General features: G+C 44.6%; 437 protein-coding genes, 1 tRNA gene, 1 pseudogene, 5 riboswitches and 2 other annotated features (2 of these 446 only partly in view). Of the genes and pseudogenes, 77 read left to right on the forward strand and 362 right to left on the reverse strand.

Going from position 1 to position 461,373, the window contains the following annotated elements; translation table 11 throughout:
- The 3 genes from NYE58_RS24445 to NYE58_RS24455 form a co-directional block, all read right to left on the reverse strand.
- Nucleotides 1–72, reverse strand: partial view of a flavodoxin gene (locus NYE58_RS24445; RefSeq protein WP_076134641.1) — the 5' end (the start) only. It extends 381 nt beyond the left edge of the window; only the first 72 of its 453 coding nucleotides appear in the window; its start codon is at nucleotides 70–72; the stop codon falls past the left edge of the window.
- Nucleotides 73–243: 171 nt separating this feature from the next.
- Nucleotides 244–609, reverse strand: a complete 366-nt coding sequence (locus tag NYE58_RS24450; RefSeq protein WP_341003240.1) for a VOC family protein — start codon at nucleotides 607–609, stop codon at nucleotides 244–246.
- An 85-nt stretch (nucleotides 610–694) separates the two neighbouring features.
- Complete coding sequence (locus tag NYE58_RS24455; protein WP_076219228.1) at nucleotides 695–1,525, reverse strand: helix-turn-helix domain-containing protein; 831 nt, start codon at nucleotides 1,523–1,525, stop codon at nucleotides 695–697.
- Nucleotides 1,526–1,756: 231 nt separating this feature from the next.
- On the opposite strand from NYE58_RS24455, the gene NYE58_RS24460 reads away from it, so the two are divergent.
- Together NYE58_RS24460 and NYE58_RS24465 are read left to right on the forward strand one after the other, a co-directional pair.
- Nucleotides 1,757–2,620 (forward strand): class I SAM-dependent methyltransferase, encoded by an 864-nt coding sequence (locus tag NYE58_RS24460; RefSeq protein ID WP_076219227.1) that lies wholly within the window; start codon nucleotides 1,757–1,759, stop codon nucleotides 2,618–2,620.
- A gap of 3 nt (nucleotides 2,621–2,623) precedes the next feature.
- Nucleotides 2,624–3,370: an RluA family pseudouridine synthase gene (locus NYE58_RS24465; protein ID WP_076219226.1), complete on the forward strand. Its 747-nt coding sequence runs from the start codon at nucleotides 2,624–2,626 to the stop codon at nucleotides 3,368–3,370.
- An 816-nt stretch (nucleotides 3,371–4,186) separates the two neighbouring features.
- Here NYE58_RS24465 and NYE58_RS24470 read toward each other — a convergent pair.
- The 8 genes from NYE58_RS24470 to NYE58_RS24505 all read right to left on the reverse strand — a co-directional run bounded on the left by NYE58_RS24470 (nucleotide 4,187) and on the right by NYE58_RS24505 (nucleotide 13,029).
- Nucleotides 4,187–4,369, reverse strand: a complete 183-nt coding sequence (locus tag NYE58_RS24470) for a hypothetical protein (RefSeq protein WP_256721873.1) — start codon at nucleotides 4,367–4,369, stop codon at nucleotides 4,187–4,189.
- 63 nt (nucleotides 4,370–4,432) lie between these two features.
- Nucleotides 4,433–4,732 (reverse strand): hypothetical protein, encoded by a 300-nt coding sequence (locus NYE58_RS24475; RefSeq protein WP_256721872.1) that lies wholly within the window; start codon nucleotides 4,730–4,732, stop codon nucleotides 4,433–4,435.
- Complete coding sequence (locus NYE58_RS24480; protein WP_076127601.1) at nucleotides 4,729–5,160, reverse strand: MarR family winged helix-turn-helix transcriptional regulator; 432 nt, start codon at nucleotides 5,158–5,160, stop codon at nucleotides 4,729–4,731. The genes NYE58_RS24475 and NYE58_RS24480 overlap by 4 nt, the downstream gene beginning before the upstream one ends.
- A gap of 192 nt (nucleotides 5,161–5,352) precedes the next feature.
- Nucleotides 5,353–7,794 (reverse strand): DNA gyrase subunit A, encoded by a 2,442-nt coding sequence (gyrA, locus tag NYE58_RS24485; RefSeq protein ID WP_076127599.1) that lies wholly within the window; start codon nucleotides 7,792–7,794, stop codon nucleotides 5,353–5,355.
- A gap of 178 nt (nucleotides 7,795–7,972) precedes the next feature.
- Complete coding sequence (parE, locus tag NYE58_RS24490) at nucleotides 7,973–9,955, reverse strand: DNA topoisomerase IV subunit B (RefSeq protein WP_076127597.1); 1,983 nt, start codon at nucleotides 9,953–9,955, stop codon at nucleotides 7,973–7,975.
- A gap of 169 nt (nucleotides 9,956–10,124) precedes the next feature.
- Entirely contained in the window at nucleotides 10,125–11,114 is a 990-nt protein-coding gene (locus NYE58_RS24495) for an ABC transporter permease (protein ID WP_036685819.1), read from the reverse strand.
- Nucleotides 11,107–12,087 (reverse strand): ABC transporter ATP-binding protein, encoded by a 981-nt coding sequence (locus NYE58_RS24500; protein WP_036685707.1) that lies wholly within the window; start codon nucleotides 12,085–12,087, stop codon nucleotides 11,107–11,109. The genes NYE58_RS24495 and NYE58_RS24500 overlap by 8 nt, the downstream gene beginning before the upstream one ends.
- 102 nt (nucleotides 12,088–12,189) lie before the next feature.
- Nucleotides 12,190–13,029 (reverse strand): GDSL-type esterase/lipase family protein, encoded by an 840-nt coding sequence (locus NYE58_RS24505; RefSeq protein WP_341003245.1) that lies wholly within the window; start codon nucleotides 13,027–13,029, stop codon nucleotides 12,190–12,192.
- Nucleotides 13,030–13,268: 239 nt separating this feature from the next.
- Here NYE58_RS24505 and NYE58_RS24510 point away from each other — a divergent pair.
- Nucleotides 13,269–13,341, forward strand: a tRNA-Lys gene (locus NYE58_RS24510).
- A gap of 132 nt (nucleotides 13,342–13,473) precedes the next feature.
- Here NYE58_RS24510 and NYE58_RS24515 read toward each other — a convergent pair.
- From NYE58_RS24515 to NYE58_RS24525, 3 genes are all read right to left on the reverse strand, one after another.
- Nucleotides 13,474–14,190, reverse strand: coding sequence for a CAP domain-containing protein (locus tag NYE58_RS24515; protein WP_036685704.1), 717 nt, complete (start codon nucleotides 14,188–14,190; stop codon nucleotides 13,474–13,476).
- A 312-nt stretch (nucleotides 14,191–14,502) separates the two neighbouring features.
- Nucleotides 14,503–16,467 (reverse strand): WG repeat-containing protein, encoded by a 1,965-nt coding sequence (locus tag NYE58_RS24520; RefSeq protein ID WP_076276726.1) that lies wholly within the window; start codon nucleotides 16,465–16,467, stop codon nucleotides 14,503–14,505.
- A 423-nt stretch (nucleotides 16,468–16,890) separates the two neighbouring features.
- Nucleotides 16,891–17,121 (reverse strand): hypothetical protein, encoded by a 231-nt coding sequence (locus NYE58_RS24525; protein WP_341003248.1) that lies wholly within the window; start codon nucleotides 17,119–17,121, stop codon nucleotides 16,891–16,893.
- A 424-nt stretch (nucleotides 17,122–17,545) separates the two neighbouring features.
- On the opposite strand from NYE58_RS24525, the gene NYE58_RS24530 reads away from it, so the two are divergent.
- Both NYE58_RS24530 and NYE58_RS24535 read left to right on the forward strand, forming a co-directional pair.
- Nucleotides 17,546–17,722 (forward strand): hypothetical protein, encoded by a 177-nt coding sequence (locus NYE58_RS24530; protein ID WP_179087008.1) that lies wholly within the window; start codon nucleotides 17,546–17,548, stop codon nucleotides 17,720–17,722.
- A 232-nt stretch (nucleotides 17,723–17,954) separates the two neighbouring features.
- Nucleotides 17,955–18,200, forward strand: a complete 246-nt coding sequence (locus tag NYE58_RS24535) for a hypothetical protein (protein ID WP_339244194.1) — start codon at nucleotides 17,955–17,957, stop codon at nucleotides 18,198–18,200.
- 335 nt (nucleotides 18,201–18,535) lie between these two features.
- Here the strand turns inward: NYE58_RS24535 and mglC are convergent, their stop codons facing one another.
- The 17 genes from mglC to leuC form a co-directional block, all read right to left on the reverse strand.
- The gene (mglC, locus tag NYE58_RS24540; RefSeq protein ID WP_076127586.1) at nucleotides 18,536–19,543 is read right to left on the reverse strand and encodes a galactose/methyl galactoside ABC transporter permease MglC; all 1,008 of its coding nucleotides are present in this window, start codon (nucleotides 19,541–19,543) and stop codon (nucleotides 18,536–18,538) included.
- Between the two features lie 93 nt (nucleotides 19,544–19,636).
- Nucleotides 19,637–21,148, reverse strand: a complete 1,512-nt coding sequence (locus tag NYE58_RS24545) for a sugar ABC transporter ATP-binding protein (protein WP_076276724.1) — start codon at nucleotides 21,146–21,148, stop codon at nucleotides 19,637–19,639.
- A 146-nt stretch (nucleotides 21,149–21,294) separates the two neighbouring features.
- The gene (locus NYE58_RS24550; protein ID WP_143761904.1) at nucleotides 21,295–22,365 is read right to left on the reverse strand and encodes a galactose ABC transporter substrate-binding protein; all 1,071 of its coding nucleotides are present in this window, start codon (nucleotides 22,363–22,365) and stop codon (nucleotides 21,295–21,297) included.
- A gap of 198 nt (nucleotides 22,366–22,563) precedes the next feature.
- Nucleotides 22,564–23,586: a substrate-binding domain-containing protein gene (locus NYE58_RS24555; protein WP_036685687.1), complete on the reverse strand. Its 1,023-nt coding sequence runs from the start codon at nucleotides 23,584–23,586 to the stop codon at nucleotides 22,564–22,566.
- On the reverse strand, nucleotides 23,583–25,412 hold the full coding sequence (locus tag NYE58_RS24560; RefSeq protein ID WP_341003257.1) for a sensor histidine kinase: 1,830 nt from the start codon (nucleotides 25,410–25,412) through the stop codon (nucleotides 23,583–23,585). Before NYE58_RS24560 ends, NYE58_RS24555 begins: the two co-directional genes overlap by 4 nt.
- Before the next feature lie 2 nt (nucleotides 25,413–25,414).
- Complete coding sequence (locus NYE58_RS24565) at nucleotides 25,415–27,067, reverse strand: response regulator (RefSeq protein WP_076302736.1); 1,653 nt, start codon at nucleotides 27,065–27,067, stop codon at nucleotides 25,415–25,417.
- Nucleotides 27,068–27,261: 194 nt separating this feature from the next.
- Nucleotides 27,262–27,726, reverse strand: a complete 465-nt coding sequence (locus tag NYE58_RS24570) for a GNAT family N-acetyltransferase (protein ID WP_232061416.1) — start codon at nucleotides 27,724–27,726, stop codon at nucleotides 27,262–27,264.
- Entirely contained in the window at nucleotides 27,716–28,906 is a 1,191-nt protein-coding gene (gene purT / locus NYE58_RS24575; protein ID WP_076192169.1) for a formate-dependent phosphoribosylglycinamide formyltransferase, read from the reverse strand. Before purT ends, NYE58_RS24570 begins: the two co-directional genes overlap by 11 nt.
- Before the next feature lie 149 nt (nucleotides 28,907–29,055).
- A complete protein-coding gene (locus NYE58_RS24580) occupies nucleotides 29,056–32,742 on the reverse strand; it encodes a dynamin family protein (protein WP_341003259.1) in 3,687 nt (1,228 codons plus the stop codon).
- A 344-nt stretch (nucleotides 32,743–33,086) separates the two neighbouring features.
- Nucleotides 33,087–33,353 carry a hypothetical protein gene (locus NYE58_RS24585; protein WP_036676334.1) on the reverse strand — a complete coding sequence of 89 codons (267 nt, stop codon included), beginning with the start codon at nucleotides 33,351–33,353 and terminating at the stop codon, nucleotides 33,087–33,089.
- A 32-nt stretch (nucleotides 33,354–33,385) separates the two neighbouring features.
- On the reverse strand, nucleotides 33,386–34,066 hold the full coding sequence (nth, locus tag NYE58_RS24590) for an endonuclease III (RefSeq protein ID WP_036676333.1): 681 nt from the start codon (nucleotides 34,064–34,066) through the stop codon (nucleotides 33,386–33,388).
- Nucleotides 34,067–34,379: 313 nt separating this feature from the next.
- Entirely contained in the window at nucleotides 34,380–37,112 is a 2,733-nt protein-coding gene (locus tag NYE58_RS24595; protein WP_341003261.1) for an S-layer homology domain-containing protein, read from the reverse strand.
- A gap of 86 nt (nucleotides 37,113–37,198) precedes the next feature.
- Nucleotides 37,199–37,858 carry a GerMN domain-containing protein gene (locus NYE58_RS24600; RefSeq protein ID WP_076276720.1) on the reverse strand — a complete coding sequence of 220 codons (660 nt, stop codon included), beginning with the start codon at nucleotides 37,856–37,858 and terminating at the stop codon, nucleotides 37,199–37,201.
- Between the two features lie 116 nt (nucleotides 37,859–37,974).
- The gene (locus tag NYE58_RS24605) at nucleotides 37,975–39,417 is read right to left on the reverse strand and encodes an N-acetylmuramoyl-L-alanine amidase family protein (RefSeq protein ID WP_076276719.1); all 1,443 of its coding nucleotides are present in this window, start codon (nucleotides 39,415–39,417) and stop codon (nucleotides 37,975–37,977) included.
- A 150-nt stretch (nucleotides 39,418–39,567) separates the two neighbouring features.
- Complete coding sequence (locus NYE58_RS24610; protein WP_339244201.1) at nucleotides 39,568–41,160, reverse strand: N-acetylmuramoyl-L-alanine amidase family protein; 1,593 nt, start codon at nucleotides 41,158–41,160, stop codon at nucleotides 39,568–39,570.
- A 186-nt stretch (nucleotides 41,161–41,346) separates the two neighbouring features.
- Complete coding sequence (leuD, locus tag NYE58_RS24615; RefSeq protein WP_076127570.1) at nucleotides 41,347–41,949, reverse strand: 3-isopropylmalate dehydratase small subunit; 603 nt, start codon at nucleotides 41,947–41,949, stop codon at nucleotides 41,347–41,349.
- Nucleotides 41,950–41,978: 29 nt separating this feature from the next.
- Nucleotides 41,979–43,403: a 3-isopropylmalate dehydratase large subunit gene (gene leuC / locus NYE58_RS24620; RefSeq protein WP_339244204.1), complete on the reverse strand. Its 1,425-nt coding sequence runs from the start codon at nucleotides 43,401–43,403 to the stop codon at nucleotides 41,979–41,981.
- 759 nt (nucleotides 43,404–44,162) lie between these two features.
- Here leuC and NYE58_RS24625 point away from each other — a divergent pair.
- Entirely contained in the window at nucleotides 44,163–45,074 is a 912-nt protein-coding gene (locus NYE58_RS24625) for a LysR family transcriptional regulator (RefSeq protein ID WP_076101451.1), read from the forward strand.
- Nucleotides 45,075–45,159: 85 nt separating this feature from the next.
- On the opposite strand, the gene NYE58_RS24630 is transcribed toward NYE58_RS24625, so the two are convergent.
- The gene (locus NYE58_RS24630) at nucleotides 45,160–45,357 is read right to left on the reverse strand and encodes a hypothetical protein (RefSeq protein ID WP_076192175.1); all 198 of its coding nucleotides are present in this window, start codon (nucleotides 45,355–45,357) and stop codon (nucleotides 45,160–45,162) included.
- Between the two features lie 432 nt (nucleotides 45,358–45,789).
- Here NYE58_RS24630 and proB point away from each other — a divergent pair, with 432 nt between their 5' ends.
- The 3 genes from proB to proC are packed head-to-tail and all read left to right on the forward strand — an operon-like array spanning nucleotide 45,790 to nucleotide 49,095.
- Nucleotides 45,790–46,893, forward strand: a complete 1,104-nt coding sequence (proB, locus tag NYE58_RS24635; protein WP_076101454.1) for a glutamate 5-kinase — start codon at nucleotides 45,790–45,792, stop codon at nucleotides 46,891–46,893.
- Between the two features lie 36 nt (nucleotides 46,894–46,929).
- Entirely contained in the window at nucleotides 46,930–48,177 is a 1,248-nt protein-coding gene (locus NYE58_RS24640; protein ID WP_076276716.1) for a glutamate-5-semialdehyde dehydrogenase, read from the forward strand.
- A gap of 48 nt (nucleotides 48,178–48,225) precedes the next feature.
- Nucleotides 48,226–49,095 carry a pyrroline-5-carboxylate reductase gene (proC, locus tag NYE58_RS24645; RefSeq protein ID WP_076134661.1) on the forward strand — a complete coding sequence of 290 codons (870 nt, stop codon included), beginning with the start codon at nucleotides 48,226–48,228 and terminating at the stop codon, nucleotides 49,093–49,095.
- 51 nt (nucleotides 49,096–49,146) lie between these two features.
- Here the strand turns inward: proC and NYE58_RS24650 are convergent, their stop codons facing one another.
- The 26 genes from NYE58_RS24650 to NYE58_RS24775 form a co-directional block, all read right to left on the reverse strand.
- Entirely contained in the window at nucleotides 49,147–49,872 is a 726-nt protein-coding gene (locus tag NYE58_RS24650) for a hypothetical protein (protein ID WP_339244206.1), read from the reverse strand.
- Nucleotides 49,869–50,975: a hypothetical protein gene (locus NYE58_RS24655; RefSeq protein WP_076127557.1), complete on the reverse strand. Its 1,107-nt coding sequence runs from the start codon at nucleotides 50,973–50,975 to the stop codon at nucleotides 49,869–49,871. The genes NYE58_RS24650 and NYE58_RS24655 overlap by 4 nt, the downstream gene beginning before the upstream one ends.
- Before the next feature lie 15 nt (nucleotides 50,976–50,990).
- The gene (locus NYE58_RS24660) at nucleotides 50,991–51,488 is read right to left on the reverse strand and encodes a hypothetical protein (RefSeq protein ID WP_143761903.1); all 498 of its coding nucleotides are present in this window, start codon (nucleotides 51,486–51,488) and stop codon (nucleotides 50,991–50,993) included.
- Nucleotides 51,479–52,087, reverse strand: a complete 609-nt coding sequence (locus tag NYE58_RS24665) for an RNA polymerase sigma factor (protein ID WP_176462568.1) — start codon at nucleotides 52,085–52,087, stop codon at nucleotides 51,479–51,481. The genes NYE58_RS24660 and NYE58_RS24665 overlap by 10 nt, the downstream gene beginning before the upstream one ends.
- Nucleotides 52,088–52,158: 71 nt before the next feature.
- Nucleotides 52,159–52,911: a DnaD domain-containing protein gene (locus NYE58_RS24670; protein WP_076192183.1), complete on the reverse strand. Its 753-nt coding sequence runs from the start codon at nucleotides 52,909–52,911 to the stop codon at nucleotides 52,159–52,161.
- Nucleotides 52,912–52,942: 31 nt separating this feature from the next.
- Nucleotides 52,943–54,241 (reverse strand): asparagine--tRNA ligase, encoded by a 1,299-nt coding sequence (asnS, locus tag NYE58_RS24675; RefSeq protein WP_036676308.1) that lies wholly within the window; start codon nucleotides 54,239–54,241, stop codon nucleotides 52,943–52,945.
- A gap of 21 nt (nucleotides 54,242–54,262) precedes the next feature.
- Nucleotides 54,263–55,471 (reverse strand): acetate/propionate family kinase, encoded by a 1,209-nt coding sequence (locus tag NYE58_RS24680; protein ID WP_036676305.1) that lies wholly within the window; start codon nucleotides 55,469–55,471, stop codon nucleotides 54,263–54,265.
- Nucleotides 55,468–56,340, reverse strand: a complete 873-nt coding sequence (locus NYE58_RS24685) for a 3-hydroxyacyl-CoA dehydrogenase family protein (RefSeq protein ID WP_036676304.1) — start codon at nucleotides 56,338–56,340, stop codon at nucleotides 55,468–55,470. Before NYE58_RS24685 ends, NYE58_RS24680 begins: the two co-directional genes overlap by 4 nt.
- 133 nt (nucleotides 56,341–56,473) lie before the next feature.
- On the reverse strand, nucleotides 56,474–57,976 hold the full coding sequence (locus tag NYE58_RS24690; RefSeq protein WP_341003269.1) for an AAA family ATPase: 1,503 nt from the start codon (nucleotides 57,974–57,976) through the stop codon (nucleotides 56,474–56,476).
- On the reverse strand, nucleotides 57,969–58,511 hold the full coding sequence (locus tag NYE58_RS24695) for a hypothetical protein (RefSeq protein WP_076127549.1): 543 nt from the start codon (nucleotides 58,509–58,511) through the stop codon (nucleotides 57,969–57,971). The genes NYE58_RS24690 and NYE58_RS24695 overlap by 8 nt, the downstream gene beginning before the upstream one ends.
- A 410-nt stretch (nucleotides 58,512–58,921) precedes the next feature.
- A complete protein-coding gene (locus tag NYE58_RS24700) occupies nucleotides 58,922–59,440 on the reverse strand; it encodes a cell wall elongation regulator TseB-like domain-containing protein (protein ID WP_036676299.1) in 519 nt (172 codons plus the stop codon).
- Between the two features lie 172 nt (nucleotides 59,441–59,612).
- Nucleotides 59,613–60,914, reverse strand: coding sequence for an amidohydrolase (locus NYE58_RS24705; RefSeq protein WP_076183988.1), 1,302 nt, complete (start codon nucleotides 60,912–60,914; stop codon nucleotides 59,613–59,615).
- Nucleotides 60,901–61,554 (reverse strand): redox-sensing transcriptional repressor Rex, encoded by a 654-nt coding sequence (locus NYE58_RS24710; protein WP_036676294.1) that lies wholly within the window; start codon nucleotides 61,552–61,554, stop codon nucleotides 60,901–60,903. The genes NYE58_RS24705 and NYE58_RS24710 overlap by 14 nt, the downstream gene beginning before the upstream one ends.
- A 130-nt stretch (nucleotides 61,555–61,684) precedes the next feature.
- Nucleotides 61,685–64,546 carry an ATP-dependent DNA helicase DinG gene (gene dinG, locus NYE58_RS24715; RefSeq protein WP_339244208.1) on the reverse strand — a complete coding sequence of 954 codons (2,862 nt, stop codon included), beginning with the start codon at nucleotides 64,544–64,546 and terminating at the stop codon, nucleotides 61,685–61,687.
- A gap of 126 nt (nucleotides 64,547–64,672) precedes the next feature.
- A complete protein-coding gene (locus NYE58_RS24720; protein ID WP_076127543.1) occupies nucleotides 64,673–65,314 on the reverse strand; it encodes a tetratricopeptide repeat protein in 642 nt (213 codons plus the stop codon).
- Nucleotides 65,315–65,425: 111 nt separating this feature from the next.
- A complete protein-coding gene (panD, locus tag NYE58_RS24725; protein ID WP_036676288.1) occupies nucleotides 65,426–65,809 on the reverse strand; it encodes an aspartate 1-decarboxylase in 384 nt (127 codons plus the stop codon).
- A complete protein-coding gene (gene panC / locus NYE58_RS24730) occupies nucleotides 65,802–66,692 on the reverse strand; it encodes a pantoate--beta-alanine ligase (protein WP_076192191.1) in 891 nt (296 codons plus the stop codon). The genes panD and panC overlap by 8 nt, the downstream gene beginning before the upstream one ends.
- Nucleotides 66,693–67,559, reverse strand: coding sequence for a 3-methyl-2-oxobutanoate hydroxymethyltransferase (gene panB / locus NYE58_RS24735; protein ID WP_076127540.1), 867 nt, complete (start codon nucleotides 67,557–67,559; stop codon nucleotides 66,693–66,695).
- A gap of 336 nt (nucleotides 67,560–67,895) precedes the next feature.
- Nucleotides 67,896–68,696 (reverse strand): biotin--[acetyl-CoA-carboxylase] ligase, encoded by an 801-nt coding sequence (locus NYE58_RS24740; RefSeq protein WP_076127538.1) that lies wholly within the window; start codon nucleotides 68,694–68,696, stop codon nucleotides 67,896–67,898.
- The gene (locus NYE58_RS24745; protein ID WP_341003271.1) at nucleotides 68,686–70,035 is read right to left on the reverse strand and encodes a CCA tRNA nucleotidyltransferase; all 1,350 of its coding nucleotides are present in this window, start codon (nucleotides 70,033–70,035) and stop codon (nucleotides 68,686–68,688) included. Before NYE58_RS24745 ends, NYE58_RS24740 begins: the two co-directional genes overlap by 11 nt.
- 10 nt (nucleotides 70,036–70,045) lie before the next feature.
- Nucleotides 70,046–71,206, reverse strand: coding sequence for an N-acetyl-alpha-D-glucosaminyl L-malate synthase BshA (gene bshA / locus NYE58_RS24750; RefSeq protein WP_036676278.1), 1,161 nt, complete (start codon nucleotides 71,204–71,206; stop codon nucleotides 70,046–70,048).
- Between the two features lie 231 nt (nucleotides 71,207–71,437).
- On the reverse strand, nucleotides 71,438–72,130 hold the full coding sequence (bshB1, locus tag NYE58_RS24755) for a bacillithiol biosynthesis deacetylase BshB1 (protein WP_076127533.1): 693 nt from the start codon (nucleotides 72,128–72,130) through the stop codon (nucleotides 71,438–71,440).
- Nucleotides 72,127–72,549 carry a methylglyoxal synthase gene (gene mgsA, locus NYE58_RS24760; RefSeq protein WP_036676275.1) on the reverse strand — a complete coding sequence of 141 codons (423 nt, stop codon included), beginning with the start codon at nucleotides 72,547–72,549 and terminating at the stop codon, nucleotides 72,127–72,129. The genes bshB1 and mgsA overlap by 4 nt, the downstream gene beginning before the upstream one ends.
- A 15-nt stretch (nucleotides 72,550–72,564) precedes the next feature.
- Nucleotides 72,565–73,368: a 4-hydroxy-tetrahydrodipicolinate reductase gene (gene dapB, locus NYE58_RS24765; RefSeq protein ID WP_036676273.1), complete on the reverse strand. Its 804-nt coding sequence runs from the start codon at nucleotides 73,366–73,368 to the stop codon at nucleotides 72,565–72,567.
- A gap of 34 nt (nucleotides 73,369–73,402) precedes the next feature.
- Complete coding sequence (locus tag NYE58_RS24770) at nucleotides 73,403–73,924, reverse strand: tetratricopeptide repeat protein (RefSeq protein WP_036676272.1); 522 nt, start codon at nucleotides 73,922–73,924, stop codon at nucleotides 73,403–73,405.
- Between the two features lie 59 nt (nucleotides 73,925–73,983).
- Nucleotides 73,984–74,313 (reverse strand): nucleotide pyrophosphohydrolase, encoded by a 330-nt coding sequence (locus tag NYE58_RS24775; protein WP_036676271.1) that lies wholly within the window; start codon nucleotides 74,311–74,313, stop codon nucleotides 73,984–73,986.
- A 167-nt stretch (nucleotides 74,314–74,480) separates the two neighbouring features.
- On the opposite strand from NYE58_RS24775, the gene NYE58_RS24780 reads away from it, so the two are divergent.
- On the forward strand, nucleotides 74,481–75,350 hold the full coding sequence (locus tag NYE58_RS24780; RefSeq protein WP_076127532.1) for a YitT family protein: 870 nt from the start codon (nucleotides 74,481–74,483) through the stop codon (nucleotides 75,348–75,350).
- A gap of 60 nt (nucleotides 75,351–75,410) precedes the next feature.
- On the opposite strand, the gene NYE58_RS24785 is transcribed toward NYE58_RS24780, so the two are convergent.
- The 12 genes from NYE58_RS24785 to NYE58_RS24840 all read right to left on the reverse strand — a co-directional run bounded on the left by NYE58_RS24785 (nucleotide 75,411) and on the right by NYE58_RS24840 (nucleotide 84,452).
- Entirely contained in the window at nucleotides 75,411–76,313 is a 903-nt protein-coding gene (locus NYE58_RS24785) for a sporulation protein YpjB (protein WP_076141307.1), read from the reverse strand.
- Nucleotides 76,314–76,468: 155 nt separating this feature from the next.
- The gene (locus NYE58_RS24790) at nucleotides 76,469–77,116 is read right to left on the reverse strand and encodes a DUF1405 domain-containing protein (protein ID WP_341003273.1); all 648 of its coding nucleotides are present in this window, start codon (nucleotides 77,114–77,116) and stop codon (nucleotides 76,469–76,471) included.
- A 91-nt stretch (nucleotides 77,117–77,207) separates the two neighbouring features.
- A complete protein-coding gene (locus tag NYE58_RS24795) occupies nucleotides 77,208–78,080 on the reverse strand; it encodes a menaquinol-cytochrome c reductase cytochrome b/c subunit (RefSeq protein WP_341003275.1) in 873 nt (290 codons plus the stop codon).
- Between the two features lie 26 nt (nucleotides 78,081–78,106).
- A complete protein-coding gene (gene qcrB, locus NYE58_RS24800) occupies nucleotides 78,107–78,778 on the reverse strand; it encodes a menaquinol-cytochrome c reductase cytochrome b subunit (protein ID WP_036676266.1) in 672 nt (223 codons plus the stop codon).
- Nucleotides 78,779–78,783: 5 nt separating this feature from the next.
- Complete coding sequence (locus NYE58_RS24805) at nucleotides 78,784–79,338, reverse strand: QcrA and Rieske domain-containing protein (protein WP_076127525.1); 555 nt, start codon at nucleotides 79,336–79,338, stop codon at nucleotides 78,784–78,786.
- Between the two features lie 239 nt (nucleotides 79,339–79,577).
- On the reverse strand, nucleotides 79,578–79,997 hold the full coding sequence (locus NYE58_RS24810) for a DUF2487 family protein (protein ID WP_076218400.1): 420 nt from the start codon (nucleotides 79,995–79,997) through the stop codon (nucleotides 79,578–79,580).
- A gap of 184 nt (nucleotides 79,998–80,181) precedes the next feature.
- Nucleotides 80,182–80,361 carry an IDEAL domain-containing protein gene (locus NYE58_RS24815; protein ID WP_036676261.1) on the reverse strand — a complete coding sequence of 60 codons (180 nt, stop codon included), beginning with the start codon at nucleotides 80,359–80,361 and terminating at the stop codon, nucleotides 80,182–80,184.
- Nucleotides 80,362–80,595: 234 nt separating this feature from the next.
- A complete protein-coding gene (locus NYE58_RS24820) occupies nucleotides 80,596–81,681 on the reverse strand; it encodes a hypothetical protein (protein ID WP_341003276.1) in 1,086 nt (361 codons plus the stop codon).
- A gap of 89 nt (nucleotides 81,682–81,770) precedes the next feature.
- Nucleotides 81,771–82,358 carry a histidine phosphatase family protein gene (locus NYE58_RS24825; protein WP_036676257.1) on the reverse strand — a complete coding sequence of 196 codons (588 nt, stop codon included), beginning with the start codon at nucleotides 82,356–82,358 and terminating at the stop codon, nucleotides 81,771–81,773.
- Nucleotides 82,359–82,535: 177 nt separating this feature from the next.
- Nucleotides 82,536–82,982 carry a hypothetical protein gene (locus NYE58_RS24830; RefSeq protein ID WP_051490909.1) on the reverse strand — a complete coding sequence of 149 codons (447 nt, stop codon included), beginning with the start codon at nucleotides 82,980–82,982 and terminating at the stop codon, nucleotides 82,536–82,538.
- Between the two features lie 152 nt (nucleotides 82,983–83,134).
- Nucleotides 83,135–83,722 carry an RNA polymerase sigma factor gene (locus NYE58_RS24835; RefSeq protein WP_036676255.1) on the reverse strand — a complete coding sequence of 196 codons (588 nt, stop codon included), beginning with the start codon at nucleotides 83,720–83,722 and terminating at the stop codon, nucleotides 83,135–83,137.
- Between the two features lie 553 nt (nucleotides 83,723–84,275).
- Nucleotides 84,276–84,452 (reverse strand): hypothetical protein, encoded by a 177-nt coding sequence (locus NYE58_RS24840; RefSeq protein WP_341003278.1) that lies wholly within the window; start codon nucleotides 84,450–84,452, stop codon nucleotides 84,276–84,278.
- Nucleotides 84,453–84,645: 193 nt separating this feature from the next.
- On the opposite strand from NYE58_RS24840, the gene NYE58_RS24845 reads away from it, so the two are divergent.
- On the forward strand, nucleotides 84,646–85,212 hold the full coding sequence (locus tag NYE58_RS24845; RefSeq protein WP_038572428.1) for a helix-turn-helix domain-containing protein: 567 nt from the start codon (nucleotides 84,646–84,648) through the stop codon (nucleotides 85,210–85,212).
- A 216-nt stretch (nucleotides 85,213–85,428) separates the two neighbouring features.
- Nucleotides 85,429–86,733, forward strand: a complete 1,305-nt coding sequence (locus tag NYE58_RS24850) for a CynX/NimT family MFS transporter (protein ID WP_081387480.1) — start codon at nucleotides 85,429–85,431, stop codon at nucleotides 86,731–86,733.
- Between the two features lie 464 nt (nucleotides 86,734–87,197).
- Here the strand turns inward: NYE58_RS24850 and NYE58_RS24855 are convergent, their stop codons facing one another.
- The 39 genes from NYE58_RS24855 to NYE58_RS25045 all read right to left on the reverse strand — a co-directional run bounded on the left by NYE58_RS24855 (nucleotide 87,198) and on the right by NYE58_RS25045 (nucleotide 121,766).
- Nucleotides 87,198–88,292, reverse strand: a complete 1,095-nt coding sequence (locus NYE58_RS24855; protein WP_036676253.1) for a prephenate dehydrogenase — start codon at nucleotides 88,290–88,292, stop codon at nucleotides 87,198–87,200.
- 46 nt (nucleotides 88,293–88,338) lie between these two features.
- A complete protein-coding gene (gene hisC, locus NYE58_RS24860; protein ID WP_341003279.1) occupies nucleotides 88,339–89,436 on the reverse strand; it encodes a histidinol-phosphate transaminase in 1,098 nt (365 codons plus the stop codon).
- Nucleotides 89,437–89,496: 60 nt separating this feature from the next.
- Complete coding sequence (gene trpA, locus NYE58_RS24865; RefSeq protein WP_076127517.1) at nucleotides 89,497–90,321, reverse strand: tryptophan synthase subunit alpha; 825 nt, start codon at nucleotides 90,319–90,321, stop codon at nucleotides 89,497–89,499.
- Nucleotides 90,318–91,517, reverse strand: coding sequence for a tryptophan synthase subunit beta (trpB, locus tag NYE58_RS24870; protein WP_076127515.1), 1,200 nt, complete (start codon nucleotides 91,515–91,517; stop codon nucleotides 90,318–90,320). Before trpB ends, trpA begins: the two co-directional genes overlap by 4 nt.
- Nucleotides 91,514–92,191 carry a phosphoribosylanthranilate isomerase gene (locus tag NYE58_RS24875; RefSeq protein WP_341003280.1) on the reverse strand — a complete coding sequence of 226 codons (678 nt, stop codon included), beginning with the start codon at nucleotides 92,189–92,191 and terminating at the stop codon, nucleotides 91,514–91,516. Before NYE58_RS24875 ends, trpB begins: the two co-directional genes overlap by 4 nt.
- The gene (trpC, locus tag NYE58_RS24880; protein WP_076276711.1) at nucleotides 92,184–93,014 is read right to left on the reverse strand and encodes an indole-3-glycerol phosphate synthase TrpC; all 831 of its coding nucleotides are present in this window, start codon (nucleotides 93,012–93,014) and stop codon (nucleotides 92,184–92,186) included. The genes NYE58_RS24875 and trpC overlap by 8 nt, the downstream gene beginning before the upstream one ends.
- Nucleotides 93,004–94,044 (reverse strand): anthranilate phosphoribosyltransferase, encoded by a 1,041-nt coding sequence (gene trpD / locus NYE58_RS24885; RefSeq protein ID WP_175618936.1) that lies wholly within the window; start codon nucleotides 94,042–94,044, stop codon nucleotides 93,004–93,006. The genes trpC and trpD overlap by 11 nt, the downstream gene beginning before the upstream one ends.
- Before the next feature lie 41 nt (nucleotides 94,045–94,085).
- On the reverse strand, nucleotides 94,086–95,651 hold the full coding sequence (gene trpE, locus NYE58_RS24890) for an anthranilate synthase component I (RefSeq protein WP_076218706.1): 1,566 nt from the start codon (nucleotides 95,649–95,651) through the stop codon (nucleotides 94,086–94,088).
- 432 nt (nucleotides 95,652–96,083) lie between these two features.
- Entirely contained in the window at nucleotides 96,084–96,458 is a 375-nt protein-coding gene (aroH, locus tag NYE58_RS24895; RefSeq protein ID WP_076127508.1) for a chorismate mutase, read from the reverse strand.
- Nucleotides 96,452–97,555 (reverse strand): 3-dehydroquinate synthase, encoded by a 1,104-nt coding sequence (gene aroB, locus NYE58_RS24900; RefSeq protein ID WP_076218705.1) that lies wholly within the window; start codon nucleotides 97,553–97,555, stop codon nucleotides 96,452–96,454. Before aroB ends, aroH begins: the two co-directional genes overlap by 7 nt.
- A 2-nt stretch (nucleotides 97,556–97,557) precedes the next feature.
- Nucleotides 97,558–98,727, reverse strand: coding sequence for a chorismate synthase (aroC, locus tag NYE58_RS24905; RefSeq protein WP_076134686.1), 1,170 nt, complete (start codon nucleotides 98,725–98,727; stop codon nucleotides 97,558–97,560).
- A gap of 192 nt (nucleotides 98,728–98,919) precedes the next feature.
- On the reverse strand, nucleotides 98,920–99,081 hold the full coding sequence (locus NYE58_RS24910; RefSeq protein WP_169744788.1) for a hypothetical protein: 162 nt from the start codon (nucleotides 99,079–99,081) through the stop codon (nucleotides 98,920–98,922).
- A gap of 105 nt (nucleotides 99,082–99,186) precedes the next feature.
- Entirely contained in the window at nucleotides 99,187–99,990 is an 804-nt protein-coding gene (locus NYE58_RS24915) for a CheR family methyltransferase (RefSeq protein ID WP_036676236.1), read from the reverse strand.
- Between the two features lie 27 nt (nucleotides 99,991–100,017).
- Nucleotides 100,018–100,461 carry a nucleoside-diphosphate kinase gene (gene ndk, locus NYE58_RS24920; protein WP_076127503.1) on the reverse strand — a complete coding sequence of 148 codons (444 nt, stop codon included), beginning with the start codon at nucleotides 100,459–100,461 and terminating at the stop codon, nucleotides 100,018–100,020.
- A 99-nt stretch (nucleotides 100,462–100,560) separates the two neighbouring features.
- Nucleotides 100,561–101,529 carry a polyprenyl synthetase family protein gene (locus NYE58_RS24925; protein ID WP_076127501.1) on the reverse strand — a complete coding sequence of 323 codons (969 nt, stop codon included), beginning with the start codon at nucleotides 101,527–101,529 and terminating at the stop codon, nucleotides 100,561–100,563.
- The gene (locus tag NYE58_RS24930; protein ID WP_076218704.1) at nucleotides 101,526–102,386 is read right to left on the reverse strand and encodes a menaquinone biosynthetic enzyme MqnA/MqnD family protein; all 861 of its coding nucleotides are present in this window, start codon (nucleotides 102,384–102,386) and stop codon (nucleotides 101,526–101,528) included. The genes NYE58_RS24925 and NYE58_RS24930 overlap by 4 nt, the downstream gene beginning before the upstream one ends.
- 4 nt (nucleotides 102,387–102,390) lie before the next feature.
- Complete coding sequence (locus NYE58_RS24935; RefSeq protein ID WP_036676229.1) at nucleotides 102,391–102,993, reverse strand: UbiX family flavin prenyltransferase; 603 nt, start codon at nucleotides 102,991–102,993, stop codon at nucleotides 102,391–102,393.
- Nucleotides 102,993–103,865, reverse strand: coding sequence for a UbiA-like polyprenyltransferase (locus NYE58_RS24940; RefSeq protein WP_076127498.1), 873 nt, complete (start codon nucleotides 103,863–103,865; stop codon nucleotides 102,993–102,995). The genes NYE58_RS24935 and NYE58_RS24940 overlap by 1 nt, the downstream gene beginning before the upstream one ends.
- Nucleotides 103,858–104,604 (reverse strand): demethylmenaquinone methyltransferase, encoded by a 747-nt coding sequence (locus tag NYE58_RS24945; protein WP_076276733.1) that lies wholly within the window; start codon nucleotides 104,602–104,604, stop codon nucleotides 103,858–103,860. Before NYE58_RS24945 ends, NYE58_RS24940 begins: the two co-directional genes overlap by 8 nt.
- 9 nt (nucleotides 104,605–104,613) lie before the next feature.
- Complete coding sequence (locus NYE58_RS24950; RefSeq protein ID WP_076184236.1) at nucleotides 104,614–105,483, reverse strand: heptaprenyl diphosphate synthase component 1; 870 nt, start codon at nucleotides 105,481–105,483, stop codon at nucleotides 104,614–104,616.
- A gap of 115 nt (nucleotides 105,484–105,598) precedes the next feature.
- Nucleotides 105,599–106,141: a hypothetical protein gene (locus NYE58_RS24955; RefSeq protein ID WP_341003284.1), complete on the reverse strand. Its 543-nt coding sequence runs from the start codon at nucleotides 106,139–106,141 to the stop codon at nucleotides 105,599–105,601.
- Between the two features lie 94 nt (nucleotides 106,142–106,235).
- Complete coding sequence (gene mtrB / locus NYE58_RS24960; RefSeq protein WP_051490908.1) at nucleotides 106,236–106,484, reverse strand: trp RNA-binding attenuation protein MtrB; 249 nt, start codon at nucleotides 106,482–106,484, stop codon at nucleotides 106,236–106,238.
- Between the two features lie 116 nt (nucleotides 106,485–106,600).
- The gene (locus NYE58_RS24965) at nucleotides 106,601–106,873 is read right to left on the reverse strand and encodes an HU family DNA-binding protein (RefSeq protein ID WP_036676223.1); all 273 of its coding nucleotides are present in this window, start codon (nucleotides 106,871–106,873) and stop codon (nucleotides 106,601–106,603) included.
- A gap of 377 nt (nucleotides 106,874–107,250) precedes the next feature.
- Entirely contained in the window at nucleotides 107,251–108,729 is a 1,479-nt protein-coding gene (gene spoIVA / locus NYE58_RS24970; RefSeq protein WP_036676222.1) for a stage IV sporulation protein A, read from the reverse strand.
- Nucleotides 108,730–109,166: 437 nt separating this feature from the next.
- On the reverse strand, nucleotides 109,167–109,913 hold the full coding sequence (locus tag NYE58_RS24975; RefSeq protein ID WP_341003285.1) for a hypothetical protein: 747 nt from the start codon (nucleotides 109,911–109,913) through the stop codon (nucleotides 109,167–109,169).
- Nucleotides 109,914–109,943: 30 nt separating this feature from the next.
- The gene (locus tag NYE58_RS24980) at nucleotides 109,944–110,312 is read right to left on the reverse strand and encodes a 2Fe-2S iron-sulfur cluster-binding protein (protein ID WP_076218703.1); all 369 of its coding nucleotides are present in this window, start codon (nucleotides 110,310–110,312) and stop codon (nucleotides 109,944–109,946) included.
- Between the two features lie 34 nt (nucleotides 110,313–110,346).
- Nucleotides 110,347–110,526, reverse strand: a complete 180-nt coding sequence (locus tag NYE58_RS24985) for a DUF2768 family protein (RefSeq protein WP_036676218.1) — start codon at nucleotides 110,524–110,526, stop codon at nucleotides 110,347–110,349.
- A 197-nt stretch (nucleotides 110,527–110,723) separates the two neighbouring features.
- Nucleotides 110,724–110,999 carry a stage VI sporulation protein F gene (locus NYE58_RS24990; protein ID WP_038572437.1) on the reverse strand — a complete coding sequence of 92 codons (276 nt, stop codon included), beginning with the start codon at nucleotides 110,997–110,999 and terminating at the stop codon, nucleotides 110,724–110,726.
- 66 nt (nucleotides 111,000–111,065) lie between these two features.
- The gene (locus NYE58_RS24995) at nucleotides 111,066–112,106 is read right to left on the reverse strand and encodes an NAD(P)H-dependent glycerol-3-phosphate dehydrogenase (RefSeq protein WP_076218702.1); all 1,041 of its coding nucleotides are present in this window, start codon (nucleotides 112,104–112,106) and stop codon (nucleotides 111,066–111,068) included.
- Nucleotides 112,099–112,716: a glycerol-3-phosphate 1-O-acyltransferase PlsY gene (plsY, locus tag NYE58_RS25000; protein ID WP_036676213.1), complete on the reverse strand. Its 618-nt coding sequence runs from the start codon at nucleotides 112,714–112,716 to the stop codon at nucleotides 112,099–112,101. The genes NYE58_RS24995 and plsY overlap by 8 nt, the downstream gene beginning before the upstream one ends.
- 12 nt (nucleotides 112,717–112,728) lie before the next feature.
- Entirely contained in the window at nucleotides 112,729–114,054 is a 1,326-nt protein-coding gene (gene der, locus NYE58_RS25005; RefSeq protein ID WP_036676212.1) for a ribosome biogenesis GTPase Der, read from the reverse strand.
- 176 nt (nucleotides 114,055–114,230) lie between these two features.
- Nucleotides 114,231–115,553, reverse strand: a complete 1,323-nt coding sequence (rpsA, locus tag NYE58_RS25010) for a 30S ribosomal protein S1 (protein ID WP_170914203.1) — start codon at nucleotides 115,551–115,553, stop codon at nucleotides 114,231–114,233.
- 174 nt (nucleotides 115,554–115,727) lie between these two features.
- Entirely contained in the window at nucleotides 115,728–116,315 is a 588-nt protein-coding gene (locus NYE58_RS25015) for a lysophospholipid acyltransferase family protein (RefSeq protein ID WP_036676211.1), read from the reverse strand.
- Nucleotides 116,312–117,022 carry a (d)CMP kinase gene (cmk, locus tag NYE58_RS25020; RefSeq protein WP_254848699.1) on the reverse strand — a complete coding sequence of 237 codons (711 nt, stop codon included), beginning with the start codon at nucleotides 117,020–117,022 and terminating at the stop codon, nucleotides 116,312–116,314. The genes NYE58_RS25015 and cmk overlap by 4 nt, the downstream gene beginning before the upstream one ends.
- A 207-nt stretch (nucleotides 117,023–117,229) precedes the next feature.
- Nucleotides 117,230–117,883, reverse strand: coding sequence for a flagellar brake protein (locus NYE58_RS25025; RefSeq protein WP_036676209.1), 654 nt, complete (start codon nucleotides 117,881–117,883; stop codon nucleotides 117,230–117,232).
- A gap of 133 nt (nucleotides 117,884–118,016) precedes the next feature.
- Nucleotides 118,017–119,375 carry a germination protein YpeB gene (ypeB, locus tag NYE58_RS25030; RefSeq protein WP_339244221.1) on the reverse strand — a complete coding sequence of 453 codons (1,359 nt, stop codon included), beginning with the start codon at nucleotides 119,373–119,375 and terminating at the stop codon, nucleotides 118,017–118,019.
- 322 nt (nucleotides 119,376–119,697) lie between these two features.
- Complete coding sequence (prsW, locus tag NYE58_RS25035) at nucleotides 119,698–120,393, reverse strand: glutamic-type intramembrane protease PrsW (RefSeq protein WP_341003287.1); 696 nt, start codon at nucleotides 120,391–120,393, stop codon at nucleotides 119,698–119,700.
- 152 nt (nucleotides 120,394–120,545) lie between these two features.
- On the reverse strand, nucleotides 120,546–121,160 hold the full coding sequence (locus tag NYE58_RS25040; RefSeq protein ID WP_036676203.1) for a genetic competence negative regulator: 615 nt from the start codon (nucleotides 121,158–121,160) through the stop codon (nucleotides 120,546–120,548).
- A gap of 234 nt (nucleotides 121,161–121,394) precedes the next feature.
- Complete coding sequence (locus NYE58_RS25045; protein ID WP_076141316.1) at nucleotides 121,395–121,766, reverse strand: hypothetical protein; 372 nt, start codon at nucleotides 121,764–121,766, stop codon at nucleotides 121,395–121,397.
- Nucleotides 121,767–121,851: 85 nt separating this feature from the next.
- On the opposite strand from NYE58_RS25045, the gene NYE58_RS25050 reads away from it, so the two are divergent.
- Nucleotides 121,852–122,757 carry a polysaccharide deacetylase family protein gene (locus NYE58_RS25050; RefSeq protein ID WP_445255312.1) on the forward strand — a complete coding sequence of 302 codons (906 nt, stop codon included), beginning with the start codon at nucleotides 121,852–121,854 and terminating at the stop codon, nucleotides 122,755–122,757.
- Between the two features lie 149 nt (nucleotides 122,758–122,906).
- Here NYE58_RS25050 and NYE58_RS25055 read toward each other — a convergent pair whose 3' ends face one another.
- The 3 genes from NYE58_RS25055 to NYE58_RS25065 are packed head-to-tail and all read right to left on the reverse strand — an operon-like array spanning nucleotide 122,907 to nucleotide 124,737.
- Entirely contained in the window at nucleotides 122,907–123,746 is an 840-nt protein-coding gene (locus NYE58_RS25055) for a metallophosphoesterase (RefSeq protein ID WP_341003289.1), read from the reverse strand.
- Nucleotides 123,743–124,147: a hypothetical protein gene (locus NYE58_RS25060; RefSeq protein ID WP_341003290.1), complete on the reverse strand. Its 405-nt coding sequence runs from the start codon at nucleotides 124,145–124,147 to the stop codon at nucleotides 123,743–123,745. The genes NYE58_RS25055 and NYE58_RS25060 overlap by 4 nt, the downstream gene beginning before the upstream one ends.
- Complete coding sequence (locus NYE58_RS25065; protein ID WP_036676197.1) at nucleotides 124,144–124,737, reverse strand: CPBP family intramembrane glutamic endopeptidase; 594 nt, start codon at nucleotides 124,735–124,737, stop codon at nucleotides 124,144–124,146. The genes NYE58_RS25060 and NYE58_RS25065 overlap by 4 nt, the downstream gene beginning before the upstream one ends.
- A 115-nt stretch (nucleotides 124,738–124,852) precedes the next feature.
- Here NYE58_RS25065 and NYE58_RS25070 point away from each other — a divergent pair, with 115 nt between their 5' ends.
- Together NYE58_RS25070 and serA are read left to right on the forward strand one after the other, a co-directional pair.
- Complete coding sequence (locus tag NYE58_RS25070; protein WP_076127483.1) at nucleotides 124,853–125,758, forward strand: hypothetical protein; 906 nt, start codon at nucleotides 124,853–124,855, stop codon at nucleotides 125,756–125,758.
- Nucleotides 125,759–125,868: 110 nt separating this feature from the next.
- Nucleotides 125,869–126,099, forward strand: a binding site (T-box leader).
- A gap of 243 nt (nucleotides 126,100–126,342) precedes the next feature.
- Complete coding sequence (gene serA, locus NYE58_RS25075) at nucleotides 126,343–127,935, forward strand: phosphoglycerate dehydrogenase (RefSeq protein WP_036676193.1); 1,593 nt, start codon at nucleotides 126,343–126,345, stop codon at nucleotides 127,933–127,935.
- Between the two features lie 373 nt (nucleotides 127,936–128,308).
- On the opposite strand, the gene NYE58_RS25080 is transcribed toward serA, so the two are convergent.
- Nucleotides 128,309–129,142 (reverse strand): SDR family NAD(P)-dependent oxidoreductase, encoded by an 834-nt coding sequence (locus NYE58_RS25080; protein ID WP_076276707.1) that lies wholly within the window; start codon nucleotides 129,140–129,142, stop codon nucleotides 128,309–128,311.
- A gap of 159 nt (nucleotides 129,143–129,301) precedes the next feature.
- Between NYE58_RS25080 and NYE58_RS25085 the strand changes: the two genes are divergently transcribed.
- From NYE58_RS25085 to NYE58_RS25110, 6 genes are all read left to right on the forward strand, one after another.
- Entirely contained in the window at nucleotides 129,302–130,258 is a 957-nt protein-coding gene (locus tag NYE58_RS25085; protein WP_076127480.1) for a helix-turn-helix transcriptional regulator, read from the forward strand.
- Nucleotides 130,259–130,379: 121 nt separating this feature from the next.
- The gene (locus tag NYE58_RS25090; RefSeq protein ID WP_036676188.1) at nucleotides 130,380–131,630 is read left to right on the forward strand and encodes a methyl-accepting chemotaxis protein; all 1,251 of its coding nucleotides are present in this window, start codon (nucleotides 130,380–130,382) and stop codon (nucleotides 131,628–131,630) included.
- 174 nt (nucleotides 131,631–131,804) lie between these two features.
- Nucleotides 131,805–131,901: riboswitch (cyclic di-GMP riboswitch) on the forward strand.
- 155 nt (nucleotides 131,902–132,056) lie between these two features.
- Nucleotides 132,057–133,697 (forward strand): thiamine pyrophosphate-binding protein, encoded by a 1,641-nt coding sequence (locus NYE58_RS25095; RefSeq protein WP_143761901.1) that lies wholly within the window; start codon nucleotides 132,057–132,059, stop codon nucleotides 133,695–133,697.
- A 10-nt stretch (nucleotides 133,698–133,707) separates the two neighbouring features.
- A complete protein-coding gene (locus NYE58_RS25100) occupies nucleotides 133,708–134,076 on the forward strand; it encodes a carboxymuconolactone decarboxylase family protein (RefSeq protein ID WP_036676184.1) in 369 nt (122 codons plus the stop codon).
- 112 nt (nucleotides 134,077–134,188) lie between these two features.
- Nucleotides 134,189–134,632, forward strand: coding sequence for a hypothetical protein (locus tag NYE58_RS25105; RefSeq protein WP_248548483.1), 444 nt, complete (start codon nucleotides 134,189–134,191; stop codon nucleotides 134,630–134,632).
- A 54-nt stretch (nucleotides 134,633–134,686) separates the two neighbouring features.
- The gene (locus tag NYE58_RS25110; protein WP_076127476.1) at nucleotides 134,687–135,679 is read left to right on the forward strand and encodes a ketoacyl-ACP synthase III; all 993 of its coding nucleotides are present in this window, start codon (nucleotides 134,687–134,689) and stop codon (nucleotides 135,677–135,679) included.
- Between the two features lie 76 nt (nucleotides 135,680–135,755).
- On the opposite strand, the gene NYE58_RS25115 is transcribed toward NYE58_RS25110, so the two are convergent.
- The 21 genes from NYE58_RS25115 to mscL all read right to left on the reverse strand — a co-directional run bounded on the left by NYE58_RS25115 (nucleotide 135,756) and on the right by mscL (nucleotide 154,884).
- Nucleotides 135,756–135,965, reverse strand: coding sequence for a DNA-binding protein (locus NYE58_RS25115; RefSeq protein ID WP_341003291.1), 210 nt, complete (start codon nucleotides 135,963–135,965; stop codon nucleotides 135,756–135,758).
- A 20-nt stretch (nucleotides 135,966–135,985) separates the two neighbouring features.
- Nucleotides 135,986–137,479: a glycerol kinase GlpK gene (glpK, locus tag NYE58_RS25120; protein WP_076218816.1), complete on the reverse strand. Its 1,494-nt coding sequence runs from the start codon at nucleotides 137,477–137,479 to the stop codon at nucleotides 135,986–135,988.
- 118 nt (nucleotides 137,480–137,597) lie between these two features.
- Complete coding sequence (locus NYE58_RS25125; protein ID WP_076127471.1) at nucleotides 137,598–139,034, reverse strand: ATP-binding protein; 1,437 nt, start codon at nucleotides 139,032–139,034, stop codon at nucleotides 137,598–137,600.
- A complete protein-coding gene (locus NYE58_RS25130; protein WP_036676174.1) occupies nucleotides 139,035–139,751 on the reverse strand; it encodes a response regulator transcription factor in 717 nt (238 codons plus the stop codon).
- A 76-nt stretch (nucleotides 139,752–139,827) separates the two neighbouring features.
- Nucleotides 139,828–141,090 (reverse strand): cytochrome c biogenesis protein CcsA, encoded by a 1,263-nt coding sequence (gene ccsA / locus NYE58_RS25135; RefSeq protein WP_036676173.1) that lies wholly within the window; start codon nucleotides 141,088–141,090, stop codon nucleotides 139,828–139,830.
- Nucleotides 141,087–142,772, reverse strand: a complete 1,686-nt coding sequence (gene resB, locus NYE58_RS25140; RefSeq protein WP_341003292.1) for a cytochrome c biogenesis protein ResB — start codon at nucleotides 142,770–142,772, stop codon at nucleotides 141,087–141,089. The genes ccsA and resB overlap by 4 nt, the downstream gene beginning before the upstream one ends.
- Nucleotides 142,772–143,293: a redoxin domain-containing protein gene (locus NYE58_RS25145; RefSeq protein WP_038572444.1), complete on the reverse strand. Its 522-nt coding sequence runs from the start codon at nucleotides 143,291–143,293 to the stop codon at nucleotides 142,772–142,774. The genes resB and NYE58_RS25145 overlap by 1 nt, the downstream gene beginning before the upstream one ends.
- A 120-nt stretch (nucleotides 143,294–143,413) precedes the next feature.
- Nucleotides 143,414–144,172 carry a pseudouridine synthase gene (locus NYE58_RS25150; protein WP_036676166.1) on the reverse strand — a complete coding sequence of 253 codons (759 nt, stop codon included), beginning with the start codon at nucleotides 144,170–144,172 and terminating at the stop codon, nucleotides 143,414–143,416.
- Between the two features lie 20 nt (nucleotides 144,173–144,192).
- Nucleotides 144,193–144,537 carry an N-acetylmuramoyl-L-alanine amidase gene (locus tag NYE58_RS25155; protein ID WP_339244231.1) on the reverse strand — a complete coding sequence of 115 codons (345 nt, stop codon included), beginning with the start codon at nucleotides 144,535–144,537 and terminating at the stop codon, nucleotides 144,193–144,195.
- A 60-nt stretch (nucleotides 144,538–144,597) separates the two neighbouring features.
- Nucleotides 144,598–145,131 carry a spore maturation protein gene (locus tag NYE58_RS25160; protein ID WP_036676158.1) on the reverse strand — a complete coding sequence of 178 codons (534 nt, stop codon included), beginning with the start codon at nucleotides 145,129–145,131 and terminating at the stop codon, nucleotides 144,598–144,600.
- 7 nt (nucleotides 145,132–145,138) lie between these two features.
- Nucleotides 145,139–145,804 carry a nucleoside recognition domain-containing protein gene (locus tag NYE58_RS25165; protein WP_076127464.1) on the reverse strand — a complete coding sequence of 222 codons (666 nt, stop codon included), beginning with the start codon at nucleotides 145,802–145,804 and terminating at the stop codon, nucleotides 145,139–145,141.
- A 36-nt stretch (nucleotides 145,805–145,840) separates the two neighbouring features.
- On the reverse strand, nucleotides 145,841–147,046 hold the full coding sequence (locus tag NYE58_RS25170) for a D-alanyl-D-alanine carboxypeptidase family protein (RefSeq protein WP_445671769.1): 1,206 nt from the start codon (nucleotides 147,044–147,046) through the stop codon (nucleotides 145,841–145,843).
- 242 nt (nucleotides 147,047–147,288) lie between these two features.
- Nucleotides 147,289–147,777: a GerW family sporulation protein gene (gene ytfJ, locus NYE58_RS25175; RefSeq protein WP_076127461.1), complete on the reverse strand. Its 489-nt coding sequence runs from the start codon at nucleotides 147,775–147,777 to the stop codon at nucleotides 147,289–147,291.
- 89 nt (nucleotides 147,778–147,866) lie between these two features.
- A complete protein-coding gene (locus NYE58_RS25180) occupies nucleotides 147,867–148,574 on the reverse strand; it encodes a DUF2953 domain-containing protein (protein WP_076127459.1) in 708 nt (235 codons plus the stop codon).
- 181 nt (nucleotides 148,575–148,755) lie between these two features.
- The gene (gene scpB, locus NYE58_RS25185) at nucleotides 148,756–149,358 is read right to left on the reverse strand and encodes an SMC-Scp complex subunit ScpB (RefSeq protein ID WP_036676149.1); all 603 of its coding nucleotides are present in this window, start codon (nucleotides 149,356–149,358) and stop codon (nucleotides 148,756–148,758) included.
- On the reverse strand, nucleotides 149,327–150,118 hold the full coding sequence (locus tag NYE58_RS25190; protein ID WP_036676147.1) for a segregation and condensation protein A: 792 nt from the start codon (nucleotides 150,116–150,118) through the stop codon (nucleotides 149,327–149,329). The genes scpB and NYE58_RS25190 overlap by 32 nt, the downstream gene beginning before the upstream one ends.
- Nucleotides 150,119–150,254: 136 nt before the next feature.
- Nucleotides 150,255–150,722, reverse strand: coding sequence for a 6,7-dimethyl-8-ribityllumazine synthase (gene ribH, locus NYE58_RS25195; protein WP_341004295.1), 468 nt, complete (start codon nucleotides 150,720–150,722; stop codon nucleotides 150,255–150,257).
- A 36-nt stretch (nucleotides 150,723–150,758) separates the two neighbouring features.
- Nucleotides 150,759–152,012: a bifunctional 3,4-dihydroxy-2-butanone-4-phosphate synthase/GTP cyclohydrolase II gene (locus NYE58_RS25200; RefSeq protein WP_341003294.1), complete on the reverse strand. Its 1,254-nt coding sequence runs from the start codon at nucleotides 152,010–152,012 to the stop codon at nucleotides 150,759–150,761.
- 62 nt (nucleotides 152,013–152,074) lie between these two features.
- On the reverse strand, nucleotides 152,075–152,743 hold the full coding sequence (ribE, locus tag NYE58_RS25205; RefSeq protein ID WP_076127451.1) for a riboflavin synthase: 669 nt from the start codon (nucleotides 152,741–152,743) through the stop codon (nucleotides 152,075–152,077).
- Nucleotides 152,744–152,798: 55 nt separating this feature from the next.
- Nucleotides 152,799–153,899 (reverse strand): bifunctional diaminohydroxyphosphoribosylaminopyrimidine deaminase/5-amino-6-(5-phosphoribosylamino)uracil reductase RibD, encoded by a 1,101-nt coding sequence (ribD, locus tag NYE58_RS25210; RefSeq protein WP_341003295.1) that lies wholly within the window; start codon nucleotides 153,897–153,899, stop codon nucleotides 152,799–152,801.
- Nucleotides 153,900–154,117: 218 nt separating this feature from the next.
- A riboswitch (FMN riboswitch) is annotated at nucleotides 154,118–154,291 on the reverse strand.
- 188 nt (nucleotides 154,292–154,479) lie between these two features.
- Nucleotides 154,480–154,884 (reverse strand): large-conductance mechanosensitive channel protein MscL, encoded by a 405-nt coding sequence (gene mscL / locus NYE58_RS25215; protein WP_076219852.1) that lies wholly within the window; start codon nucleotides 154,882–154,884, stop codon nucleotides 154,480–154,482.
- Nucleotides 154,885–155,289: 405 nt separating this feature from the next.
- Here mscL and NYE58_RS25220 point away from each other — a divergent pair, with 405 nt between their 5' ends.
- From NYE58_RS25220 to NYE58_RS25235, 4 genes are all read left to right on the forward strand, one after another.
- Nucleotides 155,290–156,000: a response regulator transcription factor gene (locus NYE58_RS25220; RefSeq protein ID WP_341003296.1), complete on the forward strand. Its 711-nt coding sequence runs from the start codon at nucleotides 155,290–155,292 to the stop codon at nucleotides 155,998–156,000.
- Nucleotides 155,997–157,100 carry a sensor histidine kinase gene (locus NYE58_RS25225; protein WP_076219854.1) on the forward strand — a complete coding sequence of 368 codons (1,104 nt, stop codon included), beginning with the start codon at nucleotides 155,997–155,999 and terminating at the stop codon, nucleotides 157,098–157,100. Before NYE58_RS25220 ends, NYE58_RS25225 begins: the two co-directional genes overlap by 4 nt.
- A 151-nt stretch (nucleotides 157,101–157,251) precedes the next feature.
- Nucleotides 157,252–158,607, forward strand: a complete 1,356-nt coding sequence (locus NYE58_RS25230; RefSeq protein WP_341003297.1) for an MBOAT family O-acyltransferase — start codon at nucleotides 157,252–157,254, stop codon at nucleotides 158,605–158,607.
- A 20-nt stretch (nucleotides 158,608–158,627) separates the two neighbouring features.
- Nucleotides 158,628–160,130: a stalk domain-containing protein gene (locus NYE58_RS25235; RefSeq protein WP_341003298.1), complete on the forward strand. Its 1,503-nt coding sequence runs from the start codon at nucleotides 158,628–158,630 to the stop codon at nucleotides 160,128–160,130.
- Nucleotides 160,131–160,216: 86 nt separating this feature from the next.
- On the opposite strand, the gene NYE58_RS25240 is transcribed toward NYE58_RS25235, so the two are convergent.
- Nucleotides 160,217–163,684: a collagen binding domain-containing protein gene (locus NYE58_RS25240; protein WP_341003299.1), complete on the reverse strand. Its 3,468-nt coding sequence runs from the start codon at nucleotides 163,682–163,684 to the stop codon at nucleotides 160,217–160,219.
- Nucleotides 163,685–163,927: 243 nt separating this feature from the next.
- On the opposite strand from NYE58_RS25240, the gene NYE58_RS25245 reads away from it, so the two are divergent.
- Entirely contained in the window at nucleotides 163,928–164,683 is a 756-nt protein-coding gene (locus NYE58_RS25245) for a YwaF family protein (RefSeq protein WP_076127434.1), read from the forward strand.
- Nucleotides 164,684–164,737: 54 nt separating this feature from the next.
- On the opposite strand, the gene NYE58_RS25250 is transcribed toward NYE58_RS25245, so the two are convergent.
- The 13 genes from NYE58_RS25250 to NYE58_RS25310 form a co-directional block, all read right to left on the reverse strand.
- On the reverse strand, nucleotides 164,738–165,169 hold the full coding sequence (locus NYE58_RS25250) for a peptidylprolyl isomerase (protein WP_036676135.1): 432 nt from the start codon (nucleotides 165,167–165,169) through the stop codon (nucleotides 164,738–164,740).
- A 145-nt stretch (nucleotides 165,170–165,314) separates the two neighbouring features.
- Nucleotides 165,315–166,649 carry a diaminopimelate decarboxylase gene (gene lysA / locus NYE58_RS25255; RefSeq protein WP_341003301.1) on the reverse strand — a complete coding sequence of 445 codons (1,335 nt, stop codon included), beginning with the start codon at nucleotides 166,647–166,649 and terminating at the stop codon, nucleotides 165,315–165,317.
- A 126-nt stretch (nucleotides 166,650–166,775) separates the two neighbouring features.
- A complete protein-coding gene (locus tag NYE58_RS25260; protein WP_076127621.1) occupies nucleotides 166,776–168,476 on the reverse strand; it encodes a spore germination protein in 1,701 nt (566 codons plus the stop codon).
- 645 nt (nucleotides 168,477–169,121) lie between these two features.
- Nucleotides 169,122–169,547 carry a stage V sporulation protein AB gene (locus NYE58_RS25265; RefSeq protein ID WP_036676132.1) on the reverse strand — a complete coding sequence of 142 codons (426 nt, stop codon included), beginning with the start codon at nucleotides 169,545–169,547 and terminating at the stop codon, nucleotides 169,122–169,124.
- 2 nt (nucleotides 169,548–169,549) lie between these two features.
- Nucleotides 169,550–170,206 (reverse strand): stage V sporulation protein AA, encoded by a 657-nt coding sequence (locus tag NYE58_RS25270; RefSeq protein ID WP_076127430.1) that lies wholly within the window; start codon nucleotides 170,204–170,206, stop codon nucleotides 169,550–169,552.
- A gap of 225 nt (nucleotides 170,207–170,431) precedes the next feature.
- Entirely contained in the window at nucleotides 170,432–171,475 is a 1,044-nt protein-coding gene (locus tag NYE58_RS25275; protein WP_341003302.1) for a glycoside hydrolase family 53 protein, read from the reverse strand.
- 5 nt (nucleotides 171,476–171,480) lie between these two features.
- Complete coding sequence (locus NYE58_RS25280; RefSeq protein ID WP_036676128.1) at nucleotides 171,481–172,359, reverse strand: carbohydrate ABC transporter permease; 879 nt, start codon at nucleotides 172,357–172,359, stop codon at nucleotides 171,481–171,483.
- 27 nt (nucleotides 172,360–172,386) lie between these two features.
- The gene (locus tag NYE58_RS25285; RefSeq protein WP_036676126.1) at nucleotides 172,387–173,277 is read right to left on the reverse strand and encodes an ABC transporter permease; all 891 of its coding nucleotides are present in this window, start codon (nucleotides 173,275–173,277) and stop codon (nucleotides 172,387–172,389) included.
- 234 nt (nucleotides 173,278–173,511) lie between these two features.
- Nucleotides 173,512–175,230: an extracellular solute-binding protein gene (locus NYE58_RS25290; protein ID WP_076127426.1), complete on the reverse strand. Its 1,719-nt coding sequence runs from the start codon at nucleotides 175,228–175,230 to the stop codon at nucleotides 173,512–173,514.
- Nucleotides 175,231–175,337: 107 nt separating this feature from the next.
- Nucleotides 175,338–176,978 carry a response regulator gene (locus tag NYE58_RS25295; protein ID WP_076192254.1) on the reverse strand — a complete coding sequence of 547 codons (1,641 nt, stop codon included), beginning with the start codon at nucleotides 176,976–176,978 and terminating at the stop codon, nucleotides 175,338–175,340.
- An 18-nt stretch (nucleotides 176,979–176,996) separates the two neighbouring features.
- Nucleotides 176,997–178,703 carry a sensor histidine kinase gene (locus tag NYE58_RS25300; protein WP_341004296.1) on the reverse strand — a complete coding sequence of 569 codons (1,707 nt, stop codon included), beginning with the start codon at nucleotides 178,701–178,703 and terminating at the stop codon, nucleotides 176,997–176,999.
- A gap of 181 nt (nucleotides 178,704–178,884) precedes the next feature.
- A complete protein-coding gene (locus NYE58_RS25305; RefSeq protein WP_341003304.1) occupies nucleotides 178,885–182,367 on the reverse strand; it encodes a glycosyl hydrolase 53 family protein in 3,483 nt (1,160 codons plus the stop codon).
- Between the two features lie 244 nt (nucleotides 182,368–182,611).
- Entirely contained in the window at nucleotides 182,612–183,568 is a 957-nt protein-coding gene (locus tag NYE58_RS25310; RefSeq protein ID WP_076219781.1) for a DMT family transporter, read from the reverse strand.
- A gap of 126 nt (nucleotides 183,569–183,694) precedes the next feature.
- A riboswitch (FMN riboswitch) is annotated at nucleotides 183,695–183,843 on the reverse strand.
- A gap of 209 nt (nucleotides 183,844–184,052) precedes the next feature.
- On the opposite strand from NYE58_RS25310, the gene NYE58_RS25315 reads away from it, so the two are divergent.
- Entirely contained in the window at nucleotides 184,053–185,225 is a 1,173-nt protein-coding gene (locus NYE58_RS25315; RefSeq protein WP_341003305.1) for a substrate-binding domain-containing protein, read from the forward strand.
- Between the two features lie 207 nt (nucleotides 185,226–185,432).
- Nucleotides 185,433–186,935, forward strand: a complete 1,503-nt coding sequence (locus NYE58_RS25320; RefSeq protein ID WP_341004297.1) for an N-acetylmuramoyl-L-alanine amidase family protein — start codon at nucleotides 185,433–185,435, stop codon at nucleotides 186,933–186,935.
- Nucleotides 186,936–186,982: 47 nt separating this feature from the next.
- On the opposite strand, the pseudogene NYE58_RS25325 reads toward NYE58_RS25320, so the two are convergent.
- The 4 genes and pseudogenes from NYE58_RS25325 to NYE58_RS25340 all read right to left on the reverse strand — a co-directional run bounded on the left by NYE58_RS25325 (nucleotide 186,983) and on the right by NYE58_RS25340 (nucleotide 190,659).
- Nucleotides 186,983–187,386 (reverse strand): annotated as a pseudogene (locus tag NYE58_RS25325) (VOC family protein).
- A gap of 23 nt (nucleotides 187,387–187,409) precedes the next feature.
- Nucleotides 187,410–188,882 (reverse strand): carboxylesterase/lipase family protein, encoded by a 1,473-nt coding sequence (locus NYE58_RS25330; RefSeq protein WP_076276698.1) that lies wholly within the window; start codon nucleotides 188,880–188,882, stop codon nucleotides 187,410–187,412.
- 19 nt (nucleotides 188,883–188,901) lie between these two features.
- Entirely contained in the window at nucleotides 188,902–190,056 is a 1,155-nt protein-coding gene (locus tag NYE58_RS25335; protein ID WP_076127413.1) for an AI-2E family transporter, read from the reverse strand.
- Nucleotides 190,057–190,299: 243 nt separating this feature from the next.
- Nucleotides 190,300–190,659: a (2Fe-2S) ferredoxin domain-containing protein gene (locus NYE58_RS25340; protein WP_341003306.1), complete on the reverse strand. Its 360-nt coding sequence runs from the start codon at nucleotides 190,657–190,659 to the stop codon at nucleotides 190,300–190,302.
- Nucleotides 190,660–190,806: 147 nt separating this feature from the next.
- Here NYE58_RS25340 and NYE58_RS25345 point away from each other — a divergent pair, with 147 nt between their 5' ends.
- From NYE58_RS25345 to NYE58_RS25355, 3 genes are all read left to right on the forward strand, one after another.
- Nucleotides 190,807–192,393 (forward strand): AraC family transcriptional regulator, encoded by a 1,587-nt coding sequence (locus tag NYE58_RS25345; RefSeq protein ID WP_341003307.1) that lies wholly within the window; start codon nucleotides 190,807–190,809, stop codon nucleotides 192,391–192,393.
- A gap of 160 nt (nucleotides 192,394–192,553) precedes the next feature.
- Nucleotides 192,554–193,513 carry an ABC transporter substrate-binding protein gene (locus NYE58_RS25350; RefSeq protein WP_445671789.1) on the forward strand — a complete coding sequence of 320 codons (960 nt, stop codon included), beginning with the start codon at nucleotides 192,554–192,556 and terminating at the stop codon, nucleotides 193,511–193,513.
- Between the two features lie 142 nt (nucleotides 193,514–193,655).
- The gene (locus NYE58_RS25355) at nucleotides 193,656–193,886 is read left to right on the forward strand and encodes a hypothetical protein (RefSeq protein ID WP_076220622.1); all 231 of its coding nucleotides are present in this window, start codon (nucleotides 193,656–193,658) and stop codon (nucleotides 193,884–193,886) included.
- Nucleotides 193,887–193,892: 6 nt separating this feature from the next.
- On the opposite strand, the gene NYE58_RS25360 is transcribed toward NYE58_RS25355, so the two are convergent.
- The 9 genes from NYE58_RS25360 to NYE58_RS25400 form a co-directional block, all read right to left on the reverse strand.
- Complete coding sequence (locus NYE58_RS25360; RefSeq protein ID WP_341003310.1) at nucleotides 193,893–194,990, reverse strand: GerAB/ArcD/ProY family transporter; 1,098 nt, start codon at nucleotides 194,988–194,990, stop codon at nucleotides 193,893–193,895.
- A gap of 36 nt (nucleotides 194,991–195,026) precedes the next feature.
- Complete coding sequence (locus NYE58_RS25365) at nucleotides 195,027–196,184, reverse strand: Ger(x)C family spore germination protein (RefSeq protein WP_256716083.1); 1,158 nt, start codon at nucleotides 196,182–196,184, stop codon at nucleotides 195,027–195,029.
- A 44-nt stretch (nucleotides 196,185–196,228) separates the two neighbouring features.
- The gene (locus NYE58_RS25370; protein WP_341003313.1) at nucleotides 196,229–197,740 is read right to left on the reverse strand and encodes a spore germination protein; all 1,512 of its coding nucleotides are present in this window, start codon (nucleotides 197,738–197,740) and stop codon (nucleotides 196,229–196,231) included.
- Nucleotides 197,741–197,899: 159 nt separating this feature from the next.
- Complete coding sequence (locus NYE58_RS25375; protein WP_341003314.1) at nucleotides 197,900–198,925, reverse strand: iron-hydroxamate ABC transporter substrate-binding protein; 1,026 nt, start codon at nucleotides 198,923–198,925, stop codon at nucleotides 197,900–197,902.
- A 132-nt stretch (nucleotides 198,926–199,057) separates the two neighbouring features.
- Nucleotides 199,058–200,683: an AraC family transcriptional regulator gene (locus NYE58_RS25380; protein WP_076276695.1), complete on the reverse strand. Its 1,626-nt coding sequence runs from the start codon at nucleotides 200,681–200,683 to the stop codon at nucleotides 199,058–199,060.
- 144 nt (nucleotides 200,684–200,827) lie between these two features.
- Complete coding sequence (locus NYE58_RS25385) at nucleotides 200,828–201,868, reverse strand: NAD(P)/FAD-dependent oxidoreductase (protein WP_076129508.1); 1,041 nt, start codon at nucleotides 201,866–201,868, stop codon at nucleotides 200,828–200,830.
- A 42-nt stretch (nucleotides 201,869–201,910) separates the two neighbouring features.
- Nucleotides 201,911–203,626, reverse strand: a complete 1,716-nt coding sequence (locus NYE58_RS25390; RefSeq protein WP_076104415.1) for an ABC transporter ATP-binding protein — start codon at nucleotides 203,624–203,626, stop codon at nucleotides 201,911–201,913.
- A gap of 42 nt (nucleotides 203,627–203,668) precedes the next feature.
- Entirely contained in the window at nucleotides 203,669–204,643 is a 975-nt protein-coding gene (locus NYE58_RS25395; protein WP_370510750.1) for a FecCD family ABC transporter permease, read from the reverse strand.
- A gap of 62 nt (nucleotides 204,644–204,705) precedes the next feature.
- Nucleotides 204,706–205,764: a FecCD family ABC transporter permease gene (locus NYE58_RS25400; RefSeq protein ID WP_076129506.1), complete on the reverse strand. Its 1,059-nt coding sequence runs from the start codon at nucleotides 205,762–205,764 to the stop codon at nucleotides 204,706–204,708.
- Between the two features lie 213 nt (nucleotides 205,765–205,977).
- Between NYE58_RS25400 and NYE58_RS25405 the strand changes: the two genes are divergently transcribed.
- Nucleotides 205,978–206,985: an ABC transporter substrate-binding protein gene (locus NYE58_RS25405; RefSeq protein WP_076276692.1), complete on the forward strand. Its 1,008-nt coding sequence runs from the start codon at nucleotides 205,978–205,980 to the stop codon at nucleotides 206,983–206,985.
- A gap of 88 nt (nucleotides 206,986–207,073) precedes the next feature.
- Here the strand turns inward: NYE58_RS25405 and NYE58_RS25410 are convergent, their stop codons facing one another.
- The 13 genes from NYE58_RS25410 to NYE58_RS25470 all read right to left on the reverse strand — a co-directional run bounded on the left by NYE58_RS25410 (nucleotide 207,074) and on the right by NYE58_RS25470 (nucleotide 222,559).
- Nucleotides 207,074–207,295, reverse strand: coding sequence for a hypothetical protein (locus NYE58_RS25410; protein ID WP_076276691.1), 222 nt, complete (start codon nucleotides 207,293–207,295; stop codon nucleotides 207,074–207,076).
- Between the two features lie 46 nt (nucleotides 207,296–207,341).
- A complete protein-coding gene (locus NYE58_RS25415; protein WP_341003315.1) occupies nucleotides 207,342–209,318 on the reverse strand; it encodes an ABC transporter permease in 1,977 nt (658 codons plus the stop codon).
- Nucleotides 209,308–210,075 carry an ABC transporter ATP-binding protein gene (locus NYE58_RS25420; protein ID WP_339244265.1) on the reverse strand — a complete coding sequence of 256 codons (768 nt, stop codon included), beginning with the start codon at nucleotides 210,073–210,075 and terminating at the stop codon, nucleotides 209,308–209,310. The genes NYE58_RS25415 and NYE58_RS25420 overlap by 11 nt, the downstream gene beginning before the upstream one ends.
- A 134-nt stretch (nucleotides 210,076–210,209) precedes the next feature.
- A complete protein-coding gene (locus NYE58_RS25425) occupies nucleotides 210,210–211,625 on the reverse strand; it encodes an MFS transporter (protein WP_341003316.1) in 1,416 nt (471 codons plus the stop codon).
- A 199-nt stretch (nucleotides 211,626–211,824) separates the two neighbouring features.
- Complete coding sequence (locus tag NYE58_RS25430; RefSeq protein ID WP_339244269.1) at nucleotides 211,825–212,829, reverse strand: helix-turn-helix transcriptional regulator; 1,005 nt, start codon at nucleotides 212,827–212,829, stop codon at nucleotides 211,825–211,827.
- Nucleotides 212,830–212,995: 166 nt separating this feature from the next.
- On the reverse strand, nucleotides 212,996–214,099 hold the full coding sequence (gene cheB / locus NYE58_RS25435) for a chemotaxis-specific protein-glutamate methyltransferase CheB (RefSeq protein ID WP_341003317.1): 1,104 nt from the start codon (nucleotides 214,097–214,099) through the stop codon (nucleotides 212,996–212,998).
- Between the two features lie 41 nt (nucleotides 214,100–214,140).
- The gene (locus tag NYE58_RS25440) at nucleotides 214,141–215,739 is read right to left on the reverse strand and encodes a methyl-accepting chemotaxis protein (protein ID WP_341003318.1); all 1,599 of its coding nucleotides are present in this window, start codon (nucleotides 215,737–215,739) and stop codon (nucleotides 214,141–214,143) included.
- Nucleotides 215,740–215,947: 208 nt separating this feature from the next.
- Complete coding sequence (locus tag NYE58_RS25445) at nucleotides 215,948–216,610, reverse strand: response regulator transcription factor (protein WP_076219667.1); 663 nt, start codon at nucleotides 216,608–216,610, stop codon at nucleotides 215,948–215,950.
- A gap of 37 nt (nucleotides 216,611–216,647) precedes the next feature.
- Nucleotides 216,648–219,578 carry a sensor histidine kinase gene (locus NYE58_RS25450; protein ID WP_341003319.1) on the reverse strand — a complete coding sequence of 977 codons (2,931 nt, stop codon included), beginning with the start codon at nucleotides 219,576–219,578 and terminating at the stop codon, nucleotides 216,648–216,650.
- Between the two features lie 96 nt (nucleotides 219,579–219,674).
- On the reverse strand, nucleotides 219,675–220,430 hold the full coding sequence (gene sigF, locus NYE58_RS25455; RefSeq protein WP_036676059.1) for an RNA polymerase sporulation sigma factor SigF: 756 nt from the start codon (nucleotides 220,428–220,430) through the stop codon (nucleotides 219,675–219,677).
- Between the two features lie 11 nt (nucleotides 220,431–220,441).
- A complete protein-coding gene (spoIIAB, locus tag NYE58_RS25460; RefSeq protein WP_036676058.1) occupies nucleotides 220,442–220,897 on the reverse strand; it encodes an anti-sigma F factor in 456 nt (151 codons plus the stop codon).
- The gene (spoIIAA, locus tag NYE58_RS25465) at nucleotides 220,894–221,247 is read right to left on the reverse strand and encodes an anti-sigma F factor antagonist (protein WP_036676057.1); all 354 of its coding nucleotides are present in this window, start codon (nucleotides 221,245–221,247) and stop codon (nucleotides 220,894–220,896) included. The genes spoIIAB and spoIIAA overlap by 4 nt, the downstream gene beginning before the upstream one ends.
- A 175-nt stretch (nucleotides 221,248–221,422) precedes the next feature.
- Nucleotides 221,423–222,559, reverse strand: coding sequence for a D-alanyl-D-alanine carboxypeptidase family protein (locus NYE58_RS25470; RefSeq protein ID WP_256718985.1), 1,137 nt, complete (start codon nucleotides 222,557–222,559; stop codon nucleotides 221,423–221,425).
- Between the two features lie 374 nt (nucleotides 222,560–222,933).
- Here NYE58_RS25470 and NYE58_RS25475 point away from each other — a divergent pair, with 374 nt between their 5' ends.
- Nucleotides 222,934–223,947, forward strand: a complete 1,014-nt coding sequence (locus NYE58_RS25475) for a serine hydrolase domain-containing protein (RefSeq protein WP_341004299.1) — start codon at nucleotides 222,934–222,936, stop codon at nucleotides 223,945–223,947.
- Nucleotides 223,948–224,057: 110 nt separating this feature from the next.
- Here NYE58_RS25475 and NYE58_RS25480 read toward each other — a convergent pair whose 3' ends face one another.
- From NYE58_RS25480 to NYE58_RS25520, 9 genes are all read right to left on the reverse strand, one after another.
- Nucleotides 224,058–225,389, reverse strand: coding sequence for a pyrimidine-nucleoside phosphorylase (locus NYE58_RS25480; protein ID WP_036676056.1), 1,332 nt, complete (start codon nucleotides 225,387–225,389; stop codon nucleotides 224,058–224,060).
- 161 nt (nucleotides 225,390–225,550) lie between these two features.
- Complete coding sequence (locus tag NYE58_RS25485) at nucleotides 225,551–226,369, reverse strand: purine-nucleoside phosphorylase (RefSeq protein ID WP_036676055.1); 819 nt, start codon at nucleotides 226,367–226,369, stop codon at nucleotides 225,551–225,553.
- 49 nt (nucleotides 226,370–226,418) lie between these two features.
- A complete protein-coding gene (gene deoB / locus NYE58_RS25490; protein ID WP_076129494.1) occupies nucleotides 226,419–227,597 on the reverse strand; it encodes a phosphopentomutase in 1,179 nt (392 codons plus the stop codon).
- A 242-nt stretch (nucleotides 227,598–227,839) separates the two neighbouring features.
- Nucleotides 227,840–228,733 carry a site-specific tyrosine recombinase XerD gene (xerD, locus tag NYE58_RS25495; RefSeq protein WP_341003320.1) on the reverse strand — a complete coding sequence of 298 codons (894 nt, stop codon included), beginning with the start codon at nucleotides 228,731–228,733 and terminating at the stop codon, nucleotides 227,840–227,842.
- A gap of 159 nt (nucleotides 228,734–228,892) precedes the next feature.
- Entirely contained in the window at nucleotides 228,893–229,126 is a 234-nt protein-coding gene (locus NYE58_RS25500) for a DUF4227 family protein (protein WP_036676052.1), read from the reverse strand.
- Between the two features lie 163 nt (nucleotides 229,127–229,289).
- A complete protein-coding gene (gene fur / locus NYE58_RS25505; RefSeq protein ID WP_036676051.1) occupies nucleotides 229,290–229,754 on the reverse strand; it encodes a ferric iron uptake transcriptional regulator in 465 nt (154 codons plus the stop codon).
- Nucleotides 229,755–229,844: 90 nt separating this feature from the next.
- The gene (spoIIM, locus tag NYE58_RS25510; RefSeq protein ID WP_036676050.1) at nucleotides 229,845–230,495 is read right to left on the reverse strand and encodes a stage II sporulation protein M; all 651 of its coding nucleotides are present in this window, start codon (nucleotides 230,493–230,495) and stop codon (nucleotides 229,845–229,847) included.
- Between the two features lie 82 nt (nucleotides 230,496–230,577).
- Nucleotides 230,578–231,777, reverse strand: coding sequence for an endonuclease Q family protein (locus NYE58_RS25515; protein ID WP_312150532.1), 1,200 nt, complete (start codon nucleotides 231,775–231,777; stop codon nucleotides 230,578–230,580).
- Entirely contained in the window at nucleotides 231,768–232,340 is a 573-nt protein-coding gene (locus NYE58_RS25520; RefSeq protein WP_076276680.1) for an NUDIX hydrolase, read from the reverse strand. Before NYE58_RS25520 ends, NYE58_RS25515 begins: the two co-directional genes overlap by 10 nt.
- Before the next feature lie 77 nt (nucleotides 232,341–232,417).
- On the opposite strand from NYE58_RS25520, the gene NYE58_RS25525 reads away from it, so the two are divergent.
- Nucleotides 232,418–232,591, forward strand: coding sequence for a hypothetical protein (locus NYE58_RS25525; protein WP_162636775.1), 174 nt, complete (start codon nucleotides 232,418–232,420; stop codon nucleotides 232,589–232,591).
- A 1,476-nt stretch (nucleotides 232,592–234,067) separates the two neighbouring features.
- On the opposite strand, the gene NYE58_RS25530 is transcribed toward NYE58_RS25525, so the two are convergent.
- On the reverse strand, nucleotides 234,068–235,195 hold the full coding sequence (locus NYE58_RS25530; protein WP_076129490.1) for a tripeptidase T: 1,128 nt from the start codon (nucleotides 235,193–235,195) through the stop codon (nucleotides 234,068–234,070).
- Nucleotides 235,196–235,289: 94 nt separating this feature from the next.
- Here NYE58_RS25530 and prli42 point away from each other — a divergent pair, with 94 nt between their 5' ends.
- A complete protein-coding gene (gene prli42, locus NYE58_RS25535) occupies nucleotides 235,290–235,391 on the forward strand; it encodes a stressosome-associated protein Prli42 (protein ID WP_094872112.1) in 102 nt (33 codons plus the stop codon).
- A 70-nt stretch (nucleotides 235,392–235,461) separates the two neighbouring features.
- Here the strand turns inward: prli42 and lipB are convergent, their stop codons facing one another.
- The 5 genes from lipB to lpdA all read right to left on the reverse strand — a co-directional run bounded on the left by lipB (nucleotide 235,462) and on the right by lpdA (nucleotide 241,337).
- A complete protein-coding gene (lipB, locus tag NYE58_RS25540; RefSeq protein ID WP_076193185.1) occupies nucleotides 235,462–236,181 on the reverse strand; it encodes a lipoyl(octanoyl) transferase LipB in 720 nt (239 codons plus the stop codon).
- A gap of 55 nt (nucleotides 236,182–236,236) precedes the next feature.
- Complete coding sequence (locus tag NYE58_RS25545; protein ID WP_076184130.1) at nucleotides 236,237–237,607, reverse strand: dihydrolipoamide acetyltransferase family protein; 1,371 nt, start codon at nucleotides 237,605–237,607, stop codon at nucleotides 236,237–236,239.
- A gap of 145 nt (nucleotides 237,608–237,752) precedes the next feature.
- Nucleotides 237,753–238,739 carry an alpha-ketoacid dehydrogenase subunit beta gene (locus NYE58_RS25550; protein ID WP_036676034.1) on the reverse strand — a complete coding sequence of 329 codons (987 nt, stop codon included), beginning with the start codon at nucleotides 238,737–238,739 and terminating at the stop codon, nucleotides 237,753–237,755.
- Between the two features lie 3 nt (nucleotides 238,740–238,742).
- Nucleotides 238,743–239,774: a thiamine pyrophosphate-dependent dehydrogenase E1 component subunit alpha gene (locus tag NYE58_RS25555; protein ID WP_076184133.1), complete on the reverse strand. Its 1,032-nt coding sequence runs from the start codon at nucleotides 239,772–239,774 to the stop codon at nucleotides 238,743–238,745.
- 141 nt (nucleotides 239,775–239,915) lie between these two features.
- On the reverse strand, nucleotides 239,916–241,337 hold the full coding sequence (lpdA, locus tag NYE58_RS25560; RefSeq protein ID WP_076219293.1) for a dihydrolipoyl dehydrogenase: 1,422 nt from the start codon (nucleotides 241,335–241,337) through the stop codon (nucleotides 239,916–239,918).
- 167 nt (nucleotides 241,338–241,504) lie between these two features.
- Here lpdA and NYE58_RS25565 point away from each other — a divergent pair, with 167 nt between their 5' ends.
- Nucleotides 241,505–241,810: a DUF2627 domain-containing protein gene (locus NYE58_RS25565; RefSeq protein ID WP_076129486.1), complete on the forward strand. Its 306-nt coding sequence runs from the start codon at nucleotides 241,505–241,507 to the stop codon at nucleotides 241,808–241,810.
- A gap of 242 nt (nucleotides 241,811–242,052) precedes the next feature.
- On the opposite strand, the gene NYE58_RS25570 is transcribed toward NYE58_RS25565, so the two are convergent.
- The 3 genes from NYE58_RS25570 to NYE58_RS25580 are packed head-to-tail and all read right to left on the reverse strand — an operon-like array spanning nucleotide 242,053 to nucleotide 245,874.
- A complete protein-coding gene (locus NYE58_RS25570; protein WP_341003323.1) occupies nucleotides 242,053–243,912 on the reverse strand; it encodes an ABC transporter ATP-binding protein in 1,860 nt (619 codons plus the stop codon).
- Nucleotides 243,893–245,626: an ABC transporter ATP-binding protein gene (locus NYE58_RS25575; protein ID WP_341003325.1), complete on the reverse strand. Its 1,734-nt coding sequence runs from the start codon at nucleotides 245,624–245,626 to the stop codon at nucleotides 243,893–243,895. Before NYE58_RS25575 ends, NYE58_RS25570 begins: the two co-directional genes overlap by 20 nt.
- A 17-nt stretch (nucleotides 245,627–245,643) precedes the next feature.
- Nucleotides 245,644–245,874, reverse strand: coding sequence for a hypothetical protein (locus tag NYE58_RS25580; RefSeq protein WP_036676022.1), 231 nt, complete (start codon nucleotides 245,872–245,874; stop codon nucleotides 245,644–245,646).
- Nucleotides 245,875–246,009: 135 nt separating this feature from the next.
- Here NYE58_RS25580 and NYE58_RS25585 point away from each other — a divergent pair, with 135 nt between their 5' ends.
- Nucleotides 246,010–246,579, forward strand: a complete 570-nt coding sequence (locus NYE58_RS25585; RefSeq protein ID WP_036676019.1) for a thymidine kinase — start codon at nucleotides 246,010–246,012, stop codon at nucleotides 246,577–246,579.
- 64 nt (nucleotides 246,580–246,643) lie between these two features.
- Here NYE58_RS25585 and NYE58_RS25590 read toward each other — a convergent pair whose 3' ends face one another.
- A complete protein-coding gene (locus NYE58_RS25590; protein WP_076277663.1) occupies nucleotides 246,644–247,162 on the reverse strand; it encodes a DinB family protein in 519 nt (172 codons plus the stop codon).
- Nucleotides 247,163–247,299: 137 nt separating this feature from the next.
- Between NYE58_RS25590 and NYE58_RS25595 the strand changes: the two genes are divergently transcribed.
- From NYE58_RS25595 to sda, 5 genes are all read left to right on the forward strand, one after another.
- Complete coding sequence (locus NYE58_RS25595) at nucleotides 247,300–247,965, forward strand: hypothetical protein (RefSeq protein WP_179087045.1); 666 nt, start codon at nucleotides 247,300–247,302, stop codon at nucleotides 247,963–247,965.
- Nucleotides 247,946–248,473 (forward strand): accessory gene regulator ArgB-like protein, encoded by a 528-nt coding sequence (locus NYE58_RS37565; RefSeq protein ID WP_179087046.1) that lies wholly within the window; start codon nucleotides 247,946–247,948, stop codon nucleotides 248,471–248,473. The genes NYE58_RS25595 and NYE58_RS37565 overlap by 20 nt, the downstream gene beginning before the upstream one ends.
- Nucleotides 248,470–248,589, forward strand: a complete 120-nt coding sequence (locus tag NYE58_RS25600) for a cyclic lactone autoinducer peptide (protein WP_139329854.1) — start codon at nucleotides 248,470–248,472, stop codon at nucleotides 248,587–248,589. Before NYE58_RS37565 ends, NYE58_RS25600 begins: the two co-directional genes overlap by 4 nt.
- 21 nt (nucleotides 248,590–248,610) lie before the next feature.
- Entirely contained in the window at nucleotides 248,611–248,946 is a 336-nt protein-coding gene (locus NYE58_RS25605) for a LytTR family DNA-binding domain-containing protein (protein WP_036676016.1), read from the forward strand.
- 220 nt (nucleotides 248,947–249,166) lie between these two features.
- Complete coding sequence (gene sda / locus NYE58_RS37570) at nucleotides 249,167–249,340, forward strand: sporulation histidine kinase inhibitor Sda (protein ID WP_081383395.1); 174 nt, start codon at nucleotides 249,167–249,169, stop codon at nucleotides 249,338–249,340.
- Nucleotides 249,341–249,521: 181 nt separating this feature from the next.
- Here sda and NYE58_RS25610 read toward each other — a convergent pair whose 3' ends face one another.
- The 4 genes from NYE58_RS25610 to NYE58_RS25625 form a co-directional block, all read right to left on the reverse strand.
- Complete coding sequence (locus NYE58_RS25610; RefSeq protein WP_036676014.1) at nucleotides 249,522–249,830, reverse strand: hypothetical protein; 309 nt, start codon at nucleotides 249,828–249,830, stop codon at nucleotides 249,522–249,524.
- Nucleotides 249,831–249,952: 122 nt separating this feature from the next.
- Entirely contained in the window at nucleotides 249,953–250,612 is a 660-nt protein-coding gene (locus NYE58_RS25615; RefSeq protein ID WP_036676012.1) for a helix-turn-helix domain-containing protein, read from the reverse strand.
- Between the two features lie 1,089 nt (nucleotides 250,613–251,701).
- Nucleotides 251,702–258,187, reverse strand: a complete 6,486-nt coding sequence (locus NYE58_RS25620; protein WP_341003326.1) for an S-layer homology domain-containing protein — start codon at nucleotides 258,185–258,187, stop codon at nucleotides 251,702–251,704.
- 117 nt (nucleotides 258,188–258,304) lie between these two features.
- Complete coding sequence (locus NYE58_RS25625) at nucleotides 258,305–259,222, reverse strand: LysR family transcriptional regulator (protein ID WP_076220765.1); 918 nt, start codon at nucleotides 259,220–259,222, stop codon at nucleotides 258,305–258,307.
- Nucleotides 259,223–259,386: 164 nt separating this feature from the next.
- Here NYE58_RS25625 and NYE58_RS25630 point away from each other — a divergent pair, with 164 nt between their 5' ends.
- Complete coding sequence (locus NYE58_RS25630) at nucleotides 259,387–260,136, forward strand: SDR family NAD(P)-dependent oxidoreductase (protein WP_076129478.1); 750 nt, start codon at nucleotides 259,387–259,389, stop codon at nucleotides 260,134–260,136.
- A gap of 77 nt (nucleotides 260,137–260,213) precedes the next feature.
- Here NYE58_RS25630 and NYE58_RS25635 read toward each other — a convergent pair whose 3' ends face one another.
- The 8 genes from NYE58_RS25635 to NYE58_RS25670 all read right to left on the reverse strand — a co-directional run bounded on the left by NYE58_RS25635 (nucleotide 260,214) and on the right by NYE58_RS25670 (nucleotide 267,661).
- A complete protein-coding gene (locus NYE58_RS25635) occupies nucleotides 260,214–260,504 on the reverse strand; it encodes a MazG nucleotide pyrophosphohydrolase domain-containing protein (RefSeq protein WP_076220766.1) in 291 nt (96 codons plus the stop codon).
- 258 nt (nucleotides 260,505–260,762) lie between these two features.
- Nucleotides 260,763–262,121, reverse strand: coding sequence for an LLM class flavin-dependent oxidoreductase (locus NYE58_RS25640; protein WP_076277666.1), 1,359 nt, complete (start codon nucleotides 262,119–262,121; stop codon nucleotides 260,763–260,765).
- A gap of 31 nt (nucleotides 262,122–262,152) precedes the next feature.
- Nucleotides 262,153–262,965, reverse strand: coding sequence for an ABC transporter permease (locus tag NYE58_RS25645; protein ID WP_341003328.1), 813 nt, complete (start codon nucleotides 262,963–262,965; stop codon nucleotides 262,153–262,155).
- The gene (locus tag NYE58_RS25650) at nucleotides 262,962–263,813 is read right to left on the reverse strand and encodes an ABC transporter permease (protein WP_076129473.1); all 852 of its coding nucleotides are present in this window, start codon (nucleotides 263,811–263,813) and stop codon (nucleotides 262,962–262,964) included. Before NYE58_RS25650 ends, NYE58_RS25645 begins: the two co-directional genes overlap by 4 nt.
- Nucleotides 263,814–263,850: 37 nt before the next feature.
- Nucleotides 263,851–264,861 (reverse strand): aliphatic sulfonate ABC transporter substrate-binding protein, encoded by a 1,011-nt coding sequence (locus NYE58_RS25655; RefSeq protein ID WP_076220340.1) that lies wholly within the window; start codon nucleotides 264,859–264,861, stop codon nucleotides 263,851–263,853.
- A gap of 43 nt (nucleotides 264,862–264,904) precedes the next feature.
- A complete protein-coding gene (locus NYE58_RS25660; RefSeq protein ID WP_341003331.1) occupies nucleotides 264,905–265,681 on the reverse strand; it encodes an ABC transporter ATP-binding protein in 777 nt (258 codons plus the stop codon).
- A gap of 407 nt (nucleotides 265,682–266,088) precedes the next feature.
- On the reverse strand, nucleotides 266,089–266,865 hold the full coding sequence (locus NYE58_RS25665; protein ID WP_341003334.1) for an RNA ligase family protein: 777 nt from the start codon (nucleotides 266,863–266,865) through the stop codon (nucleotides 266,089–266,091).
- Between the two features lie 322 nt (nucleotides 266,866–267,187).
- On the reverse strand, nucleotides 267,188–267,661 hold the full coding sequence (locus NYE58_RS25670) for a hypothetical protein (protein ID WP_076277668.1): 474 nt from the start codon (nucleotides 267,659–267,661) through the stop codon (nucleotides 267,188–267,190).
- A 382-nt stretch (nucleotides 267,662–268,043) separates the two neighbouring features.
- Between NYE58_RS25670 and NYE58_RS25675 the strand changes: the two genes are divergently transcribed.
- Nucleotides 268,044–269,786: an ABC-F family ATP-binding cassette domain-containing protein gene (locus NYE58_RS25675; RefSeq protein ID WP_341003336.1), complete on the forward strand. Its 1,743-nt coding sequence runs from the start codon at nucleotides 268,044–268,046 to the stop codon at nucleotides 269,784–269,786.
- 230 nt (nucleotides 269,787–270,016) lie between these two features.
- Here NYE58_RS25675 and NYE58_RS25680 read toward each other — a convergent pair whose 3' ends face one another.
- On the reverse strand, nucleotides 270,017–270,736 hold the full coding sequence (locus NYE58_RS25680; protein WP_341003337.1) for a hypothetical protein: 720 nt from the start codon (nucleotides 270,734–270,736) through the stop codon (nucleotides 270,017–270,019).
- Between the two features lie 477 nt (nucleotides 270,737–271,213).
- Between NYE58_RS25680 and NYE58_RS25685 the strand changes: the two genes are divergently transcribed.
- Both NYE58_RS25685 and NYE58_RS25690 read left to right on the forward strand, forming a co-directional pair.
- Nucleotides 271,214–272,245 (forward strand): tyrosine-type recombinase/integrase, encoded by a 1,032-nt coding sequence (locus NYE58_RS25685; RefSeq protein WP_339191967.1) that lies wholly within the window; start codon nucleotides 271,214–271,216, stop codon nucleotides 272,243–272,245.
- Nucleotides 272,246–272,421: 176 nt separating this feature from the next.
- Nucleotides 272,422–272,709 carry a hypothetical protein gene (locus NYE58_RS25690; RefSeq protein WP_341003338.1) on the forward strand — a complete coding sequence of 96 codons (288 nt, stop codon included), beginning with the start codon at nucleotides 272,422–272,424 and terminating at the stop codon, nucleotides 272,707–272,709.
- A 63-nt stretch (nucleotides 272,710–272,772) separates the two neighbouring features.
- Here NYE58_RS25690 and NYE58_RS25695 read toward each other — a convergent pair whose 3' ends face one another.
- From NYE58_RS25695 to NYE58_RS25705, 3 genes are read right to left on the reverse strand one after another with little or no spacing between them, the layout of a single operon-like run.
- Entirely contained in the window at nucleotides 272,773–272,982 is a 210-nt protein-coding gene (locus NYE58_RS25695; RefSeq protein WP_339191970.1) for a hypothetical protein, read from the reverse strand.
- A gap of 4 nt (nucleotides 272,983–272,986) precedes the next feature.
- On the reverse strand, nucleotides 272,987–273,712 hold the full coding sequence (locus tag NYE58_RS25700) for an N-acetylmuramoyl-L-alanine amidase (RefSeq protein WP_341003339.1): 726 nt from the start codon (nucleotides 273,710–273,712) through the stop codon (nucleotides 272,987–272,989).
- A 2-nt stretch (nucleotides 273,713–273,714) separates the two neighbouring features.
- Nucleotides 273,715–274,029, reverse strand: a complete 315-nt coding sequence (locus NYE58_RS25705) for a hypothetical protein (protein WP_076214620.1) — start codon at nucleotides 274,027–274,029, stop codon at nucleotides 273,715–273,717.
- A 268-nt stretch (nucleotides 274,030–274,297) separates the two neighbouring features.
- Between NYE58_RS25705 and NYE58_RS25710 the strand changes: the two genes are divergently transcribed.
- The gene (locus NYE58_RS25710; RefSeq protein ID WP_341003341.1) at nucleotides 274,298–274,456 is read left to right on the forward strand and encodes a YjzC family protein; all 159 of its coding nucleotides are present in this window, start codon (nucleotides 274,298–274,300) and stop codon (nucleotides 274,454–274,456) included.
- A gap of 24 nt (nucleotides 274,457–274,480) precedes the next feature.
- Here NYE58_RS25710 and NYE58_RS25715 read toward each other — a convergent pair whose 3' ends face one another.
- The 23 genes from NYE58_RS25715 to terL all read right to left on the reverse strand — a co-directional run bounded on the left by NYE58_RS25715 (nucleotide 274,481) and on the right by terL (nucleotide 295,184).
- The gene (locus NYE58_RS25715) at nucleotides 274,481–274,660 is read right to left on the reverse strand and encodes a hypothetical protein (RefSeq protein WP_341003342.1); all 180 of its coding nucleotides are present in this window, start codon (nucleotides 274,658–274,660) and stop codon (nucleotides 274,481–274,483) included.
- A gap of 85 nt (nucleotides 274,661–274,745) precedes the next feature.
- The gene (locus tag NYE58_RS25720; RefSeq protein ID WP_341003343.1) at nucleotides 274,746–275,270 is read right to left on the reverse strand and encodes a hypothetical protein; all 525 of its coding nucleotides are present in this window, start codon (nucleotides 275,268–275,270) and stop codon (nucleotides 274,746–274,748) included.
- A 68-nt stretch (nucleotides 275,271–275,338) separates the two neighbouring features.
- Nucleotides 275,339–277,513 carry a phage tail protein gene (locus NYE58_RS25725; RefSeq protein ID WP_341003345.1) on the reverse strand — a complete coding sequence of 725 codons (2,175 nt, stop codon included), beginning with the start codon at nucleotides 277,511–277,513 and terminating at the stop codon, nucleotides 275,339–275,341.
- Nucleotides 277,514–277,541: 28 nt separating this feature from the next.
- Nucleotides 277,542–278,060 carry a phage distal tail protein gene (locus tag NYE58_RS25730; protein WP_341003347.1) on the reverse strand — a complete coding sequence of 173 codons (519 nt, stop codon included), beginning with the start codon at nucleotides 278,058–278,060 and terminating at the stop codon, nucleotides 277,542–277,544.
- 12 nt (nucleotides 278,061–278,072) lie between these two features.
- Nucleotides 278,073–278,216, reverse strand: coding sequence for an XkdX family protein (locus NYE58_RS25735; RefSeq protein WP_076316112.1), 144 nt, complete (start codon nucleotides 278,214–278,216; stop codon nucleotides 278,073–278,075).
- The gene (locus tag NYE58_RS25740; protein ID WP_341003349.1) at nucleotides 278,209–278,814 is read right to left on the reverse strand and encodes a hypothetical protein; all 606 of its coding nucleotides are present in this window, start codon (nucleotides 278,812–278,814) and stop codon (nucleotides 278,209–278,211) included. Before NYE58_RS25740 ends, NYE58_RS25735 begins: the two co-directional genes overlap by 8 nt.
- A 12-nt stretch (nucleotides 278,815–278,826) precedes the next feature.
- Nucleotides 278,827–281,550 carry a hypothetical protein gene (locus NYE58_RS25745; protein ID WP_341003350.1) on the reverse strand — a complete coding sequence of 908 codons (2,724 nt, stop codon included), beginning with the start codon at nucleotides 281,548–281,550 and terminating at the stop codon, nucleotides 278,827–278,829.
- Between the two features lie 20 nt (nucleotides 281,551–281,570).
- Nucleotides 281,571–281,969, reverse strand: a complete 399-nt coding sequence (locus NYE58_RS25750; RefSeq protein ID WP_445671790.1) for a phage tail fiber protein — start codon at nucleotides 281,967–281,969, stop codon at nucleotides 281,571–281,573.
- 75 nt (nucleotides 281,970–282,044) lie between these two features.
- On the reverse strand, nucleotides 282,045–282,587 hold the full coding sequence (locus NYE58_RS25755) for a phage tail domain-containing protein (RefSeq protein WP_341004300.1): 543 nt from the start codon (nucleotides 282,585–282,587) through the stop codon (nucleotides 282,045–282,047).
- The gene (locus tag NYE58_RS25760; protein WP_341003354.1) at nucleotides 282,587–286,369 is read right to left on the reverse strand and encodes a hypothetical protein; all 3,783 of its coding nucleotides are present in this window, start codon (nucleotides 286,367–286,369) and stop codon (nucleotides 282,587–282,589) included. Before NYE58_RS25760 ends, NYE58_RS25755 begins: the two co-directional genes overlap by 1 nt.
- A complete protein-coding gene (locus NYE58_RS25765; protein ID WP_341003356.1) occupies nucleotides 286,366–286,767 on the reverse strand; it encodes a hypothetical protein in 402 nt (133 codons plus the stop codon). The genes NYE58_RS25760 and NYE58_RS25765 overlap by 4 nt, the downstream gene beginning before the upstream one ends.
- A 6-nt stretch (nucleotides 286,768–286,773) precedes the next feature.
- Entirely contained in the window at nucleotides 286,774–286,998 is a 225-nt protein-coding gene (locus NYE58_RS25770; RefSeq protein WP_339811113.1) for a hypothetical protein, read from the reverse strand.
- Between the two features lie 77 nt (nucleotides 286,999–287,075).
- Nucleotides 287,076–287,510: a hypothetical protein gene (locus tag NYE58_RS25775; protein ID WP_076179832.1), complete on the reverse strand. Its 435-nt coding sequence runs from the start codon at nucleotides 287,508–287,510 to the stop codon at nucleotides 287,076–287,078.
- A gap of 59 nt (nucleotides 287,511–287,569) precedes the next feature.
- Nucleotides 287,570–288,100, reverse strand: a complete 531-nt coding sequence (locus NYE58_RS25780) for a hypothetical protein (protein WP_076141597.1) — start codon at nucleotides 288,098–288,100, stop codon at nucleotides 287,570–287,572.
- Nucleotides 288,101–288,169: 69 nt separating this feature from the next.
- On the reverse strand, nucleotides 288,170–288,550 hold the full coding sequence (locus tag NYE58_RS25785; RefSeq protein WP_051491050.1) for a minor capsid protein: 381 nt from the start codon (nucleotides 288,548–288,550) through the stop codon (nucleotides 288,170–288,172).
- Nucleotides 288,550–288,870, reverse strand: a complete 321-nt coding sequence (locus tag NYE58_RS25790) for a hypothetical protein (protein ID WP_341003358.1) — start codon at nucleotides 288,868–288,870, stop codon at nucleotides 288,550–288,552. The genes NYE58_RS25785 and NYE58_RS25790 overlap by 1 nt, the downstream gene beginning before the upstream one ends.
- On the reverse strand, nucleotides 288,870–289,253 hold the full coding sequence (locus NYE58_RS25795; RefSeq protein WP_341003359.1) for a hypothetical protein: 384 nt from the start codon (nucleotides 289,251–289,253) through the stop codon (nucleotides 288,870–288,872). Before NYE58_RS25795 ends, NYE58_RS25790 begins: the two co-directional genes overlap by 1 nt.
- Before the next feature lie 14 nt (nucleotides 289,254–289,267).
- Nucleotides 289,268–289,492, reverse strand: coding sequence for a hypothetical protein (locus NYE58_RS25800; RefSeq protein WP_341003360.1), 225 nt, complete (start codon nucleotides 289,490–289,492; stop codon nucleotides 289,268–289,270).
- A gap of 20 nt (nucleotides 289,493–289,512) precedes the next feature.
- Entirely contained in the window at nucleotides 289,513–290,439 is a 927-nt protein-coding gene (locus tag NYE58_RS25805) for a major capsid protein (RefSeq protein ID WP_341003362.1), read from the reverse strand.
- 63 nt (nucleotides 290,440–290,502) lie between these two features.
- The gene (locus tag NYE58_RS25810; protein WP_341003363.1) at nucleotides 290,503–291,117 is read right to left on the reverse strand and encodes a phage scaffolding protein; all 615 of its coding nucleotides are present in this window, start codon (nucleotides 291,115–291,117) and stop codon (nucleotides 290,503–290,505) included.
- Between the two features lie 81 nt (nucleotides 291,118–291,198).
- A complete protein-coding gene (locus tag NYE58_RS25815) occupies nucleotides 291,199–292,032 on the reverse strand; it encodes a phage minor capsid protein (RefSeq protein ID WP_341003364.1) in 834 nt (277 codons plus the stop codon).
- Nucleotides 292,032–293,489, reverse strand: coding sequence for a phage portal protein (locus NYE58_RS25820; protein WP_341003365.1), 1,458 nt, complete (start codon nucleotides 293,487–293,489; stop codon nucleotides 292,032–292,034). Before NYE58_RS25820 ends, NYE58_RS25815 begins: the two co-directional genes overlap by 1 nt.
- 12 nt (nucleotides 293,490–293,501) lie before the next feature.
- A complete protein-coding gene (gene terL, locus NYE58_RS25825) occupies nucleotides 293,502–295,184 on the reverse strand; it encodes a phage terminase large subunit (RefSeq protein WP_341003367.1) in 1,683 nt (560 codons plus the stop codon).
- Between the two features lie 478 nt (nucleotides 295,185–295,662).
- On the opposite strand from terL, the gene NYE58_RS25830 reads away from it, so the two are divergent.
- Nucleotides 295,663–296,223, forward strand: a complete 561-nt coding sequence (locus tag NYE58_RS25830) for a site-specific integrase (protein WP_341003368.1) — start codon at nucleotides 295,663–295,665, stop codon at nucleotides 296,221–296,223.
- A 174-nt stretch (nucleotides 296,224–296,397) separates the two neighbouring features.
- Here NYE58_RS25830 and NYE58_RS25835 read toward each other — a convergent pair whose 3' ends face one another.
- The 8 genes from NYE58_RS25835 to NYE58_RS25870 all read right to left on the reverse strand — a co-directional run bounded on the left by NYE58_RS25835 (nucleotide 296,398) and on the right by NYE58_RS25870 (nucleotide 301,613).
- Complete coding sequence (locus tag NYE58_RS25835) at nucleotides 296,398–296,799, reverse strand: hypothetical protein (RefSeq protein WP_341003370.1); 402 nt, start codon at nucleotides 296,797–296,799, stop codon at nucleotides 296,398–296,400.
- A gap of 186 nt (nucleotides 296,800–296,985) precedes the next feature.
- Nucleotides 296,986–297,156: a hypothetical protein gene (locus NYE58_RS25840; RefSeq protein WP_341003372.1), complete on the reverse strand. Its 171-nt coding sequence runs from the start codon at nucleotides 297,154–297,156 to the stop codon at nucleotides 296,986–296,988.
- Between the two features lie 21 nt (nucleotides 297,157–297,177).
- Nucleotides 297,178–297,333: a hypothetical protein gene (locus NYE58_RS25845; RefSeq protein WP_341003373.1), complete on the reverse strand. Its 156-nt coding sequence runs from the start codon at nucleotides 297,331–297,333 to the stop codon at nucleotides 297,178–297,180.
- Between the two features lie 397 nt (nucleotides 297,334–297,730).
- Nucleotides 297,731–298,189, reverse strand: a complete 459-nt coding sequence (locus NYE58_RS25850; RefSeq protein ID WP_341003374.1) for a hypothetical protein — start codon at nucleotides 298,187–298,189, stop codon at nucleotides 297,731–297,733.
- 200 nt (nucleotides 298,190–298,389) lie between these two features.
- Nucleotides 298,390–299,052 (reverse strand): DUF2726 domain-containing protein, encoded by a 663-nt coding sequence (locus tag NYE58_RS25855; protein ID WP_341003375.1) that lies wholly within the window; start codon nucleotides 299,050–299,052, stop codon nucleotides 298,390–298,392.
- Nucleotides 299,053–299,392: 340 nt separating this feature from the next.
- Nucleotides 299,393–300,370, reverse strand: a complete 978-nt coding sequence (locus NYE58_RS25860; protein ID WP_341003377.1) for a hypothetical protein — start codon at nucleotides 300,368–300,370, stop codon at nucleotides 299,393–299,395.
- Between the two features lie 70 nt (nucleotides 300,371–300,440).
- Nucleotides 300,441–301,214 carry a BRO family protein gene (locus NYE58_RS25865; RefSeq protein WP_341003379.1) on the reverse strand — a complete coding sequence of 258 codons (774 nt, stop codon included), beginning with the start codon at nucleotides 301,212–301,214 and terminating at the stop codon, nucleotides 300,441–300,443.
- Between the two features lie 36 nt (nucleotides 301,215–301,250).
- Nucleotides 301,251–301,613 (reverse strand): hypothetical protein, encoded by a 363-nt coding sequence (locus tag NYE58_RS25870; protein ID WP_341003380.1) that lies wholly within the window; start codon nucleotides 301,611–301,613, stop codon nucleotides 301,251–301,253.
- Between the two features lie 141 nt (nucleotides 301,614–301,754).
- Here NYE58_RS25870 and NYE58_RS25875 point away from each other — a divergent pair, with 141 nt between their 5' ends.
- Nucleotides 301,755–302,105 carry a helix-turn-helix domain-containing protein gene (locus tag NYE58_RS25875; RefSeq protein ID WP_341003381.1) on the forward strand — a complete coding sequence of 117 codons (351 nt, stop codon included), beginning with the start codon at nucleotides 301,755–301,757 and terminating at the stop codon, nucleotides 302,103–302,105.
- 809 nt (nucleotides 302,106–302,914) lie between these two features.
- Here NYE58_RS25875 and NYE58_RS25880 read toward each other — a convergent pair.
- The 5 genes from NYE58_RS25880 to NYE58_RS25900 all read right to left on the reverse strand — a co-directional run bounded on the left by NYE58_RS25880 (nucleotide 302,915) and on the right by NYE58_RS25900 (nucleotide 304,337).
- The gene (locus NYE58_RS25880) at nucleotides 302,915–303,154 is read right to left on the reverse strand and encodes a hypothetical protein (protein WP_341003382.1); all 240 of its coding nucleotides are present in this window, start codon (nucleotides 303,152–303,154) and stop codon (nucleotides 302,915–302,917) included.
- Entirely contained in the window at nucleotides 303,132–303,404 is a 273-nt protein-coding gene (locus tag NYE58_RS25885) for a hypothetical protein (RefSeq protein ID WP_341003383.1), read from the reverse strand. The genes NYE58_RS25880 and NYE58_RS25885 overlap by 23 nt, the downstream gene beginning before the upstream one ends.
- Before the next feature lie 121 nt (nucleotides 303,405–303,525).
- Nucleotides 303,526–303,864, reverse strand: coding sequence for a hypothetical protein (locus NYE58_RS25890; protein ID WP_341003384.1), 339 nt, complete (start codon nucleotides 303,862–303,864; stop codon nucleotides 303,526–303,528).
- Nucleotides 303,861–304,160: a hypothetical protein gene (locus NYE58_RS25895; protein ID WP_341003385.1), complete on the reverse strand. Its 300-nt coding sequence runs from the start codon at nucleotides 304,158–304,160 to the stop codon at nucleotides 303,861–303,863. Before NYE58_RS25895 ends, NYE58_RS25890 begins: the two co-directional genes overlap by 4 nt.
- Nucleotides 304,161–304,178: 18 nt before the next feature.
- Nucleotides 304,179–304,337 (reverse strand): hypothetical protein, encoded by a 159-nt coding sequence (locus tag NYE58_RS25900; RefSeq protein ID WP_341003388.1) that lies wholly within the window; start codon nucleotides 304,335–304,337, stop codon nucleotides 304,179–304,181.
- Between the two features lie 162 nt (nucleotides 304,338–304,499).
- Between NYE58_RS25900 and NYE58_RS25905 the strand changes: the two genes are divergently transcribed.
- The 3 genes from NYE58_RS25905 to NYE58_RS25915 all read left to right on the forward strand — a co-directional run bounded on the left by NYE58_RS25905 (nucleotide 304,500) and on the right by NYE58_RS25915 (nucleotide 306,722).
- The gene (locus tag NYE58_RS25905) at nucleotides 304,500–304,718 is read left to right on the forward strand and encodes a helix-turn-helix domain-containing protein (RefSeq protein ID WP_341003390.1); all 219 of its coding nucleotides are present in this window, start codon (nucleotides 304,500–304,502) and stop codon (nucleotides 304,716–304,718) included.
- A 210-nt stretch (nucleotides 304,719–304,928) separates the two neighbouring features.
- Nucleotides 304,929–305,144: riboswitch (cobalamin riboswitch) on the forward strand.
- Between the two features lie 526 nt (nucleotides 305,145–305,670).
- A complete protein-coding gene (locus NYE58_RS25910; protein ID WP_341003391.1) occupies nucleotides 305,671–306,072 on the forward strand; it encodes a hypothetical protein in 402 nt (133 codons plus the stop codon).
- A 56-nt stretch (nucleotides 306,073–306,128) separates the two neighbouring features.
- Entirely contained in the window at nucleotides 306,129–306,722 is a 594-nt protein-coding gene (locus tag NYE58_RS25915; protein WP_341003393.1) for a hypothetical protein, read from the forward strand.
- Between the two features lie 121 nt (nucleotides 306,723–306,843).
- Here NYE58_RS25915 and NYE58_RS25920 read toward each other — a convergent pair whose 3' ends face one another.
- The 27 genes from NYE58_RS25920 to NYE58_RS26050 form a co-directional block, all read right to left on the reverse strand.
- Entirely contained in the window at nucleotides 306,844–307,791 is a 948-nt protein-coding gene (locus NYE58_RS25920) for a tyrosine-type recombinase/integrase (protein ID WP_339192039.1), read from the reverse strand.
- Nucleotides 307,792–308,079: 288 nt separating this feature from the next.
- Nucleotides 308,080–308,895, reverse strand: a complete 816-nt coding sequence (spo0A, locus tag NYE58_RS25925; RefSeq protein WP_036682806.1) for a sporulation transcription factor Spo0A — start codon at nucleotides 308,893–308,895, stop codon at nucleotides 308,080–308,082.
- 197 nt (nucleotides 308,896–309,092) lie between these two features.
- On the reverse strand, nucleotides 309,093–310,205 hold the full coding sequence (gene spoIVB, locus NYE58_RS25930; protein ID WP_445671791.1) for a SpoIVB peptidase: 1,113 nt from the start codon (nucleotides 310,203–310,205) through the stop codon (nucleotides 309,093–309,095).
- Nucleotides 310,206–310,343: 138 nt separating this feature from the next.
- Complete coding sequence (gene recN / locus NYE58_RS25935) at nucleotides 310,344–312,071, reverse strand: DNA repair protein RecN (RefSeq protein WP_076129654.1); 1,728 nt, start codon at nucleotides 312,069–312,071, stop codon at nucleotides 310,344–310,346.
- Between the two features lie 46 nt (nucleotides 312,072–312,117).
- Nucleotides 312,118–312,567: a transcriptional regulator AhrC/ArgR gene (gene ahrC, locus NYE58_RS25940; RefSeq protein WP_036682813.1), complete on the reverse strand. Its 450-nt coding sequence runs from the start codon at nucleotides 312,565–312,567 to the stop codon at nucleotides 312,118–312,120.
- Nucleotides 312,568–312,598: 31 nt separating this feature from the next.
- Entirely contained in the window at nucleotides 312,599–313,072 is a 474-nt protein-coding gene (locus NYE58_RS25945; protein WP_232061423.1) for a hypothetical protein, read from the reverse strand.
- 331 nt (nucleotides 313,073–313,403) lie between these two features.
- A complete protein-coding gene (locus NYE58_RS25950) occupies nucleotides 313,404–314,306 on the reverse strand; it encodes a TlyA family RNA methyltransferase (protein WP_076277672.1) in 903 nt (300 codons plus the stop codon).
- 45 nt (nucleotides 314,307–314,351) lie between these two features.
- Entirely contained in the window at nucleotides 314,352–316,256 is a 1,905-nt protein-coding gene (gene dxs, locus NYE58_RS25955) for a 1-deoxy-D-xylulose-5-phosphate synthase (RefSeq protein ID WP_036682816.1), read from the reverse strand.
- A 99-nt stretch (nucleotides 316,257–316,355) separates the two neighbouring features.
- Nucleotides 316,356–317,303 carry a polyprenyl synthetase family protein gene (locus NYE58_RS25960; RefSeq protein ID WP_051491261.1) on the reverse strand — a complete coding sequence of 316 codons (948 nt, stop codon included), beginning with the start codon at nucleotides 317,301–317,303 and terminating at the stop codon, nucleotides 316,356–316,358.
- Nucleotides 317,290–317,547, reverse strand: a complete 258-nt coding sequence (gene xseB, locus NYE58_RS25965; protein ID WP_036682818.1) for an exodeoxyribonuclease VII small subunit — start codon at nucleotides 317,545–317,547, stop codon at nucleotides 317,290–317,292. Before xseB ends, NYE58_RS25960 begins: the two co-directional genes overlap by 14 nt.
- A complete protein-coding gene (gene xseA / locus NYE58_RS25970) occupies nucleotides 317,525–318,904 on the reverse strand; it encodes an exodeoxyribonuclease VII large subunit (protein WP_036682820.1) in 1,380 nt (459 codons plus the stop codon). The genes xseB and xseA overlap by 23 nt, the downstream gene beginning before the upstream one ends.
- 11 nt (nucleotides 318,905–318,915) lie before the next feature.
- Complete coding sequence (gene folD / locus NYE58_RS25975) at nucleotides 318,916–319,773, reverse strand: bifunctional methylenetetrahydrofolate dehydrogenase/methenyltetrahydrofolate cyclohydrolase FolD (RefSeq protein ID WP_036682821.1); 858 nt, start codon at nucleotides 319,771–319,773, stop codon at nucleotides 318,916–318,918.
- Between the two features lie 42 nt (nucleotides 319,774–319,815).
- Nucleotides 319,816–320,268, reverse strand: a complete 453-nt coding sequence (gene nusB / locus NYE58_RS25980) for a transcription antitermination factor NusB (RefSeq protein WP_036682824.1) — start codon at nucleotides 320,266–320,268, stop codon at nucleotides 319,816–319,818.
- Between the two features lie 257 nt (nucleotides 320,269–320,525).
- Nucleotides 320,526–320,759: a DUF2273 domain-containing protein gene (locus tag NYE58_RS25985; RefSeq protein WP_036682825.1), complete on the reverse strand. Its 234-nt coding sequence runs from the start codon at nucleotides 320,757–320,759 to the stop codon at nucleotides 320,526–320,528.
- Between the two features lie 15 nt (nucleotides 320,760–320,774).
- Nucleotides 320,775–321,314, reverse strand: a complete 540-nt coding sequence (gene amaP / locus NYE58_RS25990; protein WP_036682827.1) for an alkaline shock response membrane anchor protein AmaP — start codon at nucleotides 321,312–321,314, stop codon at nucleotides 320,775–320,777.
- 74 nt (nucleotides 321,315–321,388) lie between these two features.
- Nucleotides 321,389–321,805: an Asp23/Gls24 family envelope stress response protein gene (locus NYE58_RS25995; protein ID WP_076129649.1), complete on the reverse strand. Its 417-nt coding sequence runs from the start codon at nucleotides 321,803–321,805 to the stop codon at nucleotides 321,389–321,391.
- A 115-nt stretch (nucleotides 321,806–321,920) separates the two neighbouring features.
- Entirely contained in the window at nucleotides 321,921–323,264 is a 1,344-nt protein-coding gene (gene accC, locus NYE58_RS26000; RefSeq protein WP_076129648.1) for an acetyl-CoA carboxylase biotin carboxylase subunit, read from the reverse strand.
- Nucleotides 323,265–323,318: 54 nt separating this feature from the next.
- Nucleotides 323,319–323,828 (reverse strand): acetyl-CoA carboxylase biotin carboxyl carrier protein, encoded by a 510-nt coding sequence (accB, locus tag NYE58_RS26005; protein ID WP_076098642.1) that lies wholly within the window; start codon nucleotides 323,826–323,828, stop codon nucleotides 323,319–323,321.
- Nucleotides 323,829–323,975: 147 nt separating this feature from the next.
- Complete coding sequence (locus NYE58_RS26010; RefSeq protein WP_076277675.1) at nucleotides 323,976–324,893, reverse strand: SpoIIIAH-like family protein; 918 nt, start codon at nucleotides 324,891–324,893, stop codon at nucleotides 323,976–323,978.
- 67 nt (nucleotides 324,894–324,960) lie between these two features.
- On the reverse strand, nucleotides 324,961–325,605 hold the full coding sequence (gene spoIIIAG, locus NYE58_RS26015) for a stage III sporulation protein AG (RefSeq protein ID WP_175617305.1): 645 nt from the start codon (nucleotides 325,603–325,605) through the stop codon (nucleotides 324,961–324,963).
- A 43-nt stretch (nucleotides 325,606–325,648) separates the two neighbouring features.
- Nucleotides 325,649–326,425 (reverse strand): stage III sporulation protein AF, encoded by a 777-nt coding sequence (spoIIIAF, locus tag NYE58_RS26020; protein WP_076277676.1) that lies wholly within the window; start codon nucleotides 326,423–326,425, stop codon nucleotides 325,649–325,651.
- A gap of 27 nt (nucleotides 326,426–326,452) precedes the next feature.
- Nucleotides 326,453–327,685, reverse strand: a complete 1,233-nt coding sequence (gene spoIIIAE / locus NYE58_RS26025; protein WP_076218779.1) for a stage III sporulation protein AE — start codon at nucleotides 327,683–327,685, stop codon at nucleotides 326,453–326,455.
- Nucleotides 327,686–327,729: 44 nt separating this feature from the next.
- Nucleotides 327,730–328,119 carry a stage III sporulation protein AD gene (spoIIIAD, locus tag NYE58_RS26030; RefSeq protein ID WP_036682847.1) on the reverse strand — a complete coding sequence of 130 codons (390 nt, stop codon included), beginning with the start codon at nucleotides 328,117–328,119 and terminating at the stop codon, nucleotides 327,730–327,732.
- A 7-nt stretch (nucleotides 328,120–328,126) separates the two neighbouring features.
- Complete coding sequence (spoIIIAC, locus tag NYE58_RS26035; RefSeq protein WP_036682849.1) at nucleotides 328,127–328,330, reverse strand: stage III sporulation protein AC; 204 nt, start codon at nucleotides 328,328–328,330, stop codon at nucleotides 328,127–328,129.
- Between the two features lie 13 nt (nucleotides 328,331–328,343).
- Nucleotides 328,344–328,862, reverse strand: coding sequence for a stage III sporulation protein SpoIIIAB (gene spoIIIAB / locus NYE58_RS26040; protein WP_076104383.1), 519 nt, complete (start codon nucleotides 328,860–328,862; stop codon nucleotides 328,344–328,346).
- On the reverse strand, nucleotides 328,855–329,856 hold the full coding sequence (gene spoIIIAA, locus NYE58_RS26045; protein ID WP_076220015.1) for a stage III sporulation protein AA: 1,002 nt from the start codon (nucleotides 329,854–329,856) through the stop codon (nucleotides 328,855–328,857). The genes spoIIIAB and spoIIIAA overlap by 8 nt, the downstream gene beginning before the upstream one ends.
- Nucleotides 329,857–329,938: 82 nt before the next feature.
- A complete protein-coding gene (locus tag NYE58_RS26050; protein ID WP_371915730.1) occupies nucleotides 329,939–330,202 on the reverse strand; it encodes a YqhV family protein in 264 nt (87 codons plus the stop codon).
- 302 nt (nucleotides 330,203–330,504) lie between these two features.
- On the opposite strand from NYE58_RS26050, the gene NYE58_RS26055 reads away from it, so the two are divergent.
- The gene (locus NYE58_RS26055) at nucleotides 330,505–331,371 is read left to right on the forward strand and encodes a YitT family protein (RefSeq protein WP_081382367.1); all 867 of its coding nucleotides are present in this window, start codon (nucleotides 330,505–330,507) and stop codon (nucleotides 331,369–331,371) included.
- A 134-nt stretch (nucleotides 331,372–331,505) separates the two neighbouring features.
- Here the strand turns inward: NYE58_RS26055 and NYE58_RS26060 are convergent, their stop codons facing one another.
- From NYE58_RS26060 to NYE58_RS26080, 5 genes are all read right to left on the reverse strand, one after another.
- The gene (locus tag NYE58_RS26060; RefSeq protein ID WP_036682855.1) at nucleotides 331,506–332,759 is read right to left on the reverse strand and encodes an aspartate kinase; all 1,254 of its coding nucleotides are present in this window, start codon (nucleotides 332,757–332,759) and stop codon (nucleotides 331,506–331,508) included.
- A 193-nt stretch (nucleotides 332,760–332,952) separates the two neighbouring features.
- A complete protein-coding gene (locus tag NYE58_RS26065) occupies nucleotides 332,953–333,501 on the reverse strand; it encodes a dihydrofolate reductase family protein (protein ID WP_076193103.1) in 549 nt (182 codons plus the stop codon).
- Nucleotides 333,502–333,648: 147 nt separating this feature from the next.
- Nucleotides 333,649–334,206: an elongation factor P gene (efp, locus tag NYE58_RS26070; protein ID WP_038572538.1), complete on the reverse strand. Its 558-nt coding sequence runs from the start codon at nucleotides 334,204–334,206 to the stop codon at nucleotides 333,649–333,651.
- Nucleotides 334,207–334,252: 46 nt separating this feature from the next.
- Nucleotides 334,253–335,323: a M24 family metallopeptidase gene (locus NYE58_RS26075; protein WP_036682862.1), complete on the reverse strand. Its 1,071-nt coding sequence runs from the start codon at nucleotides 335,321–335,323 to the stop codon at nucleotides 334,253–334,255.
- 74 nt (nucleotides 335,324–335,397) lie between these two features.
- Nucleotides 335,398–335,889, reverse strand: coding sequence for a YqhR family membrane protein (locus NYE58_RS26080; protein WP_036682865.1), 492 nt, complete (start codon nucleotides 335,887–335,889; stop codon nucleotides 335,398–335,400).
- 207 nt (nucleotides 335,890–336,096) lie between these two features.
- Here NYE58_RS26080 and NYE58_RS26085 point away from each other — a divergent pair, with 207 nt between their 5' ends.
- Both NYE58_RS26085 and NYE58_RS26090 read left to right on the forward strand, forming a co-directional pair.
- Complete coding sequence (locus tag NYE58_RS26085; RefSeq protein WP_094901946.1) at nucleotides 336,097–337,044, forward strand: DUF1385 domain-containing protein; 948 nt, start codon at nucleotides 336,097–336,099, stop codon at nucleotides 337,042–337,044.
- Between the two features lie 7 nt (nucleotides 337,045–337,051).
- Complete coding sequence (locus tag NYE58_RS26090; RefSeq protein ID WP_076129641.1) at nucleotides 337,052–337,390, forward strand: hypothetical protein; 339 nt, start codon at nucleotides 337,052–337,054, stop codon at nucleotides 337,388–337,390.
- 87 nt (nucleotides 337,391–337,477) lie between these two features.
- Here the strand turns inward: NYE58_RS26090 and NYE58_RS26095 are convergent, their stop codons facing one another.
- The 3 genes from NYE58_RS26095 to mntR all read right to left on the reverse strand — a co-directional run bounded on the left by NYE58_RS26095 (nucleotide 337,478) and on the right by mntR (nucleotide 340,873).
- Nucleotides 337,478–338,407: a patatin-like phospholipase family protein gene (locus NYE58_RS26095; RefSeq protein ID WP_076277677.1), complete on the reverse strand. Its 930-nt coding sequence runs from the start codon at nucleotides 338,405–338,407 to the stop codon at nucleotides 337,478–337,480.
- A gap of 88 nt (nucleotides 338,408–338,495) precedes the next feature.
- Nucleotides 338,496–340,184 (reverse strand): family 10 glycosylhydrolase, encoded by a 1,689-nt coding sequence (locus NYE58_RS26100; protein ID WP_076277678.1) that lies wholly within the window; start codon nucleotides 340,182–340,184, stop codon nucleotides 338,496–338,498.
- 263 nt (nucleotides 340,185–340,447) lie between these two features.
- Complete coding sequence (gene mntR / locus NYE58_RS26105; RefSeq protein ID WP_036682880.1) at nucleotides 340,448–340,873, reverse strand: transcriptional regulator MntR; 426 nt, start codon at nucleotides 340,871–340,873, stop codon at nucleotides 340,448–340,450.
- A gap of 193 nt (nucleotides 340,874–341,066) precedes the next feature.
- Between mntR and splB the strand changes: the two genes are divergently transcribed.
- Nucleotides 341,067–342,143 (forward strand): spore photoproduct lyase, encoded by a 1,077-nt coding sequence (gene splB / locus NYE58_RS26110; RefSeq protein WP_036682882.1) that lies wholly within the window; start codon nucleotides 341,067–341,069, stop codon nucleotides 342,141–342,143.
- On the opposite strand, the gene NYE58_RS26115 is transcribed toward splB, so the two are convergent.
- The 8 genes from NYE58_RS26115 to NYE58_RS26150 form a co-directional block, all read right to left on the reverse strand.
- Nucleotides 342,140–342,853: a cytochrome c biogenesis CcdA family protein gene (locus tag NYE58_RS26115; RefSeq protein WP_076220439.1), complete on the reverse strand. Its 714-nt coding sequence runs from the start codon at nucleotides 342,851–342,853 to the stop codon at nucleotides 342,140–342,142. The genes splB and NYE58_RS26115 overlap by 4 nt on opposite strands.
- 136 nt (nucleotides 342,854–342,989) lie before the next feature.
- On the reverse strand, nucleotides 342,990–343,793 hold the full coding sequence (locus tag NYE58_RS26120; RefSeq protein WP_036682884.1) for a metal ABC transporter permease: 804 nt from the start codon (nucleotides 343,791–343,793) through the stop codon (nucleotides 342,990–342,992).
- A gap of 360 nt (nucleotides 343,794–344,153) precedes the next feature.
- Entirely contained in the window at nucleotides 344,154–344,903 is a 750-nt protein-coding gene (locus NYE58_RS26125) for a metal ABC transporter ATP-binding protein (RefSeq protein ID WP_036682888.1), read from the reverse strand.
- Between the two features lie 34 nt (nucleotides 344,904–344,937).
- The gene (locus tag NYE58_RS26130; RefSeq protein ID WP_280775955.1) at nucleotides 344,938–345,927 is read right to left on the reverse strand and encodes a metal ABC transporter solute-binding protein, Zn/Mn family; all 990 of its coding nucleotides are present in this window, start codon (nucleotides 345,925–345,927) and stop codon (nucleotides 344,938–344,940) included.
- 212 nt (nucleotides 345,928–346,139) lie between these two features.
- A complete protein-coding gene (metG, locus tag NYE58_RS26135) occupies nucleotides 346,140–348,152 on the reverse strand; it encodes a methionine--tRNA ligase (protein ID WP_341003399.1) in 2,013 nt (670 codons plus the stop codon).
- A gap of 47 nt (nucleotides 348,153–348,199) precedes the next feature.
- Nucleotides 348,200–348,460: a binding site (T-box leader), on the reverse strand.
- A 40-nt stretch (nucleotides 348,461–348,500) separates the two neighbouring features.
- Nucleotides 348,501–348,764 carry a membrane protein insertion efficiency factor YidD gene (gene yidD / locus NYE58_RS26140; RefSeq protein ID WP_036682893.1) on the reverse strand — a complete coding sequence of 88 codons (264 nt, stop codon included), beginning with the start codon at nucleotides 348,762–348,764 and terminating at the stop codon, nucleotides 348,501–348,503.
- A 2-nt stretch (nucleotides 348,765–348,766) separates the two neighbouring features.
- Nucleotides 348,767–349,228 carry a Fur family transcriptional regulator gene (locus tag NYE58_RS26145; RefSeq protein ID WP_036682896.1) on the reverse strand — a complete coding sequence of 154 codons (462 nt, stop codon included), beginning with the start codon at nucleotides 349,226–349,228 and terminating at the stop codon, nucleotides 348,767–348,769.
- A 219-nt stretch (nucleotides 349,229–349,447) separates the two neighbouring features.
- Nucleotides 349,448–351,679, reverse strand: a complete 2,232-nt coding sequence (locus NYE58_RS26150; RefSeq protein ID WP_341003400.1) for a stalk domain-containing protein — start codon at nucleotides 351,677–351,679, stop codon at nucleotides 349,448–349,450.
- Between the two features lie 346 nt (nucleotides 351,680–352,025).
- Here NYE58_RS26150 and NYE58_RS26155 point away from each other — a divergent pair, with 346 nt between their 5' ends.
- From NYE58_RS26155 to NYE58_RS26165, 3 genes are read left to right on the forward strand one after another with little or no spacing between them, the layout of a single operon-like run.
- Nucleotides 352,026–353,795, forward strand: coding sequence for a sensor histidine kinase (locus NYE58_RS26155; RefSeq protein WP_076277682.1), 1,770 nt, complete (start codon nucleotides 352,026–352,028; stop codon nucleotides 353,793–353,795).
- Between the two features lie 12 nt (nucleotides 353,796–353,807).
- Nucleotides 353,808–355,052, forward strand: a complete 1,245-nt coding sequence (locus NYE58_RS26160; protein WP_076277683.1) for a response regulator — start codon at nucleotides 353,808–353,810, stop codon at nucleotides 355,050–355,052.
- An 18-nt stretch (nucleotides 355,053–355,070) separates the two neighbouring features.
- Nucleotides 355,071–356,354 carry an ABC transporter substrate-binding protein gene (locus NYE58_RS26165; RefSeq protein ID WP_341003401.1) on the forward strand — a complete coding sequence of 428 codons (1,284 nt, stop codon included), beginning with the start codon at nucleotides 355,071–355,073 and terminating at the stop codon, nucleotides 356,352–356,354.
- A 73-nt stretch (nucleotides 356,355–356,427) separates the two neighbouring features.
- Here NYE58_RS26165 and NYE58_RS26170 read toward each other — a convergent pair whose 3' ends face one another.
- The 20 genes from NYE58_RS26170 to NYE58_RS26265 form a co-directional block, all read right to left on the reverse strand.
- Nucleotides 356,428–358,026 (reverse strand): ABC transporter substrate-binding protein, encoded by a 1,599-nt coding sequence (locus NYE58_RS26170; RefSeq protein WP_341003403.1) that lies wholly within the window; start codon nucleotides 358,024–358,026, stop codon nucleotides 356,428–356,430.
- A 94-nt stretch (nucleotides 358,027–358,120) separates the two neighbouring features.
- Nucleotides 358,121–359,083, reverse strand: a complete 963-nt coding sequence (locus tag NYE58_RS26175) for a carbohydrate ABC transporter permease (protein ID WP_235219483.1) — start codon at nucleotides 359,081–359,083, stop codon at nucleotides 358,121–358,123.
- Between the two features lie 15 nt (nucleotides 359,084–359,098).
- Nucleotides 359,099–360,076 carry an ABC transporter permease gene (locus NYE58_RS26180; RefSeq protein WP_235219484.1) on the reverse strand — a complete coding sequence of 326 codons (978 nt, stop codon included), beginning with the start codon at nucleotides 360,074–360,076 and terminating at the stop codon, nucleotides 359,099–359,101.
- Nucleotides 360,077–360,329: 253 nt separating this feature from the next.
- Nucleotides 360,330–360,587: a hypothetical protein gene (locus NYE58_RS26185; RefSeq protein ID WP_341003404.1), complete on the reverse strand. Its 258-nt coding sequence runs from the start codon at nucleotides 360,585–360,587 to the stop codon at nucleotides 360,330–360,332.
- A gap of 407 nt (nucleotides 360,588–360,994) precedes the next feature.
- Nucleotides 360,995–361,786, reverse strand: coding sequence for a response regulator transcription factor (locus NYE58_RS26190; protein ID WP_076278167.1), 792 nt, complete (start codon nucleotides 361,784–361,786; stop codon nucleotides 360,995–360,997).
- Nucleotides 361,764–363,617, reverse strand: coding sequence for a cache domain-containing sensor histidine kinase (locus NYE58_RS26195; protein WP_076278166.1), 1,854 nt, complete (start codon nucleotides 363,615–363,617; stop codon nucleotides 361,764–361,766). Before NYE58_RS26195 ends, NYE58_RS26190 begins: the two co-directional genes overlap by 23 nt.
- A gap of 28 nt (nucleotides 363,618–363,645) precedes the next feature.
- Entirely contained in the window at nucleotides 363,646–364,476 is an 831-nt protein-coding gene (locus tag NYE58_RS26200; RefSeq protein WP_036682912.1) for a carbohydrate ABC transporter permease, read from the reverse strand.
- Nucleotides 364,476–365,360: a carbohydrate ABC transporter permease gene (locus NYE58_RS26205; protein WP_036682917.1), complete on the reverse strand. Its 885-nt coding sequence runs from the start codon at nucleotides 365,358–365,360 to the stop codon at nucleotides 364,476–364,478. Before NYE58_RS26205 ends, NYE58_RS26200 begins: the two co-directional genes overlap by 1 nt.
- Nucleotides 365,361–365,488: 128 nt before the next feature.
- On the reverse strand, nucleotides 365,489–366,895 hold the full coding sequence (locus tag NYE58_RS26210; protein ID WP_076129628.1) for an extracellular solute-binding protein: 1,407 nt from the start codon (nucleotides 366,893–366,895) through the stop codon (nucleotides 365,489–365,491).
- A gap of 439 nt (nucleotides 366,896–367,334) precedes the next feature.
- On the reverse strand, nucleotides 367,335–368,072 hold the full coding sequence (gene pflA / locus NYE58_RS26215; protein WP_036682920.1) for a pyruvate formate-lyase-activating protein: 738 nt from the start codon (nucleotides 368,070–368,072) through the stop codon (nucleotides 367,335–367,337).
- A gap of 217 nt (nucleotides 368,073–368,289) precedes the next feature.
- On the reverse strand, nucleotides 368,290–370,551 hold the full coding sequence (gene pflB / locus NYE58_RS26220; protein ID WP_076218917.1) for a formate C-acetyltransferase: 2,262 nt from the start codon (nucleotides 370,549–370,551) through the stop codon (nucleotides 368,290–368,292).
- Nucleotides 370,552–370,805: 254 nt separating this feature from the next.
- Nucleotides 370,806–373,427: a bifunctional acetaldehyde-CoA/alcohol dehydrogenase gene (adhE, locus tag NYE58_RS26225; protein ID WP_036682925.1), complete on the reverse strand. Its 2,622-nt coding sequence runs from the start codon at nucleotides 373,425–373,427 to the stop codon at nucleotides 370,806–370,808.
- Nucleotides 373,428–373,835: 408 nt separating this feature from the next.
- Nucleotides 373,836–375,302: an ABC transporter substrate-binding protein gene (locus NYE58_RS26230; protein WP_076129626.1), complete on the reverse strand. Its 1,467-nt coding sequence runs from the start codon at nucleotides 375,300–375,302 to the stop codon at nucleotides 373,836–373,838.
- A 132-nt stretch (nucleotides 375,303–375,434) separates the two neighbouring features.
- Nucleotides 375,435–376,307 carry a carbohydrate ABC transporter permease gene (locus NYE58_RS26235; protein WP_036682930.1) on the reverse strand — a complete coding sequence of 291 codons (873 nt, stop codon included), beginning with the start codon at nucleotides 376,305–376,307 and terminating at the stop codon, nucleotides 375,435–375,437.
- Nucleotide 376,308: 1 nt separating this feature from the next.
- Nucleotides 376,309–377,136 (reverse strand): carbohydrate ABC transporter permease, encoded by an 828-nt coding sequence (locus NYE58_RS26240; protein WP_445671792.1) that lies wholly within the window; start codon nucleotides 377,134–377,136, stop codon nucleotides 376,309–376,311.
- A gap of 210 nt (nucleotides 377,137–377,346) precedes the next feature.
- Nucleotides 377,347–378,675: a response regulator gene (locus NYE58_RS26245; RefSeq protein WP_076134518.1), complete on the reverse strand. Its 1,329-nt coding sequence runs from the start codon at nucleotides 378,673–378,675 to the stop codon at nucleotides 377,347–377,349.
- 19 nt (nucleotides 378,676–378,694) lie between these two features.
- Nucleotides 378,695–380,488, reverse strand: a complete 1,794-nt coding sequence (locus NYE58_RS26250) for a cache domain-containing sensor histidine kinase (protein WP_076193077.1) — start codon at nucleotides 380,486–380,488, stop codon at nucleotides 378,695–378,697.
- A gap of 2,385 nt (nucleotides 380,489–382,873) precedes the next feature.
- Nucleotides 382,874–383,512, reverse strand: coding sequence for a beta-phosphoglucomutase (gene pgmB / locus NYE58_RS26255; RefSeq protein ID WP_076130680.1), 639 nt, complete (start codon nucleotides 383,510–383,512; stop codon nucleotides 382,874–382,876).
- A 32-nt stretch (nucleotides 383,513–383,544) separates the two neighbouring features.
- On the reverse strand, nucleotides 383,545–385,827 hold the full coding sequence (locus tag NYE58_RS26260; RefSeq protein ID WP_341003407.1) for a glycosyl hydrolase family 65 protein: 2,283 nt from the start codon (nucleotides 385,825–385,827) through the stop codon (nucleotides 383,545–383,547).
- Complete coding sequence (locus tag NYE58_RS26265; RefSeq protein ID WP_341003408.1) at nucleotides 385,824–388,130, reverse strand: glycoside hydrolase family 65 protein; 2,307 nt, start codon at nucleotides 388,128–388,130, stop codon at nucleotides 385,824–385,826. Before NYE58_RS26265 ends, NYE58_RS26260 begins: the two co-directional genes overlap by 4 nt.
- Before the next feature lie 422 nt (nucleotides 388,131–388,552).
- Here NYE58_RS26265 and NYE58_RS26270 point away from each other — a divergent pair, with 422 nt between their 5' ends.
- On the forward strand, nucleotides 388,553–389,278 hold the full coding sequence (locus NYE58_RS26270; protein ID WP_036682945.1) for a Crp/Fnr family transcriptional regulator: 726 nt from the start codon (nucleotides 388,553–388,555) through the stop codon (nucleotides 389,276–389,278).
- 178 nt (nucleotides 389,279–389,456) lie between these two features.
- Here the strand turns inward: NYE58_RS26270 and NYE58_RS26275 are convergent, their stop codons facing one another.
- The 11 genes from NYE58_RS26275 to NYE58_RS26325 all read right to left on the reverse strand — a co-directional run bounded on the left by NYE58_RS26275 (nucleotide 389,457) and on the right by NYE58_RS26325 (nucleotide 398,891).
- Nucleotides 389,457–390,248 carry a formate/nitrite transporter family protein gene (locus tag NYE58_RS26275; RefSeq protein ID WP_076130683.1) on the reverse strand — a complete coding sequence of 264 codons (792 nt, stop codon included), beginning with the start codon at nucleotides 390,246–390,248 and terminating at the stop codon, nucleotides 389,457–389,459.
- 52 nt (nucleotides 390,249–390,300) lie between these two features.
- Nucleotides 390,301–390,621: a nitrite reductase small subunit NirD gene (gene nirD, locus NYE58_RS26280; protein WP_076130684.1), complete on the reverse strand. Its 321-nt coding sequence runs from the start codon at nucleotides 390,619–390,621 to the stop codon at nucleotides 390,301–390,303.
- Nucleotides 390,622–390,653: 32 nt separating this feature from the next.
- Complete coding sequence (gene nirB / locus NYE58_RS26285; protein ID WP_076278121.1) at nucleotides 390,654–393,077, reverse strand: nitrite reductase large subunit NirB; 2,424 nt, start codon at nucleotides 393,075–393,077, stop codon at nucleotides 390,654–390,656.
- Between the two features lie 231 nt (nucleotides 393,078–393,308).
- Nucleotides 393,309–394,019: a hypothetical protein gene (locus NYE58_RS26290; RefSeq protein WP_076278122.1), complete on the reverse strand. Its 711-nt coding sequence runs from the start codon at nucleotides 394,017–394,019 to the stop codon at nucleotides 393,309–393,311.
- Between the two features lie 150 nt (nucleotides 394,020–394,169).
- Nucleotides 394,170–394,865, reverse strand: a complete 696-nt coding sequence (ric, locus tag NYE58_RS26295) for an iron-sulfur cluster repair di-iron protein (protein WP_076278127.1) — start codon at nucleotides 394,863–394,865, stop codon at nucleotides 394,170–394,172.
- A 383-nt stretch (nucleotides 394,866–395,248) separates the two neighbouring features.
- Nucleotides 395,249–395,641, reverse strand: coding sequence for a hypothetical protein (locus NYE58_RS26300; protein ID WP_081387696.1), 393 nt, complete (start codon nucleotides 395,639–395,641; stop codon nucleotides 395,249–395,251).
- A gap of 27 nt (nucleotides 395,642–395,668) precedes the next feature.
- Nucleotides 395,669–395,962: a hypothetical protein gene (locus tag NYE58_RS26305; protein ID WP_076218895.1), complete on the reverse strand. Its 294-nt coding sequence runs from the start codon at nucleotides 395,960–395,962 to the stop codon at nucleotides 395,669–395,671.
- A gap of 270 nt (nucleotides 395,963–396,232) precedes the next feature.
- The gene (locus tag NYE58_RS26310) at nucleotides 396,233–396,958 is read right to left on the reverse strand and encodes a hypothetical protein (RefSeq protein ID WP_076204958.1); all 726 of its coding nucleotides are present in this window, start codon (nucleotides 396,956–396,958) and stop codon (nucleotides 396,233–396,235) included.
- A 211-nt stretch (nucleotides 396,959–397,169) separates the two neighbouring features.
- Nucleotides 397,170–397,487: a winged helix-turn-helix transcriptional regulator gene (locus NYE58_RS26315; RefSeq protein WP_036682958.1), complete on the reverse strand. Its 318-nt coding sequence runs from the start codon at nucleotides 397,485–397,487 to the stop codon at nucleotides 397,170–397,172.
- Between the two features lie 124 nt (nucleotides 397,488–397,611).
- A complete protein-coding gene (locus tag NYE58_RS26320; RefSeq protein WP_076278123.1) occupies nucleotides 397,612–397,935 on the reverse strand; it encodes a hypothetical protein in 324 nt (107 codons plus the stop codon).
- A gap of 23 nt (nucleotides 397,936–397,958) precedes the next feature.
- The gene (locus NYE58_RS26325) at nucleotides 397,959–398,891 is read right to left on the reverse strand and encodes a Gfo/Idh/MocA family protein (protein ID WP_370510707.1); all 933 of its coding nucleotides are present in this window, start codon (nucleotides 398,889–398,891) and stop codon (nucleotides 397,959–397,961) included.
- Between the two features lie 166 nt (nucleotides 398,892–399,057).
- On the opposite strand from NYE58_RS26325, the gene NYE58_RS26330 reads away from it, so the two are divergent.
- Nucleotides 399,058–399,678, forward strand: a complete 621-nt coding sequence (locus NYE58_RS26330) for a TVP38/TMEM64 family protein (protein ID WP_076193058.1) — start codon at nucleotides 399,058–399,060, stop codon at nucleotides 399,676–399,678.
- Between the two features lie 98 nt (nucleotides 399,679–399,776).
- Nucleotides 399,777–400,763, forward strand: a complete 987-nt coding sequence (gene msrA, locus NYE58_RS26335) for a peptide-methionine (S)-S-oxide reductase MsrA (RefSeq protein ID WP_038572566.1) — start codon at nucleotides 399,777–399,779, stop codon at nucleotides 400,761–400,763.
- Nucleotides 400,764–400,855: 92 nt separating this feature from the next.
- Here msrA and NYE58_RS26340 read toward each other — a convergent pair whose 3' ends face one another.
- On the reverse strand, nucleotides 400,856–401,971 hold the full coding sequence (locus NYE58_RS26340) for a DUF4349 domain-containing protein (RefSeq protein WP_341003410.1): 1,116 nt from the start codon (nucleotides 401,969–401,971) through the stop codon (nucleotides 400,856–400,858).
- A gap of 428 nt (nucleotides 401,972–402,399) precedes the next feature.
- Here NYE58_RS26340 and NYE58_RS26345 point away from each other — a divergent pair, with 428 nt between their 5' ends.
- Complete coding sequence (locus NYE58_RS26345; RefSeq protein ID WP_076098619.1) at nucleotides 402,400–402,552, forward strand: DUF1540 domain-containing protein; 153 nt, start codon at nucleotides 402,400–402,402, stop codon at nucleotides 402,550–402,552.
- A 146-nt stretch (nucleotides 402,553–402,698) separates the two neighbouring features.
- Here the strand turns inward: NYE58_RS26345 and metE are convergent, their stop codons facing one another.
- The 8 genes from metE to NYE58_RS26385 form a co-directional block, all read right to left on the reverse strand.
- Complete coding sequence (metE, locus tag NYE58_RS26350) at nucleotides 402,699–405,002, reverse strand: 5-methyltetrahydropteroyltriglutamate--homocysteine S-methyltransferase (RefSeq protein WP_076218898.1); 2,304 nt, start codon at nucleotides 405,000–405,002, stop codon at nucleotides 402,699–402,701.
- A gap of 155 nt (nucleotides 405,003–405,157) precedes the next feature.
- Nucleotides 405,158–405,363: riboswitch (cobalamin riboswitch) on the reverse strand.
- 99 nt (nucleotides 405,364–405,462) lie between these two features.
- Nucleotides 405,463–406,323: an undecaprenyl-diphosphate phosphatase gene (locus NYE58_RS26355; protein ID WP_076130699.1), complete on the reverse strand. Its 861-nt coding sequence runs from the start codon at nucleotides 406,321–406,323 to the stop codon at nucleotides 405,463–405,465.
- 50 nt (nucleotides 406,324–406,373) lie between these two features.
- Entirely contained in the window at nucleotides 406,374–406,997 is a 624-nt protein-coding gene (locus NYE58_RS26360; protein WP_076218903.1) for a DedA family protein, read from the reverse strand.
- A 17-nt stretch (nucleotides 406,998–407,014) separates the two neighbouring features.
- Nucleotides 407,015–408,964, reverse strand: a complete 1,950-nt coding sequence (locus NYE58_RS26365; protein WP_341003412.1) for an FtsX-like permease family protein — start codon at nucleotides 408,962–408,964, stop codon at nucleotides 407,015–407,017.
- On the reverse strand, nucleotides 408,939–409,709 hold the full coding sequence (locus tag NYE58_RS26370) for an ABC transporter ATP-binding protein (RefSeq protein WP_076130701.1): 771 nt from the start codon (nucleotides 409,707–409,709) through the stop codon (nucleotides 408,939–408,941). The genes NYE58_RS26365 and NYE58_RS26370 overlap by 26 nt, the downstream gene beginning before the upstream one ends.
- An 85-nt stretch (nucleotides 409,710–409,794) precedes the next feature.
- Nucleotides 409,795–410,802, reverse strand: coding sequence for a sensor histidine kinase (locus NYE58_RS26375; RefSeq protein WP_341003414.1), 1,008 nt, complete (start codon nucleotides 410,800–410,802; stop codon nucleotides 409,795–409,797).
- On the reverse strand, nucleotides 410,799–411,500 hold the full coding sequence (locus NYE58_RS26380; RefSeq protein ID WP_076218901.1) for a response regulator transcription factor: 702 nt from the start codon (nucleotides 411,498–411,500) through the stop codon (nucleotides 410,799–410,801). Before NYE58_RS26380 ends, NYE58_RS26375 begins: the two co-directional genes overlap by 4 nt.
- Nucleotides 411,501–411,662: 162 nt before the next feature.
- Nucleotides 411,663–412,115: a C40 family peptidase gene (locus NYE58_RS26385; protein WP_218640451.1), complete on the reverse strand. Its 453-nt coding sequence runs from the start codon at nucleotides 412,113–412,115 to the stop codon at nucleotides 411,663–411,665.
- A 447-nt stretch (nucleotides 412,116–412,562) separates the two neighbouring features.
- Between NYE58_RS26385 and NYE58_RS26390 the strand changes: the two genes are divergently transcribed.
- Nucleotides 412,563–413,189, forward strand: a complete 627-nt coding sequence (locus tag NYE58_RS26390; RefSeq protein ID WP_341003416.1) for a hypothetical protein — start codon at nucleotides 412,563–412,565, stop codon at nucleotides 413,187–413,189.
- Nucleotides 413,190–413,791: 602 nt separating this feature from the next.
- Here the strand turns inward: NYE58_RS26390 and NYE58_RS26395 are convergent.
- Complete coding sequence (locus tag NYE58_RS26395) at nucleotides 413,792–414,586, reverse strand: TIGR00266 family protein (protein WP_038572584.1); 795 nt, start codon at nucleotides 414,584–414,586, stop codon at nucleotides 413,792–413,794.
- A 300-nt stretch (nucleotides 414,587–414,886) separates the two neighbouring features.
- Between NYE58_RS26395 and trhO the strand changes: the two genes are divergently transcribed.
- A complete protein-coding gene (trhO, locus tag NYE58_RS26400; RefSeq protein WP_076217940.1) occupies nucleotides 414,887–415,783 on the forward strand; it encodes an oxygen-dependent tRNA uridine(34) hydroxylase TrhO in 897 nt (298 codons plus the stop codon).
- 255 nt (nucleotides 415,784–416,038) lie between these two features.
- Here the strand turns inward: trhO and NYE58_RS26405 are convergent, their stop codons facing one another.
- The 5 genes from NYE58_RS26405 to NYE58_RS26425 form a co-directional block, all read right to left on the reverse strand.
- Nucleotides 416,039–416,710: a YitT family protein gene (locus NYE58_RS26405; RefSeq protein ID WP_076130250.1), complete on the reverse strand. Its 672-nt coding sequence runs from the start codon at nucleotides 416,708–416,710 to the stop codon at nucleotides 416,039–416,041.
- Nucleotides 416,711–417,025: 315 nt separating this feature from the next.
- Nucleotides 417,026–417,526, reverse strand: coding sequence for a Crp/Fnr family transcriptional regulator (locus NYE58_RS26410; protein ID WP_076217941.1), 501 nt, complete (start codon nucleotides 417,524–417,526; stop codon nucleotides 417,026–417,028).
- Nucleotides 417,527–417,701: 175 nt separating this feature from the next.
- Nucleotides 417,702–419,630 (reverse strand): PTS fructose transporter subunit IIABC, encoded by a 1,929-nt coding sequence (locus NYE58_RS26415; RefSeq protein ID WP_076277387.1) that lies wholly within the window; start codon nucleotides 419,628–419,630, stop codon nucleotides 417,702–417,704.
- A 38-nt stretch (nucleotides 419,631–419,668) separates the two neighbouring features.
- Nucleotides 419,669–420,580 (reverse strand): 1-phosphofructokinase, encoded by a 912-nt coding sequence (pfkB, locus tag NYE58_RS26420; RefSeq protein WP_076184203.1) that lies wholly within the window; start codon nucleotides 420,578–420,580, stop codon nucleotides 419,669–419,671.
- 117 nt (nucleotides 420,581–420,697) lie between these two features.
- Entirely contained in the window at nucleotides 420,698–421,462 is a 765-nt protein-coding gene (locus NYE58_RS26425) for a DeoR/GlpR family DNA-binding transcription regulator (RefSeq protein WP_339244350.1), read from the reverse strand.
- Nucleotides 421,463–421,713: 251 nt separating this feature from the next.
- On the opposite strand from NYE58_RS26425, the gene NYE58_RS26430 reads away from it, so the two are divergent.
- The 3 genes from NYE58_RS26430 (at nucleotide 421,714) to NYE58_RS26440 (ending at nucleotide 424,981) form a co-directional block, all read left to right on the forward strand.
- Entirely contained in the window at nucleotides 421,714–421,986 is a 273-nt protein-coding gene (locus NYE58_RS26430) for a hypothetical protein (RefSeq protein WP_076130246.1), read from the forward strand.
- Nucleotides 421,987–422,176: 190 nt separating this feature from the next.
- Nucleotides 422,177–423,286, forward strand: a complete 1,110-nt coding sequence (locus tag NYE58_RS26435) for an AI-2E family transporter (RefSeq protein ID WP_341003420.1) — start codon at nucleotides 422,177–422,179, stop codon at nucleotides 423,284–423,286.
- Nucleotides 423,287–423,422: 136 nt separating this feature from the next.
- A protein-coding gene (locus tag NYE58_RS26440; RefSeq protein WP_340917237.1) for an IS3 family transposase occupies nucleotides 423,423–424,981 on the forward strand; the annotation gives its coding sequence in 2 pieces (ribosomal slippage) (nucleotides 423,423–424,056 and nucleotides 424,056–424,981; 1,560 coding nt in all).
- Nucleotides 424,982–425,071: 90 nt separating this feature from the next.
- On the opposite strand, the gene NYE58_RS26445 is transcribed toward NYE58_RS26440, so the two are convergent.
- The 3 genes from NYE58_RS26445 to rnhA are packed head-to-tail and all read right to left on the reverse strand — an operon-like array spanning nucleotide 425,072 to nucleotide 426,876.
- The gene (locus NYE58_RS26445) at nucleotides 425,072–425,476 is read right to left on the reverse strand and encodes a hypothetical protein (RefSeq protein WP_036683006.1); all 405 of its coding nucleotides are present in this window, start codon (nucleotides 425,474–425,476) and stop codon (nucleotides 425,072–425,074) included.
- Between the two features lie 30 nt (nucleotides 425,477–425,506).
- Complete coding sequence (ung, locus tag NYE58_RS26450) at nucleotides 425,507–426,175, reverse strand: uracil-DNA glycosylase (RefSeq protein WP_341003422.1); 669 nt, start codon at nucleotides 426,173–426,175, stop codon at nucleotides 425,507–425,509.
- A 44-nt stretch (nucleotides 426,176–426,219) separates the two neighbouring features.
- Nucleotides 426,220–426,876, reverse strand: a complete 657-nt coding sequence (gene rnhA, locus NYE58_RS26455; RefSeq protein ID WP_076184205.1) for a ribonuclease H — start codon at nucleotides 426,874–426,876, stop codon at nucleotides 426,220–426,222.
- Nucleotides 426,877–427,084: 208 nt separating this feature from the next.
- Here rnhA and NYE58_RS26460 point away from each other — a divergent pair, with 208 nt between their 5' ends.
- A complete protein-coding gene (locus tag NYE58_RS26460; protein ID WP_076130242.1) occupies nucleotides 427,085–427,678 on the forward strand; it encodes a hypothetical protein in 594 nt (197 codons plus the stop codon).
- A 67-nt stretch (nucleotides 427,679–427,745) separates the two neighbouring features.
- On the opposite strand, the gene NYE58_RS26465 is transcribed toward NYE58_RS26460, so the two are convergent.
- The 4 genes from NYE58_RS26465 to NYE58_RS26480 form a co-directional block, all read right to left on the reverse strand.
- A complete protein-coding gene (locus NYE58_RS26465; RefSeq protein ID WP_341003423.1) occupies nucleotides 427,746–428,318 on the reverse strand; it encodes a type 1 glutamine amidotransferase family protein in 573 nt (190 codons plus the stop codon).
- On the reverse strand, nucleotides 428,315–429,433 hold the full coding sequence (locus NYE58_RS26470; RefSeq protein ID WP_341003424.1) for a DNA alkylation repair protein: 1,119 nt from the start codon (nucleotides 429,431–429,433) through the stop codon (nucleotides 428,315–428,317). Before NYE58_RS26470 ends, NYE58_RS26465 begins: the two co-directional genes overlap by 4 nt.
- A 97-nt stretch (nucleotides 429,434–429,530) precedes the next feature.
- Entirely contained in the window at nucleotides 429,531–430,064 is a 534-nt protein-coding gene (locus NYE58_RS26475; RefSeq protein ID WP_076281365.1) for a hypothetical protein, read from the reverse strand.
- Nucleotides 430,065–430,182: 118 nt separating this feature from the next.
- Complete coding sequence (locus tag NYE58_RS26480; protein ID WP_341003425.1) at nucleotides 430,183–430,497, reverse strand: hypothetical protein; 315 nt, start codon at nucleotides 430,495–430,497, stop codon at nucleotides 430,183–430,185.
- A 205-nt stretch (nucleotides 430,498–430,702) separates the two neighbouring features.
- On the opposite strand from NYE58_RS26480, the gene NYE58_RS26485 reads away from it, so the two are divergent.
- A complete protein-coding gene (locus NYE58_RS26485; protein WP_036683023.1) occupies nucleotides 430,703–430,912 on the forward strand; it encodes a hypothetical protein in 210 nt (69 codons plus the stop codon).
- A gap of 77 nt (nucleotides 430,913–430,989) precedes the next feature.
- On the opposite strand, the gene NYE58_RS26490 is transcribed toward NYE58_RS26485, so the two are convergent.
- Genes NYE58_RS26490 through NYE58_RS26500 form a run of 3 tightly spaced genes read right to left on the reverse strand, consistent with a single transcriptional unit; the run spans nucleotide 430,990 to nucleotide 433,917 of the window.
- A complete protein-coding gene (locus NYE58_RS26490) occupies nucleotides 430,990–432,003 on the reverse strand; it encodes a Gfo/Idh/MocA family protein (RefSeq protein WP_341003427.1) in 1,014 nt (337 codons plus the stop codon).
- A gap of 31 nt (nucleotides 432,004–432,034) precedes the next feature.
- Entirely contained in the window at nucleotides 432,035–433,048 is a 1,014-nt protein-coding gene (locus tag NYE58_RS26495) for a Gfo/Idh/MocA family protein (RefSeq protein ID WP_341003428.1), read from the reverse strand.
- Between the two features lie 20 nt (nucleotides 433,049–433,068).
- The gene (locus tag NYE58_RS26500) at nucleotides 433,069–433,917 is read right to left on the reverse strand and encodes a sugar phosphate isomerase/epimerase family protein (protein WP_076217950.1); all 849 of its coding nucleotides are present in this window, start codon (nucleotides 433,915–433,917) and stop codon (nucleotides 433,069–433,071) included.
- A 182-nt stretch (nucleotides 433,918–434,099) separates the two neighbouring features.
- Between NYE58_RS26500 and NYE58_RS26505 the strand changes: the two genes are divergently transcribed.
- Nucleotides 434,100–435,005: an AraC family transcriptional regulator gene (locus NYE58_RS26505; RefSeq protein WP_076281361.1), complete on the forward strand. Its 906-nt coding sequence runs from the start codon at nucleotides 434,100–434,102 to the stop codon at nucleotides 435,003–435,005.
- A gap of 492 nt (nucleotides 435,006–435,497) precedes the next feature.
- Here the strand turns inward: NYE58_RS26505 and gnpA are convergent, their stop codons facing one another.
- The 4 genes from gnpA to NYE58_RS26525 form a co-directional block, all read right to left on the reverse strand.
- Nucleotides 435,498–437,651 carry a 1,3-beta-galactosyl-N-acetylhexosamine phosphorylase gene (gnpA, locus tag NYE58_RS26510; protein WP_341003429.1) on the reverse strand — a complete coding sequence of 718 codons (2,154 nt, stop codon included), beginning with the start codon at nucleotides 437,649–437,651 and terminating at the stop codon, nucleotides 435,498–435,500.
- Nucleotides 437,652–437,677: 26 nt separating this feature from the next.
- Nucleotides 437,678–438,532: a carbohydrate ABC transporter permease gene (locus tag NYE58_RS26515; protein ID WP_312150139.1), complete on the reverse strand. Its 855-nt coding sequence runs from the start codon at nucleotides 438,530–438,532 to the stop codon at nucleotides 437,678–437,680.
- 9 nt (nucleotides 438,533–438,541) lie between these two features.
- A complete protein-coding gene (locus NYE58_RS26520; protein ID WP_341003430.1) occupies nucleotides 438,542–439,483 on the reverse strand; it encodes a carbohydrate ABC transporter permease in 942 nt (313 codons plus the stop codon).
- A 90-nt stretch (nucleotides 439,484–439,573) separates the two neighbouring features.
- Nucleotides 439,574–441,049, reverse strand: coding sequence for a carbohydrate ABC transporter substrate-binding protein (locus NYE58_RS26525; RefSeq protein WP_076302696.1), 1,476 nt, complete (start codon nucleotides 441,047–441,049; stop codon nucleotides 439,574–439,576).
- 347 nt (nucleotides 441,050–441,396) lie between these two features.
- Between NYE58_RS26525 and NYE58_RS26530 the strand changes: the two genes are divergently transcribed.
- Nucleotides 441,397–443,136, forward strand: a complete 1,740-nt coding sequence (locus NYE58_RS26530) for a cache domain-containing sensor histidine kinase (RefSeq protein WP_076130231.1) — start codon at nucleotides 441,397–441,399, stop codon at nucleotides 443,134–443,136.
- A gap of 4 nt (nucleotides 443,137–443,140) precedes the next feature.
- Entirely contained in the window at nucleotides 443,141–444,757 is a 1,617-nt protein-coding gene (locus NYE58_RS26535) for a response regulator transcription factor (RefSeq protein ID WP_341003431.1), read from the forward strand.
- Nucleotides 444,758–444,796: 39 nt separating this feature from the next.
- Here the strand turns inward: NYE58_RS26535 and NYE58_RS26540 are convergent, their stop codons facing one another.
- The 5 genes from NYE58_RS26540 to NYE58_RS26560 form a co-directional block, all read right to left on the reverse strand.
- Nucleotides 444,797–445,819: a hypothetical protein gene (locus tag NYE58_RS26540; RefSeq protein ID WP_076134563.1), complete on the reverse strand. Its 1,023-nt coding sequence runs from the start codon at nucleotides 445,817–445,819 to the stop codon at nucleotides 444,797–444,799.
- Between the two features lie 76 nt (nucleotides 445,820–445,895).
- Nucleotides 445,896–446,786 carry a hypothetical protein gene (locus NYE58_RS26545; protein WP_076134564.1) on the reverse strand — a complete coding sequence of 297 codons (891 nt, stop codon included), beginning with the start codon at nucleotides 446,784–446,786 and terminating at the stop codon, nucleotides 445,896–445,898.
- 467 nt (nucleotides 446,787–447,253) lie between these two features.
- Nucleotides 447,254–447,796: a DinB family protein gene (locus NYE58_RS26550; protein WP_341004301.1), complete on the reverse strand. Its 543-nt coding sequence runs from the start codon at nucleotides 447,794–447,796 to the stop codon at nucleotides 447,254–447,256.
- Between the two features lie 67 nt (nucleotides 447,797–447,863).
- Nucleotides 447,864–448,811: a helix-turn-helix transcriptional regulator gene (locus tag NYE58_RS26555; RefSeq protein ID WP_341003432.1), complete on the reverse strand. Its 948-nt coding sequence runs from the start codon at nucleotides 448,809–448,811 to the stop codon at nucleotides 447,864–447,866.
- Nucleotides 448,808–450,004, reverse strand: a complete 1,197-nt coding sequence (locus NYE58_RS26560) for a macrolide family glycosyltransferase (protein ID WP_341003433.1) — start codon at nucleotides 450,002–450,004, stop codon at nucleotides 448,808–448,810. Before NYE58_RS26560 ends, NYE58_RS26555 begins: the two co-directional genes overlap by 4 nt.
- 147 nt (nucleotides 450,005–450,151) lie before the next feature.
- Here NYE58_RS26560 and NYE58_RS26565 point away from each other — a divergent pair, with 147 nt between their 5' ends.
- The 3 genes from NYE58_RS26565 to NYE58_RS26575 all read left to right on the forward strand — a co-directional run bounded on the left by NYE58_RS26565 (nucleotide 450,152) and on the right by NYE58_RS26575 (nucleotide 453,353).
- Nucleotides 450,152–451,342, forward strand: coding sequence for a coenzyme F420-0:L-glutamate ligase (locus tag NYE58_RS26565; RefSeq protein WP_076130227.1), 1,191 nt, complete (start codon nucleotides 450,152–450,154; stop codon nucleotides 451,340–451,342).
- 91 nt (nucleotides 451,343–451,433) lie between these two features.
- Complete coding sequence (locus NYE58_RS26570) at nucleotides 451,434–452,333, forward strand: LysR family transcriptional regulator (RefSeq protein WP_076217958.1); 900 nt, start codon at nucleotides 451,434–451,436, stop codon at nucleotides 452,331–452,333.
- Nucleotides 452,334–452,411: 78 nt separating this feature from the next.
- Nucleotides 452,412–453,353 carry an NAD(P)H-binding protein gene (locus NYE58_RS26575; protein WP_076279201.1) on the forward strand — a complete coding sequence of 314 codons (942 nt, stop codon included), beginning with the start codon at nucleotides 452,412–452,414 and terminating at the stop codon, nucleotides 453,351–453,353.
- A 445-nt stretch (nucleotides 453,354–453,798) separates the two neighbouring features.
- On the opposite strand, the gene NYE58_RS26580 is transcribed toward NYE58_RS26575, so the two are convergent.
- The 5 genes from NYE58_RS26580 to NYE58_RS26600 all read right to left on the reverse strand — a co-directional run bounded on the left by NYE58_RS26580 (nucleotide 453,799) and on the right by NYE58_RS26600 (nucleotide 457,386).
- The gene (locus NYE58_RS26580) at nucleotides 453,799–454,938 is read right to left on the reverse strand and encodes a 5-methyltetrahydropteroyltriglutamate--homocysteine S-methyltransferase (protein ID WP_341003434.1); all 1,140 of its coding nucleotides are present in this window, start codon (nucleotides 454,936–454,938) and stop codon (nucleotides 453,799–453,801) included.
- 172 nt (nucleotides 454,939–455,110) lie between these two features.
- The gene (locus NYE58_RS26585) at nucleotides 455,111–455,875 is read right to left on the reverse strand and encodes a GNAT family N-acetyltransferase (RefSeq protein WP_179087441.1); all 765 of its coding nucleotides are present in this window, start codon (nucleotides 455,873–455,875) and stop codon (nucleotides 455,111–455,113) included.
- Between the two features lie 244 nt (nucleotides 455,876–456,119).
- Complete coding sequence (locus tag NYE58_RS26590) at nucleotides 456,120–456,311, reverse strand: hypothetical protein (protein WP_076104342.1); 192 nt, start codon at nucleotides 456,309–456,311, stop codon at nucleotides 456,120–456,122.
- Nucleotides 456,312–456,388: 77 nt separating this feature from the next.
- Nucleotides 456,389–456,739: an MmcQ/YjbR family DNA-binding protein gene (locus NYE58_RS26595; protein WP_076217962.1), complete on the reverse strand. Its 351-nt coding sequence runs from the start codon at nucleotides 456,737–456,739 to the stop codon at nucleotides 456,389–456,391.
- Between the two features lie 23 nt (nucleotides 456,740–456,762).
- The gene (locus NYE58_RS26600) at nucleotides 456,763–457,386 is read right to left on the reverse strand and encodes a hypothetical protein (RefSeq protein WP_341003435.1); all 624 of its coding nucleotides are present in this window, start codon (nucleotides 457,384–457,386) and stop codon (nucleotides 456,763–456,765) included.
- 97 nt (nucleotides 457,387–457,483) lie between these two features.
- Here NYE58_RS26600 and NYE58_RS26605 point away from each other — a divergent pair, with 97 nt between their 5' ends.
- A complete protein-coding gene (locus NYE58_RS26605) occupies nucleotides 457,484–457,681 on the forward strand; it encodes a hypothetical protein (protein WP_076130220.1) in 198 nt (65 codons plus the stop codon).
- 138 nt (nucleotides 457,682–457,819) lie between these two features.
- On the opposite strand, the gene NYE58_RS26610 is transcribed toward NYE58_RS26605, so the two are convergent.
- From NYE58_RS26610 to NYE58_RS26625, 4 genes are all read right to left on the reverse strand, one after another.
- Complete coding sequence (locus NYE58_RS26610; protein ID WP_076217964.1) at nucleotides 457,820–458,395, reverse strand: dihydrofolate reductase family protein; 576 nt, start codon at nucleotides 458,393–458,395, stop codon at nucleotides 457,820–457,822.
- Nucleotides 458,396–458,594: 199 nt separating this feature from the next.
- Nucleotides 458,595–460,067 carry an amidase family protein gene (locus tag NYE58_RS26615; RefSeq protein ID WP_076184221.1) on the reverse strand — a complete coding sequence of 491 codons (1,473 nt, stop codon included), beginning with the start codon at nucleotides 460,065–460,067 and terminating at the stop codon, nucleotides 458,595–458,597.
- A gap of 28 nt (nucleotides 460,068–460,095) precedes the next feature.
- Nucleotides 460,096–460,554: a GNAT family N-acetyltransferase gene (locus NYE58_RS26620; protein WP_341003436.1), complete on the reverse strand. Its 459-nt coding sequence runs from the start codon at nucleotides 460,552–460,554 to the stop codon at nucleotides 460,096–460,098.
- 154 nt (nucleotides 460,555–460,708) lie between these two features.
- Nucleotides 460,709–461,373, reverse strand: the 3' portion of a protein-coding gene (locus tag NYE58_RS26625) for a hypothetical protein (protein WP_076217966.1). Its footprint extends 445 nt past the window's final position; only the last 665 of its 1,110 coding nucleotides appear in the window; its start codon lies off the right edge, out of view — the gene reads right to left on this strand; the stop codon is at nucleotides 460,709–460,711.

Genomic DNA, 461,373 nt, shown 5'->3' on the forward strand with positions numbered 1-461,373 from the left:
TTCTACAATCAATTCAGCCATTTCCTCAGTGTTGCCAGTTAAACTAGCATATGCCACAAGCACTTTAGCCATAAACTCCTGTTCCTCCCCTACTAACACCTTAAATTTAAATCATATACGCTTCACCTCATTCTATTTGATAATGATTATCATTGTCAATAAATAAAGTTAAAAAAACGCAAACTCCCCGTTATTACACACGGTTGAGGTTTGCGCTCCGTCTCATTTTTCTTAAAAAGAAGCTTAATAAGCACCTTCCAGCAAGGTTATGTGATTCCCATCAGGATCACGAAAATTCATTTCTTTACCGCCATATTCCATCGTAACAGGTGGCTGACAATCCAGTCCCTTAGCTTTCAACTGCTCGTATGTCTCATCCAGATTATCACAGCCGAATACTAAATTAACAAAACCTGTCGTAAGATTTCCCCATTTTGCAGCATCCCAAATAATAATTCCCGGCTGCTTCTTATCAAAACCAATCTTTGCCCCGTCGAAATTACCGTAACCTTCGAAAGGCATAGGAATTCCTAGTACCTCCGTATAAAATTTAGCTGACACCTCAGTATCTTTAGTGTAAATGTTAGTCCCTTCAAAAGACGAAATCATAACTTGTCCCCTCTCATTCTCATAATATGTCTCATTTCTTACTTGGGTTTAGTCTAACAAGGTTGACACGCTTTGTATTGCAAAATTACGACATTCTTCGGCCTGCATAGACCAAGGCTTCAAGTGGGGTTCTTCCTGCATATTTTTTGAAATTATTGATAAAATGGGACTGGTGACTGTAACCATACGCGAAAATAAGATCCTGCATATTCTTTGTCTGCCCAGGTAAATGACACATCTCCCGCCATACATTCTGAAACCGCACGAGATCTGCTGTTTTTTTGGGCGATACACCTATATATTCTTGAAAAAGCCGTTCAAGTTGTCGTCTGCTTAAATTAGAACTGGTCTCCAAATCCTCTGCGGTCACAATCCCTTTTTGTTTAACCATAGTATAGACTGCGTTCATCATCCGATCGTTAGTCCGCCCTCTACGCTCAAGACGACGAAGCAGATAGGCTTCAGCGGCTGCAATCCTTTCGTCCATCGAGTTTACTTTCTCCAATAGATGACCAAGCTCTTTTTTAAAAGTGCCAAAATATTGTTCTACATCGACATGTGCATTCAAGACATTCCGCAGATGATCATCTGCAAAAAAATGAACCGCCCAGAACTGAAATCGGATACCAAAGGTTGAACTCCCCCCTGGCTTTCTGTCTGAAGAGACTTCAAATGGAGTGTCATTGATGCCGGAGAAAAAAGTGTTTGTATTGCCTGATTCTCTATCCAAATCCCAAATAATATCCATACAGGTGTCCGGAATTATTGTCTCCGTCTCAGGTTGTTGTATAGACTCCACATCTACAGAACCCCAAAAACAGCGAATAAACGGCTGCAAGGCATGGCTGGGCAGAAACTCACTAGTGTGGTTGGGTTTTGCAGTTATAGGGAAATACAGCGGTGAGAGATTGAACATAGCTTTAGTTCTCCGATCGTAAATAGGGTAAGAACTCTACTATCTGATCATACACAATCAAGTCTTGCAGCACCAGTTGAATAGCCGCATAAGCATGGGAATATTATACACTTCATTAGCATTGGACAAAATTATTGGTGAAGCTGGTTGAGGTGTAATTTGTTTGTAGCAATCAGGTGAAATGTTGTACAATAAAGGCTAAATGAATTTTTTTGAAGGATGGATTAAATCATGTATATAGCGAGCGATTGGAAAGACTATGAAGTAATTGATACAGGCGGTGGAGAGAAGCTCGAACGCTGGGGCGATATTATCTTGCGTCGTCCTGATCCACAGATTATTTGGCCTCTAAATAATGAGACCGCTAAATGGCGTGATGTGCACGGACATTATCACCGTTCCTCCGCTGGTGGCGGACAATGGGAAATGAAAAAAACCATTCCGGACGATTGGAAGATTAGCTATGGTAAATTAAAATTCCACTTACGTCCTACAAACTTCAAGCATACAGGACTATTCCCGGAACAAGCAGCCAACTGGAGCTGGATGATGGACAAGATTGCAGCGGCTAACCGTCCAATTTCAGTGCTGAATCTTTTTGCTTACACAGGTGGAGCTACTGTGGCAGCGGCGAGTGCCGGTGCGTCTGTCGTTCACGTGGATGCAGCCAAAGGTATGGTGCAGTGGGCGAAAGAAAACGTTCAGCTGTCTGGTCTTGGAGAACGTCCAGTCCGCTTTATCACGGATGATGTATTCAAGTTCGTACAACGTGAACAACGCCGCGGCAGCAAATATGACGCGATTATTATGGACCCTCCTTCTTACGGAAGAGGACCTGGTGGAGAAATGTGGAAGCTTGAATCAAGCTTGTACCCTTTCCTTGAGAGCTGTATGGAGATTATGAGCGACAACCCATTGTTCACGCTCATTAATTCCTACACCACTGGAATTTCTCCAACTGTACTGCGCAACATGTTGTCCATGACCATGGGCAAACGTTATGGCGGAAAACTTACCTCCGGCGAAATTGGTCTTCCGATCACCTCCTCCGGCATGAACCTGCCATGTGGTATCCTGGGTCGCTGGGAGGCGTAAGCCATGACACAGCATAGTTCCGGCAACAATGAGGCTGTAAGCGGCGGATCACAACGCTTTGAAGTGTTATACGAAGACAACCATCTTCTGGGGATTGTAAAACCCGTGAATATTCCTGTTCAGGAGGATGCAACAGGCGATCCTGACCTGCTGAACCTGCTGAAAGAAGATGTGAAGGAACGTTTCAACAAACCCGGCAACGTCTATATAGGTCTGGTCCACCGTTTGGATCGACCGGTTGGGGGAGCAATGATTTTTGCCAAGACTTCCAAAGCGGCTTCAAGACTATCCGAGAGTGTCCGTACTCACGGCTTTCATAAGGTGTATTTAACAGTCGTGCATGGTAAACCGCCAGCCACTCGTGGCCGTCTTACAGATACGCTGCTTAAAGACGCAAAGAGTAACACCGTCACTGTGGTTCGAAAAGGAACTCCCGGCGGCAAGGAAGCAATTCTGGATTACACAGTGCTTGACAGTGCAGAAGGATACAGCCTGCTTAAGATTGATTTACTTACAGGGCGTTCCCACCAAATTCGGGTGCAGCTGAGTTCGATCGGCTGTCCATTATACGGTGATCAGAAGTACGGGGCTTCAGTGAACAGACCGGGGCAACAAATTGCGTTATGGTCAGCACTTGTAGGATTCCCTCACCCTGTTACTAAAGAAGAAGTGGAACTCATCTCTCTGCCCCCACAAACCCATCCTTGGGATCTGTGGCCGCGTGAAACACTACAAGAAGGGCTGTCCTGAAGCAGCGCTTTTTAGGCAATGAAACAAACCCTGTTATTTAAAACAAGGCAGTGATTCTCCGGTTAGTGGAGAATCACTGCCTTGTTTTTGGTTCTGCGTCTGCTACTTGATCAGAGACTATGGGAAGAGGGTCCACGTTGGAGTGTTCTTCTTAGCTCCGCACGAATGCTTAGTCCGATTATTCCAGCCGGGCATGGAATATCCCTTTGAGATTAAACATCCCTTCGAGATTAAACATCATTTTGAGAGATTAAACATCCTTTCCACCTTCCAGCCTGAACTTAGCTAACGGTCCACCGCTCTGTTTAGCGATGGATCAGCAGTGGTACAGTAGTGGTACAGTAGTGGATCCTAGTTGGAATCTGAAATGAAAGTAAGATAACTGCACTCTATACACTTATTCCGAATAAAAAAACAGTAGGTCGGATTTTAAGTGTACTCTTTACAACTAAAAATCAGGGAAACTGTAAAAAGAGAAGTAAATCAAGAAAATAGTTGTATAAAATACAGTTATATCTCAATGCTCGAGTAATTTACAAATAATAGCTGTACAAAATACAACTAAATACATTTAGATACCTCTACATGTTTCTCTTACTTCTAGATGCCACTAAATACCTATATATACTTTCAAACGCTTCTAAATGTTTCTATATACTTCTATATATATCTATATACTTCTATATATATCTATATATTTCTATGTATTTCTACATTCATCTAATTCTTCTAAACGCCTCTATCTTCTTCAACATTTTCCGCATTGCTTCCATCGGCTCTTTATACATATATTCTAAATGGGGTGTAGATCCAAATCTAATACCCTATCATATTTATTAAAGGCTTATCATCCCAAATTTGAACCTCAATATATCGTTCAGGTCCCTTGTCACCATTGGCATTCCATTCCTGTGGCATACCGAATTTATCGATTACATCTATAATCTCGTCCCATGTATAAACTTGATTGCGATAAGGTTTGCCATCTTTATATCTCATAGTAGGAAACAAATCCCCGTAAGTGAAACTGATCGAAGCAGGATCAAACTGCTCAATAGTAATTTACAGGCTTTTACCTCTAGGATACCAGTCTAATAACCACGGACATTCTCCCAGCGTCATATAATGCGGACAGGCTCTAGAAGGCTTACCACCTTTTATTATAAATAATTCCCTGGCCTTTGCTTCAAGACCCCGGCGAATATCTAGATAATCTGCTGAACGCTTACTCGCAAAACCTTTATTACGCTGACGTAGATCATTCAGAACCTGTTCCGCTTCTTGGGATGGCAGATCAGACAGATTTTGAAATGGACCTGTAGATTCATCATAGTAGTGATACAGCCAAGCTATTTGCTTCAAGGTGTAGAACCCTCCGGTGTAGTTGTCACAACCATTTTGCCCATTAAGTAGAGCAGTAACTGTTGGTTATGAGAGGAGATCGGATCAAGCGCTTCCGCAAAAAAATCACTGCGGATCTTTAGACCCCGTGCAGTTTCTTCCATTCCAGTCTCCGTTATACTCACCCATACAATCCGCCGGTCCGAAGCATCTCTTTCCCGCACAATAAGCTCATGCTTCTCCATCCGATCAAGTAACATCGTAACCGCTGCAGGACTGGTCGCCAAATGTGGAGCCAGATCAGAAGGCTTCATGGCGTCGCGTTCCTGAAGCAGTTCAAGTACAGTAAGTTGGGCATCCGTCAGCGTTGGAGCAAGATTACTGTCCATATGTAATTTATAATCTTTTAAAATCTTATGCCAAATTTTACTGAATTCAGAAGCATGCACACTTATTCCTTCCTTTCCTCGCGGTTCTATCCGGTATATCTACATTTTCGCGAAACAACTTCCATTTCCTGCAAACGAAGAAAAAATAAATCTGCCAGACCTTCAGCATAAAAAAATAAAAAACGACGCTTAGTCAACCCTCCAAAAGAGCGGACTAAACGCCGTTATAAAATCACTTGTTAATCGCTAGTTTTAATGAACTGATGGGAAAAGATTTATGATCTCATCCTTTTTCTCCACAGCTACAATCTGTTTGCCTGTAGAACGACGCTCGCCCAGCGGCGCTGATTCAGAGGAGAACGTATGGTGGGCATTCTCACGGGTAACGGCATTCAGTTCTAATGGCTCCTTGCAATAGAAAGCCCCTGCTAACCTGCTGCCATTTGGACGTATTCGTTTGCCTTCCTTGAATTCGAAGGTTGGCATTCCTTTGCCACCACGGCTTTGTGATGGATAATCCACAAGTAATGAACGTTTCGCATAACCAATATCAGAAATGGCAAGGATTTCGCCTTCATCTTCGCTGACCCAGAAGCAGGAAATCACCTCGTCGCCCTCGCGCAGCTGAATTCCTCTTACGCCGGATGCAACGCGACCCATAGGGTTAACCTCATTCTCATGGAATCGGATACTCATTCCCTCACGGGTGACCAGCACAATGTCCTTGTCATTCGTACTAGAAGCCACTGTAATGATCTCATCACCCTCGGCTACCTTACAGGCCGCTACAGCTCCAGAACGGCTTGTAGAGTATTCCTTGAGCTCTGTACGCTTCACCTGACCCCGACGGGTGACAAACACAAGGCTCTGCTGCGGATCATCTAGATTATTCACCGGAATCACACTAACGATTCCATCTCCTTTAGACAATCCAATAACATTCACAATCGCTGTACCAGGCTCTTTCCATTTAAACTCCGGGATCTGGTGCACAGGAAGCAAGAAGTATTGCCCTTTGCGGGTAAATACCAGCAGACTGTCACGGGTATTTACATCCAGCAGCCTGACGATATGATCGCCTTCTTTGACGCCTGAGGTATGACGCTCCCCACCAGAACGGGTGAAGGAAAGCATACTAGTCCGCTTAATATATCCATCTGCTGAAAGAGCAACGAGCACATCCTCCGCATTGACCAGCGCTTCAAGGCTAACCTTGAGCTCCTCGACTTCGCCTTGGATCAGAGAACGGCGATCAATGCCGTATTTGTCGCGAATCTCCAGCAGTTCCTTACGAATTACAGCAACTAGCTTTTTGTCGCTATCCAAAATACCGCGCAGATGTGTAATCTTTGCCATCATTTCATCTAACTCTTTCTGGAGTGAAGTGATCTCCAGATTGGTCAGACGATACAATTGCAAAGTAAGAATCGAATCGGCTTGGCGTTCACTGAAGCCGAACATCCATACGAGATTGTTCTGAGCATCCTGACGATTTTTCGAAGCTTTGATCGCAGCGATAACCTCATCCAGGATGTTTAGTGCTTTAACTAAGCCCTCTAAGACATGAGCACGGTCTTCAGCGCGTTCCAGATCGAACTGGGTGCGATGAGTCACAACTTCACGCTGATGGGCGATATAAGCTTCCAGGATGGCTTTTAGACCAAGCTGCTGAGGTGCTTTGTTAACAATAGCAACCATATTGAAGTTATAGGTGATTTGAAGATCGGTTTTTTTGAGCAGATACGCCAACACGCCTTGAGCATCAGCCTCTTTTTTGAGTTCGACTACAATCCGCAGTCCCTCACGGCCGCTCTCATCACGAACCTCGGCAATGCCATCGATCTTTTTCTCCAGCCGAATATTCTCCATGGAAGTAACCAGCCGTGATTTTACAATCTGGAATGGTACTTCCGTGATCACGATTTGCTGCTTGCCGCCCCGCATATTCTCAATCTCTGTTTTGGAGCGCAGGTAAATACGGCCTTTACCTGTGCGGTAAGCATCCATGATGCCGTCTCCGCCCATGATCGTGCCGCCTGTAGGGAAATCCGGACCTTTCATGAAGGTCATAATTTCTTCCAGCTCAATATTTGGTTTCTGCATCACTGCGATACAAGCGTCAATTACTTCACGCAGATTATGTGGCGGAATTTCAGTGGCAAAACCAGCAGAAATCCCACTCGTGCCATTTACGAGCAGATTCGGATACCGGGAAGGAACCACAACAGGCTCTTTGGCGGTATTGTCAAAGTTATCTTTAAACAAGACCGTCCGCTTCTCGATATCACGCATCATCTCCATTGCAATGGGAGACAGCCGTGCCTCTGTATAACGCATTGCCGCTGCTGGGTCATCGTCCATGGAGCCCCAGTTGCCGTGACCGTCAACTAGCACATGCCCCATTTTCCAAGGCTGTGCCATACGTACCATACCATCGTAAATAGAGGAGTCACCATGTGGATGGTAATTACCCATTACATCTCCGACAGTTTTGGCTGACTTGCGGTATGGCTTGTCAGGGGTGTTGCCGGAGTCGTACATCGCATAAAGAATCCGGCGCTGCACGGGTTTAAGTCCATCACGGACATCAGGGATTGCCCGGTCCTGAATAATATATTTGGAATACCGACCAAAGCGGTCACCGACGACCTCTTCCAGAAATGCCGGCAAAAATTGTTCTGATAAACTACTCACTTTGCTCACCTTCTGTTCCTCAAACTGCCCGTTTTAAAATAGTGTGGTGAGTCTCAGGTACTTCAGAGATTTTTGGAATTCCGGGCACTATCGCTCCTACAGTTCCAAAATCCCCCTAGGTCCCATAAATCACCAAGCTCTTAGAAAATCGGGATTATCGTCACTTGCAGCACTGACATTACTCTACAATTTCGGTGAAATCGACATTTTCAACAATCCAGCGTTTACGTGGATCGACTTTGTCACCCATAAGTGTTGAAACACGGCGCTCCGCCTTAGCGGCATCCTCAATCTGTACCTGAAGCAGCGTACGCGACTCTGGATTCATCGTTGTTTCCCACAGCTGATCGGGGTTCATCTCGCCCAATCCTTTATAACGCTGAAGCTCGAAGTTTTTGCCGAATTCCTTTAAGTAATTTTGCAGCTCTTCATCACTCCAGGCATACCTTACGGTCTCCAGCTTACCCGTTTTGCGGGTCAACTTATAAAGTGGAGGCTGAGCGATAAAGACCTTACCTGCATCTAATAAAGGCTTCATATAACGATAGAAAAATGTCAGCAGCAGCACCTGAATATGCGCTCCATCGGTATCGGCATCGGTCATAATGATAATTTTAGAATAATTGCTGTCTTCGACGGTGAAATCCGGACCAATTCCAGCACCTATTGTAGAAATAATTGCTTTATACTCGTCGTTCTTCAGGATGTCCAGCAGCTTAGCTTTCTCCGGATTCATCGGTTTACCTTTTAGCGGCAATATCGCTTGAATCTTAGAGTCACGGCCTTGCTTAGCCGAACCACCGGCGGAATCACCTTCCACGATGAACAGCTCCGTACGTGTAACGTCCTTTGATTGTGCAGGAGACAGCTTACCGCCAAGATTCGAGCTTTCGCTGCGTTTCTTGCCTGTGCGGATCTCATCGCGGGCTTTACGTGCCGCTTCCCGGGCTTTCGACGCTTGAATCGATTTCTTCAGCAGGCTCTGCGCAACTTGTGGATTCTCTTCCAAGAAACGCGCCATATTTTCAGAAACGATATAATCTACTGCACTACGGGCGGAAGCACTGCCAAGCTGATCCTTCGTCTGTCCAACAAATTCAACCTCGGACATTTTTACACTGATGACAGCCATCATGCCTTCCCGCAGATCATTACCTTCCAGGTTTTTATCTTTTTCTTTAAGCAATTGCGTGCGGCGGGCATATTCATTTAATACACGAGTGTACGCAGTTTTAAAGCCGGTCTCATGTGTGCCTCCGCTGCGAGTTGGAATGGAGTTTACGAAGGAAGCCAAGGTTTCTGTGTAGCCTCCGTTGTATTGCAGAGCTACTTCTACCTCGATATCATCCTTTTCTGCACTGAAATGAATAACATCATGGAGAACATCCTTACCTTCGTTGAGGAACTGCACAAATTGACTGGCTCCACCTTCATAAAAGAACTCATCCTGACGGTTGCTCCGCTCATCTTGCAGTGTAATACGCAGACCGGAATTCAGAAAAGCAATCTCCTGAACCCGCTCTGCCAGCGTGTCATAATTCAGAGCAATTCCATTTGGGAAGACACGAATATCTGGCTTGAAAGTAATTTTCGAACCCGTTTTATTGGTGTTACCCAGAACTTCAAGACCAGTTACAGGTTCGCCAACATGCTCCTTGCCCTTCTTGTCCACCCAGTACTCAAACCGCTGCCGATGGATTTTGCCCTCACGATAAATCTCTACTTCGAGCCATTCAGACAAAGCGTTTGTGACAGAAGCCCCTACGCCATGCAAACCGCCTGATTTTTTATAACCCGATCCACCGAACTTACCGCCCGCATGCAAAATTGTAAATACAACTTGCGGGGTAGGTACCCCTGTCTTATGCATTCCAGTTGGGATCCCCCGTCCATTATCGCTAACGGTTACCGAGCCATCCTTGCGAAGCAGTATGTCAATCTTTGTACAATACTTGGCTAAATGCTCATCTACGGCATTATCTACGATTTCCCATACTAAATGATGTAGTCCTGAAGAACTCGTACTGCCGATATACATGCCAGGTCGTTTGCGTACTGCAACCAGACCCTCGAGCACTTGAATGTCGTCAGCATCGTATCCAGTACGGCCATTCTCGCCGTTATTAGAAACTTCAGCAAACATATCGATCTGTTCGAGCATTCATGCTCCTCCTTCTTTTCTCTATACTAAGAAGAAACGGCTTGGCCGTCCTTTATGTTAAGAACGGTATCCGTTACTGCCAAAAACCTAAGGATAGAATATAACGTGAAATTATACTCTCCTATATTTCTAAGAAATGCAAACAAACGTTTTGGTCACTTTGTTCATTCTAATTCAAAATATCCCTTTTCGTAAAGACGGCGAATGAAATGATCACCGAAGCGGCCCCCCATACTGCCAGCACAGCCATGGAAAATGACAAGGACATCCCTTCAATGGGGGCGGGAGTACCAGACAAATAGCTGGTCAGTCCAAGATTTACCATAAATAAATATTTCGCTGTTGTCCAGGCAGAGGCCATATTGGTCAGTATACTACCTGCAATCAGCGCTGCCATCATAACTACTATACTCGCCGCAGTACTGCGAACTAGCACCGAGATCATGAACGCGAGCAGTGCAACCACTACGCTGACGAACCAAATCAAACCACCTTGCATAAGCATATATTTCCACTGGGGCACTGCATGTACAGTAGACATATCTAGCGAATCACCACTGATTTTAAAGCCTGTAAAAACAGGAATGTTAAACCCTTTAAAACCAAAGGCAAGACCAGAGATAAAGTAACTGATTGCAAATGTGGAAAGTACGATAAGCGAAACAAACATTAGCAGTGCTGTCATTTTGCTAAAAAGCACCTTCCAACGCTTGACCGGCCTAGTCAACAGCATTTTGATAGTTCCGGTTGTCCTTTCGGCCGAGACCAAATCTGAGGCGACCGCCATAATGAGCAACGGAATAAATAATGTAACCGAATTATCCATAAATTCACGGGTAAAGGTAACCCCGCTAGGTTCATTCGGATTAACGTCATGGTGAAGATAATACTGAAGCTGTTGTACAAATATTCGCCGATAAGTCTTCCATTCCTCTGGAATCCGGTCACTGCCCAGTGAATTTTGATTATCGATAATCTGCTGCTGGATCTCAAGCCGCCAATCGGAATTAAATTTCTCCCGACTCCGTTCGGCTGAACGCATCTGTGCATAGGTGAACATAGGCACCAGTACAATCAGAATCAGCAGTATAACATAAAACCGTTTCTTTTTTATAATCTTCAAGCACTCATTACGGATTAGCGGAAGCAAGTTACTCAACATTCTCACCCTCCGTTAGTTTCAAGAATAGCTGTTCCAGTGTCGGATTAATTTTATGCACAGCTCTCACCTCAATTTCAGCAGTAACCATTACGGCCACAATCTCGGGGATCAGATCCTGATCCATGATCGTTATTAAAGAATTGGGGCCCATCCCGGCAATAATTGAGTCATCTAATGTGACGTCTTCCAGTTTCTGAATTTGAATATCTGAACGATCAGCCAGCATTTCCCGGGCCTCAGCAAAAGGCTCCAGCTCCCAAAGTACATACGGCGAATTACGAGCGATCAGCTCATCTACCGCACCTACTGCCAATACACGCCCTTTACTAATAATCGCTACACGGTCGCAAAGAAGCTGAATTTCACTAAGCAGATGGCTCGATACGAACACCGCCAGCCCTTCATCCGCCAGCTTGCGAATGAATTCTCGCAGCTCTTTAATGCCTTTAGGGTCAAGTCCATTCGTCGGCTCGTCCAAAATAAGCAGCCGTGGACGTCCCAACAGCGCCTGCGCAATGCCTAATCGTTGTCTCATCCCAAGCGAGTATGTACTTACCTTATCATGTATCCGCTGATCTAATCGAACAATATCTACCACTTCGCTAATACGTTCATTGTCTACGCCAGGCTGCATCCGGGCAAAATGCTGCAAATTCTCCCACCCGGTCAAATAGGTATATACCTCAGGATTCTCAACGATAGAGCCTACATATTGCAATGCTTTTTCCGGATTTCGGTTCACATTGTACCCACATACTGTAATCTTGCCCTCAGTAGGTCGAATCAAATCCACAAGCATGCGGATCGTGGTCGTCTTCCCAGCCCCATTAGGCCCGAGAAAGCCGAAAATCTCCCCTTTTCTCACATCGAAAGTGACATCATCTATAATCCATTTTCGTCCTATTTTTTTACGTACCCCGTCCACAGACAAGACGACTGTGCCGGAGTCTTCACTATTCGCTTTTGTCATATTTAATTTAGCTCCTTGTGACTGTCATTTTCTCGGTTTGTACTTGCTCAAAGGGCATTTACCTACATGATCTTACTGCAAAATTTAACACTCACCTATATACTACTGCACAGCCTGTATGAACCGTTCTCCGATTCGCTGATAGCCATCACCATTAGGATGAAAATGATCGGTGGATAGATACTTGTCCAAATGTCTGTTAAACAAGTCAAACGTAGGAACCAAGGTCATGTTGCTATGCTCATTAATAATATCCATTGCCGTATTATTCCACTTCGTTACCGCTTGATTGCCTGGTGCCAGTAATTCTGGAATATCGCCAAAGGGATTATACAGCCCCATATAGTAAACTTGCGCATTCGGATTGATCTGTGAGATTTTATCGAGAATCTTCTCCAGTCTAGCTGCTGCTTCTGGCAGAGCGGCTAATAAAGACTCTGGAGTCAGTTCCTGCCCAGAGGTTGATGAAGTTGTGTTGCCCTGTTGCGCCCCATCATTCTCAAGAATATCCGAATCCTTAAACAGATCATTTCCTCCGACGGATAGCAGAACAACATTCGACATGCGCAAGGCATACTCCACACCATCTTCGTTCAGTTTGCTTAACAGCCCCGCAGTAGTCAACCCGTTAATCCCCATATTGCCTAAAAAGTCTACGGTGACACCTTTTGCGGATAAACCAGTAACCGTACGCTTAACAAACCCTTCTCCGGTGTTATCACCGGTCCCCTTGGTTAGCGAATCCCCGAGCGCAACAATTTTTAGGAGCTTGACAGTCTCCGTCACCGGTGCGGCTGTTTGCTGAGGCAAGCTGCTCTCGGTAACCTCTCCGACCGGATAGATAATATCTTTAACCGCATAAACTAAACCAACCATCAAAACTATAGTTGTTACTATGGAAATCAAGCTGACGCTGCGCCATGTCCATTTCGAATCCTTCAAAGCTATCCCTCCGTATGCCGTTCTATTATGTATTGTTCCACAATTTACAAAGATCTTAACTATGTTACATAAACATAATTCTTCCATACAAGTTTTGCAAATGTCTAGCAAAGAAAAAAATCCCGCTGCTACAGTGTTTTTGCCGAGGAACGAGTGTGGACTTTTTTGAAAATAAAAAAATACTGGCTTTTTAATTAATGCCATTATATAATATTCACCGTTGACTCTTTAGACATTACGGGTTATTAGCTTAGCTGGTAGAGCAGCCGACTCTTAATCGGCAGGTCGCAGGTTCGACCCCTGCATAACCCATAGAGCTAGACAGAAGAAGTAAGGACAAGTTCCTTACTTCTTTTTTTGTTGCATTTTTAATCTTCACCACACAAAAAAACCGCTCCCCGACTTACATCGGAGAACGATTTCTTCCTGAAGCATCTACTCGTATTATTTACCAATAAACTCTTGAACCCAGTAATTATTATCATAACCGACACCGATATAATTGAAGTTAGCATTCAAAATATTAGCGCGGTGACCTGGACTATTCATCCATGCCTTCATTACTTCTTCTGGTGTTTTTTGTCCCATTGCGATGTTCTCACCTGCGGCTTTATAAGTGATGCCAAAGGATTTCATCATATCAAAAGGTGAACCATACGTAGGTGAAGTATGTGAGAAATAGTTATTCGAACGCATATCTGTAGCTTTTGTAGCGGCAACTTTGTGCAGGCTGTCCAATCCAGCTACAGGTGACAAACCAGCTGCTGCACGTTCTTTGTTTACCAGCGTTACGATTTGCTGAACATAGGTTCCTTTATTGCTCACAGCACCTGTTGTAGTTGTATTATCAGTTGGCTTAGTTACAGTAGTTGTGTCTGCTGGCTTTGTAACCGGTTTTGTAGTTGTAGTTGTGGTCGTGTTGTCTTTGTTTGGTACTGTTCCAGTTTGCGGCTTAGTTACCACGATTGTGCTATTCGAAAAAGGGAATCCCTCAAGATTAGCTTGTTTAAAATATTGTAATATTTGCTCATAACTTGTGCCTTTTATTGTTACTGTCGATTCATTCGATGCCGCATTTGCTTCCAATGGAAGAGAAATACTAAGTGCCATAACAGCTGCCACGCTACCACCGATGATTGCTTTTAATGTCTTGTTCTTCAATCTGCCATCTCCTTTTTTCTTGCGTGTAATATATGCTTCTGCCTAGAGTGACCATCTACAAATGTTACAAAGTTGTAATTTGTTCCTCAGTCATTGTAGCATAAATCTCTCAAATGTGCGCTTCTAATTTTTTACATATAATAGTCTTGACTGTAAGATTTCCGATTCCTAGATACATTCGCTTTCTTCCGCTGTTTTCCTGCCTAAAAATACCATTTTACCTGTTATTCGCGAGAAAAAGCGAGAAAAAGCAAAAAAAGTCGCCCTCCCCGAAAGGACGGCAACTTCAGCAAACCTATGGATACCTGACGATTAATGGAACGATTGCCAGAACTCGCCCTCCGTAGAGATCAATCCCATGATTTCCGCATAAGGAATCCGGAAGGTTGGAAAACCTGCAGAATACGGAGCGATCTCATAAGGTGCGAAATATAGATACAACGCTTCATTATCTACAAAGAAGGGCTGATCCGAGGTAATTCCTTTATACGTATCCGGAAAAACATATGAATATTGTGGATCGTTCTCGATCTGTTTGCCCACAATTTTACTGAGCTTCTCCACATATCTGCTGCCTGGCTTGAACAAGTCCCCCAGCTTATAGAACCTGCCGCTGCGCAAATTAATATGCGGATAGATTTTGGTAGGCATTCCATGTGCTGCTCCAAAAGGAAAACGATAACCGGTCAGCTCCAGCACCAGCAGGTTTTTACGGAAGAAAGAGACTGAAAAATCACCATTATAACTAAAGTCCTGGGAAATCCCTCCACTCCCAACGTCTTCAGCAAGGGATAGCTTGCGCAGCTTATCGTTAACCTCTCGCGAAACTTCCGCACTTGCAATCCCCTCAACGACCGGATAATACACCAGATAATCCCTGTTCGGTTTGTATTTCTTCTCCACTACGGAATAGGGAGGTCTCAGCGGAATGACTCCATTTTGGCGCCAAACCTGCTTTCCCTGCCGATCATAATAAGATGTGCGTTGATCTACATCTGCTCTTATCAAACGTCCGCTAAGGGTGAGTGTTCCTGCCCCTGGAATAACTGGGGGCTGGGCTGCCTTTTTTCCACTTCTATCGATAAAATAAGTATCTTTAGCATCAAATACAGACGCCAAGCCTTCCTGATAATTGTTCACGCCAAGCAGGGTGTGATTGCTCAGGACCGCTCCCGTTTCCGCATCTGCAATTACGTAACGTGATCCGCGATAAGGCTGGCTGGGGAATACAGGCGTTCCTATGGCTACTCTGCCTTCACCTAGCTGCAATACTTCATAATATTTTGCCGGGATGATCATTTTTCCTTGTTTATCAATCAGCCCGTAGGCGTTGCCATAATTCTCAGCGGTATTCACCACCGCACGTCCTTCTGAAAAAGGTAACGCAGAGGTGAATTGCGGTTGAATGGCTACAGAACCATCCGTATTTAAATAGCCATATTTACCGTTTTCAGTCGCTTGAAAGGCTAGTAAACCTTCTCCCGGACTTCCAACGAAAGGATGGTTATACGTATGCAGAATGTTCCCATCCGGATCGATGAGCGCATACTCTCCTTCTTTGATTTTAACCAAAGCCATGCCGTTCATAAAATCATTGGCATCTACATAAATCGCGGGCAGCACCTCTTTGCCTTGCGCGTCCACATATCCATATAGCGATTGGCCGCCGGTCGTATTTTGTTTTGAAAATAGTGCTCGCCCCTCATGTAATGAGTTCAAATAATCATACCGGGCGGACGTCACTTCTTTGCCTTTTTCATCAATAAAAGTGTACCCCTTAGCATCCGACACGACCGCGCGCTCTTCCGAAAAAGGCGCAATAAATGAATAGATCGGCTTCACTCGTTCTCTTCCAGTGCTGTCAATGAGCCCGCTGCTATTTTTTCGCTGAACTACGGCAAGACCATTCTTCTGAAAATCCTCAGCATATTCGTACCGGGGTTCAATCTGAACACGGCCCTCGTCATTAATATATCCCCAAAGTGTGCCCTCTTTGAGATTAAACGGCGCCGGATGCAGACCCGTGGTCCGCAGATTGTCCCCCACCCACTCCGGCAATAAGTATGGCGCCTCAAAAGGCTTATTAGAGTAATCTACACGATATAATCCCGCTTCTGCCGGAATCGTGACGAACAACTCCTCTTCCGTGCGTATGAAATCCTCATCCTGCTGAGTAATATATTCGTTCCAGCCAATGCCATCCCATTTCCATACATCCGCCTGTATCAGACCATTGTCATTCCCTTTCCCCAGCTCATTCAACCTAATCCTTAACATCCAGTCGCTCCCCTTTAACAAAGGCATTTGCCTATAGAATATGGGAGAACGTTGGTTTATGTGCTTTTTGATCTTTGGGGTTAGGGGGAGGCGTATTCTAGGGCATTAATGTCTCTCTTTCCTCCTCCGTCGCTCGTTTCGGCGTATTCTAGGGCATTTTTGCCTCTCATAATTTCACGTTAGCTCGTTTCAGCCAATTCTACGGGATTTATACCGTTCTTTCGCCCCACGTAGCTCGTTTCAGCCAATTCTACGGGATTTATACCGTTCTTTCTCCTCACGTAGCTCGTTTCAGCCAATTCTACGGGATTTATACCTTTTTCTCCTCACGTAGCTCGTTTCAGCCAATTCTACGGGATTTATACCGTTCTTTCACCTCACGTAGCTCGTTTCAGCCAATTCTACGGGATTTATACCGTTCTTTCACCTCACGTAGCTCGTTTCAGCCAATTCTACGGGATTTATACCGTTCTTTCGCCCCACGTAGCTCGTTTCAGCCAATTCTACGGGATTTATACCGTTCTTTCTCCTCAAGTAGCTCGTTTCAGCCAATTCTACGGGATTTATACCGTTCTTTCGCCCCACGTAGCTCGTTTCAGCCAATTCTACGGGATTTATACCGTTCTTTCTCCTCACGTAGCTCGTTTCAGCCAATTCTACGGGATTTATACCGTTCTTTCACCTCACGTAGCTCGTTTCAGCCAATTCTACGGGATTTATACCGTTCTTTCACCTCACGTAGCTCGTTTCAGCCAATTCTACGGGATTTATACCGTTCTTTCACCTCACGTAGCTCGTTTCAGCCAATTCTACGGGATTTATACCGTTCTTTCGCCCCACGTAGCTCGTTTCAGCCAATTCTACGGGATTTATACCGTTCTTTCTCCTCAAGTAGCTCGTTTCAGCCAATTCTACGGGATTTATACCGTTCTTTCACCTCACGTAGCTCGTTTCAGCCAATTCTACGGGATTTATACCGTTCTTTCGCCTCATGGTGCTTCTGTTCTGTTACTAAAATTAGTTTGTTGATATTGTTGGTGAGCTATGATGAATATGATGTATTTTCGTGGTGCTCCTGATGGCGATGGTAGTGTTATTGCTGCTGATATTGATTTGTGGCGGTGATTGCCGTGTTCATGCTGTTAATGTTGAGAGGATTGTGATAACCGTGTTTGTGTTGATGATAATAATTGGTGATGGTAATGATGCTGTAGTAGTACCGTGGCGGTTATGGTGCAACTATCGGGTGGAGTAAGTCCTATTGGTGGAATATTAGATTTGATGGAGCAGGGGTGGCAATGTTGATTGAAGTTGGTGGTGGTAAGTAATGTTGATGTTAGTGTTGCTGGCGCTGTTTAGTCGTGGTGGCATTTTGGCGGGTAGTTTTAGTGGTATGTTTGTTTCATGTTGGTAGTAGCCATTGAAGATCTGTGTGTTAGTGGTGGTGACACTATTTGGTCGTGGTGGCATTTTAGTGGGTAGTTTTGGTGTTGTGTTTAGTTGTTAGTACTGTAGTTAGTCGTGTTTTGGTTGACAGTGTTGTGGTTGACAGTGTTGTGGTTGGCAGTACCGTAGTTAGTGGTGCATTAGTTAGCAGCGCTGTAGTTAGCAGTGCTGACAGTGGCATTATTGGTGTAGTTGATATTATTGGCGTAGTTGATATTATTGCTGTACTTGATGCTGGTCCCAATGGTACTAGTGGGAGCGAAATTGGTTTATCCCTAACTAATTAAACTAGTTTTTGTGGGTAGTTTTTCATACATAGTTTTTGTGGTTAGTTTTTGTGGGTAGTTTTCGTGCTCGTGCGTAGTTTTCCTATGCGAGGAGCAAGGGGGCGACGTTCAGTACTTGTGAATTGGTACTTATGAATTGCTTCTTATAAATCGGTACTTTTAATTTGCATCATATGAATTGGCACTTATGAATTTGTACTTTAAATAGGTTCATATGAATTGTATCTTATGAACTGATTCTTACGAGTTGCTTATATCCGCAAGCGAAATGAACAAACCAAAAAGCGTTTGCCATAAATAGCAAACGCTATAATCACCACACATCCCCCACACAGCTACTTCTTCGAAGAATACTTCCGCATATCAAACGCGACCGCGGCGATGATGATCAGACCTTTGATAATCAACTGATAGTAAGGGCTGATGCCGATAAAGGTCAGGCCGTAGTTGATTAAGGTAAAGATAATAACACCGACCAGAACACCTGGCACTGTTCCGATACCACCGGTTGTGGACACCCCGCCCACGACGCAAGCAGCAATCGCATCAAGCTCATACATGTTACCATAGTTATTGGTTGCGCCACCTGTTCTGGCAGCCTCCAGCACACCCGCCAAACCATAAAGGGCTCCAGCAATCGCATAGATGTAGATCAAGTTCTTGGAAACATCGATGCCAGATACTTTAGCTGCCTGCATGTTACCGCCGATAGCGTACATGTTCTTGCCCAGCTTGGTTTTATTGAACACCACCCATACGATGGCGGCGACACCCAAGGCTATCAGCACGATATACGGGATTGAATATTGCCCCTTGCCGATAAACCCGGAACCGATTGTAGTGAAATCTGGACGCAGACCGCCAATTGGCTGTGATTGGTTGGGGTCCATGTCAAAGTACAAGGAATTCAAGCCGTAGACGATAACCATCGTACCCAGTGTTGCGATAAACGGCGGGACGTTCAGCTTGGAGACGACAATACCATTGACGAGTCCGCAGAGAAGGCCAGCGATAATAGCTATAAGGATCGGAAGCCACACTTGCACCTGCGGCAGATCAGGAAAAAAGCGCCGGGAATAATCCGGAATTTGCAACATCGATGCAGAGATTACCGCTGTAAAACCAACCACACGTCCAGCAGACAAGTCCGTCCCAGCTGTGATAAGGATGAAGGCAACACCAAGCGCGATGATAATCCGTGTTGACGACTGAATTAGAATGTCCCGTAAAGTATTTACAGAGATAAAGGCCGGCTCATATAAGGCAATACCCATAATTAGAATTACCAAGACAATATAAATAGCATTTTGAGTAATAAAAGATTGGGCTCTTTTAGCGTTCATTAGTAGTGTTCCTCCTTAAAGTTACGCGAAGAGTACTTCTCTTCGTAAACCAAATCTAGTTTCGCCCAGCAAAACTATCATTGAAATCCTATCCTAATGCTGTGCAGCGAGCCGCATAACTTCGGTTTCCGTAGCTTGCTCGCCTTCTAGTATTCCGGTAAGCCTACCCTCCGACATGACCATTACACGGTCAGACATTCCGAGCAGCTCCGGCATTTCTGAGGAGATCATAATGATGCTTTTCCCTTGCTGCGCCAAGTCGGCAATAATCGAATAAATCTCGAATTTAGCCCCTACGTCGATACCGCGAGTCGGCTCGTCCAGAAGCAGGATTTCGGGCTCGGTTAAAAGCCATCTGGCGAGCAGCACTTTTTGCTGATTCCCACCAGAAAGATTCATGATCAGCGTTTTGGTTGTTGGAGTTTTGGTCCGTAATTTTTCAATCATTTTATCGACTTCTTCTTTTTTCTTTTTTCCATCTAGTAGAAGTAGTAGTTTCTGGTATCGATGCAGATTAGCGATTGCGCCATTTTCATGAACAGACAAGACTGGAAAAATACCGGTGACACGCCGTTCCTCCGTAAGCAAAGCCATTCCGTGTTTCTTAGCATCCTTGGGAGATTGGATATGAATGCGCTTACCATCGATAGAAATCGTCCCCGATTTGATAGCCCTCAGGCCAAATAATGCTTCAATAACCTCTGTTCTCTGAGCGCCTACCAGACCACCAATCCCTAAAACCTCACCTCGTCTTAATTCAAAAGAAACATCTTTAAACGATCTTTCTTCAGGGGAGGTTAATCCTTCCACCTTCATATATACTTCGCCAGGCACGTTAAAACGTTCTGGGAATCGATTGGTCAAGTCACGGCCGACCATTTTGGAAATGATAAGATCTGTAGTCAATTCCGCCGCTGGCCAGGTTCCGATTTTTTTACCGTCCCGCATAATGGTAACCTCGTCAGAAATTTCGAGAATCTCTTCCATTTTGTGAGATATATAAATAATAGCCACGCCTCTACTCCTAAGGTCCCGTATGATTCGAAATAAATGCTCCACCTCCACACTGGTCAGGGAGGAAGTAGGTTCATCCATTACAATAACGCGGGAGTGAAAAGAGACAGCCTTCGCAATTTCAATGGATTGGATTTTGGATACAGAGAGCTTTCCCACTAATGTCTCGGGATTCAGATCGATATCCAGATCTTTAAACAAATTCTCCGTGTCAGTGTACATTTTCTTATGGTCAATAAACTGAAAAGGTCCAATCCCTTTGGTTGGGAAACGTCCTAACCAGATATTCTCCATCACACTTCGGAACGGCACGGGATGCAGCTCCTGGTGAATCATGGAGATCCCATTTTTTAAAGCGTCATTTGAGCTTCCGATAGAGGTCTTCTCACCCTCCAAAAAAATCTCACCGGCATCCGGTGAATAAATACCAAAGAGACATTTCATTAAAGTGGACTTACCCGCACCATTCTCGCCCATAAGGGCATGCACCGAACCTGGTCTGACCTTTAAACTAACTGCATCCAGCGCTTTGACGCCGGGGAATTCTTTAGTAATGTCATTCATTTCTAGCAAAAACTCAGCTTTTTTCATGTTGTTACGCCCCCTACGCTTTTTTCTTTTTTCATGAGAGGCACAGCGGTTTCATCCTGTTCCCTGCCTGAAAGAAATCCGAGGAGCGAATATCCGCTCCCCGTTGCTGCCATATGATCATGAATTCCATCTAGATTAGAGCGTTATTATTTGGCGTCATCGATATTGTCTTTGGTGATCTTTTTATAGGAAATCCACACGTATTGGTTGTCTGTGATATCAAAGCCTACGTTATCTTTTGTAGGTGTTTCTCCTTTAGCAAGCAGAGCAGCAACTGTGATCGCAGCTTTACCTTGGTTGTTCGCATCATTCAGCACGGTACCAAGCATCGTTCCATCTTGTAGCGCTTGAATCGCAGGAGCAGTAGCATCTACACCTACTACCGGCATGAATTTATCACCCGTGAAGTAACCTGAAGCTTTCAGAGCTTCGATGGCACCGAGAGCCATATCGTCATTGTTCGCAAGCACAGCTTCAATTTTGTCGCCATGGGAGCCAAGGAACGCTGCCATTTTTTCTTGCCCTTTTACGCGGTCCCACATCGCAGTATCTTCAGCCAGCTTTTCTACCTTGATGCCGGCATCTTCAATTGCTTGGATGGAGTAAGTAGTACGAAGCTCAGCGTCTTGGTGCCCCGGTTCGCCTTTTAGCATTACGTATTGGAGGACACCATCGCCGTTTTTATCCGCTTCAGGATGTGCCTTCCAGTAATCCACGATCAGTTGACCGGACATAGTTCCGGATTCTTCTGCCTTAGCGCCTACATAATAAACCTTATCCCATTTCTTCATATCTTCTGGCAGCGGCTCGCGGTTCAGGAAGACCACCGGAATATTTGCCGCTTTTGCTTTTTCGATAATAACGCCAGCCGCAGTACGGTCAACCGGATTGATCAGCATGCCTTTATATTTTTTGGTGATGAACAAGTCAACTTTGTCATTTTGTGTGGGTTGGGAATTTTGGCTATCTACGATATCTACAGTAGCAATGCCTTTGGCAGCAGTGTCGATTGCGTTACGAACACCTGTCATGAAGGTATCGTCAAATTTGTAAATGGCAACCCCTACTTTTGGCGTTTCAGTGGAAGAGCCCGCATTTTCAGTTTTTGGTGCGTTGGTAGCTTTACCATTGTCTGCATTATTGTTGCTATTGCCACAGCCTGCCAGGGCGGCACCCAGTATTGCGCTTGCTAAAAGAACGGAAGTGATTTTTTTCATTATTCATTGACCTCCTGTTTATACTTCTTTTTTTTGGTTTAACCCTGAATTCTCTCGGGCACATCCATATTATGCCTTAGGTGAAAACGGTTTCGAATATAAAATCCTACTCACTTTTATAAAAATTCTACTGAACCCAAAAAACGAATACCTCCCATTTTAAGGATGGCATTCGTCTTTTCAAAAATAAACCGTCCACTATCTGACGAAGGGAAATAACAATTTCTGATTCTCAGGCCACAGCATATTGTCCAAATCAATGAGTTTAGTACCCGTATCGACACGTTCAGGAACATCCATTCCTTCGATTACCTCAACGGCATGTTTTACGGCTAAATACCCGTTACTAAAAGGATTTTGGATTACGGTCGCTTGAACCGTACCCTCCTGCAGCAACTCCATCATTGACGGGGAGCTGTCGAAAGCAACCATTTTAATATTATGCAGCCCTCGGCTCTGGATAGCTTTTGCCGCCCCTTGTGAAGCTGTCTCATTCAAGCTGGCGATCCCGCGAAGATTTGGATGTTTCAGCAGCATTAACCGTGTCAGTTCTTCAGCATCACTAATACTCGAAGTGGTATAAGAAATCTCTACTACCTGTATGTTCGGATATCGGGCAGCGTAATTTAAAAATCCCTTTTCCCGCTCCTCCGCGTCCCTAGCACCATATTCAATGCCGTTTGAAGACTCCTGCTCCGCCCCCAAAGATGAATTTGTGAAGTTAATGATGCCGACCTCCCCGTATCCATTTAGCAGCTGAATGAGTCTTTCTGCAGACTTTTGTCCCGCTTCATAGCCGTTTGAACCCACATAGGCTCTTACTCTGGCCGAACCGACTTCTGCATCCACAGACAATACGGGAATCTTGGAATATGCCGCCCGATCAACCACTTGTGCAAGTCCCATATAGCTACTGGCAGCTAAAATAATAACATCCGCTTTTTCTTTAATGGAGTCCTCAACCATTCTGACCTGTTCCGCAATATCACTCTCAGCATTCGGAGCTTTGAACGTTAGTTTCACATTAAATTCCTGTGCCGCGGCTTCTGCACCCAATCTAACTGTATTCCAATAGTCGCCTTTGTTCATTTTTACAATAAGATGAATATTGCGGGTTTTGTTCGTGTTGATATAATTAGGTGCCGAATTGAAACAAGACGTGATGGTTGTCCATAACACCACACATACCAGCAGGGTTAGCCAAAAACGAACGATTCTCATACCGATGTCTCATCCTCCTCATGTCCAGGATTGCCCTCGCCTGCTGCGAGTGCCGGGAAGATAAGAGTAACCGTAGTGCCTTCTTCAATTTCACTTTCAAAAGAAAGACCATAATCACGCCCATAATACAGCTCAATACGCTCGTTTACATTTCTAACGCCTACCCCGGAGCCATGCATACTCTTACTGCCGCCAGTCAAAAGAACCTTCATAGTCTCCTCGGACATACCCAGTCCATTATCACGAATGCGAATGACGACAAGATCATCCTTCAGCTCCGCTTGGATCGAAATAAAACCTTCATCAGGCATCATTTCAATCCCGTGATACAGGGCATTCTCCACAATAGGTTGTAAAATTAGCTTAATCGTCTGACACTGCAGCACTTCATCCTGAGCCTCAATCTCGTAGCGGAACTTATTTTTGAACCGAAAGCTCTGAATCACAAGGTAATGACGAACATGATCAAGCTCTTCCTGCACGGTAATCATATTATTCCCTTTACTAAGGCTGATCCGGAAAAACTTCGATAAGGACTGAATCATCGTGACTACCTCCTCAGTCTTGCCGCGTTCAGCGAGCCGGATCACAGAATTCAAGGTATTGTACAGAAAGTGCGGATTGATCTGGGATTGCAGTACTTCAAGCTCACCTTTACGTTTGGTTTCCTGTTCATAAATAATCTGATCCATCAGTTGACGGATACGTTGCAGCATAAGGTTAAACCGTTTGGACAGCTGTTCCACCTCATACGCCCCACTGACATCTATTCGGGTGTTGAGATCCCCTTCGCCCACCTGCTGAAGCGTCCGTTCCAGCTTGCGGATAGGGCGGGCAATACGTGCAGACAAAAAGACGGATACAATAATTACGCATAAAATGACTACCGCTAAAAACCAGGATAAAAAAGTGTTTAGATCACGTTTGGTGGTTACAATCTCATCGTAATAAGCCACGCCCACGATCTTCCAGCCTGTCTGTTCCAGTGTTCTTACGGTGATAAACCGTTTTTCACCCGTAGACTCATCCAAATAGCTACGAAAAGCATATTCCAGTACTGGCTCCACATTCTCATATTTTAAGCCAGCGTAAATCAGCTGCTGCTGGGGATGGTACACAATATTTCCTAGCTGATCGAGGATGTAAGCGTATCCTCTTTTGCCAAGCTTAACCTGCTTGCTCAGCTCATCAATGGTTCGAAAGTTAAAATCCATCAGCAGGATGCCGGTTTTTAAGACTCCGTTCTCCTTATATTGAATTAATTTGCTGATAGACACGACCCAGATATATTGACCTTTGAACAAATTCTGAATATGAGGTGCGGAATAGGAGAGCTCTGATGTTCTTTGCGCCGTCGTAAACCAGCTCTGAGTCTCCAGCTGTGTGTTGCTGCGCAGCTTCTGACCGGGTGTACCCACGACATATTTCCCCTGTGGTGTAAAAACAGCCGCCGAGACCAGATCCTCTCTGCTCCCCATTAGCATAGCCATTCTTTCCGTCAATAAAGCGGAATCCACGGAAGGGCTATTCGTAATCTGCTCCTCCGCTGTCTCAAAAATATTGCGCATTCCCTTAACATAAAGACCCAGATTGTAATTCACTTGCTCAATGATCTGCTGCATATTCATATTGGCATTCTCTTCTGCGGTCTTGGCAAACTTGTTGTACAGCATAAGGCTGACAACGACAGCTACCAGCACGGCAACAGATGTAAAAGTGAGTGTAATCGTAACTTGAATGCTTCGGAGCTTGGAGGACAACCGACGTTTTCCGCCTTTGGGATGCTGCGGTCTTAGATGAAAGGAATAAGGTTTATCCTTCAGCATCTTTACCCTCCTCTGGAGCTGTTTTTATACTCTTTAGGAGATTGACCATATTTTTTGCGGAAACAAAAGCTGAAATAGTTAGGATCGGCAAAACCTATTTTTTCTGCAATTTCAAAGGCCTTCAGCTCCGTGGATCGTAAAAGTTCCTTGGCTGCTTCTAACCTAATTTGCAAAAGATAACTAACGAACGTCATTTTCATTTCCTTCTTAAAAATACTGCTAAAATAGCCGGTACTTATATGTAAATGCTGACAAACCTTGCCGATGGAAATATCAGATTCAACATAGTGGCTGCGTATATATTCTTTAGCTTCATCAATAAGCAGCTTATAGGAGGATTGACGTTCTAATGCAATCGTATCCATTAAACCGCTACAGACTGCAATAATCCATTGCTTGGCTTCGGCCATACTATTAAATTTATTGATGGCAGTTAGCGACGAAATGCCAGAACCAATATACTTTGCAGCTTCACTGCCGGATTCTTTAGCCACTCGCAGGATAGATGTAAAAATCTCCAGCAAAAAAATCTGATAATCCTGTGTAGACACCTGCTCTGCGTCAAGACCGGCAAATAACTCCTCAACAACCTCTTTGAGTTCTTGCACCGTACCTAGTTTAATCGTCCGGATTAAGGATTGCTGGGTTAGTTCATCATAGGTTAGCAGTGTGCTGGAACGTGACTCAACGTCCTCAATCCAGATCACCCGGTTATTGCCGAGAATAAGCCGATAATCTAATGCCTGCAAGGCATCCCCAAAAGAATTAAATAACAAAGCAGGCGATGAACAGACCGTTCCGGAGCCTGCCGTTACCGTCAGCTTCAGAAAACGCTGTACGTTCTGGCGGATTTCTTCAAGAAGCTCAAAAGTCTTTCCAGTGATATCAGTTTCTTCCCCTTCTTCATGGATTGTGAGCAATACGACCTCATCACGATGAATAAACACCCTTCCAAAACCATGCTTCGAGCATATTTCTTCAGCAATATTCAGCACAGCGAATAGCTGTAAATTCTTTTCACCAGTGTCTCGTAAAGAAATTTGCCCGCCTGTTGCACCCCCAGCAGATTCCCGCTCAGGACGAATATAATCCACACTAATTACCGAAGCCTGAAACCACCGTCCCGTTAATTTTATGCCATATTCAGTGCTTTTCTCAGCAATTTCATCCGTACGCAATCTACGCGAAATAAGGGACGATAAAAATTGCTCCCTTAACACAGGCAGACTTTTCCGGTAATGCTCACTGAGTACAAATACATTTTCTTTTTCTGCAATTTCAGCCTCGATAGTGGCTCTAACCTTAAGCAATACTTCAATTAATTCCTGTGAAGAGAACGGTTTCAAAATATACTCATCAATTTGCAATTTTATCGCCTTCTGAGCATATTCAAATTCATCATACCCAGTCAAAATGATAATCTTAGTGTTAGGATGATGACTACGAATCCATTCAGCCAGCTGAAGTCCATTCATAAAAGGCATTTGGATATCGGTAACTACCACATCCGGCAGCAAACGGTCTATGGCATCCGCAGCTTCCCGTCCATTCTCCGCCTGCTCGACAATCTCAAATCCGTAACGCTCCCAGTCAATCTGCCCGATAACGCCTTCCCTAACGTCTTCTTCATCTTCAGCAAGAACTAGCTTATACATGTCTCATCCCTCTTTGGAAACGTTTTAGATGTCATAAATTTTATTGTATATGATTCAAACCAATCCATCTATGGTTAAGTTATTTAAATAGTTTTAGGTATTAATATATTAAATACATATAAAAAAAGAGTTCCAGAGCAAAAAAAAACCATCCCGCCGTAGCTGGGATGGGGATGATCGGTAACCTATAAGTATTATAGCAACGCTTTGTTAAAGCGATAGCCTGCTGTCTTTTCGAAACCGATATGACGATAAAAAGCATGTGCCGGTGCGCGTTCTACGCGGTTGCCACTTCTAAGGAAAAGCTGGCAGCAACCTTGCTCACGTGCCCATTCTTCTGCTGCGGCCACAAGTCTTTTACCGAGTCCGTTTCCTCTGAGTTCTTCTGATACGATAAGTGCAGTAATCTCAGTGATACAATCTGTCTGTTTGTAATACGAGCTTACCTGTCTAAGGCCGATCATACCCACAACTTCATTGTTCAGCTCTGCTACAAGTGTGCATTGGAGATTGCTGTTCTCCATGCTTTCCAGTCTCTCTTTCATCACGCTTAGCGTTGTTGGATAGCCGAATTCCCGCAGAAGCGCTGTAACTCTCTCCAGATCATTCAAGCCGCATTTGCGAATTTCCAGTACAGGTGCCATGGTACTACTGTTCATCCTCATATACCTCCACTTTTAGCATAGACGCCGCCTGCTTGGCTATCGTCCGCGCGATTTCCACATCTTCCGCCGCACTTAACGCTACTGCCATCCGCCGACCAGGACGAACTTCCGGTTTACCAAATACGCGAACCTGAGTCCTAGGCAGTTCCAAAGCTTCACCAATTCCGGTCACAGCAAAGGCTCGTCCTTCTCCATCAGCCTTCAGCGTAGCTGAGGCACCAGGTGTCAGCAATTGTACTGACTGGACAGGAAAACCAAGAATAGCTCTGACATGCACTGCAAATTGAGATAAATCCTGCGTCGCCATCGTAACCATCCCCGTATCATGGGGTCTAGGTGACACTTCACTGAACAATACGCCTCGATCTGTCAAAAAAAGTTCCACTCCAAAAATACCGAAACCTCCGAGCTGATCCGTTACTGCTTTTGCAATAGATTGCGCTTCTTCAAGCAGCTCTGGCTTCATAAAGTGAGGCTGCCAGGATTCCACGTAATCTCCATCCTTCTGAATATGTCCAATAGGTGGACAAAATACCGTACCAGACACAGATCGCACCGTCAAAAGAGTAATCTCGCTCTCAAAAGTAACAAAAGCCTCCACGATAACCCGTGTCCCTTTAGCTCTCGCTCCATCCAAAGCAGTGTTCCAGCAGTTTTCTGCATCTTCAGGTCTTTTGCATACGCTCTGACCCTTGCCAGAAGAACTCATAATCGGCTTAATGACACAAGGAGTGCCTAACTCGGCTATAGCTTGTTGCAGCTCTTCCAGACTATCCGCAAAACGGTAATCAGCAGTTGGCAGTCCAAGGTCTTCAGCCGCAAGACGACGAATCCCTTCTCTGTCCATGGTCAGCCGAGCCGCCCGCGCCGTCGGAACAACGAAAAAGCCTTCTTCTTCAAGCTCTTGAAGAGCATGAGTGGCAATTGCCTCAATCTCCGGAACAATGACATCCGGTTTCTCAGAGCGAATCAGCGCTTTCAGCGCCTCTGCATCCAGCATATCAATTACATGTGAACGATGAGCTACACCCATCGCCGGTGCATCGGTATAACGGTCTACAGCTACGGTCTCTACGCCAAGGCGTTGAGCTTCAATTATGACTTCCTTACCCAGTTCCCCGCTGCCCAGCAGCAACAGCTTGCGGCTTTGAGCTGAAAAAGGAGCTCCCCACATTGTCGATTCCAACCTCTTTCGGCAAATTGACTGTCTCGTTTTTATGAATTTCAGAAAACGTAACAGTTTCATTGTATATTTTCAGGCTTCTTTATTTTCATCCATCATACGCCAGATTGCAAGTGTTCTTCGACATTTTCCTACAAACTTCACAGAACTTTGTCGACTTTATCAACGAAAGTTTGTTCTAGACGTGATAATTGGTGGCTTATTTGGCCCCAATGATCTGCAGTCTCACCCCCTTTAAGGAGATCTAACATCGCTTTCTCTTGCTCCGCAAGCCCTTCTTGCAGGCTTTCGGCAGCAGATTTTAATTCTCTGCTGATATTCTCGACGTAATGAGCAATTAATTTTTCCTTCTGCACTGCCGCTGCAAGATTAACCGCTTCTTTCAAAAGCGGCTCTGCCGCACCTTTGACTAATTCCCGCCCAGTTCCCTCAAAGAAATAACGCGGGGATTTGAAATGGCCCCATAAAGCGGACCACTGCACAGGCTGAAGCTGGCATTCCAGATCCTTAGGAGATGGCCAAGCCTGCTCCTCATTCTCCATAAGATGAAATTCCTCCGTGGAAAAGAGTAGCTCTGTAGCTGCCGCTTCAGCAGCTTCATGTACAAGCCTGCGTCCCGTGCTCTCTAGCCGCAGCGTTGTTGCCCATAGCTCTTGCTCAAGCTCGCGCTGAGTAGTACGCATTAGTTCGGCACCACAGGCAGAGAAAATGGCTTTTAAATTCCCTGCATCCTCACGCAGTAAGGAGGGATGAAAAGAGTCCTGAAAATTTCTGTTGAAGGAGAAGCTAATCCGCTGGCACACATGATAGATCAGTTCTTCACTTTCATGAATAAGATCTCTGCTAGGACGTTCCTCAGTCTCCAAAAGAGATAACCGCTTCATGGCGAACTGCCGCCGTTCCTGCAGTTCTTTTAACCCGGCTTCACGCTCGCTCGCCGCCTTGGAAGCCAGATTCTGCCATTCCTCAGCCCGGCGCCGAACCGATGCGATGCTCTCAGCAGCTGCGTTAAGTGAAAGCTGAGGAAGCTCATCACCAGCAAAGCTGGATAATGCTTGCTCAAATTCATTGAAGCGGGAGGTTTCATAAAGATCGTGATTATGTTGAGTTTTAGCTTCTAGAGCAAGCAAGCTGGACAAAGCATAGATTCTCGGAGACCGCAAACCTCCGGCACGCAGATTTTGAACGACATGTGCTTTAACCTCATCTAGTTCTTCTTCGCTTGAAGCGAGATCAGAAGCATTGATAATAAAGAACATTTTATCGAGAGCAAAGCTGTCTTTAATGCGGCCCAGCTGGGCCAAGAGGCCGCGATCCGCCTTCGAAAAGGCGTGGTTATAATAGGTCACAAAACAGATCGCATCCGCATTTTTCATGTAACTAAAGGTTACGCCAGTGTGGCGTGCATGCAGTGAATCTGCTCCTGGTGTATCTACGAGCACAATCCCGCTCTCCGTCAAAGGACAGGCATAATACAGGTCAATCCCTTGCACGAAGCAAGCCCGGGTCTCTTCCGCAACTAGGTTTCGATATTCATCCAAATCAACCGTCCGCACCGTTCCTAATAGCGGCTCAGCTTCAGCCCAACCGGATGCTGCGGCTCTTAGAAATCCTGCATGCGGCAGCGCAGAGGGGTGAATTCCCCGTGTTGGCAGGCTCGCAAGTACTGCTGTCCACGTATCCTGTTGCGGCTCTCCAAGCTGCAGCACGCTGAAGGAATGGCAGATGTCATCCCAGAAATCCGCCATGCTCTTCATCGTTACAACCGCGCTGGCATGGCGGAAGTCTCCTTCCGGCGCCAATATGCGGTTAACTGCGGCCGTGGCAGGGTGTGGCGACACGGGCAGCACTTCTTCGCCGAGCAAAGCGTTGGCGAAGGAAGATTTGCCTGCGCTGAACGCACCGAACAGTGCAAGGGTAAAGCGGCCGCCGGCGAGATCCTCCGCCCGTGCGGCCAGACTGCGCGCCGCCGATGCCATCGCTGGCTCGCGGCGCAGCAGCTCTGCCGCAGCCGCCAGCGCGTCAGCGGCTGCCGAGAGCCGGCGGCGTCCGCCCGCCGGCGAAGCCGTTCCCGCCGCCCAGCTTGCGGCGGCGGCACTTCCAGCCGCGGCGCGTTCGCGCGGCTGGGTCGCCCGCGGTGCGGCGCTCTGCGCAGCCGCAAGCGGGGTGACCCTCACCTCCGGCAGGATGCCGGGGGTGAGGGTCCGGCGCGGCGGCAGCAGCGCCGCTAGCTCGTGCGCGCGGGCGTCAGCCGCGCGGTCCAGGGCGGCTAGCGCGCGGGCAGCGCGCGCCTGCCGGGTAAGGGCCTGTTCGCGGCGCTGGAGTTCCGCGCGCTGCTCCTCGATAAGCGATGGCAGCTTCGCCAGCAGCTCATCGCCAACTAACAGCGCAGCGCGGCGGAATTGGCTCTTCAGATCTGCCGCAAGTGTGCGGCAGAAATTGAGCAGCGCCTCGCCGCTATTCCCCGTTCCCGGCTTAACTGCAGCCGCCAGCCATTCTTGGCTCACCGCCGGGAACCCTTGCTTCAGAGTCGTCTCTGCCTCCTCTGCCCACAGTCCGAGATTCTCCGCCCATTGACGTACCAGCTGAATCAGATGCCATTCCAGCTGAGCGGAAACCTCTCGGACCAGTAATCCTTGCCAGGCATCCAGTCGTTTGCCTTGTTCCTTCTCCCGCCGTCCGGCTGTAGAGAACAAACCTAAGCGGAAGCCTGGGCTGACACTCTCCACATAGCTCCCTGCCGCCTCTCTAACATCCGCAGGCATTAAGTTAGCATTATTGAGTAAGGCATCAAGATCACTTCGCAGGCTAGCTCGTGATTGCTGAGGCAGCTCCTCAAGCAGTGCCTTCTCTTCTTCCAGCGATTTCAGCTCTTCCATCACAACTGTAACCTCTGCACCCTCTAGCTCAGCTAAAAAAGTTTCCCGTTCCTCCTGCTGGTCTTCACGGAACGCGGTTAGCGAAGAATCTGCTGTATGATGAATGGAACGTGACAAGCTATATTGAAGCAATTGTTCCCTGTGCTCCAACAGCTCTGTTATAAGGTTCAGCAGATTATCCCAATGATTCAGCGGGTGCTCTTTCATTTTGAGTGAGGTAAACAGAATCCCCGCACAATGAATCCCCCACTGCTCGAAAGCATTTTCAAGCTGGCGTTTATATTCTTCAATGGAAATTTCTTGTTCTCTATGCTTGTCTATCTGATTAACAATAAGATAGAGCGGTTTGCCCCAGTCACTAAGATTTTTGGCAAAAGCCAAATTATTCTCTGACTGTACATGGTTATAATCCATAACATAAAAGACGACATCAGCTAAATGCAGCGCGGAACGAGTGGCAGCCTGGTGGCCATCATCCGTCGAATCTACGCCAGGCGTATCCAATAGAACACCATGCTTCCCTAGAAGAGGAATCTCATTCCAGACTTCAATCGCGGAATATTCTCCGCCATTTCGACAATATTCCTGTAATCTTTCTGGTGTTGTCTCTACAGGGGTAGATTCATTTTCACTTCCCTCCACCCTTGGATAGATAAGCACTCGTGGAGCCCCGCTACGAATAGAAACAATATTGGCACTAGTCGGCACAGGTCCGGAAGGCAACACTGAGCTGCCACATAAAAGATTAATCATGCTGGATTTCCCTGCCGAGAAATGCCCACAAAAAGCAAGGGTCAGTTCATTCCCACCCTCTTTATTTTGTAAATCTTCATATATTCGTTCAGCACTCTCATCGCCCCAGTGGCGCATTAAATCTTTCAGCCGGGAAAGCTGCGATGCTGTTTCACTTAATGTTTCTCTCTGAATTCTAACCTGTTCCGCTCCCACAGACATTCCACCTCCACAGTTACCTTCTAATCATGCACTGATCTTAATCCATTCATGAATACTGATTTAAGCTCTTTTTTATGCAAAACTTATATAGGTGCAATTTCTGAACTTTAGCGCGGAACATTTTTTATAAATAATAATTACAGTTTATCACCAGTTTGACACAAATTAAATACACACTACTTACAAAATAACCTATCATCTCCTACGAAATGATACCAAAAAAGAAGCGAGGTTGTCGTCCTGTAAAGCCAACCGTCGTTTCTCGTAGAAATATAAGGATATTCAATAAAAAAAGGAGCCAGCCCCAAGGGCCGACTCCATTTCAGGTCACTTCTCAATTATGCAGTTTCCAAAACAGGCAACAGAATTTCAAAAACTTTTCCGTGCTGCAGAATAGTCAATCCACGAGATTTGTCTCTCATTACGACAACCTCTGGTTTTACAGACATACGCTCCAGATAGTGCTCAGGCACATCACCGGAATGACTGATCGTAATGCCCTCTACTTCTTGCTCTTCATTTTCTTCCAGCGGGCTTTCCACTACGCGGTCAAAAATATCCGAGAATACCTCAAAATTATCTGTGTATACAGAAATGCATTTCATCTCTATCCCATCCTCTTCTTCAACTCTAACTTTTAACTTTTTGGCGTATGATCTTTAGCTTTCCTGACGACAGCCGTTTTCATACGTTTTTTGCCCTCTCGACATACATCAAGGAGCGGACAAACCTGACATTTTGGATTCTGAGCCTTACAGTGATATCGTCCGAAAAAGATTAGCCGGTGATGCGTGAGGGTCCATTCATCACGTGGCACAGCCTTCATCAGCTTTTTCTCCACTTCCAGCACAGAATCTTTCCAGCCTGCCAATGCAAGTCGTTTAGCAACCCGCTCCACATGAGTGTCCACAGCAATGGCAGGAACTCCAAATGCGTTGGATACTACTACGTTAGCAGTTTTACGACCTACTCCTGGCAACGTTACAAGCAAGTCATGTGCCTCAGGCACTTCTCCGCCATACTGTTCTATGAGTATAGAGCACAGGCTTTGGATATGCTTAGCTTTGTTACGATATAAGCCGATGCGCCGGATATCCCCCTCCAATTCCTCCAGCGGCACAGAAATATAATCGATGGGGGCTTTGTACTTTTGGAACAGGTCCTCGGTCACTTTGTTCACCGTTGCATCCGTGCATTGGGCTGACAGCAGCACCGCTATTGTTAATTCAAAAGCATTACTGTGATTCAGCTCGCAATGCGCATCCGGAAACAAATCTCCAATCGTATCCAAAATGTGGCGGACGTCTGCAGCTTTCATAGTGTCCCCTCCACGGAGCAAAAACGCTCAGAAAATTCTATCGAGCGTCTCACCTCAAATGTTAGAAATATAAGCAAAGTATGTATTATAACGTATGGATTCATACATTTCAACACATACGATACTGGCATTATATTTCAAGTATTAACGCCTTGAGTGTCCTAATAAGAACAGTAAGCGTTTAAGCGAGAAATATAAGACATACAGTATAGGAGCAATACTTATACTTTCTTATATTTCAAAAAAAACGTCTTGACGCAGGTAAAGCCCCCTGTGTCAAGACGGTGATTCACTCAGAAATCCACCATTGCAACTATTGTTTCACAATTTCAACCAAAATATCATTATTGAAATACATTATAATATTATCATTTTCTTTCAAAGATTGCACGGATAAAGTCGAATCTCCCTGATGAATATATACATTAGTAGGAACAAAAAATTGATATTTATCATTTAGATTAGCTCTCTTAGTCGACAATAAGTTAGTTGCACTTTCATAGCGTGAGAAGGTTCTACTAAGCTGAGACATTACACGAACGATAATTACTCCATCCGTATCCTTACGAATCTCCACTCGGTCACCTGTAGTCAAGCTGCTAAGAGCCGTCGTTGTCGAGCCATCACGAATGATTTTTACCCCTCCGCTCACCGCTAAGGTCTGTGCTGCTCCAGAATAATCTTTCACAACCAAGGTATTCCCAGCGGCATCTACAGAACTTATCTGGCCTGTTGTAAGCTTCACTGCTTGAATAGCCAGTGGTGTGCTTCCATCGAAGGTCACGTTAAGATAATCACCCGCTTTTAAAGCTGTTAGTTTAATGCTTTCACCAGCTTCATTGGTCATCGGGATAGCATAAGTATTGATCTCGCTGGTTCCACCATTCCATTTGATGCTCAATCGGTTAGTTCCAGAATTTACAGTTGCCGCTTCAACCTGAAGAACGGTCTTTACTTTCAAAACTACGATTAAATCCTGATTAGCTGTTAAAGAAGCTGTCACATAACTTCCAACTGGAATATCTGTTACGGTTGCGTTCGTTTTACCAAAAATATCAATGAGCTGTGGAGTTGGAAGCGTCACACTCTGTCCGTCATTAAGCTTCAGAACTATAGTTCTAGCAGCTACATTGACAGCCGTAACCATTCCTTCATACTTTGTAACAACTTCTAGAGACAATGCTCGTTGTCCGATTGCTTTAATGTTCACTTTACGGTTCTCGGTGAGTCTTGCACCAATACTAGTTAAGTTAGGAAGTACACCATCGTAGGATAACTTAGTTTTTTCATCCAACTGTACTATATGAGCCTTATTGCTAGTATCCATAACCGTCAACAATTGTGTTTTAGAATTATAATCTATAACAGCTGCTCCGCTATACTGATCAATTTGACGGCTTAACACTTCAATTTTGGTCACTTGATCGCTGCTGTTTAAGGTAAGCTGAATCTTGTCACCGCCTACTGTATCAGCAATTAGATCATCAGGTACAGGCCCACTCATGTTCGGAATAACAATTGTCGGTTTAGTACCAAGCAGTTTAACCTCACGATTTCCGTCCGCTTTTTTGTAAACAACTGTGGAGCTAGTCAGCTCGGTAAGTACCCCCTCAACTGTCCGTTCAACACCTTCTGTTACTTCTACAGTGCGGATCACATTATCTTGAATCGTATATTTGACAGCATTCCCTGTCTTCAGATCAGCAGGTTGTAACACTGATGTTTGAGAGCTGAATAAAGAAGTCCCATCTTCCCATTTAAAAGTCTCTACTATACCCGCGGTATTTTTGAAAGTAATTCTTTTGCCCGTAAGATCTACACTTTGAATGGTGCCTGTTGTTGTTTTGTTAACAACCCCTGAAGTCACTTGAACCCTCACTACTTTGTGCGAACCACTGTACGTTTCACGTTGCAATGAAACTACGCTATCTGCTACCAGCGAAGCAGGTTCAATTCTAGCTCCATTTACATCCACAAAGGAAGTAGTCTCGTCGTAGTAATATTCAGTAAACCCTGTTGGTGACTTTAACCAAAGCTTATTACCTGGAGCTACCATGGCAAAGTTTCCTGAAAGATTCTCTACTTGTTGTGTAGGGTCAGTCACTTCAACATAAGCCACGTTATAAGTCGCTCCAATTACGGTAACTTTAGTGTAGGGTTGGACATCACTTAGATTGATTCTGCTTTCAGAAGCACTTGTGAAATAAGCGGTGCTTGCTCCCAAGGTATATGTAGAAGTCTTTCCGTTGTTATAGACGGATAGTTTCCCATCTGCTAATTGACTGATCGTTCCCGATAACGTGTTGTCGTATTCAACCGTATTGTGAGCTGCGGCACGACTGAAAAAAGTCGCCAATTGCGCACGAGTTACAGCTCCTTGCGGATCAAAACGATTGCCATCAAGTCCGTTGGCTAGGCCTAAATCAACGGCAATGTTGATGTAACCACGTTTGTTTGCAGACACTTTGGCATCATCTGCAAAGCCAGTCGGCTCACTAGCGGCCCCTGCTGCATCTGCGTTTTTTCCAAGGGAGCGGATTAACAGCTCCGCAATCCATTCTCGGGATGCTTTACGTTCTCCCCAAGAAGTCTTCAGATTATCTGGAGCCATTTCGGTCGCTTTATCAAGTAATCCTTGTTGAAAAGCCAACACAACATAATCCTTAAAATAATTCGTAACCTTAAAATCGGTAGGCAATGCAACCGTTGAAGAAGCATCCACTTTATCCTGCTGCTTCATAAACCGCAGGGCCATAAGCACCGCTTCCTGCTGAGTTACAGAATCTCCCGGACGGAACAATCCATTATTTCCAACCACGATCCCTTGTGAAGCGAGTTTGTAAATATGTTTTTCAGCCCAGAAGCCTGTCTTCACATCGCTAAAAATCCCTACAGATTGTGTAGTGGTTGATGTCGGTGTAGTGGCAGCTGTGTCAGCAAACACTGCACTTGCACCACCAAAAACCATAACACCAGCCATAACAGCCGACACTGCTTTATTAGAATAAGCCTTCAATGGACGTTTTGACCTTTTTTGCGCGGACAATAGATTATTCCCCTCTCTATGACTCAAATAAATAGTATGTTTAAAATTCGTCAGCTAGATGCCTAATTCCTTTGTTAAATAACCAATTAGAAATTATCTCTAGTCATAGGATGCAGCAGGTCTACATGGCCCATTAGACTTTCTACCTTTTCACCATCAACTAAAACTTCGATACTTTTTACTTCCGCAAATTGAAAATAAGTTTTGGCAAGTGAAGTAATGGCAAAGGATTCTCCGCCCGCACCAAGTTGAGCTTCATCTGGTTTATGGATATCCATTACGATTTGACCCTCTACAAACTTCAATGATTTCAGTTCAATTTTGCCCCATAAAGGTACAAGATCTGTATTCTCACTACTTTGCAGTGCTTTGAACGTCTCTGTATATTTCTCCACATCATCAGAGTAGTTAATCGTTGTCTTAGCAGGCACTAAGTCCATAATTTGCGAATCTGTGTAATAAACTTCAATACTCTGGCTTTGCTTTTGTGTCTCATTTTCTACCGGCTTCGAAGACGGTTGAGTTTCTGCATTAGTATTATCTGCTGTCGGTTGCGGAGTGCTAGCCACTTCGGTTTCCTGATCATCAGACGGAGCTGGGGTACTTTCTCCCGCACCACTTACAACGTTTGTAGTATCTTGCTCCACTCCATTAGCAGGAGCTGCAGTAGGCTTATCTCCACAGCCAGCAATCACTAGCAGAAGCAGCGCAGCAACCCCAACCATCGTCCATTTTTGTTTAAACATTAATAAACGCCTCCTCTAGATGAATACGGGCAGACAGGTACCGCAAAACCACTTCTTGCCTTTTTATAGATAAAAGCAGAAAGCTGACTTTGCGGCGCTCGTCTGCCACTGGTCTGTTATTTTATACCCAAATATTCCTTGATTCCACTCACTATTGAAGCAGCAACTTTGTTTTGTAATGCTTCCGTAAAGAGCAATGTCTCATCCTTCTTATTGCTAAGGTATCCTACTTCAAGTAGAACAGCAGGCATTTTCGTTTCACGAATGACATGGAAATTCCCGTATCGTACACCGCGATCACTAAGCCCTGTAGCCTCAACAAGATACTTATGCATTACTTTTGCTAAGGCCTTACTGGCTTCCCGCTGATAATACGTTTCTGTCCCGCTTGCCGCAGAAGATGCGGAACTGTTGGCATGTACAGAAATGAATAGATCTGCTTTTAGATTATTAGCCATAGCCGCTCTATCCTTGAGCTCCAAGAATGTATCGTCACTGCGTGTCAGTACGACGTCGATATTACTTTCTTTTTTCAGCAATGCTGCTGTCTTAAGTACTATAGCTAAATTAAAATTCTTTTCGTATTTTCCTGTTACTCCTACTGCACCAGAATCTTTAGCTCCGTGCCCTGCATCCAGTACTACTAGCTTCTTGCCATCATTACCTGGCTGTGTTGAAGTATCATCCGTACTTTCTGCATTCAGGTCAATGATAACCAACTTAGAATCCGTCCCAGATACGCTGATGTTATAATTCTTAGGATAATTCAAATCAATTACAAAACGTACAGTATAAGGATTGGAGCTATAAAGCGAATACCGGACGCCTGATACATCAGGATAATCCTTCACTTCCAGTTTACCATTCAGATCAGGATCAAGAACTTGTCCCGTCCCAAAAAGATCTGAGAAAGTGGCATTAGGAAAATCAATCACTAACCGATCCGGCCCTGTCATTACACTTACTTTTGGCGCGGAATTACCTTCCATCGCAATGCTCAAACGATTCTCACTAAAGCTCAAACCATTTATCATGGTTAAATTCTTAGTAGGATCTACCGGTGGAACAACAACCTCAGATCCACCATTTCCAGAGTTTCCATTTGAACTTCCGTTTTCATTTGAGGATCCTGGGGTAATGAGGTATACGATCTTCTTCGCATTATCCCAAGTGACGGTGAGACCGAACTGTTCACTTATGAACCGTATAGGCACAAGTGTCGTATCACTCCGCAGGACAGGCGCAGTGCTAAGCTGTACTGTTTTGTCATCAACCGAAGCCGTCTTTTGATTAACAATAAGTTTGATGACCTTACCTTGCTGTTCAATCGTCACCGTTTTGCTTTTTTGATCCCAGCCCACGGTATAACCAAGACTCTCGGAGATCAATCTCAACGGTACCATGATAGTATCATTCACATTTTCAACCGGTACTTTTTGCCCTGCAGTAATCTCTTTGCCGTCTAGATAAATCTTGCTATTCGCGGCAGCAGCATGTCCATGCTCAGGCAAAACCAACACAAAGAGCAACAAAAACAACATCAAACTGAATTTCTTCATTCTTCACCTCTAAGAATCTAGTATTCGCCTGTGAATGGCGATCGTGGTGCCCCTGTCTCCGTCAACCTCAGACCTCTATTAGACGCTGGTAATCTATAAAGGTTGCGAATATATTCCATAAAAATTGAGAAATCTCACCAACCTCAAGTGTTAAAGCCCCAGATATTCCTTAATTCCGGCAACAATTTCTCTCGCTAATTTCTCTTGAAGCTGCTCACTATACATCGCCGATTCATTCCCTGAATTTGTAAGATATCCTACCTCTAGCAAGACTGCTGGCATTGTGGTTTCCCGTGTAACATGAAGGCTTTTCGTACGAATCCCGTTGTCTTTAAAACCAGTAGCGGCTAATAAATGCTTATGCATAATCTGAGCAAGCGGCAGACTATCACTGCGAGAATAATAGGTTTCACTGCCATTTATTTTATCTCTATTTGGATATCCAACCTCTAGCGAATTCGCGTGCACTGAAATAAAGAGATTCGCTTTAGCAGCCTCCGCAATTTTCACGCGATCCTGAAGCCCCAATGTAGCATCGTCAGTTCGAGTAAACACCACGTCAACTAATGTTTCCTGCGTTAACAGCGTTTGTACTTTGCGGATGACGGCCAGATTGAAGACTTTTTCCAGCTTTCCTGTGAGACTGACAGCTCCTGATTGAGTTCCACCATGACCCGCATCTAGAACTACAATTGGCTTACCTAACGTTCCATTAGCCCCTGTGGTGTTGCCTCCGCTGTTAGTTACATTCAAATCAATCGTAACCAGCCCGGTGCTTTCATCCGTACTAAGCTGGTACGGTTGATTTCCAACCGTTTGAATTACGAATCTGACAGTGGACGGACTCACACTGAACAGTGCATAACGGATCTCAGAAACGAGCGGGTAGCCGGCAACGTCCAGCTTACCTTGTGGACCGCCAGTGGTGGTAACACCCGTAAGACTTCCAATGAAATTCGGATCGAACGCAGCACCCGGAAAATCTACGACGATTCGATCAGGATTGCTCATTTTTGTAACGTTTGGCTTAGTAGCCCCCGACACAGCGATAATAAGTCGGTTCTCAGTGAATACTGCCCCGTTTACTAGAGGGCCTGTTGGAATTCCTGCTGTGCTTCCCGGTACCGTAGTTGTTTGTGGAACTGGTGTCGGGCTGGGTGAAGTTACTACACTGCCAGCAGTTGTCCCGTTGTCACTTCCCGGCGGAGCACTTGGAGTTGGAGCAGGTGTATTAGTTGCTGTTGGATTGGTAGTATTCCCCTCAGGTGTCATTGCAGGATTGCTAACTTGTCCACCTGTCAAATAGACGGTTTTATCAACATTATCCCAGCCCACCTTTAAGCCGAACTGCTCGCTTACGAAACGAATTGGAACGAGTACTGTGCCGCCACTCTGCTTAGGAGCTGCATTTAAATCAAATGTCACCCCATCTGCATCAGCTGTTTTCCGTCCTACCGCCAGCTCAATGCTTTTACCATCCTGGTGAACGGTTACTTTCCGGGTCTGCTGCTCCCATAACACCTCGAATCCAAGATTCTCTACTACCACTCTGACCGGAATCATAACGCTACCATTTACATTTTCGAGTTTAATTCCTTTTGGCAAAGCAAGTTCCTGATTGTCCATAATAATTCTGCCTGTGCTGCTACCAGCTGCGGCAGCTTCTTGTCCGGTGGATGTTAAAAATAATAAAGGCAGTAACAAAAGCAGCAATACACGAAGCCCAGCTCTTCTCATTCTCATTTTCCGCTCCTTCTGCAAGTAATAGATCCTAGATAAGTATTTAGACGACAGAAATCACCAAATGTTTCCTTAATGACCAATGAATATATCGATTATAGCAAAAAAACTTCTATTTCCGACACCCGGAAATAGAAGTTTTGCGTATTTTTTGTAAAGTTTAAGAATCAGACCAGTTATATCCTCTTTTTAAGAGAATAGCTTTGCAGCATGACGCTCTTCATAAGCAGCAATTTCATCCGCATGTTGAAGGGTCAAACCGATATCATCCAAGCCTTGCAGCAGGAATTGACGACGGTGCTCATCCAGATCAAAGCTGATGCTCAGTCCGAATTCATCTTGTAAAGCATTGTTCTCAAGATCAACTGTCAGCTTGTAGTCCTCATGCTCAGCTGTCCGTTTGAACAATTCATCCACTTGCTCTTCCGAAAGCTTAATCGGCAGAATGCCGTTCTTAAAGCAGTTATTGTAGAAGATATCCGCATAAGAAGGTGCAATTACAACTCTGAACCCGTAATCCATAATCGCCCATGGTGCATGCTCCCGAGAGGATCCACAGCCAAAGTTAGCGCGTGAGATCAGAACAGAAGCCCCTTGATAACGTGGTTTATTCATTTCGAAGGCTGGATTATCGTTACCTTCTTCATCAAAACGCCATTCATAGAACAAAAACTGTCCAAATCCCGTCCGTTCAATCCGTTTCAAAAACTGTTTTGGAATAATCGCATCCGTATCTACATTTACCCGGTCAACTGGTGCAACAATTCCTGTTAATTTTTTAAAAGCATCCATAGTTTTATCCTCCCGTGTTCTCTCTAGTTCTATGAGCTGACGGCTTCCGTCTTATAATTCCAATCACGTACATCAGTGAAACGACCTTTGATCGCAGCTGCGGCTGCCATAGCTGGAGATACAAGATGTGTACGTCCTCCGCGTCCTTGGCGTCCTTCAAAGTTACGGTTCGAGGTAGATGCACAGCGTTGTCCAGGCTGCAGAACATCCGGGTTCATGGCCAAGCACATGCTGCATCCCGCTTCACGCCATTCAAAGCCAGCGTCAGTAAAGACTTTATCAAGTCCTTCTTTCTCAGCCTGCATCTTAACACGACCCGAGCCTGGAACAACAATGGCAGTAACCTTTTCAGACACCTTATGACCTTTAGCTACCACTGCTGCAGCTCTCAAATCTTCGATCCGCCCGTTAGTGCAGGAACCGATAAATACATAATCGATCGGAATTTCAGAAATAGGTGTTCCAGGAGTCAAATCCATATATTCAAGCGCTTTTTCAGCAGCTTTACGTTCATTTTCAGTGGTGAAGTCCGCCGGATTCGGTACGCTGGAGTTGATGTCAGTACCCATACCCGGGCTAGTACCCCAGGTCACTTGTGGAATCAATGTTTCCACATCAAATTCAACAACCGTATCGTACTGGGCGCCCTCGTCGCTTACAAGACTCTTCCATCCTTCTACAGCAGCATCATAAGCTTCGCCTTGTGGTACGTATTGACGTCCACGCAGATAATTAAAAGTAGTTTCATCAGGGGCAATCAAGCCAGCTCTTGCTCCGCCTTCGATCGACATATTGCAGACAGTCATACGTTCTTCCATCGACAATTCACGAATAGCTTCGCCTGTATACTCAATTACATATCCTGTGGCAAAATCAGTACCGTACTTAGCAATAACACCAAGGATCATATCCTTTGCTGTTACGCCAGGGTTGCGTTTGCCTGTAAAGCGTACTTCCATAGTCTTAGCTTTGGATTGCTGCAAACATTGGGTAGCCATTACATGTTCAACTTCACTAGTTCCGATACCGAATGCCAGCGCGCCGAATGCACCATGCGTGGAGGTATGGCTGTCGCCGCAAACGATAGTTTTTCCAGGATGTGTCAAGCCGATTTCAGGACCCATTACGTGTACAACGCCTTGATCAATATCGTTCAGATCGAACAGTCTTACACCAAAATCAGCACAGTTCTTAGAAAGGGTATCAATTTGTTGTTTGGAGATTGGATCTTTAATGTTAAAACGATCTTTAGTTGGTACGTTATGATCCATCGTTGCGAAAGTCAGCTCAGGACGGCGAACCTTCCGGTTGCTGAGACGAAGACCTTCAAATGCCTGCGGAGAAGTAACTTCATGAACCAAATGCAGATCAATATAAATAATGCTAGGTTTACCTTCCTCTTGATGAATAACGTGATTCTCCCAAATCTTTTCAAACATTGTCTTGTTGCTCATAATTTCACCTCATTAATAGAATCGTTCATTGGAAGAGAGCGTGGAGTCTCTCTTGAATGATCTAAATATAACACCCCTGTCTTTATAATTCCAAGATATGATATCTATAAAAGTGATAGTCTGAACCTATAAGCTGAGTTAGGGTGTGTTGGAGGTATATTAGAGCGATGTGTAGGAGCGTTGTGCAAGCAGGATGTGTTGGAGCGTTGCGCAAGCGCGATGTGTAGGAGCGATGTGCAAGCGCGATGTGTTGGAGCGTTGCGCAAGCGCGATGTGTTGGAGCGTTGCGCAAGCGCGATGTGTTGGAGCGTTGCGCAAGCGCGATGTGTAGGAGCGATGTGCAAGCGCGATGTGTAGGAGCATTTAGTTGTATTTTGTACATCTATATTCCTGCGAATCATTCGTTAATGAATATAACTGTATTTTGTGCAGCTATTTTCTTGAATTATCGCCCTTTAGCTGACAACACTAGTTTTTAGTTGTATAGAATACACTTAAAACCAAAATGATCCCTTTTGCATACGAAATAGCTGTACAGAATGCAGTTATCTCTCATAGCTACCCTCAAGATCCGGCGTTAAAAATATACCGTGAGAGGATATCGGATACTTCGGTCAGTGTGGAAGGGTTACTCTCTTGAAATCAGGCTCAGCAAATCCTGGGGAGTGATGAAGTGAATGCTCTTTCGGGTTGCCTATACAAAACTATAATCCAATAGGATATACTTATAAGTAAATCATTTCCCTAAGGAGTCCATATATGGAACTGAGACAACTGCAGTATGTGCTGCAAATCGCAGCCGAAAAAAACTTCTCACGTGCAGCGGACAAGCTGCATATTGCCCAGCCCTCGCTCAGCCAGCAGCTTTCCAAACTGGAAAAAGAGCTCGGCGTAATGCTTTTTCAGCGTAATACCAGCTCAGTTGAGCTGACCTACGCAGGTTCTAAATTCGTTGAACAAGCCCAGATTATCATTGACGCAGTGGAGCTGCTGCGACAAGAGATGTCCGACATATCAGAACTGCGCACTGGACGTGTAGTTGTGGGCAGTATGCCGATTACAGGTGCACATCTTCTGCCGCATGTGCTTCCAGTTTTCAAACAAAATTATCCTGAGGTAGAAATTACGCTGCTAGAAGACTCGTCGATGAACCTAGAGAAGCTCACGGCAAGTGGTCAGACCGATTTAAGCCTGCTCTCCTTACCCCTCGAAATTCCTGCTCTAGCTTATGAAGAGCTTGGAGAGGAAAGAATTGATCTTGCCGTCCCTCCTGAACATCCGCTCGCTAAACGAATCTTAGATGGAACACGGACCTCACTTGAAGAGCTTAAGGACGAACCTTTCATCGTACTTAAGGAAGGTCAGGGCTTCCGCAAAATGACTGTGGAGCTGTGCCGGAAAGCCGGATTCGAGCCACGAATCGTTTTCGAGAGCAATAATATGGAAACCGTTCAATCCCTAGTGGCAACAGGTATGGGCGTGACTCTTGTTCCTCGTTTTATCGCTCGTGCACCGCGAAGTGAATTTGTTCCAGTCTACTTACCGCTCGCTGATCCGGTGCCTAGTCGTACGCTAGTTGTAGCATATCGACGCGGACGATATTTATCCAAGGCCGCAAAGGCTTTTGTAGAAACATTCAAATCAACCGTGTCTGAATTAACGGAAGAATAGAATATATACAAATAAAGTGCCCCAGTAACCATTCGCGTGGTTGCCGGGGCACTTTTTCAGGTAAACCTCTTTTAACAGTACTAGATTATTTACGCAAATTACGCTGTGTAATCAGGCGGTTCTGATCATCCGACACACGTGCTTTACTTGAATCAGTCAATCCCTTATCAACTGGAGCCCCGGTGTGCTCTTCCACAAATTCACGAGTCACACTATTCTGAAGCTCTGCTACTTCGTTTGAATCTTGATTCTGTCCCTGCTCGGCATTGTTGTCTTTAGTCAATTTAATCCACCTCCTGGTAACAGATTATAAGTTCTTTACCCCTTCTCTTTGAGGTTAAACATAATATATAGAGCTTTCTGCATGAAGAAATATATCCTACGTTTTCCCTTTGCAATGCAACCAGCTCCATGGTATTCTATTGAAAATAAGTGAAACGTGCAGACGGGACCAGTAAGAATGAGTCTAACCGCGCCTAGAGAGTAGATTCCGACAGGCTGAAAGAATTTACCGCGGTTTTCGTTCCGAATCCTACCCCCGAGCGGCCTGTGTCTAACAGGACGGATCCTCCCGTTATGAGAATGAAGTCGGATGATCCCTCATCAATGAAGGTGGTACCGCGGAAGTTTATAAGCTTTCGTCCTTTGCTAAGTCTAAGGATGGGGGCTTTTTGTTGTTTTCAGGACTTAATAAACGAAGAGGATGTGGACAGAAATGACGACGCGAATCGTGGTCAAAATAGGCAGCAGCTCGCTGACCGGACCCGAGGGCGGTTTGAATCGTGAAGCAGTCTCCTTTTTTGCCTCAGAGATTGCCGAGTTGAAGAAAAACGGCTGTGAGGTGTTGTTAGTAACCTCTGGTGCGGTAGCCGCAGGCTTCCGCAGTATCGGTTATCCAGCACGTCCGAAGCTGCTACATGAGAAGCAGGCCGCTGCGGCTGTGGGTCAGGTACTGCTGATGCAGGCTTATCAGGAAGCTTTTGCCCAGCATGGAATTACTACCGCGCAAATATTGCTGACTCGCACCGATTTCTGCAGCCGCAGAGCCATGAATAACGCTATGATGACTGTAGAAGAGCTACTTCGCCAAGGAGCGGTGCCCGTATTTAACGAGAATGACACTGTCTCCGTAGATGAACTGAAATTTGGCGATAATGATACCCTCTCTGCGCTCGTAGCCAACCTGTTAAAAGCCTCTAGACTGCTTGTCTTAACCGACATGGATGGTTTATACAGTGGAGATCCCCGCAAGCATCCGGATGCTGTCCGTTATCAGTTCGTAGATGACATTACACCAGAGATATATGCTATTGCTGGTGGAGCTGGCTCTAGTGTTGGAACAGGCGGTATGCGATCCAAAATCGATGCGGCCAAGATTGCTACTCGGGGTGGTGTTCCTGTCTTTGTCGGGAGAGCCACCGAACCTGGTGATTTACAGCTTGCTGCAACGGGAGAAGGCAGGGGCACTTATTTTGCAACGAAGCTATCCTCTCTTCCCGTCAAAAAACAATGGTTAGGCTTTATGTCTACCCCTCTCGGCTCCCTATACGTGGACGAAGGGGCTGTAGAAGCTTTGCTACATGGCGGACACAGCCTGTTGCCTGTAGGCGTCAAACAGACAGAAGGTAGTTTTCACGCAGGAGATGTTGTAGAAGTCCTTGGACCCGACTCCAAATTGCTTGGACGTGGGATTGTAAATTACGATGATGCTCAGCTGCGCAGCATTCAAGGTCTGCCAAGCCGTGAAATTGTACCGAAGCTGGGAGAAGTACACCGGCTTGAGGTCATTCACCGTGACGAATGGATTACACTGAGATAAGCATTTTTTTCAATTCAAATATAGGGAGGAAACGTCATGAGTGAAGTTATTAATAAGAGTAAATTAGCCAAGGAGACAACAGGAGTTCTAGCAAGCTTAACAACTGGCCAGAAGAATGAAGCACTGCTGGTCATGGCCGATGCACTTCGCCGCGAAGCTCCCGCCATTATCACCGCCAATGCGGAGGATTTGGAACGAGGAAGACTTAATGGAACTCCGGAATCCATGCTCGACCGGCTGGCATTAGATGTTGACCGGATTAACAGCATTGCCGAAGGCTTGCAACAAATCGCTGTATTACCGGACCCTATCGGTGACACGCTAGAAAGCATTGAACGTCCAAACGGCCTCAACATCCAGAAGCTGCGTGTTCCGATTGGTGTGATCGGCATCATCTACGAAGCACGTCCCAATGTTACTGTTGATGCTGCGGGTCTATGTCTCAAAACCGGCAACGCTGTTGTGCTGCGCGGGGGGTCCTCTGCCCTGTCCTCCAACCGTAAAATTGTCGAGGTTCTGCACAATGCTCTTGCTGAAACCTCAATGCCGCCTAACGCGCTTCAGCTGATTGAAGACCCAAATCGTTCTTCAGTAGATGAAATGCTAAAGCTGAACGGACTTTTAGATGTGATTATCCCGCGCGGAGGCAGCTCTCTTATTCAAAATGTAGTCCTTAACGCAACCGTTCCCGTAATTGAAACTGGAGCAGGCATCTGCCATACTTATCTCGATGCAACTGCCTTGCCAGAAATGGCACAGAACATTAGTTTAAATGCCAAAGCTCAGCGCCCTTCGGTATGTAACTCTATGGAAACACTACTCGTTCATCAGGATTACGCGAGCAAATATCTGTTATCCTTAGCCGAAGCATTCCGTGAGGTTCATGTAGAACTTCGTGGCTGTCAACAAACCATCTCTCTTGTCCCATGGGTATTACCTGCAACCGTAGAAGACTACGCTACAGAATACAATGATTATATCCTTAATATTAGAATCGTCAGTGATTTGGAAGAAGCTATGCAGCATATCGCCCAGTATGGCACGAAACATTCGGAATGTATCGTAACAGAAGATCAGGAGAACTCCACACGCTTTTTACAAGAAGTGGATGCTTCCGCTGTTTATCACAATGCCTCAACCCGCTTCACGGATGGCTTTGAATTTGGATTCGGTGCAGAGATTGGTATTAGTACCCAGAAACTCCACGCTCGTGGCCCGATGGGTCTGCCTGCACTAACTTCAACCAAATATAAGATCTACGGAACGGGACAAATTCGGGGTTAGTATACACGTTTAAGTATTCTATCACACAACTTTAGGAGGATTTTAGCCATGTGTCAGCAACCTTCAGTTCCACTCATGAATCATAATATTGTTTTTTATGGCGCAGGCTCCATGGCAGAAGCCATCGTTCGCGGGATGATTAGCCGCAATATCGTGAAGTCCGATAATGTCATCATGCTCAATCGCAGCAGCAGTGAACGTCTGGCAGAATTAAAAAGCCGTTATGGTGTAATAGGCACGAATGATCCCGAACAAAAAATAGAATACCTACGTAACGCACCAGTAATAGTACTGGCAATGAAACCTAAAGATGCTGCAGAATCCTTACGCGGACTAGGCCCGCTTCTTTCTCCGGATCAGATTGTAGTTTCTGTCATTGCAGGTCTATCTATTCGAACCATGCAAGGTTTACTTGGCAAAGCACAGCCTATTGTTCGCACAATGCCTAACACCTCCAGTTCCATCGGTCTGGGTGCCACTGGTCTAGCCTTCTCCAAAGAAGTAGACGAAAGAGGCCGTCGCCTTGCTCTTAATATCTTTGAGGCTGTCGGGCTTACAACAGTCATTGATGAGGAACGTATGGAAACCTTGACCGGAATTTCAGGCAGCGGGCCTGCGTATATCTATTACATGATGGAAGCCATGATCGCCGCTGGTATCCGTGGTGGGCTGCCACTTGATCAAAGCACCGAATTAACTGTTCAAACTGTGCTGGGAGCTGCCCGAATGGTACAACAGACGGGAGAAGAACCCGCAGCACTTCGTAAGAAGGTTACTTCCCCTAACGGTTCAACACAAGCAGCTATAGAAGTGCTTGAACGAGGGGAATTCTTTGAAACTGTGATTGCTGCCGTTAACCGATGTGCCGAGCGCTCACGTGAAATGGGTGCTGCCCTAGAGAAAGAGCTTCGTTCTTAACCAAAAAAAGATCGCAGCCCATCCCCTCATCGGGTGGGAAGCGATCTTTTTTTACCTTGTTACAACATTTCCATAATTATCTCTTACGATTACCTTTAGATTTACAGGAGCCGCAACGGTCACGTTCAACGCATTCCTGGAGTTATCGAATACTAGATGTCTAGGTATGTCTCCTAAGATAACGTAAAATGTGTCTCCGACTTGCTTAGTTTGCAACAGCCGCTTCTCTTGCTCTTGCTTGAGTTGCCCTTCTGCCGTGGAATAACTCCCAAATACATTCAACTCGTTCCCAGCCGTTCGATCAACCATAATTCCATAAGGTTCGGCAGCCTGGATTATAAGTGTACCTACACCCTGTGGAACATTCCCCTTCCATTCCGGCAAGGAATAATTCTCCTCCGTAGATGAGATCACATGTCTAAGTTCCTGTGTTAATCCTAAAGAGCTGACTCCTGCGAATACTAAACAGCACACTGCCAGAAATCCGACGAACAGAACACTTAGCACATCATAGTACATTTTCCCTTTACCACGGAACCATAAGGTGTAAATTACAATTTCTAAACCAAGTAAGATAAAAATGAGCGGCCACCAAGCAAGCGTTGTCTCGAACACATCCGCTCCTTTCCACTGCGAGACCATTATTAATGCCCCGAGAAATAAAAGGCTCAGTCCCATCGACAACGTACCTACACGCCAACTTCTAGATTTCCCTTCGTTCACTGGAAACTCGCTAGTTACCATGACTCCCGGCTCTACTTCTATTGGATTATTCAAGATTGACCCCCCGCCCCTTTTCTACCTTTATTATTCTTACTTCCAGTCATCAGCTTCACCCCTCCACCAATCAATAACACGGATACGACAATGGTCTTAAAATATTCATTTACGCGATATTCCAGCCGCCATTCTGGAAATCTGATATCGATGGCAGGAACTGCGACATTCACAACAATAAAGTATAATCCGAGGCACATCAGGACTGCTCCGAGCCAGCCTTGATGATTTAAGAAACCTTCGATAACCGGCTTATCCTGCAAAGGTTCACGTCCATATCGGCTAACTAACTGTAAGCCATCGAATAAGCTATAGAACCAAATGACCGGGATAAGGAAAAAGAGCAATGTTAACCGCAATAGATCCATGACATAAATACTTCCTAAGAAAAGAAGCATGAGCTGGAGCCCTCTTTTTTGCAGTCCCAGATACATCTGTCCAGCACCAGGAAATGCGGATAGTAATGTCGCTAATACTTTGCTGCGTCGTCCTTCCTCACGTCCAGCCTCCATCTCTTCGAATAATGTGCGGTCAACAAGCATTTCTCCTGCTTGTTTACGATGGATCAACTGAACTGCATCAAACATGCAATACAGCCAAATTACTGGCAATACTCCAAACAGCAGCAAAAATGCATCACTCGAAGTAATTCCAGCCAAGAATAACATAACGGTCATGAATCCGAAAAATGAAATCAGAAAGGATAGTCCACGCTGCATCAGCCCCATATGAAAATGACCCAATCCAGGAATGAAAGACAATAAGATGACATGCACACGTTCATTATCCTCCGTCTTTACGGGCATAGTAGAACTAAAATCCAGCATTGATCCATCAGGTGCTACAATTGGAGTGGGCATTTGCAGTAATTTAATCACCAGATGAATCATCGAAAGGATCCATAGAAGTAAGAATCCGATCACGCCCAATGCCAGAATTCCCTCATCCCCTTCCGCCATAGCGATTAAGAATGACATAAATAACACACCAAAGCTTAGCAAAAAATAAACAATCCCTTGTGGGCGTCTTCCCATATAATAATGACCTGCTCCAGGAATCATATTAAGAAAAAGACCCTTAATTTTATTACGCTGCTGTTGCATTGTTCATTTCTCCTCTCATTTCTGTCTTCCGTCCATAATCCGGCTCAACCATCCGCTGGTGGCTTGCATGAATTGTTCGCTATAAGATGGCGAATTCTCTTTCTTAGGGACAACAAGCTCCATTTCACCCGTGAGTAACTTATCAAACATCCCGGAAGACATAATCAACAGCGTTAACGAAGCAGCAACGGCATAATGAAAGATTGTTTTTTCATACCAGCGATAACGCCGTGATCCTTCTTCTTGCCCCGCTACTTCTTCTATGACTACTGAAGATCTCACCGTAGCCACCCAATCTCCCATAACTCTCTCTGTAAAAACAGACGAATTCTCCAATGAAGGCAGATCCTCCTTTAGCTCATCCAGCATCTCCATATATGAAACAAATATGTCTTCATCCTCGAGCAGCATTTGTTCCCATTCTTCTCGTTCTATACTATCTTCTTGCCCTTCAAGATAAGCTTTTGCCTGCTCGCGGCGAATTAAGTTTTCTCCACTCTTCATCATAGCCATTCGTCCTCCTTCCAATGTTTTCGCATCCATTGTCTCGCCCTATATAGTCTGGACTCCACCGTCTTCAGAGTAATTTCATTTTCAGCAGCAATTTGCTCATATTTTTTATTTTCCAGATAATAAGCCACCATAATTTCCCGATGACCCTCCGGTAAATTGTTGATCTCACCCGACAGACGATTCATCCGGTCACGACGGACAACAGTGGCTAGTACATCCTCCTCATTAGAAGGTGTCTGGCTCAGCACAAGCTCATAGTCAACAGGTAACTCTCGTAGCCGATCACGTTTACGTTTGGCATCAATAGCCTTATTTAAGGCGATCCGCGTAATCCATGATTTTAAGCCTTGATAACGGTAGTCAGGGAGAGATTTATACATCTGAAGAAAAGCTTCCTGAGCAGCGTCTTCAGCCCCTTTGACTTCACGTAATACAGAATAGGTGATTTTGTATATATGCTGACTGTATGTATTTACAAACTGACGAAACGCATCTTCGTCTCCTTGGCAAATCCGCTTGATTAATAGCTCTTCCTCAATGACTCTCCCCTCCTTCCCACAGCAATAGACGCTGAGTTCTTCGCCTACCCCTGCACTTATCTAAAAAAATAAAAAAAGAACCGTACAGACTCTAGCAATAGCTAAAGCAATACGGTTCTCTCCTAAACGATCTATCTTCCACCATTGCGGAATTTTTGTGTATATGTCTTAACATCCTGAGCGTTCTTGACCCGGTTACGGGCCCATTCCAGCAATATCCGGTCGATATAACGAAAATGAACCTTCCCCGCAAATACGGATTCCTTGAGTGCTAACAGAATCAGCTCCTCAGGATATCGGTCTTGATCCACCCAGCTGGAAATCGTCTCACATTCCATTGGAGACAGCGGGCGCCCGAATTCCTTCTCGAAAATACTGAATAGATTCCGGCTTTCCTCTTTATCTCCAAGAGAAGAAGGAGATATGGGGGGAGTTCCGAATCCTCCACCTGACGCAGCAGCCCGGGGAGCTGATGTTGCATATGCCCCCTTGTCCTTATCTTGCTCATTTTCTTGTACAGCTGTCGCAAGATAAGCACCTAGCTTTCCATATAGCCCTGAGAAATTGTAGCGTTCATAATGGATATCTCTTAGCTCATCGTTGTCTCCATCGATGCTAATGAAACCCTCCTTCATGAGCTTCTGCAATTCTCCGGCCAGAACGGAAATGCTACGACCAGTTACGACCTGAAGCTCCTCCAGAGAAGGGAACTCAATCCCTTCCACTTGCCTGAAGGAGAGCAGATGAATCAGCAGCATGGCTTCACTTCCGCTTAAATTCAGCTTCCGGTAATACTTCAGTAAAGCGTAAGGTATGACGGCCATTCCGTTCTCCAGACCGAAGGAGACGCCTTCGCTCCAGGTACTCCATGTCTTGCCGTCCATGTGCTTCCCCCTTTGTTCAAATCCTAAGAACTTATGGGTAGAGGCGGTACAGTGTACGTGGGAATGGAATAGTCTCACGTACATGGTCAAGACCACAGATCCAAGCTACAGTACGCTCAAGCCCAAGTCCAAAACCGGAGTGAGGTACAGATCCGTAAGTACGCAGATCCATGTACCATTTATAAGAATCCATCGAAAGATTGTGCTCTTTATAACGCTCTTCAAGCAGCGCAGGATCATCGATCCGCTGTGAACCCCCAATAATCTCTCCATAACCTTCAGGAGCGATCATATCAGCACACAGTACGACTTCAGGACGATTTGGATCCGGCTTCATGTAGAACGCTTTGAATGAAGCAGGATAATGAGTAATAAATACAGGTTTATCGTATGCTTCAGCGATTGCTGTTTCATGAGGTGCACCAAAATCATCACCCCAAGCAATATCTTCAAAGCCTTTATCATTCAAGAACTTGATCGCATCGTCATAAGTAATGCGTGGGAATGGTGCTTTGATATTCTCCAGCTTGGAAATATCGCGGCCTACCGCTTCCAACTCCGCACGGCAATTCTTCAATACGGATTGCACTACGAAGCTAATAAACTCTTCCTGAACCTTCAAGCTTTCTTCATGATCTGTGAAGGCCATTTCCGGCTCGATCATCCAGAACTCGATCAAGTGGCGACGAGTCTTAGATTTCTCCGCACGGAAGGTGGGTCCAAAGGAATATACACGGCCCAGTGCCATAGCTGCAGCTTCCATGTACAATTGTCCGCTTTGGGTCAGGTAAGCATCCTCATCGAAGTATTTCGTGTGGAACAAGTTAGTAGTTCCCTCTGCTGACGTTGGCGTCAGAATCGGAGGATCCACCTTTGTAAATCCGCTCTCGTTGAAGAACTGTTGGATTGCCCGGATAATCTCCGCACGAATAACCAGAACAGCCCGCTGCTTCGAGGCACGGAGCCAGAGGTGACGGTGATCCATCAAGAAATCAACGCCATGCTCTTTCGGAGTAATTGGATAATTCTCTGTAAGGTGCAGAACTTCAATTCCGGTAACAGTCATTTCAAAACCGGATTGACTGCGAGGCTCCTCACGAATAATACCGGTCACATACAATGAGCTTTCCTGTGTGAGGCTCTTAGCTGCATCCCATACCTCTTCAGGCACTTCTGATTTCACTACAACTCCCTGAATATAACCTGTACCATCGCGAAGCTGCAGGAACTGAATTTTACCACTGGAGCGCTTGTTGTTTACCCAACAACCGATAACAACACTTTCTCCAACATGTTCATTCACGTTCTTGATTACACTCTTGTTAGCCATGCCTTCAATCTCTCCTCTAATTTAGCCGTTAATTCCTTGCACAATACGGTTTGTATCACGTGCGATGACAAGTTCTTCGTTAGTCGGAACTACAAGCACCTGCACTTTGGAATCTACCGTAGAGATACGACGCGGGTCGCCGGAGCGAACTTTATTAGCTTCAACATCCAACTCAATACCCAGGAACGTAAGGTTATTTAGCAGTTTCTCACGTAGCAATGAAGCATTTTCACCAACACCAGCAGTGAATACGATAGCATCTACACCGTTCATAGCAGCCGCATAAGAACCGATATACTTGCGCAAGCGGTACTCATACATTTCAAAAGCTAGCGTGGAATTAGGCTCACCTTTTTCCATACCCTCAATAATATCACGCATATCACTGCTTACGCCCGAAATTGCTAGAAGTCCACTATGTTTGTTCAACATGGAGTTAACTTCTCCTACGGACAATTCTTCCTTGTTCATCACGTAAGGTACAATTGCTGGATCAAGATCACCACTGCGAGTCCCCATCATCAAACCTTCCAGAGGAGTCATACCCATGGAAGTATCCACAGACACTCCATCTTGAACTGCAGTTACACTACCTCCGTTACCGATATGACAAGTAATGATCTTCAGATCTTCCAACGGACGCTCCAAGTACTCCGCAGCAGCTTTGCTTACGAAGTCGTGTGATGTACCGTGTGCGCCATAACGACGAACTTTATATTTATTGTACAGTACTCTAGGAATCGCGTACATATAAGCTTTTTCAGGCATTGTTTGATGGAATGCAGTATCGAATACAACAACCTGCGGTACACCCGGCATATTTACTTCAGAAGCCGTAATCCCCATCATTGCTGCTGGGTTATGCAGGGGTGCAAGGTCAAACAATTGACGAATTTTAGTCTTGGCATCAGCGTCCACAAGTGCGGAAGCTTTGAAGAATTCACCACCATGTACTACACGGTGACCCACAGCATTGATTTCTTTAATGGATTCAATAACGCCATGCTCTTTATCCGTTAGGCAAGCTAGAACTTTACGAATCGCTGTGTTATGCTCCAAAATTTCACTTACTTCTGTTACTTCAGCTTTACCAGTAGGTTTATGGTTCAGAATGGAGGAATCCATCCCGATACGTTCCACCAAACCTTTAGCCAAAACGGATTCATCAGCCATATTGTACAATTGATATTTTAAAGAAGAACTACCGGAGTTAATTACTAGAATATTCATATACGGTCACCATCCTTGTCGTACTGGAAGAAGCCTTCGCCTGATTTCATACCCAATTGTCCTGCACGCACCATCTTCTTAAGGATCGTGGAAGGACGATATTTCAGCTCACCATATTCACGGAACATATTTTCGAGTGCAGCAAGAACCGAATCCAGACCAAATCTGTCAGCCATTTCAAGCGGTCCATATTGGAATTGATAACCAATACGCATAGCATCGTCAATATCCTGTGCGGAGGCAACGCCCTCTTGCAGTACATGCATAGCTTCGTTGATAAACAAGCAAATGAGGCGTGATGTTACAAATCCTGGGGATTCATAAATCATTACACCTTTTTTCTCAACAATTTCATCAACAAAGGATTTTGTATCTTCAAAAGTAGCATCTGAAGTTTTCAGACCGCGTACAATTTCAACAAGATCCACTTTAGCTACAGGGTATATGAAATGCATTCCGATCACGCGTTCCGGATACATTGTAGAACTTGCAAGTTCAGTCAAGCTAAGTGTTGACGTATTGCTGGCAAGAATAATGTGGTTTGGACATACTTGATCCAGTTGATTCAATATTTTTTTCTTTTCTTCTAAATCCTCAACGATTGTTTCGATAACCATGTCACAAGAGCTCAGCTCTGCGAAATGTGTCACTTTTTGAATGCGGCTAAGAATCAGCTTTTTCTCAGCTTGAGTGATCGCCCATTTCTCCAGTTGCTTATCTAGACTTGTCTCGATCATTTCGTAGGAGTAGTCCAGTTTCTCAGGGGTTTTCTCCACCAGCAATACATCCAGGCCCTTGGCTGCCAGCATTTCGGCAATCCCTTGTCCCATTGTGCCACCGCCGATGACACCAATTTTCTTGAAATTCATAAAAAAGTCTCCATCCTTTCAGGTATCTATACTTTTGTATTGTACCTTGTCTGTCGCAAAAATTTATAAAGCCCGACATATAATGATATCTTAGCATGCCTGAAAAGTAAAAAAAAATAACCAGCATAAATATTTATGCTGGTAAACGCACGCTGTCACGAAATTGACATCGAAATTGCTCTCCAGAGAGCACTTCTTCCTTCATTAAAATGTCAAGGGAGTAATCAAATACATTTCGTTGCTTTTCAAGGTGGTCGTGAGTACGTACCATCAATTCATCCAATATTTTACTGTTTTCCTTCATAAGCTCTTCAGTGGTAACCATTTCCAACTTGGCGATGCCCAACGAAGTCAATCCGGATTTCATCATGGTTTCGACAATATTCAGGGCCTGATCAAAATCGCCACGCGAACCTGTGCTTCTTCCGCCATAATACATTTCTTCTGCAGCCGCTCCACCAAGTGCGATCATAATCTGATCTTCTAGATAATCTTTGGTGTACAAATACTGCTCTTGCTGAGGATTGTGACGTACATAACCAAGGGCTTGCCCCCGCGGAGTCAGCGTAACCTGACTAACACTTCCCGGACGAAGCAGTTCTGCCATAATGGCATGTCCCAATTCGTGGATTGCCACCCGTTTTTTCTCTTCGTGGTTAGTTTCTCTGTCCGTTTTTTCCCCCATCATAACCTTGTCAATCGCCATCGACAGATGCCGCTGCTCAACCTCTGTCAATTCCTCACGCATCATATAAATTGCTGCCTCATTCATAACACTTTCGAGCTGAGCACCGGAAAAACCATAGGCTTCTTCGGAAATTTTGTCGAGGTTCACATTGGCATGAAGCGGCTTATTTTTGGCATGTAATTCGAGAATCGATCTGCGGCCTTTTTTATCAGGCATGTCCACTTGAATATGACGGTCAAACCGGCCAGGACGCAGCAATGCTGAATCAAGCATTTCTTTACGGTTAGTGGCTGCTACCAGTAGAATGCGTGGTGTTTCATTGTTATAGATCCCGTCCATCTCAGTCAACAGCTGATTCAAGGTCTGATCATATTCTCGTTGCTGTCCGCCTTCACGCTTACCGCCAATTACGTCAATTTCATCTATGAAAATAATAGCGCTTTGCTTGTTTTCCTTAAGGGCGCGGGTACGGGCATCCTTAAACAAATCGCGGATACGGCCGGCACCGACACCTACGTACATTTCTACAAACTCACTGCCTGATGCTGCAACAAATACAGAGTTCGTATAATGTGCTGCTGCTCTAGCCATAAGGGTCTTACCTGTTCCTGGAGGGCCTGTAAGCAGAATCCCTTTCAAAGGCCGAATCCCGAATTTGCTGATTTCCTCATGCCGGATCAAAAAATCCAACGCTTCACGAAGCTCCTGTTTTGCATTGTCTTGCCCGCCAATTTCTTCAAAAGTAAGCTTTGAAGGTCCATTCTTCTTGCGTTTCTTCCCGGCACCTGCATTTACCGCAAGTCCGCCTCTTAAATGAGCAATGATAAGTAAAGCCGTGAGCATCCCAGCAGCAATTACAATCGGGAATATATTAATGCCTAGAAAAGCCATGAAAATAAACAAGACAGGAACAAATCCGATTAGAATTTCTTTAAGGTATTTAGGCATTATTCCATACCCCCAATGTCGCAGGTTTTCGCGGCAAAATAATAAATTTGCTTTCTTTTCCATTACTCAAGCTTACATAGACATTATTGTCGTCAATTTCTGTTGAGGCTATCACATTTTTATATTGCGGATATTGCGCTTTGAGTCCATCAAGTTCTGTGGGTATAAGTGTATATTTACGGCTCTCCATGGCTTCAGCTACAGAGAACATCGCTTTATCCCAGTATTCATCCAGCAATTCACTGGAGTTCTGTTCTACATCAAGTTTTAGTGTACGTCCATCAATCATCGATTTTCCTTCTTGGGAGACGTACTGAACCAGCTCACGTAATTTCGTGCCTGGCTGGAGATCAAGTTTCAAAGTGACCTCATTGCGGTTAATACTGATATGAGAATTATTGACGCCCTCATATTGAGATACAATCTTCTGAAGTGGTTCCTGCATTGCAAACTGACGATACAAAAAGAAGCCACCAAACAATAGAGTAGCCGACAGTAGAGACGTTATCAGCACAGGTACAAGACGTAATTTCAAGAAACGTCCTCCTCTCAAAGATGACAAAATATAAAGCTCATTATAATAATTTATAGCTACTTGAGAGCTCATCAGAGAGACTGAAGTCTCTTATTGCTGTTCTAATTACAAGTAGTAGTATATCACAGGTGTATATACTAATTTCAAAATAAATGTGAATATATTTAAAATTTAATTTTTTAAATATTTCCATCAATACCAAATAAATTCCTCACTTTCGACAAAACCGGCCTTGATTTTTAATCAATCGGCCTATTTTCGTATGTGAATTTAAGAGAATATTCGATGATAACCACCCATTCAGTATATCACTTAGTATATCACTTTTGTACATCAAATAAATGTAAACAAGCGAACTTATTATAAGTTCGCTTGTTTACTATGACACCCTTAATTTCCTTATGTTCAGCTTAACTTTTAGGTAAACTGTAACCTTCGCCCATTCGGGACCCATCCGAAAAGCGATAAAATTGATAATAATACCGACCGCTCTGTTTATAAAAAAGCTGCCAAGCATACTCTCCGTTATATACTCCCGGCAGCAAGCGTTCAATCGTTATGTCCGGAAGATCAGCTTTGATAATGCCGCGTATTTGGGCTTCCGAGGTTCCTTTACTTAGTTCCTCAGCAAACACTGCGTCGTCGCCTTCAGCAAATTTTCCATCTACCGTAAAGCGGACCCAGACCATAAGAGCAGTCCCGGCTTCATTTTTCCCTGTTAATACCCAGTACACTGCATTTTCATCCCAAACCGATTTTTGTGCTTTGGTTACCTCTGTTAGACCCGCTCTGGTTTTGGCAACATCCTTAGCGATATCACGCTCGTTCCATTGATCTTTCATAATATAGGCATAGAACTGGATAAGTCCAAACCCCAGGAGCAGAATCAGAACTGACCCCAGGAGGATCCATTTTTTCCTTTTCTTCAAGGTACAGCTCCCTTTCTAGTAATATATCTTTTTTGATTATATAACACACCCGCGTGTTTATCCAAAATTTCATAATTTTCTAGCTTTCCCAGCCTTAAAAATACACAAAAGGCCGCAACTTTTGCTAAAAGCAAAAAGTCGCAGCCTATTATTTATTCGTTATTCTCCAGACTTAACGCTTCAATAAACCTTCGAAGGCTTCTTGCGCTTTACGCCGGATAGCTTCCTCATCCAGGGTTAAGCATTGTCCATGCTTGATGACCTGTTTACCATTCACCCACACATGCTCAACATCCTTAGCGCTAGCAGAGTAAACCGCATGAGACAACAGATCTGTGTGTGGCAGCAAATGCGGCTGATCGATATCAATAGCAATGAAATCTGCTTTCATCCCTACAGCAAGTCTGCCTACATTATTTAAAAAGATGGACTGCGCGCCATATTCTGTAGCCATACGCAGAGCCTCTGGAGCTGGAACAGCCGTTGGATCACCGCTGACACCCTTATGAATGAGAGCTGCAAGCCGCATCTCTTCAAACATATCCAAGTTATTGTTGCTTGCCGCGCCATCCGTGCCAAGAGACACCTTCACACCAGCTTTTAGAAGATCAGTAACCCGAGCCACTCCGCTAGCCAACTTCAAATTACTGCCCGGATTATGAGATACACCCACATTATGGCGAGCCAAGATCTCAATCTCTTCATCATTTAAATGAACACCATGTGCAACTATCGAGGGACGTGTGAACATGCCAAGCTTCTCTAAGTGAGCTACAGGACGCAACCCGTAATCCGCCACATTTTGTTCCACTTCACGTTTCGTTTCGGACATATGCGTATGCATCGGTAAATCCAGATCATGCGCTGCCTGCACGAACTTAACCAGGAAGTCCGGAGGGCAAGTATAAGGGGCGTGCGGCGAGATCATAGTAGTAATTCTGCCTTCAGCCTTTCCATGCCAGTTACGGGCAAAAGAAATCGCTTCCGCAAGCTTGTGATTCTGTACATCCTCTGGACATAACCCGATCACACCACGCATCAATACGGAACGGATACCTGATAACTCAGCTACCTCGGCTACTCGGTCCATATGATCATACATATCGAGGAAGGTCGTAGTTCCACCCTTCAGCATTTCCAATACAGATAAGGAGGTTCCCCAGTATACATCATCACCGGTGAACTTTTCCTCCATTGGCCACATCTTCTCCTGAAGCCACACTTGTAGCGCTAAATCATCTCCATATCCACGCAGCAAAGACATCGCCGCATGACCATGTGTGTTTACAAGTCCAGGCATGAACAGCAGACGGCTGCCATCAACCACTTGCACTCCAGCTTCCATCTGAGGCTCTTCTTTTCCTATGTAAGTGATTAAATCATCTTCAATAGTCATATATCCACTCAGAACCGGCTCATCCGTTCCCGGAGTCAGAAAATACCCGCCCTTAATTATCGTTTTATTGTTGTTCATGTTCGCTTTCTTCCTTTCCATCCCGCAAGTAATAAGCAAGACTTTGCAGATCAGTTGTAAAATCAGCTGCATGCACCCGGATATTCGGTGGTGTCTTCAGAATCACAGGGGCAAAGTTCAAAATCGCTTCAATCCCAGAAGAAATGAGAATATCTGCTACATTTTGAGCTTCTGAATCAGGTACGGTAATAATGGCAATGCGAATACCTTGCTCACGAATCGTGCTGCCTAGTTCATCCATCGGTTGCACAGTAAGGGAGTTGATCTTACGTCCAACCTTAGGAGCGTACGAATCAAATATAGCCGTGATTTTCATAGTATCTTTAAGATATGCATTGTAATTAGACAAGGCATGTCCGAGATTACCTGCTCCAACTAAAGCTACATTAAGCTGTTGATCCAGCTTCAGGATATGACGGATTTTCTCAATAAGATACGTTACATCATAGCCGATACCTTTTCTGCCGAAGTCACCAAAATATGCTAAATCCTTACGAATCTGTGCGGGATTAAGATCAAGCTTTTGTCCAAGTTCCTGAGAGGAAACTGTTAATATTTCGCGATTCTGGAGATCATTCAAAAAACGCAAGTACACAGGCAGTCTGCGAACAACGGCTTCTGATATTTTATCCGATTTCATATTTTTCCTCCTAAAAATAGTAATGTTCTTGTGAAAATCCATATTCAAACGTCTACCTCTCCTTATTAAGGACGGTACTGTAACACACCGCCCTTAAGGATAAGGAGGAGCTAAACTGAAGACGAGCGTTTTAAGAAGCGCCGCCATCCTCTAGCCATTCCGCTATGCGAGGGACCATTTGATCAGTAAGCATATGCTCCATTTTGGGACCAGGCAATGAATAAAGGAAATACTTCCCGTAATGAGATTCAATAACCCTTGTATCATAAACAATAACTATTCCGCGATCCTGCGCCGTGCGAACCAGTCTTCCGAATCCCTGCTTAAAACGAATAACCGCTTGAGGAACAGATAATTTCATGAACGGATTCTTCTTCTGGGCCTGTAATAACTCCGACTTCGCTTCCGCCAACGGGTGATTCGGCGGTTGAAACGGAAGTCTCACGATGGCCAGGCAAGTCAGTGCTTCACCTGGAATATCTACACCTTCCCAGAAGCTGCTCGTCCCCAGCAATACGGATGCTGCACTGTCCTGAAAGCGGCGGATCAGCTTGCTCCGGCTGCCACCTTCCACGCCTTGACCAAGCACCGTAATCTCTTGTGAGGCTAAAGCCTCTTTAAGCGGATCATATACCTGACGCAGCATTTTATAAGAAGTAAACAGAACCAGCATCCGCCCACGTGTTGTTTTAGCAGCTTCCGATAATGACTGTACGAGTGTATCGACAAATCGAGCATCGCCCACACTGCCCTTCACACTAGGAAAATCACGCGGTATAACTAACAGTGCCTGCTCGCGATACTTAAAGGGAGAAGGAAGAAGTGAGGTCATTAGACGTCCTTCTTCCGCAGCTTCGTTAAGTCCGAGATTATCAATCATAAATTGAAAAGATTTATCTACAGACAGCGTCGCCGAGGTAAGCACGATGCTTTTTTTCTTATCGAAGAACAACTCTTTAAGCTGGCTGCTAACATCCACAGGGACAGCATACATCTGCAGTGATTTGCTGCGGTAATTCCCATTTGCCTCCAGCCAATATACTACATTATCGTCATTCAGCCCCATAAAGAATCTTACTTGCTCACGGATGGAAGCCAAATCCTTAAATAAACCGCTAATATCAGTAACAAGACTGTCTGCTGAGGATTGGCTTTCCTGGTCGCGCATCTCGTTAAGCATTTTATCACCCTTACGGATGATGTCGCTTAACGTCAGATTCATAGTGTTCTCTAGTGCAACCAATTCATCCCAATCCTTCGGCTTACGGGCGGGAATCAAACGCATAACCAGTTGTCCCGCTTCCCCTGCCCCTGCATCACTGCGTTCCGGCAAAAGGCTGAACAGCTTGTCGCTGAGTGCATCCCAGGTTTCTTTGACGGTAAGCAGATCCGGGTAGATCCGATCGATGACTCCGCTCCATTCTGAAGCCTCTTCACTGCCTGACGACTGTAATATCTGGCGCAGAGCAGGAAGCTGTCCGTTTCGGCTATCTTTATACAGCCGCGATAATGTGTGTGCCACAGTGAAATGCTTCATATGCATGCCAAGATGTTTACCAGCCACATCTTCTAAATGATGTGCTTCATCAATGACAAGATGCTCGTAAGCCGGAAGCAGCTGGTGCCCAGCCTTAACATCTGCGAATAGCTTGGAGTGGTTCGTAATAACCACGTCAGCAATCCCAGCTTCATGCTTGGCCCTATGATAATAACATTTGCGGAACCAAGGACAAGAACGGCCCAGACAGGAATCGGTATCGCTTGCCACCGTCTCCCAGAAATCACCGCCCCGGCCGCTTAAATTCAGCTCTTCATCATCCCCTGATTCACTTTGAGTGAGCCATACAATCATCTGAGCGGCAGTAAGCGCATCTTCCCTTGGGCTTATAAAGTCCTTTTTATTAATTTTATGCTCAAACTTACGCAGACACAAATAATGCCCTCTTCCCTTAAAAATAGCAGCTTTAAACGGAAAAGGAACTACCTGCGTTAACAAAGGGATATCCCGCTCGCGCAATTGGTCCTGCAGATTAATGGTATGAGTGCTGACCATGACTTTTTCATTGGTGCGAACGCTTTGATAAATGGCAGGCAACAAATAACCGAGCGATTTACCGGTTCCTGTGCCCGCTTCGATCAGTAGGTGTTTGTCTTCGGCAAGTGCCGTCATCACCTCATTGATCATAATATCCTGAGCTTCCCGGCTTTCATACTGCGGTAATGTGTCTTTAAGTCGTTTGGTTACTTCGTCCATATAATCAGTAAAAGATAAATTCGCTAGCGGATTCTCAGCATGCTCATCTCTAGGTGGCGCTAACTCCGTCCAATCTCCTACTGCAAGCGCTAATTGACGATAGAAAGTCAGATCACCTTCGGGCTGTAGCGTCTCCGCTTCCCGCTCTCGCAGCAGACCATCAAAGTACCAGCCCAGATCACTATCCTCTTCGGTAAACAGCTCACAGAGTCTCTGGATCGTAAGCAGCGGCAGCTCGTAGAGCTCCTCAAGACATTTCAACAGCACTAAAGCAGTCGCAAGTGCATCACTATCTGCCTGATGCGGATGATCATGTGTCACTCCAAAATGAGCACTGACAGAGCTTAGTTGATAAGATGTGAGCGAAGGAAAGCAAATTTTCAGAAAATCAATCGTATCCAAAATCCGCCCTTGAAATGGCAAATAACCACAACGATCTAAAGCATTTTGTAAAAAATGGAAGTCGAAAGCGACATTATGCCCTACAAGCACAACATCATCCAAGAGCGGAACAAGCTCCATCATCATCTCATCCAGCTCAGGCGCATCCTTCACATCATCATCGGTAATCCCCGTCAGACCTGTTATAAAAGGAGGAATCGGCGTTCCGGGCTTGACATAGGAACCATATACCCGGGAGATGGACCGGTCTTCTTCTATAATTGCAAGGCCAACCTGGATAATTTCACCCACGGATTGGGTTCCTGTTGTTTCAAAATCAAGCACGGCAAATTTCATTATAATTCTATTCCCTTTCAATTGAGACTCTTAATCAGCATAACAGAAGTTGCGAAAAAAGGCGATGCACACCACTGGTTCAGGGGATGCATCGCTTGAATGGAAATTTCCAAAACCGTTATTCTTTTACAAAAGGGAAACCAGCTGATTTCCAAAGTGCAGCTTCCCTCCACGACGGCGGCATACCTCTAAGTTAACGTTTGGTTCCGGAAGCGCAGGGTCATGCTGCAAAGCAAGATCAAACAATTCCTGCGCTTCATTGAAACGTTCCTGTGAGGCTCGTATGCACCCTAAAGCATTATAAACCATGGCTTTCAGCTTGGTTTCCCGTATCAAGCCCAGCATATGGTTCAGATGACTCCAAGCGGCCTCACCGTCACCTTCCTGCAGATAAGAGATGGCTAAATATAATCGAGCAGCCAAGCTATCCGGGTATTGCGCAATAACTTCTTTAAACTGATCAATACACTTTCCATACATCAGCAGCTTATAATACCCCTGACCTCTTACAAAGGAATCCATACATAGTTCTGGTGCTTCCTGTTCCGGCACTTCCTCTTCGACCACTGCTGTAAAATCCGCACTTTCGCGAAAGGAACTAAGCTTCTCAGCAAAAGCGAGCCATTCATCCATCACTTTGTCGCTCAGTCTATGCAGCATATTATAATTGCATAAAAGCTCGTTCCGGCGGGCACCCTCCGCTGTAGGGTAATCTGTTACGATCTCCTGAAGCACCTTGTTCATTTCAGCAAACAAATGTTGAAACATGGGCGATCCCCCCTTACTGAAGATGAAATCAGTTCAGCTTGCCTGACTTCATTTTCTGCGAGATCGGGGTCTTTCATCCCTGCCATTCATTACATGGCGTAAGTCCATACATTAAGCGATTGTAGCATGCAATTCATGATCAGCCAGCTTCACTGGTTTGTTATTCTCATCCACGAATACCACCGTTGGCTTATGTGACTCCAGTTCTTCCGAGGACAACATCGCATAGGAAATGATAATTACTGTATCGCCCGGCTGAACAAGACGAGCTGCGGCACCATTAAGACAGATCACTCCGCTTCCACGCGGTCCAGGGATTACATAGGTTTCCAGTCGTGAACCATTGTTGTTATCCACAATTTGAACTTTTTCATTCTCAAGAATGTCCGCGGCTTCCATCAAGCTCTCATCAATGGTAATACTGCCCACATAGTTCAAATTCGCTTCCGTTACTGTTGCGCGGTGAATTTTGGATTTCATCATATGTCTAAACAAGTGCAGCAACCTCCTTTGGAATAAATACATTATTATCAATCAAGCGTGTTCTGCCAAACTTCACGGCGAGCGCTATAATAATTTCCCCATCCACTTCTGATAAAAGAGCTTCATCCTCTAATCCTTCAAGATCCGGGAATGTTAAGATCTCCGCGTAATCAATCACCGCTAGAGGAGAGCTGGAAATAACCGATGTCAACAATTCCCGCACTTCAGCAACGGTTGTTACTTTTCCTTCTTCAATAGACTGACGTGCTTCACGTAAGGAACGAGATAACACCAATGCCTGACTACGCTCCTCTGGAGACAAGAATACGTTACGTGAGCTGAGTGCAAGTCCATCCCCTTCACGAACGATCGGACAAGGAATAATTTCGACATTCATATTAAGATCGGACACCATTCGACGAAGCACAGCAACTTGTTGAGCATCCTTCAGCCCAAAGAAAGCATAATCCGGCTGTACGACATTGAAGAATTTATTAACTACTGTGGTTACACCATCAAAATGCCCAGGGCGGGAAGCCCCACAAAGCCGGGTAGTAAGCTCCGATACCGAGACCGTAGTCCGAGTAGGCTGCGGATACATTTCTTCCACACTGGGGATAAATACAATATCTACTCCCTCACGTTCAGCGAGTTCCAAATCACGACGCTCATCACGCGGATAGGAATCATAATCCTCGTTTGGCCCGAATTGCAAAGGATTCACAAAAATGCTCATTACCACTGTGTTGCTCATTTCTCCAGCCCGGCGAAGCAGACTGGCATGTCCGTCATGCAAGTATCCCATCGTAGGAACGAACCCAATCGGGGCGTGCCCGCCTTGTCTCATATACTCCAAAGCTTCGCGCAGCTGCTCCATGCTTCTGACGACTCTCATTTATTTCCCTTCCTTTCTTGCAGCGCCATATAAAGATTCCAAAACCGTTTCATCTGCATTAAAAACGTGACTTTCATCTGGGAAGGAACGTTCCTTTACTTCCTTCACATATTGGCTGATGCCCTCACGGATTACATTCCCCACATCCGCATAGGTTTTGACAAAACGTTTCTCACGGTAAGGTGAGGCATACCGCAGCAAATCATGGAAAACCAATACCTGTCCATCACAGTAACGGCCTGCACCGATCCCAATGGTTGGGATGCTAAGCGCTTCAGAGATCGCTTGGGCCACTTCTTCCGTTACCAGCTCCAGAACGATCGCAAAAGCACCTGCGGCCTCAAGCGCCTTAGCTTCATCCATCAGGCGTTGCGCATCTTTGGCATCTTTGCCTTGAATCCGGTAGCCACCAATCATATTCACGGATTGCGGAGTAAGCCCGATATGTCCCAGTACAGGGACTCCCGCAGCTACCACCGTAGCTACAGTCTCACAAATCTCGAGTCCGCCTTCCATTTTGACGGCATGAGCCCGCCCTTCCTGCATTAATCTGCGCACTCCCCGCAGAGTTTCATCTACACTTCCGTGATAAGTCATAAATGGCATATCCGCCACGATAAAGGTGCTTTGTGCTCCTCGGGTTACCGAGCGGGTATGGTACACCATATCTTCAATCGTTACCGGTAAAGTTGTATCGTATCCAAGGACTACATTCCCAAGAGAGTCACCAACCAAAATAAGGTCGATACCTGCTTCTTCTGCAAGAACTGCAGACGGATAATCATAAGCGGTCAGCATGCTCAGGGGCACACCTTCTGCTTTCATTTTTTTCATTTTTACAATATTTAGCGCTTGTTTGTTTGCCATTTCTCTTTTCGTCCTCCTTTTTTAAGTAACCTGCCCGTAAAAATCGCAACAAAAAAACCTTTTAGCAATCATTTGCTAAAAAGGTCCGAAGGGCAAAAAAGAGTCACTTGCGATCGTCCCTTCTGTCTCGGTCCTTACGGCTCAGAGCAGAATCCAACGTAACCGTCAAACGCAGTTATGAAGGTATTTCCAATAATAAAAATATAAAAAAGTTCTTCAGTTCAAGAGTACAGTTCGTTAAACGATACCGCCTCCGACCCATAGTATAACAAAAAAAGCTCGGAATTACACGAAAAAAATATGACAAGGGATGATACCCTTGTCATATAAAAAATATTATAAAAGTTCAATCTCACCTGAGCATACGTTAGAGATCTCTCCCAAGCTGTTTTTAAGCAGCAGACCACCTATTTCATCCAAACCTACTACCACACCTTCAGAACGCCCCTGAGGGCTATTCAGTGCGATCTGGCGACCCAAAGTCACTGACATAGACTCCCAGAGCTCTTTGATAGGTTTAAAACCTTGCTTCATGTACAAATTGTAATGCATCTCCAGCTCGTCCAAAACCGCTTTTACCAGCTCAGAACGGTCAACTGGAGCACCACCCCGCTCAATCCGAAGTGAAGTCGCGACCTCCTGCAGATGATCAGGATAATCTTCCTCTGTCATGTTCGCGGAAATGCCAATTCCAGCAATGCAATAATGAAGCTCCCCTTCTCTTAGAGAAGATTCCAGTAAAATCCCACAAATCTTACGACCGCCTGCGAGCAGATCATTCGGCCATTTGATGCCGGCATCTACACCTGTTACCCGTCGAATTGCCTTACAGACGGCAACCCCAGCCAGCAATGTCAGCTGCGGAGTCTCCGACAAGGGTAATTGGGGCCGTAACACAATACTCATCCAAATGCCCTTGCCACGGGGAGAAAACCACTTTCTTCCCATTCGGCCTCGGGCGCCCGTCTGTTCTTCCGCGATGACAGTTGTCCCTTCCGGCGCGCCGTTTTCCGCTAAAAACTTAGCTTCTTCTTGAGTGGACACCACAGATTCCAGCAACTGAATGACGCCTACCCAATTCGAAGCGGAGGTCTCTCGCTTCAGCTCAGTTAGCGACAGCGCTTTATCATCGCTCATGTCTATCCATCCTTTTTGCTTCAAGCAGTAATAATTGTTTATCGTTAGGTAAATCACCTGAAGCGACCGCTTGCAGGAGTCCATTTAACATTTTGCCTAGCCATGGTCCCGGACGTTTGTCCAAAGCCTCCACCAGCTCATTGCCTGTAATCTCAAGCTCTGAAAGGCTGGTTAGCGGCATTTGCGCGATCCATTCTCTTGCCGCTTGTACATTTACAGCGGCAGGTGTTGTTGAGGCCTCTGTCGATTCCACGACGGAAAAGGCAGAAGAGGCCGCAGTAGGAAGTACAGGTGCGGCTGCTGGCAGGATCGCCAGCAGCGAGAGCCACCCTTCGGCGGCTTCCACGCCGAAGACCAGCACGGCGGCGATCCATTGCCGCCGCAGACCTTCCATGCTGCCCGTACCCGGCGGCATGGCCTCTATCGCAGCGGTCCAAACTTCGCGGACCCGCAGCACCTGGACGACGCCGCTCCGCGTCGTCCCCGAGAACGTCCATGCCCGCAGCAGCACATCGGCCTCTTGGGCCGACTGCTTCAGGGCATGGAGGAGAAGCGCCCACCGCAGGCGGGCGCTCTCCAGTTCCCCGATCCCGGCCGTTAAGGCGGCAGCAGCCGCCATATCGGTTCCGGTCCAGGGGAACGGGGCTTTGCCGCGCGCCAGCAGCTCGCAGCGCGTTAGCATGCCGAGGCCGCGCAGAAGATGCGGCCCCTCGACGATGCGGTCCAGCTCCGCGCGGACACGCTCCACAGCAATATGCGCCAGCTTATCCCGCTGGCGCATCAGGCCCCTCCACGTGTTCTTCGCGATGGAGAAATCCAGCACCGATGCAAAACGAATGCAGCGAAGCATACGAAGCGCATCTTCGTCAAACCGCTCCTCCGCATCGCCTACACAGCGAATCACCTGCAGCTGTAGATCCTTCTCACCCTCAAAAGGATCAATAAGTTCCCCATTTAATCCACAGCAAATCGCGTTGATCGTGAAATCACGACGACGAAGATCCTCCTTCACATCGTTGACGAAAAAAACATGCTCAGGACGACGGTGGTCTACATAACCACTCTCTGTCCGGTATGTCGTCACTTCAAACCCACAACCATCCTGTATCACGGTGACCGTACCATGAGCTAATCCTGTTGGCACACTGCGCGCAAAGATAGCTATCACTTCCTCCGGCAGTGCTGAGGTTGTAATATCCATATCATGCACTGGCCTACCCAATAGCTCATCGCGAATACATCCTCCAACCCAATAAGCCTCGTGACCATTTTGGGTTAACTCGGCAATTACAATCTCCGCTGCAATTGCCATCGCAGAAGGTGCCATTGTCCATTCCATATATGACTCCTTACCCCCGAACTGGGTCCAGTCCAAGTACCTTGCGCCCCAGCACCCGGTAATAAATATCTTCATATTGTTTCGTTATCGAATCCTTACAGAAATCTTTGCAGGCTGTTTGTAGACAAGCTTCTCTGAACTGTTGCACCATACGTTCATCCGACAGGAGCTTAACTGCATATTTAGCCATAGCCGTTGTATCGCCAATCGGGGCAAGGAATCCAGTCTTTCCATGCTCTATAAGCTCAGGAATGCCTCCGGTTTGCGAGCCAATCGTCGGTACGCCACAAGCCATTGCTTCCAGAGCAACCAGACCAAAGCTTTCCTTCTCGGAAGGTAGCAGAAGCAGATCAGCTAAAGAGATCACCTGAGCGATTTCATCCTGCCTTCCCAGAAAACGAACTTTATCTTCCAGACCCATTTCGCTAATTTTGGCTTGAATTTTGGGAAGATCCGGACCTTCACCTACAAGCAGCAGGCGTGAAGGCAGTTCACGATTCACTTTGGCAAAAACGTCAACAACATCACTGACTCTTTTTACAGGACGGAAGTTACTGATATGCATCAGAATCTTCTCATCAGGCGCTGCGAAATCTCCCCGCAGATCCGTTACATCACGCGGATAATAGACCCGGTGATCCACAAAGTTATAAGTAAGATCAATGTCGCGGGTAATATCGAGTACGTCCCGTGTTTCTCTAATAAGATCCTGAGAGACCGCTGTAACGGCATCACTTTCATTAATCCCCAGACGAATCAAATCTTTAAGCGATTCATCCTGACCAAGCACCGTTATATCCGTACCATGTAAAGTGGTTACAACCTTCATATCGTTCCCTAGCATTTGCTTTGCAAGGAAAGCACACACTGCGTGAGGCACTGCATAGTGAACATGGAGAAGATCCAGATTTTGCATTTTGGCAACCTGAGCCATCTTCGTAGCAAGCGCTAGATCGTACGGGGGATAGCGGAATACATAATAATCGTTTACTTCTACCTCATGGTAAAAAATATTTTTCTGAAACGTTCCCAACCGGAACGGGATACTATGTGTAATAAAATGAACTTCATGACCCTTCTCGGCCAAGAGTTTACCTAATTCAGTCGCAACTACGCCTGAACCGCCAAGAGACGGATAACAGGTAATTCCTATTTTTAGCATACGATCCATCTTCCTGTCTCCTTCTTCTCCAGTATTGATTCGTGTAATGAATCATCTATTGTTTGTCGGCCGCTTTCAAAAAAGCGAACACCGTTTCTTTCAAAATCACACAGGACTTCATTTCTCTAAGCTGTTCAATAAAAGCTCTCAGGAGCGCAATGGCGTATTAATTCCAAGCGCTCCTGGATCAATCTTAATCAGCTTATTATATTATCATACAAACTTCGTTATATCCGTTCCTTAAGTAAACAATTCCACCGTATGAGGTACCTTGGTTGCAAACCCTTCTGCATAAGGAATCAGTCTGCGCTGGCCAAGCAGCATATCTCTCGAACGGACTCGTTCAATGTAGCCTTCCGTTAACGGTGTGGATACAGTATCCGCACCCGGAGGTTTGGTGAACTGGGAGCGATAGCAGGACAATGCCTGCTCCTTCAAGCCATATTGTTCAGTAACATCAACAATAAGATCGGTACGTCCTAAATCATTGATAAAATAGAAGTACAGCTGAGGAGCAGGAATTGCCGGCTTGTCCGGCATATATTTACGTAGCTTGGCATTAAAAACAGCCTCTTCCACCAGCTTGCTACAGGCGATATGATCGGGATGACGATCCTCCCAATAAGGAGCAAAAACTATCGTAGGAGAAAAGCGGCGAATTTCAGCAGTCACAGCCGCCACATGCTCTGCTGTAATAAAAAGCCCTCTATCTGGCAGACCCAGGTTTGTCCGCACGGATGCTCCGAGAAGGTCTGCAGCTTGCTGCGCTTCTTGCTTGCGAAGTTCTACTGTACCGTTCGATGACATTTCCGCGGCTGTTAAATCGCAAAGTCCCACCTTAAGTCCCGCAGCGGTATGTTTTGCAATGGTTCCTGCCATACCAATCTCCGCATCATCTGCATGCGCACCAAATACAAGAATGTCCAGCTTCATTCATCAACACCCGGTTTGTATTTGTGAACCAGTGCACGCCAAGCAAAATCACCACGATCAATCGCCTTCACAAGAACTTCCGCTGTGGCAATATTCGTAGCTACCGGTATCCCGTATACGTCACACAGACGAAGTAGAGCTGAAATATCAGGTTCGTGTGGCTGCGCCATTAAAGGATCACGCATGAAAATAATAAGATCCAGTTCATCCTGTGCTACCATTGCACCGATTTGCTGATCTCCACCTAATGGACCAGACATGTAACGATGAATTTTTAAGTTAGTTACATCCATAATCCGTTGGCCAGTAGTCCCTGTAGAAAAAAGTTCATGACCTTCAAATACATGTTCATAAGCTAATACAAAATTTACAATTTCATCTTTTTTACGATCGTGGGCAATAAATGCGATCTTTAACATGGTGTTCTCTCCTGTCTATTCTATAAAGTGCTCGAATCCATAGATCAAGCCTGTATATCCCATTACCTTTTCAATACCCATCTTAACGCCTGGCATATATCCTGCACGCTCATAAGAATCATGGCGAATCTTTAAGGATTGTCCGAATCCACCAAAAATCACTTCTTCTTGAGCAAACACACCAGGAAGACGGACACTATGTATCCGGAATCCGTTATAGTAACCACCACGGGCACCTTCAATGGTTTCTTCCTCTTTAGGATTACCTTGACGAAGTTCCTCACGAACTTCCGAAATCATTTCTGCAGTTTTGACCGCAGTTCCGGATGGAGCATCCAGTTTCTGGTCACCATGATACTCTATAATTTCCAGATGCGGGAAGTACTTTGAAGCTTGTGCCGCAAATTTCATCAATAGAATAGCTCCAATGGAGAAATTCGGAGCAATAAGTCCGCCGATCCCCTGTTCTTGACACTGCTTGTCCAGTTCCACCATCTGCTCCGGTGTGAATCCGGTTGTACCGATAACCGGACGCACTCCATACTTAATAGCAAGCGCTGTATTCGTATACGCTGACTGCGGTGTAGTGAAATCGACAAGGACATCTCCGTTGCTTCCCGCGAGGGCGGCCTCAAGATCAGAAGTTACAATAACGCCTGAGTCTTCCAGACCTACCAGACGCCCTGCATCAATATCGCCTGAAGAACGATCTACTGCTGCTGCTAACTCCAGCTCTTCGTCCTGCAATACAAGTTTAACAACCTCTTTACCCATTCTTCCGCCTGCGCCGGATACAACGACCCTGATCTTGTTATTCATATTTTTTCCATCCTCGCTCTCACTAGTTATATAGTTATTGCATATACGATTGTATGGATTTCTGAAGGTCTCTCATCAATTCCCGCAAGCCAGAATCATCCGGATGTAACGAAATCACTTCTTTTAAGGCAGTCATAGCCTGTAAATGTTCATTCACTCGGCTATGCGCGATAGCAAGCCATACATAAGCATCCCCATATAATGGATCAAGGGTAATAGCCTCTTTGAGCAGTGTAATCGGATGATAAGGGTTGCGAGTTTTGTTATCTTCATCTTCTATCAACCGTTTGGCTTCTTGTACATGCATCATAGCCTGCAAATGCTGCAGATGCAGACTATACTCAGGTTTGCTGGTGTCCAGCTTTACAGCAGCCTGAGCATGAACTAAAGCTTTATCTAGCATACCACTGCGGGCATACGTTATGGAACAACGATATCTAACCTCGGCATCAGCAGGGCTTGCTGCAATTGCAGACTCGAAGCAAACAATAGCTTCGGCAAAGTCACTGCGCAATATCGAGCGGTAGGCCTCTCTTACATAATCCTTATGATCCATATACACACCATCCTCACGGCTAAATCCCGTTGGTTTGGTACAGCATATGTTATAGAGGCCTAATCGGTGTCTTTCGGTGTCCAACGTCCCGCATCACGGGTATTAAATTTATGCATTACCTTATTATGCGCTTCCGTCAGGTCTATCCCGAGAGAATTCGCAAAACAAACGGTAATAAACAGAATATCTCCCAGTTCAAGTTCAATGGAATTCTCAGCTTCATCAGACTTTTTAGGCTTCTCGCCGAACTCGTGATTGACTTCTCTAGCCAGTTCTCCGACTTCCTCGGACATGCGGGCCAGCATAGAGAGTGGACTGAAGTACCCTTCCTTAAACTGCGATATATAAGCGTCTACTTCACGCTGTATGTCACCAAGACTTTTGTCCATAAAATGTAACTTCTCCCCCTCTGTATATCTTGCCTTCTGTTTGCCCCTATGTTATCGTAAAGACGTTTTGAAGACAATCTTTTTTGAATATTTTAACACACGCAAGAAAAGGTATACTTATTATAGAAAAAGAAAAACTGCCTACAAAAGGCCTAACGAGGGATTTCATGAATTCAAAAAAGGTAATTACAATCAGCAAGACAGTCGCTCCCATCTTGCTCGGAGCCGCAGTATATGCCTTCGGGCTACTGTATTTCATCATTCCTAATCAGTTGATGGAAGGCGGCGTAACCGGGATCACACTTCTCCTTAATTATGCCTTTAGTATTCCCATCTTTTTATCCACACTGCTGATCAACCTTCCTTTGTTTCTGCTGGGCTGGAAAGTCCTAGGCGGGCGGCAAATTGTGTATACAGGTGTAGGGATCGGGGCGTTGACCTTTTTCCTGTGGGTTTTCGAACGAATGATTACTGCGGGATGGATTATCCCCTTCAGTACCGAACACGACTTTATTCTTGCGGCACTGTACGCAGGAGTAACGCTTGGAACGGGGCTTGGGCTTGTATTCCGGTTTGGGGGTACAACAGGTGGTGTTGATATTGTCGCAAGAATTCTGGGACGGAATTTTGGCTGGAGCATGGGGCAGATTATTTTGGCCATCGACATTATTATTATTGGCTCTTCCATCCTCTACATTCCTAAAGAAAAAATACTTTACACACTCGTCGCAGTTTTTATCTCATCACGAGTGATAGATTTTATCCAAGAAGGCGCCTATGCTGCCAAGGCATTTACAATTATCAGTGATGAAGCACCACAAATTGCCGATCTGATTACAGCCGAAATGGACCGTGGTGTAACCCTCATCCCTGCCATTGGTGCTTATTCCAAGCAAGCCAAATATATGGTGTACTGTGTGGTCTCAAGGCAAGAAATCCGCCGGCTAAGTCTGCTGGTCAAATCCGTTGATCCACGCGCCTTCGTAATTATTAGCGATGTACACGACGTACATGGAGAAGGCTTTCGAGAAACCTAAATAAAAAGGAGTGTAGGCCATTTCAAGCCCACACTCCTTTTTACTGTTTATAATTTCACCCTACGGAATCGGCTTCCAATTCTGATTCTGACCACGGTACTTGCGATAGGCTACATAGGCTAACGCAGCTATAATGAAGCTTGCGGCTAACCCTCCCCAAATCCCAAATTCTTGCGATGCCAGCGGCAAGGACAAAGCAGGTTCATCCTTCTCTTTTCCGAACATTACTCTTACCGCATCCTGACCATAAGATACAATTTCAAGCAGGCGGGCACGTTCAACCTTTTGTGAGGACGAAGGAATGCCGGCCGCATATGAGAGCCAGGAATCAAAAGCATTCACAACTTCAGGCTGGCGGGAGACAATCACTGCCGGCCGGATGTTATCATACCTGCCCTGCAGTCTTTCCAGAGCTGTTTTCCAGCCCGCCAAATCATTTGCAACCGCACTTTGCTCCATCGCATTTAAATCCTCGCGAATCAGCTTGTAGTACTGAAGCCAAATAGGCTGGCGCGGATGATTAAGACTGTTGGCAGCTAGACGTAGCTTGGCGGCTGCCGCTTCCCATTGCTGTGGATTTATTTTCGCGCCTGCCACGGTAGCCTTCAGGTCCATAATGACCCCTGACAATGCATTAATCCCCTCCACAGAGGTCATTCCTTCAAAGGATGAGGACACAAAGATCTTGGAGATCGCTTCGGTCTCCTGTCGGACCTTCATTACATCCCCTTCCAAAACATACCCATACAATGCCTCAGCAGCTTGTTCCAGCTGCTGCGCTCCGGTCTTTCCGCTCATTACTGCCAAACCGTTGCCCGAACTAACGTCGGCGCTTTGCTTCGAAGCTTTGCCAGACCCTTCACCAGCATCCCCTAGCGCTGCTGAAGCCTTTACAACATCCATACTGGACAGCAGCCAGCAGAATACTAGAACAACCACTACATAATATCTCCCGCGGAGCATGAGACATCCCCCTCCTACTTAAGAAGAAACGACGTTGTCGTCTTTTAAAGACGATATTCGTTTCTCGTAAAATTATAAGGATAAAGCATAGTATAAAACTTATACTTCTTATAATTCTAAATGTATGGCAGGGGGACAAGGGATAGAACTGCTTACTAACGTCTATTCTTGAACTGATAGATTGACTCTACCGGTCTTTGTCTTCTACTAAACAACCAAGCAGCTGCAACACTAAGCAGCGTAAGCGCCATTGTAAAGTACTGTACCTGTATAACATAATCGTTCAAAACAGAAGGTAACCACGGATAGATTCCGTAAGAATAATCCAGCATATCGTTGGCGAGTGTCCAAAGCAGGGCTAATGGAATCATTTTGCGGAAAGAAAAAAACCTCGCATAAATCAATGCTTCAACTGCCATCCCCGTATGGGAGATTACCAGCATCCAATCTTTCCAAACCAAAACATCACCGTGATAACCCCCGGCAAAAATAATACTCACTGCCCATATCCCGTACTTCACTGACGTAACGACCGCCAAAGCCTCAATAAGTTCCCTTACATTGTTTCCTGTGTAGCTTTTTGGAGGGAAGAGCATCAGCAACAGAGCCAAGGTAAAAAACAAACTTGCGGTTGGGCTATCCGGAACAAATGAAAGTAGCCAGTGTGGATAATTAGCCGCAGTGAACTCCAGTTGATTGCCATACCATATGTAACCATAAATTGTACCCAGGAAATTTACGATAAATAACAACCAGATAATTCCCCGGTTCTTAAACAGTTTGTTAAACCAATGAACTGGCATACAGATTATTAACCTCCCCAAGTAATGGCACTTCGCATTTAGACATACAAAAACCTGACCGCATGCACGATCAGGTTGCGTTATCATTATTTTACTGTTCGCTTTTTTGTTTGGCAAGCCAGCCGGCCAAGGTATCAATATCCGCTTCTGATAGACCTGCTCCCAAAGCGGTATCGTACATTTTTGGCATCTGCCCTTGACCCTCTTTTATAATAGTAAGGATTGCTTCTTTGTCATGGGTGTCTCCAACTCCACGAAGTGAAGGACCGCCCGCCCCTTTCAAATCTGCTGCGTGACAGGAGATACAAGTGGCTTGCTTGAAGAACCCCATAGCAGGATCATCCTTGTCCACAATCGCTACTTCTTTTGGCTTAACGGCACTGGAGGTCGGCAGACCCTTAGCCCTGTTCTCCGCCGCCTTTTCTTCCCGTTGAACATCTTCAGGAATCTGACCCGTTTCAGCCATTTCATGTTTGTATTCAGTCCAGGCAGTATTGGTCAAATAAACAATTGCTGCAAGCGACAAGAACATTAAAGATGAAGCAATCGGTCTACGGTAAAAGCGACGCTCTCTACCCGTATCCAGAAAGGGAGCCAACAGAAGTGAACCAAAAGCCACACCAGTAACTCCTAGTGTACCCAGAACGATATAATCACCTGAAGCATATGGGAGCTTCAAATACTGATAGAGGAACAAGAAATACCAGTCAGGAATCGGGATAACCGTAGCACTAGCATTTGCTGGAAACCCTAGCGGAGCTGGCTCTGAAATAGTAAGGACTAATATTCCTACAAGTACAACGACTCCGACCATCCATTCCTTCAGTAGAAAGTTAGGGATAAAGGCTTCCGATTTGCCGGGGTAAGCCGTGTAGTCCGGAGGTGTGATAAATCCGTTCCCTCTGCGAACTCTGGAATCACCGACATATACAACCTTTTCCTTAGAATTGTTTCCATGCGCCATCCGTATTCCTCCTCTCTCAGATTAACTTACAACGGTCCGGAAATCCCTTGTCTGCGGATCATAATAAAGTGTCCTACGAGCAGACTAAGAAGCACCGCTGGGAGGAAGAATACATGTAGTGCGAAAAAACGAGTTAAGGTTTCGGCACCAACAATCGTTCCACCTTGCATCAGTTCCTTCAGCACCGGCCCCATCACTGGAACAGAATTGGCTATTTCAAGAGTTACCTTTGTTGCGAAATAAGCTTTATTATCCCAAGGCAACAAGTAACCTGTTAAACCAAGTCCCAACATTACGAAGAAAATCAGCATTCCAACTACCCAGTTCATCTCGCGCGGCGCTTTGTAAGAGCCTGTAAAGAAGACACGCATTGTATGAAGGAACATCATAACAATTACTAGACTTGCGCCCCAGTGATGCATCCCGCGGACAATCTGTCCAAATGCAACACTTGTCTGCAAATACTCAACACTAGCATAAGCATTAATAATGTCCGGAACATAATACATCGTTAAGAACATACCTGATAAAATCTGAATGACTGTAATAAAAAAGGTCAGTCCGCCAAAGCAATACACGAACGCAGAGAAATGATGGGCCGGATTAACATGCTCAGGAACCTCGTGATCGGCCACGTCTCTCCAAATCGGCGTAACATCCAGACGTTCGTCAATCCAGTTATAGACATTTTTAAACATCAGAACTACGCCTCCTCACGAGCTACTGTATTTGGCACAATGTCTCCCAAAAGCACCCACCCGTTATCGAATTTCGTTTTATACTGGTCAAGCGGCTTAGGAGCAACTTCGAGATTTTTGCCAAGCTTTGTATAACGTGCACCATGGCATGGGCAGTGATATTCGTCCGGATGAGCTTTATCGTTGTTCCACCCGACCGTACATCCCAAATGTTTACAGATCGGTGAAAGCGCATAAATATCACCCTTCGCGTCTTTCCGGATCCACGCAGTGAGTGTCGCTGTACTGTCGTACCATCCGTCCTTCTGTTTCAATTCAAAAGTAAATTCCTGGGGCTCTTCGGTGATTTTGCTTATCTCAGCAACCTTGATAAAATCTCCAGCACCCTTCTTATGTAATATCGGATCCACGACAAAACGGACCATGGGGAGAATTGTACCCGCCCCCATAAAAGCAGTGGCGCCACCAAGCGTGTAGGTCAAAAATTGCCTGCGCGACATCTCTTTACGGCTGGGTGGTTGTTCAGGCCATGTCTCCTGTTGTTCATTATGGCTGCTCATACTGTTATATAACCCCCTTCTCAAGATATAAGAAAGTATCTGTGGTGTCCGATCAGAGATGTCTCAATATAAATAATCCGTTTTCAAATCTTTTCAATGAAATACATCACATACCATTTGGATTCAACCTAATAATAGCTTAGGCTCCAAAACCCGTCAAGAATATTGTCTAATTTGTGACAGGCTAAAAAGCGATTTCAACCTATAATTGTTGATTTTCTGTCACATTTATAAGGAGTTCATCTCCGCCACATGTCTTGAATTTTCATCCTAATTTCACTGTCATTCTTCCCTTCATGAGAAGCCTCAATGATAGGCAGAGAGAGAACTAAATCGCTTTCATAGATTTGGCCTTCTTGGAGAGGTACATCCGCTGTCAACACCACTACATGCTGGAAACCACTGGATTTGACTTTTTGGCAAATCTCATTAATTAAATTCACATAGCCCTCTCCAGCGTACTGAATGGCTGGGTAAGTCACGATCCGCCCCTTGAACGGTATTTCCACCATATCCATGAAATTACGTAATCTTTCGAGTGCCTGAACGGTCTCAGGAGGACTCTCCAGTCCACTTAATCCTGTAAAAGGTATGAGACATGTATCATAGAATTTTTGATTTTCTTCCCAAGTGCCCACTTCAAAATCGCTGAATTTCATTCCCATTCATCTCCCTATGTATAATTGTTAATTTTTCCGTTCTTTCGCAAAGCTTCCTGAAGTTATAGAACCCATTATATTGAAGGAGGAGGAGGAACGTCCAGATTTAGATTTTATATTTTCGTCCGATTAAGCAAATTGAGTAGATTATAAGCAAAAAAAGAAATGCGCTAAGCGCATTTCTTTATGCCAAACTTTTAAGTTCCTCAGTAAGATTTCGGAAAGCCATCTCATCTCCGGTAGCCAGCGCCGTGTCAATCTCACGGTGCAAGATGTCGGAGCGACGCTTTCGCAGCGCTTCATCCCACACCATTTCTGCCGCAAGTCCTAGCATCACTTCATACGTAGCCTTCATTTTGTCCATTCGATACACCTCCGCTGTTTAAGAGATCCTTTTTTCTTGTTATTTGATATTCATCAAGATGATTATGTTTTCGGTTTCAAGAGAATCGGCACCTACTAAAGCATATTCATCAATCCTGTCTTCGTTCTACATATTCGCCCATTCCGCTAAACACTTCCTCTATTGTACCCATCAGCAACAATAACGGATTCCTACTTCTGCATATGTAATCCCCATAAGCATTTGCACGCGCACCTACCGAAGATACTTAGGCACGGCTGTCTCTATCCCCCATGGTGTCATCATAACAGCGAGTCCACCAGAAGTCTCGCCCAGTTTAAGCATGCCTAGGTGCACCATCATCCGTATTATACGTTGCTCTAGAATAGAAGCAGCACTGTCATAATAAAACGGTTTAATTAGCCACCCCACACCATCTACTAAAGAAGGTACTGTCACCCAATTACCGGCGCTGATGCTTATCCAATACACAAGTGAAGGTAGATTTGGCACAGCCCCTTTATATAGTCTTAACCAAAAAGAGAATATCTGCATCAACGAATCACATTTTCCATCGTTTAACACAGCCTCACCGGTCGCAGTAAGCCTTAGCCGGAAGCCTTCCTCAGAGATCCAGCAGCGGTGACGAATATAGTCATACAAAAGCGCAAATCTTGGAGGATAATGCTCACAAGCTCTCCCATAACCAAACCTCCAACCGCCTTTGCTAAGAAGCTCCTCCGGAATATGAAGCGCGTTCATCACACCTTGCTGATAACGCCTATACATTGCCCCTTCCTGATTCAGTTCTGGCTCATTGTCCTTAATATATCTCAGCAGCATTACCAGATCACTGATCATTAATTCTCCTTCACTGCGATACATCACAGGTTCAGGGCTAGTTGCGATGCTCTCTTTGATATGCGCACTCATCGTCTCCCGAAAACGCTCTTTTAAATCTTTGGGTACCTGGTACAAATATCTGGTCTGCTGTGAGGAACCACTAAAGAGCCAGCCTCCACTCTTGAAGCGAGAGACCATCTCCCGGAAACCTCTAGTTTTTCCTTCAGGTGCATCAAAAGACGCTTGCCTTGCCACAGCCAACAAATCCTCAAGACTAAAGTAGGTGCGTTCATCAAAAAGCAATGTATTCAAAAACCTTAAATCCTCCGGAGCGCATTCCCGGATATGAGACTCCATAAAACTTCTGCTTCCAAGCATAATCAAAATACTTTGGATCAAGTCGTGTTTGGAATTCTGTTTGCATTCACACCGGTAGCGGCCCGCTATGGCGGTCAGCTGTCCAATATCTGCATAAGTAAGCATATCCGCCAGATTCATGTTTTATCGCCTCACCGTTTTACTACCATTATGGGGAATACTGCCTATTTTATTCCCTTTATTGCAAAAAAAATAACCCGAAGCCCGGGTTAATGCTGATTTTGCAGGATATGGCGAGTACAATTATATAAAATAGGGTTCCATTCCCGCTCTTTCTTCTCCAGAATCGTCAAGGATAGATTGCCAATTCGTTCAGAATACTTATCCTTGTAAAGAGCAGTATACAGCTGAGCAAGAAATCCTCCATGGGATATGACGAGTATATTCCGATTGGGATGCAGTGCAGAAATATCTTCCATAAAAGCAAGAGCCCGAGCCTGAAGCTGTTCGTCGGTTTCTTGACCGAGGGAGAGCTGGCTCCATTCCTTCCCCCACTTCTCTTCACGTTCTGCGGCAGTAAGCCCTTCTACCTGCCCATAAGCACGTTCCCGGATACGCTGATCAGGTTCTAATAGCGGAATCCCTAACTTGTCAGCAATAATCTTACCGGTCTCAGCAGCGCGGGAAAGATTACTAGTAACGCAGTAGTCCCAGCTGTACGGTTCCTGTAATAAGCGGTCAGCAAGCATTGCAGCTTGCATCCGTCCTTCATCATTAAGTGGAATATCACTTTGTCCCTGTATTTTCCCTATCGCGTTCCAGTCCGTCAATCCATGGCGTATCAAGCCGATTAGCATGTTGCCTCCCCCTTTTCAGCAAAGTATTTGTCTCTTAATGTAACATGGATGAAATAAAAAGTCTTCTTTTTATGAGTTTTACAATGCAAAAAGCCCCTCATTACATTAGTAAAGGGACTCATTCAATATTCTGAATATTATAAACAACGGAAGCAAAGACATACGTCTAATAACCCTCTATGATCGGCGATAACGATTCAGCCTAGTTAATGAAAATACTGCAAAGCCTACACCTAACATTGATAACATCATCCAGTATTGAGGATGAGTGGGTCCCATACTTACTACAAGGGGTTCAATGATCCCACCTTCAGAGCCCAAAATTGGATACGTTGATTGCCATTCCATCGAGGATCCAGCGACACCTGTCTCCACAATTCCACTCTGAGCAACAACTGCATCACCTGGAGTTCTGAACATCGTAAAATAAAGAACGCTGGACAGAAATATTGCCAAGAAGCATGCGATCCATAAGCTAAGCCGATGGCGAACAATAGCAGAGGTTCCAGCAGATTTCCCGTCACCGGGCATCAACCATGGACTCTCTAAATAAATCCGCTCCATGACTTTAACATTTATGGCTTCAGCACGCTCTTCACTGATCTCTTCCCTCAAATCTTGCATAAGCAGGCTGCTCTCTTGCCATAGAGCCCATTCTGCAGCGCAGTAAGGACAAGTTTCAATATGTCTTTCAAGTAAAATCCGCCTAGGATGTGTGGGGGGAGCGTCCCACAAGAGCGGAATACATTCTTGCGCTTCCCTGCAATTCATTCGCCTTACACCCTCTCAACCTGCTCTTCAACTTCAGGCTCATTGAAATAGGATTCGAGTTGAAGCTTCACACTACTCCTGGCACGAAACAATAATGATTTCACTGAGCTTACACTCTGATCTAAAATTTCTGCGATTTCTTGATAGTCCATTTGATCATATTCACGTAGGATAAGTGCAGAGCGTTGTTTTTCGGGAAGATTATTTATCGCCTCACGGACCAAATTCATCCGTTCATTGCGCAATGCAGCCTGCTCGGGTGCAACTTCAAACGGTGCTACTGGTGTATATCCACTCTCTTCCAGAGATACATTACCGGCACGGTTCTTGCGAAGCTCACTTAGAACAGTGTTGCGGGCGATAGTGTACAGCCATGTTGAGAATGAAGCATCTACCTCTCGAAAGGAATGCAAGCTACGAAATGCCTTGTAGAAGGTCTCCGAACAAAGGTCCTCTGCGATAAGCTCCATATGTGAATTTCTAAGCATATGATATACAAATGCTAGTATTTTACGTTGATAACGACGCATTAATTCTGAATATAATTCCGTGTTTCCTTGTTTGATTTGCTGGATCAACTGGGAATCCGTCATGGTGAGATTGGCCCTCCTCGCCCTTGCACGTCTTTTCCCATCCGGTCCGTACTTATTATACCGGTTTGGGCTTTAAAAGTTGCGGTGTTACTGCAAATTTTTAGTTTTTTTATGAAATACACCTATGTATATTCAACTACCCGATAATTAAGGCATGATGTATATGAAGAAGACAAAAAGAAATAAGGCATACTTCTAATTTTACATAAATATAGAAACGAATCTAGAAACATACCTGCTCTATTGTACCACATATTCTCATAGGATGACATTAATAGACTTTAGATAGGTCGACTCGCCAGCAAGACCCGACATTGGATTTCTGACTTAGAATCCGGCTTTAAAAATAACACATTTATCAATTTTTAAAAACTGTTGACAAAATGTAAACGTATACATATAATAAAAGTACAGTATGGTTTCTCTCCACTCCTATCCAATACTTAACGGTTCCAATTTATTGTGAACTGTAGCCGCTTACTTTGTAAGCGGTCTTTTTTTGTCCTGAAAGCGCTCTACCTTTTTTTAGATGATCTATATTAGATTATTTTTACTATAGCGAGCGAATTAGCTTCCACAAATCCCCACAATCATCTATTACCCCGTCTACGTCCAATTGAAGAGATATCTGCTCATTACGTTTCCCAATGGCTTGCAGCCCTGCGTTACGGCTCGCTTGTACGCCATTCATTGGATGATCACCTACAAATATAGACTCCTCTGCGCTCACCCCATTGTTATCCCTCCTTTTGCAAAAATAAAGGATTAAACCGGGGAAGGTGATAAGCCTACGGGCAGGTTCGTTACATAGACGTCATTTGCATAGCTGCGTGTGTAATCCACCCTCTAATCCTAATCGTATGGAAAAGAGTCAGGATAAACAATATACTAGCTATAAAGTTATTTGTTGAGGTGAATTTGAAATGGATGAAATCGATGAATCAAAACAACTGGTACTACAAATCGGCGGTGCCTTGAAAAAGTACAGAAAAGAAAAAAACATGAGCTTAGATGACTTAGCGGAATTAACGGGCGTAAGTAAACTTACTCTGGGGAATATCGAACGTGGCGAGACAAATCCAACTTTGGCAATAATATGGAAAATTTCAAAAGGCATATCTTTGCCCCTATTAGCTTTGTTCAAATCTGAAGACCCTGTTAGTTTGTATCGAGCAGGCGAAGGTCTTCGGTTTTCTAATGATCAAAAGAATTGGATCATAGAACCCGTCTTTAAAAATGTAAGCAACGATATTGAAATGTGTCGGGCTTACTTACAGCCAAATAGTTCGTATCACCCTGAAGGTCATCATGTGAATACAACTGAAATTGCGACAGTAATGACTGGTTCCATTGAAATACGAGTCGATGGAGAAATGTACACATTGAATCAATATGATACGATCAGTTTTCGTGCAGATCGCCCTCACTCTTATACCAATCATACGAATAGCGAAACAGTGCTCCATATCTCCTTAAAATATGGTTTCTAAAAGTCGAAAATTTCACCTATTACATGCAACTCAGTATTCCATTCTAAATGGAAACTCTGAGTTGTATTTTTTATCTAATATAAGCATTTCAAGTTATAGAACCATCTCAATAAAGTAAACTTTAAAATACTTATTGTTAAATTTAATATATTATACTATACTTTCATTGTCCGCGCGGATATTAGTACGCATTAATTCTGGGAGGGAAAATGAAGAATGCCGAATAAAAAATTCGTACCATCATCTTTAGGGCTGCTACTACTCGGCATCATTATTATTGCCGCAAATTTACGTGCTCCCTTAACCTCGGTCGGTCCATTAGTGGGTCTCATTAGGGGTGACGTTCATATTTCCAATACTTTAGCAGGCTTGATCACAACGGTACCTTTACTTACCTTTGCTTTATTATCGCCTCTAGTACCAAAACTAGGACGTAGGTATGGAGTAGAACTTTTAATTTTGTTTGCTCTGATCTTTTTGACTGTTGGTATTGTAATACGTTCTTTATCTGGGGCTGCAAATCTGTATATTGGAACTGCAATTCTTGGATTTGCAATTGCCGTTTGTAATGTATTAATGCCAAGTTTAATCAAACGTGATTTCCCTAATAAAATCGGTGCCATGACTGGTGTATTTGCAATTTCAATGAGTTTATCTGGAGCGATCGCATCGGGAATCAGTGTACCGCTAGCTGCAAACGCAGGTTTAAAATGGCAGGGTGCATTGGGAATTTGGGGGATCCTAAGCTTTGTATCAATCCTCTGCTGGTTGCCTCAATTAAGGAAGCATACGAAGCAAACAGCCTCGACGAGTCAACAGATGGCCGGCAATGATGTGAAGGTTTGGCGTTCCCCTCTTGCCTGGCAAGTAACCTTGTTTATGGGGATGCAGTCCATGATTTTCTATGTGCTAATCGCATGGTTGCCTGAAATTTTAAAACAGCAAGGCATTGACTCAGGCCAATCAGGATGGTACCTCTCAATAATGCAGTTAGCGCTGCTTCCATTTACCTTTATTGTCCCCGTTATTGCAGGGCGAATGTCAAATCAACGTTCGTTAGTGTTCATCACAACCATTTTACTTTTAACGGGAACGCTCGGACTGCTTTACGGAAGCTCCAATATCATTCTGTTGTGGATCATCATACTCGGAATTGGTGGAGGCTGCGCCTTTAGCTTGTCCATGATGTTTTTCGGTTTACGTACTAAAAATGCGCATCAAGCAGCGGAACTGTCTGGTATGGCGCAATCGATCGGATATCTGCTTGCCGCAATTGGTCCTGCCCTTATAGGATATTTGCATGACACGACAAATAGTTGGAACGTGCCACTTTTCATACTGCTTGGAGCTTCGGTCTTACTCTTTATTGTCGGTCTAGGAGCAGCAAGAAATCGTTTTGTAGGTAGTCGAAATAGTTACGACGAAATAAACTCAAGTACCAGAGAATTTCATGGAAGAAATACTGATCAGAATGAAGAAAGCGAGTTTGGGAACAGTTGCAACAAACCAAACCTAAATTAGAGTCCGCGGGTATAAATCCGGAAGCATTTTGCGGCACTCCTTTCTTTTCTTCGTTGATCCAATAAACATTTAGCTTGTACGAAGTCGCTATCGGACACAGTTGACCTAAATGCAGCATTAATCCGCATTTGGGATGCTAACGGACCGCACAGCAGCTATTGGCACGAAAAACACCCAATATAAGCCTCTTTATGTGAAATAGCGTCTGTGGAGTCCGAAAGACTGCTTCAAAGGCAAAAAACGAGCAAATAACGTCATTAGGGTCCGTAAGTACTAGGTGGTACTTATGGTGGTACTTATGGTGGTACTTATGGTGGTACAGATGCCGATGACGATACTGACGGCATGTTGAAATAAGCAACCAATAACCCAAAAAACAAAAAAATAGCGATTCTCTATTCACATGAGAATCGCTATTTTACTGTTTTTTATGATTTGAAAATGAACCCGAACGAACCTTAATACTACACGTATACCGTATAATCATGATGCTGCAACAGGATCTTCGCCCGCTCCATATCGTTCTCCTGACGGAAAGAGAGACGCATAATCCCCGGCACATCTTCACGGCTTTCGATAATTTGTACGTTGCTAAGGTTAATTCCTTGATCCCCCAGCTCTGTAGCAATACGACCGATAATCCCCGGATGATCCGGTACATCAATATGTAGGTCAAATAAAGGTGCTATCATACCTTTACGCCGTTCAGGCAACTGACTACGGAAGCCATTGGCTTCATGAAATGCCTCTTCAATCCCTACACCATCTTCACTTTCCAGCAAACGAACAAAAGAAGAAACTTCCTCGTTCCAATCCTTCAACAAACGAAGCATCACTGAACGATTGTTTAACAAGATATCACGCCAAATAATTGGATCACTGGACGCAATCCGTGTAATATCCCGAAAGCCCCCTGCAGCTAACGTACTATACAAGGAGTCAGTATCATCATAAGCTTTAATTTGATTTACCAGCGCAACGGCAATAATATGTGGCAAATGACTAATGGCGCCTACAATCTCATCATGACGTTCTGGATTAAGGCGTACAATCTGCGCTCTAGTAAGGTGGAGTAAGGATTCCAACGCATGATAAGCCTCGTCTGGCACTCCCGGTGGAGGCGTTAATACGTAATAGGCATTCTCAAACAACAGCGATGAAGCTGCCTCAACACCTGAACGCTCTGATCCTGCCATAGGGTGACCGCCGATAAAATGTACTCCAGGAATATCCAAAGAGACCGCGCATGCGGCAATACTAGCTTTCGTACTTCCAACATCTGTAATGATGCAGCCGGGCTTGAGCGGCAATTTGCTTAACTGCTGCAAATAATCCTCTAGCATACCCACCGGCACACATAAAAAAATGAAATCGGCATCGATTGCCGCTTCCTCCACAGACAATGTGGCACTATCGACCACACCTCTGCTAATATACTTACTCGCGGATTCAGGACGGTGGGCATGGCCAACGACGGTCAGGCCCTCCTTGCCTTTAAAGCAAAGGGCCAGTGAGCCTCCGATCAGACCGACACCGAATATTGCTATTTTTGTCGTCATGTTCTTTGAACTACCTGCCTTCTTTAGTCTTGACTTGCTGTTATTACTAGGCGCGTACTCCACTCTCTATAAGAGTTTGTTCCAGCGCGGTGATAAAAGCCGTGTTCTGCTCAGCCGAGCCCACAGTAACCCGAATATAAGTCGGATAAACCTGATGACCCGCTCTTACGATGATTCCTTTACGCATCAAAGCATCAAAGACCTCTGTAGCAGGCTTTCGAACATCTACCATGATGAAGTTCCCGTGTGCCGGGAAGGATTCTAGGCCCAGACGTTTGAATTCACCTTGCAATTGGACAATACCCGCGCTATTAAGACGACGACATTCCTGTACGTAATCTTGATCATTCAAAGCAGCAAGAGCTGCAGCTTGAGCAAGCCGTGAGGTATTAAAAGGCTCACGTACCTTGTTGATCAACGAAATGATCTCAGGACTCGCAACACCGTATCCAATACGCAATGCAGCTAAGCCATAAATTTTAGAGAATGTGCGGAGCACAACCAGATTCTTGTAACGAGTCAGTAACTGGATGCCATTGGAGTATGAAAGATCTGTTACATACTCACAGTATGCCTCATCAAGGACAACCATTACATTGGAAGGCACAGCATCCAGGAAAGAAACCAAAGCTTCCTCTGGAACAATCGTACCTGTTGGGTTATTCGGATTACAGATCCAGATAACCTTAGTGCGGTCCGTTATACGGGCCAACATCCCATCCAGATCATGTGTACCTTTTACAAGCGGCACCTCAATAGATACCGCACTTTCGATGTCTGCGTTACTCTTATACACGGAGAAGGTTTGGTCCGCCATGATTGTCTCATCACCCGGTAAGAAAAAGGCACGAGCAATAAGTGCAATAATCTCATCTGAGCCACAGCCAAAAATAATATTGTCGTTATTCACGCCAAGACGGCTGGAAAGTGCTGAAGTCAATTCAACGGCTGAGCCGTCCGGATAAAGATAAAGATTCTCAAGTTCTGCTAGAATTGCTTCTTTTGCACTCGGTGAAGCTCCATACGGGTTCTCATTGGATGCAAGCTTAATAACCTCACTTAAGCCAAGCCCCTTCTTGACTTCGTCTATAGGTTTCCCTGGTTTGTAGACAGGGAGATTAACTATATTCGGTTTTGGATTCATACAATAGTCCTCGCTCTCCATAGTTGATTACTCCACTATACACAGGTCAGAATGACACTGTTATGGTCTTTTTAATTGTGCCACAAATTCTCGAATTTGCAACAGTCCCTCATTCCGCGTAGCAGGATGATCGAGCAACGGGATTACCTCTTCTATTTTGCGGACAATGGCACTCCCTACTACAACACCATCGCAAATCTGAGCAAAACGGGCAACCTGTTCGCCAGTAGAGATCCCAAATCCTACAGCCACTGGCAGATCCGTAGCTTGACGAACGGAATCAATAAAGGCTTCTACATCCGCATGGAAAGAGGATCTTTCTCCAGTCACCCCTAATGAAGATACACAATAGATAAAACCGCTCGCACCGGATACAATCTTTGCAATCCGTTCGCTTGAGGTTGGTGCAACTAAAGGAATGAGGTTGACTCCAACTTCATCACTACGGCGCCGCATCTCCGCTGATTCCTCAACGGGAAGATCCGGGATAATAAGTCCGCTAATTTCATGCTTGTTCAGATCAGCAAAAAACGTATCTAGACCCATTTGCAGGATAGGATTGTAATAAGAAAACAAGATAAATGGCAAACTGCTGCCGGCTTCACGAGCCTTTAACGCGGTCTCCATGCAAGTGCGCAGGTGAACTTCACCCCGCAGTGCCCGGGCAGATGCTCGCTGAATTACAGGGCCGTCTGCAAGCGGATCAGAGTATGGTACTCCAAGCTCCAGAATATCTGCCCCTGCTGTCTCCAGTTCAGTGATGATGGCAAGAGTAGTCTCCAAATCCGGATCTCCAACAGTCAGAAAAGGAATCAATGCGGTCCGGTTCTCAGCTTTTAGCTTCCGGAATACCAAATCCATCCGGTTTGTAGTTTGGGTTGTCATTCAGTTCCCTTCCCTTCTGTATACGCCATAATGGATTCTACGTCTTTGTCTCCCCGGCCTGACAGGCAGATGACAACAATGTCATCCTTAGTAAGGGTTGGACCCATTTTTACAACATGTGCTATCGCATGCGCCGATTCTAACGCTGGAATAATGCCTTCCGTTACACATAGCAGCTTCAGTGCATCTAGCGCCTCTGCATCTGTAATCGGGACATATTTTGCGCGTTCGATATCTTTTAGATAGGAGTGTTCAGGACCCACACCAGGATAATCCAGGCCTGCGGAAATGGAATGTGCTTCTGTTACTTGTCCATGCTCATCCTGCAGGAGATAACTCATCGATCCCTGGAATACGCCATGAGTTCCTTTACTCATTGTTGCCGCATGAAAAGGGGTATCAATGCCTTTACCAGCCGCCTCTACACCAATCATACCGACATTTTCATCCTCAACAAATGGATAGAACATACCGATGGCATTACTGCCACCGCCTACAGCAGCTACGAGCACATCCGGCAGCCTTCCTTCAGCCTCCAGAATCTGGCGCCGTGTTTCATCCCCAATAACCCGCTGAAAGTTACGGACCATCATCGGATAAGGATGTGGTCCTACAGCTGAACCCAATATATAGAAGGTATCGTCTACATTGCTAACCCAGTAGCGAAGCGCTTCGTTGCCGGCATCTTTTAAAGTACGCGATCCGGAAGTAACGGGAATCACTTCTGCACCAAGCAGCTTCATCCGGAATACGTTAAGGGCCTGGCGACGTGTATCCTCTTCCCCCATAAACACCTTACATTCCATACCTAGCAAAGCTGCAACTGTAGCTGTGGCTACACCATGTTGACCCGCACCCGTCTCAGCGATTACCTTCGTTTTTCCCATCATTTTGGCCAAAATCCCTTGACCAATCGCATTGTTAATCTTATGGGCACCTGTATGATTCAAATCTTCACGCTTCAGATATATTTTAGCTTCTCCCAGATGTTTGCTCAGACGCTCCGCATAATACAGCGGGGTCTCCCGTCCGGAATACTGCTTTAATAGATAATCTATTTCTTCCTGAAAAGCTGGATCTGCCGAAAACTTACGGTAAGCCTCCTCCAACTCAATCAATGCATTCATCAAAGTCTCGGGCACGAAGCGGCCTCCGAATGAACCGAAACGTCCATGCTGGTCCGGTACTTGTATCATGATTGCTTCACCCTTTCCACAAAAGCTGTCATTTTTTGAATATCCTTAATGCCGTCAGTCTCTACTCCACTCGACACGTCTACCCCATACGGGGCATAGGTATCAAGCAATTCACCAACATTATCTGAATGAAGCCCTCCAGCCACAAACAAGGGCAAGTCATGTTGTACTGCAATTTCTTGGTAAGCAGGTAATTTATTCCAAGCGAACGTTCGGCCGGAGCCGCCACTCTGCAATGGATCATAAGTATCTAATAAAACCGCATCTACTGCAGCTACGTAATCTTCCAAGCTATATTCATTTTCAGCTTTATCCCGCTCTTGATCCGCAACGGACAGTGCCTTCCATACCTGAACCTGTGGATAAGCTCGGCGAACCTGCTGGCAAAAAGCTGGACTCTCCTGTCCATGAAGCTGAATTACATCTAAATGCACCACAGACAGCAATTCGTTCAACTCATCCAGCTCCGGATTAACAAAAACCCCGGCAGCCTTAGGAATTTCACCAGTCTTCCAATTTGGAAGCTCTGCAATCAGTTCGGCAGCACGCTCTATGGATACCTTCCGGCGGCTAGGTGCAAAAACAAATCCGATATAATCTAGTGGTAAGTGTAACATAGATTTTAGCACTTCAACGTCCTGAAGTCCACAGATTTTTACTAATGTCTCAGCCATGCCGTACACGGTCCTTTCCATTAGGAAGCTCACCGAGCAAACCGTTAACCGCATCCTCTACGTTAGCTTGACGCATTAGATACTCCCCAACGAGCACTCCGTGAGCACCAGTAGTTCTTAAGTAGTCGATGTCTGTTGACCCGGAAATTCCACTTTCGCTGATCACTGGAACACCTTGCGGCACAAGAGCTGCCAGCTCGGCTGTTGTCTCCAAAGAGGTCTCAAAGGTACGTAGATTACGGTTATTAATTCCTAGCAGGACGTTAGGTTGGGTTATCTTTTCTGTGCTCAGTACAACCGCCAGTTCATTCCGGTCATGCACCTCAATCAAGATATCCAATCCAAGCCCTGAAGCTATATCTATAAAATGAGATAGTTGTGCCGGTGTCAAAATAGCGACGATTAACAACACGGCATCCGCTCCGAGAAGACGTGCTTCGTAGATCTGCTTCTCATCGATAATAAAATCTTTGCGAAGCAGCGGCAGATTTACAGCTTCCTTCACTTGCTGCAGATAAGCTGCGCTGCCCTGGAAATATTCTGTGTCCGTCAGAACAGATAAGCAATCTGCACCTCCAGCTTCATACCCTTTTGCAATGGAAACAGGATCAAAATCCTCACGGATCAACCCTTTGGAAGGAGAAGCCTTCTTCACCTCAGCGATCAAGCCCATATCTCTGTTCTTCCCTTGGGTCAGAGCCTTACGAAAGCCTCTTGTTGCCGGAAGAAGCGCAATATCACGCTCTGCTTGTGCCAGCGAAAAGTTTTTACTGAGCAGTTCAACCTCTTTTATCTTAGTCGCGACAATTTTATCAAGATACATAATTAAGTTCCTCCGTCATAGCTACAAGCTGATTAAGCTTGGATAGTGCCTTGCCTGAATCCACTACTTCTTTTGCTCTCTCTACGCCTCCGGCCATGGTATCTGCCAGACCAGCAACATATATACAGGCTCCGGCGTTAGCAAGAACGATATCGCGATAAGGATTCATCTGCCCTTGAAGGACCGAGGTAATAATCGCCGCATTTTCAGCTGCATCTCCACCCAGCACAGCTTCCAATGGATGTCTGTTAAGACCTAATGCCTCTGGCGTTACCTCATACGTGGTTACGATGCCCTCTTTTAGCTCAGACACTAATGTAGGGGCCGAGATGCTGATTTCATCCAGACCATCCAAGCTGCTAACAACCATCGCACGCTTGGACCCCAGCTCCTTCAGTACATTAGCCACCGTCTCTGTCTTATTCCGATCATAAATCCCCAGCAGCTGACGGTCAGCACCAGCGGGATTCGTAAGCGGACCAAGCATATTAAAAATCGTCCGCACTCCAAGCTCTTTACGCGGTGCTGCCGCATGCCGCATCGAAGGATGATAGATTTGTGCGAATAAAAAACAAATGCCGATTCGATCCAAGCATTCCCGAGCCTGATCCGCATTCAGATGAATGTTGACGCCCAAAGCTTCAAGTACATCTGCACTTCCTGCTCTACCGGAAGCTGAGCGGTTGCCATGTTTGGCAACTCGTACCGAAGCCGCTGATGAAATAATCGCTGAGGCGGTAGAAATATTAAACTTATGGATGCCGGAACCGCCCGTTCCACATGTATCTAGCAGACGCGCTTTTTCAGTAAGGACAGGTGTGCCGAAACCTCTCATGGCTTCCGCAAACCCCGTAATCTCCTCCACGGTCTCTCCCTTAATCCGTAAAGCGGTCAGCAGTGATCCGATTTGCGCCTGTGAAGCCTCTCCCAGCATGATTGCACCCATTATATCCCGTGCTTCTACACGTGTCAGACTTTTGCCTTCGATTAGTCCAGCGATTCCTGATTGTATCAATTTTGTTGCATCCATAATGTTCATCCTCCCAGCCTTAATGTAATCTTTTTTATTAATCAAACCACCTGTTCAGGGGTATATGCGTACATGTAATCTTGATTGATGACTTGTTTCTCTTTTATCTCGGGTGGGAACATAGCCTCTGCCATACGAATAGCTTTTAGCATGCCCTTCGCTTTATTCACCGTCTCTTCATACTCTTTCTCCGGAACTGAGTCCCAAACGATACCCGCTCCAGCCTGCACATATGCTCTGCCCTTACGGAAGATGATTGTACGGATGGTGATACATGAATCCATATTTCCCGAGAATCCCAAATATCCAATCGCCCCCGCATAAGCACCACGGGCTTCTCGCTCCAATTCAGCAATAATCTCCATTGCCCGTAGCTTAGGTGCTCCTGAGACAGTACCGGCTGGCAGACAGGAGAGAAAGGCATCAAAGAAATCTTTATCCTCGCTAAGCGTGCCTGACACATTCGAAACCATATGCATGACATGAGAGTATCTTTCAATTTCCATAAAGGAATCACATTTTACAGAACCGAATTTGGACACTCTTCCTAAATCATTACGACCTAGATCAACTAGCATCAAATGCTCTGCACGTTCTTTTTCATCCTCCAGCAGCTCCGCGGCGTAAGCACGATCCGAAGCTTCACTTTCACCTCTTGGTCTTGTTCCGGCAATCGGCCGTGTCTCCACATGGTTTCCATCTACCTTTACGAGCGCTTCCGGTGAGGTTCCAACAATAATCTCTTCATCCATTTTCAAATAATACATATATGGAGATGGGTTAAGCGTCCTGAGCATCCGGTATACATGCAGTGGAGAAACTTCCGTTTCAATATGCAGGCGCTGCGACAACACCACTTGAAAAATATCGCCAGCCCGAATGTATTCCTTCGCTTGTTCTACGTTGTTGATATATTGTTCTTTAGTCAGGTTGGAATGAATCTCACCCAGCTCAATATCCTGCGGAATGCTGCGGCGGTTCACATTTTCCTTAGGCCCTTCCTTCTGCAGCTCTTCGGCCATATCCTCAAGCTTACGACTTAAGCTTTCGTAATTGGATTTGATATCTGAGTCCGTATCACCGTCTTTAACATGCAGGTTGCCAACTAGGAGAATTTGTTGTTTCACATGATCAAAAACAATGATGCGATCACAGAACATAAACCGGATATCATCCATTTGGAGATCATCTACTGGATGCTCAGGAAGCTTCTCATAATATTGCAGCAGATCATATCCAAAAAATCCGATCGCTCCTCCAGTAAATGGCGGCATCTCATCCAGCTTAGGGCTACGGTATGAACGAAGCAGCGCCTTAAGCTCCTCAATCGGCTTTCCATGCAGCTGTTTTTTCTTACCGTCGATCTCTACGTTAATCGCACCCTTTTTTCCCGATATCATTAAAAAGGGATCGCTGCCGATGAACGAATACCGGGCCCATTGTTTGCCACCCTCTACACTTTCTAGTAAGAACGCGCGGTCACGTTCAGCAAAACGTTGGAATAACCGGATAGGTGTTTCCATATCAGCCAGCAGCCGCTTCACAACAGGAATCAGATTATAATCCTGCGACAGCTTTACCACCTCTTGAACACTCGGATTCGTCATTTTTAGATGCCCCCTTGGTTATATAAATCTTTCCGAAACACAGAAAAACCCTCTACCAAAGTAGAGGGTTTGTGTAAGTAAGTATATGTTTTTGAGCAATGATCAGCATCGTTATGTTGTGCCTACAGACTTATCTCTAAATAAGATACATCACGGATGTGAAATAACACTCCAGTATATATCAAAATAAAGACTCTGCGTACACAAAAACTGCTAATCAGGCATAAACGTCTTCAGCATCCTTATAAGGACGGTAAGCGTATATGCGTGAAATATAAGAATGTATAGAACAAAGCTTATACTTTCTTATATTCGCAAAAATTTCTTGCACTCTGCTCAACTATACTCATCTCAACTCAACTAAACTCTTCTATACTCGGCTAATTACACTATACATGATGACAAGGGTCATTGACAACCCACAACTCAAATTTAAGACTTACTCTGCGACAAATCCGGACGAAGCTTCTGAGCTTCATTCAGATACACATGGCGGATCTCACGCTGTGATTTATCCGTATTAAACTGCACCATTAACCGGATACACATCGGCAGGCTGCCTTTGACCGGGATCTCGGTTGAACACATAAGCGGCACCATTTCCCAGCCCTCAATCTCACGAATGGCTCTTGCCGGAAAAGTAGCATCCAGATCATTGGTCATCGTAATCCATACATTGCTAATATCCTCAGCTATAACATTATTGCGTTCAACGATCTCCCGCAGCAGCACAACGGTTTCACGCAAAATCTCTGTTTCTTCGTTATTAATCACGGTAGTTGCTCCGCGAATCCCTCGATTTACCACGGTTTCCCCTCCTTTTTAAGCTCTGCCAGAACCTCTCGCACAAGCGATTCCTGTACATCGTTTACAATACTAACTACTCCTATGGCATCAGGCACAATAAAAGTCATTCTGCCTTCTTTGAATTTCTTATCATGCATCATTGCTTCCATTAGCTCCTCTTCATCATATTCAGAAGGAAGCTGTATAGGCAGTGAAAGTGCAGATAACATAGATACTGTATCCTCATAGATGGATCGGTCACGTCCAAGCTTTACAGCCAGCAGCGCCGAACCCGCCATACCAATCGCAATCGCTTCACCGTGCAAAAACACACCGTATCCGCCAACCGCTTCAATAGCATGGCCGATTGTATGGCCTAAATTCAGGATCGCCCGAAGTCCATGCTCACGTTCATCGTTCGCCACGACATGAGCTTTGATCGCACAACCGCGCTCAAGGGCATAGCCGAGAGCTTCAGCATTCAAAGCAAGCAGCTCATCAGCATGTTCACGGCACCAATATGCAAATTCTTTGTCCATAATCAGACCATGCTTCACTACTTCAGCTAAGCCAGAAGAGACTTGGCGCGGCGGAAGCGTGCGAAGGGTATCCAAATCGTAAAGCACCAGCGAAGGTTGATAGAACGCACCAACCATATTTTTGGCAAGTGGATGATTGACAGCCACTTTGCCGCCTACGCTGCTGTCATGGGCTAGAATCGTCGTTGGAATTTGTAGAAATCCTATTCCGCGCATGTAGGTAGCTGCTACAAAACCAGCTAAATCACCAACAACCCCGCCACCTAAAGCCAACACCGCTGAGTTACGATCTAGTCCCGCTTGAATCGCGGTCGTCATAACCTCTTCATACACGGTTAATGATTTGGATGCTTCCCCTGCCGGCATAATATGGCTGACTACGGTATAACCTTGCTGACGTAGAGCTTCTTCAAGCGCCGGTAAATACCGTGGAGCTACTTCACTATCACTCACAACCAGTAGCGGGCTGCGAGTGGACAGTCCAGCCTCAGCACAGTACTGGCCAATGTTCTGCAGCAGACCACTACCGATGTGGATTGGATAAGAACGATCTCCCAAATCTACATTGATTGTACGCATGATTAATAACTCTCCAATTGTGCAAGATAGTTTTCATAGTTCGCTTTAATTTCTTCGAGAGAATCCCCGCCGAATTTATCAAGAAATGCTTTGGCAACTTCCCATGCCACTACGCTTTCCAAAACCACACATGCCGCTGGAACCGCACATGCATCCGAACGTTCTACTTGAGCTGTAAAAGGTTCTTTCGTATCGATATCTACACTTTGAAGTGGCTTATACAAGGTAGGAATAGGCTTCATAACACCACGAACCACTACCGGCATGCCATTCGTCATCCCGCCTTCAAAACCGCCTAAACGATTGCTTGCGCGATAGTATCCTTTAGAAGCTTCATACATAATTTCATCATGGACTTGCGATCCACGCAATTTACCTGCTTCAAACCCAATGCCGATTTCAACGCCTTTGAAGGCATTAATCGACATCACTGCCCCAGCGATCGCACCGTCCAGCTTCCGGTCTGACTGTACATAGCTGCCAAGTCCAATGGGCAGTCCTTCGACGATACATTCAACGATTCCACCGATGGAGTCGCCCTCTTCCTTGATCTGATCTATGTAAGCCTCCATTTTCTGTTCCGTTTCTTTGTCGACAACTCTGACAGAAGACTGTTCTGTCCGTTCAATCAGCTCATCGATAGGCAGATCATTTGCAGGTGCCTCAATTTCACCAATGCGAATGACTTGACCTGCTACTTTCACACCAAAAGCTGCCAGCAGCTGTCTGGCTACAGCGCCACATGCAACTCTGGCTGCGGTTTCGCGGGCACTGGAGCGCTCCAGAACGTTGCGAAGATCCGTATGATTGTACTTCAATCCACCATTCAAATCTGCATGTCCAGGGCGCGGCCGATTTACCCGGCGTTTTTCTTCATCACTGCCTGGAATAGGTTCAATATTCATAATATTCTTCCAGTGAGTCCAATCCTTGTTCTCTACTACCAAGGCTACCGGAGCACCCGTAGTATAGCCGTGACGTACTCCACCTACAATTTGTGCCGTATCTTTTTCAATCTGCATGCGGCGTCCACGTCCGTATCCCTTTTGTCGACGATGCAATTGAAAGTTAAGCTCTTCAAAATCCAAAGTTAAATTACTTGGCAATCCCTCAATAATAGCCGTTAGCTGGGGGCCGTGCGTTTCCCCCGCTGTTAAATAGCGTAAACTCATGATGTCTTCCCCCTTTTATACTTTTAAACTGTAAACCGCTAAAATCCTATGATCTTTGCTCATTATAGTATAGGGAATCCGCTTTGACAAGAAAGGGATCTCCCTAGAAACACTGTATGTATACCGAAATAAAAAGCGCCATCCATACCCTTAAGAGTATGAATGGCGCTCCTCGGCTGGGTCCTCAGCTTGTTAGCTGCCGAGCCGCTGGCTTGGTGGAGGGAATGTAGACTTACGCTCTTCCAGCTGCAGAAGGCGCTCCAATTGCATTTCTTCCACACCGAGAATTTGCCCGCACTCACGAACGGTGATAAAGCCTCGTTTGTACGCGGCAATGACCTTGCTTTTGTCCATCGGTTTAACTTTCCTTTCACTTAGCGTACAGATTCTACTATCCAGTATCACTGAACTTTTGCGAAAGTATACCTTTGAAGTTAATGGCGAAGGAGCAAAAAGTATTTATTTTTTACGATAGAAAAAAGTTTCCGTCGATTCAAAGCCATATTGAGCCGGTGTAAAGATTTGCTCTGTGCTGCCCACAAACAAATAACCACCCGGACGTAAGCTAGCCGAAAACTTATGATAGAGCTTGTTCTTCGCTTCTTCAGTAAAATAGATCATTACATTGCGACAAATAATAAGATCGAAGCCTTCGTCGAACTTATCCAAGAGCAAATTTTGTTTGCGGAAATCTATGTTTTTCTTAAGTGAATCGCTGACCTTGAAGACAGGGCCTTCCGGCGTAAAATAACGTGCTGCCACGTCTTTCGGCACATCCTTTAAAGAACGTTCCAAATAAAGACCCTGCTTTGCTTTGGATAAAGCGCCATCATCAATGTCAGTGGCAAGAATACCTGTCTGCGCCAATATATTCTTGTCCGACAAAATCATAGCCAGCGTGTAAGGCTCTTCGCCTGTAGAACATGCCGCGCTCCACAGCTTTAATTTGCGGCCCGACTGCTGGAGGTCAGGGAGGATAATATCCCGCAAAACTTCCCAGCGATTCGGATTCCGCCAGAACTCAGAGACATTGATCGTCATTCGATCTAAAAATTCATAAAATAAGTCCTTATTTTTCATCATCGCTGCAAAAAAATCACTGAAGGTATGATACCCATTCTTCATCCGAAGAGTCGTCAAACGCCGCTTCATCTGCGCTTCTTTATATTGAGCCAGATCAATTCCGGTGCTTTGTTTAACGTTGTGAATAAATCCGCTATAATCTGGATCTGTTGTTAATGCTGCAACATTACGATCAGACATGTTAATCCCCTGCCTCCCACCTGGACCTTACATCCAGACTGCGATGTCTTTGTTATACTGATTCAGTTCATCTGGAGCAAAGAAATTAGCAATTTCCCGTTCTGCACTTTCAGGCGAGTCTGATCCATGAATTAAATTAAGTGGTGTATGGCTGGCAAAGTCGCCACGAATCGTGCCTGGCAGAGCTTCTCCAACTTTTGTTTTGCCTATGAGTGTCCGGGATAAAGTTACGACATCATCGCCTTCCCATACCATTGCAAACACTGGACCTGAAGTGATGAAAGAGACCAGCTCTGAAAAAAAGTCTTTGCCTGCATGCTCAGCATAATGTCTTTTCGCTTGATCCTCACTAACTGTAATCAGTTTAGCAGCGACCAATTTAAACCCCTTATCCTCAAAGCGGGCAACAATACGCCCTATTAATCCACGTTGAACTCCATCAGGCTTGACCATCAGATACGTCTTTTCCATAGAAGCACTCTCCATTTTCCCATTTGAAGGGTTGTTTTGACGCTATCTTAACAGAAACATTGCTTTCTGGAAACGTTTAATTTCAATCTCACCAGAAGATCAATAACTTCTTCCTGTTATAAAATACGCAATATCGCGCAGATTGCGCTTAGTCTTATTGTTAGGCAATTGTTCCAGCGCCGCCAGCGCCTTGTCGATATAACGTGAAGCGAGCTCCTCAGAACGGGCGATTCCGTCTCCGGAAAGAATGAGATCAATCGCATGTCCTACCGTGCTATGTCCCTCACGTATAGACTTCAGTTCCTCAAGCAATGACTCGCGCAGTCGCTCATCCTCAAGACTATAAATCACTGGAAGTGTAATGTTTCCTTGCCGCATATCACTGCCCGGAGGTTTACCGATCTGTTTCTCTGTGCCTGAGAGATCCAGTAAATCATCACGAATCTGGAACGCCATACCCACGTTATATCCATAATTATAAAGCAAACGAGCTACTTCTGGATCTGCTTCAGCAGCAAGAGCGCCGAGTTGGCAGCTAACTGCAATCAGCAGGGCTGTTTTGCGGCGGATACGCCGTAGATAATGACGTACACTTTGCTCACTGTTGAAAAAGTCACGAATCTGCTCCATCTCTCCGATCGACATTTCGATCATCGCCTTAGACAGAATTTGATGAATTCGTGGATTCTTCAGCTCCGTAGTCATAACCAGCGCTTTTGCATATATGTAGTCACCAGTGTACATGGCAATTTTATCGCCCCATTTTGCTTTCACGGTGAGTTCACCACGGCGCAATTCTGCATCGTCGATCACATCATCATGGACCAGTGAAGCGCTATGGATCAACTCTAACGGTATCGCCACCCGTTTCAGTTTTTCCAGATCATACTTACCGAATTTCCCGCCCATTAGGACAAATACGGGACGTAATCTTTTGCCGCCTGCCTTTAATAAATGCAGGGAGGTTTCTGTAAGCAGATCGTCATCCCCCTGTACACTGCGGTACAGCTCTTTTTCAATCTGATCCATATCTCTGTTCAGTAATCCGAATATTTGCAGTCGTTTCATTCTTTCACCCGTGTCAACAGTTTATGGCTCCAAATCTCCATCTTCACTTCCTGCGGCAGCAGGCCCATCTCATAGGCATAGCGGAAATAGAGGTTCAAACCTTGCTGCTGCCTTTCTCCAAAATCATAACATAAATTGCGGAAGTACCCTTCCCAATAAGACTTTGTTCCTCCAATGTTAGAACAAGCTGCTTGTACAATAGGATCTAAATCTCTCAATCCCCGCATTTTACTCTCGGCAAAAGCCTCTGCAATCTCAGAAATAGCTTCCGGTTTGTCCTCCGCAGCCTTTCGATTCACTGCCCAGACCGCAAAGGTCATCCCTAAGCCCGTCCATTCCTTCCAAACCTCAGCCAGATCAGTAACGATATAACCTTGATCCTGCCATGAGGCCTTAATAGCATTATCACCAATTAATAAACAGGCATCCGCTTCATGCATCATGTCATCCAAATCAGGATTAGCGCTAATATACTCCGGTTTATTGCCAAAAGCTTTTTCCATTAAAATTTTCAGCAAATTTACCGAGGTTGCAGAAGTATTCGTAACAGCGATCTTACCGCTGCCAATCTGAGCAAATGGCACCCTGGAAAAAAGGAATATTGATCTCACAGGACCGTCCGCGCTAACCGATAAATCAGGTAGAAGTAATAATTTGTCACTGGCCTCAGCATAAGCAAAAGAGGATAAAGCACCTACATGAATAGTTCCACGGCTCATCCCCTGATTAAGAATGGCAGGTACCTCACTCACCATCTCTGCAGAATATTTCAATGCAGAGGGATGAAAATTGTGAAATACCGGCCATGAGTTGGTATAGCTGATTTTGCCGATGATGGTGTGGCTGTTATTGTCCATCCTTTCAATCCCCCCATCTTCGAAATAAATTGTGTTCAATATTAAAGCTGTCAAGCACTTTGCCCACCATGAAATTAATCAGATCATCCATACTTTGCGGCCCAAAATAAAAAGCCGGCATTGCGGGAATCATCCGAACTCCCAGACGGGACAGCTTCAACATATTTTCTAGATGAATAGCATGCAATGGAGTCTCACGAGGTACAAGCACCAGTGGGCGGCCTTCCTTGAGCATAACGTCAGCAGCACGTGTCATCAGATTATCAGAGGTCCCATTCGCTACCGCGGATAATGTTCCCATAGAGCAAGGCATAATAATCATCCCTTCCACACGAAACGAACCACTTGCAATGGATGCGCCGATATCCGCAACAGGATGATAAAGCAGAGAACCGGGATAGCCTTTGAACCTTTCGTTCAAAAAGCCCTCCCGGTCTGATGCGATATAGCCAAGTTCTTCTTTAAATACGCGCCAGCCCGCATTACTAACTACCAAATGCACGGAGTAGCCTAGTGACAGCAAGGTTTCAGTTAGACGAACACCATATATCGCACCGCTTGCTCCTGTAATTCCAACCACGATGTTTTTCGGTTTAGTAAGCGTCATTAGTAGAACTGCACCACCAAGTCAATCAAAGTGAAAGAGAACACCACGATGCTCAATACGCCGTTCATAGTGAAAAAAGCAGTCTGCAGACGGCTCAGGTCACTCGGAGATACAATGTAGTGCTCATAAAAGAGAATGATATATGCGATGATCATGCCTGCTACATACCACCAGCTTAAATCCGTCATAAACAGCAACGATACGAATCCAATCGCCGTGAGAATGTGAAATACGCGGGCAATAAAGAGTGCACCTTGAACCCCGAACCGAACCGGAATGGACTTCAAGCCCTCTTTTAGATCAAACTCAACATCCTGACAAGAATAAATTACATCAAAACCTGCAGTCCAAAACACAATAGTGAAATAAAATACCATTGAAGTCCAATTCACACTACCAGTTACAGCTACCCAACCGCCTAAAGGTGCAAGCGCAATGGTCAGACCGAGGATAAGATGGCAGGCCCATGTAAACCGCTTAGTAAATGAATAAATGACAAGAAGGAAAACTGCGATTGGCAAGAGCTTGGCCGACAAAGGATTCAGCTTAAAGGCTGCCCAAAAGAGTAAGAAAAACGAAATGCCGATAAAAATGACGACTTCACCGATCTTCAATAATCCTGCAGGAATAGCTCTTCCCGCTGTGCGTGGATTCTTAGCATCACTTATCCGGTCAATCAGTCGATTCAGCCCCATAGCAGCGCTCCGTGCCCCAAACATAGCCACTACGATCCAACCAATCTGGCTCCAGGTAGGTAGCGTGCCAAACATGACAACGGAACCAAGTAAAGCGCCCATAAAAGCAAAAGGTAAAGCAAATACCGTATGTTCAAACTTGATCATTTGTAAAAAGATACCGATTTTCTTAAACATTCCCGTTCTCCTTGAGCCCAATATGTAATGCCGCGATGCCTCCGGTCAAGGGGAAGGATTCCACTTTTTGCAGTCCGGTTTCACGGAAAATAGCAGCTAATTGCTCCCGGTCAGGGAACAGCGCCAGCGATTCTGGCAGCCATTTGTATTGCTCATACCTTTTAGCGAATAACTTGCCCAGCAATGGAAGAACACGCTGAAAATAAAAGAAATAGATACCTTTAAACGGTTGTTTCATCGGCTTGGAAAGCTCCAGGCAGACCACCATTCCTCCGGGCTTCACCACTCGTTTCATCTCGTTCAGCACTTGAACAAGATCCGGTACGTTGCGGAGTCCAAAACCAATCGTTGCATAATCAAATGCGTTGTCTTCAAAAGGCAACTCCATAGCGTTGCCCTGTACGAGAGAGATCCGGTTCTGAAGCTTGCGCTCCTCCACCTTACGGTGCCCCACTTCAAGCATGCCTGCACTGAAGTCGAGCCCTATCACATTCCCTGTCTGTGAGGCTTCGGCCAAGGCAATGCTCCAATCGCAAGTGCCGCAGCATAAGTCTACAGCTGAATCCCCGCGCTTCATGCCCATCTTCTTCATCGTGAACTTACGCCAAGCCTTATGCCGGCGAAAACTTAAGATGTCATTCATCAAATCATATTTACCTGCAATACTCTCAAACACCGAGTGCACAAACTGTTCCTTCGGTTTGCTGTTATCACCCACAGCAGTTGTAGTTTTGTCCATAGTCATCCACTAACCCTCCACGGCTGCTTGTCCTGAGACTTTCATCTGCAGGAGAATACGATCCAGCGCTATCTCAAGCTCTCTAAGCAGGCTTTCGTCTTTAACGCTTTGTAATAGTCCCTGAATCGACTGAATCGACTGATGGAGCATGTCCGTCAGCAGAGAATCACATTTATATTTCATCTTCAGCATCTTCCAGTCCTTCTGATCAAGGTTCTGGTCTTGAAGCTGTTTGCGTTCTTCCTCTGTCGCTGACTCCAGCATCTTCCAGTAGCAATAACCATTGCTTGCATTCTCAAGGTTATCACAACGCTGAAGCTCAATGGCAACCGTTTCGCACTGACTGAACTCTGTCAATAACTTCTCCCACAATTCCACTAAGGAATTCTCGATCATGGGCGTAAAAGAAAGGAACAGCCGCATATTGAGCTGTACCATGTGCCGCAAGTATTGTTCAGCCGAAAGACGGATTCCTCTCATCTTCACATAGAGGTTCGCTTTCAAGACATTGAAATCAGCAATCGCCTTACTCAAGATTCCAACCATCTCAATCTGATCACTCTTTGCAAGCAGATGGTAAAACCAGCTACTAAAATAATCGCCAGCCAATACCTTTAATTGACGGGAACGCATAGGATCTCCACCGCGTCTATCATTCGAGCGGTCAATTACCTCATGTGTATCTAGTCCAAGTTGAATAAGTGCGGTTACGAGCGTATACAACTCACCAGTACTTCCTTTTACAGAAGATCCATGGTTTAGAAAAATATATAACAAATGACCCCGGCCATCAGAAAACGGCGGCAAATCCGTATGCTTCTGAATCATGTCGTAGTCGGTGTAGGGTTTTGCCAGTTGCGGTATGCAGTACGGTTTCATTTCAGCCTCCGAAGCCATTGACATTTATATTAATTCCTTTGTTCACAATCTTGTCTATTATATCACATGTTTTTTTGTCACGCACTGTGACACAACTGAGTTTCTTTTATTCTTCTCAAGGATAACTGAACTGCTTCTTCCAGAGCTCAGTCTCACTAATACGGAAGCCCGTCTTGAGACGCTCGGAAATGGGGAAATTACCCGCAGACTGAAGTTCATTCTGGAGTTCAACGGACCACTCCGCGCGTCTGATATCCCCTGCTAGCAGCAGCCGGCGGCTATCCAGCCATTTATCCATGACCACGATGCGCAGCAGGAGCTGATCCACATTCGAGGTTTCTTGAAAAGCAAAAGAAATAGTCTGTGCCATATTTCGATAAAGCTCCTGGGGTTCATGATCATTTCCGCTCACTTTTAAATCCAGAGACAGAACGTGATCCTCCCAGTCTACGCTATCAATGGATAAGGTCAATGGAAGTGCGCCAAGAACATCAACAAGATTATCGTTGTCTAGCACCGTGTTATAGCCGCCAGTAAAAGTCTCCACTGCACCATTTCGCTGCTGTAAGGTTGAATCCATATCTGCCACTTTGGGCAATATTACAGCAGAGGTTGCAGTCAAGAGTAATACGGCTCCAACCCACCAGGCCTTGTTCATGAACACGCCCCCCTTATCCATAATTCCCACTCTTAGCGGAATACGATCATTTATCTTTACTATATTTTGAAAAAAAGCAGGCTATGCCTGCTTTTCAGCTTTCACTTTCCAATTGTCCGTGCTTTGTCCATATTTCAGCCTTACCGCGGATCTTCATCGCTGAGGTATGATCAGTAAACTGGGCAATCAATACCTCGCCCTTATCCAGCTTCTCTGTATGATGAAAACGTGTATCTGTACCTCTGGTTAACCCAATGACCTGAACGCCATTATCTTTAGCCTTAACCACAATATAGTCGCTGCCCGTTGGAAGCGGAGTAGTACCCGTATTTTTATCCATCATCACTCATCCTCCTCTAAACCTATTATACAGTTCATAGTATTTCAAAAAACAAATGCCGCCTTGGAGGGCGGCATAGTTGTTCTTAAAAAGACTATGGGATAGGTATGTAGAAATCTTTATTTGATTCCGTCTTTCAGCGCCTTACCGGGTTTGAATGCCGGTACCTTGCTTGCAGGAATTTCGATTTCTTCACCAGTTTGCGGGTTACGGCCTTTACGTGCAGAACGCTCACGCACTTCAAAGTTTCCGAATCCAACCAGTTGTACTTTATCACCGCTTTGCAGTGCTTCTGTAATTGCTTCGAAAACCGCATCTACAGCTTTAGTAGCATCCTTCTTGGGAAGTTCAGTTGCTTCTGTAACTACATTGATCAAATCTGATTTATTCATGTTTTCTCACCTCCCTGAGTAAATTCTCCGGTATCATACACTGTTTCCGTTTCAACGTAAAATATACGTGATAATCCCGTTTAAAACTTAACTTTGGCGCCCTTAGACCTTGAAGCGCAACAAACTTATAGTAATACAGCCCATCCATAAATTCAAGCTGTTACTCAAAAAAGGAGCAGAAATTATCATCTATACTTGCATATTTATCTAAATTCGATCTAATTTGTTAGACCTATAGGAGCAGTTAAGGTCTTTATTTCATCAGAATAATTGAGTCAGATTCACCGTTATTATAGGAACTAGGTATCAAGTTTTAGGATATATACAAATAAAAAGAGCAGGATTTCTCCCACTCTTTGAATTTATTTATATTCAGCTTAGAGAATAATTGCAATAAGTCCGCCGGAACCCTCATTTATAATGCGGCCAAGCGTTTCTTGCAGTTTGTAGCGCGCATTATCCGGCATCATAGCTATCTTGCCTTGAATTCCTTCTCTTACAATGGAGTGTAGGGAGCGGCCAAAAATATCGGATTCCCAAATCTTAATAGGATCATTCTCAAAGTCCTGCATCAGATAACGAACCAGCTCTTCGCTTTGCTTTTCCGTTCCGATGATTGGCGAGAATTCAGACTCCACATCCACCCGAATCATATGAATGGATGGTGCCGTAGCCTTTAAGCGAACCCCGAAGCGAGAGCCCTGACGAATCAGTTCTGGCTCGTCGAGTGCCATTTCGGCTAAAGATGGAGCCGCGATACCATAGCCAGTAGTCTTGACCATTTCCAAAGCTTCTGAGAATCGGTCGTATTCTCGTTTCGCATGTGAGAACTCCTGCATAAGCTGGAGCAGATGATCCTTACCGCGGATCTCAACCCCCACCACTTCCATCAGAACTTGATCGTACAGCTCTTCTGGAGCATACAGGTCGATCTCTGCTACACCCTGACCCATGTTCATACCACTTAGGCCAGCTTTATCAATAAAGTCATATTCGGTGAACTGAGATACGAGGCGGTCAACATCCCGCAGGCGGCGGATGTCTTTTACAGTATCGCGAACGGAGTTCTCATAACTACTACGCAGCCAGTGGTTTTCTCCAAGCACCATAACCCAGCTTGGCAGATTTACATTTACTTCATGCACTGGGAATTCATAAAGCACTTCCCGCAGCACACCCGTTACGTCATCTTCGCTCATGTTTGCGGCGCTTAGCGTCATAACTGGGATATCGTATTTGATGGCTAGCTCGTTACGGAGCTGCTGCGCTTCCTCACTGCGTGGCCGGGTGGAGTTAATGACAAGCACAAACGGCTTACCCACTTCCTTCAGCTCTGCAATGACGCGCTCTTCAGAGTCCACGTACGAGTTCCGCGGAATTTCTGCAATCGTACCATCTGTTGTTACCACTACACCTAGCGTTGAATGCTCCTGAATAACCTTACGTGTCCCGATTTCTGCCGCTTCCTGAAAAGGAATAGGCTCTTCAAACCAAGGTGTAGAGATCATTCGTGGTCCATTTTCATCCTCGTAACCTTTTGCACCCTCTACAGCGTAACCCACACAGTCTACCAGACGAACATTAACCTCAAGCCCTTCCGCAACCTTGATTTGGACTGCGTTGTTTGGCACAAACTTCGGTTCTGTCGTCATAATCGTTTTGCCTGCTGCGCTTTGCGGAAGCTCATCCACAGCTCTTACTCGATCAGCCTCATTCGTGATGTTTGGCAGGACAATGGTTTCCATGAAGCGCTTGATAAATGTCGATTTCCCCGTGCGAACCGCGCCGACGACGCCAAGATAAATGTCTCCGCCGGTACGCTCGGCAATGTCCTTGAAAATATCCACTTTTTCCAAAAGAGATCCCCTCCTCATATTACTCCGAAGAAAAAATGCCTGAAGAGCATCGACTTCGCGTTCCGCCGGTAATCTGACCCTTGCAGGACATCAACCGGACTTATCGTATGCCCGCCCGAAGCCTAGCTGCTTTCGACCGGGACGTACTTGCCCCGCGCTAAACTCCGAATGCTCGGACATGCATTTGGACTAGTATCATCATATGTATCCGGAACGAATTTATGACCCATATTCGCGCATTTCACAATGTAATTTCAAAAAAAGTTAAGTCTGCGCGCCGCAAGGCGTCTGACGCCCGGAAGCTTACTCATCCATCTTATGAGGTAGGATTCGTTGATAGAACTATTTTTAGTGGATGCTGAGATTAAAAGGTTATAAACAAAAAACGCCTAATGCCCCGGATAAAACCGAAGCTTAGACGCTTTTAAACTATAACTCTAACTTGGAGGCTGTGGGATCGGCTGATTATTAATCCATAGATACGGCAAAGACTTTACGGGAACGTAATATGAAGCTTCCTCCAGATCCAGTCGCAAGTCCTGATTCTTGTCGTGCTCTCCACCCTTCTTATCGACGGCAGCCATGATATCAAAAACATAATCTACGTAGACAGTTCCATCCTTATCCATGATAAAGTCAAGAACTTGACCGGAATAGACGCTAGTTAAGGTTATAGAGCTTGTACCCGCCTGCTTATGATCAATGGTATACAATCCGGGGTATAGCTCATCAAGCACAGGGAGGTTGCCGCCATGAGCTGATTTATAGCGGTTAACCTGTCGTTGCACGTCATTCACCTTTTGAACCGTAACAAGGTCCATCACCTTCACCACAGGATCAATTTCCTCATTCAAAATAAGAAAATAAGCACTTCCACCCTGCTCAAAAGCGGTAGCCGGTATATCATCCAAATATCCCTTATTATTCAACTTCCCCAGGTCAATACGAAACTTCTCATACCTTGGAGTAGTTTCATCCGCATTAAGAATGGGCAGTACCTCTTCCTCCTGTTGATAATCATCAACGGCTGCTTGTATCCGTTTAACACTTTCCCGATAATTAACACTAGCCCGCTTCTCATCACCTGGGTATAGACAACCCGAAAGCGTAAGCGCGAGCGATACCATCCCTAGCAAAAGCTTGGCCCCTGCCTTCAGTTTCATTTTATATCCTATAAACTCCAACCGAGTCCCTCCCACGGTGACATTCTTACGCTACCACAGTTCATCTTCTTCCCCACGCCGCGCTGCTTCAAGCTTACGGCGCACCGCAGCCTTCAGTGGATCTTCCGGCACCTGAACGGTTACGTCGCTCCATACGGCAGCCTGACAGGCCAGACGCGTTCCTTCTTCTAAGGCCGATCCAAGCTTACGCCGCTCAATATCTCCGGGAGGCCTTACTGCAGAAGCCTCTTCCTTCGCGACTGTAACCTTGCACATCAGGCAGCCTGCTTTGCCTCCGCATCTAGTTGTAATTGGCACTCCTGCTTTACGAGCGGCCTCTAATAACGAAATGCCACGGTTCACAACAGCTTTACGACCTTCTGGTTGAAATACAACGGTAACTCCTTTTTGTGATTTCATGATGTTACTTCCTTCCTCAACACTATGTAACTGCTTACATAATTGAAACAACTCCGCCCAATAGGCCCACTAACATGATGACAAAAGCAAGTATAGACAGTACAGCCTTAAGCAATCCCTTGGTTTTGCTCCGAGCAAAAGTTATAAGAAATACTGATAATCCCATAATCAGCATCGCAATCAGGGATAACCACATTTTCGTCATCGGATCCATGGTCAAAGCCCCCATTCGCCTGTAATTTATTAGGGACTATTATATCATGACCTTATCCTTTTCTGTAAAAAAACATCATTTTTTATGTATTATTTTAAATAAATTACACTTCGTGAAAATTATCAGGAATATAAAAAAAAGCAAAAGACGACGGAATCGTTCATTGATCCGTTTTCTTTTGCTCACCCAACTTAAAGCTATTTTTTAAGCATCATTTTCATTAAAGACTCCATTGTGCTGGAACCTGCGCCGCCTTTTTTAACGGCATTGATAATCTCCTGCACAGTAGCTTCACTGACCGGCACTTTCGCCATTGATGACACCTGCTTAATTAACTGGCGGAGCTGGGCTTCATTCTGCGTAGTTCCTGGCTTTACCGTACTGGCTAGCTTTTTGACGGCACTTTCCGTAATGTTCTTGCCCGCCTTTTTGTTAATGGCGTTCAATGCATCCTTGGAAAAATCTCTGCTCACTTTTCATCCCTCCTCCGTCAATCCCCATTACAACATATGAGAATTTGCGGAAAAAGGTGAACAGGATCAGGAATGCCACTGCTCCCAAGTTTCCTGGGAGATCGACTCAAGCTCAGGCTTACGATCACGACCCATCAAGGCTTCAACCGCACTGCGTGGGCTTCTTCCTTGAAAGAGCACATGATAAATCTGATCCGTAATCGGCATCTGCACACCCAGCTTGAGCGAAATTGCATAAGCTGCTTCGGTAGTACGTATACCTTCGACTACCATCCCCATGGATTCCAGCACCTCGGCCAGCGGCTTGCCTTGACCAAGCATGGACCCAGCGCGCCAGTTACGGCTGTGCTGACTAGTAGCCGTCACAACAAGGTCGCCAATTCCGGCAAGGCCGGCAAAGGTCAAAGGATTGGCTCCAAGCTCAACTCCCACCCGAGATATCTCGGCGAGTCCACGGGTCAAAAGCGCTGCTTTAGCATTGTCCCCATATCCAAGGCCATCGGATAGACCTGCACCAAGGGCAATAATATTCTTAAGAGCTCCGGCAAGCTCTACCCCTACCTGATCACGATTCGTATATACACGGAAATCGTTGTTGATGAACAATTCCTGCGCTTCGGCGCTACGTTTGTCATCAGGTGAAGCAACTACAACGGTTGTAGGACACCGGCGTACAACTTCCTCTGCATGACTTGGACCGGAGAGGACGACGATCTGCCCTTCGTCACAACCTAGTTCCTCTGCAATTACGATGGACATCCGCTTATTGCTTTCTGACTCAAAGCCCTTCGTAGCATGAACACATAACATGTCATCCTTCCAGAATGGCTTCAGACTGCGAGCAACCTGCCGCATTCCTGAAGACGGAGCTACAATTACAACCGCCTTAGAACCGGACACTGCCGTTTCCATATCCGTAGTTGCAATAATGTTAGCTGGCAGTGCGATGTCAGGCAGATACTTATTATTCGTATGAGAGCCATTGATCTCGGCAGCTTGATCAGAGTTGCGTGTCCACAGATAAACTTCCGAGTGGTTTGCAGCCAGCACGCTAGCCAGCGCAGTTCCCCAGCTCCCCGCTACAAGTACGGTAACTTTATCAGACAACACGATTCCCTCCTTTAACTTTTGAGCCTATCTTGTTCTCACGGCCTTCTACGATCTTTACAATATTCGTCCGGTGCCGCCAGAAGGCGAAGACCGCAATAATAATACTGGTCCAGAGCACAGGTTGTGTAAATCCTGTCAACAATAAAGCCACTGGTGTCAGTGCTACAAAAATTAATGAGCCAAGGGACACGTAACGTGTGATAAAGATAGACAGGATGGCGATGATACCGGCGAGCAGCGCTGGCCATAAACAAAGCGTAGCCATAACACCGATCGTAGTAGCAATGCCTTTCCCCCCACGAAAACGAAAATAGAGCGGCCAATTATGTCCGATGATGGCAGCGATTCCGCAAAGAGCCGGAACCCAGGTTCCCCAACCGCCGACCCAGGTTCCTAACCATACAGCGGCCACCCCTTTCAGCACATCCAGCAACAGCACTAGTATTGCAGGACCTTTACCCAATACACGCAGTGTATTGGTAGCTCCCGCATTTCCGCTTCCGTATTGACGGATATCAATTCCCTTTAGCAACTTTGCAAGCAGTACACTAAAGCTGACAGAACCAAGCAAATAGCTTACAACGATAACCAGAAGTTCAAGCGCCACACTTCTTCTCCCCTAACCTTCGTTTTCGGATTTGCGCCGTGTAAAGAGACGGATTGGTGTTCCTTCGAAATTAAATGCTGCGCGAATTTTATTCTCCAGATAACGTTCATAGGAGAAATGCATCAGCGACGGATCATTCACGAACACCACAATCGTAGGCGGCTTAACCGCAACCTGCGTTACATAGTTAATACGCAAGCGACGGCCTTTGTCAGTTGGTGGAGGGTTAATCGCGATTGCATCAGATACAACGTCGTTCACCAAATGTGTAGTAATGCGCAGTGCGTGCTGTTGAGATACATGCTGTACAACAGGCAGCAGTTTTTGCAAACGCTGTTTGGTTAAAGCCGACAAAAAGACAACCGGTGCGTAACTCATAAACAAGAAATGGTCACGAATCTTCGTCTCGAAGTTCTGCATAGTCTTATCGTCTTTCACAATGGCATCCCATTTGTTGACAACAAAAATAGATGCTTTACCAGCTTCATGTGCATAACCAGCAATATGCTTGTCCTGATCGATGATGCCCTCTTCGCCGTTAATTACAACGAGGACCACATCAGCCCGTTCAATCGCACGCATAGCACGCATAACACTGTATTTTTCAATGTTCTCGTATACCTTGCCTTTTTTACGCATACCTGCCGTATCGATAAGCACATAACGTTGCCCATCACGTTCAAAAGGAGTATCGATAGCATCTCTTGTTGTCCCTGCAATATCGCTGACGATAACACGTTCTTCGCCCAAAATCGCGTTAACCAGAGAGGATTTACCTACATTCGGACGGCCAATCAAAGCTACACGAATGACATCCTCATCGTATTCATCATCTATTTTCTCAGGTAGGCGCTCAACTACAGCATCAAGCAAATCTCCGAGTCCGGTTCCGTGACTACCAGAGATTCCGATTGGATCGCCAAAACCAAGGCTATAGAACTCATAAATATCATCCGCACGCTTCATATTATCCACTTTGTTGATGGCAAGAACGACTGGTTTACCTGAACGGAACAGAATCTGAGCTACCTCTTCATCTGAATTCGTCACACCACTCTTCGCCTCACACATAAATACAATAACATCCGCTTCTTCAATCGCCAGCTCCGCTTGAACACGGATTGATTTCAGAATTGTATCTTCTCCATCAATTTCAATACCTCCGGTATCAATCACACTGAATGACTTACCGTTCCAATCTGAAATACCATAAATCCGGTCACGTGTAATCCCCGGCTTATCTTCTACAATGGCTAATCTATCGCCAATCAGCCGATTAAATATCGTCGATTTTCCGACGTTAGGCCTCCCAACAATTGCCACAACGGGTCTTGCCATATTCATTCCTCCTGTCATCCTTACGTTACTCATCATAGCAAAAAACATTTAAATTGGCTAACAATCATGTTAACTCTCATCAATCCGACCAGTTCCGAAAAAAAGACAATCGGCGAACCCCCGTATCGAGGGCTCGCCGATTACTTTACCCGTATATTCAAAAGCTCGTTTAGGGATTAGTTATTCCCCTTAAATTTGTCCAGCTTGTCACCAAAACGTTCAGCAAGCGTAAAGCTAAGGCCTTCGTTGCTAAGGGAAACGTTAGGGTTGTTCAGAACTTCTTTAGGAGCTCTGTCTCTGCTATTGCTGCGTTCAGGTCTAGCAGATGGAGCTGGAGCTTCTTCAGTTTCTTTGATGCTCAGGCTAACACGTTTCTCGGATGGATTGAAGTCCAGAACTTTCACTTGAACTTCTTGTCCTTCTTTCAATACTTCGTGTGGAGTAGCGATGTGTTTGTGGGAGATTTGTGAGATATGCACAAGACCTTCCACACCCGGAAGCAATTCTACGAATGCTCCGAAGTTCACAAGACGTTTTACAACGCCTGTTACAACATCACCGATGTTGATTTCGCCAGCAGCAGAGTCCCAAGGACCTGGAGCAGCAGCTTTGATGCTCAGGCTGATTTTTCCTTTTTCAGGATCAACCTTCAATACTTTAACACGTACTTTATCACCTTCAGATACTACATCAGAAGGTTTCTCTACGTGACTCCAAGCGATTTCAGATACGTGTACAAGACCGTCAACTCCGCCCACATCAACAAATGCGCCGAATTGAGTCAGACGTTGTACTGTACCTTCGATGATTTGGCCTTCAGATAGTTCAGCCATAATTTTCAGCTTGTTAGCTTCGAATTCTTCTTCAAGAACTTCTTTAGCAGACAAGATTACTTTGCTGTTCTCACGGTCAAGTTCTTTCACTTTAACGCGCAAGGTACGGCCTTTGTAATCGCTGAAATCTTCAACGAAGTGACGCTCTACCATGGAAGCTGGGATAAATCCGCGAGCTCCAACATCAGCTACGAGGCCGCCTTTAACAACGTCAGCCACAGTAACTTCGAAAGCTTCTTGGGAAGCGAAGTATTTCTCAAGATCTTCCCATGATTTTTCACTATCAACAGCACGTTTGGAAAGAACAAGGCTTTCCTTGTTGTCGTTGATGCTGACAACTTTACATTCTACTTCCTGTCCAACTTCTACTGCTGCAGCAGCGTTGTCCAGTTGTACTGCGGACAATTCGCGAATTGGAATCACACCGTCGTATTTATATCCAATGCTTACATAAGCTTGGTTATCTTCGATTTTGACGATTGTTCCTTTCACGGTATCGCCTTTTTTCAGAGAAATGATTTCCAAGTCAGCTTGGTTAGTCACTTCTTCTTCGTTAACGGCAGCAACTTCTTCTACAGCTCCGTTATTTTCTGTCACAGCGGAATCCACCGCTTCTACGGATTCATTCTTTTCCGCAGCTTCCTGATTTTTAATTTCTTCAGACATGTGATTAGCCTCCTCGATTCAAAACCCCATTTATTTAAACCTGCGTATAGCAGAGTTCAAAACAAGCAATGCATAATATTTCACTTACACTTGATGATAGTATGTTCCAAAAAATAGCGGCTATGCCGTTATTTAATCAAAACATTGAGCAAAATTTGTTGTTCTGCTCATCCCTTAACTAGCACTTGGTTTACCTGTCTCTTTCATCTCACGGATGCGATCCATAATGACATCGGTAACAGCCTCGAGAGATTCGCTCCCCGCACCGGCAAATTGACTAAGGTCTACAGGAGCACCATAGACAACGACCATGCGTCGAAAGGGTTTATACTGGCCGATAATAGCCGCTGGAATAACTGCTGCGCCACTTCGAAGTGCAAAGCTAGCAGCACCCTTCTTGGCCACTCCGGCATCAGAGTTACGCGTACCCTCCGGGAAGATACCCATGACATTACCATTACGAAGTGTGTTAAGGGCCGTTTTTATGGATTCTTTGCTTACGCCGCCACGTTTCACCGGAAAAGCACCCAATTTATTAATGAGCCAGCCAAGCACCGGAACCTCAAACAGTTCAGCCTTAGCCATATACTTTACCTGACGGTCCAGCTTAATTCCAATAGTCATTGGATCAAGCAGACTAATGTGGTTAGCGCAGAGCAGTACCCCGCCCTCCTTTGGCACATTTTCTTTCCCCACAATCTTAAGTGGGAAAAGGATTGCGTAAATCAAGCGAAGCAATCCAACACAAATTGCATAAATCATAAATGATTTCTCTCCCCGTCAACATGAGATCTACAGTGGGATACAATGGCCTCCACAACTTGATCGATATTCATTAAGGTCGTATCCAGAAGAATAGCATCCTCTGCACGGCGCAGCGGTGAAATCTCCCGTCCTTCATCCAGACGGTCCCGCTTTGCAATATCGTGTTCAAGCTGCTGAAGCGTCACCGATTCCGCGTCTCTCAGTTCCTTATAACGACGGAGAGCTCGTTCTTCCACACTTGCCGTCATAAAAATCTTTACCTCGGCATCCGGCAGCACGGTTGTACCGATATCGCGGCCATCCATTACCACGCCTTTGCGAAGCGCCATCTGACGCTGCAATTGACTCAGTCTGGATCTTACATCCTCGATCTTCGCATACTGCGACACAAGGCCGCTAACCTGAAGGCTCCGAATATGTGGGGTCACGTCTTCCCCATTAATCAGCACCTTCTGAATGTCTCGTTCCGGAATAAGTTCAATCACCATGTCGCGAACCTTCTCGTTCACTCGATGCTGATCTTCCGGTTCAATGCCTTCTTGGATCATATACCAGGTGATTGCCCGGTACATTGCACCAGTATCGACATAGATATAAGACAACTTCTGGGCTACCAATCGGGCTACAGTGCTCTTGCCTGCCCCGGCAGGTCCGTCGATGGCGACGTTTATTCTGTCATAAGTATGTGTACCCTGCCTATCCAACGGGGCATTCCTCCTCAAACACTCTTTCATAAAAAAAGCATCTAGCGTTACGAAAACTATTCCTGCAATATCAAGGAGCACACATAAATTGTTATGCTTGATGATATTATCAAGAAAAAAGCAGGCATTGCCTGCGACTTATAAAATTATACCACAGTTTATACTTCAGTGCAAAATCAGACAGCTTAATAGAGCTGTAAAAAATGCTTATCTGTTGCGGAAATCAAACTGACGTTCGAAGCAATAACGGATAATTTTCTGGCGTTCCAAATCTGAAATAGCGACAAATTTCAACATCGCTAAAAGCCGTCCATTCTCTAGCTTTTTAATGCGCACTACTTCACCTTCAAAATTGACATGCTCCGTGCTTCCGTTTCGATAAGGCACCAATACCCAGCAGGACAATTTATTACCAACCTCCAGCTTAACCTGGTTATCCACCAAAAAGGAGATTCCTCCACCACCAATATCATCTGTACGAACCAGGAACCGTTTGCCAAGGCTATCCTTCACAGCAAGCTCTAGATCTGCATTCACTCGGAAAAAGCTTCTTCTCTGGATCTTAAAAATCGAATCTGTCTCCGGCTTTTGAATCCGGACCATACGAATTACATCTTCTTTAAAGCCCAGTACATAAGTATTAAAGTAATTTTTGATGCCACCCTCAGTTAAAAAATAAACCGAAAGCTCGTCCCCCATAAAGAGCCTTTTTAGACGACCATTGCTCTCCTGCATAGGAATTTCAATCAGGAATGCGTCTTCTTCCGTCTCTGCAATTCTTGATCTATATTCAACTTCTGCTTCAGCAGCGTCACTGGAAGCAACCTGTATGTATAGATATTCGTTAATTTTAGGATACAAAGATGTCACCGCCACATCAGTTTAGTAATTATCACTACCCCTGATTATAGCATGGGAATATCAGCCAGTCAGATATATTTTATAGATATTGCAAAAAAAAGGGACGCACCCAACTGCTGGATGCGCCCTCCCTTTATTTTGCCTCAGACCCCGAAGAAGGTCTGATTTCTTCCACAGACTCTTCAATGCCATCCTCGGCGTTAATGTAAATACGATACTTTGAGCCATTGACCCCTCCACCGAACTCGTAAGTCAAGACCTCGACGGAATCATCATTTTTAATCCAGGACAAGCGATTGTATTGTTCCTTGAAATCAGAATTCAGAAATTTTCTCGCCTCTGCAAGGGTAAGCTTTGGTTTTGGAAGCTTCCGGTTGTCCTTGTGCTCATTGACGTATTCGCTGGCCTCAAAACCGATGGTATCACCTGTATCCAGCCCCATACGAATGGTCATCTTTTCAGGATAAATCAATACATCATTCTGTTTGGTTACAAAGGTCAAATTCCCGATATTATCGTAACGATCAGCGCTGACTGCAGTCATATGGGGATATCCTTTTTTCTCAAGAAACTGCTCTGCTTTGGTAACGGCTCCTTTAATAGAAACTTTGGCAGGGCCAACCTCACGGTTGTCATAATAAGAGATCAGCAACCCGCCATTTTTGGTGAAATCCATACTAATGGTGTGCTTCTTATTCGAAGCGCTAACAGTTGCTGTATAGGATGGCCATTCAGTGTTCTTCCCATTTTCTTTAACATCCACTTTAGCATTGGAGCCCGCATCCGCGAACTTCAACGCCTTACGTTTGATGTCTTCGGCAGTCACGGGGGTACCTCCGAGCATTTTGACGGAACGTTTATCGTAGATGCTTGCTACTGAAGGTCCCCAGTCTAGCTCAGGGTATGCCCCTACACGTTTATCCACCGTTTTGAAGCCGTCAATAATCGTGTTGTCCTCCGCTTTATTTTCTGTCGCCAACGCCGTTTCAACATCCATCCAGCGCAGCCGATTGCCAATGACTTTATTTTGTACCTCTTGCAAATCCTTAGAGATTTCTCCTGAGTTCTTGTACAATGCTTTTAGATTGCTCAGTTCTCCATCTGTCAGAGGTTTTTTAGTGAAGTCACGAATCCCGGCTTTATAAGAAAAGTTGGAGATTTTGGACAGAAACTCCTCTGTTTTGCTAAATGGCAGCAAGGTCAGCGGCAGCTGGTTAATCTCATTTTGGGCCTCACTAGTCATCCGCCACACATTCACAAGTCCTTTACGGTGCATCCCATTAGAAGCAGAGTTAACCGCAAGCGTATTTCCAAGCTCACCATGAAGACGGTCCACATGATAGGACAAATCATGAAAGGCGCGTTGATATTGGTTCTCCGCCTTAATTAGTATTGAATTCTTCTCCTGATTCTCCTGATAACCCCACACAAGCGCACCAATCAGCAGCAGCGCGGTCAGCGGGAACATTACAGCACTTAATCTTTTGTACATAGGGCTACAAGACTCCTTTCGATAGCTTATTGGCGTTAGTTTGACAATAAACTAGGAGTCTTATGCACTGAAGTTGCTACACAATGTGACTATAACGTCCGCTCAAGCTCTCTCTTCAATCTCAAAGCCACTGCTATTACTGCAAAGGCATTGTTTAAAGCCGGTTTGAATGACACCATGCTCTTTAATCCCTCTTAATATGTAGGTCTCACCGCACTGTTTGCAAACGATACGTACTTTTATACGCAAAAAAAGACACCTCTCTCCTCTCTGGAATTCCTTACTAGGAACTGCCCTTCGAATATAAGTGTGTCCATCTCGATTATAGGTTAACCTCTTCTTCACGTTTCAGAAAGCGGAAAGGAGAACGGCTGTTGGCCCTAGCAACCTTTCCCATACCTCCATACCATAGGATAGCCATCAGAGGCACAATAAACCATATCCAATAGTTGGCTGTCGTACTCAAAATAATGTCATATATCCCATGCCACATCCATGGCAACAGGAGAGAAAACACCAGAATTCTGCGGGTATGAACTCCTTTTGAGAACTTCGCCCTTCCCATATGGTAGCCCATGATCACACCAAACATAGCGTGTCCAGAAACCGGAAGAAGTGCTCTTAGAAACATTGATCCGATAGAAGCGTTGCTATACCAAGCGTACATTACATTTTCTATTGTTGCGAAGCCGAGCGAAATCGCCACAGCGTATAGTATCCCATCATATGGCTCGTCAAATTCGGTATGATTGTAAATCATATGGTACAGCACAAACCACTTTAGACATTCTTCCACGCCAGCGGATATGAGAAACGACTCCACGTAGGGACCACCATTTAGTCCCAGCATCAGCCCTCTCTGAATGATCATTACTGGAAACACAATCAGAAGGCCGAGCAAGAATACTTTAATGACTACATGAAGCGGTTCTTGATCATACTTGTCTTTCAGATAAAAAAAGGTCAACAGAGCAAGTCCCGGCGCTACTGCCGACGTAATGACCGATAACACGAGCACCGAATAACCTCCCTACACCCCTAAACCCTATTACTGCCGTTACACAGCAAGGTAGATGATAACTTTGATACAAGAATGACCGACATATCACCAACAACAAGACTAGGGCTGATCGGCCTAAACAATGGTCATCAGCCCCTAGTCTTGCCTAATTACTCCTGACGCTTAAAATGAGTGCACAATAACTGGACCGCATTCTCCGGCATCACTGTTTTCCCGTATTCATCGAGAACAGCTTCTGTGACCGGTGAGGAATCTCCAAACTCAGCAAGTACGCCAACAAGACCTGACAACGCCGTTTCTTCAAATTCCTTTGGATCGAAATACAGATACCATTTATTGTTATAAGAATACAGTTTCCCCTGGGAAGTAATATTACCGATGAGCACATGAGCCGCTTCAACCAGAACCTCGAAATCGCGGAATGCATATACAATGGAGTCGCTTTGTTCAAGAGTAACTTCCATTTCATAAATCTCTTCTGGCAATTCTTCTTCCCCGGACGCACCGTACTGATGGTGATCATATTTTCCTCGGGTCACTATAACGACCATGCCTTGCGCGGGCAATGCGAAAACTTCTACGGCAAGCGGACCCGTGGCATCAAAACCTAGTTCACTATATGCTTGATCCATCATCTCCGTAAACAGGTCATGAACCTTAGGAACTTCCTGCCACATGTCTTCCTTCTGGATGCCCCGCTCGCTCAGGTCGTCAAAAGTGAGGAAAATCCGTATCTTATCTTGACTTAATCGCTCTATTCTCATGACAGGATCCTCCTTTTGCAAGCTCATTTATTATAATGTATGATGAGTCCCGAGTAATGAGCCAAAAATGGTTACTATGTAAGTATGTTATCATTTTGCCGAGATAAATGCACGTAAATAAATATATAAAATCCTCTCTATTGAATAAACCATTTTCAAGGCCCTGAATAATAAAAAAGAATCATTCTGCGGAATATTTCATCCCCAAAATGATTCTGATGGAGTCCTTTACGGTTACAATCCCGGTATGGTTGTATGCGTTTCTTTAAGAATCTGCTCTACTTCGCTCTTTACTTCAGGATTGCTGCGAATGAATTCCTTTAACAATTTAAGATTGGATTCCTTCGACTTCACTGGTGATTCAGTCTTATGCTCAGAGGTTGCGCTGCTTGAACCGTTACTTTGAGCATTACTGCTTGAAACAGCAGTGTTACCAAAACCAGTCGTGGCCATACCGATTATTTTTTCTTTTGCTTTATCTGCAGCCCCACTCATGGAACCACCCGATTGCCCTAGCGAAGACATTAAAGAATTCCGCTTTTTGGACATAATCATACTGGCTGCGGCGCCCATCAGCACCCCGCATAAAAATGACGAAGTATTCATATTTCCAGCCTCCTTGTATGGTAAAATCATGTTTAGTGTTCGCGGAAAGATTCCGGCTCATACAACCTAATAACAAGAAAGCGAGTTGAAAAAAGTGGGTAAAATGACATCAGTGCTCCTATTGGCTACCTTGCTGCTTACAGCCTGTGGCAACAGCGGTGCAAATGGAAATACAGCCAAGGAAACAAACACCACAAACAATCCGCCCACGGCGGCAGCTACACAAAGCGCAGAAACTACGGCGCCAGCACCTGAAGCAACAGCCAGTCCTACCCCTGAAGCAACAGCAGATGGAGGTACTACAGGAAATAGTACAGCCAGTAAGGGTGAAGCATCCGCTGAAATTCCACTGCTGTACCATATGAACAAAAATTACGACATCGTTCCTAATGAGGAAGCTACAAATAAAAAAGTGGTTCTGCTCACTTTTGACGACGGTCCTAAAGATGCTGCAATGATTAACCCTTTGATGGATGTTCTGGACAAACATCAAGCTAAAGCCATCTTTTTCGTAAATGGTTATCGTGTTAAGGAGCATCCTGAGCTTCTGGAGTTAATACATAACCGCGGTGGAATTATCGGCAACCACAGCTGGGATCATATTGTATTGAAAGACAAGTCCTATACTGAGGTTAAAAAGCAAATCGAAGATGTTCAAAATATTGTCAAAGAAACATTGGGAGAAGCTCCTCACTTTTTCCGTCCGCCACATGGTGCCGGCGGGGATGTTGGCAAGAAGGTCGCGGCTGAGAATGGAATGTTATACATGACCTGGTCTGTAGGCTCACTTGACTGGGAAATGAAAGAAAAGGAAACGGGTAAGACAGAAAAATTGATCAGTAATGTTACCGATCAGCTGCATTCCGGCAGTAATATCCTGATGCATGAGCTACCATGGACCGTTGAGGGACTGGATACCTTGCTCACTACACTTGAGGGTAAAGGCTACAGCTTTGTTGATCCGCGCAGCATTGAGCTAAAAATGCGTTGATCTTCTCATCTATACATGTCCGATAGTTGCTTCGTCAGTGCAATTGTTTTCGAATCAAACAAAAATAGAAGGGGGTTCCAAAAGCCTTTTGCATGGCTTTGGAACCCCCTTTTTACGCTACCAGTTTTTCTTACTGGAAAGAGTAAGCCCTATTGGGTTGATTTACGCAGTGTCAGCACATGCATTTCAGCAGGACTGCCCCAGCGAAGGGGCAGATGTGCTGTTCCAAACCCTCTGCTGATCAGCAGCAGGGCATTTTTTGCGGAACCGTCCCCTCTTGGCCAACTAAACTTTCCAGCGTCATATTTATGATAGAAATGCTCTACATGTCTTTGACCCACAAATGGAAGGATCACCTGCCCCCCATGCGTATGACCTGCGAGAATCAGGTCCGCTGGCACACTCTGGCGCTTGGATAACCAAAGCGGATCATGTACAAGAATAATACGACAGGTATCTTCAGCAGAAGTGTTTGTGGTTAATGGCGGAAAAGGACCGTATGGAGTTTTGCCCCCATTTTTCGGAAAATCAATTCCGGTTAACCAAAGTTTAGCTCCCTCACGTTCAAAAGCCACATTTTCATCCATTAACAGATTTGCACCACTGTCCTGAATAATCTCATCTACCCTTGAAATATTAGCCCGATAATCATGATTTCCATGCACTACATAGGTAGATGCAATAGAAGTAACTAGAGTCATATTATCGACAAGACGATTTAAAGGGCTATCTTTTTCCGTTAGATCTCCTCCCAGAAAGACAACATCTACCCCACCCTTTAATGGTGTCAGAAGCGCGGAAGGAAGGCGGCGGCGATGGATATCTGTTATAAACAAAATACGAAATCCATCGAACTCTTCAGGTAGCGAATCTAGCATTATTTCCTCGGTAATAATTCTGTTTCTAAAAGCATTAATCACCATGATTATGACAACGGCCACTGCTATCAAAAGAATGACCAGAGCCATTCCCCATGCCCATATGCTCACCATAATGTACTCAGCGGAGGCGCTCCTTCAATTCCCCACCAAAGCAGCCCGATTAGCAAAATAACAAAGATAAAAATCAAAGAATTCACAAACATCTTGCTTAGACGAACTTTTTCTGAAGAATAAGTATCTGAACGAGAAGGAACAGATTCTTCGTCCTTCTCTTTACTTCCTGTGGAAGAGCGCTTTGCAGAACCTGCTGGGCGGCGAGCTTTTCTTGATAAAGTTGCCGTAGAAACCCGAGCGGTAGCATTTTTCTTTATAGGAGTAGACTTCTTTTCAGGAGTAGCCTTTTTTACAGCTTCCAAAGTCCGCTTCTCTTTTTTACTTTTGCCAGGATGTTTGCTTTCACTTTTGTGTTGTTTTTGTCGAGACTTTACCCGGCTTAATTCCTCACTCATGATTCCCTCCTATAGCGGATCACCAGACCTGAGATCAGGTCGATGAAGAAGTGACATAGTATAGGGGCCCAGAGGCTGCCCGATTGAATGTAAATATATCCAAGACCATAACTGCTTAAGAATACCCAGCCGGTAGGTACAAAGTGACGTAAATAACGGACATGAATAAGAGCAAATACTATACTCGTCCAATAAGGACCAATGGAATATTGGATGGCTCCGCGGAATAAGAGCTCCTCACATACCGATACAATTGCTGCTATGACGATAATATGCCACACAGGGCGATTTCGAAATAAAAGGTCGTTTATTCCACCATCATCCATGCTCTCCTCAGGGACAATATGTGTCAATAAATAGTCAACAATTAGCATTGCAGCAGCAAGACCAAGGCCCCATGCCACAAAATGTACTTTTTCTGGAATAATTAATAGCTGAAAAGGATTTCTTTTCTGAAATAATATCCATATCAAACCGATAATTAATGTGAGCCCCTGAGTGATATAGAGATTGAGCAGCAGAAGACGGTCTGTCAACTGGCCTGGTTCTACCTTTTTAACCTTAATCTCGCCAAATTTGAATTTTTTCATCGTGACCTGCCTGTTCTTTATTTTTTTCGGGCCGCTCCGAGAGAGAAACCGTCCATAGTGTTGCTATCAATACATAATACATAGGATAATCCCCCCAGAAAAAGGAGCATTTATTATGAGCAAACGTAAGTCCCGCAATCAAATGTTATACACGCTAGTTTTTTTGTTTTTCCTAGTTTGCGCCTTCGCCGCATTTTTTACTGGCGTCAAGGTTGGCGCAGACAAAACTGAAGCCAAATATGACAATCAATCAAGCATGAATGGATTAGTAGAATTCACGGGCTCGTATCAACAGCAGGATCTTGTTACTTTCTATCATAACGTATTTTTGCCCTATCGGGAATTCAAGCGGAATTGGAACATTCAAGTAGATAAGTTAGCGCGCAGCACAGATGCTCGTATGAATGCGGCAGTAATGAAGAATCTAAGTATTCTAGCAGACCAGCAATATGAAAGAGTTAATCAAGATTCAATTTTCACTAACTCTCCTCTATTACATCAGTCACAGGTCAATGTACTCAAAAGCTTAACTTTATTTTCTAAGGCCTCCGGCAAAGTCTCTACTAGTGCCTCTGGTGCAGAGACAGCCAAGTTATTGAAAAATGATGAATTTACAACCGGCGCCGTGAAGTACGGTCTGTTAGCACAAAAGAACTTCTATGATTCTATGCTAAAATGGGGCTCTAAGACAAACCAGAAAATACCTTCTGCACCTGGCGAACTAAAAACGATGTCTTTCATCCAGTGGAAAAAAATGCCGCTTCTTTTGAAGAATGCTTCTATCGCTGACATGATGCTGAATCGCGGAATTTTTGCAGGTTATGATCCTCAGGACATCACTGCTAAAATAGACGATATGATTTACTCAGGCACTGCAAGCTCATTAAATCTTTCGGATATCCAGTCCTCAGTAACCTTGTTGATTTCTACAGGTGCTGTGCAGGAACAGGATTTTGTAAAATGGCGGGAACAGTATTATAACAGGGAGACACTTCCACAGCTTCCGTTCTTTTTTGAATAGAACCAGTTATTGAATCATAACGAAAAATGAAGTTCACTTCAAGAAACGCTGCTTGCAAAGCCTATTGACACAACTTGCATACCGTGTTACATTATGAAAAAATTAATCATTCAAAACCGATGATGGAACAAAGATCCTGGAAGTCTTCAGAGAGCCGGTGGTTGGTGCAAACCGGTGACGAACAGCTATCTTTAGCGCTCCTGAGATATTGTATCGAACCTTAAAGTAGGTACAATCGGATCAACTCCGTTAACAGTGTGGCCTATGCAGGCCAATGAGGCTGCTTCTTCCAAGTTGCAGTGAATTAGGGTGGTACCACGAAGATAACTCTCGTCCCTTACTACGGCAGTAGTATGGGGTTGGGAGTTTTTTTAATTCCCTAATCCCCCATAAATACTACCTTATGCCCAAAGTTACCGATTTCGCGGTACTCTTGCACGCTGTTTCTTTTGTGCGACACCGCGTTGATCTACTATTATTACATGTTTTTCTCTACTAGTTCGTGAACCTTCTGGTATTGTGGACTGCCCATCAGGGCGTCCTCGACATATAAAGCTTTTCAACTTTAAGGGGGATAAGAAACCATGTTTAAAGTATTAGTATCGGATCCAATCAGTGATTTGGGCATTCAGCAATTGATGGACGCAACAGATGTAGTTGTAGACAAAAAAACAGGTCTCAGTGAAGATGAGCTCGTTGCAATCATCGGTGAATATGATGGTCTACTCGTCCGCAGTCAAACTACAGTAACTGAAAAAATTATCGAAGCTGGAAAAAACTTAAAGGTCATTGGTCGTGCAGGTGTGGGTGTAGATAATATCAAGCTGGAAGCTGCTACTCAACGTGGGGTTGTTGTTATCAACGCTCCTGATGGAAATACCATTACAACTTGTGAGCATGCTTTTGCAATGATGATGGCTTTGGCCCGTCACATTCCACAAGCTTATGCAAAAACAATTGGTGGAACCTGGGATAGAAAAACCTTCGTGGGTGTAGAACTCCGCGGCAAAACATTAGGTGTACTGGGAATGGGCAGAATCGGTAGCGAAGTGGCAAAACGTGCCAAAGCTTTCGGCATGGAAATCCTTGCTTTTGATCCTTTCTTAACTGCTGAGCGTGCTGAGAAACTGGAAGTAAAATTAGCTTCCGTTGACGATGTAGTCCGCGGAGCAGACTTCATTACTGTGCACACTCCACTTACTCCGGAAACACGCCATATGATTTCCCGCCCGCAATTTGAAGTGATGAAAAAGGGAATGCGCATCATCAACTGTGCCCGTGGTGGTGTAATTGATGAAATGGCGTTAGTAGAAGCTATTGATAGCGGTATTGTTGCTGGCGCTGCATTTGACGTATTCGAAAAAGAACCGCCACAAGCAGATCACCCATTCTTGTCGCATCCAAAAATTATCGTGACTCCTCACTTGGGCGCTTCTACAATTGAAGCTCAGGAGAATGTAGCGATCGATGTATCGGAACAAGTACTGCATATTCTGCGTAATGAACCGTTCATCAATGCTGTAAATATTCCTCCAGTTGCTCCAAGCGTAATGAACAAACTCCAGCCTTACTTCACACTTGGTGAGAAGCTGGGCAGCTTTGTTACCCAGATTACAGATAGTGCTATTCGTGAAATCCATGTTGAGTATGCGGGTGATCTGTCAGATGTCGATACCCAACCACTTACCCGCTATATTGTGAAAGGCGTGCTCTCCCGCCACTTCGCTGAGGATGTTAACATCGTTAACTCCATGCACTTGGCAAAAACACGCGACGTTAATGTAGTAATAACTAAAGCTTCCAAAACTAAAGGCTTCACTAATCTGATTACCGTGACCCTTAAAACAGATCACGACCAAGAACGTCTCGTAGCCGGAACATTGCTGCAAGGTTATGGAGAAAGAATTGTTCAAGTGAACAAGTTCCCGGTTGATATCGCTCCTGAAGGACATCAAATTGTAGTATCCCATAACGACAAACCAGGGATTATCGGACTTGTGGGCACATTGCTGGGCGAAAATGATGTCAATATCGCTTCCATGCAAGTGGGACGTAAAATCGTTGGTGGCGAAGCAATCATGCTGCTGACCGTTGATAAAGCTGTACCTACTCATGTGCTTGTGAAGCTTGCTGGCCTGCCAGAAATCAACACTGCCGAAGAAATCATTCTTCTGTAAGCAATACGATAGAAATCAAACAACAGAGCAGCGATCCTCCCCTTTTAGGAGTTTCGCTGCTTTTGTTGTTGATCGTCGACCTGTTTCGGCTTCATTTACAACACCGAATCGAGTTCCCTCGTGGAGGCTTACGGACACCCTTGAGGTTACGGACCCAGATGACCCTATATGCAATAATTTCGCCTTTGAAGCAGGGTTTCGGACTCTAGTGCCACTATTCCTCAAAAAGGAGCTAAATCAGGTGTTTTGCCTATCAATAGCGTCTCTGGGGACCGATAGCGTTCTAAATATACGAAAATGCTGCATTATAGATCAGCTGTGTCCTATACTGCTTCATACGCACATATGGGATCAAACAGATCAAGTTTGCTGTTTAGACTAAGAATGCGGGAACAGTCCGACCATCGATGTCTGTAAATCCATACTTTTCAGCCAGCTTAGCAACCTGCTGCGGTTGTCCGGTTATAGACATAACCTTAGGATCGGCTGCTAGAGCAGCGGCTGCTCTACCGATATAGGTTGTGGATTCAGTCATCTGCAATTCTTCAACCTCATGCCAATGCTCCTCATCCGTGTTCATGCTCTCCAACACCGCCTCTGTCCTCATCCAGCCCGGAGTAAGCGGAATAACTGCAATGTTGTCCTCTTTAAGCTCATTCGATAACCCGTAGGCCATACGCACAAGTGTATTTTTAGAAAGATCATAATAGAAATTTCCTAGATATTTGTAATGATCCCAAAAGGTTGTGTGGATGATTAGACCGCCAGCTTTTGCCTCACGCATTAATGGTATTGCATAATAATTTGTTATCAACTGTGCCCTCACACCCGCATTAAACATATTGTCCCAATGCGCTGTAGGAAGCTCCCAGAAAGACTTCTGCTCAATAGGTAAATCGTTGCCGCCCCATACATTATTGACTATAATATCAAGCTTTCCTTGCTCTGAAGCAATCTGGCGAATGACCGCCTCTGTCTCCTGATCTTTTGTATGATCACATCGTATGGCGCTGCCGGACCCTCCCTCCGCTTTTATTTCCCTAAGTACGTTATCAATGCTCCGCTTGCTATGCTCTATGCCAGAAGCCTCTGTCGTTCTGCCCGTAATATAAACGAATGCACCTTTCCTTGCCAGCTCCAATGCAATTCCTCTACCAGCACCTCTGCTGCCTCCGGTGACCAATGCTACTTTTCCTTTTAAAGTCATGTTCTCAATCCTTTCTACACTTGTTTTTCTCTAAATGTTCTGTATTTAATCCTTACCTTATATAAGTATAATTCTTTAATATGACACCAACTGACATATATAATATAATAATTAATTAAGAACTAACTAACATTTATTAGGAGGAGGAATGTTCCCTTAATGAGAGCCGATCGTTTGTTATCCATCTTACTTTTGCTGCAAAATCGTGGAAAGATGACGTCCCGTGAGCTAGCCCAGACCTTAGAAGTGTCTGAACGAACTGTGTTTAGAGATATGGAAGCCTTATGTACAGCGGGAATACCGATTCTTGCCGAACGGGGACGCGAAGGAGGTTGGATGCTCACAGAAGGATACCGGACCTCCTTAACGGGTATGAAGCCCTCAGAAATTGCTACTCTGCTGCTGTCCGCAGACTCCTCAATCTTAAAAGATCTGGGTATACAAAACGACTTCTCTTCTGCCGTGCTTAAGCTGGAGGCTGCTTCCCCATCCAGGCCGAATAATCCAGCCAGTTACCTGAGCCAACGCATTCATATAGATGGTGCCAGCTGGCACCCTTCCGACGAGACATATCCGTTCCTATCTGTCCTGCAGGAAGCTGTTTGGGAAGACCGTAAAGTGAAGATCACTTACCCACGGAATGACGAGATGAAGGAGCGTTTCATTGAACCTCTCGGGTTAGTCGCAAAACGTGGAGTTTGGTATGTAGTGGCACGAACCGAGGGTGAAATGCGGACTTTTCGCGTGTCGAGATTAATACAAGCTGACGCAACTTATGAATCATTTGTCAGACCTGAGGCTTTTGATTTAAAAAGCTACTGGGAACAATCGACTTTAGCTTTTAAAGCAGCACTGCCAAAATATGTAGTGAACTTAAAGGTGAATGAGTCTATTCTTAAAGAATTACAGCGTGAAAGATATGTAACTATAACTTTAGTAGAACCCTCTGCTAATACTGGGTGGATGAACGTGGAGGCCGAGTTTAATGCTATAGAATCTGCCTGTCGTATCGTACTCTCTTTCTCTCCTTCAGTTATTGTTTTAGCTCCTATCGAACTAGTAGGGATGGTAAAGTCTGCTATTAAAACAATTTCCACAATATATGAGGAATTTTGACATGAATTCTAAATATCTACTACTTAAAGAAGATTTATGACACTTCTCTATAGACCAATGACCTATAAATCCCCTATAATAACACCATTACATAAAATTTAATAAGGGGGACATTTTACCAATGAGCTGGATGCACAAACTTCCGTTAAAACAAAGAATTGTTGCCGGATGTTACCTCGTTGCCGCACTGTTTGCTATTCCTGTCTTAGTTACGTTAATGATTCTAGGTCAATTTCTCGTAGGAATTATACTAGTAGTTGTTCTTGCAGGTCTGACTTTACCTGTTGCTCGCTTCGTGGAGAGAACGCTTACATCATCTTTTGATGATATTGCTAATGTATCTCACAGTATTTCGAAGGGCGATTTCACTAGCAGAGCGGACGAAAATGGCTCAATGGGTGACGTAAGCCGCTCCTTTAACACAATGATTGATAAGCTCAAGAAGATTCTGACCGATGCATCGCAGATCACCCGTCAAGTTATGGATGCAAGCCGCGGAATCGAAGATAAGAACCAGAACCTGAAAATTGTCATGGCACAAGTAGCCTCTTCTTCTACTGAGCTCGCTCTTGGTGCAAATGAAATATCTACGGATATCGCTGATATGACAGAATCCATTAAAGACATTGAGACCAAAGTATCCAATTATACGAACTCCACCAAAGAAATGAACAGACGTTCAATACATACCTTAGAACTTGTTGAGCAAGGGCGCCAATCCGTAGATACACAGGCTGAAGGCATGCGTAAAAACATAGAGGCTACACAAAAAGTGGCTGATACTATTGAAGCTCTCTCACAAAATGCCCGCGGGATTACGATGATCACCAAGACCATCACAGAGATCGCTGAGCAGACCAACCTGCTGTCACTGAATGCCTCCATCGAAGCTGCTCGTGCCGGAGAGCATGGTCGGGGTTTTGCCGTTGTAGCTCAAGAGGTCCGCAAGCTTGCTGAAGAATCTACGGCATCCACAAAAGAAGTATTCGGCTTGGTCCGCAGCATTGAGTCAGATATTAAACAAGCCATCGATAATATTGCCATCAATGAAGAGGTTGTGCAGGTTCAGAATGAAATGATCACTCAATCTGCCCATATTTTCGCACAAATTGTACAAAGCGTGCAGTACATTACCGAGCAAATCTCTTCATTCTCTGCGGAGAGTGATCTTATGCTAGAAAGTGCCTTGAAAATTTCCAGTGCAATTGAGAATATCTCAGCAATCACCGAAGAAACTGCTGCTGGCACGGAAGAGGTATCGGCGGCTATGAATGAACAGATTAATGCCCTGCAGTCTGTTGCAGAAGAAACGGAAAAAATGACCCAGGCCGTATTTAATCTGCAAAAAACCATTCATATCTTTAAATTCTAGTTCAAAACTATCAACTGCCACCTAAGCTGAGTCTTAGGTGGCAGTTTTTTTCGCGAGGCAAAACTTCATCTCTTGGACAAGACTTTCGTCAAATTTCGAGTTTTTTTAGCGGATTATGTTGACAAAAATTAATGAGGAATATATTGTAAAGGAAAATTATTCTTATCAACTATAAATTAATATTGGCAAAATCCTCGAAAGAGGATGACGCAAAACCATGGATCTACAGCCTCATTTTTTCGTTTGAGGCCATGATTGCCAGGTTGCAGAGGAACCAGGACGGCTGAACTATTGTTCAGTCTTAGCGGCGCCTTATGCCACCAACCTGTGCTTACTATAGAGCACAGGTTTTTACTTTTTGAGTATATTGATCTATCGTATCTATTCGGTAGATTAATAACTAATATATATCAAAAAACTTGTGAGGTGTTTCTTTTGAAGACAGTCGCAGATTACATGGCGGAAGCACTACGTAACCTTGGAGTCACACATTCTTTTGGGATCATTGGCAAATCCATTTGTCCAATTGTTCTAAAGATGGTGGATTACGGTATTGAATTTATTCCCGGCAGACATGAAGCAAGCTCCGGATTCGAAGCAGCAGGGTATGCGCTGAAAACGGGTAACCTAGGCGTAGCATTTGGTACTTCGGGTCCTGGGGGAACTAACCTGCTTACAGCAGCAGCACATGCGAAAGCTAACAACCTACCTGTCCTATTTATTACCGGCCACCAATCCATTACAGAGCTTGGAATTCCTCAATGTCAGGACTCCACCTCTTTTCTGGCTGATTTAGCTGATATGTTCAGACCTGCTACCTTGTTCAGTAAATTGGTTGAACGTGGGGATCACTTTGGTACTATTTTTAATCATGCGATTTCTGTGGCCCTGACCAAACGGGGTCCTGTTCATCTTTGTATTCCTTTTGATGTACAAACTGAAGTATTGGAAGAATGCAATATAGTAATCCCAGAAAGAGAATCTCTAATTAGTCTAGCTAATATCGATAGAGTCATCGATGCTATTCAAGCTGCTAAGAATCCTTTGATTATTGCGGGTAAAGGAATTAACCGCTCCGGAGCACATAAAGAGCTTGTTCAACTCGCAGAAACTTTTAATATTCCTGTAGTAACATCTCCTGGTGGAAAAGGGGCTATAGTCTGGGATCACCCACTCTATCATGGTCCTATTGGCGTTGGCGGTTCGACCCACGGGGACGATTTATTGAATAAAAGCGATTTATTTATAGTGCTTGGATCACGTTTAAGTGATATGACCATCTGTAATCTTAAACGGGAGAATCATCCAGCAACTTTAATTCAATTTGATATTGATCCAACCTTTGTCGGAAAAATACTATTGTCCAAAACGATACCGGTCACCGGGGACCTGCGCGATAATTTGGTGCACTGCCTAAATCATATTGACCCAAGCACAATCACCAAACGTGAGGCTTTGGCCGATACGGATTATTCAGAAGAGCTTCCAACCCTCAAGAATCTTTCCCTTGCTTCGGTAATGAGCACTTTAAGTGATTTGATCCCTTATAATAATTCAATTTTCGTTGATGATGGAAGTCATGGATTCCACGCTGCAAAATGGTACAAGGTTAAGAAACCGGGCAGCTTTGTTTTTGATGCGTATTTTGCTTGCATGGGTAATTCGATCGGCATGGCTATTGGTGCAAAAGTTGCAGCTCCTGAAGAAACTGTCCTCTGCATTACAGGTGATGGTTGTTTCATGATGCTCGGCGCTGAGATTAACACCGCTGTCTGCAAAGATATCCCTGTCATCTTTATCGTGGTCAATAATAAGCAACTAGATATGGCTCTTAAGGGTATGGAGAAAACCACAGGTCGTATCGATGGAACTCTATATGAAGTACCAATGGACGCCGTGAAATTCGCTGAATCTCTAGGTGCTAAAGGCTACAAATGCGAGACTGCGGATGAATTCACAGCTGCAATTAAAGATGCGGTAGCTCTAAACCATGTTGCCGTTATTGAACTACTAACAGACCGTGATGAAGTCCCTCCGACTGCACACCGTACTTTGAACCTAAACTAGGAGGCTAACCATGAAGGAAAATATCAACAGTGGTCTCAACCACTTCACGAATCTATCAGGAGACTATGGCGCAAAAGCACTAGCTCCAATTAAAGACCACTTCCCTGACTTGGCTGAATTTATTATGGGGAATGCCTATGGCGATATTTTTCAACGTAATACTATAGCCCCTGACTGGAAGGAAATCGCAGTCATTTCATCTTTAATTTCAATGGGACAATTCGAACAGTTGGGCGTTCATTATGTCATGGCCCTTCGTGTTGGAGTTACCGTAGAACAGCTTAAAGGTATTCTATTACACTTAGTACCCGTTATAGGGGCACCTAGAATCATCACAGCTTTTAATATCCTGCTTGCAACCATAGAAGAAATCCAATAACCCAACAGTTCGACAACAATATACAAAATTCGACTTTATTATTGCATACACTTGAAAAATATGCCTATAATAGAGTCGGAATATCCCATTACTTGCTGTATAGTGTCGAATTTTGACTTTTATAAAACAGCTAAATGGATATACATGGCTGGATATTGCAGTCGAACTGTTTTGGACAAATTCAATCTATGGGAGAGATTTAGGCATGGGAAGTTTCGTTTTGAAGACAGACACTACAAACAAGGTTATTAACATTGAGTTAGATGGAACATTTTCTGAAGAAGATGGTCTAAAATCTATTCAAGCTTATCAACAAACTATCAATCCAATTACTCCAGCTGACTATGAACTAAAAATCGACTGCAGAAAGCTAAATGTAACTGCACCAGATGTTGTACCTCTTTTAGAAAGCTGCTTTGTAATGTTTAAGAATGATGGATTTGTAAAAGTAAATCTAACGCTTGAAAATAACCCGATCCTCAAAATGCAGCTTTCCCGTCTTGGCCGTAAAGCTGGACTCGATAACATCGAGATCATTTCTGCGGTTACAGTCTAGATCTTTTAATCTTAATATGTAGGCCACATTTTACTGCTTTCCTGGAGGCGTATTATGACCGGAATTCGTATTAAAGGCATTGATATCTATCATCCCAGCAATATAGTTGGTAACGACTTTTTCATTAAGCATTTTGACGAAAAAGGCATTGATATTCGAGGTCTATTATCCGCATTAGGTCGTATTACACGGTATAGTATTAAGGATGCGGATGAGAATTCCCTTACGATGGCTTTTGAGGCTGCCAGGAATGTTCTGGAGAAAAGTGGTCTCACAGGTGCCGATATCGACCTTATTGCCTATGCAAGTCAAACTCCTGAGTATATCTTTCCTACCAACTCATTAATGATTCACCGTTTGATCAAAGGCGCATCCCATACGATCTGCATTGACAGTAATGCTAATTGTGCGGGTATGACGGCTTCTGTGGAACAGGTTAGCCGTCAGATGCAAGCGAATCCTAGGATTAAACGAGCGTTGGTCATCGGCTCCGATTATGTAACCCCTCATGCCGATAAGAATGATCCAGTCTATTACGCTAACTTCGGTGATGCAGCGGCGGCAGTCATTCTTGAACAAGCTGAGGATGTGGTCGGTTTCATTGACTCTATCTACCAAACGGATCCTTGTGTTTGCGATAATTCCAAGTTCCCGTGCGCAGGCCTGGCTAAACTGGGTAAACAAGGTGTGGCGGCTGGAGAGTTTAATGTGAAGTTTATTCCTTTTGATAATTCCATTTGTATAGATGCTGCTTCTGAGTCTATTCGTACTCTACTGTCTAACAACAATATCGCGCCTGAAGCCATTAAAGCAGCCTGCTTCTCACAGTTTTCATTGCCTAATATCTTAGAGATGTGTGAGAAAGTCGGCATTGATCGCAATGTAGCGGTATACATAGGGGATGAATTCGGATATACCTCTACCAGCAGCCCATTTATTGCTCTACATAAAGCTGTAACTACTGGAAAGATCGAACGTGGTGATAAAGTCCTGTTCTGGACAGTGGGCGCCGGTTGGCAAAATGTAGCATTTGTTATTGAATATTAGGAGCTGTATAACAAAAAGCGGCAAGCTAGGGATTCACCTAAGCTTGCCGTTTTTTAATATAAATATGAACGCAACATCAGGACTTACTTGCAAAGGTGAGTCCCTTTTCCGCGAGAGCACTCCGTAATAGGACGATCGCCTTTGGCCCCAATCCATGTAGCTGCAGAAGCTCTGCTTCAGTAAGCTTGCTGAATTGTTGAAGCTGAACATATCCAGCCCCATACAGGGCTCGAAGCGCCGGCTTAGATAGTCCGCCCGGCAGATCAGATTCGGTTCCGTTAACCATAGATATATACAGCTCCTTTATCACTGATATCCTTCATGCTTCTCCCAACCCATGGTACGCGCTACAGCGTCCTTCCAGGCGTTGTAACGACCTTCCCGCTCAGTAATACCCATCTCAGGCGAGAAGACCCTCTCAGCCTTGTTGAAGCTCTCTAGCTGGGCACGTGTCCAGACTCCGGACGTTAACCCGGCCAGAAGCGCCGCACCCAAAGCTGTTGTCTCCGCATAGGTTGTTCTAGTAACCTCACTGCCCAGGATATCAGACTGGAATTGCATCAGCAAATCGTTACGCACAGCTCCGCCATCCACACGAAGGCCGGTCAATGGCATGCCTGCGTCTTTTTCCATAGCTCCTATTACATCTCTAGATTGAAAGGCTAAGGACTCCAATGTAGCTCGTACCAGATGTCCTGAGGTAGTGCCTCTAGTAAGGCCAAATATAGCTCCACGGGCATACATATCCCAATAGGGTGCCCCGAGTCCGGTAAACGCAGGCACAACGATAACCCCTTCACTGTCCTCTACTTCCCGTGCTTTATCTTCTGAGCCTGCTGGCTCCTCTATAAGACCAAGACCCTCCTGCAGCCACTGAACAGCCGCTCCGGCCACGAACACACTGCCCTCTAGGGCATAATAGAGTTCATCTCCCATACCCCAAGCTACAGTGGTCAACAAGCCATGACTGGAGGCTACAGCTTCTGTGCCTGTGTTCATTAGAATAAAACAACCTGTACCATAGGTGTTTTTGGCACTGCCGGGTTCTAGACAAGTATGTCCAAACAATGCGGCCTGTTGATCTCCAAGTACAGAGCGAATTGGAATGTCCGCCCCGAACCACTGTTTGTCTGCTACTCCAAATTCGCCGCCAGACATTCTTACTTCTGGCAGGATGGCACGCGGAATACGAAGCTCTTCCATTAGCTCTTCATCCCAGCACCGTTCATGAAGATTAAACAGCATCGTACGTGAGGCATTGGTAACATCCGTGACATGTACGGCTCCGCAAGTAAGTCTCCAAATTAACCAGCTGTCGATCGTCCCTGCTAGAAGTTCCCCACGATTCGCCCGTTCTCGGGCGCCATCCACATGATCCAGTATCCAGGAGATTTTGGTAGCTGAGAAATAAGCATCTACAACAAGGCCCGTCTTGCTCGCAATAACTTGCTCCAGCCCTTTACTTTTAAGTTCTTCACATTGCTCTGCAGTACGCCTGTCCTGCCACACAATCGCAGGGTATATCGGTTTGCCCGTTATTTTATCCCAGATTAAAGCTGTTTCTCTCTGATTGGTTATTCCGATGGCAGAGATCTCCTCAACTGCTATGCCACCCCGCGCAATCGCATCTCTTGCCGCTGCGAGCTGTGACGCCCAGATTTGCTCAGGGTCATGCTCTACCCAGCTTGGATGGGGGAAGGATTGTTTAACTTCATATTGACCTTGTGAGACCCATTTAGCCTCCGTATCGAACAATATGGCTCGTGAGCTGGTAGTACCTTGGTCTAAAGATAAAATCATTCTATGCCCTCCCAAGCAAAACCTACAAGATATGTTCCACGATGAACAAGATTAATGTGTTTGTTTCAACAAAAAGCACCTCTGCTGTCAGAGGCGCTATCACACATTGTGTTTGGAATTACTGTTTTTCGACAGGAAGTCTTAGCGTAAAGGTTGTACTTTCGCCTAGTTTGCTTGAAGCTGAGATGGTCCCGTGATGCGACTCTACAATATTTTTTACAATCGCAAGCCCAAGTCCCGTTCCACCTGATTCTCCCCGTACACGCGCCTTATCAGCTTTGTAGAAGCGGTCAAATATATACGGCAGATCCTCTGGTGGAATTCCAACCCCTTCATCCTGAATTTTAATCTCAAGATAACGACGGCCTTCTAATACACAAGTTCCTGTATGAACCGTGATTTTTTTGCCACCCTGTGTGTGGCGAAAAGCATTATCGAGTAAATTGGTTAAGACTTGTTCCAGTTTATCCTCATCCGCCGCCTTCAGAACAGCAATATCACTCTCTTGCTGTAAGTGAAGATGGATATCGCGCTCTTTCGCACGTACAGAAAATTTACGGTAGACTCGTTCCAGCAGTTCGTTCATGTCCACCTGAGCTTTCATCATATCCGTATGTCCGGCTTCCATTCGGGCAAGATCAAGCAAATCCTTAACCAGACGCCCCATACGCAGTGATTCGTCATGAATGACCTGGATCAGCTCACTGCTTTCTTCGGGGGATGAAGCCATCCCGTCCAATAAAGCCTCACTGTACCCTTGCATCATCGACAATGGAGTGCGGATTTCATGGGAGACATTAGCTACGAAGTCTCTGCGCATCTTTTCCAAACGCACCTCTTCCGTCACATCCCGCAGTACAGCAACTACTCCCCGGATGCTGCCTTCAGAATATAACGGTGCCATATGAACAGACCAGACGCCCTGCCGTACATGTACATTGGAGCGGTCATCGCCACCTTGCTTCAAGGTGCTTAAAAATAAAGGACGCAGGGGAGGAGGAACACTGCTCTCAGCCGTTTCGGGATGGAGTTCAGCATCACTCGCATGTTCCCACTGCAAATCGCTCCAGCTCTCTAGCAGAGCTTGGCCATGCGGATTGGTCAAAATAATCTGCCCTTCAATGTCAAAGGTGATCACAGCATCGCTCATACTGCGCAGTACGCTAGACAGATGCCCCTTCTCATGATGCAGACTGCGAATGTTCTCTTCAAGCTCCTCAGCCATATGGTTAAAGGAAGTAGCCAACTGGCCAATTTCATCACTTGTGACAAGCGTAAGCCTTGTTCCGTATTCACCCCGTCGAATGTTATTCGCAGCTTCAATGACACGCTGCATCGGCTGAGTAATTTTGGTAAACAAAAACAACGCAAAAAATGTCGTCAAAGAAAATCCGATCATACAAGTATACATAAATAAACGTTTGATATCTCCGGAATTGGCAAAGTTACTGTCTATGTAGGGAAGCAAAAATAACCCCAAGGTAATAAGCACGACAGCGACCAGGCAGATGATCGTAACCCACAGTTTGCCGACAAGACTTCTCCAAAAATTCACTTATTTAGGTACCTCTAGTTTGTAGCCTACGCCCCATACGGTCGTAATCATCGCTGCAGATTCCGGTGATACTTTATTCAGTTTTTCACGAAGACGTTTTACGTGAGTATCTACAGTACGCAAATCTCCGAAAAATTCATAATTCCAGACATCCTTAAGCAGTTCTTCACGAGAAAATACTTTATCAGGCGAAATAGCCAAATAATGCAGAAGTTCATATTCTTTAGGTGTCAAACTTACTTCTTCACCACCAGCAGTCACACGGTGAGCATCATGTTCAATAATAAGATGAGTAAATACAATGTTATTGCTGGAATTGCTCTCCTTGGACAAGAAAGCAGTTGCCGAAGAACGGCGCATAATAGCCTTCACCCGGTAAATGACTTCACGTGGACTGAAGGGCTTCACAACGTAATCGTCTGCGCCCATCTCAAAGCCTTGAACACGGTTGATCTCTTCGCCTTTCGCTGTAAGCATTAAGACCGGTGTTGACTTCACTCCTCTGAGTCTTGTCAGCACTTCCATCCCATCGATGCCAGGCAGCATAACATCCAGCAAAATTAGACCGTAGTCATTTGCTGTTGCTTTACGAAGAGCGATTTCTCCGTCTTCCGCTTCATCGATTTCATAACCTTCTTTTTCAAGATACATCTTTAGCAGGCGGCGAATGCGTTCCTCATCATCCACTACCAGAATTCTGTTTAAATGATCTGCCATTTCACTACAACCCCTTCATCAATACAGTAGAACGTAACCTTTAAACCATTGTGCAACGTTAACAGGTAAACTATGCTCAGTCCGTCCCCGCGTAAGAATGAAGTCCGGCGATGACTAAATTAACGCCAACCAGAGTAAACATTACGACCAGGAAGCCAAGCACAGCCAGCCAGGCAGATTTTCTTCCTTGCCATCCACGAGCCAAACGTAAATGAAGATAAGCGCTATAGAAGAGCCAAGTGACAAGCGCCCAGACTTCCTTAGGGTCCCATCCCCAGAATCTTCCCCAAGCGATTTGCGCCCATATCATTGCAAAGATCAAAGCGCCTAATGTGAAAATAGGAAAGCCAATGGCTATCGCCCTATACGTAATCTCATCTAGATCGCCCTCATCAATTCCGTCCATCACTGGGTGTAAAGCAGTGCCCAGCGGTTTACGTACGATCAAGCGAAGAACTCCGTAGAGGATTAATCCCGAAAGGAGTGACCAAATTACAGTATTAAACTTCCGTCCAGCATTTACACCATTCATCCAAGATGGTGCCTCAAAGAGTGGTTCTTTTATGCCAAGAAACGACTGGAAGCTCTCAATTTCGCTATTGTGAGGTGCCACAATCGGCGGCATTCGATAACTCACTTTCTCTATTGTACTATTTTCCTGCCCGGGGCTGTCAATCGTAACGTTCGGACGGACAAAAACAGTTTCATAGCCTGCTCCTCGGAATGCAAAAACAGAACCCAGAAACCCAATTATAACAATGATTGAAAAGAGAGTAAATTCGACCAGCCTCTGTTGCTTGCGATCCGCCTTCTCTTTACTGGAAAAATTGACTGTTCGCAGCAGATACATCAGTCCCGCCGCAAACCCTACTGCGAAGAAGGATTCACCTAGTGCAGCCAGTGTTACGTGAATCTTTAAGTAGTTCGATTGAAGAGATGGAATCAGCGGCTGTACTTCCTGTGGAAATACTGCGGCATAAGCCATCACAATAATACTGATTGGAACTGCAAAAAGACCCAAGATTACCTTACGATAAATAGCGTACATCACAGTAAAGGCAACCATCACCATCATCGATAAAAAAGTCATGAACTCATACATGTTGCTGACCGGAATATGCCCTGAGCCCGCCCAGCGTGTAAAGAAATAAATAAGATGAAAGATAAGACCTATTGAAGAGAAAATAAAAGCAATTTTGCCCCAACGTGCGGTATGTTCCTCCGGCTTGCGGCCTGACCACTTGCGACCCATGATGGCGATAGTGAATAACATAAACGAACCGCTGTATAATAAAAATGCGGCAATAAAGACAGCGCTGCTGATGTCGAGCAAGCTCATGAAAGGCCTCCTCCATTATCTAATGATTTTTCATCGACTACCAGATCTACTTTTTCTAAAATAGAAACGATCTCACGGCGGAACCCGAACCAGTTCTTGTTCGTATGTCCTCCGAGGATAAGCTCCCCGTTAGCAACGGTAAGCCAGATACGTCTATGCTGCCAGTAGAAGCCAAGCACTAAACCCAGCATCACGATTGCTGCACCTAGCCATACAAACGGCATTGCACGATCAATACGTATATTCAAGTAAGTAGTCGATTCCGAAAAATCAACGTCGCTCATGTTGTCCACTTCAAGCTCAAGAAATCTATTGCTCCCGCCAAGCTTATCGTTAATGGCAGCCTGTTGAAACTGCGCCTTATCCACCTGTTTAGGAAAATAGAAATACTGCTGCCCTTCCGCCGGGAGATCCGGACCTTGTATCAGGAACAAAAAAGCAGGTGCATTCGGATAAGGTGATTTGGAAATCGGCTGACCCTCCTCATTTAGACCAAAATCCATATACTTTTCTTTCAAAGTTAAAGTATAAGGACCCGCCTGAATTGCCCGCTGAGGGTTCTTCATGTCCAGCTTAAATTTGCCGTACGCCTCGCCAGTGGTGGAATTCTTAAGCTCAGGCTGTACCGAACGCAGCACAGGGGTCAGATCATAATCAAACTGATACGCTTTCAATCCTTTATAATCCAAAGGTGAATTTACTTGGATATCATGTTTCGTCACCTCGGATAGCTGCGGTTCCTTCGAAGGGTCTCCACAATCCGCGGTGCATTCATAAAGCACAGCTTGGGTCTGGAATAGCTTTGGAAGTATTTTTTTGCCGCGAAATTCCTCAGGCATCTCTTCCTCCGTATAAAACTCCACGGTAAATTTCTCATTTTTCAAATAATAGGTGGTGTCCGGAATCTGTGTGATCTCCCCTTGCGGGAAAGCAAGATGCTGATCCATGTTCAGTCCCGGCAATCCTCTTGCTAATATAGCAAGTAAAAAAATAATTAAGCCAATATGTATTACATAAGGTCCCCAGCGGCTGAAGCGATGTTTCTCTGCCAGCAGAGCCCCTCCATCCGTCTTCACGCGATAGCCCTTTTTACGCATAGGCTGAATTACCCGGGCTACCCAAGCTTCTGGTTCCTCTTGTACTTCAGTCACTAACACAGCTTTTTGCCGAGTTAAGAACTGACGATGTTTCCGAATCTTCTGTCTGGTTAAGGCCTTATAGAGCGGAAGTACTCGATCCAAGCTACAGATCACAAGTGAAGCGCCGATCATTACGAGTAGAGTTACAAACCACCAGGATTCGTATGTATGTGAAAGTCCAAGTTTGTGATAAATATATCCGGCTGTTCCGTACTCTTGCTTGTAATAAACTGAGGCATCAATATTAAGAAAAGTACTCTCCTGCGGGAAAATCGTCCCCAGCATAGAGCCTATAAGTGTCAACACGATCAGGTAGATCGCTATTTTGACGGAAGAGAAAAAGTTCCACACCCGATCAATAATCCCCGGGTTAACGCGCTGAGATCGGCGAGCTACGCCATCGTAACGCATTTCCAAATTCTCGCCCCAGTCTGATTCCTTCCCCACCGGCTTCCCGCATGCTTCGCATAAAACAGTACCTACAGGGTTCTGGTGACCACATTCACATTTGGTATTGGTTATAAATGCCTCGCGTTCACTCATCAATCCACCAGCTTCCCAATTTGATCATCAAGTGAATTCAAATCAAGCTGGCCGATATGAATGTTGTCAATTTTACCCTTGGAATTAATGAATAAGGTAGTTGGCAGCGGAGAAATACCATAACTTCGTACAGCATCACGTCCAGTGTCCATCAAAATCGGAAAATCGATGTTTACCTGCTTCACAAAATTCTCGACAGTCATCCGGTCTTCGCCCACATTAATGCCTAAGACCACTACGTCTTTGTCCTTCCATTTCTCCCATTGCGCTTGGAGAGCCGGCATTTCTTTGACACAAGGTGCACACCAAGAGCCCCAGAAATTAAGCACAATAGTCTTGCCCTTATATTCGTCTAGGGTATGAGCCAGACCGTCAAGCCCAAGCAAATCAAAGGAAGGTGCTTTGCTCCCTTCCTCTGGTTTGCCGCTTCCCCCAAATACAGAGGAACCGATGGCATAACCGCCCACTATAACAATTAGAAACAGAATCACGATTTGAATTGGTTTTCTTGCTTTACCCACACGTAAAGCCCCCTTCTGTGACGCAACTCATACTTATGTTGTAAGGTGTGAACATCCTATGAACATTATAGCGAATTTCGTCACAGCTTTAGGGGGTTTAATTGTGAATATTCTGTGTCTTTATGACTCTTTACGTGGAGTTCTTTCTTTAAGCAATCCTGCTTTGGCAATTTGCTGCAGATGGTTAATTTCATCCTTGGTCAAATGACGGTAAGAGCCACGTTTGAGATTTTGCAGCATAATATCCCCGAATGAAATCCGTTTCAGACGGAGTACGGGGTGTGAAATCGCATCAAACATGCGTCGTACCTGACGGTTACGTCCCTCGTGAATCGTGATGCTGATAACCGCTTCCTTATTTGCCTCATCAATATCCTTGTACTCTACTTCCGCAGGCGCTGTCATGCCATCTTCCAGCTTGATGCCAGCTTTCAGCTTGTCCAATGCAGTGCCATGCGGTATACCCTTGACCGTAGCATGATACGTCTTAGGTACATGATGCTTCGGATGAGTCAGCAAGTTAGCAAAGTCCCCATCATTCGTCAGCAGCAGCAAACCTTCCGTATCGTAATCGAGCCGGCCTACAGGGTAAACCCGTTCAGTAATTCCTTTTAGGTAGTCAGTTACAACCTTACGACCCTTTGGATCGGAAGCGCTTGTGATTACTCCCTTAGGTTTGTTGAACATAATATAGATTTTGTTCTCGCCCCGGATCAGTCTACCGGAAACTTTAATAATATCTGTTGCGGGGTCCACCTTCGTGCCAAGCGTAGTTACGAGTTCCCCGTTGACTTCCACTTTACCGGCCAAAATCATTTCTTCACACTTGCGTCTGGACGCCACACCGGCCTGCGCCAAAATTTTCTGTAATCTTTCCATATTCGACTAGTCACCTCAGATCAATGATAACCATCAGAGGGATAAATCACAAGTTCATTCCAAGGAAAAAATGCTCCTGGGCAGGATTTATTGTGGGGTTCGATGATTAAAGGGGAGATTTGGTAGCGTTCTACTAATTCTAAAACGAGTTTAGCCGTTGCAAAAAGCTGCTCCTGCCTTCCGGATATTGGAGGATCGCCCACTTTCTTACCAAAATCACCTTCCAAACAAATATGAATATACTCCGGATCTGTCAGTAGCGGTGCTGCATAAATTGCGCCATCCACTCCTACCCAGAAGTCAAAACCTTTACCGTTAATGGATGTGCAGCTAGAATGATGCAGAATAAAACCTTTATAGTTCATTGCGGAATGCCCCCCTCCACATTGCTGCAATAGCATATGTTCAGGGGGGCAATGGGGTGACTATCCAAATAATAGCAAACACACAGCGATCGCGGCGACAAAGCCGACAACATCGGAGAACAGGCCAACCTTAAGCGCATAACGGCCATTCCGTACGCCTACAGCTCCAAAGTAAACGGTCAAAACATAAAGCGTAGTATCTGTGCTCCCCTGTATGGTGGAAGCAATCATACCAATTAAAGAATCCGGGCCATGCACACGGATTAGATCCGTAGTGTAAGCAAGCGACCCAGTCCCCGTAAGCGGCCGCAGAAGACCAAGCGGCAATACTTCTGCCGGAACACCAAGCCCCCGCAGGGCTGGGGATATGAAGCCCATAAAAAAATCCAGCGCACCGGAAGCGCGAAAAACGCTGATCGCAACCAGCATCCCCACAAGATGGGGAATAATCGCAATGGCCGTGCCAAACCCATCTTTCGCACCTTCAACAAAGGATTCGTAGACTGGCACTTTGCGCGTAAAAGCATAGAGCGGGATGAACGTGATCATGACCGGAATCGCCCATGCCGATATGAGACTGATAAACTGGTACAAATCACGTTCACCCTTTCAATGAGGAATTAGGGAGTGTTGTCTTCGCCAAAGGAGGAACCCCGGACTTTGCTGAAGGGGGCTTCGGCGGTTTGCGCAATAAAGTCAACCTTCGGAAAAACCGGTCTGCCGCAATCGCTGCAAGTGTAGCCACGGCCGTTGCTGCAAGTGTTGTACCTACTATGCCTGCGGGATCGGCTGAACCATAGTTTAACCGGATGGCAATCAGTGTGGCCGGGATAAGCGTAATGCTTGCTGTGTTAAGCGCTAGAAGAGTACACATGGCTGGTGTCGCGGTCTCTTTATCAGGGTTGAGCTTTTGCAGCTCCTGCATCGCCTTGATGCCCATTGGCGTTGCGGCATTGCCTAGTCCGAGCAGATTAGCACTCATATTGGAGAGAATATATCCTATGGCAGGATGCCCTTTCGGCACATCAGGGAATAAAAAAGCTACGACAGGGCCAAGCACCTTGGCAATCTTTTTAAGCAAACCTGCATCTTCTGCTATCTTCATAATCCCAAGCCAGAACACAAGCACACTGATTAAGCCAAAACTTACCGTTACCCCACTCTTGGCTCCGTCGAATACGGCGGCTGTAAACTCATCCATTCTGCCGTTAACGGCGGCGAACAGAAAACCGATGATGATCATTCCTAGCCAAATCCCGTTAATCATGGATACGCCTCCTTCTTCATTCATCAGCCCATTTTCTTATTTCGAACTCGCTCCCATTTCAAATAGAGCCCTCAGTGCACTGCCCAGCGCCTGGAACCAATTATTTGCCGGATAAGCCTGTGCTAGTGTTGGACTGTACTTTTTCATATAAGCAGATTGCTCAGGAGGCAGGTTCTCAGGAGTATACACCGGCACGCGACCTATTTCTTTTCCGCCCAGCTCCAGCACAAGAGCCCCTTGCAATCCAAAATTCGCTCGTGTAGCTTCGGCTGAAGCACTTTCCTTCTGATTTAAAACAAGTTTCGTGATCACTCTATTTTGTTCACCTTGTCCAAGTGGATAAGCAAAGGTTTTGGAGGTTACAAAGTTATAGCCCGTCACGGCATCACCACGTTCGATCAGTGTTTTGAGCGGATAGTGATTAAACCCGAAGTTTAACAGGGAAGCATGATCATTCCAGTCATCGCCGTCATTTATAGTAACTGCGACAAGCTGCTGGCCGTTTCTGGTGGCAGAGCTGACAAGGCAGCGCAGTGCTTTTTTGGTATAACCTGTCTTTACACCGTCCGCTCCCTCGTATAAATACAGCATCTTATTTTTGTTTCTCCATTTGTAATCCCATTTCTCATTTGGATTGTCTGCAGTTTTCTCCTGCGTCTTCACAATTTCTTTAAATACAGGATTATGAAGAGCATAAGCGGTCAGAACAGCCAAGTCGTTAGCACTTGAATAATGCCCTTCAGCGTCAAGACCATGTGGATTAGCAAAATGAGTATGGGTTAGCCCTAGCTCCTCAGCCTTAGCGTTCATAAGGTATACAAAACCTTCCTCAGAACCACCGATATGCTCAGCGATCGCCGTTGCTGCATCATTCCCTGAGCGCAGCATCAGGCCATACAGCATATTTTCCAGCGTCATCTCTTCTCCCTGCTGCAAGTAAATAGAAGAGCCTTCTTTCGCATAGGCATTTTTTCCCACTTTGACTTTAGAGGCTAAATCACCATTCTCAATGGCGACGAGGGCGGTCATAATTTTGGTCAAGCTGGCAATAAGCATAGGCTCATCCCCACGGCTGCTGTACAAAATACGCCCAGATTCCACATCAATCAGTGCCGCTGCTCTTGCATGTGTAGAGATAGAGCTGTTCTCGGCCTGAATTGAAGATAGCGGCGCCAGAAGCAGCAGCGAAAGGCACAATATTAAGGCGAATGGCCATTTACGGGTTATTGTCTTCATGTTCATCCTCCGGCTTCTTATCGGATCTTAAGTAAAAGTGTTTATGTTGTACAAGTGTATGCGGACCAGCCTTAGGGTATGTCCACTCCTGGGATGTTCCACACAAAATATCCCCACAACGTGAGGCTTTGCTTCGATACATTCTCAGGTAATTTGCGGGGATCAAAATATACTTTCTGACACATCAAAAAAGGGACACCGCCTGTGTATGGCGATATCCCCGAGGCTATTTGTAGAATTATGTGTACCTAATGAGTTGAAGATTGAGATGTACTTGGATCGGTTTTAACAGGTGCTGCTGCCGGTGTGGCAGGTGTTGGCGGCGTTTGAGCTGCAGCATTGCCGGTTTGGAACATCGTTTGAATTTTGTCGATGAGCCCTGGTGTTGCATCGATGATTTTTTCGAATAGGTGCGTTTGATTGTCCAGAGGGACAATATTCACTCCATCCTTACCTACCACTAAAAAAGCGATCGGTCGAATGGAGACGCCTCCCCCGCTACCTCCACCAAATGGAAGCATTTTGACTCCACCTTGGGAGCTTGAACCACTTATAGAATCTTCTACTCGATAATCACTACCACCAGCAGCAAATCCAAAGGCAACTTTACTGATAGGCAGGATAATGCTGCCGTCAGGGGTTTGTACTGGATCACCGACAATGGTATTCACATCTACCATACCCTTGATATTTTCCATCGCTGTTTGCATTAGGCCTTGAATAGGATGGTCGCTCATATTGTTTCCTCCTTTAATTGAGTACGATTTCTCTTTCTTCTACAGCGTATATCATCCCCACATCCGCCCATTTGTATGTAACTTTCATTTTAAACTTTCCCGTGTGGCTCCTGACGCATCTGTTTCAGCAGATTTCTCCAATGGCCGATCCCGCCTTTTTCACGCAAGACACGCCGAGATAGCCGCATTAAGGCATACAAAGTATAGCCGACTGACATTTTCCCCTTACAGACAAACTCCATTGCAAAACAAAGCTCATCTTCAAAAACAGGCTTAACAAAAATTCGAGGATGCTGCTGCAATTTCACCCATTGCGAAATAAAACCAACAATACTCCATTTCAGGCCCCAAACCGCTCCCGATGCGGTCGCAGTGTCTGCTGCATCACCAAGAGAGAAATCGGTGGACCAATCGAGCTTTGATATTTTGACATGAGCTACAGTCTCTTTTAACCATTCCTTCAAGCCGCGTGTAGATTTCACAGCTTGGTTAACATTGGCGCGCCAGTGCATTACTCTTTCTTTATCAAATATCTCTTCTTTTACGGTATCTACACCTGTCGTCGCCGTCCCTGTCTCTTTAAACTTTCCCCACACACCCTGCTCCAATCCCTTAAAGACCAATTGGGGAAGTTCATAGTGAAGCTTTATCAGACCAAAAAGAGAGGTAACATCTAATTCGAGCAGGTCATTTTTTCCATGTTTATAACACCGTATGCGGAAATCGATAGATGAAGACAGGACCAGGATCAGTGCCAGTACAAGCAAAACAAGGGGAATTGCAAGCCATAACGTCACGTATTTACCTCCAAGAAACCTTAATAATGGGAACCTTTGGTTTAGTATGGCAATATAAGCTGGAAAAAATTCGGGGTTTGCATAAAAAATATGAGCTTAAATAAAAATAGGGACTGTCCCAAACCACATAAATGGTTTAAGACCAGTCCCTTCAATACAATTATTAGCGTTCTCGTACCAACTAAGGCAGCTCGACATCCTCAAAAGTCATTTGAGTATCCAGCTTATTGAACAAAAGCTGTGTCTCTTCTTCCAAATTATCCGTGGACTCAAAGTTTGTTGGTTCCGGCAGATCCTTTAGACTGGCAAGACCAAAGCTCTCCAAGAAGGATTTAGTCGTCCCGTACAAAATTGGCCGGCCTACCGCTTCCGCACGACCAACCTCATGAATCAAATCCTTGTTATTCAGCGTATGAATTGCGCGTTCCGACTTCACACCCCGGATCTCTTCAATCTCCACCCGCGTAATCGGTTGGCGATAAGCCACGATTGCGAGAGTCTCTAAGGCAGCCTGAGACAAGGTTGATCTGGATGGTGAATAGGCCAGACGCTCAAAATAGTGGGCATGATCAGGCAATGTAGCCAGCCGATAATTCCCGGCAATTTGCACTACCTGTAAGCCCCGCTCCTGTGCTACATAATCTTCTTTTAGTTCCTCTAATGCTCCGGCCGCAAGCTCTGGGCGCTGTTCCGTAATTTCAGCCACTTGGCGTACGGAGATTCCTTCATCCCCTGATAGAAACAGCAGGCCTTCAATAATCGATTTCAGCGTTTTGTAATCCATTGAAGTGTTCTCCTCCTCTCCACTCCATTACGATGTCATCAAACAATTTCTCTTGGTAGCAAAAAATCGCCTTCATTTTCATCAGTTCCAGAATCGCAAGAAAAGTAACTACGATTTCGTGCCGTGCCATTTCATCGTGAAGCAGTGCCGAGAAATGCAGCTTACCGCCTGTACCTCTGCGCTGCAGCGCATCTGATACATCACGTATACGATCTTTTACCGATATTTCATCCCGGGTGATCCGCTGGTAAGAAGACCTTCTGGCAGCCTTACTTAGCGCTTTACGAAAAGCGGCTATTAAGTCTGAGGTATGTAGTCCTTTTAGCGTTTGATCAATCTCTTCTGGCACGAATGGACCCAAATCCTCAGGCTCCTTCGTAAAAATCAAGCTCCGCTCGCTCTCCATATCCATTAAATGTACAGCAATACTCTTGAACTTACGATACTCAATCAGTCGCTGAACAAGTTCAGCTCGTGGATCAAATTCATCCTCTTCGTAATATTCAAAATCATCGATCTCAATGACCGGTGGTTTGGGCAGCAATAGCTTGCTCTTTATAGATAAAAGGGTAGCGGCCATCACGAGAAATTCACTCGTAATATCCAATTCAAGCTCCTGCATGCTACGCAGGTATTCCATATACTGTTCGGTGATCTCGGCGACCGGAATGTCCTGGATGTCGATTTCCGCCTTATCAATTAAATGCAAGAGCAGATCCAGCGGACCTTCAAACGTCTCCAGCTTGTACAATACAGTCACGAAGCATCCTCCCGCCAAAAAAAGTAAAGTGCAGCGCCCGTCTGGACGCTACACAAGTAGAAAGGGCTCTTATAATCCATGCTTTCTTCTTATACTATAAATAAGCACGAATTCGACTGATTCGTCAATAGCTGACTTACTTAAACAGTTTGTTAAGATTCGCCATTTCAATCGCAGCAGTCGCAGCATCCCAGCCTTTATTGCCTGCTTTGGTTCCTGAACGCTCGATGGCCTGTTCAATATTTTCAGTAGTGACTACGCCAAAAATGGTCGGCACGCCGGTCTTAAGATTGATAGCGGCTACTCCTTTGGCAACTTCATTACATACATAATCATAGTGTGTAGTGGAACCACGGATAACCGTTCCTAAAGTGATTACAGCGTCGTATTTGCCGCTTTCAGCCATTTTTTGCGCGATCAACGGAATTTCAAATACCCCTGGAACCCAAGCAACATCCACTTCTTCATCACCAACACCATGGCGTTTAAAGGCATCAAGTGCACCTGACAAAAGTTTGCTGGTAATAAATTCATTAAAACGTCCTACAACAACTCCGTATTTTAACCCCTCAGAAACTAAGTGTCCTTCTAAATATTTCGGCATATCCATCATCTACCCTTCGTTTTTTATAATGTATGGTTAAGCTTTCGAATCCTCATTTTGTTCAATATCGTCAAAAGACAGCATATGTCCAAGCTTCGCTTGCTTCGTGTGGAGATAATTGGTGTTGTCCTTGTTCTCCGGCATTTGTATCGGCACGCGCTCAAAGACTTCCAACCCATAACCCTCCAGCCCTTTGATCTTACGCGGGTTGTTCGTGAGCAGACGGATTTGGCGCACACCCAGATCCTTCAGAATCTGTGCTCCAATTCCATAGTCACGCAAATCTGCTGGAAAACCAAGCTTTAGATTCGCATCTACAGTGTCAAGACCTTCCTCTTGCAGCTTGTAAGCCCGAAGCTTATTGATAAGGCCAATGCCTCTGCCTTCTTGGCGCATATAGAGTAACACGCCCCTACCGGCAGTTTCGATCTGCCGCAGTGCAGCTTCAAATTGCGGGCCGCAATCACAGCGATGGGAGTGGAATACATCACCAGTCAGGCATTCGGAATGTACACGTACAAGCACTGGCTCATCGCCGGAAATATCGCCTTTTACCAAAGCTACATGCTCTTTATCATCCACTTCATTTGTATAAGCAATGGTCTGGAAATCTCCAAAATCGGTAGGAAGTCGTACAGACACTTCGCGTGTGACGAGTTGTTCTTTTTCGTTGCGATAATGAATAAGATCCTTGATACTGATCAGCTTAAGATCATGCTTGCGGGCAATTTCGATTAGATCAGGTAAGCGGGCCATTGAGCCATCTTCCTTGATAATCTCGCAAATGACACTGGCTGGATAAGCGCCACACATCCGCGCTAGATCAACAGCAGCCTCCGTATGTCCGGAGCGGCGCAGAACGCCACCTTTTTTCGCAATCAGCGGGAACATATGCCCCGGTCTGCGGAAATCAGCAGGTTTCGCTTTTGGATCGATCATGGCTTTAACGGTCAAAGATCTTTCCCCCGCAGAGATCCCAGTGGTTGTATCTTTATGGTCAACAGATACGGTAAAAGCCGTACCGTGATTATCGGTATTGTGGGTTACCATGGCTTGCAGTTCAAGTTCTGCCGCACGCTCCTGGGTAATAGGCATACAAACCAATCCACGTCCCTCAGTAATCATAAAATTGATGACCTCTGGTGTCGCACGTTCAGCAAGGGCTATAAAATCCCCTTCATTCTCACGATCTTCATCATCCACTACAATGATGACTTTACCGCGCATTAAGTCATATATTGCTTCTTCAATCGGATCCAAGACACTTTCCTTTTTCGATTGCTCGCTCATGATCCTATCCTCCTAAAAGCTTTACGAAAGATTATTCCCTTCTTCGTAAGCAAACTCTTTATTTAAACAAACCCGTTCGCCGCCAAAAAATCATGACTAATCCCGGAGCGGCTCTCGCCTTCTTCATCTTGGGCGGCTGAGCCATAATGCAATAAATGATCTACATATTTGCCAAGTACATCACACTCGATATTTACACTATCCCCAGCCCGTTTGTGCGTCAGAACTGTTTCCCCTAACGTATGCGGAATAATGGACACTGCAAGCGATGTGGCTGTAGTCTTCACTACAGTTAAACTAATGCCGTCGATCGTGATCGATCCCTTGGGGATAATATATTTAAATAGTGATTTACGATCCGGTGCAATCTCGAATACAACAGCATTCTGATCACGTTTTACACTTTTAATAATGGCAGTGCCATCAACATGTCCTTGAACAATATGCCCTCCAAAACGCCCGCCGGCTGCCATTGCTCGTTCCAGATTCATCCGGCTGCCGGGCTTCAGTTCCTTCAGGTTGCTATTCCGGTAGGTCTGCGGCATTACATCCACTGTAAAGGAATGATCTCCCAAAGTTGTCGCCGTGAGGCAAACCCCATTGACGGACACACTGTCACCGATTTTTAGATCATCCATGATGACCGAAGCGGCAATATTCAGCACCATCATTTCCCCACCGGCGGAGACACTGCGCAAAACACCAACCTCTTCAATTAATCCGGTGAACATGATATCCCTCCTAAAAAGCATTACTTCCTCAAATTCACTTCTTGCATAGCTTTTGTTAGCGTACTGGAGTGCCGCTGATACATACATTATCTCCCAGCACTTTTACTTCCAATCCTTCAAGTGAGATCGCATCCTTCATCAGCTCTACACCCGGAAATACGAAAGTTCCTTTCGCTTCTGTGCCACCGCCGACAATTTTTGGAGCGAAGAATAGAATAATACGATCCACTAGCCCGCTCTCCAGCATCGCGCCATTCAGCGTCCCCCCGCCTTCCAGTAAAATAGAGCCTATCTCCATTTCGCCAAGAGATATCATGGCCGCCTTCAGATCCACTCTTGGACCTGCTCCGCACACAACGATTTGAACGCCTGCTTCCAGCAGTGCAGCCTTTTTAGCAGGATCTGCAGCATCGGTTGTTACAATAAGTGTAGGCGCTAGACCATCACATACAACTGCCGAATTCAGAGGAATACGTAGCCCGGAATCAATGATGATCCGCGTCGGGTTAATGCCAGGCACTTCTGTTCTTGTTGTCAGAGAGGGATTATCAGCAATCACTGTATTCACACCGACCATGATGCCCTGATGCCGATGCCGCAGCGTATGTACGATCTCCCGCGCTTCCCCATTCGAAATCCATTTACTGTCACCAGATTTGGTAGCTAGATTGCCATCAAGCGTACTTGCACTCTTCAGCGTAACAAAAGGTTGTTTTGTCAAAATATATTTGATAAATCGCTCATTTAATCGAAGCGCACGATCACGCAACAAACCGACTTCGACCGCTATCCCTTGATCACGCAGCATTTGAATTCCGTGCCCTGCCACCTGAGGGTTCGGGTCTTCACAAGCAACTACAACCCTAGCTACCCCTTCATCGATCAGCCTTTGGCTGCAAGGTGGAGTTTTTCCATAATGGCTGCACGGTTCTAGTGTGACATATGCCGTACTGCCCTGTGCCTGCCCAGCTGCCATATTCAAAGCGTGCACCTCGGCATGCCCCGTACCTCGCTGTAAATGAGTTCCGAGTCCAATCATTGCTCCATTCTTCACCACAACGCAGCCAACAACAGGGTTAATTCCCGTCTGTCCTTGGGCACGTTCGGCCATGTCCAGTGCTAGCGACATATAAAACTCATCATTCATGTTGTCCATCTCTTCCTCCTATCCACTGCTGTCAATTCTTTAGCTTAAAAAACAGAAAAACCCATCTCATTCTCCAGGAGGAGTTCAAGATGGGTTATGCGAGAGTTCATCGGCAGTCCAAATAAAAGTGTGCTTAAATAGCCGTCAATCGACGGGTATTGTGAAATATCGCACATGATTATATGAAAACACTGCGATCCGCCAGTCCATTGCAGACAAGCGGTCAACCTCTCCTTCTTCCATCCAGACTATACTGTCGGTCCCGGAATTTCACCAGGTCCACCGTTCGCGTCAACAACGCGAGCCGGGTAGCGGACTGAGCACTGTAGATAAACTGAATACGTTATTTCTACAACAGCATCACCGCCGGTAGGGAATTACACCCTGCCCTGAAGGATTGATCCTTTATTTAATTGAGGTTCAAGTTTTCCTTACTAACAAAATTATCACTTACACCAGCGAAATGCAAGTGCGTTTATTATATTTACTTAAAATTTGTAACTAGATTTTAGATTGTACTGAGTTTATAAAAGGAAACCAAGAAGCGCCAGGACAATGGCTCCTGGCGCTTCTTGGTTATTTTTCATGATTACAAACCACGTTCTTGTTGTTTCAAAAGATCACGAATTTCTGTAAGCAGCACGATATCCTCTGCAGGTGCTGGAGTCTCCACCACTTCAACTTTAACGGCTTCTTTGCGTTGGAATTTATTAGCCAGCTTAATCACCATAAAGATAGAGAATGAAATAATAAAGAAATCAACTACAGATTGTAAAAATTGCCCATAAGGGATAATTAGTTTATTCTGCATAACCATGACACTTAGAGCCCGATCCTTCAAATCTATACCACCCGTTAGCAAGCCTGCAATTGGAGTAATAATATCAGATACCAATGATGTCACAATCTTCCCGAATGCAGCTCCGATTACTACAGCAACCGCTAAATCAAGAACATTCCCTTTCAAGGCAAAATCTTTAAATTCTTTCCACATATTCCAAATAACCCCCAACATATATAATTTGAAATTATTATAGCATAGTAGCTTCCTAATTCTTAAGACTTGTTAAGAAACTATTAAGTTTCCCTTTACTTTTACCTGCCACCGCTGTTAAGAAGTTTTCTGTAAAATAAGGTTTAAGAATTTTTCTTCTTACATGATAGAGGCAGGGCTGAGAATGTATTACATGGATTGAGGCACAGGGATCAGAGCAAGCTAAAAGAAAAAACAACTTGGCATAATGCTGTGGGGGATTTGGTCTTTTATTCCACTAATTTATTAGCTGCTATACAGTTCCTTTGCCTTCACTGGTCTTCAAATGAGGCTTCCAAACAAGAAAATGTTGTATACTTCTTATAGCAAGAATTGCGCTTTACAAGCAAGAAAGGACGCTGAGAAATGCACAACGCAACGCTGCTATTGGTGGACGACGAAGCCGAGATTATTAAACTAATGCAGATCTATCTGCAGAACGAGGGTTACCGGCTGTTAACTGCCAAAGACGGGCTGGAAGCACTCGAAATTATCAATAGAGAGACTATAGACCTCATGGTTCTTGATATCATGATGCCTAATATGGACGGCATTGAGGCTTGTATTAAAATTCGAGAAACGCAAAAATTTCCGATCATCATGTTATCTGCTAAAGGGCAGGAACTTGATAAAATCACCGGACTTAGCGTAGGTGCAGATGATTATGTTACGAAACCTTTTAGTCCGCTGGAGTTAGTTGCCCGTGTTAAATCCCAGCTGCGCAGAACTCGAAATTACATGGCAGATCTAAACGCCAAACAGGATGAAATCATCATTGATGGCCTGGTTATTAATTCGGTTACGCATGAACTAAGTGTGGATGATCACCCAGTTAAGCTTACCCCGCGAGAATTTGCGATTCTAGAGCTGCTCGCCCGTAATAAGGGACAAGTTCTAAGCATGGAGCAGATCTACGCCAAAGTATGGAAAGAACAATTCCTGGAAAGCAACAATACACTCATGGTGCATATTCGTAAAATCAGAGAAAAAATAGAAGAAAATCCGCGTAAACCACAATACTTAAAAACGGTATGGGGCGTTGGCTACAAACTGGAAAAGGGAGGTCCTTCTAGTTGAACTTTAAACGATTCGATACCCTATCCTGGAAAATAGTTGGCTTCAGCTTAACGAGCCTAGCACTCACCGCTTTAATCTTAATGGGCGGCTATTATGGCACTTCACTATTGCTGTGGTTAAATCCTTCACGCTCCTTTTGGGGAGTCAGACTCATTCTCTGGGTGATCAATACCATTGGATCGACGCCAGTTGTGATTCTTATAGGGATTCCTTTATTTATTTTTTTCATCCTAAAACTGTCCAGAAATACAACTAAGAATCTTCATAACATTACGAGCGGAGTTCAGGCCATTGCGGATGGCAATTTATCTTTCACGGTGCCGGTAACAGGTACGGATGAACTCGGAAAGCTCGCAGAAAATATGAACACTATGGCTGGCAAGCTAAAATCTGCTATAGAGGAAGAACGAGCCGCTGCAAAAGCCAAAAACGACCTAATCACAGGTGTGTCTCATGACCTCCGAACCCCACTAACCTCTGTTCTCGGATTCCTTGAATATGTGGAGAAGGATCGTTATAAAAATGAGGTTGAACTGCGTTATTATGTGAATATTGCCTATGAGAAATCTCTGACTCTTAAAAAGCTAATCGACGATTTATTTGAATACACTCGCGTCAGCAGCAGCGGATTACCGCTAAATATTGAGCCAGTAGATCTCGGCAAGCTGCTCGAACAGCTGATTGAGGAATTTGCACCCGTACTGGAACAAGCAGATATGAGCTACCGCATTCATACGGATACTGCTCCTCTGATTATCAACGGAGATGCGGACGAGCTGGTGCGATTGTATGAGAACCTATTTACCAATGCCGTAAGATACGGTAAGGAAGGAAAAATTCTAGACATTTCTGTTGTTAGAAAAGACGATAGAATAGTTGCTCTGTGTACGAATTACGGTACTCCTATCCCTGCATCCGACCTCCCCCACTTATTTAAACGCTTTTATCGTGTCGATAAATCCCGTTCCCGAGAGACAGGCGGAAGTGGCTTAGGGCTCGCCATAGCCAAGAGTATTGCAGAGCTTCACGGCGGAACCATTACAGCCAAAAGTACACGCAAACAAACTGAATTTGAAACCTCTTTCCCTGTGAGCGAATGATGCTTGCGGGGATTTTTTGTACAATCTCAACCATTAAGAAAATGATAAGAATTCATAACATAAAGCCTTAAGATCTCTGGCTTATAGTGATTTCATACTAAATCTGCTATAAGTGAGGATTGTTGTTATGCTATTTAATTCGTATCCCTTTATGTTTGGTTTTCTGCCTATCGTGCTGGCCGGATATTTTATTCTGAATCGTCTTCGTCTCACACTCTGTGCTAAGGTATGGCTTACCCTCGCCTCTTTAGTTTTTTACGGGTATTGGAACATAAAATATGTTCCTCTAATCTTGTTATCCATCTTTTTTAACTATGTTATGGGCCATTTCATTCATACCACAACAGCTAAGCGTCGCCGGCCGCTGCTAATCTTTAGCTTAAGCACAAATATTCTATTACTCGGCTATTACAAATACACGGATTTTTTTATAGAAAATTGGAATGAGGTAACCGCAAGCAACCTTTCTCTGCACCATCTTATATTGCCTTTAGGCATAAGTTTCTTTACCTTTACACAAATCGCCTACCTTGTTGATGTTTACCGGAACCAAGCGCGTGAGTACAATCTTTTGAATTACACGCTATTTGTGACTTTTTTCCCGCATCTGATCTCCGGTCCCATCCTTCATCACAAGGATATGATGCCCCAATTCGATAAACTGCGAAATAAGGTTTGGAATTGGAACAACATACGGAAGGGGACCCTCTTCTTCAGCATCGGATTAGGAAAAAAAGTCATCCTAGCGGATACCCTAGCTGGTTATGCTGATAACGGTTTTGCAGCTGCAACATATTTTGTAGATTCATGGGTGGCTATCCTTTCCTATACCTTACAAATCTACTATGATTTCAGCGGCTATACCGATATGGCGATTGGAATAGCACTGCTGTTTAACATCCATCTGCCGCAAAATTTCAATGAACCCTACCGAGCCATAAGCATCCGCGATTTCTGGAGACGCTGGCATATTACGCTCAGCCATTTTCTTAGAGATTATATCTACATTCCACTTGGCGGCAACCGGAAAGGCTTCTGGATTTCGATCCGAAATGTCATTATTACTTTTCTGATCGGTGGTTTCTGGCACGGTGCAGGTTGGCTATTCATCCTGTGGGGGCTCTTGCATGGAGTAGGACAAGCTGTAGAGAAATGTTGGGGACGCTGGGGCTTCTCCCTTCCCAAATGGTTATCATGGTTGCTGACTTTCATATTTGTGAACATCACATGGGTATTTTTCCGTGCAGAACATATATCGCAGGCATTTCGTTTGTTGAAAGGGATGAGTGGGCTTAACGGGGTATCTTTGCAATCTATTGAATCGCTTAAATGGGCAATCATCCTGATTCTCATCTTAATGACGATCATTCTCTGGAATCCCCTTCATCTGTTGAACAAACGTAATTTTCAGTATAGCTGGAAAACAGCATTTGTGATGGCATTTATCATTATGTTCTCGCTGTTATTCTTCAACCGAATTACAACCTTTTTATACTTTAACTTCTAGAACTGTAAGGAGGAATGATGATGCTTACATCACGGCTTCAAAATAATAACAACCCACGTAAATCCCCCGGGATTCATACTAAATCGAAACGTTTCATAGGTTATTTCCTGCTTTGTTTCAGCTTGTTAGCGCTTCTAACGGCGCTGATTACTGCTTTTATCGACCCATTACAATTCTATCACCGTCCATCGTGGTATACCCCACTCTTGTCAGAAGAAGAACGTTATCAGAATCCAGGTTTAGCTAAAAATTACGACTACGACAATATTATCATCGGCACGTCTATGACAGAGAACTTTCTTCCCTCTCAAGTAGATGCCAGCTTAGGTGGGACAACCTTAAAGTTATCTATGGAAGGATCCACGGTCGATGAGCATTATAAAATTGCCAAACTCGCATTGGAGACAGGCAAAGTAAAACAAGTCCTCTGGGGTTTGGATTATTTCTCTTTGAAACTCGCCACAGCCGAAGATGAGGAAGATTTCCCTGACTATCTGTATGACGGTAAACTGTGGAGCGACTACAAATACTGGTTCAATTCATCTGTATATAAACAATTTTTAAGCAGCATCAAAAATAACCAGAGTGGTGAAGCTAAACAGGATTTGGAATATTTATACAACTGGAATAACAAAGTAGTGTTTGGCAAGCAATACGTTGCAGAATCTTACCTAATGGCTTGTGACAAGGAGCTGGATTACGGTACTAACGAGGAAAGCATTGAGCAAGTAAAGGGCTATTTTAATACGTATATCCGTCCTCTGCTGGAGGAATATCCCGATGTCCAGTTTTATTTCTACTACCCGCCCTACAGCGTTATGCGTCAGGTCGCTTGGTCTGCCAGTAATCCCGTTCGCTTTAACAATCAGCTTGTCATGCGGCAATGGATATTCGAGCAATTTGAACAGTTACCAAATGTGAAGCTATACGATTTCCAAGCCGAAGCGGATTGGACATTCAATCTAGACCTCTATAAGGATTTAAGCCATCATAATGGTGAGGTTAACACGTGGATAGCAGAAGCTATCGGACAGGACAATTCCAAATATCGGGTAACTTCCAGCAACATAAAGGCGCTTAATAGCTCGCTGGAATCACAGGCGGAAAGCGCCGTTATGGATAATAACGGAAAAGTTTATCGCAGCAGTGTACAAGTAAATGGATTACCACTAGCACTTAACATCCGTTTAGTGCAAGGAAATAAAGAATTATGTCTGCCCGCCAAAGATATCGGGACAGCCCTGGGTGCATCCATAACGTGGGATGCGGCCACTAAAACTGTATCGCTTACTTCCGCCGAGAACACCGTTACTATGACTGTGGGCAGTATCAAAGCACTCGTGAACGGGAAAGCTCTCACCATTGATGCTGCGCCTCTACTGGCAGGAGGAAAAGTTTTAGTCCCGCTAGCCTTTGTTGCGGAACAGCTCGGCTGGAATGTCTCAAGTGAAAAGGAAGGCGAATGGCTACGGTATAACCTAAGCACCTCAGATAACGCCGGTACACTTAAGAATCAGCCATAAAATTTTCAAAAAAAAGCATAAAAGCACCCGGCATTTATCATGCTGGGTGCTTTTGCATAAAAATCTTAAATCACACTAATCTCCGATCACTCTGTCTTACCTCTACGTCTAAATACTCGGTTCATAACAAATCCTATGATTATCAACCCTATTCCCGACAGATACAGAGGCAAAGGACTGTTCTCACCTGTCTTCGGCAGCTGAGGAGCACCCGAAGTGCTATTGTTCACCGTACCTTTTGGTACTTCTTCATCGTCGATATCAACTTCTCCTAATGGAATTTCTTCTTCGGTAATCTCTTGCTCAGGAGTTCCCTCATCGGTTGATGTCACGGATCCTAGATCGGCCGCATTTCCAGGACCAGCAGGAACAGCTGGATCATTAATAATTACTTCGGGTACGGGCGAGCTTGTAGACGTGGGTACCACCGAACCTCCAGATGTGCTGCTTGTAGGGATTGGTGTAGGTGCAGCAGTCACTTCTGGTGATGGAGAAACCGTCGGTGCTGGCGTTGTTGATGGTGCAGGTGTTACGGTTGGTTCTGGTGTTGTTGTTGGAGCACCGGTTGGTTCTGGCGTTACCGTAGGCGTGGGCTCCACTGCTTTTTGATTCGTAATCACCAGTTGAACCGCTGACGAGGAACGAATCTCCACTGGATGCTCGGATGTATCGAGCACGTAACCATTTGGAGCTGCTGTCTCCACCAATACATAGCTACCCAGCCATATTTTATTAAATGTAGTTGTACCCTCTGCATCTGTAGTTAGACTGTTAATCAGTACACGTTCCGTGCCATTTAGTCGATACAATGCAAAAGTCGCATCACCAAGCGCCTTTAAGTTATCTTCAGCATCTAGCTTCTTAATATTGAGAGTGCCTCTTCCCCCGCTGCCTGTGCCAGAACCGCTGGAGACCCCGACAATAATTTCTTTAGACGTTTCTTTACTTATTTCACTGCCGTTAAAACCACTGAAATGTACAGTATTTATTACTTTGTCTCCAGTGTTAGCCACAATCAGGGATTGATATTCGAGAATGTAAGCCCTGCTGATTTCATAGGCAAAGCTTAACTCAAAGGATTGTTTTCCATCGGCATCCGTTGTGATAACAACGCTATAATCAATACCCTGAATCAGTTCAGGACCGCTTTTCGTGATATCTCCGTTCACAGCTACAGCCGTAGGATACAGATGGAATGAATTCTGCAGCAAAATTTGATTAGCACTAGGAGTATCTTTGATTAATGCATCCTTTATTGTGGACTGCCCCCGGTTAATTTGCAGGCTCCAGTCAATTTTATCCCCGTTTTGTGTACCGTCCTTCAGCACATAATCCTCTCCAAAAGGAATTTTTACGGAGGCGGTCAAATCTTTGGAAACCACTTTTGCTCCATCATAGAGATTAGCTTTATTATCAACAGTAGTGCCTATTATTTGCCCTTCAAGACTTGTATTAAATTCAATGTAGAAAGCGGAGTTAATCTTGTCTGTAAAAATAACTTTTAATTCATTATCGCTATTTACGCTATAGCTATATTTATTAGGATTCACTTCTGTACCCTTGGTAGGGTCACCATTCTTTGCAATATTCATAGTGTAAACTTTTAGTGAACCAGGAACCAAGGTCTGGCCTGATTTTAAAATATCAACAAGCGCCGGAGCTTCGAGGGTTTTGCCGTTATAATTGGCGCCTATCGTCCAAATAATTTTTTTAGTTGAAGCATCGTAGGCTCCCCCTTTAAATCCATTGCTTTTCGCCTCAGGTCTAGGAATGAATAACCCTTCTGCTTCTATCGTGCGTAAGGCTTCAGTACTGTCCATCCAGTCTAACCGAACTTTGTTATTGAAATTTTCAGTTTTAGCCCAAATCCATTCCTTGTTAAATTCTGTAGAATAGCTAATCGTATAAAGACCAGATACCGGTGAATTAAACACTACCTTGAAGCCTTTATTAGGCTCGACAGGTGAGTTGTACACTAGATCATAGTTATTTGGATTTAAAACATTCCCATTCAGATTTCTAATCACCAGTGATTCTGGAATAAACTTTAGACCGCCAAATGGGAAGGATTCGGTAACTGTAACATGGCTCATCGGGTAATTATCACTATTCAATGTGACCTTCCAACCCAATGTTTTATTCTGATAATCTACGGTTGATAAAGTCTTATAAAGAATGGAAGACCGGATTAATCGGGTAGCCTGATCACTATACGTACTATCAGATACTGTATTAGTTATGGTGGCATCCTCAAACACGCGTTTTATCGCTTTTGTCTTATATTCGATTCGATATGGTGAAGTAACATCGTGTGCAAATTGCAATACAAATCCAGACTTATGAACGTCTGACGTGGAAACAACCGTGTAGTCAACATCCTTTGTCAAAACCTTGCCTAACGTTGCACCACCGGAAGAATCCAGCTGCACAGCATATACTTTTAGCGAATCGGCTACCAGTTCTTGAGAATCATCGAACAAATCTGTTAACACAGCGTTTCCTTGCGGGATGTTCTTTTCATTGTAGTTATATTCAATTGCCCAGGAAATGATCTGCTTGCCCCCATCATAGCTTGTGGAATACTTTTTCAAGCTTCCTCCACGTTCTACATTTACTGTGGCAGTCGAGCTGGCAGGCTCTTGCCCATTTCCTGAAAAAGTTGCAGTATTGGTGAAGCTTAGCTGATGGTCATTAGTAATCCCTGTGGAATACACAATACGGTAAGCCTCTTTAATCACAGGCTCCGTAAAACGGACAATCAGTGTCCCTCCGGAGAGCTCTGCAGAGTATTTGCTTGTGTCGAGCAATGCTCCTTCCGTTACTGAACCATCCAATTGAATGCTCAGTTGATACACGCTCACTGTGACTGGAGTATTTAATGATAAGCCTGAAGGGATGGGGTCACTCACAATGGCATTCCCCACGGCTTCCAAAGACTTATTGACATCAACAGTCCATAATATTTGGTTCGCATTGAAACCTTCGGCAATACCTCTCTTCTCTATAGTCGATCCAACACTGGGTTTAAAATTTACTGTCACTGTCTGAATACCGCCGCTCACGGGAAATAAAATATTCTGTATAGTACTGCCCGAGATTTGCTGTTTATCGAATTTAGTATTTAACCGCAGCGTTCCCTGCACGTCATCATGCGTTTCTATGTAGTCATTAAAAGTCATTATCACTTCATGTGAAATTTGCCTGACTTCAAAGCTCCCTACATCTCCATCCTCAGAGACCAACGGTCCGTTAAAATCATTAAATAACTGGAACTGTTCTGGAAGCTGAAAAGTAAAAGTGTCACCTTGCTTGTAATTATGATTTTTAGGAAGAGACCAATTATAATCCAAGGTAACATTAGCATCTCGTTCGTATACGCTGTTCGTGACCGTGATTCCATCTGGCCCGTAAACAGCCATTGAAACACTGGTGATGATATTTCTTTCGTCATCAATCGCAGCCGCTTTTACTTGCGGAGCAAATCCGATGCCATAGGCATATTGAGCCACAAGCATCAAAATAATGACCATTACACTTATTTTTTTCTTAAACATGTTCCTGTTGCCTCCATTTTCTTGTTCTAATTGTTTTCCACCCCTGCATGTTCAAAAGCTTCATATGTAATTCCGCGCCCTACGCCCCATCTTATGTTAATATAATGAAAAGTCTTCCTTATGTGGTGGAGTTGACAGAACATATACATATATACCCATTTTATGGATATCTAGAATCAAGATTATTAAAATTCTCAAACTTTATTTTTGATGGATGTTTTCACGTTCAAAGGAGGTTCGTCTATGCAGCTTTCATCTTTTTTTGATCGCCAGCACGCGGAGGATTTCATCATGTTCTCATCTTCGCATTGGGTTGCGCTGTCTATCATTACGTTAAGTTGTCTACTGCTCTATGGCTTACGGTTTGAAATTCGTACAGATTCAAGACTTCGGCAAAGCGTGCGTTTGCTGCTAATCATTCTACTTGTAGTCTCAGAAGCCGGGCTGCAAATGTGGTACATCTCTCAGAACATCTGGCGCTCCAGCTCCTCATTACCGTTCGAGCTCTGTGGAATCACTCTACTGCTGTCTATTATCATGTTAATTTCACGCAGTCGAACCCTTTATTCCTTTCTCTACTTTGCCGGGATCGGCGGAGCATTTATTGCGTTGCTCACCCCTAACCTAGTTTATCCGTTCCCTCATTTCCGCTTTCTCCTGTTTTTTATAGCTCACGGTTCTATTATTCTGGCGTCTCTTTACATGACCTGGATTGAGGGCTACAAGCCGACTTGGAGATCTTTACTCATCACCATGCTCGGCCTCAATATTGTGGCTGCCTGCATCTGGACTGCTAATTACTTCCTAGGCTCAAACTACATGTTCCTATCCCAGAAACCTAGTACCTATTCCGTATTGGATTATTTTGGACCTTATCCTTATTACCTGCTTGTTGAAGAGCTGTTTGCCTTCACTGTGTTTCTAGCTATGTATTTGATATTCTTCTGGCTGCCAGAGCGGCGCAATTCACGGCGTAGACAGGTTAGGCGGATTCTTTAACAACACAAAAAAGCCAGCCCCGATATTCGGAGACTGGCTTTTAACTATTAAATCTTAAGCTTCGATGATTTCTACCGAAGTCATTTTGTCGCGTCCTTTGAAAGCATCAACAAGATCCATGCCTTCTACTACTTTACCAAACACAGTGTGTACTCCATCCAAGTGTGGTTGTGGAGCGTAGCAGATGTAGAACTGGCTTCCGCCTGTGTTCTTACCTGCATGTGCCATTGCAAGTGTTCCGCGTTCATGTTTGTTTGGGTTAATTTCGCAGTTGATTGTGTAACCTGGGCCGCCAGAGCCAGTTCCGTTAGGACATCCGCCTTGAGCAACGAAACCAGGGATAACACGGTGGAATGTCAATCCGTTGTAGAAACCTTCTTTTGCCAGCTTTTCAAAGTTGGCTACAGTGTTAGGTGCATCTTGATCGAACAAGTCCAGCAGCACTACGCCGCCATTTTCTAGAGTGATTTTCGCTTGCTTTGCCATATGTAAATGACCCCTTTCAAAATTAACAAATTTAGAATACCTCAATTATATTACTATGAAACCACGCACAAAGCAAAGCAAGCAGGAGACTTTCCTGCTTGCTCTATATGCTGCTCAACTTTACCCACCTTACAGCAGCAGGCTATTACTTAGCAACAACTGTCTGTTTAGCGATACGCTCTGGTACAATATCGTTGGCAATAAGATCCGTATAGCTTTCACGACGCACTACAAGATCGCTTTGTCCGTTCTGTACGAATACTAAAGCCGGACGGCGAAGACGGTTATAGTTGCTGGCCATGGAGTAATTATACGCACCTGTGCAGGCTACAGCCAACAAATCGCCGCTTTCAGCCTTCGGCAGCTCTACATCCCAGATCAACATATCTCCGCTCTCGCAGCATTTACCAGCGATGGAGACAGTCTCAGTTGCGTCTTCGTTAGCACGGTTAGCAAGCAATGCCTCGTATTTAGACTGATACAAAGCAGGGCGTGGATTGTCGGTCATTCCACCATCAACAGCAACGTACTTACGCACGCCAGGAATGTCCTTGTTGGATCCTACAGTGTACAATGTAGTACCTGCATCTCCAACAATACTACGGCCCGGCTCCACCCAAATTTCCGGCAAAGCACTATAAATTCCAACAAAATGAGTCTTCACTGCATCCGTAATCGCTGCAACATATTCAGAAACATGTAAGGGGGTATCTCCCTCGACATAACGAATGCCGAAACCTCCGCCAAGATTGACTACACGGAAGTCCACTTCCAAGCCTTCTTTAACACTGCGGGCAAAAGTTGCCACACGCTCAACAGCTAGCTGGAAACCATCGGTTTCAAAGATCTGCGAACCAATATGGGAATGCACACCAAGCAGCGTGATATTCTTTTTGCTGACAGCTGCTTTCACTGCTTCATAGGCCGATCCGTTACCGATATCAAAGCCGAATTTGGAATCCGTCTGGCCCGTTGCGGTATATTCATGAGTATGCGCTTCTACACCTGGTGTCACCCGCAATAAGATGTTCACATTAACTTCTTTACGTGCGGCAATGGACTGCAAAAGGTTAAGCTCTATCAGATTATCGACTACAAAGCAGCCGATTTTGGCATCAATCGCCATTTCGATCTCTTCAGATGTCTTATTGTTGCCATGAAAATGAATACGTTCTGCCGGGAAGCCAGCTTGCAAAGCTGTATATAGTTCGCCGTCAGATACAACATCCAGTGACAAACCTTCTTCATCAGCCAAACGAACCATTGCCATTACTGAAAACGCCTTGCTTGCGTAAGCTACTTGGAAACCAAGGCCGGAGGCTTTAAAAGCATCCATATATTCCCGGCAACGTTGTCTAACCAATTGCTCGTCCAATATATATAGCGGGGTTCCATATTCCGCTTTCAATTCAGTTACATCACATCCGCCGATCTCCAAATGCCCAGCATCGTTAATGCGGCTAGTACCGTGTAGAAACATTCTTTAGTCCTCCAATTTCTGTGGAATATCAAGGTTCCACCCTGTCTTAGTGTATTCAGTATAACAGACAGTGGGAACTCCATTGAATGGACTAATTTGCAGTAGTTTTGTATTTTCCTACGATTGTTATTCATTCTCTTGAGATGGCGGCATTCTGGTATTGTCTCTGGTTTTGTTAAAAGACGGTCTTTCCTTCGAACTTAAGACCGGTTTACGCAATAGAATTTCACTCATTGCCTTTGCATTAAAAGGTATAAACGGCCACATATATGAGGAGTTATAGGACCGATGAGTGGTTAAGAAGATAGTCAGTAACGTCGTGCCAATCATAAAGCCTGGTACCTGGAACGCCGCTACGGCAATTAATAACACAAGCCTGACTATACGATTCGCCAGACCCAGCTCATAACTCGGAGTCGCAAACATACCGATTGAGGCTACCGCCATATACAGTACTACTTCGTTTACAAACAGACCGCTCTGCACCGCTATATCACCAATCAATATGGCTGCAATCAGACCCATCGCTGAGCCTAAAGGTGTTGGGGTATGCACGGCGGCCATCCGCAGTAAATCAACCCCAAGCTCTACAATCAGAAACTGAGCGAGAATAGGAATTCTCGCTGTCTTTTGCGGCCCGATAAAATCCAGCATAGCAGGCTTTAACTCAGGATGGATAACAAGCAGCATCCATAACGGGAGCAGGAACATGGAAGCGAAGATGCCGATGAAACGGACCCACCGCAGATATGTCCCCATAAAAGGAGTCTGGCGATTCTCCTCCGCATGCTGGCAAAGATCAAAAAAGGTAGTCGGAAGAACAATTACAATGGGCGAGGTATCCACGAATAATATGACCCGTCCCTCTAATAAATTGGAGGCTACAACGTCAGGGCGTTCAGAATAACGCACCATAGGATAAGGGTTCCACCCTCCGCCGATAATCGCTTCCTCCAATTGCTTATCCGCCAGTGGAATACCATCGATATCGATGCTGTTGATTTTATCGATGACAGACGTAACTTGTGTTTTATCAACGATATCATCAATGTAAGCCACACAGACATCTGTCCGTGTCCGCCGTCCCACTTGAAACATTTCAAGCTTCAGCCCCGGATCACGTATCCGTCTTCTTACAAGTGAAATATTACTAAGCAGGGTTTCTGTAAAACCATCGCGCGCACCACGCACCACCCGATCAATCGAGGGTTCATCAGGACTTCGCATGGGGTAAGATCGAGTATCCATTAGGATAACTTTGTTCTCACCCTCAATAAATAGTGCGCTCATTCCTTTTAATACTTTATCGAAACATTCGCTTAATACACTACCCTCTTCAACTTGAATATGAGGGATGTATTCGTTCATAAAGCTACCTAATACACCTGCGGACAAATTTTCTGAAGAAAGGTAGGTTAGTCGTTTCAGAATTTCATCCGTTACATCTTCGTTGGTGAATCCGCTTAAGCAGAGTAAAGCTGTCTTATGTCCCCCAAAGGACATTTCTCTAAACGTCACATCAAAACTTGTTCCCAGCCCCATCACTTCGGTCAGCGTGTTTTTTGTTTCTTGTAGAGAACCTGGGATATGATCATTGCCTTGCCAATAAATAACGGATTCCTTTAATGAGTTAGAATGCTCACTATCGCGTTTGTTTTGTAGCTTATCTTTACTTTTGTTCTGAGACTGCTGCTGCGCCTGCTTCTTTGAAGGCTTCGGTTGAGCTTGAGACTCCTCCCCAGTACCAGCATCGTTACCTGTTCCTCCTGCTGCCTGAGCATTCTGATCCTGTGCCTCATCATCTGATTCTGAATCCTCTGAATCCATACCAAATAACCTGGCAAAAAAACCTTTACTCGGCTCACTTGGCTCCTGATTGCCGAGCTCATCCGATGCTTCTGCATCCTGCTGCTCTGTTCCCTGCTCCGCAGTCGCTTGTGCATCCTGTTGCTCAGTTCCCTGCTCCGCAGTCACTTCCCCATCCTGCTGCCCTGTTCCCTGCTCCGCAGTCGCTTCTGCATCCTGCTGCTCTGTTCCCTGCTTCGCAGTCGCATCCACATCTTGCTGCCCTGTTCCCTGCTCCGCAGTCACTTCTGCATCCTGTTGCTCTGTTCCCTGCTTCGCAGTCGCATCCACATCTTGCTGCCCTGTTCCCTGCTCCGCAGTGGCATCCGCATCCTGCTGCCCTGTTCCCTGCTCCGCAGTGGCATCCGCATCCTGCTGCTCAGTGCCTAATTCGGCTGATGCCTCTGCATCCTGCTGGTCCTGGCTAGTTTCAGATGTTGTAGAATTTTCCGCTGAATCTTCACTTTCACCGATAGCTGAAGCGCCCTCAGGTTCTGTGTGATCTGCAACTAGATCCTCTGCAGTTGTCTTCATTGCTGCAGCAGCTGCAGCATTATCTTCCAGATGGTCATCTTCCGGTGCAGAATCACCGCTGTGAATAAACTTGCTCATTTCCTAACCCCCTGTTTACTGTCGGTATACAAACCAGTCGAACAAAGAACCCGCGACCTTCCCACTCACCATCGCCATTAACAGACCGAATAGATAATGTGTCATATTTAAGCGTTTAGCGAGTATCGGCAGCACATTTAATACCTCGGTCAATGCTGCAGCGAGCATCCCGACAAAAATCCCATCAAATAGTCCTACACCAAGTTCAACTAGAGGACCTGAGGTAATTTTCCAATTCCAAAAATCACTAACAGTACCTACTAAAGATCCACCAACCATCGCGCCTTCATACCAATGAACTTTATCGTAAGAAGAGGTTAATTGCGCCAGACGCGGCACCATATCCAGCACAACAAATAGAGCGATCACTCCACCGCCTACAGCAATACCACCCGCAATGCCCAGCAGCAAATTTAGTCCCAGTGCTATGGGTGCCGTCATCTTCAGTCCTCCCTATTCTCAGATTGGTTTTCACTGCGGCGCCTCATCTTGCTGTATTCCTCATTGATGACATATTGGTCGATGTTCTTCTGATACAGATACATTTCCACTTCCAGCGGAGTAGGTTCCTCATTCCACTTCTTTTTAAATAAATGGTTGAAAAAAATGACCATCCCAAACCCGATGCCCAGAGAATAAGCAATCTGAAATATATAGGGATGCTCATCCCGATGACCCGTTAGCATCTCCACAATTCGAATTTGTACCTCCAGCATATTTACATCAGCATGAAAGTTCATAATTGTCAGAGCAGACCCAAAGAAAAGCAGCAGCCACACTAAAACAAACATCGCCACCGAAGGTTTCCGTCTCTCCACCTGACTCTCAATCTGCACAATCGTCCTCCCTTCACCGATCGGTTCAATGTCCGCATTCGGTATAAGTTCATATATCCGGGGGATAACCATCAACAGATCAATCAAAATCAGATTGCCGTCACTTTGCTCCGGCTTCATTAAGAGAATTGTCTCCAACGACTCTTTCAGCTCAGGCTCCGCTATCAAAAAAGCAATATCACCCAACGTGACACCTTTACCCTTGGGAACCATCACCCGATTTTTAAGCTGTATATAGATGGTGGGAGCAGAATGTTGTTTCATCCGCATTCCTCCTAAAGGTTATGGTGAAGCTCAGGTCCAAGATAACGGTAGTATGGGAGTAAAGCCTTATTTTTACTCTTGCTGCTCTGTATCAATTTCTTGAAATACTTAAATGTTGCTTGTTTATAGGTATCAGGAAAGGCTAACCCTTCTTCTGGAAATTAAAAAGAAGACAGCTCAAGGTAATTAACCTTAAGCTGTCTTCTTGTTTCAATCCTAAATACGTCAGAATTCGAGCGAATCCAATTTCCCTCCCGCAAAATCAAACAGGGTCAGATTGGACCAACCATTCTCATGTCCCACGGACCATTCCTTTTGCGAAGGAACCCAGGCTGGCTCCCAATAATAAAACCCGATACCTTTACCGTTAGGTATATTCTCAATTACACTAATAAAATCTTTCATATACTTAGTCTGTCCCTCTACTGTAGCCGGATAACCTTCATGCAGCTGCTTTTCCTCACTTACTATTAAGGGGAAACCTTCAGGTGCATTCAGCGTCCAAGGATAAGCTGTTTCAACAACAATAATATCCTTATTGTACCGCACCGCCAATTCATTCAGGTTAGATCGCAAGTCATCCAGCGTGCCGTGCCACCAAGAATAAAAAGATAATCCGATCACATCAAAATTTACGCCATGCTCGAAAAACCGATCATAAAAGTTACGGCTGGCTGGATGATCAGCACCACGGTCAATATGGATCATGATGGACAAATCAGAAGCAACAGCTTTTGCGCCCGCTACTCCTGCTTGAACCAGTGTAATGAACTGTTCCCATTGGTCCGTATTATCCCACTCTCCATCCACCTTGCCTTCATTCCATAACATGCCTGGAGTAATCTCATTACCGATCTGCACCATGTCGGGCATAGTGCCTTGAGATTGCAAAAACTCAAGAACCTCACGAGTATACTCATATACAGCTGATGTTAAACCCGTAAAATCAAGGTTCTCCCAAGCTTTTGGCTTCGATTGATTAGCAGGATCTGCCCATTTATCCGAATAATGAAAATCCAGCAGAAAGTTAAGTCCTGCTTCTTTAATTCGCTTAGCCATAATCAGCGTACGTTCTAGATTGCAGAAGCCGCCCGGAGGATCATTCCAAATCCGCAGCCGGATGGCATTCACGCCATTGTCCTTCAGAATGTAGAGCAAATCCTCAGCGTTCTCAACGGACTCTACAGCACCGCTGTAATACGCTCCTCCACCCTGCTCAATTTCATCCAGAAACGAGATATCCATTCCATTGATAAATGTGGTTGTCATCATTGCTACTCCTTTACAGAACCAAGTGTCATCCCTTTAACAAAATATTTTTGCAGGAAAGGATATACGATCAAAATTGGAGCGGCTCCGATAAATATTTGCGCGGCTCTCACCGTCGTCTGCGAGATCAGCTCCATTTCCTTTGGATTGATGCTCATGGAGCTCATATCCCGTTGAATGATAACCGTCTGCAGGAATGTCGCCAGTGGAAATTGCTTGGAATTATTCAAATACAATAGTCCATCGAACCATGAGTTCCAATGGAATACCATGCTGAACAAGGCAATCGTAGCGATCGACGGCAGAGAAATCGGCAAGTAAATACTGAACAACGTACGGAAATGTCCGGCTCCGTCTATTAGCGAGGCCTCCTCCAGATCTTTTGGAATACCACGGAAGAAGTTCAGCATCAGAATCACCAAGAACGTATTTACCGCACCTGGCAGAACAAGTACCCAGAAGGAATCCATCAAACCAATCTTTTGAATCACAATGTAAAATGGAATCAATCCACCGTTGAACACCATACTGAAAACGAACAACCAAGAGTAAACATTACGGCCCTTGAAGGCTGAGTTTTCTTTGGATAACGGATAGGCTGCCAAAAAAGTAATTAAAAGTGTAAGTCCAGTCCCGAGTATGGTTCTTTGAACAGATACCCAGATGGAGTGTAGAAAGATCGGATTGTTTATTGTCTTTTTATAAGCTTCCAGAGAGAACTGCTTTGGCCATAATCCTACCAAATTGGCATCCGCTGCCGACTTCGCGCTAAAGGATACAGCCAGCACGTGAATCAAAGGTACAATACACATCAGTGCGAGCAGGATTAGAAAGCAAGTATTAAACACGTTGAATATACGATAACCTCTTGTTTTGTAATACATAAGTTGTCTCCCTCTTCCTTTGGTAGATTAGAAAATGCGATATCCTGCCCACTTCTTAGCCAAACTGTACGAGACGAGAATTAGGATCATACTAATGGCCGACTTAAACAGTCCGATTGCCGTACCAAAGCCCATCTCACCATTCAGAATAGCCGTGCGGTACACGAAGGTATCAATAATATCGCCTTTCTGATAGACCAGTGGATTGTAGAGGTTAAAAATCTGGTCAAACCCTGCGTTCAATACATTTCCGAGAGCCAAGGTACCTACCACCACAACCATTGGCAATAGAGATGGCATTGTGATAAAACGTGTCTGCTTCCAGCGGTTAGCGCCGTCTATTTCAGCAGCTTCATATAATGATGGATTGATTCCTGCTAGAGCAGCTAAGAAAACGATCGTATTATAACCAAATTCCTTCCACACATCTGTGAGAATAACTGTGAACCGGAACCAGTTGTTATCGCCTAAGAAAAAGATTGGTTTGAAGCCCATGCTGCCTAAGATCTGATTGACAAAACCATCTGTAGCAAGCAAATCCAGCAAGATCCCGCCGAGAATAACCCAAGATAAAAAGTGAGGCAAGTATACCAGTGTCTGAATAGTACGCTGTATGTATACCTTGCGAATCTCATTTAACAAAATGGCGAATACAAACGGTACAGCCAGATTGAAAATCATTTTTAGAACAGCAATAATCAATGTATTCCAAATGACCTGCATACTGTCATTACGTTCAAATAGATAACGGAAATTGTCCAATCCAACCCATGCCGAGCCTGAAATTTTAAGCCATGGCTTATAATCCTGAAATGCCATCACAATTCCGCCCATTGGAATAAAGCTGAAGATGATCAGGAATATCATCGCCGGCAATAACATCAAGTGAAAAGGCCATGTTTTTTTTAGTGTTCTCATCCTTGGTCCCCCATATCTTGTCAAGTTCTTCTGTAACCATACTCAAATTATAGCAACGCCCGAATTCCTCAAATAGCGGGCAAAACCAATATATATGGTACAAAAGCAATCTCTTTATCACATTGAAAAAAGAGGACTTCAAACGCAAACAGGGACCCTCCCTAAAGCCTAATGCTACGGCTGAAGAGACGGTCCCGTTTACTGCTTTTTACCTAGTCAAACTAAATCCAAACCTTATTTTACGCTGTCATACCATTCGTTAACTTCTTTAGTGATTTGATCGCCACCACCTGATTTCCAGGTTGCTACAAAGGAATCAAATGCATCCAGCGGTTTGTTGCCATAGATAATTTCATTAAACGTTTGGTTCTCAATTTTGTTCAGATAGTCCATCTTCGATTTCATAGTTTCGGTCGTAGGACCTGTGAACATATTCTTAAAGGATTTATCCTCTTGCGCCAGCAGAACTTTGGCAGCCGCAGGGGTATCTTTACCATAATTCACAGCTACGTCCTTCTCCAGACGGGTTGTTGGCTCTGCGCCATCTGCCAGGTTAAGGAGTGCTTTCATTTGGGCATCCGGGATCCGGGCACCGTCACGAACCAGCATATAACGAACACTATTCACATAACCGCCAGCAATTTTATCATTTTCGATCATCTTGCCGTTCGCGTCTAGCTCATAGTCATATCCTGCAAAAAGACCGTTATCCAGTTCACTGCCTGGCGTTGGATTAGCAAAGTTATCGAACAGATAGTTTTGATAAGTAAAGAAGGCTTCTGGATTTTTCATTTTCGTGCTGATCAAAGTTACACCGTTAGTGAATTGTGTGCCATGACGCATAACCTTTCCATCTGGACCCGCTGGAATTTCAATTGGAGCCCATACTGCATCTGGAGAGTTCTTCACGGTATCCTGAAGCGGCCAGCCGCTCATCCAGTAAGGACCCGGGAGAATCCCTGCTGTACCTGCAACTGCTGGTTCGGCAGTTTTGTTCTCATCCCAAAGAGCTGCTTCCTGAGGAATATAACCTTTCGCCAACCATTCCTTCAGTTTTTCAAGCCCTTGCTTCATGCCAGCATTTACTGAGCCGTATTCTAGTTTACCATCAGCATCTAGATTCCATTGCTGTGGCAAGGTTCCGTAAGCACCAAAGATCCAAGATGGATCGCCCATCCAAGTGTTCATCGTTGTTTTGAAGCCGATACTAAGTGGAGTTACCTTGTCTGGTGCCAAACCATCAGGGTTCTGATTCTTGAACGCATCCATCACTTTTTCCAGCTCATCGATCGTCTTAGGGGCTTGCATATTCAGCTTATCCAGCCAATCTTGGCGGATCCACAGAATGTAATCATGGTTATATGCATAATCGAGAACAGGCAGGCCCATTCTTTTGCCATCACGGCTGTATTGGTTCCAAACGTTAGGATCCTGTGCCATCGCTTCTTTCCAAGTATCTGAAGCATATTTATCAAACAAAGTTCCTACATCTGCATACATGCCGGAATCGATCAAATCCTGTGCAATCGTGTTGTCGGCTGTACCGATGGTTACGACATCAGGCATGTCCTGACCTGAAGACATGGATAAACGCAGCTTCGTACCAAATGCGCCGTTCGTATCTGTGATGGACCAAAGGGACTTAATATTGATGCCGAATTTTTCTTTAGCCCATTTTGTAGCCACGTTATTCTCAATGCTTTCACCGTTTTTGAATTTCAGCTCAGGGTCTACGCCCCATGCGGTTGTAAATGTCACCTCAGGATCGTATTTATCCTTGTAGGCGTTTTCAGAATTGGAAGCTGTATTTGCAGTCGCTTCACCAGCTGCTTTATCTCCAGCAGTGTCTTTACTGTTAGCAGCGTTATTGCCTGAACAGCCCGCAAGGCTACCCGCCAAAAGCATGCTCATGCACAGGAGCGGCAGCCATCTTTTTCTCTTCATCGCGCTCATTTTGTTCCCCCTTGGATTCCATAAGTGTTGGTTACATTTTAATTATAGGGAACGACGCTGAGCCCGAATACGTCATTTAAACAAGGTTTCTGCACCTTTCTCAACCTCTATCCGTCCCGGAATTCATTTGGTGTCATATTGTAGTGTTTTTTGAACATCTTACTGAAATATTGCGGATTCTGATATCCAAGCTCAGAGGTAATTTCATAGATTTTTTTATTCGTATTTTTAAGCAGATAAAGTGCCCGTTCCATCCGCATCCGAATAATATAGTCCCCAAGTCCTTCCCCAGTCTCAGCTTTATAAATCTTGGACAAGTAGACTGGATGCAAATATACATGATCGGCAATGGTTTTGACGGACAGCTCATGCCCCGAATGGTTTCCTACCAGCTCATGCACCTGCTTGATAATATAACTTTTCGTATTCTGATCGCTTTCGGATAGCTCCTTCTGAAGCTTATCGAGCATATCAAACGCCCAATCTTTAAGCTTATCAAAAGAAACAATAATACTCTGCGTCAACAACGGATCTAAAGCGTATTGGTCGATCTTGGAGATGAACTGACCACTCTTATGCGCTATATACATAAATGCATTGGTTATCGATAGAAAGACCTCGTACAGATGTTCACTGGAAAACCGTGCATTCTCCATATCCCGGAACACGTCAGCAATTTTTTGCCTTGCTGAATCCCATTGTTTGGATTCCAGCAGATGAATGAGTGTAGGTGGACGATAAAGACATTCGAGCGATTTGATGCTGATCGTCTCCTGATGCTGGCGGTCATCCAAAAACAGCACGGAGCTGGATTCATCATGTGCTGCCAAATACATCGAGCTAAGACCGCTTCTATAGGCAGCCGTCATCCCCTCCGGAAAGGTGAACCACTCTGTTACAATCAGTGAAATCTCACCCTTGAGGTAATTGCTTACACTAATTCGGAAATTCGCGATCACCGCTTTTAGGATTTGCTGCCTTGCAGCTTCATAGTTAGCCATTTGCTCCAATTCCTGCTGTACTGCCGGCTTTAATTCAACAAGCAGAATCAAGCAATCATGCGGCGCTTTGCAGAACCAGACATGGAACTGTTCCTTAAAAAGCTCCTCGGCAATGTTGCCGATCGCATATTCCATGAGAGAGACCGAATGGTGATCCATTGCGGCATAATGTTTACCCAGCTGAATCAGCAGCATCGCCGCTTCAGCATCCGGCTGGAAGGAGATTTCATATTCCTTCAGCTTAATGGCTAGTGTCCGCTCAGACAGCACCCTGCCGAGAAGCAATTCATGCATCAGATTAGCCCGCAAAACACTGTAATCGGCTTTGCGATTATACAGCAGCAAATGATATCTATCATGAGCTTCCCATTCGTCTTTCAAAGATTCAATCGCACTGGATACGCTTTTGATAAACTCATCATCACTTACCGGCTTCAAAATATAATCAAATGCCTGCAGTTGAATAGCTTTTTTCGCATATTGAAAATCGGAATAACCTGTCAATAAAATGGACCGAATATTTGGCCATTTCTCGCTCACGGCTTCAATTAATTGCAGGCCAGTCATTCCTGGCATTGAAATATCCGTAACCATAATATCTATAGCCTGCTGTTCCATAATTTGCAGAGCTTCAGCACCCGATGCCGCTTGATGCACCTGCTTTACCCCGATTTCAGCCCATGGAATAGTACGAGCTAAACTTTCCGTAACATAGGGCTCATCATCAACTAACAACAGCTCTATCATTCTTTCCCCTCCTAGATGTCATTCCATTTCATTGTCTGTGTAGGGCAGCAACCACTGCAGTGTCACCTGTAATCCTCCAAGCGGAGAAGGCGAGATGCGCAAGCCAGACGTCTCCCCAAAACGCAGCCGCATTCTCTGATGCACATTCCATAGACCGCAGCCCATTTCTTCATCCATCGCCCTGCTTAGTTTATTTTCCAGTTCTATAATTTCCTCTGGCGTCATGCCCTGACCATCATCTTCAACCGTAAGCGTCATTTCTCTGCCTGCACAGGAACCCGTAATCCGCACCAGTCCCTCTTTGGCGACGGGCTCAATTCCATGTATAACCGCATTCTCCACCAAAGGCTGCAGTACGAGCGGCGGAAGCTCTCTTTTGCGCATTTGCGGTGGGATATTGATCTCATAACGAAGTCTGCTCATCCTCATCTTCTGGATCTCCAGATAATGATTCACAAATTCCACCTCTTCAGACAGCGCAACCAAATCACGTTCCTGACGAGTGGTGTATCTGTAATATCGGGACAAATTATGCGACATCCCAACGACTGCCCCCATATTATCGAGCTTCGCCATACTTGTAATAAAGGAGAAGCAATTATAGAAAAAATGTGGATTTATCTGTGATTGAAGCTGCTTTAAGCGGGCTTCTCGAACATGGATTTTCTCCATCAGCACATTCTCGATCAGCATCTGAATCTGTTCTACCATACTGTTAAATCGGCCGGACAGGAAGCTGAATTCATTCTTCCCTTTAATCTCCACTCGCGCAGAATAATCCCCTTGCTTCAACCGTTGAAAGCCTCCAACCAATAACCTTATAGGCACCTGCACTTGAACATATAATAGATAGGCTACGAGACAGCTCATTAACAACAAAGCACTGATCGCAAAATAAAATAAACGATTAGAGGTAAGGATCGGATGTAGGATTTCAGTCAGCGGCATATAGTCGATCAAATACCAGCCCATTTTGTCCGAATAGACGATATTTACACTGTAGGATTCACCTTCTATTTTGACCGTGCGATTCTCACTAGGCTTCAGCTGGGTCTCTTCCAGCCTGTCTACCAATTCTTTAGCTAACACCTTGTCGGCACTGCGGTTAAAAATAAGTCCTGTTCCCTGCTTATAATAAAAAGGATCTCTTCTGCCATCACTTTTGAATTTATCCAGCATATCTTCTATGTTCCGGCTGTCGAACTCTACCTTCATAACCGTTTTGACTTTTTCCGGGGCGAATTCTGACATAAAGGGTGTAAAAGAAAACCATGAGAATACGAAGCGGTCACCCTCCTGCCCTTCGATTTTCTCCACATGCCAGCCCGACTTCACTTCCCGCTTCAGATCCTCATCTTCGTATAACTTCGCATCATTTTCAGACACCATACGATGAATGGACGGGGAGTATAAATATAGCTTACTCTTCCAATTGGAGGAGCTTTCTTGAATGCTGATTTTGGTCTGAATCCGTTTGATCAGGTTTATCGTATCCAGATTCAAACGCCCTTTTTCCAGATAAGTATCCTTAAGGCTGAGGATATCAGGATCATGGATCAGCAGAATCGGCCACGAGGACAATAACTCCATATTACTTTCTACCTGATTCTGAAAAAAACTAAGCTGATTATTATTCGAAGTATTTAACTCCGTACGCAGCACATCCGTGGTCGTTTTATTAGAATAGAAGTAAAGGATGGTTATCGGGATCAGCATAATGACCATGATACTCACGATTTTGGTAAATAAATTATATCTATACACGTTCCTTCACTCTCCGGCTCAAATGTCATAGCCCCTATTGTACAAACAATCCCTACTTGCGAAAAGATAAATATCTAAAAAATGTGGTAAAGACAGGCCCTAACTGCCTTTTCGAGCACAGTTATTGCCTGTCTGCCTATTATTACTGCAAAAGATTGAGTATGATGTAAGCCGCTTCAGCGCGTGTTGTATGGGCTTGCGGGCGGAAATTGCCATCTTCGAATCCATTGATAATCCCAGCCTGCGCAAGCGCTGTTATCCCTTCACTGGCATACAACGAGATCAGGTCTTTATCTTTAAAAGAAATAACGTTCACATCTTTCTGACCGTTCACTTTCTCCGCCAGCTTAAGCGCACGGTATGAAATAGCTGCCATTTCTTCACGGGACAATTTATCATTCGGGCCAAAAGTGCCATCCGTATGTCCTTGTACAACACCCAATTTCCCAGCAGTATTCACAGCAGAGCTATACCACGCATCAAGGTTCACATCTTTAAAACTGCCTGTTCCTCTTTCTGCATTTAACTCCAGCGCGGACAGCAGCATGCTGACAAATTCAGCGCGTGTAACCTCCCCTTGCGGATTAAAGATTCCGTTTCCTATTCCTTGCACGATCCCTTTAGCCGTCAAGGATTCAATCGCTAACGTGGCCCAATCTGCTGCTTTTAAATCTGTGTACCCCACCTCTGCGTACCCCGCAGCATAAATGCTGAAATGACTTGGATTAAACACAATCTGTTCCGCGGTTGGGTTGTACCGCACAGCTTTGATAACTTCGAGTTTTCCATCAGCAAGTATCGAATAAACAGCAATCCGCTGGCTCTGCTCCCCGAGCTTCAGCTTGTAGTGGAAGGCTACCGATATTGCTCCTTTTTTGAAAACATCGATAGAAGTCCCGTCTACTGACACATGGATGTTATAGGCCGGATAGTCTTTTGCTCCAGTTGCCAATGGTGAAGGCAAGGTTGGCGTAGCTACCTGAACCAGTGAGAGCGTTAGTTCCTTAGCTCCCGTCTTTATAATTCCTGCACTAGCTTCCGTAGAAACCGTAACAGAGGCCGTCCCATATACAATTACTATTTGAGGATGTTTGCCCTGCTCTAGTATAGAACTCAACGGAAGATGAACGACTGCTCCCTTAAGCTCTCCCGTCGATGGCAGAACAGAAATAACCAGTTTTCCATCCGCCGGAAGCCTCGACAACGCCTTATTGATATCCTCTATACTTAGCGTGATATCAGCTATGCCGGAAATTCCTGCTTGTGCCTTCACCTGAAGTTGTCCTGCCGTTGTATGTTCGACCACTGCTTTATTTGCTGAATTTACAACGCTTGAATCTCTAACGGTGATGATAGGATCAGGATTAACCCCTGCTCCGGGTTCCTCACCAGTGCCGGGATTTCCTCCCGTTCCGGGTTCTTCACCAGTGCCGGGATTTCCTCCCGTTCCGGGTTCCTCGCCAGTGCCGGGATTCCCTCCCGTTCCGGGTTCCTCGCCAGTGCCGGGATTTCCTCCCGTTCCGGGTTCCCCACCAGTGCCAGGATTCCCTCCCGTTCCGGGTTCCTCTTCGCTCCCCTCACCGGCCACCGGGGTTTTGAAGACATTTAATGAAGAGAGTGCATTCCCTGCAAAATCGAACATTGCCTGATTCTCCCAAGCATTTCCTTCGCCTACCTTCCAGCCTACACCTTGCACTGGAATCCAAGCTGGTTCCCAATAGAACAAGCCTGTTCCTTTACCATCGGGTACTTTGGACAATACATTCATTACTGTTTTGACCTCCGCCATTTGACCTGCAACCGTAGCTGGGAAGCCACTGCCGTCCAGCTGATCTTGGCGGGCGATGTTATTCTCAAAATTGTCGCCGTCCTCCAGCGTGTAAGGATACGCGGTTTCCGTCACAATCACTTCTTTACCATATCGTTTAGAGATATCGTCCAAGTTAAACTGCAGGCTATCCATCGTTCCGCTCCAATACGGATAAAAGGACGCGCCGATCACATCATAATCAAGATTCCGCTGCGTTAATTCGTCAAAGAACCAACGAAACATATCATTTTTGCCACCTTCAGCAAGATGGATCATAATTTTGATATCCTGACCTGCACCCTCGCTGTCTCTAACTCCCTTCACTCCGCTCTCCAGAAGCGGAACAACCTTCTCAAAAGCATTCTCTTGATCATAGGATTTGCCGTCAGGCCATAACAAGCCCCCATTAATCTCATTTCCGATTTGGACCATATCGGGTGAAGCTCCCTTTTCCTTTAGCTCATCCATAACATCTTTGGTATAGTCATATACCGCTTGCTTCAATTCATCATAGGAGTAATCCGCCCATGCTCCCGGCTTGTTTTGCTTTCCGGGATCAGCCCAGAAATCAGAGTAGTGGAAATCAAGCAACAGCTTAAAGCCTTTGGCTTTGACACGCTGCGCCATTTCCACAACATGCTCACGGTCATTATAGCCGCCAGCTTCCTGAGGATCATTCCATAAACGCAGCCGAATGTAATTTACACCCCGGCTTTTAAGAATATCCAGCAAATCCTTTTCTACTCCATTGTCGTAATACTTTCCACCGGCATCCTCAATCGCTTCCAGTGTGGAAATGTCCGCACCTTTTATGAACCCGGATTGCAGCACAAGCGGAGTAACCTGAATATCAGCTGTGGGTTGTAGGTCTGTCCCTGCAACTTTCCCCATTACGCTGTAAGTTCCTTCAACCGCGTACTCCGCTTCAGTAAGGTCATCCCAGGTTACAGGCAGCTGTTTGCTTGACCCATCTTCGTATATAGCCGTTACCGCTGATGGCAATAAAGCAGGCACATCCGTAATTGTGCTGACATTTATACTCTCAAATCCAACAATAGGCGTGCTGCTGTCACCTACTACCGTTACCTTCGCCACTGCCTTCTGCACAGTACCTGAGATAGAACCGCTTACTGTAAAGGTTCCGGGACGGGAATACTCTGCTGGCGGGATCACATCCCAAGCAACCTGAGCATCCTCCGTGTCAGAATTGCTATATACCACAGTTACAACACTTGGAAGCTCAGGGGCTTGCCCAATTTCCGTGTTCAACCGTACTGGCAGAACAGTTTGTATTTCACCCTGTGCCGGCTCATGCGGCGCGCTGGCTGCGGGAACACCCCAGACCTTCAGATCATTAATGGCTGCCCATTTTCCGCCGTTGATGCCGGTCAGGTTGACCCTTACATAAGAAACATTCCGCAGCTTAAAAGCATTGTACTGAGTTTGCTCTACACTGCTGCTCTGACTTTTGTCCACAACTGTTGTCCATACCTTATGATCACGTGATACTTCAATCGTATATTGATTAATGTAACTCCATGCATTCCAGATGACGGTTGCACCTGACAAATCATATGCACCTTGCAGATCTACTTCCAGCCAATGAGGAAAGCTCCCGTCATTCGCCGTCCAATGTGTGTTCCATTCATCGGAATCTACTGCGTTACCCGCTTCATATCCTGCAAGCTCACTATCGGATATAGCAGGCTTTCCTAGGGCAATATTCTCATCTCCTGCCGCTTGAGCAGACTGCCCAAACGTAAAAGGGGAAATAAGAAAGGTCAGAATCATAAATAATACAAATGATTTCTTCAATGTCTGCTTCCTCCTAAATAATTTAATCATGGATTATGTACTCAGCAGCACAGTCATTTTGTGCACTCCCTAATTGTAAACGCTTTATTAACTCTGCTATATGTTACGTTAGAAACATTTCAGCAGTTTTTGCAGTCGATTTGATCTAAGCAAGGAGTAAAATCACATACAAAAAAAGATGATCCGAAAGCCATACGGCTTCGAATCATCTTTATATAGGTAGAACCATTCCACTTCAATCTGCTCAGAGCGTTTGTGGTTTGGACTGTTGATTAGATAAAAAGAATAAAGCGACCCAGATCAAGGCAAATCCGAGAATCTGCGGGATAGTGACCAGCTGTTGGAACACGATCCAGTTAATGATTACTCCCGTCATAGGAAAGCTGAGTTCAGCCAATGTGGCGAAGGAAGCTTTCGTCGTGCTAAGTCCTTTGTAATACAACAACATACTAAGAAGTCCTGGCAGCAAAGCTTGCAGCAATAGATTAACCGCAATAGCTGCCGATGCACCAAACCCGCCATGAATCTGCCACGGGGCACCTTCTAGCGTAGTGATAACAAAAAGTAAAGGAAGCGCAAGGATAAACCGCAGCGAAGTCACTGTCTCATATTTCATAGAACCGAGCAGATAACGTCCCATGACTGTCGATCCCCCCCACAGTGCAGCTGCTCCCAAGGCCATCAGACTGCTAACCCCAATAAAGTTATTCACATGTCCGAAAGGGATACTCCAGCCAAAGGTCAGCAGATAGGTTCCTACCAGCGCCAACACAATGAGTGGTCCGAAATTTTTTGGCAAACGTTCTTTAAGAATTAAAGCAGCGAGACCGATAGCGAATATTGGCTGAAGCTTCTGCAGTAACAGCACCGCATTCAAATCCCCACTGGAAAGTGCCATCGTAAATAGGATCGTCGCCCCGGCAGAGCCTCCCCATGAAACAATCAATAAAGCACCAATCTGGCGAAATCCAATTCCTTTAAGCTCCGCCCGGTGACGCCAAAGAACAGGTGAAGCAGCCAAGAAAAGCACCACATGCTCCAGAAGAACAATTTGCGATGAGGTTAAGGATTTTAACAGGATGATACGAAAGAGCGGATCAACGCCCCATAATGCTGCACCAATCACAACGAGCCAAAATCCACTGCGTAGCGTTGATGTACTGCCAACCTTAGATGATGATGAAGCTGTAACATTACTCATAATTTCCTTCTCCTTGTCGATACAAACCCTCGATAAGAGACCAAAAACCCCCGAATTACCAAAAAGGTAAACTCGGGGGCATTATCAATAAAGACGTACAAGGATAGACTCCTAGCGTCTTTATCTTATGATCCTCTCCCATCCGGACTTTACCGTCGGCTCTGGATTTACACCAGATCAGTCACTTCTCTGCAAGCAGAACAAGTGAGTCGCGGGCTCAGTTCGCTTTGAACATTACCGCCGGTCGGGAATTTCACCCTACCCCGAGAATCTTGTATTCCGTTGTTTTTTTCACAATCTCAGAATAAACCTCTTCTTGCCATTCGTCCAGTACTTTATGAAAATGTACACATTACTTTCATGTTTCGCAGCATTTTATTACATGTTTATTCGTAATTGTTCTACTGCTTCATCCAAAAAACTTCTGTATAATGAAATTATGTTGATTTTTCCATAGTTTAGTAATCATGTCGAGGAGGTTGTTATGAAAGAAGCATTCTGGACGAAATTATTGTTCTCCATTTTTGCCGTTGGAGGAATAGCTTTTTTAGGATTCATAGGTGCTATAATTACTGCGCTTTACGGAGGACTGCTGTTTTATACCCCACTTGTGGCGATCTTAGCGATCGTATTAGCCATCTATGTTGTACTCATCATATTTAATGTGTTGTCCCGAAGAACAAGCAATATTGTATTGTTATCTATCCTCGGACTTAGTTTGCTCGCGACCGCAGGATATGAGATCAAGCAAGCGTACGTCAACAGAATTGCCATGGTCGATGATCGGGAGGTTAATCTGCTACAGTATGAACCCTTTGCTGAAAAGACCAAAGCAGTGAATCTGGACGAGCCTTCTTCCTATCATATCGATAGCGATCTTCCAAGATTGGACGGCGCAACCGCACTTTATCCACTGTATTCAGCTTTCGTTCAATCTACTTATCCTGAGGGTTATTATAATCCGTATGATTTTCAAACAAGTCAAGTAATTTGCAGCAGCACGCCTGAAGCTTACAAGAGATTAATTGAAGGAGAAACCGATATTATATTTGTAGCGGCTCCGTCAATTGCACAACAAAAAGAAGCTAAAAGAAAAGGTGTCGAACTGAAGCTTACGCCGATCGGCCGCGAGGCCTTCGTATTTTTTGTAAACAAACGAAACGACGTAACCGGACTTTCCACCGCTCAACTTAAAGATATTTACGCAGGCAAGATCACAAATTGGAAAGATGTAGGCGGAGCTAATAACCGAATCCGTGCTTTTCAACGACCTGAAGATAGCGGAAGCCAGACGATGTTGCAAAAGTTTATGAAGGACACTCCACTCATGAAGCCGCCTCAAGAAGACGTAGCGGATATTATGAGCGGTATCATTCAACAAACCTCCAGCTATCGAAACTATAAAAATGCACTGGGCTACAGCTTCTTATTTTATGCCTCAGAAATGAATCAAAACGGGGAAATAGCCCTGCTGGCCATCGATGATATCCAACCAGACAAGGAAAGTATTCGTAGTGGACAGTACCCTTTGGCAACAGAATTTTATGCAGTGACCGCGGGAAGCGACAACCCTAATATTCAGCCCTTTCTGGATTGGATTCAATCTGCTCAAGGTCAGAAATTGGTAGAGAAAACAGGTTATACATCGTTAAAATAAAATCTCTCTAGCAAATGAGAGCTATCCCAAATGTTTGGGAAGGCTCTTTTTCTATTTTTATACCGAAAATTTTCCTTTTTATCTGTTGTAGAGCGCAACTTTTGGAAACTATTGTCGTTTATACTTTATACGAGCCTTAAACGGCATCAAAGGAAGAAAAAGTAAGAATTGCTAGAGACCAATAAACGGGGATGGTAGGGATTGCAGATGAAAAAGTTTGGTTTTTTGGCGTTACTGCTGCTTTTGTTGGTGCTGGTTCATCCAGGAACTGGTTATGCCGGCTCTGCGGAAACACACATCAACCTAGACGGCAACGATCTTAAGATTTCAAAAGAAGCACAGGTACAAATTGTAAATGGCAGTGTAATGGTTCCTCTTCGTGTTGTTGCGGAACAGCTTGGTTATACCGTGAAATGGGATAATGTGACCAAGACGGCGATCATTGAGCAAAAGGGAACTACTTTAAAGCTGATCGTGGATAATACGATGGCAGAAGCTTCAGGGAAACAAGTCAAACTGGACAATCCTCCGTTTCTCAGTGGCAGCACAACCCTTGTTCCTTTAAGATTTGTTGGGGAACAGACAGGAACTACTGTCGGTTGGGACAATGTAACCAAAACCGTATATTTAACCTCTCCAGTACCTGAGATTGGGGGAAGCGAACCGGAAATTACGGTTCCACAACCCACTCCAACAGCACCTTCAGACAACGGATCAAACGGGAATACAGCAAATGAAGGGAATAGCTCAGTAGCTACAGTCACCAATCTAAGCTTCATCGATAACCAGCTGGTTATTGCAGTGAACGGCATCATAAAACCTACCGTGTTCACTATGACAGACAAAGACCGAATTGTCGTGGATTTACCGAATACTGGCTTTGGAACCGACTTCCATCAGAATCTGTCCGTAGGAAAGAACCAAAGCGGACAGTTAACGGTTACTGACTATCCTAATGTCTCTGCCGTTCGCTATTCATTATTCAGCAGTTCCCCATCTACCATTCGGATCGTCATTGATCTAAACAGCGCTAATAGCTACAGTCTGATAAATGCTAATGATGGACTTATTATTGTGGATCTTAATGGGACTAGCGTTACGCTTCCTGAAACCACCTTACCAGAAGTACCGGTTATAACTCCTCCACCTTCTACCGGCAACACAGACAAGAAGATAATCGTCATCGATGCAGGACATGGTGGGAAAGATCCAGGGAGTTCAAGTGTTAACAAGCTTAAAGAGAAAGATTTCACCTTACCGACAGCACTGAAAATTGCAGAATTACTAAAGAAAGAACCAAATATCGAGGTTATACTCACGCGCAGTGGCGATACATACCCAACTCTACAGGACAGATCTAACCTCGCCAACAATGTAAAAGCCGATCTATTTATCTCTGTTCATGCCAATAGTATTCCGGCGGGCAGTAAAAGTAACCCTAGTGGCACAGAGACCTATTACACACGTAATGATAGCTTATTATTCGCTCAAACCGTTCACAAATATCTCGCAGTTGCTACAGGACTACAGGACCGAGGGGTTCGTCAAGCAAACTATCATGTAACAAGAGAAACCAAAATGCCCGCAATATTATTAGAATGTGGTTACTTAAGCAATACCAAGGATGAAGCATTGCTGTTTACCCCGGACATCCAAAATAAAATAGCCGAAGCAGTAGTTTTAGGAATCAAAGAATATTTAGGTCGTTAAAAAAATGGGTGTCCCATTAGCCGTTTAGGCTGATAGGACACCCATCTTTATTCGGTAGCAGTGTTCCAAACACTCATTCGTTCCCGCAGATTCGAGGTATGCAGCTCCAGCTGTATACCATCTGGATCTAGAAAATTGACCGTCCAGCCTATTCCCCGTTTGATTGGCCCTCTAATTATGGGCACATTCTGGGTTTGCAATCCTTGGACGGCTTCCTTAAAATGTTCCTCTGCAATACTAAAAGCGATGTGATCTACCCCGACCCCTTTATCTGCAATCGCCATATAATCAGGCTTTTCAAGAAGACATATCCAGGCACTTCCCATTCCAGATAAGCATCAGTTTTACCTCTATGAACTAGCTGAAGGCCCAGAATTCCTGTGTAGAAATTCAGGGAATTTGCTAAATTACTGACATTTACGGTCACATGGTTAAAACCTTCTACCTGCATCTTTATTCAGCCTCTCAAACTTCTTAAGCCAGCATAGTGACAATTCTTTTGCGTTTCTCTGACTCAGGATCATAAGCTACATGCGTATCTTCATCAAAGATCAAGGTAGCCCGTTCCTCCAGATTGTATTTCGGCCATACCCTCTCTGCTGTAGCCGGATTTCCTTGATGAGCGAAAGCAATCCAAGCGTCATGCATAACTTCAGCCAACTTCTGCATCGTTGGATTAATTTCTGCCCTAAGATGGGTTAGATGAGATAGATTATTAAAGGCATAAACGATTTCTGCACTATGCACAGCTTTATTTAACAAAGGATGCCCTGGGATCGTGCCGTCAAAACGGTACATCCAGACTGGTGCATAATTCAATTGGTTTTCCGCCAGAGACACCGAGGTTGCCCAGAAGTAAAGATCCGTTAGAATTTCAGCTTGTCCCTCCCAGGTGGAAGAATAATGGTTAGCAATTTCCTTCAGACTCCCAGTACCCATCATCTGCTCCAGCGCCTTGAGTGATTCGTCAAAGTCTGCCTCAGGTGATTCTTCTCTGAAGAACAAGTTGCCCTCATCGCGATTGGTTCCGATCAATAGCGGAATACCATGTGCCGATCCTTCTGCCACAGCCTGTGCTGGTTCTACAGGAAGTATGTCCCCATCAATGACAGGCTGAAATAACATGCCAATTGAGCCACCCGTTAACTTTTTAGTCATTCTTGCGGCTGCATCGATAATTTGTTCAGAAGAAAATGTTTGCAGAAGACTGGCATCTCCATCTGGGGCAATCCCTAATTCAGCTAGCAGTGCAGCTGCAATGTACTTTCCTTGCTCGTTAGGCAGCGTCTGAGCAGCCCCACTTTGCATAATCGCGCCAGCGAACAACCCCTTCGCTGCTGGCATAGCCAAAAGGGCTGCGATACTCATACTCCCTGCTGACTCTCCGAATACAGTTACCCGCTGCGGGTCCCCGCCAAAAGCAGCAATATTCAGTTTTACCCATTCCAGCGCGGCAATTTGATCCAATAATCCTTGATTAGAAGCAAGCCCATGGGCAAATGGAGACAAATTCATGAATCCAAATGGACCCAGCCGATAGTTAATGGTCACTAAAATTACTTTGCCTCGCTCAGCGAAGCTTGTGCCGTCAAACTGCGGCTGACTTCCAGCCCCGGTCACAAACGTCCCCCCGTGAATCCAGAACATAACAGGCAGGGGCTCATCATGAACTGCTGGCGCCCAAATATTTAAATACAGACAATCCTCGGAATGAAGCGGCGTCTTGCCACCGAACCGAGTACCTCTCGTATCCGCTGGCTGATGACTAACTGGACCAAATTCAGAAGCATCTCTAATCCCATCCCAGGCCTCTGGTGGCTGTGGTGCACGAAACCGAAGTTCTCCAACAGGTGGAGCTGCAAAAGGGATCCCGCGCCAAATGTTCACGTCCCCCTCCTGTATTCCTTGAAGCTTACCGTAAGAGGTTACTGCTATTGGTCCTCCCATTACATTTCACCCTTCCACATTATTCCTTATTCTCTTCAATCTGTTTATATAAGCCGGATCGAAACCGGAACCATTCAAAAAGATGTGTAAATACCACCTTAAGTACCGCATAACCCGGAACTGCAAGGATAATCCCCAGAATTCCAAACATTTTACCTGCGAATATAATTACAAAAATAATGGTTATCGGATGAATCTTCAACGTCTTGCCCATGATCTGTGGTGAGATGAATTTCCCTTCAATCAGCTGAACAGCTGTCCACACGATAATCATCTTCAGCAGCATAAATGGAGAAGTGACCATCGCCACAATTAGGGCAGGTGTAATCGCGATTGCCGGGCCCAGATAAGGAACAACTGCTGTACAAGCAGCAGCGATAGCCAGAACGAGAGAGTACTCCAAACCAATGATTAAATAGCCAATATAGAGCAGCAGACCAATACAGCAGCTGACTATAATTTGCCCGCGTATGTAAGAGGATACCTGACTGTTCATCTCCGACATGACCATACGAGTCTGCGGCTGCAGAGAAGTAGGTACAAACTTCAGAATATAATCCGGCAATTTTTTCCCATCGCGAAGCAAGTAGAACAAAATAAATGGCGTCGTTACAACCGCCAAGACAATCTCTGTAAGGGCTCCTACAAAGCTGCCAACACCCGTCAAGGCATTATTCAGAAAAGAACTGCCCCACGCTGTTATCTTAGATGTTATCTCACTTAGGTTCGTTCCGATACTGTCTTGAACTTGCCCAAAGAACTCCGTACCGGTCAGATCCATAAACCGTTCTTGAATTAATTCACTATACCTTGGAAAATTGTCGATCAATCCTGATAGCTGAGTCCGTATAATTGGAATGACCATAAACAAAACCAGCGTGATGATACCAGCAATCAACAAATATAGGATGATTATTGCATATACACGTTTTATTCGGGATCTTTTCTCCATCCGATCTACCAACGGATTCAGCAAATAATAAGCTATACCTGCCAGTAATAATGGTGCGGCCACGGTGTGCAGCAATACTGATATCGGCTTAAAAATAAACGGTATTTTGGAGAATACCAGAATATTAATTCCAACCAGCAGCATAATGAGCAGCACTACTACAAATTTATTATTCAGAAAAAATTTTTTGAACTTCTCTGGCCACACCTGCAGCCTCTCCATCGTACCCTCTCCCCTATAAACCATCATATATACTGTGTTATTTCATTCACTTTTTAATAGCATAGTCAACGTTAGCCCTGCAAGTCAAATTTGATGTCCTTAATTAAGCACACAGTCCTATTACGAGTCTGGTCATGATCCGATTCAATCATAATCCTCCCCTGTTTATAAATAAATAACCCTGCACGAGATATTCCTCTGTACAGGGTTAGAACCGCAACTAAAAGGTACTCCCAAGCCTTGCTATTTTTTCTTTTTCCCTTTAGCGCCCTTTTCATTTGAAGCAATCAATTGTCCATCATAGGTGTATAACACGTGACCTTCAAGCTTCTCCCCCTGTAAATGTTTCCGCACTAATGATTTCGCCAGCTTAGGTGTAATCTCTTTGTACCATACACCTTCGGGATAAGCGATCACCACACAAGCATCTGAACATCTTCCATTACAACGGGTCACAGTCGTATGTATAAGACTTTGTGCGCCCTGCTTCTCAATCTCATCTTCTATCGCTTCAGCTACCTCTTCACCTTTTTGTTTCTTGCAGCTGCTACCGTTACATATTAACAAGTGACTTACGGTTCCTTGTAAATTCCAGGTCGTCATGGATCTTCAACCCCTTCCTATCAGCTAACCCTATTCCGTTCGTGGATTATTTTAAACACTATCATAAGCATCATTATAGTCAATAGTAAGAAAGACTGTTATACTATAAATGAGAATGATTATCAATGAAAAGAAGGGGATTACTACATGCAGATCCAATCCGACGGGATGCCTTATCCATCCCATCCTTTTTATATGCCCCTTCGGGTCATCAGCTTATCGGGAAGAACCAACTGCACAACCCCGAACATCCCTTCTACTAATTCCAGCCTTATGATAATCTGGGATGGGAAAGGTTTTCTTGAAATAGACGGTAAGCTACACAAGGTCATGGCCGGAAGCTTAATAGCCCTTAGTAGTTCTTCTTTATTGAAGATGGAACCTGAATTACAGTTAAAGGGGATATGGATTGAGTATTCCTGTATACCCCAGAGTAAAGATGAGGACATTTTTATAAATGACAACTCCCCTGTCCACCATGCCTCTACACGTTTGACAGCCTTGGCAGGTGAGCTTTACAGTGCCTGGATAGACGCTGATAAGCAAAAGCCGTTTAGGGTCCAGCAGCTATTCACCCAGTTCCTAGTGGAGCTTCATAGTGAACTGACATCCCGTAAAGAAAGATCAAGCAGTTGGATGGAGCAAGTGACGGAGTATATAGAAGCTCATTACAATGAAGATATCACACGGGATCAAATGGCTGCTTTAGCTGAAGTGAGCCCTGAGCACTTTTCGCGAGCCTTTCGCAAATCAATAGGTCTATCCTTCAGTGCTTATATTACACTATTAAGAATCCGAAAAGCCCAGCAACGAATTCTCACCAGTTCCCCCAATCTGACTACTTTGGCACATGAGGTTGGTTACGAAGAGGGAACTTATTTGAGCCGAAAATTCAAGCAGCTTGTTGGCGTTTCACCTACAGCCTACCAGAATAAGAATAAACGGGTCGTTGCCCTGAACTATAATCACACCGCTAGCCTGCGAGTACTGGAAATCATGCCTCAACTCGGGGTTTATTCCGAATGGCAACATAGCTTGGAACAAGTTCCCGCTTCCAAACAGCTTCAAATGAGCGAGGGCAAATTTTCATTACTCTATGACTCAGTAGCTGCGGTAAAGCCAGATGTCATTATCGGCTACAGTCTACCGGACAATAAGATTCTGACTCCTGTTGCTCCGGTTATTGAGCTGCCCTTTATGCAAATGAGTTGGCGAGAGCAATTTGCTCTGATTGCCGAGGTTGTGAATCGACGACAGCGTGCTGAACAGTGGCTAAGTCATTATGACAGTCTTTGTCTTACTGCCAACGGGTTATTAAACCATGCAATAGGAATGGAGAGAGGTACAGCTATCGTGTGGGAGGTTAGCTCCCGATCCGCCTACTGTTTCAGTAGCAGCTTCGGCAGAGGTTGCCAAATTTTATACGGTGATCTTGGCTTCAAGCCCCCCTCCGTAATTATTGAAAAAGGGATCACCGATTCCGGATATTTAGAGGCATCTATTGAGGATATCGTATCGTTTCCTGCTGACCATATTATTATCACCAGCATCCCTTCATCTTCTGAGGGAAGACAACGTTTTACTCGCCTACTACATTCTAAAGCTTGGAAGCAATTAGATGCAGTACGTAACGGACGGGTATATATTCTGAACCAAGGTGATATGTTCTACGGATTTGACCCACTGTCCTCACAGGCACAGCTTCAAGAATTGCTACGGGTAATGACATCATAAATTTGCATAAGCTGAGATCATATCCGTCCATAGTAAATACCCGGTGAAGCTTGTAAAGTTCTTATTGAGAATGATAATCAATATACATAGGAGGAACAACAAATTGCATAATCCAGGAAAAAATAGCACCAAACAATCCCATTGGCTTCTTTTTCCCCTCATGCTGGCATTAATTCTAGTCATATCAGCTTGCGGGAATTCCAATAATTCTGTGGGGAATACAGGCAGTAACACCAGCAACACATCAGCGGCTACTACAGCACCTACCGAAACTAGTCAACCAACAGAAACTACGGAAACAGCTGCTCTAAAAAAGGTCACTACTATAAATGGTGATATTGAAATTCCTGTTCAACCTAAAAGGATTGTCGCTGAGGAATACCTGGGCAGTCTGATTGCGCTAGATACCATCCCTGTTGGTGCTCCCGGATTAACACTGGAGAATATGTATTTTAAGGAGGCACTTACTGGAGTTGCAGACACTGGAACTTACGGCAAAATGTCACCTGAAAAAATCATCGCACTTAATCCTGATTTGATTATTTCTGGACAAGCTGAAAGCTATGAAGCACTAAGCAAAATTGCTCCAACCATCGTTGTGCCATATGGTGATCTGAAAGATGCTCATGCCGAATTAACCTATTTCGGAGAACTCCTTGGTAAAGAAGAGGAAGCCAAAAGCTGGCTTGCAGATTACGACAAACGGATAGCTGAAGCTAAAGCCAAAGTAGACAAAGTACTCCCTGCAGATGCAACGTTTTCCATCATGGAAGACGGCGGAAAATCCATTTGGGCCTATGGCGATAACTTTGGCCGAGGTGGACAGCCTGTCTATCAGGCGCTGGGTCGAAAGCCCCCTACAGCTGTGGCCGCAGAAATTATGGAGAAGCAATGGGCGGAAATCTCTACAGAGGCACTCGCTAAATACGCAGGAGACTATATTATCTTAACTTCCAATAACCGTACAGAAGCTGATTACAAAGCTGATCCAATCTGGAGTAGCCTACCCGCTGTCAAAAATGGCCATCTCTATGTATGGAAAGAAGAACGTTCCTGGTACTATGATCCAATTGCCGTGTTATCCCAGACCGAAGAGCTGGCTGCTTGGCTTACACAATAAAATGCGCTTAAATTAGAATCCCCTACTGCTTCCAACAACATTGGAGCAGTAGGGGATTTGTTATTTCTTTTGACTACAAAAACACTCAAGAGGTAATAATACATTTAGCCTAAGGTTAATCTAGCAAATGGAGTTGATCATTATGAAATTACTATCACTATATTTCATGCTTGCTTTTATGGGGTTGCTGATGGCAGTAATCATCGACCTTTTATCAGGAGAAACCCTCACCACTTCAATGCGGACGATCTATGACTCCTTTGCAGCTACAAGCATACAGGAATCAATAACTATGCTCGTTTTTATCTCCTTACCTTTTGTTAATACAATTACATCCTCTATCCGAAATAGAAGCAATAAATCCATCAAATAAAATAAACTAACCTATGCTTCCTAATTTTCTGCGGATGTAATGAACGATAAACAAGAGAATAGGTACAGCGGCACAGAAATACGGCAAAATATATTTCAGAAATATCCTTCCTTCGTCCATATGTATCGGATAATTCGCTGAACTAATAAAAGCCCCGAACAAAACAACAATACCAACGGGAACAGCGAGCTTCCTGCTGTCTTGCACCTTGAATAGATCTGCAGTGACTACCATTGCAGCATAGCAATATACTGACATTTTAAAAAATACTCCAATGATTAAGGTTAAGAGCACAAGCGCGTCCAAACGTTGAATGAAATTGGCCAGGTTTACTAACGTTATCGTAGTGAACATCGGAAAATTGGCTCTACTGTAGATTTCTGTTCCTAGAACGGATATTTCGATGGCATGGGTAAAACTGAGTAATAATCCGCATAAAGTCATTGCGATGATTCCGGTTCTTTTTGCTACCTTGGTTTTTTTGATATGAGGTAAAATCGTAGTGAAACATACCATCTCCCCGAACGGAAATAGCCATATATTCAGATAGGCTGATTTTAATGCATTCTTCCAATCCGAGGCCTGTAACGGAAACAAGTTATCTAGTTTTACAAGTCCGGCGGCAATAACCAAAAAGCAACTGGTCAAGCCCAACAATATTATAATCAGCATATAAATCTCAGCCGCCCGCGCAAACACCTCAATCCCCTTATTTAAGATGTAAATTACCGCAACAACCATCATTGCATAAATGATGAACACGGGTGTTCTGTCGTAAGAAGCAGCTATTAACAACTCACCTGATTCATGCAGATTTCGAGAGCCATTGAAGAGAAGGATTGGAATGTATGTTAAGCTTAACGGCCAGCCTATAACATTGCCCAGTATCTTTCTTGTATACCCGCTAATAATCATGCCGGGATATTGCCGGTATAAATAAACATAAATTAAATACAAAAGAAGTCCACCGGGCAAAGCTAACAGAATAGCAATCCAGACAGCATGGCCACTTTCAAGTCCAATCGGTACCACAAGGGCCGTTCCCAATTCAAACAAAAAAATCAAAGCAAATAATTGACTCACGCTGATGGTTTCTTTTTTCATAAAGTGGCCTTCTCCCACCTTTCTCACTGAACCCTGTCATTTTTCCTTTAACAATTTTGGCTCTAACCTCATTCCTACACTGCGAATATATGCTTCCACAGAAACGTCTACTTCCGCTTCGGCGAACACTGACTCCCAATTGTCCTTAACGGTCTCCCACGCTTTTGGGTTTATACGCTTCAGTTCATTCCCGAAATTGAAAATATCGCATTTCATAGTTTGAGCAGCCTGTAAGGCTTGGGTTATTTCCTGTTTAGTTTTAAGAGCCACTTGTTGTTCCAATTGAACGATTACCTCTCTATTACTTAGCTCAATATAACTCTGAGCCTCACTAAGTGTCCCCTCTTCCACAACATTTACATGAATGACGGGTACTTTATTGCGGAGTTCAATCTTAATTTTTGTTTTTGAATGATTAATATTCACGGCTATCGAATCCTTAACCTCATCTGAATCTACATTAATACTGGTTTCATTAATCTCGTTCTGTACCCACAGTGCCCCCCGGGCAAGAGGTCCATCCAGCCATCCCTGAAGAACCCCTTTTTTCAATACGCTAAGCCCGCTCATTGTGACAAGTGCTTTTACTTTAGTTTGCTCCATCCCGGATTTTTTAGCTCCTTCTTCAGCGTCTCCAAGAATTCTGGCTCCGGATATCACTACTGACCCTTCTCCACTGAGACCATTAATTAGCTCAAAAACATTGATATCCCGGCTTTCTCCATATATTCTAGCGGTATTTTTACTCTTTTTAATAATCCCTATTGCAGGCAGGCTTTCTACTGGAAGTAATAGTTTCAGAATAGAGGATGCTTCCGTATCTCTGGCTACAATAACATTCGTGTTGAGCCGCAGCTCATGGGACCTTTCAAAGATGTCAAAAATCCCATCAATACCGCTCTTCACTGTAGATTCGCCTAAAACTAATAGCTGCGTGTGTGCAAAAAACATCTGTCTTGCCGCCTTTTTTGAAGTCTTGCGAAAAGCGCCAAAGATCGTACGGTCCGTAGAAGAATAAATAGTGACCGTGGGTTGTCCGGTGCTAGCTCCTGCACTTGTAGCTGTTGAGGATGGATTCACAATCTGAAAAGTAACATGATATTCCTCTTTATTCGGTACTTTATCCACGCCTATACCAGTCACAATGCCTAAATTGTTTAATTCCCTACTGTTCCAGCAGCTTGTCAGCAACATTAAGCAGCATATACAAATAAATGAACGCATCATCCATCCGATCTTCATTTGCCACTACCCGGCTTTCCATCATTCACCTTAAGTCGAGTATTATTCTTTTGGCTAACAAGACGCGGCCGAGTTCTCATATATTTCAAAGGCACGCGCAGGATGGAATCCTTCTGATTCTCAGCGATAAAAGGGCCAAACGGAGACATATAGGGAAATCCCAACGATTTCAAGCTACACATATGAGCAACCATAATAAAAGTAAAGATCGTTATTCCATAAAGCCCCATAAAGGCTGCAATAAACATAATGATGAAACGCAAGATGCGTATGGAAAGAGCCATATTAAAAGCAGGAGTAGCAAAGCTGGATATTCCTGTAAGTGAAACTACAATAACCATTGCAGGTGAGACAATACCCGCTTGCACCGCTGCCTGACCCAACACTAAGCCGCCGATAATCGATACAGTTTGACCTATAGGGGATGGCATACGAATTCCTGCTTCACGTATAATCTCAAAGGTAAATTCCATCAGCATAGCCTCAATAAAGGCCGGAAATGGAACCCCCTCCCTTTGCGAAGCGAAATTAATAAGTAGGGCTGTTGGGATCATTTCTTGATGAAAATTCAGAATCGCAATAAAGAGTGCTGGGCCAAATAACGAAATAATAAGGCAAATAAATCTCAATACTCGAATCAAAGTCGTAATATCATAACGCTGGTAGTAATCTTCAACTGCATGTAAAAACATAAAAAAGGAAGTGGGTGCAATCAGCACAAACGGGGTTCCATCCACAAAAATAGCAACTCGTCCTTCTAAAAGATTTCCAGCCACACTGTCAGGACGTTCAGTATTGTATAGTGTTGGGAATGGGGAAAAGGGAGTGTCTTCTAAAAATTGCTCAATGTATCCAGATTCCAGAATCCCGTCTATATCAATACTTTGCAGCTTAGTTCTAAGCTCATGTAAGGTATTATCATTGACGATCCCATGGATATACATAATAGATACATTCGTTTGGGTTACGTCACCTATCTTCATCGACTCCACCCAGAGATTAGGGCTTTTTATTTTCCTGCGTACCAGAGAGATATTCGTCCCAATAGATTCCGTAAAGCCTTCCTTGGAGCCACGAATGGCTACTTGAGTTGTAGCGTCCGATACCGTTCTAACCTCACCGCCGCTTGTATTCCCTCTGATTGCTTCCCTTATCCCGTCTATCCAAAGAATGGTATCTCCAGAGAATAAAGCCTCAAAAAGCACATCCCAATCTCTAACTGTCTGTTCTTCTCCGATTCCTCTCGCCACTTCTTTCATATACAAAAAGATGTCCTCAGCCGATGTGATCACTGGGTTTTCTTCACTTAGCTTATCGAACGACATCGCATGCTCCACGAACTCATTGACCATCAATTTTTCTATTAATCCCTCAATATATACGGCAGCTACCTCAACCTGTGTGGTGGTGGATTTAATTCTACGAATAACAATATCAGGGCTATGGCCAAGTCTTTCTTGAAGCTCTTTAAGATTATCGTCCAAAATAGTAGAGTTCAAGGGTTCCATAATCAACACCTCCTGCCCATACTATTTGTTCTTGATTGCTTTTTTATGCAACTAATGGAATTTGTAATCTGCCTTAGCTTGGAAAATGAATACGCAAAAGGGATGTCCCTGAGCTACTATAGCTCCGCGAACATCCCCTTTTACTCTTTTGAAATTAACTTATTGAAGAGACTTCAGCAACGTAACTATCTCATCCAGCTGCTTGTCCAGCGCATAAGCATCGGAGAGATAATAAGTTTTAAGATCGTAGGTGAATACATGACCCGCCTTAACAGCAGGTAGGCTTTGCCAGAAGACACTGTCCAGAATGTCCAGCTTATCCTGCTCCACACCACGGCTGAAGCCTTGGAAGATATAATCAGCTTCTCCTAAGTACTCGGGCAACGCTTCGAGTGAGAGGGAAGCCCAGCCTTCTTTAAAGGCTGCCTCTTGGACAAGATCAGGTGCATGCAGCCCCAATCCGTTATATATAATCTCTCCACCACGCCCATATGACGAACCATATAAATACAGCTCTTTACCGGCAATTTCAAAGATCGCCACTTTTTTATCAGCTGCGATCAGATCAGACAATTCCGCTTTCTTCGCTTCCAGCTTCTGATTGAAATCCGCCACCCACTTTACAGCCTGCTGCTCCTTGTTCAAGATTTTCCCGATCTCGATCAATCGTTCCTTATAGTCGTATTTGCCCCAAGGAATAAAGACCGTTGGAGCAATCTTTGAGATTTGCTCATAGGTATCTTCCTGATAAGTGATAATCAAGTCCGGTTCGAGGCTCGTTATTTTCTCCAGGGACACCGTCATGTCATCGCCTACTACTTCAACACTGGTCAGTGCCTCTTTGAAATATGGATGGTTCAGGATGTCATTCCCGGCAACGGCAATGGGCGTCACGCCAAGCGTCAGAAGATCACCAATAAAGTCTTGTACCGGGATCACAACTCTTTGTGGATTGCGTGGAATCTGCACCGGGCCTTTATCGCTTTCGTATGTCCAGTACTCTGCATCAGCAGCCGGCTCCGAGCTGGCAACTACAGAATCATTAGTGCTTTTAGCCACTTCAGCCGACGTGCTAGCTGGAGCATTCCCCTGATTAGCTGCTTGTCCGCATGCGCTCAACAGCAGCACCAGCGTAAGCATAACGGCTATCATGCTTGTTTTTCCTAACGATATTATTTTGTACAATGTAAATCCCCCTTGAGACTTTATATTATTATGATATTGATAATCAATATCATTTAGATCTTTGTTTAATATACCGTCTCCGCGGGAAAACATATATACACGCTAATACATCAATTTTGCTATGGACGATTGTCAGCTTAAATTATGGCCGGTTAACAAATCTGTCTGTATCTCCAATTGGCGTTCGAGCGCAAGCCCTTCGCTGCCCCAAAATTCCTCAAGCTTCAGGTAATATATGCGTTCATTCCTGAATGCTGGAAGATTGCGCCAAACCGCACTTTTACTAATCCGTTTACGTGTCCTCGACATCCAGTCCTCTTGTCCTGATACAACCACAAACATATGGTCAGCCGCGTATATTGGCAATTCCGACAGTGAGATGCATAAATGATCATTCCGCTCCAGAACATCTGACCTTACCTTGTCCGGTGGAGTTAACCCCAGCATTGGATACAGATTGTACACCCCGCGGGCTGTATGATTCCAGATATAAATACTGTTATCTTGCCTGATCTCATACACCGCTACCGTTTCACCAGATTCAATTAGTGAGGACAAGCGCTGCTTGGCCAAATCTATTTTCAAATGATAGTGCCTTATCCATGCCTCTGCCCGCTCCTCTTCTCCCAGCAGTCTGCCGAATAAACGAATCTGTTCCAGGCGGTCCATTTTATCACACTCTACCGTAACTAGTGGACCCAACTTCTCCATGCATTTAAGCTGACGGGGGCTCAGATAGGTTGGTGCAATAACTAAATCGGCTTCCAGCCCAGGCCATTCTGCTTCCTCCGGACATCCCTGCAACTCAAATGATCGTACACCCGCCAGTTCCGGCAGCAAAAGCAAGGAGTAATTCATCACATCTTCTTCAACCGCGACAGGCTTCACACCCAGCGCAAGTAAATCCCCTAAAAATTGCAACGCTACTATCCGCTTTGGTTTGGGACGCAAACGGAACTCTGTTGGGGTCATCCCGGTGACTTGCTTGAATTTCCGGCTCAGATATAGTCCATCTGTATAGCCTACTTTTTGCGAAATTTCCTGTATGGTTGCTTTGCTGGACATCAAGTGTTTTTTCGCTTTATTTACTCTTAAATGCGCTACATATTCGGTGAAGCTCCAACCCGTCTGCTTGCGGAACCATACTGAGAAATAACGAGGATTGAAGCCCATCATTCGAGACATCATCTCCCGCGTAATCTCCCTTTGCAAATTCTGGTGGATAAAAGAGAGCATTCTGAAATATGAACTATCCGTAATGTCTGCTTCAGCGTCAGCCTCTACGACCAGTTGATGTAGCTGATACAGCAAGGATTGAATTCTATCTGCCTGTGCTTCTAAATTATTGGCAGCAACGTCTTCCAATTCGCTGAATAAGCGGGTTATTTTATTCGTCGTACGTATAGGTAAAATCCCATTGACCGGAAAAATTTCACGGCAAAGTCCATAGACCAATTCTTGCTCAGTGCTATTACTTAGCCCATATACCTCATAGGAGATTGCTAGAACAGAGATAACGGTCTCTAATGGAGCATTAATTTGATAAGTCGCACCTGCGCTTAGAAAAAGAATTTCACCATTTTTAAGAGCTACTGTCTCTCCTTCTATGGTTATTTGAACGATAGCTTCTATTGGTGTCAGGAAGAGTGGGGACTGGGCAATCTGGGGTTTACTAATGTGACCGCCGCCGCATTGGCGTTTTCCTGCCTCTTTTAACAGATAAATTCTATGAACCGGGTTATTATTAGATAGCTTCATTCCTGCTCCCTTCCAGACTTCTAGACTTAATAACTCATAAAATATAAAGCAAGCGTATAAGGTTTCTCTCCGCTCGAAATGGATAAGATCCCCTATACGCCTTATATAAAACTTCAGATTTTATGGTTTGAGAAGCCTCTATCCTTAGTGGTCGTCAACGACTCCAAGCGCTTTATTCTTCTCTTTGAACCGTTCATTGTGAGAAGATACGTAAGCGACTTTGGCCGCGGTTGGGTCTATGTACAGCTTAGCGCTATTAAGCGCCAGAGCCGCATCTGTGAAAGTACCTGCGATCAAACGAACCTTGCTTGCATAATCCACAAAGTCACCTGCTGCGAATATACCCGGAAGATTAGTCTCTAGCTTATCAGTTACATTCGCACACCATTCGCCCATATCAAGGCCCCATTCTTTTAACGGACCAAAATCGCTTTTCAGACCATGATTCACAATGACAGCATCCACTTCAAACTGCTCTGTTTCACCTGTCTCTATATGACTGATCGTAACCTGATCTATCGTTTCACCATTACTGCTGTGTAATTGGCTTACTGCATATGGCGCACGGACATTGACTGAGGATTCCTTCATCCGTACAATGTTTTTCTCATGCCCGCCAAACTGTTCACGGCGATGTGCAATCGTCACACTTGCAGCGATAGGCTCCAATTCATTCGCCCAATCTACTGCGGAGTTGCCTCCACCGGAGATTAGCACTCTTTTACCGCGGAACGGCTCCAGCTCTTGAACGGTATAATGAAGATTTGTCACCTCATAACGATCTGCACCTTCAATTTCAAGCTTTGCCATCTGCAGAATTCCGTAACCAATGGCCAAAATGACTGTGCGGGTCCAATGTTGTTCCCCAGTAGAAGAGGTCAGGATGTACGTTCCATCCTCTTGTCTCTCTTGATTCATAATTTGCTGACCCAGCACAATAGTCGGATCGAAGGTTTGAGCCTGCTCCTTGAGCTGACCGATTAGTTGATGACAAAGAGTTGGGGTTACGCCTCCTACATCCCAGATCATTTTTTCGGGATAGATAAGCATTCTTCCTCCGAGCTCATCCTTCGCTTCAATTAGCTTTGTCTTCAAGTCTCTCATTCCGCTATAAAAAGCTGTATACATCCCAGCAGGTCCGCCACCAATAATGGTTACATCGTATAATTCCAGTTGTTTATTCATTGTGTCCCTCCAAAATTATATTCTAGTGATCCCTTCAGCTACTTAAGCTCCAAACTGCGCTTCATGCAATCGGCTGTAAATTCCGGCAGTCTGCAGCAGTTCCTCATGCTTACCTTGTTCTGCGATGCCACCTTCCGCAACGACAACAATCCGGTCCGCATTTCTGATCGTTGCAAGGCGATGAGCAATAACAAGTGTTGTGCGTCCCTCAGACAACTCTGCGAGCGCCTCTTGTATAGCGGACTCCGTTTCAGTATCCAGTGCAGATGTAGCTTCGTCCAGAATGAGAATCGTCGGATTCTTCAAGAACATCCGGGCGATGGACAACCTCTGCTTCTGGCCGCCAGAAAGCTTGACGCCTCTCTCTCCGATCATTGTATCCAGCCCGGCGGGCTGAGATTTAATCAGTTCTTCCAGCTGAGCGCGCCCTGCAGCCTCCCAGATTTCTTCATCGGAAGCTCCCAATCTGCCGTAAGCAATGTTCTCACGGATAGTTCCGTCAAACAGGAATACATCTTGTTGTACAATCCCGATATGGGAACGAAGTGATTCTAACGTCATGGAGCGAATATCTATTCCATCAATAGAGATGTTGCCTTCGCTTACATCGTAAAAGCGTGGCAGCAAGCTGCAAAGTGTTGTCTTACCAGCACCGGATGGACCCACAAGCGCAACGGTCTCTCCTGCTGAAATCGATAAGTTCACATTGGTTAGCACCTTTTCTTTATCACTATAAGCAAAAGCTACATCCTGGAAGGTTATATTCCCTGACAGATGAGACACTGGCTTAGCGTCTTTTGCGTCATCAACATCTGGCTCCGTCTCAAGCAGTTCAAGATAACGTTTGAAACCAGCGATCCCTTTAGGATAGGTCTCAATGACCGAGTTAATCTGTTGCAAAGGTCCTAAGAAGACATTAGACAACATCACAAAGGCAATAAATTCACCGTAGGTCATCTGCTTCTGGATTACAAAATAGGTTCCGCACACAAGAACGAATAACGAGACCAGCTTCATGAGCACAAAGCTAAAGGATGAATTCCAAGCCATAATTCGGTAGGTCATTAGCTTCGTAATACGGAAGCGTTCGTTATTAACTGCAAAGCGGGAAATTTCATGATTCTCATTAGCAAAAGCTTGCACAACACGGATCCCGCTTACATTGTTCTCTACGCGTGCGTTATAGTCAGCAATGTCCGCGAACATGATGTGGAACGCTTTTGACATTTTGCGACTGAAGTACATGGATAAATAAATCATCAGCGGGACAATTACAAAGGTCAGAATAGCTAATTGCCAATTAATGCTAAGCATGATACCGAATACACCCAGCAGCGTCATCACTGCTATGAATAAATCTTCAGGACCATGGTGGGCAATCTCACCGATGTCCATCAGATCATTTGTCATCCGTGAGACCAAATGGCCTGTTTTATTATTATCGAAGAAGTTGAAAGAGAGCTTCTGTACACGATCAAACAGCTTTTTTCTCATATCCGACTCGATATTAATCCCCAGCTTATGCCCCCAATAAGTGACGACAAAATGCATAAAGGCGCTGACGATATAGATCCCCAGCAAACCGAGGCAAGAATAGAGAATCCATTTCCAATTCCCACTTGGCAGCATATCATCCACTACCCGGTTAACGGCCAGCGGGAAGACTAGTTCCAGCAGTGCAGCAGCAATAGCACAGGAGAAGTCAAGAATAAACAATCCCTTATAGGGTCTATAGTAAGCAAAAAAACGACGCAACATTGTAAAAATCCGCTCCTTCCGGTGAGTGACCATCCTCTTTCATCAAGATTTAGTACGGGCTAGCAAATACAAAAAGTATGGCGCTCCAATTACAGCAACAACGATTCCAGTGGGGATCTCAGATGGCTGTAAGATCCAGCGTCCAATGGTATCCGCTATAATGACTAGCAGAGAGCCGAGCAGCGCTGAGGTTGGCAGCATGAGCTGATGTTTGGGCCCAACTAGCCGTCGCGCCAAATGGGGACCGACAAGGCCGACAAAGCCAATCCCGCCACTCACAGCAACACTTGCCGCAGCTAGACCAACCGCAGCCGCAAGAAGCCGGAATTGTTCTTTGGTTACAGCAGCCCCAAGTCCTACGGCTGTCTGTTCACCCAAATTAAGGACGTTCATTACCCTTGCTTTATAGATGACATACGGCACGAGAATTACGATCCATGGTAGTAATGAAAGTACAAACTTCCAGCTTGTGCCCCAAATACTCCCGGCAAGCCAAGTAGCCACAAACTGATACTTCTCCGGATCCAGCCGAAGAGTCAGCACGATCATCGCTGCACTCATTCCAGCTGCAACCGCTACACCGGTCAGCAACAGGCGCATGGGTTTTATTCCTTCATGCCGTTTATAAGCTAAGACATAAATCAAGGCAGCAGTAATTGCCGCACCAACAAACGCTACCATAGGCAGCAGATACACCGGAGCCGCGGTTGCCGTTGGATAAAAAGAAATTAACAGCATAACCATAATTCCTGCGCCAGCGTTAATCCCTAAGATGCCGGGGTCGGCCAAAGCATTACGAAAGACGCCCTGCATCACAGCTCCGGATACAGCCAAACCTGCGCCTATCAGAACGGAGATCACAATACGCGGTAACCGAAATTGAAACAAGATTAACTCTTGCTTATCCGTCCCTTTACCGAATAACGTATTAAGCAGCTCCATAGGTGTCAAACGTATGTATCCTGTATTCATACTAATAATAAAAGCAATAACAATCAGTACAGCTAAAATAATCATTATAACTAAGCCACGTTTATTTTTGGCGGCTTGGAAGGAATCGAATGAAGTTTTCTCTATCATTACAGTTCCCTCCTTTCTTTACGTGCAAGATAAAGGAAGAAAGGTACACCGATCAGTGCAATAATGGCTCCAAGCGGCGTTTCATTAGGGGGATTAATCATCCGTGCTGTTAAATCTGCAAATACTGCAAGCAGACTGCCGAGAATAGCTGAACATGGAATGATCCATCTGTAATCCACACCTACAAAAAAACGGGTCAAATGGGGAATGATTAGTCCAATGAACCCAACGGCTCCTACTACGGCAACTGATGATCCAGCCAGAATCAATACAATTAAAGTCCCTGCCAGCTTAACAAGCCCTGTGCGCTGGCCTAGCCCTTTAGCAACATCGTCACCTAGGCTGAGCATTGTAATCGACCGGGATAATACCATAGCTCCTATTAACGCTGCTCCTATCCAAGGGAACATGACTTTAAGCTGAATCCATTTCGTCCCAGCCACGCCTCCCGCATACCAGAAAGCCAAATCTTGCCCAATGTGAAAATATAAAGCTACCCCTTCACTCAGTGCTGACAGCAGTGCACTAAAAGCAGCACCCGCCAACACCAGACGTGCAGGAGTCAGCCCTCCCTTGGCCAATGAACCGACCCCATACACAACCCCAGCCCCTACTCCGGCACCAACGAAGGAATATAGGATCAAATACATAAACGATAAGTTCGGGAAAAATGCAAAACAAAGCGCCAGCGCAAATCCTGCGCCTGAGTTAATGCCCATCAAACCTGAATCTGCGAGTGGATTTCGGGTCATCCCCTGCATAATGGCACCCGCAACTGCAAAGCTGGCCCCTATCATGGCCCCGCCAAGTACACGGGGTAATCGTAATTCCCTAATAATCTGATGATCCATGATCTCCGGATTAAAGTGAAACACGGCTGCCCACACCACAGAAAGTTTAATATCAGCCGCTCCGAAGGAGACTGAAACAGCGATACCTAGTGCTAATAGTACCAGACCGCCAACCAAGATTAACGTGGCAGCCCAAGGACGTGAACGGAACTCTTGTATGGCTGACCCTTTATTAGGTCTAATCTTGGAAGATATCTGTTGATTCATGAATGCCACCTTATTTCTATGAAATTGATTCTCATTATCACTATGCTATTGTAAATGAGCCTTCCTAGGTTTGGCAATAGATAGATTTAATAGGAGGCATTTATTTTATTGCATTGACAGGAAATCTAGGATTTGATAAAGTTCAAATTGAAAATAATAATGATAATGATTCTCATTATTATTTGTTGGTACATATATATAGGGAGGTTTATCATGCTAAAAAGAAAGACCCTCTTCCCCATCCTGGCACTCATAATGTTATTGTCTGTATTTGTGACAGCTTGCGGGGGAACGAACAATGCTTCATCTAATAAACCAACAGCAACAACAGAAGCAACTACAGCACCAAGCACTGAGCCAACGGCTGCTCCTGAGGCTTCAGCTGCTGAAATGCGTAGCTATGAAACCACTAAAGGTACTGTACAGATACCTGTAAAACCACAACGGATTATTACAGATTATTATGGTGGGGAGTTGCTCTCCGTAGGAGCAAATGTAGTAGGTGTCGAACCTAGTACCTTTGATAATCCCTTCTTGAAAGACCTGCTCGCAAATACACAAGATGTCGGTGCTCCAGTTAACGCCGAGAAAGCTCTGGAACTTACACCTGACCTGATCGTCGTTATGTACGATGATAACTACGATGCTTTATCCAAAATTGCTCCAACCATTCATATTCCATACGGAACCGCTACAAATATCTATGAAACTGTTAAACTGTTCGGTGACATTGTAGGTGTGCCTGACAAAGCTGAACAATTTATTGCTGACTTTGAGAAAAAGGCTGCTGAAGGCCGCGAGAAGCTTAAAGGTGTCGTAAATGAAAATGATACTTTTGGAATCTATGAGCTGACTGATAAAGGGGAGCTATGGACCTTCGGAAATAATGCTGGCCGTGGCGGACAAGCCCTTTATAACGCACTTAAGCTAAAAATGCCTACTAAGAACAGCAACGACAACCAAACGTTGCAGCTGTCCATGGAGCTATTGCCAGAATATGCAGCTGACTACATGTTCCTCACCACTTATGATCCTGACAAAAAAGGGGATAAGCTGAAAGAACTGAAGGAATCTCCAGTTTGGAACGGACTTGATGCTGCGAAGAACGATCATCTATTTTACAATGATTTTGATACCTACTACCGCTATGATCCGATTGCGATTACCGCACAGATTGATCTGTTCGTAGATATGATTCTTGAACGCAACGGTAAGAAATAAACATAGGCACATACAAAAACACCCCACTTTAGGCACTGTCTAAAGTGGGGTGTTTGGCTATACATAAGAAGTTTCTGTTGAATTTATATCATCTAGTATATTCATTATACTCATTGGTGTTATTTAGTTTTTTGTACATATACTCATCATTTTTAAGCTTATAGAGCTGCCCCATCCCCGCAAATACGAAAAACAGCACTAAAATTAATCCATACGCATAGGTGAATTCACCAATATAAAAGCAAGTGACTATCGCAACAAGGGTCAAGATCATTAATGCGACTGCAATTCTGGAAAAAATCTTTTTCAAATGGAATCCCCCTACGTTTTGTGCACCAATATTATCATATTTGGGATTAAATTGAAATCCCCTTTTGTTCTATTAAAGGAATATCGAGTAGCTGAATATGTGCCAGCATATTGCGAGTGTATATTTTGGTGTATATACGATAAAAAAGGACTTGAAATAAAAGATATGCTCCGCCTACCAACAAACAAAACCACATCGGCTCCAGAGCTGTAGACATTTCAACCCTGGAAGAACTAACAACATAAAAAGAAGACAATGCAATACCTAATGCATACGGGAGAAAAAACAGCACTTTTAAAGGGCCGCCTATAATGCGGGCCACGTCCTTAGAAGTAATTCCAATCTTGTTCAGCTTCCTGAATTTGATCCGCTCACGCTCTAAATCGGTCTGAATACTGAAATGCAGCACTATCCCGGAGGCGCCGAAAAATATTAAACCAACAAATGAAATTACGAAGATTCCAAATCGGCCAGACTCCTGTAACTGTAGATAGTCACTTATTCTAGACTTCGTAGAGAATACGAGGGCCTCTTGCCGTTCATTGCCATACCAGGACTCTGTATTGTCTTTGTTATATTTGGCTAAAGCGGCATTTAATTTAGCATCTATATCCGCAGTTTTTTTCCAATCCTTAAAATTCAGGAGCTGAAGATTACCGATCGCTTTTTTATTTTCCGCTTTCAGCGCCATATAATCCTCTTCGTTTACAATGATATGAAGACCATTCATTAGATTCGGCACAGGGTTAAATACCATGTCAAATAGGATACCTTGTGAATACAGCGTATGCTTCCCGGAAGCAAGCATCAGATCAAAGGTGGGCATTTCCGGTCTTTGATTCTTCCACTCTTCTCCTTGTGCAACTATGGCCAGATTTAGAAAGTGATCTTTCTCCACATGATAATCAGTACCGATTAATGCGTTTATATTCTGGTCCAGAAATATTTTGAAATTAAACAAGTCGATATACTCCAGCTTTTGGTGTGAAAGCAGCGGCGTGGCGCCATGATCCGTGATCTCGCTTAGTATTTTTGGTGAGATGCTATTTTTTCCGAATACTTCTGAATAGGCAATATCATATGGATTGTTTGCAACCGGAATATCCTCAGCATTCCAGGTCAAATAAAAAATAATTCCGCTTAGAGAAATCGTGATGAAGACGAGGAAGGTGATAAGAGAAAGCACTATTTTGGAGCGACCAAGGGTATAGATCAAATTGGAACTAAACAGCAGGTGCTTGTGATATGCTCTGCTTGATCGCGATATAAAAAGTTTCAACCAGTCCCCAAGTCCTGACAGCAGCAAATAAACGCCTAACATACTAATTCCCAGATTTATTAACATCATGCGAGCATCGGAAGGGTTGTAATGAGTGAGCATATTATAAACGGAGATTCCCAAGAGTAAAACTCCGATGACCCCGGTGATTTTCCCATGAATCAGGTTGCGTTCTGCGGTTCTGGACTCTTTTAAAAGACGTAAAATACTGTATCGCAAAGTTAGTAGCAAATTGACTGCAATCACCACTATGTAAATCACCGCGAAGAATTTAATGGTATACAGATAACTATCCGGCGTCAGTATAAAAGCACTGTCCCCAATATTTACAAACAGCGAAACAATAAAGAAAAAAATACCGGAGAAAACTGTCCCTGCACCTAAACCAGTGAGAATCGAGACTAAAGCGATCATGCTATTCTCGAACAAAATGATTTTGCGGATATTGTGGCTTGTCATTCCAAGTACCATTAATAGCCCAAAGTCGCTTTTTCTGAATTTTAAAAAGGCCATTTGAGCATATACAATAAACAGAACAGCAAACACCCTTATCACCAAAAAAGGAGCATATAAATTACCTGACACCATCCCATTCACTTGATAAGGGTCATTAAAATCAGGATTACTGTACAGCGAATAAAATGTAAAAAAGATCATGACCGTAAAGCTGCTGCATAGGAAAAATAACAAATATCTTCTAAGATTCGCCTTAAATATCTGAAATGCCATTCTCCTAAAGGTCATCTTCTCCCCCTCCAATAAAGGCCAGGTTCTCCAGAATCAGATCAAAAAATGCTCTGCGCTCTTTATTCTCTCTAGCAATCTCTAGTAGAGCCTTCCCATCTTTGATAAAAAGCACCCGATTACAATAGCTGGCCGCAAAAGGATCATGCGTGACCATCACTATCGTTGCTCCTTTTAGAGTGTTGAGCTTGGCGAAGGTCTTCATCACCGTACTCGAGGATTTGGAATCCAAATTCCCTGTCGGCTCGTCCGCAAAAATCACATCTGGATGATTAATAATTGCCCTGCTGATCGCCGCCCGCTGCTGTTGCCCCCCTGAAACCATATAAGGATATTTGTCCTTCACCTCATCGAGATCAAATAGCGATAACGTCTCATCTGTGTTGGCATTGATATCTTCTACCTCTTGATCATCCAGCACCATGGGCACCATGATATTTTCCCGTAGGGTCAGACTATCCAGCAGATTGTAATCCTGAAAAACGAATCCCATACGCTGCCGGCGAAAAATCGCAAGCTCGTTCTTGGACATCTCACTTATACTAGTCTCTGCAATTCTTACAACCCCACTATACTCCGTGTCGATTCCGCTTAGTATATTTAAAAGTGTTGTTTTCCCGCTCCCCGAGGGTCCCATAATCGCCACAAACTCGCCGCTATCCACACTAAGACTAATCCCGTTCAGCGCTCGAAACCGATTCGTTTTGCCTTTGCCTTTATATTCTTTCGAGAGATTCTCTACTTGCAGTATGGACATCCTGGCACCTTCTCATTGATAGGTTTGGAGTGAGTTACATTAAATGGAATTCAATCACTCGGTATTACTATAAAGCTAAGAAGGGCGTTCGTTTGTTAGATTGCTCACAGCGCAAAAAAAGCAGGATACCTCCTCTACAATTTCCGCTCCCGCAAAAAACAAAGGCAAAGAAAACCAGTAAAAGCAAGTCCACCGATTGCTGCTAATGAGAAGGAAAACGCCCTTACATAATCCGCTAGATCTGCTTCCAAAAGAGAATGCTTTAGCGAAGCGGAGAATAAAATACCGATTAACGCCACTCCTAACGAATTTGCAAAATACATAAAGGTAGTGATCAAGCCTGAACCCGTGCCCGTGATCTTTGTGGGTACTGAACTAAGCGTAACGCTGACTAGAGGAGTAGTAGCCATTCCGAGACCGAAACCATATATCAATAATAGTAGGATATTACGAGGGTCTAGCAGCTGCGTAACGTCCACATTTAGCTCTAACATAAGCAGCAGAATACAGCTCCCCATCATCAGCGCTCCTATCTTAAGTACACTCATCCCCCATCTTTTGACCATTCGAGACGAGATTAGGGAAGTCAGAAAAAAGCCTATCCCTATAGGCAAGAAAACCATACTCGTATCTTGAACACTATAGTGCAAACCAAATTGCATATAATAGCTCAAAATAAAAAAGAAAGAGAACATACTTAGATAAAGGACAAGAACGGTTGCCAGACCAGCGCTAAATGTTCGATCTCTGAAAATAGACAGATCGACTAACGGTAACGTCCCCTGCTTTCCCTTTTGATTTTCAACCCAGATAAAAGTAAACAACACGAAAAGAGCTAACATTAGACAGCCAAAAATCCACAACGGCCACCCTTGTTTTTGTCCCTCTGACAACGGATAGATCAGCAGGAACAAACCGATCAGCAGTAGGAAGCTTCCAGTCCAATCAATACTGCCCGCCTGCTCAGCCCGTGTTTCAGGTACAATCGGCATTAACAGCAGGACGAGAAGTCCAAATGGCACATTGAAAAAAAATACTGTCCGCCAACCGAGATCGAACGGATTCCAATTCACAATAGTACCTCCGAGGATGAATCCGAATGCAAATCCAATGCCAATCATTGCGCCGTAAATGCCGAAAACAAACCCTTTTTCCTTTGGCAGAAAGCTGACCTGCAGCGTAGATAGAACCTGAGGTTGAATAAGCGCCGCAGCCAATCCCTGCACAATCCGAATAACAATCAGAAGTGCCGGATCTGAGGTCAATCCGCCTAACACTGCCATGACCGTAAACCCGCTCACCCCGATCATCAACATCCGTTTTCTGCCGTATATATCCCCAAGCTTTCCACTAATAATCAACGCCACAGCTAATCCTAGCGAAAATCCGGTAACGATAAGCTGTGCTTCCGAAAAGCTTGCGTTCAAGCTATATTGCATAGATGGAAGCGCAACTTGAATCATATAAGTATTTAATGAAATAAGTAATGTTGGCAGTAAAATAACTCCCAGCGCATACCACCGTCGCGAATCTACTTGTTGTTGTTCCATTGTATGACCACCTTTTTATCTGCAATCTATGAAATTATTATCATTCAGAGTGGTCTTTTTCTCTACCTGTTAAGGGAGGTTCACTCCTTGATAAGGGAGCAAACACAAAAAAACCTCAAGCATGCAGAAGATAACGTTCGATTCCGAACCCTATGTTCTAACACTTGAAGCTTTAAGCTTTCTGCATTTACAAATCTTCCTACAGCCTATTTCGTTCCAAACTCTGTTGTTCGATACGTTTTAAGTATTCGCTTGGATTGCAGCCATAATGCTTACGGAAGGTCGTCGTGAAATTGCTGACATTGCTATATCCGACCGAAACAGCTGTTTTCCCTATATTCAAACCTTCAACCTCCATATACCAGAGCGCTTTCTCCATCCTTTTTATACGTACAAGCTCGAAGATCGTCATGCCAAATAATTCGCGGAAGCCTTTTTTCAGCTTGAATTCGTTGATCCCTACCCGCTTAGCCAACTCACGTATAGATAACGGTTGTTCGAAATGGATTTGCACCAATTCATGTACCCGCTTCAGATTATTAATATCATCATGCCGCAGCGTCATACTATCGCTAACAGAACCGTAACCATCAGACTCACCAAACAAAGCAATAAATTCAAGGGCTTTGCTCTCCATATATAAACGTCTCAATGTTCCATGATAGGTACAGTGGATCATTTCGGAGACACATTTTCGGATTGCCGCAGTATCTGGATAACGATCAATATTTCCACGATGATGTCTAAGCCAGGTTTCCATTTGCTGTGTCTCCGATAAATCTCCGGCGTAATTCAGCAGTTCACTAGGAGCAAACCGTATTTCCAGCAATTGATTGGGGACACCTGCTTTTTTCTCTTCATACACCTGAACATCCTCTAGAAAAAGGACATTGCCCATTTGTTTATCCGTGTAACTTTCCTTGCCGTTCCATTCGCAATAGATTTCTCCGCTTAGATTATAGCTTAGTTCAAACAACGGACAAGCTTCTTGAATGTGGAGCTTCATATCCTGTTCGTAAGTTATGTCCGTATACATAATCTCCATACCTGGACGAATCCGTGTACGGGTGACGCTTCCCTTACCAATATGTGAAGGAATAGTAAGCCGCTGTTCCCATTGGTTATGTTCAACATGCCCCTCTATCCGTTCTGTAAATTGATCAAAAAGATCATGAATTTCCATATTCAATATATTTAAAGTCATCGCAAACCTCTCCTTCTTCGCTCCTTGTATACGATGAGTTACATAATCTCTACTCTTGCTCCGTAAATGATAATTGTTATCACTTGAAAGTGTCAACATGAAACACAAAAAAAGCATTGGCGGATTTTATCCTGCCAACGCTTTTTTAGTAGTAAAATAAGACCGTTCAAACCGATGGAAATGCATCCCTCCGGTATCTCAGCTCCCCCGTAACCTCCATAATTTTCGAGGCTAACAAATGCGAGGGCAGCTCGTAATCCACACAACCCAGCTTCGCGGCTGCTTCAGGCATTTCACTTTCAATAGAAGTTTCTTGCGATTCTACTAGCGTTGATTGGGCGCCAGCGTGTTTGGCAGCCAGCATCCCTTTAGCGCCATCATTTCCCATTCCGGTCATTAGGATTAAATGCTGCTGTAGACCAGTTAGTGCAGATATAGACTCAAACAAGATATCGACCGAAGGACAGTGCCCATTCACTGCAGGCTTTTTCATAAGTTTTATTCTGAGATCCTGCCCCTCCTGAATAATGGTCATATGAGAATTACCTGGAGCGATATAGACGGTTCCCCCGAGCACAGATTGCTTGTCCTTGGCTTCCACCACCCGTACACTTGAGAACCGATTCAGTCGTTCCGCCAATGCTTTTGTGTACTTAGATGGCATATGTTGAACAACCAGAAGGGGATACGGGAAGCTCGCCGGGAGCGAGGAAATTAAGATTTCTAATGCCTTCGGCCCCCCTACTCCGCATCCAATTCCCACGATCTGCTCAATAACTTCTGTACATCCACTCTTAACGTTGTTTTGTTTCTCTTGTCGAGCTTTCACTTTGGAGATGTTTATATTGTTAAGAATAAGAGTTCTTAAAGGAATTTCAGCGGCTTTCTTAATTTTGAATAATAACTCATCTTTTATGCTGTATAGACCAGGTCCATAAGATTGAGCCGGCTTGGATATGAAATCCACTGCACCATTTTGTAGAGCAGTAATGGTTGCTGTTATTCCATCCTTTGTAGCGGAGCTCAAGATAAGTATAGGTGTTGGCCGCTGAGACATTATGCTTGTGAGTGCTACCAAACCGTTCAATTCCGGCATTTCTATATCTATAGCCACGACATCGGGCCTGAGTTTTTGAACCATGCTGATCGCTTCGGATGCATTTCGAGCTACTCCAATGACCTCGAGGCTTGAATCCTCCGAAATTAGGTTCGAGATCTGTTTACGCATGGTTACTGAAGCAGCTACAACGAGCACCTTTATTTTTTGCACTACTTCTCCTCTCCTATCAATGATAATACCCCTGACACTGTTTATTTAACTTTAAAAATAGATACCAGACTATTTAACTCTTCTGCTAGCTGAGCCAAAGCATTGGCGGTCGTTGCCGTTTCACTGCTGCTTGCCGCCATTTCTTCAGTTGCGGCGGATATGCTCTCAATTGAGAACATCACCTCAGACGATTGTGCGGCCTGTTCTTCACTGGCAGCCGCAATTTCTGTTACTTTATGAGCGGTATCGTTCACCATCGTAAGGATATGTTCAAAGGCTTCTCCATTTTTTTGTGAAAAAGCTACTCCTTCTACTACGGCATTTACACTGTGCTGCGTATTCTTCTGCATTTCTTTGATAATGCCCGTGATCTGTTTCGTAGCCCCACTGCTCCGCTCAGCTAACTTTCTTACTTCATTCGCAACAACGGCAAAACCTCGACCTTGTTCACCTGCGCGGGCCGCTTCAATCGCTGCGTTTAGGGCAAGCAGATTTGTCTGTTGGGCAATATCTTCAATCACCGCGATAATCTCACCAATCTTATCGGAGTCTTCCGCAAGTCTAGACATTTGTGTATCCAGTACTGCCATTCCTTCTACGGAGTTCTTAACCACGATCCCTCCATCTTGAGCGATACGCATCGTTTGATCTGAAAGCTCAGAGGCCTGTTCAGCACTCTGGGCTACTGAATTAATCGCCGCAGATAATTCTCGGAACAACTCATTCATCGTTTGTGCTGCACTAGCTTGACTCATACTTCCACTAGCTACTTCCTCTGTACTTGCTGAGATTTGCTGTGCAGCAGCTGAGACACTTTCCGCAGAAGAGGAAATGCCGCTCACAGTGCGTCTTAGGTTCAGAACCATTTCATTAACAGAATAAGCTAGCATTCCAATCTCGTCCTTAGATTCCAGGTTCGACGTTTCGCTTAAATCACCATTGGCCACTTTACCTAGCAGGCGCATTACTTGATTTAGAGGCCGTGCTATGATCTGCGATATTAAAAGACCCAGACCAATACTGATGAGCAGCGCAACAATAGTAACGCTAAAAGTAATCAAACGAGAGGACTGATAAAGGTCATTGGCATTAACAATCGAACCTTGAGCCTGCTTCATATTGATGTCTATTAAATTTTGCAGAAAGTCAGTCAGCTCTGTTGTAGCTGTTTGCAAATCACTTACAAGCAAAAAATTTGTATATTTCTCATTACTAATATTTGTTTTATCAATTTCAATAGTATCATCAAGACTTGTGATATAACGTTGCCAGATCTCAGGATAATCTTTCATTATCGCCAATTCTTCTTCCCTCAACGCAGTCTTGCTATATTTACCCATGATCTCTTCAATATTTTGAACGTTTTTATGTATTTTATCTTCGTATTCTTTCTTTTCTGCCGCTGTTTTAGCGATCGTGTTTATATCACGGATATTGATTCTATTTGTTAAAAATAGTTCATTCGCTTCTCCCAGATAAGCTATAGGTGTTAAGCGATTTTCGTACATGTCCACGATAGAGCGGTCCATCTTACTCAAATTCGTAATTCCATAGAATCCTACAAAGCACAATATTGCGGATACTAACAGAAATGCGGAGATTAACTTCACTGCTGTCCTTAAATTATAAAACCACTTCATTTTCCTCAGCCCCTCATTGGCGTTAGTCATTTTTTAGTAATTCTTAGGAACTATTTCATCATATACGGTAAGCAGATTAAGGTAACCGAAAAAAAATAGCGCGACCACGCAAAAATATTGCGTCGTCCCGCAAAAAAAGCGCAGACCAAAAAATCCCGCCTCACAGCACCGTGAACGGGATTTTGATCTATTTGTTTGTTACGAATTTTCATAGTGAATTGTTGAAATCGGACTCCTTCAATATGCCCAGTCGTTTAGCTTTTATTGCCGCTTCAATTCTTGATTTCACATTTAGTTTTTGGAACAGACTCGTTAAACTGTATTCCAGCGATCGTTGACTCATAAGTACAATCTCTGCTATTTCCTTGTTGCTTTTTCCTTTTGCAATCTCTGTCAGCATTTCATGCTCTTTTTTGCTTATCTTCGGGTTTGCTTGGTCAATATTAATCTCCATTCCTTTAGGTGATACTTTTCTTAACTGTTTAACTAGGGTATGAGGCAAAATGACATCTCCCCTTAAAGCACAACGCACTGCTGCAACCAACTGCTCTCTATTGGTCGTTTTTGAAATAAATCCAAACAAACCCGATTCGATCATCAAGTTGAATTTGTTTGTAATTTCGTATCCGGTGTAGATTAAGATAATCGCGTCTGCGTTTATTTTTAAGACTTCCTTCGCCAAATCAATCCCATTCCCATCAGCGATATGAAGATCAAATAACATTACGTCAAACGTATGGCTACCCACCATGTTAAGCGCCTCATGGGCTGAATTGGCTAGGGTAACCTCCATATCTCCCTCTTGTTCCAGTATCATCTTAGTCCCTTCCATGACAGAGGGATGGTCGTCCACTAACAAAATTCGAATCATGCCTAATACACCCCTATCCCCTTATTATGCCCCATGATTAATCTGCAGGTATGGATATAAAGACAGCTAATCCCTTATTCTCTGGCGAAAGAAATCGTATGGTCCCATCCATACTGCGAACCCTTTCTTTCATCCCATAAATCCCCATGCTCTTAAGAGAATCCTCTCCTAAAAGGCTCATTCCAATTCCGTTATCTTCATAATCCAAAAGCACCTGTTGCCCTTCGCTAGCTAAGGAGATACGTACTTCTGTGGCACAGGAATGTTTAGCTGCATTAGCCAAAAGTTCCTGCACAATACGGTACAGACCTATTAGAATCTCGTCTTTTAACTTATGCTTGAAAGCTGTTGACTCAAAATAAATCTGATAGTCGTTCCGCAGCTGAGCAAATTCAAACAACGTCTCAAGTGAGGAAGCAAGCCCCTCATTGATTAATGCTGGTGGCCTAAGCTCATTGCAGATCATCCGCAGTTCGTAGATAACATCGAGTAAACCTTCTGTGATCTGTTCTAGCTGCTCCTTTAGTTCCCCCGTAACGGATTTATCACTTAAAAAATTATCAAGCTTACGATACCAGATGATCTGTTCTTGAAGTGCTGAATCATGTAAATCTTGAGCCAGCCGTTTGCGTTCATTCTCGGATAAATTAAACATAAAGCGCAGCAACCATGTCGGAGCTTGCTCGGAAGCCGCTAACTCAAGGTCCTTAGTTAGATCTTCTATGAGCAAAAAATTATCAAATAACACACTAACATAACGGGTAATCGTCTTCAGCCACACTCGAACAGAACTTATTTCTAATAAAATAGACTTCTCATTAATGGATAGAATATAGCTTTTTCTTCGGAACTCTCCGATCTTCAGTGAATAGCCCCGCTCGGTCTCAATAATCTCGCATATTTTATCATGGTTATCTTCAACTTCAATCATACAAATATTGGTAACCCGTAAGACCTCTCTAACTTCTTTTAGTAATCGTTGTTCCATGTGACTGATCTTCATCGCACCAAACAAATCTTGCGAGAATTGATCAAGACTCATCTGTAAGTTGAAATACCTTTCCTCGCTGTTCCGAATGATCTGCTCTGTGAGCTGTCTTTCCACCTCAATTTTTTTCCGATCACTGATATCCCTAAAGATAGAGATACATGCAACCTTACCCTTGTATAGAATTGAGCTAGCTGTTACTTCTACATCGATAATAGATCCATCTGACCGCACGACCTTTTGTTCAACAGGAGCTAATATCCGATTGGGTCCATAATAGATTTCACGCATCCGATCTCTAGCCAGCGTTATATAGTCCGGGTGGGCCCAATTAAAAATAGAGGTGCCAATCAATTGATCCTCACTGCAAACTCCAAACAATCCTAAACAGGAAAAATTCACATAAAGGAATTTATATTCACTATGGAGTACTACCGCTTCAGGTGACATATCAATAAGCAGCCGATTGAGTTCCTCGCTTTCTCTAAGTTCACTCTCCATCTGGACCCTTTTTGTAATGTCTCTCGCTACGATCACAATACTAACTACTTCTCCATCCTCACCAAGAACAGGTGTACCCAAGCATTCCAGGTCTATAATGTGACCTTTGATGTGAATAAACCGATTGTAAAACATCTTACATACTTTTGTCCGAAAAATATCCAAGATCTGTTCCCGCAACACTTCTTGTTCATCAGGATGAATATACTCCAAAATAGTTGTGTTCTTTATTGAACCTACAGGAAGACCAATAATTTTCTCACAAGAGGACGAAGCAATAATGAAGTTCCCTTGCTGATCCAGAACCCCAATCATATCCTCCATATTCTCTGTAATAAGCCTGTACTCCGCCTCCCGCTGAGCCAGCCGCTTTTCTACCTCCACAGATGCAGTGGTATCTCTTGCGATAACAAAGGTACCCACAATTTGATTGTTTTCATGTGCAGGGATGTTTTTCATCGACCAATGGTTAACTAATCCATTCTCGCGGACAGAAGTAACCGTATAATGCTGCAGAACTCCGCCAACCGTTTTATCAAAATAATCAGACATCATATGCGAATTCTCTGCGCCAAATAAATTCACAATGGATAAGTTCTCTCCGAATCTATTAAAAGCTTCGCCAGTAATTTGCTCTGCCGCTGGATTGATAGCCACAATGCTGCCCTGCAGATCCAATTCACACACGATATCTGGATTATGGTCAAACAGGGATTTGTAGCGCTGCTCACTTTTTAATAGAACCTCTTGCATCTGCTTTTTTTCCGTATGGTCGATTAAGATCCCATTGAGCCGTACCACTGCCCCTGTCTCATCCATACTGGGAATGATCCTGACTTGGACCCATCGGAGTTCACCGCTGGCATGGATGATCTGATATTCACTGAGATTGCTTATTCCTTGCCCCACTGTAGTTATAATCTCTTGAATTAAAGGCCGCTCTTCTTTAGGAGCAATTCTTAGCCAAAAGTCATCTTCCTTCGCCTGTTCTGCTGAATATCCCGTGATATTGAGAATGGCATCCGATATGAATAACATTTTCCGTGATACGTAGTCGTATGACCAAATCGCCACATCGATCGCAGCAAACATCTGCTGATACAGAGAAAAGCTACTCTCTAACTGGGCTTGAGCATTTTTTTGTTCCGTGATATCTATGATGACGCCATCTATTCGACAAACCTTATGCTCTTGATTAAAAACGGGCGTGCCTATACTTTGAACCCACTTCAGCGCTTTTGCAGGTAACTGCATACGATACTCAAGATTACATAGGTGACCAGAGTATAATTTATCTATATACGCATCAAACCGTTCAAGATCCTCACCGTACACATATTCACGTAAAAAATTGGGGTTATGCGTTAAAGCATGATCTGAACAGTCCACCCATTTCTCCAAAACATTCGACATTGTCAGCAAATTCGCTTCCATGTCAATAGACCATGAGGTCATATCCTTGTCGCCAAGTGAATGCATATTGAGATTCCCTCCACATAAAAAGCCCCCCCTTTTCGGGGCGGCTTTTTCTTCCTATTCGCTATTTCGCAAGCGTCTTTACATTTTAGCCATTATCTACTGAGCAATCTGCTCGCGGATATTCTGCAATATTTTCTTCTCCAGCCGGGATACCTGCACTTGAGAAATCCCAAGGCGACTGGCAACCTCTGACTGCGTTTGGTCACGGTAATACCGAAGATAAACAATCAGCCGTTCACGCTCGCTGAGACCTCCGATAGCCTCATTCAGTGCCAGCTTATCAAACCAGCGTTCCTGTGATTCGTCAGCGATTTGATCAATCAGTGTGATCGGGTCGCCATCATTCTCGAACACAGTCTCATGAATCGAGGTCGGTGGCTTGTTAGCTTCCTGAGCAAATACCACTTCTTCAGGGGTAACTCCCAGTGCCTCAGCAACTTCACCGATGGTAGGCAGACGGTCCAGCGTCTTAGACATTTCATCCTTCATCTTGCGGACCTTATTAGCCATCTCCTTAAGAGAACGGCTAACTTTCAAGGTTCCATCGTCGCGAAGGAAACGCTGAATCTCGCCGATGATCATCGGCACGGCATAAGTGGAGAATTTGACCTCATAGCTGAGATCGAACTTATCAACGGACTTCAAGAGCCCGATGCAACCGATCTGGAACAAATCGTCAGGTTCATACCCGCGGTTCATAAACCGCTGCACTACCGACCAGACCAACCGGATATTGCAGCTAACTAGTGTGTCTCGGGCAAGATTATCTCCGGCCTGACTGAGCGCGATAAGACGTTTGACCTCCGCATCGTCCAAATAGGTCGGCGGAGCTTTTTTTGACTCTGCATCCATGGCTCCAACCCCTAATTGTATAAAGCTTTTTTCGAAACGATGGTTTTCTTCATTGAGATCGAAGTGCCGTGTCCCGGTTCACTAGTGACTTCAAATTCATCCATGAAATTCTCCATAATGGTAAAGCCCATGCCCGACCGCTCCAGCTCTGGCTTTGAGGTATATAGCGGCTGTTGTGCCAGCTCCAAATCCTCAATGCCCCGTCCCTGATCCTCAATGGTTAAATGTACCGTTTCGTTGTCCAGCGAAGCTGAAATAGTCACAATACCTTCCGGATCACTATCATACCCATGAATAATACAATTGGTGACCGCCTCCGACACGACTGTCTTCAGATCATTCAGTTCGTCCATTGTAGGATCAAGCCTAGAAACGAACGCCGCTACAACTACACGCGCGAATGATTCGTTCTCCGAGAGTGCAGCGAACTGCACGTTCATGAAGTTACCAGCCTTACCATTTGTCATAACGCAACCTCCAAATCCGAGAGTGCAGTGCTCTCGTCGTCATATAGGGGCATGATCTTGAACAGGCCTGACATTTCCAGAAGTCGCTTCACAGGTGCCGTTGCATCACACACCACCATTTTGCCGCCTTTACTATGGATCAGTTTATACCTTCCCAGAATTACGCCGAGACCCGAACTGTCCATAAACTGCAGATGCTTAAGACTAAGGATCAAATGCGATACCTGACCCCGCATAATCGCTTCATCCATATCCATTCTTACAAAATCGGCGGCATGATGATCGAGTTCCCCAGATAAACGGACAATCAGCACACCCCTGTGATGCTCCATTTCCACATTAGAATTCATGCTTGCCACTCTCCTCTTCGTTGCTTTGAAAACTTGGCCTTAAGAGACAGTACCTATTCTCTTCAAGGACAAGGTTTCTACGTGGCAAATCAGGAATCCTGCCTCACGACAAAACTAGAAGAAAACCCCTATGAATCTACAAAGCACATGGGCGCAATCTACAAAAAAGCTCTTTTTAATCCATGCCGAACATCGAGCCTGTTGTACGTTTAAAGAGCTTCCACCAGCCTGCTTTTGCCACAGCTTCCCCTGCTTTAAGTTCATACTCTTTAATCACTTGGGTTCCTTGGTAGACAACCAGCTTGCCTATGGACTGGCCTTCAGCCACTGGTGCCTTCACGCTTTCTGGAAGTACTAGTTCGTGACGAATGCCTTCTTGGGTCACACCTTTTTTCAAAAGAACACTATACGTCTCTTTCGCCTTAATCGGCAGCTCGGACTTCACACCCTTCTCAATCTTAAGGGTACCGATAGCGTCCCCTTCTTTGTGAATAGTGTGGATCTTATATTGCGAAAAGAGATAGTCAAACATGCCCGACACTTCACTGTTACGTGTCTTCGTGTTCGGCTCACCCAGCACAACAGCAACAGCACGCAGACCGTCTCTTGCAGCCGTAGCGGATAAGCAGAATTTTGCTTCAGCGGTATATCCTGTTTTCAGTCCATCAGCGCCTGTATAGAAACGTACAAGCTTGTTCGTGTTTACCAACCAGAATGGTTTGGTGGAATCCTTACGCAGATAATCCTGATAGGAACCGGTATATTTGATAATTCTATCATGCTTTAAAAGCTCCCGGCTAATTACCGCAATATCGTAGGCTGAGGAATAGTGATTAGCAGCTGGAAGACCGTTGCAATTGGCAAAGTGGGTATCTTTCAGACCCAGCTCTTCCGCTCTTTTATTCATCAGATCGACAAAAGCGCTCTCCGAACCCGCTATTTTCTCTGCCATTGCCACAGATGCATCATTACCGGAGGCCATAGCGATGCCTTTGAGCATCTCATCCACCGACATTTCTTCACCAGGCTCCAGGAAAATTTGCGATCCGCCCATCGATGCGGCATATTCACTCGTGCGCACCTTATCCGTCAGTTGCAGTCTTCCTTCATCCAGTGCTTCCACCGTAAGCAGCATCGTCATAATCTTCGTAATACTTGCGGGAGGCAGCTTATCATGGCTGTTCTTTTCATAAATAATAGTGCCAGTGCCTGCATCCATCAAAATCGCAGAACGCGCACCAGGCGCAAGATCTACAGCGGCAGCATTACTGCCAGAATCCTTGCTTTTTTCCTCAGCATAAGCACCTGACATCGGTCCTAGAACCGACACAACGATACAGAGCACAAGCACAGCAAAACGCATTTTTCTCACAATGGTTCCCCTCCTGAACGTTAACCTTCATATCACAGGTACTGTGTTCCAGTTTCGTCAGAAAGGGTGGAAATTATTCCATTTCCAAGTAAATAACTATAATAATTTATCGCAAGAAGTAATGATGTTGTCAATAAAAAAAAGCCCAGCAGCAGTTGCAGAGCATTTTTATTATAGGGGAGATCAAAAGTTAATTCAATTTTTAAGTATTTCCAATTTTTCCGTACTCATTTAACCTCCCTTTGAAGGAAATTGGAATATTTTAACGAATGGTATTTAAGAACTTAACTGCTTATAGAGGAGTGAATATACAGATGAACCACCTTGCAGATTGTATTGAAGCAGAAGCTAAACAGAACAATTTCTCTGGTGTAGTGCTGGTACAACAACCTGATAAAGAAGTCATCAGCAGTTGTTACGGTTATGCCAATAAGTCGGATAAGCGCGAAAACAATATTCATACTCGGTTCGGCATTGCTTCCGGGTGTAAAATATTTACCGCGATCGCTGTCTGCCAGCTGGTCGATCAGGGATTGATTTCTTTTGAAAGTAGACTAATAGATTATCTTAAAAAAGTAGATTTTCCTCTCTTTAGTCCCAACATCACCATTCATCAGCTGCTAACGCATAGCTCTGGTATTCCGGATTATTTTGATGAACCAATTATGGATGATTTCGAGGACCTGTGGAAGGCACGGCCTATGTACACCTTGCGACAGCTTGAGAATTTTGTGCCGATGTTCCGAACCCTTCCCATGATGTGGACTCCTGGCGAACGTTTCCACTACAACAATGCCGGCTATATCGTGCTAGGCCTTCTGGTGGAGGAATTGAGTGGAATGACTTTTTCCGATTATGTAGAGCATCACATCTTTAAGCCTTGCGGAATGGAGCAATCCGGTTACTTTACGTTAGATGCCTTACCTGCCAACTGTGCACTAGGATACATAGAGGAAGAGAACGGAAACTGGAGAACCAACATCTACTCAATCCCGGTAAAAGGAGGCGCTGACGGTGGAGCTTTCGTCACTGCCCCCGACATGCAGCTATTCTGGAGCGGGTTAATGAACCATACATTATTGAGTCCAGTACTCACTTCATTATTGCTTACTCCCCATGTACATGTGGATGGCGAAGGCTATTATGGTTATGGTGTATGGATTACCCTCCGCGAAGAAAAAGTGTTCAAATTTCACATTATGGGCTATGATCCCGGTGTTTCCTTCCGGTCGGCTATCTATCCAGCTAGTGGCGAGACTGTGGTCGTATTATGTAATACAAGCAGCGGGGCTTCGCAGATATTCAATAAGATTAATAATCAGTTATAAATATTGCACCATTGAGCAAAACGCAAAGCAGCGACCTTCCCGTTATGGGAGGATCGCTGCTTTGTTGTTTGTTTAAGGCCATAGCCATGACAATATTTATATTGCCTAGGCTAGTACCGTGTTACTCCATCTTTAGTAACAAGCGCAAATACCAGAGGTTGGGCAGGAACAGGTTCAGAAGTGATACGGTAGGCTTCTAACACCTTACCTTCAGCTTCCTCTACTTTCTTCTCACTGGCATCATTGATATGCAAGACTGCAAGCGTCTCACCGATCTCTACAGCATCTCCAACCTTTTTAGAAAGTTGAATTCCCACAGCCAGATCGATTACGGATTCCTTAGTTTCACGTCCAGCTCCAAGCAGCATAGCCGCAACGCCAATTTCCTCGGCCTGAATCCCTTCTATGAACCCTTTGGTTTTTGCTTTCACTTCAATGAATCGCTTAGCCGTAGGGAGCTTCTCCGGAGAATCAATTTGCGATACATCTCCACCTTGTGCCTTCACGATTTGTTTGAACTTCTCTAGCGCACTGCCATCTTCAATATGCGTCATAAGAATCGAACGTGCCTCCGCTTCATCCTTGGCTTTGCCGCCAAGAACAAGCATCTGGCTACCCAGAATAAGACAGACCTCCTGCAGATCCTTCGGACCGTGACCCTTCAAGGTCTCGATTCCTTCCTTAATTTCCAACGCATTTCCGATCCCGTAACCAAGCGGCTGGTCCATATCACTGATAATCGCAACGGTATTGCGACCCAGATGCGTTCCAATGTCAACCATCGCCTGAGCGAGTGCTATAGAATCATCCAGCGTCTTCATAAAAGCACCGCTGCCTGTTTTGACATCCAACACGATCGCATCCGCACCTGCTGCAATCTTCTTGCTCATCACAGAGCTTGCAATAAGGGGGATGGATTCAACTGTTGCAGTTACATCCCGAAGGGCGTACAGCTTTTTGTCTGCGGGTGTAATGTTACCCGACTGGCCGATCACGGCAGCCCCGATCTCCCCTACTTGGTCAAAGAAACGCTCACGAGCCATCTCGATAGAGAAACCACTGATGGACTCCAGCTTATCGAGCGTGCCTCCAGTGTGCCCAAGTCCACGGCCGGACATCTTCGCTACCGGTACTCCAGCAGAAGCTACCAAGGGTGCCAGTACTACAGTTGTTTTATCGCCCACTCCGCCTGTGGAGTGTTTATCGACTTTAATACCTGCGATTGGACTAAGATCTACTTGATCGCCGGACATCGCCATTTCCATCGTTAAATCGCCGGTCTCCCGCGCGTTCATGCCTTGAAAATAAACAGCCATTGCCCATGCAGAGAGCTGATAATCAGGCACTTCACCTTTACTGTAGCCCTGTATTAAAAAGGAAATTTCCTCACGACTCAGCTCTCCACCATCTCTTTTTTTCTGAATAATATCGACAGCTCTCATATTACACCTGCACTTCACGGACAATTGCGCGAGCAAGTCCGATAAATTTTGGTCTAGTCAAATTAGTTACCTTCATTATCTGTTCAAACGTCAATGGCTCAAGCTCATTCACTTGTGTCATAGATTGGACCTCCCAAAAATTCATAATGCAGTACCCGAAATTACATTTTCGGAATAAAGCCCAACACCAGCTTCAGGAAACGCTCACGCACACGATCTGCAGTTTCCATAACCTCTTCATGGTTGAGCGGTTGATCCAGAATTCCCGCAGCCATGTTAGTAATACAGGAGATACCCAATACCTCGATACCTGCATGCCGGGCAACAATGGTTTCCGACACAGTAGACATGCCCACAGCGTCAGCCCCTAGATGACGAAGCATTACGATTTCAGCAGGTGTTTCGTAGCAAGGTCCCAGCAGACCTGCATATACGCCTTCTTTGAATTCGAAATTCTGCTGCGCTGCCGTTTCCTTCGCTACCTTGATCAGGCGGCGGCTATAAGCGGTTGACATATCCGGGAAGCGCACGCCCAGTGCAGGATCATTAGGTCCTATTAACGGGTTCCGTCCCGTCATATTCAGATGATCCGTAAGGAGCATAAGATCGCCCGGCGTGAAATCTGTGTTCACTCCACCAGCAGCATTAGTTACTAATAGGCTGGCTATACCAAGTTCTTTCATAACCCGAACAGGGAATGCCGTAACCTCCGGTCCATAACCCTCATACATATGAAAGCGGCCCTTCATCATCACGACACGGCGTCCTTCAATCATACCGATCAGCAGTTCTCCCTCATGCCCTTCTACAGTGGACACAGGGAAGTGAGGAATCTCATCATATGGAATGCTGATTCCATCGGTGATCAGATCTGCAAGCACACCGAGTCCTGAACCAAGGATCAATCCAATTTCCGGAGCCACCGGACATTTGTCTTTTATATAAATGGCTGCTTCTTGAATTTCTTTTTGAGTTAACATGCTATGGATGATCCTCCTTAATGAATGTTGTGGCGCAACCCACATTCTTTTATTGCAGTTTCGCTAAAAAGCTTGTCCCATACTGCGGCGCCTTCGCACCGAAATTATCAGCAATGGTTGCAGCAACATCCGAGAAGGTCTCACGAATACCCAAGCTATCTGGATGCTTAAGGCGTGGGCTGTAAATAAGCAGCGGCACATATTCACGAGTATGATCTGTTCCACTATGGATTGGATCATTCCCATGATCTGCTGAAATAATCAACAGGTCATCTTCACCAAGCGTGGATAGAATTTCAGGCAGCGCCTGATCGAATACTTCCAGTGCATGACCGTATCCTTCCGGATCGCGGCGGTGTCCATATAAAGAGTCAAAATCCACCAGATTCGTGAACAGCAACCCGTTGAACGGTTGGCGAAGCTGCTCAATGGTAACTTCGATACCATGTTCATTGCTCTTCGTAGGGTAAGAAGCTGTAACCCCTTCACCTGTGAAAATATCGTTGATCTTTCCTACCGCGATAACATCTTTTCCGATATCAGCCAGCGAATTCATTACCGTTGGTTCCGGTGGTTTCACGGCATAATCATGGCGATTCGAGGTCCGTACGAACTTTCCTGGTTCGCCAACATATGGACGAGCAATAACGCGCCCTACGGAGAATTCAGGAGCCATAGTTAGCTCACGGGCGATTTTACACGCGCTGTATAGCTCTTCCAGTGGAATGATATCTTCATGTGCCGCAAGCTGGAATACACTGTCCGCAGAGGTGTACACAATCCAAGCTCCGGTCTTCATCTGCTCTTCGCCATATTCAACTAAAATTTCCGTACCGGAAGCCGGTTTATTACCGATCACTTTCCGGCCAGTTGCTGCTTCGAATTTCTCAATCAATTCTGCCGGAAATCCATCCGGATACGTATTGAATGGAACCTCAATTTTCAGCCCCATCAGCTCCCAGTGCCCGGTCATCGTATCCTTACCTACAGATACTTCCTGCATCTTGCCATAATATCCAGTTGGTGAAGCTACAGGTTCAAGTGGCGGCAGCGGAGCAATATTAGCTAATCCTAACTGCTGAAGGTTAGGCAGTTTTAATCCGGGAACACGGTTCAAAATATGGCCAAGCGTATGCGACCCTGCATCACCAAAATTCGCAGCATCTGGAGCTTCTCCGATACCTACACTATCCAAAACAATAAAACCAATTCGTTTAAATGAGGACATATTGTCTTCACTCCTTTTTTAATATAGATCGTTCGTTCATTCGTTTGCACCAACAAGAAGAAACGGCTGTACCTTCTCCCGGAAGTCAGACGCTTCCGTAGCTAGCGATACAATGTATCGCCTGTCAGGTATCCGTTTCTGCCAAAGGATAACCTGTGGAAAATTACCCATTCCCCAGTCTATCCTATAAGTATGATTCCATCATAACTATCTTACTCACAAAAAGCATCTTTGAAGCATGATCAGCGAGCTCTGGGATGATGGCTCTCATATACTTCCTTCATATTCTTACGCGCGATACCGTTATAAATCTGAGTCGTCGAAATATCAGCATGACCCAGCATTTGTTGTACGGAACGCAAATCCGCTCCACCTTCCAGTAAATGGGCGGCAAAGGAATGCCTAAGCGTATGCGGTGTAATATCCTGCTCAATGTTTGCTTCCCGAGCGTATTTTTTTATGATTTTCCAGAACCCCTGGCGGGTTAAACGCCCACCTAGGCTATTCAGAAACATGGCCGGCTCCTCCTGATGATCACGAAGCAGCTTGTCCCGAATAAGAGAAATGTAAGCTGCTACACTCTCTGCAGCAATGGTTCCAATGGGAACCACTCGTTCCTTGCCCGAAGTCCCTGTACAGCGCGCAAACTTCATGTCTGTATGCACATCGTCTACGTTAAGAGAAATTAATTCAGAAACCTTTATCCCCGTTGCGTAGAGCAATTCCAGCATAGCCTTATCGCGCATCCCTTGTGCTGTACTCACATCTGGAGCAGCTAGCAGCCGCTCAACCTCCGAAACCGCAAGCACCATAGGTGGCTTCTTATCGGGCTTCATGGTTTCCATGTCCAGTGTTGGATCCTGCTCAATTAAACGTTCCTTCAGCAAATAATGAAAAAAGGCCCGCAGGGACACCGCGTTTCTGTTGAGCGTTGCAGTGGCTCTTCCCGCTCCGCGTAAGGAGCCAAGATATAACATCACATGAGATCTTCTGATTTCTTCAGGCTGTTTAACCCCCCGCTCTTCAGCAAACTCTAGAAACTGCGATACATCCCTACCGTAAGATTCCAGTGTATTCGGGGACAAGCCTTTATCTCCGGACAAATAATGTAAAAAAGGCTGCAAGTGTGACTTCATTATTTCACGCTCCTGTCCTGGCGCAGCTACTCTTAGTGTCTTCCTGCAGCACATTCAGCATGAGGCTTTAGCAGATGTGTACACAACGCTTACTCTGCATAAATCCACCCTAGCTTTCTTCGACATTCTTCTCGCTTGTTCCTGCTTCCTGCGGAGCTTTCATTCTCCGAACCAGTAATAGAAACGCAAGCGCTGCCGCGCATCCAGACCATCATCACCAACCTCGGCGTGATCAAATGCCCGAACAGCGGTACCTTCAGGAATTCCATAGTTCTCTATCGGACTGAGCCATTCCCCTAGCCAGCTCATAGCATAGTAGAGTAAATAGCTTAGAGCCACAAACATGATCATAAAATACAGCTTACGCACTGTTTTGGGCACAGAAACAATCATAAGGACGCCTCCTATTACATATAAATGAATTCTGCTCGTCCTTCATTTTATGCTCCAAAAAAGGCTGATATGTATGGCTCTAATAGACTAATCATTTAAAAAGCCCCCTCCGGTATAGGAACCGGGGAGGACTTGTGAAGTTAATTCTTAATATAAGATAACTTTAGGATGGATTTCCGTCTGTATTGTTCTTATCAGTACAGCGGTAGCAAATTCCATGGAAATCAAGTCTATGATCAAGCACTGTGAAATTAAACTCTTTCTCCAGTCGCTCTTCCAGCGGACCGAGCCAATCCTCGCGAATCTCATCCATACTGCCGCATTGCACACAAATTAAGTGATGATGATGATGCTTCGCAGTATCTGTTCGCAAATCATACCGGGCTACACCGTCGCCGAAATTGATCTTTTCTACGACATGAAGCTCACTGAGAAGTTCGAGGGTACGATACACAGTCGCAAGACCGATCTCGGGAGCTTTCTCCTTCACGAGCATAAATACGTCTTCCGCGCTAAGATGATCTTCCTCATTCTCCAGCAGCACTCTTAAGGTCGCTTCCCGTTGGGGTGTAAGCTTGTATCCTTGGGATTGTAACTGTTGCTTAATCTTGTCTATCCGTGCTTCCACCTGTCTCCCTCCCCCTTGGATAATTACCGCACCGGTCTTCAAACCACTTCTTCCATTATAGGGGGTGTCGCTTTCAGAAGTCAAACGCTTTTACTGCACAGTCAAGGTCGTCACCGCTTGTACAAGTGAAGGCGTGACCCAACGCATCATGGTTGGTGTAACCCAGGTCTCAAAACATGAAATACCCAGGATCAAAAGCGCCATCACAAATGACAATATAGTGTACATGGTAAAAGGACGAGTCACTGGCGTCCGGCGCTGTCCCATCACCCGGCTGCGGATCATCTGCAAGGAAAAAGCTATCGCAGCTGCACTGCTAACCAGCAACACAGGGATCAGCACCAGATTATGTGGAGCCACAGAGACTAACGCGAACAACATCCCATGCCAAGAATATTGACTGACCAGACAGCCAACCGTAAAACCAATCAGTACCCCTTTTAAAAAATCAAGAATCAAAATTCCCGGCAGCCCAATGACCGACAACCCAAGAATCCAGATCAGTCCGATCCATTTCAGATTCAAGGCCGCTATACTCCAGTACGAATCAGGTGCGGCGGGCAGACCTTGCTGATCAACCGTAACAAAGAAATTCCCCAGATAATCCCCCAGCTCCTGCTGCTGATCCATCGTAAGCGCACTAACGATAAGAGCTCCAAATACAACACCTACCAGAAATAATACGCCGACAAAAATATACAGAGGCGTCTGTTCCTTCATCATCAGCCGTAAATTACGCATTTGGGACGTTCCCCTTTCCGGTTACATGTTACACCATATGAGAAAACGTCCCGCGATATGACTTGTCCTTCAGGTAATGACTCTACTTTCTGGGCTGAACCACTTTACCGTACGTCCCGCCACCGCCTGCTGATAGCTCCAAAATTCCAGAGCGGGCCTGGACGATCATCGACGCCAGATCCGCACCTACAACGCTGGCAATTTCCGCTTCACCACAACCATGTAAAATGTTCATCTCAGTTCCAAACGCTTGCAGTAACGCGTTCATCTTCGCCTTCCCTAACCCCGGGATAAATTCAAGCGGAACCTGATAATGATAGGGTGGACGGTCAGCAGGCACTAACGGCGTCTTGCGGTCCGCAATATCTAGGATCCGGTCGAAGACACCTCTAACCAGCTTAAGACTGCCGCAATATTGGCAACGATCCGAGTTGACATAAGCCTCATCAATAATACTGCCACAGCCCCCGCAATAGCTCCGGTGGTATTTGCCAAGCCGCGGATTAAGTCCGAAATTAGCACTTACCTTCCGCCCATCTTTACGTTCCAGTGCAAGCCGCAGTTCAGCGAACGAAGGCTGTGCCAGCTCCATCACATTATACTCACGCCCTAACTTACCCAGTGAATGCGCATCTGAGTTGGTTAGAAACGTGAAATTATCCAGCTCAGAGAGATATCCAGCCATTTCGGAATCTGCACTCAGCCCAAGTTCAACCGCAGCTATGCGGTCCAGATCAAAGATGTCCGCCATACGCTCGGCAGCACAGCCGTACAAGCCCTTGTGAGGCGTGAAAATATGTGCAGGGATAAGAATGCCTCCCCGGCCGTAAATCTCATCCTGAAGCTCCCTAGCCGGAGCATACAGGCGTTGGGAACTTAGATTCACGTTCCGCATATAGCGGCTCATCCACGCACTAAAGTCAGTCATGCGTTCCACGTCCGGCATGTAAGCGAGCACATGGCACTCTTTTCGCCCAGGCTCGCGGATTTCAATCTCTGTTCCCAGAATGATCGTAGTCCCTCGGTAAGCAATGCCTCCACCTTCAGCTAATGTCATCTCTCCAGATTCCAAAGACCGCTGAATATCCCGCAGGACGCCAGGTGAATGACTATCTATAATACCGATCATTTCTAGTCCTTTGCGCTCTGCAGCTTCTTTGGCAATTCCCGCAAAGGTAAGCTCGCGGCTGCCGCTAATTTTGACAGCCTGACCTTCCGACGTTCGCCCAATATGAACATGCAAATCGCAATAGAAACTCTTCAGTTCAGTTGTTAATTCCATTGGCCTGTCAGCGTGTATAGATGCCAAGCGTACACTGCCATCATCGTTTTTGCATCCGCGATGCGCCCGTCAGCCATATATTGATACGCTTCCTCCAGGGTAAGCTCCGAAACCTCTAGAAATTCATCCTCGTCCAGTGACATGTCCCCTGGTTGAGCGTTAGTAGTCACATACAAATGAATAATCTCATCGGCGAAGCCGGGAGAAGTATAGAAAGATTTAAGCAATTTCAGATCTCCACTGTGAAATCCAGTCTCTTCCTGAAGTTCACGACCAGCCGCAACTAATGGATCTTCACCTTTATCCAGCTTCCCAGCCGGAATTTCTACCTCAGTGCGTTGCATAGGCTGACGGTATTGCTCTACAACAAGCATTTTGTTGTTGTTTAAAGCAAGCACCGCTACGGCGCCGGGATGCTTCACAACTTCACGTGTCGCAGTATTTCCATCAGGCAGTCTCACTGTGTCCACCTGCAAAGATATAATCTTCCCATCAAAAACAGGCTGTGTAGACAATGTCACTTCATCAAGCTCGGGTTTGCTGTTCAAATGTTGTTCTCCCATAAAGTTTCTGGTCTCCTTTTTCTCTATTGTGCATACGGTGTATTATAGCAAACTTAAAGGGAAAGAAGGAATTTCAGATGAATGAAATCTTCAGCCGTACAAGCTCATCCGCAGTGATGATGGTAGGTAAGCCGGAGGAAATAAAGGCCATCTTGGCTGGATGGATCCAGCAGTATGGGCGCGATATGCCCTTGGCATACATTCTTTCCCTGCACGATCAATCCGCAATTCTTCCGTCCAAGGCAGGATGAATTCATCCTCTCCTTTGGGACTTAGCCATACATGATCACACAACTATAGGGGTGTCTCAAAAGCCATGAAATGGCTACTGGGGCACCCCAGTCTTTTTGCGTCGCCCCGATTAGGGGGAATTGCGCTTAGACCGCTGGTATTGGGCAAAGGTTGATTGATTAAGCAACTAATGGGCTTACGATGCTGGCGTCAGACACAACTTGTTGATCGCTCACGATGCTGGCATCTAGCACAAGTTGTTTGATTATGTTACTATTGCGCCTACCTTTGTACGCTTTCGGACTCAGTTGACCTTAAACACACCTTTTCCCCACTTTTGCTATGCTATCGGACCCCAGTGACGCTATCAGCACGAAAAACACACTATATGCTACTCTTCTTATGGAATAGCTGCGCTGGTGTCCGTTACTCTGCTCAAATGGCGATTAATTTGCTTTTAGCGTCATATGGGTCCTTTCGCCTCAAGAGAGGGGACGGACTTAGCATTATCGCTCTCTGACATCGGAAGTGACTCGCGCTATCGGACTCAGTTGCCCTTAAACACACCTTTTCCCCACTTTTACGATGCTATCGGACCCCAGTGACGCTATCGGCACGAAAAACACACTATATGCTACTCTTCTTATGGAATAGCTGCGCTGGTGTCCGTTACTCTGCTCAAATGGCGATTAATTTGCTTTTAGCGTCATATGGGTCCTTTCGCCTCAAGAGAGGGGACGGACTTGGCATTATCGCTCGCTGACATCGGAAGTGACTCGCGCTTTCGGACTCAGTTGACCTTAAACACACCTTTTCCGCACTTTTGCTATGCTATCGGACCCCAGTGATGCTATCGGCACGAAAAACACACTATATGCTACTCTTATTATGGAATAGCTGCGCTGGTGTCCGTTACTCTGCTCAAATGGCGATTAATTTGCTTTTAGCGTCATATGGGTCCTTTCACCTCAAGAGAGGGGACGGACTTGGCGCTGTCGGTTGTGTCTCTGTGCTGTGTGATGTGTCTCAGTACTATCGAATGTGACTCGTTGCTGACTCTGTGCTGTGTGATGTGTCTCAGTACTATCGAATGTGACTCTTTGCTGTGTGTGACTCGCGCTATCGGACTCAGTTGCACTTAAACACACCTTTTCCCCACTTTTGCTATGCTATCGGACCCCAGGGACGCTATCGGCACGAAAAACACACTATATGCTACTCTTCTTAAGAAATAGCTGCGCTGGTGTCCGATACTCTGCTCAAATGGCGATAATTTGGCTTATAGCGTCATCTGGTTCCTTTAGCCTCAAGAGAGGGGTGGCATCCGGGCATTCCGGAAATTTCTACTTCGAGACTCGCCAAAAGCGGCATTAGAGGTCGCATGACTTTTTTTGGGATTACCCTAAATATAGCTGCACTAAACTCCCCATAAAAAAAATACAGAGCAGCAATCCTCCGTTACGGTAGAATCGCTGCTCTGCTGTTTTATAAGGTGGTTAGCCCTTTACGCTCTCTTTTACAATATTCACAACGAGTTCAGCCACTTTAACGATATCTTCGGCTTTAATCCGTTCCTTGGTAGTATGGATATGTTCATAACCCACTGCAAGGTTAACAGTCGGAACATCTAGACCGTTGAACACGTTAGCGTCACTACCTCCGCCAGAGTGGAACAGACGTGGAGTAAGCCCCATAGAAGTAATGGCCCGCTGTGCAAGCTGCACTACCGGATCATGTTCATTAAAGCTAAAAGCAGGGTAGATGATTTCACTGCGGAATTCGCATTCTGCGCCGTATTCCCGCACAGTTGTCTCGAGTGCTTCGCGCATCGAAGCGATTTGATCGCCAACCTTCTCCTGCACAATACTGCGTGCTTCTGCATCCAGCTGGACGTGATCGCACACTACATTCGTTGGGCCGCCGCCAGCGAACTTTCCAATATTCGCTGTGGTTTCGTTATCAATACGACCCAGCTTCATGGCTGCAATCGCTTTGCTAGCGACTTGAATTGCGCTGATGCCGTCCTCTGGGTTCACGCCAGCATGAGCCGATTTCCCAAAGATTTGCATCGTGATTTTAGCCTGTGTCGGTGCTGCCACCGCAATCGCTCCAACTTCACCATTGGAATCAAGCGCAAAGCCGAAGTCTGCATCCAAGTTGCTTGGATCCATCGAACGTGCGCCCAGCAATCCAGATTCTTCACCCGCTGTAATCACGAATTGAATCTGACCATGCGGAAGCTTTTGCTCTTGGATCACGCGAATGGCTTCGAACAATGCCGCAAGCCCTGCTTTGTCATCAGCTCCAAGAATCGTAGTGCCATCACTTGTAATCCATCCATCTGAACCAAGTGTAGGCTTGATATTTTGTCCGGGAACAACCGTATCCATATGGCATGTGAACAGAAGCTTTGGAGCAGCTCCTCCATTCTCAGCTGGCCAGGTAATGAATAGATTACCTGCTCCATGTCCGGTTCTTTCCTGGGAATCGTCTTCGAGCACTTCTAAACCCAGTTCGTTAAACTTACTCTTAAGGACATCGGCAATCTGCCGTTCATTTCTTGTTTCGCTATCAACTTGGACAAGTTCCATAAACTCCTGAATCAATCGGTCTTGTGAAATCACTGGACTTCCCTCTCTTTCGTGAATACGGTACAATGGTTGTACGGCATTACCATCTTCATGTTAATAACTTAAACTAAATCTAAAGGAGTTACCCATGCAACGTAATAAATGGTTCAAGATCTTCATCTACGTCATGTTGTTTGCCATGATTGCCTCTACGCTCTTTATGGTTATCGAGCCGTTCCTTGCAGGTTAAACATTGCTCAGGAAGCATTAATAATAGCGGCTAGGAACTCCTTGCCGCTATTTGGCCTGCACGTTTGTTCCTAATCAGCCTTTGCCATATCACAGAAAGTATCCATCAGCTCTTCATATGGAAAATGTTTTAAGAAATATGGAACCAGCTCTCTAGCCACCTCTTGAAGCTCAAATCGACGACCTGCACATTCCTCTAGAGAAGTTATCCCAAAATCGGTGATCCCGCATGGAATAATCCCTTGAAACCCGCGCGCCGCAATCCCCTCAGAAATGTTAAAAGCAAAACCATGACTGGTAATAAAACCTCTTCTAAATTTACTCTTATTAAACTTCACACCAATAGCACAGATCTTCTCATCGCCAACCCATACTCCGGTGTACTCCGGTTTACGATCTCCGGCAATACCGTAGGATGCCAAATAATCAATAATAACAGCCTCCAGACTGCGCAAGTACCCATGCAAATCCACTTTGCCATCTTCTCCGAGCTTAAGGATCGGATAACCTACAAGCTGACCGGGTCCGTGATATGTAATATCTCCTCCGCGATCGATTTCAAACAGCGCGATTCCTTTTTCTTCGAGCTGCTCATGATCCAAGAGAAGATGTTCAGGATGATTTTGTGAACCAATAGTATAGGTAGGCGGATGCTGCAAAAGAATAAGTCTCTCCGGCTGCTCGCCAGAATCAATGGCATGCACACTTTCTTTTTGCAGCTCCCAGGCCGTCCCATACTCCATAATAGGGTCATATGAAATCTGCAGCTTACGAATATCCGAATTATTCATACCGTCAGGTCCCCTTTTTCAGTCTCATGCCTGCACAGTTTGGCTCGTTATTATTTTAGTAAAGTTTCGTATCCGGGGTATATCCTTCAATATTATCCTTGACGCGTTGCAAGAAACGACCACAAATGACTCCGTCCAGAATCCGATGATCGAGCGACAGACAAATATTAGCCATTGATCGCACACCTATCATATCGTTAATGACCACAGGTCTTTTTACAATCGATTCAAATGTTAAAATCGCTGCCTGTGGATAGTTAATGATTGGATAAGAAAGAATGGAGCCAAACGAGCCTGTATTATTTACAGTGAAAGTCCCTCCCTGCAAATCTTCCAGGCTCAGTTTGCCTTCGCGTGTTTTTTGTGCCAATTCATCAATCTCACGAGCCAACCCAGCGACATTTTTCTGATCAGCCTTCTTAATCACAGGAGTGATAACCGAATCTTCTGTACCTACTGCTAACGAGATATTGATATCACGTTTGACAATAATTTTGTCTACAGCCCAGACAGAGTTCATAATCGGGTAATCCTTAATCGCACTCACAACAGCCTTCATCATGAAAGCCAGATAGGTTAGATTGATACCTTCTTTACGCTTGAACTCATCCTTATGTTTATTGCGCAGTGCGACCAGATTAGTCACGTCTACCTCAATCATTGTCCAAGCATGCGGAATCTCAGAGACACTTTGACGCATTCTTGTAGCAATTGTATTTCGGATTGGCGTTACATCAATCAGGTATTCAGAACTGCTGCCTCTGCCACCCTCAACTTCAATTGTTGGAATACGAGGAGATTCGCTCAAGTGTAGACCCGAATGGCGAAGTGGCTCTTCTGCCTTCTTCTCTTGGGCTTGAACGAACTGTGGAGCAGGCGGTTGTGACGCCATTGGGGCAGGCTGGCTAGCAGAAATCGAAGCTGCAGATCTAGCTCCGCCGCTTTCGAGGAAAGTCAGCACATCCTTACGGGTAATCCGACCACCCATACCAGTACCAGCAACTAAAGTCAGATCGATGTTATGTTCAGCAGCCAAAGTCTGTACCGCAGGAGAATAGCGTGCACGCATCATATCGCCAGCAGTTGAAGTCGCACTTTGTCCTGCAGCATTATTAGAGGAATTAGCTGCAACTGTGTTAGTGTTAGTCACGTTTGCAGCAGCAGATGCAGTCACAGGCACGGCTATACGACAAATGACTTCGCCGACATTGACAACCTGGCCTTCTTCCGCCAATAGTTCACCCATAACTCCATCTATCGTTGAAGGTAATTCAGCATTTACTTTATCTGTAATAAGCTCACATATTGGTTCGTATTGCTCTACCGGATCGCCCGGTTTCTTCAGCCATTTTCCGATCGTCGCCGATACTAGCGATTCCGCCAGCTGCGGCATGATCACGTCAGTCAACTTTTGGTTGTCAGACATCTTTTCACTCCTTAAAAGTTTTACGAAGCATTGACTCTTAGAAAGACTACATAGTAAAACTTGCTTCGTAAGCATATTCTTAAAGTTTTACGAAGCTTCGTCAGCATCACCTGAGTTTTAGGAAGCTTCGCATCTACTCAACAAATTAATATTGTGCCAGCCGGAGCATTTCCGCCTTCACTTTTTCTTTACTTAGCATGAAAAACTTCTCCATTGGCGGGCTGATTGGCATCGCCGGAACATCGGGACCACAAAGACGGAAGATTGGTGCATCCAGCTCGAACAGACAATGCTCAGCGATAATGGCCGCCACTTCGCCGCCAATTCCGCCTGTTTTATTATCTTCATGCACAATCAATACCTTACCGGTCTGACGGGCAGCAGCTATGATCGCATCACGATCCAGCGGTTGCAAGGTACGCAGATCAAGAATATGTGCTGTAATTCCTTCCTCGCGTTCCAATTCTTCCGCAGCCTGCATAGCAAAATGCAGCGGGAGACTGTAGCCAATCACCGTAATATCCGTTCCCTCACGCAGCAGATTAGCTTCGCCAATTGGAACGGTGTAATCCCCTTCCGGCACTTCTTCCTTGATCAGCTTGTAACACTTTTTGTTCTCAAAGAAAAGAACCGGATCAGGATCACGTACGGCTGCCTTCAGCAATCCTTTAGCATCATAAGCGGAGTAAGGCGCTACAATCTTCAATCCAGGTGTACCAAAGAAAATCGATTCTGGACACTGTGAATGATACAAACCGCCGAACACCCCGCCGCCAATAGGAGCACGAATGACAACCGGGCAACTCCAATCGTTATTTGAACGATAGCGGATTTTAGCCGCTTCACTGATAATTTGATTCGTCGCCGGAAGCATAAAGTCGGAGTATTGCATTTCAGCTATTGGTTTCATTCCGTACATAGCTGCTCCGATGGCTACACCAGCAATCGCTGATTCAGCGAGGGGTGTATCCATAACCCGCTCTTCGCCAAACTGTTCCTGTAGACCTTTAGTTGTGGTAAATACGCCGCCTTTGAGACCAACGTCCTCACCAAGCACGAACACGGAATCATCGCGCTCCATTTCTTCCTTCATCGCGAGCCTGATGGCATCGATATATTCCATTATAGCCATGGTTTATGCCCCTCCTTTGAGGTCGGAATCACTGTATACATGCAGCAGTGTGTCTTCCGGTTTCGGGAACGGAGCATTATCGGCATACTCGATAGCCGCTTTAAGCTCAAGATTGCATTCAGCAGCAAGATCTTGTTCTTGCTCATCACTCCACAATCCCAGACCGATCAAGTAATTACGGAATCCTGCTACGCCGTCCTTCTTCCAGTTCTCATCAACCTCTTCTTTGGTCCGGTAAGCCAGATCATTATCTGAGGTGGAGTGTGGAGATAAACGGTACATCATCGCTTCAATCAGCGTAGGACCTTCACCCGCGAGGGCTCTTTCCCGCGCTTCCTTAACGACACGATAAACCTCAAGCGGATCGTTTCCGTCTACACGCACACCAGGAAATCCATAACCCAGTGCACGGTCGCTAACCTTGCCGCCTAACTGTTTATGAACAGGAACAGAGATTGCGTACTGATTGTTCTGGCACATGATAATAACCGGCAGCTTATTCACTCCGGCAAAGTTACACGCTTCATGAAAATCCCCCTGATTGCTGGAACCTTCACCGAAGGTTACAAAGGAGACGAATTTCTTCTTCTGCATTTTGGCCGCCAGAGCAAAGCCAACCGCATGAGGGACCTGCGTGGTTACAGGGCTTGACCCTGTCACAATACGCAGACGTTTACTGCCAAAGTGACCCGGCATTTGCCGCCCACCACTGTTTGGATCTTCTGCCTTAGCGAATACGGACAACATAAGTTCGCGTGTAGTCATACCCACTGAGAGCACGAAAGCATAATCGCGGTAATAAGGTAAAAAATAATCATTTTGCCGGTCCAGCGCGAATGCCGCCGCCACCTGACCCGCCTCCTGGCCTATACCGGAGACATGAAAGTTGATCTTGCCAGCGCGCTGAAGCAGCAGACTGCGCTCATCGTATTTACGAGCGAGCGACATATATCTGTACATATCGATGACCTGGCCGTCACTAAGTCCAAGCTGCTTATGTCTGTTAATCGTTTCTACAGTACCTTGGGGTTCCATAAAGAGATACCTCCTTATTCATAAAGCCTGAAGTCTTACAGGAATTAAGACCAATTGTGCCCTGATCTTAAAACCTGGTACTAAGACTTGACTTGAGTATATTATAATCCCTTTCTACCCAAAAAGAAAAGCTAAGAAAAACTAAAATCCAATAGATCTTCCATCCACAGCTAACATTGCTTCTCCGATAATCTCCGAAAGGGTAGGGTGAGCATGTATAGCTTCACCAATCTCCCAAGGTGTTGCATCCAGAAGCTGTGCCAAGGCCGCTTCTCCAATTAGATCCGTCACATGAGGACCAATCATCTGCACACCAAGAATATCTCCACTGCTACGATCCGCTACAACTTTCACAAATCCATCCTTCTGGCCATATACAATTGCCTTACCAATGGCCGAGAATGGGAACTTGCCAATCACTACATCATGTCCAAGCTCTTTAGCTTCCTTCTCGGTGTAGCCCACACTTGCTACCTCAGGCCGAGTATAGACACAACGTGGTACTAAATGTGTATGATAAGGATGTAGCTTCTCACCAGATAGATGGTTAACCGCCATTATCCCTTCATGACTGGCTGCATGAGCCAATTGAAGCCCACCGATGCAGTCGCCAATGGCATAAATATGCGGCTCTGCCGTCTGCATACTAGCGTTTACAGCAATAATCCCTTTGTCAAAGCGAATGTCTGTGTTTTCCAGACCAATATTCTCGATGTTGGCGACTCTGCCTACGGATACAAGCAATTTTTCTGCCGTTAGGCTTTGACTTTGCTCTCCCTTACGGGCTTCGATCGAAATTCCATCCTCCGTTACCTGGCAGGTTGCAGCATCCACTGTAGTTTCAGTCAGTACCTTAACCCCACGCTTTTTCAACAACCGTTGCAGTTCCTTAGCTATCTCTTCATCCTCTTGAGGCAGTAACTGACCTGCCGCTTCAACCACAGTCACCTGCACTCCAAAATCAGCCAGCATTGAAGCCCATTCGACCCCAATTACACCACCGCCCACAATGATGATAGAGGATGGCAGCTCTTCGAGCATGAGCGCTTCATCACTGCTAAGAATCACTTTCCCGTCTGGTTCGAGACCAGGCAATACTCGGGGGCGTGAGCCCGTAGCGATAATAAGATGGCTGGAAACTACTGTTTCCATCTCCCCATCTTCCAGTTCCACAGCTACAGCACCGCTGCGCGGAGAAAAAATAGAAGGACCCGTTACGCGCCCTTTACCTTTGACAACTTGTATTTTATTTTTGCGCATCAAATATTGTACGCCTTGATGAAGTTGCTCAACTACAGCTTCTTTGCGTTTCTGTACCTTTGGGAATACCAGCTGTACACCGCTTGTCTCAATGCCATAGCTCTCACTCTCATTGATTTCAGCATATACCTCTGCACTACGGAGCAGCGATTTACTAGGAATGCAGCCCCGATGCAGACAGGTTCCTCCCAGTTTGTCCATTTCGATGACGACAACGGACTTTCCAAGCTGTGCAGCGCGAATAGCCGCCACATACCCTCCAGTACCTCCGCCAAGTATGGCCACGTCACATGAAATTGTCATGATATGTATCCTCCAGTCATTACACGTAAGTTCATTTTACTTAGTATATTGTACTCTCTTTTTGCTCTATTACAAAACTTATAAACGTCATATGCAAATGGACTTTTTCTTGCTAAAGCGTTATCATATGGGTGAATCTAAAGGGCTAAGAGGGGTAGGAGACACTTATGAAACTGTTAATTTCACGCTTCATTGCCATCCTTATTCTTGTGTTTCCGGGCTTAATAGCAATGAAGGGCTTCCTCATGATGAAGGATGATATTTTTGATTACATATCCATGCATGGTGATGATTCTGTTGTGCCCCACTTTGCTTGGCTGCATTTCGGTGGTGGATTGCTGCTCTTCGCAGCTGGCATGACTTTCCTTGGTGGCTGGATTCTGGCTAGGGACCGTAAGAAGAATTACGTAGGTCCAAGGTTCAAGGAGAAGCAAAAGGCGAAACAAGCCGGAACGCAGGAAACGATCTCTTAAGAGGCTATGCTAAACTTAGGATCAGCTTTTTCATCTCATCATTTATTCACCTGATCATCTGAATCTCGAATCGCACACAATCAAGCCTTATTACCCTGCTGATTGTAATTTGTACAATAGATTTCCCCACATTCAAACCCTCCCAGCTCACCCGATCTGGTGCTCGTTATCTATCATAAATAACATAAAGGCGAGAACTTCATGGACGCAATCTGCGCTACCTGAAAATTCTCGCCTTTTTCTTAAATACCCGCCTTATCAAGCGCCTCTTTCCGCCGCCCCTGTACCAACTCGCTGTACAGTCCGCCTTGCTTCAGCAGCTCTTCATGAGAGCCTTGCTGCAATAATCTGCCGCCCTGAAGCACAAGAATTCGATCAGCTGCACGTATCGTGCCAAGTCTATGAGCAATGACGAAGCTCGTTCGCCCTTTCATCAGCGCCTGCAGCCCTTCCTGAATCTTGATCTCGGTCACTGTATCAATACTGCTGGTTGCTTCATCAAGCACAAGCATAGAGGGGTTAGCAAGAATCGCTCTCGCAATGGAGAGCAGTTGCTTCTGCCCTTGGCTTATACCGCTGCCATCCGCCGAGAGCATCCGTTCATAACCTTCGGGCATTCGCATAATAAAAGAATGGGCATTGGCCAGCTTAGCCGCCTCTTCAACCTCTTCATCGGACGCATCCAGCCTCCCGTATCGGATGTTATCGCGGATACTCCCTTTGAACAAAAAGGAATCCTGCAATACAAAGGCCATATGACTTCTCAAGCTTTCCCGCCGAATCGAAGTGATATCTAAGCCATCCAGCGTGATTTTCCCCTGATTAGGATCATAGAAACGGGATAACAGCCCAATTAGCGTTGTTTTGCCTGCACCGGTAGGTCCAACTAAAGCGATCATCTCGCCAGGCTTCGCTTCAAAGCTGATATCCTGCAGCGTGTTAGAACCTCCATCATAAGAAAAAGCTACATTTTCAAACTTCACCGCACCCTGTACAGTTTCAAGTGATTTGGCTGCACCTTCATCTTTAGCCTCGGTCTCTTCGTCCAGCACTTCAAACACCCGCTCGGCCCCTGCCACCGCTGAGAGCAAGGTATTCCACTGATTCGCTAAATCATTAAGCGGACGAGTAAACTGGCGGGTATATTCCACGAATACGATGATCACACCCACTGTAATCGACCCACGGATCGCAAGCAGACCACCAATTCCTGCAACTATGGCGAAGCTGAGATTATTAAGACCATTCATAAGCTTGGGGATGAAACCAGAAATGGACTGCGCCCAGTAGCCTGACAGCATAATTCGCTTGTTGCGTTCATGAAAACCAGAGATGACGCGTTCCTCTTGTGAAAAAGCCTTGATAATCCGTTGTCCGGATAAGGTCTCCTCAATATAACCGTTAAGCTCCCCTACATTGCGCTGACGTTCTTTAAATAATGGGCCTGTACGGCGTGTAATCCAGCGCATGCCTAACAACATCAAAGGCACTACGAGGAATGTGAGCAGCGTCAACAAGGGACTAAGCCACAGCATAACCCCTACGGTTCCTAGCAAGGTTAAGACACTTGAAAATATCTGAATAGCCGAGCTATTCAACGTAGAGCTGACGTTCTCGATATCATTGGTAAGACGGCTCATAATTTCCCCCTGCTGTCTCCGATTAAAAAAGGAAATAGGCAGACGGTGTAAATGGGAGAATAGCTCCGTACGCATCCGTAATACAGTTTCTTGAGCAATTTCGATCATCCATATGTTTTGCAGCCAAGAAGTCAGAGAATAAAAAATGTACACACAAGCAAGGCTTGTCAGAAAAACAACCCATGATCGCCCGCCGGTACCTTCCAGATAATTATCCACCGCTCTGCCAATCATGTATGGCCCCAGCAGCGCAAGCGCTGAGCTGAAGACAACCATGATCAGTACAAGAATAAGCGTGGCTTTACGCTCAGCTAGATAACTCCAGATCCGGATCAGCGTCCCTGACCAATCCTTCGCCTTTGCTTTGGGTTTGCCGCCAGATGCTGTCCCTAGACTTCGTCCCACGCCAAGTTCAAAATTCGGTTTAGGATGACGAAAAGGTTCAATTAATGCTTTGAACATGCTGCTTCGCCTCCTCTACCTGTGATTCATAAATCTTGCGGTACAGCTCGGAGCTTGCCATAAGCTCCTTATGCGAGCCTTTGCCAATTAATCGTCCCTCATCCAGCAACAGGATCAAATCGGCTGATGCCGTTGAACTGATTTTCTGAGTAATCAAAAAGGTTGTACAGGAGATATCCTTTAACGCCTCCAGCAAAAGCCCTTCCGTAACCGCATCAAGAGCACTGGTGCTGTCATCAAGGATCAACATAGCCGGTTTTCTAACAAGTGCACGGGCAATCGTTAACCGCTGCTTTTGTCCGCCGGAGAGATTTACCCCTCGTTGACCAAGCATCGTGTCATAACCATCTGGCAACCCTTTTACCGTCTCTTGAATTTGTGCAGCTCCCGCTGCTTGTTGGATTTGTTCCAGTGTGGCGTGTTCATTGCCCCATGCAATATTATCGCGAATTGATCCGCTGAAAAGCTGCAATTCCTGAGGCACATAACCTATCGATTTCCGCAGTCTGGAAATATCGATATCGGCACTTTTTTCACCGTCAATCCAAATGGTGCCGTCTGTCTCTTCATACAAGCGCGGAATCAAACTCACGAGTGAGGATTTTCCTGATCCGGTCGCCCCCATAATCGCTACTCGCTCACCAGCAGCTACTTCAAAATGAATGTCCTCCAGGACAGAGATATCACTATTAGGATACTTAAAGCAAACGCCTTCAAATTTAACGTGGCCCTGAATCGGCTCACCTTGCAAAGTCCCGCCTTCACGAACTCCAGCTCCCGCTTCCATAACTTCTGAAACACGTTGAGAGGAGGCACGAGCGCGGGAAAACGTTACAACAAGACCAGAGATAGCTGATAACGCTCCAATTGTTCGCAAGGAGTAATTAATAACAGCAACAGTCTGACCCAAAGTAGCATCCCCGCTGGAAATGGCTATCCGTCCAAACCATAAAATCGCCAAAATCGCCGCATTCACAATAAGCATAACAAAAGGCATCGTCGTCTCAGTCAAACGCAAGGCAGACACTGTTGATCTCATCAAATTCCCGCTAAATACAGTGAAACGTTCAATCTCATACCCCATACGCACAAATACGCGGATCAAGCGAATACCCGTAAGGTTCTCCTGAATCACGCCATTAACTCCGTCTAAACGCTGCTGGACCGTACGAAATAACAAGGAAGCTTTTCTCATAATCCAGTAGAGGAAAAAAATCAACAAAGGTAACGCCACCGTCAGCAGTAATCCCAGCTTCACATGAACAACTAACGCCATAATCACACTGCCTACCACAACAAGTGGCACCCGTGTCATAAAGCGCAAGCTCATAAAAATAGTATCCTGCAGCTGTGATACATCGCCAGTCAGACGGGTAATCAGTGACGAAGTAGCAAAACGATTAAATACTTCATACGTAAAAGACTGTACCTTTTCGTACAATTTGTCCCTAAGATCGAACGCAAAGCTCTGACTTGCATGGGCAGCAAAAAAAGAACTGAGTACCCCGGCTGTAAACGCAACTACCGCGCTGCCGATCAATACACTGCCCCACAGCCATACTACAGAGGTATCTTTTTCTCGGATCCCCAAGTCAATGATTTTGGAAATGATCAAAGGCTGTGATAATTCTACCGTCAATTCAATGAGCATCATTACAAGGGCAGCTATTGCAGCTACCTTATATTTTTTGAGAAAAGAGAAAATCAAAGCCATTCGCATACCCTCTTTTTCTATTCGTACAGTGCATCCCTTAACCGAGTTGACATCGTGGAAGCCTGTCCAGTTTTCAGTATTGCTCGACGCAGTGCTTTATTACTCCGATTCAATTCCACCAAATCCGCCATCATTTCTTCCAGCAAGCTTTCAGTGTCACTGGATAAATCTCCATTCTGCTGCAAAAGAGCTAACCGTTCCTTATATTCGTCTAATCTTTCAGTCACACTTATTACTTCCTTTCCCATCTCTTATTACCTCTTATCATACCACATCCAATCAATCGCAATGTTTTCACTGGATACATCCGATCCGAATATGATACTCTAATATGGTCGCATTTTTAAGATATGATCATTGTTTTTACGAAAGGATAGATGGAAGTGGCACAATTGTTTTTCAAATACGGAGCAATGAACAGTGGTAAATCTATTGAGATACTCAAGGTTGCACATAATTATGAAGAGCAGGGGAAATCGGTGCTCATTTTCACTCCATCCATAGACGACCGGGACGAGGTTGGTTTTATTTCTTCTCGTATTGGGCTTCGGAAACAAGCAATCCCCATCGATGAGAACACAGATATTTATAATATCGTCAGCAGTAACCAACCTAAACCACACTGTGTACTTATTGATGAATGTCAATTTCTAAGCAAGGAATGTATTCTCCAGCTAGTGCGTATCGTTGATGAGCTGGGCATTCCGGTAATGGCCTTCGGACTTAAAAATGATTTTCAGAATCAGTTATTTGAAGGCAGCAAATATATGCTGATCTACGCTGATAAAATTGAGGAAATGAAGACGATCTGCTGGTTCTGCGAGCGCAAAGCTACTATGGCTCTACGAGTAGAAAACGGCAAGCCCGTATATAGCGGCAAGCAAATCCAGATTGGTGGCAATGAAGCTTACTATCCGGTATGCCGTAAATGTCACAAGAATCCACCGCTATAGCCGTGTATAAAAAGCATCCCAAAGCCATAAAGGCTATTGGAATGCTTTTTTGATTAAGAAGATATTACCCTAAATATCTTTCTTTAAGAATATTCAAATGATGATGGTCATGTCCAATCATAATGCAGGCCTGAGCTCTCGCAGAAAGAGTAGCCTCGTTAACTATTCCCTTCCTGATCCATGCTTCCTCCGGCAGAGTTTCCATTAGGAGTAATGTCGATTCTCGAACAAGCTTGTAGTGGGCCAGCAATGCTTTTAAAGTGTGCGCTTCGAAATTGGCGGTAAGTACATAGTCTTTCTCTTCAAAACCCGGCAGTGGAGTCGTATCCCCTCTGGCGATGCACAATAAACGATAGGACATGATTCTTCCGGTATCAGCCAGATGTCCGACCATTTCCTTGATACTCCATTTCTCCGGAGCGTAACGATAGTCCCCTTGTTCTTCCGTAAGATTCGAAATAAAAGTGCAAATCTCATCCGTCTGCTCTCTAAAAATAGTAATGATGTCTCCTTCAGCTGGCACTAAATAGACATATTTTGATAATTCTTTGAGATACTCACTGCTTTCTGGACGTCGATCCATGTCTAAACCCCTCTCATTTTGAATTTTTTTGAAAAAATAGGAGGAAAATTATACTGTAGTTGTTGTATTTTAGCTCATTTTATACGATACTTGCAATAATAGGGTTAGTTAAACTAGAAGTCATCGGGAGTGTCGGCATGCTAGATTTTATTCTTTTTATGATATTTTCAATACTAGAGACTTATGCAATGTTTTTTCTGGCTTTCAAAATCTTCAAAATTGATTTATATCATAAAGAGATGGTGTTTGCTAGTTTTATTATGGGCTTTTGTTCTTATACAATTAGGATCAACTATGGGATGTTTCCATTAGATATTTTCTCACAATATGCACTAATGTTTTGTTTTATGTGGATGTTATTCCGGATTCATCCCTTCTACGCTTCTATATTAACCGGGATGACCTATCAAGCATACTTGGTGATTCAGACCAGTCTTATGTATCTATTAAACTCTGTAATCATCATGCCTCTAAATATCTTGAATCCGATTACCAAAAACATGATTACAATGCAGGTTTTATCAGCATTAACCGCGATTCTCATTGGTAAGTATGTAGGTCATAAACGTATTGGATATGACTTTGTACCTGATAAACCCGATGTAAAAATTAAACCAACGACTAATGAAAAAATATTATTCGCTCTTAATCTTCCTACAATAATTGTCGTTACTTCACTCAACTACTTTTTTGAATCTCGTTTCTTTTTCATAATCCCATTTCTCTATGGAATACTATTATGGGGATATCTATATTTCTCATACAAAAAGGACAGAAATAATTATGAATCATTTATCTCTTAAAATTGTTGAGTTCATTAAGAAAAGTAATCCAGAGCAAACGCATTCTATTGAAATCATGCATTATGCCCTTAGCATTATTATGAATACTTTATTAATTATTATGACTTCGTTATGCATTGGCGGGCTCACTGGACAGCTAAAGGAAACATTCTTAGCCTTATTCAGCTTCATACTCCTAAGAATGTCATCTGGTGGTGTGCATTTAAAATCCGCAAGAGCCTGCAATATTGTATCTATCTTTATCTGTTCACTTATCCCTCATATTACCTATCTAATACATAACTATTTGATTTGGATTAATCTTTTTTCTTTACTTGTAATGATCTTATGTGCTCCGAATCCTGATGCTAATGCTCAAATCCCCAAAGAATGGTATTTGGGTTTAAAGATCATTTCCATAATTCTGGTTTCTTTGAATTTTTGGATCCATTCGTCTGTCATTGGATTGGCATTTTTAGTTCAATCCTTTACAGTTATAATCCCATTACAAAGGAGGTCAATCAGATGAAAAAAACCTTAGCTCGTTATGCTTCTAACCTACTGGGTACTTCTGCTCAAGTTTTTACAAAAATTCTAAAACCAGCAGCTTACAGCCCTGAAATTCCAAAAGAACTGCGCAAGTAATTAAACAAGGATGGGGAAAAGATGCGTGTCTTACAGAAAGACGGTTCCTCTAGTGATATTCTAGAGGAAGATATATTGTATTTCTCGAATTATAAAAATACAATATTCGTCCATACGAAAGAAGGCGAATTTATTCTCCCCACCACGCTTTCCGATCTTTCCGTAGCGTATGAGGGTAAGGGATTCGAACGCCTTGACCGCAGCAATGTCGTCAATATCAACAACATAGAAGGCTATGATCCCGGGCGGAAGATTGTATGCTTTAATCAAGGTACGCAGTTCACTACTGTTTCGGAATCCAATGAACCTCGCCTTAAGAAGTATCTTGCTTCACAAAAGAAAAAACCGTCAGAATAAAATTGAGTTTTTTAATAATCCCGGCATGTTCACGCATGCCGGGATTATTTTATTAAAAATTGAAACTTTTTAGCATTTTCCTCAAATTCGCACATTATGCCATAATAATCCTCAAATGTAAAGATAAATTCGTAGGATGAATGACAGGAGACGGATTCTATTCCAAATGGTACCATATAGATAAACCTATAATAAAAACAATTAATGATGGAGGATCATAATGAATTACTATTTTCATCCCTCTCCACGGCCCTCATCTCTGGAATCTATATCTGACGAGGATTTACTAAGAATCTATGAGCTAGCGATTGATGCCCATGCGTTACCGGATTTCATTGAAATTATTAAAGAGATCATGAGAAGTAGAAATCTCATAGATTCTGAAAATATATAACATCCCCTTCCCCATTAAATTCACACTGACGCATGGTACACATTTTTCTTCAGCTTCAACCAACAATAAGCTCCTTAGGTCGCCTTAAGTCAACTACATTAACATAAAAAAGGTAGAGCCTCCGCGGCCCTACCTTTTTTATATGCACATATGATGGTTAATCTGAGATAAAAATAATGCTCTATTCTGTAATTTCTGTTTTGAAAACATTTTCCAATTTGCCGCCGAGTCTTTTCTTCAAGGGAACTTTGATATCTCTGCCCAATTCTTTAAAGAAAGTTTCAACATCACATTTCACATTTTTTGCAGTTGCGATTACCGCACCATCACCAACAATGTTTTGATTCGCTTCAAGAGGAACATCAACTTCGATGTCATACTTTTTGGATAATGTCTTGATGTAACGTGCGAAGATCTCCAGCAATTCCTCGTTATTAAAATTCTCTATAGCGACTTTGCCCTTGCTGGTAAACTTCATGTTAATTTTCATTATTAATATCCCCTTTTCTGTCAAACCATTTTTAGTTGTTAGTTTATGGATCAAGATGAATAGATGGCTGCAAGAAAGGGCAACATTCATTCATTTTTGAGATCATTAGCAAAAGGCATACATTATTTATAAGCACCCTTTATTTGTTGTACTTTAAACTGAGTAAATTCTTTAAGTGCTTGTATGACCTGATCCTGTTCCTCTTCCTTCAGTTCATAAACGCACTCCCGTAGCCACTCGCCAAATAGAAAGGCTTGACGCCCTTTACGGGGGCTCTTTCTTAAGGAGTCGAGGTTACCCTCAAACTTATCGTTCAGGACATCGGTCAGATTGTATTTCTCAATCTTCTCTATTACCATTCCTGCCCCATATTCCGTTTCGTAAACTATAACTTCATTCGAATCAAAGGAAACGTACGATGTTTCTTTCCCTTCCTTCGCTCTGAATTCCTTAAGCTTGTTAAAGGCTGTCTCGTAGATGTAATCTTGAGACTGTTTGAGCTGTGGCAGCTCATATCCTTGCTTCAAGGTCTTGATATATTCAATATCTGGCATATAATCTGCCAAATGGTACATCCGATTCTTCAGATCCGTTCCAAGCGCTTCAATGATCTTGTCCAGATTGTCTTTAAGCGGAATGCTCTCTCCACGTTCGATTTTGCTAAGCTGTGAGTAACTTATACCGCTCTTTTCTTCCAGTCCTCTTAAGGTTAACCCTCTCGTCTTTCTGATGTGCCGAATGAAATTACCCAGCTCATCGGGATAGTTCTCAAAATCATTCATGGGAGTCACCTCCCTACTATCATAACACAACATAACAATTTGTGTTGGCTAATAACAATTATTCCTTGTTTTTACTTGCCTCTGAAGAGTAATTTCCAGTATTACGCGCCCAATATAACCCTATCTTTACAAAATACAGGGAAAAGACTCAGCGCTCGTCTGTAAGGATTTGGAATATGCTCGTTACTCACCTCAGTTTTACTTTCTGCTTAAGCCCCATCCATCTTCTTGGTCTTACCTTCCGCTTTCTGCTCACTTTACACACTTTACTCGCCTAGCTCACCTTAATCACCTGACTCACTTTACTCACTTTACTCACTTTACTCACTTTACTCACTTTACTCACCTAACTCACTTGGCTCACCTTAATCACTTGACTCACCTGACTCACCTTAATCACCTTAATCACCTTAATCACCTTAATCACCTTAATCACCTTAATCACCTTAATCACTTTACTCACCTAACTCACTCAATTCTACCTCATAGGACCGAGGAGACCTTATTAAGCTGATTTCAGCCATTCTGCTCATCTATCGGACTCAGATGCAGCTATTCATTAAAATATATTACGATTCCGGGCAAAAGTATGACAATAAGAGCTATGGAGTCCGAAAAGTTGGAACAATGGACCAAAAAGTTAAAATAGCGGCAATACAGTCCGTTACGATCCCAAACCATCGAGGCTATCTGTTAAAACAAACTTTCTTGATAAAAGTAGCTCGTCCGAGCCGAACTTACCAAGTGTGCATCGCTGTTGGCGTACTTTAGCTTTAGCGTTCCTCAGCGAGCGTGTCTTAGGTTTAGCCGTACCTCAGCGAGTGTACTTTAGCTTTAGCCTGCCTCAGCGAGCGTGCCTTAGCTTTAGCCGTTCCTCAGCGAGCGTACTTTAGCCTGCCTCAGCGAGCGTGCCTTAACTTTCCGCTCTCCATTTTCCGTTCTCCAACCTTTTGTGTCTCACCACCTGTTTTTACTTTTACTCCGCTTTCCCCCTCTGTGTGTTCATGCGTGCGTACCCTGCACATATCCAACTAATCGAATTATCAAAAAAACAGCCAGTCCCCATCAACCTGAGACTGGCCACAATCATTACTCCATAACACTCAGCAGGTTGAGGATCATCTGTGCACTTTCAGCACGTGTTCCGTTTTGGTTCGGTGCAAATTGTCCTTCAGCCCGTCCTTGCATCAAACCAAGTCTGTACACTTCGCTGATTGCCTCTTGAGCCCACTGTGGAGCGTAACCAATATCGTTGAATGCCGAAATGTTACGGCTAGCTACAGATACATTACTCTTCGCGTAAGCATATGCACGAGCCAGCATTACAGCCATCTCCTGGCGGGAGATTTTCGCCTCCGGTTCAAACTGTGAAGCAGTCTGGCCGTTAATCACTCCAGCTTGTTTGGCTAACCCTACTGCTTCTGCATACCATTTATCTGCAGGTACATCAGCGAAAGCAGGTTCCGCTTGACCTTTCAAGCCAAGCGCACGAACTAACATCGCTGTGAACTCCGCCCGTGTAACCGCACGGTTCGGATCAAATCGGTCCGTAGCAACACCTTGTACAAGTTGTTTTGCCGCAAGCTGCTTCACAGCAAGGTAAGCCCAGTGATCGGACTTCAAATCTTTAAATGTTTTATCAACTTCTAAAACAACGTATTTACTAAAATGACTGACGGCAGCAGATAGATAACCATTCGTCCATGTACTGCTCATATACTCTAATTTACCCACGTCTTCGATAAAATAAATACCGAATAAGCTTCGATCTACATCTGCACCGACCTTATATGAAATCATAATCGGCTCTGCAAACTGTCTTAACGAGAAGGACTGATCATTTTGTGTGAATATGCTAAGCGACCATTCCCGCAGATCACTTTTCGCCCGCAATTGTGCACCCGCAAGTGTACTTGCACGAGTCAACAGGTCCACTGCTGTATTATCAGCTACAGGTTTCAGCCGTAGCGAAATCGTACTCTTGGCAAGAGCCTCAGCTGAGATTAGCTTACTTAGTTCTGCCAGTACTGTAACAGGAATCGTAACGGATAAATCCTGCATAACCACTCTAAGCGGTGCGCGTCCAAGCAGCTCTGCTGCATTGCCTGGCAGAAGTAATTCCGTAATCGCCCCATTAACAGAAACCACAACTTCACCTTGAGCATTCTTGCTCTCTGACAGTTGAGAAGCCGTTATGGTGACTACGCCCGTTTGTGCTGATGCCGACGGAGTTGGTGTAGCGGTTGGCGTTGGTGTCACCGCAGGTCCCGGCTCCCAAACATCTGGCGTTGATGTTGGCTCTGGACTTGGTGTTGGTGTTGGTGTTGGTGTTGGTGTTGGTGTTGGTGTTGGTGTCGGTGTTGGTGTCGGTGTCGGCTCTGGGCTTGGTGTCGTACCCGGCGAGCCCTCAGTCACTATCAGAATATATTCAGTGCTCAAACCGTTATAAACAGCGCTGACTTTTGTTGTACCAGCACTCAATGCATGAAGTTCTCCAGCTTCACTAATCATTGCAATGGAATGATCGGATGTATCAAAGATTACTCCCTCGAACACTTCTTGCTTACTGCCGTCACTATATACCGCCTGAACAACAACGGAGCCTTTACTTCCTTGTTCCAGCGAATCCGGCCCTTCCATCGTTATTTCTGTAAGAATAGGTGCTTCATCATTTGTTACGACAAGGTTATACTCCGAGGCGAACTCCCTATAGGTTACTGAGATCACAGTGGAGCCTTCCTGATGAGCCTCAACTAAACCCTGATCATTGATCGTAGCAATATGCTCATTCGAGCTGGAATAATGAAGTCCATCTAATATTGCGGTACGTTTTCCAGATGCGTAGACAGCTTCTGTTACAGATTGGTCGACTTCTTCCGGTTTAAGCTGTCTCTTTCCCTGAAGCTTAATTGCTTGCAGCCTATCTACAGTTATCGTACTTTCGGCAAAAATATTCGGGTAACCTGCCACTGTGACTCTTATCTTAGCTGTCCCTGGCTTCAATGCAGTAACCAAGCCATTTTCATTTACAGTAACAACTGATTCTGCCGGATCAGGAACGATGGACCAAAGCTTTGTCAGATGATTAGCCTCTTCCGGCCCCACCTTAGCTTGCAATTGCAGGCTAGCCCCAGGCTCAAGCTCTACAGCATTTTGATCCAGCGTAATGGATTCCGGAACCAATTTGCCGATTACTAAACGGTCAATCTCAACCCCGTCTACTGTTCTTGCGGTAACCGTAATCTCGTTCTTCTCAATCTCAACAGCCGTATAGATTTGCTCATCTTCGTCATATATTTTTTCCTGCCAAAAACGTGGTGTCAGCGCATAGAACTTAGGACCCGAGGAACCGCCGATAACATACCGAGTGCCTTCGCCTTCTGCAACCTGTTTACCCTCCTTCATCGGAAAAGTCCGCAAATAGATATGATCATGACCGTTCATGACCAAATCTACGTTGTGCTTATCAAAGACCGGAACCCACTTCGCTTGTACCTGCTCATTCGAATAGATGCTGCCGTACGGTCCTTGATGGAAAAAAATCACCTTCCACTTTTTATCTGTAGCGGAAAGATCCTGATCCAACCACTCGGCCTGTTCAGTGAACGGACTACCTGAATGCTCTGTATTCATAACCACAAAGTGCGTATCCTTAATATCAAAAGAATAATTCGTACCTTTTACGCTCGCCGCACCGTTTTGCGGGTTATTGAATTGCGCCAGATAATCCCCATCTCCATTGGTTCCCATCACTTCATGGTTCCCGATAATCGGAACAAGTGTGGTATTCATCAGCTGCTTTTGAGCTGCATCAAACCACCAGTTCCACTGCTCTTGTTCAAAGCCCTTATCCACCATATCTCCAGCATGAACCAGCATTTCCGCATCCGGCATATACGCGTAAGCCGCTTCAATCGTATCTCCCCAAAGACCAAAACCAGCCTTAGAATCTGCTTGGGAATCTCCGATAAACAGGAATTTTGTAGAAGTGTCCTCACCACCACTTGTAACAAAAGCTCCTTGCTCACTTACATTTGACTCGCCATCACCCGCACGATATACATATTCCGTTCCGGGGGTAAGCGCAGTGGCCTCCGCTTTATGAACTCGCATCGTTCCGTCATTGTTGGTGTTGTAAATTGAACTGCTGCCGGTAATTTTTATTACATTCGCAGCTTGAAAGCTTGTAAACTCCGCTTTTTTCACAAGTTCTACTACAGTATCCATGGTCAACGGTTCTGTCTGCCAAGTAAACTGGCGAGAAGTTGCTGCATCTTGGCCCATCGTAACATTAACATTACGCGGAGCTGCAGTAGCGTCATATAGAGCAACCTTGAACGTCATTACAGGACTATAGGTATTTCCTTTTACCGCCTGCAATTTAAAAGTTCCTTCTGCTGAAGTGACAAAGTCAGTAGTTAGTGTTCCACTTGCCCCTGAAGCAACACCTTGTACCTCCACTCCATCGAACAGCAGCTTTGCTCCTTCAACGACACTTCCATTCAGATCTTTTACCGCAAAAGATGCATCAAAGCCCTTCGCAAGATCATAATGGTTCCAAGTGAGCATCAACTGTGTCTTCACAACAGATTCAACAGCCGCTCCAATAAAAGAAATAGGAACCCCAGTACCCTCTGTAGAAGTTACCGATCCGGATGTATTTTCAATTACAAAAGCTTTGCTAATATCTCCAGCCAACTGCTCCTGAGTGTAGGGACCCACAAAATCATTTCGAACTGTATATTGAATTTGCCCGATGAGATCCGTATCTCCCAGATTGGAAGAATTGATATTCGTTAAGTTAAGACGCACAGTGCCCAATGCCGGATCAATGATGGACTCCACTTGCGTTTCTGATACCTTATTCCCCCGAATTACCTGCAAATCTTTAACTGCAGCCGGATTAAAAGCAAACGTAAGATGTCCTTCCTTCAGCTTGCTCGCTTTCTCTGCCGTTACGTCCAAAGTGTAAGTGTTGCCGGCATATACTACTTCTGGTGTTTTGTACACATAGAACGGAGAGCCCAAATTTACTGTAAAATACCATTCTTTTATCGTCTGGTTACCGCTTAAATCGCGAATGGCAACTTTTACTTTATGACGGCCTTCTGTCAGTGGAACCTTTGGTTTATAAGTAATCTGACCTTTTGGAGGATAAAAGCCATGCTCCACTAATTGATCGTCCACATATACTCGTATTTTGTCAGGATCGATTAAGGTCGTTCCCGGATGCACCACTGGATCATAACCATCATCCTCACCATTGACGGAAAGGGTCGGTGTAGCTGTTTTGACAATTTCGTTCACGCCAGGATATGCATCTTTAAGAATAGGAGGTATTCTGTCCTCCTCTAGCGGGCCATAAATGGCACGAATATCATCAACGTAAATAGCTCCCGCACTCTTATTAAGATTGCTTGTCTCCATATAGCGGACAGGCATATCCATCGTTAACGGGGTGGTTTTCCCCTTAGGAACGGATACTTCGACGTATTTCCACCCCGTCCAGTTCACACCATTTACCTGATCAGTAAAATCCACAGGCACTGCCGCATTATTGCCATCCCGAATCTGTCCCCGCAGCCAGTGCTTTTTGCCATCTCCGTAGATCCACATACTGATCTTTTCAGGATACCCCGGAATCTGAATCCGATTGGCGGTTGAGCTTGCGGCTAAATAAGCACCGGATGTGCCTGTTTTATTAACAAAATCATATTCCAGCTTCAAGGCTTTGTCCCCGTTGCGGACAAAATCCAGATCCGACACTTCCTGAATCGCCACGCTGTTAGCTGCTGCACTAGAGGCTATATATTTATCAATGCCATTCTCAAAATCCTCCAGCATTACAGGCGGTAACCCCACATTTACTTCAAAAGAGGTCTCAACGTCCCTGTATTTAGCATAAATCTTTCCGTTTTTCCCGTTCTCACTCGTCGCCTGAAACAGACCCTTCTCGTCCACGGTTCCGATCTCGCCCTCAACCCGCCATTCGAAGCTAGGGTTGTCAGCTTGAATCACTTGTCCATTACGTAGCGCCTTCACAGTTAATTGTGCAGCAGCACCTGAAGAATAAGTTTTGATCTCATCAGGAAACCTAAGCTCTGTAAGCTTATCTACAACCTCAATTTCAGCACTGCCTTTGACTGCGCCAGCCTCTACAATTACAGTTCCTGTGCCGGCAGTGATTCCTCCGGTGAAGACTCCGTTCGCATCGACAGTACCAAGGTTAGCGTCCACCTGCCAATTCAGCGTACCCGAATAAGGCGCCGGATGACCGTTCTCGTCCACTCCTGCCGCTTTGAATATAAAGCTGGAGCCTTGCAAAATACGTTCCGTATTCGGCTGCACAACCAGCTTAGAAGCCGAAGGTTGCTCAGGGGCTGTATTGACAAGCAATAAACCGTTACCAGTTTTACGCTCGTAACCATCTGAGCCCTGATTCATCATTCGGACACCAGATGTACCCGGCATTCTGGCCACAAAAGTAGAAGAACCGCCACCATCCAGATTCATGGCGTTCACTACGCCCATACCCTTCAGAATGTTGCCAAGCTCATCGGTATCTACGCCCTCACTAAAACCTGGAGATCTTCCATCCACTTCGAATAGAACGAGACATCCGTCCGCTTTTGTCCCAATGGCTGTCCGCGGATGAATTCCTAAAGGCCCTACACCTTGTTGAACTACTCCGTCTTTTACCAGCGGCCCTTCGCCGCCAATGGCTACCTTCACATCATTCCATTCTCCGCTGAGCGCAAAGCTGGCAGTAACGTTATCGCCAACCGATAACCCTTGCAGAACAGCACTGGACGTACCCTGGGCAGATAAAACCACTTTTCCTTGGGAAAGCGGCGTATTGCCTTGATTGTTGCGGATTTCAGATACCTTCAGCTTCAAGGTCTGGCCGCTTTTCACTTCTCCCTCGACAATATCTAGAACAACCTCGTCACCCTCATTGGTTGACTTTGTAGTTGTATTATAATCTTCCGTATAAAGAACCAGCTCATTTGTATTTCGGTATCGGTTGATGCTAGTCAGATTGGTTGTTTTTCCATTTATCGTCACGTTTTTGGTCAGCTTCGGCACCCCATAAATCGAGCTGCCATCTTCTTTTAAACCGAAAGTAAAAGCTGAAATCGAACTGTTCAGGATTACACCCTCATCCATAAATAACCCATTAGGAACACCCGTAGCAAAACCGGAGATTTCATAGAAATCACCATTGATTCCTGCGATCACTCGGTTTCTAGGTGAATCCGCATACGTGGCCATTTCTGTAACGCCCTTCATACCGTATACCTTTCCATCCTTCGTTCCTGCCCGCAGCTCCAAATTTCCTTGTTGCGGGTTGAACTCCACTGCATGTATCTTTTGTAAACCACGTTCATTCTGGAGATCCATCCAGGTATACATCGCCCCAGTTGCAAGCTCTGTTTGGCGAACATCAATAACGGTTCCGTAGTCTGTTGCTGGTAAATCAGAGATGGAAGCGTGAACAATTGCCCCCGGTTGTAACAACGAAATCAACAAAACAAAGATAACAACAACATTAATTTGCCTTAGATACCTTCTCACTGTGTTGACATCCTCCCCACTTGGCTGTCCTAATATCGATCTGAGCTTGGACAACATCATAGGGTTAATATTAACTAGGTAGCGTAAAGGTTAGATAAAATTTACCAAGGCATACTGTTAACTTCGTCTAATCATTTCATCAAATTCATGCTTTAGCCTGTTGATAAATCTTCGGGCGGTCTGGGAGGTCTGTTTTGAAGCAGAGACAATAGCTCCTGAATATTTCGCACGGGTATCTGGTGATCGTAACTCGATGGTTTTCATGAAGGCAGAAGTCATCTCTGATATTTTAAGAAACGAATAATCCAGACCAATTGTGATGGCCAGTCCTTCTGCAACTGCATTCTCAATCGCCCGTGTGTTGTTACTTACAAAAAGCAAATTGATCGGCCCATAGCCAGATAAATATCGCTCTACATAGTCCTTAATGTAAGGATCATCGTATAAAACTAACGTCTGCCCCACTAACTGATCCGGTGTAAGGATTGAATTCAGGGCTAGCGGTGACTGTGGATGTACACCAACTACAATTTTTCCTTCCATTAACCGTTCAAACTTAACCCCCTTATATGTGTCAGGCATTCCCTCCGGTGAGACCATAAGTCCAATGTCCATTTCATCCTGAAGTACATTATCCAGAATTTCTTTGGGTCCTTTTTCAAAAATCTCTATTTTCACATTTGGAAAATCTGCCTTAAAACTAGAGATTACCTTCACCATCAGATGCATGGGTCCAGGTATCGTAGCAATTTTCAAATGACCACTTAACGTATCGCTGTAAATCTGTGCTTCTTCTTTTAATTCATTTACTTTCATCAGGACTTCATTTGCTTTGCTAATAATGGCATTTCCTTCTGCTGTGGGAACCGCCTTTTGCCCGCGCGAACGGATGAACAAAGTAACTCCCAGCTCAGCCTCCAGCATGGTAATGGACTGACTCATTGCGGATAGAGTGATATGACGATTCTGAGCTGCTTTGGTTAAAGAACCAATCTTTGCGACTTCTACAATATTCTCGCATTGCTCCAAATTCATTTGAATCACCCCTTAAGTTAATCTTTACTTAATAACTATTAAATTTACTTAAATTTTAATTAATTTAGACAAGTGTTACAATGTAAATAAGTTAGTAAGTAACCATTTTTACTATATCAACTTTCATTTCTAGTATAACTATATTTCTTGAGGAGGAAACTCAAATGACAGACAAAAGAGTAGCCGTAATAACAGGTGGAGCCAGTGGAATCGGGAAACAAACCGCCATTAAATTTGCAAGTAAAGGTGATCAAGTTGTCGTTGCCGATTTCAATCAACAATTAGGTGAAGAAACGGTAGCACAAATTATTAAAGAGGGTGGCGAAGCAATTTTCGTCAAAACAGATGTTTCCAAATATGAAGATGTCGAAGCGCTGGTTCAAAAAACTGTAGATACTTATGGAAGAATTGACGTTATGTTCAACAATGCCGGGATCGGCCGCGTCACTCCTGTACTAGACCAAGACCTTAAGGATTATCACAGTGTCATTAATGTCAATCAGCATGGTGTAGCCCATGGGATTATCGCTGCTGGTAAAAAAATGCGTGAGCTCGGCATCAAAGGTGTGATCATCAATACAGCTTCTGTATTTGGATTCCTAGCTTCCCCAGGTACATTCGCATATCACGCTTCCAAAGGTGCGGTCATTATGATGACTAAATCCGCAGCACTTGAACTTTCGGTTCATGGCATCCGCGTGCTTGCCGTTGCTCCAGGCGCTGTAGATACGCCAATTATCCAAGGATATAAAGATCAAGGAATGGTTGACCAAATGAAGAGCAAAGTAATGGGTAACAAACTAACATTACCTGAACAAGTTGCAGACACTGTATACTTGCTCTCCTTACCAGAAGCTAGTGCAATTAACGGTAGTGTTGTAATGGCTGATGAAGGTTATGCTTCATTCAAATAAAGTTTAGGGTGAAAAAAATCCAAGGCTTCCCTCGAGGGAGGTCCTTGGATTTTTTTAAAGTATTCAATAGATACACCCTACTCCCAAGTCCTCTGTTCATTAATCTTCAGCTTACGTTTAAACGCCTGCTCCAGATCAATACCAAGTTTATTGGCCAGATCAAAAATATTCCACACCACATCGTACATCTCGTATCCCAAGTTTTCTTTCCGCTCCGCATCTGGATGAAAAGATACCGACAAAACCTCTTTGGATAACTCCCCAACCTCAGTCATTAAGTACAGCATTCTCTGCTCAATGGTGCTGGTATCAAACCCTTTGATTTCACTGAACTCCTTAACATACTGTTGAAACTCTGCTGCATTCATTTCCTTACGCCTCGCTTTTTGGTATAAAGTTATGTAAAGTAATTATTCCTGCGTATTTACCAATTATCATCCTTTTGATCTAAGAATACAAACTCTCCAAGACTTTGCTGTTTATTAGACAAGAACGCTCTCACAATGCCATAAAAAAGAAGCGATTCCTCATTTATCGAAGAATCGCTTCTTTGCATTTTGCTCACTATAGTGATACCTCAATAGCCAACTCGGTACAATCTGAATAGATCCACTCCGATGATCACCTTATTTACCAGCCCCTACTTCAGCCACTCTACGATTCTGGAAATGACGGATATCCGGACGCTCCAATCCTAGATGTTCACGAAGGGTACTCCCCGTATACTCAGTACGGAACAAGCCGCGTGCTTGCAAGATGGGCACAACATGATCCACGAATTCATCCAAGTTGCCCGGCAGTACTGGTGGCATAATATTAAATCCATCGCAGCCGTACTCTTCGAACCACAATTGCATTAAATCTGCCAATTGTTCATAGGTTCCAACAAACTGCATATGTCCTCGTGCACCAAGCAAACGGCGGCCTAATTCTAATATCGATAATTTGTCCTTACGAGCCATATCCATAATCAGCTGAACCCGGCTTTTCATTCCATTTGATGCTTCTACTGGATCAGGAATCTCAGGCAGCTGTCCATCTACTGGGTATTCGGACAGGTCAAACCTCAACATGCCAGACAACATACCAACAACAGCGGCAGGAGGAATCAACTCCTGCAGTTCTTTATATTTACTTTGGGCTTCCTCTTCGGTCGCTCCAATGATCGGAGATAAGCCCGGCATAATTTTTAAGCTACCACGTTCACGGCCATAATCTGCTAATTTGGAATTGACGCTTTCATAGAAGGCCTTAGCCGCTTCAAGCGACTGCTGTGCCGTAAAGATCACCTCTCCAAAACTAGCTGCAAAATCTTGTCCTGGACCAGAAGATCCGGCTTGAATAAGTACAGGATACCCTTGAGGTGAGCGAGGAACATTGAGGGTTCCTTTTGTAGAATACCACTCCCCTTTGTATTCCACTTCTTTGATCTTCTTCGCGTCAGCAAATTGTCCCTCTTCGCGGTTGACGATTAAAGAGTCATCCTCCCAGCTGTCCCAGAGAAGCGTTGCCACCTCAACAAATTCACGTGCCATTTTATACCGAAGTCCGTGCTCTGGATGCTCCGGCTTCCCATAGTTATAAGCTTCCACATCAAGCTGAGAGGTGACAATATTCCAACCCGCTCGGCCTTCACTAATATGATCTAAAGAAGCAAATTTGCGAGCCACATTATAAGGTTCGTTATACGTGGTCGATACGGTAGCCGTTAATCCGAGTTTTTCTGTTTCTGTCGAAAGGGCTGACAACAGCGTCAATGGGTCCAGCATACCCGAAGCTGCTTGATCCGCACCCATCACATACAACAAATCCGCCAAAAACATCATATCGAACTTCCCACGCTCGGCGGTTTTTGCCAATTCGCGATAAAATTTATAATTGAAGATCTTATCCGCTCCCGATTCCGGATGACGCCAGCCATAATGATGATGTCCTGAATAATAAATAAATGCACCTAAATGTAGCTGATCTTTTCTGGTTCCCATAATGACCCTGCCTTTCGAATTCTAGAGTTCGTTAACCTTTGAATGTATCACGCCAATGCAGCCATCTTCTCTCCAGCAATCGAATTGCGGAATCCGAAAGTTTTCCTATCACTGCAAAGATTGAAATTCCAACGAATACTATATCTGTTTGCGAATAAGCTCTGGCATCCTGAATCATATAGCCTATCCCCGCACTTGTTCCCATCATCTCCGCTACGACGAGTACAAGCCACGATGCACCAAGTGATAAGCGAATACCAAGTAGAATATTAGGCATTGCAGCCGGAATAATCATTTTGCTAAGCAGCTGCCATCTTGTATATTGGAAAATACGCGATACTTCAACAAGCTTGATATCAACATTACGAATTCCTAGGAAAGTGTTCAGATAAACTGGAAAAAAAGCACCTAATGAAATCATTAGTATTTTAGAAAATTCACCTACACCAAACCACAAAATGAATAACGGAATAAGGGCAAGTAATGGAATCGTTCGAAGCATCTGTAAAGATGGATCCAGTGTACGCTCTACCAACTTCCCAAGTCCTGTAGATAAGCCAAGCAGCAGTCCAGTAGCAGATCCCAATAAAAAGCCAAGCCCTGTCCGATAGGCGCTAATCCCCAGATGTCGAAACAGCTCACCGCTAGCTATTAAAGAAAAGAACTGCGCAATAATGGTAGATGGAGCAGGCAATGTCGTCGCAGAGACTAGATGGAGCGCAGCTGCCACTTCCCAAATCACCACTAGAGCTAGAGGTACAATCCAACCATGCAGTTTTTTTGGAATCCAGCTTAAACCATCATCGTGACGCTCTATTTTATTACTGGATAGGTGATTGCTCATGATCCTTTATCTCCTCTATAACTGTCCTGCCATCTTAGCAATCTCGATTCCAACAGCTTCACTAATGAATCTGACAGTTTACCTACTACAGCAAACACGATGATCCCAACAAATACCACTGTGGTCAAAGAAAACGATCGCGCGTCATTGATTAGATAGCCAACACCTGAGCTAGAGCCCATCATCTCCGCTACGACAAGTCCAAGCCAAGCTATGCCCACAGACAAACGGATACCTAAAAAGATGTTGGGCAGTGAGGCTGGAATAATTAACTTACTCACCATCTGCCATTTACTGAATTGCAGTACTCTCCCAACATCAAACAACTTGTTGTCCACCGAACGGATTCCTAGAAATGTGTTCACGTATAATGGGAAAAATGAACCTTTGGCAATCAACAATATTTTTGAGGTTTCACCGAATCCGAACCACAAAATAAATAGTGGAGCGATTGCTAAATGGGGCAGCGTGCGCAGCATTTGCAGCGACGGATCCAGCAAACGTTCTGTTTTGTATGAGAAGCCTACCCACAAACCAGCCGCTAAGCCAAGCCCTCCCCCAATTAAGAAACCAAGCAGTGCCCGCCAAGCGGATATGCCTAAATGTTTCGCCAACTCACCGGACGCGGTCAAGCTAACCAGTTCCCGCCATATTTCACTTGGCCTTGGCAGCAATATAGGATTTAACTTTCCCATCGCTCCGGCTATCTCCCAAATCAGGAGTAAAGCAATTGGTAAGATAAGTCCAAGCAATACATTCGTCGTTTGGATGGAAAGTCCGCGCTTCTTTACTGGATTCTTCTTATGAATTAGTGGCGAAATCACAGCTTTTTCAGCACTGAATTGCATGTAAACAACCTCTTTTCTACATCTGTGGTTTCATCCGTTACTTCAAAGGTTCCTTCAGTGCTGCTTCAATATATTGATTGTCTGTTATTTTAGAAACTTCAATCTCTTTACGGATGTTCTTAATATTAAATTGAAAATCGGCTGTCTTCTGCAATTCTTCAACAACAGCATCACTAATTGGAATGTTGATCATCTGGGAACGTTCAAACGTACCTTCGATTACCGCTGCCGGAATGTTCCGCTCAGCTGCATATCTTTCAGTCGCTTCAGCGCGATTATCTGTCTCCCAAGCTATAGCTTTGTTGGTTACTTTTAAATAAAGCGTAACTAGTTCTGGATATTTCTCTGCGAACGCTGAACGGGAGATCACAAAAGAAGGAGATAAGACACCCAATTGCTCACCATCCGTCAAAACCTTCCCTTTACCGGTCAATGCATTTAGAGTAATATATGGATCCCATGTAGCCCATGCATCAACGCCACCGGTTTCAAATGCAGGTTGTGCTTCATCAGGCTGCAACTGGATAATCTCAAAATCTGCTTCTTTAAGACCTGATTCCTCAATACCGCGATATAGAAAGTTGTAAGCATTGCTGCCTTTTGTAACAGCTATCTTCTTGCCTTTCAGATCCTCCAGTTTCTGAGCAGTACTACTACCAGGTACAAGAAGAGCAACGTTATTCGTACCTTCTAATACTTGTGAGATAATCTTAATAGGAATGCCCGCAGCTTGGGCTGCGATCACCGGCATGTTGCCAAGAGTCGCTATGTCCAACTTATTAGAAGCGATCGCCTCTGTCATTGGGGGCCCACTTTGAAATTCCGTCCATTCTACTTTTACGCCCAGCTTATCAAATTCTTGCTCATACCATTTTTCCTCACGGGCCTTACCAAACATCCCACCGCTGCCCTGCACGCCAATCTTAATGGTCACACCTTCATATTTATTGGCCTCGTTCTTTCCCGCACTCTTTTCATTCGATGCACAACCCGTTGCAAATACAGTCAAAACAAGCATAACAAGTAGTGAATTACGAAATAATTTCATGGATCATTTCTCCCCTTTTTATAAAAAAATGGACTCTCTTTATCTAGATACCAGCTCCAACATCGATTGCCGGTTCTTCAACCTTCTCAAACTCACTCAGCACCAGTCGACGTAGCTCTTGGAATGAAGTACTGGATCTTTTTCGCGGAAACGGTAAATCAATGGGAAGAATATTGCGAATATGCCCAGGTCGGGGATTCATAATGACTACCCGCTCACCCAGGAATACAGCTTCATCCAGATCATGAGTTACAAATAACATAGTCGTCTTATTACTCTGCCAAATATCAAGAAGTACCTCTTGCAGATGTGATCTAGTAAAAGCGTCTAGTGCGCCAAAAGGTTCATCGAGCAGTAATACATCCGGATTACGGAGCAACGCCCTAGCAATAGATACTCGTTGGGCCATCCCGCCTGACAGCTCACGTGGATAGGATTTCTCAAAACCCTTTAATCGTACAAGTTCAATCAATTCATGTACTTTTTTGCGAACCTCTGGATTTTTAAGCGATAAATTTGCTGCAATATTATGCTCCACCGTCAACCACGGAAAAAGTCTTGGTTCTTGAAAAATAAATCCCTTCTCAATACTCGGACCGTCGATCTGTTTGCCATTCAGTAGAACCGTGCCGCTATAGCCCGTATCCAGTCCTGCCACAATTTTTAGCAAGGTACTTTTTCCGCAGCCGCTGGGACCTATAATCGTAATCAACTCGCCTTTTTTCACCTTCAGCTGAATTTTGCTTAATGCGATAACATCACCGGCAGGCGCGGCGAATACTTTATTCAAATGTTCGATAACCAGTGTTTCCTCCGACACTCCATTCACCCTTTCCGATAAATTTAAACTAAACTATACTTATGTATTTAATAGGTATTAAGAGCAAAAAAATAATGAGAACTTCTAAAGAACCTTATCCGATTATTCAACTAGGTTTAATTTACATCATCTTATCAGTGACATTCCTCACATGTCAAACATTATTTGCCAAATGGGTGTATGTTTTGTGAAGTGGGGAGGTTTTGCGAATGGCAAGGACATAGCATTAGTTATAGTCGATAGGGATTTATCTAATTGGAGTTCAAAACTGCACAAAAAAATACCGCATATTTATTGGTTTTGGACCAATGAATAAGCAGTATTTTGGGGGCTGTTCACAAACCCTATTGCTTAGGGAACCTCATGCTAAATTCTGAAAGTATCAGCATTGATAATAATTCCAGCTATTACTTTCTAAACGTTCTTTCATAATCTTCAAACCGTATTTTTCTAATTTGTTTACGATCCGTTGTTCTAACAATGATTCCTTCTGATTTGCCTGATGCGTCGATGCCTACTTGCGTGTTTTCGAATCTTTTTAAATAAGAATATGTACTCTCAAGAGAAGTTGGAAACTCGGAACCCTTTATGGTTTCAAGAAGTGGTGCAGACTGCAAATCAATACTTTCAATAAATCTCTTCTTCTCAATTTCATCATAAAATGGTTGATTTCCGTGATCACGCCACACCGCAATTTTCTCCTGCGATAACTCAAGAAGTCTATATAATTCATCCTTATTCAAGGAGAACACATCAAATACACGATACCCTTGAGTTTTTCTGTCAGAATAGTTCTTGGATGCTTTAGTTTTCCCTCCATAAGATTCCTGATAAATTACGGTTAATGCCCAGTCACCCTCAAGAAGGATATCTGCAATTACTTTTTCTGCTAACGGCTTAAGAAATTCCGCAATGTTCCCATAAGGATTACCGATTCTATCTCCTTTTGCATATAACAATTCTTCTCTGGAACCAATTAGATAATCAACTTCGTTATCATCATTTTTTAATAAAATGATCCTTGAATTTTCACCATCTACTTTTTCGTAAACAAAAACATCGTCTAATTCTGCGAAGCCTCTTGACTCCGTTAAAACATCATTTAACCGACCTCGTTCACCTAATTGATGATATGTAAGAATGCTTGGGTACTTTGTTAAAGAATTAATTTTCTTTAAATCCATAAACTATTCTCCCACTTTCAAATTCACTTTATATGACTCTTGTTCTTATAAACATAAACAAAGATAGCCAAGGAATATTTTACCACTGATTACGTGTTCATGTGTTATTCCTGATGGGATTGTCATAAAGAGTTCTCCTTATTTGTTTACCAATTTAACTTTGAAGATAAGTATCATCATAATCTACGTAATTACTTTGTTGATTACGCATGAAGGTTAAACGCAAAGAAGGTTCTTATATGTATTTTCAAGTGATACTCATGTAATAGAAAATCAGCAAAATAAGAATATGTAAATAGTAGTAAACACCAATAAATCTTCTTTAATAATCTGATTCAAATATTGTTTCGTTTTTATCATTTGAGAAAATAATTTTTAATTGAGCAGTCGGATTCCAAATCCTACTATCTTTTATAATTAGATATTTTCCACCTGTATATTCATACTCACGAGTCTTACTGTCAATCACCACTGAAAATGTTTTAGCATCTTTTAAAACTGGCGTATTATTAATTACAAGGCCAATTGAACCTTTCTCTAAACCACCAATAGCTATCTCATCTCGTATCATAGCCGTAGATTTAGTATAGTCAGAAGCACTACGATAAATATAAATATAGGGCAAGCTAAAAATGTAATATTCCTCGTCGTTTAGCTTTTGTATAGATACATAATCCAAATTTTCACTTTCGATAAATTGATCTAATTCTTTTTCAGTGATTGCATTCCAGCTACACCCTGACAAAAAGAAGAATACACAAAAAGATAGTATTACATATCTCAAATGAAATTTCATATTCCCTCCATAATTAAATATCACACTTAGATTATTTACATCCTTAGCTATGATTCTCCTTAATAAATTCAAGCATGTACGTATCTAAAAAAACAAAGGATTTATCCTACTAACTCCACTGTAACATTAAATGGAATATTTTCCGCAGCTTATCTTCTACCAAGGCAATAAATTCCGAGTTGTAGCCATTAGGTATTTATAGGTTTTATGACCATAATTTATTAGTCTGTAAGATTGTATTATCAGATGATTTTGATACCTTTAATGCGAAATGATTGAAGTTGCTTGTAAACAGTGTTACTCTATCAACGGTAAACTCAAAATCTGTACTCTTCAATACATCTTATAATAGTCACTATTTTTAGTTAAGAAAGGTAACACTATGATAAAAGTTGATAACTTATCCTTCGCATTCCCGCAAAAAGACCTATATAAAAACATTTCATTTACGCTTGAAGAGGCACAACATTGCGCTTTTATAGGAACAAGCGGCAGTGGTAAAAGTACACTGATCGATATCCTGATGGATCCAGAAAAATATTTGTTCGAAGGCAAGCTAGAGATGGACCCCACCTGCAAAATCGGGTATGTAAGTCAGTTTTCGCAACTAGACAAATCTAAAGAAACAACCGTTTTTGAATATATAGGAGAAGAATTTATTAAGATACAAAATGAAATAACAGCGATTCTAACTGAAATGGAAACATCGTCAGATATTGATTCATTACTCGAAAAGTATCAATTAGCTCTAGATGCCTTTGATTTAATGGATGGAAATGATTTTGAAAGCAATATTAATAAGAAACTAAATTTAGCCAACCTCTTGAAGCTAAAAGATGTTAGGGTATCCGACCTAAGTGGTGGGGAATTCAAACTTATTCAAGTGATGAAGGAAATGCTGACTAGTCCAGACTTAATGATTATGGATGAGCCCAATGTATTTTTAGATTTTGAAAACCTAAATGCACTTAAAAATCTGATTAATGCTCACAAAGGAATATTGCTAGTTGTTACGCATAACCGTTATCTATTAAATCATTGTTTTAACAAAATTATACACCTTGAAAACATGGAGATCCAAGAGTTCGATGGGCGATATATTGAGTATAACTTCTCATTACTTCAGACGAAAATTGAGTTACAAGAAATCGCAGTCGCTGAACAAGAAGAAATAGAGAGATACGATAACATTATTGATAATCTTAGAGCGATCGCAACCTATAATTCAGAAGCATCTAGAGGGAGAGCGTTAAAAGCTAGGGTTAAGTTTCAAGAAAGATTGGAAGCGCGAAAAATTAAAGCGCCATTCGTTGATATTAAGCAACCAAAAATCAGTTTTGGTGTGGACAATGAAATTGGAGATGACATCACTGTTTTAAATGTGAATAATTATAGTGTTTCCTTTGATGAGTTGATTTTAGAAAATGTTAACTTTGAGATGAAACCTACAGATAAAGTAGCCCTTATCGGTCCAAACGGTACCGGGAAAACGACTTTACTCCGAGATATCTTTAAAAATAATCATGATTCAATTGAAATAAATGCTGACATTAAAGTGGCTTATCTTTCTCAGCTTCAAGACGAAGTGCTAAAGGATTCTAATACCATACTAGAAGACTTCATCGATGCCGGGTTTGCAACTTATGACGAGATTAGAGCACATCTTTCAAACTATGGCTTTGAAGGAGAAATTCTTACTCAAAAGATAGAATCTTTATCTGGTGGCGAAAAAAATATACTGCAATTGGCAAAAGTTTCTGCTAGCAAAGCAAACTTATTGCTTCTTGATGAACCGACAAGCCATTTAGACACCTATACACAAATCGCACTGGAGAAAGCCATTGAAGACTATAAAGGTGCGATTCTCATGATTTCTCATGATTTCTATTCTGTAGTAAATGGGATGGATTATGTACTAATCATTGACGAGAAGACGATTAGAAAAATGAGTATGCGAAAATTCAGAAAGATGATTTATGCCAGTCATTTTGATAAAGATTATTTAGAAAATGAACAAAATAAAAAAGCAGTTGAAATGAAAATAGAATTAGCTTTAAAAGACAATAATTTTGAACTTGCGAAAGGTATGGTTGACGAGCTAGAAGAGCTGATTAAGTTACTTTAAATTCCAACCTTCTGAATGAAATGATTACAAGAACGATGAAATAAACTGTTGGTGGAAAAGTATCCACATTAAAGACACTGATGAATAGATCTCAGTGTCTTTTTACTGCATTGATTTTATTGATAGCTCATGCCGCGGACAGTGGTTCACTTATCATTAAAAATCTTTCCCAACACATTTTTTTCCAAACTTCTCTTCATCTCTCTGATTGATATAACTATAATGAAGTATCATGAGAAATTTTTATCAAAACAGTCTTTGGTCTCGCATTTAATTTTATACCATTGATAACCATAATCCGATAAGTTTGGTAGGATCAATAATTTGTTACCACAGCGGATACAATTATTTTCTGATAAATTTCCGTTCTTATAGTCCGCTAAGTAACCTTCTGCTAGTTCTACTTCCTTAATTATATTTTCTAGAGCAACATCGCTTATATCAAAAGGGGTCATATCTCCTCTATTTGCATAAATAGAGCGTGAAAAAGCTCCAAATCCACCAACCAGTTCGTGGTGATGGGTATTAATCCGTCCCCCACCTTTCTCAAATAATTTGATCATCGGTTCATATATATCTGGAAACTGTAATGCGATATTGTCGCGCGCATCAAGCAAAGAGCACCAGCGTAAATAATGTATACTTATTAATTTCATAAGCATAATATCAATTTTATTAAAATTCGGACACGTTTCTAAGAAAATGTCCCACTCATTTTCCTCCATCTTAAAACCTAATAACATATCCATACCTATGTATATACTTGCTGCTTCCTTAGAGATAAACTGCAAAAACACGCCGACTCTACGGTAATACTCTGCAATCAAATTAGCATCTGCTTCATATTCACCTCTAGATCTTACTTCTTCGTATCTTTTTTTTGAAATTCCAATGTATAAATTCGCATCAATATTCTTAATTCTTTCAACACCTGATTCGTAATAATTCATGAAGATTCCTCCGACTTAACTCACAAATGTAGTTCCCTATATCTGATAGAATATTGGTTTATTTAACCAGCTCGCCCGATTGTTCTATGTCCCTGCTTGAGTTTCACCATTTATAAGATGGCTAATCTTTAAATAAAAACAAAACCCAATAAACCATTTAGGTTTATCGGGCGAGATTTAAAAAAGTTTATCGGCTTTAAACCAAGTTTATCGGTTTTATACTGACTGTAAGTCGCTTCCAGCAACCCACAATCCCTTACCACACACTGCCCCTAACCCTTTCAACTAACCTTATGCTCAATCCGCAGCTTGTCAGCTACCATGGCAATAAATTCCGAGTTGATTCCGGACAAGCTCGCTCACAAAACGCACAACGACGCGGAAAGTTGGGCGTGAACACTTCGTTATTGCGATAAATATTGCGCACCTTTATCGGAACGTTTAGCGAAACTTTATCGCTAAAGGAGACGCAGACAAATGGTACAAAAAGTTCCGAAATTTACGTTTGTATCGAAAGGAGGAAAAGGCGTTAAAATAACGCTCTCTAAGCACATTCCGCAGTTTCTCGATTCTAGACGGTTAGCTAAGCGATCGGATAAAACGATACAAGCGTATGAGCAGGTGCTTGAGCAGTTCCGTAAATGGTATGACGCTACGGATTATACCGAATTCACTACGGAAATTCTGCGGGAATATATAGAATACCTCTCATTTAGCAAAACGAAGTGGGACGATCACCCTACGAGCCCTCACGGAAGTGTAGGACTATCTCCGAGAACAGTTAATAACGTTATTAGAGTTATGCGCATCTTTTTTAACTACCTTATTAGTGAGCGTATCATAACGCACTCACCGATGGACTCGGTAAGTTATCAGCGCGAGGAAAAAGATACATTTGAAGTCTTCTCAGATGAAGACGTAATCAGGCTTCTCAGCGCACCTAATCGGAAGGTCTATACCGGCCGGCGTGATTACTGTATGATGCTCGTTCTTGTCGACTGCGGCCTTCGTATAAAAGAACTAACCGGTTTGCGTGTCTCAGACGTAGACTTCAAACTACGTCAAATTGTAGTTCGTGCGGAGATTGCTAAGTCCAATACGACCCGTGTTGTACCAGTTTCCCAGCGGACATTAAAAGAACTGGAAAAGTTGATTTCGTATATGGACGTTGAAGGCTCAGATTACCTCTGGCTTACCCAATTTGGTGAGAGATATTTTGGGGATACCTTCGGGAAGATGCTTAAGCTATACGCTAAGAGGGCAGGGGTTGTTGGACCGCGGGTCTCCCCTCACACTTTTCGTCATTATTTTGCCGTGAAATTTTTACGAGGTAGTGGCGACACAGTAGCCCTATCCCGTATCCTCGGACACATCTCCTTAGATATGACTCAGGTGTATGTTCGATTTACAGGCACTGACTTAAAGGAACAGCACGATAAGGCGTCACCGGTTATGCAATTAATAGATAGTGGGAATGAGAAAAAGCGCGGAAAGAGAATGTTTCAATAAACTCAGAAGTAATTGGCCCGTCAGTAATTGGCGGGCTTATTGTTGCGTTTAGTAATCTCACGTTATATAATACGAACATATATTCGCACTTGAACGGAGGCAATCGCATGTCCACAGTACCCGCAAGTATTACCGAGGAGGACCGCGCGCTCATAAAGCCATACGTTATACTCCCGATGGTTCAGACCGCATTCGAGCGTGACTCTAACGTGTTCCTTCATCTAAAGACGCCGGACCCTTACGTAGATTGGTTGACGCAGGCACGCGAAAAACTAGCGGTCGAAGCACGCAGGGTCAAAAACGAAGCGCACCGACGCGGAATTAAGATCACGAGTAATCAGCGTATGGACGGCGGTATTTTAGTACGCTACCAGTGCCGCGGTTACATCGGGGATATCGCGTTGCCGGACGGGGAAGTAGCGAAGGAAGCAGCGGGGTTAATGCGTAGGTTCTTGACGCTATAAACGCAAAAAAAAAGGCGCAGCCCCTACGGAGTCACTCCCGTAAGAACTGCGCCTTTTAAATCGTTATTCATCCGTCTTATTCCGCGCACCATCCGCGATCCCCTCCGCCAGCATATACGCAACACACGCACCGACCGCGCCAATGACGCCGGTTACGTGCAGCACCGTATTGTCGCCCGCGCCCGAAGCCGTAAGTACCGAAGTAGCTAACGCAGCGAGTAGCGCCCAAAACTTCCGCGATGATAATTTGCGTAATATATCGTTTCTATTCATCGTATTATTTCGCCTCCTTAATTGTAACACTTGCGGTCTTCGTAACGTTATCCCACGCGATAGCAGCGCCAAACTGATCGGACATCTCGCGCAATGGAACGTACACTGCTCCGTCAATCAATACGCCATCCTTCGCCTTACATCCGTTAACTACTACGTTCGCTTTATATACGAGCATATCGTTGACCTCCTGTTTAATCGGATTTAACTTCGGCTCACTTTTGCGTGCCGTTAGGTGCGCCTCTACTAGCGCTTTGAACGCTACCCATCCGGTCCATTTACCGCTGTCATACATTAAGCGCGGACATATTTTACCGGACCAATCGTAATGTCGCCGCAGTCTATCCACGCCCCATCCGCGTTCCTTTAACATCAATGCTACGAGGCTCGCCGCATTATCAAGCGTCTTCGCGTAGTTACCACTTTCGCATATCTCTACGCCGATCGACGTACGGTTGCCGGATTTTGCTGCGCTGCCGTCTCCGCTATGCCAAGCGTTTTCCGTCAGCGGTAAACATTCGACCGCTTCCTTTTCGTCGACTACGATGTGGAATGAAGCTTGGCGCGCGTTCGTTGGGTTCGTTAGCCATGCGCGTTCATTCGCTGCCGAGGACGCCGGATTACCCGTATTGTGAATCGTAATAGTCGTTGCGCTCATAGCGTATCCAGGCCGCCGATTGCACGCGGTCGTTTTCGGTATATAATCCTTGCGGTAATTAAAATCGCCCATATTTACGCAGCATCCTTTCCGTGTACTATCGTTTTAATATCGCGGACATCGAGCGCCAGGTTCTCGTATTGACCGGCCAGCGCTTCGAATCGATCCGTCAGTCCTTCCGCCAGCTTCATCAAGCGGTCTTCACGCGCAAGGGACTCCGTGTGCATCCGCTCGCGTTCCGTCTTGGCTTCCGTACTTATGCGTTCTTCACGCGCGCGAGCTTCGTCGGACATTCGGCGCATCTCTTTCCATAATGTCCACGCGATAACTGCGGCTGCAACCGCAAATATTCCGTTCTTGGCGACCTCCGCCCAAAGTGTTCCGTCCATCAAGCGGTCGCCTCCGTTTCAGGCGCGAGATAATCCGCTAGCGCGCGGCCGATCTCGTCGTCGAGCGTTTGGAGTACGGATAGGCGGGATTCAGCGTTAGGTAGCGCGGCTAGGACTGCGCTTATAGTTGCGGCGAGTTCAGGCGCGGGATTAGCGGTATCTATCGTACATTCGAGTAATGCGCGTACTTTCATAGTAAAGCCCCTTTCGAAAAGAAGGACTATTGTCCTGTATTGTTGAATTATGGAAATACAAGGAGGTGATTACATTGACCGATAAACTCAAGCCGGGCGAGGAGGCACCTAAGACGGGTGATTATACCGTTGTTGGGCCTAGAGGGGGCGTCATTAAGACCGGAGTGACCGTGAAGAAAGGGGACACCATGCCTCCTACACCAAAGAAAAACCAAACGTATAAAAAGCAGTAAGAACTAAGAGGGCTTAGCCCTCTTTTAGTAAGGTTCAGTCATAATAAATCCCGGCTCACTGAACGTGGTGCTATGAATCTCCAGGTATGTCTTAAGAATGAAGTCACTCTCTTGACCTTCTAATACGCGCAGCAGCTCATCCTCATTTTTCGCACATACCAAACTACGGTCTCCGCTTTTCTCAGTAACGATAAAATATCTCATTTCGTATCCCTCCGTTAATTAAAAAGAGCCCCGATGCGTAGGACGTTACGTCCGTAGCACGAGACTCTTCGTTATTTTATGCGTGTTATTTCGTAAGTTCTGCGATGCGTGCTTTCGCTTTATCGATGAGTGCTTGTTGTTCAGCGACGTATGCACGCTCACTCTCTAGCCGTTTCTCAACACTACTAATCGTAAAGGCACTTTCTGCGGACCCGTTATCAGCAGCCTTCAAAGCAGCTAGGTTAGCTTCTCGTGGCTTAATTACATTTTCAACAGTACTATCTATGTTAGCTTGGCAGCTCTTTAACTCTGAGTTCAACCGACTTAACTCAACACTTACCGCCTCAGCGGCGCTTGTTGTGCTTGTTTCGCCCATTAGTATTTTCTTCCCTTCCACATTCAGCGTTACCCCCGCAGCCTCGGATATAGACCTTACAGGGGCATAAGCTGTACCTTTGATAATAACTGCGTCGGTGATCTTTACTCCGTTCTTCTCAACAGAGAACAAACCCTGGACCTTCTGCCCAATAAGTGATGCTGAGTCTGCAAACGCTGAAACACTCGTAAGTAACAGCACCCCGACAATTACTCCTGATATAAACTTTTTCAAAGTAGCCACTCCCCTCAGTCTTAGTTTCTATAACTATTATCGGCCAAGGGGCGCCCCATTTCAATCTATTACGTGGAAATATTTACCTGCGCTAGTAACGTTCCCGTTCCACTCCAAAGTTTCAGGTTCCTCGTAGCCGAGTCAAAAGTCATATTAGATGCTGCGGCGCTTTTATCAGCCTTCAACCCAAGCGTTGTTGTTAAGTTTTCCACGCTAGAGATAGGTAGACCGTATACACTCGTTGTATTCGAAAAGTCCACTGTACCTGCGAAATGTACACGGTCCGTAAACGAAAATATCTGCAACGCGCCCATCCCGTTGAGGAAGAACAAATTATCGTCCGCGTACAAACCGCCCTTAACCGTGCCACTCGGCGCCCATAACTCGATCCCGGAGAAGCCGAGATTTCCGTCGTTTGAAATAGACACACGCCGACGCCCCGATGTATCAAACGAACGTAATCCGGCGGCGCTGACTTCGATGCGCTCGCCGCTTGGGCTCGTACGTATCAAAGAACCCGTAACTGTCCCGCCCGTTATGTCTGTACCAGTTATTGACGAGGCGCTAATATGTCCGCTAAAGTTACCGTCAACCGCGCTCATGATACCGCCACTCGTTACGGTAAACATTCCATTACCAACGTTAATCGAAGATCCGACGATTGCGCCATTCGTAAAGTTGGACGATAGGATATTCGCAGAGTTAGCGGTCAGCTTATTGAGTACGACGTTGCCCGCCATATCTAAGCGGAAAGGCGCGGAGTTAAAGTCGTCATGCCCTGCGCTGATACCGTTCGTATTAATCTTGACTACGTTATTACCGCTGCCGATAACCATCGATACGAAACTACCGAGTTGCCCCGCGATTACCTCCGCTGCTATTCCGGTCGCCGTCATCGCTATCCGCGCTGTAGCTCCGCCGTCCGTCGTTAAGATAAGTCCGTTTGACGTCAGTATGACTTGATCAGACGGATCCGTTTTCGACTGCAGGACGATACCGCGTTCATCGTATTTGATCTCCGTTTTACTCGCGTTGATCTCGTTAACCGCAAGCCGCGCGAACTCTTCGAATACTTCCGCTCTGATTCGCCCGCCACTAAACACGTTCTCTATCGCACGCCGTCCCGCCTCCAAGTCAGCGAGTATGCGAGTATAGTCACGTTTCATTACGTTTGCGACCGTGAGGGACGTATGTTTATCGGGCGCATACGGATACTCCGTCATTTCCGTGATCCGCGCTGTTATGCCCGTTAAGCCGAGCGCTGGATCTACGAGCGTTACCGTATCGCCGAGACCGGGGCGCGCTTCTTGCTTATCGATCTTAAATAAATCCGCAGCGCTAACGGACACCTCAAGCGCGGGCACTTCGCGTTCAGCCAAGCGCAATCTCGCGGCAGCTACGAGCTTTAACGGATCGGTTACGTCTTGCTCCGTTAACAAGTCGTCGTAAAACGGCACACTATCCGAAGCCCACGCGTCAGCATACGGAGATACGAGGTAGTTAACGCGGAGGATTCCGTCAGTGATTGCGCCAGGTATCACGCTAAGCCGCGCCTGTTCCTCCGCGGTTAAAATCGACGCAGGCTGACCGATCCAAGTCCGCGAGTCTTTCATTTCCGCATAAAGCCGCGTACATAATGATGATGCGCTGTCGGTAAAAGATGCCGCGATCAAATTGCGCGTTACTTGAATCCGGTAGTCCGATGCGGGATTGCCGATCTTTTTGCGCAGATGTAGCGTAAAGTTATCCGGCTCAACTTCCGCGCCATACAGGTTTATGACCGCGTTGAGAGCTTCGAGACAGTTGCCGCCGCCGAACGCTTTAACATCCGCGAGGTCAAACGTATCGTCGACCGCAATAGAAAAGCGCCCACCGGTTGCCGCCGAGATGAGCGCTGTTAATTGCGTGATATGGATTCCGTAAGCTTCGCGGATATATGAGGCGTACGGGAATTTATAATCCGCCAGTTTAAACATGACGTGTGAACACGATACCTGTGCGGTCAACTTGCGATCTTCACGCGATCGTTCGCGCTTGTTAATTACGTAATATTGACCGCGCTCATCCATTACGTGACCTTTCAGCGGCAACTTATCGCGGAAATCATCGGAAGTCATTGGGACGGTGAAAGTCAGCGTATAATCTGCGTTAATCCGCCGCGTCCGTGTGATATCGTAAGCGTCGCGCAGAATACCGATACGCTTACGGAAACGGTCGTACGATTGTAAGTATTGCGTTGACATTGCGACACTCCTTTCCGCGCCGAAACCGTTAATAGAGATAACGGTCCCGATGCGTAATGCGTGTTAGTATATTCCGGCTGGCTTCCGCGTCCTTGTATGTTATCGTATTTAGGCCGTACGCGAGGTCGAAGAAGTCTCCGTTAAATAGGTGAAGAACGTTAACGCCATTGAGCGTAATCGTCTGCTTGCGTGTATCTATAACGAGTCGGTCGCCAGGCGCAAAATTACCCGTAAAGGAAACAACATTAACGTGTGATAGCGTCACATTTACGTTAAACTCTGTCAAGGACTCAATCGTTGCTGCTCTAAGCATCTCGCGGACCATTTGCGTCAGTGTTTCCGTCACCGACTCTATCGCGGCCGCTTGCGCGATCTCTCGGACCATAGCCGGATTAAACTCCGTCAGTGCTTCGCAGATTACTGTAACCGGCATATCGACGTTAATTCGCGAAGTGACTTCCGCCATCGAATCGATACTTACGGTAAAAAGCGCATCAGTTGTAAATGAGCGGTCAAACGGCAGTCTTCCGAAAATGCCTCCGAACATGTGGCGCCCCCCTTAAGCCTCATATTCTACGCCGGTAATCTCCGTAAACTCGGCCGGAGTGATGACGTTATATGCAACGTACTGACGTAGCTGCGTTTCCTTCGCCCATTTCTTAGCGTAGTAGTAAGACAAGCGCTCAAAATCGTTATTAAACATTAGCTGCGCCTCCTTCAAGCGTTAGTAATCGTAGTTCAAGTCCGACAATTTGTCCGCCGAGAGCTTCGTTTTGGTTGCGCAGGTCGAGCGTTTCGAGTTCGCGTAAGACTAGTTCCGCGCCGATGCGGTCGAGTTCGGTTGCTTCGCTGGGCTTTGTCAACTCAGCAATCTCTTCTGGCGTTAAGCCCTCGATCCATAAATTATCAGGCTGTGCTGGAGGTGTGTAAACTGGTTCAGGACCTTGTTCCTCGCCCTCCGCCCATTGCTCCCGCCAATCATGTAGCTCGTCGGCATAATCGCTTTGTGCCTCTAGTACAGCGTCCTGATATGCATTCCATACTAATAGATCGAAACGCGGATGATACAATCCGGTCGGCAACGGAATGCCTACGAGATACCCGATGATCTCTCTTGGCTGTTCTGGTTCTTCTGGTGTGTCCGGTTCATCTTCGATCTCTTCTTCGTCCTCTGGCAGTTCAGGCGCTTCTTCTGGCTCTGGCTGGGCATAAATAGGGACGGCCCCAGTAAAGGAGTCGTCCGGTTCTACATCCTCTATATAGAAACCTTTTAGATCTACTTTAGGTATCGCTTTGTTCATGATATCCCTCCTTTAATCTAACGGAAACCGTAGACCATCAAATATAATATTTTGCTTTACGTTGACCTCTGTTGTTATATCTCCATTTACACCTACTGACACTGCGCTCGACGTTGGATCTACTTTTGATGTCCATGAGGATGTAAGCATTCTAGTGATTCGCACAGGTCGAAACTGCGTCGGCAAATTAAAAATCTTTGTACCCGCTGGTACGTCAGTAATGTTGTAATATACGTACCCACGAAATTCAATAAATCCTTTATTCACGCGATAAGCTAAATCGAAGGCAGTAAATCCGCTTAGCACTGCGGACGGTGTAATCCAAGGCCCTGCATCCTTCTCCGCTTTCTTGGCAGCTAACACACTAACGGTTGAGCTTATCTCTGTCACTGCATCTGTTAAATCATGAATTTGCATCTTCTCAGTGGCGGCGTACGCTCCTGATACCGAAGGTACTGGTGATTTATCCAGTTTGATGTAAGAGACGCTGTAGGTAGCAGCTGTATCGTAATTATCCGTCCATGCATAACATGTACCGTCTGCTAACTTATCAATATTCCAAAAATCAGGCAGACCATTTTTAAATACTTGTTTAATTTCGGAGGCACGTTTTTTAAGGTTCGAATCTCCTCCATTACCCGCGTCATTGAGTCCAATGTAGTATACGTCTGATAGAGCATTTTTCTTTGGTCTCGCAGGCTCCCTCGATATATAACCACTGCCTACCTCGATAAAGTTATCGCCTTCGAGCAGAGAAAGAGCGCCATCCTCTTGTACCGTCTCCGTGGTCGGTGTTGCTAGACGGTATAGAAGTTGATACGGTGTCCAGCCCGAAGGTATTGTTGTTGGTAATACTCCTACCGGATTGCCAGCACTCAAAATCTCGACCCATCCTTTTGTTTGTCCGGCCGTACCGTTATATGGATTTGTAGCCACTCCACTAGCGCCGTTGTACATCCGCCAGCCATTAAAATAAGCCTTAATTTCGTCAGGTGTAGGAGTGTAGGAGTCTCCCCAACCGGAGTCTGTGTTGGCAATAGTAATGTATAATACGCCATTGTAAAGCGTTGATTGATCAGCAGCTGAATAAACACCCGCTGAAGGATATAAAGGGTATCCGTTATACTTAGTCACTCGTTCTGATGCGTTTATGCCACTAGAAGTTGGTAAAATAACGCGTACACGTTTGAAACCTGTGTAATTCGTATCGAATAACCACGACCAGTCACCCACAAGATTGGATTTACGCCATAACCTCGTCACCTCATACCGTCCGTTAACCTCACACAGTATATCCGGTTCGTTGCCATCCGTTGGGTTAGCGTGTAACTCTACTCCACCAAAGGCGATAAGAGAGTCTTCGCGGGGCTGGAATGGTGTAGCGACACTGCCTAGTTCGAGTTGTGGATTGTTGAAGTTGTATGTCCCTATCTGGTTACTTGCCAAATTTATTAATATATAGTAATAACCCTCTGGTACAGTAAGTGGCTGATTTTGAATCCATCCACCACTAAGAACAGCTAAGTCATTCTTTTTGTTACTATCCAAATAACTTCCTACTGCCCCACTATTAGCCGTTATACCCTCAATACTTAAATAGTACGTTTTTCCTGGTATTACAGGAACAGCGCAACTGATTGCTTGCCACTCAGCAGTAGCCGTTAACACGCTCTGATATGGTCCGTTTGCCTTAGCGTTCGGGTTGAACGACCATGCCTTATCTGTAAATGGTGGCAACAGATTACGTCCATATCTCCGTACATATAACCCATCTACTCCATTAATACCTGGAGGTACATAAGGTAAGAGACGGTCTATAGCTTCACCTGTGATTATGGTTCCAATAGCTGCGTAGTCTGCTGCGGATACGGCGTATAGGCGAATTTCATCCATGTATGTTACGTTTGTCCCACTTCCCGTAGATCCTGCTGTTAATCTATAGCCCGTTCCTAGTAAAGTGTTGTTGGTGGGTATTTTAAAATATACAAATTGCCACTGACCAAGCAACGAGACATTGATTGACATATTGTACCTAGTGGTCATAGTACCTACATCTCTTAGCGCGAGGTTAAGAGATCCATCTACATAGGACTCAATAAACACCCATCCCGCCATCACGTAGTATTTTGACGCATCTAATGGTGAAGTGAAGTCTTTAGTTATATATGAGGCACCGGCAGACGGCGAAAATTTAAAGGCTGTGCTACCACTACGTTTTTGAGTAGATGATAGGGTGGTTGCGGTAGCTCCATTTTGTGTCCACCCCGTTAAACTCTCTCCACTCCCAGCCCCACCAAGTAAATCTATTAATGTCCTACCCTGTACCTTTAATCCTTGTAGTCTAGCGTTCTTTGTTGCGTTTAGAATTTGCTGACCAGCTGATAGGACAATATCAGTTGTAGATTCGTTGGTTACTCCGGAAAGATCCGTTAAATTTTTGCGAAATGCATCGTGATCGTAGGCGGTGTAATAACGGGCAACGCGTGAAGCTACCGCCCATCCTTTTGCTGTTGTTCCTCCAAATCCGCGTGTACAACCGATTAGACTATTTCCACTCTTGGACGTATAGAGAACGGTCTCTGACGTTTCATCTACACCAATCGTAATGATATTAGGACCTTCTGGTAAAACACTCCCGGTTACAACGGGTATAGTCGTAACTGCTGCCGTTATTGCCGCGGATAATTCCGTGCCCGGCGAATTGGCTATCGCGGGATACATCGTTTGTTGCGCCATCTGATGCGCCTCCTCTCCGTTTACTGTGCGAATCGCACGAGCGTACTTCCCGCTAAAAACTTCGCCTTATCGCCGTTCTGAATCGTCCGCGGATTCGTAAGCGCCTGCGTCCACAGGAGATTTCCGCCAGTCGCCGCAGTCCTTAGCCCGATATGAGTTACGAGTCCCCAATCCGCTGTCGCAATCGCAAACTCTACGTCAGCCGACGTTTTTGCCGTCATCTTGCCTGATTCGATCGCAGCGGCCGCAAAAGTAATCTGTCTCCGTGCGTATGCACCGCCACTAACCTCCGTGCCTGTATCTGCTGCGGTTGGGTCCGAAGTGTACAGCGCTATATATACCGTAGCCGGACTCGCAAATGATACATTTCGTAGAGCCGCGTTAAGTAGCGCCGCGCTTAAGTAATTCGAGATTTGCATCGCCATTATTCGTTTCCTCCTATTTTTGGACAACGCAAAAAGACGCCGGTTTCCCGACGCCTATTCTCACGTTACCTATTCAAGTTCATATTCGTTCGTTAGCGTAAATCCGTGGATGATACTGCTACCCGTATTCGTCATTACAATGACTGGCTGCGCTTTTACATCCGCACTAGATTCGATGACCGCTGCTTGCGGTGACGCAGCTATCGTATACTCCGTTACAACTTCGCTTCCGGTCGGCCACGGATCGTTCATGCGCAGATTAACGTCAATCAAACGTGATCCTGTCGCACCAAGCGCGAGCGTCCCTGCGTAAGTCGCTACGTAATACTTGCCGGGCATATCCGCAAACTCTAGCGTAATATCTCCGCGCTTAGCGTTAAACGTCCGTGCTAGGTACGCCAACGTCCGGTGAAATTCCGCAGCCGATGACGTAATCTCGAACGTCAATCCAATCGTACGCGGTCCGTAGGAAGCGCCGAAATCAACGACGCCGTCCGTATTCGCGAGCTTGACCGTATTATCTTCGGTTTCCGGCAAGACCGGCAAGTTACGTTCATATAGCGCAGCTCCATGCTCCGATAACCAAACGCCATTTACCGCTACATCGTACATCACTCTCGCACCCCCATAGACTCTAAGCGACTTAATAGGCGAGCACGTTCGTCGTACATCATAGCTATATCTGCCTTATCCGTCAGTACCACCTCATCTACGCCGAGGTCGATATGCTGCGTAATATTCGTAACTGACGCAGGCGCTTGCGGTGACATACGCGGGCTTGCGATCATATCGAATAGCGTCGCTTGCTGCTGCGGATTAAGGTACATCTCGTTCGCATGCGCTATAACCGGAACAGCCGCGCCAGGTGCGCCCTTAACGATGCCGCCGTCCTTGAACGCCTGCAACACGCCAGTATCCGAAGATACTCCGTACAATTTCCGTAGCTCCTCGTTACGTGCGTTAAGCCGCGCCATCTCCGCCGTATTACCGCTCGCCTTCGCCGCTGTCCAGGCGGTTTTATTCGCGTTATATTCAGCGAGGTCGGACGCCTTCTTCGACTCCGCATTAATCTGCGTAATCGACGCCATCTTCGCGCGATATTGCGTCAGGAATCCGTCAAGCTCCGTGAGGATCGCGTTATTCGCCGAGCCACTTGCGCTAACACGATACGCTGCGATTCCGTCCTCTATCGATTTGATATCGCCTGAGTACGCATCAAATGACGCCGTTAATGCGTCGTACTGCGCTTCGGCTGCGGTCTTCTCCGCTTCGTACGCTTTCGTCTGCGCGTCCTTTTCGTCCTTGAGCGCGTCTTGCTGATCCGCGAGTGTACGGTCGGTTAATTCGCGGTCGTGTTCGAGTTGCATGCGCGCGATCTCTTTAAGCAGCGCATCACGTTCGTCAATGCCCGGCTGACCGACCGCTGACTGTAACTCCGCTAAGCGCGTCTGTTTCTCCGCTAATTGCGTTTCGTAATCGGCGTCAACATTAAGCTCTTTGTTGGCGTCACGTAAACGCTGAATAGCGTCAATCCGCGCGTCATAATCGGCTAACGCGGCGTCCTTACGTTCTTCGATCGCCTTGAGTTCCGCATCCTTTGCGTCCTTAATTGCGGCTTTCTGCGTCTTAACGAGGTCGGTTGCGAGATCCTGCGTAAGCTTCGTTAGTGATTTCCGGAGGTTGTAGAGTTGTTCGTCAGCCTGCGCATAATACGTGCTGTCCTTCGCATACTGTTCCCGTAGCTTCGTCCATTCTGCGATCTTGTACGCTGTAACGTCAGCCTCCGCCGCGCCGGAATCTTCGAGCCTACGTACTTCTTTCGCGATTAAATCCACGCGTTTATCATACGTGTCCTTTGTCTCTTTTACCGTAGCTGACGCGAGGTCCTTACGGGCTTGGCGCGCTTTCTCGTCCGCCTGCTTATAGTACTCGGAGTCCTTTTCGTAGCGTCCACGAACGTTTTGCCACAGGTACAGCTTTTGGTTAGCGATCTCGCGTTCCGTCTTACCTGCGTCTTCCATACGGCGTGTTTCCTGTTCGATCGCGGTCGTCGAGAATTCATAGCGCGATTGAACGGTGTCTTCCCCGAGCCGCTTAAGTTGGAGAGCTAACGTCCGCGCGTCATCTACGGACTCCTTTAAGAACGTAGCGTGTTTCTTCTTAAGCGCATCGTATTTCGCTATCTGTTGATCCGCCGTCATATCGTAAAAATCCGCTTGGAACTGGACGGTCTTTAGGTCAGCATTGTATAACTTCTCGCGTAGCTCGGCAGCGAGTTCAGCCGGAGTTTTGCCCGTCTTTTCCTTCTTTCCCTTCGCCGCTTTCGGGGCATCTGGCGTGATTATATCCTTCGTGAACGTTTGGGTTCCCGTTTCAACCTCGGCTGCCAGCTTTTCGAGATCACGAGCTGCATCGGAATACTTCTGCTGCTCTTTAAGTGCGTCGTCTCGTTGCTTTTCAAGTTCTTTAGATGCTCCGGACCCCACCATCATCCCCAGCGCGCCATTAGTCACGATGTCCATAACGTTGCCCGATTTTTTGCGCTTGTCAGCCTCCGCCTTTGCCGCCATATCTTCCTCAAAAGTTCCTGCCTTTGTGCCGGATACGGCTGCCATCGCCTTTATCAGCCGCGTGTAGTTATCAATTTGCGTCTGTATTGATTTCGCTACCGCTTCACTTTCTTTAGCGGAATTACGTATACGCGCCACGCTGTTATCGGCGGCCATGTCTGTAAAACGCTTGTCCGTCGCAATTTGGTCGATAATTACATCGATGTTACTAGCGCGAATTCTTCCGTCCTCGCCTTGTTGAGCGTTCAATTCCGGATACTGCTCGACTAACTTCTGCGTAATATCAACGAGGCGGCTTTTCTGCGATGCGTCCAGATCCTGCGCTGCGTTAAGCGTTTTAAATTCCGCAGCCATTGCGGACATTTCCTTTAGCGTCTGCTTTTTCGTAGCAAGGGCTGCATACTCCGCTTTATCCTGAGCGGATATCGCGATAACACCTTTATCTATGACCGCGTTCATTTCTCCGAGCTTCTGCGTCGCATTCTCTACGCCAGTGTAACCGAGGTCTTCGAGCTTATCGTCGAGTATACTGATTGCATCGATAATATCGGGAAGTTCCGTATACATTTCCGGAAGTGCTGTGCCTGCCTTTTGAGCCGCCTGAAGCTCGTTTAACCGCTCTTGTAGCCGCGCGCGTTCTTCGAGGACAGGCGTTAGCTCCTCCGTTTTTACCTTTAACTCTTCGACATCCGCAGCCGTGCGATCAATATCCCGCTTATTTAATACCGCATTGAGGTCGGACTGTGCCTTCGCGAGTTCCTTCGCTGAATTAGCGGCTTCTGATTGCGCTGTTGTTAGATAGGCGATCCCTCCCGCTAATGCGCCGACTGCGAGAATTGCCCACCCTACCGGACCGGCTGCTAGTTCTAACGACTTTATCGCGCCTGAGATAAGTTTAATCACGGGCGGTACTGTCGCGAGAATGGCGACCAAACCTAACACGCCAACCGAACTCGCAGCGGCAGCGGAGACAAGCGCTTTATTTTCGGTGGTAAACTCGGCGAGCGCAATGATTGTCGGAGTCAACGTTTCGAGTACGGTTTTAAACAGCGGTGTGAACGCTTGTCCGAACGCAACCGTTGCTTCGTCCGTTGCGGCAGTGAACCGCGCTTGTGTGCCGGTGAAATCTTGCATCGCTTGGTCCGCATTTCCGGTGAATATCGCGCCCTCGTTGATAAATCCGTTATACGCAGCTTGGATCTTCTGCGCATCGGTCAATCTGCCCGCCGTCGTTCCGATCGTTCGTGCGTATTCCTTTTGCATAACGGATAGATTCTTCGTAACGCCGACCGCATCAGACAGTACCGAGTTACCGTTCTTGATACCATCAAGTGACGCTTGGATAGCGCCGCCCATTGTGTAGAAGGATTGTCTATTGTAGGCTGCTGAATCCGCGAGGGAGTTAATGAGCTTTGTAGACTGCTCCAACCCTAAACCGGTTGACATGGCGGTTTTATACGCTAATACCGATTCGGTCAGAGATAAGAACCCACGCTTGGCTAAATCCTGCGCGGCCTGTTGCGCATCTTTCGTCTGAACTCCGAAGCCCTTTGCCACAGCGTTTAAACCTTGAAAAGCGTTGTACAGCTTCGTAGCTGCGTCAACCGCTTGCTTCATCTCGGAAACGAGCTTCGTAAGGGCCGCGCCTGCACCTATCCCGGCTAACGCGGAAGACATATCGCGCATGCCGTCCGCACCGCGTCTACTTTGATCTTCGAGTTCCTGTATCCGGCGCCTCGCTTCGTCTAAGTTACGCCGAAACTCCGCTATATCAAGCGTAATCCGCGCCTGAATTTCACCTACGTTTGTACCGCCTGTACTCATCTTAGCGCCCTCCTTACTGCATCCGCGATAAACTGTTTATATATCCGTTCATTCGTTCGGAGTGGTCGCGATAAGAACTTCGGACGAGTGCCAGGCGTTGTCGGATTCTTATACTCGCCCATCTCATGTACACGTAGCGCATAATTAAAGCGCGCACCAGAGGGACCCGTTTCCGTTGCGGAATAAAATACCTCACCGTATATCCGTCCGTTCTCATTCGCTACCTTCTTGCCGGCCGTCATCCGCAATGTACCGGTATCTAACGGAGCCTCATTACGCGATGCCGCGAGTAAGTGGTCGGTAGCGTCGTGCAATCCGATGGTCGCTCCGTCAAGTACCCGCGTTTTCTGACGCTCTAAAAACTGACGTAGCGCCGCCGTTTCCATACGAAAATCCATCGTCCGTCACACCCTCCCCGCGCTCATCTGATCGCGTAATAGTTTAAATCCGGCCTCGTCAAACTTCGGCGTACTCTGCGTTGCGAATCCGGCTTCACGTTGCAGCCCCGTCGTAAACTTGCGGTAGTCCTCCACGTTAGTCGTATGCGACATGACATTAACATTTAGCGCGTCTAATGTTTCGCCGGCCTTACGCCGCTTATCCGCATCCAGCACGTCGAGTAAATCCATAACGTAATATCCGCGTTCGAACTCGACCTGCGTTTTACCGAGGCGTACGGCTGCGTCAATAAAAAATTCGTCTATCGTTACTCGGCGCTCGCTTCCGCTACTCCCGTCTGCAGGTTCGCGAGTTGCAGAGCGCCTTGCACGTTTTTTAAGAGGCCGCCGAAGTTGTTAACGCGCGCAACGGCGGTAAAATACGCCATCAATTCGTCCGGCGCTACGTTTGCCTCGATCCACTCCGGTTCGAATCCGGTCAATACGCTGACCACTTGAACGACGTCATTTAGCGCGTGCTCGATGAACGCGAATAAGTAAGCTACGCGGTTCTCGGCTGGCGCTGACATAACGCCCATAATCAATTCCGGTAGCATATTAACAGCGGCAAATAGTTCGCGCCATTGTCCGACCGCTACCTTCCGCACCTTTACCGTTCTGTCTCCGAGCTGGATTACGTTGGGGTCAATTACGATATTTGGCGCGGGTACTTCCGCTTTATCTGAACGCTTAAAAATCTGCATTATATTCGCTCCTTATAAAGAAATAGAGGCGCAATTAAGCGCCCCTTTCAACGAGATACTTACGGTGTTGCTGTGATTGTTTCGTCGCCTAAGATCGCGATAACCCCGTCTTCATCCGGAGTTGACCGGAGTGTTACGTTTGTGATGCGCTCATTTTCGTTGTTGAATGAATAAGATAAATCCGTCTCGCTGTATGCCAGCGGAATCGTAATCCAAAAGTCCGGATCGGTCAGTTTCGCTAATGGCTTAATGACGGCTTGCTTTGCAGTGTCAATCAAGTTAAGACCTACGCCAGTCTTAACGACAACCTTCGAACCACCTGCGCCTGTTACAACTTCCGCGCCCGCCATAATCTTCGGAATAGTTGGCAGATCATACTCGCCGAACGGTACCGTCACGCTTACATTACGTCCGGTTACGCGCTTACCGACGATGGTCTCACCGGTTTGGTCCGTCTTCTGTTCGCGATAAGTAGTCTCCGTTGTGAAGACGACGCCGCCGATGGTCGTTTCGAATTTGACCGCCGTTAGTCCTGTGCCGTATTCGACTATCGCCGGGCCTACCTCGATCTTGCTAAAGTTTTGTGACATTCTCACAGGTCCCCTTATGTTTATATTTGCACAACAAAAAGAGCCGCCCAGTAACGGACAGCCCTGCGTTTATAGCGATGTTGTTAACGTAAAATTAACGGAATATAGCGCTCGGTTATTCGCGTCAGGACCGAGATACCACGGCGCCGACTGATCCGCCAGGCACTTAACGGCGCGCGTAGTCCCGATCATAAATTCCGCCTTACCGTGTAGCGCTTCGAATATAGCGTTAGCCTTCGTTTCAGCCGTTGCGGATGACTTCGCGCGAATCACGACTTGAAATGACGGATATGCAACGGACGACCACTCTTTCGGAGGCGGTCCGCCTGTTATCCGCGTATATGCGCAATCATCCGGATTAGCCGTTGTAAAATCGTTGCCGACTACGGTAAACCCCGGAACGATTAAGCGGATGGTTGCGTTAATATCTGCGACTGTTAATAGCGCCACTATACATCCACCTCCGTTATTAGCGGCTTCCCGTTGAGCGCCCGTTTTACGCTGATTGCGATTGGCGTGTACGTTGTCTCCGCTAATAGTTCGTTGGTATACGTGAGGCGGTCGTCGAGTCCGATATCCGCGAGCTTATCGAAGTAAAACGTGCCGACGCTTACGACTTCCGCGCCGTGTTGATTGCGTACGAGTTTGACCGCCTCACTAAAGCGGCATTTCTGCGTATAAGGAACACCGTAAGACGGCTCGTTATAATCCGGATCATATCCGGCAAACGGCGTAATAACTACGTCTTGCTTAAGTGGGATAACCGCCATTAAGGTATCAGCCTCCCGACTCGACGCGCCGGTATCCTAACCCCGTTCGCGTCCCCTATTAGATCCCGGCAAGATTGCGGAATCATACTTATTAGTTCACGCGACCCCTCTCGGAAACTCATCGATGTTACACCGCTAAGTGACGTCGATTGTATGCCGCGCTGACCTTGCACCATAACGTCGCTATAAGCCGTAGCCAGTGCCGCAGCAAACTCGTACACAGCGTCGTCCGGAATCGTATACTTCGAGTAGTAGCGAATTAAAGTACGCTCAGCCACATTTAACATTCGTTGTTTTTTGGCTGCGTCTGAATCCACCCATCCCTCGGTATCAATTACGTTCGCGCTAATATAAGCTTCTGCTGCGATTACTGTCGTTGACATGCGCACACCTCCGTTTATTTACCGGAGGATTTTACGGCAGTCTTGCGCGGCTTAGGCGCTTTTACGACGCTGACTTGCGGCCCCTCCGGCTTGCTTTCGTCTTCCTCCAACGCGTAGCCATAGTCGTGAACGAGAATCTTGCGCAGACCCTCGTCCTCAACTACAGCCGCACCGTTGCTAAACTTGACGCCGTGTGTCGTCCCGTCATAGTTCGGGTTAGGCGTTCTGATTACGTGCATCTGCGCACCTCCCCGGTTAATTAGGCAATGATTCCGGACAAACGTGCGGCGGATTTACCGTCGAACAGCGCCAATCCAGTGTAAAACTCGATACGAGTACGGTAAGCTGGCTTTTCTTGCAGGAGGCCAAGGTCTTCAACCATAACGCCGCCGTTAGTCAGGCCGGATACATACTCGTCAGCGCCGAATTTAACGGCGTAGATTGAAGTTGTCTTCGAAGACGTACCTGCAGTCTCGGCGTGTCCAATAACTTTATTACCATCAGCGTTATCACCGGCATCGAACATAGGCACACCGTTGTAAGTAACGACCGGTTTACCGAACGCGTCCTCGCTTTGAGTGAAGTAGCCAAGCTTACGCGCAATGGAGTTGACTTTAATCATTGTTTTAGAGTCCATGAACAGCGCGTCTGCTCTACCGCGAGTCTGATAGATCAGAGCGTCCAGAGCTTCGAGGAACAACGTCGCGTTAGCCGCATCACTCAAGTCCAGACCGTTAGTAGCTGCGGTAATCAACTGGCTACCTGTAAGGCGTTTCTTCAAACCATCGAAGGATTTAGAATCTACTGCGGTATCCCCGTTGAAAAAGGTGTCTTGGAACTTAAATGCCGCTGCCTTTGTCTTTAGCGCCGTTTGAATAACGCGTTGATCGTTAATGTTAGAACGTGTTTGTTGAATGAATCTATCCACGTCCGCGTCTCCGCCCAGGATTACCAAGCTTTCAGTAACCGGATTAACTGTGCCGGTTGATTCTGTGTAAGCTTCGTTAACACCACGAAACGCAACGCCCGGCAGTGTAGCCTCGCGGTTGTAGGTATAGGCGTTACCTTGAATGTCCATGAACGGCATAAGTTGAAGCACAGGCGCATTCTGAACGAAAGTCTCGATTACCCCTTGTTGTAACGTGTTTTGCGAAAGTTTCGCGGATTCCAATAGTGTCAAAGCCATTTATAAATCCCCCTAGTATTGTTTTGTGTTAATAAAAAGAGCCCGTCAGGGCCCTTCGCTTAGTTATTTGCTTGCATATCCTGCTGAAAGCTTCTCCCGAGTGCTAAGTCCATCTGTTCCCGGCTTACGGCTTCCTCCGTTGGTATCCCCGCCAATTTGACGGTTCCCGCTGCCTACCGTGTTCGCTAAATACGGTTCCGCCACGATAAGCGCCTCGACCGCTTCCTTTACGCCGACTGCGTTCCCTTCGTCATCTACCGTAACCGCGCTTAAATCCGCTAGTTTTAATGCCGCGGCCACACGGTCGGCCGGTACGTTAGCTTCGCGTGCCAGCGATTTAAACTCCGCGTTAATGATGCGTTGGTTAGCGGTAGTTAGCACCTTATCCCGCTCAGTTTTCGCGGACTCTGCAGCAGCGAGCGCGGTCGCTTTCTCCGCTTCCAAACGTTCTGTATCGCTGAGCTTCGCGGCTTCTCGTTCAGCCTCCGCCTGCTCTAGCGCGGTTAGTTTCATTTTCAGGCTGTCGTAATCTTCGCGGCCTTTACGATCACGTGCGAGACGGTCGGCAACAATGCGGTCTAGATCCGCTTGTGTAAACGTCTTGTCCGTATCTGGATCGCCTTCTGCAAATAGCTGTAGATTAAGCGCATATCTTGAACGTTTCATTTTGTTTTCCATCGTATGTCCTCCCGCGTTTAAGCGCCGCGTAGCGCATAGTTTCCGCGAAGTTTATGGCGTCGTTTGCGTTCGGACGCGGAGTCATTGCTCCAGTAATTTCGGATCGCGTATTGGCGATAAAACGTGACGGCATGACGGGTGGAAAAGCTCGCGTCTCGGAATGTCGCCTACATACGGAAACTCGCCAGGAGCCTCCGGGATCAGCTTAACTATGCGCCCTTCCCAATTACGGCAGGCGTCCGTCGCACCGTGACGAGTTACGATCGCGTAATAAGCGCCGCGCCCGACCGCTTCGTTCGTCGAAGCTTCCCGGTGTACTTGCGATAACTTTGTTCGCGCCAGCATATCGGTATAAACTTTTGGATCCCAGCGCCTTCCGGCCGCATCAATTATTCCGGTATTCACGGAATCGCCTAGCGTTTTCTTCATTCCGCTAAGAATATCGCGACTAATCGTACGGCTTCCGTTAACTCCCTTCGCCATATTTCCGCGCAAGGAATCTGCGGTAGCCTGGCGTACTGCAATCCGAACCCTACGCTCAATATTCTGCGTAACGGCCAGTACGTCAGCCTGTGTATCCGCTACGGCCGCCGCGACCATTTCGCGGTTGATACGGCTAAACTTCGCGATCTTTTCCGCCTCTTCTACCGTTGATGCAACGCCTAAATCGACGATCGCGCGGATTACTCCGTCGGTCGCCGCTTTAGGAACGTATTTGTTTACCCACGCCTCAGACTCCGCGTTGAGTCCGCTAAGTATCTTTGAAACTTCCGCGAGTGCAAACTTTGAATTAGCGAGGGAAAGGCCGGCAAGGTCGAGACGGGAGAGCTCTCCGGTTATATCTAGTATCGCAGTTTTGAGCGCTCGGACGAGTTTGGCGACGTCATAATCGTAAATCGGGTCCGGTATGTTCATTACGCAGCACTCTCGTCGAGGTCATTAAACAACGAAGAGTCTACCGTCCCACCCGTTCGCGATTCGTCGCCATCTATCCTTGCGATTGCTTGTGCCGCCTGCTCGTCGTTGCCTCCGTCCAACAGTTTAATAGCGTCAGTTACTGCCATCGTAGCCTTGCCACCCGTACGAATTTGCGCTATTTCCGCCATTTCGCGGGCGTCAGTAGGTAGTCCGTCCTTGAAAATAATGTGAGGCTTCGTTGGGATGTAGTCCAGCGCTTCACTTGACTGTGCGTGTTCCAGTAATTGCGCGATTAACAACACTTCCGTCAGCGCCTTATCGAAATACTGACGTTTACGCGTCGTCTTCGAAAGCAGCGGCCCCATCCGATACTTAACGGCGAGCCCTGTTGCTCCGCTTGTGCCGGCGTTCTCTTTACCGAGGGCCACCGGAGGGAGCTCGGAAACGGTTAACAGTGCGTCAATAAGTTTGTCTAGCTCTTTAAACGCGGACTCAAGTTGCCCGTCCCAAGTAACGTACTGCGGTATAACATCGTCTTTCCCTACGATCTCAAAGACTTTAGCGTATGCGGCCTTTTGCTGTGGCACGCCGTCCGGACCGTCTTCTAGTACGCCCGTTGGGACCGCTAAGATTGGGTCAGCGTGTTTATCTAAGATGTTGGATATCTGCGTAAGACGGTGATTAATCTCTCGCAGAAGCGCCCTGTTCTCCGTAATATCATCGACTCCGTGCCACGACGTATCAAGCGCAAAGTTAGGAACGTGGACCACTAGCGGAAGGGGTACACCAGTCTCGATTGAGGCACTCGGCGCTTCTATTTCTTCGGTTATGCTCCACGAAATAACCTCGCCGTCTTTGGTTGACTGCGCAGACATTGCGTATTTGGCTGTGATTAGTTCGCCCGGCCTATGCGTCTCTACGAAAAGTTCCCATTTACCGGAATTCCCTTCGGTTACTTTTACCGGAACCGCGATATGATAAGCCGCAATCTTCTTCTCGTTGCCTGGGATAGTTTCCGGAAACACATAGGCTGCGTTTTGCGCTTCGATTACGGCGCGGTATGGATCAAGTGTCTCGGATAAGGCCCCGCGATACTCTTGCGCCCACTTCACTTTATAGAACGAGTCGCCTCGGTAGGCGTTACCGTAGGCCATTTCGTAATTTACCGTGCCTAATGCGTTGTCCTTAACAATCCGTTCAAGCGCTTTTTGCTCTGTAGAGCTGTCTTCGCCGGCGCTATATATCGGAGATTCACCGAACAGTAGATCCGCGGACTTCTTACAGATCAATCCGGCGTAATTCGTATATATGAACCGGTGTTCTTCCGTTTCTAATAATTGTGCTATCCGTCTAATCATGTATTTGCTACAACTAATCAACTCGGCATTTTCTCGGTAACGTTCTATCCGATCTTCATGCTCTACTGGTGGATAAACTTTTCCTACTTCGAACAATCCCTAACCTCCTCATAATCCTTTTGGTTTTCGCTGCCAAGTCCGCCCACGTCTTCCCGTTCCACCAGCGGCCTCAACTGCACCGGCTAAGGCGTCAGGTAAATCGTCATGCGTGCCGGAAGGGAATTGCTCCATTTGCTCGAACAATAGGCGGTGCGCTCGATTGAAACGTAAAAAACCGCTCTCTATGAGCGGCTCCAATGATTCTATGCGTATTTCTTTTTTAGTCCGCGATATGACGGGCTTTAGTCGAGTAGTTCCGATACGTTCTTTTGATAGCCGTTCTTGTAATTGACGGTACATATCGTGTTGAGCGCCGACGGTTTCTATCGCAAAGACTTTATGTCCGTATTCTACGATTGCTGTAACGGACTGATCTAACGCGATGTGTGCCGGGCATTTACGTGCCCACGCGTCCAGGACATACATAACGCCGGTTAATCGGTCTTTTCCTATCGTTACAATCGCGTTATAGTCTGATCGGCTGTTCTTTCCTTGCGCGATATCCCAAAACGCGTATAGATCAAGCGGTCTAGGGCGCCCTGAGTTGTCAAATAAGTCGGACTCATCGTAGTAATGAAACTCTTCCGGATTAAATATCGCGGATTCTTCGTCAATCGGCGTATTTTGGTACTCTGTATTAAATGCCTTCGAGCCGTTCGCCCATTTCCATGTCATCAGCGTCCATAGCGGCTGAACCGTGGGCCATAATACAACGGATCCGCGATCCATTTCGGCGCGATTCTCTTCGTAGTAAGCTCGCGCATTAGATACCGACTCGTCATCGTCAGTATTCAGATAGATTGCGCGGCAATTGTCCCAAAGATCAGCACGTTCCGGCTCGTCAATCAGCGCTTTATATAGCTTATCGTTGAAGTCCGGCCGTTTCATGACGGTTCGTAGCAATGATTCAACGTGCACGACCGTTCCCATATAGATAATCGCGGTCTTCTTACCTTCCGGATCGCCTAGTGGTACGACCGTCTGCGAAAACCAATCGCGAAGCTTGAGGCGCTGTTCCGGTGTAGCCGCGTTCGTCCTTACGTCTTCCAAGTCATCGCAGATTATTAAATCCGGCCGTACGCCCTCCCAATTTCGCCCCCGCAACGTTTGGTTACTACTCGCGGCCTCCATCTTCGTTAGCAGGCGCGGTACTCCGCTAGGTTGCGGCTCCCATGCGATAAACTCCGAACTATTATCTCTCGGATTCGCTTGTTGCTTCGGCGATAACAGCGGACCGAAATCGCGCCGGAGCTTTTCGTTACTCTTAAGCTGTCCCGCAATCCATTCGAGGTTGCCGGTTGATACTGTCGGAGTCTCCGAAATATTAACGATGTACTTTCGATGACGGTAAACAATCTCGCGTAAAGGTTCCGCCTTCGATAAATACGATGATTTAGCGTGAGATCGCGGCGCCGCACGTACTACCTTAGCGTTTATCGTACGCATTGAAACATCGTCCATTGTTGCGCATATTTCACGGTGAAAATCGGGCGATTCATCTAGACCGGCGATATCGAATCCGTCCCAATTGCCGGCGTTACCGGGATTACGCGTTTCCGAGAAATATTCAAACGCGAAGTAGAGAAGGTCGCCTTCCGCACGGTGAATCCTCGTTAACCTGGCGCTCTCATCCAAGTATTGCGCGAGATCCGCCTCTTCTTCGTGCGTCAGCGAGTCAAGGTTCGCGGTCATCGCGCCGATTAGTGCGTCGAGCTTTCCGATCGTCTCAGCGCGTCCGTCCCGTTTAATCCAGTGATCGTTTATCCACGCGATAGCCGCATCACCTCCTATTCGTTATGTCCGTGCAATTACCGTTAAATTAGCGTTGTTACATCGTGCCCTAGCAAATAGTAGTCCTGCGCCCCTAACGCGCTAATTCAACGGTGATTCTACGGTAAAAACATGCGTAAGCTTGCGGAGTGCATCCGACCTCCGATTATAGTGTAAAGTTCAAAGTTAAAAATGATATCCGGATTGGTCTGGCACGAAACGGCGGACCTTCGAGGGGTGCCGGGGGTGGGCCGCCCTCTCAATTTTTCCCCAATGTATGATTTTGTATCTTTTCGTACATTCAAAACGTTGATTTTACTAGGTTTACGTGATATGATTGGCTCATGATAACGTAATCGTACATTAAACGTACTATTATGTATGAAAAGGACGTGTCAAAATGGGCGAGAAGAAAGCTATATACGATGTCCAGCCGCTTAGAACACGCGAGGAAATCGAAGACATGAAACAATCACTCCGCCGGTGGAATGGCGAAAGGGATCTATTTATGTTTATCTGCGGAATAAATACGGGCCTTCGCGTATCGGACATAGTCACGCTTAAGGTTGCGGACGTCAAAGATAAGACGCACGTACGAATCGTCGAGCAAAAGAGCGGCAAGGTTCGCAACGTCAATCTCAAGGCGCTACAGCCGGAAATCGCCGAGTATACGCGCGGTATGAGCCCGGAAGATTGGCTGTTCCCTTCTCGTAAGGGCAACGGTCATATCACGCCAACTCAGGCGTATAGAGCGCTCGTAAAGGCTGGCGAGATGATCGACCGTACGGATATCGGAACGCACACAATGCGCAAGACGTTCGGTTATCACCACTACAAACGCAATAAGGACGTTGCCGCGCTACAAGAGATATTCAATCACTCTGCGCCATCTATAACGAAGCGTTACATAGGCATCCGTCAAGACGAGATCGACGAGTCTCTCGAAGGGTTTAAGCTATAGGAAGCGTAGGGTACGTAGATAATGCGTACCCTTTTCGCCGTTCCGAAAATTCTCGGAGGGCACGCGTCCAAGCTTCGCAGCCGATGTATTTACCTGCGCTGTAAGCCGTAGTCAAGCCGCACCCAATCGTGTTCCTTCATCTATAGGCGCAAGAATGTACGCAATCCCTACGCTTTACACATCCGAGTTACCTGTGTCCCTACGCGCTCGATACTCCGCAATCTTACGGTCTAGCTCGTCCCTATCAAGTCCGGTTATGTCCGTCTTCGTAACGTCTACACGCTCCGTTAACATATCGTTCATATTAAGCAAGAGCTTCGCGGCCGCTGCGTTACCGTCCCGTATTGCTGCGTCTGCCATTGCGTCCACTACTTCCGGTATCCGATCGAGTGTATTACGCGCTATCTGCCGCTTGAGCTCACGTTCAAATAGCGGATCTTTTAACCAATCGTATATAGACTGGCGCGATACACTTGCGGCCTCTCCGATCTGTTCCATCGTTAGTCCTCCGCGTCTAGGCAACGCAAGGTAGTTCAGCGCTATAAGATGATGCGCTTCTAATCGTTTCAATGCCACCGTTATTCCTCCGTCCTTTCAGGCCGATTAAGGCCGTATATTAGCGCCTTAACGACGCGTATAAGTATTTGTATTGCCTTGCGTGTGTAGCGCCTATATTAACGTGTATCTAACGGTAAAAATACGCATATAAAAGCGCTACTCATACGCTCGGGCAAAGCGTACGAACAGCGCTATCTATTACGTTTAATCTACGTTAATAGTAATCGTAGCAGGTCCGTAATCATTTAATAGACTGCCATCTACGTTAGCTAGAAAAACGATATCCTCCGGACCAAATGCGTATGTCTTAACGCCTTCCCTACGTGATAACTCCGCTTGTAGAGCCGCGGTACTTACCGTTGATAAATCGATCATACTATCGTCCTCCTCCGCTCATTATCCGAATCTAAGAAACACATATAACCCAATAACTATCGGTAGCCATAGCGCATGAAGTACTACACGTTCCCATAGCGGACAATCTAGCGCATAAGGACGGAAGTATAATCCGATAAGTAAATACGCAGTTACGATTAATGACGCGATTAACATTACGTTATCCCTCCGCTCACTTAGCGTTCGCTTCCGCTTTAACATTCGCGTTGTTCTATACTTAACGTAATAGATTCGATACATAGCGCTATACATACGAAGTAAACTCCGTTTATTAACATCCGCGCTATTCTATGTCTTTGCCTACATGAGTTACTACTCTGATTAATCATCATGAATAGGTACGAGCTCATTCCTTTGCAAAACCTATCTCAGTCACTCTTGTTCCCTCGAAACTATCTTTATGCGCGATTAATCTATTAATCCTATAGTCCCGCGAGGATTCATGAGCGTAGCGAATTAATCGGATGCGGTAATGTTTTGTTTATTCTTACATGTTCGTTATTACACGTTTGTTCTTATTACCGTCACTCCTCGGTGATTTAGGTAATTCACTCTACAGTGCATTAGGTAAATCACTCTCCGGTGAATGACCATATAGAACGTCTAATTTAGCGCGCATCTGCTCGTCAGTAAGTCCGCTATAATATTGCGGATAGTAAAGTTTGTCGCGCTTATTAGTTGTATAATCCATCGCTGATTTAACGAGTCCGACCGCCTCTAGTACGTCACAAAGTCGCTTTATCCGATTACGTCCGATACCCGTTTCGTCAGCAATACGTTGAACGGAAGGGAATGCGCTCATGTACCGGTCATTGTCCGGCTGTCCGTTCACCATCGAAAGTAAGTACGTATAGATAGCCGCTATATGCGCATTACCCTTATCGTACTCGCGCGCGATCGGTACTATCCGGCGGAATAAATCATGCGGGACCGGAGCGTAATGCCCACGGTCCAAAAACGCTGATTTGCGTCTAGCTGCTTCGTGTCCTATATCACGGAATTGCTTGCCCATACTCCATATCACTCCACTCCACGTAATTTACGAGCTAACTACCCGCACCATACTCGTCTAGACTCCGTTTAACCGCGTCATCCTTTGCGTATAGCCAGAAGCGTCCGCCAGTCTTTTCGTTAATCCCTACGCAGATATAGCGATGTCCTGCAGAACGTAAGAAATGGAACATAGCAGGCGAATAACAATAAAGGTAATTACTAGGCAACGAGCAACTCCCCTTTCAAACTACTTATAACCTCGCCGATCTCTTGAACAGACAGCGCGTACTTTATGCGAATCATAGGAACGCCCGCCTTTGCGCAATATCTGTTTTTTATCCGATCATACTCCTGCTGGAACGCGAAGTTATAACCGGCCTTACTTGGGTCTTCCCCGTCAAATACCGCCGGACGGTAATGTTGTTCCCCATCGTATTCTATAAACGCGATAGGCTCTCCGGAGAGGCCAAGCACTGCGAAGTCGAATAGTAGAGGTCTCCTACAAACTCCGGTAACACCTTTTCTGCGCACTTGCGTTCTATATTCTAACTGGTAATAGTCTAACCAGTATTTTACTGTTTTCTCACCGACGGACTCACTGCCGCCATGATCAATGATGACATTTATATCGTACATACACTTTGAACATAGATCGGTGCCATACATGCGATCTCTTCTAACGAAAGACCATTTCCGAGGTCTCCCTACCGTACCGCAAGCATCACATATAGGTGTAACTAACTTTTCGCACCCTCGCGGTAAGTCTTCTACTAATACCTCTAGTTTCTTTACGCCAGGTCCTATAAAGTACCCTTTGTCTATGTAGTACTGACGGTTGCGAAAAGCCGTACTTATCTCTATCGTCTTCTCTAAAACTCCCACTCTATCATCCCCTCCATCGTTAAAATAACGTAAGGACGTGCGGAGTATACCCGCAGAATTCGTAATCCTAACGCAAATAATCACTAATAACGCTGTTACTTCCTCAATGTATATAGTCATGAAATCAAACAAAATATAGGTATCGAAAAATAAATACGTCTTTCTATATATCCCGATAAGAAATCACATAAAAAGCAACCTTCGAACGAAATAAATATAAATGTAAAATACGCCGCCGGACTAATCCGCCTTTTTCCTTTGGTCTATGCGGGGTTTTGCGGCAGCGATCTCCCTTACTTATTCCTACATAGTCTCTAGATATACATCCTTACGGATACATTTACGCGACCCTCTCCGTAATTAATTTTCGGATTCTTAATAGCCGCATTTTTACGGTTAGGTAGGGTAATCCGGTCTTCTCCGCCGCATATTTCCGAGAAAGGCGATACTCACCGTCCGGAAGCACGTGGTAGGCCGCACAATCCCCCGAAGCCATGTCCGTTTCGACAATACTGATGAGCTCACGCATGAAATCCGCCTGTTTACTGGATACGCGTCTATATACGTAATCTTCCGTAGAGTTAACGCCCAATATCGTTCGAATAGCCCCCTCATAATAAGGCGCGATCATTCTACGGCGTCCGTCTACGGTGACTCTCCGCATCCCTTTTCGGCGCGCTTGGGCTTCGTAGTAGCGCGTTAACAACGCCTTATTGACGTAGGTGACGATCTCCCTCGGACTACGGCAGACATCGACGTGTTTAAGCGCGTACTCTAGCGCGCCAACCATGTCCGTCATAACCTCCGCTCGTATCCGTGTTTCCTCAATCACGGCTTCCCGTTCAGTACGTTCGGCAACGTCTAGGGCGCGTTGGTATTGCGTAAACGAGCTACCGAACCCCTCTTCGCGGAATCTTCGCTCTATCCGACCGTTCTTTTCTCTTAGCCAGGCGGTCAATTCGGGCGTTAACGTGTATTCGTAGCCGAAATCGTTATGGCGTACCGGTTTGAAAGGGATTCGCATACGTAAATCGAGCACCATTATGGACAAATAACGGTTAATCTCCGAGTGAACCCAACCGGAATCTTTACGGATATAGAACACGCGCTTGATGGCTTTCTCGCGGATCGCCTTTATCCGATAAGCGATATATTCCTCCGGGCTTGTCAGATTAATCGAAATGTCGTGCGTGAAGTTCGTTTTATATCTACGTGAAGTGTTCGCTAAGAAATCCGTTTCGACATCTTCTAGTATTACGTCGATTATGTGGCGATCACCGGTTATTTGGTACGCGGTTACTGCTTGGCGAAAGTCCATCCGTATTCCTCCTCCGTTTGTTTATGAAAAAGAGGCACTTTCAGATAGAAGGCGCCTCTTTTCGATCTGTCTATGTGTTCAGGTTTAAATTAAGCGTTATCGAGGAAGGCCGACGCGGTTCGAAAGTGATTACGTTATCCGGAACCACGCTACCCGCGAGCATGCGCTCAATATACGCAATACCTTCCGTCGTTACGCGAGAGTATGGACGCGCTACCCCGCCGGGAGACACATACGGTATTACTTCGAAGTAGCGCGGAGTATATCGCTGATAAGGGAGTCCGTCTTGGCGGATCAACTTCCGGTCTCTTAGTGTGTCGCGTAACACTTTCGGTTTCATGCCGAGCAACTTCGCCACTTGATCGACCGTCATCGTCCCGTCTGCATCGATGAACGTATCGAAGGCCTCGACCTTTGGCGCCATTGTGACGATTTGCGCTTCGGCCGCGAGGCGGGCTCTCCGTTCCTCCGCAAGCCGCGTGACCGTCTTAAGTAATAAGTCCGGATCATCAAGGAGCGCATCAGTTGCGTACATCCCCGTTTTGCGGATCGACGGGATTACTTCGTGCGTGATCCAGCGTTTGAAGGCACGCGCTTCGGGCTTGCGGCTGCCGAGTATTAACGAGTAGAGTCCGGATTCATTTACCACATTAACCTCGCCAGATAAGCCCCCTAAGTTGAACTTAGCCACCTCATCAGAGTCTAAGCGCTGCATTGCTATAGTTGGGTTTGATAACTCCAATACCACGCAGATGTCTTTCGCGATGAACCACGGAGTTCCTTCGACCATGACCGATCTCACTTCCGCCGATTCATACGTAAACACTTTCGTTAGCTGGCCCATAACGACGCCTCCTTTTGTTTGGTTGTATATAAACGACTAAGCCACGTAAGGTAGCCGCGTCGGTATTTGATCCGCAATGACGCGAATATCCCCACTATCGTCCCGCACGTTAACGTCCTCACCCTCTCGTACTCTCCGTATAAGCAGAACGCCGTCAGGAGTCACGCCCGTGTAACGCATAATGAACGGAGGTTCTGGCGTCTCCGTCACTTCAAACTCGTGGATTACGAAGTACTTAGGAACGTAACGGTTTAGTGGCAGACCTTTTTTACGCAGCACCTTGCGTCTATACAGAAACTCGCGCATGGTACGCTCGTCCCATCCGAGCACTAGTGCAGCTTGTCCTAACGTAAACGTCGCCGAGCCAAAACGTCCAACAACGCAATGATTATTGTTCAAAGTAGCGTCCTCCCTTCTCGTTTGGATTTGAAATAGATTTTTCATATCGCTTATGCGATACTAAGTCTTTGTTGCAATAATAACGCTTATACGATATTATTGTCAATAACGTATACACGATATTTTAGGAGGAAATTAATTATGCCTGTTGAAAAGAAAAGTAACTTGTTCACTCGGGTTGGTGCGGAGATCGTTAATAATGAAATTGAAGACGAAGTAGAACAAACCTATAGGATAGAGCTACGTCTTCACGTCGCACTAAAGGAACGCAATCTAAAGCAACGTGACCTGGCAAGAATGACGGGAATCCGTCCAAATGCGATAAGCAACATCTATCGTGGATTTCCTGAACGTCTCTCCATTGACCATATTGAAAGAATTGCAAAAGCTTTAAAGATTACAGACATAAGGGAACTGCTTGTGCTAGTTCCGGAAGAAGACCATGACTTTTGGCAATTGGGCAAAGAAGGACATATTGAGGATGAAGAATAAACTCTCCCGCACCTTTAGCGCATAAAAAGGACGCTTCCTTCTTCCGGTAGCGCCCGTATATACTACATCTTGTTTCTTTAGGTAAAAATAACCCAATATATAGTGTTTGTAAATAGTTTTAAAAACAGAAATAAAATTATGAATATTTTTGGAACCTATAGAACACATGTGCGTATTACTATTCATAAAGCAGCGAACAACACACGGCTGCCCGATATGTTACTCCGAGGTCGTTCGCGATAAAAGGCGGTTGCCGTCCGCTATATGTTAACGTAGCCTGCAGACGGCCAAGTCCGCAGATACAGTAATTGGCGTTAGGAAGTCCGGCCACCTATTGGCGTAGATGACCGGACAGTGTTCCGCAAGCATTTGGCGCTACTTGCGTTGTTACCCGAAGAGTGGCGATCCATATTGACGTATGGCACTTCGGTAAGTCGACCCGCATCAAGGTCCGTGTTCTAGCACGGTACGGGGTTAGGTTCACGGTGAACCTAAGTAGGTAAACGCAATTTTGCGTTCTCCGCTTCGAGTTCCTCCGGCTGCAACCGATAGGAGCGGAAGGGTGTCGGTTGTAGCTACACCCTAAGTTGAACATAGGCCGTCAACGATGCAACGATGTCGGTCCGGTAGTACCTGGTACAAACATTGCTTTGGTCAGATTATTCGGTGTTAGCGCACCGTTAACCAAGTCGCACACCCTGCGGACGCAGTTTAATCTCTGCGTATGTGTCGCCGGACTGTAGAACGTAAAGACGTCTGCGGTCCCGGCGGACAATCCTTCTATTCCATTTCATCGGTTATCACCTCCTTTATAGTGTTCCGCGATACTTATAACCAACCGGAGCATATTCGTCCGGTAGCGCGATTTCTCCAAGAGCCCGCGCGTGTACGATCGCTATCTCAATGGCAAGCGGTAACAGTTCCTCACCGGTTAGTGTCCGGTCAGTATATACGTTAGTAGTGATACGGCAGCACTTGCGAGAGAGTACGTAAGAGTACCAGTGTTTGCCCGGCATCATAGCGGAACTACGCTGTGACTGCGAAGTCATAGGCGGCAACCTCCGATTTTTCGCGGACGATGAAGCCGAGCTCATGCGCCTGATTAGCGGTAATTTCAATAAAGCCAGCGACGGATCTACGATTTACGGAAGGTAATGCGCGGAAGAATGCGCCAGGAAGGACAACGATTTGTTGACGGTGGAATCTACTTCTAGCGGGGAAGAGGTTGTCGATTTTTGTGACGAAAAAATTGCCGGTTCTGCGGTCGAGCGCGTATCCAATTTCAATTGTTTGTGCCATGAATGACCTCCGCGTTTAAAGTCCGACGACTATTGTATGAGTGCGGAATCCGCGACACTGCCCTCAAGTTTGAGGTTAGTGTTTCAACCCACGCCGCAGCGGGCCATCCTCAGGCGGTAGTCTATATCGTCAACCCCAATTCCAGCAACGGCGCGGCAATCAAATCGCGTACGATGAATTCCAACGCGGTCATGCTTGTCCACCGTTCAATTAGCGCCGGTATTACGTCAGCAGCCGAGCCGCGTACGTCCTCCGCGATAATTACGCCAGCGTCTTCGTTGCTACCTACGTAAATATCCGGATCACCTTCGCTTTGGCGGACTACCTGCGCCCATAACATGCCCTCCGATAAGTATAGTGCGCGGTCTTCACCGAGAAGGAACGCCGGCAACGTATCGTACTGCGAGCCATCGTCATCAACGTCGTACGTATAGACAAGCGTTATAGGCTTAACGTTCATAGCGCGCCCTCCTTACTGCGCCGAACTAGCGCGGACAGAAGCTCGAGGGCCGACATATCCGATATGCGATCGAAGAAGTCAACGCTATCAACCGGTAAATCGAAACCGACCGCGCTGGGGCCTCCGGTTGTTAGGTACTCGCCGTTAACGTTGTTAATACGTTCAAGAACAACGGTGCGGTATTCAGCGTCGATATAAAACGCGTGGTTAGCATCGACGAGAACGCCTGGGTATAGGTAGCGCGCTACTTCTTCGTTCCTATCGTGCATTTCAGTTACGACGGTGATTTTAGCCATTAGCGTAATCCCTCCGATTTAAAATAGTAGTTCGCGGACAAAGACAGCGGTCAAAGCGACAGCAGTTTTAGCAATCGGCCATAGCACGGCCTTTAGCATAGAACGGCGGTTGCGGATGCCAGTACGTGTGAGGCTCCGGCTGGGATACGAGTAACCTTCGATGATATTGGTGGACATTTTGAAACCTCCTTTATAATAGTGAAACCATATGTTATAATCTGCGTATAAGTAATTTACTAGGTATCATGTAAACTAGATTACTTCTTAACCTACCCCCATCCTATCCCTTTTCGGTAATGATGTCAACTAGTTTACGATAAATTTATTGGAGGAATTTTTGTGATTAGATTTTCGTTGGACAAGCTCATGAAAGAACGGGGACTAGAACAGAAGGACATTGTCGAGATTTCCGGAATAAATCGCAATACAATTAAGGCGCTCGCTAATAACGCGAACAACCGAATTGACTTTCCAACGCTAGACAAGTTGTGCCGCTCGCTAAACGTATTGCCTGGCGAATTGATCGAATACATAGACGAAGATGACCGCGCCGAATAACGGTAGCGGTCTTTTTTACATAGACATCACCGTCAAATTAGCGCCTTTACTCCGAACCCTTATGTTTACCCTCGGAAGGATATAGCGGGGCTAACTCAAGGGATTACGCAGACAGTACGTGCGGTACGGATTAGCTCACCGCTTTTAATAAGAAGGACAATAATCATTGACTAACAAAGATTTACATATTAAAATAGTCTTAAGACAACAAAATATAGTAGTGTTTTAGGCGCTTCGATCCAATTTTGGTATCGTAGCTTAATAGGGAAGCGCGGTGAAAATCCGCTGCGGTCCACCACTGTAACCGGACGGTTCTACTTATAAGGAACCACATACCCTTGCATATGCCACTGAGGTAACGAACCCTCGGGAAGGCGCTAGGAGATACACGGAAGCCAGGAGACCTGCCTACACATCGTTTAACCCTTTATGGGGTTGGATTTGTGTTGGTAGTCTACTGGCCGATCTTTCAGTCAAATAGTAGATTAATCAACACTCCTCCATGATAGGGAGTGTTTTTTTATTTTTTCTGAAAGGAGTCCTTTGGATGACAACAAAGCAGCTAGATATCGTATTAAAGGTTATTGAACTCACGGCAATCATCATTTTTGGTATACTTGGAGTCGTTATTGCCTTAGTAAAATTGTAAGCCCCACTATCGTCTTAATAAAGACATTCACGTCTCTGATAAAAGGAAAAGCGCCAGCCCTAACGGATTGATTCCGCTAAGACTGCGCCTTTTTTTATTACGTTAATAACTTAGCACATCAAAGGTGCTAAAACTCCGTAAAAATCCTTACGTAGCATGGGTTTTTGGCGTTTTCCCTTAAAGAAGAATATCAAGAAAATAACGAATGCAGTAGCGCCGCCTGCACGTTTATCGACGTTCTTGTCGTTTGTAAGGACGTTGTGAAACACGACAACCTTCCGATGACTGAGACGCAGGTTCAACGTGAACCATCGTTTGGATGACGTCGTGATTCACGCCTCCATTCGATGGCTGAACGATTCGGCCAAACATCGGCGCAATAGCGCTTGTCACCGCAAGGGGAGAACTAGTACGTCAGCGTATCGTGCCACGAAAAACGCCACCTCCTCGGAAGGAAATGGCGCTACTTTGTCGAAAGTGTACGTAATCCTCTACGAAAGGACTACGCTTATGAGCCGTTTTATGCAGCCGCTAACTTCTAACGTTCAATTGTATACCGCGCAGCTTGAGCGCGTTCCGATCGTCGTGTTCATCGCGGATGAGCTCGTAGGCAGCGGAGTAATCGAAGATATTACGGACATCTCCGTTAAGGTGCGCGGCGAGTATTTTATGCGGGATACATGTACGTTTAAATACGCCAGTTAGGCGGCACGTTGTTGCACGAGCGACGGAGTTTTGCGTTAAATAATAGGAGGCAACCAATGACTAAATGTGACCAATGTGATAAACCCGCAATTATTAAACACGAGTCTGGACAGCATCTTTGTGTGACATGTTTCAGCACTCTGCAAAACGCAATGTTTCTGCAACAAAGCATGGATGTTCAGCGGCTAAGTATGCTTGCTTCACAAATGAATTATCAGGTGGACAAAATTGAGTCAGTCTCTGGATTACCCGGATCACTTCCTCGTTATAAGGTGCCAGAGCAACCACCTATTTTCACAGGAGACATGAATAATATTAGTATTAATAAAAGTGTGGTCGGGTCCGTCAACACCGGAACAATTGAAAGTATTAACCTATCAATGAATAAGATAAGCAATTTAGGAAATGAAGATCTATCTCATGAAATAAAGATCTTCACCGAAGCCGTTTTAGCTTCTGAAGAGCTTAATCAAGAGCAGAAAAATGATATTGTAGAGCAAGTTGCTTTTGTTGGGGAAGAGTCCGCAAAACCACCCCAAGAGCAGAAGAAAGCTATAATGGGAGCAGCGATAAAGAGCGTAAAAGAGACCGTTCTTACCGTTAATGCACTGTCTACTCTATGGGATAAGGTAGCCGGCTACATTCTCTAGAATTAAATGATTCTAAACGATAAACTCTGAAAATAATGGACTCCGCAGCATACCCGCGCGAGTCCAATTTCGTATTTTCACGCGCGCTCAATATTCGGATTAGATAGACTCGCTACGACCCTCAATTAAACATCGCGCTAACTGGTGAGTATTTGTCGTGTTGCTTCGAAATATCCGCCTGAAACATCTCCGTATATAACTGCGCCATATGTAGACTCTTGTGTCCCATTATTCTCATCAAACTTACGACATCCCCCGAGTTAAGAACATAATTCCTAGCGAAGGTATAACGCAATGTATGGCACGATACGCGAACGCCTTTTATCTCAGCAATCTTCCCATACTCAGATACTTCTTCCTGAATCGTACGGCGCTTAAGTGGTTGACCATCAACATTTACAAAGAATATACGCGACTCTACTTCACCACGAAACTCCACATACTCCAACATATGAGCCGCTAATATATCGCTGAACGGGATTAAACGTTCCTGACGGCATTTACCGAACACTTGAATAACACGCTCCTGCCAGAACACATCATCCAAACGGAAGCTCAACGCTTCTTCTAGACGCATTCCTGTATCTAATAAAAGCAGCAGAAAAGTATAGTTACGAAAGCCCGCAGGAGTTGAACGATTCGGAACTTCGAGTAGCGCATGAACTTGGTCACGACTTAGCGTTCTAAGTACTCGCTTCTCTTCTACCAGTCTATCTACTGCCTCCATCGGATTTTCTATCATATACCCAGAGCTACAGAGGAAATTAAAAAATGCACGTAAGCTACGTATGTATTTGTTGATCGTCGGCGTACTGTTTCCTTTATCCATCCGGATCTGAATGAACTCCTGTACGTCTTCTAAAATAACATCAGTTGGTTTAAAAACCTCGTTATCCTCCAAAAAATCCGAGAATTTCGTAAGGGTTTGACTATAAAACGCCGCAGTACTACTGGATAAATTTTTGAGTTTTCGTGATTTTATGAACATGTTAATCGCTACCTGCATCTTCAATTCCTCTTTTTCCTCACGCATCTCGAGTATCTTTTTTCGCTTATCCTTATACTCCATGAGTAACGCCCCCTAAGGGTTAGGATACCCACGCAGACGAATGAATATACAAATAACGCCCGACCACGTTAAGTACGTAGCCGAGCGTTTGTTTGTATATTCTTCTAATATGCGTTAAACTCTCGTTAGCTAAACGTCCGATAAATTAGCGCTACTACATTAGGCGAATACGGAAAGTTTAACGGAGTCGCGCACCGATAGTTTATCGGAATCTCCGTTCAACGAACGCACAAGTTGACGTGAACATACGTTCTATCAATCGTCCCTATTCCGCGTAACACCGGGGTTTCAACTAACCTTATGCTCAATCCGCAGCTTGTCAGCTACCATGGCAATAAATTCCGAGTTAGTAGGCTTAGATTTGGAGATATTAATGGTGTAGCCGAATAAATGGCTGATGGAGTCGATGTTGCCACGTGTCCAAGCGACTTCAATCGCATGGCGGATCGCGCGTTCTACGCGTGAAGGCGTGGTTTTGAACTTCTCAGCGATTGCTGGGTAGAGCGTCTTCGTAATCGCACCAAGGATCTCGATATTGTTATATACCATGGTGATCGCTTCACGCAGGTACTGATAGCCCTTGATATGCGCTGGGACACCGATTTCATGGATGATCGAGGTAATGTTAGCGTCGAGGTTCTTGCCCTTAGAGAGCGGCACTACATTCGATCTGGACGTCGACGAATAATTGTACATGTTGGAGGAGGAGCTCATGCTGCCTTGAGAGCCGACAAGCTGACGTACACGATTTGCCAGGACCTCCATATCGAACGGTTTCAAAATATAATAGGATGCACCAAGCTGTACAGCTCTTTGAGTGATGTTCTCCTGACCAAAAGCAGTCAGCATGATGATCTTCGGTTGAGGATTCAGATCCATATCACGTAGACGTTCCAATACACCTAGGCCGTCTAAATGCGGCATGATGATATCAAGAATAAGAACATCGGGAATTTTACGCGCTTCGCTAAGCATTTGAAGCACTTCTTCACCATTGTAGGCGATACCCGTTACGGTCATATCTTCTTGCTCAGAAATGTACTCGGAAAGCAAATTCGTAAATTCCCTGTTATCATCGGCCAACAACACTTCAATATTCTGCACTGGCTGCTTCCTCCTTAATTATATCTGCTATTCGAAAATAACATTTTTTTCTTGTCTCTTACGTTTTCGACATGGAGATCGAATTCCCTTCTGTCGAAAATTATTTTTCTTTATTTTTTTTCTGCGTTGGATTATAATTAAATATTTTATCTCAATGTTCGAGGTTCTTCGTAATCGTTCGACAAAAAATCTTAAGGCTAAACCGCCTTAAGATTTAATGAATACCTATTCTCCTGTTTGGTCACACCTGAATCTTGAAGCATCCATTCGATGAAGCACCCATAACCGGACTTAGGATCATTTACAAATACATGAGTTACGGCTCCGATGAGGCGGCCATCCTGTACGATAGGACTTCCGCTCATACCTTGAACGATACCGCCTGTCTTATCAATAAGGCGTGGATCGGTGATCCGCAGCACCATTCCTTTAGTGGCTGGCGTTTGCTGATGTGCTACATGAATGATCTCAACCTTAAACCGCTCCACCTGCTGACCATCAACTACAGTTAGGATCTCAGCAGGACCTTCCTTGACTTGATCGCTCATCGCCACGGGGATAGGTTCTTTGTAAAGACTGTGCTCGGGATTGGAGCTCATTTTACCGAAGATGCCGAAGTCAGTATTGCTCTCCACATTTCCAAGCACTTGGCTTTCTTTCAAAAAATGCGCTCGTTTCTCGCCCGGATCGCCATCCTGGCTTTTGGATATGGAGGTGACACTGGACTGAACAATATGACCACTGCCTACAACAATTGGAGTACCGGTATTCATGTCTGTAATCACATGTCCCAAAGCTCCATATACACCTTGCTCGGGAGCATAAAAAGTTAATGTGCCGACACCCGCTGCTGAATCACGAATGTACAGGCCTAACCGCCACACTTTGTCATGAATGTCATACGCGGGCTTTAACTTAGCTATATGCTCTTTACCTCCGCGTTTGAAGACAATGGTCAAGGGGTTATTCGCTTTACCAGCACGATCCACCAGCTTGGCCACCTTGGACAACTCGTCCAATTTCTCACCATTCATGGAGATCATCAGATCACCCGGCACTAAACCGCTGACCTCTCCTGGGGAAAGCTTAGTTTTCTCGGATACTTCAATCAGATGATGACCAACAACCAAAACACCTGCTGATTTCACTTTCACACCGATCGTTTGACCTCCCGGGATCACCTTAAGCTCGGAATGAATTCCTTGTGCAGTCACCTTGGCTGGTTCACCTTGCAGTGGTGCAGCAGAACTTAGATTTGTTCCCGTTATGCCCGATAAACTAAGAAAGAAGGCAAATAAAAGGCCTGGCATTAACTTCCTGAGGTTAGGCTTCAATGGCTGTCACGCTCCCTTTTGCTTCTTTCGCTTGACGAAAAAGGTGGTCGCCAATTGCGTACCTATAAGATAACCTTGCCCCCAGGCTTTTATTACTGTCAATCATTGCTCCGCTTAGCTTGTTGCAGCCTTACTTGCCTCGGCCAGATTAAGCATTTCCTGCGAGTGATGCAATGTTTTTTCGGTAATTTCTACGCCACCCAGCATCCGGGCCAGCTCCATTACACGTCCATCGTTCGTTAGGGATTCCACTTCAGTCATGGTTCTTCCATCCTCAACCTTTTTGCGGATTAAGTACTGATGGTCAGCCATACAAGCCACCTGCGGCAAGTGAGTAATGGAGAACACCTGACAGGTAGAGGACAGCTTAAACAGCTTATCTGCGATGGACTGAGCAGCTCTGCCGCTGACACCAGTATCCACTTCGTCAAAAATTAAAACTGGAATTGCATCATGGCGCGCAAAAATACTTTTCATTGCCAGCATAATACGCGACAGCTCACCACCAGAGGCAATTTTGCCAAGAGGTCTCAGGGGTTCGCCCGGGTTAGGGGATATCATAAATTCTGCGCTGTCTATCCCTTGTCTTGTGAGGCGAATACGCCGACCATTGTATTCGACTCCACGCGGGTCCTCCAGCCTGTCCAATTTGACCTGCAACGAGGTTCTTTCCATTTGAAGGTCTTTGAGCTCACCCTCCACTTGGGTGGCCAGATCAGCAGCACAAAGCTTTCGTGCTTCACTTAATTCCGTAGCTGCTTCCATTAATACAGACAGCAACGAATCGCGCTTCGCCGTCAGTTTCTCCAGATATTCATCTTTATTCTCAAGCAAATCAGTTTCCCGGTGAATTTGTTCATAATAAGCCAAAATCTGTTCTACACTTTCTCCATATTTACGTCGGAGTCCAGTGATCAAATCCAAACGATTCTCGATTTCTTCAAGTCGCATCGGATTGAACTCGATATTTTCCCGGTAATCACGAAGCTGAAAAGCAGCATCCTCTAGCTGGTAATATGAGGACTGCAGCTGTTCGAGCACTGTTCGCAGACCCTTCTCATCGTAACGAACTGCATCCTCAAGTCTGGAAATAACATTACCGATCGATTCCAAGCCTTGTCTGTCGTAAAGCAGCTCATATGCACCCGATACGGAATCCATCATTTTCTCACTGTGGGATAGTTTGACCCGTTCTTCGGTAAGTAATTCATCTTCTCCCGGTTTTAATCCGGCGGATGAAATTTCTTCAAGCTGAAAACGATATAAGTCAAGCATTTGGTATGCCTTCTGGCTGGATTCCTGCAGCTCTCGCAGCTCTTTCTCCACCTTCGCGAAGGCAGAATACCTTTCCTGAAAAACTGCCTTTAGCGGACCAATAATCGGTTCTCCGTATGTATCCAGCAGTCCCAGATGCCGTTCCGCTTTCAGCAAGTTCTGGTGCTCATGCTGGCCGTGTATATTAACCAGCTGCTCACCGATCTCGCGAAGCATGGTAAGATTGACCATCTGCCCATTTACACGTGATGTACTTTTACCTTGAGAGGTAAGCTCGCGTCGTATAATAAGATGCTCCTCGCGCTGGGCCTCAATGCCAAGACGCTCCAAAGTCTCCCAAACGGGATGACCGCTGGGAAGACTGAAGAGCGCCTCCATCTCCGCTTTTTCACAACCATAACGAATGGAATCCGCAGAACCGCGGCCTCCAACAATCAATCCAAGCGCATCAATAATAATGGATTTACCTGCCCCGGTCTCCCCCGTAAGCACGTGGAAGCCAGGATAAAAATGCACATCTACCGCCTCAACGACGGCAAGATTGCGTATAGACAAGGTTTCTAACACTAATAGAGCACCTCCGAGAAGATGACAGGCATCTGATTAATTATAATTAAGAAATATAACCCATGATTTGTGAAATTACGGTCTTGCTGTCCTCAGGTAAACGGCAAATGATAAGGATTGTATCATCACCAGAAAGGGTTCCCATAATTTGTGGCCAGTCAATATTATCAATTAAAGCAGCGACAGAGTTAGCCGTACCTGGTAAACATTTCATCACCACAAGATTAGCCGAGGAATCGATCTGCACAAAATTATCCACAAGAACGCGCTTAAGCTTCTGAATGGGATTGTACCGTTGATCCGTTGGAAGTGAATATTTATATCTTCCATCATCCATGGGTACCTTGATGAGCAACAGCTCTTTTATATCTCGAGATACTGTGGCTTGAGTAACTTGAAAACCTGATTCCCGCAAGGCTTCCACAAGCTCGTCCTGTGTCTCGATATCCTTTTGTGTAATAATTTCACGAATCTTAATATGTCGTTGTCCCTTCATTGTTGCCTCCTGGTATATAAAAAATATGGATTCAGTTTGATTCTCCGTCGTCTTTGCCAAGCTTAATGACATGGATCGATGCTGTTGCTACATTAACATATAGAACGCCGCTGCATTCCGGATAGATCAGCAGGTAGGGAAGCAAGGTATCACGTAAGCCACTGCCAGTGAAATCCAAAGGCTTGCGTGGTCTGGAAAGGATAACTAAATATAAAGATCCTTCCTCTTTTGTCGCCACATAATCTATAAATAACCGGCTATACATCTGCGCCCCATTTACGTTGAAAGACAAGGGGATTTTTAATTTCCCTCCAACGACCTCATATCCTTCATCCTCAAGTATATCAATAGAGGGATGTGGAATAATCACTTTATTGAACGGAATTTGATCCTTCATAAAAGAACGCGGAGAACTCTGCAGCCATACATATATCCGATATATTATAAAAATCGATAATGCTACCCCAATAAACGCCATAACGACCTTGTCAGAGCTACCCGCCACTATCAATCACCTCGGTGATTTATTCGCGTGAAGCCCTGGTAAATCCTGCTTCTAAGCTGTCTTTTTATAAGCTTTCCGCATAATTGATATTATTCGCTAATTCAGCAATTTACAATTACAACGAGCACAGTAAATCCAAAAAAAGATTCAAAATATAAAGACCCGGATTTTATACCGGGTCTTTATTTTAATAAATTCAATCCCTTTGAGCAAATCTGCTCCCTCAATCTTAACAGATGAAGAGGAATTTTCAAGGTTGAACTCTTCAGACTTCCCGCTCAAAAAAAACACCCCGCTGACCATTTGTGGTTGACGGGGTGTTCATAAAGTTCTAACGGCGCGCGGAGTTTCCATGAGTAGAACTCACATTAAAAGTACCCGTAGCCTGCTTAATCACTTCATCAGCAAGGGATGGAAAGTCCTCCACTGGAATGACTGCTGCAACAGCAGCTGCCGGCTGTACGGATGATTCTTCGCCTTCCGCCACTTCTGGCATCAGTCTCCAATGAGCAAGAAACTCAATATTGCCTTCCCCGCCTGTAATTGGCGAAAAAGTCAATCCATGGAGACCGAATCCTAACTCTGCAGCCATAGTCAGTACATTAATCAAAACCTCTTTATGGACAGCGGAATCACGAATCACACCTGATTTTCCAACCTTCTCACGTCCAGCCTCAAATTGAGGCTTGATGAGTGCAGCGATATCTGCTGGACGTTGCAGCAAGGCTTTGAGGGGTGGGAGAATTATTTTTAAGGATATAAAAGATACATCAATACTGGCAAAGTCCGGAACAGGACCCTGCAAATCTGCAGGTGTCATATACCGGAAGTTCGTACGCTCCATAACGCTCACTCGCTCATCATTCCGCAGTGACCAATCCAGCTGGTTATAGCCAACATCAATGGCGTATACATGGCTTACACCATTCTGAAGCGCACAATCTGTGAAGCCGCCAGTGGAAGCACCAATGTCCAGCATGTTCCGCCCGGTAAGATCAATATTAAATTGGCGAAGAGCCTTCTCCAGCTTTAGGCCCCCACGACTGACATACGGATGCACAGAACCTTTAACCTTAAGGGTAGACTCCCGCGAGACCTTCATGCCAGCTTTTTCAATACGTTCCTCATCCGCGAGCACCAACCCTGCCATAATAGCAGCTTTAGCTTTCTCCCGGCTTTCATAAAAACCTTGCTCCACAAGCAGTACATCAATCCGTTCTTTACGGTGTTCCATGGTCATCTCCTGATCGTTCAAGGGTTACTAATTTCCGGCTTCCACTTAGGAAGACGAAGTCGTTTTGTAATTATAAGCACTTAGAGCCATCATAGACTTGATACGTGCACATAACGCTTCTACGGTAAGGCCTGTTTGCTGACGTTGTTCTTTAATGGAGCCATGCTCCACGAAGATGTCGGGCACACCCATCAGATGTACACGGGCGTCATAAATTTCATGCTCCGCGTAGAACTCCAATACCGCACTGCCGAGACTTCCCGCTTGGCAAGCCTCTTCAATAACAACCATATTGGTTCCAGCATGAGCCAAATCCAGAAGCATGGAATTATCAAGCGGCTTCAGGAAACGCGCATTCACAACGCCCACCTGAATTCCTTCCCGCTTCAGCAAATCAGCGGCTTCTTCAGCCACTTGAACCATAGGACCACATGCCACTACAGCATATCCTTCTCCTGTACGCAGTCGTTCCCATGATCCTATAGGAAGGGTATGCAGTTCAGCGTCCATTGCCACACCTGTTCCATTAATACGCGGATAGCGGTAAGCAATTGGACCGTCATTATATTCAAGTGCCGTCTTCATCATATGACGCAGCTCATTTTCGTCTTTTGGCATCATCATAACCATATTAGGGATATGGCGCATAAAAGCAACATCGTACACACCCTGATGAGTCTCACCATCCGCACCCACAAATCCAGCACGGTCAATGGCGAACATAACATTGGCATTATGGCGGCAAATATCATGGACGATCTGATCATAGGCACGCTGCATGAAGGTAGAATACACGGCGTATACCGGCTTCATCCCTTCCATAGCCAAAGCTGCACACAAGGTTGCTGCATGCTGCTCTGCAATCCCCACGTCAATCATGCGATCCGGGAATTCCTTTGCAAAAGGAAACAAACCTGAACCGCCTGGCATCGCAGGAGTAACTGCAATCAGACGCGAATCTTCACGTCCCAGCTCAATCAGCGTACTGCCAAATACTTCGGTGTACATTGGAGGACCTACAGCTTTAAGTGCCTGACCTGACTCAATTTTGTAAGGCGAAATGGCATGCGATTTATAAAAATCAGTCTCAGCCGGTTTGTAGCCCTTGCCTTTGGTCGTCAGCACATGCACAAGCACAGGACCCGCCACGTTATCTGCTTGATGGAAGGTGTCAATCATTTTCTCCAGATCATGTCCATCCACTGGCCCAAGATACGTAAAGCCAAGCTCTTCAAACAATACTCCAGGAACCATCATATATTTAAGACTGTTTTTTAATTGTTCAGCGGTTTTCGCTAATCGTCCACCGATGGCCGGAATCTTCTTAAGCAGCCCTTCAACCTCGTCTTTGGCACGCAAATAATGACGGTCCGAACGAATTTTGCTTAAATAATTGTGCATCGCCCCTACATTCGGAGCAATCGACATTTCATTATCGTTCAAAATAACCATCAACTTACGCTTCTCATGGCCGATGTGGTTAAGCGCTTCAAAAGCCATCCCGCCGGTAAGCGCACCGTCACCAATCACGGCAATCACCTTGTTGTCTTCGCCTTTTAGATCACGAGCCATAGCCATCCCCATAGCTGCCGACAAAGAGGTGCTGCTATGTCCAGCCTCCCATACATCATGTTCGCTTTCAGAGCGCTTAACAAAGCCGCACAATCCCTGATATTTGCGCAGGGTATCAAAGCGATCTTGACGGCCGGTCAGTATTTTGTGGACATAGGCTTGGTGGCCAACGTCGTAGATCATTTTGTCACGAGGACTGTTGTAGCAATAATGTAAGGCCAGCGTGAGCTCCACCACCCCCAGATTAGAACCGAGGTGCCCGCCGGTTGCTGTAAGCTTCTCAATCAGAAATCGTCGAATTTCCTCTGCAAGAGTAGTTAATTCTTCGACTGACAGTGATTTCAGTTGTTGTGGATCATTTATTTGTGGAAGCAGCACGAATAGTTCCCCGCTTTCCTAGATGTTGTAAAATATATAAAAACCATTATAACACAAACGAAACGGCTGTCGAAATACAGCCGCTTCGAAAGTTCATACTTAGTGATCACGTGCCATTAAATAATCTGCAATTTCCAGCAGGCGCTGGTTGTCGTAAAAACCGCCATTCAGCACAGCATTTCGGGCTGCTTCTGTAAGCTGCTTCACCTCAGCACGAGATTCCTCCAACCCAATAAAATAAGGGTAGGTTACCTTCTGCTGCTTGATATCGCTGCCTGTTTTTTTACCAAGCTTGCCTTCATCACCAACCAAATCAAGAATATCATCCTGAATTTGAAAAGCGAGTCCGATGCTAGTGCCAAAATCACGCAGAGCCTCAAGCTGCTTCTCTGTTGCCCCTGCAATACGTCCGCCGGCTAACAGCGAAAAAATAATTAAATCTCCGGTTTTATGCAGATGAATATATTTCAGCTGCGCTAGATCTGTTAGTCCTTGCTCGCCTTCCATATCTGCAATCTGACCGCCGACCATGCCGCGTGGACCTGCCATTTCCGCCAGATCCTCTACTATGGATAAAACATTTTCAGCAGGAATGCCAAATTTACGTGAGGCTTGTACCACACTGTAAAAAGCATGGGTCAAAAGCGCATCACCCGCAAGAATAGCCGATGCTTCACCAAAGACTTTATGATTCGTCAGCTTGCCGCGCCGATAATCATCATTATCCATGGCAGGCAGATCATCATGAATCAACGAGTAGGTATGTACCATCTCAATCGCAGCAGCAACAGGCAAGGCTGCTTCACGGCTGCCTCCCAGTGATTCACAAGCAGCGATCACAAGCAGCGGCCGGAGGCGTTTGCCTCCTGCCATTAGCGAATACTTCATCGCTTGCTGTAAATTTTCTGGAACCGTCCAAGTTGCGGGAAGAATAGTCTCAAGCTCATGTGAGAGCAAATCACTTATCGACGCGATGTAATCCTCCAGCGGCTGCCGCATGCTTTCACTTGCGGAGCTTCCCTCCAGATCATTCTCAAAGCGATTCATCGGCGTCCCCTTCCAGACGTGCACCAAACGGCTTTTTGCGCAGTTCTCCGTCCTCTTGGGTAATCATTTCGATCTTACGCTCTACTTGTTCCAGCTTGCTGCCGCAAAGCTGCGATAGCTTCATGCCCTGCTGAAATAAATCGATGGCCTTCTCCAGAGGAACGTCGCCGTGTTCAAGCTCACGAACGATTTCCTCCAGTCGGTCCATAGCGCCTTCAAAATCAAGTTCCGCTTCCTTCGTCATCGTCTTTGCCATCCTCCTTCATCCCCCATACTTGGCAGTTCAGCTGTCCGTCATTCATCTTTATCACCACAAGATCGCCAAGCTGTACTTCAGTCAGCGATTTGATTAAATGTTCTTCCGCCTCGTCATACACTAAGCTGTAGCCTCGTGACATTACTTTAAGCGGGCTAAGCGCATCCAAATGGCGGATCTCCGCCACATAGCGAGATCGCTTCTCCTGCAAACGAGCCTGCATAGCGCCCATTAACTCACGGCGCAGACTGTCTGTGAGCTGACGTGCTGCGGCAACACTATCGCGCGGATGGAACCGCTGCAGACTGTGATGCAGCACCGCCTTGCGCTCGCGGGAACGGCTGAGCCGTGCATCCGCTGAGCGCTGGAGCCGCACACGCAGCATGTCCAGCCGCTGCGTGTGCTGAATCAGCGTGCGGCGCGGGCCTGCCAGCGCCAGCGAGCGCTGCAGCACCGAGTGGCGCTCGCGTCCACGCTGGGCGCGTTGTTGCAGCGCCTGGCGCAGCCGCTGCTGCAGTTGGCGAAGCTGCGCAGCTAGCTCGCCGGCGTGAGGCACGGCCAGCTCAGCGGCCGCTGTGGGCGTAGCCGCGCGGAGGTCGGCGGCGAAATCGGCAATCGTGAAATCGGTCTCGTGGCCGACGGCCGAGATGACCGGAATCCTTGATGCCGATATCGCTCGCGCGACTTCCTCCTCGTTGAATGCCCACAGCTCCTCCAGCGAACCGCCGCCGCGGCCGACGATAAGCACGTCGGCTTCACCCATGGCGTTCAGCGCACCAATCGCCTTCACTATCGAAGGCGCAGCGCCTTTGCCTTGCACCAGTACAGGATAGATTACAATAGCTACCTGCGGAAACCGCCGCTGAAGCGTAATCACAATATCTCGTACAGCTGCTCCTGTTGGGGAAGTAATCACACCAATACACTTCGGGAACCGCGGCAACGAACGCTTGCGAGCTTCTGCAAAAAGGCCTTCTTTTTCAAGCTTGCTCTTCAGCTGCTCATAGGCCAGATATAAACTGCCAATCCCATCAGGCTGCATATGTGTGGCGTAGAACTGATATTGCCCATCCCGTTCATAGACGGTCACATTACCTCTGGCAATTACCCGAGCGCCTTCCTTCGGAATAAAAGGCAGCCGCTGGTTATGAGAAGCAAACATAATCGCTTTAATGCGGCTGCTCTCGTCCTTAAGTGTAAAATACATATGCCCGCTGCCATGATGTGTAAAGTTGGATATCTCTCCGCGAATCCACACATCCGAAAGTAAATTATCCGAGTCTAGCTTCATGCGGATATAACGGTTGAGTTCTTTGATCGAATAAACCTGCCGCTCTGCCGCCATGAATCTTACCCCTATTCCAGGCCGTGACGGCGTTTAGCCGCAATCAGCGTGTTGCTCATCAGCATTGTAATAGTCATCGGACCAACCCCGCCTGGAACAGGCGTGATGTATCCGGCAACTTCTTTTGCACTTTCATAATCAACATCACCTGCGAGTTTACCGTTATCCAGACGGTTCATGCCCACATCGATGACAACAGCACCCGGCTTCACATAGGAAGCATCAATGAAATTAGCTCGTCCGATCGCTACAACCAAAATATCCGCTTGACGGCTAATCTCTTGCATATTAGCGGTACGGGAATGGCACATAGTTACGGTAGCATTTTCGCGTTGCAACAAGAGGGAAACTGGCTTTCCTACAATATTGCTACGACCAATTACAACGGCATGTTTACCTGCCATACCTGTTCCTGTACGTTTGATCAGTTCGATTACTCCTGCAGGAGTACATGGAAGAAGACTGTCGGCACCGATGACCAGGTTGCCTACATTGACAGGGTGAAAGCCGTCTACATCCTTTTCCACGGAGATTGCATCAATAACAGCCTTCTCCTCGATATGCTTAGGCAATGGGAGTTGAACCAGAATTCCGTCGATATCATCGCGTCCGTTTAGCTCTGCTACCAGTGCCAGAAGTTCTTCTTGAGAAGTGGATTCATCCAATTTATGCACTTCCGAATGGAATCCTAAGCTGATACAAGATTTCTCCTTATTGCGAACATAAACCTGAGATCCCGGGTCTTCACCTACTAGAATAACAGCCAAACCGGGCTTTACGCCGCGTTTCGCCAGTTCAGCAACCTCTTGGGCAATGCTAATACGAATTTCCTCGGATACTTGTTTACCACTGATGATTGCTGCTGTCATGTTAGTCTCTCCCCTTTTATATACTTTACTATGGTTTATAAATTAAGAATGGTCAGCTTTAATAGTATCTATCTCTTGGATCATCTTGCCGAGTACTCCGTTAACAAACTTCCCGGAATCATCCGTTCCAAAATGCTTGGCCAAATCGATCGCTTCATTCACCGCAACCTTCGCAGGCACATCATTGGCGAACACCATTTCATACGCTGCTAAACGTAGAATCTGACGATCCACACGTGACAGACGGCTCATTTGCCAGCCCTTCAGGTAATGTTCAAGTATATCGTCGATCGCTACCTTGTGCTCCCATACCCCATTCACATGCTCTACCACATAGTGTTTAAGCTGAATCTCGTCCGTGATTACACGTTCGGTTTCATTCTCTTCTGAAGCTTCCTCGAGCAGCATTTCTACGGCTTCCGCGCTTTCCACATCGTTCATTTCCATCTGATACAGGCTTTGGACAATAATCTCTCTAGCTATACGTCTTTTCATGTGTTCCTCCTAAAATCTTATATCGCATTAAAATATTCACTTGTACTGCAACAACGTCTACAACCCAAATATCGCTTCACACTTATTCATTCTTTCCCTATTCCTGTGAGGATTATTGCACAAAGCGAAGATACCTTCAGAGGAAGCTCGCAAATATACCTATCCCTTGTCGCAAAAAAACCGCAAAGCCTTTCTTCCGGGGGCAACGGACAACACAAACTTACGGTTTCCTGCTCCGGGAAAAAGACTATCGCGGTTCACTTAAAGGGACGCCAGCGTCCGGATAATCGCGAAACCAACTCCTGCCATTGAAACAGGGGCGCTTGCGCGGTATCCTTTCTTTTGCCGAGCGTATATCCGATGAACACTACCAGTGCAAAGAACAGCATATCCCAAAAACCGCAAATTAAATAAATCAAACCCAGACCAATGCCGAAAGTCACTCCGGCGATTCTACCCCCGTGACTTTCCCATACTTCTTTCCAAGACATAAGGGAAACTCACCTCTATTCCACTCGACTTTTGAAGCTTGGAGACTGCGTGAGGTTAGCAATATATACAGACACATCAGCAACCGGAATGCCGGTTGTCTCCTGCACAAAATCATGCACCTGACGTTGTACTTCTGTCGTAAGCAGCGGTAATGAATGCTCACCGTCCACTACTGCACGAATTGTAATTTCAAGGCCAGCCTGCGAGACACGAATACGTGACTTGAGATCTCTGATTCCCTTCACTTTACCGGCAGCCTTAAGACTCAGATTCTCAATAGTTTCCATTGAAATCTGGATATCCCCATACTCTGTACGCTGATCGACCGAAGGCAATGAAGCGCGATCACGGCGCAGAGAGATGTAGAAAAATCGGATGCTCAGAAGGAACAAGACAACTGCTACTATTATTGCTGTAATATAAGCTGCTGGTCCATTCTCAATCTCCAAAGTTCTAGGAATCGCACCGCTTAAGAGGAGGATGGCAATAACAGATAGTATTCCGATACTTAAGCTGTAGACAAACAGCAAAAGTCTGTCCAAAATTTTTGCCACGAGTCTCATAACCTCCTTAAATTAGAGTAAACCCTCGACTTTGCTGTCGGGGGTTTATGGAAGAACGATGACTGCTATTTCACACGAAGAATCGTTTCTGTTTCTTCGTTCTTGTCTACAGTGTTGTTGTTCTTGAATTGCACATCATGAATATGCACATTCACTTCCACAACAGTCAGACCAGTCATAGTCTCGATGGAGCGCTTAACATTACGTTGAATTTCAGCAGCCACTTCAGGAAGGCGATTGCCATATTCAATAATTACAGAAACATCCACCGCAGCTTCACGTTGTCCAACCTCTACTTTAACTCCTTTGGACAGATTCTTACGTCCAAGAAGTTCAACAATACCACCGGCGAATCCGCCGCTCATACCTGCTACACCTTTAACCTCAACGGTCGCCAGACCTGCAATAACCTCGATTACTTCAGGAGCAATCTGGATTTCACCGATTTCCGTCCGTTCGTATTCTGTCGGCAATGTACTCATTTTAGACTTCACACCTTTCAAGAAAGATTGTTCATGATTTCAAGCGTAAAGCACGTCTCTTATTAAACATACTATATCATTTGACGAACTTTATGACAAACAAACCGAAGTCGTCCTAAATTTCATACTCTTCAAGAAACTTAATGTCAAAGTTACCATCCAAAAATACAGGATGCTCCAACAGTTTCTGATGGAAAGGGATGGTGGTATGAATGCCTTCCACGGCGAATTCAGCCAAGGCGCGCTTCATCTTCGCAACCGCTTCCTGACGTGTAGGAGCCCAGACAATCAGTTTTGCAATCATAGAATCATAGAAAGGGGAAATCGTATATCCTGGGTACGCCGCACTATCTACACGAACGCCAAGGCCTCCTGGTGGCAAATAAAAGCCGATTTTTCCTGGTGAAGGCATGAAATTACGCTCAGGATCTTCAGCATTTATACGGCATTCAATGGACCAGCCATTAATCACGATATCTTCCTGAGTGAATGACAGCGGATTGCCTTCTGCTACAGAGATCATTTCCTTAATCAAATCCACACCTGTAACCATTTCTGTTACTGGATGTTCAACCTGAATACGGGTATTCATCTCCATGAAGTAGAACTGTCCATCCGGTCCAAGCAGGAATTCAAGTGTTCCGGCTCCCGAATAATTCACGGCAAGTGCTGCTCGAACTGCTGCATTACCCATTGCTTCCCGAATTTCCGGTGTGAGCACTGAACAAGGTGCCTCTTCAATCAGCTTTTGGCGACGACGCTGCACGGAGCAGTCCCGTTCACCTAAATGCACTACATTGCCATGTTTATCTGCAATAATCTGAATCTCTACATGCTTCATGCCTGTTAGGAATTTCTCCAGATATACACCAGCGTTACCAAACGCCTTTTGTGCTTCCTGTTGTGCAGCAGTAATCTGCTTCACCAAAGATTCCTCGTCCTCAGCAATCCGTATTCCCTTACCTCCGCCACCTGCAGTAGCCTTAACGATGATCGGGTAACCAATATCGCGGCCCAGCATGACAGCTTCCTCTACATCGCCTACAAGACCATCTGAGCCCGGGATAATCGGAACTCCAGCCAGTTTCATGGTTTCCTTCGCCACAGCCTTGTCACCCATACGGTTTATGGCATCTGGAGAAGGTCCTATGAAGATAATATTGCAAGATTCACAAATCTCTGCAAAATCCGCATTTTCAGCTAAAAATCCATAGCCAGGATGGATGGCATCACATTCCGTTAAGGTGGCTACACTCATAATATTTGTAAAGTTCAGATAGCTGTCCTTGGCCGGCATCGGACCGATGCAGTAAGCTTCATCAGCCAACCGGACATGCAGTGAATCCCGGTCGGGTTCTGAATAGACCGCGACGGTGGAAATGCCCAGTTCACGGCAGGCCCTAATAATGCGGACCGCGATTTCGCCGCGGTTGGCAATCAACACTTTTTGAATGTTCATGCGTTTCCTCCCAAAGTTTTGCGAAGCTTCCGCTCCTTAAGTAGTCTGCGGTATTTATTCCGGTTTAACCAAGAATAGTGGTTGACCGTATTCTACAAGCTGACCGTTCTCAGCAAGTACAGACACGATTTCACCTTTAATCTCCGCTTCCAGCTCATTCATCAGTTTCATCGCCTCAATAATGCAAACCGTTGATTTTTCACTTACACGGTCTCCAACATTAACAAACGAAGGCGTTTCCGGAGAAGCGGCACTATAAAAGGTCCCCACCATTGGAGACACAATTTTATGTAGTTTGCCTTCTGCAGCTGCTTGTGGCTGCTGCGCTGGAGGAACTTCACCTACTACCGGATAAGATACTTGCGGTACGCTCTGCGGCTGCGGGGCAGGCGTAAAGGGATAGGCAGCATAAGGAGTCGCCTGTACTGCTGTTCCATCAGCTTCAGGGCGATCCGGTTTGCGAATTGCAAGCTTCATTCCTTCGCTTTCGATCTCCAACTCATGTACAGAGGAGGTCTGGTCCAGCAATTTAATCAATTCCTTAATTTCGCTCAACTTGAACATATATCAGTTCACTCCTTCAGCTTTCTCTCGAAGCCACTTCTTAAGCGGACAAGATAACTTTATGTATTATATCACAATCGGTAAAAATGGAAAGAGCCCGGGGCAACCCGAGCTCTTTCGTCATTTTTCTTTTAATTGTACAGCTTATTATTGCTCAGAAACGTATTGTACACTAATTTTATCTTGAGATACACTCAGTTCCTTCATTACGAGATCCACGATGCTGACCGCTTGCTTTACATCCAGTTTGTCGCTGAGAACGACTACTTTATAGCTGTCTCCAGCTTCTTCCTTTACAATCGCTTCGCCATATTTTTGTTGAAGCTGTTCTTCGATACCGGTAATTTTGGATTCTTTTTCTTCAAGATTAAGAAGTTGTTCTTGAGCGACTGCGTTATCAGCAGGTGTTTTGTCCATGTCATTAATCAAAGCAAGCAAGTCTTGTTGGTTCTTAAGATTCTTTTGCTCACGTTCATAAAGGTAGTTAGTGAACATGCTGCTCGCCGATACACTTTGAGAAGCTACTTCATCGAGAATTTCTTTGTCATTTTTAGCTGGAGTCTTGGTTGTTGTATTTGCGGCTGTATCTTTAGCAGATGTATCTGTTTTCGCGGCATCTTTAGCAGCAGTGTCGGTTGTTGCCTTCTCTGAGTCACTGCTATTTGCGGCAGCTTTACTGCTATCGTCCTTAGCAGCTGTAGTTGTACTTTCGTCCGTTTTAGCAGTAGTAGTGATATCATCCGTTTTAGCGGTAGCAGCACTGTCATCCGTTTTGGCGGCAGTAGCGCTGTCGTCCGTAGTAGCGGCGCCAGTAGTGCTATCTACAACGCCTTCATCGGCAACAACATCGCCTTGACTAACAACTTCGTTCACAACAACACCTTTGTCACCAACCGTTGGCAACGCTGCACCTGCTGTGTCTTTCAGGGAATCAACCTGCATTGTGCCAGCCGTGTCTTTTGGAATCGAAGCACCTGAGTCTTCAGTGAATAAATAGTATGCAGAGAGGACCACCATCAAGCTAAGCATAGAAACCAACCATATCGTTTGTCTTTTGCCGTTCATTCCTAATTCCTCCTAAAATTTAATCTAGTGGCTGCTTCGGAAGCACTCACTTATTGACTTTCTCCTGCTACTCTTGTTTGCGTGGTACTACTGAAATGCGCTGGATTGGGACGTTCAAGCCTTTTTCTATAGCCTGCTCGACAAGTCCACGAACAACCTTGTTCTCTGCCCCTTTGGCAACTACCAGTACGCCGCGTACCTGAGGTTTGATTCGCTTCGTCACGATGGGTGTCTCGTCCCCTGATTGCGAGTAGGTTACGATTTCGCCATCCCTCGTATATTGTGTCGTATGACGTTTCCCCCCACTGGCATCTGTCTCTTCACTAAGCTGTTGGGAGTCATTCATATTACGCACCACGACAATTTCTTCTGTAGACTCCACTGTAACCATGATATCGACTGTACCGACGCCAACGATTTTCTCCAAAATTTCCTTCATCCGGTTCTCCATCGCTAGTTCGATGCTGTCGAACGAATTGGTCGTTGTGGTTGGATCACTCTGCACCAGCGCCGTTTGAGAGGACTGATTCACCGGCGGCTCACGCCCTGTATTCTCGTTATCAATCCTCTTCACATTGACGAAGGAATTGAATAGCATGATCGCTGCGCCCAGCAGACCCAGAATGATCAGCCAGCGAAAGGTATGGCTTCTCTTCGGACTTCCGGCCCCACCCCCAGCCCACTGCTCAAGCTTTTTCAGCCAATTGCTCACTCCCATCCCTCCTAAAAATTATAGTTTCTTAGAAACATCAAGCTCATGATTTGACGTTACTAGCCACGCTGCCATCCACCTGAATGACTTTGGGATCCAAATCCCACTTCAGTTCCAGCAGCTTTACAATGGACTCCATTTCACTCGAGGACGCGCTGTCTTCAGCTACAGTTCCGTTCACTGCTTTATTAGGTTCAGCTGATGATGTTGCTTCACTCTCTACGTTATCTGCCGGATTAGCGCCAATTTTAACTTCTACAGGTGCTACAGGAGAGATTGTAATGGGTGCTGTAGTCGCTGTGCTGGAAGCTCCGGAAGTACCCGGGGAGTTAGCCGTTGTCTGAGGCATAGAGACCCTTACATTGGAAATGACAGGAACGTCTTCGTTACCAGTGCCGCCAGACTTCCCCATGCCCAGCGTTACGGTGACATTAACCCCGCGTTTGCCGGTCTCACTGATAATCTGCTCTTTCATCTGACCCGCCACCTCTTCGGCAGCGAGCTGCAGACTCTGTTCCTGACGGCCTTGTGCAAGCTTTTGCCCATCTGCCAAAATCTGTTCCAAGGATGGGTCTCCCTTCCCTCCGCCAGTGAACAAACTGCCCTCTTTCTCTTGCTGTCCCATAGCGACACTCAGTTCGGAGATTGCATCACCTTTCAGGAGAGAGACGATAGGGCTGAGCATCGTGAGCAGGATTAGGAGACTTAGCACCAATCTTGCATAACGCTCCATGGATTTGCTTGGGAGCAGCAATTCAACAAATGACGCCAACAGCACAACCAGGATGATCTCCCGCAGCCAACCGCCCAACCAGCTCATGGTTTCCCTCCTAAAAGTTTGGTTGCTTCACCTCATCATTACAGTCAAATTGCCCGCAGTCAGCATGATCGTAACCGCCATAAAAAACATTAAGGAAACAGCAGCCAAAGCAGCGAACACGTATACCATGCTTTTTCCAATCGTCTGGAGACAGACCACAATCGGCGTCTCTCCCAGCGGCTGCATCACAGCGGCGGCTATATTGTAGATAAGGGCAAGCACCAGGATTTTGATTGCCGGAAAAGCACACAGGAACAATATGATAATGACACCCGATAACCCGATCGCATTTTTCACCAGCAGTGAAGCTGAGATTACTGTGTCTGTGGCATCCGCGAACATTTTGCCGATGACCGGAACAAAATTCCCTGTAATATATTTAGCGGCCCGAATGGTGACCCCATCCGTTACTGAGCTTGTTATCCCTCGAACGGAAATTACACCTAGGAACACAGTTAGCAGTACACCTAACAGTCCAGCACCGATGTTTCGCAGCAGATTAGCCAGCTGGGTTAGTTTATATTTCTCCGACAATGCGCTGACCAGATGCAGCACAGCCGAGAAGAACAGAAGCGGAAAAACAAGGGTGTGGATCATGGTGCCAACCGTATGAATCATAAAAACAATTAACGGATGGGTGACGGAGACCGTAACGATATTCCCCATCGAAGCCAGCAGCGCGAACAGCAGTGGAATCATCGCCATCATGAAATCGATCATCCGATCGATAGCATCCTTTGCATAACCAATAGCGATATTGAAGCTGTTCACGGCAATTACCAGCACCACCATATAACAGAGCGTATAAGCGACCTTACTGACCGTTTTTCGCTCAAAAGCGGTTTGCAGCGTCTCCAGAATCATGCTGAGCACACTGATCATCACAATCGTCACGAGCAGCTTTCCGTTGTACAGTACCTCATGCCACATAAAGCCTAGAAGCCCAGATAACACACCCTTTAAGCTGAGCCCCTTATCTCCCGGAAGCAGCATGTCCATTAGCGTTGGTGTGGCCCCGTCCGGGAAAAAACCACCATAATCCTTCATCAGCTGATCCCAGTACGACTCGACTTTATCTTTGGGTAAATTATTCACCTGGCTTTTGACCCACTGGTCTACCGGGGAGGAACTGCCGGATTCTGGTGTTGAGGAAGCTTGCACACTCTGAGCTGTACCTGCAAACCATAGAATGAAAAAGAATGGAAGCAGCAGCAGTATTATTTTTAGTTTTGGAGGACGGAAAACACTGTGCTCTTGCATAATTTCTCCTCCCGATCCGTTGCTCAGCTCTCTTCACGATTGCTTTAAGCAGGCAGTAGTTTCATGACGGTTTCGATAATGATGCTGATAATGGGTACAGCTAGTACCATAATTAGCACTTTTCCGGCGAGTTCTATTTTGGAAGCAATCGATTCCTGACCGGCATCTCGTACAATCTGTGCACCGAACTCCGCGATATAGGAAATGCCGATGATTTTGAAAACAGTCTTCAAATAAATCATTTCCATCCCCGATGACTCAGCCACCCGCTCCAGTGTAGAGAGAATCATTCCGATCTTGCCGATCAGAAACATAAAAATTAGAATTCCTGTTGTAGTAGCAAGAAGGAAGGCGAACATCGGTTTTTGTTCCTTCAGTACGAGAATCAATATGGTCGATATCAGCCCAATCCCAACAACTTGAATAATCTCCATAGCACGCCTATTGAAAAAGAAAGATCGTTTTTATTTCCTGCAGCAACCCGTCCAGCATCCGAATCACCATGAACAGCACGACTACGAACCCGATCACGGTGACCCAATGTGCGAAATCCTCTTTTCCCATCTGTTTGAGCACCGTGTGGATCATGGCGATAATTATGCCAATGCCGGCAATTTGAAAAATCGCATTGACTTCAATATTCATTCCTGGCACCTCGCTAAAAGATCAAAATGACGATCAGTACTCCAAGCAGCAGACCCAGGCTTTTACTTAACTTTTCATATTTGCCTTGATCCTCTCTGGCCACCGACTCCTCCTGCTTCAATTGCTGCAATGCTAACGCGATATGAGTGCTCTGATTCGACCTATCGCTTGTGCCGAGAGTACAGCTGAGCTGACGAAGAATCTCTCTTTCTGTCCCCTTCATAGCGGTAGACTTCCAATATGCTTCCATCGCCCGCTGGATGGCATCCTGGGCGCTTCTGTCATAGGGAGGACTCATCTCCTCCGCTGTTTTGACAAACAACGATTTCAGCGGGTCCTTCGACTGATTCCCAATCCGCCGCATGGCTTCCGGCAGTGGGGTGAAGCCGTACATGATCTCTGTTTCCAACCGCTGTAGTGCTGCTATTAAACCTCTGATATGTCTGGGCCTGTCTGCATATTGACGAGCAAACTGGAGACCTGCAAGCGTACCAGCCACCACAATGAGCACAGCACCGAACAGCTTAAGCATGCAAATCACCGCCTAGTCGATCCCCGGGAGAGATAAGCAGCATTCCTCTTTTCTGGCCATCCAGAATACGAAACGTGAGGCCTGCTTCTGAACGATGGAGTATGACATATCTCTCGAACATCTTTTGTTCCAGCAGTCCTCCAAGACCCGGCCTACGAGCCAACTCTGTTACATCTTTTCCGTGAGCGGAAGCAATGACAGATATTCCGGCATGCAGTGCCTCGGTAACTGCTTCGGCATCTTCAGGACGCCCAATCTCATCCGCGATTAATACCTCTGGCGATAGCGACCGGATCATCATCATCATGCCTTCTGCCTTGGGACACCCATCAAGAACGTCTGTCCGAGGACCCACGTCAAAGGCGGGAACACCACGCCGGCTGCCAGCAATTTCAGACCGTTCGTCAACAATTCCCACCTTCAGCCCCGGTCTAATCCCTTCGCGCTTGCCCAATTCCCCTAAGGAGATTTGTCTTGCAAGATCGCGGAGTAGGGTAGTCTTGCCATGTTGTGGAGGGGAGAGAATCAAGGTGTGCATCATTCGCTGCCGCCCCTTGTCCAGTAAATAAGGCAGCACTCCATCTGCGATTCCAGGTACCTCACGAGCAATACGGACATTAAAGCCAGTGATATCACGAAGATGCTCTACACCTCCGCCACTCAGTACTGTCCGGCCAGCAAGTCCTATCCGATGACCGCCGGGAATCGTAATAAATCCTTTTCTCAGCTCTTCTTCCATCGTATATAGCGAATGGTTGCTGATCAGGTCTAGCAGTCGATGAGTGTCTTCCCGATCCGGCTTGTAAGCTTCTTCAGGCCTCTGCGTCAAACTGCCATTCACTCTTAGAAAGTGATATTTACCAGAGTAGTTAATTTCCAGCGGACGACCTTCACGGACACGAATCTCCTCCACCATTCCTAGCAGCGGAAGGGGAAGGCACTTTAACAGCGCTCTTACTTTTTCAGGAAACAATTGCAGCCAATCATCTGCCATACAAAGTACCCCCAAGCTGTCCTCTACTTAATTGCTTTATTCCATATTTATGCTTGTACGCGCCTAATATGCCTATCATCTATCATTTTTTCAAAATCCCGATTAAGAGAAAGGCTACACCGCAGCCCACCCAGCCTAATTTGCTCCACGACAGCTGCTGTGCCATCCCAGTCAGGCCAATAGCTGTCGTCAATATCAATATGGTCGGGCCTACCAAAGCCAGTCCAGAATTGACAGCCAGCGCCTTATCGACCTGATTTAATCTGAGCATTATCAGCGCAGCTATAATCTCTGCACTGCCCGAGAACAACCGCAGAGTTGCCATCCAGCTTACATACTTGTCCAATCTACTCCACTCCTTTTACTAATTCATTCATACCAAAAGAGATCTGAGGCTTGTTTAGCTTTCTATTACTCATGGATATGCGTGGCTTTTTCACTTTAGACAATGAGAAATGACAGATTTGCAGATCAGACTGTGAAAGAATTCATAGTGAGTGGGTTCATAAATAAATATAATCAGTACGATAAAATAATTTTTACGAACGCCTTCATCTGTGGTATCCTTTTTAATTGGAAATATAGTGAGTTTATATTTTCAAAAAAAGGCAAACTAAAAAGACATAAGAAAAAGAGGGGATTTGTGTCATGCACGTACGAAATTACGGGCTACCGCTCAGCATGCGGTCCGTAGTCAGACCAGTAAGAGAAGCGGCAATCATTATTTTTTCAGCTTTTTTAGTCGCCGCAGGGATGAGATTATTTCTAATTCCTCATCAACTGCTAAGCGGCGGGGTAGCAGGGGTGGCTTCAGTCATCGGGTATGTAACTAATCCGAAGTACATCTCAATCATTTATTTTGCGATAAACCTTCCTGTTCTGATCTGGGGATTTATTGCAGTGGGGAAAAAGTACATCTTACTAAGCATGCTTTCCGTTTTAGCTACCACCTGGTTCATGACAATTATTCCTGCGGTAAAAGTGACCAAAGACCCGATTTTGGCTAGTATTTTTGGCGGCGTAATTATTGCTGGCGGGGTTGGATTTTCTCTCCGTGCCGGGGGTTCATCTGGAGGATTTGATATATTAGGCTCGATTATTACACGTAAGCGGGATATTCCTATTGGGAATGTACTCTTCGTAATGGATGGGATCGTTATTCTGAGTTTAGGCTTCTTTAAAAGCTGGGACTCAGCCTTATACGCTATGCTCTGTATTTTTGTGAAAAGCAGAGTGGTTGATATGATTCATATTCGTCATGTTAAGCTAACCTGCTTCATTGTTACCAAGGAACGGGATAAAATGCTGAATCGTCTTAGAGAGCTGCCTCATGGCATCACAGTAGTCAACGCAGAGGGCGGTTACAGTCACGAGGGCAATACAATGCTGATGACCGTAACGACCCGCTATGAGCTGTCAGAGCTGCGTAAGACTATCCTTGAGACGGATCCAAGCTCTTTCGTCAATGTACTTGAGACTGTTGAAATTCTAGGCCGGTTTAGACGTTTAGGATAAATACCCATATAGATGTAAAAAGGAACGCTGCATTCAAACCTGCAGCGTTCCTTTTCATTTATTGCTGATGCCCAAAAAGGAGACCCCGTAGCTAAATAGCTATAGGATCTCCCTTTTTATTGATTGAACGGCTCTTAACGACGATCCTTAGGACCACCAACAAAGGCCTGCTCAGTTGTATCCAGATTATAAGCGGTGTGAAGCGCCTGAATGATCGATGGCAAATTGCCGGATTCGATTACACAAGAAACCTTAATCTCAGACGTGCTGACCATCTTAATGCTTACGCCCTCTTGGGAGAGCACATCAAACATTTGAGCCGCAACACCAGGATGGCTAACCATACCCGCGCCAACAATAGAAACCTTAACGAGGTTATCCTCGGACGTTACTTCACGGTAAGGTAAAGTTTTATGGATTTCTTTAATTACTTCCTTCGCACGGTCCAGTTCATCAAGTGAAACTGTAAATGAGAAGTCAGCCTGCTCATTCTGCACACCACTTTGTACTATGATATCAACGTTTACGCCTTCTTCAGCCAGCTTGCCGAAGACTTGAGCGAGTACACCCGGTACATCAGGTACTCCTAGAATACTGACACGTGCTACATTCTTATCATAAGCAATCCCACTAACTACGACTCCTTGCTCCATGCTTGCTTCCTCCTTCACAACAGTACCTTCATTATGATTAAAGCTCGATCTAACGACCAGCTTAACTTGATGACGCTTAGCATACTCCACTGCACGCGGATGTAGTACCGCCGCTCCCAGATTGGCAAGCTCTAGCATCTCATCGTATGAGATTTCGTTCAGCTTGCGGGCTGTTTTCACAATGCGTGGATCTGTAGAATAGATACCATCAACGTCAGTATAAATCTCACATACATCTGCTTGAATAGCAGCCGCAAGGGCTACAGCTGTCGTGTCCGATCCTCCGCGGCCCAGGGTAGTGATCTCACCATCCAAAGTCATCCCTTGGAAACCGGCAACGATAACGATCTGTTCGCGTTCCAAAGAAGCTACTACACGGTGTGGATCAATATCATTGATACGAGCTCTACCGTGGGTTTCGTCTGTACGGAACCCGGCCTGCCATCCTGTATAAGATACTGCATTCCGCCCGATCCCATGAAGAGCTATGGACAAAAGAGCCACGGAAATCTGCTCTCCTGTTGTCATCAGCATATCCATTTCACGTGCAGGCGGCTGCCCGTTTAATTGCTTCGCCGTATCGATCAAATCATCTGTTGTATCCCCCATAGCAGATACAACTACAACGCAGCGATGTCCCTCATCCTGCTTGTCTGCGATGCGCTTGGCAACACGTTGCATGCGTTCTGTGTCGCCGACGGAGCTGCCTCCGAATTTCATAACATAAAGTGACAAAGTCCCACTCACTCCCCATATCGGTCTATGTAGTTGCTTCTAATCGGTTTCCCGCTTTAAACCAGTATAATACGAAAATAGCGTAATGCGTTAATGATTTCATTAAAAAATTATTGATTTTCCAGAAGCTAACAAAAAGATAAGGTCAGCTTCAAGACACTAGCTGACCTCATTTCACTCGTCTTCCAGTTTTTTATTGAGAAGCTGGTCGATAAGTCAGGGCCATCACTCCAGAACTGAATCTTTTGGAGTCCACTAGCTCCAACGTCTTCTCTTCACCAACGTTATCGAACAGGCGCTGACCGCTACCCAGCAGAATCGGGAAGACCAGAAGCTGATATTCATCGACAAGGCCAAGCTGCATCAGGCTCTGCGCAAGCGTACGACTGCCAAAAACGAGAATATCTCTCCCCGGCTGCTCCTTCAGCTTGGACACCTCCTGAGCAAGATCGCCCTTGATCAAGCTTGAATTGCTCCATGTTGTTTCTTCGAGAGTTGTGGAGACTACGTACTTGGCGTATCCATTCATCATTTCACCGTACTCACCTGTCTGCTCAACCATATTTGGCCAAGCCTCTGCAAAACCTTCGTAGGTTGTCCGTCCTAACATTAGAGCGTCAGCAGCTTTCAGTTCAGCAAACTTGAAATGCTCCTGTTCTTCACTTCCGAATGAGAAGGTCCATTGTGGATTTTCCATAACACCATCAAGGGATATGAACTCAGATATAATTAATTTTCTCATATGCGTCTCCTTCTAATCCTTTAATTCGTAAGTATAACATTCCACACCCATACTGTTCCTCATGCATCCTCGTTTATATACCAAAAACCCCCCACCGTAATAACGGGGGAGGCTGATTGGTTATAAGTTCGGCAAGTATGATGCTTCCTACGCGCGGGAGATATATTTACCTTCGCGAGTATCAATAAGCAGCACATCTCCTTCATTGATGAACAGAGGAACTTGTACAGAATGACCTGTTTCAAGCTTGGCCGATTTAGTAGCGCCTTGAGCAGTATTTCCCTTCACACCTGGCTCAGTTTCAACAACCTTCAGCTCTACGCTGGTAGGCAGGTTAATCCCAAGGATTTCACCTTGGTAACTGATGATGTTTACAGTCATGTTCTCTTTAAGGAAGTTCAATTCCCATTCAAGCTGCTTGCTGGACAATTCGAATTGGTCATAAGTTTCGTTGTCCATGAAAGCATGCTCCGATCCGCTTGCATACAAATATTGCACGCCACGGTTCTCAATAATAGCACGGCCAATAGTTTCACCAGCACGGAAAGTACGCTCAACAGTGTTACCATTGCGCAGGTTTTTCAGCTTAGAGCGAACGAACGCTGCACCTTTACCTGGTTTAACGTGCTGAAAATCAAGAACGGTAAAAATATCACCGTCCACCTCTACGGTCAAGCCTGTCTTAAAATCGTTTACTGAAATCACTAAAAATCCCTCCTGAATTCGATAATTAAACTACTACTTTTCTTACTTACAGTACTGTATATTCTTTGGACGAATGGGTCAGCAGCGATATTCCGCTCTCGGTGATCACAATATCGTCTTCAATACGTACTCCGCCAATCCCCGGCAAATAGATACCTGGTTCTACAGTAACGACCATTCCCGGCTGCATGATATCGTCACTCAGCTTGGACAAACGCGGCCATTCATGAACTTCCATTCCAAGTCCATGACCCGTGCTATGTCCAAATTGATCACCATATCCGTAGCTAGCGATGATATCACGTGCCAGTGCATCACATTCCCGTCCAGTCATACCCGGTTTGATATGTGCCAACGTATGTAGCTGAGCTTCCAGCACAATATCATAGATTTCTTTCAGCTTCGGATCTGGAGCTCCGAGTGCAATGGTACGAGTCACATCTGAGCAGTATCCATCGAGTAATGCACCGAAATCAAGCGTAATAAATTCATTACCTTGAATTACACGGCTGCTTGCTACGCCATGCGGCATGGACGAACGTTCACCTGAAGCAACAATCGTATCAAACGATGACGCAGTTGCCCCGTGGGTACGCATATAGAATTCCATTTCCAAATCGACGTCTCTTTCAGTCATGCCTGGTTTGATCACATTCAGAATATGATTGAATGTAGCATCAGCCAGATCAGCTGCACGTTGCATAACAGCAAGCTCTTCAGCATCCTTGAACATACGGAGGTCTTCCACGGCTTTGGAAACTGGAACTAACACTGCCGGCTTAAGGGCTTCCGCATATGAGGTATAAGCGCTGAATGAGACATCATCCTGTTCGAAACCAACACGTACCTCACTGCCTGTTGGCAGCAACTCGCGTACTGTATCAATAAATTTAGGACCATGCTCTACAACCTTAACTCCTACCGCTTGATCCGCAGCCTGTGTCATGTACCTGAAGTCAGTTAGCAGATAACAATCATCGCTTGTCACCAATACATAACCGGACGATCCGGTAAATCCACTTAAATAGCGGCGGTTATAACCGCTGGTTATCAACATTGCTTCCAATCCTTTATCCTGCAAAACCTTACGCAGCTTGGAGACGCGCTCGTTACCCATTTTCATTCTCCTCTCGAAATAGCCACATTGTATTTTAACATAGGGATATCCCCTTGAGAAGTTTTTTCGAGCCGTTAGGCAAGTGCAGTCGCTTGCTCACGCTTTCGTTCGTCGGTATACTCAATCGCCGCTGTGTATCCAATGAACATCCCCCAAAGTAAAAAAAGGCAGAACTCACTAATCACAGTGTTCCACGGCAGCTTAAAAGGCGGCTGCATAAGAAACATTTGCGAGCCGGGAATAAATATAACTACCCACCACAAAACACCATAAACCAATCCTGGCCAAGGTCCCTTCAGCTTGCGCAGAATAAGCACATATAGCAGTGAGGCTATCACTGAAAATAAGATGAAAAACAAATAACCCACGAGATGTCCATACATTGTCGTCAGAAAAGTATGTTTAAAAAACGGCTCTGCTAAATAACCAGGACTAACCTTGGTAAAGCTGAACCAGTAGATTAACCAGTGCAGCCCTCCCCAAATCAAACCTGCGAAAAAACCTAATTCGAGCGCAAAAAACCAAATATTAGTATGATCTGATTGTTGTTGATGTGATTTGCTCATAGAATTGCCTCTCTTTCCGTATTTTTAATACCGATTTGTCTCTCCTTATCCATATAAGGTAGTATGTGCAGCAAAAGGCGATCCAACTAGTAATGTCTTCAAAAATTAGTTACAATGTATTATATAAATCATATTAATTACGGGAAGGTGAATTGGTTGTCCCAGGAAACTCCCAGCTATGGCGGCCAAGCCGTCATTGAAGGCGTCATGTTCGGCGGCAAGCATATTAATGTAACAGCCGTGCGACGAAAGAATCAGGAGATTACATTTTTGGAGGTGCCAAGAAGCGATAAGAGCTGGGTCACTAAACTGCGCAAGATTCCGCTGCTTCGCGGCCTTGTCAGTATTATAGATGCCAGCGCCAAAGGCTCTAAGCACTTGAACTATTCGGCTGAATCCTATGCCGAAGATGAATTGGAACCCGAAGAACTGGCGAAAGAGAAAGCTAAGCCGAAGAAAAAGGACGAAGGCTGGAGCCTCGGAATGATTTTTGGCGTTGCTGTAATGGGTATTCTCTCCTTCTTATTCGGAAAGCTCATTTTTACGCTTGTACCAGTATTTGTCGAAGATTTTTTATTCAAGAATGCATTTGATAACTATGTACTGCACAACCTCATAGAAGGCGGCATTAAAATGGTTCTCTTGCTGGTCTATTTATGGGCGATTTCGCAAACACCTGTGATCAAGCGGCTATTCCAGTATCACGGTGCGGAACACAAAGTCATCAGCGCCTTTGAAGCAGGCGAAGAGCTGACTGTCCAGAACGTTCAGAAATACAGCCGTCTGCATTACCGCTGCGGAAGCAGTTTTATGATGCTGACGATTATCCTCGGCGTTATTATTTACTCCGTAGTACCCTGGGATAATCTTTGGGAACGTGTGATCCAACGGATTATTCTGCTGCCTGTCGTAATCGGTGTTTCGTTTGAGGTTCTGAAGGGTACCAACGCAGTAAGAGAAATTCCAGGTCTCAAATACTTGGGATACCCTGGACTATGGCTGCAGCTGCTCACTACCAAAGAACCAAAGGATGATCAGGTAGAAGTATCCATCGCCTCTTTCAATCGTATGCGTGAGCTTGATGCAGAGATTGAAGCCAGAGGATATACGGAGGCAAGTGTGTCAGGCGGCATATTGGATCCTGCGAAAGGATGAGTGTCCTATGATCAGGCATGCTTTAATTTTTTGGATTTCTGTAATTCTTGCAATATTCGGTTTTGTGATTGGAGTCTTGACTGAGCCTTTCTATACGCTCTCAAAGCTGATTCTCCCCTTAGTACTGTTAGCGATTATCTATTATGCTTACAAAATGGGACCAGGGAAATACGCTCGCAGCAGCAATGGATCTAGAATCAAAGTCAAACCTTCGCAGAAAACCATGACCAAGGTTGCTGGGATTCGCAAGACTCAAGCAGTACCAGGCAAACGTAAAAGTTATCCCTTCCAAGTCATCGAAGGAAATAAAGGGAAAAACGATGATCAGCTTCCAAAGTACCATTAACTAAATTAAGACAAACACCAAAAAGCATCTCCACGTTTCAAAATAACGTGCGGGATGCTTTTTTTCTGATATTTTAAAGCTTGCTTGTTATCTGGGGCGCCACTCCTTAAAGAAGTCTTCCCCTGCCTTCAGTCCGGCGGCATACAATTCGTCGCTTTGCATCTTCGTAATATTAAATTGGGTCGTGCCGATACCCAGCGTTGGGATGGTGACCGTGCGGACATATTTATCATCTTCAATATATTTCTCATCATGAGCAGACAGCATGGTGCTTACCATAGCTTGCAGCATACTGAACGGTCCCCTAATCCTGTGGGGCTGCGGGTCGGTTTTACCTACTGTTTGATACCCTACCGTAGGGATTCTTTTCCCCGGCACTTTACTATCCTCATTCATCCCGTCAAATAGCCATAAAGGAAAATTGCTTAATAACCCTCCGTCCACGACGTATACAAATTGCTCAATAAAAGACTTTCCTCTAGCGGACTGTCCATTTAACCTGAGCATCACTGGATCAAAAAAATAAGGAATGCTGCAGCTCATACGCACAGCCTTAGCCACTTCAAAATGTTCAGGAGAGATTCCATACTGCTCCAACCCATCTGGTAAGACCAATATCCGGCCATTGGTAATGTCAGAAGCAATTATAGATAGTTTGCCTGGTGGCAGATCACGAAAAGTGATAATTCCCTTTTTAAGCAAAAGCGATCTCATCCACGCTTCCAAGGCTTCACCCGAATACAATCCCTTCTTCAATAATACTCGCAGTGCAGGACCTACCCAAGCCGTATTATAGATGGGAGCTCGCTTCATAAACGATGAAAAAGAAGTTCCTTGGATCATCCGACTCATTTCCTCACCTTCATAACCCGCAGCCAGTAAAGTCGCTACAATCGCGCCTGAGGAGGTTCCAGCGACCTTTTTAAAGGTTCGCCCCGCCCTTTCCGTGGCTTCAACTGCTCCAGCGAGAGAAATCCCTTTTACTCCCCCTCCTTCAAACACAGCGTTAATCTCCATACACAAAAATCCCCCGTTTCCCATAGATTCTATTGCTTATCTATGAGCACGGGGGAGCATTCATGACTCCTTATCTAGAACAGTTATCTTAATTGGACTGAAAATAAAAGGTCAGCAAATTTGATAATCCAAACGGATTGCGGACTACAATGTCATTTGCTCTGAACATGATACTGCCTGCAACCTCTTTATATTTCTCATTATATTTAAGCTGGTTGATGATTTGGTCGCCACTTTGCCATTCTGCTTTCTGGTCACTTGCTCCAACCTTATAAGCAGCTTGCCCAATATAGAGCTTAACATTCGTATTCTCTACCTCTTTAACCCACCAATCTACTAGCTTATCGTAGCGGGCAGTGCTAAAGGACAGACTCCAATAAATTTGCGGTGCGACATAGTCAATCCAGCCTTGCTTGATCCATGTCCGAACATCGGCGTACATATCGTCATAAGCGGTAACTCCAGCTGTGGTATCCGAACCTGTGCTGTCTTTTTTGATATTACGCCATACACCAAACGGACTAATTCCATAAGAAACCTTCGGTTTCACCTTATGAATCTGTTCTCCCAATTGACGGACGAATTCATTAATATTATCGCGGCGCCAATCTGCCTTAGAGGACAAGTTCTTCGTGTTATAAGTCTTATAAGCAGTATCATCGGCAAAAGATACACCTGAAGGATAGAAATAATCATCCAAATGGACACCATCTACATCATAGCCTTTGACGACCTCCAACACTGTATCGATAATGTGCTGGCGGGCTGCTGGGATCCCTGGATTGATGTATTTTTTACCTCCTGCGTCTACAATCCATTCCGGATTTGACTTAGCCACATGATTACTAGCTAATGCAGATGTAGAAGCATCCGTTGTCGCGCGGAATGGGTTGAACCATGCATGGAACTGCATACCGCGTGAATGTGCAGCGCTGACCATATAGCTCAACGGGTCATAACCCGGATTTTTTCCTTGTGTGCCGGTCAGCACCTTAGACCAAGGAACTAGAACAGAAGGGTACAGGCTGTCTGCTGAGGTTCTAACCTGTACAAAAACAGCATTAAAACCAACAGCTTTTAGCTTGTCCAGCAGATTATCAAATTCTTGTTTTTGTTTCGCTTCGTTACCTGCAGAAGCTACTGAAGGCCAGTCCAGATTAAATACCGTAGAGATCCAGGCTCCCTTCATCTCCTTGTTAGCCGACGCACCAGGGATACTTGGAACTGTTGGCGAGGTCGGTTTTGGAGTCGCTGTAGGGGCTGGGGTAGGTGTTGGCGTAACGACTGGAGTCGCTGTAGGTACTGCTGGTGTTTCCGGATCAGCAGCCTGCGGCGGCTCTGTATTAGAGTACAAAGAAATATGTTTGGTTGCCTGATCCCAGATAACCTGTAACCCCAATTGCTCACTTACAAAACGAAGCGGCACCATAACCCGTCCCTGCTTAATCTGTACTGAGGTGTCGAGGGCTACAGAAGCATTATTAACTAATGCACTTTTCTGGCCACTGGTCAGCTTGATCTCTGTATCTCCTTGCGTGATTGTAACTGTCTTACTGCTTTGATTCCAAACTACTCCAGCACTCAACCCTTTACTAATGACGCTAATTGGCACCATCGTTACATTCGAAGCTGTGATATACGGCGGCACATCACTTGCCAGCGCCTCGCCATCCAGTTCAATGGTAATCTGCACAGCTGCCGCACGTGCCCCAGGAGACCATAAAGGCAGAAACAATACTAATACTAGCAATCCCAACATCCATTTACGATAATTCATAATTCCTCCCCAAATCTAAAATAATATGTATCCTATAAAAAAAGAAAAAACGGATCAATCCTCCAAGTTGATGTACCGATTCCACCCTTCAAAAGAATGGTATCAGTCTCAGCCAGAAAAAGGACTTATCCGTTTTGACGCTAAAAACTGGGAAAGGTTGCACTAAACAAAATAGAAACGGCTATACCATCTAGTAGTTTATGCTCACCAAAGCCTTGCTGGGCATAACTTTAAGGACGATATCCGTTTCGGGAAAAAACATTTCAAGAATCGCTTGCCAGTTCATTGTGAATAGCATATAAAGTCTGCAGACGTTCTTCATCGCGGCGGAAATACTCCACCAACGTTTCGATACGTGTAATCGAATCCCAACTCAGGTGGTGCTCGATCCCTTCAACATCATTATAGATAAATTCCTGCTGTACTCCGATCAAACCGAGGAATTCTTCCAATAGTTGATGACGATCAACAAGACGTTTCCCTACTTTTTTCCCTTTGTTGGTTAGGACAAGCCCACGATATTTCTCATAGATGAGATATTCGTCCTTATCCAGTTTTTGGATCATCTTGGTCACAGAGGAGGGGTGTACTTCCAGTCCCTCGGCAATATCCGAGACCCGCGCATAACCTTTCTCATCAATGAGCTTATATATGCGCTCCAAATAATCCTCCATGCTGGGTGTTGGCATTAAAATTTACCTCTTTTCTATAATGAACCTGGCGCCGAGCCAAACCTTGCTCTAACAATGATACATGTTTCTAACGCCCCTTGGCAAGTCCTTCAAGAGAACATGCTGAGGAGTTACCCATGATTGCCATGCTTCTAATGAGACTCAGTTAGGCATAATAAACGTACTCATCTTTCAGAAGGAGCGTGAATTCATGACTATAGTGACACCTGAGACCCCTCCCGTAAAGAGAACCAGAAAAGCTACAGCCCTTTTTGTCCCGGAGCTTGTTTTCTTCGAGCCGGATGCTTTAAATTACCCGAAAGGTGAACGAATCATGGAATGGGTGAAGGCTAACAATATTCCCTATCGCATGACTACATCGCATAACCGTATAATGAATTTCCCGGGTGACACAGAGGTCGAGCAATATAAAATTGCCAAAAGAACACTTGTAGTCGGCCTGCGCAAAACCTTAAAGTTTGACCAATCCAAACCCTCCGCAGATTATGCAATTCCGATCGCAACTGGCTGCATGGGCCACTGCCATTATTGTTATTTGCAGACTACTTTAGGGGCAAAGCCTTACATTCGTGTATATGTAAACACCGAAGACATCATTGACGCCGCCAAAAAATATATCGAGGAGCGCAGCCCTGAAATCACGACTTTTGAAGCAGCCTGTACCTCAGATCCGTTAGGACTGGAGCATATTACCGGGTCTCTGTCAGAACTCATCACATTCATGGCAGCGGAGCCCCTTGGCCGCCTGCGCTTTGTGACCAAATACCAACATGTTGAACCTCTGCTCGATTTGCAGCATAACGGACATACCAGAATTCGTTTTAGCGTGAATGCTGACTATGTGATCAAAAATTTCGAGCCTGCTACCTCGCGGTTTGAAGAGCGAATTGAAGCGGCTGGAAAGGTTGCCCGCGCCGGCTATCCACTGGGCTTCATCATTGCCCCAATTATTTGGTATGACGGCTGGCAGGAAGGCTATGCGGAGCTGCTGGCCAAATTAGCCAAGACCCTTCCTCCGGAAATCGGAAAAGGTCTAACCTTTGAAATGATTCAGCACCGATTCACCAAAACAGCCAAGACTGTAATTGAGAAACGTTACCCGAAATCTAAACTAGAAATGGACATGGAGAAACGCAAAAAGAAATGGGGCCGCTGGGGACAGAACAAATATGTCTATCCGGATGAACAGCAAACCGCCCTGCGAGAATTTATCACAGAGCGGATTTTCGAGCATTTTCCGGAAGCAGGTATTGATTACTTCACCTAAAAAATCAGCCAATCCGGCGTTACTCCTTGTAGCCACACTGTGATCCTGAACATTTGATCCGTGAACAGCAAAACACCCATAAATACCATAAGTATGCCGCCAATCTTCATCAGCAGATTCGAGTACTTGAGGATACGCTTCACTCCGCCTAGGAAAAAGGCTAAAAGAAAAAATGGCAAAGCAAATCCGATGCTATACGCGGTAATCAATGTAAACCAAGTGCCCGGGTCGCTTGCCGAAAGAGCAATAATTGCCGTCAAAATCGGCCCGATACAGGGTGACCAACCCGCAGAAAAACCAATTCCAAAAATAAAGGAGCCCACATAACCCGCCGGTTTCCATTTTAAATCAAGCTTACGTTCACGAAGTAAAAACTGCGGCTGAAAAATCCCAAGCAAAAACAAACCCATTACAATAATTAGAATCGCCGACAATTGCCGGATCAGATCACGCTGGCCATTAAAGAATTGCCCGAATAATCCAGCCCCAAAACCAAGTGTGTAAAAAACTGCAGAAAAACCTAATATAAATGCCAATGTATGAGTCAGGGTGCGTATACGAACCTCTTTAGAGTTGCTGCCTGATTTTAATTGTTGAACGGATAACCCGGTAATGTACGATAAATAAGAGGGGTACAGCGGTAAACAGCATGGCGATATAAACGATGCCACCCCTGCGGCTAAAGCAATTCCTGCATTGATATTAGACAAAATAGCGGCTCTCCTTCCGGCATTCGAGTCACTTCATGGAGCTGCTTATGGCTCCTTTTTTTCGCTTATCGTCCTTACAAGGACACCGAAGGCGTTTATGCTTGCCTAATGTGATACCGATTACTTAATTCGCTGTTTATGCTGGCAATCCCTTTTTACCGATCAAGGTTAATACCAATAATGATATGAGCAAAAGCACAATAGTTGCACCGGGAGCCAAATTCCAGACTCCAGCTACCACTAGTCCACCTACAACGGCAATCTCCGAAATAATAACCGCCAGGATGACCGAGGATTTAAAGCTACGGGATAGCAATAAGCTGATTGCAACCGGAATAGTCAACAAAGCAGATACCAACAGCGAGCCTACGATCTTGATGGCTGTGCTAATCACAAGTGCTGTCAGAATGGTGATCAGCATGTTAAGCAACTTCACCGGAAGCCCGCTTACACTTGCTGCATCCTCTTCAAAGCTAAGCAAAAAGAACTCTTTAAAGAACATCGAAACTACCACTACAACAGCTATAGTCACTATGCCTACAACGATCAAATCGGTGTTATCGAGCGTATAAATACTGCCGAACAAATAACTCATTACATCCGCATTATACCCTTTTCCTAAGGTGAAAAAGAGTGAAGCTAACGCCACTCCGCCCGACATTATAATGGCAATCGACAGCTCCGCATAACTCTTATAAGCCTTGCGAAGCTTTTCAATTGCGAAGGACGCTACCACTGCAAAGATAAGACCTGCGCCCAGCGGATAAAATCCTGTTAGAAATCCGAGTGCCACCCCCGCTATAGTAACATGAGCCAGCGTATCTCCGATCATGGATAATCGTCTAAGCACAAGAAAAACGCCTATAAGCGGCGCTGTTATACCAATCAGCAGTCCGCCCGCAAGCGCCCGCTGAAAAAAATCGCTAAATAGTATTTCCAACTTAAACTCTCCTTCATACAAAACTCAAACCATTTTAAAGCCTTTTTCAAACCTTTTTCGATCCCTCCCAAACCCTCCCTTCCAAGGGAGGGCCCCAAGGGCTCTGCCCTCTGGACACCCGTTAAGTGCAACTAGCGTAGGAGTTAGTGTTACTGAACATAGTTAGGTCGGGGAAAGATCGCTTTCGTCCCTAAAGGGACACGCTTGCAGACTGGGCGGTGCTTAGATAAGAGAAAACAAGAAATAGGAACAAGGTCGAAATACTCCTAGTAAAAACCCTGTCTACTGACTAACTTCCACACGCAAGTTATGTATGCACTGAGAACAGAGGCAAACCTCTGCTCAGAGTTTAATTATGACTTAAGAGAGCGTGTGCTGCAGGTTCTCTTCTGTGCAATTCTGGAGATCATGTGAGTGGCGGGAGTAAAAGTTGATTTTACCATTTGTCTGCACGGGCTCATGACCTAAATAATTTTTAATCATGTCGATATCATGCGACACCATCAGGAAGGTCATATGATGATGAGCATGCATATGCGTGATTAATTCAAAGAATCCCGCTTGCGATTCGGCATCAATACCCACCGTAGGTTCGTCCAAAATCAGCAGGTCAGGATGGTTAATCAGCGCCCGAGCCAGAAAAACACGCTGCTGCTGACCGCCTGACAACTGGCCTACTCTTTTCTCCGCAATATCTTGTATCCGCATGACTTCAAGCGCATCCTCACATTGACGATGCTGAGCCTTGGATACTCTGCGGATCAGATTCTTGTTATTGTATAGACCTGACAGAACTACTTCACGCACCGTTGCTGGAAACAAAGGGTTGAAGGCATTCTTTTGCGGAACATACCCGATCCGTTCCCAGTCTTTAAACTTGCGGACAGGCGTTCCGAATAATTTAATTTCACCACTGCTCGCTGGAAGCAAGCCGACGATCATTTTCATCAATGTTGTTTTACCAGCACCATTAGAACCAATGATACCAAGGAAATCTCGTTCTCTTACACTATAGTTAAGATTCGATATCACCTTCTGTTCCCCATATGAAAAAGAAAGATCCTGTATATCGATGATATGCTGATGGCAGTCCAAGGATACCGATTGCATGCTTAAGTACCGCCTTTCCCTTATACTTTCCTTATTATTGTAAGGCCATAATCAGATTTTGCAAATTTTTCTCCATCAGAGTGAAGTAATTATCGCCGTTCTTCTCTTGCTCCGCAGTAAGTCCCTCTACCGGATTAAGCACCATAGTGGAAACGCCCGCTTCGGCGGCCAGAGTCTTAGCCAGTTTATCGGAGACAAGCTCTTCAAAAAAGATATACTTAATCCCTTCATCTTTTACCATTTTCGCAAGCTTCACTAAATCCTGTCCGCGCGGCTCAGCGTCTGGCGAAAGTCCCATAATCGCATGCTGATCCAATCCATAGTCACGGGCAAGGTAAGAAAAAGCCTGATGCGATACTACGATCTTATGGTTGGGCAGCTTAGCAAGCTCCTCTTTGAATTTACTGTCTAACGCCTGCAAACGTTCCGCAAGCTTATTGTAACGCTCTTCATAACCTTCTTTATGCTCAGGATCCACGGACTGAAGGCTTTCTTTAATATTCTGAGCCATGACAATGGCTGATTTTGGACTTACCCAAGTATGCGGGTCTGTATGCAGGCTGTCTCCTGAGGCATTACTGTTATGATCCGTGTCCTCATTTTGATGAGACTCTTCCTCACTTGCCCCATGATCATGCCCGTCATCTTCATCGGTCATGATATAATCAATACCTTGACTTACTTCAACCGCCTTAACTTTACTGCTGCTATCAAGGCCTTTTAAAAAGTTAGGAACCCAGCCTTCTAAGCCTGCACCGTTATATAGAAATAGCTGTGCCTTAGAAGTGTTGATAATGTCTTGACTGCGCGGTGTCCAATCATGTGGCTCCACACCCACTGGAAGCAGGTTAATAGCATTGATATCTTCCCCGCCAATCTCCTTAGCAAACTCGTAAATAGGATAAAAGGTTGTAACTACATTTACTTTCCCTTCAACTATACTTCCACTGCTCTTAGGTCCGCATGCACTTAGTGTAAATACCAGTACCAGTGCAAGGACGAGCAAACTTATACGTGATTTCATTGCCGCCATTATATTGATCTACCCCTCAAATCGTAAATTTTACTATTAGTAGTATAATAGTAATCGTTACGATAAGTCAACAAAGAAACCTCACTCAGAAGAAAGACGGTATCGTCCTTTATAAAAAAGGAATGCTCCCACAACCAACCCGGCTGAAGGAGCATTCCTTTGTTCAAGCAACCTCATTAAAAAATTTCTACAACAATATTGTCTTATTTCACTACTGCTCCGTTTGGCATGCTGTCCGGCACGGTAGCGATCGTTAGCTGGTCACCTTTAGAAGCCGCCAAAATCATCCCTTGGGACAACTCCCCACGCAGCTTCACCGGTTTAAGGTTTACGATACAAATCACTTTACGTCCCACCAGCTCTTCCGGTGTATAGAATTTCGCGATACCAGAAACCACTTGACGTTGTTCATAACCCAGATCCAGTTGCAGCTTCAGCAGCTTGTCAGCTTTTTTCACTGGCTCTGCAGCAATAACCTGAGCTACCCGCAGCTCTGCTTTAGCGAAATCGTCAATGCCGATTTCCTCTTTATGCTCTTCCACTGGCTCGGAGTCCGCAGCAGCAGGAGCAGCCGCTTCCGCCACTTCAGCCGCAGCTTTACCAGCGCCCATAGCCTCGGCAATATAAGCTACCTCTTGCTCCACATCCAGACGTGGGAAGATTGGATTGCCTTTCACCAGCTTTGTTCCTGCCGGAATCAGGCCAAAGGTCTTACCGCTATCCCAAGTCGTTAACTCACCAGGCTCAATACCCAGCTGTTCCCAGATTTTCGCTGGTGTTTGTGTCAAGAACGGCTGCAGCAGGATTGAAGCGGTACGCAGACCTTCCACCAGATGTCTCATCACAGAAGCCAGCTCGGCGGTTCTATTTTCATCTTTGGCAAGCACCCAAGGTTGTGTCTCATCGATATATTTGTTGGTGCGGCTAATGAATATTCCGATAGCTGTCAGCGCCACGGAGAACTCCATTTTTTCCATAGTTTCTTCTACTTTGGCATAAGTATTCTCAGCCGCAGCTTGAAGCTCACCATCAAATGCTGTTACATTTCCTTCATATGCCGGAATCTCGCCTGCAAAATACTTTTCAACCATAGCCCCTGTACGGTTCAACAGGTTACCAAGGTCGTTGGCAAGATCATAGTTAACCCGGTCTACAAAGCTTTCCGGTGTGAACGTGCCATCCGAACCAAACGGTACTTCGCGCAGCAGGTAATAACGTAATGCATCCAAGCCATAACGATCAATCAGTGTCACAGGATCAACTACGTTACCTTTAGATTTCGACATTTTTCCATCTTTCATGAGCAACCAGCCATGGGCAAATACCTTTTTCGGAAGGGGTTCACCAAGCGCCATCAGAATGATCGGCCAGTAAATCGTATGGAAACGAACGATTTCTTTACCAACGATGTGTACATCCGCAGGCCAGAACTTGTCATACAAGGTGCGATCCTCGGAACCATAACCCAGCGCAGTAATATAGTTAGTCAAAGCATCAATCCACACGTACACGACATGCTTCTCGTCGCCCTTAACTTTTACGCCCCAATCAAAGGTTGTGCGGGAAACTGCAAGGTCTTCCAGTCCGGGTTTGATGAAATTGTTAATCATTTCGTTCTTACGGGATTCCGGCAAAATAAACTCTGGATTCTCCTCGTAAAATTGCAGCAAACGATCCGCATATTTACTCATCCGGAAGAAATAACTTGCTTCCTTCACCAGCTCAACCGGGTGGCCGCTATCTGGGCTTTTTGCACCAGTAATCACACCGTTGTCATCACGCACTATATCAACTAATTGCGTTTCTGTGTAAAAGGTTTCATCTGGGATACTATACCAGCCTTCATATTCACCTTTATAGATGTCTCCTTGCTGCAGCAACCGATCAAAAATATCCTGTACCACTTTTTTATGACGCTCTTCCGTAGTACGGATGAAGTCATCGTTCGAAATGTCCAGCTTACGCCATAGCTCCTTAATACCAACAACAATGTCGTCTACGAACTGCTGAGGGGTCTTTCCTGCTTCCTCTGCCTTCCGCTCGATCTTTTGTCCATGTTCGTCTGTACCGGTTAGATAACGCACTTCGTAGCCGCGCAGACGTTTGTAACGGGCCATTGCGTCTCCTGCCACGGTTGAATAAGCATGTCCGATATGTAGCTTGTCACTTGGATAATAAATTGGTGTCGTTAGGTAAAACGTTTTTTTCTCACTCATTCAGTAATCATCCTTTCTTATTAAAAAACAAAAAACTCCCGCCCCCATAATGGGGCGAGAGTATAACTCACGCGATACCACCCAAATTTCCTGTCTCTTCACAGAGCGCAGGCTTCGCCAGTTCCCTCGCGGGAACTGTCCATTAACGCTGGATCACGCTGTTATCTTACGTGAACCACAATTGCAGTTCCCGCTCGAACACAGTTCCTCCCGGACCATATTCAATCTAACGCTCCATACCGGATTTCAGCATATTCCGGCTCTCTGTAATGGACGTAACGATTTACTTATCCGTTCTTCGGAATTCATACTATTACTTGTGAATATACCCAATGGTAAGGCCCCATGTCAAGTCGCAGGGGCAGAATCCTTCTCAGCAGATTCATCTTGTAGAGGCGGCACAGGATCAAGTCCTCCAGGATGAAAGGGATGACATCTGGCAATCCGTTTAGCTGCAAGCCATGAGCCTTTCAATGGACCATGGACTTCAATGGCTTCCAGGGCATAGGCAGAGCAGGTTGGATAGAAGCGGCAGGTTGCAGGTTTAATAGGGGAAATGTACCTGCGATACACCCGAATAGGCGCCTGAATCGTTCTGCGTAGGGTCACCATTTCTAAAGTCCCTTTTGTTTATCTGATGCTGCAACTAATTCTTCTTCCCGGTTCTCTTCACATTCTTTGCAATAACCGAACACCTCAAATTTATGCTTGACTACCCGGAATTGATCGGGTGTATCCGTTAAATTCATCGGGCAGAAATTAATCGGGTAGGTCTTTTGGCATTGAAGGCAGATCATATGATGGTGATGATCCTGATGATTGCAGCTTCCCTTGAACTTCACTCCGTCTTCAAAGACAATCTGTTCAAGCACACCAAGCTCTTCCATTACACGAAGATTGCGGTACACCGTATCAAAGCTAAGTCCGCTATACTTACGGCCCATATGCTCATATACATCCTTCGCTGACAAATATCCCTTATTCTCGCCGAATAACTGGGCAAGCGTTTTGCGTTGGTCGGTGATTCGCAGTCCTTGCCCCGACATGACTTCTAATATTTGTTCTGTCGACAGCATACGCTCATCTCCCATAAGATCAGTTCATTTATATTTCACTCTCTTAATAATGCCCCAAAATAAATGCCCCGTCAATGAAGCACCATGAAGCACCCCTACGCACCTCTGAATTATTATGTTTACACAAAAGCCCGGCTGCGTATTCCTTGACGGAATATTCAGCCGGGCTTTTAATGTAGATAATTCCCCAATAGAGCTTATAGGGATATTCCTATTCTGTTATTTCTTTGCTGGAAGTGGAGTGATGAGGAAATTGACCGGCAAGTTACTGCCTGAAGCTGCTGTGAATAAAATCTCCACAGAACCTCCATACTCACCACTACGATAAACCACACTGTTCATATCAGCATTCGAGAGACTTCCCACGCTTGGCATATGCACGATTTGGTTATTAACCATAACCGGCCCCATATAGTTACCGCCACGTGGATTAAACGTAATCAATGAGTTTGGTGCAACATTTTCGAATCTGATCTTGTATAATACCCCGAAATTACCGGCATTGGATGCTTCCGTACCTGCCATTGGGTCTACGCCAGCCAGGTTCTTATCACTGTAATTATCGCCTAGCAGAAGTTTTGCAGGAGCTTTCCCTACCTCATCGCTAACCGTGATAATACGAGTAGAATCTTCGTAAGTTCCCCGATTATGCACTCCGTCTCGATCCAGAATTGGAAGTGTTGGAAGTGTAGTCAGTGGATCTTTTTTCGCATCAATCAACATGACGTTATAATCGATTGGATAATCACTAAATAAGTCCGCTTGAAGTGAAACAATTTCACTTGGTTTCATCGCAATTTTGTTAAGATCGGTCAGAATTGAGACGCTTTCCCCTGGTTGCAGAACAATCGTTTTATAATGTTCATTTGTAAGCATTGACTTCCAGTAACGTTCTACAGACATTTTACCGGTTGCTTCTGGGAATGTGTTTGGCCCTGCAAATCCAACATACTCTGTTGTAAGCGTCGTTGGGTACAGATTGTTATTCGTAGCAATTACATAAACCTTCGCATTAATGTTCAGGTTGTTCTTATGGTGGACTAAGAATCGTGTTTTACCTAATGAAGTCTCACGATAAGTAACACCTTCTGTATACACCGTTTCTGGACTGTTGCTGCGAATTAGTTTATAAGGCTCGGAAGAAAGATTATAAGCTACTTGCTGCCAAGTCGGAACCATTGATCCATCGATGCTAAACACACTGCCCGGAGATGCAAATAATCTGTTGAAATCTTCTTTACTGTACAAGATTTCATCCGAAATATTAACGGTTTTCTCAAAGGTGCTGATCGCGCCGTGTGAATCTTTTACTTGGACCGCAATTGTCGCTGGTCCCGGAGTAAAGAAAGCCTCTGCCTTGTTCGTCCAAGTTACGGTAATTTCATCACCATCAGGATCGTTACTTAGATCGGTATAAGTAATCATTTCACCCATCTTATATGAATCCTTGTCTGTAGTGAAATTAGCAACAGGAGGTGTATTAGGTTTAAGCACTGTGATGGTCATGGAGTAAGGATCACTCCACTGTTGATTCGCATCCATTACGGAATAGGTTACTACATAATATCCTGGTTGATCATAGATATCCTGCTTGTTACCTCCCCAGCTTTCATTCACAATAGCTATACCATTTGGTGAAGAACTGGAGGTTACGAAATTCACAGGTTCGCCGGCGTAAATTTCAGTTGGCACTGTGAAAGAAGCTTTAGGTTTGTTGTTTAATGTAAGGATTACTCGCTTTTGTACATTATCAACAGTATAAGGAATGCCCAGTGCCCCAGTTATGGATGTCAATGGAACCATGAAAGTACCCTTGTATTGGTAAGATGGACCTTTCATTGTCTTCTTTACACCATTAACTGTATAGACCTTGCTGTCGGTCTTAAAGCGCATAACGTCGCTTCCCTTGGTAACAATGGTTTCTTTCGTTTTATAATCATAAACGTATTTCACGCCTACACGTTCTACCATAGCCCGGATCGAAACGTAGGATACGCCGTTTTTCACTGCCATAGGCTGATTAGCCAAATATTCCTGGCCGTTCTGATACATTTTGTTGCTGTTCATCATAAGGATAAGCTGATTGCTAACCGCAGCACGAGCACCATCTGTTGTTGTAGTAGTATCTGTAGTAACACCAGGTGTTGCAGTTGGAAGCGGAGTTGCTGTAGGTGCAATTGTTGCTGTAGGTGCAATTGTTGCTGTAGGTTCAACTGTCTCTGCAGGAATTGGAGTTGGTGTCGGTGACACTACTCCTCCTGGTGTCTCCGTCTGCAATGGCGGCAATGGATCAGTAGATTCTGGCATTACCTCCGGCGCAGCTGAAACAACTGTTCCTACTACAGTAGTATTACTTGGGGTATTATTGACAGCTTCAGCAAAAGCCGGTACTGCCGCGGCGGCCTGAGATACGGCCAAAACAGCAACTAACGTTAACTTTTTCAAATCCATGATATAACTCCTCTGCTCCTATTTGTAAATATAAGTAGGTCTCTGTCTTTTTCATACTCCTCTTATATTCCCCGCAAAATGCTGCCACCCACGGTAGGGCGGCAAAAAGCTTTTGCCACGATCGTCATAACAAACATAGTATTAGACGCATACCACCATAAAAAGTTTCATTATTAAGTAAAGAAAGATTAACGCTGTATTAAATAACGTTGGACAACCACGCTGTTTCCCCTGAAAAAAATGAGATTTTTTCTATAAATATGTTTATTTTTCGTCTGCCTATATTCGCTTTCATTTGCTTTTGTTACAATGTATGGAAGAATATCTTTTACATGCGAGGGATAACATGTCCAAAAAAATCTCCATCCTCGTTCAATTAATCATGGGCTTCTCTCTAATCATCTTCACCATCGTAGGATTTACCATTTTTTTGTCCTACCGTTCTTCCTCTCAAGCTGTTCTAAACCGCTCCAACCAATATATCCTGGAATCCGTAAAGCAACTTCAAGGTAAAATGGACGCAATTCTTCAGGATAACGATAAGCTTTCTTCTACGATCATGTTCAGTCCCTTGATTCAAGAAACCTTGGGAGACTTAGCGTTGTCACGTTCACCTCGTACAGACGCCATGGAAATCACTCGGTACATAGATCAACAGACACGTTCCATAAACTCTGACATCCAGTTCAAGCTGCTCGGGCTGTCCGATGATCAGGTGTATACCAACAGCAGTTCCTTAAAGGTCATCTGGGACAGCGAAAAGGAAATCCGCGATGCCTATTGGTTTCCGGCTATAGCACAGAATAAAGGCCGAATGGTCTGGTTCGGTGTAGATGTATGGCAGAACGGTAATATTCCTGTGGTGATGGGAGCCAGACAAATTAATGATTGGAATGATCTAAACCGGTTAGGAACCCTGTTTCTTGTTCTCCCTGTCGAGGTCATCCATAACGCTGTCAGCCAATTTCACCTTGGAAAAAATGAGAAAATCCAAGTTGTTGATTCATTTAATACCATTGTCTATTCCACAGATCCAAAAGAAATTGGACTCTATATGAACGACGGGCTTCTAAAACAATTCAGCAATCATAAAGCCAGAATCATTCCACAAAAAATAAACTCACGCAATCTGTTCGTATCCTATGCCTATTCCGACTATAGCGAGTGGAGCGTTTTTGCTTACATTGATTCTAAAGACGCTGTTAAAGATTTAAATACGATTCGCCGGAATATTATTTTAATTGGCCTGCTGGGGATGGGTGCTGCCCTACTATTTACTTTCTTTTTTTCTTGGACCCTATCCAAGCCACTTCGTAATCTGGCAACCAAGCTGAGCAATGTCGAACGGGGAACTACTTTACCTTTTGTAAAAACAACCATGAACAAAGAAATGGCTATCCTATATTCAAGCTATAATTCGATGCTCCAAAACCTGGATCATACTATCGCTGACCTATCCAGCAAACAAATCAGTGAAAAGCAAGCTCAGATCGTAGCACTCAAAGCACAATTCCGCCCGCATTTCCTTTATAACACTTTGAATACAATCTATTGGTCGCTCGCCAACAAACGCATGCAGGATGAGTCCCAAATGGTACTCGCTCTAAGTGACCTGCTTCGCTATAGTATTGACCGCGGATCCGAATTCGTTACAGTTGAGGAGGATTTAAAGCAATTAGAACGATTCATTTTTCTCCAGAAGCTGCGCTACGAGGACAAATTGCAGATTGATCTTTTTGTAAATCCTGAGGTTATGAATGGCCAGCTTATGAAATTAACCCTTCAGCCACTTGTCGAAAATGCCATTACTCATGGACTTGAACCCACACTTCGGGAAGTATGGCTAATTCGCATACGCGCCTATAGTGAAGGAACATCTTTGGTGTTAACTGTAGAAGACAACGGGGACGGCATGAGCGAGGAAAGTATGGCAGATGCATTAGTCGGCGGTGAGGTTAATCCGGAGAAGCTGCTTCATACCGGAATTGGACTATCCAATCTAAATCATCGCATAGAGCTAATCTACGGACAGGAATTTGGTCTACAGCTATCAACAAGCGAACTGGGTGGCTTATTTGTGAAGGTCACTGTTCCATTACAGTATGATCAAAGTTAAGGGGGCACAACGATGAATGTGTTAATCGTGGACGACGAAAGTTTTGTTCGCCGTTCTCTGTCAGAAATGCTGGGAAGTGCGAATCACAACTTTAGCATTATTGGCTCGGCAGAGAACGGTTTAGAGGCTGTGCAACTGTTAAAAGAGCATATGGTTGATCTGGTGATATCCGATATACGAATGCCCGGTATGGATGGGCTGGAACTTGCAAAACATATCCATGAATGTTATCCAGACACTGAAACCGTGCTGCTCACAGGTTATCAGGATTTCACCTATGCCAGTCAAGCCATCCGTTATGGTGTAAAGGAATATTTGGTTAAACCAAATTCAGTAGAACATATTCTTGAGGTCGCAACAGGCGTATATGAACGTCTTCAATTGAAGAAACAGCAAAGGCAATTAACGCATCTGAGAGAAAAAAACCTTCGGGAGAAACGCTTATCTGATCTTCTTTACGGCATCCCGTTACCCTATTTTGAAGAACAACTTATTCCTCCTTTTCATTCCTTTGTAGTCGTAACCGTAAACCATCTTGGAGTGGGCATGCCCCAGAACTGGTCGGAACAAGCCATGTATGCAGCGGTCGTTAATATATTAGAAGAATGTTTTGCGCTGTACGCCAATGTTGTTGGCATTCAAGAGGAGCAGGAAGCCATCATGCTATTATTCTATCCCCTTGAGCAGCCTAACGGCGTTGATGAGGTATTGACACAAGAGCTGCTGCATAAGCTGTCGGGTATTCTGAAATCGCCATTTTGTGCAGGGGTCTCCAACCCTCACTATCAATTGGGGGCACTCGCGACCGCCTATCATGAGAGTCTGGAAGCTTGTCAGCAGGTCAAAAAAGAGAGTACGCCATCCGTTATCTTTTTCAGAGACCTCTCCGTGCATTCGGCTTCTCCACAGCTAGCTGAACAACTACAAGTAAAGGCAACACGCAGGGTAATCTCTATGATGATTGAGGTTATGAATTCCCGGCTCCAAGAAAATCTCTCCCTCAAAATGATCGCAGACGAACTGTATATGAATCCAACGTATCTCGGCCGATTGTTTAAAGATGATGTTGGGGAACCTTTCTCTAGCTTTCTTACCAAACTTCGTATTCAAAAAGCTACTGAATTATTAGAGAATGTTACTCTCAAGGTATATGAGGTTAGCGAATTAGTAGGCTTTAAGGATCCTGCGTATTTCAGCCTCATTTTTAAGAAATACATGGGGATGACTCCTCAGGAATTTCAGAAGCACAACAAATAAAGCAGAGGTGTGTTTCTCTTGAATGTAAATGGTAAGTTGGTTACTGTCCTATTAACATTTGGCTTGTTACTTAATACAAGTGGTTGTCAGTTCTCCCCTTCCAAGGAAGATACCGCTTTACAAGACCCGATACAGCTGAACATATGGCTCACTGCTGGATCAGGTCTTGAGTCGCTCATTGACCAGTATCAATCCCAACATCCGGAGCTAGAGATTCATATTCAGACCTCCACCTCCACGCAGCTTCCAGCCAAGCTACAGACCTCATTCGCAGCTGGATATAGTTCGCCGGATGTGGCTGCCATTGATATTAGCTATTTAGATCGCTTCAAACAGTTTCCTGAATATTTTTATAATCTAAAAACTTTTGAAGCTGACAATCTGAAGGATCAATTTCTGAATTGGAAGTGGCAGGAGGTGCTGGGTAATGATTTTATTTTCGGATTACCAACGGAAATTGGACCCTATGCCATGTTATATCGAACGGATATATTCGCATTATCAGGCCTCCCTACTAAACCAGAGGAAGTGGCTAAAGAAATCCAAACTTGGGATCAATTCCTTGAAGCGGGCACCAAAGTACAGGAGAGAACAGGAAAAGCTTTTGTAAATGACTTGGAGAACCTCTATCTCACCCTTCTACGTCAGTCCAAGCTTCAATATTACAGTCCCACAACGCAAGAATTGATCCTCGACAATAATCCAGCGGTCAAACGAGCCTGGGACTTCTCAATTCAAGCCCTTAAGCTAAATCTGTCCGCCAGTATTGCAGTGGATACCCAACGCTGGGGTGCAGGCCTGCTCAACGGAGATTTTGCAGTCATGCTCTGTCCGGCTTGGATGATTGGTCATATCAAGAGCAGTGCTCCAACTGCCAGCGGTTTATGGAATGTAACACAAATCCCAGAAAACAGCGCTAATCGCGGAGGCTCCGTTCTGACCTTACCAAAGACAGGTAATCATCCTGATGAATCCTTTGCTCTTATTAAATGGCTAACCGAACCAACGCAGCAATTGGTTTCTTTCAAGGTACAAGGGGCTTTCCCTTCCACCCCCGAAATCTATGATGACCCAGAAATCCACGATCTGCATGATCCTTATTTTCCTAATTCAGAGCTTGGTCTGACCCTTTCGTCAGCAGCAAAAGCAGTAATTCCCACCTATTACGGCCCTCATCATGCTGACGTGGAGACAAGCATGCTCGAATACTTGACCAAAGCTGAAAAAGGCGAGCTAACTCCTGAACTGGCTTGGACCCTTGCTGTTCAAGCCGCAAAGCGAATAGACAGCTCCTTCCGCTAAGTACTATCATAAAAAGGCTCTCCCCGGCTAAATTAACCTGCCGGGGAGAGCCTTTTTTGAATTCATTTTCGCTTTATTTTTGCGCAGCCAGGAAAGCATCCAGCTGTTTTTGTTGCTCTGCAATAATCTTATCGAGCCCTGCCTTTTTCAGCTTATCAGCATACTTAGTCAGTACGGTATCAGGATCAACAGAACCCGTATCCAAGCTGATGTCGTATTCATCCATTACAGCTTTACAAGCAGCCATTTCAGTCTTCATTGAGGAGGCATCGAAGTTGAAACCAAGCGCTACAGAGGCTTTACCTTTAGAGTTAAAGGCTTTGAATTGTTCCCATTTGTCTGGAGCTTCACTTTCCCACACGGGGTTCAGGAATTGACTTCCAAGCATCCAAGCTGCAGCCGTATTATAATCAGCTGTTTTATCTGTAGCTTTGATCGTATCACCACTTACGACTTCATAGTGCACACCTTTTATACCGAAAACAAGCAGATTGTTGATATCTTTATCTGTGTGCAGAATATCTAGCACCATCATGGCCCGAGCCGGATCACCAGAGGAAGCGGAGATCGCAAGCATCGATCCAGCAGCATCACTTGTAGAAATCGTTGGATCATTGAATGCAATTTGTTTCAGCTTGCCAACCAAGCCGGTAGCATTAGCCAGCTCACTATCTTTACCCGGTTTAAGCGATTGCACTGTCATAAAGACATTGCCAGCCTTCATTGCATCCTGAGTCGAATTCGTAGCAACAGCTGCGTCTTTGTTAATGTAACCTTTCTTCATATACTCACGAGTAAGTTTAATGATTTCTTTATAACGATCCATCTCAATCATCGATTGAATCTTAGTATCTGAGGAATCTTTAAGCAGTACACCAGGAATGGCAGCATCACCAAGGGTATCGTATTGTGCCATGTATTGTGAGTTAAAGGTCTCACCTTGTTTGAAATACAATGGAGTCAGGTCAGGTCTTTTCTCCTTCACTACTTTGAGAACTGCATCCAGATCTTGAATGGATTTCACATTCGACATATCGATGCCCAGTTCATCCGCAATATCGGAGCGATAGACAACCCCACCTTGTGCAGCCAGCTCCTTGTTTGTAGGAACAGCATAATTCACACCATTGATCGCTGAACCTTTTAAGAATTGTGGATCCAGATTTTTTAGAATCCCTTGGCCGTATTCATTTAGGAGATTACCATATTTGCCGCTATCGTCATTAATCGGGAGATAAGCGCCTTTAGCTGCATTCGTTACGTAGTTCTTCCATTGAGCTGTAAAGATGATATCGAATTTTTCCTGACTCGCAATTTTCAGATTGACATCATTGTCCCATGGACCCCAATCGATCGGTGCGATATCCAATTTGGCGTTGATTTTAGGTTCCAATAACTTATTGATTTCATCTTCTACAGCTTTTTCATCCTTTTGCACGGCACCGACATAAATTAACTTGACGGTATAAGGCTCCAATTCTTTTGCCGGTTCGGCAGTAGGATCCGCGGCTGGCTCATCCGTAGCAGCAGCATTGGTAGCGGTTGCATTTTCGCTTGGAGCAGGTGAAGCTGCTTCATTGTTCCCGTTATTCCCACCGCAGCCTGCTAAACTAAGACTCAGTACCATCGTTAGCAATAGTGTCATTAGTGCGCTTTTTCTAACAGCTTTCATATACACCATAACCTCCCTCAAAATATTTATATATGCTGAATCGGCCGTTCACACCTTAGCATAAAGCGGCCGAATTAAGCCATTACAATCGTCCTTAACCTTTGACAGCACCCACGGTAAGCCCTTTAATAAAATACTTCTGGAAGAAGGAATATACAAACACGATAGGTCCGATACCAATAACAGCCATCGCCATTCTTACCGTTTCTGTTGGAATATTGATTTCTACACCCTGTGCAGCCAAGGCAGCCATCGCCTGAGGACTTGCTGTCAGGAACTGAACATTCAGCATCGTCTTATACATTAGGTATTGTAAATTGACATGACCTTCGGGTGAGATAAAGATCAAACTAAGGTACCAATCATTCCAATAGGCCAGAGTCTGAAACAAACCTACTGTAGCTAATACAGGCATAGACAAAGGCAAAATAATTTGAACGAAGATCCGGAATTCTGGTGCCCCATCGATCTTCGCAGATTCAATTAAAGCTGGCGGTATGGTATTGGCAAAAAAGGTCCGTAAGATGATAACAAAGAAAGCAGAAACCAGCAACGGCATAATTAGAATCCATAACGTATCCTTCATATGCATCATGCGCGTGTAGACCAGATACCAAGGCACAAGGCCACCATTAAACAACATTGTAAAAAACATAAAAAATGAGAAGAAATTACGATGTGGAAAATCTCCACGTGAGATAGGGTAAGCGTACATAGCCATAATGATAAGACTCAGAATCGTGCCCACCACAGTCACAAATAACGAAACGGAAGCTGCATCGATAATTTGCCAATAATCTTTTAACAGAAATTCATAAGAAGAAATATCCCACTTGTTAGGAAAAAAGCTGTAGCCGTTCTGAATAACGGAATTCTCGTCCGAAAACGATACAATAACTACGAGGATCAGCGGCACCACACAAATCGCTGTGTATATCCAAAAGAATATATTAATTAGCAAATTAGATATATTAGATATTTCATTGGGTTGTCTTTGCCGTTTTGTGCGCTTTCCTGTACGCCGTGACGACCCTATTGCTGTTTCTGTCTGGCTCAACACTCCCACCTCCCATTAGAATAAAGCATCATCTTTACTGATTCGCCGCACTGCTAGATTCGCTAAGAAAATCAATAGAAATCCTACAACAGATTGAACGAGACCCGCGGCTGAAGACATTCCTATATCACCGATTGCGAGGAAGGTTTGATATACATATGTGTCGATAACCTGCGTCGTCGAGTATAACGCTCCTGCATTTCTCGTAACCTGAAAGAATAATCCGAAGTCTGCGTTAAAAATCCTGCCTATCTGCAGCAGCGTCATTACTATAATAACTGGGCTGATTAGCGGGAGTGTGATTTTTCGAATCTGCTTCCATTTAGAAGCTCCATCAATAAGTGCAGCCTCATAATATTCATTATCTATTCCAATAATAGCGGCCATATAAATAACCGTTGTATACCCAATCTCTTTCCATATCTTCACGATTACTAGAATCCCAGGCCAATATTTGGACTGTGAATACCATTCGATAGGATCTACCCCAAAGAACGGGAGTAATGTCTTGTTCATGAACCCATGCTCTGCACTCAGAAAGCCGTATACTAAGTAACTTACGACGACCCAAGAGAGAAAATAAGGGAGAAACATAGCGCTTTGATGGAATTTCGATAGCCATCTGCTGCGCATTTCGTTAAACATAATTGCGAAAGCCAGCGAAAAAAATAGCGTCAGTATAATAAACGCTGTATTATACAATAATGTATTCCTCGTAATGATCCAGGCCGTCTCCGTCGAGATTAAATATTTGAAGTTCGCTAACCCGACCCAATCACTACCCAGAATCCCTTTTTGGTAATTGATATCCTTAAATGCAATTACCGTTCCTAACATCGGTATGTAGTTATTGATGATTAGAATCACTATCGCAGGTAACATCATCAAATAGAACACCCAATATTTCTTCATTACTCTAAGAAAATTCGGCGTTCTTCCCCTGCCTGGTTTCTTTACTTCTGACAAGCTGACGGAAGGATTCGTCACACTCATTTTTGGTTCCCCCATTCTCCATCATCCCATTCTTAAGCCCTAATTACTCTTGCTTGCCTAACGTTTTGCGTATCCTCCTTACACTCTAATTAAAACATATGATAATTTATGGGAGTATAGGGAACATATTATATTTCTATAAAAAAAGAGACGATTATCCTCGAAAATCGAGGAAAACCATCTCTTCAGCCTCTAATAGAGGCAAAAAATTTAATTAATCATAGCTTATGTACCTTAATCGCATTTATCACAGCTAAAGGCTGGTTGATAATCTTTTCTCTTCATCACAGCCAAGGCTGGTTGATAATCTTTTCTCTTCATCACAGCCAAGGGCTGGTTGATAATCTATTCTCTTCATCACAGCTAAGGGCTGGTTGATAATCTTTTTCTCTTCATCACAGCCAAGGGCTGGTTGATAATCTTTTCTCTTCATCACAGCCAAGGGCTGGTTGATAATCTTTTTCTCTTCATCACAGCCAAGGGCTGGTTGATAATCTTTTCTCTTCATCACAGCTAAGGGCTGGTTGATAATCTTTTTCTCTTCATCACAGCCAAGGGCTGGTTGATAATCTTTTTCTCTTCATCACAGCCAAGGGCTGGTTGATAATTTCTGCCTTAGATTAACTAGGCAATCAGTCCTTGTGTTCCCAGAGAGGCCCACATCCGCAGGTGTGGGACGGCCCCTATACTACTACGAAGAGGGGTGAGGGAGAAGGAACGGAAAGGAAGTTTGGAACTGTAGGAGCGTAGCGTTCGCCTTTATCCTCGGATTTCAACCGCTAATAGCGGTTTCTAATCAAGAAATCTGAGGATAACAGCGACCGGAAGTCCAAACATTCCTTGGAGCGACGCTAACCTCACCACTCAGCAACAAACATTCCTTGGAGCGACGCTAACCTCACCACTCAGCAGCCGACCTTACTGCACTTCGGTCCGGCATCGGTCGCGATACTCCTTAGGCGACATACCTGTCTGCTTCTGAAATACCTTGGTAAAATAACGCCGCTCCTGATAGCCAACTCCCGAGCCAATCATCGTAATACTCTTATCACTGTTAGTTAGCATAAACTTCGCAGCTTCAATTCGTTGTAGGGTCACGTATTCCACGAAAGTCATAGCAAAACGATTCTTAAACAAGAGACAGAAATAACTGCCACTAATCCCGATCTTATTCGCCACTTCCTCAATCCCAATATCTGAATGGAGATGTTCTGTGATGTACTTAGCTGCTTGGTTCATCAGCTGATCCGGTGTTTTTTTGCCAGAATCATCATCACCTTCAGGGATTTCCTGAAAAATTGGAATGCTATTATACAGTTTATTCTTAAACTGCTTACTACGGATCTTAGCCCCAATCTCCCGTACCTTATTCCCAAGCTCTTCATAATGTATCGGCTTACAAATATACTCTTTAACACCTAGCCGAATCGCTTCCCGCGCATAATCAAACTCCTGATACCCGGTAAGAAGCAGCACCTCACTATCCAATCCCATCTCCCGCAACTTACCGATAAAAGTTAACCCGTCCATCACTGGCATACGGATGTCACATAACACAAGATCAGGCTGTTTCTCCTCGGCAATACGCAAAGCATCCATCCCGCTTCGCGCCATACCGACAACCTCCATCCCCATCTCCTGCCAAGGCAACACCCTGTTCAGATTATTCAGAATTGGGGCTTCGTCATCAACCAATAATACTTTTAGCATAATGATCTTCCCCCTGCTCGTATTTAGGTATGACACATTGGATAATAGTACCATGACCTGGACTAGAACAGATAAATATTCCGTACCTGTCACCGTATTCAATGCGGATGCGATCTGCTACACTGCGAATACCAAGACCTCTGCGTTCAAGATTCATCCGGTTATCCCGTTCAGCCTTAACTTCTTGCTCCACAGGATCATTCACAATATATTGAAAAATAGCTAACTGAGACGGTGTAATACCAATACCATTATCTTCAATACGTAAAATCAAATCCCCCTGCTTCTCCCAAACCTTCACAGAAACATGACCTTTGTAATCAATGCCCTCAAATCCATGTTGAATGCTGTTCTCTACAAGCGGTTGTAAAGTGAGTTTAAGAATACCGCAACTCATCAATTCACTCGGAATATCGATCTCATATTCAAACAAATCTTCAAAGCGGAATTTTTGTATATCCAAATAATTGCGCAAATGTTTAACTTCTTCATCCAGCGTAATCTCTTCCCGATCCTGAATGCTAATTCGCAAAATACTGGCCAGCCTGTAGACCATCTCACTAACTTTTTTGCCTTCATTCTGTATAGCGAGAACATTGATTGATTCTAATGTATTGAATAAAAAATGTGGTTTAATCTGTGCCTGCAGAACACGCATCTCAGCTTGATTCTTGCGACGCTGCTCCACATGAATTCTGTTAAACAACCCATTGATTTTATCCATAAGATCATTAAAACCCTTAGCAAGCAGCGTTAACTCATCATTTCCTTTAACTTCTACCCTAGTGGTCAGATCTCCGTCTTCAACCCGGCGCATAAAACGAACTATGACAGCGATGCCGCCGGTAATCCGGTTCATAAAAAATAAATTGAAGATCACAGCTGCCAATAAGCAAAGGAAAATCACAGCGACGAACCAGCGAGCAAATACTGTAACTTCGTGAGACAACGTATCCCAAGAAGTCACAGATACCAGACTCCATGGATAGTCCTTCAAATGATACATGGAAAGAATGCTTTTCTCCCCGTTGTACTCTGTTTTGAAACTCTGAAACCCTTTTTTAAAGGTAATTTCTTTATCCGCGAAAGACTGGAAGTCCTGTCCATCCAGCTTTTGATCTGGGTCAAAAAGAATCATTCCATCATCATTTACAAGCATAAAGGAAACATCCTGATTGCTATCCCCAATTTTTAAATTGCGAAATATGGATTCGAACTCCCAATTCTTGATCTGCACAACTAGGATACCTATGTTCTGAAAGAAGCTCAATTCCTTCACTAGCCGAATTTGTGTAAACACAGGTTCAGTACCCGTAAGCTCGGGATACTCGTGAGGAGCCAGCCATTTCGGCACACCATTTAAGTCCATAACTTCCTGGTACAGATCACTTTTTTTGAATGTATCATAGGGTAGCGTTCGGAAATTTTCCTTGTTAAAAAGCGACACGATTTCAGAGTTACCTCTACCGTTAAAATTGTACAAAAATGCATAACTGATCGATGGATGATTAAACAACAGACTACGGAAATTGCGCTGGCTCGCATTCAGATTCAGTTGCTCAGCATCAGTCAAATCCTGGTTGTTAGGATCATCTGCACTAAGGGCCATATGAAACACCGAGGTAGCAATTCCGTTGTCTGTAACGTTATCCATATCTTTTAATACATTAGAAATACTGTAACTAATCGCTTTAAGTGAGTATTCCGACTGCTGGCTGTACTTTTTCTCAATAGAATTATAAGTCACAAAAAACATAAGCATGCCTAGAATAAATAAAGGAATGATAATCAGGCCCAAAAATGCCGTAAATAATTTATAGCGCAAATTCATCGGCTAGTGCTCCTGACTGAGAATAAGGTTATCCTTTTACGCCACCCGCTGTTACACCTTCAATAATCTTCTCCTGAAGAATTGCATAAATGATTATTACCGGCAGTACGCTGAAGACGATACCGGCTGACATTTGTGCATAGTTCATCTGGTATTGATCACGGAATTGGACCATACCTACTGGAAGCGTTCGCAGCTCGTCATTCGACAGGAAGTAGTTAGCTAACAAGAACTCGTTCCAATTTCCCAGGAAATTAACAATGAATACCGTAACCATAGCCGGAACCGTTAGAGGTACAATAATTCTAGCAAAGATACCCGGTGCCTTCAAGCCATCCATGACCGCAGCTTCTTCTATTTCTCTAGGTAAATTTCGCATAAATGCTGCTAAAATAATGATGGTAAATGGAATCGCATTGGCGATATAAGGAATGATCAACGCCCAGTGGGTGTTCAGTATTCCTAACTTACGTACGATCGTATAAATCGGTAGCATTAAAGCATTATTCGGGATGAGCATTCCTACTAAAACCAGTGAGAACAAAATAGTATTCCATTTCCCCTGACGCATCCGCGTAACCGCAAAAGCAAACATAGACGCAAGCAGAATGGACACTACAGAGGCAAGGATCGAAATGTACAAACTGTTGAAAAAGTAAGTACTAATCTTGGCATTTACCCAAGCCTCCACGTAGTTATTGAAGACGAATTCCTTTGGGATGCCAAAAGGATTAAGCGCAATCTCATTATTATCCTTTTTCACAGATGAGAATAATACGAATAGGAAAGGAAACAGGATCACTAACAAATAGAATAAAAGGGCAATATGTGGCAGACTCTTTTTCAGGGCGCGTGGCATCAGTATTCAATCCTTTCTGTACGACGTGCAATCAGCAGCTGATAAAGGACTGTAACCACCAGTGTAAATGCAAAGATCAGGACAGCGATGGCATTTCCGTATCCATACTTAAAGTTCGTGATCGCATATTTAATCATGTAAGTTGCCATTACATCGGTTGAACCTGCAGGTCCCCCCTTAGTCATAACGATGACGATATCCGCAGCTTTCATTGCTCCAGCAATGGATAGCATAATTACAACCGAGATGATCGGTACGATTAGTGGGAGCGTGATACGAGTAGCGCGTTGAAATCCAGTTGCGCCGTCAATGGCTGCAGCTTCATCCAATTCACCAGGAATAGCTAGAATCGCCGCTAGGACCATAACGATATAAAATCCAGTCCACTGCCAAGCGTTCGTCAACAAAATAGAAAGCATTGCAAATCTTTCATCTGACAGCCAGTAAATAGGATTAATTCCTACTAGACTAAGGAGCTTATTAAAAAGTCCAATGTTGGGCTCATAGATAAACCCCCAGAGAATACCGATAACCGCTGTAGACATAATGGAAGGCATAAAGACTGCTGTCTTATATAAGCCCTTTAACTTCTTCACATTAGAAATCAATAACGAGAAGAATACGATCAACGGTACCTGTATACATACGGAGAAAAGAATAAACCAACCGTTGTTTTTAACGGATATCCAGAATCGTTCATCTCCTAGTGCTTTCTCATAATTACTTAATCCGGCTGATTTAACCGTCTCCGATACACCGTTCCAACTAGTAAAGCTGTAATAAATAGAGCTAAAAATGGGGTAAATGAAAAACATCGTGAACAATATCAATGCTGGAAGAACGAAAAGGAAAAACACCACTGGATTTCTTAATGCTTTATTCATGACTACCTCCGGTTGCTTTGACATCTGGCGAATAGTGAATGCTTCAGATCAAGTGCAAACACATATTTTCTTTGATTTTAAAAATGTACCCTGGATTTAGCACCAGGGTACATTCAGTTTGCAGCTATTTATTCAACTGCTGCGTTTGCTTCTTCTTGTACCTTTTGCAAAGCTTCGCCCATTTTCTCAGGAGTCGTCTGATCGCCAATCAGTTTTTGAATTTGAATGTTACTGATTTCTGTAGTTACATCAGCTTGAACAAGAGAGTCAAATGCTGGGAACGAAGATTGTGAGTTGTTAAGTACACCTACGATTTCGCTCATCAGATCATCAGTAATATTCTCATTCAATACGTTTTGGTCAATCTTCATTGCTGGCAATACACCATCTTCAACAAGTCCGCGCAATTGCATTTCTTCATTAAATAAGTTTTTAATAAAAGATTTCACAGCAGCCAATTGACGTGGATCTTTCTCAGCAGATGCAGAGAAACCATAACCATTGTTCACATCGCGCATCAATGCAGTTTGGTCACCCGCTCCGCCTTCAACTGCTGGGATGTTGAAGAATCCAACTTTACCGATCAAACCTTCGCCAGATTGGCCCGTTTTAAATACGGAAGATTTCCAAGTACCATCATACAGCAGGATCGCTTCACCACTAGTGAATTGTGTTGTGTATTCAGCATATTCAAAGCCAAGTTCGCCTTTTTTGAAGTAGCCTTTATCAACCCATTCTTTGTATTTCGCAAATCCTTTTACTACATTTGGATCAGACCATTTAGCTTCGCCTGTTGCAAATTTAGCAGTTACATCCGGACCTGCATAACGTGACCACAGGTGGTTAGCTAACATAAGTGGTACCCAACCAGCTTTGGATGCACCAGCCAAAGGTACTTTTCCATCAGCCTTGATATCAGCCAATTGTTGTTCCAATTCAGCAAATGTTGTTGGAGCCTTCCAGCCCTTGCTTGTATAGTATTCTTTGTTATAGAAGAAACCTTCACCAGAACCACCGATAGGCAACCCATAGATTTTTCCTTCATAAGTGAAAGGATCAAGATTTGAGAATTTATCCTTAATTCCAAGTTCCTCAAGGATTGGAGTCAGGTCAAGTAATTTACCTTCTTTAGCATAGATCTTGGAGTCAGGGCTACCGAACAGATCGAAGATTTCCGGTGGATTACCCGCAGCCATTTCACCACGCAATTTTTCTTTACGGTTTACATCTGAATCTACCCCATCGAGTTTAAAGGTCAGACCCGGTACATCCTCTTGTACTTTGTTAACTACTTCTTCGAGAATAGCCAGACGTTTCTGCTTGTCTGCACCGATTTGAGTGTGACGAATCGTCATTTCAAATGGCTCGTTATTTACCGGTTCTTCTGTTGCTGGAGCATTTGTAGCGGCTGAGTTAGTCGCGGTAGCGTTTCCATCTCCTTTGTTAGAAGACGCATTGTTGTTGCCTCCGCAACCAGTCAGTAAAGCTGATGATACGAAAATCAGGGACAATAGCAAAGTCATACTTTTTTTCATTTCTTGTGACCCTCCCTATATATTGATGTGCTTTACACTTCTTATTATAGAAAACAGACTTCATTATCGTAAGGTTAAGATTCATCCACTATAGGGATAAAAATCTCTAATGTAAGCGGAATCAACTACATGATAAGTTATATTTTATAACATTAAAATGTTAAATCGCTTTATTCATTTGTTTTTCTCATCACAAAAGTTTGTTTTTCTTTAAAAACATTTAATTAAAATATCAAATTAGTCATATTACCTGACATATTCATTTATTATCTACCCCATAAACCACGTGTAACTATAGCATGTCTTTATTAGAAATAATATAAAATTCCCCCTCAGAGGAGCTTTACCCCCTCCCTTTTTACTTCCTCATAACAAAAAACCGCACCTTCAGTGATGATCAACCACTGAGGGTACGGTCTCTCTTAAAAATAGATTTCTATTATACCAATGCCGTTTGCTTACGACCTTCTTCGACCAAGCGATATGCCCGTTGCACTTCTTCTTCTGTTGGAGAAGGTACTCCATCCAGTTCATAAGCTTTGCCGAGCATTTCCCATTTATAGATACCCATCTGATGATAAGGTAAGATTTCGAATTTCTCGACGCCATTTAAGGTTCCAATATAACGACCTAAGTTAATGAGATCCTCTTCACGATCATGAATACCAGGAACATATACATGTCGGATCCACATCTTACGATTATGGTCTGAGAGCCAGCGTGCAAGCTTCAAAGTTCGATCATTGGATTTACCGGTTAATTTGATATGCGCTTCTTCATCAATATGCTTCAGATCAAGCATAACCAAATCTGTTACATCCAATAAGTCATTAATCTTGTCACCTTCGTTGTAACCATTACTGTCTAATGTGGTGTGCAAATTCCAACGCTTCTTCACTTCCGTAAATAACTGCTTTACAAATTGCGCCTGCAAGGTTGGTTCTCCACCGGATACAGTTAACCCGCCACCGGATGAACGATAGTAGTTTATATATGGCTCGATTTCCGAAAGCACTTCTTCAAGAGTCATTTCTTTACCTTCATCTAAAGCCCAGGTATCAGGGTTATGGCAATACTGACATTTCAGCAAGCAGCCTTGCATAAATAAGACAAATCGAATACCAGGTCCATCAACGGTTCCAAAGGTTTCCAAAGAATGTATGCGACCTTTAATCATAGGATGTCATCCTTTCGCCACGCCAGACTAACAGTCCCTTTTTCAACGATGAAGATCCCTGTCCTTGAGACTGTCATATCCCTATATCGCGGCAATAAAATTTAAAATTTTAACAATTCTCAAACAAGATATTACCGCCCTTGAGACAAGGGCGGTATCTTCCTTGCAATTATTTCAATAGTAGTACTAATTCAAAGATCTTCATGACAGGAACAAATTACATCGAACCGTGGAATGTACGGTTGATTACATCCATTTGTTGTTCACGAGTCAGCTTGATGAAGTTAACTGCATAACCGGATACACGGATAGTCAATTGTGGATAGTTCTCTGGGTGCTCCATAGCGTCCATCAGCTGTTCACGGTTAAATACGTTAACATTCAAATGCTGAGCGTTGTTATGGAAGTATCCATCCATCATGTGTACCAGGTTAGACTTACGGGAATCCTCGTCTTTACCAAGTGCCTTAGGTACGATGGAGAACGTATTAGAGATACCATCTTGTGCATCGGAGTAAGGCAGTTTAGCTACAGAGTTCAGGGAAGCCAAGGCGCCTTTCTTGTCACGTCCGTGCATTGGGTTAGCACCTGGTGCGAAAGGTTCACCTTTCTTACGTCCGTCAGGTGTAGTACCTGTCTTCTTACCGTACACTACATTCGAAGTAATGGTCAGTACCGATTGAGTCGGCACAGAATCACGATATGTTTTGTTTTTACGGATCATAGTCATGAAGGTTTCAACCAATTCTACTGCGATGCTGTCAACAGCATCGTCATTGTTACCGTAGCAAGGGAATTCGCCTTCGGTTTCGAAATCGATCGCAATACCTTGTTCGTTACGAATAGGTTTTACTTTGGCGTATTTAATTGCGCTTAGTGAGTCAGCTGCAACGGACAGCCCAGCAATACCACAAGCCATCGTACGCAGAATGTCACGGTCATGCAGCGCCATTTCGATACGTTCGTAAGAATATTTGTCATGCATATAGTGAATGATGTTCAAAGTGTTAACATAAGTCTTAGCCAACCACTCCATCATCGGTTTGAAACGTTTCATTACTTCGTCATAATCCAGATATTCAGAAGTGATCGCTGGGAATTCCGGTCCAACTTGTGCTCCGGATTTTTCATCTACACCACCATTGATAGCATACAGTAATGCTTTTGCCAGGTTGGCACGAGCACCAAAGAACTGCATTTGTTTACCGATACGCATTGGAGATACGCAGCAAGCAATCGCATAATCTTCACCCCAGTATGGACGCATTACATCGTCATTTTCATACTGAATTGCACTAGTTTCGATGGAAACCTTAGCACAATATTTTTTGAAGGCTTCAGGCAATTTTTCGGACCACAGTACAGTTAAGTTTGGTTCCGGAGCTGGACCCAAGTTGTACAGGGTGTTCAAGAAACGGAAGCTGTTCTTAGTAACACGAGTTGTTCCGTCTTCAGCCATACCACCGATGGATTCAGTTACCCATGTTGGGTCGCCGGAGAACAGATCATTATAGTCAGGTGTACGCAAGAATTTCACGATACGCAGTTTCATTACGAAATGATCGACGATTTCTTGTACTTGTTCTTCAGTCAAAGTACCTTCAGCAATATCGCGTTCTGCATAGATGTCCAGGAAAGAGGACACACGGCCCAGGGACATCGCCGCACCATTTTGCTCTTTAACTGCTGCCAGATATCCGAAGTATACCCATTGAGTAGCTTCTTTGAAGTTGGTCGCCGGTCTGGAAATATCCATACCATGAGCAGCTGCCATTTCTTTCAATTCGCCAAGTGCACGAATTTGTTCGGACAGCTCTTCACGTAAACGAATGATATCTTCAGTCATGGAATCTACTTCAAGCTCAGTTTGTTGTTGTTTTTTGTCTTTAATGAGGAAATCAATACCGTACAGAGCAATGCGGCGGTAGTCGCCGATGATGCGTCCGCGGCCGTAAGCATCAGGAAGACCTGTAATTACGCCGGATTTACGCACAGCTCTCATGTCTGGTGTATATGCATCAAATACGCCTTGGTTATGCGTTTTGCGAATGTTCGTAAACATGTCAACGATGTTTTGTGGAAGCTCGAAGCCATAAGCCTTCGTAGCATCAACCATCATCTTGATCCCGCCGAATGGCTGGATGGAACGTTTGAAAGGAGCATCAGTCTGTACGCCTACAATTTGTTCCTTGTCCTTGTCAATGTAGCCTGGAGCATGTGAAGTGATTGTGGAGACAGTATCTAGGGAAACATCCCATACGCCGCCTCTTTCTCTTTCTTCCTTGCTCAATTGGGAAATAATCTTCCACAGTTCAGTTGTGTTACTAGTAGGTCCTACGAGGAATTCTTCGTTTCCTTCATAAGGCTTAATGTTGCTTGCGATAAAGTTGTTAACGTCAACTTTTCTGGACCATTTACCTTTTGTAAAACTTCTCCAACCGGATTTCACTTCTTGTACATCTTTTTCAATCACCGACATGCTAAATCCCTCCATCTATATTTATATTATATTTGTAGAGATCGCGGGCTTGAAGGTTGATCCCGTGTCTCGTGATCCCAAGAAAAATATGGTTGTTCGAAAATTCACAATCATTGTTCCATATATGGGACCGTTGTTTATATAAACATTTTAGTTTATTTTCTATAAATAGACTGTGACAAATATCACCTTTCCGGTGATATTTGTCACTTATATCTAATCCACAACCATCCTATTATCTACTTAACCAAATATTAATTATCAAATCTTCCGTAGAAAGCATTACGATATACATCTGCAAGTTCAGATACCAGTGGCAGCTTAGGATTGGCAGTTGTACATTGATCTTCAAATGCACGGTCAGCCAAGTAATCTACATGGGATTCAAAATCCTTAGGATCAAAGCCCAATTGTTGGAAGGATTCTTCGATACCCAGTTTTTTGTTCATGTCGCGAATAGCATTGATCAGGCTAGTTACACCTTCTTCAGTTGTGCGAGCTGGCAATCCCAGAATACGGGCGATTTCTGCATAACGCTCGTCAGCTACGAAGTGTGAATATTTAGGGAACGAAGCGAACTTCGTAGGTTTCTTAGCATTGTAACGAATAACGTGTGGCATAAGGATCGCATTAGTACGACCGTGAGCAGTGTGATATTGACCGCCCCATTTATGCGCCAAGCTGTGGTTAATACCCAGGAAAGCATTAGCAAAGGCCATACCAGCAAGTGTTGATGCGTTATGCATTTTTTCACGGGCAACTCTGTCGCCTTCAAGAGCCGATTTTTCAAGGTATTGGAATACCAATTGGATTGCTTTAATTGCCAGACCATCCGTGTAGTCACTCGCCATAACAGATACATAAGCTTCGATGGCATGTGTCAATACGTCCATACCTGTATCAGCTACAGCAGTTTTTGGCAAGCTATATACGAACTCTGGATCAATTATAGCTACGTCTGGAGTTAGCTCGTAGTCAGCCAAAGGATATTTAGTGTGTTGTTCAGTTGTTTTATCGGTAATAACTGCGAAAGATGTTACTTCCGAACCTGTACCCGAAGTAGTTGGAATCGCTACAAACTTAGCTTTGTTTCCAAGTTTAGGGAATTTGTAAACCCGTTTACGGATATCCATGAATTTTTGTTTCAGACCGTTAAAGTCAGCGTCTGGATGTTCATAGAATAACCACATTCCTTTTGCAGCATCCATTGGGGAACCACCACCAAGTGCGATGATGCAGTCCGGTTGGAATCTGTTCATCATTGCTGTACCTTTTTCAACTGTAGTTGTCGATGGATCTGGTTCAACTTCCGAGAACACTTCGATCGCTACAGGAGTTTGGCGTTGACGCAGGTAATGTTCAACTCTCTCAACATATCCAAGCTTAACCATCATTGGGTCAGTGATAATTGCGACACGTGTGATATCAGGCATTTTGGTTAGGTACTGAGTAGCGCCTTTTTCGAAATAGATCTTGTCAGGTACTTTAAACCATTGCATATTCACGGTACGACGATTCACCCTTTTCACGTTGATCAAATTAATTGCTGTAACGTTTTGCGACACGGAGTTACGACCATAAGATCCGCAGCCCAGCGTCAACGAAGGGATGTTAGTGTTATAGATATCGCCGATCGCACCATGAGTGGAAGGCGAGTTAACGAGAATACGTCCTGTTTGCAGACGGTTGGAGAACTTCATGATTACTTCTTCATTGTTGGAGTGGATAGCCGAACTATGGCCCATACCACCAAATTCAACAACTTGTGCTGCGCGTTCAATACCTTGATCTGCGTTTTTAACTTTGTAGCAAGCAAGCACAGGACTCAATTTTTCAGCGGACAATGGATATTTAGTGCCTACACCTTCAAGTTCTGCTACCAGAATCTTAGTGCCGGCAGGAACTTGAATGCCGCACATTTCAGCAATTTTCACTGCGGATTGTCCAACGATTGCTGGATTAACCGCACATTTATCAACGTTCATAGCGCCGCTAGTAAGTTTGGCAGCTTCTTCTTTGTTAACAAAGTAGCAGCCATTAGCGATCATTTTCTTTTTCACTTGATCGAAGATTGGTTCTTCGATAATAACAGCTTGCTCGGAAGCGCAGATCATACCATTATCAAATGTTTTGGAAAGAATGATGTCCGTTACGGCTTGATCGATATCCGCGCTCTTTTCGATGAATGCAGGTACGTTACCGGGACCTACGCCAAGAGCTGGTTTACCACAGCTATAAGCTGCTTTTACCATTGCAGAACCGCCAGTTGCAAGAATAAGTGCAACGTCAGGGTTATTCATCAAAGCGTTTGTTTTGTCCATCGTTGGCATTTCAATCCATTGGATACAATTCTCAGGTGCGCCAGCTTTTACAGCCGCATCATGAAGAATTCTAGCAGCTGCTGCACTACACTCTTGCGCAGATGGGTGGAAACCGAATATAATAGGGTTCCGTGTCTTAATCGAAATCAACGCTTTAAACATCGTGGTGGATGTAGGGTTGGTTACCGGTGTGATACCCATTACAATTCCGACGGGCTCAGCAATTTTTTGGAAGCTTTCATAAGCATTGTCTTCAATAACGCCTACTGTTTTATCGTATTTAATTCCGTGCCAGATATATTCTGTCGAGAAGATGTTTTTAGTAATTTTGTCTTCGTAAACCCCGCGGCCAGTTTCTTCTACAGCCAATTTAGCGAGGTACATATGTTTGTCGAGTCCAGCCAACGCCATTGCATGAACGATTGTGTCAACTTGCTCTTGATCCAGCGCCATGAATGCCTCATGTGCTTTTTTCGCTTTATCCACCAAAGTCTGAATATACTCTTCAGCGGTAGTTTGTTTAACTTGGGCGGCGACTTCGTTCTTAACTGCCATCTCCCTCGTCCTCCTGTCAATTTTTAGGTTGTTTTTCTCTACACATTTATCTTATCACATCATTTCCACCTTGTATAGTGAAATCTTTCACAAAGTATAAAGTTTTTTTGATTTGTTTTCAAAGCGCTTTCATTCGATCATATTATAGGTGTTTTACCATTATTTATGCTGTATTATTCCTTAAATCTAAAGTTTATGTTTAAAAAGACAAGAACCGATACCCATTTTCTACCTTTCCGCTCGCAAAAATATTTTAAAAATGCAAATCTAATTTTGTTGACACTCTATTTTTCCCATGACCCTCTAAAAAATAGTCGGGAGCCATCCGTTGGGTTGATTTATAAAAATATCAATAATATAAACATAAAAAAACCGACTCCTAAAGGAGCCGGTTCTGTCCTTCCTTGCCTATTCTACTTTAATTGTATCGAAGAATTTCTCTTGCACTGTTTTGGCAGCAGCTTCAAGCTGTGTCTTGGAATCTGTTCCCTTTTTGGAGAACAGCTCTTGAATTACATTGGACATGGTTGCGTAGTAGTCCTGTGTATTGTATTGCGCTTCCGGTTTACCGTCCAGCAAGCCTAAAATATCAGGGCTGTATTGATATACATTTGTATATTTATCATACACAGCTTTTGTTTTCTTGCCGAAGTCAGAATCTGCAGAATAGTAATCTAAGAGCGGCGGAATAAAGTATTTGCCATCCGTTGTACGTTGTTGCAGAACCGCATCCAGTGCTTCTAGACCTTTATCGGAGAAGTAATCAAATGTAATATAACGGAATGCCATTTCTTGCTCGTCTGGTGTTGCATTTGGATTGATTACAAGGTAGTCACCACCAAGTACCCCAGTGTGTTTTCCGCCTTTTTCCATCGCAGGCATTGGATACGTAAGTACATCTTCTGGTTTCAGACCGCCTTGATTCAACGCTTGCTCAATAACACCGTCAGATCCAGCCATTACCATTGCTGTACGACTTTGTTGGAATGCGCCTACAGCATCGCCCCAGCCCAGTGCCCAGTCCTGAGGAATCGCGTTTGCTTCCCATCTAAGTTTCTTGTAGAAATCCAGCGCTTTAATCCCAGCCTCAGAATTAAAAGTAGCTACAACCTTACCGCCTTCAATCTTCTGAATTTCACCGCCAGCTTCGAACAGGAAGTTGGTCCAGTTCCAGCCAGCTTCATTCCCTTTACCCATTGGAGCAATACCGGAAATCCCTTTTTTGGTATCAGCTACGCCTTTCGCGGTATTCAGCATATCATCCCAAGTCCAATCCATAGATGGAACAGCAACGCCTTTTTCATCCAGCATTTTTTTGTTGATCATTGTGGTTGTTACATAACCCTTTTGAGTTACGCCGAATACTTTTCCGTCAATGATAAATTGGTTTTGGAGAACCGGGTTAATTTGATCCTTAAATTCGTATTTATTCCACAGATCCGTAATGTCAGCTACCCAGCCTTTTTCAACAAGAAATTTTGCTTCTGTAGCGTAAGTGTTAAAGAAGGTTGGAGCTTCATTCGCTGCCATTTTGATGCCGATTTCACTTACATTGTACTGCCAATCGTCTTTGACGATTTCAACATTCGGATACTCCTCTTGGAAACGTTTGATCTTGTCATCTTCCTGTGCTCTAACTTCGGTTAGGTCAGGGGTTGGATAGTGAATTTTGATGGTCACTTTTCTTTGTGTGATATCATCAGTTGGCGCTGCTGTAGCACTGCCAGCATTATCTGTTGCAGCATTCGTTGGCGCAGTAGTCGCTTCCCCTTCCTTGTTTCCTGTTGTGTTTCCGTTATTGTTGTTACCGCCGCATGCGGTTAACAATGATCCGGCCACAAGGAGGCTTAGTAGCACGCTAGAGTACTTACGCATTGAAACTCCCCTTTTCAATTCATAGTTATCTTACATATCGATCATAAAAGAGAAATCGTTTACAAACGAGGTGCATTTATATTCCTTTCATGTGCATGTTTACGATCCGTGACTAAATTCGTCGATCCGCGCTTATCCCTTAACTGCTGATAATGCGACACCACGCATAATGAACTTTTGGAAGATCAGGAAAACAAGGATCGGCGGCAACGATACGATAAATAGGATAGCGAATTTAATATTCGTATTAAGTGCCTTTACATTAATAACGTATTTATAGATTGCTGTCGCGAGCGTATATTTCTCTTCACTGTGCATAACCAGAGATGGCCAGAACCAGTCATTCCATGCAGTAGAAAAGATAAAGATCGCCAGCGTAGCAAATATCGGAACCGACAATGGCACTGCAATGGAGAAAAAGCTTCTCGGCTCAGAGGAGCCGTCAATCCGCGCGGCTTCAAAAATTTCAGGATGTATCCCATCAAAAAAGTTCTTTAAGAGTAGAAAATAGAATGTATTCGCACCAGCCGGCAGCCAAAAGGCAGCGTACTGATTCAGTAATCCAAGCTCTTTTAGATTGACAAAGTTGGGAATCATGTAGCTGGTCGCCGGAATAAATAATGTCATCAGGAAAAAGAAATAAATTGCCTTTCTGTAAGGAACATTCATACGAGAAATGCTGAAAGCAGACATTCCCAATACGACTAGTGTCACGACCATATTCCCCACAAAAATATAAATAGTGTTCTTAAGGAACATCAGCAGATCAATGTAGTTCATCGCTTCTTTAAGGTTGCTGAAGTGCCATTCCTGCGGGAAAAAATGCGGTGGGAATGAGTTCACCTCTTGATTCGATTTCAGTCCGTTAAATAACGTCATACAGATCGGATACAGCATGCTAAACACCATAATCAAAATAACCACGCACATCAAGCCATAAACGATCTTATTGCTTGTTTTTTTCAAATCATGTTCTGAGAGAATCCCTCTATCTGCGCTCTTCATCTTAGTTGTCCTCCTTGTTAAGCTTGAACTGTAAAATGCCCAAACCACCTAGGACTATGAACATTAGCATGCCAAGCGCAGTCGCTATTCCATAATCGAGTCGCGTAAAAGCATATTTTACGATCAGCAGCGCATAGGTAAGCGTAGTATTATTCGGCCCACCATCAAGCAGCGCCATTTGTGACTGATACCCTTGTGAAGTCCCGATAATCTGTAATATAAACATCAAAATGATCAAATTACGTAGCGAAGGCAATGTGATGTACTTTATACGTGCCCACACACCCGCCCCATCAATCTCAGCTGCTTCATACCAATCCCGCGGAATGCTGAGTACAGCAGCCAAGTATATTAACATCCCTGATCCAAACTGCTGCCACGTCTCCATAAAAACAAGGGAAATCATCGACCACCTTGTATCTGTCAGGAAGGCAACCTGGTCCACACCAAACGAGCTTAATACTGCATTGATTGGGCCCACAGGATCATAAAGCCATCTCCAGAGTCCATATAGCACCACACCAGGCATTACAAAAGGTAGGTAAGCCGCTACCCGCACAAAGCCCCCAAACCTTCTCAGCTCCGAGATCATAATAGCAAAAGCAATCGGAACCCAGAACCCGATAATAAGACATAGAAGCATGTAATACCCTGTATTTTTTAACGCGGTCAAAACATCCGGATCACTAAGGGCTCTAGCATAGTTCTCAAAGCCAACAAAGCTATTCCCTTTTACAAAATCAACATGGTAGAAGCTGTACAACAAGCCTTTAAAAATTGGCACCCACAAGAACATTACAAAAATAATCACAGCAGGTACGAGGAACATATATCCCCAAAAGTTTTTCTTCCAGCGGTTTTGCTTGTAAGGTGTACCCTTCAGCGCCGGCGGATTTTCGGATACAACTGCGGTTTGATTCATCAGGCTCCCTCATTCCATTTTTCTTTCAGCATTTTTCGCAAAATGCTTCCTACCTTAAATTGTAGAAAATGAGGGTTGTACTGAACATGTCTAAATCTACCGAAGTAGTATGTGTTTTTACTTCTTCAATTCACTGGGGCTAATCCCATAATATTTTTTGAAAATTTTACTAAAATGCTCCGGTGATTCATAACCTACACGCTCGGCGATTTCGTATCTGCGAAGATCTGTGTTCAAAATCATCTCCCGGCTTTCTTCCATCCGCAGCTTAATTACATATTCCCACAGGTTGTAACCTGTATTTTTCTTAAACAGATAGCTCAAATAATTGGGGCTGACATGGTTTTTCTTAGCCACTTCATGGATGGTTAATCCTTTTTGCGCATAGTTCTCGTCAATATACTCTCTCGCTTTCTCTACAATCAGATTGCTGCGTGTATGAAGCTCTTCTACTGAAGGATCGGTTGTGTAGCTGTTCCAATTAAAATCCCCGTAGTAAAACACATAATGGTCATTGTGTTCATTATTCCAGAGAATGGCTTTGGAGGCTTGACGGTTCAATACAGCCATAAAAGAAAGACCCTTGAGAATCTGGCTGATGCCGATAACTGCATTTAAGTGCAGATATTTTTGAATATTAAAATGAAGACTACGGCCAAGGATATCTAGCCTATTAATTTGGCTGGCAGACGAATCTTCATAGCTTTTTTCATCCCACTGAATAATGATCGTAATCTCTTCATCCTCTGCGTAAAAGGCTGTCGAGTTCCACTCCTGATCCATCAGCTCTTTGGCGATATTCAGCGCGGCATAACAAAGAAGCCGTCTGTCCCGCAGGGTGTAGTGCTTCTCCTGATTCATTCCAGCCAGAGGTACCTTAATTTTTAAGACGGAAAAATACGGCCCTTGCAGCTTCAGGTTATCCAGCTTTTGCAAGCGTTCTGCATCACACAGTACACCTTCAGGCTCAATGAGCAGCTCATTCAATAACTTGCTGTATTCCGGAAGCGGCTCTTCCAGCCGAAAGCTTTCGTTAATTCCTGACATGAAAATATCCAATTCTGGTGATGGTTTCCCCATCTTAAGCAGCACATTTCGCACCGAATCAAGAAATTGCTCACTGTTCAAAGGTTTGATCAAATAATCCTTCGCTCCAAGCCTAACGGCCATTTGCGCATATTGAAACGTCTCGTGTGCAGAAATCACGATGGTCTGTACCCAGGGTTTGGCCAATTTTGCATGCTGCATTAGATCAATCCCACTCATTGCGCCCATCTGAATATCAGTAACGAGCAGGTCTATTTCCTCCATCCGAATGCAGTCCAGCGCTTCAAAACCACTGTTTGCTGTATAAATATGGTCTATGTTTAACCCCGAAGAAGCTAATAAATTGCTCAGCCCTTTACAAATCAAGGGTTCGTCATCCACAACTAATATATTGAACATATCTGTATGCTCCCCTTCCTTAGTCCTGATTCTCTGATTTCGGAAGCTTAACCGTCACCAATGTACCGCCCTCTTTACGAGGGGTATAGCTGATGCCATAATCAGAGCCGAAGTGTAAATGAATACGCTGGTTAATGTTGCGAATCCCGTAACCGCTGGCCGGATTTGGACTGTCGTCATTCAGCACAGCTTCGATGGCCTGATAATCAACAGTCTTATAGCCATTATCTTCAATAGTGATCTCGACGGTATCGTCCACACAAACTGCGCTAATGATGATTTCCCCATCCTCGCCCATATTTTTGACACCATGAATAATAGCATTCTCAATTAACGGCTGCAGAGTAATTTTAGGAATTAGATTTCTTTTCGTATCTGGATGAATCTCCATTACTACACGAAATATATAATCATACCGGTGCTGCTGCAGCTTGATGTAGGCCGTTGCATGCTCCAGCTCTTCTTCAAGGCTAATCAGCTCCCTTCCCCGACTGAGGCTAATCTTCATAAGCTTGGATAATTCCTTGATCATCTCGGCGGATTCAACGTTACCTTCCAGCGAGCTTTTCCAGTAAATACTCTCCAAAGTGTTGTAGAGCAAATGCGGATTGATCTGCTGATAGAGCAGTTGAAGCTGTGATTCCTTCTGTTTTAGCTCCATCTGGTATTTATAAGTAATTAGTCCATTTAGCCTGCGGGCCATGTCATAGGTAGATCCAATCAGCACACTGACCTCATCGTTACTCCCTCTTTTTGGCGTCTCAGGGACACGATTGCCTGGCTCAAACTTCCGGACGAAAAAAGCTAACTTTTGCAAAGGCGTCATTAATGAACGCCAGAAATAAGTAATCATGATTAATCCAAAAACAGCATAGGCCACAGTTATGTATTGAATCACACTTTTCATTTCGTTTTGTTGCTGCAGCAGCGCTTTTACGGCGATTTTGTAGACTAGCTTTTGTCCTAAGGCATGGTTATTATTGACCACATAAATAAAATCCGAGGTAATAACATCCACGGTTCCCTCCAAATCCTCAGCAACGACCGTCTCCGGCAGCGTAATGATCTCACCAGTATTATTCGTAGTAGAAGCGAGTACACGATTATCCAGATCTGTTAAGTAAATATCACCATCAGGCAACGATATGGATTTAAGGGATTCTCCGATTTTTGCGTCCATTTTGGTAATGACTAAAACCCCAATGGTCTCAGCTTTTCTGGAGATGTTATTGACAGCTCTCATATAGGTAAGAGTCTTCAAGTTTTCCGCTTGTGCACTTAGCTTCCCTGTAAATTTTAGAGATCCGCGGCCCTTTTTCTGGACAACCTCCTCGAACCAATAGGGCTCTTCCGCTTTGGAAAAGAAATATACTCCCGCCTTCTTAACCTGTGGGAAATTGGGTGCAAAAAAATAATAATCCTCGGGATCGTATATATAAAGGGAATAATAGATGCCGTCCCCACGCTCCGCTCCCTGCGAGTAACTGACCAACAGCTTCTCTATCGTCTCATAACGTTTAACCCGCTCCAGAATGGTATCCGAACCCGTCATATTAATCTGTTGAATCAGAGGATTTTGAATTACAGTGGTAGTAATTTTATTTACGGTATCGATATCTCGGTTAATGATGGTGAAGTTTTGCTTGTTCAGCTCTACATAAGCATTCGTCACATGGCGCTTCAGAATTTGCTCAGCCTTCATATTCCCGTAAATGTTCAAAAACAGAATCGGCGAGATCATAATCAGAAACAGCAGGATAAGCTGTTGTTTGACGTTTAGCTTCAAAATCGGCCTAATCAGCCTAGACAACATCGAGATACACCTCCGGGTTCAATAACTATATCAAAGTGATAAACGCTTACATATGTTTATTTTAAAGTTTTTTATGTTCATTTGTATGTAGTTTTTTCTGTTGGGCGAATTTGTGAGAGAGGGAGTCATGGGGTCATTACGAGGAAACTTTGGACTTCCGGCCGCTGTTGTCTCCAGATTTTTTGATTTATACCGCTACTGGCGGATAAAATCCGGAGACAAAGGCGGACGCTTCCGCTCCTCCAGTTCCAAATTTCCTCTCCATGATCTTCCTCCCTTTCTAAAAACCGCAAACAGAAAAAGGGAGGGCGGCGTAAAGATCACTGCGTGGGGCTAGGAGGAATGATCTCTATATGGAAGAAGTGCGATGTATGTTCTTGAACACTTGAATACTCAAGTACTTCAATACTTGAATGTGCTTTGTTGTTGGGCGTCTGGATTACTTGATGTGCGATGGTGGTGCTTATTGTGCGTTGGATTGCTTGATGTGCGACTTACTACTTATTCGGCGTTTTGCATTCCCACACACACTCTTTTCTCGATGAGCGATCGGACTCAGATGCAGCTATTGGGCTGATTTTTGGCTTTTACGGGGAGGTTCGGACTCCAGAGGCGTTATTCGTTCCAAACATGCGCGATACGAGGGCTTTTCGAGCCATTAGCGACTATGGAGTCCGATATCTTCTCAAATGAGCGTAATTTTGGCTAATAGCGACTATGAGGTCCGATACACTGTCCGAGCTTTTGACTAACGTTCTGAATGACTTAATATACGGCTAATAGCGACTATGGGGTCCGATCACCGTCTGAGCTTAAGACTAACCTTCTGAATTATTTACTGTGCGACTTGCTGCTTGTTGTGCGTTTGGATTACTTAATGTGCGGTTTATTACTTATTCGGCGTTTTGCATTCCCACACACACTCTTCACGATGAGCGATCGGACTCAGATACAGCTATTGGGATGATTTTTGGCTTTTACAGGGAGGTTCGGACTCCAGAGGCGTTATTCGTTCCAAACATGCGCGATACGAGGACTTTTCGAGCCAATAGCGACTATGGAGTCCGATAGGATCACAAATGAGCCGAATTTTGGCTAATAGCGACTATGGGGTCCGATACACTGTCCGAGCTTTTGACTAACGTTCTGAATGACTTAATATACGGCTAATAGCGACTATGGGGTCCGATCACCGTCTGAGCTTGAGACTAACCTTCTGAATTATTTACTGTGCGACTTGCTGCTTGTTGTGCGTTTGGATTACTTAATGTGCGGTTTATTACTTATTCGGCGTTTTGCATTCCCACACACACTCTTCACGATGAGCGATCGGACTCAGATACAGCTATTGGGATGATTTTTGGCTTTTACAGGGAGGTTCGGACTCCAGTGGCGTTATTCGTTCCAAACAAGCGCGAAACGAGGACTTTTCGAGCCAATAGCGACTATGGGGTCCGATAGGATCGCAAATGAGCCGGATTATTACTTATAGAGACTATGAGGTCCGATACACTGTCCGAGCTTTTGACTAACGTTCTGAATGACTTAATATACGGCTAATAGCGACTATGGGGTCCGATCACCGTCTGAGCTTAAGACTAACTATCTGAATTACTTAATGTGCAGCTCAGCTACTTATTCGGCGTTTTGCATTCCCACACACACTCTTCACGATGAGCGATCGGACTCAGATGCAGCTATTGGGCTGATTTTTGGCTTTTACGGGGAGGTTCGGACTCCAGAGGCGTTATTCGTTCCAAACATGCGCGATACGAGGGCTTTTCGAGCCATTAGCGACTATGGAGTCCGATATCTTCTCAAATGAGCGTAATTTTGGCTAATAGCGACTATGAGGTCCGATACACTGTCCGAGCTTTTGACTAACGTTCTGAATGACTTAATATACGGCTAATAGCGACTATGGGGTCCGATCACCGTCTGAGCTTAAGACTAACTATCTGAATTACTTAATGTGCAGCTCAGCTACTTATTCGGCGTTTTGCATTCCCACACACACTCTTCACGATGAGCGATCGGACTCAGATGCAGCTATTGGGCTGATTTTTGGCTTTTAGGGGGAGTTTCGGACCCCAGTGGCGTTATTCGTTCCAAACATGCGCAATATGAGGGCTTTTCGAGCTAATAGCGACTATGGGGTCCGATAGGATCGCAAATGAGCCGGATTATTACTTATAGAGACTATGAGGTCCGATACACTGTCCGAGCTTTTGACTAACGTTCTGAATGACTTAATTTGCAGCTAATAGCGACTATGAGGTCCGATAGACAGTCAGAGCTAGCTAAATACAGAGACTTTGCACAAAAAAAAGACCGCCCCCAAAATCATCCGCTACTTTGGAGTCGGTCCCATGTTCATTTAGAGCTTTAGTCTGTCAGCAGCTCATACAATCCTTTTACGACCAGATCAGCTTCCTTCAGCACCTCAGGTTTGCCGATACCTACAACCTTCATCCCAGCAGCTTTACCTGCTTGAACGCCTGCCTCAGCATCTTCAAACACAACACATTCATCCGGCTGCAAGCCTATCTCCTGAGCCGCAATCAGGAACACCTCTGGGTCTGGTTTGGCTAGTGACACTTTGTTGCCGTCAACAACTGCATCAAATAAGTCTGTAATGTTCAGCTTATTCAAAATAAACTCAGCGTTCTTACTGGCTGAACCTAACGCAATCCCAATCCCACGTGATCTCATTCCTGTCAGGTATTCTTTCACTCCAGGCAGCAGCTCCGATTCCTCGAGTCGAGAAATGTATTCTACGTACAGGCGGTTTTTCTTCTCCGCCATTGCCAGCTTCTCTGCTTCCTTAAATTCCAGGCCACCCACTTCCAACAGGATATCAAGCGATCTCATCCGGCTCACACCTTTAAGCCGCTCGTTATCCTCCTCCGTGAATTTAAAGCCAAGCTCATCTGCAAGACTCGCCCACGCCAAATAATGATATTTGGCTGTATCTACGATCACGCCATCCAGATCAAAGATGGCGCCTTTCATATTTTCCAACATTGATTTGCTTCCTCTCCGTTGTGTATTAATATTTATAATCCCGTTTCGTCAAAGGCCAGTCGAAGGGTCTCACCTGCAGAGCAGGACTTGCCTTCTCCGCCTTGCACCGAGAATACCAAGTCTCCACTGTAATCAGCAGCTGTGATCACAGTGACTTCATCCTTACTAATCCGCAGTTGGATGGTATCGGCGCGCAGGGTAACCGGAAGCTGAACGGACTGCCAATGTTTCGGCAGAGATGGATTGATGTGCACAACCCCTCCATCGTAGTCCAACCCAGCGAAGCCAAGAACCGCCGCCATCCAAGCACCACCATTCGCAGCCGGATGAGTCCCTCCGATGTAGAGATCCCCTACATATTGCTTAGATTCGCCGGTGAGATCGACGGTAGCCGTACGCATAAAATACGGATAGCCCCAATCCGGTGAACCAATATCAGCAGCTACCAAAGCGTAGATACAAGGGCTTAAGCTTGATCCGTGTTCCGTACGCGGTTCGTAAAATTCCCAGTTCGCTTGTTTCACTTCCTTGCTAAAGGAGTGCTTGAACAAATTCAGCATCAACACAACGTCTGCTTGTTTAAGTATGGTTGTGGTGGTAGCTAAGCCATTGCCGCCGCCAAAATACTCATTTTTATTAAGCACACGTGATTTCAGTTCTGTTAGTTCTACATCCTCCAAGGTGAGGTACCGGTCGAATTGTTCAATAACAAGACTGGCAGGATCAGGCTGTGGAACATAAAAGCTATCCAGCATCGTTTTGAACTCCTCTAGGAATGGCCCTGAGCTAAACTGAGCGGACAATTGACTGTAATCCTCAGGATACTTCTCTTGCAGCAAAGCTGCCGTACGCAAGGCAATCTCAAGCGTCTCTTTAACCAGTGCATTCGTAAAAGCATTATTGTTCACACGTTCATGATATTCATCCGGACCTGTAACATCCAGAATCTCAAACCGCTGTTTAACCGAATTATAGTAAGCGTAAGAGTAGAAAAAGCGAGCGCATTCCCAGATCACCTCTGCTCCTCCACTAGTAAGCAGACTTTCATCGCCTGTGAATTGAACATATTTCCAGATCCCATGCACAACGTCACCACTGATATGAACCTGCTTATCGCGGAAATAGGTGCGCATCGGCCGGCCTGTAAATACATCATTCACATTAAACAAAGTACAGGCATCGTCTCCCGTATCCTGACTTTCCCAAGCATAAAATGCGCCCAAAAATCCATATTCCGCTGCCTTACGGCGTGCACCATCCAATGTATGAATCCGGTACATCATCAAGTTCCGCGCTACCTTAGGATCACTGTGCAGGAAAAACGGCAACATAAACATTTCCGTATCCCAAAATACAGCTCCCTTATATACCTGACCCGATAATCCCCGGGCTGGAATAGACACCTTCTCCGAAACTGTAGGCGCAATGATTAACAGCTGATAGATACTATATCTCAAGGCAAATTGGGCAGCTTCATCACCTTCGATGATTACATCACTGTGTGACCATCTCTCATCCCATATCAGACGGTGAGACTTAAATAACGCCTCATAACCCAGCGCCTCAGCAGCATGGACAGATTTAACAGCTTCCGTCTCCGGCTGATCAGCATCAAGTCCAGTATAGACTGCTACACACTTAAACCATTCATACGTCTCACCCGCACGGGCATGAAAAGAAATCCGGCGAACAGCAGCCCCATCTTCCAGTAGCTCCTCACCAAAACTGAATACCGCCCTCTCCGCCACAACAACCGGAATCTTCAATTCTCCGCTGACAGATGAAGAGATCAGCACCTCGTCCTTCAATTGCACCGTTTGTCCGTAGAGATGAGGTCCATTGATATCCCACACATCTAAGTCAATTCCCGTCTCAATGACTACTCGGCAGTCTTGTGTGCTGCGAATAGAGTATTTACTAACGAGCAAGTGAAGATTATCCTGGCTTACGAATCGATCTGCGGTAAACGTCAACGTCCCTCCGTCAGATACAGCATATTCAGTGCTCCGATGATGAATGGCATTTCGGATATTTAGCTCCTGAGTATGAGCGGCCGGTTCACGGTCAAGCACACTTAAGAGCTGATCATTACAGAAAATCTTGGTCAACAATCCATTAGGGGCATTAACGGGTTCTCTCCATTTGTCTCCTGCTCTGTCATATAGACCTGCGAGGGTGACAGCTACTAGCTCGGTTTTGCTGAATTCCTCCAGTGTGCCGCGATATCCCATGTAGCCGTTGCCTAACATATATTTGTTACCGTTTGTCGTCACCAGCTGTTTATCAAAACAACTATCCTTTGCGGTCCAATTCATCCTGCCAGCATCCCTTCGCCTAGCGGAAGCGTCTTCCCGGAAGCATCCACTTTAATCGACTGTCCGTACACTATAATTTCGGTACTTCCACCATTAACCGCAGTGATTGTTACTGAATTTTTGTCCACCACAATTCTCAGAAGCACTCCTTCATACAACACTTGGAAGCTATATTCATCCCAGCGTTCTGGCAGGGTTGGCTGAAAGGACAGACGCGCTCCATCCGAACGCATTCCGCCAAAGCCGTAAACAATATTCATCCAAGCAGCAGCAATTGAGGTAGTATGCAGCCCTTCACGGGTATTGCGGTTATAGTTGTCTAAATCCAGTCGAGTAGCAAATTCAAAAAACGAATATGCTTCCTCGGGTTTGCCGATTTCACTTGCCAAAATGGAGTGGATCGAAGGTGACAGCGAAGACTCATGAATACATCTAGGCTCGTAGTATTCGTAGTTCGCCAGCTTCGCTTCTTTAGAGAATTGTCCGCTGTACAAGAACATAAACATAAGTACATCCGGCTGCTTAATCATGTCATAGCGATACAAACGATCATATGACCAGTTCGAATATAATGGGAATTCTGTTACCGGAATCGAATGAATATCAATATGTGGCATATCGAAGAACCCATCATGCTCTTCATAAACTCCTGTCACTTCGTCAACCGGAATCCGCATATTTTGCGCCTTATTTTCCCAATCGGTGAGTTCCTCGTCATGAAGTTCTGTTTTCTCTACCACAGCTGCAAAAGCAGCAGGAGCCTGTTCTTTCATCTCCCGAAGAGTCTCTAGGGTGTATTCAAAAGATTGTTGAGCCATCAGATTAATGTAACAGTTGTTATTGACCATCAATTGGAACTCATCAGGACCCATTACGCCAAAATAACCATATTCCCCGCTGCGTTGCCCCCATTGACCACGTGTAGCATAGAATCTGCTGATCTGAATCAGCATCTCAGCCCCTTTACTATGCAGGAAGCTTTTATCACCGGTATTTTTGACATAATGCCAAATGCCATAAGAAACAGCAGTCCCTACATGAAGCTGAAGATTAGAGTGCTGCCAGAGATCACAGCTTTCTGTTCCATCTATAGTAGCAATAGGATAGCAAGCTCCCTCACAATCCACCTCTTTAGCGCGCTGCATAGCCTGTGGCAATGTTTTATATCTGAATTCCAATAAGCTCCGGGCAGCCTTTGGATTATTGAACATATAGAACGGTAAGCAATAGGATTCTGTATCCCAAAAAGCCAACCCACGATATACTTCCCCCGTCAGCCCTTTGGCACCAATATTAAAACCGGGATGATCGCCATGATAGGTCTGATAAAGCTGGAAGATACAGAAACGAATACCCTGTTGATTCTCAGGATCGCCCTCAATTCGGATATCACTTGTCTCCCAGATGCCCTTCCAATAAGCTGTCTGATCAGCGATTATTTGAGTATCCGTCAATTGGCTTGCGGTTTCAGCAAGAGACAGACCTTTGCTCCACAGCTCTTCATCTGTATGGGCAGAATCACTATCCGAATAGTTCATAACCAGTTTGGTAAAATAGGAGACTTCTCCTTTCGTAAGGTTGAGGGTGAAATTTTGTCCAATAAACTTATCACTCTCAGTAGCAGTGAGCTGTAACGGCTGCGAGGATTGTAAGGTAAAGCTTGAGAACAGCTTATTCCCAGTATTCACTGTACTCGCCATAATAGCAGAGGACGCTCCACTTACTCCGCTGCGGAGACTGTTCCACATACATTCGCCGCGTTCTTCATGAATAATGCCGAAATCAAGACCTGCACAAATGTCCACGCTCCCCGAGAAATTAAGGGGTTCAAATTCCACCCGCTGCAACCCCAAATGAGACATAGTCATGCTGACCAGACGTGTAAAGACTACTTTTAGTGACTTGCCATCGTTTAGATGCCAGATTAGCTCTCTCCGATACGTACCCTTACGAAGATCCAACCTACGCACATAATCCGTTACGTTACTTTTTGCTAAATCAAGCTGTTCACCATCTACAGATAGACGTGTATACAGCCAGTCCACTGCATTCACCATATATCTCAGCGAGCGAATAATCCCTTTGTAGTGATTGCCAATATCCAATTGTTCATTTAATCCATTAAAATAACTTCCTTGCAGGGTGTCACCTGAATACCCTTCCTCTGCATATCCCCGTACACCCATATATTCATTACCCAATGAAAAAATAGATTCCGAAGTCCGATTTCGCTCTGGATCAAAGCCCTCTTCAATAATTGCCCACGGATCAACCTTAAGATATTTGTCTGCTACTTTAGCCATTTATGATTTCTCCTTCTCCTGATTTTTGCTCCAATTTCAGGATATCGCTGCATAGCAGTAGAGCCAATGTCCGACCGTAATGAAGATGTGTGCATTTATACGGAGTTGAGATAAAACTAATTTCTTGAACATGAATTTCAACTGTGTTATATGTTACAATCTAACGGGGACGCAAAAAAACAGCGATTAACCCAGTATTTGAGAATAATGGATAGCCGCTGTTCATATATCATAAACGTGAGATCACTTACTCTTTTTTAGTTAAAAAGAATATTACATCGAACACTTTAGAAGTGAAATTTATCACAATGTTGAAAATTCGACACTTTTAAACGATTTTTTATAACCAATTCGAGGGATTTTCAAGGTATAATTAATTTAAAATTTACTGAAAAACTGAGGGAATAAAGGGGATGTCGATTATGCTAAAAGAACATTACAATGTTATCGAAGCCCACGGAAATACAAACTGTTTCTCCGAACAGAATTTCAACAGACTTCTAGTTACAATGAAAGAGCGCATAGTTCCAGAGGGTTCACATCTATTCTGGGAAGGCGACTACTCGGATAAATTGTTTTATATCAAACGTGGACGTGTGAAATTAACTAAATCTACTGATGAAGGTAAAGAACTCATTCTTTATATGTATCAAGCTGGTGATATGGTAGGTCAAGCAGATCCATTCTTCAGCACTAAGCATAGCTTTACAGCCGAAGTGATTGAAGAAAGTGAAGTTGGCGTCATCGAACAAAAGGATCTAGAAATTCTCATCTGCCAACATTGTGACTTTGCTATCGACTTTATGAAATGGATGGGTATTCATCACCGTCTCACCCAAACTAAATTCCGTGATCTAATGATGTACGGCAAACCAGGTGCACTCTGCTCCACGCTCATTCGTCTTGGCAACACCTACGGTGAGAAGAGCAGCGACGGTGAGAATATCCTTATCAACAAAAAAATCACGCATACAGATTTGTCCAACATGATCGGTGCCACTCGTGAAAGTGTTAACAGGATGCTGAGCGACCTGCGTAAAAAAGATGCTGTTGAGTATGAGAACGGTATGATTGTCATCAAGGACCTTGGCATGCTGCAAGAAATTTGCCACTGCGAATTGTGTCCGAACGAAATCTGCCGGATCTAATTCCGTTATAATATACCCTCTATTCACCTCAATGAAACATACATGACCCAATTATTCTGCATAATATAAAATAGAGTGGTCCAAGGCGCCTAATGCAGGTGTCTTTTTTTATATTCAACAAAAAAAGAGCTATACCCAAGATCGGTTCAGCTCTAATATAGTTAATTAAAAATGGATCTTAACGGTTGTTGCGAGCACCACGCACTGGTGAGATCACCCAATAGGCCATACCGACGAATACGCCTCCACCAATGATATTCCCCAAAGTTACAGGGATCATATTATGCAGCCATCCAGCTATCGTAATGGTTTCCGGATGATTTGGAAGCAACACAGCAACACTAAGCAGAGTCATATTAGCCACACTATGCTCATATCCGCTTGCGATAAAGGCAAACAGACACCACCAGATTAAGATTAGCTTAGCAGATTCACTTTTAGCGCGTGAGGACATCCATAGCGCTAAACAGACCAGCCAGTTACATAGGATTCCACGAAAAAACAGCTCAGAGAACGGGAGACTCATTTTTTTAGCAGCAGCTGTAAAAATCAAATGCTCCGGCGGCGCAGCACTGAACAACCCAGTCCCACGAATTAAAAGTGCTAAAATCACTGCACCTACCACATTCCCGATGAATACAAGAATCCAGTTCTTAACGGTATCCCAGATACTGGTTCTGCCTGCCAGTGTACTTACAGTAAAAAACATATTATTCCCGGTAAACAGCTCTGAGCCTGCAAATACTACAAGCGTCAGGGCGATGCCGAAGGATGTGCCCATAATAAGCGGTTGGAAAGGAGATTTGGCAGCCGCTAGCGGTGCTCCTAGGGAGAAAATAAGGATAATCCCAATGCCTACATAAGCACCTGCCAATAGGGCTGCTAGAAAATATCTTGGCAAGCTTTCATTCATTTTGTCCCGCTTACTGACTGCCGTCTCTACGATGCTCTCCACACTTTGCGTAAACATAATACTCCACCCCACCGTTTTCTATTAAATCTATTACTACACTCTTCGGTGTCTACACGCTCACTGTAACTTTCTCTCCGTCCAGTGTGACTGGATAAGTCACCACACTACCTTGGTCTGGTGCCTGCACCTCACCCGTGCGCAGATCGATTTTCCAATCGTACAGTGGATCGTACAGATAGTGACCTGACACGATCCCTTCAGCAAGCGGGCCCCCCTTAGGATGAGGACTGCGATTCTCTACTGCATAGATGGCTCCGTCAGAGGCACGGAACACAGCCAGTTCAACATTTCCAGCAATCACTACGCGGCCAATTTGCAGCAGGAAATCCTGTACTGATCCTATTGCATACGTTTGTGTGGTCTTATTCATTGGTCTCTCCCCTTCTGTGTGCGTTATATCCGCTAGACTCTTGTTTCTTCAAAAAGCGCAGTACGAGTGCTGCTGTCATTGAGCATTTTTTTCCAAGGATCCGTAACCTGAGTCAGAGCAAAGTCAATCCGTGCGGCCAGCTCTTTGCGGTTATCTTCATTATTCAAAATGACCATTTGAATCTGCTCAAGTCCCATACGCTCAACCCACTCGGAGGTTCTCTCCAAATAATTGCCGGTCTCACGGTAATATTGCATCACAGCGGAGCACACTTCGATCAACTCTTCATCGGTCTTTATTTTGCAGAAGGAGTCAGCGATCCGTGGCTTGATCCCACCGTTACCACCGATAAACACTTCCCAACCGCCATCATTACCGACGATGCCAATATCCTTCGTACAGGATTCCGCACAGTTACGCGGGCAGCCGTTGACAGCTATTTTAAACTTGGCAGGAAAATCAAGACGTTCATACTTACGTTCTATGAGCGCGCCCATTCCCAGCGAATCCTGTGTGCCGAAACGGCAGAACTGTGAACCCACACAAGTCTTAACGGTACGTAGCGACTTGGCATAACCATAACCTGATGGCATATCGAGCTCTTCCCATACTTTCGGCAGATCCTCTTTTTTCACCCCGATTAGATCCAGGCGTTGCCCACCAGTCACCTTAACAACTTTCACATCATATTTAAGGGAGACATCAGCGATTTTCTTCAAATCCTCCGGTGTCGTTACCCCGCCGTACATGCGTGGAATAACGGTATAGGTTCCGTCTTTCTGAATATTGGCTCCCATACGTTCATTAACAAAGCGTGATTCCTTCTCGTCTTGATGTGTATCCGGATTTATCATCCCCAGATAATAGTTAATCGCCGGACGGCATTTAGAGCAGCCTTCCTCTTGTTTCCAACCCAGTACATGCATAACCTCTTTAGTAGTACTAAGACCTTTAGCTGTAATCTCAGCAACAATCTCATCCCGGCTAAGCGTTGTGCAACTACAAATTCCTTGCTTGGCAGACTGCTCAAAACTATCACCCAGGACAAATTGTAAAATTTGTTCTACAACCGGTTTACAACCTCCGCAAGAGCGCGTCGCTCCTGTACATGCTTTTATTTCGTCCACAGTAGTAAAACCATTTTCTATGACCGCATCCACAATCGCTTTTTTCGTAACCCCGTTACAGCCACAAACGATTTCTTCGTCCGCCATCGCTTCTACGGATGTGCTCTTTTTGGCTCCATTTCCGCAGCAGCCCGTACCCATAACCTCTGTATAAATTTCATCGGTCATTACAGCGCCTTGTTTTACTAACTTTTGCAGGTTAGCCGACTCTGTCACATCCCCGAACAGGACTGCACCAACAATGACATTGTCTTTGAGCAGAATTTTCTTATAGGTTCGCTTCCATTCATCTTTGCTTGAGATTACAGCATGTTCAGGAGAATCCATAAACTCACCTGCAGAAAATACATCCACTCCGGAAATTTTTAATTTGGTGGAGACAACAGAACCTTCATATGGGTTTGTATCGCTTCCGCAGAGATGTTTAGCTAGAACCATCCCCTGCTCGAATAGCGGAGCTACTAATCCGTAACAAACTCCGCGATGTTCGGCACATTCGCCAATGGAATATACATTTTGCATAGAGGTCTGCAGATAATCGTCCACTACAATCCCACGATTAACAGCAATTCCGCTTTCTTTTGCCACAGTTATATTCGGTTTGATGCCTACAGCCATAACTACAAAATCAGCCGCAAGTGAAGTGCCATCACTAAATTGTAATCCACTTACTCTCTGTTCCCCGGTCAATTCTACTGTTTGTTTGCCCATGGCAAATTTCACGCCTTGACGCTCTAGCTCAGCTTGCAACATAGAGGAGGCATTACGATCCAGCTGGCGCTCCATTAGATCTTCCATCAGATGCACTACAGTAACGTCCATGCCAAGGTTCACAAGACCCTTTGCCGCTTCCAAGCCAAGTAAACCCCCGCCGATTACCGCCGCTTTGTTGTATTGTTTAGCCGCAGCCAGCATTGCATCACAATCTGCAATATCCCGGAAACCCACAACGCCTTCCTTATCACAACCAGGTACAGGTAAAATAAATGAATTCGAACCCGTTGCAATAATCACTTTATCGTAAGAAACAGCCATACCGTTATCCGCAATTACTTGCTTAGAATGCTCGTCAATTCGTGTAACTGTTGTTGCTGTATGCAAGGTAATGTTGTTATCTTCATACCAATTCCAGTCGTTTAGGATGATATCGTTGATGGTTTTGCTGCCTTCGAGAACATAGGACAACATGATCCGATTATAATTGGGATGAGGTTCGCTTCCAAAGACCGTAATGTCATAAGCTCCACCTAGCTTCAATATCTGCTCTAGCGTACCTATGCCTGCCATACCGTTGCCGACTAATACTAATTTTTCTCTCTTCGCTGCCATGGTTAGGTGCCTCCTCAGTCTTATCCGTTCTTGTTGAACTTTGCTTCAACTTCTCTTCTACATAATGGAATTATACATTTCAAAATTTAAGAGAGATTGTGATTACAGTCACATTAAATGTGAATGTTTTCACATAAAAATGAGACAACTTTATTAGGTTATAACTTCCAATTAAAAAAGCCAGATCACGGGTTCTGAGCAACCGTAGATCTGGCATTTATGTACTTTTTTTTAACGTATAGCCAATAAAATCTCCAATTCATCCTGCACTCTAAGCTTCATGTCCATTCCATTCTCAAGCAGCTGCTTCCCATTCACCTTCATCTTCCAAACTTCATTGCTAAGAGGAGTATAATCACCAATAGATAACACCTTTTTGTTGTCTTCGGTTAACTGCACCACACTGCTGTTCTTCAACAAACCTCTCACTGTTAAATCTTCAGTAAATCCCATAACATATGAATGATTCAAATTCACTTGCTCACTTCCACCATTCACGGTCAACAACACAATTTGAAGGGGTTCTTCTTGTTCCTTAGACATCGCCGTAATTACTAATTTTGATTCATGCCCGACTGTTCGACCCCAATCCTCAGGTCCAATGGTCCCCCCATCCATTTGCAGCTCCCAATTCATTCCTGGACCGAGTGAAATATTATTTACCGTTAGAATGCTTGTGTTATCCTCAGAAAAGGTGGCCTTCCCACTACCTTTCAGTAGGTCAAAGATCGTTATCCCTTTTCTGTAGCTCTCGCTAAGCTGCTTGTCCAAAGGGTTGGTAAGCAAGTCATTTCCCGCAACGATAAGCGAAAGCGTAGGCCCGTCTGATCCTGCTAAGTCATTATTCCCTTCATTATTAATGTCAGCAAGAGTGGAACACCCACCTATTATGAATACGATGACTAATCCTACTAACAACCTCCACATATATTTCGTGGGCATAGTGACACCGCCTTGTCCCGCCTAATGACCACACAGCGTCTCAGGCTTGTAGTAAGTTATGCATACTGTCTATTTAAGAATAACGTAAATAAGCTTTGTTCTCAAATATAAAAAAAGTCCCCTAAGGGACTCTATGAAAACTCATTTTTTCTACTGGAATCTAGGGAACAATATATTATTCTCCAGATGAACATGTTCAAAAGTCATGCTCTCCAGCTCCTCTAGCCGGGCATAAGTCAAACGATAGGTTGTACAAGCATGAGCCGGTGGGGTGAAATCAGCTGTTATTTTGCGTATTTGTCTCAATATATCGCCTGCTGTGTCATGTTCACTCTCGAGTTCAATTAATGCCTCGCGAAGTGTGGTCAGCCCTTCTTCACTTGGATTGGCATCATACGCTAATAATTTTGGAAACTCATCTTCCTCTTCTTTAGCTGTATGCTGAAGCAGATCTTCCTTAAGTGCATTAAACAAACTATATAACTCTTCTAAATGGGGGGAATCTCCGCCATGAACCCGGTATACCTTGGTTACATTTTGGCTAATCAGGGGCAGCTCTTCCCGCAGGTAATGGTGATGTTTACTCACGATATGCTCGATTAACTCTGCAGAAGGTGCTGTGTTCCATGCGAGTTCTTCTTGAGGTACCGGATATTCCTCGAACAGCTTGTTGAGATCACTAATGATCATCTCTTGATCTAGTCCACGCTCTACAGCTGCTTCAGCAAGAGGTTTGGCGCCTCCACAGCAGAAATCAATCCGTTTGGACTTGAAATAATCCGCAGCTTTTGGGAATTGCAGCACAATATCTTTTACCAGGGCATCTGGAGTAAATCCAGGTTGCACCGATTGCGTATGCTGTAAATCCGAAATTCTATCATTAGGTAGTTTAGTTTCCATAATAGTTCCTCCTCGGGATATGTGATCAGGTTCTGAAAAAAATCTTTTCTACCTGTTCACCTTAACCCTGAAAGGAGTTTTGACTTGTGATTGTACTCACGAAAATTGTATCTCTTTGTTGAACGAAAAAGGTCAATTATGGTGATCTCTGACCACAATCAACCTGTTTACATAACGCTTTAGCGTACTTTAGGTTAAAATTACCAAGCATTATTGTATGTACAAACGAAATGACGAAATTTTATACAGGTATTATATGTGTTATTGGCTGAATAATAGATTACTTAGGCACTGGGTAGCCCCACCAAAAGAAGAAACTTGAGCAATACTTAAAAAGTTTCTTCTGTTACAGCCTTAAAAGGAGCGTGTCCAGTTTCTGCATTTCTTAATAAAGTCGGCTTTCTAAACCTTAAACTGCACCGCAACTTATAAATAGCCGTGTCTTCATTCATTTCAATGAAGATTACATCTATCCATATTGGTACTAATGGTTCTAATCCACAAAGTATATTTATAGTTTTATCCAGTGTTAATTGCTTATTCCCAATGTTTTCTTCACTTAAAATGTTTAGTCTCATCATATCATCTGCACCGTTTAGCGGCTTGTCTTTTTCTTTCACAGGCTCTATAACAAATTTACAATCGGTAAAAATCAATCCTTTCTTTCTTGATATTTCCTCAATAGTTTTTAATAAATTCCCTTTAAAAATATCTTTATTCATCTGTTTTATCTCTTCCACGTTCATCACCTACTTTATCTGAATACTAGAAATCTTAACAAGTTCATTTGTATTAACGTAACCTGAAGGAGTTGTTTCTATGGTGTATATTTCAAGCCATGCATTTTTAGTTTTCACCCCTATTTGCTCAAGAACTTGTGAGAATAATTTTGCTTGCTCAATTGAAGGAGTATAGTGACCGGATAAGTTAGATATGCTTCGGACCTGTCCCTGATTATTAAGTTTTAGCTTTCCTGCCGCTTGAACAGACTCCCCATTTGCCAAAAAGGAATGCCCTCTCCCAATATGAAGCTTGCCATTCATGACCTCCAGTTCTTACACTTAGACCATCCAATGTGCTACACTCTTCGACTCATCATTCCAGATCTTTATGTACTATTTTATCTTTAAATACTTAAGTAAAAGGAGCGCATATCTAACCTATATATCGGCTTAACTTCCCATTATTTTACTTTAAATCCTTTCTTTTAATTTTTTAATTCTAATTACTGCCCTGAAAATAGCAGATAACAAAAACAGGTCAATCATGGAGATAAATCTCCACAATCGACCTGACACTAAAATCTGTATCTTCTATTGAACATAAGCCTGCATATACGTTCGCTTACCCTTTGCGTCCTTCAAATAAGGTCCTAAACCAGCAAAGCGGGAGTGATCCATATAAACACCAGTCATCCATCTGCCTTCTGTTAGGCCTCCGTTCCATTTGAGGACAAGGTCAGGGGCGGCTATCCATTCCTGATAAATCTGTATATTCTGATCTTTGTACTCTTTACAAGGCTTAGACTGCTCCAGAAGACGTAGATCATTAAGGTAAGTTGGCACGAAATAAGAGGATATCGTATGCAAATCATCTTCATCAAAAAAGGGCTCATCCCCTAAAAAGGGTTTGAATAATACGGTATTCTCGTACATGGACCAAATTAGGGCTTGTAGCACCATGCTTTGGCGAATGCCATTATGGAACTTATATTGTCGTTGATTACTCGCCACATTCACTTCTTGAAGAGGTTCCGTCGACTCCAGGCAATGCCGTTCACAGCCGATACATTTCCAGCCAGAAGGACTTTGAATCCATTTTTGAAAAATAGTCCCGCTATCATTGTTGCCTTTGTAGAGTGAAGAGATAATGCTGTAAGGCACGCCAATCCACGCATCCCATAAGGAATCTGGAAGATGGCTATGCAGCATGAACAACGTCTTGTCATAGATGAGCTGTACTTTGATCGAAGCGTTCTCCAGCTCAGCAACATCCTTTTTTCCATACGTTATTTCCCGGGAAAACAGGGTGGTCTTCATCTCCCTCGCCTCCTAATAGTTTTGCTATGCCTGTACTCCAGCTGAGTAGATTTGAGCAAAAACCAATATTGCAAGCGTTTCCATGCAAGGAACATACAACGTTTTTTCTATTATATTACAGATTTTTTCGATCTGTGCAAGGTTTTTATTTGAAAATTGAAAAGCCCTCCTCCGTTCTTCAGGAAAAAGGGCCACAACACGACTTTGATTTCTACTCTACCCAGCTCTCAGCCCAAGACTGAATCTGCTGCATAACAGGCTCCAGCGCACGGCCTTTGTCTGTTAGTTCATATTCAATACGCACAGGTGTTTCCGGGTATACATGTCTAACCAGAATACCCTCACCTTCCAAATCCTTCATCCGCTCGGACAGCATCTTATCGCTCATTGAAGGAATGAGGCCGGAAATATCTTTAAACCGCTTCGGTCCACTCATCAATGTCTGAATAATAAGTCCATTCCAACGTTTGCCTAAGAAAGAGAAGGCTGTCTCAAATCTGGGACACATCGAAATTTGATGTTCTTCCATTGTTCTCACCTCTCACTAGCGAAACTTACTATTAGTTAGTATATATAATATTAACACATTTCATCCCTGATGAACATCGTTTACTAAAAAAAGTTCATCTGACATTATCATTATATCCTCGTTGTCAATCCCCTGTATGTGCTTTAGATTCCCTTTGAACAATCGCTTCTGTCACGATTTGCGCCAAGTCATCATTTCCGAATAAGGAGAGTACGCCCAGAACTGTGTCATCAGAAATATCCCCTGCTTCCTCCGCTGAAACCGTTAGGGCAAGCGCTTTTCGCAAGGCTTCATTCCCTTCTTGCTGTGGATAAGCCTGCAAATACAAACTGTGCGGGTCGAGTCCTTGATTCACGCACCACTGGGCGAATACAAGGATCATCATCTCTTCCTCACGCTTATAGCTTTCGATGATTTGTTCCTCCACTAATTTACGGTTGTCTTCCATAATTTACTCCTTTCTTAGAGACCTCATTCAGCAAGCTGAGCTGCCAATCTATGACTAGGCAGAACTGCTGAAGCAGCAATACTGCATAACTCTGGTGTATTTATATTGTTCAGGAAATGATCTACCACTCCACCAAAACCTCTTCTATCCAGCACCGTATCCCAGCTTCCAAAGCTCTGGGTCCGTGGCAAAGCATTTTTTTCATATAGGATGGCTTGGTCCAGATCTGCCACTTCCACCGAACGTCCATTACCGTGCAGCTCCAGCTTCTCCAAATCAACACCCGCCTCACGAAGCATGCTATACATCCCCACTGAGCCTTGCTCCCAACCCAGCATTCCAGATGCCTGCACAAGTCGCCCCTCTCCATTGGATTGAAGATTACTGCGAAGCAGCTCATACTGATCTCCACATAACCATAACAGCAGATCAAGCATATGAATCAAGTCGTCATGCACAGTCTCACGGCTGCTGCCTAACTGCAGCTTCGTGCGATGTTTAATCGCGTGGCAATGGCTAATGCCTCCGGCTTCCTCGAGCCAACTCTTGGCAGTGACATACATTGGGGCAAAACGCCGATTAAAGCCCACGCCTAGCAGCAGCCCTTTATTTTCTGCCAGTTCTGCCATCCTTCTGGATTCTTCCAGATCATAGGACAGCGGCTTATCTACATACACCGAAATCCCATGTTCGAGACATTTTGTTACTATATCATAATGGGTCGTCGTTGGGCTATGCACAAATACTGCATCCAGATCCCAAGACAACAGCTCGTCCAAATTTGTCGTACCTTTAGGAAAACGGTAGGCTTTAACAGCTTGCTCTACTGTTGTGGATGAGTGACTGAGAACCCCCACTACCTCAACTTGTCCATGCTGAGAGAGCAGTGGCAAATATACTTTGCGGGCGATATTTCCAATCCCGATGATGGCGACTCTTTTGCGTGCAGAAACAATCAATGATCTAACTCCCCTCTTTATAATTCAAGAATTTATCTCTCTCTTTGTTCTCTATAAATGCTATTATACCTGCTTGGCGTCCGCCGACAATGATCTACACTTCAATATTTACTTTTTATCCCGTATGATGAGATGAATGAGTGGAAGAAAGGGTATATTAGCTATGAGAAAATGGTTCTCGATTATTCTTTATGTTTCGGGCACAATCCTTGCGTTTATCTACAGATATGACATCCTTAGCTGGATGAAAGAGGATCATAATCTTTTCAGCTCTATAGGGATCGCAACTTTACTGGCTCTCTTTCCAGTTGTACCGTACAAAGCGGTCATCGGATTTTTTGGTTATGCATACGGAAGTTTGGCAGGTGCTTTAATTTGCTGGGTAGCTACAACCCTTGCTGCCGCATTCCTTTTTGGCGTAGTGAAATTCTTATTTCAAGATCAAGCGAGAGCTTATCTGACTTCTATTCCCCTACTCGAAAAATTCACAAAAGGCATAGAACGGCGGCCCTTTGCTTCTATTGTCTTAGCACGTCTCTTGCCGATTATCCCGCAGACAGCAGTTAACATCTATGCCGGAGCAGCCGGACTGCCCTTCTGGGGTTATCTTGCTGCCTCAGCTATTGGAAAAATCCCAGGCATCGCCTTGTATGCCTTCCTTGGGGATCAACTGTTCCAGAACCCAGGTAATGCGATTATAGCCATTATTGTTTATGCCATTGTGCTTATTATAGCCGGACTAAGCTTTCGTTACAGTTCACAGGAAGTAAAAAACACTAGGTAACAGAGAGCTTATTTGGCGGAAGCTGGCAGGCTGTGGTTATTTGCTTTATAATTAGATTGTGATCTATTTAATTGCATTACATGAATGGAGGGATATTAATGAGTGAACATCAGACTAACCATATAAATTCCAAGGCGGAAAAAGCAACCTTTGCAGGTGGATGCTTCTGGTGCATGGTCTCGCCGTTCGAGGAATTGCCAGGCATTATTAGTGTCGTCTCCGGCTATACTGGCGGGCATACAGTGAATCCTACCTATGAAGAGGTATGCTCCGAAACTACAGGACATGTTGAAGCCGTACAAATTACGTTCAATCCAGAAATTTTCCCTTATAGCAAGCTGCTTGAGTTATTCTGGCAGCAAATTGACCCAACCGATGCGGGTGGACAATTCCATGATCGCGGCACCTCTTACGGAACGGCTATCTTCACCCATTCTGAAGAACAGAAGCAACAAGCAGAGGCTTCCAAGGCAGCTTTGCAAGAAAGCGGCCGATTCGCTAGCCCGATTGTTACCCCGATCCTCCCGGCAGCAACCTTCTATCCTGCCGAAGAATATCATCAGGGCTACCATCGTAAGAACCCGGGTCACTACAAACGTTACCGTAAGGGTTCCGGCCGAGAGGATTTTATCGAAACCCACTGGACACATAAAGAAGACAAACTAAGCTTAAAAGAACGTCTGACGCCACTTCAATATGAAGTCACTCAGAATAGCGCTACAGAGTCACCTTTCCGAAATGATTTTTGGGATCACCACGGAGAAGGCATTTATGTAGATATCGTATCTGGTGAAGCATTATTCAGTTCGCAGGATAAATACGATTCCGGTTGTGGCTGGCCCAGCTTTACACGTCCGATTCGCGATTACGCCGTGAAGGAAAAGACGGACCTCAGCCATTTGATGGTTCGCACAGAAGTGCGCAGCAAAGTAGCAGATTCCCATCTAGGTCATGTCTTCGACGATGGTCCAGGGGAAAACGGCCTGCGCTACTGCATTAATTCAGCGGCACTGCGCTTTATACCAAAAGAGGATCTGGAGAAAGAGGGCTATGGCGAGTATCGTGTACTCTTCCAGCCTGCCTAATCTTCGATAAAAGCGAAATACTGTACTGTCTTATAGAAAAGCCTCCAATTCACGGTATACCATGAATTGGAGGCTTTTTAATTCATAGGAGCTTATTCTTTATTCTCGTCCCCGTTAGCTTTCTTATCCTTTATTGAGGTTGTCACCTTTGGCTCTGCTGGTCCAGGGAGTACCGCCTTGTTCAGTTCCCGATTTTCCTGCCGTATCCGCTGGGTCTGCTGCTCCCGTCGTGCACGGATATTTTTGCGGGCAAACCAAACGATGACTAAAATAATGCCCGCACCGATTAGAATCGGCAATGCACCTGCAAGAATTACAAAAATCCACTGAAACATAACAGATAGTGCGTTCAGGCTTCCTTTTAAAGCATCCGATGCCCGTTCTAGCAATGGACCTTGCTCTGCCTTTTCCTTCACGGCTAAGCTCTCATCCGTCTGGTACACTCTAAGCTCTACCGTTGAAAAAGATACGTTCTGATCTATATATCGCATTCTGCCTTTGATCTGCTCAATCGTTTCTTGAATCGAACCAAGCTCGTTTGCAAAGGCGACCAGATCACTTGATTTCGTTGCTTTTTTCATAAACTCTGTGTATTGAGCTTCCATTAACTGCTTTGCCTTTAGACGCGACTCCAGATCAACATACTCCTCCGAGACATCCTGACCTTGAATACTGCGCTGTAGCGATTCGTGTTTTACTTTTTCCAAATTATTCAGAAAAGGAGAGAACCCGGAGGCAGGCACCTTAAGGATAAACGTCCCTCCTTGCTCATATTGCGACATGTTTTCGTTAAACTCTATAATATATCCTTTAGCCATCGTTACCATGTTGCGGATTTCAGTCTGAGCTTTACCGTAATCTTCTACTTCCATAGTCAGATTGGCATGATAGATTAGCTTCTTGTTCAATCCTTCCACGACATCACTGCCCGTGAATCCCGCGTTCCCTTGATCCGTGTTCTCTGATGTCAAACCTTTTTCAACTGGAGCTTCGTTGCCTCCCGCTGCTGTCTCAGCTTCTGCTGAGGTGCTCTTATCCGCTAATGCAGCTTTCGAAGATTGCTCAGTGGTTGCTGCAGCAGAATTACTCGTATTTCCGCCGTCACCAGCTAATTTGTCTGCCGCCGAATTGTTATCACCCGAGCCACAACCTGCCAATACCACCGCAAGAATTAATAAACATAAGTAATGCAGACCCCATTTGCGCATTCTCATTCCTCCAAAAGTGTAGTGGTTATCCCTAGCATTGTAACGTTACGGAATGTCATGTTCTGTACAGATCTCTTCCGTCTCTCATTTCTATAACGCCCCAAAACTTGGAAGGTTGCACTGGAATATGGAATTTCGGTAAATTTCTTTTGGTTTTTCTTGTTGAATACACAAAAAGCCGCATTTCTGCGGCTCTTATTGGACATATTTTTGATGTGGGAGGGTGACCCGAAAGTTAAAAAACTCATTTGCTTACAAACTCATTATTTGGTACAATTACCACGTCTAACCTAGTAAAAAAAGCCAAATACCCTCTATTCATAATGAATGAGGGCGTGACACGGCTTTGTTGAGACAAGCTCCACCTTGCTGAACAGAGCCGTTCATTGAATGATACTATCAATTACTAAAAGGGGAGGTGAACCCTCATGGCAAAAGACGTAGTTTGTGAAGTTAACTCCTGCACCCACTGGGCAGAAGAGAACAAATGCAGCGCTGAATCGATCTTCGTAGCTTTCCACAGCTCCCAAGAACCAAAACGCGCAGAAGAAACAGATTGCAAAACTTTCGAAAGTAAATAAGTAAATGCCTGAAGGGACCCTCCACGGTTCCTTCTTTTTCTTTTTCATTCTAACAAGATTGAGAATTATTATCAAGTAGCTGATTATAAAAAAATAAGTGAACTAAAAAGCCAGGGTAAATTACCCTGGCTCTAATTTATTTATGTCTATTTTGATGCAATAACCCCTGACTTTTCCCTCGCAATAGCAGCAGCTCTTACCATGTTACGTAGTGCATCCTCTGTCTCCTGCCAGCCACGTGTTTTCAGACCGCAATCCGGATTAATCCAGAATTGTTCAGGGTCCAGCACCCGCAGCGCACGATCGATATTCGCCGTCATTTCTTCTACAGCCGGAACCCGCGGACTATGGATGTCATACACTCCAAGACCGATTCCTTTATCATAGGCCTGCTCCTCAAAGCTGATAATCAGCTCCCCATGGCTACGTGAAGTCTCAATGGAGATTACATCAGCATCCATAGCCGATATGGAATCGATCATGTCATTGAATTCGCTATAGCACATATGCGTATGAATTTGTGTCGTAGCCTTCACATGGTTCGTAGCAACGCGGAACGACTTCACTGCCCAGTTCAGGTAATGCTCACGGTCTTCTGCCTTAAGTGGAAGTCCTTCACGTATAGCCGGCTCATCCACTTGAATCATTTCGATGCCTGCATCTTCCAACGCTTTTACTTCATGGCGAAGGGCAAGAGCAATTTGATTGGCTACCTCTTCCCGGCTGAGATCATCACGTACAAATGACCAATTGAGGATAGTTACAGGACCCGTCAACATTCCTTTAACCGGAAGCTTCGTCAACGATTGTGCATAGACACTTTCTTTAACAGTCATAGGCTGTATAAATGCAACATCCGCGTAGATCACCGGTGGCTTAACGCAACGGGAACCGTAGGATTGAACCCAGCCATTACTAGTAAACAAGTATCCGTCCAGCTTTTCTCCGAAAAACTCCACCATATCTGTACGCTCGAACTCACCGTGGACCAGAACATCCAAACCTAGCTTTTCTTGGAAGGTAATTGCATCCGCGATCTGCTCACGAACAAATCCATCATAACGCTCCTGATTCCAGACCCCTTTACGCCATTTCAATCTCGCCTGACGCACTTCTACTGTCTGCGGGAAGCTACCAATTGTAGTGGTTGGCAGAAGTGGAAGCTGCCATTTCTCTTGCTGCACCTTTAAGCGTTCAGCAAAAGGCAAACTGCGTTGGTCAGGCAAAGCTGCAAGTGCAAGCACTTGCTCCGCCACATCCTTACGGCCACGCTCAGGTAGTGCACGGAATGCTGCAATAGCTTCACGACTAGCGGCCAGCGCTGCTTTAGAAGCTTCTCCTTTATCTGCGAGGGCTGCTCCGAGCAGACTAAGCTCTGCAAGCTTCTCATCGGCAAAAGCTAACGCATTCTTAACAGTCGCCTTCAGCTTCACCTCACCTTGAACGGTGACTGGGACATGCAGCAGACTGCAAGAAGGCTGAAGAATAAGACGATCAAGCGGCACATGAACGCTGAGCTTTTCTACCAGTTGCAGCTTAGCGTCTAAATCGGAACGCCAGATGTTCCGTCCATCAATAATTCCGGCACCCAGCCATTTGTCCTTCGGCCAACCAAGACGTTCGATAGAAGCCAGATTCGCTCCACCATCGTGCACAAAGTCAAGACCCAAGCCTTGAACAGGCAACTCTAGAAGTGCCTCCAACGGTTCAGCAGCTTCGAAATACGTCTGTAAAATAATATTCAAGCCCGGCACGGAGCCGGCAATTTCTGTGTATATCGAGTTAAGCAGTGTTAATTCTTCTTTACTTATGCCTGTAACAATCGCTGGCTCATCGATTTGTACCCAGCTTACCCCTTCTTGCTTCAGTTCCTGTAGCAGTTGAACATAGACTGGAACAAAACGTGCAGCAATCTTGGCGATATCTGCCGCTGCGTAACCTTTGGACAGCTTAAGGAAGGTATACAGACCTAAAAGTACCGGTTTACCTTCAATCCCTGCCTGCGATTTAGCAAAACGATAAGCCGCTAGAGGTTTATTTTCAGTCAGGCGTGGTGTTTGTGTGCCGATCTCTGGAACGATATAGTGATAGTTCGTATTGAACCATTTGGTCATCTCACAGGCAGTAGCTTCAGCATTACCACGGGCCATTGCAAAATAAAGATCAAGCCCGATGTCGCCGCCATCATACGTGTACCGTGGAGGTACAATTCCAAACATAACAGCCGTATCCAACACATGGTCATAAAAAGTAAAATCATTCACCGGAATAAGCTCAATTCCTGCCTCTTGCTGGGTCTTCAAATGCTGCAGCTGAATTGCTGCCATTTCGGAGCGGAATTGCTCTTCATTTATTTTCCCCTGCCAGTAGGCTTCCAGTGTCTTTTTCCACTCGCGGTTCTTTCCGATTCTCGGATATCCAAGATTACTTACTTTTACTTTATTCGTCATCTCGATACACTCCCTCTTCCATCTCTTATTTCAAACTCCAAAGCTACTTGCTTTCCTATAAAAAAGAGCGCCCTTCCCTAAAAAAGTCAAAGGGAAAGACGCCCATGATATACCCATGGTTAACGTCTAACACCTCCCTATCTTCCGTAGGTGAAGCAGTGCTGTTGAAACAGGCAGGTCTCCTGGCTAGCGGCGTCAACATCTTGAGCAGTCTTCCCAGCAGTAGTAAATTGCCAGTGACCTCTGTTGCTCGAGATTCTTCCGTTACAGTGGCGGGACCGCATCGGCTTCGAACCGAATTTCCCTATTAAGCCTACCGAATTACTATTTTCCGGTCAGCACCTGTCTCCGATATCATTCATCATTTGAGTGTCTTAATCTGATGTCATCATACGTGAAAGCCCCAGCAATCTGCAATAGATTACTGGGGCTTCTGTTATATCGATTCCTTATAACGGACTTAGAAAAATACGAAATATACTACAGCAGCAAGAATTATACGGTATATAGCAAACGGTAAGAGCTTGATACGATTGATCAGTTTTAAGAAGAAACGCATCGATAACAGCGCAAATAGGAAGGCACTAATAAAGCCTGCAATAAAAAACGGCAACGCGTCCATGGTGAAATATTGCCAGTTTTTCATCAGTGACAACAGACTGGCACCTGCCATGATGGGTACTGCCATAATAAACGTAAAATCAGCAGCGGCACGATGGCTCATCCCGAGGAGTACGCCACCAGAAATCGTCGAGCCCGAGCGTGAAAATCCAGGCCATAACGAAAAACACTGTACAAGACCTACACCAAGTGCCTGTTTGTATGTAATCTGATCTACACTCTCAGTTCTGATCTTCTTCGGCCCAAACAGATCGGCAATAATCATTAATATAGCCCCAATCACTAGACCAATTAACACTGTTGAGGTAGAGAATAAATGCTCATCAATATAATCATTAAACAGAACACCTAACACACCTGCAGGCACTAACCCTACCAGAACCTGAGTCAGCTTGAGGTGCCCGCCCTGCTCCAACTGCGGTAGCTCCTCTGTTACAGGATCCAACTGCTTACGGCTGAAACGCTTTAAACCCAACAGATCAATGAACCGATTTCTAAAAATCACAACAACCGCTAATATTGAACCCAGTTGAATAACTACTTTGAAGGTATTTGCCGTATATTGTCCAAATAACTCCTGTGATTTCAGCCACATATCATCAACAATAATCATATGACCCGTGGAGGATACTGGAGCAAATTCGGTTAAACCTTCAACAAGCCCCAAAATAATGGCTTTAATAATCGTTAATAGCTCCATGTGTTTCCCTCCTTTTTAATAGTCATTTCTATTATCAGTCCATTACCCGCTTAGCCCTCAGTGTTCATTCTCCGGCTGCGTTTGCGGAAGTACAGAAACCCAAGAATAACTAATCCGCCAGCAATTAGTACATAGACTACATTGGAGTACACATCCATGTACATGGCAATGTCTTCCCAGGATTCGCCCAATGCCGCGCCAATAAGCACAAGCAGCAAATTCCATCCCAATGTGCCAATCGTTGTGAAGATCATAAATACTCCAAATTTCATGCCCGACATTCCCGCCGGAATCGAAATCAGACTGCGGACCAGCGGAACCATCCGACAAAACAATACAGTCCAATAGCCATATTTATCAAACCAGGCGTCAGCCTTGTGGATATCTTTTTTACTGACCCTAATTAGGCTACCCCAGCGTTCAACCAGTTTCTCTAACCGGCTCACATCCAATAATCGGCCAATATAATAGAGAATTACTGCACCCAGTAGTGATCCAGCCGTGGCAGCAATGATTACACCAGGAATCGTTAAGCTCGTCGTAGTGGTCATAAATCCTCCAAAGGGCAGGATCACTTCTGAAGGAATTGGTGGAAATATATTTTCAAAGGCCAGCATCAGAAAAATACCGAAGTAACCAAACTGCTCCATAAAATCTGTAATCCATGCTTGCATCTTGTTACCCCCATTTCTCATATCAAGTTCTTCTTCAGGTTGCGTAAATAGCGGCTGCGAATAAAAAAGAAGTATAGTCCTTGAGCAGCCAAATATCCGAGTAACACCGCGCCTGTCTCCGTTGCGATAGATAAGTAGAACAACCGTTGAAGCGCAATAAAGGCAAACACACTGTGTAAAATAGCTATTCCGACCGGCACAAAAAACAACAAAGACAGCTGAATCGTAACTATTCGATTGAGTTCTTTATCCGTAAGCCCCATCTTGGACAAAGTGGAATATTGATTGCGATCATGATCAAGATCGGTATATAACCGGAAGTAAAGAAAGCTGCCTGCCGCGATAAAAAAGACAGTACCCACCAGCAAGGAAGCAAAAAGCATTGTGTTATACAATGTTTTCTGAAGCTCAAACAGCGTGCCGCTGATCACAATCGCATACGGAGAATCACTTTCATAGGACTGTTTGCCTTTATGGGCAAGATCAGCAGCAATACCTACCGTCTGTGGAAAATCCTCTACATAAAAACCTGTATAAAGATCCGTCTGCACGGGATCAATAGCGCTGTAGAGCTCATCACTGATCACGACACCACTAAAATCCCCGCCATCTCTACCATCCAGCTCCGGCAATAAATATTCGGCGATGGGAACTTGCTCGGTATAACCTATTTCTTTAATGGCAAGTCCGTGCTGCAAGGAATAGACCGCTTTTACTCTGCCTTCTGTTAAACTGCGATCCCGCTGTGAACCAATCATCACCAGACCTTCGTTGCCCACCAGAGCATGCTCATCTGTTGGGAAACCTGCACGTTGCAGGGCGAGATTATAATCACTGAAAGCAATCAAGGGAAGGCGTAAAGTGCGATCGGGTCCAGTCTGAGCCTCAACCTCGGCATATTTAATCGGGATACTAAGCGCTTCATAAGGGAGTCCGTGCGTCTTGAGCTCTTCCTTAATTTCGTTCAGATGCTGATCAAAGGGTACACCCGTCTGATTTCCTTTGGCTACATAACCCACTGCTGCGGGATAATCCAATTTCAGCTCTCTGGAAAGTGTATGTATCGATGCAAATACCCCTACGGAAGTGAAGGAGACTGCGGATACAATCGTCACCATAAAAAACATTCGGCCATTCTCTTTCCAGCGGTAGGACAAACCGGATAAAGTGATGATATTCGTACGATGCCAATACAAGCGCCGAATGTCCTTAAGCAGCTTAACCAAACAAATACTTAGCTGGGTATAAAAGAGATACGTCCCGATAACCGTAATCGCAACGACCGGAAACATGACTTTCTCTACGGAAGCAGCTTTTGCAGTAGCCGCCATATAATAACCACTGATCAGCAGTACAGCAGAAATAATAGATAATACAAAGGATACTTTGGGTTCTTCTTCTGCCTTACGCTCTCCCTGAAACAGACGCATCAGTGACTCATTGCCGATAAAAACAAAGGTGCAAAGCGATATCAGAAAAAACAATAACACGAAGCTGCAAATCGTAAGCACAAGTGCCTGCCATGGGAGATGAAAGGTTAACAGGGGAATTCCCAAAAAAGTAGATCCGATCATCAAAAATAATTTGCCCAGAAGTAACCCGAGAAGGGTACCTGTCAGGATGGCAGAGGTGCCGATCATCATATTTTCCAGAAAAACCATGGTGTTCAGCTGTCTCTTCGTCATTCCATGCATCAATAAAATTCCGAACTCCATCTTGCGCGACTGCAGGAAGGATCCAACGGATACGAGTACGAACAAAGAACAAAAGACATAAATAATTGCCTCTGCCACCATCATCGTATGAGCCGCCGTACTATAAATTAAGCTCTTTGAAATATCCGGATGGTAAATAAACAAAGCGCACACGAAAAAGATCATCACCGAAAAAGCACTGACGACAAAATAAGCGGCATATTTGCGTTTATTACGTGTTACATTCCTATAAGCGAATTGCCGAAAGGTCATGGCTGGTTCCCCCAAGCAGAGACAGCATATCAATAATACTTTGGAAGAAAGCGCCTCTATTACTGCCCTTGTACATTTCACTATAGAAACGTCCGTCTTTAATAAAGATGACCCGGTTGCAAAAGCTTGCCGCCACTGCGTCATGTGTGACCATCAGCACCGTAGCTCCTTCTTCCTTATTCACCTCTGTCAACATATTCATGACTTCCCCTGAGGCTTTGGAGTCCAGATTGCCTGTGGGCTCATCCGCCAAAATTAACGATGGACGATGAATCATCGCCCGGGCGATAGCCGCCCGCTGCATTTGTCCGCCTGAGACCTCGTACGTGCGCTTCTTCAGCAAATGTTCGATGCCAAGCAAGGTAGTGACCTCTTTCAGCCTGCTCTCCATCTCTGAGACACGAGCACCTGCAAGCGTCAAAGGTAATACGATGTTTTCCTCTACAGTGAGCGTATCCAGTAGATTAAAATGCTGAAAGACGAAGCCTAGCTCATGACGGCGAAAAAGCGCCTTTTCTTTTCTGCTAAGCAGATTAGGATCTCGGCCGTTGATCAGAATCTGACCAGAGGTCGGTTGGTCGATGGTGGCAATCGTGTTGAGCAGCGTTGTTTTCCCGCTCCCGGATGGACCCATTATGCCAACAAACTCCCCCTTTTCTACAGAAAAGCGGATATGATTCAGCGCCTGAGTGGACACTTTACCCTCATATATTTTTGATAAATTATGAACATCTAGAATGGGCAAGTGTTACCTCTCCTTCTTTCGACTGGATTGCCTTCATTATACAAAGTGTACACATAGGTTGCTATTTCTGAAACTTACAATGCCCTTACACATTTGTAAGGTTTGTTATATCCTGCTCCCTAAATACAATCCGCACGGTGGTCCCGCTTCCTTCTTCGGAACGGATACTCACCTCATGTCCAAGCTTGCCGCAGATCTGCTTCACGAGATATAAACCCATCCCCGTAGATTCCTGAAAGGTTCGTCCATTCACCCCGGTAAAATATGCATCGAACACGCGCGGCAGATCTCCTGCTGGTATGCCTACTCCTTCATCCCGGATCTCAAGCACAGTCTGCTTATCTTCCGTGACCATCCCGTGGAAAAAAACATGTTTGCCTTCTTCAGTCGTATAACGTACAGCGTTCGTAATCAGCTGCGTAAGGACAAAAGTGAGCCATTTTTCATCCGTGGTTACGGTAATCTGCTCATCTATTTGTATAGCTGGAAATACTCTTTTTCGAATAAAAAGCCGCTTCTGCTCAGAGGTCACACCACGTACGATGGTCTCCAGATTCAGCCGTTCCACATAGAAATCGTGCTCAAAAGTATCCAGACGGGCCGTATAAAGCACGGTATCCAGTCCTTTTTTCAGACGATCCAGTTCATCACCAATTGCCGTAAAAGGAGGGCCATCCTTATCCTGAATGATCAGATGAATGACAGACAACGGCGTCTTCATGCCATGTACCCATTGATTAATAAAGTGAATATGTTCTTCTAATTTGTGGCGGTAGCTGTGCAAATCATTTTTGTAGAGGCGGAATTGCGACCCCAGTAAACCTCGCAAGCCTACGGCTAGCGGAGAATCCTGTGTAGGGCCACCTGCCTCATCGAGAGAGGAGGGCGTAGTCTCCAAACGTTCATAAAACGTGCGATTGGTGACGTAACGGTAAGCGAGGTAGCCAATCAGTAGACAAGTGCTGAGCAGCGCGGCATATAAACTTACATTCAGACCGCTGCCTCCATCCAGCCGGTACACTAATGTGATCAGGACTAGCTGGGCTAGATAGACCACAATCAGGGGGAACTGTTCCCGTAATAACAACTTCATTCCTCATCCCCCCAATTCGGAATCAAACGATAGCCTTGACCGCGCACGGTTTGTAGTCCATCTGTGATAGCGAGAGCGGCAAGTTTTTTGCGTACACGTGTAACATATACATTTAAGGTATTTTCATCCACGAAGGCTTGATCATCCCAGATTTTTTCGAGCAGCCTGTCCCGGGTAACGATGACGCCTGATTTTTGCATTAGCTCATCTAGTATCTTGGCTTCCGTGTGGCTTAAGTCCACTTTAGCTTCGCCTCGGGTAAGGATTAGCCGCTCTACATCCAGCGTCATTCCGGCAACGTTTAGTGTGCGTTCATTATTCCCACCGGCATAGGTGCCGTAGGCGCGCCGCAGCTGACTTTTGATTTTGGCCATCGCGATTTCGTAATCAAAAGGCTTAGTGATATAATCGTCCGCTCCATTTTCCAGCGCCATTACTTGGTCCATTTTGCCATCGCGGGCAGATATAAAAAGAATAGGGCAGGTTGAAATTCCGCGAATCTGGCGGCACCAGTAATAACCATCGTATTTTGGCAAATTAACATCAAGGAGTACCAGATGTGGCGTGAACGCCTCAAACTGAGTGCGGACCTGCTCAAAATCACTCACCGCCTGCGTTTCATATCCAAACTTATGTAAATAATCCTGCAGCAAAGCCACAAGTCCACGGTCATCTTCTATAATAAATATTTTGAACATATCATGCCTCCGGTCCAGCCTTAACAATATAAGGGGGTCTGCCAAATAATATATACACCGTGCATAGGGTTAGTCAAATCGGAAGGAAGAAAAAAGAACCCATGAAGCTCCTGTTTACGGCACCTTCTAGGTTCTTGGATAAGTTAGGTTTAAGGATATCAACTAGTCCCATTGTTTCTTCTGAATCCCGGCAAGAACTCTCTCTACAGATGCCCAGCCGATAAGTTCTGGTTGGCTCCAGCCCGGAGCAGCTTGCAGATGGCAAATTTCCATGTAGTGATCTATCCTAACTATATCCCAGGCATGAATGGCCTCGCCATTCCCAAAGGCCAAAGCTACATGCCCCCAATCCTTAAGCTCACCGTCTACCAACCCTGAGCAAGCATAAAAAACAAACGCGCCAGCTGGCGGAGCCCCGGTATTCTTGTGCGCATCGTACAGCTCTGCGGATTCGCGTGCATCGCTGCCTCCCCACATTTCAATTCCATTGCTTCTTTCATAGGCATCTTCAACAAAAGCAAGACAACGCAGCGGATACTCCTGCGACCCCAGCCGCTCCTTAGCCCAACTAATGGCACTCTCAATTTCCTTGCCAAATTCCACGTCCATTACCAATATACATTCCTCCAAAGTACGAAATAGTGTTGAACACATCATACCTGAACCAGCTACTTATGAGCTGGTATTATATAGTTATCAATTAAACTATCCCAATTGTACCTGAGTGGTCATCTACTTCGGCCAACCATTACTTAAAAAACATAAAAAACCGTAAATGAGCATAGCTCATTACGGCTCTAACAAACTATAAATTGGTTTAAAGATACAGGAGTGGTGGTGATAGTGTAGTAGTGGTGGTGGTAGCAGTAGTAGTAGTAGTAGTAGTAGCGATAGCGGTAGTGGAGGACAATGTAAAGTTGATATTGCAGACGCCGAACGGTGATATCCCATCGAACATAAGTAACTTATTGCTTGTTGGAGTAGCTCATCTGCGGGATTTATACCGTACATCTGACCGTATACGCTCGATCGGCTTCATTCTGCGGGATTTATACCGTACATTTGGCTATATATGCTCCATCGGCTCCATTCTACGGGATTTATACCGTACATCTGACCGTATACGCTCCATCGGCTCCATTCTACGGGATTTATACCGTACATCTGGACGTATACGCTCGATCGGCTCCATTCTGCGGGATTTATACCGTATTTGGCTATATATGCTCCATCGGCTCCATTCTACGGGATTTATACCGTACATCTGACCGTATACGCTCCATCGGCTCCATTCTGCGGGATTTATCCCGTACATCTGACCGTATACGCTCGATCGGCTCCATTCTACGGGATTTATACCGTACATCTGACCGTATACGCTCTATCGGCTCCATTCTGCGGGATTTATACCGCTCATCTGACCGTATACGCTCGATCGCCTTCATTCTGCGGGATTTATACCGTACATTTGGCTATATGTGCTCCATCGGCTCTATTCTACGGGATTTATACCGTACATCTGGCCGCAACTGCTCCACCAGCTTCATTCTGCGGGATTTATACCGCTCATCTGACCGTATACGCTCGATCGCCTCCATTCTACGGGATTTATACCGTACATCTGACCATATACGCTCCATCGGCTCTATTCTACGGGATTTATACCGTACATTTGACAGTGTCGAGTAAATCAAAGGCAATTCTGCCCTTCTTTCGCACCACACTAGCTAATACGTGCAAATCAAAGGCATTATTGCCCTTCTTTCGCGCCACACTAGCCAATACATACAAATCAAAGGCAATTTTGCCCTTGTCTCACACGATACTAAACCTTTACAGCAAAACAAGGGCATTTCTGCCCTTGTTTCACCACACCCTATAGCGCCACCGCTGAAACGACGCGTCCTCTTGTAATGTTGTATACCTCGTATGTTCCACATTTCGCACGCTCTTTGCTTCATATGCTCAGCATTTCCACGCTCACTCCACGTTTCGCACGCTCTGCTTCATATGTTCAGCTTTTCCACGCTCACTCCACATTTCGCACGCTCTTTGCTTCATATACTCAGCATTTCCACGCTCACTCCACATTTCGCACGCTCTTTGCTTCATATACTCAGCATTTCCACGCTCACTCCACATTTCGCACGCTCTTTGCTTCATATGCTCAACATTTCCACGCTCACTCCATATTTCGCACGCTCTCTGCCTCATCTACTCAGCACTTCACACGCTCACTCCACATTCTATATATCCTCTACTTCCACGCTGTGCAATGCGCTCACGCAGACTTATCTACCATCCAGCAAATTGCCTAGTCCGCCAAGCACGCTTCCTTCTTCTTTCCGACCGCTGTTGCCGGCAGCGGACAGGATGCGATCGGCCATTCGGCTGAATGGCAGCGACTGTACCCACACCTTGCCGGGTCCGCGCAACGTTGCGAAGAACAGGCCTTCGCCGCCGAACAGCGCGGTTTTGACCCCTTTTACAAACTCAATATTATAATCCACCGAAGACGTCATAGCGACTAGACAGCCAGTGTCCAGCTTAAGCGTCTCTCCCGGTTGAAGTGTGCGTTCCATAACATAACCACCAGAGTGTACAAATGAAAGTCCGTCACCCTCCAGCTTTTGCATAATAAAACCTTCACCACCAAAAAAGCCGGTACCCAGCTTACGCTGAAATTCAATACCGATTGAAACGCCCTTTGCCGCGCAAAGGAATGAATCCTTTTGACAGATGATTTTTCCACCGTATTGCTGCAGGTCGAGCGGGATGATTTTGCCTGGGTACGGAGCAGCAAAGGTGACACTTTTACGTCCATAAGAACCACTGTGTGTAAAGACGGTCATAAACAAGCTTTCACCTGTCAACAGACGTTTGCCCGCGCCCATCAGCTTCCCCATCAAGCCACTTCCACGCGAGCCTCCGCTGCCGTCGCCAAATATCGTCTCCATTGTTATTTCCTGATCCATCATCATGAAGCTCCCGGCTTCGGCAATTACACTCTCTCCTGGGTCAAGCTGCACCTCTACACACTGTATTTCCTCACCCATAATGGCATAATCAATCTCATGAGCACTCATCCCGCAGTTCCTCCTTATAATTAAAGTCAACATGTGACTTATGAATGAAAATATATACGTGCATTGCGATTCACGGTTTCGCTAATCCTAACTATCCATGAAAACCGCATATATTCAGCAAAAAAATCAACCAGAGGTTCTGGCTGACCTTAATCCGGTATCCCTGAAAAATGTTATTTATACCAGCTTTCTTCAGGTTACTGTACCATATCTCTTGTCAATACTTGATAATATGTTACAATACTTTTTATACTTAAATGTTTATTTAGTAGTCTAATTCTAATGATAAAGGTGAAATGAATGAATCCACAATCGGAATATGCAATTCTGCTATACTATAAATTTGTAAAAGTGCCGGATGCAGAACAATTCGCCCAGGAGCATTTGGCTTACTGCAAAGAGCTTGATGTAAAGGGACGAATTCTCATCTCAGATGAAGGCATTAACGGAACACTATCAGGTACGGTTGCCCAAACCGAGCAATATATGAAGGATTTGCGCGCAAACCCTCTGTTTAGCGATATCGTCTTCAAGATCGATGAGGCTGAGGGTCATGCCTTCAAAAAGATCTTCGTTCGTTATAAAAAAGAACTCGTGACGTTCCGGGTCGAGGATGAACTGGACCCTAACGTGATTACCGGAAAGCATCTGGCGCCTAAAGATTTCTATGAAATGATGCAGCGCGACGATGTGGTGATTCTGGATGGTCGTACCGGTTACGAATTCGATCTTGGTCATTTCCGCGGCTCCATCCGCCCCGAAGTAGACAGCTTCAAAGAATTCCCGGACTGGATTCGCGAGAATATGAGCGACCTTAAGGATAAACCAATCCTGACCTACTGTACAGGCGGGATCCGCTGCGAGAAATTAAGCGGGTTTATGATGAAGGAAGGTTTTGGACAGGTGTACCAGCTGGATGGCGGCATTGTGACTTACGGTAAAGACCCTGAGGTACAGGGCCAACTGTTTGATGGAAAATGTTATGTCTTCGATGAGCGGATTTCCGTACAGATTAATCATACCGACGGGGATATCGTTGTCGGACGATGCCATCACTGCGGTCAGCCAGCTGACCAATTTATCAATTGTGCTAACGATGCTTGTCATCTTCAGCATATTTGCTGTGAGGACTGTGAAACACAGCACAGTGGTCATTGCTCGGACGAATGCGAAGCTATCACGAATGCTGTGGGCTAAATAAAAGGACAAGCTGGCCGCAATTGTTTCAACACGATTCAAAGACGAGCACTAGTGAGTCTTAAGTTAACTAAAAGGTGGCGTACAGGATTTTCACTGTACGTCACCTTTTGTTATGAGCGAAACGTCCGAGCAACGCCCCTAAAGACTACACCCTTTAAATTACGTCATATCCAGCAAAAAAAAGTCAACCAGAAACTCTGGCTGACCTTAAATGTAGTATATCCCCGAATAAGCTGTTTATACCAGCCTTCTTCACATTACCGTACCATCATGCGGTTTACGTAGTGTAGATTGAATCTTTGGCGCCTTCACTAGCTTTGGTTTGCCTAAAGAGGTTGTAAAGGTGATCACATAGCCGGCTACGACTACTGCCATCACTGTATACATCGTTTCTTTAACAGGCATATAAAAGAGTGATAGTGCCAGAACGATTACATCCATCATGATGAATACCGTACCTACTTTGATTCCCTTCCATTCACTAACCAGCAGCGACAAAATATCGTCTCCACCGCTAGCCCCGCCACTCCGCAGGATAATTCCCGCTCCTAAACCTGTCAGTACGCCGGACAAAAGAGCTGCTAATGCCAAATTGTCCTGCAAGTTGATGACCAAACCGGAATAACGTTCCATGAGACCATAGAAGATTGTAAAAGCTCCTACAGAAACAAAAGTGTTGCACACGAACGCTTTCCCTTTGAACATCCATGCTATCAAGAGTACTGGAACGTCTAGAAGCAGAGTTGAAATCGAAGGTGAAATTCCTAATACGTATTTGCCAAGCAGCGATAATCCTACGAATCCGCCTTCTGACAAATGATTCTGAAAATTGATGTGATAATAAGTAAATGCAAGCAAAAATGTTCCAAACAAAATGACTGTCAACCGGAGCAGTACATTCACTCCGTAATTGTGGTTCCTCATACAGGTCTCCCCTTATCGTATATGGCGGCTAGACGTCCCACCAACCTCTACGACGGGTAAAACCGGAGGTATTGCTCCTTCGCATATATATACTCCTTCCCCTCGCAGAGGCGGTTCGTCAAGTAACAACGGTTTACGCACCTTCTACAGGGAAGCTAAGTATAAGACAGATCATAACGTTTCCAAATCGTCCTTTGGGGAATCGTCCTTCGGGGACACATGGTATCCTGATCCTTTCTCTAATTTGATAAGTTCTGTTTACATTATACCACGGAGCCACCCTACTCTAAACAGTTTGCCAGAAAAAAGCAGGAATCACTCTGTACTCCGCAGCAAACGGTTGATTGTTTCACGTCTTACACCGATCAATTGTCCTATTTCTTCCTGGGTCAATAACTCTGTTAGCGCTGCGCCATGAGAGTAGTCATTAAACCAGCGGGTTAGCAATTCCATACGTTCTGCAGGCGTACCTACAGTAAGATGATCCAGCCGTGTCTGCATAAACCGTACCTTCTCCTGAAGCAGTCTGGCGATTTCCATCGCTTGACCAGAATCCTCCCGCAGCTGTTGATACCATTCTGCTGATGGAACTGCCTCCACCTCGCTCTTCATCATCGCAACTGCCGTTCCATGCGCCTCCTTTGGCGAAATGAGTGAATGATGGGGAACCATCTCACCGGGATACAGGATGTTGAATAACACCATGTTCCCATTCTCATGAAGTCTTGTGACCTTGAACAGCCCGCTTTTTACCTTAAATAAAAAATCACAGCTGTCTCCTTGGCGGAACAAGACTTCCCCCTTATGTAATATCATCTCGCTCGCTCCTTTTCCTTCTGATTATATATATTTTCAATTATATAAAATTAAACCTCATTTATGGAGATAAATCTACCTATGGGCGAGGAGGCGGGTGATTAAAATCCATGCAAAAACTGCTGGACACCAGAATGAAAATTCTGGCACCCAGCAGTTCAATTTGCTTATAAAGTTACTTTGCTTCAAGCGGTTTCTTCCATAATCCGAGCATCAATCCGGAGATGACCGAACCGATCAGAACAGCTAAGAGGAACAACAGCGCGTGGCTTGAAAGGGCAGCTACAAAGATCCCGCCATGCGGAGCCGGCACGTTGATATTCCAAAGCTGTGTAAGACCTCCAGCAACGGCCGAACCAAGAATACAAGAGGTTAGGACACGAAGCGGATCGGCTGCGGCGAATGGAATGGCCCCTTCCGTAATGAACGATAAGCCCAGCACATAGTTCGTTAAGCCTGATTTACGTTCTTCTTCTGTGAATTTATTCTTAAAGAAAGTAGAAGCCAGTGCTATTGCAAGTGGAGGCACCATCCCCCCCGCCATTACAGCAGCCATCATGAAGCCGTTGGTATTGCCACTGGTAGTGAATACACCGATGGCAAAAGTATAAGCAGCTTTATTGAAAGGTCCACCCATATCTATGGCCATCATGCCACCGAGAACCAGACCCAAAATAACAGCATTAACAGTTCCAAGATCATTAAGCCAATCAATCAGCCCTACATTGATCCAGCTAAAGACCGGATCAAACAGGTAATACATCAATCCACCGGTAATTAGAAGCCCGAATACCGGATATAACAGGATCGGCTTCAGTCCGTCAAGTGTTTTAGGCAGACCTGCAAATACTTTACGTAGTCCGATAATTACATAACCCGCCAAGAAACCAGCAGCCAGCCCGCCGAGGAACCCAGCGTTGGAATTCAAGGCCATGTAACCCCCAACCATACCTGGCATCAGAGCCGGACGATCACCAATGCTAAGCGCTATAAATCCAGCAAGGACTGGAATTAGGAAATGGAAGGCACCATCTCCACCACCAATTGTCTGCAGTAACTGGAACAGCGGATGATCTGCTCCACCTACTTGTTCAATCAGGAAGGAGATTGCTAGCAGAATACCGCCACCGACTACAAACGGGAGCATGTGGGAGATCCCATTCATTAAGTCCTTATATATTTTACTGCCGATACTGCCAGATTTCTCTTTAGACCCTTCGTCATTGCCACCGCGACCTTCATTGTGATAGATCGGCGCTTCCCCATTCATAGCTTTACGAATAAGCTCTTCCGGCTTACGGATGCCATCACTTACAGGTCTTTGCAGTACAGGCTTACCGTCAAAACGGGCCATTTCCACCTTTTTATCAGCTGCAACAATTACACCGCTTGCACGCCGAATCTCATCAGGGGTAAGTACGTTTTTGGCCCCTTCTGAACCATTCGTCTCTACACGGATATTAACTCCCATTTCCAGAGCTTTTTTCTTAAGGGCATCTTCAGCCATAAAAGTGTGTGCAATGCCTGTAGGACAAGCAGTTACAGCTACGACAAAAGCTTGGGAATCCGGGTTGCCCACGATTACACGTTCAGGCTCTGACTTCGCGGCAGTTTCAGCAGCTTCGTTCTCTTTCTCCTTAGCTTCACCTTCCGCCTGCTTGGCATCAAACAAAGCGGATACCTCGTCAGGAGTCTGAGTATTCATAAGCTGTTCAATGAACTCGCTATCGATCAGTAGTCTGGACAATGAGGCCAGTGTACGAAGATGCATATTGCCTGCTCCTTCTGGAGCGGCAATCATAAAGAAGATACGTGCAGGCTCATCATCAAGGGATTCAAACTCCACTCCCTTTGCGCTCTTAGCAAATACAACCGTCGCTTCATTAACCGCTTTAGTCTTAGCGTGCGGCATTGCAATGCCGCCGCCAATCCCAGTGCTGGACTGCTCTTCGCGCTTCAGAATCATCTCTTTAAAAAGGATCGGATCATTAATTCGGCCACTTGCAGCAAGACTCGCAATCAATTCATCAATTGCAGCTTCCTTAGTTGTAGCTTTTAGATCCATGATCATCGTTTCTTTTATCATTAAATCCGTTATTCTCATCATGCTCAACTCCCTTAAGTACTTTGAATGCTGTCGGCTTACACTTCTGAGATTTGGATCAGCGGTCTCAGCTGTTCAATGAATTCTCTGTCCGCTAAGTCATCAGAGAATGCGGTTGCACTGCCCGAGGCAACGCCTGCACGGAACGCCTCCAACAAGTCTCCTGTCAAAGACAGTGTCCCTACAAAACCAGCGATCATGGAATCTCCTGCACCTACAGAATTTTTCACTTTACCTGATGGTGCGTTGGCGTGGTATACCCCTTGCTCCGTAATGAACAAAGCCCCTTCACCCGCCATGGAAACCAGTACATTTTTCGCTCCTGCATCCAGCAGCTTGCGTCCATAAGTAATGATCTCTTCCCTCGTATCTATGGTTACGCCGAATAGCTCTGCGAGCTCATGATGGTTCGGTTTAACCAGCAATGGCTGATACGCCAGCGCTTTTTGAAGTGCAGCACCGGTAGTGTCAATGACGAATTCCGCTCCGCTCTGTTTGCACACAGCTATAAGCTTGTCATAGAAATCTGCACCCAGTGATGGGGGAACGCTTCCCGACAAAATCACTACATCCTCCGCGTTCAGGGCAGCCAGCTTTTGCAATAGTGCATTGGCTTCAGGATCATGAATGACGGGTCCAACACCGTTAATCTCCGTTTCCTCTCCATGCTTGAGCTTGATATTAATCCGCGTATCATCAGAAACAAACACGAAATCGCTTGAAATTGACTCTTCGTGTAACCAATCCTCAATATATCGGCCGGTGAAGCCTCCAAGGAATCCCATAGCCTTATTCTGAACCCCAAGCTGATTAAGCACTCGGGATACGTTAATCCCCTTCCCTCCCGGAAGCTTCAAATCACGTTTCATCCGGTTCAAGTCACCCAGTCTCAAATCTTCCACTTCCACGATATAATCAATGGAAGGATTAAGCGTTACAGTATAGATCATGATTATCCCTCAATTATGTTGGTTTTCTAAGCCATAGATTACCGATCACAAGTACGGCATCTGTAATTTCTCCAAACGATCACACGGTAATTCATAATTGCTTATCCTATATAAAATTTATACCAGCGTGAAATCCACACCCAATTGCGTGATCTCACGGATGAATTTGTCAGACGCTCCTGAATCTATAATGCAATGATCCATTTCCGTCACATCTGCAACCTTGCTAAAGGATATCTGCCCCAGCTTACTGTGATCTGCCAGTAGAATAACTTGCTTGGCGACTGCGATCATTTTGCGTTTTGTAGCTGCCTCTAACATGTTCGGAGTTGTGATGCCTTCCCGCAAATCCAGTCCATTAGTGGCAAGAAAAGTTTTATCTACTCTCACCATATCTAAGGAACGTTCTGTCATCGGTCCAACAAAAGCCATCGTATCCGGGCGAAGCATACCGCCTGTAATTGAGACTTCGATATTGCGGCAATCCCGCAGCTCATTCAGCGCCATAATCGAGTTCGTAATGACTTTGATATTCGAAAAGTTCTTCAGCTCTCTGGCAATCTGCAGTGTTGTTGTTCCTGCATCAAGCAGTATTGCGTCCCCCTCCTGAATCATCTCCACGGCCTTACGGGCAATCCGTTGCTTCTCATCCAATAAATGGTCTTCCTTATCAGGATAAGCCGCTTCAAAATTGACGCTCTGCAGGGAAACCGCTCCGCCATGAGTACGCTTTAATAGCTTGGCTTCTTCCAGCTCCTTCAGATCACGGCGCACAGTAGACTCAGATACGCCCATTTCCTGACTTAGCTCCTGTACAGAAGCTCTGGAGTTCTTTTCCACAAAAAGCACGATTTTTTGTTTTCTCTCTTCCTCAAACATCATCGTGGCTCGCTCCTTTATGTGACAGCGCGACCTATGCAATTCCTTGCGCTCATCTATGAATTTTATTGACCGTTAATCGATTATATATGACCGTTATTGATCGTTTGTGCTCGTTTATGATTTTAACAGCGTTTTCATCCTGTGTAAAGTGCTAAAAAGAGACAGTGCAAAATTACATCCGAATTGCCTATCTCATATGCGGCATTTATAACATATTAATAATACATACCGGGAAAAGCGGGTGATCAGAAATGGCCAATGGAAGAAACAGCGGGAGAAATAAAGGCAACAGCAATGCTAATAAGAATGGGACCACCAATAACAATAATCCAGTGGAATCCGCAGAACTTAGCGCTGAGGATTATGAGATCATCGCAGCTGGACTTGTAGCGTTAGGTGAGATTTTTTCCTTTTTATCTCTTGTTAAAGCAAGACAAGTTACCAAAGAAACCGGAGGCGAAGATGTAGTTCCTGAAATCTTCACTTTATCCACTAGAAAATCTCATAGACGAAAGTCAAGATAATCTGTGAAAAAGCAGAGAAATAGTTATATCCCCTTGTTAAATTGCGAACTTTTTACTTGGCGTAACCTTTGTAACTAGAACCTCTATATGGGTATGCCAAGAACTACCTAAAAGGAATTGCCCGCTTTTGAATCAATACTTGTAAATTAGGGTTATTAAACTACATAGACATAAATTTGAATTTTGGGGGATGTTTTTATTGCCACAACAGAAGTATTTTCGGACAAGCCTTGCTATTATCGCCTTTTTACTGATTTTGTACTTAGGCTCCAAAGTAATGTTTCTCTTCGCCCCACTGGGTGCCATTTTCAAATTATTACTTGTTCCCATGATGTTATCAGGGTTCATGTACTACCTGCTGCGTCCGTTAGTAAGAATCCTTGAGAAAAGAAAATTAAACCGGGCGTTCTCCATCCTGCTCATTTATTTTCTGATTGCCGGCTTGTTCATTCTCTTCTGGATTCTAGTCTGGCCGACACTGCAAGAACAAATTCAGAACTTTATTGATAACACTCCTTACCTCGTGCAAGGTTTGCAGGATCAGTTCAATGCATTGAGGGAGAATCCGACACTTTCGCGTTTTTTCAAAGGGGATTCCGACGTCGCAGCCCGTTTATCAGAATTTCTTAGCGATACTATTACCTGGGTTACCAATTCCATGTCCAATTTGATTGGCGTTGTTTCCAGCATTGTAGTGTTAATCGCAACTTTGCCCATCATTCTGTACTACATGCTAAAAGATGACTATAAGCTATCGCCTAAACTTCAAGGCTTAATTCCGAGAAAATATCGTAAGGAAGGGCAAGAGATGTTTGGAGATATCGACAGCGCCTTAAGCAGCTTCATCGTCACACGCGTGGTGCTAAATGTCGTACTCGGTATTATGTTATATATAGGGTTCCTTATCATCGGACTGCCTTACTCCCTGTTGCTCGCCGTAATTTCAGTGCCCCTTAACTTCATTCCATATGTGGGATCATTCTTAGCAGCGATTCCGGTAATTATAGTGGGTTTCATTGAATCACCGACGATGGCCATATGGTCCCTGGTTGTAATCTTCATTGCCCAGCAGATCCAGGATAATGTACTCTCACCGATTATTTACGGAAAATCATTGGATGTTCATCCACTGACTACGGTCATCCTTGTCCTTATAGGTGGAGACTTCTACGGTATTATCGGAGTTCTTATTGCGCTCCCTGTTTATATGATTATAAAAATTGTTTTCCTGCGCGTGTATGAGATTATTATTGCAGACCGGATAGATGAAACTGAGCCTATCAAAAAAGAGGAGCTATAACGGTTGTAATCTACTTCGTGAACGGGCGGAGCTTATCTATAAAATAAAAAAGGGTACGTCTCCAATCACTGATATGCTCCCCATATAGTAGACAGGTGAAATAATAAAAACCTGTCGCTGTATGGGGAGCATTTTTATGGAACAAAAGAAGTTTACAGCACTGGAAAAGTTAACGATTCTCCAAGAAATTGAACGGGGCGACATTGGTTTGAAAACTGCGGCCCGGAAGTATGGAATATCCAAAAACTCATTAGTGAAGTGGCGGCAACGTTATCAATTGTATGGATACGAAGGGCTGGAAGTCCGAAGCTACAATCGTACATATTCTGCAGAACTTAAACTCCATGCCGTTAAGGACTATCTCGAGGGAGGATTATCGCAAAACCAAATCATCTGCAAGTATAAGATTGCAAGTTCAACCCAACTCGCCAACTGGATTAGGAAGTATAATGGTCATAGCAACAGCTTAACAGCTCATTCAGGAGGAACTAAAGCTATGACCAAAGGACGCGTAACCACTTGGCAGGAACGGATAAATATCGTGCTGTACTGCCTTTCGAACAGAGAAGACTATGCGAAGACGGCAAGCCATTTTCACGTGTCTTACCAACAAGTATATAGCTGGGTAAAGAAGTACGAAGCTGGTGGTGAAGAGGCGTTACGAGACGGTAGAGGACGCACTAAAGCGCCTGAAGAACTTACGGAAGCAGATCGCCACAAACTCGCGATGCAAAAGCTGGAATACGAGAATGCACGCCTGCGTGCGGAGAATGCTTTTCTAAAAAAGTTAGAGGAACTCGAAAGGAGGAGGCGTTAAGGACCATTCGCCAGGTGAACATCTACCTGGCCATTCAGGCCGTTCAGCAGGAACAGTCTTGCTCCATTCGGCTTTTGTGTGACATCGCAGGGATTTCACGGTCAAGTTATTACAAATGGTTGAATCGCAAACCCAGTTCTCGAGAGGCTGACAACGAGAAACTGACAGAGGCTATGCTCCTCTTGTATGAGAAGGTGGAACGAACCTTTGGGTATCGCCAATTGACCCTGCATTTGCGCAGACAAATGGATAAATCTATTAACGCAAAGCGAGTGTATCGGCTGATGAGATGCCAAGGCATCCAGTCAGTCATCCGCAGAAAGAGAAAGAAGTATGTAGGCTCCACACCTCAGCAGGTTGCAGAGAATGTGCTGAACCGTAATTTTGAGGCTGAAGCTCCAAACCAAAAATGGGTAACAGATGTAACGGAATTCAAATACGGCAACGGCAAGAAGGCGTATTTAAGTGCAATAAAAGATCTGTATGACAAGTCGATTGTTGCTTACGTTCTGGGTCATTCCAATAATAATTCGCTAGTTTTTAACACACTGGAATTAGCTTTGAAGGCAGCACCGGAGAGCCGAACCTTACTCCATAGCGACCGTGGTTTTCAGTATACATCTCTGCATTTTAAAAAGATGCTGGACGATGCAGAACTGAAGCAAAGCATGTCCCGAGTAGGCTGCTGCATTGACAATTCGCCGATGGAATCCTTCTGGGGAACATTGAAATGTGAGAAGTACTACTTACATACCTACCAGACCTTTGAAGAACTCCAAACAGATATTGATACCTACATTCATTTTTACAATAACGAACGGTTACAGGCAAAACTAAACGGCCTCAGTCCCATTGAATTTAGGACTAAGGCCGCTTAAACTACTTTTATTTTTTTTGCTGTCTACTTGACGGGGTGCAGTTCATCACTCGGAGTCGTACCCTTTTTTATTCTTTACAGGTGCCTGAAATCACCCTCGTAAAGAACGAACTACAAAGATGTGATTGCCCTTCATCAGGTTTTGGCCGTTCTGAAGAGTAACTGAACCTTTCGTATGTGAGGTAATAATCGTATTAAAGGCAATAAGCTGATCTTCTTTCCAGACGCTAACCGCCGATTTAAAATACACTGCATTGTCAAATTGCTGCCGATCCCTCATCACATAACCCACGGAATGGAGAACTGGAGGCAGCGCTCTTTCTTTTGGAGCCAGAGCCTTAATAACAACAATATCCCGAAACGGCACAGCAATTTCCTGATGGCCAATCACCGCCACCGATGCGGAAAGGTCCCATTTGCGCAGGATTCCCTTCATAATGGTATAAGGTTTCTCTCCGCAGTACATTATAACGGGTTTACCTACCCAATGCTTCATAGCTACCTCCCCTTCGCATCACTCCATAAATTATAAGTCCGGAATGAACCAATCTATTCCTGCCAACCCCTGCGACTCTAAAAATTGGTTGGCCTTTGAGAACGGACGACTGCCAAAAAATCCACGATGCGATGAAAGTGGGCTTGGATGAGGCGATTGCAGCACCTTATGCCGGCTTTGGTCGATGAAGGCGCCTTTTTTCTGCGCATGACTTCCCCATAATATAAACACCATGGGCGTAGATCTTTCATTTAGCTTTTGCATAATAGTGTCTGTGAATGTCTCCCAGCCCAGACCTTTATGCGAACCAGCCTCACCCTCACGTACCGTCAGCACGGTGTTCAGCAACAACACTCCCTGCTCTGCTAAGTGCAGTAAAGAGCCGTGGTTCGGAACAGGCACACCGACGTCCTCTTTCAGCTCTGCATAAATATTGCGCAGTGACGGAGGGATACGTACCCCCGGATTGACAGAGAAGCTTAGTCCGTGCGCTTGTCCGGGACCATGATAAGGATCTTGACCTAAAATAACTACACGGGTCTCCTTATAAGGCGTTAATTTCAATGCTGTGAACAATAATTCTTTTGGCGGATAAACGGTATGTTCCTTATATTCTTGTGTTAGTGCGTCCATTAATTTTAGAAAATAGGGCTTTTGCATTTCATCCTGCAATACCTCATCCCAATCGTTGCCAAACATCCCCAAACTCCTCCTTTAACCGAAACCATAGCGATATAGCTTTTTTATTTCCGACCATAATCCGCTTTGATCTCGCCCCACTCTTTGGTCTGCCACTTGAGCACCTTATTGTCATATGTATTGGTTTGCAACCAACGCTCTGCCCGATCAATAAGCACCCAAATTTCCTCTGTTGAAGAATCGCGCGGCAAGGTTGTTGCCACCTTCTTCTGCTTCACCCACTTCATTGCATTTACTGAATCACTGTAGACCGTTTTATCGCTTCCCTCTTTCTTCAACAACGCCAAGGCATGAACAATCGCTAAAAATTCGCCTAAATTATTAGTGCCCTTTTTGATCGGACCACAGGAGAAAATGATATCTCCCGTTTGTGTATCTACACCCTTATATTCAACAGGCCCCGGATTACCACGAGTCCCCACATCTACTGAAATACTGTTGTAATCAATCTCCTCAGAGGTCTCTACTGTAGCACTGCGTTTAAAAGAACTTGTCCCCTTAGACTTTGCTGCTCCAGCTGCCCCTGTTCCCCAATTCCCCTTCCAGCCCGCTTTATATGCCGCATCAGCTGCTGCTTTAGATTCATAGGATTTATATTTTGCACCGGTATAATGATCTGTCTGTGCCTGGCATTCTGCCCAAGTGCTATAGACTCCCGGTTGTTTACCTTCCCAGACTACATAATATTTCTGTTTGGCCATGGATAATGCTCCTTTTCTACTGCCTGTACTTATTGTAATCCATATTGCTCGTGAATTCATCGGATAAATCACATTTTTCAGGTCATACTATACGCCAGAGATGTCCAGGCCTATATTACCATTTGTAGATTGATTGGTAAATTACTAACTAATCACTCTATAGTAAGCTCGAAGGATATCAGTACAATTACTTAAGGAGGTTATACAGATGAGAAAGATAGCAAGTGTTGCTGCGGTATTTGCTTTTGTGTTAATGGTCGGATGTGGAAATGCAACAAACAATGCCAATAATGCTACTGCAACAAGCACTCCTGAGAACACGAATAATGCGGGAACCACTAATAATACAGGCACCGCTAATAATCAAAATAACACCACAGATGCTGTAACCTCAGCTTCCGTAGTAGATAATGAAGAAGCCTTCAAACGCGCCATCAGTCCAGAAGGAACCTGGATTGCTGCTACACTTAAAGACTTAACCTTCACCGAAGATCTCGTGGTGGATGGAGAATTCATGAATAAAGAGGAACCCGCCAGAAAAATTGCTCTATACACACAAGATGCGGATCACAACATCACCAACTCCTTTAAACTGACTGCTCCAAAATTGACCATCAAGAGTAAAAACGCCCGCATCCAAGGCGGAACCTTTATTGGAGATGTATACGTAGAAGCGGATGGTTTTACCCTGGTGAACGCAACCGTTGAAGGCAATGTCTACTTCGCAAACGATCAATATAAATCCACCTTTAATTCATCCGATCAAGGAAAAGTAACTGGTGTTACAGAAGTGAAAAAATAAGCTTCAACCCCAAAAAGGTGATCTGAAGTCGTTAAGACTTGAGACCACCTTTTTTTTATATACACCCTTATTCTTGATAAAAACCATCTTTGAAAAATTTGTACCATCCCTCGACGGCTTCGATTGGGAAACCCTCTAACTTCTTCATAACTTCCCTTGCAAATTCTAAAGAAGCTGTGCCATTAGCAGTAATAATATATTCACTCGAAACTGCCTGTTTTTCTATATAATTTGCTTCTCCTTTATAATTAGGAGCATTTTGTTTTAAATAATCCAATGAATTTCCGGTATGCGGTATGTTGTCTAAATAGCCATGTTCAGCCAAAAAAGTTGTAGCGTCACATATTGCGGCTATAGGTACACTTTCCTGTAAACATTTTTCAATCACTGGAGTAATAGCTGAATTATCTTTCCAGCCTGTGCCCCCGATTAAAATCAACATTTCATACTGAGCAGGTAAACTGTCTAAAGTATAGTCAGGTACAACAGTAAATCCACCCATAGATTTGACATTGTCGCTAGTTAAAGCAACTGTGCTTACTTTATATTCACTTTCCGGCTTATTTAGTTCGGCACTAATATATCCGCTTTCCCAATCAGCATAGCCATTGGATAGAAACATCAAAACTTCTTTTTTCATATATTAGCACCCCCTTTAAGTTCTAACCCCACTTCCGCCACTTCTCGCCCATTTACCAGCAGCACAATCCGGTGCTCTCCTGGATAATGACGCCGAGTTGTTAAATCAGCCCAACGATGTGTCCGTTTACCTGACAGAATTGTACCTCCAGGTACGGTCTTATCCGATAACAAAAAAGATTTACGGGAGGTTCGACCTGCCGCTTTCACGAAATAGATTCCGTATTCAATCCGAATCCGTGCCGGAGCTCCCTCACAAACTTGAAGCTTATACTGCAATTCAGAGCTTTCGCCAATGGCCAGGATAGAAGGTTCCAGTAGAATTGAAGCACTCGTTATAAGTGGAGCAGCTTCGTCTGTCTGCTCTGCGTATCCGAATAAAGCCATAATCTCTGGCTCAGCTTTACGAATCAAAGAACGGCAGCCGTGCCGCACAATCCAGTCTGTATCGGGATGTGTTCCTTTCCAGCGCCGAGCGGTATCGAGCACCACTTCCGGATGATCCTTCGCAATATCATTCAAATGATTAGCGACACTTTTACGCACATACAGGGATGTATCCGCCTTAAGCTGCTCAAGTACAGGTAATACCGGCGCCGGGTCAAGCTTGAACATGGGAAGCGCCTGTCCCCAAGGCAGACGAGGCCGACAGCCCTCACTAGCCAGCCTACGTACATGCTCATCAGGGTGCTTCGCCCATACCTGCATTTGAGCCATCATCCGCTCTGGTTCCCGCAAAAGAAACGGCCTAACTGCAAATTCAGCCGATGATTTCGCTGTGAATCTTTCCAGCGCCTGCATAGACAATTCCCAATGATCGTCTTCCTGGCCATATACCTCAACAAAATCCGGAAAAATCAAATAAGGAAATCCTACACAATCATTAGCAATGGCGAATAGGATAGCCAGCGCTTCCTCATAAGGAAGCTGTAAGTGGCTGCCCAACGTCTCGGTGATCCGCCGCATTCTCGCCTTCAGCTCAAGCGTTTCCCACGGTTCAGTCATGGCTGAGCTTACAAATGCCTCAGTCTCGAAGACATTATGTACGCCACGAATCTTTTCGCCGAACTCACGCAGAAATTGTTCATTGTACATTGCTTTTAAAGGTTCAGCCATTCGATAATCCCTCATTTTCTTTTTTAAATCAGCAGACTTGATTCTGTCATGAAATCGTAGCACACCCAATTTGACAACAGTATGTCAACTTTGGCAGCTAAGAATTAATAAGTACCTTCACCTCTTCAATCCCTTGTTGGGCTCGACTGTTTAACGCGCGCTTATCTTTAAGGTTATGTTCTTTAAGTTCGTGTCCAGGATCAATGACCAGCGGCTGTGAGATTACATCCTCGAGAATTTGTACAGCAACCTTACAGCCTTGAAATAACAGTTCTTTTGTGATCACTTGGTTATGAGAACGAATGATTTCAAGCATTTTTTCCGCATAAATCAGTCTAACCAAACTATCAGCGCTCATAATATTCCGCGAAGCAAAAGAAGCCACTTTTTCCACAATCCAGCTATCCTGATAATTCCGCGAGATGGATTCCAGTATCGTAATCGCATCCCAGTCCCGTATCGACAACTGCTTGACGTGCTCCGTAGCCCATTCCTGCAGCCATTCCAGCTCCACTTCTCTTGGAATTTCAAAACTCTTGTACTCCTTAAGTACTCCTGCTTTATGCATATTTAAAAAATGACCCAAAAACTGAATGTACAGCTCCTTGGCTCTTTGTGTCGGTTCTGTCATCTGGCAATCATCCTTTCATTATCCAAATCATATCCATTCCCCGGTTTCTTTTCAAATTAAAAATAAAAAAGGACAGGTAGCGAAATCATCGCAATACCTGCCCTTTAGTAACTTCGGGTTATGGTAAATAGTTTGCTTCAACCGGAGGGTTTTTCTCCACTATTTTCAGTTCTAGTCCTCCGAATCTCTTCGCCAGCTTGTTATATACCAGCGCTACCAGCATACCCACCAACCCATAAATGAGTATCAAAATAACCGGCATAATCAAATAAGGGATACCCATAACAACAATAAACGTCTCTTTAATGATAAGCCCGACCACCACCATCCCTAAACCTACTATAAACAATAGCAGTGTAGGAATGATCATAAAATAGATAGTTGTTTTAAAAAAACTCTTTTTGTTAATTTCCAGCACTTCATAGTCTTTCATTATGTAATCCCCTTAATTTATTTAGAGTGGTAAAATTACCCTCTTCGTTTCATTAAAGACGATCTTAAATACAATTTCAACCAAATTTCTCATATTTTCGACTTTTACCAAAGAATTCTTCCTAAAACTCAACGATAAATCATGGTAAAATAACTCCTATGGTTTAATATATCATCATGTACAAGATGTCACCGGAGGGAATAACATGCCACAAACATTAGTGAAAAATATTGATTTTTTTATAGCTGCCTTATCCCAAACCTATATTTCTGCGCTACAGCTTGATCCTGATGGAATGTATTCAGAGGTTGCTTCAGGAATTGTTGAACTGTTCTCTGACGAACAAGTACGGCTGAGAAGATATGACGGATCAGTATCCCATTATGCAAGAGACAACACCAAATTTCAGCGATGACAAAAGGACGTGAACTGGAAAAAGGTCATTGTGAATGATCCTCTTCCAGCTCACGTCCTTATTCACTCTACACACAACTAATCTAGCACAATCCATTCGCCTTCAGCATCCGCTGACTTCATTTCTGCTTCCACGATTCTTAGAGACTCCGCTGTACTCTCTGGCGTACAAATAATGATAGGCTTATCCTGGATAATAACATCCAGAAAATATACAAGCTCTCTATAGTAGCCAACATCCGGTGAAAGTTCCGCTAAATAGCCTGCCCCGGCATTCGGATTGACCTTGACCTCGCTGCCATCAAACACTATATTTCCACGTTCAAAATTAACCCGGTACCCCATGTAAAAACCAAAATCACCTTCCAGCGTCCAATCCACCTGAGCATTAATTACTTTTGCATCCTTATAAAAATAGTGAGTCGATGCGATATCATATCCGCTACCCGGAAGGACATTACGTCCTAAGGATGATACTTTATCCGGTCTGCCGAACAGATAGTTAATCATATCCGTATCGTGAATATGCATATCCATAATGCCTCCACCGCTTAGTGTCTCATCAAGAAACCAATCCTTAGGAGCACCAGATCCCCTGTAAAAATACCCTTCCGTGACCTGACCGAACTGCCCGCTCTCTATCACTTCTTTTAAATATTCATACCCCGGCCAAAAACGGAGACAATGTCCGATCATCAGTTTTTTCCCACAGCGGGCTGCCGTTTCCACCATTTCCAGCGCTTGTACGGAAGTTCTGGCCATCGGTTTCTCACAAAAAACATGATATCCACGCTCCAGCAGCGAACAAGTCATTTCCGCATGCAGATAAGTAGGAACCGCAATGTCAATCATATCCAGTTCCTCACTGGCTATCATTTTCTCCAGATCATCGTATAGATTGTAAGCTGACAAATCATAGACTTCCTGGGCAGTGCTCATATTCCCGGCTGCTTTTCCATCCTTTAATTCTTCAATTCGCAAATCACAGATGGCTTTAAGGGCAATGGGCTGCCCCTCTTCCGTTAAGCGCACATAATTATCAAAATGCATCCGGCCCATAAATCCAAAGCCGATCAAGCCTATTTTCAACATCGTGAAGTCTCCTTTACTAAAAGTATGGTACTTAACGTATCCGTATCCAGGCCCCTTCCTGATCAGCCGATTGGATTTCAGCCTCAATGATTTCTATGGACTGGGCAGCACTTTCGGGCATACATAGGGTCACTGGCTCATCGTTCTGGATGATTTTCAAGAAATATACCAACTCTCTGTAATATCCGGTATGCGAAGAAAGCTTCGCAATGAACCCCGGTTGACGATTAGGATTTACCTTAACTTCCGCGCCATCAAAGACTACATTTCCCCGTTCAAAATTAATCCGATAGCCCATGTAAAAACCAAAGTCGCCTTCCAGTGTCCAGTCCGCTTGGGCATTGACCACTTTTCCATCCTGATAAAAATAATGAGTGGAGACGATATCATAGCCACTTCCCGGTAAAACCTTCCGCCCAAGCGTTGATACTTTATCCGGTTTCCCAAACAAGTGATGGATGATGTCCGTATCGTGTACATGCATATCCAGCATACAGCCGCCACTTAGCTCATCATTGACCAACCACCCTTTAGGAGCACCGGAACCCCGGTAAAAATAAGCCTCTGTCACTTCACCGAACTCACCGCTAGCTATAATCCCCTTCAAATATTCATATCCCGGCCAGAAGCGAAGACAATGACCAATCAGTAATTTTTTTCCGCTGCTTTGCGCCGCCGCTACCATCTTCCAAGCTTCTGCGGAATGTCTCGCCATCGGCTTTTCACAGAACACATGATACCCTCGTTCCAGCAGCGAACAAGCCATTTCAGCATGCAAGTACGTAGGTACTGCAAGGCTAATAGCATCTAGTTCTTCTTTTTCGAGCATATGCTCCAAATTCTCATAAAGGCTGTAAGGGGATAAATCATATACCTCGTGGGCCGTGTTCATATTCCCCGCGGATTTAGTATGTTTAAGGACTTTAATCTGCGGGTCACAAATGGCAACCAGAGAAATCGGATGGCCGTCTTCCTGCAATTGAACATACTGATCAAAGTTCATTCGGCCCATAAATCCATAACCCACCAGCCCCACTCTGAGCACAGCCTTCACCTCTCTTAAACTTAGTAACTAGTGCGTCCTAAAATAGCATCCATCGCTGCAGAAGTATTAAAAATGATTTGCTCCGAATAATGCGTATATGGCGGTATCATTTCTCCAGTAACATAATTGCTGTAGCCGATCTCTTGCAGTGCTTCCATAACAGCAGGATAATCCACATCCCCAGCAAGTAGATCAACAAATCCATGAAGTCCTCCGGCTGCCCGGCGGTAATCTTTGAAATGCACCTTCTTGACTCTATGACCTAGAATCCGTATCCACTGCTCTGGATAACCAGAATGAACGATATTCCCTACATCCAGATAGGAACCTACATAATTGGAGCCTACAGCATCTATAAAAGAACGTAATTCGAGCGGAGACAGCAGGAATTTATTCCACACATTTTCAATCCCAATAGAAACACCCGCCATTTTTGCATCTTGAGCCAGTTCACTGATCGCCTTCAAGGCTCGATCATAAGCTTTTTCATAATCGACTATTTCACAGCCCTCAATAAAATCCACACCAACCGCACCAGGAATGACAAGAATCGTATCTACGCCAAGTGTTGCTGCCAGCTCCAATTGTTTTTTACATACATCGATAGCCTTCGTCCGGTTCGCCGCGGATTCACTTGTCATGGCATATGACCAATATAGTCCTGTCGCCAGTCCTGCAATTTCTAACCCCATCTCCTGAATGGAATTTTTGATCTTAATAGCTTCTTTCACAGTGGTTTGCAGGCCAAGTTCACCCGATTCATTCAAAGATAACTCAATTCCGTCGAAACCTGCCGCTTTAGCCAGACGTGCACATTCTTCGATCTCAGTACCTTCGCGAAACGACCAAATGTTTATTCCCTTTTTCATCTGAATCCTCCTCAAATTTGTTATTTTCCGTTTTTTAAGATTCTGCCCTAAATGCGCTTATATCCTTGATTTATTTATATTATAATAGATTGTAAGTTAGATTTATTTAGGTGAACAAGAGATTTGTTGAACGATTCCGGTCTATTTAATAAATCATTTTATACTGTATGGGAGGTTTATTCGTGGCTGAAAAAGAACCCCGTTATCCCCTGAGAAAACAGGTCCCTTCCCGGGAGTGGTCACCTGGCATTCACTACGCACAATTCCAAACTCTCTCACCTTGCCTCTTTCCAAGAAGAAGATTGTATGATTTCGAGCTGCTATACGTTCGCCAGGGGAAATTATCAACAAAGATGGATACGGAGGAATATATCCTGAATTCAGGACAACTGATATTTCTTTCTTCCGGGGTATATCATCAGAATGCGATTGTCTCAGATTCGGAAACCAAACTCATTGGGATCCATTTTGATTTTTTTGGGGAATCGATTATTACAAGCGATGAAGACATGCTGGTCAATGAGGAGGAGGTTATGGACGAGAAGTTTGCCTTGGAAGCTGTGACCGCTCCTTTTATGCCATTGTCACAGGAGCCCATTTATACCCCGCCACCCGAATGTATCCATGCGATGGAACAGCTCGTGCATGAATTTACGATGCGGCCTGCCGGTTATGAATGGGTCTGTCGGGGGTTACTGCTCGGCGTTCTAACCTCGCTGCTCCGAACACAAAGCTCCCGGAATGCAGCTAAATCTTCCGTTCATACCGGGCGGATCAGAGCTTTAATCGATGAGATGGATTCAAAGCTAGCAGACCGCTGGAGCAATAAATCCATGGCTGGTGCCATGAATATGCATGAAGACCATTTCTCCAAGTTATTTCGTGAGGTAGCTGGCATGCCTCCTGGTGAATATCTCCGTTCCATCCGGCATCGAGAAGCACGCAAGCTGCTGCGTGAAACGGATTGGCCGATTGAACAGGTCGGGGATAAGGTTGGTTATCCTGATATCCATTATTTCAGCAGGGTATTTACCGCAAATGAGGGGATTTCTCCGCGGGCTTATCGCAAAATGTCCCGGATACTCTAGATACGGAAAACTCAAAATATCTCAATCCAAGTGAGAAAAACTTGCCAAAAACATTGAGGGGATGGATTCTTCCTTATGATTCAAAAAGGCAAATGCCCCCTTCCCTGAAAAATCGAAGAAGGAGGCGGCGAACGTTCGTGTTTTCTGCGTTAATGCAGTATGCGGGGACGGCTCTAAAACTTATTAGGGAAAAACTCCCTGAAAACAGCCAATATTCGCTCTAAATGAATGAATTCAGGGAATTCCTCCCTAATAATAAGAGGAATAACTATAATTGCTAACGAATCAGCTAAACTTTGGGGAGATTTCCCCTGATTATTAGTCTGATGACCAAATATTCCGGAATTTCAGGGAGAAATTCCCCAATCACTCAAGTGAGGCGGTACAATTCAGGAAAGTAGGAGATAACAGCGCCGGAAGTCTAATTATTCGCCGTAGTTACGGCTGACTCCTAGTGTGTGATCTCAAAATAGGAGAAGGCGAACAAATCTCTTACATAATCATATCCAGCCACACACATTCCATCCCACGCAACTCTATTTCTTGGATCACAGCGTTGTCCATCAGGATCGTTGTCTTTTGGATCTCGGCAGTGTTATTTACGGCACAATATCGACCCGTCTCAGGATACGCGTGACATTCAACATTCGGATTCACTGAGAACCATGAATACAATTGCTTCTCTTGATGTGCAGCCCAAAAGATCGCTCGGCTGAGTAGTCTGGTATTCTGAACACTATAGGGAAGCCCCGCGATATAAACGCCCCGCCCCCGACCAAATGAATTCACGGCAAGATTGCAGCTGCCTTGGTGCACGTCCAATATTTCTGCTCCGGCCTCCGCTTGATAAATCATGGTCATCCCTTCACCATAATTAATCTCACCTTCCAGATCTTCCGTTATGAAATGACCCTGCACAGGCGTTACCTTGGGCTTATTGATGCTTGCTGTAAATCCAATTTCCTTCTGAACACCTAGAATATCCGCTAGTTGAAAAAGAACCCCTTGATGTTCATAAGCTGATGGATCACCAATCCCAATAAAACCGCCCCCTTGCTCCACCCACTCACGAACTGTTGCCACAACTTGCGGATCGCTCCATTGATCTCCACCGCTCCAAGAGGTGTGTACATCACCGGCGTTAATAATCACACCGATACTAGGATCAATCCCACTTAACCTGATGTCATCAAAGCTTATAAACTCAATGTCGAACGGCAAGCCCGCCAATGACTCTAATGCCCCTATGTAGGAGTAACATCTTTGATTCCATAATGAATGAGCCACTTGATGTGTCTGCCAGCTTCGAAGGGAGCCCCAAGTATTCAGAACCGCCACTTTAAAAGGAGCTTTAAAAGGCTGTGTCCCTTCTGCATTGGCATGAATCCCTTTGAACTGCGTCGCAATCTCTGTCACATGATCTATAAAATCCGGAAATTGATGCGCTAGACTTAAATATCCGCCATACCCCATCCTGCCAACTGGTTTGCGCATGAGCGCACGCCGGCATTTGATCCAGATTGGCATGGACTCTCCGACAGGGTCTCCCCCTTCAAAAAAGACATCAGGAAAGAAATAAGGATAGAAACGTGCCTCGGTATCCTTAATAGGTATATCCGCAATCATACGGGTTGTAACGCCATCTCCTGCTGCCCCTACCACTGCGTCGAGCCCGATCTCCGGAAAATATTTTCCATAAGGCTCTGTACCAGCCCAGTGATCCCCAAAAAACATAATCGCTTTCTTCCCGAAATCATGCACCATTTCTACACATTGTTTAGCATAACCTGCGATGAATTTCTGATTGAAGTCCATCCAGTCCAGATATCTTTGGGTCGGGTTCTTAAATGGTGTGTTATATCGCCCCTGATCCACAAAATCTTCTGCAGTCAATCGGTACCCATAAGCTTGTTCGAATTGCTCTAACGCAAGTGGACTTACACAACTCAGATAGCCAAACCAATTCACCTGTTTCTCCTTACCTTCCTTGTTAAAAATCAAATCAAAATTATAAAAGAAGGTCGTAAAACGTACGATATCAGTCTTGGGATGTTTCTTCAGCCAATCCTCCAGCACCTTCAAAACATGCTCTTGAGCCTCGGGATAACGAATATCCAACGGTAAACGATGCTCCTCATCCCAATCATTCGTGATGTGGTTGTACATGGAGACCGGCTCCCATTTCTGGTAGGCCAAGAAACTGACCGTATACTTGTGAAATTGTACCGCCTGTTCAAGTGTGACAATTCCCTCTGCGTAACTCCAACATTCAGAAGGTAATACTTCTCCTGTAGTCCGGTTTACAACCTGCCAATATTTTTTTATATCCACATCTGTGTTAGGAATAAATTGCTCGGCAAAATAATCAGCCATAATATCGATGGTCTTCACCTTTGAAGTTACTATTACTGGAGCAGACATCAGATAAATCTGCTGTCTATATTGCGGATGCTGCTTCGCCCACTCATTGTCCTCACGGACAAGACAAAGCGTTGAATAAATTTGCAGACCCATATCGAGAATGTCCTGCGATAGATTCGTGCCATCACTGTCACGTACGGCATCTACACCCCATCTTTCGACGAGATCGGCTATGACCTCTTCCATCCCTGTTTCACCAGGCAGTGTAAATCTTCCTTTGTCCACGTAACTTCCCTCCATATCTTTGTTGTTCAGCCCTTAATTCCGCCTGCGCTTATTCCTTGGAGCAATTGCTTTTGTCCTATCACATATAAAAGAATCGTTGGAATCAACACTAGGATCAGCGCGGCAAAAAGTGCACTCCAATCAGTAGCATAACGTTGTACCTCAAAAAGATTGGCTAAACCTACTGGCAATGTTTTTTTGCTATCACTTTGAATTAAGACCAATGCCAGCGGATACTCATTCCAAAAGCCCATCGCTGCCAGCATACAGACCGTCACAATGCCCGGTTTAGCAAGCGGCGCAACAATTCTGACGAGCACTCCTGTGTTGCCACAACCGTCAATCTTAGCTGCCTCTTCATAATCTCTAGGGACGGACTTCAGAAATCCACTTAATACAAAGATGGCAAAGGGAAACTGCAGAACAGCATAGATTAAACTGAGCATCCCGCGATTGTCTAACATCCCGAACGAATTCACCTGCAGAAATAAAGGAACCATAATATAGGAGGCTTGCAGAAAAATACAGGCCATATAAAGGTTAAGGATTAGTTTGGAGCCCCAAAACTTAAATCTCGTTAAGACATAAGCCATAGGAACCACAAAAATAACTAAAATCGCCGTGGATAACACCACAAGAAAGATAGAGTTCAGGAAATAACTCCCCATCTTGGATTTCTGAAAAGCACGTACATAGTTATCGAAGTGTAGGGCTTGTGGAAAGGAGAAGGGGTCGGTCAGAAATTCTGTATTGCTTTTAAATGAGGCTAAGAGATTCCATATAAACGGATATAACAAAACAATGGTGGCTACAATCAGAAACAGCCGCGTGATCCAGTTAGCAATATTCATTTTTAGAAGACTCTGTTGATTGCTTGTCATCCTTCTCCCCTACCCTTCTGCTCGATTTGTAAGTAGTCTGGACAGAAAAGAAAGCACAAAGGCGAACACCAGCGTAAATATAGCTATAGCCATGGCATAACCAAAGTTCGCATTCTGGAAGGCCTGCGTGTACATGTAGTGGAGTAAAACAGTAGTTCCACCTGCCGGACCACCACCAGTCATTACAGTTACAACTATAAAACTTAAATTGATCGTACCAGCCAGAGACAACACAAACGTAATGCCAATAATATCTTTTAGCAGAGGGATCGTAATACTGGTAAGCTTCCGGAAATATCCCGCACCATCAATAGTCGCCGATTCAAACACATCCGCAGAAATCCCATCAATCGCAGCGATATACATGACCATATAGTAACCAACCGCTTGCCAGATCAGTGTAACGGCTACACACCACAATGCTGTTCGGCTATCTCCAAGCCAGGGTCTGCTCAGTTGATCTAATCCGATGCTCCCCAGAATATTATTCAAAATGCCCATGTTGGGATGAAACACAAAGGACCAGATAATTCCGACTACCGTCAAAGAGATGATACTAGGAAAGAAAAATACGGTTCGGTAAAATCCTCTTTCCTTCAGCTTCGTCTGCGTTAATAGAAAAGCAAGCACCAGCCCAAAAATCAACGTAATCACTGGCACGACCAGCATCAGTTTAAATGTATTGCTCATAGCTTTGAGGAACATCTCATCTTGAAACATATATTTATAGTTATCCAAAAAGATAAACTTGTTCTCATCACTCATCCCGGTAGCATCCGTAAAAGACATAAAAAATGCCCGAAAGGTTGGAATAATCATAAATACGAGGGTCAACAGGAGCGTTGGAATCGTGCATACCGCTATGAATAGCTTAGGATTTCTGGTTTTCGCTGTCCTAATCTTTGATTTCCTCTGTCTAGGAGCTACTTCTGCCAGCTGCATTTCAGACATCTTTCTCACTCCCCTTCATACAAAATGCATCCCGTTCATAGATAACCTTATCCATTCCTAACAGGATGCATTTGCATGAGATACTATAGATTATTTACTAGCCGCTTTCTCTTTACGAATCTGTGCAAAAGCTTTTTCCACATTATCCATCCATTGATCTGTGGTCATTTGGCCTGTCATCACTGGTGTGACCGTATTCTTGAACATTTCAGTGACTACACTAACCTTGGAACCCTTCGGTAACGATTGCCAGCCCTGTAAAATAGAAATGGAACCATTATAAGCCTCAAACATGTCATAGACACCTTTAGTCAAAAATGGCTTAGAAAGCTCCTTCGCATCGTTAAGCGCATACGCCCCATTCGCTTTTTCCGCAAATAGTTTTACAGATTCATCGGTATACAGGAACTTTAAGAATTCCTTAGCGAGCTCAGGATTTTTGGCCTTAGCAGGGATGGAGAATTGCTCGTAGCTGGAAAGCACATACTTCTGATCGCCTTTATTGAACACAGGTACTGTTGTCATCCCAAATTCAAATCCATTTTCTCTAGGTGAATCCTTCATTTCATTTTCCATCCAGTTCCCGTTTACGATAAACAAAGCTTTACCCATCATCATATCGGTCTGCGACTGTGTATGGTTCAAGGCAACCGTGCCGTCCATCAGATAACCGTCTTTAGAGATTTTATAGAAAATATCCAGTACTTTTTTGATCGTGTCGTTCTTAAATGAACCTTCCTCATAAGCAAAGACTTTATCCAGCGTTTCTTTTCCCCCCGCACTCGCAATGGCCGGGTAGAGAATTTCCTCCAAATAATCCGGATAGATGCCTTGGTAAGTGAATAAAGCCCGCTTCGTTTTGGTTCCATCTGCATTAACTAGGTAGTTCTCCTCTTTGTTCAGCTCATCCCCTAAAGCAAAGAACTCCTCCCAAGTCTCAGGAACACTCCAGCCTTTTTCTGTGAACAGTGTTTTATTGTAAATCAAGCCCATCGGTCCAGCATTAAAAGGTGCGAGGTACGTCTTTCCATCTTGATAGGGCTGAAATCTTGTACTGTCCAGCATCCCCGGTAGAATCATATCCTTAAGCGTCTCCTCTTTATCAAGCGCTTTGCTTTCAAATACATCGCTGATATCTAGCAGTCCTTTTTCTTTAATCAGTGAAAGCACGATGCCACTTTGCTCTGTATCTGTAACGGATAGGAAGTCGGGAGGATTACCCGCAACAATCTGCGGCCGGATTACTTCACCAACTTTAGGATTAATCGTCATGTTCACTTTCACACCTGGATAAGCACTTTCGAATTTGCTGACAATTTCATTCCAATAATCCGCACCATATCCCCCTTGGAATACAGCAATGCTAAGTTCCTTGTTATCAAAATCTTTAGCAGGTTCTTCTTTAGTCTTCCCGGCGTTCGTTGTACTTGTAGCTTGCGCGGTGCCCGCAGCTTTCGTTGAATCAGATTCATTCGAGGCAGCAGGTTTATTATTGCTGTTCCCACAGCCGAGCAACCCCACACCTAGCAGCATTACTGCTAATAATGTACTCATAGTCTTTTTCATAAACGCCCTCCTTAAGATATTCTTGTAAACGCTTTTTTAATAATCTAAGTATAGAAGGATTTACGCTATATTTACATTTACAATACAAACCTACCTATGTATTATCTTATCCATCTTCCAATGCGAGCTCGTACAAGCTTATTCATCAGGGTCACATAACCTGTAAACTTAGCCGTTAACGGAATGGATAATATTATCCATTCCATAGATTATTCTCACTTTTCGCCGCTGCATATATATTCCATAGTTCTTTTTATGTTAACTTGTAAGTAAAAGATAGTGAATGGGAGGTCATCCACCTGAGTCGACGCAAAGCGAAGCTGCATTTTCCTAATCCTCCGCAAATCATGCGCAAGGTTAAAATTCAAAATCGCTTAACCGTCATTTTCTTAATCGTATCCGTGATCCCAATCATCTTTATAGGTTTCTACTCCTACACCATTTACTCCAAATCTATTAACAATAAATTAAGTAAATCCACATTTCAGGCTTTAACGCTGCTTAATCGAACGATGTTAAGTGAACTTAACAACTATCAATATCTTGCAGGCTCTGTTTCTACCAATAGTATTATTCAGGAGCGTTTATCGGCAGCACCAAATGAACCCGCTCCTAGCAATGCTGCCATTAATCATGCCATGGACAATTTATATAGAACCATCTACCCCGGATATGTCCAGAACGTTCGGGTCATCGACGCCAAGAACCAACCTATTTATGAATTAGGCTACGATGGCATCCCCAATCCTAAGTATGAAGAAATTATGAAACAAGTAGAGCTCAATGCCCCTTATGACAGTCTTAACTACGCAAAAAGCTATCGCGCTTACAATACCATTGTCCTGGGCCGGAAAATTTTTGATCAAGATGACATTGGCGTTCCCTTAGGTCATGTGTTTGTTTTTATTGGTGGGGAGTTATTTTCAAAAGTCATTCTTTCCAGTGTGGATTTAGGTACAGGTTCCAGTCTCCTTATTATGAATAGGGAGGGAAAAGTAATGTCCTCGAATCAAAAGGATACTCCGCTAGGAGAACCCTATTATAAAGATGAGCTTTTTAAGCAAATCAAGACACAAGAGGCAAAGAAAAACCATTCCTTCCAAGGCATGGTCAATGGCAAAATGCAGCAAATCTCCTATATTAACAATAATCAATTAGGCTGGTACATGATTTCTACCGTGCCCTTCTCTTATATCAATTCAGAGACAAGTAAAATCACCACTGGACTACTTATTGTTGTCAGCATCATTGTAGTCGTGTGTATTCTAATTATTATCGTATTGTATAAAAGCATCCTGAAACCAATCAAACAAATCATCGTCTTCTGCAATCAAATTTTTTATGGTGATCTATCGAGCCGGATCGAAGATCACAGCAACGATGAAATGGGCGTGTTGGCCAATAGAATTAACAGCATGGTCAGTAGAATGGAACAGCTGATGAAGGATCAAAAGAAAGATCTGAAAAGAAGACGTTCGCTCGAATTGCAAATGCTGCAATCGCAGATTAATCCTCACTTTCTTTTTAATACACTTAACTCCTTACGATGGCTGGCGATGATTAACCAGGTTCCCGTCCTTAGCGACGGCATCTCCTCACTAGCTGAATTGCTGCGTAGTACCATTATCGATCAAGATGAGCAAATCACCATCAAGCAGGAGCTGAACAATCTGGATCATTATTTTGCCATTCAAAAAATACGTTATGCCGACAGGTTTGACATTGAATATGACTTGGATGAGTCTTTATTACAGAGCATGATCCCCAAGCTCATCCTGCAGCCGATCGCAGAGAACGCGATTCTTCATGGAGTTACAGATATAGGAGGAAAAGTTCTAATCCAAATTAAGGTATACGCAAAAAATGAATACACCCTTATTATTGAGATCATCGATAACGGAAAAGGGTTTGACACCACCAAATCTGAAAAAGCTGACAATCTGTCGGGTATCGGAATTTCAAATGTGGCCGATCGCATTAAACTTCAATACGGTGAGAGTTACGGGCTGTTCATCACAAGTTCAATGGGTCATGGAACCTGCTGCCGCCTAATTATCCCTAAACAAACATACGAACTTAAGGGGTGATACTATGTATCCTATGTATAATGTAATGCTAGTGGATGACGAACCTATTGTTAAAGTCGCGCTCAGAACCATGATTCCATGGGAAGAGCTTGGATACATGATCTGTGCTACTGCCTCTGACGGAGTTGAAGCCTTAACACTTGTAGACAAGTTTAATCCCCATATCATCATTACAGATCTCAAAATGCCTAATATGGATGGTCTGCAGCTGATAAAAGAACTGAATAACAGAGGGTTTGCAGGAAAAATTCTGGTGGCGAGCAACCACGGGGAGTATGAGTTAGTTCGTGAAGCCTTAGTGCTTGGGGCTATAGATTATATGCTGAAGATTAGTATGAAAACGGGGGATTTGATCCATTTGCTCGAGAAATCTACGAAGCTAATTCAAGAGCAGCTTCAATCTAGGCAGCAGCAGGAGACCCAAACACAGTTATTACAGCACAATTTAAAAAGCGTGAAAAATGCGCTGCTAAAAGATTATTTCACCGATCCTTATTACGATGTGCAGCAGCTTGATCAGCATGATGCTATAAGTTTCGCTTTCAGCGAAAGCAGCTGTTATTTATTCTACGTGACTTTTGAGCAGAATAACGCCACCCAAAACGAAAGACAAAATCACATCTCCGTATCCTTTATTGAAAACATTATCTTGGATATCTTGGAGACCGTAGATCAGTTAGAAATTATTCAGCTAGAATCTAATGGGCTGCTGCTTCTAATCTCCTGTGATACCTTAGACGATCATCAAATTATCCGCACAGACTTTATCCAGAGGGTCATTCGGTTAATCAAAATGTATATTTCTATCACCCCTACTATTGTTTTTTCTGATCCTGTACGGGGATATGCTGAAGCAAAACGAACTCTAGAGCGATGTAAAGAATCCTTGCAAATCCAATTTTACAACGAAATAACGATTATAGATCCAAAGGATGTCCATTTAAAGGATACGCTGGACTTCGAGGATGTACATGATTTCTCGACGCAATTAATTCAGAACTGGAAGCTTTCAGGGGTTGAAGCCGTTAATCAAGCAACTCAGCAATTTCTCGACACCTGTAAATCCAAGCAAATTAATCCTGCTGAAACCAAAAAGTTCATCGTAAATTGTCTGCATTATCTTCCCTTATGCGATGCTCATCTCATTGTCGAGGATCCGAAGCTTTTGAAGACCTATATAGAAAATATCGCCAGCAGTAAACGTACCACTGACGTTCTATCTATAATGGAGCTTGTGTTCCAACTATTCTCCCATCAAAAGCAACAGATCGTAACTACACACAATAGAGATGTTAAACAAGCGATTGACTATATCAACACACATTATCAGAAGAAGCTCACCTTATCTCTGATTGCCAAGCATGTCAACTTAAGTGAGAACTATCTGTCCAGAATCTTCAAAGAAGAAGTGGGGCAAAGCATCATTCACTACATTAATACTGTGAAAATGGAAAAAGCCGCAGATTTAATACTTAAAGGGAATCCATACATTAAAGAAATTTCCACGCAAATCGGTATACACGATCAATTTTATTTCACCCGGTTATTCAAAAAACACTTTGGTGTTAATCCTAGTGAATATAAGAATCACGTTCAGGCCACGCTTGGGTCAGGAAATTAAGTCCATTCCAACTCTTTTTATGGGACGCGGTTCCTGATTTTATGATCCTTTCACAACCTGAATGTTATTGATGAACCCTTCTTTAGGTGCAAATATGGAATTAAACGTCTTAGTCTGTACATCATACTCGAATAACCCTCGTTCGTTTTTAACGATGGCTATTGTATAAATTTTACTAGCGTCTTTTGAGTAATTGGCCTCTCCTCTTTGCAATCTTGTAGTTTCCCACTTACTCAAACTGGATGTTTTCAAGACTGTATCATAATCCATAACCGTTGAGGGTACTTGTCCCTTATTATATTCTTTGTCACAAAAAGCAATCACATGGCCCTCTTTTTTCATTAGCATACGAATCCAATAATTTTTACTGAAAAGTTTTGTATTCTCTTTCAAATCGTAGTCTGTTTCGTACACAGTATAGGTTGGCATTTTAAAATTGTTCTGTCCCGCAGGACCATCTTGATGAGTTACACTATATTTTCTTTGTTTCAAAGAATAAGCTGAAGCATAGATTTTTTGGTTGTCGTGATCTAATGTAATAGCCTCTACGAGCATGTCATCATTACCCCAGAGTTTCATCTTGTGCGTATCGAGATCAATAGCTCCTAATCGTATAGCTTGCTCTCCTTTAACATTAGCCACAAAAAACAGTTGATTTCCTGAAGGAATAATATAGTTAACAGCAAATAGATTATTCGTTATTTGAGTACTTTTTTCATTCGCCAAATCTCTAACAAAGATCTGATCTCCATAATCTTTGTCTGTACCTACTCTTTGAGTATAGTACACTAATTGATTAGGCTTATCATAAAAGCCCAGCGGATATTGAGCTGTATAATCGAATTGAAAGACGTTTTCCATCTCTTTAGTAGCTGTATCATAACTTAGTATTTGAGTCTTTATCGCTCCGTTTTCATCCGCAGTAGCATACTCTGAATAAGTCATCGTAATGTAATCCGCTGTTGGTGTGCTTATTGTTTCCAGACTAGCTTCCTTAGATGAGCATGAGCTCAGTAATGCTACTACCAGTAACAAACATGTCAAGTTCATTATTCTTTTCATGACACTCACTCCTTAAAATCCATCTCTATAATCGATTATGCCTATGGCTTTAAGCCACAGGCATAATCGATACATCTTAAAACTGATAGTAGTATCTACCTGAAAAAGATAAGGTATCACTGTAAGTATAACCGAATTGTTGACTACTCCAGCCCCAAAAATAATTATCTAAAACTGCATCATATAGAGTACCAATGTCGTTTTTATATACAGTTTTAACAATTTCAGTGTCTAATGCTCTAGCGGTGATTGGAGTTCCATGGATTGCATTATCAATTTGTCGCTTGGTTGCGACGTCACCTGCTTCTAATGTCTTACCACTTGATCCTTTTGTGCCAGATCCACCTACACCAGCCCGAAAAACAGTAAATCTACCCTCACCAGTTACAGCACCTCCCGAGATAACTACTTTTTGACCTGATCCGTATGTGTAAGTACCTGCAGCTAAACGTCCTGGATAAGGGACTGTTGTACTTGGAACATCAGCTGCTACTACTTGCTTAGGGGCAATACTTTCATCAACATAGACACGATTTATATGTCCATCAGAACCATACATAACTACCGTGCCTGGAGATGGTTCTGGAAGGCCAAATCCAAGATCTGTCACTGGTAAATCTTTAACAGATTCTGCTACAGCTTTAAAATAATCATCCTCAGCAGCTCTTCCTTTAATATCTGGTACTTCTAATGCACGCATTATGCCTTGTTTGTCCCCAGCATGATTCGCTGAACTTGTATCATATGTTATGGTTGGTTCTTGCTCTGCATCATAAGTTAGAATTGCGCCTGGTTCTAAAGTTGTTGGTATCTTATTCTTCACCGCTTCCAAATCAATTTGTGCTTTTACTAGAGCAATACTATTAAGTTGAGAATCGCTGGAAGCATTTACCATTAAAGAACTGGACAAAAATAAGGCAGTAGATAAGCTTACAGTTACCAATTTCATACTTTTTTTTAATTTCATCTTAACTTGGCTCCTTGGTATAAGTAATATATTGAAGATTTTAAATATTGCAGCTTATTTCTACGTTTCTAAAAAAAAACCTAACGTGTAAAACACTAACCTCCTTTCAACAATCAATTATGTAATTATATACTAAAATTTGCTAATATTATGTTACAATCCAACTTCGAATTCATTACAATTTTCTAACTTTATGAAAAAATCCCATTATATATATTTAAAATTTGTAAAACATTAATCAAAAGGGGCTCCTCTAAAATTTCCTTCTATGAAATTTTCACGGCGTGGACAATTTCATGCTGACAGTACTCATGGAAAACTCAAAGAACAGCATGAGCAACTTTTTAAGCCAGAAACAGTAATAGAGTAGTGAATCATCGAAGGTACTTCTAATCCATCTATCAGATCCCTTTTAATACCAAAAAAGAGGCCTTTGCCGTAGATTAGCAAAGGCCTCTTTTTTGGTATTACATCACTTTCAGAAACAACTCTTTGTTTAACCGCTCCAGCTGCAGAAGATGATGACGATAGTGCATTTCAATAAGTAGGAACCATTCCTCCGCGCATAATCCACCGAATCGCGGGTGAGATACGGTATTTTGTTTGGACGCTTTTTCAAGAGAGGGTTCGATCTCTCTCATTCTTTGAATGACTGTACGTAACCCTTGAATTAATTGTTCTTTGCTCTCCGGCTGCTCCGGCGTATATTGGGCGGAAGGCGGAACCTGAATACGAATGGGCGGAAAGCTTCCTTGCGCAAATATAGCCGCACCATCCTCAGTTTTCCCCACATGAGCTACTAAGGGATCTTGGTCGAGCACAAGGCATTGATCAATATTACGAAGCTGCATATACAGCGCCGAGTGAATGAGATGCTGAAACATCTGTCCGATGGACCACTCGTTTTCACTCGGCTTTTGCTTCAACTGCTCCAGATTGAATCGCTCCAATTCTTGAATATAGTATGTCGCAGTTTCTTCAAATCGTTGTAAGAATTCTTTTGTTGTAATCATCATATATCAGCTCCTGTAGTCATTGATGGTCCAAGTATACAAAAACGCTACTGACAGCGTTATGTCAGTAGCGTTTTAACATTATTTCTATTTCATTTCTAACCTGATCACGGAAAGATACGGGCTCCAGCACAACCATACCGCCTCCCCAGCCAAGCACCCATTGCAGCAATTCCCCTGGCTCGCGAACGCGAAAAGTAACAAGTAACCCCTCCGCATGCTCCTCAATAGTTTCCATATAGAAATTATTTGATTCCCTTACCTTATCGGCTATGTCAGCTTGGACTAAGATAAGCACATGAACGTTGCGATCATCAGGAGGTTGGTATACCTCCAGATGAAAATCTGCTGGCAGTATAAATTCATCTTCCAGATTAATAAGCTCCCTCATTCGGGATAACCGGAAATGACGGATGTCTTGACGCAATTCACACCAGGCGATGAGTACCCATGACCCGTGATGAAGCACAAGTCCATAAGGAGCGACCGTACGAATACTTTGACGGTTCCCATCGGCTTCGGCGATTCTTTTGGAATAACGAAATCTTATTTTCCTTCCCTCCAATATCGCTCCACGAATGGCTTCCAAACATGCCTTCTCTTGTATGGGTGCTATATCTTCTGCGGATGCAAATAAACGAAAACTTTTGCGAATCTGTGATGCTTCACTGCGGATAGCTTCCGGCAGGATGGCTTCTATCTTTGCTTTAGAACTTCTAGCCTTATTACCATAGTGTGCATCAAACCGCTGCTCGATAAAATCAGTTCCGATAAGCAATGTCACTGCTTCGTCCAGCGTGAAACTAACGGGTGGCAAGAAATACCCCTCGATTAAGGAGTAACCCTGCCCTGGCGCTCCTATAATGGATACGCCCGCTTCACTCAGTGCCTGAATATCCCGATAGATCGTTCTTACGCTCGTTTCAAACGTAGCAGCCAAATCCTCCGCCCGTAACATTTTGTTACGCTGCAGTTCAAGCACTATAGCTAACAACCGGTCCATTTTGTTCATACGACTCCCCCTCCCCGAACAATCTCATCAACAGCTCGTCGATACCCACCCGAGTTCCGAAATGATTCACTGATATTGGAGACAGCTTTTTTATAAGATAAATCGCTTAATACATGATCTACGGCTTCTCGTAGGTGATTTGCAGTTAAACTTTGCATTTGTAACTTAATGCCTGCTCCGACATGGACGACTTGCTCCGCAATTATTGGCTGATCCGCACTTTGTGGAATTACAATTAGCGGAACCCCGTAATAAAGCCCTTCATTGATACTGTTCATTCCACCATGTGTAATAAATAACTTTGTGTATTGCAGGATATCCGTTTGTGGAACATAATTTTTCACGAAAAAGTTTTGCGGAATTTCCCCTAAATCCGTGATTTGGACTTTATCTCCAATTGACATCACAATAGTGTGCTCCGTGTTCCCCAATGCTTCAATACAAAGTTTATAGAATTCAATGGCTTGGTTAAAAACTGTGCCGAGTGAAATGTAAATTGGACTTTTCCCCTTAATTGCCATGAGGTCGAAGTTTTCTGGAGCTAATCGTGAAGAGATGGAGGGTCCTACAAAGATATAAGACGGGTCGAAAGCTTCTCCCTCAGGTTGAAACTCCCTAGTTGTATAAACGATAGTAAGTGGGGCAGGATTACAAAACACTTCATAAGGGGATTCGATGTCCACATCATATTTGCCCTTCACCATTTGCGTCAAGCTTTGGAATTTATCCTTTATAGGATTAGTTACTTCTGCAGGAACTGTAGTATAAAATTGTTCTAACATTTCATCGAATGCTGCTTTTGTCTGCGCAAAAGAAGTACAGGAGCTAATGGCCGGAAGCCTAAGAATTTGAGCTAACAAACGTCCACAACCAAACATAGAATCATGGATGATGTAATCAAAATGCTCCCCTTTGATCTGTTCAAGAACGCTTGGAATAACTATATCTGTCGTAAGTAATAGACCGTTGATTCTTTCGAGTACATAATTTCTTCCACCTGAGATAAAAGCTTGTATAAATTTCTGATCGTCAAATGTTCGTACTGTAGCCCCCGTCATCTCCATACGTTCTCTATAAGCTTCTATACAAAAGTACACTACCTCTTCACCACGAGAAATAAGCTCTTCCACAACGCCAATCGTGGGATTAATATGTCCCTCTGATCCACCATTAATAAATAACACACGCGCCAATTGTAATCCTCCTTAACTATAAATCATTTTTATATTAGATATTATAAACATTAATTTTACTTATATCGCTCTAAAAGGGTATAGTAATATAGGCTTTAAAACCATTTTAATAATATAGAGTATACCCTTATTAGAGGAGAGATCATATTGGAAAGAGTAGTTGGAACAGTTGTACGTGGACTTCGCGGACCTATCATTAACAATGGGGATAACATTGAAGAAATCGTAGTTCAGACGGTATTGAATGCAGCAACAGTCGAGGGTTTTTCGATCGAAGATCGTGACATTGTGACCGTAACTGAATCCATTGTTGCTCGGGCACAAGGAAACTATGCAACGATTGACAATATTGCTGCTGATATAAAGGGGAAATTCGGCGAAGAAACTGTAGGGGTCATTTTTCCAATCCTTAGCCGTAACCGGTTTGCTAACTGCTTACGCGGTATTGCCAAAGGGGCACAAAAAGTAGTCCTAATGTTAAGCTATCCAGCTGATGAAGTAGGCAACCACCTTGTAGACATCGACGAACTAGATGCTAAAGGTATCAATCCATGGACGGATGTATTAACAGAAGCTCAGTTCCGTGAGTTTTTCGGCTATATTAAGCACCCATTCACAGGGGTTGACTATATTGAATATTATAAAGGTTTAATTGAAGCTGAAGGTGTGGCTTGTGAAGTCATCTTCTCCAACAACCCAAAAACCATTTTAAACTATACAAAAAATGTATTAACTTGCGATATTCACACTCGCTTCAGAACCAAACGCATTCTCACAAACAACGGTGCTGAAAAAGTATTTGGTTTGGATGATATTCTTACACAATCAATCGATGGCAGCGGCTTTAACGAAGCTTATGGTCTGCTAGGATCAAACAAAGCTACAGAAGAAAGTGTAAAGCTATTTCCAAACAACTGCCAGCCTATCGTGGATGGTATCCAAGCAAAAATCAAAGAAATTACAGGTAAAACTGTAGAAGTTATGGTTTATGGCGATGGAGCATTCAAAGATCCAGTCGGAAAAATCTGGGAGCTCGCAGATCCAGTTGTCTCCCCTGCTTACACTGCCGGACTTGATGGAACACCAAATGAAGTAAAATTGAAATACTTGGCCGATAACAACTTCTCTCATCTTCGTGGTGAAGAGTTAAAACAAGCCATTTCTAAATACATCCAGAATAAAAATGATGATCTAGTTGGTGCGATGGAAGCCCAAGGGACTACACCTCGTAGATTAACTGACCTGATTGGATCATTATCTGATTTGACTTCTGGTAGTGGCGATAAAGGAACACCAATGATTTATATCCAAGGTTATTTCGATAACTATACAAAATAAGAGTAGTACAACAAAGGGAGTCTCTAAACGAGGCTCTCTTTTTTACTTTCTGGGTTATAATAAAAGCAAACAGCGGCAGGCGGAGGATACTATGAACATAAGAAGGATTAAATATTTTATCGATCTCGTGGAATGCAGAAATTTTACGGAAACAGCTAAAAAGAACTATGTTTCGCAGACCACCATTAGTCAACAAATCGCCGCGCTTGAAGAGGAATTCAACATTCAATTGATTGACAGAAAGCAGATCCCTATTGAGCCAACCAAAGCCGGATGGCTTTTCTATGGCGAAGCCCTCATCCTCTGGAAGCAATATAATCATATGAAGCTGAGCATGGAAAACTTTCAAAAGTATAATACGCAATCCCTGAGTATCGAATATGCGGCGATGACGGATATCCAAAGTTTGTTGAAATTGATTCCCTCGTTTCAGGATCATCATCCGAATATTAAGCTGGAACTGAATAAAGTATTGCTAAAAGATATTGCAGAATACTTGCTAAAAGGGATTTACGACGTGGCTATTGCCTTTGATTCCGAGTTTCAGGGAAAAGAGGACATTGTAACCTATCCCTTATATAAGGGACGTTATTGTGCAGCTGTGAGTCATCACCATCCTCTCTTTCATCATAAATCGATCGCCAAAGAGGAGTTATATGAACATCCGCTAGTCATGCTGAATCCAACAGCTATTGGAAACTCTTATCATCTAATGATCCAGCATGCAATTGAAGACGGCTATCAGCCGAACATTCTTCGAACCGCAGACGATGTGGAGACAGAATTGTTTTATATCATCACAGAGAATTTGATTGGCTTTTTCCCGGATAACTATCAGCTCGCTTATCTTCAAGATGAAGTCCGGCTAATTCCTTTAGATGATTCACACCATACCTTTGCAATCGAAGCAGGTTATCTCAAAAATAATACAAACCCGGCCTTGCCCTCCTTCCTGCAACAAATCCAAATTGGATTTAGCAATCGACCATAAGTTTTATGTGTTAGACTATGTTCTTTTTTTCACATACTATAAGGGTATAAATCATATCCACAAGGAGTGACAACGATCATGGGTAAATTATTGTTGACTGGTGTCGATGGAAATCTAGGGAAGCAAGCTGCGGAATACTTGTTGGAGCTGGTAGATAAAGACCAAATCATTTTTTGCGCTTACGATCCGGCATGTTTGAAAGAATATGCGGAACAAGGGATTGAAACACATGTGACCAACTTTAATAACAAGGAAGGCCTTGCCGAAGCTTTTGCTCATGCCGATAAACTCGCTCTAATCTCCATGCCTTTTGTTGGAGAGAAACGTCAAAATGCACAAAAAAATGTGGTCGATGCTGCCAAAGAAGCTGGAGTCAAACAGATCATTTATACTTCTTTGGTCAACGCAGCCGATGAAAGCAATCCAAGCGTAGAAAAAATTGACCATGTGTATACCGAACGTTATATTCAAAGCGTTGGGCTAGATTATATCTTCCTTCGGAATTCCCAATATGCGGAAGCCATGATAACCAATTACTTTACGTATGTGAAGGGTGACGGGGTATTAACAAACAATCAAGGTGACGGTAAAATGGCTTATATCTCGCGGAAGGATTGCGCAAAAGCCGTTGCGTATGCCCTAGCCTCCAATAACTATCAGGAAGCGATTCTAAATATCAACGGGCTTGAATTGATGACAATTACCGACTTCATTAAGATTGGTAATGAAGTAACGGGCAATCATATCACCTACAAAGAAAATACGGATGAAGAAAATTATGCCGTATTCGAAGCAATGGGCGTCCCTAGAACCACCGATGGTGCATTTAAAGAAGGCTCCGAAGCCCCCTTTTCTTCAGAAGGTATGGTAACTTTTGGACAAGCTATTCGTGAAGGAAAAATGGATGTTTATACGGAGGACTTCAAACAACTTACTGGTCAAGACCCTCTGACCGTGAAATATATGTTTGAACATGCCGATGAATTCCAGGTTGGCGAAAGACACTCTAAAGACAATTAAAAGCTGCCACTCTTACTTCTTAGGCTAAATCACCCCCGTTTATTAAACGGGGGTGATTTCTTTTATACTGAGCGTGGCACAAAAACTCCGTAAAGCTCAATCATATGCTCGCCCTGGAGATAATTAGGGAAAACCTCCCTAATATTCTGAGGATTCTGGTCATCAGACTAATAATCAGGGAATTCTTCCCTGAAATTTAAGTGATTTGGCTGTAAATCTTGATATTGCTCTGTTTTTAGGGAGTTATTCCTTAATTTCATTCATTTAGAGCAATTATCGGCTTTTATTAGGGAGGTTTTCCCTAATCCTCCGTCACGGTATAGATAGAACTAGCCAAGTATATCGGTAAAATCGCTGTAGAACAAAATACACCTTTAACTGTACGGATAAACATCCGAATGGCTAAAGGTGCATTATCTTTATCTCTGTCTATTTTTAATTAAAGTTAGTTCCAGATCTCTTCAGCAATTTCTTTAATATAAGCAAGCTTACGCCATTGCTGCTCTTCAGTCAGGTGGTTGCCTTCTTCCGTGGAAGCAAAGCCACATTGCGGGCTAAGGCAAATCCGGTTTAGATCAACGTATTGCTTCGCTTCCTCAATACGCTTCAGAATATCCTCCTTGCTTTCAAGCTCACCAAATTTGGATGAGAACAGACCTAACACAACCTGCTGATTGTCTTTCAAAAAGCGCAATGGTTTGAAATCGCCTGCACGTTCGGTATCAAACTCCAGATAATAACCCGAGTAGTTATTGATATTAAGAAGCGTTTGCGCGATAGGCTCGTAGCCTCCACCTACTCCAGCATAAGTCGAAACATAATTGCCCCGGCATACATGGGTCGTTACAACAAGATCTTCCGGCAGACCGGTTACAACTTCCTCATTCAATTTTGCAAGTTCGCTTGCATATTCAGCTACGTTCACGCCAATCTGATTCATAAACGCTATAAACTGTTCGTCGCAAAGCGCTCCCCACGTACAATCGTCGATTTGAATACAGCGGCAGCCCGCTGCATAGAAGGCAAGAATCGATGCTTTGTATGCTTTGGCAATATCCGAGATAAGCTCTTCACGATTCGGGTATAATTCATTTGTGCTTTCTTTGTTTTCCGCCCGATCTAGCTCGAACAGGAATTGTGCAGCCGCAGGAATCGATTGACGCGCAACAACGTCCTCACCAGCAGCATCTTTTAAAAATTCATAATGCGAAACAAAAGGATGGCTGCTGTAGCTTATTTTCCCGGTCAGTCGGGCTGTTTCTGGTCTGGACTCTGCACCGTTAAATTGGTAACCTTGATCAATAATTGTCCGTTCTACACCGTCAAGTCCCCAGAAGAAGTCGAGGTGCCACCAAGAGCGGCGGAATTCACCATCAGTTACCGCTTGAAGCCCCACCTCTTTTTGTTTCTGCACGAGCTTAACGATTTCGTCGTTCTCTACTTCCTTCAACTGCTCGGCAGTAATTTCACCATTCTTGAATTTTAATCTAGCCTCTTTCAACGCTTGGGGGCGCAGGAAGCTGCCCACGATATCATATCGAAATGGAGTAACGGTTCGTTTTTGGGGTTTGGTCTGAATGCTCATATATTAATCTCCTCGTAAACAAATTATTAGAATTAATATAGCATAACCGACTGACTATACCGATCTACCAATGCGCTATGACAGGTTATAAGTATTAACTATAGCTAGATTCAGTGTGATAATTAGAAGGGCATGATAAAAAAAGAAGAGGCGCATGAGTAGCGCCGCTTCCTTAACAAATCATATCGACGGAAATTACATAGTAATTAAACTCCGCAGTCACCTCGAACCCAACCGACTGATAGAGGGATAATGCATTTCTATTTTGAGTGACCACGCTAAGACGAATCTGGGAATTCTTCTGATCTCGCAAGATTTTAACTACCTCTGAAAGAATTTCACGACCGTATCCTCTGCCTTGACACGAAGGAAGCACACAAAAATCATGTATAACCGCAGTATTTGTATCTAAATCATTGACTCTGATCATCCCAACCGGAATCATGTTGTCCACAGCAATGTAAGTAATCCGTGCCGGTTCTCTGGTACGAGTTAAATAATTCCTAGTCCAGGACTCTGAATCACCAAAGGCTTGTGATGAACATTTAACCATGAACTCTAAATCCTGATCTTCTTCCAATCGCACAACTAAACCGGAGTGGCTTGATCCAGCGATTTGTGCCCGATTAAAAACCATGAGGAATTCAGACGGTGCAGCACTTGCCCCTAAATGCCGGATATAATCCATCCCTGATTCAGAATTAGAAGGTATCCTAAAACGGCAAGTTTGTATGCCTTGCATTTGCATATCTGCTGCGGCACTTTTCAGTAAGTCGTGGAATACCCCTTGGCGACGAAAGTCCGGGTGAACCATTCCGTTAATATTAGCTTCGATGACATCCGAAGTATACCAACTGAGAAATCCAACTAATTGGTTATCGATCTGGCACAAGAATGCCTCATCTCCGTCTATCTCCTTAAGGCTTTCTACACCCACCCTCAAACTTGACCTGTCGGACGTCTTGCAAAGGTGTTCTAATATTCGGATTTGGTCAATGTAATGCTTTGAAAAGTCTTTCATTGTACTAATGTTATATTCTTGCATCTAGTACCCTCATTCAGAAGGAAATACGCAGTTTATGGACGAGTAGGCGTTATCCTTCTAAATTCTGTCCACCTAATGATAGTTACCAATGGAACCGCCTCCTAAAAGTCAATATCTTCACTCTAATCTAGGGTAATCATAAAACAAACCTTATAACTAAAAAAATGACGGCAATTATAGCCACAACGATCAACAGATTGGTTACCTCGCTCCAAAATCCAGGAACGCCTTCAGTATGATATTTTTGCGCATTTACATCATGGTTTGCTTTATGGCCTGCAGGGTCCGACAAATTGGGATTAGGTCCTGAATTAAAAAAGTCAGACATAAATACAACTCCTTCCCATGATTATAAACCATATTATACCAGTCCATTACCATTTAAACGACAAATTAATGCCATATTCAGTAGATCGTTTGTCGGAGGCTCTTGGGAAGATTTTGGACAACCCTATCGTAAGAATGATCAATCATTAAATAGATATCCGACTCTGGTAAGGAGCCATCCAAAACAATCGTATTCCAGTGTTTTTTGTTCATGTGGTATCCTGGCCGAACGCTCTCATGCTGCTCTCGCAAGTTCCCTGCAATCACCGGATCACATTTTAGATTTATGTAAGCAGAATTCCCCTTATTCTCAAAAATAAGCGCGAACATTTTACCGGCAATCTTAATCACCAATGGATCGAATCCGAAAGGATAGTCCTTTGTTGCTCCGTTCTTTTTTAAACAGTATTCAATAATATTATGGGTCAAAATCAGTCCCTCGCCTTCTCAGCCTAACCAATTTGGGAATAAAAATAAGATAAGTGTTCCTTTGATAAGGCTTTATCGATTAGTTCTTTATCATAGCCATTTTTTTGTAATGCAGCGATAATCGCTTGTGTCCTATCTGATCTTTTTCGTCTTAAATTAGATTCCAACTGTATTTCTAACGGAACCGTAGGAATAGTATACGGTCCGATCTCCACGTTTTTGAAATGGCTCCAAATGAATTGTCCACCTTCCCATATCCCCCCACCATCCATAGAATCAGGAATTCCAGCTGAATTGGAAATATGAACAACCTCCACCTTAAATCCATCGATTATCCAACTCCCTTTTGTCCAAGAAAATCCCGAAGAAAAGGTTTGAGTGAATGTAGGTTCTTCTAAAGAAGATAACCAGTTATCCCCATGAGGAAATTCACATTTATCCAAAAGGGAAAATTCTTTAAGAAGTTCTGCAAATTGGTCAAGCCCTTCCTTATTCCTTGTATAAATATCAACGTCTCCTGGGGTCATTTCACAGCCCTGAAGAACCGAACCGACCGAGCCAACCAAGATCCATTCTAAATTCGAATTCATTTTGGATGAAAAATAAAGTTCACATACCTTTGACAAAGCTTTTGTCCAGCTAAACATAACTTCACCCCAAATTAACTAGTAAGTTCAAGTGCACGAAACCTGAATAACCTCAAATACGTTAAAGTATTATACAAATCCACAGGAGGTTTTTAAAATGAGATACAGTGCTGCAGGCGCACCAATAATCTGTCCTTGCTGTCAAAACGATACTTTTGATCTGGATTATAAACTGCTTAACACAAGCGGCGCATCATTTTTAGGCTTTGACTGGGCGAACAAAAACGCTGCCATCCTTATTTGTAAGCGATGCACCCATATTTCATGGTTTATGAAAGAACCAACATCTGATTAGTGTTTGGTAAAAATAAAGTATTAGACTGGATCCATTAAAAGAAGCAGCGGCGGACCAAGACTTGATAAATAAAGTCTTAGACTGCCGCTGTTGTCGTTCCAATAACGTTCCCGTGAGCAATCACCTTAAGTGACAAGGTTATCTTACCGTCTGGTAAACGAGACCTATGGCTCCAGAATCAAAGGTCTTGTTTTCGATTAGCTTAAGATTTCTCTTCTCCTTGAGACCTTGGAATAATGGCAATCCCTTACCGATCAGGACGGGAGAAACCGTAATTTTATACTCATCAATTAAATCAAGCTGCATAAGGTGGTGTGCGAATCTAGGACTGCCGAGGATGACCATATCCTTGCCGGGCTGCTGTTTGAGGATATTGATCTCTTTCTCGACAGCTTCTTTCACGAGTCTGGAATTATTCCATTCGACTTTCTCCAGCGTCGTGGAAAAAACAATTTTGGCTGTCTTTTCGATCCACTCGGCGTGATTCCGTTCATGCTGCGAAGCTGATGGGTCCGAAGGGACAGATGGCCAGTAACTGTGCATCATCTGATAAGTCCCGCGTCCCCAAATGACAGTGTCGGCAGTACTCAGAATTTCTTTCGCATGGTTCTCCAAATCCGCATCGTAGGAAACCCAGCCAATGTCCATTTCACCATTCGGCCCTTCTACAAAACCGTCAAGCGATGCGTGAAGAAATAGAACGAGTTTTCTCATTTTCAGTTCTCCTTTGTTCATGAGGGATATCTACATTAGACATTAACTACATTTTAGCAGAATTCAACTTGAGTTGTTTCTTATGGATTGCTAATCTCAAACGCTTTTTTCTTCACTTTGGTATTTTTATCCACATTAACATATTAGCAAACGTACGTTCGTTTGTAAATGCACCTTTTTCTAATTTTCAATTCATCTTTCATTTCTTTAGAGCCGGCATTTTCCTGTGTTTCGTTTGTTGTTCGAATGCAAATGCAATCCGAATGAGTGTCGGTTCACTAAATGCCGTTCCTGCAAATGTGATCCCAAAGGCTCTTCCATTCTCTTGAAAGCCTGCGGGCACTGCTATAGTTGGATAACCTGCTCTAGCACTTAAATCAGCTCCGACATAAGCAGGAAACAGGATTGCATCCAATCCATACTTTTCTAAAGCATGATCGATCCCCATATTTTGCGAATAATATAAGTCAGAGATAGACTCTACTATATATTCCGAATGATTCAACGGTTTATCTAGCTGTGATCGATAGTTCAGCATATCTTGTCCATATTTCAAAGCCTTTTCCGAATTCCGCTCGTTCCATTCCATCAATTCATTTAGGTTATGGACAGGAAGTTGAGCCGGAAGGTTATATAAGTAATTTTCAACGGAATGCTTAAATTCAAGATTCATTTTGTTATATTTCCACTCTCTATGGAACGATGGAATATCTATATCTTCTATTATGTTGGCTCCAGAACCTTTTAATTTAGCCACAGCATCATTAAATAAATGTTCATCATATTCACCCATGTCACAATAATTCTTAGGTAGAGCATTTCTAAAAACGCCTATGGTCGCTTTATTTAATCCGTCTTTATCCAAAAATGCTGTGTAGTCCATAGTAGAATATTCATTTTTCCAAGTAGCAGGATCACTTTCATCTTTTCCCGTAAGCGCATTTAATAAGATCGCAACATCTGTCACATTCCTTGCCATAGGTCCAGCTGTATCCTGAGAATATGACCATGGAATTATGCCTGATCTACTTATTAGACCTACAGTTGGCTTTAAACCAACTATTGCGTTTTGCACAGCTGGACTTAAAATAGAGCCAGACGTCTCTGTCCCCACGGCTACTGTTGAAAAGTTGGCTGCAACGGAAGCGGCAGAACCCGTACTGGAACCTCCCGGAAAATGATCACCGTATGGATTTTTGGTTTGTCCTCCTATTGAGCTATACCCAGCCCACATGGATGATGACATCCCATTTGCCCATTCCGTCATATTTGTTTTTGCAAGTATAATGGCCCCAGCATCCCTTAGTTTTTGGACAAGAAAAGCATCGTTCGAGCTAACATGGTTTTCCAAAGCTAATGCGCCCGCAGTTGTATGCATTTTATCATTCGTTTCAATATTTCCTTTCAATAATACAGGCACACCATGTAGAAGACTTCGTGCTCCGCTTAATTTCCTTTCCTGATCTAATGCCTCGGCAATATAAATCGCATCTGGATTCATTTCCATAATAGAGTTTATCATGGGACCACTCTGGTCAAACGTTGCTATCCGATACATGTAATACATAACAAGTTCCCTAGAACTAACATCCCCTCTATCCATTGCATCCTGCAGTTCGAGTATCGTTATTTCTTCACTCTTTATTTTTGCTAATTCGAAGATATGTTCCATGATAACTCCTGCTTTCCATTTGGGTCATTTATGTAATAGTGTCATGTTCATATATTTTGGTGGGCCGTCCCCACTCGAAGTTATCCAGACCTATTTCCTTAAATCCATATTTCTCATAATAAAGAATATGATCCGTCGCCAAGTAGACTTTTGCATAACCTAGTTGCCCAGCTATTTTTCTGGCATGCTCCAACAAAACGGCTCCCAGTGCTTTGCCCCTCTCACTTTCGTCAATAAACAATGGCGCAATCCAAGGTGATAAATCTTTTCGAGTTATAAATTCCTGCTCAATTAATTGATAAAACCCGATGATTACATCATGTTTCAACAGCAAAAATGTAAAAGGGAATTCCTCATCTTTTGAGATTAAACTTTCTTGTATATTGGGGAGCACAACTTGTTGTACTTTTGGCCATCGTTCTTTGACATACTCAATAAGCTCATTTTGGCGAAGAGGGCATTCTTGTAAGGATTTAATATCTAGCATCTAACCATCCCTTCTTGTAAAAAGAAATTCCTATACCCATGCCTGCCCTCACAATAGTTATCCACCAGCTCTCAAAATGCAGAGCAGCAAGCCCCGAGTGGGGCTTGCTGTAGGTTGTAAATACTAAAGAAGTTTATAACGCTGGTTCACTTCATTACTTGGAAACCGGTGTATAGATCAGGCAACGCAGAGTCTTCTCCGGATAGCGCAGCTCTACCGTGTAGGAGCTACCGTCTTTCAGTTTGACCAAGACCGCTACTACTCCGCTTTTGTCATATGCACTGTCTTTAATGATAGAGGAGCTGGTTATCGCACGGATCTCGCCCTGCTTGTCCACCACAATGGATTTAGCGGCTTGAAGCCAGCTGGAATCCTGGCTAATCTGTTTATTCATAGCTGCTGTAATCGGAGTTCTCTTATAGGACAGGTCCACTATCGTGGTATCAAGTACGGTTCCGCTCTTTGCATCAACGAACGTATTATACATGAAATAAGACTTATCCTGAGCCCGCAGTGTCTCTGCACGGTAAGGTAGAAAATTAACGAACCATTGCCCTTTCGAATCAGGAAAAGGTTTATAATATGAGGTCTGAGCCTGCAACTTTGAGAGATCGACACCGAATAGACGGCTTACGCTCTCTTCTGCTCTGCGTAGGGCTTCATCCTGACTGATGTCCTTCTTATCTGGCTGTGCCACGACAAGATTGAGGCTTACCACATAATTAAAGCGATAATTCCAGTCGATTAATTGCAGCATTTCTTCATCGGTCAGTTCGCGCTTAGGAATTACATAGGTAAATTTGCTTTGATCCAGATAAA

Source organism: Paenibacillus sp. FSL L8-0708, from assembly GCF_038009325.1.
GTDB lineage: Bacteria > Bacillota > Bacilli > Paenibacillales > Paenibacillaceae > Paenibacillus_AQ > Paenibacillus_AQ odorifer.

What these genes read in the sequence shown, in the direction of transcription:
- NYE58_RS26555 (WP_341003432.1), bottom strand. Translation starts at nt 448,811, where the DNA reads ATGAACAAAATGGACCGGTTGTTAGCTATAGTGCTTGAACTGCAGCGT.
- NYE58_RS25275 (WP_341003302.1), bottom strand. Translation starts at nt 171,475, where the DNA reads ATGACAACCACATTTATCAATGGAATGGATATCTCGTTTCTGGATGAA.
- NYE58_RS25470 (WP_256718985.1), bottom strand. Translation starts at nt 222,559, where the DNA reads ATGTCAGGTGCTTATGCTGAGGAAAAAAGCAAGGATTCTGGCAGTAAT.
- NYE58_RS25635 (WP_076220766.1), bottom strand. Translation starts at nt 260,504, where the DNA reads ATGAATGCAGCAGAGTTTCAACAGTATGTTAAGGAGTTCAGTGAAATC.
- ypeB (WP_339244221.1), bottom strand. Translation starts at nt 119,375, where the DNA reads ATGTACAAAAGATTAAGTGCTGTAATGTTCCCGCTGACCGCGCTGCTG.
- NYE58_RS26395 (WP_038572584.1), bottom strand. Translation starts at nt 414,586, where the DNA reads ATGAGTGCTCATGAGATTGATTATGCCATTATGGGTGAGGAAATACAG.
- NYE58_RS25250 (WP_036676135.1), bottom strand. Translation starts at nt 165,169, where the DNA reads ATGGCAAAGCAAGCGAAAATCACTCTAGAAAATGGCGGCGTAGTGCTG.
- NYE58_RS25605 (WP_036676016.1), top strand. Translation starts at nt 248,611, where the DNA reads ATGCGTGTCTTACAGAAAGACGGTTCCTCTAGTGATATTCTAGAGGAA.
- NYE58_RS25890 (WP_341003384.1), bottom strand. Translation starts at nt 303,864, where the DNA reads ATGAACGTTAAGCCTATAACGCTTGTCTATACGTACGACGTTGATGAC.
- NYE58_RS25840 (WP_341003372.1), bottom strand. Translation starts at nt 297,156, where the DNA reads ATGATCGATTTATCAACGGTAAGTACCGCGGCTCTACAAGCGGAGTTA.
- mscL (WP_076219852.1), bottom strand. Translation starts at nt 154,884, where the DNA reads ATGTGGAAAGAATTTAAAGATTTTGCCTTGAAAGGGAATGTTCTTGAT.
- NYE58_RS26075 (WP_036682862.1), bottom strand. Translation starts at nt 335,323, where the DNA reads ATGGGTAACGAGCGCGTCTCCAAGCTGCGTAAGGTTTTGCAGGATAAA.
- NYE58_RS25690 (WP_341003338.1), top strand. Translation starts at nt 272,422, where the DNA reads ATGGTTCAGACCGCATTCGAGCGTGACTCTAACGTGTTCCTTCATCTA.
- NYE58_RS26375 (WP_341003414.1), bottom strand. Translation starts at nt 410,802, where the DNA reads ATGAAGTTGTTATTACGGGAACAGTTCCCCCTGATTGTGGTCTATCTA.
- NYE58_RS24710 (WP_036676294.1), bottom strand. Translation starts at nt 61,554, where the DNA reads ATGAAATCGGATAAAATATCAGAAGCCGTTGTTCGCAGACTGCCTGTG.
- NYE58_RS26290 (WP_076278122.1), bottom strand. Translation starts at nt 394,019, where the DNA reads ATGCCCACGAAATATATGTGGAGGTTGTTAGTAGGATTAGTCATCGTA.
- serA (WP_036676193.1), top strand. Translation starts at nt 126,343, where the DNA reads ATGTTTAAAGTATTAGTATCGGATCCAATCAGTGATTTGGGCATTCAG.
- ytfJ (WP_076127461.1), bottom strand. Translation starts at nt 147,777, where the DNA reads ATGAGCGACCATCCTATTCAAGGCCTAATGCAAACAGCGATGGAAAAT.
- mtrB (WP_051490908.1), bottom strand. Translation starts at nt 106,484, where the DNA reads ATGATGGATAAAAATACGGGTACTACTCCGCTTCCAACGGGCAGCGAC.
- dapB (WP_036676273.1), bottom strand. Translation starts at nt 73,368, where the DNA reads ATGAATAACAAGATCAGGGTCGTTGTATCCGGCGCAGGCGGAAGAATG.
- parE (WP_076127597.1), bottom strand. Translation starts at nt 9,955, where the DNA reads ATGCTCGAACAGATCGATATGTTTGCTGAAGTTTCTAATAACGGCGAG.
- NYE58_RS25265 (WP_036676132.1), bottom strand. Translation starts at nt 169,547, where the DNA reads ATGACGGCACCCATAGCACTGGGACTAAATTTGCTGCTGGGCATTGCG.
- NYE58_RS26590 (WP_076104342.1), bottom strand. Translation starts at nt 456,311, where the DNA reads ATGTCTGACTTTTTTAATTCAGGACCTAATCCCAATTTGTCGGACCCT.
- NYE58_RS25805 (WP_341003362.1), bottom strand. Translation starts at nt 290,439, where the DNA reads ATGGCTTTGACACTATTGGAATCCGCGAAACTTTCGCAAAACACGTTA.
- NYE58_RS26065 (WP_076193103.1), bottom strand. Translation starts at nt 333,501, where the DNA reads ATGAGAAAATTAATTATATCTGAGTTCATATCCCTTGATGGTGTTATG.
- NYE58_RS25545 (WP_076184130.1), bottom strand. Translation starts at nt 237,607, where the DNA reads ATGTCTGACAACCAAAAGTTGACTGACGTGATCATGCCGCAGCTGGCG.
- NYE58_RS25395 (WP_370510750.1), bottom strand. Translation starts at nt 204,643, where the DNA reads ATGATTATTTTAGCTGTACTGATTGTTATTGCTTTTATTATTAGTATG.
- NYE58_RS24610 (WP_339244201.1), bottom strand. Translation starts at nt 41,160, where the DNA reads ATGAGAATGAGAAGAGCTGGGCTTCGTGTATTGCTGCTTTTGTTACTG.
- NYE58_RS25615 (WP_036676012.1), bottom strand. Translation starts at nt 250,612, where the DNA reads ATGAATGATTTTGAGAACTATCCCGATGAGCTGGGTAATTTCATTCGG.
- NYE58_RS26355 (WP_076130699.1), bottom strand. Translation starts at nt 406,323, where the DNA reads ATGGAGCTATTAACGATTATTAAAGCCATTATTTTGGGGCTTGTTGAA.
- splB (WP_036682882.1), top strand. Translation starts at nt 341,067, where the DNA reads ATGACTATAGTGACACCTGAGACCCCTCCCGTAAAGAGAACCAGAAAA.
- panB (WP_076127540.1), bottom strand. Translation starts at nt 67,559, where the DNA reads ATGGCAAACAAACAAGCGCTAAATATTGTAAAAATGAAAAAAATGAAA.
- NYE58_RS26480 (WP_341003425.1), bottom strand. Translation starts at nt 430,497, where the DNA reads ATGAAAGACTATGAAGTGCTGGAAATTAACAAAAAGAGTTTTTTTAAA.
- NYE58_RS24720 (WP_076127543.1), bottom strand. Translation starts at nt 65,314, where the DNA reads ATGTTTCAACATTTGTTTGCTGAAATGAACAAGGTGCTTCAGGAGATC.
- NYE58_RS25745 (WP_341003350.1), bottom strand. Translation starts at nt 281,550, where the DNA reads ATGGCGCAACAAACGATGTATCCCGCGATAGCCAATTCGCCGGGCACG.
- NYE58_RS26425 (WP_339244350.1), bottom strand. Translation starts at nt 421,462, where the DNA reads ATGATGTTTGAGGAAGAGAGAAAACAAAAAATCGTGCTTTTTGTGGAA.
- NYE58_RS25705 (WP_076214620.1), bottom strand. Translation starts at nt 274,029, where the DNA reads ATGGACGGAACACTTTGGGCGGAGGTCGCCAAGAACGGAATATTTGCG.
- NYE58_RS25385 (WP_076129508.1), bottom strand. Translation starts at nt 201,868, where the DNA reads ATGAATAAACAACTGGAATTATACGATGTAACCATTATTGGTGGCGGA.
- ccsA (WP_036676173.1), bottom strand. Translation starts at nt 141,090, where the DNA reads ATGAGCTTGCTCGACATCAGCAGCGCTGTCTTTATTGCCGCATTTTTA.
- NYE58_RS24680 (WP_036676305.1), bottom strand. Translation starts at nt 55,471, where the DNA reads ATGAATATTCTAGTAATTAACTCCGGTAGTTCTTCTTTAAAATATCAA.
- NYE58_RS26145 (WP_036682896.1), bottom strand. Translation starts at nt 349,228, where the DNA reads ATGCTGTCGACAGAACAAATATTAGAAGTCATGTCGGGGCAAGGACTG.
- NYE58_RS26570 (WP_076217958.1), top strand. Translation starts at nt 451,434, where the DNA reads ATGAACATAAGAAGGATTAAATATTTTATCGATCTCGTGGAATGCAGA.
- NYE58_RS25915 (WP_341003393.1), top strand. Translation starts at nt 306,129, where the DNA reads ATGACTAAATGTGACCAATGTGATAAACCCGCAATTATTAAACACGAG.
- qcrB (WP_036676266.1), bottom strand. Translation starts at nt 78,778, where the DNA reads ATGTTTAAAAATGTCTATAACTGGATTGACGAACGTCTGGATGTTACG.
- der (WP_036676212.1), bottom strand. Translation starts at nt 114,054, where the DNA reads ATGGCAAGACCCGTTGTGGCAATTGTTGGGAGGCCTAACGTCGGAAAA.
- NYE58_RS25365 (WP_256716083.1), bottom strand. Translation starts at nt 196,184, where the DNA reads ATGTTGCTGACAAGCTGCTGGAACAGTAGGGAATTAAACAATTTAGGC.
- lipB (WP_076193185.1), bottom strand. Translation starts at nt 236,181, where the DNA reads ATGAATAATTCGGATATTCGTAAGCTGCAGATTTCATATGACCCTATT.
- NYE58_RS24565 (WP_076302736.1), bottom strand. Translation starts at nt 27,067, where the DNA reads ATGTATAAGCTAGTTCTTGCTGAAGATGAAGAAGACGTTAGGGAAGGC.
- NYE58_RS25570 (WP_341003323.1), bottom strand. Translation starts at nt 243,912, where the DNA reads ATGTTCAAAGCATTAATTGAACCTTTTCGTCATCCTAAACCGAATTTT.
- NYE58_RS24945 (WP_076276733.1), bottom strand. Translation starts at nt 104,604, where the DNA reads ATGGACAAAACTACAACTGCTGTGGGTGATAACAGCAAACCGAAGGAA.
- NYE58_RS26330 (WP_076193058.1), top strand. Translation starts at nt 399,058, where the DNA reads ATGAGAAAATGGTTCTCGATTATTCTTTATGTTTCGGGCACAATCCTT.
- NYE58_RS26100 (WP_076277678.1), bottom strand. Translation starts at nt 340,184, where the DNA reads ATGAATTATCGTAAATGGATGTTGGGATTGCTAGTATTAGTATTGTTT.
- NYE58_RS25885 (WP_341003383.1), bottom strand. Translation starts at nt 303,404, where the DNA reads ATGGCACAAACAATTGAAATTGGATACGCGCTCGACCGCAGAACCGGC.
- NYE58_RS25555 (WP_076184133.1), bottom strand. Translation starts at nt 239,774, where the DNA reads ATGGAACCCCAAGGTACTGTAGAAACGATTAACAGACATAAGCAGCTT.
- NYE58_RS25100 (WP_036676184.1), top strand. Translation starts at nt 133,708, where the DNA reads ATGAAGGAAAATATCAACAGTGGTCTCAACCACTTCACGAATCTATCA.
- NYE58_RS26125 (WP_036682888.1), bottom strand. Translation starts at nt 344,903, where the DNA reads ATGCAATCGGTATCCTTGGACTGCCATCAGCATATCATCGATATACAG.
- NYE58_RS25520 (WP_076276680.1), bottom strand. Translation starts at nt 232,340, where the DNA reads ATGGGAGAACAACATTTGAACAGCAAACCCGAGCTTGATGAAGTGACA.
- NYE58_RS25245 (WP_076127434.1), top strand. Translation starts at nt 163,928, where the DNA reads ATGCAGCTTTCATCTTTTTTTGATCGCCAGCACGCGGAGGATTTCATC.
- NYE58_RS26190 (WP_076278167.1), bottom strand. Translation starts at nt 361,786, where the DNA reads ATGCTAAAAGTATTATTGGTTGATGACGAAGCCCCAATTCTGAATAAT.
- NYE58_RS25350 (WP_445671789.1), top strand. Translation starts at nt 192,554, where the DNA reads ATGCTGGCATTAATTCTAGTCATATCAGCTTGCGGGAATTCCAATAAT.
- NYE58_RS25500 (WP_036676052.1), bottom strand. Translation starts at nt 229,126, where the DNA reads ATGATTGTTTCTGTGCCCAAAACAGTGCGTAAGCTGTATTTTATGATC.
- NYE58_RS26210 (WP_076129628.1), bottom strand. Translation starts at nt 366,895, where the DNA reads ATGAAAAAAAGTATGACTTTGCTATTGTCCCTGATTTTCGTATCATCA.
- NYE58_RS26170 (WP_341003403.1), bottom strand. Translation starts at nt 358,026, where the DNA reads ATGAAAGCTGTTAGAAAAAGCGCACTAATGACACTATTGCTAACGATG.
- NYE58_RS24835 (WP_036676255.1), bottom strand. Translation starts at nt 83,722, where the DNA reads ATGACGGATTCCCAGTTGATCCAGCAAATCAAACAAGGAAACACGGAA.
- NYE58_RS24925 (WP_076127501.1), bottom strand. Translation starts at nt 101,529, where the DNA reads ATGAAACGACTGCAAATATTCGGATTACTGAACAGAGATATGGATCAG.
- trpD (WP_175618936.1), bottom strand. Translation starts at nt 94,044, where the DNA reads ATGGATGCAACAAAATTGATACAATCAGGAATCGCTGGACTAATCGAA.
- NYE58_RS25320 (WP_341004297.1), top strand. Translation starts at nt 185,433, where the DNA reads ATGAAAAAGTTTGGTTTTTTGGCGTTACTGCTGCTTTTGTTGGTGCTG.
- NYE58_RS25755 (WP_341004300.1), bottom strand. Translation starts at nt 282,587, where the DNA reads ATGTACGATGTAGCGGTAAATGGCGTTTGGTTATCGGAGCATGGAGCT.
- NYE58_RS26470 (WP_341003424.1), bottom strand. Translation starts at nt 429,433, where the DNA reads ATGGCTGAACCTTTAAAAGCAATGTACAATGAACAATTTCTGCGTGAG.
- NYE58_RS25445 (WP_076219667.1), bottom strand. Translation starts at nt 216,610, where the DNA reads ATGATTCGAATTTTGTTAGTGGACGACCATCCCTCTGTCATGGAAGGG.
- NYE58_RS25800 (WP_341003360.1), bottom strand. Translation starts at nt 289,492, where the DNA reads ATGCACGTAATCAGAACGCCTAACCCGAACTATGACGGGACGACACAC.
- NYE58_RS26515 (WP_312150139.1), bottom strand. Translation starts at nt 438,532, where the DNA reads ATGACAAGCAATCAACAGAGTCTTCTAAAAATGAATATTGCTAACTGG.
- pgmB (WP_076130680.1), bottom strand. Translation starts at nt 383,512, where the DNA reads ATGTTGGAAAATATGAAAGGCGCCATCTTTGATCTGGATGGCGTGATC.
- prli42 (WP_094872112.1), top strand. Translation starts at nt 235,290, where the DNA reads ATGCAACGTAATAAATGGTTCAAGATCTTCATCTACGTCATGTTGTTT.
- NYE58_RS24770 (WP_036676272.1), bottom strand. Translation starts at nt 73,924, where the DNA reads ATGGATCATAAGGATTATGTAAGAGAGGCCTACCGCTCGATATTGCGC.
- NYE58_RS25430 (WP_339244269.1), bottom strand. Translation starts at nt 212,829, where the DNA reads ATGACTTTAAATATATTGAATATGGAAATTCATGATCTTTTTGATCAA.
- deoB (WP_076129494.1), bottom strand. Translation starts at nt 227,597, where the DNA reads ATGTCCTCATTTAAACGAATTGGTTTTATTGTTTTGGATAGTGTAGGT.
- NYE58_RS26300 (WP_081387696.1), bottom strand. Translation starts at nt 395,641, where the DNA reads ATGAATAAAGATATTTTTAAAGGGAATTTATTAAAAACTATTGAGGAA.
- NYE58_RS24660 (WP_143761903.1), bottom strand. Translation starts at nt 51,488, where the DNA reads ATGGCTATGATGAAGAGTGGAGAAAACTTAATTCGCCGCGAGCAGGCA.
- spoIIIAC (WP_036682849.1), bottom strand. Translation starts at nt 328,330, where the DNA reads ATGAATATTGAAGTCAATGCGATTTTTCAAATTGCCGGCATTGGCATA.
- NYE58_RS24805 (WP_076127525.1), bottom strand. Translation starts at nt 79,338, where the DNA reads ATGAGCAGCCATAATGAACAACAGGAGACATGGCCTGAACAACCACCC.
- NYE58_RS26405 (WP_076130250.1), bottom strand. Translation starts at nt 416,710, where the DNA reads ATGAGGAACCACAATTACGGAGTGAATGTACTGCTCCGGTTGACAGTC.
- xerD (WP_341003320.1), bottom strand. Translation starts at nt 228,733, where the DNA reads ATGAAGTCACACTTGCAGCCTTTTTTACATTATTTGTCCGGAGATAAA.
- NYE58_RS25815 (WP_341003364.1), bottom strand. Translation starts at nt 292,032, where the DNA reads ATGAACATACCGGACCCGATTTACGATTATGACGTCGCCAAACTCGTC.
- NYE58_RS25850 (WP_341003374.1), bottom strand. Translation starts at nt 298,189, where the DNA reads ATGGGCAAGCAATTCCGTGATATAGGACACGAAGCAGCTAGACGCAAA.
- NYE58_RS24600 (WP_076276720.1), bottom strand. Translation starts at nt 37,858, where the DNA reads ATGTTTAAACAAAAATGGACGATGGTTGGGGTTGCTGCGCTGCTTCTG.
- NYE58_RS25790 (WP_341003358.1), bottom strand. Translation starts at nt 288,870, where the DNA reads ATGGCGGTTATCCCACTTAAGCAAGACGTAGTTATTACGCCGTTTGCC.
- sigF (WP_036676059.1), bottom strand. Translation starts at nt 220,430, where the DNA reads ATGGATGCAGAGTCAAAAAAAGCTCCGCCGACCTATTTGGACGATGCG.
- NYE58_RS24780 (WP_076127532.1), top strand. Translation starts at nt 74,481, where the DNA reads ATGAATTCAAAAAAGGTAATTACAATCAGCAAGACAGTCGCTCCCATC.
- ribD (WP_341003295.1), bottom strand. Translation starts at nt 153,899, where the DNA reads ATGGACAACATGAATGATGAGTTTTATATGTCGCTAGCACTGGACATG.
- NYE58_RS25270 (WP_076127430.1), bottom strand. Translation starts at nt 170,206, where the DNA reads ATGAAACAACATTCTGCTCCCACCATCTATATACAGCTTAAAAATCGG.
- spoIIIAA (WP_076220015.1), bottom strand. Translation starts at nt 329,856, where the DNA reads ATGGCAGATGATTGGCTGCAATTGTTTCCTGAAAAAGTAAGAGCGCTG.
- NYE58_RS26605 (WP_076130220.1), top strand. Translation starts at nt 457,484, where the DNA reads ATGAGATACAGTGCTGCAGGCGCACCAATAATCTGTCCTTGCTGTCAA.
- NYE58_RS26445 (WP_036683006.1), bottom strand. Translation starts at nt 425,476, where the DNA reads ATGAAGCATTGGGTAGGTAAACCCGTTATAATGTACTGCGGAGAGAAA.
- NYE58_RS26310 (WP_076204958.1), bottom strand. Translation starts at nt 396,958, where the DNA reads ATGAAGACCACCCTGTTTTCCCGGGAAATAACGTATGGAAAAAAGGAT.
- NYE58_RS26230 (WP_076129626.1), bottom strand. Translation starts at nt 375,302, where the DNA reads ATGCGTAAGTACTCTAGCGTGCTACTAAGCCTCCTTGTGGCCGGATCA.
- NYE58_RS25950 (WP_076277672.1), bottom strand. Translation starts at nt 314,306, where the DNA reads ATGGAACACCGTAAAGAACGGATTGATGTACTGCTTGTGGAGCAAGGT.
- NYE58_RS25730 (WP_341003347.1), bottom strand. Translation starts at nt 278,060, where the DNA reads ATGTTCGGAGGCATTTTCGGAAGACTGCCGTTTGACCGCTCATTTACA.
- ribH (WP_341004295.1), bottom strand. Translation starts at nt 150,722, where the DNA reads ATGCCGAAATATTTAGAAGGACACTTAGTTTCTGAGGGGTTAAAATAC.
- NYE58_RS25480 (WP_036676056.1), bottom strand. Translation starts at nt 225,389, where the DNA reads ATGAGAGCTGTCGATATTATTCAGAAAAAAAGAGATGGTGGAGAGCTG.
- NYE58_RS24690 (WP_341003269.1), bottom strand. Translation starts at nt 57,976, where the DNA reads ATGCCTAAATACCTTAAAGAAATTCTAATCGGATTTGTTCCTGTCTTG.
- nirB (WP_076278121.1), bottom strand. Translation starts at nt 393,077, where the DNA reads ATGGCAGCGAAGAGAGAAAAATTAGTATTAGTCGGCAACGGTATGGCA.
- NYE58_RS25960 (WP_051491261.1), bottom strand. Translation starts at nt 317,303, where the DNA reads ATGAATCGCTTTGAGAATGATCTGGAGGGAAGCTCCGCAAGTGAAAGC.
- NYE58_RS25515 (WP_312150532.1), bottom strand. Translation starts at nt 231,777, where the DNA reads ATGGAATTAACAACTGAACTGAAGAGTTTCTATTGCGATTTGCATGTT.
- NYE58_RS25830 (WP_341003368.1), top strand. Translation starts at nt 295,663, where the DNA reads ATGGGCGAGAAGAAAGCTATATACGATGTCCAGCCGCTTAGAACACGC.
- NYE58_RS25845 (WP_341003373.1), bottom strand. Translation starts at nt 297,333, where the DNA reads ATGTTAATCGCGTCATTAATCGTAACTGCGTATTTACTTATCGGATTA.
- nth (WP_036676333.1), bottom strand. Translation starts at nt 34,066, where the DNA reads ATGAAAGCTGCAGACGTCCGCCACATTTTGGATACGATTGGAGATTTG.
- NYE58_RS26435 (WP_341003420.1), top strand. Translation starts at nt 422,177, where the DNA reads ATGTTTTTATTGCCACAACAGAAGTATTTTCGGACAAGCCTTGCTATT.
- NYE58_RS25860 (WP_341003377.1), bottom strand. Translation starts at nt 300,370, where the DNA reads ATGGACTTTCGCCAAGCAGTAACCGCGTACCAAATAACCGGTGATCGC.
- NYE58_RS25740 (WP_341003349.1), bottom strand. Translation starts at nt 278,814, where the DNA reads ATGAACAAAGCGATACCTAAAGTAGATCTAAAAGGTTTCTATATAGAG.
- spoIIAB (WP_036676058.1), bottom strand. Translation starts at nt 220,897, where the DNA reads ATGACAAATGGTAAGGCTGGTAACTTCATGAACGTGCAGTTCGCTGCA.
- NYE58_RS25630 (WP_076129478.1), top strand. Translation starts at nt 259,387, where the DNA reads ATGACAGACAAAAGAGTAGCCGTAATAACAGGTGGAGCCAGTGGAATC.
- NYE58_RS26380 (WP_076218901.1), bottom strand. Translation starts at nt 411,500, where the DNA reads ATGTTCAAAATATTTATTATAGAAGATGACCGTGGACTTGTGGCTTTG.
- NYE58_RS26080 (WP_036682865.1), bottom strand. Translation starts at nt 335,889, where the DNA reads ATGAGCAAATCACATCAACAACAATCAGATCATACTAATATTTGGTTT.
- NYE58_RS26430 (WP_076130246.1), top strand. Translation starts at nt 421,714, where the DNA reads ATGGCCAATGGAAGAAACAGCGGGAGAAATAAAGGCAACAGCAATGCT.
- panC (WP_076192191.1), bottom strand. Translation starts at nt 66,692, where the DNA reads ATGAGAGTCGTCAGAAGCATGGAGCAGCTGCGCGAAGCTTTGGAGTAT.
- NYE58_RS26575 (WP_076279201.1), top strand. Translation starts at nt 452,412, where the DNA reads ATGGGTAAATTATTGTTGACTGGTGTCGATGGAAATCTAGGGAAGCAA.
- scpB (WP_036676149.1), bottom strand. Translation starts at nt 149,358, where the DNA reads ATGGATTACAAAACGCTGAAATCGATTATTGAAGGCCTGCTGTTTCTA.
- hisC (WP_341003279.1), bottom strand. Translation starts at nt 89,436, where the DNA reads ATGAATCCAAAACCGAATATAGTTAATCTCCCTGTCTACAAACCAGGG.
- NYE58_RS25900 (WP_341003388.1), bottom strand. Translation starts at nt 304,337, where the DNA reads ATGTCCACCAATATCATCGAAGGTTACTCGTATCCCAGCCGGAGCCTC.
- NYE58_RS25090 (WP_036676188.1), top strand. Translation starts at nt 130,380, where the DNA reads ATGAGCTGGATGCACAAACTTCCGTTAAAACAAAGAATTGTTGCCGGA.
- NYE58_RS24655 (WP_076127557.1), bottom strand. Translation starts at nt 50,975, where the DNA reads ATGCAACAGCAGCGTAATAAAATTAAGGGTCTTTTTCTTAATATGATT.
- NYE58_RS26610 (WP_076217964.1), bottom strand. Translation starts at nt 458,395, where the DNA reads ATGAGAAAACTCGTTCTATTTCTTCACGCATCGCTTGACGGTTTTGTA.
- NYE58_RS25475 (WP_341004299.1), top strand. Translation starts at nt 222,934, where the DNA reads ATGAACCACCTTGCAGATTGTATTGAAGCAGAAGCTAAACAGAACAAT.
- NYE58_RS25575 (WP_341003325.1), bottom strand. Translation starts at nt 245,626, where the DNA reads ATGGCTTTGATTTTCTCTTTTCTCAAAAAATATAAGGTAGCTGCAATA.
- NYE58_RS25895 (WP_341003385.1), bottom strand. Translation starts at nt 304,160, where the DNA reads ATGGCTAAAATCACCGTCGTAACTGAAATGCACGATAGGAACGAAGAA.
- NYE58_RS25260 (WP_076127621.1), bottom strand. Translation starts at nt 168,476, where the DNA reads ATGGATTCAGAGGATTCAGAATCAGATGATGAGGCACAGGATCAGAAT.
- NYE58_RS26235 (WP_036682930.1), bottom strand. Translation starts at nt 376,307, where the DNA reads ATGAAGAGCGCAGATAGAGGGATTCTCTCAGAACATGATTTGAAAAAA.
- NYE58_RS24950 (WP_076184236.1), bottom strand. Translation starts at nt 105,483, where the DNA reads ATGAAACCGTACTGCATACCGCAACTGGCAAAACCCTACACCGACTAC.
- NYE58_RS26530 (WP_076130231.1), top strand. Translation starts at nt 441,397, where the DNA reads ATGCGCAAGGTTAAAATTCAAAATCGCTTAACCGTCATTTTCTTAATC.
- xseA (WP_036682820.1), bottom strand. Translation starts at nt 318,904, where the DNA reads ATGGCGGCAGAGCGGCAGGTTTATTCGATCAAAGAACTCAACCGTTAT.
- NYE58_RS25810 (WP_341003363.1), bottom strand. Translation starts at nt 291,117, where the DNA reads ATGGAAAACAAAATGAAACGTTCAAGATATGCGCTTAATCTACAGCTA.
- trpB (WP_076127515.1), bottom strand. Translation starts at nt 91,517, where the DNA reads ATGATACAAGTACCGGACCAGCATGGACGTTTCGGTTCATTCGGAGGC.
- NYE58_RS25680 (WP_341003337.1), bottom strand. Translation starts at nt 270,736, where the DNA reads ATGAATTATTACGAATCAGGTGTTGAAAGAATTAAGAATATTGATGCG.
- NYE58_RS25170 (WP_445671769.1), bottom strand. Translation starts at nt 147,046, where the DNA reads ATGAACATGAAGACAATAACCCGTAAATGGCCATTCGCCTTAATATTG.
- NYE58_RS26340 (WP_341003410.1), bottom strand. Translation starts at nt 401,971, where the DNA reads ATGCGCAAATGGGGTCTGCATTACTTATGTTTATTAATTCTTGCGGTG.
- NYE58_RS25060 (WP_341003290.1), bottom strand. Translation starts at nt 124,147, where the DNA reads ATGAGTGAGGAATTAAGCCGGGTAAAGTCTCGACAAAAACAACACAAA.
- NYE58_RS25295 (WP_076192254.1), bottom strand. Translation starts at nt 176,978, where the DNA reads ATGATAGAGCTGTTGTTAGTTGATGATGAGCCCTATGTTACGGAAAGT.
- spoIIM (WP_036676050.1), bottom strand. Translation starts at nt 230,495, where the DNA reads ATGCGTAATTTACGGCTGATGATGAAGGAACAGACGCCTCTGTATATT.
- terL (WP_341003367.1), bottom strand. Translation starts at nt 295,184, where the DNA reads ATGACCGCGAACCTTGACTCGCTGACGCACGAAGAAGAGGCGGATCTC.
- NYE58_RS24910 (WP_169744788.1), bottom strand. Translation starts at nt 99,081, where the DNA reads ATGGACAAAAGCAAGGTCATTGCCGCGTACAAACGAGGCTTTATCACC.
- NYE58_RS25300 (WP_341004296.1), bottom strand. Translation starts at nt 178,703, where the DNA reads ATGGTCATTATGCTGATCCCGATAACCATCCTTTACTTCTATTCTAAT.
- trpC (WP_076276711.1), bottom strand. Translation starts at nt 93,014, where the DNA reads ATGTATCTTGATAAAATTGTCGCGACTAAGATAAAAGAGGTTGAACTG.
- NYE58_RS25080 (WP_076276707.1), bottom strand. Translation starts at nt 129,142, where the DNA reads ATGACTTTAAAAGGAAAAGTAGCATTGGTCACCGGAGGCAGCAGAGGT.
- NYE58_RS24830 (WP_051490909.1), bottom strand. Translation starts at nt 82,982, where the DNA reads ATGCAAGATTTGAGGGAAGAGATCAGTGAAGAGCGTGCTGAAGCCATA.
- NYE58_RS24845 (WP_038572428.1), top strand. Translation starts at nt 84,646, where the DNA reads ATGGATGAAATCGATGAATCAAAACAACTGGTACTACAAATCGGCGGT.
- NYE58_RS25985 (WP_036682825.1), bottom strand. Translation starts at nt 320,759, where the DNA reads ATGTCTTGGAAAGAAGTATGGGAAAGTCACGGGGGTAGAATCGCCGGA.
- NYE58_RS26360 (WP_076218903.1), bottom strand. Translation starts at nt 406,997, where the DNA reads ATGCAAGCATGGATTACAGATTTTATGGAGCAGTTTGGTTACTTCGGT.
- rnhA (WP_076184205.1), bottom strand. Translation starts at nt 426,876, where the DNA reads ATGGCCAAACAGAAATATTATGTAGTCTGGGAAGGTAAACAACCGGGA.
- NYE58_RS25390 (WP_076104415.1), bottom strand. Translation starts at nt 203,626, where the DNA reads ATGTTGCGTCGTTTTTTTGCTTACTATAGACCCTATAAGGGATTGTTT.
- NYE58_RS25580 (WP_036676022.1), bottom strand. Translation starts at nt 245,874, where the DNA reads ATGGGAAAGGAAGTAATAAGTGTGACTGAAAGATTAGACGAATATAAG.
- spoIIIAD (WP_036682847.1), bottom strand. Translation starts at nt 328,119, where the DNA reads ATGGAGATTATTCAAGTTGTTGGGATTGGGCTGATATCGACCATATTG.
- NYE58_RS24810 (WP_076218400.1), bottom strand. Translation starts at nt 79,997, where the DNA reads ATGAAATTCAGCGATTTTGAAGTGGGCACTTGGGAAGAAAATCAAAAA.
- NYE58_RS26130 (WP_280775955.1), bottom strand. Translation starts at nt 345,927, where the DNA reads ATGAAATCACGTATAAGTTTGCTCGTCCTTGCACTGGTACTGGTATTT.
- NYE58_RS24605 (WP_076276719.1), bottom strand. Translation starts at nt 39,417, where the DNA reads ATGAAGAAATTCAGTTTGATGTTGTTTTTGTTGCTCTTTGTGTTGGTT.
- NYE58_RS25995 (WP_076129649.1), bottom strand. Translation starts at nt 321,805, where the DNA reads ATGAGTACATTGCCGACAGAATACGAACGGACGGAAATCGGTGAAATC.
- NYE58_RS26620 (WP_341003436.1), bottom strand. Translation starts at nt 460,554, where the DNA reads ATGCTAGATATTAAATCCTTACAAGAATGCCCTCTTCGCCAAAATGAG.
- NYE58_RS24520 (WP_076276726.1), bottom strand. Translation starts at nt 16,467, where the DNA reads ATGTTAAGGATTAGGTTGAATGAGCTGGGGAAAGGGAATGACAATGGT.
- NYE58_RS26155 (WP_076277682.1), top strand. Translation starts at nt 352,026, where the DNA reads ATGTCCAAAAAAATCTCCATCCTCGTTCAATTAATCATGGGCTTCTCT.
- NYE58_RS25645 (WP_341003328.1), bottom strand. Translation starts at nt 262,965, where the DNA reads ATGAGCAATCACCTATCCAGTAATAAAATAGAGCGTCACGATGATGGT.
- NYE58_RS25640 (WP_076277666.1), bottom strand. Translation starts at nt 262,121, where the DNA reads ATGGGAACCAGAAAAGATCAGCTACATTTAGGTGCATTTATTTATTAT.
- NYE58_RS24775 (WP_036676271.1), bottom strand. Translation starts at nt 74,313, where the DNA reads ATGGACAAAAGTCTTGGTGACATACAGCGTGAAGTAGACGCTTATATA.
- yidD (WP_036682893.1), bottom strand. Translation starts at nt 348,764, where the DNA reads ATGGTGACCCTACGCAGAACGATTCAGGCGCCTATTCGGGTGTATCGC.
- adhE (WP_036682925.1), bottom strand. Translation starts at nt 373,427, where the DNA reads ATGGCAGTTAAGAACGAAGTCGCCGCCCAAGTTAAACAAACTACCGCT.
- NYE58_RS24940 (WP_076127498.1), bottom strand. Translation starts at nt 103,865, where the DNA reads ATGTTTAAGAAAATCGGTATCTTTTTACAAATGATCAAGTTTGAACAT.
- NYE58_RS25130 (WP_036676174.1), bottom strand. Translation starts at nt 139,751, where the DNA reads ATGGCAGATCATTTAAACAGAATTCTGGTAGTGGATGATGAGGAACGC.
- aroB (WP_076218705.1), bottom strand. Translation starts at nt 97,555, where the DNA reads ATGCGTACAATCAATGTAGATTTGGGAGATCGTTCTTATCCAATCCAC.
- proB (WP_076101454.1), top strand. Translation starts at nt 45,790, where the DNA reads ATGACGACGCGAATCGTGGTCAAAATAGGCAGCAGCTCGCTGACCGGA.
- sda (WP_081383395.1), top strand. Translation starts at nt 249,167, where the DNA reads ATGAATTACTATTTTCATCCCTCTCCACGGCCCTCATCTCTGGAATCT.
- NYE58_RS24685 (WP_036676304.1), bottom strand. Translation starts at nt 56,340, where the DNA reads ATGAATTTCAAGAAAATTGGTGTCATCGGCGGTGGCACAATGGGACAA.
- NYE58_RS25165 (WP_076127464.1), bottom strand. Translation starts at nt 145,804, where the DNA reads ATGATTAACGGGATTTGGCTAGGAATGATCATCATCGGTTTTCTGTTC.
- NYE58_RS25400 (WP_076129506.1), bottom strand. Translation starts at nt 205,764, where the DNA reads ATGAATCAACAGATATCTTCCAAGATTAGACCTAATAAAGGGTCAGCC.
- NYE58_RS25415 (WP_341003315.1), bottom strand. Translation starts at nt 209,318, where the DNA reads ATGACCTTTAGGAGAATGGCATTTCAGATATTTAAGGCGAATCTTAGA.
- trpE (WP_076218706.1), bottom strand. Translation starts at nt 95,651, where the DNA reads ATGACGAATCCGAGTGTTCAAGAGGTGGTAAAGCTGTCGCAGGATTAT.
- NYE58_RS25310 (WP_076219781.1), bottom strand. Translation starts at nt 183,568, where the DNA reads ATGAGTAATGTTACAGCTTCATCATCATCTAAGGTTGGCAGTACATCA.
- NYE58_RS24465 (WP_076219226.1), top strand. Translation starts at nt 2,624, where the DNA reads ATGACACAGCATAGTTCCGGCAACAATGAGGCTGTAAGCGGCGGATCA.
- resB (WP_341003292.1), bottom strand. Translation starts at nt 142,772, where the DNA reads ATGAGTGAACGCGAGGCATTTATAACCAATACCAAATGTGAATGTGGT.
- NYE58_RS25565 (WP_076129486.1), top strand. Translation starts at nt 241,505, where the DNA reads ATGAAACTGTTAATTTCACGCTTCATTGCCATCCTTATTCTTGTGTTT.
- NYE58_RS24550 (WP_143761904.1), bottom strand. Translation starts at nt 22,365, where the DNA reads ATGAAAAAAATCACTTCCGTTCTTTTAGCAAGCGCAATACTGGGTGCC.
- NYE58_RS25015 (WP_036676211.1), bottom strand. Translation starts at nt 116,315, where the DNA reads ATGATTTATGCAATTTGTGTTGGATTGCTTCGCTTGATTTACGCAATC.
- ung (WP_341003422.1), bottom strand. Translation starts at nt 426,175, where the DNA reads ATGTTTGGCAACGATTGGGATGAGGTATTGCAGGATGAAATGCAAAAG.
- NYE58_RS25700 (WP_341003339.1), bottom strand. Translation starts at nt 273,712, where the DNA reads ATGGGCGATTTTAATTACCGCAAGGATTATATACCGAAAACGACCGCG.
- NYE58_RS24625 (WP_076101451.1), top strand. Translation starts at nt 44,163, where the DNA reads ATGGAACTGAGACAACTGCAGTATGTGCTGCAAATCGCAGCCGAAAAA.
- NYE58_RS26615 (WP_076184221.1), bottom strand. Translation starts at nt 460,067, where the DNA reads ATGGAACATATCTTCGAATTAGCAAAAATAAAGAGTGAAGAAATAACG.
- NYE58_RS26475 (WP_076281365.1), bottom strand. Translation starts at nt 430,064, where the DNA reads ATGACAGAACCGACACAAAGAGCCAAGGAGCTGTACATTCAGTTTTTG.
- bshA (WP_036676278.1), bottom strand. Translation starts at nt 71,206, where the DNA reads ATGGATCGTATGCTAAAAATAGGAATTACCTGTTATCCGTCTCTTGGC.
- NYE58_RS26240 (WP_445671792.1), bottom strand. Translation starts at nt 377,136, where the DNA reads ATGTTCCTCGTACCTGCTGTGATTATTTTTGTAATGTTCTTGTGGGTG.
- bshB1 (WP_076127533.1), bottom strand. Translation starts at nt 72,130, where the DNA reads ATGAAGCTGGACATTCTTGTATTTGGTGCGCATGCAGATGATGCGGAG.
- NYE58_RS26460 (WP_076130242.1), top strand. Translation starts at nt 427,085, where the DNA reads ATGAGAAAGATAGCAAGTGTTGCTGCGGTATTTGCTTTTGTGTTAATG.
- NYE58_RS26600 (WP_341003435.1), bottom strand. Translation starts at nt 457,386, where the DNA reads ATGTTTAGCTGGACAAAAGCTTTGTCAAAGGTATGTGAACTTTATTTT.
- NYE58_RS25115 (WP_341003291.1), bottom strand. Translation starts at nt 135,965, where the DNA reads ATGGTTAACGGAACCGAATCTGATCTGCCGGGCGGACTATCTAAGCCG.
- mntR (WP_036682880.1), bottom strand. Translation starts at nt 340,873, where the DNA reads ATGCCAACACCCAGCATGGAGGATTATTTGGAGCGCATATATAAGCTC.
- NYE58_RS25695 (WP_339191970.1), bottom strand. Translation starts at nt 272,982, where the DNA reads ATGAATAGAAACGATATATTACGCAAATTATCATCGCGGAAGTTTTGG.
- NYE58_RS24985 (WP_036676218.1), bottom strand. Translation starts at nt 110,526, where the DNA reads ATGGATCCGATGACGAAAATGTGGTTATCCCTGATTGCGATGCTGATT.
- NYE58_RS24500 (WP_036685707.1), bottom strand. Translation starts at nt 12,087, where the DNA reads ATGACAAAAGCGAATAGTGAAGACTCCGGCACAGTCGTCTTGTCTGTG.
- NYE58_RS25345 (WP_341003307.1), top strand. Translation starts at nt 190,807, where the DNA reads ATGCAGATCCAATCCGACGGGATGCCTTATCCATCCCATCCTTTTTAT.
- NYE58_RS26095 (WP_076277677.1), bottom strand. Translation starts at nt 338,407, where the DNA reads ATGGAGATTAACGCTGTGTTTGAAGGAGGGGGAGTAAAAGGGATTTCT.
- NYE58_RS24850 (WP_081387480.1), top strand. Translation starts at nt 85,429, where the DNA reads ATGCCGAATAAAAAATTCGTACCATCATCTTTAGGGCTGCTACTACTC.
- NYE58_RS25670 (WP_076277668.1), bottom strand. Translation starts at nt 267,661, where the DNA reads ATGAAATTTCATTTGAGATATGTAATACTATCTTTTTGTGTATTCTTC.
- spoIIIAF (WP_076277676.1), bottom strand. Translation starts at nt 326,425, where the DNA reads ATGAGCTGGTTGGGCGGTTGGCTGCGGGAGATCATCCTGGTTGTGCTG.
- NYE58_RS26320 (WP_076278123.1), bottom strand. Translation starts at nt 397,935, where the DNA reads ATGGAAGACAACCGTAAATTAGTGGAGGAACAAATCATCGAAAGCTAT.
- NYE58_RS26490 (WP_341003427.1), bottom strand. Translation starts at nt 432,003, where the DNA reads ATGTTGAAAATAGGCTTGATCGGCTTTGGATTTATGGGCCGGATGCAT.
- NYE58_RS24745 (WP_341003271.1), bottom strand. Translation starts at nt 70,035, where the DNA reads ATGGAATGGACAATGGCACCTTCTGCGATGGCAATTGCAGCGGAGATT.
- NYE58_RS24955 (WP_341003284.1), bottom strand. Translation starts at nt 106,141, where the DNA reads ATGAACAAGGCCTGGTGGGTTGGAGCCGTATTACTCTTGACTGCAACC.
- NYE58_RS25315 (WP_341003305.1), top strand. Translation starts at nt 184,053, where the DNA reads ATGAAAGAAGCATTCTGGACGAAATTATTGTTCTCCATTTTTGCCGTT.
- NYE58_RS25655 (WP_076220340.1), bottom strand. Translation starts at nt 264,861, where the DNA reads ATGAAATTATTTCGTAATTCACTACTTGTTATGCTTGTTTTGACTGTA.
- NYE58_RS24470 (WP_256721873.1), bottom strand. Translation starts at nt 4,369, where the DNA reads ATGAGATATAAAGATGGCAAACCTTATCGCAATCAAGTTTATACATGG.
- NYE58_RS25155 (WP_339244231.1), bottom strand. Translation starts at nt 144,537, where the DNA reads ATGAACTATAAAGGTTTTATTCTGCATCATTCTAGCTGCACATCCATT.
- NYE58_RS25240 (WP_341003299.1), bottom strand. Translation starts at nt 163,684, where the DNA reads ATGTTTAAGAAAAAAATAAGTGTAATGGTCATTATTTTGATGCTTGTG.
- NYE58_RS26195 (WP_076278166.1), bottom strand. Translation starts at nt 363,617, where the DNA reads ATGAATTTGCGCTATAAATTATTTACGGCATTTTTGGGCCTGATTATC.
- NYE58_RS26260 (WP_341003407.1), bottom strand. Translation starts at nt 385,827, where the DNA reads ATGAATTGGACCGCAAAGGATAGTTGTTTTGATAAACAGCTGGTGACG.
- msrA (WP_038572566.1), top strand. Translation starts at nt 399,777, where the DNA reads ATGAGTGAACATCAGACTAACCATATAAATTCCAAGGCGGAAAAAGCA.
- NYE58_RS25440 (WP_341003318.1), bottom strand. Translation starts at nt 215,739, where the DNA reads ATGAAGTGGTTTTATAATTTAAGGACAGCAGTGAAGTTAATCTCCGCA.
- purT (WP_076192169.1), bottom strand. Translation starts at nt 28,906, where the DNA reads ATGTGGGGAGCTCCTTTTTCAGCTCAAAGCCGCAAGCTGTTGCTGCTG.
- pfkB (WP_076184203.1), bottom strand. Translation starts at nt 420,580, where the DNA reads ATGATCTATACTGTAACGCTTAATCCTTCCATTGATTATATCGTGGAA.
- NYE58_RS25715 (WP_341003342.1), bottom strand. Translation starts at nt 274,660, where the DNA reads ATGAGATATTTTATCGTTACTGAGAAAAGCGGAGACCGTAGTTTGGTA.
- NYE58_RS25370 (WP_341003313.1), bottom strand. Translation starts at nt 197,740, where the DNA reads ATGGAACCCTTGAACTCTACTATTTTGGACGATAATCTTAAAGAGCTT.
- NYE58_RS24705 (WP_076183988.1), bottom strand. Translation starts at nt 60,914, where the DNA reads ATGAACAACAATAAAACGATAATTAAGGGCGGGTATTTTCTGACTCCG.
- NYE58_RS26540 (WP_076134563.1), bottom strand. Translation starts at nt 445,819, where the DNA reads ATGAAAAGAATAATGAACTTGACATGTTTGTTACTGGTAGTAGCATTA.
- NYE58_RS25290 (WP_076127426.1), bottom strand. Translation starts at nt 175,230, where the DNA reads ATGAGCGCGATGAAGAGAAAAAGATGGCTGCCGCTCCTGTGCATGAGC.
- NYE58_RS25360 (WP_341003310.1), bottom strand. Translation starts at nt 194,990, where the DNA reads ATGAAAAAAGAAACCATCAGCGTGAGTCAATTATTTGCTTTGATTTTT.
- NYE58_RS25625 (WP_076220765.1), bottom strand. Translation starts at nt 259,222, where the DNA reads ATGAATTTGGAGCAATGCGAGAATATTGTAGAAGTCGCAAAGATTGGT.
- NYE58_RS25780 (WP_076141597.1), bottom strand. Translation starts at nt 288,100, where the DNA reads ATGTCACAAAACTTTAGCAAGATCGAGGTAGGCCCGGCGATAGTCGAA.
- NYE58_RS26545 (WP_076134564.1), bottom strand. Translation starts at nt 446,786, where the DNA reads ATGAAATTAAAAAAAAGTATGAAATTGGTAACTGTAAGCTTATCTACT.
- aroC (WP_076134686.1), bottom strand. Translation starts at nt 98,727, where the DNA reads ATGAGTTTACGCTATTTAACAGCGGGGGAAACGCACGGCCCCCAGCTA.
- NYE58_RS25285 (WP_036676126.1), bottom strand. Translation starts at nt 173,277, where the DNA reads ATGAGAACACTAAAAAAAACATGGCCTTTTCACTTGATGTTATTGCCG.
- NYE58_RS26250 (WP_076193077.1), bottom strand. Translation starts at nt 380,488, where the DNA reads ATGTTGTCTAGGCTGATTAGGCCGATTTTGAAGCTAAACGTCAAACAA.
- NYE58_RS24825 (WP_036676257.1), bottom strand. Translation starts at nt 82,358, where the DNA reads ATGCTAATCGGCTTGATACGCCATGGATTGACGGACTGGAACGCGATA.
- pflB (WP_076218917.1), bottom strand. Translation starts at nt 370,551, where the DNA reads ATGTCGGTGATTGAAAAAGATGTACAAGAAGTGAAATCCGGTTGGAGA.
- NYE58_RS25110 (WP_076127476.1), top strand. Translation starts at nt 134,687, where the DNA reads ATGACCGGAATTCGTATTAAAGGCATTGATATCTATCATCCCAGCAAT.
- NYE58_RS25765 (WP_341003356.1), bottom strand. Translation starts at nt 286,767, where the DNA reads ATGGATTTTCGTATGGAAACGGCGGCGCTACGTCAGTTTTTAGAGCGT.
- NYE58_RS25280 (WP_036676128.1), bottom strand. Translation starts at nt 172,359, where the DNA reads ATGTATTACAAAACAAGAGGTTATCGTATATTCAACGTGTTTAATACT.
- spoIIIAB (WP_076104383.1), bottom strand. Translation starts at nt 328,862, where the DNA reads ATGCTTAAGCTGTTCGGTGCTGTGCTCATTGTGGTGGCTGGTACGCTT.
- NYE58_RS26525 (WP_076302696.1), bottom strand. Translation starts at nt 441,049, where the DNA reads ATGAAAAAGACTATGAGTACATTATTAGCAGTAATGCTGCTAGGTGTG.
- NYE58_RS26305 (WP_076218895.1), bottom strand. Translation starts at nt 395,962, where the DNA reads ATGAATGGCAAGCTTCATATTGGGAGAGGGCATTCCTTTTTGGCAAAT.
- NYE58_RS24570 (WP_232061416.1), bottom strand. Translation starts at nt 27,726, where the DNA reads ATGAACAGTAGTACCATGGCACCTGTACTGGAAATTCGCAAATGCGGC.
- NYE58_RS24965 (WP_036676223.1), bottom strand. Translation starts at nt 106,873, where the DNA reads ATGAATAAATCAGATTTGATCAATGTAGTTACAGAAGCAACTGAACTT.
- NYE58_RS26535 (WP_341003431.1), top strand. Translation starts at nt 443,141, where the DNA reads ATGTATCCTATGTATAATGTAATGCTAGTGGATGACGAACCTATTGTT.
- NYE58_RS25665 (WP_341003334.1), bottom strand. Translation starts at nt 266,865, where the DNA reads ATGGATTTAAAGAAAATTAATTCTTTAACAAAGTACCCAAGCATTCTT.
- NYE58_RS26520 (WP_341003430.1), bottom strand. Translation starts at nt 439,483, where the DNA reads ATGTCTGAAATGCAGCTGGCAGAAGTAGCTCCTAGACAGAGGAAATCA.
- NYE58_RS26415 (WP_076277387.1), bottom strand. Translation starts at nt 419,630, where the DNA reads ATGAGAATAACGGATTTAATGATAAAAGAAACGATGATCATGGATCTA.
- NYE58_RS37565 (WP_179087046.1), top strand. Translation starts at nt 247,946, where the DNA reads ATGAATCATTTATCTCTTAAAATTGTTGAGTTCATTAAGAAAAGTAAT.
- NYE58_RS25150 (WP_036676166.1), bottom strand. Translation starts at nt 144,172, where the DNA reads ATGGAAAGATTACAGAAAATTTTGGCGCAGGCCGGTGTGGCGTCCAGA.
- NYE58_RS24855 (WP_036676253.1), bottom strand. Translation starts at nt 88,292, where the DNA reads ATGACGACAAAAATAGCAATATTCGGTGTCGGTCTGATCGGAGGCTCA.
- NYE58_RS26365 (WP_341003412.1), bottom strand. Translation starts at nt 408,964, where the DNA reads ATGACCTTTCGGCAATTCGCTTATAGGAATGTAACACGTAATAAACGC.
- NYE58_RS25770 (WP_339811113.1), bottom strand. Translation starts at nt 286,998, where the DNA reads ATGGATTTACTCGACGTGCTGGATGCGGATAAGCGGCGTAAGGCCGGC.
- NYE58_RS24815 (WP_036676261.1), bottom strand. Translation starts at nt 80,361, where the DNA reads ATGGACAAAATGAAGGCTACGTATGAAGTGATGCTAGGACTTGCGGCA.
- NYE58_RS24585 (WP_036676334.1), bottom strand. Translation starts at nt 33,353, where the DNA reads ATGAAATGCATTTCTGTATACACAGATAATTTTGAGGTATTCTCGGAT.
- NYE58_RS25070 (WP_076127483.1), top strand. Translation starts at nt 124,853, where the DNA reads ATGAGCAAACGTAAGTCCCGCAATCAAATGTTATACACGCTAGTTTTT.
- NYE58_RS24980 (WP_076218703.1), bottom strand. Translation starts at nt 110,312, where the DNA reads ATGAAATCACAAAAAGGAGTTACCGTTGTATTTCAACCAGAAGGTCGT.
- NYE58_RS25600 (WP_139329854.1), top strand. Translation starts at nt 248,470, where the DNA reads ATGAAAAAAACCTTAGCTCGTTATGCTTCTAACCTACTGGGTACTTCT.
- NYE58_RS25525 (WP_162636775.1), top strand. Translation starts at nt 232,418, where the DNA reads ATGAATGAAATCTTCAGCCGTACAAGCTCATCCGCAGTGATGATGGTA.
- NYE58_RS24555 (WP_036685687.1), bottom strand. Translation starts at nt 23,586, where the DNA reads ATGAGAATCGTTCGTTTTTGGCTAACCCTGCTGGTATGTGTGGTGTTA.
- NYE58_RS24795 (WP_341003275.1), bottom strand. Translation starts at nt 78,080, where the DNA reads ATGGCGCATGGAAACAATTCTAAGGAAAAGGTTGTATATGTCGGTGAT.
- NYE58_RS26485 (WP_036683023.1), top strand. Translation starts at nt 430,703, where the DNA reads ATGCCACAAACATTAGTGAAAAATATTGATTTTTTTATAGCTGCCTTA.
- ndk (WP_076127503.1), bottom strand. Translation starts at nt 100,461, where the DNA reads ATGGAAAAGACGTATCTGATGGTCAAGCCTGATGGAGTTCAACGTGGA.
- NYE58_RS25380 (WP_076276695.1), bottom strand. Translation starts at nt 200,683, where the DNA reads ATGAAGCTATCTAATAATAACCCGGTTCATAGAATTTATCTGTTAAAA.
- NYE58_RS26345 (WP_076098619.1), top strand. Translation starts at nt 402,400, where the DNA reads ATGGCAAAAGACGTAGTTTGTGAAGTTAACTCCTGCACCCACTGGGCA.
- NYE58_RS25425 (WP_341003316.1), bottom strand. Translation starts at nt 211,625, where the DNA reads ATGGAACAACAACAAGTAGATTCGCGACGGTGGTATGCGCTGGGAGTT.
- NYE58_RS26200 (WP_036682912.1), bottom strand. Translation starts at nt 364,476, where the DNA reads ATGCCACGCGCCCTGAAAAAGAGTCTGCCACATATTGCCCTTTTATTC.
- nusB (WP_036682824.1), bottom strand. Translation starts at nt 320,268, where the DNA reads ATGAAAAGACGTATAGCTAGAGAGATTATTGTCCAAAGCCTGTATCAG.
- NYE58_RS24930 (WP_076218704.1), bottom strand. Translation starts at nt 102,386, where the DNA reads ATGGACAATAACAGCCACACCATCATCGGCAAAATCAGCTATACCAAC.
- folD (WP_036682821.1), bottom strand. Translation starts at nt 319,773, where the DNA reads ATGACAGCAGCAATCATCAGTGGTAAACAAGTATCCGAGGAAATTCGT.
- NYE58_RS25235 (WP_341003298.1), top strand. Translation starts at nt 158,628, where the DNA reads ATGCTTACATCACGGCTTCAAAATAATAACAACCCACGTAAATCCCCC.
- NYE58_RS25330 (WP_076276698.1), bottom strand. Translation starts at nt 188,882, where the DNA reads ATGGGAGGACCAATAGCAGTAACCTCTTACGGTAAGCTTCAAGGAATA.
- NYE58_RS25760 (WP_341003354.1), bottom strand. Translation starts at nt 286,369, where the DNA reads ATGAGTACAGGCGGTACAAACGTAGGTGAAATTCAGGCGCGGATTACG.
- ahrC (WP_036682813.1), bottom strand. Translation starts at nt 312,567, where the DNA reads ATGAAGGGACAACGACATATTAAGATTCGTGAAATTATTACACAAAAG.
- NYE58_RS25550 (WP_036676034.1), bottom strand. Translation starts at nt 238,739, where the DNA reads ATGGCTATAATGGAATATATCGATGCCATCAGGCTCGCGATGAAGGAA.
- lysA (WP_341003301.1), bottom strand. Translation starts at nt 166,649, where the DNA reads ATGTTTCTACACGGTACTAGCCGCATTAACGATGCTGGGCATTTGGAG.
- NYE58_RS24740 (WP_076127538.1), bottom strand. Translation starts at nt 68,696, where the DNA reads ATGAGCGATGATAAAGCGCTGTCGCTAACTGAGCTGAAGCGAGAGACC.
- NYE58_RS25750 (WP_445671790.1), bottom strand. Translation starts at nt 281,969, where the DNA reads ATGCAAATCTCGAATTACTTAAGCGCGGCGCTACTTAACGCGGCTCTA.
- NYE58_RS25450 (WP_341003319.1), bottom strand. Translation starts at nt 219,578, where the DNA reads ATGCATTCACTTGGCGACAAGGATATGACCTCATGGTCTATTGACATG.
- NYE58_RS26580 (WP_341003434.1), bottom strand. Translation starts at nt 454,938, where the DNA reads ATGAGCATTCAGACCAAACCCCAAAAACGAACCGTTACTCCATTTCGA.
- NYE58_RS25650 (WP_076129473.1), bottom strand. Translation starts at nt 263,813, where the DNA reads ATGCAATTCAGTGCTGAAAAAGCTGTGATTTCGCCACTAATTCATAAG.
- asnS (WP_036676308.1), bottom strand. Translation starts at nt 54,241, where the DNA reads ATGGCTAACAAGAGTGTAATCAAGAACGTGAATGAACATGTTGGAGAA.
- NYE58_RS26465 (WP_341003423.1), bottom strand. Translation starts at nt 428,318, where the DNA reads ATGAAAAAAGAAGTTTTGATGTTTCTATCCAATGGCTATGCTGATTGG.
- NYE58_RS24935 (WP_036676229.1), bottom strand. Translation starts at nt 102,993, where the DNA reads ATGACGCTTACTAAACCGAAAAACATCGTGGTTGGAATTACAGGAGCA.
- NYE58_RS25795 (WP_341003359.1), bottom strand. Translation starts at nt 289,253, where the DNA reads ATGTCAACGACAGTAATCGCAGCAGAAGCTTATATTAGCGCGAACGTA.
- NYE58_RS25065 (WP_036676197.1), bottom strand. Translation starts at nt 124,737, where the DNA reads ATGAAAAAATTCAAATTTGGCGAGATTAAGGTTAAAAAGGTAGAACCA.
- NYE58_RS26090 (WP_076129641.1), top strand. Translation starts at nt 337,052, where the DNA reads ATGATCAGGCATGCTTTAATTTTTTGGATTTCTGTAATTCTTGCAATA.
- NYE58_RS25725 (WP_341003345.1), bottom strand. Translation starts at nt 277,513, where the DNA reads ATGTCAACGCAATACTTACAATCGTACGACCGTTTCCGTAAGCGTATC.
- NYE58_RS25355 (WP_076220622.1), top strand. Translation starts at nt 193,656, where the DNA reads ATGAAATTACTATCACTATATTTCATGCTTGCTTTTATGGGGTTGCTG.
- NYE58_RS24640 (WP_076276716.1), top strand. Translation starts at nt 46,930, where the DNA reads ATGAGTGAAGTTATTAATAAGAGTAAATTAGCCAAGGAGACAACAGGA.
- accB (WP_076098642.1), bottom strand. Translation starts at nt 323,828, where the DNA reads ATGTTCAAGTTGAGCGAAATTAAGGAATTGATTAAATTGCTGGACCAG.
- NYE58_RS26265 (WP_341003408.1), bottom strand. Translation starts at nt 388,130, where the DNA reads ATGGCTAAAGTAGCAGACAAATATCTTAAGGTTGATCCGTGGGCAATT.
- NYE58_RS25405 (WP_076276692.1), top strand. Translation starts at nt 205,978, where the DNA reads ATGCTAAAAAGAAAGACCCTCTTCCCCATCCTGGCACTCATAATGTTA.
- NYE58_RS26150 (WP_341003400.1), bottom strand. Translation starts at nt 351,679, where the DNA reads ATGGATTTGAAAAAGTTAACGTTAGTTGCTGTTTTGGCCGTATCTCAG.
- NYE58_RS26180 (WP_235219484.1), bottom strand. Translation starts at nt 360,076, where the DNA reads ATGAGTGTGACGAATCCTTCCGTCAGCTTGTCAGAAGTAAAGAAACCA.
- NYE58_RS26160 (WP_076277683.1), top strand. Translation starts at nt 353,808, where the DNA reads ATGAATGTGTTAATCGTGGACGACGAAAGTTTTGTTCGCCGTTCTCTG.
- spoIIIAE (WP_076218779.1), bottom strand. Translation starts at nt 327,685, where the DNA reads ATGCAAGAGCACAGTGTTTTCCGTCCTCCAAAACTAAAAATAATACTG.
- trhO (WP_076217940.1), top strand. Translation starts at nt 414,887, where the DNA reads ATGAATCCACAATCGGAATATGCAATTCTGCTATACTATAAATTTGTA.
- leuD (WP_076127570.1), bottom strand. Translation starts at nt 41,949, where the DNA reads ATGGATGCTTTTAAAAAATTAACAGGAATTGTTGCACCAGTTGACCGG.
- rpsA (WP_170914203.1), bottom strand. Translation starts at nt 115,553, where the DNA reads ATGTCTGAAGAAATTAAAAATCAGGAAGCTGCGGAAAAGAATGAATCC.
- pflA (WP_036682920.1), bottom strand. Translation starts at nt 368,072, where the DNA reads ATGATTAAAGGTCGCATACATTCTTTGGAAACCTTTGGAACCGTTGAT.
- NYE58_RS25735 (WP_076316112.1), bottom strand. Translation starts at nt 278,216, where the DNA reads ATGTTTAATAACGATTTTGAGCGCTTGTCTTACTACTACGCTAAGAAA.
- NYE58_RS24545 (WP_076276724.1), bottom strand. Translation starts at nt 21,148, where the DNA reads ATGAAAAAAGCTGAGTTTTTGCTAGAAATGAATGACATTACTAAAGAA.
- NYE58_RS24820 (WP_341003276.1), bottom strand. Translation starts at nt 81,681, where the DNA reads ATGAATCTGGCGGATATGCTTACTTATGCAGATATTGGACAGCTGACC.
- NYE58_RS26410 (WP_076217941.1), bottom strand. Translation starts at nt 417,526, where the DNA reads ATGATATTACATAAGGGGGAAGTCTTGTTCCGCCAAGGAGACAGCTGT.
- NYE58_RS24875 (WP_341003280.1), bottom strand. Translation starts at nt 92,191, where the DNA reads ATGGCTGAGACATTAGTAAAAATCTGTGGACTTCAGGACGTTGAAGTG.
- accC (WP_076129648.1), bottom strand. Translation starts at nt 323,264, where the DNA reads ATGAACATTCAAAAAGTGTTGATTGCCAACCGCGGCGAAATCGCGGTC.
- metE (WP_076218898.1), bottom strand. Translation starts at nt 405,002, where the DNA reads ATGACGAATAAAGTAAAAGTAAGTAATCTTGGATATCCGAGAATCGGA.
- NYE58_RS26315 (WP_036682958.1), bottom strand. Translation starts at nt 397,487, where the DNA reads ATGGAAGAACATCAAATTTCGATGTGTCCCAGATTTGAGACAGCCTTC.
- NYE58_RS26010 (WP_076277675.1), bottom strand. Translation starts at nt 324,893, where the DNA reads ATGAACGGCAAAAGACAAACGATATGGTTGGTTTCTATGCTTAGCTTG.
- NYE58_RS25085 (WP_076127480.1), top strand. Translation starts at nt 129,302, where the DNA reads ATGAGAGCCGATCGTTTGTTATCCATCTTACTTTTGCTGCAAAATCGT.
- dinG (WP_339244208.1), bottom strand. Translation starts at nt 64,546, where the DNA reads ATGAAATTTGCCGTGCTTGATTTTGAAACAACAGGAACCCAATCCGTG.
- NYE58_RS25220 (WP_341003296.1), top strand. Translation starts at nt 155,290, where the DNA reads ATGCACAACGCAACGCTGCTATTGGTGGACGACGAAGCCGAGATTATT.
- NYE58_RS25775 (WP_076179832.1), bottom strand. Translation starts at nt 287,510, where the DNA reads ATGCAGATTTTTAAGCGTTCAGATAAAGCGGAAGTACCCGCGCCAAAT.
- NYE58_RS26270 (WP_036682945.1), top strand. Translation starts at nt 388,553, where the DNA reads ATGCTAAAAGAACATTACAATGTTATCGAAGCCCACGGAAATACAAAC.
- NYE58_RS24785 (WP_076141307.1), bottom strand. Translation starts at nt 76,313, where the DNA reads ATGCTCCGCGGGAGATATTATGTAGTGGTTGTTCTAGTATTCTGCTGG.
- nirD (WP_076130684.1), bottom strand. Translation starts at nt 390,621, where the DNA reads ATGAATAAGACCACACAAACGTATGCAATAGGATCAGTACAGGATTTC.
- NYE58_RS24670 (WP_076192183.1), bottom strand. Translation starts at nt 52,911, where the DNA reads ATGGACGGCAAGACATGGAGTACCTGGAGCGAAGGCGTCTCCTTCGGT.
- NYE58_RS24450 (WP_341003240.1), bottom strand. Translation starts at nt 609, where the DNA reads ATGATTTCGTCTTTTGAAGGGACTAACATTTACACTAAAGATACTGAG.
- NYE58_RS25880 (WP_341003382.1), bottom strand. Translation starts at nt 303,154, where the DNA reads ATGACTTCGCAGTCACAGCGTAGTTCCGCTATGATGCCGGGCAAACAC.
- spoIIAA (WP_036676057.1), bottom strand. Translation starts at nt 221,247, where the DNA reads ATGAATTCTAATGTGGAAATGGAGCATCACAGGGGTGTGCTGATTGTC.
- NYE58_RS24455 (WP_076219228.1), bottom strand. Translation starts at nt 1,525, where the DNA reads ATGTTCAATCTCTCACCGCTGTATTTCCCTATAACTGCAAAACCCAAC.
- ribE (WP_076127451.1), bottom strand. Translation starts at nt 152,743, where the DNA reads ATGTTCACCGGATTAATTGAAGAGGTTGGTGTTTTGCGCAGTGTCTCC.
- NYE58_RS26085 (WP_094901946.1), top strand. Translation starts at nt 336,097, where the DNA reads ATGTTCGGCGGCAAGCATATTAATGTAACAGCCGTGCGACGAAAGAAT.
- NYE58_RS25865 (WP_341003379.1), bottom strand. Translation starts at nt 301,214, where the DNA reads ATGGGCCAGCTAACGAAAGTGTTTACGTATGAATCGGCGGAAGTGAGA.
- NYE58_RS25420 (WP_339244265.1), bottom strand. Translation starts at nt 210,075, where the DNA reads ATGTCCATACTGCAAGTAGAGAATCTCTCGAAAGAATATAAAGGCAAA.
- NYE58_RS25045 (WP_076141316.1), bottom strand. Translation starts at nt 121,766, where the DNA reads ATGAATACTTCGTCATTTTTATGCGGGGTGCTGATGGGCGCCGCAGCC.
- mgsA (WP_036676275.1), bottom strand. Translation starts at nt 72,549, where the DNA reads ATGTTAAAGATCGCATTTATTGCCCACGATCGTAAAAAAGATGAAATT.
- xseB (WP_036682818.1), bottom strand. Translation starts at nt 317,547, where the DNA reads ATGACGAAGGAAGCGGAACTTGATTTTGAAGGCGCTATGGACCGACTG.
- NYE58_RS26055 (WP_081382367.1), top strand. Translation starts at nt 330,505, where the DNA reads ATGCACGTACGAAATTACGGGCTACCGCTCAGCATGCGGTCCGTAGTC.
- NYE58_RS25230 (WP_341003297.1), top strand. Translation starts at nt 157,252, where the DNA reads ATGTTTGGTTTTCTGCCTATCGTGCTGGCCGGATATTTTATTCTGAAT.
- NYE58_RS24790 (WP_341003273.1), bottom strand. Translation starts at nt 77,116, where the DNA reads ATGCCAGTTCATTGGTTTAACAAACTGTTTAAGAACCGGGGAATTATC.
- NYE58_RS25590 (WP_076277663.1), bottom strand. Translation starts at nt 247,162, where the DNA reads ATGGATCGACGTCCAGAAAGCAGTGAGTATCTCAAAGAATTATCAAAA.
- leuC (WP_339244204.1), bottom strand. Translation starts at nt 43,403, where the DNA reads ATGAGCAACAAGACAATGTTTGAAAAGATTTGGGAGAATCACGTTATT.
- proC (WP_076134661.1), top strand. Translation starts at nt 48,226, where the DNA reads ATGTGTCAGCAACCTTCAGTTCCACTCATGAATCATAATATTGTTTTT.
- spoIVB (WP_445671791.1), bottom strand. Translation starts at nt 310,205, where the DNA reads ATGCCAGGCCTTTTATTTGCCTTCTTTCTTAGTTTATCGGGCATAACG.
- NYE58_RS24560 (WP_341003257.1), bottom strand. Translation starts at nt 25,412, where the DNA reads ATGCTGAAGGATAAACCTTATTCCTTTCATCTAAGACCGCAGCATCCC.
- NYE58_RS24530 (WP_179087008.1), top strand. Translation starts at nt 17,546, where the DNA reads ATGGCGATGGTAGTGTTATTGCTGCTGATATTGATTTGTGGCGGTGAT.
- mglC (WP_076127586.1), bottom strand. Translation starts at nt 19,543, where the DNA reads ATGAACGCTAAAAGAGCCCAATCTTTTATTACTCAAAATGCTATTTAT.
- NYE58_RS25920 (WP_339192039.1), bottom strand. Translation starts at nt 307,791, where the DNA reads ATGGAGTATAAGGATAAGCGAAAAAAGATACTCGAGATGCGTGAGGAA.
- NYE58_RS25675 (WP_341003336.1), top strand. Translation starts at nt 268,044, where the DNA reads ATGATAAAAGTTGATAACTTATCCTTCGCATTCCCGCAAAAAGACCTA.
- NYE58_RS25685 (WP_339191967.1), top strand. Translation starts at nt 271,214, where the DNA reads ATGGTACAAAAAGTTCCGAAATTTACGTTTGTATCGAAAGGAGGAAAA.
- NYE58_RS26205 (WP_036682917.1), bottom strand. Translation starts at nt 365,360, where the DNA reads ATGAATAAAGCATTAAGAAATCCAGTGGTGTTTTTCCTTTTCGTTCTT.
- NYE58_RS24460 (WP_076219227.1), top strand. Translation starts at nt 1,757, where the DNA reads ATGTATATAGCGAGCGATTGGAAAGACTATGAAGTAATTGATACAGGC.
- NYE58_RS26245 (WP_076134518.1), bottom strand. Translation starts at nt 378,675, where the DNA reads ATGTTCAATATATTAGTTGTGGATGACGAACCCTTGATTTGTAAAGGG.
- NYE58_RS25485 (WP_036676055.1), bottom strand. Translation starts at nt 226,369, where the DNA reads ATGTTAACTCAAAAAGAAATTCAAGAAGCAGCCATTTATATAAAAGAC.
- glpK (WP_076218816.1), bottom strand. Translation starts at nt 137,479, where the DNA reads ATGATTTTATCTTTAGACCAAGGTACTACCAGCTCACGAGCCATATTG.
- NYE58_RS25340 (WP_341003306.1), bottom strand. Translation starts at nt 190,659, where the DNA reads ATGACGACCTGGAATTTACAAGGAACCGTAAGTCACTTGTTAATATGT.
- lpdA (WP_076219293.1), bottom strand. Translation starts at nt 241,337, where the DNA reads ATGACAATTTCATGTGACGTGGCCATACTTGGCGGAGGTACTGGAGGG.
- trpA (WP_076127517.1), bottom strand. Translation starts at nt 90,321, where the DNA reads ATGACAACCCAAACTACAAACCGGATGGATTTGGTATTCCGGAAGCTA.
- NYE58_RS25200 (WP_341003294.1), bottom strand. Translation starts at nt 152,012, where the DNA reads ATGAGCGAGCAATCGAAAAAGGAAAGTGTCTTGGATCCGATTGAAGAA.
- NYE58_RS25335 (WP_076127413.1), bottom strand. Translation starts at nt 190,056, where the DNA reads ATGGAGAGGCTGCAGGTGTGGCCAGAGAAGTTCAAAAAATTTTTTCTG.
- NYE58_RS25040 (WP_036676203.1), bottom strand. Translation starts at nt 121,160, where the DNA reads ATGAGAATAGAGCGATTAAGTCAAGATAAGATACGGATTTTCCTCACT.
- NYE58_RS25595 (WP_179087045.1), top strand. Translation starts at nt 247,300, where the DNA reads ATGCTAGATTTTATTCTTTTTATGATATTTTCAATACTAGAGACTTAT.
- NYE58_RS25610 (WP_036676014.1), bottom strand. Translation starts at nt 249,830, where the DNA reads ATGAAAATTAACATGAAGTTTACCAGCAAGGGCAAAGTCGCTATAGAG.
- NYE58_RS25875 (WP_341003381.1), top strand. Translation starts at nt 301,755, where the DNA reads ATGCCTGTTGAAAAGAAAAGTAACTTGTTCACTCGGGTTGGTGCGGAG.
- NYE58_RS26275 (WP_076130683.1), bottom strand. Translation starts at nt 390,248, where the DNA reads ATGTTTACGCAAAGTGTGGAGAGCATCGTAGAGACGGCAGTCAGTAAG.
- metG (WP_341003399.1), bottom strand. Translation starts at nt 348,152, where the DNA reads ATGAGTGAGAAAAAAACGTTTTACCTAACGACACCAATTTATTATCCA.
- NYE58_RS24915 (WP_036676236.1), bottom strand. Translation starts at nt 99,990, where the DNA reads ATGTCTGATCGTAATGTTGCAGCATTAACAACAGATCCAGATTATAGC.
- NYE58_RS26500 (WP_076217950.1), bottom strand. Translation starts at nt 433,917, where the DNA reads ATGAAAAAGGGAATAAACATTTGGTCGTTTCGCGAAGGTACTGAGATC.